This window comes from Leucobacter sp. CX169, from assembly GCF_017161405.1.
Classification (GTDB): Bacteria; Actinomycetota; Actinomycetes; order Actinomycetales; family Microbacteriaceae; genus Cx-87.
This window is the reverse complement of the sequence record NZ_CP071051.1, coordinates 747071-1208443: the sequence shown is the minus strand read 5'-3', so window position 1 is coordinate 1208443 and position 461373 is coordinate 747071. Positions and strand designations below refer to the sequence as shown.

Sequence of the window (461373 nt, the reverse complement as noted above, 5' to 3'; positions counted from 1 at the left end):
CGCCTGCGACAGGGCGCGGTCCGAGCGGGCCGAGAGGCGAGCAGAGAGCAGGATCGCGGCTCCCCCGCCGAGGATGAGCGCGAGGGCGAGCACGAGGCCAGCTGCCGGAGAGACGAATGCGACGACCGCGACGGTTCCGCCGACGACGACCGCGCTCGTGACGAGCGGTTGCCAGACGCGCAGCGGCTGGTCCTGCAGTTGATCGACGTCGTCGACGAGGCGGGCGAGCACGTCCCCGCGGGCGGAACCCTCAATCGCTCCGGGTACCCGCGGGATGAGGCGGCGGAAGGTCTCGGTCCGCAGCACCGCGAGTTGGGCGAGCGCCGCGTCGTGGCTCGCCAGGCGGTCGGCGTAGCGGAACGCCGCGCGGCCGAGCGCGAATGCCCGCACCCCGACAATCGCGAAGGTGAGGTGCAAGATCGGCGGCTGCTCCGCGGCGCGGACGATCAGCCACATACTGAGCGCGAGCAGCGCGACGACCGAGCCGTCCGCGAGCACCCCGAAGCCGAGACCCGCCAATCGGCGGCTACGCGGCGGCATGGCACGGGCGAGCGCGGGCGAAGTCGCGCGCGCGGGCCGGGCGAGCTGCAGGAGGCGGTTCACGAGAGACTCCCGGAGGTCGCGGGGGCAATATGTAGCACCCGATCGGCATGGCCCCAAAGCTCGGGACGGTGGCTGACGACGAGGACTGCGCGCCCCGAGGCCGCCTCGGCGCGCAAGGTCTCCGCCACCCGGAGCGCTGCCGCCGGATCGAGTGCCGACGTCGGCTCGTCCAGCAGCAGCAGCTCGGCGTCGGTGCGCCAGGCGCGATAGAGGCATCGGGCGATCGCGACGCGCTGCGCTTGGCCGCCCGAGAGACCTGCCCCCGCCGTGCCGAGCACGCGCTCGGGCTCGATCCCGGGCGCGGCCGCGGCGGTGAGCGCGCGGGCAACGAGGGCGGCGTCGCAGGTATCGTCGCCCAGGGCGACGTTGCTCGCGACCGTCCCCTGCACGAGCCCGGGTCGTTGACCGGCCCAGGCGAGACTGCGGGGTCGCTGCAGGCTGCCTTCACACTCGGCAGTGCCCAGGATCGCGGCCACGATCGACGACTTCCCGGCGCCAGACGGCCCGGCGAGGGCGACCATCTCCCCCGGCAGGACATCGAACGAGACGGGGCCCACAACGGTCTCGCCTCCGCGGCTCACGGTGAGACCGCGGGCGGACACCGCCGCCGCGTCGCGCGCCTCAGAGGTCGACGTCCGGGCGGATCCTGCGCGCTCGTCGCCGGCAACCCGCCCCGGAGCCTCGATGATCTCGAAAATTGACTCGGACGCCGCGAGGCCCTCGCTCGAGGCGTGGAACGCCGCGCCGACCTGGCGAATCGGGATGAACACCTCGGGGACGAGCAGGAGCACGAACAGGCCGATGTCGAGCGGGAAGGTGCCCGCGACGAGGCGCGTGCCGACCGTGACCGCAACGAGCGCGACCGAGAGCGTGCCCGCGAGGTCGAGGACGAAGCCCGACAGGAACGTCACCCGCAGCACCGACAGAGTGCGGCGGCGGTAGTCGTTCGTGATCTCGCCGATGCGGTCTAGCTGGCGCTCTTCGCGCCGAAAAATCTTCAGGGTCGGCAGCCCCTCGACGACGTCTTGGAAGGCCCGTCCGAGGGCGGTGAGCGCGGTCCATTGCTTGCGCTGCACGCCCTGCGTCGCGAGGCCAATGAGCACCATAAAGACAGGGATGACCGGGAAGACAAGGAGCACCGTGACACCGCTCAGCGGGTCGGCGATGAGCAGGAAAACGAGCAGCACTGGAGTCGCGATTGCGGTGAGCAGCAGCTGCGGGAGGTAGCCCGAGAAGTACGAGTCGAGGGCGTCGAGGCCGCGGCCGAGACGGAGCGTAAGATCGGCGTCCGAGCGCGCCCCCACCCATTCGGGGCCGAGCTCGTCGATGCGGGTGAGCGCCCGCTCGCGCAGCTGACGTTTCACGGTGATCGCGCCCCGCACCGCGAGCGCGTCGGTGCCCCAGCTTGCCGCCGAGCGCGCAATGAGCGCGCCGGCGGCAAGCCCGACGTACGGTGCCAGCGATTCCACGGGGGCGCCCGTCACGACCCCCGCGATGAGGTGGGCCAGAGCCCACGCCCACGCGAGGATTGCGACGGTGCGCACGAGCCCGAGGGCCGCCCCACCCGCGAGGACCGGGCGGATCCCGCTGGCATAGCGCAGCAGTCGTACGTCGAAGGGTTTCACGGTGTGTCCGGTTCCGTCCGGTTAGTGCGCGGCCACGGGAATGTTGGCCCGTGAAACACGCTTGCGGAAGACCCAGTATGTCCACGCCTGGTAGGCGAGCACGAGGGGCATCGTGAATACGGCGACCCAGGTCATGAGTTCCAGTGTGCCCTGCGAACTCGCCGCACCCGAAATGCTCATCGTGTACGCCGGGTCAGTGCTCGAGATCATGAGGTTCGGGAAGAGCCCCATGAAGATCGTGAGCAGTGCGAAGGCGATCGCGGCGGCGTTGCCCGTGAAGGCCCAGCCCTCGCGGCCCCGAAGGTTCGCGACCCAGGCCAGGATCAGAGCCGCAGCAGCGAGGCCGGCGAGCGCGATCATGATGCCGAGGTACTCGTGGTCCAGGCGCAGCATGAGCGTCCACCCGAGGAACGCGGCCCCCGCCACGATGGCGGCGAGGCCGACCTTGGTGGCGAGCCCACGCGCCCGCACCCGGATCTCGCCGTCGGACTTGAGCGCCACGAAGACCGCGCCGTGGACGAAGCAGAGCAGCATCAGGGTGACGCCGCCGAGCAGCGCGTACGGGGTGAGTAGGTCGAGCAGCGTGCCGGTAAAGAGCCAGCCGCCATTGTCCATTTTCTCGATCGGGACGCCCTGCAGCAGGCTCGCGAACGCGGTGCCCCAGAGCAGGGGCGGCAGGAAGGAACCGAACACGATGGCCCGGTCGAACCAGCCGGTCCACTGTGCACCCTTGCCCTGGTGGCGGTACTCGAACGAGACACCGCGCACGATCAGGGCCACGAGAATGAGCAGGAGCGCCAGATAGAAGCCCGAGAACATCGTGGCGTACCACTCGGGGAACGCCGCGAACAGGCAGGCACCGGCGACGATCAGCCAGGTCTCGTTGAGGTCCCAGACCGGACCGATGGTGTTGATGACGACACGGCGGTCAGTGTCGTCCTTGCTGATGAACGGCATGGCCATGCCGACGCCGAAATCGAATCCGTCGAGCACGAAGTATCCCACCAGGAACACGCCGACGATGAAGAACCAGAGTATTGAGAGATCCATGGTCGTACCTTTCCTAGTAGACGGTCGCGTGGTGGGCGTGGTCGACGTCTTCGCCCTCGGCGGGCTGCTCAATCTCGGGGGGCCCGGCCTGAGCGGCCTTCACGATGAGTTTGAACTCGACGACCGCGAGCGCCCCATAGACGAGCGTGAACACGATGAGTGAGACGAGCACCATCCAACCGGGCACCCCCGGCGAGACACCCGACTCGGTGGTCATCACCCCGAACACGATCCAGGGCTGGCGGCCCATCTCGGTGAAGACCCAACCCACGAGCGAGGCGATCATCGGGATCGGCGCGGTCCAGACCGCGATCTTCCAGGCCCAGGCGGGCACCTCGCGGTTCTTGCGGGTCATCCACAGCCCGACGACGGAAACGAGTGCGGCAAGGATGCCGAGACCGATCATCCAGCGGAACGCCCAGTACGTGACCCAAATGATGGGCGTGAACGAGCCGTCGGTGGGGCAGGTCAGCGCGCTTCCCCCATCGCCGCAGTACAGCTCGGTGTACTCGCGCTGTAAGTCGTTGATGCCCGGGACGGTCCCGTCGAAGGTGCCGGTCGACAGGAACGACAGGAGGTACGGGATCCGGATCGAGAAGATCTCGTGCGCGCCGTCGGGAGTGCCGAGGCTGAAGAGGGAGAACGAGGCGTCCGCGCCGCTCGCGGTCGCATAGTGCGCCTCGGCCGCGGCCATCTTCATGGGCTGCGTCTCACTCATCACCATGCCGAGCGTGTGGCCGGTGAGGCCGACGCCCATGAACGCGAGGACGTTCGCGGCGAGGCCGAAGCGAAGGCCCGTGCGCATCTCGTCGACGAACTGGTTCCGCGAGAGGTGCCAGGCGGCGACCGCGGCGATGACGCAACCGGCAAACATGATGGCGGCGAAGATGGTGTGCGGGAACTGCGTGAGCGCGACCGGATTCGTGAGCACGGCGCCGATGTCGGTGAGTTCGGCCCGGCCGCGCTCCTCGTTCAGCTCGTAGCCGACCGGATTCTGCATAAACGCGTTCGCCGCGAGGATGAAGTACCCCGACAGGATCGTGCCGAGCGAGACCGCCCAGATGGTGAGCAGGTGCACCACCTTCGGCAGCTTGTCCCAACCGAAGATCCAGAGCCCGATGAACGTCGCCTCGAAGAAGAAGGCGATCAGCCCCTCCATCGCGAGCGGGGCGCCGAAGATGTCGCCCACGAAGCGCGAGTAGTTGGACCAGTTCATCCCGAACTGGAACTCCTGCACGATCCCGGTCACCACCCCCATCGCGAAGTTAATGAGGAAGATCTTGCCGAATAGCTTGGTGAGACGCAGGTATTTGACCTTGTTCGTGACAACCCAGCAGGTCTGCAGGATCGCGACCAACAGCGCCATGCCAATCGTGAGAGGCACGAAGAGGAAGTGGTACAGCGTCGTGAGCCCGAATTGCCAGCGGGCGAGTGTCAACGCATCCAAGAGTTCGTTCACAGGGCACTCCAGTGGTGCGGGAACGCGCTCACCGGTGGGGGCTCGCGCACTCCCATAGTGAGCTCCGAAAAAGGATGGTCATTCCTCCCGGACCTACCGATATTGTTACCGGTCGATGCTCAGCTTATACACAGATTCGCGTGTTTCCAAAGGTAGCTTGAGGTCGAGCAAAAGGTAGTTTGACCTCGAGAGAAAGGTTATTTGACCTCGAACGACATACGGACCGAAACCCCCGTTCGACAAGACAAAATGTCAGAGCAAATCAGGCACTCAGGCCGGGCAAACTAGCATAGGAAGCCCCGCACCCCAATGAGGAGGAACGCCCGGAATGACCGAACTGCTTGAACAGTTTTTCTCCGCGGTTCGCGACATGGATCCGGTGTGGCGCACGCTGCTCGCCGCCCTCGGGCTATTCCTCGAAACGTCGGCATTCATCGGCCTCGTGGTGCCCGGCGACTCGATCGCGCTGATCGCCGCGTCCGGGGTGAGCACTCCGGCGCAGTTCGCGTGGCTGATCGCGGCGCTCGTGATTGGTGCGCTGCTGGGCGAGAGCGTGGGCTTCTGGCTGGGGCGCCATTTCGGACCCCGGATCCGCGCGAGCCGCCTCGGCAGGCGCCTCGGCGAGCGCAACTGGCTCCTCGCCGAGCGCTATCTCGGGGAGCGCGGTGGCGTCGCCGTCATGCTCTCGCGCTTTCTCCCCGTGCTGCACTCGCTGGTTCCGCTCTCGGCGGGCATGGCCGGTATGCGGTTTCGCCGCTTCCTCGCGTGGACCATCCCGGCGTGCATCGTGTGGGCGGTCATCGTCGCCTCGCTCGGCGCAAGCGCGGCGGCAGGCTTCCAGGAACTGGCCTCTCGAGTTTCGGGCGCCGGGTACATCTTCGTGGCCCTCGTGCTCGTGGTGGTCGCGGTAATCTGGCTCCTCAAGCGCCTCATCTTTCGGCTCGAGCGGCGTCACCTGGGCATTCCCGAAGACTGATCCCCATAGACTGGGGGCGTGAATGCGCCTGAGGATCCCGCGATCGGTTTTCCCGATTCGCGGCCCCGCTTCGCGGCGCGCACCGAAGACTGGATCCACGTCCGCCGTTCGCGCCGCGCGATTAAGTCCGGCAAGGCGCCCGACGTCATTCCCTACATCGGCTACGGCTCTACCGAGTGGGTGCGCGTTCTTGGACGTGTGCTCTTCCTGAAGCCAGCAACCCCCGAGCACTCGCGGTTGCGCGCCGACGTCGCCCAGGTGCAGCGCGTGCGCGGCTGGCGCTCGTTTACGAGCCTGCACGTGCCCCACCACCCGGTGCGCGTCTCGATCGATGGCCAGTTGGTCACCGAGGTCGTCGCCGATCGCGGTGGAGTCGTCGACGCGATTGTCCCGGTGTCCCTCTCCCCCGGCTGGCACACGATCACCCTGCAGACCGCCGAGGGCGAGCCTGCAGACACGCCGATCCACGTTCTCGACCCCGCCGCGCGCTTCGGCGTCATATCGGACGTCGACGACACCATTCTGATGACGGCCCTCCCCAAGCCGTTTGTCGCGGCCTGGAACACGTTTGTGCTTGCCGAGCAGGCCCGCGCCGCGACGCCGGGCATGCCGGTGCTGCTCGATCACCTGCTCGGGGCGCACCCGGGCGCCCCGATCGTCTATCTCTCGACCGGGGCCTGGAATGCCGCGCCCACGCTGACACGGTTCCTCTCCCGGAACCTCTACCCGGTCGGCCCCCTGCTGCTCACCGACTGGGGCCCGACACACGATCGCTGGTTCCGCAGCGGGCGCGAGCACAAGCAGCGCGAGCTGCGCCGCCTCGCCGCAGAGTTTCCCGATATGCGCTGGGTACTCATCGGGGACGACGGGCAGCACGACGAGCAGCTGTACCACGAGTTCTCGACCGAGCACCCGCAGAACGTGGCGGCGGTGGCAATCCGTCAGCTCTCGATCGGCGAGGCGGTTCTCGCGGGCGGGCGCTCCAAGGCGCAGTTGCATCGCAGTGTGAGCGGGGTCCCCTGGGTCTACGGCCCCGACGGAGCGACCCTGCAGGACGAGCTGAACCAGCTCGGACTCGTGTGAGCGGTCCGTCGACGCAGCCGTGGCTGCGCACCGGGCGGCGCGTGACATCCCGCTTCGTCGCGTCCGAGCGCGCGCCGTTGCCGCAAGTGCTCAAGGCGAGCGGCGCGGCAGTCGCGACCTGGTTCGTCTGCCTGCTCATCTTCCCCGAGCAGCTGCCGATCTTCGGCGCGATCGCTGCGCTGCTGTGCGTGCAAGAGAGCGTGAACCAGTCGCTCACCCGCGGCATCGAGCGCGTCGTCGGCGTGCTCCTCGGCGTCTCGGTCGCCCTCGGCGCCGGCGCGATCTTTGGCACCCAGTCCTGGCTGTTCATCGCCGCGATCCTGGTCGCCATGACCGTGGGCTGGGCTCTGCGCATGACCAGCAGCTCGGCGGTGCAGATCGCCATCACCGCGCTCCTCATGATCGCGCTCGGCGGCCAGGAATTCCACTACGGGGTAGAACGGCTCGTGGAGACGCTGATCGGCGCCGTGATCGGTGTCGTGGTGAACGCCCTCGTGGTCGCTCCCGTGCGCACGTCGCCCGTTCACCAGGCCGTGTCGGGCCTCGTGCTCGAGACCTCGGCCGCGCTAGATCGCCTGGCGAACGCCCTCTCTGAGCCCCGCGACGAGCCCTGGCTCGATGACATGCTCACCCGGGCGCGCGCGCTCCAGCAGGATCGCACCGAGGTGCACGCGCTGCTGCGCCGCGCGCGCGAGAGCCTGCGGTTGAACCCGCGCGGGCCGAAGTATCGTACGCTGCTTGCGGCGGACGACGAGCTGTTCCTCCGGGTGCAGCCGATCGTGACGCAGGTGATCGGGATGTCCCGTGCGCTCTACGACCTCTACGACACCGACCTCGTCACGGACCCCTCGGTCATCGGGATGGTCGAGGAGATGCGGCGCGCGGCCCACGACCTCGCGTTGCTCGTCCGCCCTGATCTGCCCGAGTCCGAGCAGCCGCCTCAGGAGCCGCCTGCGCTCACGGCCCCGTACACGATCCCCCGCCCGCACCCCGTGCACTGGATGCTCATCGGCTCGCTCATGGAGGACCTGCGGCGCATTCGGCAGGAGATCACCGGCGCGGTCCCTCCCGGCGCAATTTAGCCAGCCCAGCTGACCTGCGACTACTCAAACCAGAATGAGGCCGAGCCCCTGGGGGCCCGGCCTCATTCTGGTGTACCCGGAGGTTACTTCGTGGCCGTTCGGCGACGCCCAGCGACCGCAAGGGCTGCACCCAAACCCAGCGCCGCGAGCACCGCGATCGATACACCCGCGGTGGTGTTCGAACCAGTGCTTGCGAGGCTGGCATTCGGCGCAGCCGGCACCGGCTGATCCGGAGCAGTGCTCCGGATTTCCAGCAGGCGCCCGCTCGCATCCAGTTTGAACCACATCACGTTGGTGACCGAATCGCCCAGGTAGCTCGTGCCAGCCAGGGTACTCGTGTGCCAACCGGCGGCCAGGCCTGCAGGAATCAAGCCCGCTCCCCCCACAGCCCCGAGTGCGTCCGCGTCTCCCGTCGCGATCTGCTGCGGAGTCGAACGAACCGTCTGGGTCCACCCGCTCTCAGCTTCAAGGCCGAGCGCGCTTGCCCGAATCTCCGTGCCAGCGGCGACGTCGCCGATGTTCGCCGCAAACTCCTGCGACAGCACCACGTCATGCGTCACGGTGCCGGGGAGCAGCTCAATCGCAACGATCGGCTGGCTCATGTCGCGAGCAGGGTTCTGTTGCTGGCCGAGCGCGACGAAGATCGAATCGTCGAAGAGTTCGTCGGGCACCCCGTACAGGTGGAAGGCGACCGGCAGCCCAGCGTCGTCGGTCAGGATCTCACCGTCCAAGCCCTCGGGGAGGTTCCAAACATCAGAGCTGAATCCGTCCCGCAGGGCGTCCATCCCGGTGAGGGTCAGCGCAAAGGTCTCGTCGACCTCCTCGCCAATGGAGTATGCGAACGCGGGCGCATCGAACACAAAGCCGCAAGCGCCGGGCGCCGCCTCGAGAGCGGTGTTGTAGGTCGTGGCAAAATTGGCGAACACCCTAGCAGCGTAGGCGTCGATCGCGGCGCGGTCGGGGCAGCTCCGGTAGTCGATGAGAGCGTTGGACAACGAGGCGGAAGTCGTGACTCCGAAGCCGAACGAAATCTCGTCCGTGTCCTCGCTTTGCGCAAAGGCGCCCTCGGAGACCCACAGCAGTGCCGGGTCGCTCAGCTGGAAATCGTCATCCGTCAGCGTTCCGCTCGGAGGCAAAGGCGTCACCCGGGTGGAACTGTCTGACCCCAGATTGCCACCAATCTGAATATCGATGTTCGCGGGCGTGTTCGTGCCGGCGAGGACGACGCTCGTGTTCCAGGTGACCCAGCTGCCCATGAAGAGCCGTTCGACGGTCACATCTACGAAAGCGCTCTCCGTCGAGGACCAAACGCCCTGATCGGTGAACGTCACGCTGTGATCGGTGACCACGGGCTCGGTGTCAGCGGTGAAGATGTACTCCGCGGCATCGATTGCCGAGCCCACGTCTCGGGTAAAGACGAGTCCAAAAACGTCGTAGGCGTCGCCCCTGAGTTCAGTTGATGCATCGGAGATCCCACCTGAGGTGAGGCACACGTCCCCGAAGATGACGCTGTTCGTTCGCATATCTATGTACCGCGAGTTCGAGTTCCAGTCACAGAGCTTTGCAATATTGGTGATGTTGGCGCCATCAGCGACGAGCGCAAGGCCCGGCGCATCATCCGTCTTCTCTTCAGGCTCCACCGCTTCCTGCGCAGCGAACACCACGTCAACCGCCGCAGCGCTCACGGTGTCCGCGGCAATGTCAGCAGTGCCCGGCTCATAAATCCGGATAGACAGCGTGTGCGCGACACTGTTGTCGCTCACGCCCCATCCCCACGCGTATTCCGCTCCGTTGAGAGCTGAGGCGGCAAGTGTGTCCCCAGCGATGACGCCATCCACGAAGATCGCGGCAATCGCGTCTTCCGGAGCATTCGTGGCAAGGGTGGCCGTCTCGCCCGCAGCGAGCGACGTCGAGCTTGCCGTGAGTTCGTAGCTGACGGGGACCGCGAGCGCAGCCGAACTCATCCCCAACACGCTTCCGAGACTCAACGCGACGGTCGCAACGACCGACAATAGCTTTTTCATGTATTCCCCATTGAAATAGGTAGTGACGCATCAATGTTCAGAGACAGTTTCTCTGCCAAATCCACACAATACTGGAAAAAACAACGAAAAGCTTTACGCAATCCAAATTAGGCCCGAGGCCACCTCCCAGTCGGGCGCCACGGTGCGACGCCACATGGCCCCGCGCCGCCAAGACCACAAACGGCGGGCGCGAGAGCCGAAGCCCTCGCGCCCGCCAAAGTCAGCGCCAATGGCGCAGGCAACTGGCGAACTACGCCTGCAACGCAGCCTGCACGTCAATCGTGATGGTGACGTCCGAACCAAGGAGGAAGCCACCCTTTTCGAGGGTCGAGTTCCAGCTGAGGCCGAAGTCCTCACGCTTGACGACCGTGGTCGCGGTGAAGCCGGCACGGTAGCCGCCCTGGGGGTCCTCGCCAAAGCCACCAAACTCGAAGTCGAAGGTGACGGGGAGCGTCACGCCGCGCATGGTGAGGTCGCCGTCAACCTTGTAGTCGCCACCCTCGACGCGCACACCGGTCGACACGAACGTCAAGTTCGGGAACTCCTCGGCGGCGAAGAAGTCGCCTGTGCGCAGGTGACCGTCGCGGTTCGGCTCCTTGGTGTCGATCGACGCCACCTCAGCGGAAGCGGTCACCGACGACTCGAGCGGGTTCTCTCCCGTCACAAACGTGGCGTCGAAGTTGCCGAAGCTGCCCTTGACCTTGCTGATCGCGAGGTGGCGGATCGAGAAGCCCACCTCAGAGTGAACCTTGTCAATGGTCCAGGTGCCGGCGCGGTATCCAGGAATCTGTTCGACGGTGATCGACATGCAACTTCTCCTCAGTGATTGAAACTTCAAGTACAACACCAGAGTAACATCGCATCCCCTCGAGCACAAGCATTCACGTGAATGCAATTGTGCGACCGCGTGGGCCGCGTGGCAGTGCGACCCGAGTCGGGCACTCCGCCCGGCGCTACCTCGGCCGGCGCTTCGCGCTCTCGCGAGCCCGGGCCACGGTCTCCGACTCCCCCGCGACCGGAACGAACTCGCCGAACTTTCGCCGAGCTGCCTCGCCAATCAGGAAGTCGCTCAACCGCGGGTTCTTGGGCAGCAGCGATCCGTGCAGGTAGCTGCCGATCACGTTGCCCGTGCGCGCACCCTCGACTCCGTCGGTGGGATTGTTCCCGGCGCCCTGCAGCACGCGGCCCAGCGGCTCGGATCCGGGGCCGAGCACCGTGACCCCACTGTGGTTTTCGTAGCCGACGATCTCGCCAAACTCGGAAGAATCGAGCACGATGTTCCCGATCATGCGCTCTTCGCCGCCCCGAGTCTCGACGTCCAGCACGCCGATCCCGGTGAGCTCGTCTCCGCCGATCGTGACGAAACGATGACCGAAGAGCTGAAACAGCCCGCAGATCATGAGCATCGGCACGCCGTCATCGGCAAGACGCCGAAATTCCTCCGCACGCGCGGCGAGATCGATCGCAACCCGTCCCTGGCCAGAGTCCTGCCCGCCTCCACCCAGCACGATATCCACCGTCTCGGGCATCGGATCCCCAGGGTTCACCTCGACCACACGCGGCGCGAAGCCGTGCGCCCGGGCCCGCCGAGCGAGCGCCAGGACGTTGCCCCGGTCGCCGTAGATGTTCATGTCGCGCGGGTAGAGCGAGACGATGACCAACTCGCGCTCGTCTTGAGTTTCGGTGCTCACCAGATCTCCTCAACCTCGGTCAGAGTCGACAGTTCCTGTCGCAGCGCCAGCATGGCGGTGTATGTGCAATAGATCCTGCGCGGCCTGCCCGGCGTGCGCTCGCGGAATGCGGCAAGCGCCACTGAGAGGTCCTCCTCGACGCCCCCGACCGCGACATCGTCGTGCTCGAGCCTAAGCGCCATGTCCCACGCGCGCGTGCCGCCGACCATGTCGACGCCCAACGCCGAGAGCGAACCGAAATCGACATCCCAGAGCCACGACATGTCGCGCCCGTCCGCGTACTGGTCGTTGATCGCGATCATCGTGACGCTATCGCCAGCGTCGTATGACGCGAGGCCCAGGCGGAACCCGGCCGGGTTCTTCACGAGCACGAGATCGAGCGGCTGCCCATCGAGCTCGAGCCGTTCGCCCCGCCCAAACGCCGGCCGAACCGTCGACAGCGCGGTGACGAGCGCCCGCATGTCCGCATCGGCACCAAGCGCAAGGCGCACCGTCGCGAGCGCAGCGGCCGCGTTGAACGTGTTGTAGAGGCCCTCGAGTTGCAGTGTGGTCGGCCAGTCGGCCCCGTCCACACGGAATACCGCGGTGTGGTCTCCGACCTCGGTCAGCGTCACATCCGCGACCGGACGAGCCTCGCCGGGCGCCCCCTCGGTTCCCGTCACGGAGGCCTCTGCCCCACCCCGATGGAAGTCGTCGTCGCTCGGGAACATCGCACGCAGCGCCTCCGAGAGGCCGAACTCGCGCACCTCGATCGCCCCGTCCGGCGATCCTGCCGCACGCGCCGCGGCCGTGCCCCCCTCCCGCACCCGCTCGCCGATCGCGGCAAGCAGCGGGTCCTCGCGATTCACAACCAGGCCGTGCGTCGTCGCATCTGCGATGCGCTGGAGCAGCTTCGCCGTCGTGTCGATCTCGCCGAAACGATCGAGCTGGTCGCGCAGCACGTTCAGCAGCAGCGTGTGCCGGGGCTTCACCCGGTCGATGAAGTACATCGCGTGCGCCTCGTCGAGCTCGAGCACCGCGATGTCCGCGGCGAGCTTGCCGCCGATCGAACACTCCTGAATCGCCGCGGCGACGACCCCGCGCGAGAAGTTGGAGCCAGTCTTGTTTGTGAAGACGCGCAGGCCCTGGGCTTCGAGGATCTCGACGATCATCTTGGTCGTCGTGGTCTTGCCATTCGTGCCGCTCACCGCGATGACTCCGTACGGTAGTCGCGCAAGCGTGCGGGACAGGTACCCGGGGTCGATGGTTTCCACCACGAGGCCGGGCAGGGCAGAACCGCCGCCACGCAGCCTTGCGAGCTGACGCACCGTCTTGCCGATCACGGTGGAGAGAAAATCGCGCATGCCTCAAGCGTAGCGGCGCAACGGCGCCGGATCCTGGCGCTCCGGCGCCCGCCGGAATTCTCGCTATCCGAGGGCTGAGGCGCGGGCGTCCTGGCAGCCCGGGCACCAGTAGAGCTTTCGTGCCCCAAACTCCTCCAGCACGATGTTCGCGCCGCACCGTTTGCAGGGGGTGCCCTCGAGTTTGTATACCGAGTGCCGCTCGTCGCGCTCGACGAGGGCCCGCTGATATGCGTCGCCCTCGAGCCCGTCGATCGTGATCATCTGCCCGACCGTGATCCCGATGTCGAGCAGGTGCGCCCAGTCGTCCCAGAGCGCGCCGAGTACGCGCTCCCCCACGGCCTTGGCCGGCGTGTGCGGGTCGAGGCCCGCGCGAAACAGCATCTCGGCGCGGTAGACGTTGCCAATTCCGGCGACGATCGACTGGTCCATCAGTACGAGGCCGATCGGCGTGGACTTCTTGGCGGCGCGTTCGATGAAGCGGGCGCGCTCCGCCGGCGTGTTGGCGTTCGCAGGATCCGGGCCGAGGCGGTGCATCACCGCGTCCACCTCGGCGGGCGTCAACACCTCGCATGCCGTCGGTCCGCGCAGGTCCGCGCACACCGATTCGGTGAGCAGCCGCACCCGCACTTGGCCCACGGGTTCGGGCGGGAAGGTGAGCCCGGCGTCACCCGCCTTGTCGTGTTCAGCCATCCGCACGCGGGTCCGTCTCGGCGCACCGATCGAGGCGACGGAGTCCTCGCCCTCGCGATCGACCGCCCCCTCGCCCGTGCTCGCGCCCTGCATGCCGACCTGACCCAGTTTCGAGTGCCCGGGCGTCTGCCCGTGGATCTGGATCGACGGGTCTACCCGAATCTCGCCCGAGAAGTCCCACGCGCCGTAGATGCCGAGGTGCACCCGCAGCCAGTCGCGGCCCTCGAATTCGAGGAACATCTGTTTGCCGACCGCGCGGGCGTCCGTCATCTCGCGGCCATCCAGGATCGCCGCACCCTGCGCGAAACGGCCCTGGGGGCTCGAGACTCGCGGCTTCGTGCCCACGAAGTTCACCCGAAACTGGCGGGTGATGCGGTGGACGGAGTGGCCCTCGGGCATCGCTTGGCTCCTCGGCGGGTGTGGGGGCGCGGCTCAGCGTTGGCCAAGCCGCGGCCGCGGCGGACGGTTAGTCGAGCTGGTCGACGTGCGCAGCGGCGATGTCGCCGGTCTGCTCGTATTCCCCGAGCTGCGCGATGCGGCGCACGTGCCGCTCCTCCTCGGTGAACGGGGTGGCGACAAACAGGTCGATAAACCGGATCGCCTCGTCGGCGCTGTGCTGGCGCGCGCCGATCGAGATGACGTTGGCGTTGTTGTGCTCGCGCGCGAGCGTCGCCGTCGAGTCGCTCCACACGAGCGCCGCGCGGATCCCTTGGACCTTGTTCGCCGCCATCTGCTCACCGTTGCCCGAACCGCCAAAGACGACTCCGAGCGCCTCGACTCCTTCGCGCTGGTCGCGGGCGACCGCCTGGGCCGCGTTGATGCAGAATGCGGGGTAGTCGTCGAGGGCGTCGTATTCGACGGGTCCGTGATCAACGACTTCGTGACCCGCCTCGCTCAGGTGCTGCTGCACCTGGCGGCTGAAGTCGAGTCCGGCGTGGTCGGTGGCGACGTGAATGCGCATAGGGGTCTTGCTCCTGCTCGGGGTGTGCGTGGGTGGTCGAAAAGATCTAGAACTGCGGGTCGACGGTGCGGCTGCGCTTGAGTTCGAAGAAGGCGGGCACGCTCGCGACGGCGACGACCCCGTCCCAGAGGCGCAGCGCGTCGTCCCCGGTCGGCGCGGGCGACACAACGGGGCCGAAGAACGCGACGCCGTCAACCGACAGGATCGGCGTGCCGACGTCCTGGCCGACGCGGGAGATGCCACTGCCGTGACTCTCGCGCAGGCTCGCGTCGAACTCGTCGCTGTCCGCGTAGGCGGCGTCGGAGGCGGGCAGGCCAGCTGCGGCGAGCGCCTCGACGATGATCGCGTCCCAGTCCGTGCGCTCCCCGGGGTGGATCCGGCTTCCCAGGGCGTCGTACAGGGGCTTGACGGCCTGCTGGCCGTGGGTCTCGCGCACTGCGTTCACGAGGCGTGCGAGGCGGAGCGCGCGGGGCAGGAAGTCGCGGTACGCCTCCGGCAGGTCCTCGCGGTCCTCGTTCAGGATCGCGAGGCTCATGATGTTCCACTGAATCTCGAAGCCGCGTGCCTCCGCGACCTCCCCCGCCCATCGGCTCGTCATCCAGGCCCAGGGGCAGCTGGGGTCAAACCAGAATTCGACGGACGCGGGGACGGCGGAAGTCTCAGTCATGCCTCAATCTTATCTAGGCAGGAACTGGGAACAGACCGTCGATCGCCTCCCGCTGCTGGGCATCCGGCCGCCAGGCGGTGCCCGCCGCCGCGTTCTGGCGCACCTGCTCCGGCGTCGTAGCGCCGGCGATGACGCTCGCGATCGGGGAGTGATCGAGCATCCACCCGAACGTCGCCTCGAGCATGCTCACTCCCCACACCTCGCAGAGCGCCCGATACACGTCAAGGGCGTCCCAGTCGGCCTGCTGGGCGACATGGGGGCGCTGGCGCATGATGCGACTGTCGGCCGGGAAGTGGTCGCGCCTGAACTTGCCGGTGAGGAGCCCGTTCGCCAGGGGGAAGAACGGCAACAGTCCCAGCCCGAAGCGGCGGGCCGCCGGCAGCACCTCCCGGTCGCTCTCACGGTGCACGAGGCTGAACTCGTTCTGGGCGGTGACGAACCCAGTGGCGCCGAGCTCGGCGGCAATGTAGTGCGCGTCCGCTATCTGCCACCCGGCGAGGTTGGAGTGCCCGATCGCGCGGACCTTGCCTTCGCGCACGAGCTCGTCGAGCGCGGCGATGGTTTCGGCGATGGGCGTCGCGGGGTCGGGGTGGTGCAGCTGGTACAGGTCGATCCGGTCGGTGCCGAGCCGGGTGAGTGACCCCTCGACCGCCTGCCGGATGTAGGCTCGCGACCCGGGTCGGTCGTACCCCGCATAGGGACTCTCAACACCGGGGAGCCCGAACTTGGTGGCGAGCACGATCTCGTCGCGCCGCGCGGCCAGCGGGGCGCGCATGAGTTCCTCGCTGCGCCCGAAGGTGTACCCGTACATGTCCGCGGTATCGAACAGGGTGATGCCGGCGTCGAGCGCGGCACCAATCACCGCGTCGGTTCCCGCCTGGTCTTCGGTGGCCGACCCCGGCCGCCCGAAATTGTTGCAGCCGAGTCCGACGACCGAGACACGGAGGCTGGAGGAGCCCAGGGAACGTACGGAGTCGAATTCTGCGTGAGCGTGCATGCCGACAGCCTAGGCTGGTTCGTGGCCCGCGCCGCGGACCATTCTTCCGATTCCCCGAAGGAGCACCGTGCCTGGAGAGAACCTCACCCGCGTCGAAGCCGTGGAGCGCGCCGCCATTGTTCGCACGTCCACCTACGAGGTCGCACTTGATCTCACGCGCGGAGCCGAGACCTACCAGACTGTGACGACCGTACGCTTCGCGGCGACGGCCGGGGCGTCGAGCTTCATCGATGCGATCTCCGAGACCGTTCACTCGGTCGTCCTCAATGGCGTCTCGCTCGACCCCGCGGAGGTCTACGCCGACTCCCGCATCCAGCTCCCCCAGTTGCAGGCGGAGAACGAGCTCACCATTGTCTCCGACCAGCGCTACACGAACACCGGTGAAGGGCTGCATCGCTTCGTGGATCCTGCCGATGACGAGGTGTACCTGTACTCGCAGTTCGAGGTCCCCGACTCGCGGCGCATGTTCCCCGTCTTTGAGCAGCCGGATCTGAAGGCCACCTTCCGTTTCACCGTCACCGCGCCCGCCCGCTGGCAGGTCGTGAGCAACCAGCCCACCCCCGAGCCGACGCCTGCGGGAACCGTCGACGGTGTCGAGATGGCGACGTGGGCGTTTGGCGCCACCCCTGTGATGTCGAGCTACATCACCGCCCTGATCGCGGGCCCCTACCACTCGGTGCACAGCGAGCTCACGAACGCCGACGGTCGCACCATCCCCCTCGGAGTCTTCTGCCGGTCCTCGCTCGCCGAGTACCTCGACGCCGACTACATTTTCGACAAGACGCGCGAGGGGTTCGCGTTCTTCGCCGAACAGTTCGACTACCCGTACCCGTTCGACAAGTACGACCAGCTCTTCGTGCCCGAGTTCAACATGGGCGCGATGGAGAACATCGGCGCCGTGACCTTCACCGAGTCGTACGTGTTCCGCAGCAAGGTGACCGACGCGATCCGTGAGCGCAGGGTCGTCACGATCCTGCACGAGCTCGCACACATGTGGTTCGGCGACCTCGTCACGATGCGCTGGTGGAACGATCTCTGGCTGAACGAGTCGTTCGCCGAGTACATGTCGACGCTCGCGACCGCGCAGGCGACCGAGTGGACCGACGCCTGGACCACCTTTGTTGCGTCCGAGAAGTCCTGGGCCTACCGCCAGGATCAGCTGCCGTCGACCCACCCCATCGTCGCCCCCATCCGCGACCTCGAAGACGTCATGGTGAACTTCGACGGCATCACCTACGCCAAGGGCGCCTCCGTGCTCAAGCAGCTCGTCGCCTGGGTCGGCCAGGAGCCGTTCATGCGCGGCGTACACGACTACTTCGTCAAGCACGCCTACGGCAACACCGAGCTGCCGGACCTGCTCACCGAGCTCGAGGCGCAGAGCGGCCGCGACCTGACCGACTGGGCCCAGAAATGGCTCGAGACCGCCGGGGTCAACACGCTGCGGGCCGAGTTCGAGCTCGACGAGGATGGGCGCTACCGCAGCTTCGCGATCACCCAGACAGCGATCGACGCATACCCCACGATTCGCCCGCACCGCCTGGCGCTCGGCCTGTACCGCCGAAGCGGCGGCGAGGTCGTCCGCGAGCAGCGCATCGAGCTCGACGTCGACGGCGACCGCACCGAGGTGCCCGAGCTCGTTGGCGTCGCCCACCCCGACCTACTGCTGCTCAACGACGACGACCTCAGCTACGCGAAGATCCGCCTCGACGCGGTCTCGCTCGCCACCGCCTCCGATGCGCTCGGCGCATTCCCGTCGTCGCTAGCCCGGGGTCTTGTCTGGGGCGCGATCTGGGACGCGACGCGTGACGGCGAGCTGCCCGCGAGCGACTTCATCGACATCGCGCTGGCACACCTCGGCCGCGAGACCGGCTCGACCACGCTTCGCACGGTGCTCGGGCAGCTGCTGCTCGCCTCGGCCTCGTACGTCGCCCCCGAGCGTCGCGCCGACACGCTGGTGCGGGTCGCCGACGGGCTCTGGCAGCTCGCGGTCGACGCCGACGAGGGTTCGGACGCGCAGTTCCAGTTCGTCCGCTCGTTCGCGCAGCTTGCCTCGACCGACGAGCAGCTCGACACCGTGCTCGGGCTACTCGAGGAGCGCATCAGCCTCGGCGGTCTCGACATCGACACCGACCTCGGCTGGGAGCTGCTCATCTCGCTCGCCGCCGGCGGCCGGGCCACCCGCGCCGAAATCGAGGAGGCGCTGGCCGGCGATCGCACCGCCACCGGCCAGCAGTCCGCGGCGCACGCCCTCGCGGCGCTGCCGACCGCGGCGGACAAGGCGCTGGCCTGGGCCGGGGTGTACGACCAGGCCGGGGCGTCGAACCTCATCATCCGCGCGACGGGGCTCGGCTTCTGCCGCGCGCACGACCGCGAGCTGCTCGCCCCGTTCGTCGCGCCGTTTTTCGACTCGCTGGCTCGCATCTGGGACGACCGCAGCTATGCGATCGCGGAGGAGATCATCGACGGCTTCTACCCCGGGTCGCTCGCGAACTCCGCGCTGCTCGAGGCGACGAACGCCTGGCTCGACGCGAACCCCGACAGCGCGCCGGCGCTGCGCCGCATGATCGCCGAACACGCCGATGGCATCGCCCGGGCGCTGCGCGTCCAGGCCGCGGACCGGCGGTAACGCGTGATCCTCGCGGAGAGCACCGGCTGGGCGGCGGTCACCGAGTGGATGGGCCTGTACGGCATGCCCATCCGCATCCTCGCGATCCTGGTCGGCGCGGTCATCGTGCGCTGGATCCTGCTGGTCGGCCTCCAGCGCACCGTCCAGAAGGTCGTCAGCGGGGTCAAGAAGAATCAGCGGGTCGAGTCGACTCGTGAGATGGTGCAGTCGCCACTGCTTGCGGCCCGGGTGGTGCAGCGCACGCGGACGCTCGGCACGGTCGGCAGCAACCTCATCACCATCATGGTGGCCACGGTGACGTTCTTCTGGGTACTCAGCGAGCTGGGCGTGAACATCACCGCGGTGCTGGCCTCGGCCGGCTTCGTCGCCGCTGGCCTGTCCTTTGGCGCGCAGAACATCGTGAAGGACCTGCTCAGCGGGATCTTCATGGTGTTCGAAGATCAGCTCGGTGTCGGCGACACTGTCGTGATCGGCGAAGTCCACGGCACCGTCGAGATGGTGGGCCTCCGCATCACACAGGTCCGGTCGAGCGACGGCGCGCTCTGGTTCATCCGCAACGGCGAGATCCTGAAGCTCGGCAACCTCTCGCACGACTGGGGCCGCTCGCGCATCGACCTCACCGTCAGCGCGGATCAGCCGCTCGAGGACGTCCAGCGCCTCGCGCTCGACGCAGCGGAAGAGCTGCACCACGACCCGCTCCTCGCCCGGAAGATCATCGGCGTGCCGGAGATGCTCGGCCTGCAGCTGGCCACTCCCGAGGAGCTCACCCTGCGGCTCACACTCAAGACCCGGCCGGGGGCACAGGACGAGATCGGGCGCGCGCTGACGACCCGCATCAAGGCACACTTCGACGAGGCCGGCATTCCCCTCGCGGTGCGATCGATTGAGGGAGGCACCGCGTGAGCGAGCCCGTGAACACCCCGGCCATGCGCGAGCCCGGCGCCGACGACACCGAGGTCGGCGCGTTCCCCGCCGACACCGTGTGGACGCAGGTCGGCGGCGAGGAGACGTTCGACCGCCTAGTGCGCGCGTTCTACCGCGGGGTCCGCGAGGACCCGGTGCTCGCGCCGATGTACCCGGAGGACGACTGGGAAGGTGCCATCTGGCGCTTCCGCACCTTCCTCGAGCAGTATTGGGGCGGGCCGGGCACGTACTCAGAGACGCGCGGACACCCCCGGCTGCGCATGCGGCATATGCCGTTCCAAATCGACCACGACGCCCGCGAGCGTTGGCTGAAGCACATGTCGGCCGCGCTCGACGAGGTGCAACTGCCGCCCATGCAGGACGCGGCGATGCGCGACTACTTCGAACGCGCGGCGCTCGCGATGGTGAATCACCTGGAGCGTTAGCGTCCCCGTACCAGCGCGTGCCCGCGGTCGGTGCTCAGCCGGCTCCAGGTCGACGACGTGTACTGACGCGCGACCGACTCCCCCGAAAGGAATCCCGCGGCCTCCAGCGCGAACGCCGCCGCCGCGGGGATGCCGGGAGCGATCTCCGCGCCCCACACCGAGGCGCGCACCTTCGTCACGAGCGCCTCACCGGGATCCTGCGGGAGCGCCTGGGCAACTCGTTCGATCCCGTCTTTCGCGACCGCCGCGAGCGAGGGGCCGTCGATCGAGGCGACGGGCTCCCAGCCGGACACCGGCGGGAGCACGCCTGCCCACGCAGCAGTGACCTGGTTCGGCGGCAGCTCGATCGTGCGCCCGGCGAAGCTCAGGCGGGCAATACGGTCCAAAATTGCCCGACCCTCGACCAGCGCATCGAACGGCTCGGACGTCTCACCGTCCGTCGGCTCAGCGAGCGCGAACCCGCGCATCACGAGCACGACCGGGGTCGAATCAAGCAGCCCAGCCGGTGCTTGCGTGCAGCCGTACACCGCGAGTACGCCGCCGCGGGCGAGCAGGCGAACCTCGGGCCGAGCCGAGCGCTGCAGGCGTTCCAGGAAGATCTTGAGGTCCTCTCGCGTCGACGGATCGGCAAGCGTAAACGAGGAGGTGGCCATGGGCATCAACGCTACCGGCTCGCACCGTGCTGCGGCGGTGAGTTCACTGGAGGCACCTCCCCCAATAGACTGCGGGCAGGAATCGGATGCAGGGCAAAGGAGCCGACATGGAATCCGCAGCACACACGAGCCGCGTCGCGGTCGTCGGCGCGGGCCTCGCCGGCCTCGTCGCGGCGGCCGAACTGCTCGACCGCGGCATCTCAGTCACCATCTACGACCAGGAGGGGCCCGCGAACCTCGGCGGCCAGGCGCACTGGTCGTTCGGCGGCCTCTTCCTCATCGACTCCCCCGAACAGCGCCGCCTTGGCGTCAAAGACAGCCGCGAGCTCGCCGGCGACGACTGGGCGGCCACCGCAGGCTTTGACCGCGACGAGGACGACGATGCACGCGCGTGGGCCGAGAACTACCTCGACTTTGCCTCCGGCGAGAAGCGTGCCTGGCTGCACGGGCTCGGCGTGCGGTTCTTCCCCGTCGTGGGCTGGGCCGAGCGCGGCCCCGACCGCGCCATGGGCAACAGCGTGCCCCGCTTCCACATCGTCTGGGGCACGGGCCCCGGAATCGTCACCCCCTTCGCCGAACGGCTGCAGCGCGGCATTGCCGAGGGCCGGGCGCACTACCGCCACCGCGTCACCGAACTCCTCACCGAGGACGGACGCGTGACCGGCCTGCGCGGCGAGCGACTCGAGGCGGACGACGCGCCGCGCGGCGAGGCCTCGAACCGCAACATAATCGGCGAGTTCAGTCACCACGCCGAAGCCGTCCTCATCGCCACCGGGGGCATCGGCGGCAACCCCGCGCTCGTCCGCGCGGCCTGGCCCGATCGCCTCGGCGCGCCGCCCGCCGCGATGCTCGCCGGTGTTCCCGCGCACGTCGACGGTGCGGGCCTCGCGATCGCTGAGCGCGCCGGCGCCCAACTCGTGAACGGCGACCGGATGTGGCACTACACCGAGGGAATCATCAATCACTCCCCCGTCTGGAATCAGCACGGCATCAGGATCCTGCCCGGGCCCTCTTCCCTCTGGCTCGACGCAACCGGGCGCCGGCTGCCGGCCACCGCGCTGCCCGGATTCGACACGCTCGGCGCGCTCGAGGAGCTGCGGAAGACGGGCCACGACCACTCCTGGTTCGTGCTCACCCAGAAGATCATCGAGAAGGAGTTCGCGCTCTCGGGCAGCGAGCAGAACCCCGATCTCACGAACAAGGACTTCCGGCTGCTGCTGCAGCGGCTCGGTTCTGGGGCCCCCGGCCCGGTGCAGACCTTCCAGGATCACGGCGTTGACTTCGTGAGCGCGAGCGACCCCGCAACCCTCGCCCAGCGCATGCTTGAGCTCGACGCCGAGGGCGGTCACGGCACCGCGCTCGACCCGGCCGCGGTCGTCTCGGCCATCCGCGACCGCGATCGGGCATTCCAGGATCCCCTCAGCTCAGACCCCCAGGTCGCCGCCGTGCGCGAGGCGCGGAAGTACCTGGGCGACAAGCTCATCCGCACGGCGGCGCCGCACGCGCTGACCGATCCGAAGGCCGGGCCGATGATCGCGGTGCGCCTGCATCTCGTGACGCGGAAGTCGCTCGGCGGGATCCGGACCGCGCAAAGCGGCGCCGTTCGTGGCACGGACGGCGCGGTGATCCCTGGCCTATACGCCGCGGGCGAGGCCTCCGGATTTGGCGGGGGCGGCGTGCACGGCTACCGGGCGCTCGAGGGAACATTCCTCGGCGGCTGCCTCTTCACCGGGCGCACGGCCGGCCGCTCGATCGCCGACGCGCTCGAGCCGCGCCCCGACGCCCGATCCGGCCCGATTCAATAGACTGAAGCCCTACCCCGGCGCGACCGGGCGAACCCCCGGAGGACCCATGCTTGCAGGAACACCGGACCTTGCGGAACTGCTCTCAGTCATCGACTCGGGGGCGCGCACACAGGACGACATTTTCACGGGCCCCGCGATGCCCACGCCGATCGGGCGCGCCTTTGGCGGTCAGGTGCTCGGCCAGGCGATCGCCGCCGCCGCCGCGACCGCCCCCGAGGGGCGCGAGATCCACTCGATGCACGGCTACTTCCTGCGACCCGGCGACGGCGAGCACAAGATGACCTTCGAGGTCGCGCGATTGCACGACGGCCGCTCGTTCTCGACTCGCCGCGCACAGGCCTACCAAGAAGGCCAGGTGTTGATGTCGATGATCGCGTCATTCCAAGAACCCGACGAGGGTCTCGAGCACCAGCATTCCATCGACATTGACGCGGTCACCCCGCCCGAGGAACTGCCGACGGTGTGGGAGAAGTACGGCCACCTGGCCGGCGAGGGCCGCGCCTCCTGGATCCTGAACCGGCCGTTCGATTTCCGCTACGTCGAGTCGGACATCATGCTGCGCGTCGCAGAACAGACGACGACGCAGCGGCTCTGGCTGCGGGCCCGCGACACCATGCCCGACGGGCAGCACCTGCACGCCGCGGCCCTCGCGTTCGCGAGCGACTACACGTTGCTCGAGCCGATCGCCCGCAAGCACGGCATCCCGTGGGCGACCCCGGGCATGCGCGCCGCGAGCCTCGACCACGCGATGTGGTTCCACCGGCCGTTCCGGGTCGACGAGTGGCTGCTGTACGTCCAGGACTCCCCCACGGCGCAGGGTGGCCGCGGGCTCGCACACGGCACGTTCTACGACCGCTCGGGCGCACTCGTAGCGAGCGTCGCTCAGGAGAGCATGCTGCGGGTGCCGCGGGCTGACTAGCGACGCCCGAGGACGAGCGGTTCGTCCGTCCAGTCCGCGATGCCGGCGCGCGCCTCGGCGCTCAGCCGAAGCGGGCGCATCGTGACCCCGTCGACCATCACGACGGCCGTCATGGCGCGCGCATACACCGTGCGCTCAGGACCGCCGACGATCTCGTAGTGCACCTCGAGACTCGAACCGCCCAGCTTACCGATCCACACCTCGATGGTGATGGGCTGCTCGGAGTATTCCATCACCGCGGTGAACTCGATGTGCTGGCTTGCGACCAGCATCTTCGGGCCGTCCGGGTCACTCGCGTTGAAGTGCTGTTCGAGGCCGGTGCGCTCTTGCGCGGCCCCCAGCCAGAACAGGCGTACGCGCGCCTCCTCAAGGAAGCGCGCGTACGCCACGTTGTTCACGTGACCGTACGCGTCCTGGTCCGCCCAGCGCAGGGCGATGTCGACGTGTGCGCGCACGGCGTTCCTCTAGTTCCGCGTCAGCTTGCGGTAGGTGCTGCGCGACGGCTTCGCCGCCTCGAGGCCCATCCGCTCGATCTTGTTCGCCTCGTAGGACTCGAAGTTGCCCTCGAACCAGTACCAGTTCGCCGGGTCTTCCTCGGTGCCCTCGTAGGAGAGGATGTGGGTCGCGATCCGGTCGAGGAACCAGCGATCGTGGGTGATGACCACGGCACAGCCGGGGAACTCGAGCAGCGCGTTCTCGAGGCTCGTCAGCGTCTCGATGTCCAGGTCGTTCGTGGGCTCATCGAGCAGCAACAGGTTGCCGCCCTGCTTGAGCGTGAGCGCGAGGTTCAAACGGTTGCGCTCACCACCGGAGAGCACACCGGCCTTCTTCTGCTGATCCGGGCCCTTGAACCCGAACGTCGAGACGTAGGCGCGCGACGAGATCTCCTGGTTGCCGACCTGAATGTAGTCAAAGCCGTCCGAGACGACCTCCCACAAGGTCTTGTTCGGGTCGATGCCGCCACGGCTCTGGTCGACGTAGCTGAGCTTCACGGTCTCGCCGATACGCACCTCGCCCGAGTCCACCGGCTCGAGGCCGACGATCGTCTTGAAGAGCGTCGTCTTACCGACGCCGTTCGGGCCGATGATGCCGACGATGCCGTTGCGCGGAAGCGTGAACGAGAGGTTGTCGATGAGCACGCGCTCGCCGAACCCCTTCTTGAGGTTCTTCGTCTCGAGCACCAGGTTGCCGAGCCGGGGGCCGGCCGGAATCTGGATCTCCTCGAAGTCGAGCTTCTGACTCCGCTCGGCCTCGGTCGCCATCTCCTCGTAGCGCGCGAGGCGCGCCTTCGACTTGGCCTGGCGGCCCTTGGCGTTCGTGCGTACCCACTCGAGCTCGGTCGCGAGCCGCTTCGCGAGCTTCTGATCCTTCTTGCCCTGCACCTCAAGGCGCTCGGCCTTCTTCTCGAGGTACGTGGTGTAGTTGCCCTCGTAGGGGTACAGGCGACCGCGGTCGACCTCGCAGATCCAGGTGGCCACGTGATCGAGGAAGTACCGGTCGTGGGTCACGGCCATGACCGCGCCCGGGTACTTCGAGAGGTGCTGCTCGAGCCAGAGCACGCTCTCGGCGTCCAGGTGGTTCGTGGGCTCATCGAGCAGCAGCAGATCGGGCTTCTCGAGGAGGAGCTTGCAGAGCGCGACGCGACGCTTCTCGCCGCCCGAGAGCACCGAAACGATCTCGTCCGACGGCGGGCAGCGCAGCGCATCCATGGCCTGCTCGAGCTGGTTGTCGAGGTCCCAGCCGTCAACGGCGTCGATCGCCTCCTGCAGCTCGCCCATCTCGGGCAGCAGCACGTCGTAGTCGGCGTCGGGGTTCGCCATCTCGGCGGAGATCTCGTTGAAGCGATCGAGCTTGCTCTTGATGTCGGCAACGCCCTGCTGCACGTTCTCGAGGACGGTCTTGTCCTCGTCGAGCTCCGGCTCCTGCATCAGGATCCCGACGGTGTAGCCCGGCGTCAGCGACGCCTCTCCGTTCGACGGCGTCTCGAGGCCTGCCATGATCTTCAGGATCGTGGACTTACCGGCACCGTTCGGCCCGACCACGCCGATCTTGGCACCGGGCAGGAACGACATCGTGACGTCGTCGAGAATCACCTTGTCGCCGTGCGCCTTGCGCGCGCGAACCATCGAATAAATGTACTCAGCCATATGCTTTCCGAAGCGCCGGGGCGCCACGAACTCCTCTAAGTCGCGGGTGGGTGAAGAAAGTCAGTGTGGGTTCAGTTTAGCCGGGATTGCGCGAGTGCGAGCTGGTTGCCGGAAACGTGACGCGCTCCCGCGAAGCGCGCGCGGGCGATCCCCGCAGCGCGCCTGCTGGCAGACTGAGGTCATGTCCGATGTTCGCAGGCTGAGCCCGCTCGACGACCAGGTGCCGCGCGGGCGCGTGGCGGTGCCGGACGACATTCGTGCGCTCGCGAACGGCGACCGCATCGAGGCGGTCTGGCGCAACCAGCTGGGCGGCCTCACCTTCCGGATCGATCGCGGAGGACGGGACGAGCGATTCGCGAAGTGGGTGGCCGCGGGGACGCCGGAACTCGACCTCGCGAGCGAGGCGGCCCGGATGCGGTGGGCAGGCGAGCACGCGGTGCAGGCACCGGCGACGCACCGCGGGCCGAGGCTGCGCGTCCCCGAAGTACTCGAACACGGCGCGTCCGAGGCCGGCAGCTGGCTGGTGACCCGCGCGATACTTGGCAGCTCCGCGGTCGCCCCCGAAAATCTGGCGCGCCCAGCCATCGCCGCACGCGCCATCGGCGAGGGGCTGCGTCTGCTGCACGACACGCTCCCGGCCGCCGAGTGCCCGTTCTCCTGGTCGATCGAGCGGCGCCTGGCTGCGGTCCACGAGCGGCTCGACGCGGGCGAGGGGCCGGCGGATTGGTCCCCCGAGTTCCGCAGCCTGTCTGCCGAGGAGGCGCTGGCCGAACTCGCCGCGATTCCCGAACCCGCGCGGCTCGTCGTCTGCCATGGCGACCCCTGCGCCCCGAACACCCTGCTCGGCCCGGACGGCCGATACGTGGCACATGTCGACCTGGACGCGCTCGGCGTCGCCGATCCCCTCGCGGATCTGGCGATCGCGGCCTGGAGCACGGTCTGGAACTACGGACCGGGCTACGAAGACGACGTCTACGCGGGGTACGGCCTGCGACCCGACCCGGATCTGATCCGCGGGTACCGCCTGCTCTGGGACCTCAGCTAGCAGGCGAGGCCGGGACGCCCGCCCGCGGCTCGCTCTCCGCAGCAGGCGAAGCTGACCCGAAGGCGGCGACAATCTCCTCGTGCGGCAGGCGGTAGCTCGCGTGTCCCGCGCGCCCCACCATGTCCTCCGCGGCGACGAGCACGTTGAGCACGCTCTCCTCAACGGCCTCGACAACCGCCTCGTAGAGCGGGTCGATGGCGCCCCAGGGCAGGAATGCGAGGTGCTCCAGCGGCGACGCCTCCCCCGGGCCCTCCATCCGGGAGCTGAGCGCTCCCGGATTCGCGGTCGAGAATGCGAGAAAGATGTCGCCCGAAAAATGGCTGCCGGTCGTGCCGCTGCGGGCAAGCCCCAGCGGGACGCGACGGGCGAGCGCCGCGCACTGTCCGGGCAAGAGCGGTGCGTCGGTGGCCACAACGACGATGACGCTGCCCGCGCCGCCGACCGCGCGGCCTCCCCCATCGGCCGCGAGCCAGTTCTGATCCTGCTCTATGGGGCACGGCGCCGCTGACTGCTTACCGAGCGACACACCCCCGACGCGTAGCTCCTTGCGCGAGCCGAAGTTTGCCTGTGTGAAGACGCCCAGCGTGTACTCGGCACCCCCGATCGGGACCACCCTGGACGCGGTGCCGCTGCCGCCCTTGAATCCGTAACAGTTCATGCCGGTGCCGCCACCGACGTTGCCTTCCGCGACTGCGCCGGGGCTCGCCGCGTCGAGCGCGGCCCCGGCGTCCGCCGACGACACGTGCTGGCCGTTGATCTCGTTCAGGTAGCCGTCCCAGGTCTCCGCGACGACCGGCAGCATCCATTGCGCGGCGACCTCACGGCTGACCCTGGCGAGCCACTCGTCCACCCCGCGGTGCACGGCCCCGACCGAGTGGGAGTTGGTGATCGCGATCGGCAGCGCGAGCGACCCCGACTCGTCGATCCAGGCGCGGCCGGTCATCTCGCCGTTGCCGTTCAACGAGTAAGTGGCGGCCGCGCACGGCACGCCGACCCCGCTCTTGCCCCGGGGAAGGATGGCAGTGACGCCGGTGCGCGCCGTCGCCGTTTCGGTGTCGCGGATGATCGTCACCATGCCCACTTCGACGCCCGGCACATCAGTGATGGCGTTGAGCGGACCGGGCGCCCCGTCGAGGGCAATCCCAAGATCCCGCGCGCGAATCGTCGGGGGCCCGTCCTGAGTGCTGCGCATCACAATTCCCATCTCATTCTAAACTCGGTTCACAGATTCTGACACAGGCCGCTGCGACGAATGAGATTCTGTAGAGATACTCTGTGGACTGAGTTCAAGGTATCTCTGACCAGCGGCTCGCTTACACCAGGGCGTTCGACCGTGCGCACTCCAGGACGCACGGCCTCGGTGATGGAGATCCCGCTCCTCCCACCCCTCCAACGCTCGCCGCTCGAGCGCCAGGTCGTGCTGTTTCGCACGCTGATCGAGATCGGTCAGGCCCTCGGAGAATTCGAGCCCGTGTTTTCGTCCGATGAGATCGCGCGCTGCCCCGCCTAGCCCCGCCCCGACGATCTGGAACCGCGTCCGCTGCGCGCCTCTACTGGGGAGTAGCCCGAGCAACGCCTGCCATTCGCCATTACAGCGCCTTTGCGAAGCAGCGCGAGCGAGGCAGGCCGCTCTTGTACGGCTCGTAGACGGGAATCTCGAGGTAGCCGAGCTTGGTGTACATCGCCACGGCCTCGGGCTGGCGGTCGCCGCACTGCAGCACCATGCGTTCGGCGCCGCGCGCCGCCGCGTACTCGTGGGCTGCACGCATGACACGACTGCCGACCCCGGTACCGCGGTACTGCGGGGCAGTAATCACCCGCTTCACTTCCCACTCGCCGCGGTGGTCTCGGAGCATCACGTGCGCGGCAGCCGTGCCGTCCGGCGCAAACGCCATAAAGGTCGTGATCACCGCCGCGGGATCGACGCTGAGGCAGTCCTCGGCCAAGACTACCTGCTCCGGGGTCAGCGCGTCGAAGCTGCCCGCGTAGCGCTCCGACATCTCCGCGCTCATCGCCTCGCGGATCGCCTCGCCGCGCGGGTCCGCGAAGGGGACCTCCCGAACCTCGAAGTCGGCGGCGCGCAGGAGCAAGTTCTCGTTCACTCAGAAATGATATCCCGGCGGCGCTCGAGGGCTCCGCCCACCCGAGGCCCGATTCTCCCTACCAGTCGATGGGTCGCGTCGTACCGATGATGCAGATGTTCTTTTCGGGGCCGAGCGCCGGGGCCGCCTCGGCCACCAGGCTGCGATCCCCGGTCACGAGCTGGCCCAGCAGGCACGATTCGCCCACGCGGACCGACACGAAGATGTTGTCGGCAACGAGATCGGTGCGCGTGCGATCAAACGATACCTGCATCGCGGCGCGATCAAACCCCGCAGCGACGAGTGCGTCCACCACAGGCTGGCCCTCAATCGGGGCGCCTCCCCCGGCAAACGCGAGCAGCGTCTGCTGAAAGAAGGGCAGGTTCTCCTCGGCAGTGCCGCCGGGGACGAGCGCTACCGGTTCTGCCGGAGCCGTGGGAGCCGGGCGCACGGGGGCATCGGGGGCGGGGCCCTCGAGCAGCGCGCATCCGGTGAGCAGCGTTGCGGCGAGCGCGATCGCAGCGAAGGCGACCCCCGTCCGGGCCGTCGCGCGGGAAGGACTCATGGGCGGGTGCGTGGTCACGGTTCAGAGTCTATCGAGCGACCTCCCCACTCCCTGAGCATCACCGCACCCGGCCGGGACCGCACGGCGCGCTGGGCATCTACGCGTCGGGGAACAGCTGCCGCGCGCGCTTCAGGAGGGCTTGAAACTCAAGGATGTCCAGGTCTGCGATTTCCCGAAAGGTCACGGCGGCCGCCCCGACGCGCACCTTGCCCAGCCGATCAGGGTGGAGCTGCACGAGATACTTGCCCGACTCCGCGGCGTTCACGTACACCGAGAGATGCCGCTTCTGCTCGGCCATGCCGACCAGAAACCAGTCGATGCCTGCACCCTTCGGACGGGGTTGCCGGATCAGCCCATAGCCGACAATCGCCTGATCGGTGCCGCCCCACATCCTTCCGCGCCAGAGTGTTCGGCGTATGCCCGGCAACGCTGCCCGGATCAACGCGTCAAGCTCGACGAGCTCCGCACTCCGCTCGGCGCCCCGAAGGAATGCGTCGATGTCCTCGTCTACGATCTCCATGGCCTGAGCCTAGTTCGCTGGCAGACAGACTTGGCAAAAACACTGCGTTGCACTGCGGCGACGCCAATCACGCCGATCACTCAGCGAATCAGTAGGGTGGTTCGGCCGATCCGGCGCTCGCGCCGACCATCTCGCCGATGTCCGCAGATTCCGGCAACTCGCCCGGGGATTCGTCTCTCGCGTCGTCGCCCACTGCCGAGGCCGCCATCTCGCTCGCCGCCCCACCTTCGCCCGGCGTCGACTGCGCCCCGGGCACCCGGGTGAACTTGCTGATGCCCCAGCGCAGGTCGTGTCCGAGCGCATCCGCGTCGACCTCGACCGCGACGCCACTTTTGCCTTCGTCGTTGTGCCACGGGCGCACCTTGAGGCGGCCGCTCACAAAGATGCGGTCGCCCTTCGTGAAGGACGCGTGCGCGTGGTCAGCGAGCCCCCGGTAGGCGATGACGGTCAACCAGCTCGGGTCGCCGTCGACCCAGGCGTTGGCCTCACGGTCAAAGCGTCGCTCACTGCACGCGAGTCGGAACCGACAGACGCTCGCGCCGGTGCCAGTCTGGCGCCGCTCGGGGACAGTACCGATCGTGCCGACCATGCTGATGGGTGTGTTCATGTTGCGCTCCTCGACTCGGGGCCCAGTTGGGCTGTTCTTGGCGAGGGGGTCGCGCGGGCCGTGCCCCGGCTTCCGCGCGACGCCCTCGAACTCATCCTGAGCGAGGGCGGGCGTCGGCGGGGGCGAATCCCAAAAATGTGGATAGGTACGTGAACCGTTGGGGGTGTGAGCGACAAATGCGCGGCCGCGCGGGCAGACCGCAGCGCCCGTCACGCCCTTCTCGCTACGCGTCCGCCAGGTAGTCGGCGAAGCGTGCGCGGACCTTGTTCACCTTCGGCACGGCCACCGCCATGCAGTACCCCTGCGTGGGGTTCTTGGCGAAGAAGTCCTGGTGCTCCTCCTCCGCGGGGTACACCCGGCCGAGCGCCTCCATCTTGGTGACGATCGTGCCCGGCCACCACGCGGCCGCGCGGTTGCGCGCCGACTCGAAGACCTCGCGCTGCGCGTAATCGATCGGGAACATCGCCGAGCGATACTGCGTCCCGACGTCGTTCCCCTGCCGATTGAGCTGGGTCGGGTCGTGCATCGTGAAAAACGCATCAAGCACGACACTCGGTGGAAGTACGCTCTCGTCGAACGTCACCTCAACCGCCTCCGCATGCCCGGTCATCCCGGTACACACCATGCGATAGTTCGGATCCGGCGTGCTGCCGCCGGTGTAGCAGGACACCACGCTTTCGACGCCGCGCAGCGCCCGGTAAGCCGCGTCCAGGCACCAGAAGCACCCACCGGCCAAGACGTACGTTGTACTCACTTTCGCCACCACCCATCAGCCGGGGTCACCGGCAACCGTCGTTTGTGTTCGGTGCCAAGGTATCGGCGCTCAAGATTCGCGCTTGCCTCCTCGGACACGTCTTCTCCCCTCAGGTATGCGTCGATCTCGGGATAGCTCACACCGAGGCTCGACTCGTCCGTCTGGCCCGGAAGCTCATCGAGCAGGTCGGCAGTCGGCGCCTTCTTCCAGAGGCGCTCAGGCGCGCCCAGCTCCTGCAGGATCGCCGCGCCCTGACTTTTCGTGAGGCCCGCAAGCGGCAGAATGTCCGCCGCACCGTCGCCGAATTTCGTGTAGAAGCCCGTAATCGCCTCGGCAGCGTGGTCGGTCCCGATGACGAGAAGACCGCGGTCCCCGGCGATCGCGTACTGAGCGAGCATGCGTGCGCGAGCCTTGGCGTTGCCCTTCGTGAAATCAGTCAGCGGCTGACCAGTGCCCGCGTCAACGGCGGCCGCGAGGGCGTCGACCGTCGACTTGATGTCCACCGTGACCGCGTGGTCCGGCTGAATGAACGAAAGCGCGAGCTGCGCGTCCGCCTCGTCGGCCTGCACTCCATAGGGCAGGCGCACCGCGGTGAACTCCGCTTCGCGCCCCTCGGCGCGCAGACGCTCGACGGCGAGCTGGGCGATCCTGCCCGCGAGGGTAGAGTCCTGACCGCCCGAGATGCCGAGCACGAAGCCGCGCACCGGGGGCACGCTCCGCGCATAGTCCACTAGGAACTGGATGCGACGCTCCCCCTCGGCCACGGGGTCGATTTCGCTCACCGGGCCGAGTGCGTCGATGATTTGTTGCTGTAACTCGCGCATGAGGCCAGGCTACTCTTCGAAGTCGCCTTGCGCCGTGATCCTGGGGCAAGATTCGCCGCGGGCAGAACACACTTAGCGGGCGTACCCGCGCAGCCAGTGATCCATCTGCGCATACGCGGCGGCGCGGACGGTCGGCCGCGAGAGAAACACGTCGTGCAGCGCGTCCGTAATGCGTGACACCGTCGTGCAATCACCGATGTCGAGGCTGCGCTTCGCAATCGCGTCGACTTCGAGAACGATGTCCGATCGCAGCATCTGATCGTTCCAAATGGGCGAGAACGTGCTCTTATCCGAGAGCATCACCAGCACCGGGATCGTCAGCCCGAGCCCCGCGGCGACCGCCTCGTGCCCGCGGATAATGGCCTGCAGCCACCCCGCCGAGATGGGATAGCTGCGTTCACCGCGCAGCCGCGGATCAAACTCCCACTCCCCGTAGTAGTCCTTCGACAGCGAGCGATAGTAGAAGCCGGGGTCAACGGTGCCGAGCGCGGTCCGCGGGTGGATCCTGCCGAGCAGCGAGACGAACGGGGTGAGTACCATCCGTCCGACCTCCTTGGTCTGCAGCTCCAGCCATGGGCTGTTCAGGATCAGGGCGTCGGCCCTCCCCGGGTGCCGTGACGTCCAGTACGACATGACGAGACCCCCCTGCGAGTGGGCGAGGATGATGAGCCGACGCTTGCTCTTCGGCACCCCCGTGGTCGCCGGGTCGCCGTGGCCGAGCACCGTGAGGGCGCGCTCGATCTCTTCGTCGTACACCTCGAGCCGATCAAAGAACCCGGGCGTTTGGCCCTCGCGGAGGCTGCGCCCCGTGCGCCGCGGCTCGAGCGCGACGAAGCGGGCTCCGCGTTCGCGCCAGAAGTCGGCGAGCTCGCGCTCGAAGAAGTGGTCGCTCCATCCCGGGAAATAGAGCACATCCGTGTCACGCGCGATGCCGAACAGCCGCGCCCGAAGCCCCGGGCGGGCGCCCTCGATCAGGGTGGCGACCGTGGGCCCCGGCTCCTCGGGAGTGTCCGGGGTGAGCTCGAGGGTCAGGCGACGATACGGATCGCCCATCAGATCGGGCTGCCATCCGTCCGCCTCAGCAAACCCCGGCACACCGAGACCGAGCACCGGACCGACCTTGCTGACTGTAGCCATGCCCCCAAGGTATCGGGTTTTCGCCCTAGTCGCTCAGGCACTTCGGGCCGAGCAGGCCCTTCAGCTCGCCGTACAGGTCAGCCGAGATGCGCACGGGGAAAGGCAGCTCGAATATCCGGACGCCCTGCGAGGTGTGCAGCCGCAGCCGGACCTCGTTCTCGCCGCGGTGGCGCCGCAGGGTATCTTTCAGCTCGCCCATCAAGCGCTCGGTTGCGCGGTGGTCGACGACCGAGATCATGAGCGGCGCCCCGATCTCCTGCGTCCCGACGTCGATCGGCATCACTCCATACGCGTGCATGGAGAGGCCATCGTCGCGGGCGTTGATCTTGCCACGCAGCGCCACGATCGAGTCTGCGACCAGCAGGTGCCCGAACTCGGTGTAGGACTTGCCCATAAAGAGCGCCTGCATCTCGCCAGTGAAGTCCTCGATCGTCACCATGCCATACAGGTTTCCCGACTTCGCGGTGCGGTGCTCCACTCCGGTCAAGAGGCCCGCGATGGTCGGGACCTCCCCCGCCCACGGCCCGTCTGGATTGGTGATTTCTTCGATCGAGGCGCTCGCGTGCTTCGCGAGCACGGTTTCAAGCCCGCGCAGCGGGTGGTCCGAGACATACAGCCCCAGCATGTCGCGCTCGAAGGCAAGCTTGTCCTTTTTCGCCCACTCGGGGCGTTCGGGCACGAGTGACACCGGCGCGGTCTCCCCCGCGTCCGCCGCGTCCTCGAACAGACTGTCGAAGTCGAAGCCGACATCTCCGTGTTCCTCGGCGCGCTTGTCCTTCACCTGGGCTTCGACGGCGCTCTCGTGAATCTCGATGAGCGCGCGGCGAGTCGACCCCATCGAATCAAAGGCGCCGGCCTTCACGAGCGACTCGATCGTGCGCTTGTTGAGCACCGGCAGCGGCACCTTACGCAGGAAATCGTGGAAGGCGACGAACTCGCCCTCGGTCTCGCGCGCGCTCCGGATCCCGGCGACGACGTTTGCGCCGACGTTGCGGATGGCGCCCAGGCCGAAGCGGATGTCCTCCCCGACGGCGGAGAAGTCGGCGAACGAGAAGTTCACGTCCGGTGGCAGCACCTGAATGCCCATGCGGCGGCACTCGTTGAGGTACAGCGCGAGCTTGTCTTTCGAGTCTCCGACACTCGTAAGTAGGGCTGCCATGTACTCGGCCGGGTAGTGGGCCTTGAGATACGCCGTCCAATAGCTGACGACCCCGTACGCAGCCGAGTGCGCCTTGTTGAAGGCGTAGTCCGAGAAGGGCAGCAGGATGTCCCAGAGCGATTTGACCGCGGCGTCCGAGAAACCGCGCTCGTGCATGCCCTCGCTGAAGCCGGCGTATTGCTTGTCGAGCTCGGACTTCTTCTTCTTACCCATCGCGCGGCGCAGAATATCGGCCTGGCCGAGCGAGAAGCCGGCGACCTTCTGCGCGATCGACATGACCTGCTCTTGGTAAATAATGAGGCCGTACGTCCCGCCGAGAATCTCGGCGAGCGGCTCCTCGAGCTCCGGGTGAATCGGGGTGATGGGCTGCAGGTTGTTCTTGCGCAGCGCGTAGTTCGTGTGCGAGTCGGCGCCCATTGGGCCGGGTCGATACAGGGCCAGTACAGCCGAAATGTCCTCGAAATTGTCGGGCTTCATGAGCCGGAGCAGGCCACGCATGGGCCCGCCGTCCAGCTGGAAGACGCCGAGAGTGTCGCCGCGGGCGAGCAGCTCGTAGGACAGGACGTCGTCGAGGGCCAGGTCCTCGAGCACCAGATCGACGCCGCGGTTGAGCCGGATGTTCTCGAGGGCGTCCGAAACGATCGTGAGGTTGCGCAGCCCCAGGAAGTCCATCTTGATGAGGCCGAGGCTCTCACAGGTGGGGTAGTCGAACTGCGTGACGATCTGGCCGTCCTGCTCGCGCTTCATGATCGGGATGATGTCGATCAGCGGATCGCTCGACATGATCACGCCGGCGGCGTGCACGCCCCACTGGCGCTTCATCCCCTCGAGACCGAGTGCAGTCTCGTAAACGGTCTTCGCCTCGGCATCGACCTCGAGCAGTGCGCGGAATTCCGACGCCTCTTTGTAACGCTCGTGCTTCGGGTCGGTGATGCCCGCGAGCGGGATATCCTTCGCCATGACGGCCGGCGGCATGGCCTTGGTGAGCTTGTCACCCATGCCGAACGGGAAGCCGAGCACGCGAGAGGCGTCCTTGAGCGCCTGCTTCGACTTGATGGTGCCATAGGTGACGATCTGCGCAACGCGCTCGTCGCCGTACTTGTCGGTGACGTACTTGATTACCTCGCCGCGGCGACGATCATCGAAGTCGACGTCGAAGTCGGGCATGGAAACGCGATCCGGGTTCAGGAAGCGCTCGAAGATGAGGCCGTGCTGCAGCGGGTCGAGGTCGGTGATCCGCATCGCGTACGCCGCCATCGAGCCTGCGCCCGAGCCGCGACCAGGGCCGACCCGGATCCCGTTGTCCTTCGACCAGTTGATAAAGTCGGCGACGACGAGGAAGTAGCCCGGGAACCCCATCTGGATGATGACGCCGGTCTCATACTCGGCCTGTTTGCGGACCGCATCGGGGATCCCGTTCGGGTAGCGCACGTGCAGGCCGCGCTCGATCTCCTTGACGAACCAGCTATCCTCGGTCTCACCATCGGGGACCGGGTAGCGGGGCATGTAGTTGGCGCTCGTGTTGAACTCTGACGAGCACCGCTCGGCGATCAGCAGGGTGTTGTCGCAGGCCTCGGGCAGATCGCGGAAGAGGTGCCGCATCTCGGCGGCAGACTTCAGGTAGTACCCGTCACCATCAAACTTGAAGCGGTTGGGGTCATCGAGTCGAGAACCGGACTGCACGCACAGCAGCGCCTCGTGCGCGGCAGCATCGGACTGGTGCGTGTAGTGCAGGTCGTTCGTCGCGAGCAGCGGGATATTCAGGTCTTTCGACAGCGCGATGAGGTCGTTCGTCACGCGGCGCTCGATCTCGAGACCGTGGTCCATGATCTCGCAGAAGAAGTTCTCTTTGCCGAAGAGGTCTTGGAACTCGGCGGCGGCCTCGCGGGCCTCCTTCACCTGTCCGAGGCGCAGGCGGGTCTGGATCTCGCCCGACGGGCAGCCCGTCGTGGCGATCAGCCCCTTGCCGTAGGTCTGCAACAGCTCGCGGTCCATGCGCGGCTTGAAGTAGTACCCCTCGATCGAGGCAAGGCTCGAGAGGCGGAACAGGTTGTGCATCCCCTCGGTTGTCTCCGAGAGGAGCGTCATGTGCGTGTATGCGCCGGCGCCAGACACGTCGTCACCGCCGCCGCTGCCCCACCGCACGCGGGTGCGGTCCGTGCGGTGCGTACGCGGCGTGAGGTAGGCCTCGATACCGATGATCGGCTTGATGTCGTGGTCGCGCGCCGTCTTCCAGAAGTCGAACGCGCCGAACGTGTTGCCGTGATCAGTCACCGCGATCGCGGGCATCCCCTGCTCGGCGGCGGCCTGGATCAGCGGGGTAACACGCGCTGCTCCGTCCAGCATCGAGTACTCGCTGTGCACGTGCAAATGGGCGAAATTATCGCTCGCGGCCACACACTCTCCCCGGTCGTTGACGAACCACTAGTCTACCCGCCCGCGGATGGGCGGCGGCGGCGAGGGAGCGTTAGTTCTCTTCGCGCAGGACGTCGAGCGCGTGCTGCAGGTCAGCCGGGTACTGGCTCTCGAACTCGACGTACTCGCCCGTCGCCGGGTGCGCGAAACCCAGGCGCATCGCGTGCAGCCACTGCCGAGTCAACCCGAGGCGCGCCGAGAGGGTCGGGTCCGCACCGTACATGCCGTCGCCCGCGCATGGGTGACGCTGCGCGGCCATGTGCACGCGGATCTGGTGGGTCCGCCCCGTCTCGAGCTCGATCTCGAGCAGCGAGGCGTACGGGAACGCCTCGAGCGTTTGGTAGTGGGTGATCGATGGCTTCCCGTCGCGCGTCACCGCAAACTTCCACTCGGAGCCGGGGTGACGCCCGATCGGGCCGTCGATCGTGCCCGCGAGCGGGTCCGGGTGGCCCTGCACGAGGGTGTGGTAAATCTTCGAGACGGTGCGTTCCTTGAACGCGTGCTTGAGGCGCGTGTAGGCGCGCTCGCTCTTTGCGACCACCATCAGCCCGCTCGTACCCGCGTCGAGGCGGTGCACGACGCCCGCGCGCTCAGCCGGGCCCGACGTCGACACGCGAAAGCCCGCCCCGGCAAGCGCGCCGAGCACCGTCGGCCCGGACCAGCCGAGCGACGGGTGCGCGGCCACCCCGGCCGGCTTGTCCACGACGACAATGTCGTCGTCGTCGTAGACAATGCCCAGGTCCTCGACGATCACCGGAACGATCGTGGGTTCGGCCTTCGGGGTCCACGAAACCTGCAGGAAGCCGTCGGCGGTGAGGCGATCGGACTTGCCGAGCGTGCGCCCGTCGAGTTCAACCCCTCCGGCCGCGACGACCTCGGCGGCGTAGGTCCGGGAAAACCCGAGGAGCTTCGCGATCGCCTGGTCGGCGCGCTCCCCCACCAGGCCGTCTGGGACGGGCAGGCTGCGGGACTCCATCAGCGGGGCTCCTCGGTTTGGGGCGTTTCGTCGGTGCCGGCAGGATCCTGCTCGGTGGTGTGGTCTGGGGTGTCGGAATCTGCGACAGGCTCGTCAACCTCGGGCTCGACCGCGGAGTCCGAGGCTGCGTCGCCCTTGCGCACGCGAGGTGAACCGTCGATCGGCAGGCCAAGCAGCGTCACCAGTACGAAGATCACCATGCTGCTCACGATGGCAATGTCGGCGATGTTGTAGATGCCCTCGGGGAAGCCGAGCCACATCCAAGGTGTCGAAATGAAGTCGATTACGTGGCCCTCGGGGAAGCCGGGGGCGCGGGTCAGCCGGTCGAAGAGGTTGCCCAGCGTGCCGCCGAGCAGCAGGCCGAGGAAGATCGCCCAGCTGCGCGAGCCCAACTGACGAATTTGCCAGATGATGACCACGACGACGGCGGATGCCAGGATCGTGAAGATCCAGGTGGACCCGCTCGCCAGGGAGAACGCGGCACCCGGGTTTCGCACAAAATGCCACTGCAAGAACTCGCCGAGCACGGGGACGGTCTCACCCTCAGGGAGGGTGGCAACGACCCAGTTCTTGACGTACTGGTCTATGAGAAACACAACGAACGCGACGCCGAGCGGGATCCAGCGGACCCATCGGCGTCGCGTCGTCACGGAGTCTCGAGTCGCGGAAACCGCGGGATCGGGCTCAGTGTGCACTAGGACCTAGCGGAGAGCCGAGGGGTCACCCGCGGGCTCCGGCGAGCCATCGAGCCCGCGCAGCTGTGCCTGGATGTACGAACGCAGCGTGCTGCGGTACTCGCTTTCGAACTCGCGAAGATCCTTGATCTTCTCCTGGAGGTCGATCCGCTCGTTGCCGAGCAGCGCGAGCTCGTCGGCGCGTGTCTTCTGCGCCTCCTCGACGAGGCGGTGCGCGGTCGTCTCGCCATCGCTGATGAGCTGATCGCGGCGGGTCTCACCATCGAGGACGTGCTTGTCGTGCAGCTCGAGGGCGAGCTGCAGCATGGCGCTCGACTTCATAGCGTCGCCGTCGGTGAAGCTCTGGATGTGGCCCGATCCAGCGGGAGCCGAAGCGACCGGGGCCACCACGACGGTCGCCTCTTCGACGACGTCCTCCTCAACGACCTGCGCCACCACTGCGGGGGTGCCGGCCTCGGCGGCTTCGAGCTTCGCCTTCAGCTCGTCGATCTCCGCCTGCAGCACGGCCTTCTCAGCCTCGCTCTGGCGCAGTTCCTCGACGATCGTGTCCAGGAAGTCATCGACCTGATCCAGGTCGTAGCCGTCGCGGAACTTGGTAATCGTGAAGCGCTTGTTCACGACGTCCTCAGGTGTCAAAGCCATGTGTGAGTCTCTCTCTCGATGGTGACCAGTCGCGTGGTCTCGGACAACGCTAGCAAAAAGCCGGGCTGCGTGTGCGGCGACTGGTCCATTTGCTGGGCGTTACGGCAGGATCGCGATCAGGATCCAGCAGGCCAGCATGGTCAACATCCAGCCCAGGTCAAGCGAGACTTGACCGAGCCGGATCGGGGGCAGGATCCGCCGGAACATCTTGATTGGCGGGTCGGTCAGCGAATACACAAGTTCAATCGCGACTGCGGCGATGCCCCGCGGACGGAACCTCGGGTTCAACACCTGGACCCAGTCGATGACAAACCGGGCCCAGAGCACGAACGTATAGACGCGGATTACCAGCTTCAGAAAGAAGCTGATGATCAGTAGTGCCTCCACCGGGCGTTAGGAGGTCGCGACGAAGAACGAGCCGGTGTCGCCGGCAGGCTCGTCGCCACTCACTGCGATGTGCTCGGGCGAGAGCAGGAAGACCTTGCTCGTCACTCGCTCGATCTTGCCGTGCAGACCCATGGAGAGCCCGCTGGCGAAGTCGATCAGTCGCTTCGCATCGGAGTCGTTCATGCGTGACAGGTTAATGATCACGGGAACACCCTCGCGGAAGCTCTCGGCAATCACCTGCGCGTCGCGGTACTCGCTCGGGTGCACGGTCAGGATCTCGTTCATCCCCTGCGCCGGCGTGGCGCGCGTGGGCGTCACCTTGCGCAGCGGCGTGACGGGGGCGCGGTTCGGCGCCACCTTTGCCACCGGCTGTGCTGGCCCCGGCTTCGGTGTGGACTCGTGCACGGGGGCGACGACGGGCGACGACTCCTCGAGTTCCTCTTCCGCGAGACCTAGGAACACCATGGTCTTCTTCAGTGGGTTGCTCATCGTTCCTCCTCCAAATGCGCTGCAGTTTGAGACTAACCGGCTACCGGACGGTTTCCGGTGATTGCCGTGCCAATTCGCAGGTGTGTCGCGCCGGCGGCAATCGCCTCGGCGTAGTCGTGAGTCATGCCGGCCGAGATGAACGAGGCCGCGGGGTCGAGCGCACGCACGCGATCGGAGTATCCGGCGAGGCGGGCAAACGCGCTCGCAGGCTCCTCCTCGAGCGGGGCCACGGCCATGACTCCGCGCAGGCGCAAGCTCCGCGAGCGCAGCACACGCTCGGCGAGCGCCTCGATCTCGTCGGGCCGCGCTCCCCCGCGTGCGGGGTCGTCCGTGAGGTTGATCTGCAGAAACGCGTCGATGAGTCGCGCTGGTGGCGGCTCGTCGGCGGGCACGTCAAGCGCGTCAACCAGGCGCTCCCGGTCGATCGAGTGGATGGCACCCGCGTACTGCGCCGCCTGGCGAGCCTTCTTCGTCTGCAGTTGGCCCACGAAGTGCCACGTCAGGTCGAGGTCCGCGAGCTCCGCGGCCTTGGCCTGCGCCTCCTGGTGACGATTCTCGCCGACGTCGCGCACGCCGAGGGCGGAAAGCTCGGCCACCAGGCTGGCGGGGTGAAACTTCGTGATGACGATCAGCGTGGTCTCATCCGCCGAGCGGTCGGCCGCGCGGCAGGCATCGCTGATGCCCGCCTGCACGTGTGCCAGCCGCTCAGCGAGCGTGCTGCGCTCTTCGATCATCGTCGACTACCGCAGGAACTCGGGAATATCGAGGTCGTCGCCGTCATCGAACGTGGGGTCGGGAAGCTGTGCCTCGACGGGAGGGTGAGAGATGACCTCACCGAACTGCTCGGCACCCGCGTCGATCGGGCCCGTGCCACCGACCGTCGCGTAGACCGCGGCGGCCTCGGGCAGCGGCTCAGTGTGGCTGCCGCGGCGCCCGCGCTCCGCGGGACGGGGGGCCGGCTCGATGGAGTCGAAGCCTGCGGCGATAACCGTCACGCGGACCTCGTCGCCGAGCGTGTCGTCGATGACCGTACCGAAGATGATGTTGGCCTCGGGGTGCACCACGTCCTGGACGAGCGAGGAAGCCTCGTAGATCTCGCTCAGCGCGAGGTTCGAGGAGCCCTGGATCGACAGGAGCACGCCGTGCGCGCCCTCGATCGAGGCCTCGAGCAGCGGCGAGGCGACGGCCAGCTCGGCCGCCTTGATGGCGCGGTCAGCGCCGCGCGCCGAGCCGATGCCCATGAGCGCGGATCCTGCGCCCTGCATGACCGACTTAACATCGGCGAAGTCGAGGTTGATGAGGCCGGGGGTGGTAATCAGGTCGGTGATGCCCTGGACGCCGGCGAGCAGCACCTGGTCGGCGGAGGCGAAGGCCTCGATCATGCTGATGCCGGGGTCGCTGATCTCGAGCAGGCGGTCGTTCGGGACGACGATGAGCGTGTCGACCTCTTCGCGGAGCGCATGGATGCCGCCGTCCGCCTGGCCAGCACGACGCTTGCCCTCGAAGCTGAACGGGCGTGTGACGACACCGATCGTGAGCGCGCCGACAGACTTGGCGATGCGCGCGACGATCGGGGCGGCTCCGGTGCCGGTTCCGCCGCCCTCGCCCGCGGTGACAAACACCATGTCGGCGCCGGTCAGCGCCTCCTCGATCTCCTCTGCGTGGTCCTCCGCCGCACGGCGCCCCACCTCGGGGTCTGCGCCGGCGCCGAGACCGCGGGTAAGCTCACGGCCAATGTCGAGCTTGACATCCGCGTCGCTGAGCAGGAGCGCCTGTGCGTCCGTGTTCACCGCGATGAACTCGACCCCCTTGAGGCCGAGCTCGATCATGCGGTTCACCGCATTGACACCGCCGCCGCCAACGCCGACGACCTTGATAACTGCGAGGTAGTTCTGGTGTGTGGACACGTCGGGCCTCCGCTAAACCTTCGAGTGAAAACCTTAAACCTCTACCTGAGGATTAAAGTGTATGCCGGGTATACATTTCCTGCTGAGCACCACGCTACGACCTGCCTCGGCACGATCGCCCCGCGACACACCGTTGCCAGCGCCGAAACTAGCGGAAGATGGGCGCTTCGCTCGACGACACGTCAATGAGCGACACCGGCCGCTCCCCCAGCGCCCCCAGGATCGCCGCCAGAACGACCGCTTTACGCGGTGTCTCTTCGGCCTCACCCCAGACCACCTGGACGCCGCTGTGCAGCACGAACGACACGTCCTGCCCCGTAGATGCGGTCGCCGTCGCAAACTGCGCGCGCAGTTCCGGCGGCACGTCCCGCAACACGCGGGCGACCTCACTAAACGCCACGGAAGAACGCGTTGCCGCCACGCCCTCGGCGAGCGGCACCCCCTCGGGACGCGCCTCGGACTGCTCGACGGTGACCCCGGCGGGATCCACGAGGTCAAATCCCGCATCGCTGGGAATCGCGAGCACCGGAATCCGCTCCTCGAGCCGCACGACCAGCGTATGGGGCGGGATCGTCTCGATTGTGTAGCGCTGGATCAACGGAAACGGCACGAGCGCCCGGTGCACTTCCGCCTGGTCTACGAGTGCGAGCGGGGTCCCGGAGAGCGGGGCGAGCGCCGCCTCCACTGCCGCAACGTCGACGCGACTGGCGCCCTCGACCTGCACGACGCGGACGCTCATGAGCGGGGTGAAGACCCCGATCACTACGAAGAGTGCGACAGCGAGCACGGCCGCGCCCGCGACAAGCCACGGTCGGCGGCGCTGACGCACATGCCAGGTAAAACGACGCTGCTCGCGGCGCTCGCGACGCTTCCTGCCGCGAATGGCGGCCTTGAGCTGCTGCTCGGCGACCCGCAAACCGTGCTCGGGGGCTTCAGTGGCCTCAGTGGCCAGCGCGGCCTCCGCCCGTGCACGCACGGCCGAGAGATCAGTCGTGATGGCCAGACCCTCGGCGCCGTCGTCGCCGGCCGCGCCCGGATTGCCCTCGGCTACGGCGAGGTCATCCGCAATACCCGACAGGTCGACCGTCATCGCGGCGTGGTCGTCGCCGATGTCCCCCTCGCCAATGGCGCGCGCTGAGTCGCCGGCAGGTTCGTCGCGCCGCCTACGCGGCCAACTCAACGCTGGCATCCTCCAGGCTGCGCGCGTGGGCGTGGCGGAGCCGCCGTCACGCCCGTCTTCGTTCGGGACCACGTCAGCGACGTCATCCCCCGCGGGCGCGTCCCAATTGTCCGCGGCGGACGTTTGGTCTGCGCGCGGTTCGGGTTCCCGGTCGAAGCCGCTGGGGCGCCGCATCAACGACCCGCGGCGAACCGGTCCGTGAGCGCCTGCGTCACCTGCGGAATGATCCGGTAGACGTCGCCGCAACTCATCGTGATGAAGACATCGCCCGGCCGGGCGATCTCCGCGACATAGTCGGCGGCGCGCTGCCAGTCGTCGATATATGCGACCTTGCTCTGGTCGTGGAACTTTTCGGAAACGAGCTCACCCGTCACTCCGGGCTCGGGGTCCTCGCGCGCGCCACAGACCGAGAGCACGATCGTGTGGTCAGCGCCAGCCTCGAGCGCCTCGGCAAACTCGCGACTGAAGATGCGCGTGCGGCTGTACAAGTGCGGCTGGTGGATCGCGATGAGTCGCCCCTCGCCCACGACGGGGCGCGCGGATGCGAGCAGGGCCGCGACCTCGGTGGGGTGGTGCGCGTAGTCGTCGTAGACCCGCACCCCGCCGATGTCGGCGTGGAACTCGAAACGTCGCTTCGTGCCTCCGAACGTCGCGACGGCCGCAAGCGACGCGCCGGGCTCTTGACCCAGCGCGATGAGCACTGCGACCGCGCCGGCGGCGTTCAGTGCGTTGTGTCGGCCGTAGACCGACAGCTGGGCGTCAAAACGCTCTCCGCCCACGACGATCCCGAAGGCAACCGGGCCGGTCTCGTCGACGTCCACGACGCGCACGTCGGCGTCAGCAGCCTCGCCGAAGGTGACCAGCTTCGCGGGGTCGAGCTTTGCCCGAACCTCCTGTGCGCCGGCATCGTCAGAGGAAATGACGACGGTCTCGCTCGCGGCGTTCGCGAAGTCGACAAACGCCTGCATGAAGGCCTCGCGAGAGCCGTAGAAGTCCAAGTGCTCGGGATCGACGTTAGTGATGAGCGCGACCGAGGTGTCGTACAGCTGGAACGAGCCGTCGGACTCGTCCGCCTCGATCACGAAGTCCGTGCCCGAGCCGTGCTGGGCGCTCAGACCGAGAGACTCGATTACCCCGCCGTTGACAAACGAAGGGTCGGCGCCGAGTTCGAGCAGACCCGTGACCACCATGCCCGTGGAGGTGGTCTTTCCGTGTGCACCGGCAATCGAGACGACGCGGCCACCGCGGCTCAGCCAGGCGAGCGCCTGCGAGCGATGGAGTACCGTGAGCCCGCGCGCGAGCGCGAGCTGGTACTCGGGATTGTCCTGCCACAGTGCGCTCGTCACGACGAGGGTGTCGGCGTCGCCGACGTTCGCGGCGTCGTGGCCGATCGCGATAGGGACGCCCAGCGTGGCGAGCGCCTGGGTGTTGCCGTTTTCGCTCGCGTCGGAGCCGGAGATCGTGACGCCCGAGGCCAGCATCATGCGCGCGATGCCGCTCATACCCGACCCGCCGATGCCAACGAAATGCACCCGTCCGAGGTCTTCCGGGATCGTGAGCGTCAAGTCGGGGTAGATCATGGGGTCCTCCGCGGTACTACTGATCGGTGCAACAGACGTATCAGGATAGCGCGCGGGCCCGAGCGCGAGCCCGTCAGCGCGCCGTGAGCGCCTCTGCGACGAGGCCGTACAGGCACCGTGTGCCGTCGAGCGTCCCAGCGCCCGTCGCCCGTGCGGCCATGTCGGCGAGGCGCGCGTCATCCTGCAGGAGCGGGATCAGCTCCCCCCGCACCCACTCGGGGGTCAGCTCGGCGTCGTCCACCAGGATCGCTCCCCCGGCCGCCACGACGCCCGCGGCATTGAAGCGCTGCTCGCCGTTTCCGTGCCCATACGGCACGAACACCGCGGGGATCCCGAGCCCGGACAGCTCGCTCACGGTCGTCGACCCTGCCCGCGAGAGCGCGAGGTCGCAGGCGGCAAACGCGAGGTCCATCCGGTCGCAGTAGGGCAGCACGACGTACCCATCAACCCCAGGGTCAACGAGCTCAGTGAGCCCACCCCAGACATGCAGCACCTGGGCGCCGGCCGCCACGATCTCGGCAGCCTGTGACGAGATCGACTCGTTGATTGCCCTCGCGCCGAGCGAGCCGCCCGTGACGAGTAGCGTGCGACGCGCCGGGTCGAGCCCAAAGTGTGCCCGCGCCGCGTCCCTCGTGCCCGCGCGGTCGAGATGCTCGATCTCGGGGCGCAGCGGCATTCCGGTGACGCGGGCGCCCCGGATCGGGGTCCCCGCGAAGGTCACCCCGACAAAGTCCGTGCCGCGGGCGCCCAGCTTGTTCGCGAGCCCGGGCCGCGCGTTGGCCTCGTGAATCACGAAGGGCACCCCCTCCTTCTGCGCGGCGCGGTACGCGGGCGTCGAGACATACCCGCCGAACCCGACCACCACGTCGACGCCGCGCTCGCGGATCAGCGCGCGCGTCTCGCGCACGGCCCGCGCGTACCGCAAGGGGAAGCGCAGGGCATACGCGTTCGGGCGCCGCGGAAACGGTACACGGTCGATCGTCTGCAGCTCATACCCACGCTCCGGAACCAGCCGAGACTCCAGGCCCTCTCGCGTGCCGAGGGCGATGATCTCGCTGTCGGGCTCCACCGCACGAATGTGGTCAGCGAGCGCGAGCAGCGGGTTCACGTGCCCGGCAGTTCCGCCGCCGGCGAGCAGGTAGGTCGTCATGATGTCCTTTGATTGGTGGCGTCGCCCGTGCGCTAGCGCTCGGCCGCGAGCTCTTCCTGATATGCGGCGGCGTCGCGCGCGACTGACAGCACGACCCCCATTGCCCCGAGTACCGCGATGAGTGCGGTCCCACCCGAGCTCAAGAGCGGCAGCGGCACCCCCAGAACGGGCAGGATCCCGACGACGACGGCGATGTTGACGAGCGCCTGGCCGACGACCCACACCAGCACGCCACCGACGACCGCTCGCCCGAAGATGTCGCGGGCGTTGCGGATGACGCGCAGCATCATCACCGCGAGCACGGCATAGAGCACGATCACCAGGCAGGCACCGATGAGGCCGAGTTCCTCGCCGATGATCGCGAAAATATAGTCGTTGTCGGCCGCGGGCAGCCACGACCACTTCGCCTTCGACCCGCCCAGTCCAACGCCGAAGACGCCACCGCCAGCGAGCGCCCAGAGCCCGTGCAGCGGCTGCCAGCCGAGGCCACTGTAGTCGTCGTTGCCGGTCGCGTGACCGAAGAGTCGGTTCATGCGGTTCTCGCTCGTCACGACAAAGAGGAAGGCCGTCAGCGCCGCTCCCGCCACGATGATGCCGAGGGATTTCCAGTCGATCCCGGCAAAGAAGAGTGCCCCGATGACGACGCCGCCCATAATGAGCACGGTACCGAGGTCCTTGCCCATGAGGACCAGGCCCAACGCGGCCAGTGCACCCGGGAAAATCACGGGGATGAACACGTGCTTCTTCTGGCCGAGCAACGGCTGCTTGGCGTACAGCACCGCGCCGATCCACACGATCAGTGCGAGCTTCAGGGGCTCGGAGGGCTGCCCCGAGAAGCTTCCGATCTGGATCCAGTTTCGGTTGCCGTAGCTCTCGACGCCGAGCGGTGTGAACACCAGCACCTGCAGCGCGAGTCCGAGCGCGAAGAGCGCCCAGGCCCACTTCCGCCAGAAGGTGACCGGCAGGTTTGCCGCGACAAACATCAAGGGCAGCCCGACAACTGCGTACAGCGCCTGATTCCAGAATGCGCCGAAGAAACCCCGGTCGTCGAGGTACGACGTGATCGACGACGATGACAGCACCATGATCAGGCCGAAACCGACGAGCAAGAGCGTCGTCGCGCTGATCACCACTGAAGTGGCGTCACCGCCGAGAGTCAGCCCCGGGCCGAGGTTGATCCGGGTCGCGCCGGCGCCAGCGGTGCCGCTCGCACCACTGCGGCTAGGCCTCCGTGGAGCCTGCGGTCCCGACGTCGTCACCCTGCGCCCCTTCATCCCTCAGCGCGCCCAGCGCCTCCTGGAAGCGCCGGCCACGATCCGCGTAGCTGTCAAATTGATCCATCGATGCCGCCGCCGGCGACAGCAGTACCGTGTCGCCCGCCTGCGCGAGCGTCGCCGCGGCGCGCACCGCCTGCACCATGACGTCCTCAGTGTCACCCGGCACAACCTCGAAGCTCGGCACCTGCGGCGCGTGTCGCGAGAGCGCGGCGAGCACAGGAGCCCGGTCGACACCGATCACGACCACGCCAGCGAGGCGCCCGTGGTTCTGCCGCACGAGCTCGTCGAGGTCGACCCCCTTCAACAGGCCGCCGACGACCCAGACAATACGCTCGAACGATCGCAGCGACGCCTGTGCGGCGTGCGCGTTGGTCGCCTTCGAGTCGTCAACCCAGGCCACCCCGGCGAACTCGCCGAGCAGCTGGACGCGATGCGCGTCCATCTCGAAGCCCCCGAGCGCCTCCGCGATGTCAAGCGGGGCGACGCCGCGCGAGCGCGCGAGCGCCGCGGCGGCCAGGATGTTCTGGAGCACGTGCGGGGCGCCGAGCCCACGCTTCTCGAGTTCCTCCACCGTGATGAGCTCGTAGGCGCTGTTGCGCCGATCGTCATGGAAGGCGCGGTCAATGAGCAGCCCATCGACGATGCCGACGCCACTCGGGCCGGGGGTGTCGAGGCCGAAGCTGATGGCGCGAGCGCCCTCCACCACGTCGGCTTCTTCGACCATCTGCAGGGTCGCGTCGTCGGCGCGATTGTAAACGCAAGCAACTTGCGTGTGCTCGTAGACTCTAGCCTTCGCGGTGCGATACCGGCGCGCGCTGCCGTGCCAGTCGAGGTGGTCGTCGGCGACGTTCAGGCAGACGCTCGCGTAGGGCGAGATCTCGCCGATGCGGTGCAGCTGGAAGCTCGAGAGTTCGACCACGAGTACGTCGTAGCCTTGGGGGTCGCGCAGTGCGTCCAGGATCGGCACGCCGATGTTTCCCACCGGGGCAACCCGCAGACCGCCGGCCTTGAGCATGTGCGCCGTCAGCTGGGTCGTTGTCGTCTTGCCGTTCGTCCCCGTGATGCAGATCCAGTCGGCCACGCGTGCGGTCTTGTCGCGCAGCCGCCAGCCGAGCTGGATGTCGCCCCACACGATCGTGCCGCGACCCTCCGCCCACTGCACGAGGGGGTGGTCTGGGCGGTAGCCGGGCGAGACCACGACGAGCTCCGGATCAAACTCCTGAAGGTCGGCGAGCTGCGCCGCGTCGTCCGCGCCGGAGAGTCGCTCCGCGCCGATGACGTCGAGGAGATTCTCGCGCTCCGCGTCGGGGGCACCGTGCAGCACCCGCACGCGCGAGCCGAGCTCGACGAGCGTGTCGGCGACCGAGAAACCCGTCACACCGAGCCCGAGGACGGCGACGCGGAGACCCGACCAGTCGTCGTTCCAGCTGCGCAGGGCGTGTACGCGTGCGCGGACCGGATCCTGCTCGAAGTTCTGCTCGCCGTTAGCCTCGGTATCGACGTGACCCGTCACTGCGTGATCCATTCTGCGTAGAAGGAGCCGACCGCGGCCATCACGAACACGCCGGCGATGATCCAGAAGCGCACCACGACCGTGACCTCGGCCCAGCCCTTCAGCTCGAAGTGGTGGTGAATGGGGCTCATCAAGAAGATGCGTTTGCCCTTGGTCGCTTTGAAGTAGATGCGCTGCACGATGACCGAGCCGGCCTCGATGATGAACAGACCGCCGATGAGTACGAGCAGGAGCTCGGTGCGGCTGAGGATCGCGAGCGCGGCAATCGCGCCGCCGATGCCGAGGGAGCCGGTGTCGCCCATGTAGATGTGGGCCGGGCTCGTGTTCCACCAGAGGAAGCCGATGAGGCCGCCGACGAGCGCCGCCGCGATGACCGCGAGATCGAGCGGGTCGCGCACCTCGTAGCAGCCGGCCTCGCCGGGGTTGGCGATACACGACTGGTTGAACTGCCAGAAACCGATGACGACGTACGCGCTCAGCGCGAAGATCGAGGACCCGCCGGCGAGGCCGTCCAGGCCGTCCGTCACGTTCACCGCGTTCGACGCGGAGGCGACGATGATGATCACCCAGAGGAGAAACAGGATCAGTCCGGCGATCGCGCCCAGCGCGAAGAAATCGATGGGGAGGTCGCGAAACAGCGACACGTGAGTCGAGGCGGGCGTCAGCCCGTGCTCGTTCGCGAACCGCAGCGAGAGCAGGCCAAATGCGAGCGCGACCAACACCTGGCCCGCGATCTTTGACCAGCCGCCGAGTCCGAGCGACTGCTGCTTGCGGGTTTTGAGGAAGTCATCCACGAAGCCGACCGCCGCGAGTCCGACCATCATCAGGATGACGAGCAGGGCCGAAGCGGTGGGCCGCTCGCCCGCGAGGAGCTTGGCCGCAAAGTACGCAATGACCGAGCCGGAGATGAAGATCAGGCCGCCCATCGTGGGGGTACCGCGCTTGGCAAAGTGCGACTTCGGTCCATCCTCTCGGATGAACTGACCCCAGTGGAGCTTCCGGAAACCCCGGATGAAGAGCGGGGTGAGCAGCAACGAGTAGAGCAGCGAGATTACCGCGGCGCTGAGCAGTGCGATCATGCGAAAGCCTCTCCCAGTCGGTCGCCGAGGAAGCGGAGCCCGGCGGCATTAGAGGACTTCACCAGCACGGTGTCGTCCGGTCGAATAGTGGCAATCAGGTAGTCGTAGGCGGCGTCGGCGTCGGCAAAAAAGACGCTCTCGCCATCCCAGTTGCCCTCGTTGATCGCGCTGATGTGCAGCCGGCGCGCCTCGGCGCCGACCACGACGAGCTCGGAGATGCGCAGGCGCACGGTCTGCAGACCGATCCGGTCGTGCTCCTCGCCCGAGATCTCGCCCAGCTCGCTCATCGCGCCGAGGACGGCGATCGAGCGGCCAGCGGGCTTCCGGATCTGCGCCAGGGTCTTGAGCGCAGCGCTCATCGAGTCGGGGCTCGCGTTATAGGCGTCGTTGATGACGGTCACGCCGTCACGGCCGCCGAGCACCTCCATGCGCCAGCGCGCGGGGCGGGTTGCTTCCTCGAGCGACGCGACAATCTCGTCGATCGCGAGTCCCAGCTCGTGTGCAACGGTGGCCGCCGCCAGCGCGTTCATGACGTGGTGCTCGCCGAGCACGCGAAAGTGCACGGGGCGGGACTCGCCACCGGCGTGCAACGTGAAGCGGGTGCCGCTCGCGTCAGACTCGGGCTGTGCAGCCCAGACGTCCGAGGCCGCGCTCAATCCAAACCAGCGCACTTGGGCGCGGGTCAGCTCGGCCATACCGGCGACGCGCGGGTCGTCGCGGTTCAGCACCGCGACGGCGCCCGGGGCGAGGTCGCGCACCATCTCGCTCTTCGTGCGCACGGTCGTCTCAATGCCGCCAAACCCACCGGCGTGCGCGAAGCCGACTGACAGCACGACACCGATCTGGGGTGGCGCCATCCGCACGAGGCGCGTGATCTCGCCCTCCGCGCTCGCGCCCATTTCCGCCACCAAGTAGCGGGTGTCGGCCGTGACGCGCAGCATCGTGAGCGGCCCGCCGACCTCGTTGTTGAACGACTTCTCCGAGGCAACAGTCTCGCCGAGGCGGGCCGTCATCGCGGCGAGCAGGTTCTTCGTCGTGGTCTTGCCGTTGGAGCCGGTGATGCCGACGATCTGCAAGTTCCCGGCGTCGTTCACTCGGCGGACGACCTCGGTCGCCAGCGCGCCGAGCGCATCGGTCGAATCGGCGACGACGATCTGCGGCACACGGTCGTCGATCTCCCGCTCGACCACGATCAGCGCGGCGCCGTTGTCGATTGCCTTCTCCACAAAACGGTGCCCGTCGGTCTCTTCGCCGCGCCGGGCGAAGAAGATTTGGCCGGTCTCAACCTCGCGAGAGTCCGTCTGCGAGAGGCCGTCGATGACCGTCTCGGAAGTCGTACCGCTCGCGCCCAGGACGAGCCGTCCGGAAACCGCCTGGGCGATCTCGCTGAGCGAGAGTGCAATCACGTTGTCAGTCCTGCCTCGCGGAGCGCGCCGCGCACTTCGTCTCGGGCCGAGTACGGGATGTGCTCACCCGCGATCTCCTGGTAGTCCTCATGGCCTGGCCCGGCATACAGAATAACGTCTCCGTCACCCGCCATCGAAATGGCGGTGAGCACAGCAACTCGCGGATCCGGCACCTCGACGATCTCGGTGCGCCCGCCAGCCGAGCGAGCACCCTCGATGAGCTGGGCGCGAATCTTCGCGGGGTCCTCGGTGCGCGGGTGGTAATCGCAGACGATGACGACATGGGAACCTGCGGCGGCAATGCGCCCCATCTCCTCGCGCTTCGTCGTGTCGCGGTCACCGTCGGCGCCAAACAGGAAGATGATCCGGCCGTCAACGACCTCGTCGAGCGCGTCGAGCATCGCGCTGAAGCTGCCCGGGGTGTGCCCGTAGTCGACGAAGAAGCGCGGGCCTGGTCCCCCGGTGGTGATCTCTTCGAGACGGCCCGGGATGTAGACGGGGATGCGCCCGCGGTCAAGGCCTGCCGCCACCTGGTCGAGCGAGACACCTGCCTCGTGCAGCATGATGAGCGCGAGGGCCGCGTTCTCGGCCATAAACCGGCCAAACACGGGAAGGCTGCCGCGGAAGCTCGCGCCACCGGGGCCCTGCAAGACAAACGAAATACCGTCGAGGCTCTGCCGGGTGATCGCGAGGTACCAGTCGGCGCTCTGGCCATATTCGGTTGCCAGGGTCGTTACCGGGATCTTGGACTCGCGCGCCAGGCGCTGACCCCACTCGCCGTCGACTACCACGACGCCGCGCTCGGCGTGCTCGGGGCTGAACAGTGCCTGCTTGGCCGCGAAGTACTCCTCGAGCGACGCGAACTCGTCGAGGTGATCCTGTGAGAAGTTATTGAACGCGACGACATCGAAGTGGATACCGTCGACGCGGTGGCGCTTGGTGGCCTGGGCCGACACCTCGAGCGCGATGCCGCCCACCTCTTCCTCGCGCATGCGCGCCAACAGCCCGTGCATCTCGGAGGCTTCCGGGGTCGTCAGGTGGCTCGTGATGACCGTGTCACCAATGCGACGCTCGGCGGTCGAGCTCAAGCCGGGCTTGATCCCCGCGGCGCGCAGCAGCTCGGCGAGCAGATATACGATGCTCGTCTTGCCGTTGGTACCTGTCACCCCAAAGATGAGCGCATCGTGGCCGGTCGTGCCGTAGACGAGGGCCGACACCTCGCCGAGCACCTCGCGGGGCGGCCCCTGCGTGACGAGCACCGGCAGGCCGGCGGGCACCGCAAGTTCGGCACCCGCGGCGTCCGTCAGGATCGCGCTCGCCCCGCGCAGCGCCGCCATCTCAGCGAACTCCGCGCCGTGGCGCTTCGCCCCGGGCATACCCACGTAGAGGTCACCCGGCTGCACATCGCGCGAGTCGAGCGTGACGCCCGTGACCGAGCGGTCCCCAACGCTTCCCCGGACGGCGAAGCCGAACGAGGCGACGATCCGGCTCAGTGGCACCGCGTCTGGGCGGGTCGGCCGGATGCTCAAAGAAGGGGAATCACTCACGGGTGCTCACTCGATTTCATTCGCGGATTGCGCGGACTAGTAGGTGGTCGCCAGGGGCTCGTAGGCCCCCGTCGACGGAGGTATGTGGAAGGCGCGGATCGTGGCCTCGGCCGCTTCGCGGAACGCGGTGAGGGCCGCGACGCCGCCGTCCCCGGACTTGGGGAACGCTATCGATGCTACCGCGACGTACTGGGGATCGTCGGCGGGGAAGACCCCGGCGAAGCTCGACACGTAGTCCGAACGGTAGCCGCCCTGGCCGTCGGACTGCTCGGCGGTGCCAGTCTTGCCCGCGATGCGGTAGCCCGGGATGGACACGTAGGGGGTGATCCAGCTCTCGTTCACGACCGCCTCCATCATGTTGATGACCGTCTGGGAGGACTCGGGCGAGATGACGCGCACGGGGTCGCCGTGCTCGAAGGTCTCGGTCTCCCCCTCGGCCGACGTGCAGCTACGCACGAGGGTCGGCGGGATCCGCTCCCCGTCGTTTGCGATTGCCTGATAGGCGCTGGCCGTCTGCACGATCGTCGACGAGAGGCCCTGCCCGAACATCGTGTTGTACTTCGTCTGTGCGTCCCAGTCTGCGGGCGCGGCGAGCATGCCGGAGTCCTCGAGGGGCAGTCCGGAATCCGTTGAGATGCCAACGCCGAACTTCTGGAGGTAGTCGTACCGGGTCTCTGCGTCTAGCCGACTGCCGAGCAGCGAGATGCCGACGTTCGAGGAGTGCACGAGAATCCCCGTGAGCGTCCACGGCTCGGGCGCGTGCACGAACGAGTCGTTGAAGATGACGCCGGCCTCGGGCGTGAGCGTCGAGGGGGTGAGCTGGGCTGAGTTCGGGGTCGCCGCCCCGGTATCGATGAGCGCGGCCGCGGTCAACGTCTTGAACGTCGAACCGGGCTCGTAGGGGGCCACAAACGAGCGCGCCTCGCGCTTCGTGGGATCGGACGCATCGACATCGTTCGGGTCGACGGAACCGTCCTCGGCGACCGCAACGAGCTCGCCGGTCTTCACGTCCATGATCACGAGGTATCCGTACTCCGCGGACACCTTTTGCACCTGCGCGTTGATGCTCTGCTGTGCCTGCCACTGCAGGTCGCGATCGATCGAGAGCTCGACGGTGCCGCCGTTGACGGCCCGCTCGCGCACGACGACGCTACCTGGGAGAGCGACACCGTCGGCGCCGCGCTCGTAGCTCTCCGAGCCGTCCGTGCCGGCAAGGCAGGCGTCCTGCGACAGCTCGATGCCCGACTGGGCTTCGTTCTCGTCGCCCACGAACCCGATCAGGTTTCCGCCGACCGCGCCGCTCGGGTAGTTTCTCGCCGAGTCGTAGTCGAACGTGAGCCACGGGATCCGGAGCGCCTTGAGCTGATTGAGCGCCGCGAGGTCCACCGACCGCTTCACATAGGCGAAGTCCGACTTCGGATTCTCTTCGAGCGCCTGGTCAACGATGGCTTGGATCTCGGCGGAGGACTGCCCGGTAATGGCGCCGATCTCGCCGAACGCCTTCTTCGCACTGACGACCTCGGTCTCGATCGATCCGTCGCCGGTCGCCCGGAAGAAGGTGCTGCCGTTGAGCTTCGTGTTCTTGGGTGAGAGCTGCACATCGAAGCGCTCATCGGTCGTGGCAAGCACCGCGCCGTTGCGGTCCACGATGTCGCCGCGGACGCTCGGGATCGTCACGGGGACCGCGCGCTTTCCGTGCGCATCCTCGCTCAGCTGCGCGGCCTGGACGACCTGGATGTCGACGAGGCGAATCATGCACGCCCCGGCCGCAACGATTACCGCCGCAAGCGCGATCGTGCGCCGTAGACGCCGCTGGCGACGTTCCGACATCCGGCCTCCATCCAACTTCTGTACGATCTCGCCCGAGAGTGACCCCTGGCGCTGCCCGATCCCGGGCCCGATTTAGCGGGTCTCTGGCGCGGGAAGCTTGCCCTCCCAAGATACCGGCGCTTGCGGCGTCGAGTCGGTTGCCACGGCGGCCGGATCCGCATCGCGCGAGACGAGCAGCCCCTCGGCGCTCATCATCGGCAACGTCTCAAGCGTCGCGTTCGGGACGAGGTTGGGAGCGGTGAGCTCGGTGCGCGAGGCGAGGTCGCCCAGGACCGCGCCGTCGCTCAGACGGAGGGACGCGGGCTGCACGTTCTGCACCATGCCGAGCCCGGCCGCGTTCTCCGCGAGGTTCTGCGGGGAGGAGAGCTGGTCGACGTTCTGCTGCAGCACGCGCTCGACCCGAAGCAGGTCGCGCTGTTCGAGCTCGAGCGCGTCGCTTTCGTACGCGCCCTGCGAGATCGCGATGCTCAGTCCGAGCTGGGCCACCAGGATGACGAGCACGAGGCCCACCGCCGAGAAAGCGGCGAGCAGGGGGCGCCGGGTGCGCGATGCGGGTGCCCCGGTGATGGGAGCCAGGTGCGGCCGCGGGCGCTCGAGCCGTGTCGGCCGGCGGTCTGGGTTCAGGGCGAACCCCTGGAACCCCTCACGCAGCGGGCGCAGCTCGGCCTCGGTGACGGCGTTGGTCTGGCTCACGAGCGCTCCCGCAGCCGCTCGACCGCCCGCAAGCGGACGGGGATGGAGCGCGGGTTGATCTCGCGCTCGTCCTCACCCGCTTGCTCGGCGCCTCGAGTGAGGAGGCGGAACTCGGGACGGTGCTCGGGGAGCTCAACGGGGAGCCCGACGGGGGCGGTCGACTTCGTGCGCTTCGCAAGCTCACGCTTCACCAGGCGGTCTTCGAGGGACTGGTACGACATGATGACCGCGCGTCCCCCGACGTTCAGCAGGCGGAGGGCGGCGGGAATCGCGCGCTCGAGCACGGCGAGTTCGCCGTTCACCTCGATGCGCAGTGCCTGGAAGACGCGCTTCGCGGGGTGGCGAAGGTTGCGCACGGCCGCCGGTGTCGCGTCGTTCAGGATCTCGACGAGCTGACCGCTGCGCAGGATCGGCGCCTCGGCGCGGGCGGCGATGATGGCGCGGGCGTAGCGGGCCGCGAGGGGCTCGTCTCCGTACCGTTCGAACAGTTCACGCAGGCGCCCCTCGGGCGCCTCAGCGAGGATGTCGGCGGCGGTCTGGCCGTTCTCCTGGTCCATCCGCATGTCGAGCGGCGCGTCCTGGGCATACGCGAAGCCGCGCTCGGCCTCGTCCAGCTGCAGGGACGACACGCCGAGATCGAACAGAACGCCGTCGATGCGCTTGCGCCCCGTGCTGCGCACGGCGGGGATGATTTCGTCGTAGACGGTGCGCACGGGGACGAGCCGGTCGCCGAAGCGTGCCAGGCGTGCTCCCGCAATCGCGAGCGCATCGGGGTCGCGATCAAGCCCGATCACGGTCAGCTCGGGAAACCGCTCGAGCATCGCCTCCGTGTGGCCGCCCATGCCGAGCGTGCAGTCGACGATCACGGCGCCCGGGCGCTCGGCGACCGGAGCCAGCAGCTCGAGGCAGCGCTCAAGGAGCACGGGGACGTGGATTTCGTTCGGGTTTCGTTCAGTCATCATCGTTCGGGCCGTTGCCCTGCTCCCCTGACCCCTATCCATGCGACCGGTCACCGGGGAAGTGGCGACGGGGCGAATGGCCGGGGATCACGGGCCAGGATCAGAACATGCCCGGGATCACCTCCTCCTCGATCTCGGCGAATACGGCTTCTTGCTTGGCGAGGTAGGTCTCCCAGGCCTCGGCATCCCAAATCTCTGCACGGGCTCCGGCGCCGATCACCGCGAGGTCGCGGTTCAGGCCGGCGTACTCGCGCAGCGCGGTCGGGATGGTGACCCGGTTCTGCTTGTCCGGCGTCTCGGGGTGCGCCCCCGAGAGAAAGACACGCAGGTAATCGCGACCCTGCTTTGAGGCGAGCGGCGCCTGGCGGATCCGCTCGTGCATCTCGGCGAACTCCTGCTCGGAGAACACGTACAGGCAGTGCTCCTGCCCGCGGGTGATGACCAGGCCGCCCTGCAGCTCCTCGCGGAACTTGGCGGGCAAAATGACGCGACCCTTCTCATCGAGCTTCGGTGTGAAGGTTCCGAGGAACATCGCGCCACCTCCTTAAGTCTCCCTGGGATGCCTGGTGTCGCCACTTTACTCCACTTTCCACCACTTTCGGGGAAAGATCGCGTTATATATCGCCGCGATACCGCGAAAGCCCTGCTCAGGTGCCTGTTATCACGGGGAGCAAGGTGGAGGACGACAGCCCAAGGGGTCTCCAATTGGGCGCGTTTGCGCACGCCTGGGCACCCCATGCGCGGCAAATGGCTCCGCTGGGGAGCAAAGTGGAGCCGCTGCGAACCGCGGCTCACTCGGCCACGCCGCCCAGCCCTCCGTGATGACGAGTCCGGCCTACCACCGCGCGAGATGTCGGCGCGATCTACGTTCTCGGAGGCAGAAACGCCCGATACCCGCTCCGGGAACGCAGATTGCTCCGTGAAGTGGCGCCGCACGCACCCGGGGACGCAAAAACGGGGCCGGACCAATAGGTCACGACCCCGTTAAATGATGAAGATGGGCGCCTTAGCGCTCGCCCTCTTGGCGCTCTTCCCAGCGGCGTTCCATGCGCGCGCTGAACGACTCCCGCGCCTGCGCGGGCACCCCGCGCCCTGCCTGTTCGACGTGGCGCTGGTTTGACGGGGAGAGCATGTAGAGCACGCCGCCCAACATCGCCACGAATCCCAACAGCCCAATCCAGATCTGGCTCATCGCCACACCCAACACCAGCAACACCGCTCCGACAATCGCCAGAACAATGCCGATGACGATTGCGCGATAGTTGGGGCGATTGCGAACTCCTGGCGTGGTGCTCATGACGTCTGACTCGCTGCGGTAGAGGCTGCGTTCCATCTCTTCAAGCAAACGCTGCTCATGCTCGGACAGTGCCATAGCGCCCTCCCCTCAACCGATTTCGAATTTCCATGCTGCCTTCATCGTACCCCTGCGCATCGGGCTAAGCTAGGCAGGTGCACGAAACCACGCGACTCGCAGGGCTTCTCCAGGAACGTATCTCCGATCGAATCGCCGACCACCGGCGCGATCTTGAGCCGCTGGGCCCCGATGCCGTCCCGCTTCTCGACGAGGCAGCCAGCTTCCTGACCGGGGGCAAACGGTTCCGCGCCCAGTTCGCCGTGCTGGGTTACCGTGCCATCACCCCGCTCGAGTTGGACGGCGAGACCATCTCGCCTGAGCTCGACCTCCTGCTCGACGCCGCGTGTTCACTCGAACTCTTCCACGCCGCCGCGCTCATCCACGATGACATTATCGACCGCTCCGACACGCGCCGCGGTCGCCCCTCGGCGCACCGCCACTTCGCCGCGCTGCATAGCGATCGGCGCTGGTCGGGGCTCGCCGACCACTTCGGCGTCGCCGCCGCGATCTTGCTGGGCGACCTGCTGCAGTCGTGGGCCGACGAGATGATGCAGGGCGCGCTCGACGCGATTCCCGATCGCGCCGCCGCGAAGGCTGCCCGCGCCCACTTCAACCGCATGCGCAGCGAGGTCGCTGTCGGGCAGTACCTTGACGTGCTCGAAGAGCAGCAACCGCACTTCGCTGACGACGCGGAACAGCTTGAGCGCTCGACCCGCGTCCTCGTCTACAAATCGGCCAAGTACAGCGTCGAGGCTCCCCTGCTCATCGGCGCCGCGATCGCGGGCGCGAGCGACGAGCAGGAAGAGGCACTAGCCGACTTCGGCCTCCCCATCGGCGTGGCCTTCCAGCTGCGCGACGACGTGCTCGGCGTGTTCGGCGACGAGACACTCACCGGCAAGCCCAGCGGGGACGACCTGACGGAGGGCAAGCGCACCGTGCTCGTCACGCTCGCTCGTGGGGCCCTCCCCTCGGGCCCGCGGCGCATCTTCGACGACATGCACGGCACGCCCGACCTCGACCGCGAACAGATCGTGATGATGCAACGCACCATCCGCGACAGCGGGGCGCTCGATCGGGTCGAAGAAATGATCGCGCAAAACGTCGCGCTCGCCGGTCGCACGATCCAACTCGCGCCGATTCAAGCGGACGCGGCGGATGAGCTCGGCAAGCTCGCGACGCGCACGAGCCTCCGTCACGCCTAGTAGCCGTCGCACGTTCCACGCGAACACGCGTTTCGCGCGAGCGTGCCCCGACGCGCCCGGCGCGACCTCCGGGCCGAGTGAGAGAGCTTAGAAGGCGAGCGACTGCGCCGCGCGGCGCACCTGGGCCTTATGCCCGGCGATCAGCGAATCGATCGGGCGGCAGCCCAGCTCGTCGTTGTCGGCGAGCAGCCATTCGATCGCCTGGTCGTTCGAGAGACCGGCATCAGCCAGCTGGATCAGCGAGCCGCGCAGGCCCTCGAGGGTCTCGTTCTCGCGCACGAATTCGGCGGGAATCGACAGGACACCATCGATGCGAATGCCGGCGATGTACTGATCGCGCAGCAGGCCGCGGATCTTGCTGGGCGTCGACGAAAACCGCTCCACCAGGTCGGGAACGGTCAGATACTGAACTGCAGGGATCTCGGACACCCCTTAACTCTGCCATGAATCCGACCACACCGGCGCGCATCCAGCGTGAAGCATCCAGGTTTCCGTAGACTTCCGGCGTGACCTCCGCCCCTCCCGATCCGATGATCGGCCGCACGCTCGACGAGCGCTACGTGATTCGTTCGCGAATCGCCCGCGGCGGAATGGCGACGGTCTACCTCGCGAATGACCTGCGGCTCGAGCGGCGCGTCGCCATCAAGGTGATGCACGGCCATCTCGCCGATGACAACGCGTTCAAGCGTCGCTTCGTGCAAGAGGCCCGGAGCGCGGCCCGGCTTGCGCACCCCAACGTCGTCAATGTCTTCGACCAGGGACAGGACTCCGAAATGGCGTACCTCGTCATGGAGTACCTGCCCGGGATCACACTGCGCGACCTCCTCAAGCAGCAGACGCGTCTGACCGCTGACCAGGCGTACGAGATCGGCGAGGCCGTGCTCGCGGGCCTGGCCGCAGCTCACCACGCAGGGATCATGCACCGCGACCTCAAGCCAGAGAACGTGTTGCTCGCGGACGATGGGCGCATCAAGATTGGCGATTTCGGCCTCGCGCGCGTCGCGAGCGCGAATACGACGACGGGCCAGGCCCTGCTCGGCACAATCGCGTACCTCTCCCCCGAGCTCGTCACGCGCGGCATCGCCGATGCGCGCAGCGACGTCTACGCATTTGGCATCATGCTCTTCGAGATGCTCACCGGCCAGCAGCCCTTCCGGGGCGAAGAGGCTATGCGCATCGCGTACCAGCACGCGCACGACGACGTGCCCGCGCCCTCCACGCTGACGCCCGAGGCAACGCCGGAGCTCGACGAGCTCGTACGCTGGACGACCATTCGTGACCCCGACGCGCGGCCGAAGGACGCCGGCATTGTGCTCGAGCGCCTGCGCATCCTTCGCGCCGGCGGCCAGCACGCCCCGCTGGGCGCGACCCGGGTGCTGCCCATCGCCGAGCTTGGTGCGACCTCCGCGACCACCATCCTGCAGCCCGGCAACTTCACCGAGGTGATCGGCCAGAGCACCGGCCCAACGCCCGCGCCCGCCGCGACGAGCCCGCAGACTTCGCTGTCGCTTGCACGCGAGCAGGCAACCAAGCGCCGCACCCGCGGTTGGATCCTGGTCTCCGCCGCCCTCGTCGCGGCCCTCGCAGCGGGCGGCGCCGGCTGGTGGTTCGGCCAGGGACCGGGATCGAACGTGCAGGTCCCCGATGTCGCGGGCCAGAGCATCGAGGCGGCCACGCAGACCCTGACCGAGCGCACGCTCCAGGTCACGGTGGCGGACTGCCCGAGCCTCGACATCGAGTCCGGCCTCGCCGGGGCAACGACCCCGGATGCCGGGGCCCGGGTCGAGCGCGGCAGCGCCATCACGCTCTGCCGTTCGACGGGCCCTGAGCTCCTCGCGGTTCCCGCCCTCATCGGCATGACCGAGGACGAGGCCGAACAGGCCATCACCGATGCGCGCTTCACCTTCGGCGAGGTGTTGGAACACCGCTTTGGCGACGAGCCGCGTGGCCAGGTCATCGCCGCCCTCAACGAGCAGGGCGAGGGCATTGGCGCCGAGTACCCCGAGCGCTCGCGTATCGATCTGATCGTCTCTGCTGGCCCCGCGCCGGACGTGGTCGGAGCAGACGTCGCCGACGCCACCGATCGCCTCACGCAGGCCGGTCTCGTGGTGACCGACACCCTCAACGGGGCGGAGCACCACGCCGAGATTTCCGAGGGCAAGGTCGTGCGCTTTGTCTTCGAGGGCGACATTCTCCGCACGGGCGCGCCAGTCGGGCTCGTGCTGTCGCTCGGGCCCGAACTGTTCGAGGTACCCGACGTGACAGGCATGACGTTGCAGGAGGCCATGGACACGCTGTCCGCGGCCGGATTCTCCCCCTCGACCCTCGTACCCGACCAATTCCGGGACTTCGCCAAGGCGACCGGCACCACCCCGAAAGCGGGCGAGAAGGTCGCGGCCGGCACCGAGATCCGCGTGAAGGCCGCGCTCGACCTCTAGGCGCCGACCAGTTCCTCCGACTGCTGACACTGCGCCGCATCGCCATGCCCGCGCAAACGCACAACGCCCGGGCGGATCCTGTGGATCGTCCCGGGCGTTGTGCGCGCCGTACTAGCGTGCCAGTTTGAGCTCTTCCGCCACTTGGAAGGCGAGCTCGAGCGACTGCATGTGGTTCAGGCGCGGGTCGCACAGCGACTCGTACTTGGTGCCGAGCGTCGCTTCATCGATGTTCTCGGAACCGCCGAGGCACTCGGTGACGTCGTCTCCCGTGAGCTCGATGTGGATGCCGCCGGGGAACGTGCCGACCTCACGGTGCGACTCGAAGAAGCCCTTGAGCTCGTCCATCACGTCGTCGAAGCGTCGCGTCTTGTAGCCGGTCGGCGTCGTGATGCCGTTGCCGTGCATCGGGTCGGTCACCCAGAGTGGCAGCGCGCCCGAGTCCTTGACGCCCTGCAGCAAGCCGGGCAACACGTCGCGGATCTTGCCCGCACCCATCCGCGTGATGAAGGTCAGGCGGCCGGGCTCGCGCTCAGGGTCGAGCTTGTCGATGAGGCGCAGCGCGTCATCGACCGTACTGGTCGGGCCGAGCTTCACGCCGATGGGGTTGCGCAGCTTCGAGAGGAACTCGACGTGCGCGCCGTCGAGTTCGCGGGTCCGCTCACCGATCCAGAGGAAGTGACCCGAGGTGCCGTAGGGCAGGCTCGTGCGCGAGTCGATGCGGGTCAACGGGCGCTCGTAATCGAGCAGCAGCGCCTCGTGGCTCACGAAGAACTCGGTGCGGCGCAGCTCCGAGAAGTCGGCGCCGCAGGCGATCATGAACCGCACGGCGCGGTCGATCTCTGCCGCGAGCGACTCGTAGCGGCGATTCGCCGGGTTCGAGACGAAGCCTTTGTTCCACTCGTGCACCTGGCGCAGGTCGGCAAAGCCGCCCTGGGTAAAGGCGCGCACGAGATTCAGCGTCGAGGCGGCCATGTGGTAGCCGCGCACCAGGCGCTGCGGGTCGGCGGCGCGGGACTCGGGGGTGAAGTCGTAGCCGTTCACGACGTCGCCGCGGTATGCGGGCAGCGTGAGCTCGCCGCGCGTCTCGGTATCGCTCGAGCGCGGTTTCGCGAACTGGCCGGCCATGCGCCCGACTTTGATCACGGGCATGGAAGCGCCGTACGTGAGCACGACGGCCATCTGGAGCAGCGTCTTCACACGGTCGCGAATCTGGTCGGCGGTAGCTCCAGCGAACGTCTCGGCGCAGTCGCCGCCCTGCAGGAGGAACGCCTCACCGCGTGCGGCCTGCGCCAGGCGCTCACGCAACTGGTCGACCTCGCCGGCAAACACCAGCGGCGGCTGCGAGGCGAGCTCGCTCTTCGCGGACGCCAGCGCTTCAGTGTCCAGCCAGGTGGGCTGTTGCTTGGCGGCGAGCGCCTGATAGCTGTCGAGGTCCGCAAAGGCGCGGTCTTCGGTGGCTTGACTCAGGATGGGTTCGCTCGTCACGATCGTGGCACTCACTTTCGGCAGGATCCCCGCGATGTTGCGGGTTGCCTCAGCCTACTATCGCGAGGTGGGTGCCATGCGCGCGCGTACGCTCGAAGCGTAGACGTCGACGTATTCCTGGCCGCTGAGCTGCTGGATTTCGTACATGATCTCGTCGGTCACGCTGCGCAACACAAAGCGGTCGGCGCTCATGTCGGCGAAGCGGCTGAAATCGAGCGGGCGCCCGATGACCGTGCCGATCCTGCGCACCCGCGGGATCTTGCGGCCAATCGGCATCGCCTTCTCGGTGTCGATCATGACGACGGGGACGACCGTGGCGCCGGATTCGAGGACGAGCCTGGCAACGCCCGTGCGGCCGCGGTAGAGGCGCGCGTCGGGGCTGCGGGTGCCCTCGGGGTACATCGCGAGCATCTCGCCGCGGTCGAGCACCTGGAGGCCCGTGTTCAGGGAGGCCTCCGAGGCCTTGCCACCCGAGCGGTCGATCGGAATCTGGCCGGTTGAGAGCATGAAGTGCTTGACGAACCAACCGCCGAGCCCCTTGCCGGTGAAATAATCACTCTTCGCAAGGAACGACACGCGCCGCTCGATCATGAGCGGCAGGAAAAACGAATCGATCACCGAGAGGTGGTTGCCGACCAGAATGACCGGCCCTTTCTCGGGGATGTGCTCAGCGCCTTCGACCCACGGCCGGAACACGGTCTTGACGAGCGGACCGATCAGTAGGTGCTTCAGAATCCAGTAGACCACGGACACCGACCCTCTCTTGAAACCTCACGGATCAGGATATACCGCACAACGCACTTTCCCGGGCATGCGTGTCGCTCACTAAGGTAGTGAGCAACGTAACCCCGCTGGCGCCACCGCGCCAACCGTCTGCGGACGGCCAGGTATCAAAGGAGCTACCGTGAACCTTGTCGAAGGTCCCCTCATCATTCCCCGGAACCCCGATCTGAATGTGAGCGATCTACTCGAGCGCCGGGTGAAGCTCACCCCAAACCTCGCGTTGTTCGCGCTGCCCGACGGTGACGGCTGGCGAGACCAGAGCGCCGCGGACTTCCGCGCGGCGGTCGTCGCCCTCGCGAAGGGCTTCGTCGCCGCAGGCGTGCAGCCGGGCGACAAGATCGCGTTCATCTGTAAGACGAAGTACGAGTGGACCCTCGTGGACTTCGCGATCTTCTACGCGGGCGCGGTGATGGTGCCGGTCTACGACACCTCCTCGCCGCTGCAGATCCACTGGGCGCTGCAGGATTCGGGTGCGCGCGCCATCCTGACTGAGGAGAAGGCACACTTCGAGCGCTTCGCGGAGGTCAAGGGCGACCTTCCCGGCGTCGATCTCGTCTGGCGCATGGACACCGGAGCGCTCGCTGAGCTCGTGGCTGGCGGCGCCGAGGTTCCCGACGAGGAGATCGAGCGGCGCCGCAGTCTCGCCAAGGGCGACGACATCGCAACGCTCATCTACACCTCGGGCTCGACGGGGCGCCCGAAGGGCTGCGTGCTGACGCACTCGAACTTCGCAGAGCTGTCCGTCAACGCCGAGGTCGCCCTCGGCGAGGTCATCGAGGAGGGAGCGTCGACGCTGCTCTTCATCACCCTCGCGCACGTGTTCGCCCGGTTCATCTCGATCTTGGCGGTCACCGGCGGCGTCCGCGTCGGGCACCAGGCCGACACCACTCAACTGCTTCCGGCGCTCGGCTCGTTCAAACCGACCTTCCTGCTCGCGGTCCCCCGCGTATTCGAGAAGGTCTACAACTCGTCCGAGCAGAAGGCCGAGGCCGGCGGCAAAGGCAAAATCTTCCGCGCGGCGGCACACACTGCGGTGGCGTACTCGCAGGCTGGCGAGGCCGGAAAGATCCCGCTCGGGCTCAAGCTCAAGTTCGCTGTGCTCGATCGACTCGTGCTGTCGAAGCTGCGCGCAGCGCTCGGCGGTCGCGTGAAGTTCGCGGTCTCGGGCTCTGCGCCGCTCAGCCCCTACCTCGGCCACTTCTACCACTCGCTCGGCATCAAGATCCTTGAGGGCTACGGCCTCACCGAGACGACGGCGCCCGCGACCGTCAACCGTCCAAGCAAGTTCAAGATCGGCACGGTCGGCCCAGCGATGCCCGGCACGACCCTCCGCATCGCCGAGGACGGCGAGGTGCAGGTCAAGGGCATCCCGGTCTTCAAGGAGTATTGGAACAACCCCGAGGCGACCAAGGAGGCCTTCACCGAGGACGGCTTCTTCCGCACGGGCGACCTGGGCGTGTTCGACTCGGACGGCTACCTGAAGATCACCGGGCGCAAGAAGGAGATCCTCGTCACCGCGGGCGGCAAGAATGTCTCGCCCGCCCAGCTCGAAGACCCGATTCGCTCGAACTCCCTCGTCGGGCAGGTCGTCGTCGTGGGCGACAAGAAGCCGTTCATTGCGGCACTCATCACCCTCGACTCCGACATGCTCCCCGCGTGGCTCGCGAACAACGGCGAGGACGCGAACATGCCGCTGATCGAGGCGACAAGAAACCCGAAGGTGCTCGCCGAGATCCAGCGGGCGGTCGACGCCGGCAACGCCTACGTGTCGCGCGCGGAGTCGGTACGAAAGTTCGTGGTACTGCCCACCGAGTTCACCGAGTCGAGCGGCCACCTGACGCCGAAGCTCAGCATCAAGCGCGCCGTCATCGTGAGCGACTTCGCCGGCGAGATCTCGAAGCTGTATGGCGAGAACCCGCAGACCGAGGCGGTCGACGTCCCGCGCTAGCGTTCGTTCTGCAGGTAAGCGAGCACCGCGAGCACGCGGCGGTGCTCGCTTCCTGCGTCGACGAGGCCCAACTTCTGGAAGATCGACGTGACGTGCTTCTCGACGGCACCCGTGCCGACGAAGAGGCGCTCGGCGATACCCGAGTTCGTCCGCCCCTCGGCCATGAGTCCCAGTACCTCGCGCTCGCGGGGAGTCAGCGCGTCCTGGGGGCTGTTCCTGCGCGTCATCAGTTCCCGCACGACCTCCGGATCCAGCACCGTCCCACCCGCCCGCACACAGGCCACCGCGTCCTCCAGCTCGTCAAGCGAGGCCACTCGGTCCTTCAGGAGGTAGCCGAGACCGCCGGCACGACCCGACCGAGGCGGCTCTGCCTGGAGCAGCTCCCGCGTATAGCTGCCTTCCACATACTGACTGAGCAGCAGGATGCCGATCTCGGGGTGCCGACGCCGCAGCGCGAGCGCCGCCTGGACGCCCTCGTCGCGAAAGGTCGGCGGCATGCGCACGTCGAGCACCGCGAGCTCGGGCCGCGTCTGGTCAAGCTCGGCGAGCAGCGTCTCGGCTTCGCCATAGGCGGCGACCGTGTCGTATCCGGCCTCTGCGAAGAGCCGCACAAGCCCCTCGCGCAACAACAGCGAGTCTTCGGCAAGCACCAAGCGCAGCGCGGGTGGAGGAGCTGAGTTCGTCACACTCCCACGCTAGCGCCCTAGCGGCACTCGCGCGGTGACGCGGGTCGGGCCACCGTCTGGGCTCTCCACGCTGAGCTCACCGAGCAGGCCTCCCAGGCGGTCGGCGAGGCCACGCAGGCCGTGCCCATCCTCAAACGAAGCACCTCCGGTGCCGTTGTCCTCGACCCGCAGCACGAGCTCTCTCCCCGCCCTGCCGTCGGACCGGTCCGAGAGCTCGAGCCGGATCCCGTCCGCGCCCGAGTGCTTCGCGACGTTCGTGAGCAGCTCGGCGGCCACGAAGTAGGCGCTGCGCTCGACCTCAGGGGCGAGCACGAGCTCGGGCGAGAGATCCCGCACGAACTCGACCGGGATCGGGCTGCGTGCCGCGAGAGACTCGAGGCCCGCGACCAGGCCGCGATCCTGCAAAATCGGCGGGGCAAACCCGCGCGACAGTGCGCGGAGCTCTTCGAGCGTGTCGTGGGCCTGCCCGCGCGCCTCGCCGAGCAATGCACGGGCCGCCTCGGGGTCCCGCTCGAGGCTGCGCTCCGCGCTCGCGAGATCCATCTGCAGGCGCACGAGGCGCTGTTGCGGGCCATCGTGGATGTCGCGCTCCAGGCGTCGCAGCGACTGGTCCTCGGCCTGCACCGCGGCGCCCCGGGACGCGCTGAGCGCGGCGACCTCAGCGCGCAGCGCGTCGCCCCGGCCCGCCGAAAGGAGGCCGCGCGCGGCGCCCTGGTGGGCCAGCGTCAGCAGGCGGGCGACCAGCGGCAGCGTCGCCAGGGCGAAGATCCCGACGACGAGGTTGAACACGCTCTCCCCGAGTCGCGGGTCGATCTCCCAGCCGTTGCCTGGGAACATCCAGTCGAGAATGACGCGATGCAGGAGGATGTTGCCGTCGTTTGCCGGCAAGAAGCCCTGCCAGAACCAATAGCTGAAGCCGCCGAGCGCCATCGCGACCCAGGTCACGGTGACGCACCAGGTGGTGATGCCGATGATCGGCTGCACGATCCAGCCATGCAGGAGGTAGCGCTAGGAGGCCCCGTCGCGCAGCGGCGCGAGTGTCCGGCTCCAGAACCCGGCGCCCGGCGTCGACCTCGGCCAACGTGGGCCGGTGATCGCGGGCTGGCCCGCGGCGGCAAGCCGTCGCAGCTCGAGCGCCCCAAAGCCGCGCGCGGCGTGCATCGCGGCGACCAGGACGAAGAGGCCGCCCACGAAGACCGCAAGCGACAGGCCGAGCGAAACGAGCGTCGTGAAGACGACGAGGCCGGCGACCCCGATCGGCAGCCCGAGCAGCAGGAACGCGAGCTCGCGCGGCATCCCCGACCAGAGCCCGGAGAACGCCGCGCGAGGCGGATCCTGGGAGGCGGGCACAGCGGGCGAGTCGGCGCGATCGATCATGTGACTATCTTCCCTGGCCAGCCAGCCCCGGCACAGCCGGCGCTCCCCCGAACCTGGCCGGGGGTTTTCCCCACCCTAGAACCAGGTGGACGAACGGATCTGCCGCATCGCCTCGCCGCGACTCTCCCGGTCCAGGCGATTCAGGTAGAGCTTCCCCTCGAGGTGGTCGCACTCGTGCTGGAGCGCCTGCGCCATCAGGCCCTCGCCCGAGATCACCACTTCGTTGCCGTCGAGGTCGATGCCGCGGACAGTGGCGCGCGGGTAGCGGTCAACCGAGAACCACAGCTCGGGCACGGACAGGCAGCCCTCGCCCGTCGGCTCGGGCTCGCCCTCGAGCGCCACAATCTCGGGATTGAGCACGTAGCTGATCTCGCCGTCGATGTTCAGGCTGAACGCCCGCACGGTGTGGCCGATCTGGGTGGCCGCGAGGCCGGCCCGCCCGTCAAACGCGACCGTGTCGAGCAAATCGGTCACCAGCGCGCGCACGCCGTCGTCGATCACTTCGATCGTGCTGCACGGCGTGCGCAGCACGGGATCACCGAACGTCCGAATTTCGCGAACCGCCACCGAGTTACTCCTTGTCGATCACCACGAGCAGGTCGCCCGCCTCCACCGGCCGGGTGCCGGTGAACAGGATCCGCGCCACCTTCCCCGCGTGGGGAGCAGTGATCGCGGCCTCCATCTTCATTGCTTCGATCGTAGCGACTGGCTGGCCGGCGGCGACCTCGTCGCCCGCCGCGGCCTTCAGCGTGACGGTCCCCGAGAAGGGGGCAGCGACGTGCGCCGGGTCGGTGCGATCGGCCTTCTCCGCGACGGCGACCGTGACCGCGATGCTGCGATCCTTCGCAAACACCGGGCGCAGTTGACCGTTCACGCGCACCATCACCGTGCGCACGCCCTTGTCGTCAGCCTCGCCGATCGCTTCGAGCCCCACGAAGAGGCGCACCCCGCGGGCGAGGTCCACGACGTGCTCCTCGCCCACCTCGAGCCCGTAGAGGAAGTCGTTTGTGTCGAGCACGGAGAGGTCGCCGAAGCGCTCACGAGCCGCATGGAACTGCGCTGTCGGCTGCGGGAACAGCAGGCGGTTGAGCGCGTCCCGCCGCGCGGAGCTGTCCCCGTCGAGTGCCGCCTGATCCTCGGGCGACACGTCCGCGATGGGCAAGCGCACCTCGCGACCGGCGAGCACCTTCGTACGGAACGGCTCGGGCCAGCCGCCGGGCAGCTCACCGAGCTCGCCGGCGAGGAAGCCGACCACTGAGTCGGGAATGTCGTAGCGTTCGGGGTGCGCCTCGAAGTCGGCCGGGTCGGCGTCCACCGCGGCGAGGTGCAGCGCAAGGTCGCCCACGACCTTCGAGGACGGCGTCACCTTCGGCACACGACCCAGGATCCGGTCGGCCGCCGCGTACATGTCTTCGATTTTCTCGAAGTCATCGGCGAGGCCGAGCGCGATGGCCTGCTGGCGCAGGTTGGACAGTTGTCCACCGGGAATTTCGTGCGTGTAGACGCGCCCCGTGGGGCCGGGCAGACCGGACTCGAACGGACGATAGCTCGTGCGCACCGCCTGCCAGTACGGCTCGAGCGCCTGCACCGCGTCTCCGTCCAACTCGGTGTCCCGTTCGGTGTCGGCGAGCGCGGCGACGAGCGCCGAGAGTGATGGCTGGCTCGTCGTGCCGGCCATCGGGGCGCTCGCCACATCGACGGCGTCAACGCCGGCGCGCGCCGCGGCGAGCAAGGTGGCGAGCTGGCCACCGGCGGTGTCGTGGGTGTGCAGGTGCACCGGCAGGTCGAACCGCTCGCGAAGCGCCGTGACGAGGCGCTCCGCCGCGACCGGGCGCAGGAGGCCGGCCATGTCCTTGATCGCGAGCACGTGCGCGCCCGCGTCCACGATGCGCTCCGCGAGGCGCAGGTAGTAGTCGAGCGTGTAGAGGTCCTCTGCGGGGCTCAGCAGGTTGCCCGTGTAGCAGAGCGCTACCTCGGCCACCGCGGTACCCGTGTCCCGCACCGCGTCGATGGCGACCCGCATCTGTTCGACGTCGTTCAGCGCGTCAAAGATGCGGAAGATGTCGACGCCCGTGCTCGCGGCCTCACGCACGAACGCCTCGGCCACCTGGCGGGGGTAGGGGGTGTAACCGACCGTGTTCTGCCCGCGCAGCAGCATCTGAATCGCAATGTTGGGCATGAGCTCACGCATCGCGGCGAGCCGGTCCCAGGGGTCCTCCGCGAGGAAGCGGAGGGCGACGTCGTAGGTCGCACCACCCCAGGCCTCGACCGAGAGGAGTTTCGGAGTGAGTCGGGCCACATGAGGGGCGACGGCCGCGAGGTCTCGGGTGCGCACCCGCGTGGCGAGCAGCGACTGGTGCGCGTCGCGGAACGTCGTCTCCGTTACCGCGACCGCGGTCTGGTTGCGCAGCGCCCGCGCGAAGCCCTCGGGGCCCAGCTCGAGCAGGCGCTGGCGGCTCCCCGCAGGGGCGGGCTGCGCGAGATCAAGCGTCGGCAGCTTGGCCGCCGCCGAGACCGCGCTTGGGCGTTCCCCGTTCGGGTGGTTCACGGTGACGTCGGCGAGGTGCTGCAGCAGCTTCGTGGCGCGATCCTGCGGCTTGTTCTGGCTGAGGAGCTCGGGACGTTCCTCAATGAACGCGGTGCTCACGTTCCCCGCGCGGAACGAGGGGTCGTCGAGCACAGCCTGCAGGAAGGGAATGTTCGTCGCGACACCGCGGATGCGGAACTCGGCGAGGGCGCGGCGGGCCCGCACGACAGCGCTCGGGAAGTCGCGACCGCGGCAGGTGAGCTTGGCGAGCATCGAATCAAAGTGGGGGCTGATGTGTGCGCCCGGGTTGATCGTGCCGCCGTCAAGACGCACCCCGCTGCCGCCCGGCGACCGGTACGTCGTGATGCGGCCGAGGTCGGGGCGGAAGCCGTCCGCCGGGTCCTCCGTCGTGATGCGGCACTGCAGCGCGAAGCCACGCAGCTGAATCTTGTCTTGCGTCAGGCCCAGCTCCTCGAGCGTCTCGCCCGCGGCGATCCGCATCTGGGACTGCACGAGGTCAACGTCCGTCACCTCCTCGGTCACGGTGTGCTCGACCTGGATCCGCGGGTTCATCTCGATGAAGACGTGCTGGCCGGCGCGCTCCCCCTCAGTGTCGACGAGGAACTCAACCGTGCCGGCGTTCACGTAGTTGATTGAGCGAGCGAACGCGATCGCGTCGCGCGTCAGTTCGTCGCGAAGGGCGGGGTCGAGGTTCGGCGCCGGGGCCATCTCGATGACCTTCTGGTGGCGGCGCTGCACGGAGCAGTCGCGTTCGTAGAGGTGCACCGTGGCGCCCGTGTGGTCCGCCAGCACCTGCACCTCGATGTGGCGGGGCAGCAGCACCGCCTGCTCGATAAACATGGTGGAATCGCCAAACGCGCTCGCGGCCTCTCGCATCGCCGCTTCGAGGGCATCACGCAGATCCTCACGGCGTTCGACCCGACGCATGCCGCGCCCGCCGCCGCCGGCGACGGCCTTCGCGAAAACGGGGAACCCAATCTCCTCGGCGCCGGCGATCAACACATCGAGATCCTGCGACGGCGGGGTCGAGCGCAACACGGGAACGCCCGCCGCGATCGCGTGCGTCTTCGCGGCGACCTTGTCCCCCGCCATCTCGAGCGCGACGCGCCCCGGGCCGATGAAGACAATGCCGGCGGCCTCGGCAGCGGCGGCAAGCTCAGGGTTTTCCGAGAGGAAGCCGTAGCCCGGGTAGATCGCGTCCGCTCCCGACTCCTTCGCGACTCGGATAATCTCCGCAACGTCGAGGTAGGCCCGTACTGGGTGTCCGACTTCGCCGATCTGATAGGCCTCGTCGGCCTTCAGCCGGTGCAACGAATTGCGGTCCTCGTAGGGGAACACGGCGACCGTTTTCGCCCCGAGCTCAAACGCCGCGCGGAAGGCGCGAATCGCGATCTCGCCTCTGTTGGCAACCAAAATCTTCCGAAACACGCGACACTCCTTCGGGCCGTACAGATGGAAAAAGTCCATGGCGGCCGGTGAAAGCACACCGTTCTTCAGCCTAGTGCCGGTAAGCTTTCGCCTTGTGCATGTATTGAGCGTGAGTTCCCTTAAGGGCGGGGTCGGCAAGACCACCGTTACCCTCGGCCTGGCCTCCGCCGCGTTTTCCCGTGGCCTGCGAACCCTGGTCGTCGATCTCGATCCGCAGTCGGACGTCTCGACTGGGATGGATGTGTCCCCGGAAGGGCACTCGAACATCGCGGATGTACTCGAGAGCCCCAAGGAAAAGACCGTCAGGGACGCGATCGTCCCGAGCGGCTGGACGAAGCACCACGAGGGCAACATTGACGTCCTCATCGGAAGCCCAGCAGCCATCAACTTTGACGGCCCGCACCCTTCGATCCGAGAGATCTGGAAGCTCGAGGAGGCGCTCGCGAGCGTCGAGAAGGACTACGATCTCGTCCTCATCGATTGCGCCCCCTCGCTGAACGCACTCACCCGCACCGCGTGGGCCGCGAGCGATCGCGTGCTCGTCGTGACCGAGCCGGGCCTCTTCGCCGTGGCCGCCGCCGACCGCGCACTGCGCGCGATCGAGGAGATCCGTCGTGGCATTAGCCCGCGACTGCAGCCGCTCGGCATTGTCATCAACCGCGCCCGCACCCAGTCCATGGAGCACCAGTTCCGCATCCGCGAACTTCGCGAGATGTTCGGGCCGCTCGTGCTCAGCCCGCAGCTCCCAGAGCGCACCTCGCTGCAGCAAGCGCAGGGCGCGGCGAAGCCCGTGCACATCTGGCCGGGCGAGACCGCTCAGGAGATGGCCGGCTACTTCGACCAGATCCTCGACCGCGTCCTCCGTTCGGCAGGGATCGAGGCGCCCACTGCCCGCCTGCTTGCACGCATGGGCGATGGCGCGAGCGACTCCGCCACCGTGATCGCGACCGAGCCGCTTCCCACCGAGGTCTCGGACACCGCCGATGTCGTCACAGACCGCGCGGCTGAGCCGGTCGATCCCGCAGTGGTGGAGCCGGACGCGTCCGAGGCGCAGCCATCGGGGAACGCCTCGACGCAGCGCCAACAGCCGAAGAAGAAGAAAAAGCGCTAGCCCGTCAGACAGAAAGCGGTCGGCACCCTCGGGTGACCGGCCGTTTTCTCGTTCACCACCCGGAATATTGCGTTATTTTTTATGGGAGACATTACCAAATGTGACGAATTCCTATGCGGATCCGCCCGGAGCGCCTACCCTCAAGGACATGGAACCCACTACGGCGGCGCTCGCGCTCGGCGCGCTCGCGGCGCTCACCGCGGTCGCGGCCCTCGTACTCAAGCGCACCCCGGAGCGCGCCCGTCGCGTCCGTGATGCGCGCCCGATCGACCTGTCCTCCCTCGGGATCGAGGGGCCTGGCGAGCGCGCCACGATCGTGCAGTTCAGCACCGAAATGTGCGCGAGATGCCCCGGGGTCCGCCGCGTCATTTCCGGTCTTATCACTCCCGGCGTCGAGTTCGTCCACGTTGACGTGACGCATCGGCCCGAGATCGCGAGCCAATTCAACCTGCTGCAGACCCCGACGGTGCTCCTGCTCGACCCTGCAGGGCGGGCACGCACTCGCCTGAGTGGTGCCATTAGCCGCGAGGCCCTCGCCCGCGAGCTCACCGAGCTCACCTCACTCGCCGGAGGCCCCCATGTCGCATCGCTCGCCCGATAACACGTCCCTGCCCGCACCGAGCCCCGGTCAGATCGACCCCCGGGGACCGGTGTTCGGCGCGGCGATCACCTCGGTGCTCCTGCTGGTCGCCATCTTCCTCGCACTCACGGGAGCCGCCACGACCCTCACCGCCGGGCGCAGCACCCTCGCTGAGCGCGCACTCGATCCCGGCTTCCTGCTGCTCGGCGTCGTCGCGATCCTGTTTACCTGGTCACTCGTGGCGCCCAGCTCGCAGCCGCTGCAAGCGATCTTCCGCTTGGCGGTGCAGCCGAGGCTCGCTCCGCCTGCGGACTGGGAGGACGCGCGACCCCCGCGATTCGCGCAAGGGGTTGGCCTGGCCGTCGTCGGAATCGGGCTTGTACTGCACCTGGCCGGGGTGCCGCTGGCGCTCGTGGTCGCGGCCGCTGCGGCGTTCGTCGCGGCGGCACTGAACGCGACCGTGGGCTTCTGCCTCGGGTGCGAAATCTACCTGCTGCTCGTGCGGGCACGCGTCATCACGCCCAAATCACCGGGCACAGCCTGACGTAGCTTGCTCGTCGCGCAGCGAACCTGCGAGGGTACGAGCGCTAGGAGATCTTGCGCTGCGTGCGGCGCACCGCAAGCTCGTCGAGGGCGTCACCCGAAACATCGCGGTGCGACTCGATATCGACGAGCGACACCTCGACCTCGCGAAGGACCTTGCCCACCGCAATTCCGAATACTCCCTGGCCGCGGCTGACCAGGTCAATGACCTCGTCGTTCGACGTGCACAGGTAGACGCTCGCCCCGTCGCTCATGAGCGTCGTCTGAGCGAGGTCGTGGACGCCCGCCTCGTGCAGCTGCGCAACCGCGGTGCGGATCTGCTGCAGCGAAATTCCCGTGTCAAGCAACCGCTTCACGAGCTTCAACACGAGGATGTCGCGGAAGCCGTACAGTCGCTGAGTACCGGATCCTTGAGCGCTGCGCACGGTCGGCTCGACGAGCCCCGTGCGTGCCCAGTAATCCAGCTGACGATAGCTAATCCCGGCGGCGCGTGCGGCAACCGCACCCTTGAAACCGCCGTCCACGTCGGGCTGCGGGAGCCCGTCGCTGAACAAGAGCTCATTGCCCGCGGAATCGACCGGGATGGAGTCGACAGGTGTCGACGCAGAGTCCTCCATCAGGTGCCTTCCCGCCGGGGCGACTCTCGCGTCCGACTCATCCAACGGTACCCATGCGCGACCCCCGGTGCAACGACCGCCGCATCACAAGTTTGGCGTGTCGCATTGGAGCCCGACCGGACCTCGCACCGAGATTCCTACTGCGCGAGTCGTTGCCTGACCACACCCGCACGAACGGCGTCCAGCAGGTCCGCGAGCTCGAGCGCATCATTGCCGGCTTTCGCCGCGCCACCCGCCGCCACACCACGCGTCGCGACGGCGTGTTCGATCAAGGCGACGTCGCGTTCGGCAGCCAGCCTGAGCTGGCGAAGATGGGGCGGGGTCAGCCCGCGCTCGCTGAGCTCCATGAGCGCGGTGAGCTGCGCCAGGGCATCCTGAGAAAAGACTTCGGTTGGGGGCAAGAGCCCCGCGCTAATGGCCTCGCCCAGGAAGCGGGGCGTCGCGCCACTCTGACGCAGCAGCTCGTCGCGACCCATCACGGAGCGAGGGCGCAAGATGCTCGACACATTCCGCGGCACCGCGCCAGGGATGACCGGGTCACGCCCGGCGTCGAGCTCGGCCAGCACACCGGAGATCACCCGCAGCGGGAGGTAGAAGTTGCGCTGCAGGGTGAGGATGATGCGGATGCGCTCGATGTGGGACTGATCAAACTTGCGGTAACCCGCCTGGGTGCGCTCTGGCGTGACGAGTCCCTGCTCTTCTAAAAAGCGCAGCTTCGAGGGGCTGAGGTCCGAGAAGTCGTCCTGCAGGATCTCCAGCACCTGGCCGATGCTGAGAAGCGCTGCCCCCGAGTGCGAGGAAGCGGCCGCTACTCCCACGCTACTGCTCGTCGGCCAGGTCGAACCGAGACGCGAAGAAGGTGAACTTGAACTTCCCCACCTGCACTTCAGCCCCGTCGACGAGGGCGACTTCGCCGTCGAAGCGTTCGCCGTCGCAGTAGGTGCCGTTGAGCGAGCCCAGGTCGCGCACCGAGAACGTGCTGCCCGAGCGCGAGAATTCGGCGTGCTTGCGAGACACCGTCACGTCATCGAGGAAGATATCGACCTCGGGGTGCCGTCCCGCGATAGTCGAGGTGGCGTCAAGCAGGAATCGGGCGCCGAGGTCGGGTCCGCGTCGCACGACCAACAGCGCAGCGCCAGAGGGCAGCGCTTCGACGGCCTCGCGCTCGTCCACCGAGAGATTCGTGGCCGAAGCGCGAATCATTGCGCTCAGATCCTCGCGGAACTGCTGCGTCGAACGCACCTCGGTGTCGTCGCTTCGCTTGGTCTGCTTGTCAGCGCTCACGTCGCCCAGCTCCTTGTCCATCAATTCGAGCTTCCGCCCAATACTTCTACGCTATCGCAGCGGCGGCGGGGCCGCATCCCTGATCCGCTAGCGTCCCGGGCGGCTTTCATGTCCTTCGAGGAACTCATAGACCTCATGGGCGTCGACTCCGGGAAACGTCCCGGTCGGCAGGGCCGCGAGCAGGCTGGTCGGCGTCGCCGCCTCCGGCCATGCCGCGCCCTCCCACTTCCGAGTGAGCACCGTGGACGCGCGGCGGCAGCAGGTCTCGTCCGGGCAGTGCGATGCGGTGCGATGCGACGTCTCGCGACCGCGGAACCACTTCACCGCGTGGAAGGGCACCCCGACGCTGACCGAGTACTCCCCCTCCTTCGCCTTTTCCACCCGCGACGTGCACCAGTAGGTGCCACCAGCCGCCATGTCGGTGTACTGATACCACGGGTTGAACCGGTCGGCAGAGGCAAAGACCGTTCGCGCCGTCCAGTTTCGGCACACCATCGCGCCCTCGAGCGCCCCCAGCGCGTCGGACGGGAACTTTACGTCGTCGTTCTCGTATGCCTTGATGAGGGTCCCCGACTCGTGCACCTTCATGAAGTGCACCTCGAGGTCGAGCCGCTCGGTCGCGATGTTGGTGAATCGGTGCGCCGCCATCTCGTACGAGACCGCGAAGGCATCCCGCAGGTCCTCCATCGAGATCTGCCGGCGCTGCTTGGCCTCGGCCAACAGCGTGACGGTCGCCTCCTCGGGCAGCAGGACCGCTCCCGCCAGATAGTTCGCTTCGACCCGCTGGCGCAGGAAGTCCGCGTAGTTCTCGGGCTCCTCGTGCGCGCAGACGACGCCGGCGAGGGCGCGCAGGATCGGGGCGCGGGCGTCGCGGGAGGGCACATTCGCCCCGAGGTAGATCCGGCCGTTGCGCCGGTCGATCACCGAGCGCGTCGAGTGGGGCATGTCGTGGACGTAGTGGAGCGAGAAGCCGAGCTTCGCCGCGACATCGGCGATGGCCTGGTGCGAGACCGGCCCCCCGCTGTACCCCACGGAGGCGAGCAGCTTCGCCGCCTCCGCCTCGAGCTCGGCGAAGTAGTTGCCCCGGCCACGCATCTCGGCGCGCAGGTCGGTGTTCGCTCGGCGCGCCTCCTCGGGCGTCGCGGCGCGTTCCCGGTGCAGGCGCTCTACTTCTTGGTGCAGACCGAGAATTGCCCGCAGCGTCTCGTCGCTCGTCGCCTTCGACACACGCACCGGATGAATGCCGAGCGCACCGAACACCGCGCCCCGCTGCGCTCGCTCCACGGCAATCTCAAGCGCGGCCCGCTCGTTCGGAGCCTCGTCGGTCAGCAGGTCATCAACAGTCGAGCCGAGCGCGACGGCGAGGGCCCGCAAGAGTGGAAGCCGCGGCTCGCGTTTTCCGTTCTCGATGGCCGACACCTGCGAGGGCGCACGGTCGATCGCCTGCGCAAGCTGCTCGAGGGTCATCCCGAGCTCGTTGCGTCGCTCGCGCACGCGGCGTCCGAGAGTCAGCGCATCAGCAGTGTCGGTCGACTGGCCGGCGGGGACGAGGGTCGCGGTGGCGGGCACTGGGCGACGTCCGGAATCGAGAAGAGTCATGTTTTCCATCGTCCCACAGTCCGATTCTTTCACCAAGCAGAAATTTGTCGAATCTTCACCCCCGAATCCGACAGATTGCCTGCCCTAGGGGCGCGCATGATTGAAGACATCAAGCATCACCACCCGAACACCGCTCATCACTTTCACCGCGATCGACAGGACGCACCATGAACACCACGCAGGCACCCACGACGACCCTCACCGCGGCCGGGCCCGCAGCCGGGACCGCACCGATCGCCCCGGGTCCTCGCATCGATGTTGTCGGCGCGCTTCACCCCCGCTTCGACGAGATCCTGACCCCGCAGGCGCTCGAGTTCGTGACCGAACTGCACCGCCTTTTTGCCGGCGCACGCCACGATCGCCTGGCCGAGCGGATGCGCAAGCGCTTCGAGATCGGCAACGGCCGCGACCCGAAGTTCCGCGATGACACCGCGCACATCCGCGAGGACGCCTCGTGGCGCGTCGCCGGCCCCGGCCCGGGCCTCGAGGACCGCCGCGTAGAGATCACCGGCCCGACCGACCCGAAGATGACAATCAACGCCCTGAATTCCGGCGCGAAGGTCTGGCTCGCGGATCAGGAAGACGCGACGAGCCCCACCTGGAAGAACGTCATCGGCGGCCAGCTGTCCCTGTTCGACGCGATCCGCGACCAGCTCGAGTTCACGAGCCCCGAGGGCAAGCAGTACCGCGTCACCGCGACCGAGACGCCGACGATCGTGATGCGGCCCCGCGGCTGGCACCTGGTCGAGAAGCACCTGCGCTTCACGGACGGCCACGGCCAAGCGATGGCGGCGTCCGGCAGCCTCGTCGACTTCGGCCTCTACGCGTTCCACAACGCCCAGGAGCTCGTGGCACGCGGCCGCGGCCCCTACTTCTACATCGCCAAGCTCGAGTCGAGTGAAGAAGCGCAGCTCTGGGACGACGTGTTCAGCTTCACCGAGCGCACGCTGGGCCTCGAACACGGCACCATTCGCGCCACGGTCCTCATCGAGACGCTCCCCGCCGCGTTTGAGATGGACGAGATCCTGTATGTCATGCGCGACCACATCGCCGGCCTGAACGCCGGTCGCTGGGACTACATCTTCTCGATCATCAAGAACTACCGCGGCCGCGGCGCTCGATTCGTACTGCCCGACCGCAGCGAGGTCACCATGACGGTGCCCTTCATGCGGGCCTACACCGAGCTGCTCGTGCAGACCGCCCACAAGCGCGGCGCGCACGCTATCGGTGGCATGAGCGCGTTCATCCCGAATCGTCGTGACCCCGAGGTCACCGCGCTCGCCGAGCGCAAGGTGCGCGCCGACAAGAACCGCGAGGCGAACGATGGCTTCGACGGCACCTGGGTGGCCCACCCCGATCTCATCCCCGTAGCCCAGGCCGAGTTCGATGCCGTGCTCGGCGACAAGCCGAACCAGGTCGACCGCCAGCGCGACGACGTGCACGTGACGGCGGCAGACCTGCTCGACGTGCACATCGGCCGCGAAATCTCGAACGCCGGCGTGCGCGAGAACGTCTCGATCGGCATCCGCTACATCGAGTCCTGGCTCCGAGGCGTTGGCGCTGCGGCAATCGACAACCTGATGGAGGACGCGGCAACTGCCGAGATCAGCCGATCGCAGATCTGGCAGTGGATCCACCAGGACCAGTCGACCGCCGAGGGCACCCGCATCACCCGCGAGTGGGTGGAATCCCTCGTGCACGAGGTCACCGGCTCATTTGATCGCTTCGAGGGTGACCGCTTCGATGACGCGGCAGAGATCTTCGCTGACGTCGCGCTCGGCGAGACGTTCCCGACGTTCCTGACGGTTTCGGCCTACAGCCGCTACCTGGTCGAACTCGACTAATCCCAGCCGCACTGACGAAAGCGACCCGGTCTCTCAGGAGGCCGGGTCGCTTTCGTCAGTGCGCGTAGTCGACTACTGCGCCCGCTCGATCGCGGGACCAAGCTCATCAACCATGAGGGACTCGGTGTCGAGCTGACCCGTGCGATAGGCCGCGCGGCCCACCATGTGCGCCGCGACCGGGGCGGTCAGTGCCTGAAAGATGAACACTGGCAGCAGGCCGATGAGCGTCGAGAACGAGCGCTGATCGATCGCGATCGCTGCGATCACGAGCAACAGCCCGAAGATCTGCGGCTTCGTGGCGGCGTGCAGGCGGCTCAACGCGTCCGGGAAGCGCAGCAAGCCGATGCCCGCCGCGACCGAGAACCCGGCCGCGCCCAACACGCACACGAGCGCCACAAGGTCGAGTACCTGATCAAACATCGGTGGGCCCCTTCCCCGTCGGCAGTGTCGGCTGGCCCGCGCGACGCTTGACGTAGCGCGCGACGACGATCGTCGCGAACACGGCGGTGGCACCCAGCGCCGTCATGAACGCGATCGAGTCGGTGTGGCCGCGCAGGACCATGTCGACCCCAACGACCAGCATGAGCGTCGTCAACAGCACGTCAGACGCGATCATGCGATCAAGGATCGTGGGGCCGCGCACGATCCTCACGAGCGCGCACAGCGCGGTCACGGTGAACCCGACGCCCGCAGCGACGGCCAAGGCGAGCTCAAACGTGCTCATGACAGCGCCTCCACTTCCTCGCGCGAGCCGATCGACCGAATCAAGAGAGACTCGATGCGAGCGACTTCCTCGCGCATCCTCCGCAGCTCCTTCTGCGTGGGCGTGTTCAAGACGTGGAGGTACAGCGTCGACGCAAATCGATCGACCTCGGCCACCAGCGAACCCGGGATCAGCGAGATCGTGAGGCCCGTCAAGGTCAGGATGAAATCGGATCTCGTGCGCAGCCGCACCGCGATGATCGCGGTCTTCGGCGGCGGCCCCGGGCGAAGTGCGAGCCAGGCGACCTGGAACGAAGCGATCATGAGGTGGCGGAAGAAATACTCCAGGAAGCGCAGCGCGTACCAGAGATTGAAGCGCCCCGCGAGGTCGACCGGCGGCAGATAGAACAGCCGCGTCGCGACATACGAGACCAGGATCCCGCTGATGAGCGACATCCAGGAGACCTCGCGCCAGAGCGCCATCCACAATATGACGAGGCCAACGAGGAGTGGAATCTCATGCAGGCGAAAGAGACGCTCGAGGCGACGGTCGGCGCGGGTCACGGGGCCACCTCTGTGCTCTCTTCGGCGTCGTCTGTATTCGGACGCTTGCCGAAGTCGGGGTGCAGGCGCGACTCGGGGGGCTCGAGCTCGGTCGTGCCGCTGCCCCCGCCGAGCCCGTCCCGTGTGTCACCGAGGACGAGCTGGACGAGTCGCGCCGGGTTTGCGAGGTCCTCGCCCGCCCGACTGGCATAGGCGTAGAGCGGCCCCGCGAAGATGGTGAGGGCGACGCTGACGCCGACCATACCGGCGGTGGCCCCGGTCATCAGCCTGGGGATGTCGCGCTTTGCGCGCCGCGGCTGCGCGTCGGGGGCGTCGTGCAGTCGCACCAGTTGGTCCACTTCGCGGCGCCGAAGCTCCGCACCCGCGGACGGTGCCGCTGTCGGTGCCGCAGCGGGTTCCACGGCAGGCGTGGCCGCGGCTTCGGCAGCGGCGGCCTCGACCGTGCGAGCCCCGGCCGTCACCCCAGCCGTCGACTGCTCCTCAGACCGGGCCGGCGACGCAGCGCCTCCCAGGCTCGCGGCCGCGTCGATATTCACCATCGGGAACTCTGCGCCGGTGAGGTCCACGCCAACGGTCCGCAGATCGGCGCCTGCTCCCCCGTTGACGCCGGGCGCCGAGGTATCCGACGAGCTGTTGACCTCGAGGCCCGAGGCGGCCGCCTGGTCCCGCGGACGCCAGAAGGCCAGGCTCCACGCGCGAGTGAGCGCGTAGAGCGTGAGCAGCGAGACGGCCGCGCCGATGCCGATGAGCCAGTACGCGCCGGGGGTCGCAAGGTCGGCGCCCGCGGTGAAGAGTCCGAGCTTGCCGATAAATCCGGAGAATGGCGGGATCCCGCCGAGGTTGAGCATCGGGATGAAAAACAGGACGGCGATCACGGGTGCGCTCCGCAGCATGCCGCCAAGCCCCGTGAGAGACGTGGTCCCCCCGTGGCGCTCCATCAGACCGACCGCGAGGAACAGCGTCGTCTGCACAATAATGTGGTGCGCGATATAGAAGATCGTGGCCGAGAACCCGAGCACGCTCGCCATCCCGATGCCGAAGATCATGTACCCGATGTGGCTGATAAGCGTGAACGACAGGATCCGCTTGATGTCGAGCTGCGAGACCGCGCCGAGGATCCCGACAAGCAGGGTGCAGCCCGCGATCACCAGCAATAAGTTGTCGACGCTCGACAGCGGGAAGAGCAGCGTCTGGGTGCGAATGATTGCGTAGACGCCCACCTTGGTGAGCAGGCCCGCGAAGACGGCGGTCACCGGAGCCGGGGCCGTCGGGTACGAGTCCGGCAGCCAGAACGCCAGCGGGAAGACGGCGGCCTTGATCCCGAACGCGATGAGCAACGTGAGATTCAGCAGCAGCTGGACCGAATCAGGCAGCTCGGCAATGCGGATGGTCAGCTGTGCCATGTTCACGGTGCCCGTGGCCCCGTAGATCAGGGCGATGGCGCCGAGGAACAGGATCGAGGACACGAGCGAGACCACGACGTAGGTGACCCCGGCCCGGATCCGCTGCACCGTCCCGCCCAAGGTGATGAGCACGTAGCTTGCGACCAACAGGATCTCGAAGCCGACGTAGAGGTTGAACAGGTCTCCCGCGATGAACGCGTTGCAGACACCCGCGCCGAGCACGAGGTAGGTCGGGTAGTAGATCGAGACCGGCGTCTCTTCGTCGCCGTCGGCGAGACCTTGGCCGAGCGAGAAGAGCAGCACGCCCAGGAGGACGACGGCCGAGACCGTGACCATCAGCGCCGACACCCGATCGACGACGAGGGCGATACCGTACGGGGCCGCCCAGCCCCCGACCTCCATCACGAGGGTGCCCTGGGTATCGCTCGCCCACATCAGGATGCCGCCCAGCACGACGATCGTCGCGAGCGCCGCGACGGTGATGCCCTGCTGCAGTCGGCGCCGGCCTGGGAACGACAGGGTGATTGCGGCCGCGGCGAGCGGCACGAGCACCACCAGCGGGATCAGCGGGGTGAGCGTCATGAGCGGCGCTCCTGTTCTTCGGCGGCGTCCGCCGGATCTTCGTCGAACTCGGGTGTATCGGCGATGTCCTCATCGGTGAGTTCGACGGAGGCCAGCGCCTGGGTGCTTGCGAGCTCGATGTCCTCTTCGTCGTCGCGCACCGTGTCTTCGTCCTCGCGAGCGAGCCGCCAGGAGCGGTAGATGAGGGCGAGGAGGAACGCGCTGACGCAGAAGGTGATGACGATGGCCGTCAGGATGAACGCCTGCGGCAGTGGGTCACTCATGTCCTCGGGGTCGACGGTGCCCGCAATCGGGGCGGCTCCGAAGTTTCCGGACATAAGGAAGAGCATGAGGTTGGTCGCGTTGCCGACGAGCAGGAATCCGAGCAGCACTCGGGTCAGGCTGCGGTCGAGCAGCAGATAGACGCCGCCGGCGTACAGCACGACCATGACGGCGACGAGCACGAGGGGCATGGTGGAAATCATCGCTGGGTCGCCTCCTCAAGCGCGGTGTCGGCGTCTTCTTCCTCGTGCTCGTCGATCTCCGCGCCGAGGCTGCGCAGCACGTCGAGTATCAGGCCAAACACCACGAGGTATACGCCGACGTCGAAGAACGTCGAAGTCACGATGGAAATCTCACCCAGCGGCCCGAGATCAAGGTCGAACCAGGACGACGCGAGCGCCGACTGACCGAAGAAGAGCGGGATGATCGCGACGGTCGCCGCGATGCCGAATCCGACGCCCAGGATCCGCCCGGCGTCGAGCGAGACCGTCGCCCCCAGCTCATATCGACCGCCCGCGAGGTAGCGCGCCACGAGCGCGAGACCGGCGACGAGCCCGCCCGCGAAGCCGCCGCCCGGCGTATTGTGCCCGGTCAGCAACAAGTAGATGGACAGCAGAATCAGCGCATGGAAGATCAGGCGCACGACGACCTCGAGGATGATCGAGCGCCGCTCCGGGGCCAGGTGACGGCCGGCGAGCAGCCAAGTGCCTCGTGCAGTGGAGTCGTTCGGGTCGGCGACCCGCAACAGGTGCTCCCGCACCCGGCTCCGTGCGGCCTGGCGGCTGAGTTTGGGCAGGTTGTCCCCGCGGGTGCTCCGGAAGACGAGCGAGGCGACGCCGGTGGCCGCCGCCAGGATCACGGAGAGCTCCCCCAGCGTGTCCCAACCGCGAATATCGACGAGCATGACGTTGACGACGTTGTAGCCGTGTCCGCCGTTCACCGCGAGCTCGGGCAACTTGAGCGAAATCGGCTCGGCCACGCGGGCGCCGAGCGCGATCACCGCGGCGCCCCCCAGCGACAGCCCGACGCCGGCGCCGATCAGCGCACGTACGATGCGCACCCTCCGGCTCGAGCGCGCCGAAATGCGCTGCGGCAGCCGGCGGATCACGAGCACGAACGCGATCAGGGTGATCGTCTCGACGAGCGCCTGGGTCAGGGCGAGATCCGGTGCGCCATGCAGTGCGAAGAGCGCCGCCATGCCGTAGCCCGTCACGCCGACAAGCACGACGGCTTGGAAACGGGTCGGCGCGCGCAGCGCCGCGACCGCCGCGATGATCATGACGATCGCGATCGGAATCTGCACGGGCGAAGTCGCCCAGACGATGGTCGCGGGCCAGTCCCCCGAAACGAGGAGAGTTCCGCCGATGGTCACGGTCGTCACGATCAGGATGACCGCCAGGTAGAACGGCAGCGAACCGCGCTGGGTGAGCGAGGTCAGCCGCACCGCGAGGATGTCCAGCCAGTGTGTGACGACCCAGTAGGCGTGCGCGCCCGAGAAACGGTCGGATCCCTGCGGGACCCGGTGCTTCGGGCGACAGAGCCACACCGCGAGGAGCACCCCGATGAGCAGCACCAGGACGGACGCGCCGAGCGCCGGCGTGAAGCCGTGCCAAAGCGCGAGGTGCTCGGGGGCTGCCCCGCCCGCGGGGTCGACCGTCTGCACGAGCTCCTGGAACCAGGGGTCCAAGAGCGAGGCGAAGAGGCCGCCTCCCAGCGCGAGCAGGGCGAATGCCGCTGGCGCGATCAGGATGCTCGGGTACTGGCGGTGCGTCGTAGCGCAGTCGAGGACGCCACGCTTGGTGGCAAACGCGCCCCAGAGGAAGCGCCCCATGTACGCGACCGTCAGCACGCTGCCCAGGGCGGCAACCGCAAAGGCGAGCACCGCGAGCGGCTCCGTCTGCCCGACTGCCAGCAGCTCAGTAAACGCGGACTCCTTTGCAACGAAACCGGCGAGCGGCGGGAAACCGGCCATTGAGGCTGCCGCGAGCGTCGTGACCACGGCGAGCACGGGGGCCTGCCGCCAGAGTCCGCTGAGCTTTCGGAGGTCTCGCGTGCCCGTCCGATGGTCAATGATGCCGACGGCGAGGAAGAGCGGCGCCTTCGCCACAGCGTGCGCGAAGAGCAGCGCGAAGGCTGCGAGATCGGTGCGCGGGTCGGCAATACCAAACATCATGACGAGGAACCCGAGCTGGCTCACGGTGCCGTGCGCGACGATCAGTTTGATATCGAACTGGCGCAGCGCGCGGATCCCGCCGTTGAGCATCGTGATGCCGCCGAGGATCACGAGCGTCTCGCGGAACCCGGCGACGTCGCCGAACGCCGGTCCGAGCCGGGCAATCAGATAGATACCGGCCTTGACCATCGCGGCGGCGTGCAGGTACGCACTCACCGGCGTCGGCGCGGCCATGGCGCCGGGCAGCCAGAAGTGGAAGGGAAAAATCGCCGACTTCGAGAGCGCGCCGACCAGCATGAGGAAGACGGCCACCGTTGCTGCGGTACCCGTCGGGGGGTCTGCGAGGATCACGGAGAGCTGCGACGTCCCGGCGGAGTTCGCCAGGATCACGAACCCGACAAGCATAACGAGCCCGCCCAGCGTCGTCACCATGAGCGCCTGCAGCGCCGCCGCGCGGCTCGTCCGGCGGAACGACGCGTGGCCGATCAAGAGGAAGGAGAAAATCGTCGTGCCTTCCCAGAACAGGAAGAGCAGGTAGACGTCGTCCGCGAGCACGAGGCCCAGCATTGAGGCCGCGAAGCCCACAAACACCCCGGCAAACCGTGCGAGGCCTTCTTCGCCGGTCTCGAAGTATCGCCAGCAGTACAGCAAGACGAGGGCTCCAGCGCCCGTGACGAGCAGCGCGAAGAGCAGCGATACGGGATCGAGCCGGAAGGTCAGGGTGAGGTCGAGTTCGGGAACCCACGGAAGGCGTTCCGTCTGCACTCCCCCGGCCAGCACGCTGGGCGCCTGGGTCGCCAGCGCAATGCAGGCGGCGGCAAGCACGCCGGCCGCGGCGGGGAACGCCGCAGGACCAAACCGCCGAAACACCGGCGGGCAGACGAGCGCCGCGAAGACGAGCAGGACCAAAATGCTCGTCATCAAACCCATCCGCTGCCCTTTCGTTGCACCCACGCCTTCCGGCGAATGGGCTCTCAACCAGCTTACCGGAGTGCCTCCCGCAGGCTTTCCTATGAGCGCTTTTCGGGCATAAAAAAAGGGGCCTCATTTTTCGATGAGGCCCCTTTTACAAAAAGAAGTCCGGCGGTGTCCTACTCTCCCACAGGGTCCCCCCTGCAGTACCATCGGCGCAGTCAGCCTTAGCTTCCGGGTTCGGAATGTTTCCGGGCGTTTCCCTGACGCTATAACCGCCGTAACACTATTGACCTGTCAAACCCAACCACACAGACACACCAACCAGGACAAGTACACACTCCGAAGAGCATGGACTACACCGGTCAGGGTGGGTGGTTGTGGCTTGACCGTACGTCAAGAACCACAAAGTGGACGCGAAACATCAAAACACACATCAGAGGTGATGGAAGTGAAATCAAGCCATCGGCTTATTAGTACCGGTCAGCTCCACACGTTACCGTGCTTCCACATCCGGCCTATCAACCCAGTAGTCTACTGGGAGCCTCTCCCGGGCTAAACCCGGATGGAAATCTCATCTTGAGGCCGGCTTCCCGCTTAGATGCTTTCAGCGGTTATCCATTCCGAACGTAGCTAATCAGCGATGCCCTTGGCAGAACAACTGACACACCAGAGGTTCGTCCAACCCGGTCCTCTCGTACTAGGGTCAGATCCTCTCAAATTTCCGACGCACGCAGCGGATAGGGACCGAACTGTCTCACGACGTTCTAAACCCAGCTCGCGTACCGCTTTAATGGGCGAACAGCCCAACCCTTGGGACCTACTCCAGCCCCAGGATGCGACGAGCCGACATCGAGGTGCCAAACCATGCCGTCGATATGGACTCTTGGGCAAGATCAGCCTGTTATCCCCGAGGTACCTTTTATCCGTTGAGCGACAGCGCTTCCACAAGCCACTGCCGGATCACTAGTCCCGACTTTCGTCCCTGCTCGACCTGTCAGTCTCACAGTCAAGCTCCCTTGTGCACTTACACTCGCCACCTGATTGCCAACCAGGTTGAGGGAACCTTTGGGCGCCTCCGTTACTCTTTAGGAGGCAACCGCCCCAGTTAAACTACCCATCAGGCACTGTCCCAGAACCCGATTAGGGTCCGTAGTTAGATATCCAGAATGACCAGAGTGGTATTTCAACAATGACTCCACCTGAACTAGCGTCCAAGCTTCACAGTCTCCCACCTATCCTACACAAGTCACACCGAATACCAATACCAAACTGTAGTAAAGGTCACGGGGTCTTTCCGTCCTGCTGCGCGTAACGAGCATCTTTACTCGTAATGCAATTTCGCCGAGTTCATGGTTGAGACAGCTGGGAAGTCGTTACGCCATTCGTGCAGGTCGGAACTTACCCGACAAGGAATTTCGCTACCTTAGGATGGTTATAGTTACCACCGCCGTTTACTGGGGCTTAAATTCAGAGCTTCGCTTGCGCTAACCCCTCCTCTTAACCTTCCAGCACCGGGCAGGCGTCAGTCCGTATACATCGTCTTGCGACTTCGCACGGACCTGTGTTTTTAGTAAACAGTCGCTTCCCACTGGTCTCTGCGGCCATCACACCCTTTCGGAGTAAATCCTAATAGGCGGATGGCCCCCCTTCTCCCGAAGTTACGGGGGCATTTTGCCGAGTTCCTTAACCATGATTATCTCGATCTCCTTAGTATTCTCTACCTGACCACCTGAGTCGGTTTGGGGTACGGGCGGCTAAAACCTCGCGTCGATGCTTTTCTTGGCAGCATAGGATCAATGACTTCGCCCCTACGGGCTCCCCATCAGCTCTCAGCCTTATATGAGCAGCGGATTTGCCTACTGCTCGGCCTACAACCTTAGACCGGGACAACCATCGCCCGGCAACATCTACCTTCCTGCGTCACACCTGTTAATACGCTCACCACCCCAGTCCGGGTTCGCAGCTTCCCCTCCCGTTCAACCCGAAGGCATCCCGAAAGCTTCCATTGCTTAGCACTACTGGTTAGGTCTTTGACGGTTTTTCGCCGGTACGGGAATATCAACCCGTTGTCCATCGACTACGCCTGTCGGCCTCGCCTTAGGTCCCGACTTACCCAGGGAAGATTAGCTTGACCCTGGAACCCTTGGTCTTCCGGAGGACGGGTTTCTCACCCGTCTTTCGCTACTCATGCCTGCATTCTCACTCGTGTGGCGTCCACGGCTGGTTCACACCGCCGCTTCACTCGCCACACGACGCTCTCCTACCCATCCATACGGCTGGACCACGAAGGCCTACCAATAATATGAATGCCACAATTTCGGTGGCGTGCTTGAGCCCCGTTACATTGTCGGCGCGGAATCACTTGACCAGTGAGCTATTACGCACTCTTTCAAGGGTGGCTGCTTCTAAGCCAACCTCCTGGTTGTCACAGCAACTCCACATCCTTTTCCACTTAGCACGCGCTTTGGGACCTTAATTGGTGATCTGGGTTGTTTCCCTCTCGACAATGAAGCTTATCCCCCACTGTCTCACTGCTGCGCTCTCACTTACCGGCATTCGGAGTTTGGCTGACGTCAGTAACCTTGTAGGGCCCATCGGCCATCCAGTAGCTCTACCTCCGGCAAGAAACACGCAACGCTGCACCTAAATGCATTTCGGAGAGAACCAGCTATCACGAAGTTTGATTGGCCTTTCACCCCTATCCACAGCTCATCCCCTCAGTTTTCAACCTAAGTGGGTTCGGTCCTCCACGCGCTCTTACACGCGCTTCAACCTGGCCATGGATAGATCACTTCGCTTCGGGTCTAGGACATGCGACTGAATCGCCCTATTCAGACTCGCTTTCGCTACGGCTACCCCTCAAGGGTTAACCTCGCCACATATCGCTAACTCGCAGGCTCATTCTTCAAAAGGCACGCTGTCACAGCAACAAGGCTGCTCCAACGGTTTGTAAGCAAACGGTTTCAGGTACTATTTCACTCCCCTCCCGGGGTACTTTTCACCTTTCCCTCACGGTACTTGTCCGCTATCGGTCATCTGGGAGTATTTAGGCTTATCAGGTGGTCCTGACAGATTCACACGGGATTTCTCGGGCCCCGTGCTACTTGGGATACTCTCCACGCGGTGGGCGCATTTCGGGTACGGGATTCTCACCCTCTTCGATCGACCGTTCCAAGTCGTTCCCCTATACGCACACGCTCACGTTCACTGCTCGGCAGAACAGAACGGAAAGTCCCGCAACCCCAACCATGCAACCCCTGCCGGGTATCACACATGACTGGTTTAGCCTCATCCGGTTTCGCTCGCCACTACTACCGGAATCACATGTTGTTTTCTCTTCCTGAGGGTACTGAGATGTTTCACTTCCCCCCGTTCCCTCTACCCGCCCTATATATTCAGGCGGGAGTCACCAGGCAACCTTGCAGCCCCTGGCGGGGTTTCCCCATTCGGAAATCCTCGGATCACAGCTCGTTTATCAACTCCCCGAGGCTTATCGCAGATTACGACGTCCTTCTTCGGCTCCAGATGCCAAGGCATCCACCGTTTGCTCTTAGAAACTTGAAATCACATAAGTAATCATGTTCGCGCCAAACCCACCCCCAAAGGAGTGAAAATTCGACGCAGACCATGAAACACCACACTCTCGTGTGTGTTTCTAAAGATGCTCGCGTCCACTGTGTAGTTCTCAACGTACGGTCGGTACCGCTCCCCACCACATGAACCAACCGGTTCGGGCGAAGCCACGGCCCAAGAAACCAACCCAACACTTCCGTGCCGGCCTGGTCCCTCAGGACCCAATAACGTGCAAATGACTCAGAACTCACCACCCAAAGCGTTCCAACCGTTACCGGCGTACTTACTCCAAATGACTCGCACCAAGCCTGTCAAATATTCCAGCCGTGAGCACCCAGCACCACACATTCGGTGATGATCTGAGTATTCTGCATGACCAAACGGCCATGAGTGCTCCTTAGAAAGGAGGTGATCCAGCCGCACCTTCCGGTACGGCTACCTTGTTACGACTTAGTCCTAATCACCAGTCCCACCTTCGACGACTCCCTCCACAAGTGGTTAGGCCATCGGCTTCGGGTGTTACCGACTTTCATGACTTGACGGGCGGTGTGTACAAGGCCCGGGAACGTATTCACCGCAGCGTTGCTGATCTGCGATTACTAGCGACTCCGACTTCATGGGGTCGAGTTGCAGACCCCAATCCGAACTGAGACCGGCTTTTTGGGATTCGCTCCACCTCGCGGTATCGCAGCCCTTTGTACCGGCCATTGTAGCATGCGTGAAGCCCAAGACATAAGGGGCATGATGATTTGACGTCATCCCCACCTTCCTCCGTGTTGACCACGGCAGTATCCCATGAGTTCCCACCATTACGTGCTGGCAACATAGGACGAGGGTTGCGCTCGTTGCCGGACTTAACCGAACATCTCACGACACGAGCTGACGACAACCATGCACCACCTGTTTACGAGTGTCCAAAGAGTTGACGATCTCTCGCCCGTTCTCGTATATGTCAAGCCTTGGTAAGGTTCTTCGCGTTGCATCGAATTAATCCGCATGCTCCGCCGCTTGTGCGGGCCCCCGTCAATTCCTTTGAGTTTTAGCCTTGCGGCCGTACTCCCCAGGCGGGGAACTTAATGCGTTAGCTACGACACAGAAACCCTGGAAAGGTCCCTACATCTAGTTCCCAACGTTTACGGCATGGACTACCAGGGTATCTAATCCTGTTCGCTCCCCATGCTTTCGCTCCTCAGCGTCAGTAGTGGCCCAGAGATCTGCCTTCGCCATCGGTGTTCCTCCTGATATCTGCGCATTCCACCGCTACACCAGGAATTCCAATCTCCCCTACCACACTCTAGCCTGCCCGTACCCACTGCAAGCCCGAGGTTGAGCCTCGGGTTTTCACAGCAGACGCGACAAGCCGCCTACGAGCTCTTTACGCCCAATAATTCCGGACAACGCTTGCACCCTACGTATTACCGCGGCTGCTGGCACGTAGTTAGCCGGTGCTTTTTCTGCAGGTACCGTCACTTGCGCTTCTTCCCTACTAAAAGAGGTTTACAACCCGAAGGCCGTCATCCCTCACGCGGCGTTGCTGCATCAGGCTTGCGCCCATTGTGCAATATTCCCCACTGCTGCCTCCCGTAGGAGTCTGGGCCGTGTCTCAGTCCCAGTGTGGCCGGTCACCCTCTCAGGCCGGCTACCCGTCGTCGCCTTGGTGAGCCATTACCTCACCAACTAGCTGATAGGCCGCGAGTCCATCCCCAACCGATAAATCTTTCCAGCAACACACCATGCGGTGATTGCTCATATCCGGTATTAGACGCCGTTTCCAGCGCTTATCCCAGAGTCAGGGGCAGGTTACTCACGTGTTACTCACCCGTTCGCCACTCATCCACCAGAGCAAGCTCTGGCTTCAGCGTTCGACTTGCATGTGTTAAGCACGCCGCCAGCGTTCGTCCTGAGCCAGGATCAAACTCTCCGTAAATGAAAAGTGCATACAACCCGGGGAAAAATCCGGACTGCAGCGAGCTTGATTCTGACAAAGATACGAACCATAGACCCTGCCGAAGCAGCGCCATCTGGCTCTTGTATCGTTATCCAATAAAAAAGGAACATCTACACCCACTCCGAAGAGCAGATGACGAGGTTCAAATAAATGGTATTTGACATTTAGTGCACGTTATTGAGTTCTCAAGGACCAGACACCCCCCGTACACACCCGAAGGCTTCCGAAAGGCAACTTCCCTAACTTACCACACCCTGAACACGACCTCAACCCGAAGGCGAGCCGCACCAGTGCGAGCAAAGCAGGCGAACCACCATCTTACCCGGTCGAACCATCAGGTTCAAGACCAGCGAGACAAGCAATTCATTGTCACGTTCGCAACCGGGCCACATTCCGTGTCCCGCACTGCCGTGCTGACAAGGGATAACATTACGTTCGATCCGGCCCGCGGGCAAATCACGCCCCGCCGCCGGGCGTGTCCCCCCGGAAACACGCGGAAGTTACGAATCTGAGCCGACCCGCACGGAGCCCGCCTCCGGCCCGAATCGGCCCAAAAACCGGCGAAACAGGCAAAAGATGCCCGATTCCCGGGCGCGGCGGGGCTTCAGCGTCTGCCTGATTGAATAGACCGGTGACCCAAACGAACGCGGCAACCCCGCACGCAAACAACGCTCCCCTCTCCCCCCTCCCCTCTCCTGCAGACTTCGGCTTCTCGGTCGAGCACGCACAGGGCGCGGGCAGCGCGGTCGGAAGCGATGGGCGCGCGCTCGGCCGCGTGGGCACGATCCGAACCCCTCACGGGGAGATCCAGACTCCGGCATTTGTCCCCGTCGGGACGAAGGCCACCGTAAAGGGGCTGCTCCCCGAAACGGTGACCGAGCTCGGCGGCCAAGCAGTACTGGCCAATGCGTACCACCTGTTCTTGCAGCCCGGCAGCGACATCGTCGACGAGGCCGGCGGACTCGGTCAGTTCATGCACTGGGACGGACCAACCTTCACCGACTCCGGCGGGTTCCAGGTGATGTCGCTCGGCATCGGATTCCGGAAGGTCATTTCGATGACCGAGGCCGAGCACACCTCCGGCGACGTCATCGCCCGCAACAAGGATCGCCTGGCGCACGTGAACGAGGACGGCGTCACGTTCAAGTCCTACCTCAACGGCGATGTGCACCACTTCACTCCCGAGGTGTCGATGCAGGTGCAGCACCAGCTGGGTGCGGACATCATCTTTGCCTTTGACGAGTGCACCACTCTCCTCAACACTCGCGACTACCAGGAAGACTCGGTCGAGCGCACTGCCCGCTGGGCCGTTCGATGCCTCGATGAGCATGCACGCCAGACCGAATCGCGGGGGCATCGTCCCTATCAGGCGCTGTTCGGGGTCGTGCAGGGCGCCCAATATGAGGACCTCCGGCGCCAGGCGGCCCGCGGCCTCGCCGAAATGACCGGCGCCGAGGCGGGAAACCAGAGCTTCGACGGCTTCGGCATCGGCGGGGCACTCGAGAAGGCCGAGCTCGGACGCATCGTGAGCTGGGTCTCGGACGAGCTCCCCGAGAACAAGCCGCGCCACCTCCTCGGCATCTCCGAGCCGGACGATCTCTTCGCGGCAATCGCCGCGGGTGCCGACACCTTCGACTGTGTCGCCCCGTCACGCCAGGCCCGCGGCGGCAGCATGTACAGCGCAAATGGCCGGATCAACGCGAAGTCAGCCGGGCAGCGCCGGAAGTTCGCCCCGATTGAAGAGGGCTGCGACTGCTACACGTGCACCCACGTCACCTCGGCATACCTGCACCACCTGTTCAAGGCGAAGGAGATGGTCTCCTCGACCCTCGCGACCATCCACAACGAGCGCTTCATCGTGCGTTTGGTCGACCAGATCCGGGCCAGCATGATTGACGGAACGTTCCGCGAGCTGCGCGAGGACGTGCTCTCGCGGTACTACTCCCCCGACGCGGCGCGCGACATGATTGCCCGCTCGGACTCGCTCGCGGATCCTGCCTCGGCGTAAGCCGCTTCCTTCCGGACGACCCACGGAATCACGCGGGTCGTCACGGGGAGCAGGACGACTTCGGCGAGGCACTTGATCACGTAGCCCAGTGCCACGTAGCCGAAGAAGTCCCAGCCCGTGATGACCCCGAAGAACGCGATCGTGCAGAACACGATGGTGTCGACGAGTTGGCCAAGCATGGTCGAGCTGATGAGGCGGAACCACAGGCCCCGCCCCTCCATGCGATCGCGCAGGCGCACCAGCACCCAGCTGTTGACGAACTGACCGGCCAGGAACCCGCCGAGACTTGCGAGCACAATACGCGGCACGAATCCGAGCACCGATTCGAAGGCCTCTTGCTGCTCCCAGCCGGGAGCGGCAGGAGAGATCTGGGCGAGCCAAATCGTCAGTGAGGCGAGCGCCGACAGGGCAAACGCCGTCAGGATCGCGCGCCTCGCACCCTTGATCCCGTATACCTCGCTGAGCACGTCGCCGATCACGTAGACCAGCGGAAACAGGAACACTCCGCCGTCGACAATGAGCGGACCGACCGCGATGAGCTTCACCGCGACGATGTTCGAGATCAGCAGCAGCCCCACAAAGACCGCGACGATAATGCCGTACAGACCGCCGGCCGAGGCGACGCGGGGGTTATATGTTGAGGGCGCCACGAATCAGATCCATATTCAGTCGCATCGCCACCTGGGCGCCGCCGCCCGCCGCGATGATGAGTTGTTGCGGGCCGGGCGGCACGATGTCGCCGACGGCGTACACGCCGCGGATTGAGGTCTCGCCGCGGTCATCCACCACGATGAGGCCCCAGCCGTCGCGCGCAATGTCCTGCTCCCCGAGAAACTCGACCGGTGCCTGCCATCGCGGACGCACGAAGCCGCCGACACGGGGAATCACCGTGCCATCGGCAAGGCGCACCCCGGTCATCTCGGCCTTCTCGCCGACAATGTCGTCGATGGCACGGCGTTCCACCGTGATCCCGATGCGGGCTAGCTGCGCTTCTTGCTCCGGACGGACGGTGTCGGCGCCGTTGGTAAAGACGATGAGATCGGAGCTGAACCGGCTGATCAGCAGGGCGCGCGAGAACACATCGCTTGTCTCGCCGATCAGCGCCAGCGGCTTGTCCGACTTCTCGAAGCCGTCGCACTCGACGCAGCTGTGCAGTGCCGTGCCGTAGTACGCACGAATCATCGGAAGCGCGGGGAGCTGCTCGGTGAGCCCGGCGGTAATGAGCACACGCCGGGCGACGAACTCGACGTCCGCCGCGCCGCGGATCCCGCTGCCGCGCACGCGGAAGCCGATGCCGTCGGGGAACCCGACCGCGTGCGCCTCCGCCTCGGTGAGCGGGGTAACCTCACGCACGATCGCGGGGGCGAAAATCGCCGAGGGGTATGCCTCGAACTCCTCACGCCCGAGGCGGCGCAGCTCGAGGGGCGGCGCGCCGTCCCGCGTCAGAAAGCCGTGCGACTGCAGGGTCGCGGAGTGCCGCGGCCGGTTGCTGTCAATGATCGCGATGCGGCGATTCGCGCGCACGAGGTTGATGCCCGCGGAGAGCCCGGCCGGGCCGCCGCCAATGATGGCGACGCCGATCGGCGCGACCGCGGAGGTCGACTCGGCGCCCGAGTCGAAATCACTCGGGTCGACGGGAGACTGCGCCGCGCGCGGTGAGGCCTGCGCGGCAGTCGTCGAGTCTGGCATCGTCATGTCACTCATCGCTATTCCGCGAGGCGCCCGTCAAGGCGGCGCAGGCGTGCGAGGGTCTCGCTCTGACCGAGCAGTTCGAACGACTCGAAGAGCGGCGGCGAGACGCGGCGTCCCGAGGCGGCGACGCGCAGCGGCCCGAAGGCGACGCGGGGCTTGAGGCCGAGACCGTCGATAAGGGCAGCCTGCAGCGCCGCCTGAATCTGCTCGGTGTTCCAGTCGGTGTCGGACAGAGCCGAGAGCGCCTCGATTCCTGCGGCCAGGACTGTGCGGGCGTCCGCGGGCAGCGATTTCATCGCGTCCTCGGCATACTCAAGCTCGTCGGTCGGGGTGAAGAGGAACGCGAGCATGCCGACGACGTCGCTCAACACCGTAACGCGGCTTTGCACGAGCGGCACCGCCTGACGGATGAGTTCGAGCTGCTCGGCGCTCGGCTCGGCAGGGATGACCGACTCTGCAGCGAGGTACGGCAGGATCCGCTCGCCAAAATCCGCCTCCGAGAGCAGTCGAATGTGGTCGGCGTTGATCGAGTCGGCCTTCTTCTGGTCGAAGCGTGCCGGGTTCGGGTTTACGTCCTTCACATCGAAGGCCGCGATCAGCTCGTCAGTCGAGAAGACGTCGCGGTCGGGCGCGAGCGACCAGCCAAGCAGCGAGAGGTAGTTGATGAGCCCCTCGGGAATGAACCCGCGGTTCTTGTGGTGCAGCAGGTTCGACTCGGGGTCGCGCTTGGACAGCTTCTTGTTGCCCTCGCCCATGACGTAGGGCAGGTGACCGAACAGCGGAATCTCCTTGGCCACACCAATCGCAACGAGGGCGTGGTACAGCGCCACCTGGCGAGGCGTGGAGGACAGGAGGTCCTCGCCGCGCAGCACGTGGGTAATGCCCATCAGTGCGTCGTCGACCGGGTTTACCAGCGTGTAGAGCGGCGCGCCGTTCGGGCGCACGACGACGAAGTCGATGGTCGATCCTGCCGGGAAAGAGATGTCCCCGCGCACGAGGTCAGTAAAGGAGAGATCGACCTCGGGAACCCGGAAGCGGAGCGCGGGCGAGCGGCCCTCGGCGCGGTACGCCGCGCGCTGCTCGTCCGTCAGGTCGCGATCGAGGTTGTCGTAGCCGAGCTGCTTCGCACGGCCGTTCGCCTCGTTGCGCGCGTCGATCTCCTCCGAAGTCGAGAAGCTCTCGTACAGATAGCCGGCCTCGCGCAGTCGCTCGATGACCCCCTGGTAGATCTCACCGCGCTGCGACTGACGGTACGGTCCGTGCTCGCCGCCAGCGTCGATGCCCTCGTCCCAGTTCAGACCAAGCCAGCGCATCGAGTCGATGATCTGGCCGTAGCTCTCCTCGCTATCGCGCGCGGCATCGGTGTCCTCGATGCGGAACACGAAGGTGCCACCCGTGTGCCGGGCATACGCCCAGTTGAACAGCGCGGTGCGCACCATGCCGACGTGCGGCGTGCCCGTCGGTGACGGGCAGAAGCGGACGCGAACATCGGCTCCGGTGGCGGACGAGAACTGGGGCGTGGCTACGTGTGACATTACGAGCAAGTCTACCGGCGGAACGCGAGGCTCACGGAGACCACCAGCAGTGTCGCGATGAACACCCCGGCGAGCGCCGAGAGCAGCGGGAATCCGCCGAACGCGAAGACCAGGCCAGACAGGGCACCGGCCGCGGCACCGGCCGCACTCATGATGCTGTCGGACTGGCCCTGTCGACGCGGGCGATCGCGGGCGGGAGTCACCTCGGTGAGCAGTGCAGAGCCGGCAACCGTGGCCGCGCTCCAACCGATGCCCAGCATGACGAGCGACGCCTGCACCAGCGCGTGCGAGTCCCCGGCGACCGCGGTGCCGACTGCGGACGCGGCGAGCAACACTCCGCCCAGGATCATGACCGGGGCGTTCCCGATCCGACCCGCAAGGATGCCGAAAACGGGCGACAGCGCGTACATGCCGGCGATGTGGAGGCTGATGGTGAAGCCCACGATCGACGGGTCGCCGCCGTGCATCATGAGGTGCAGCGGCGTCATTGCCATGAGCGAGACCATGACCGCGTGCGCCGCCGAGACGCCCACGATGACGAGGCGCTGGCGCCAGCGGGCGGATCCTGCGGCTTCCGACTCGGCCGCGGCCGCTTCCGCCGCCGTTTCACCCTCGAGTGGGACTCGGATCGGCGCGGTGACGACCGTCGGCAGCGCACGCGCGGTGAGCAGCGGGTCGGGTCGAAGCCCGAACCAGACGATCGCGGCGGCCGCGAGCTGGGCGGCGACGGTGAACGCGAAGATACCGGTGAGCGGGGGCAGATGCAGCAGCGTGCCGACCCACTCCCCCGGGCCGATGAGGTTTGGCCCCGCCACGGCACCGATGGTGATCGCCCAGACGACGAGCGAAAGGTCGCGCGCCCGGCGACCAGGCACCGCAAGATCGGTCGCGGCAAACCGGGACTGGAGCTGCGCAGCGCCCGCGACTCCGAGAATCGCGAGGCCCGGAATCAGGAGCCAGCCCGCGCCGATCACGGCCGAAAAGACGACCAGGAGCGCGCCGAGCACGGCGATGAAGTTGCCGAGCGCCAGCGCGAGCCGACGACCCTTGCGGGCGGCGAGGCGAGCAAGTGGAATGCCGGCGAGCGCGACCCCCACGCCATTCATGGTCGAGGCCAGGCCCGAGATCGCGTCGTTCCCGGTCACGGAAGCGATCAGGAGCGCCCCGACCGAGACCGAGGCCCCGATGCCGAGCCCGCCGAGCACGGTCGCGGCGGCAAGGACGAGGACCGTGCGGCGCTGGAGCGCGGGCTGGTCGAACGCCGCGGGCCGCGCCGCGCCAGCGTCGGAAGCTCGTGGCGCGCGTGCGTGCACCGCGGTCATCGCTGCGTCGCTGGGCGCGCGGGGGTCAGACCCCATGAGCTGCCGTCGATCTCGCCGAGCAGGCGCTTCGCGAGGCGCACCGAGGGGCTCTCGTTCGCGGTATCGACGGAGACGAGGCCGATGGTGCGGAAGCGGGGCTTCGAAAACGGAAGCGCACGGGTGCCCGGGGGCAGGGTGCGCGCAGCAGCAAGGCCAAGGCCGGGTACGAGGGCGACGGCGCCGCCGGCCCCCACCATCGCCATCATTGCCGGCACGTTGTCGGTTTCCTGGATGATGTCGGGCTCGAAGCCGCTTTCGCGGGCGACCGCCATGAGGTGTCCGCGGCACTTGGCGCAGCCCGCGATCCAGTGGTCTGCGTCGAAGTCCGCGAGGTCGAGGCTCTCGGCCCCGCCGCTGCGCTCGTCGGTCACCACGAGCTTGAGCTCTTCCCGCCACAGCGGGGTAAACACGCACGCAGACGGCAGCGGCTCGCCCGCGAAGTCGAAGACGAGCGCGCAGTCGACCTCGCCGTCCCGCAGCATCGAGATCGCCTCGGGCGGCTCGGCCTCGCGGTATTGGAAGGTCACTTCGGGCGCTTCGGCGGTGAGACGCGCCATCATGGTCGGCACGATCGTGGCCGAAGCGGACGGGAAGCCGACGAGGCGCAGCACGCCGCCGCGGTCACCGCGCAGGTCCTCGATCGCGGCAATCGCGGCGTCGATCTCGGCAACGACGGTGCGGCCATGCTCGGCCAGGATCCTGCCTGCCGGGGTCAACCGGATGCCGCGGCCCTGCCGCTCGATCAGCGGCACCGCGAGCCGCGACTCGACGCGTTTGAGGCGCTGGCTGACCGCCGGCTGGCTGAGGCCCAGCTGCGCGGCGGCGGCGGTGAGGGATCCGGTCGAGGCGAGCGCGTGCAGGATGCGCAGCTCGGTCGAATCGATCGATCCCAGGGGGTCAGGGGTGCGGGCGGTGCTCATGCATTCCACTATAAGCGAACCGTAGGCAAAAGATAAGAATCATTCTCTTTAGTTATGCGTCGCGGGTTCCTAGCCTGGAGACATGACTCGCGCCTTCGCTCTTCCCGCCGCACACGCCGACGCGTTCCTTGCGGGCCCCGGCTATCTCGCCGCCTGCACGACCGGCCTGCCCATTCGGGAGACGGTCGACGCCGTGACCGCTTCCCTCGCACAGTGGGCCGCCGGCGAGCTCGATCTCAACGCTGCGGCGGCGCAGGTCGAGCGAAGCCGAGCACTCTTCGCTGACCTCGTGGGCGTCACGCCGGAGCAGGTGAGCGTTGGATCGCAGGTCTCATCGCTGGCCGCGATCGTCGCGGCCTCGCTCCCCCAGGGCGCTCGCGTGCTCGCGGCCGCCGACGACTTCGCCTCACTCACCCACCCGTTCGAGCAGCAGGCGCACCGCGGCGTGCGCGTGACCTACGTCCCCGTCGCTCAGCTCGCGGACGCGGTCGAGGCGGACACCGACGTCGTGGTCTTTTCGCTCGTGCAGTCGGCGACCGGTGAGATCGCTGATGGCGCCGCGATCGCCGAGGCCGCCCGCCGGGTCGGCGCGCGCACCGTCGTCGACACCACCCAGGCCGCGGGCTGGCTGCCCCACGATGCGAGCCGGTTCGATGTCACCCTCTGCCACGCGTACAAGTGGCTGCTCAGCCCCCGCGGCACGGCATTCATGACGGTGCTCGACCCGTCCTGGCTTGTGCCCATCGCGGCCGGCTGGTGTTCGGCCGACGACGTGTGGGGTTCGTGTTACGCGGGCAACACGCCGCTGTCCGAAAGCGCGAAGCGCTTCGACGTTTCGCCCGCCTGGCAGGCCTGGGCCGGCACCGTGCCCGCGCTCGAGTTCGTCTCGTCGCTCGACCTCGCGGCCGTGCGCACGCACAACGTCGGGCTCGCGAACGCCCTCGCGGCGGGCCTCGGCCTACCCGAGACGAACTCGGCGATCGTGGCCTGGGCTGACGCAGACGGAAGCGCCCTGGCGAAACTCCAGGCAGCCGGCATCACGGCGTCGGGGCGCGCGGGCCGCGCCCGCGTCGCGTTCCACGTCTGGAACTCGCTCGATGACGTCAAGCTGGCCCTCACGGCGATCCGGGGCTAAACACGCAGGATCCCGCCTACCCGCACCGGCGCGAAGCGGGTGGGGCGGCGGGATCCTGAACGAAAGCTCGCTACTCGGCGGCCGCGAGCTGACCGCAGGCGCCGTCGATCTCCTTGCCGCGGGTGTCGCGGAGCGTCGTCGGAATGCCGTTCGCGATCAAGCGATTGATGAAGGTGCGCGTCACGTCGGGCTCGGAGGACGTCCAGATCGAGCCGGGCGTCGGGTTCAGCGGGATCGGGTTGACGTGGACCCAGCCCGTGCCGCGCGCGTTGAGCTTCTCGGCGAGCAACTCGGCTCGCCACGCGTGATCGTTCATGTCCTTGATCAGCGCGTACTCAATGCTGACGCGGCGACCGGTCTTGTCGAAGTAGGCGCGCGCGGCGTCGAGCACCTCGTCGACCTTCCACTTGCTGTTCACCGGGATGAGCTCGTCACGCAGCTGATCGTCGGGGGCGTGCAGCGAGAGCGCGAACGTCACCGGGATGCTCTCGTCGGCGAGCTTGCGAATGGCCGGGGCGAGCCCGACCGTCGAAACGGTGATACCGCGGGCGCTCATACCGAGACCCTCGGGGGCGGGGGCGACCATGCGGTGCACGGCATTCATGACGCGCTTGTAGTTCGCGAGCGGCTCGCCCATGCCCATGAACACGACGTTGTTGACGCGCTCGGGCTCGGCACCCTTCGGGCGGCTCTTGCCGCCGCGCAGGCCACCCTCGAGAATGACCCGGTTCGCCTGCACGATCTGGTCGAGAATCTCGGCCGACGACATGTTACGGGTCAGCCCCGCCTGGCCGGTGGCGCAGAACGGGCAGTTCATCCCGCAACCGCACTGGCTCGACACGCAGAGCGTGATGCGGCCGGGGTAGCGCATGAGCACCGACTCGACGAGCGCGCCGTCGAAGAGACGCCACAAGAACTTGATCGTGTCGCCCTTGTCGGTCTCGAGCCGCTTCACCTCGGTGAGCAGCGGCGGGAAGAACTCCTCGACGATCTCCGCCGCGCGGTCCTTCGGAAGGTCCGTCATCTTCGCAGCGTCAGTGGTGCCGTGCACGAAGTAGTGGTTCGAGAGCTGCTTGGCGCGGAATCCCGGCAGGCCGAGCGCCTTCATCTTCTCGGTACGCTCGTCCATCGACAGGTCGGCGAGGTGCGTCGCCGGCTGCTTGACGCGCGGGGAGGCGAACTGCAGCGTCGGACGACCGTCAGCGCCGGTCTGCTGCTTCCAGCCTTCGGCGCGCGGGCGCACCTGACGGACCGGCGCGGTGCGGGGCTTGGTCTTCGTGTACTTTGCCTCGCCCGGGGCCTGGTCATGGTTGAGCTTTGTGGGATCCATCGCGTCTATTGTCGCATCTCCTCCCTGAGATTCGAACGGGTCACAACAGACGTGAGCGAATGAGGAACCGCTTGCCCTCCGGAGCCTCGAGCGAGAAACCGCTCCCGCGGCCCGGGACCGTGTCGACGGTGAGGTGGGTGTGGGCCCAGACGCCAAATTGCTCGCGCGACATCCAGAAGGGGATTTCCCGCGCGACGGGGGACGGGGTCCCCGCCCCAGCTTCGGTCGGAAGCGGCGGAAGCGGCGGAAGCTCGAGTGTGCCCAGCAGTACGTCCTGGCCGCCTGTGCGGAACTCCCCTGCCTGGTAGCACATGGGCGCGCTGCCGTCGCAGCAGCCGCCGGACTGGTGAAACATCAGTGGCCCGTGCTGCGCCCACAGTTGCTCGATGAGCGCGAGCGCCGCGGGGGTGAACGAGAGACGACTCACGCTCTCCCCCGCGACCTCGGGCCGCGCCGCCACCACACCGGAAATCTCGAGAGAATCAGCTGGACCGGGTACGGGCGGTGAGTTACTACCGACCGCGCACGCGTCGCCCAACTCTGTTGCCTTCTCGGCGTACCCTTCAGTACCGCCCAGTTCATGCACCATGTCTCGACCCCATTTCTCAGTGTGCTGACGTGTGGCCTACGCGTCACCCTTCGGCGAGGCGCAACACCACCCGTCCGTCGATCTTGCCGGCCCGCATCTCGTCGAGCACCGCGTTGACCTCTTCAAGCGGGCGCTCCGTCACAGTCGGGTGAATGAGCCCGCGAGCGTAGAAGTCGAGAGCCTCGATCATGTCCTGACGAGTACCCACGATCGATCCGCGAATGGTGAGCCCCTTGAGCACAATGTCGAAGATCGGCGCCGGGAAGTCCCCGGGCGGCAGGCCGTTGAACACGATCGTTCCACCGCGTCTGGTCATCCCTATTGCCTGCCCGAACGCCGACGGATGCACTGCAGTGACGAGCACGCCGTGTGTGCCACCCGTCTCGCGCTGAATCGCTGCCACCGGGTCTTCGTTCAACGCGTTCACCGTAACCTCGGCCCCGTACTTACGGGCGAGCGCCAACTTGTCATCGGCAATATCGACGGCCGCCACCCGCATGCCCATTGCGACTGCGTACTGCACCGCGATGTGGCCGAGCCCACCAATACCCGAAATCACAACCCACTGGCCGGGCAACACGTTGCTCACTTTGAGCCCCTTGTACACAGTGACACCCGCGCAGAGCACGGGCGCAACCTCGACCGGGTCTGATCCTGCCGGGACGACAGCTGCGTAGGCAGCGTCGATGAGCATGTATTCGGCGAACGAGCCATCGACTGAGTAGCCGCCGTTCTGCTGCTGTTCGCAGAGCGTCTCCCATCCGGTACGGCAGTACTCGCAGTGCCCACACGCCGACCAAAGCCAGGCGTTGCCTACGAGATCTCCGACCGCGAGGTTGGTAACCCCCTCGCCGAGTTCCTCGACGATACCGACGCCCTCATGGCCCGGAATGAAGGGTGGCGACGGCTTCACCGGCCAATCACCCTCGACCGCGTGCAGGTCAGTATGGCAAACGCCGGTGGTAAGGACGCGCACGAGCGCCTGGCCGAGGCCCGGCGTCGGCGTCGGCTGTGCACCCACCTCGAGCGGCTGCCCGAAGGCAGGAACCGATGCAGCGCGCATGGTGTCAAATGTAGTCATGTGTGCTTTCGCTCCTTGAAATTTCAGGTTCACGGCTTAGAAGAAGCCGTCGGCGGTTTCTTTGTAGCTGACGAGCAAGTTCTTCGTCTGCTGGTAGTGGTCGAGCATCATCAGGTGGTTTTCTCGCCCAATACCGCTCGACTTGTACCCACCGAACGCCGCGTGCGCGGGGTACGCGTGGTAGTTATTCACCCAGACGCGGCCCGCTTGGATCGCACGCCCGGCACGATAGGCCGTGTTTCCGTTGCGGCTCCACACGCCGGCGCCCAGACCGTACAGCGTGTCGTTGGCGATCTTGATCCCGTCGTCGAAATCGCGGAACGTCGTCGCCGCGACCACGGGGCCGAAGATCTCCTCCTGGAAGATCCGCATCGAGTTGTCGCCACGGAAGATGGTCGGCTGAATGTAGAAGCCGCCCGAGAACTCGCCGCCGAGGTCGGCGACCTCGCCGCCGGTGAGCACCTGCGCGCCCTCTTGCCGGCCGATGTCGAGGTAGGAACGGATTTTCTCGAACTGGTCGTTCGACGCCTGCGCCCCCATCATCGTGTTCGTGTCGAGCGGGTTGCCGCGCACGATCAGTTCGGTCCGCTCGACGACCGCGTCGAGGAAGTCCCCCGCAATCGACTCTTGGATGAGCGCACGGGACGGGCACGTGCAGACCTCGCCCTGGTTGAGGGCGAACATCGTGAAGCCCTCCTTCGCCTTATCGAAGTAGGCGTCGTCCGCCTGCATGACGTCCTCGAAGAAGAGGTTCGGGCTCTTGCCGCCGAGCTCGAGCGTCACTGGAATGATGTTCTCGGACGCGTACTGCATGATCAGGCGGCCGGTCGTAGTCTCGCCCGTGAACGCAATCTTGCGAATGCGGGGGCTCGAGGCGAGCGGCTTGCCCGCCTCGGCGCCGAAACCGTTGACGATGTTCACGACGCCGGCCGGCAGCAGGTCGCCGATGAGTTCGAACAGCACCAGGATCGAGGTCGGCGTCTGCTCCGCCGGCTTCAGCACGATTGCGTTGCCTGCGGCGAGCGCCGGGGCGAGCTTCCAGACCGCCATCAGAATGGGGAAGTTCCAGGGGATAATCTGCCCGACGACGCCGAGCGGCTCGTGAAAGTGATAGGCAGTGAGGTCCTCACCGATCTGCGAGAGCCCGCCCTCTTGGGCGCGAATCGCGCCGGCGAAGTAGCGGAAGTGGTCGATCGCGAGCGGGATGTCCGCATTCAGCGTCTCGCGTACGGCCTTGCCGTTGTCCCACGTCTCGGCGACGGAGAGCATCTCGAGGTTCGCCTCCATGCGGTCGGCGATCTTGTTGAGCACGACCGCGCGCTCGGCCGGACTCGTCTTGCCCCAGCCTGGGGCTGCGGCGTGCGCGGCGTCGAGGGCCGCGTCAATGTCTTCGGCGGTGCCGCGGGCGACCTCGCAGAACGCCTTTCCCGTCACCGGCGTCGTGTTCTCGAAGTACTGTCCCTTGACGGGGGCGACCCACTGCCCGCCGATGTAGTGCTCGTAGCGGCTCTTGAACTGGACAAGCGAGTCCGGCTGGCCGGGTGCTGCGTATACAACCATGGTCATCTCCTTTGACGACGATTCGTGAACTCCGCCGCCCGCGAGCGGGGCGTTGGTAGTTCCCGACGTTAGCCCTCCCAAGGTTGCGTCGACGTTGCAACCTCGAGAACCGCCTATCCGAGGGCGAGCAGTTGGGTGACCACTCTCGCTCGTTTCGGGGAACGCTGCGGCAGCACCTGCAGCAGCGTCTCCCAGACTTCCGCATCGTCGGTGGCCCAGCGCAGCGCGTACTCGTAGAGTGGATCGGCTGCCGCGGACTGCAGCATCGACTCGCGCAGCGCCGCGTCCACCCGTCCCCGCAGCTCGAGCGCGACCGGGGCGTCCGAGCCGGGAAGCACCGGGCCTTCATAAGCAGCGAGCGCGAGCCGGTGCGCGCCGCGTCCGAGCGCGTCGAGCGTCTGCTGCGCGTCGATGCGCAGTGGCTGGGTCAAGCGGTACGGCCTCGACTCCAGCTCAAGCGGAATGGCCCGGGCGCTCAGCCACTTGCGCAGCCGCGCGATCTCGGCACGCAGCGTCTGCTCGGTCCCGCCCTCGCCATACACCTGCTCGACGAGCACCGCCCCGCTCACTCCGCCGGGCGCCACCGCGAGCGCCAGCAAGATCTCGGCATGCCTGCCAGCGAGCTCGTGCACCGTTCCCGCGCTCTCCAAGATCGCAGGATCCCTCCCGAGTGCCACCAGCCGAGCGCCGGGCCGGCGGGCGGGCGATGCCTGGCGTCTTGCGCCGGCCCCACGCTCACGCGCCATCTGCGAGCGAAACGCCTCAAGTTTGAGCTCAGCCTCGACCGCGGCGATTGTCGCCTCCATCAGGGGAAGCAGATGGGGAGCTGCCACTTCGTCACCCCCGGTGACGTCGATGACACCGATGATGGATCCGCTGATGGGGTCGTGCACCGGGGCTGCGGTGCAGCTCCACTCGTGGACGAAACGGTTGTAGTGCTCGGCGCCGAGCACCTGAATGGCGTGGTCGAGCATGATCGCGCTTCCTGGCGCGCTCGTGCCGACGCTCTCCTCTGACCAGTCCATGCCGGGCAGGAAACCCATGTCTTCGGCCTGAGCACGCATCTGATGGTCTCCGTCCACCCACAGCAGGCGCCCGGCCGCGTCTCCGATTGCGACGAGGAAGCCCGACTCCTTCGCCTCGTCCAGGAGCAGCCTGTGCACCACGGGAAGCGCGAGCCCGATCGGATGGATGCGCTGCAGCTCGCGCAGTTCGTCGCCGCTGAGCACCTGCCGGTCAGGAGCATGATGAGGGTCGATCGTGCGAGTGCGGGAACGTAGCCAGGACGCGAACACCTCCGGGCGCATCGCAGTCTGCGCGGCGAATCGTCTCGCGAGCTCAGGCTCGATCGCGATCTCGCGTTCATCGAGGAAGCGTTCATGTGCGCGTTCGAGCTGCCGCCTACGCTCCCGAACAGACTCGCCGCTGCGCAGCGCCCGCCAACTGCTCACGACTACGCCCTCCTCGCGCGAGGGGGCCCCAACTACTCAAGAGGCTCCACACTGATCCACCGGTGCGTTCACCCTACCCGCGTTCCGTGTGCGAACACGAGGGGCAGATTCCCCCGACCGGGGACTTTCGCAAGGCGTCCGGGTCATCGGGGCCATCGGCCGCGCACCCGCCGTTGCACGTAACGGAGTGATCTCACGTAACTGAGCCCCAGTTGGCGCGCGAGCGCTCCGTTACGTGTGAAAGCGACGCGAAGTAGTCGCGTTGATCGGGTGGCCGCTGGCCGCCAGTCACCGGCCGCCCTAGCGGACGGTGTTGCGCAGCGTGCCGATGCCGTCGATCTCTACCTCGACGACGTCGCCCGAGACGAGGGGTCCGACGCCCGCGGGCGTGCCCGTCAAGATGACGTCCCCGGGCAGCAGCGTGAACGCCTGCGAGGCGTGCGCCACGATCTTCGCGATCGAGTGCATGAGCTGAGCGGTCGAGCCCGATTGGCGAACCTCGCCGTTCACGCGGGTCTGCACCCGGGCATCCGTCAGATCAAGATCGGTCTCGATCCAAGGGCCCAGCGGGCAGAACGTGTCGAATCCCTTGGCCCTGGCCCACTGGCCGTCGGCGTACTGCAGGTCGCGGGCGGTCACGTCGTTCGCGCAGGTGAAGCCGTACACGACCTCGAGCGCACGCTCCTCGGGAACTTCCTTGGCGAGCACGCCGATGACGACGGCGAGTTCCCCCTCGTGCTCGACCTGCTGCGAGATCGACGGGATCACGATCTCGTCGCCAGGCCCGACCACCGAGGTGTTCGGCTTCAGAAAGAGCAGCGGGTCGGTCGGCGCGTCGCCGGCGAGGCCACGATCCTGCATCTCGGCGACGTGATCGGCGTAGTTCTTGCCGACACAGACGACCTTCGAGCGCGGGATCACGGGGGCTAGCAGTTGCACCGCGTCGAGCGCGAAGCGGCGCCCCGTGGTGTCGTAGCCCGACACCATCGGGTCACCCTTCAGTTCGACGAGCTCGACGCCAGCACCGGATTCGGCCTGGTCGAGCACGCCGAAGGCGATCGCGTCGCCGGCGCGGAACCGTGCAACCTTCACGACACGGCCGCCTTCGCGGGGACGATCTCGCGCACCCAGCTGTGCGTGTCGGCGACGCGGCCGGTCTGAATTCCGGTGAGCTCATCGCGCAGCGACATCGTGAGCGGGCCCGGGGCGTTCTCGCCGAAGTTGACGTCGAGGCCGTCGGCCCCGAGCAGTCGACCGATGGGGGTGATCACCGCGGCGGTGCCGCAGGCGAACGCCTCGGTAATCGTGCCGTCGGCAACGCCGGCCTGCCACTCGCTCACGGTGACCGCGCGCTCCTCCACCGCGAGGCCGCGGTCCTTCGCGAGCTGAATCAGGCTGTCGCGGGTGATGCCGTGCAGGATGTTCCCGTTCAGCGCGGGGGTCACCAGGGTGTCGCCGTTCTTCACGAGGAACAGGTTCATCCCGCCGAGCTCTTCGATCGTGTCCTCGGTCGAAGAATCAAGGAAGAGCACCTGCGCGCAGCCGTTTGCGGCGGCTTCTTCCTGCGGAAGCAAGGAGGACGCGTAGTTTCCGCCACACTTTGCCTCACCGGTGCCGCCGTGGCCCGCGCGAGACGAACCCTTCGCCAGCCAGATAGACACCGGCTTGACGCCCTGCGCGAAGTACGGGCCTGCGGGGCTCGCGATCACCATGAAACGCGCCCGGTGTGCCGCGCGCACCCCCAGGAAGCTCTCGTCGGCAATCATGAATGGGCGCAAGTACAAGCTCGCCTCGGCCCCCTCAGCCACCCAGTCGGCGTCGGTCGACACCAGCTCGTCGATCGCGCTCACGAAGAGTTCGACGGGGAGCTCCGGCAACGCCAGGCGTCGCGCCGAGGCGTTGAGGCGGGCCGCGTTCGCCTCGACGCGGAACGCCGACACCGAGCCGTCCGCGCGGCGGTAGGCCTTCAGCCCTTCGAAAATCTCCTGGCCGTAATGCAGCACCGACGCCGCGGGGTCCAGCTGGATCGGGCCGTACGGCAGCAGCTCGGGCTGCTCCCAGCCGCCCTCCTTCGTCCAGACAATCGACACCATGTGGTCGGTGAAATGGTTGCCGAAGCCGGGGTTTGCGAGAATCGCCTCGCGCTCGGCGGCGGGCAGTGGCGTTGCCGAGGTGCGACGGAATTCGATGGTGTTCGTCATTGACGGTTCCTGTTCAACGTGCGGGAGAAGTGTGAGTGAGCGCTAGATGCGGGCGGCGATGGCCGCGCCGATCTCGCTGGTCGAGCGGGCGGCCGGTCCGCGAGCCGCAAGGTCCGATCGGACCGCGGCACGGATTCGTTCTGCCTGCTCGGGGAGTTCGAGGTGTTCGAGCATGATTGCCGCGGAGAGGATAGCCGCGGTCGGGTCGGCCTTCTGCTGCCCCGCGATGTCGGGCGCAGAACCGTGCACCGGTTCAAACATGCTGGGGAATGCGCCCGTCGGGTTGATGTTTCCCGAGGCCGCAAGCCCAATGCCGCCGCCGATAGCGCCGGCCAAATCAGTGAGGATGTCGCCAAACAGATTATCAGTGACGATCACGTCGAAGCGGGCAGGATCCTGCACCATCAGGATCGTCGCCGCGTCAACGTGCAGGTAGTCGACCGCGATCTCGGGGTACTCGGACGCGACCTCGCCGACGATTCGCTGCCAGGTGGCGCCCGCGTGCACCAGCACGTTGGTCTTGTGTACCCAGGTGAGCTTGCGGCGCGGGCGGTTCATGGCCGTCTCGAAGGCGAAGCGGACGATGCGCTCGACACCGAACGCAGTGTTGACCGACACCTCGTTCGCCACCTCGTGCGGCGTGCCGGCGCGCAGGCGTCCGCCGTTGCCGACGTACGGGCCCTCGGTGCCTTCGCGCACAACGACAAAGTCAATGTTGCCCGGGTTCGCGAGCGTCGACGTGACGCCCGGGAACAGCGTGCAGGGGCGCACGTTCGCATAGTGATCGAAGTCGAACCGAAGCTTCAGTAGCAGGCCGCGCTCGATGTTCGCCTCGCGCAGGCGCGGGTCGCCCGGGACACCGCCGACCGCGCCGAAGAGGATCGCATCATGTGTGGCGATCGCCGCTTGCTCGTCTTCCGGCAGGGTCTCCCCCGTGGCCAGGAAGCGCTCGGCGCCGAGCTTGAACTCGGTGCGCTCGAGCACGACGTCGCCGCCTGCGAGCACGGCGTCGAGCACCCGGTTCGCCTCAGCGACGACCTCGGGGCCGATCCCATCGCCGGGAAGGACTGCAAGCTTGATGGTTCGCGACACGCGGGCTCCTCGTCAGGATCGGCGAGGGCGCCGATCATTGTCGGTGTGCTGGCCGCAGTGGACGGCCGCACGCTCAGCCTACTCCCGCGACGACTCACCCTTCGCCGTCTGGACGGTGCATCCCTGGGATCGCTACCATGCTGAGTATGGCCCAGCCCTCACCTTCCGCTCGCGAGCGGATCCTTGACTCGTACATCGAGCTCCTCATCTCTGAGGGCGAGCGCGCCGCCACGCTCGATGCGGTTGCGCGCACCGCCGAGGTTTCGAAGGGCGGGCTGCTCTACCACTTCAAGAACAAGGACGCCCTCGTCGAGAGCCTGATCGAGCGCCTGGAAGAAGAAGTCGAGGCGGACATCGCCCGGCTGCACGCCCATCCGGAAGACAGCATCGGGTACTTTCTGCGCACCTCGGTCAACATGGGCACGCCCTACGACCGCGCGATTCTCGCCACACTGCGTATCGCCCAAGAGAACCAGCAGGCCCGGGACGCGTTGAACCGCATGCACGACCACTGGCGCGGGGCGCTCTCGCGCACGATCCCCGACCCGGCCGTCGTCGACGTGGTGATCTTCGTGTCAGACGGGATCTACTCAGCGTCCGCGCTCGATGGCAAGGTGGCGCACAGCGTCCAAGAGACCATCGACGTCGTCAAGCGGCTCGTGGCGAGCCCGGCACCGCAAATCCCCTAAACTGGGACTACTCGCGGGAGTGGTGGAATTGGTAGACACGCAGGATTTAGGATCCTGTGCTTTCGAGCGTGAGGGTTCAAGTCCCTTCTCCCGCACCACAGCGAAGGCCCCTGAACTCAGCCGAACACTCGGCTGAGCCGGGGGCCTTTCTGGTTCACCTCCCCTAGTTTCACTAGCCGCCTAGTAACATGGGGGCTTATGAAGAACGTAGTAGGAATCAAGCAGGAGTTACTGCTCTCTCGCATCGGCGAGGACGCAACAGCGAGGTGGGTCATGGCGCTGCTCACCACCGCCCGAAGAATCGACGCGGCTTGTGCCGAGCTCCTCGCTCAGCACGACCTCTCGGAGGGCCGACTCGCCGCGCTCCTCGCGATCTCGGCGGAACCGGGCCTCACACCGCGGGCGCTATCCGATCGCCTCGAGGTCACCTCGGCAACCGTGACGGGGCTCCTGGACCGGCTGGACCGCGACGCCTTGATCTCACGCCGTCCCCACTCGACCGACCGCCGCACCCACACCCTGGCGACGACTGCCAAGGCCGAAGTTCTCCTGTCGACCCTGGCGCCCATCTACCGCGACTGGCTTCACACCCTCGGCGCCGGGGTCGGCCCGTCCGAGCGAGACTCCGCGGCACGCGTCTTCGCGTCCGTCCAGCACAACCTCCACGCGGGGTCGCGAGATGAGTGAGCGCGGGGCGCGCAGCAGTGCCGACATCAACCCTGCGCACCTGACTGCACTCCACGCGGGCACGGCGGCGTCGCGCACCCTGACCGAGGCGCTCGCGATCGACCACACCGTACTCCTGCGAAACGCGATTCCTCACGCAGACGACGAACTTCTCCGGGTCGTTGCGGGGGCACAGGCACTCGGCATACTCAAACGAATGATGACGATCGGGGCGGCACTCGCCGAACGAACCGATGCGATCGACATCGAGCAACTCGCCCACCATCCCTCCGACACCGTGCGCGGCTGGGGGTGCTTCCAAATCGCAGCCAGACAGGCGCCCGACCCCGTCTCGCTGCTCGAACAACTTCGCGGGTTCGCCGACGACGAGCATTTTGCCGTCCGCGAATGGGTGTGGATGGCGGCGCGCCCCGCCCTCGTCGCGGATCTCGCCACGAGCATCGACGCGCTCACCGGCTGGACCGCCGACCCCTCGGCGAACATGCGGCGCTTCGCCAGCGAGGCGCTGCGGCCGCGGGGCGTCTGGGCGTCCCATATCGCCGCGCTCAAAGAGCACCCGAGCCAGGGCGAGCCAATCCTCGAGCCGCTTCGCTCCGATCCGTCGCGCTACGTTCAGGACTCCGTGGCGAACTGGATCAACGACGCCGCAAAAACGCGCCCGGACTGGGCCCTTGGCCTGTGCGCGCGGTGGCGCGCGGAAAGCAGTACCCCAGAGACGGTGCTCATCACGGGCCGAGCGCTCCGGTCGATCACCTAGCCCTGCGAACCGCTCCACCCAGATTCGCCCTGGTGCGCGGTATGCACGGGAGGGCAAGCGAGGAAAGGGCGCCGCGAGATACGAGATAATCGAGGAATGAGTGTGATCTACGACCCGGAGGCGCGGGCCACGTGACTTCCGCCGCCTGGGCCGCCCTCGTCCTCACCTGGGTCGCCGCCATCACGATGCCCGGCCCCGACACGTTCCTGTTGTTACGCCTGGGCGTCCGCGACCGCCGGGCCGCGGTGCTCGCTGCACTCGGCATCATGGGCGGCAACTTCGCCTGGATCGCGATCTCAGTGCTCGGGGTCACCGCGCTGATCGGCGCCGTGCCGTGGCTGCTCCCCGCCCTCCAGATCGGTGGCAGCGCCGTGCTCGTATGGCTTGGCGTGCAAAGCATCCGCGCCGGGGTGCGCGGCCTGCGCACCCGCGGCGAGGCCACGCTCGGCGGCGAGATTCGGCGCCCGTTCCTGCTTGGGCTCACGACGAATCTCGCGAACCCCAAGGCGCTCATCTTCTTCGCGGCCCTGTTCACGCAGGTGCTGCCGGCCGACGCGAGCTGGGCCGAGCGCGGGGCGATCGTCGCCGTTCTCGTCGCGATCGGCATCGCGTGGTTCGTCGGGTTCGCCCTCGCGACGTCGTCCAGGGCGTTCCAACGGTGGTTTCGCCGCGCGTCGGCATGGATCGATATCGCAGCCGGCGTCGTGTTCGTGCTTGTCGCCGTGGCGATCCTGACGGAACTCGCGCTGCAACTGCGCTGACGCGCGCCACAATGCACCCCGCCGGCAGGGTGCAAGACCGATTTACCCTGCCGGCGGGGTGCATTTTCGCGGAAGCGACGCCTACCAGCCCGTCGTGAGCACCTCGTCGAGGGCCGCCACGAAACGATCAGCGCTCTCGGCGGTGAGGCAGAGCGGCGGCTTCACCTTGAGCACGTTCGAGCGCTCCGAGGTCGTCAGCACGATGAGCCCCAGCTCACGCAGCCGCTCGCAGATCGCGGCCGCCTCGGCCGTGGCGGGCTCAAGCGTCTCGCGGTCACGCACCAACTCAACGCCGAGGTACAGCCCCTCGCCGTGGATCGGGCCGACGATGTCGTGGCGGTCAGCGAGCGCCACGAGGGCACTGCGCAGCCGCTCCCCCACGACGCGCGCGTTCTCCTGCAAGCCCTCGTCGCGCATCGCGTCGAGCACCGCGATGCCGACCCGGCAGCTCAGGGGGTTCCCGCCGGCCGACGAGAAAAACGCGCCCTGCGAGGCCAGCGCGTCGGCGACCTTTTTCGACGTGATGACTCCGCCGATCGGGAAGCCGTTGCCCATCGGCTTGGCGATCGTGATGATGTCGGGCACGACGCCCGACTGTTCGAAGCCCCAGAAGCTCGTGCCCATGCGGCCAAAGCCGACCTGCACCTCGTCGGCGATGCACAGGCCGCCCGCGGCACGCACCCGCGCGTAGGCGTCGGCGAGATAGCCCTCGGGCAGCAGCACACCGCCCGCGTTGCCGAGCACCGACTCGCAGATGAACGCGGCGACGTCGCGACCCTCCGCCGACAACGCCGCGAGGTCGACCCCGAGATCGGCAGCGTACTGCGCCCCGGTATCGAGACCGCGGTAGGTCCCGCGGAACCGGTTGGGGACGTCCGCGACGTGCACCCAATCGGGCCGCGTCTCGAGCGCGTACGGGTTGTCATAGGCCGAGGTCGTCACCGCATCGGAGGCCATGGTCCAGCCGTGGTACGCCTCGCGCAGCGACACGACGGTCTTGCGCCCGGTCGCCGCCTGCGCAAGCCTGAGCGCGAGGTCAACGGCCTCGGAGCCGCTGTTCACGAGCAGCACCGTGTCAAGCCCCGAGCCCTCCGGCAGCATCTCGAGCAGTCGTTCGCTGTACTCGGCGAGCTCGCGATAGAGGAAGCGGGAGTTGGTGTTCAGGATGCGAATCTGCCGGTTTGCCGCGTCCGCGACACCCGGGTGGCCGTGGCCGAGCCCCGTGACATTGTTCACGAGGTCGACGTACGACCGCCCCGTCGTGTCAACGAGGTGGTGCTTCCAGCCGCGCTCAATCTGCATCGGGTGCTCGTAGTAGCGCTCCTGCGCGGACGCGAAGATTCCCTCGCGCCGCGCCAGCTCGTCCGCGGCTTCGTCGCGCTGAGCGAGCGAGGCAAGGCCCAGGATCGCGGCGGCATCGGGAGCGAACCGGCGCCAGGCCGTGGCGCGCTCGGGAGCGACAAAATGACCCTCGAGCTCGGGGGCGTCAGAGCGGCGCAGTCCGACGAACAGCGTGTGCGCGGCATCTGCCTCGAGCGTGCCGAGCTGATCGCCGGCCGCGAGTTCCTGCCCGGCCCGCGCCGACGGGGTGATCCCCGCGACGACAAGCTGCCAGCCGCCCTCGGTCAGGATTCTGACCTCAGATTCGCTGCCCGGCACCCCGAGCCCTGGCAGGATCCGCCCCGAGACGGGCGCCGTGACCACGAGCTCGGCGTCGGCGAGCAGTCGAATCTCGGTATCGAGCGGGAAGGTCTCAGCCGCATCCGGCGAGTCGAGCTGCGTCCGGGTCAGCCGGTACACGCCGGCCGGGAACACCGCCGCGGCGACGCCCTCGCCCGAGAAACCTTGGCTGACGAGTGCCTCGACGGCGAGCGAGTCCTCAGCCTCGTCTTCAAGCCAGAAACCGCCTTCGAGTAGCTCGGACTCGACGCCCGGGTCGAGCGCCATGACCTCGCCGACCAGTCCGGGCAGCAGGCTCGCGAGCGCGCCCTCCCGGGCCGCCGCTGACGGCGCGGGCAGTGCGACCAGGCGCAGCCCGTCCTCGTGCGGGATGCCCTGCATGCCGACAGCGGCGACGACCTGCTCGGTCATCTCGGCGAGCGGCAGCAGCGTCGCCGCGTCGAAGATGCGCTGCTCCCCCGCGATGCGCTCGCGGGCGTAGTCATTGTCGCCGTCGATCTCAAGCTGGCGCCACCCGCTCGCAACCAACAGTGCGGCGCGGAGCACGACCAGGGGCCAGACCGCGCGCGCCTCTGCGGCAGAGAGCGGCGCGACGCGGTGGAAGGCCCGCACGGTGTCGAGCACTCGGAGCGGGCGATTCGGCTCGTGGTGCAGCATCGAGGCAGCAGTCACCGCAAGCTCAGCAACGCGCCAGCCGAGGGCGAGGTCGCCCAGATCGAGCACGGTGTGGGGGTGCAGGCGGCCATCGTCGCCGGGCAGCGCGGTGACGTTGTCGTCGGTGAGGTCACCGTGAATGGCTTGGACCGGAAGTGACGCCGAGACGAGGCCGAGCGCTTCGTCCGCGTCTTCCGCGGCGGAGACCACTCGGGTGCGCAGCGCGACGTCACCGATCGAACGAGAGAGCGCCCGTGCCTCGGTCGAAGCGACCCGCATGTCCCACATGTGCGCGCGGTCGAGGCCGGGGTGCGAGAGTGACGCGAGGGCGTTCGCAGACGCCCCAGCCAGCTCGCCGAATTCGGCGAGCACCACGGGCGCGAGATATCCGGCGTCGACGAGCGATGTCCCGGCGGCGAATTCGGAGCGACGAGCGGCGAAGCCATTCCAGCGCTGCGTCAGGTTCCCGTCGAGACCGGGCAGGATCGCGGGCACCACTACGCCCGCTGAACGGTACGCCTCGAGGGCCGCGTGCTGGCCGTCGCGCGCAGCGTCCGCAAACACTGGGTTGTCGATGCGCAGCACACTGCGCGTGCCGTTCTCCTCCAGGAGCACGAAGTTCCGATCCTGATTGCTGCCCAGCTCGCTCGCCGTGACCGTCAGGCCGTAGCACTCGAGCGCGATGCGCTCGGCGTCTTGCACGCTGACCTCGGGGCGGGTCAGGCCACCGTTCTCCTGCGTCGTCATCTTCACTCCTCTTCGTTGCCGTGCTGCATGTGGGCGACGGGGCCGCCCCTCGCGGTTATTCGCCGAGCGCCGCGAGCGACGGGGCGAGCGCGGTGAACGCGCGCGTGCGGTGCGAGACCGCGTCCTTCTCAGCAGCGGTCATTTCCGCCGCCGAACGGGTCTCCCCGTCAGGCCGGAAGATCGGGTCATAGCCAAAACCGCCGCCGCCCGAGGGACTGCCCAGGATCGAGCCTGGCCACTGCTCGACGAAGACCGTCTCGTCGCCCGCCGGGGTCACGAGCGCTGCCGCGCACATGAACGACGCCGCGCGGTGCTGCTCGGCGATATCGCTGAGCTGCCACAGCAGCAGCTCCAGGTTCGCCTGGTCGCTGCGCGCAGGGCCGCCCCAGCGTGCCGAGAAGATTCCGGGGCTGCCACCGAGGATGTCGACGGAGATTCCCGAGTCGTCGGCGATCGCCGGCAGTCCCGTGTGCAGCGCCGCCGCGCGCGCCTTGAGGAGCGCGTTCTCGGCAAAGCTCGTTCCGGTCTCGCGCGGCTCGGGCCCGTCATAGCCGACGAGCTCCAGACCGGGCACGAGCGGTCCCACGATGCGGGTCAGCTCGGTGAGCTTGTGCGCGTTGTGGCTCGCAAGCACGACGCGCATTAGGCGCCCAGCGCCAGGCGCTGAATGTCTCGCAGCTCGTTCGTGCTCACGAGCGCGAGGTCGAGCAGTGAGTCAAGCTCGGCACGTTTGAACGGCTTGCCCTCGGCCGTGCCCTGGACCTCAATGAAGTCGCCCGAACCCGTGACGACGACGTTCATATCGGTGCCGGCGCGGACGTCCTCGACATACGCGAGGTCGCTCAACGGCACGCCGTCGACGATACCCACCGAGACCGCAGCCACGCTGTCGGTCAACGGGGTCGACTTCTTCGCGACGAAGCCCTGAGCGCGGCCCCACTCGATCGCGTCGACGAGAGCGACGTACGCGCCCGTGATAGACGCCGTCCGGGTGCCGCCATCGGCCTGCAGCACGTCGCAGTCAATGACGATCGTGTTCTCGCCCAGCGCGCGCGTGTCGACGACGGCGCGGAGGCTGCGGCCAATCAGGCGCGAGATCTCGTGCGTGCGGCCGCCGATCTTGCCTCGGACCGACTCGCGGTCCATGCGGGAGTTCGTGCTGCGCGGCAGCATCGAGTACTCGGCCGTGACCCATCCCTTGCCCTTGCCCGAGAGCCAACGCGGCACGCCGTTCGTGAATGACGCGGTGCAGAGCACGCGCGTGTTCCCGAAGGAGATGAGGGCACTGCCCTCGGCCTGGCTGCTCCAGCCGCGCTCGATGGTGACGGGGCGCAGCTGCCCGGCAGTGCGTCCGTCGGCCCGTACGAGATCCGTCATGGTCATTCTCCGTTTCGTTGCACCGGGACGACCCCGGTCTGCAGATGGTCAACCGCGTCGATGCCGATGCCGAGCATGCGGCGGGCAAGTTCGCGGAAAGCTCCAGGGTCGTTCCCGGTGGCCTCGTAGCGCAGCACGGGCTCGTTGCCGGCCTCGCGCAACATATCCCGCTCGGAGAGCAGGGTGTACAGCTCGTTCGCCGTCTCGATGTCGCTCGAAACGAGCGCCACGTCCGGCCCGACCACCTGGCGGATCGCGCCGCGCAGGAACGGGTAGTGGGTACAGCCGAGCACGAGCGTGTCGATCTGTTGGTCGATGAGTGGCTGCAGGTACTCGGCGGCGATCCGGTGCACCTCGGGCCCCGCGGTAATGCCGGCCTCGACGAGCTCGACGAAGCGGGGGCACGCCTGGGTCGAAAGGGTGATCTCGGGGCGGATACTGAAGAGGTCGTCGTAGACGCGGGAGTTGATGGTGCCCACGGTGCCGATGAGGCCGACGCGGCCGTTCCGCGTGAGACTCACCGCGCTGCGCACCGCGGGCTTGATCACTTCGAGCACAGGGATGTCGTAGCGCTCGTGCGCATCGCGCAACACCGCGGCGGAGGCCGTGTTGCAGGCGATGACAAGCGCCTTCACGCCCTGGTCCACCAGGTCGTCGAGGATCGCGAGCGAGAGGCGACGCACCTCCGCGATGGGCCTCGGCCCATACGGGGTGTGTGCGGTGTCGCCGACATAGGTGATCGACTCGGACGGCAGCTGGTCACGGATCGCGCGGGCAACCGTCAGCCCGCCCACTCCGGAGTCGAAAATGCCGATGGGTGCGTCGTTCGCGATAGCCGGCTTACTCACCAGTCAAGCCTATCGCGCGGCCCGCGCCCTACTTGATCCAGCTCGCCCGGTGCATCTCGGTAATTCCGTGCTCGGCGATCCCCGCGTAGTGCGCGGCGGCGCCGTAGCCCTTGTTCGACTGCCAGGCATAGTGCGGGTGCGTTTCGTGCGCGTCGCGCATGACCGCGTCGCGCTCGACCTTCGCGCGCACCGAGGCACCCGCGACGCTCGCGCATCGGCGGTCGGCGCCGACCATGGTCTCGATCGTCAACGGCGACTGCAGCACGGGCGTCAGCCAGTCGTGTGAGCCATCCAGCAGGATCAGGGCGCGATTCACGGCGACCCCCTGCTGGTGCAGCTTGAGGAGCGCCCGCCGAGCGGCCTCGCCGAGCATGGCCGTGATGCCGCGCTCGTCGATCTCTTCGGCACTGCCGAAGCCGACGGCTCCCGGGCCCCACTCACGGATGAGCGGTGCGAGGGCGTCACGCCGCGGCTCGCTCAGCAGCTTCGAGTCGCGAAGCCCCTCGGGAAAACTCTCGGTGCCCGCGAACACGACCTGCACGCCGACGGCAACGGGGCCCGCGATCGCACCACGTCCCACCTCGTCGATGCCGATGACCATGGGGGCACCGGCGGCAAAGCGCAGACGTTCAAGTTCGAGGGTCGGGTCCTTGGCAGGATCCTGTTTCAGCGGACGAAGCGTCGCGGCCATGCGCGCCGCCTACTCGCCGGAGAAGTCGGTGGTGGCGGGATTGCCGGCCCCGACCGCGGCGGGCTGGTCGACCCCCACGAACGTGTCGGGGTAGTTCCCAAGCCACGAGAAGCGGCTGAGCGGCCAGTTCAGGAGGAAGGCGCGGCCGACAATTTCTTCCTTGAGCACGAAGCCCTTCCCCGGCTGATCCTGGTTGTAGCGCGAGTCCTTGCTGGCGTAACGGTTGTCGCCCATCACCCAGTACGAGTCCTCGGGCACAGTCACGTCGAATGCGAGATCCGAGACGCGGGTTTCCCCGGGCGGAAGGAGCACGTACGGCTCGACGATCGGTACGCCGTTCACCGTGACTCGTCCGCCCGCGTCACAGCACGCGACGCGGTCGCCGGGCAGGCCGATCACCCGCTTGATCACATACTCGTCCGAGGGCGACGCGGCGAGGCCGAGTTCCTGCAGCACCCACTGCACGCCGGTTGCGGGGACGATGGGCTTGGCATTCAACCATCCGCCCGGATCGCGAAAGACGACAACGTCGCCGCGCTGCACCGGCACCACGTCCGGGACGAGCTGGTTTACCAGGATCCGGTCGTTGATCTGCAGCGTGTTCATCATCGAACCGGACGGGATGTAGAAGGCACGCATGAAGAACGTCTTCACGACGAACGAGACCGTGAACGCGATGACCAGGATGATGATCAAATCGCGCAGGAACCCGACAAGCCCTCCGCGGCGGCGCTTTCCAGTGGCGGCTGCCTCAGTCATGCATGCTCCTCATATCCTCGACGCTCGGCGTGACGCACACACCCATATAAAACAGTACGGGTCCCCGGCCGAAAGGCAGCGGGGACCCGTCTGGGAAGGTCTGGATTAGCGGTCGCGCTTTTCCTTGATCTTCGCCTTCTTGCCCTGAAGAGCGCGGAGGTAGTACAGCTTCGCGCGGCGAACGTCACCGCGGGTGACGATCTCGATCTTCTCGATCGCCGGGGTGTGTACGGGGAACATACGCTCCACGCCCACCTGGAAGCTGACCTTACGAACGGTGAAGGTCTCGCGGACGCCCTCGCCCTGACGAGCGATCACAACGCCCTGGAACACCTGGACACGCGAGCGGCTGCCCTCAACGATGTTGACGTGCACCTTGACGGTGTCGCCAGCGCGGAAGGCGGGGATGTCGCTCTTGAGCGACGCGGCATCGACGTGGTCGAGCTTCTGCATGATGTTCTCTCTCTGCACCCGCCGTAAGTCGGGATACGGATTGCTTAAGGAAAAGGATGAATGGTGCCAGCGGTATGTGCGGAACCCTCACGGCAGCGTCGCACCGTGGCACAAGGGTCAATTATGCCACACGCGCGGGCAAATAGTTCACTCGGGGGGAAGCAAGTCGGGTCGCACGCGGCGCGTGCGCTCAATTTGCTGCTCTCGACGCCACTTGGCGACCGCCGCGTGGTTGCCACCCAGGAGCACCGGGGGCACCTCGCGGCCTCGCCAGGAGGCCGGCTTGGTGTAGCTCGGGTACTCGAGCAGACCATCCTCGTGCGACTCTTCGACCAGGCTTTCGGGGTTGCCGACGACACCGGGAAGCAGCCGGCCAATGGCTTCGACCATCGCCAACACCGCGACCTCACCACCGTTCAGCACGTAGTCGCCGAGGCTGACGAGCCGCACGCGGCCGCGCGACTCGAACTCGTCGAAGACCCGCTGGTCGATGCCCTCGAATCGGCCGCAGCCAAAGACGAGGTGCTTCTCCTCCGCGAGCTCGCGGGCCATCTGCTGCGTGAAGACCTCGCCTGCGGGCGACGGGAAGATGATCAGCGGCGCGTCCGGGCCGTGGCCCAGCTGGTCCCCCACGAGCCCATCGAGCATCTCGCCCCATGGCTCGGGCCGCATCACCATGCCGGCGCCACCCCCGGCGGGGGTGTCATCGACGCTGCGGTGCTTGTCATGGGTGGCGTCGCGAAGGTCGTGCACACCGACCTCAAGGAGCCCCTTGTTCCGGGCCTTCCCCAGCAGGGAAAGCTCAAGAGCCGCGAAGTAGTCGGGGAAGATCGAAACGATATCGATCCGCATCAGACCGCTTCCTCCTCCGATGCCGAAGCGTCGGGGGTCGTTTCCGCGTCCGGCGACTCCACCGAAACTGCGTCGGCGGGTTCTTCCGGAAGCTCCTCGAAGAGGCCGGCAGGCGGCGTCACCGTCACAATGCCCGCCTCGAGGTCGACCGAGGGCACGATGGCCTCGACGAACGGAACAAGGATGAGGCCTGCGGGGGTCTTGATCGACAGGAGGTCCTGGGCGGGCATGTGCTGCACTTCGGCAACCGTTCCCACCTTGACTCCGTCGCGACGCACCTCAAGGCCAACCAACTGGTGGTCGTACCAAGCATTCTCTTCGTGGCCGGCATCGACTGCGGCTTCGTCAATCCACAGGATCGCCTTCACGATGCTCTCGGCGGCGTTCCGATCGGGCACCTCGTCGAAGAACCCGACGGGTGAACCATTGAACCAGCGCAGCTCACGAATGGTGACCTTCTGGCCGAACCACTCGGAATCCTGGGGTACCTGGAGCGCAAACGTCGCTCCGGGGAAGAAGCGAAGCTCGGGGTTGTCCGTAAACATCTCGAGCTTCAGGCCACCTTTGAGGCCGTGCGGCTTCGTCATGCGTCCGACGCGCAGACTCCCCGCACCCTGATCGGGGCGGGGAGTCTGCGCGCGGGAACCGGACTCACTCAATGGGAGCCTCGGGTGCTGCAGCGTGAGCGTCATCGGTATCGATGACGTCAACGCGAATGCGGCGACCGACGGCAAGCGCGCCGACCACCGTGCGCAGGGACTGCGCGGTGCGGCCTCCGCGACCGATCACGCGACCGAGGTCCTCGGGGTGCACACGCACCTCCAGCACCTCAGCGCGCTGCGAATCGCGCGACGCGACACGTACCTCTTCCGGGTGATCGACGATCCCCTTGACGAGATGCGCGAGCGCCGGAGCAAGCTCGGGGGCCGACAAGGGCCTAGGCCTCCGAAGCCTCGGCCTCGGTGGCCTCCGCTGCGGGAGCCTCCGTGGCCTCCGCGACGGGAGCAGCCTTTGCAGCCTTGGGCTTCAGGACGGGCTTCTTCTTCGCGTCAATCTCGAAGACCGGCTTGGGCTCAACGGGGAGCACCATCGACTCGGTGTTGCCCTCGCCCGTGAACTTGCCCCAGTCGCCCGTGAGCTTCAGGATCGCGGCGACCTGCTCGGTCGGCTGAGCGCCGACACTGAGCCAGTACTGCGCACGGTCCGACTTGACCTCGATGAACGAGGGCTGCTCGGTCGGGTGGTACTTGCCGATCTCCTCGATGACGCGGCCGTCGCGCTTGGTGCGCGAGTCAGCAACGACGATGCGGTAGTAGGGGGCGCGGATCTTGCCGAGCCGCTTCAGGCGAATCTTGACTGCCATGATTGCTCCAAAATGTTGGATCGAAAACCGCGGCGGGATATCCCCACGCGAAGCTTGGGAGCGCTTGCGCTCACCTGACTATTCTTCCACGGGAATGCCCGAATTGCAATTTTTGTCAGGACCAGGGGTTTTGTAACCCGTTCCCTACTTTCCTGCGGTCGAACGCATCCACGCTTCGATCCCGGCGGCGTCAATCGGCAGCGCATCGGAGATCACATCATGCCCCGATTCGGTCACGATGAGGTCGTCCTCGAGGCGCACGCCGATGCCGCGCAGCTCGGGAGGCACTGTCTCATCCCACGCGTGGAAGTACAGTCCCGGCTCGACGGTGAGCGCCATACCGGTCTGCAGCGTGCCGCCCAGGTACGTCTCGTATCGCGACGAGTCGCAGTCGTGTACGTCGAGGCCCAGGTGGTGGCCGACACCGCAGACGATGTACCGGCGATGGTGCTGGCCGTGTTCCGACAGCGCCTCGTCGACCGAGACGGGCAGCATGCCCCAGTCCGACAGCCCCTCGGCGAGCACCTCCATGCACGCGGCGTGGAAGTCCGCCCACAGCCGGCCCGGCTGCACTGCGGCAAGGCCTGCCCGGTGCGAGCGCTCGACGAGATCGTGCACCTGGCGCTGCGCAGCCGAGAAGGTTCCGCCAGCGGGAATCGTGCGCGTCACGTCGGCGGTGTAGCCGCTACGCAGCTCCACCCCCATGTCAAGAAGCAAGAGTTCGTCGGGGCGCACCTCTCCGTCGGCGCGCACCCAGTGCAGGATCGGGGCGTGCGCCCCAGCGCCGACAATCGTGGTGTAGCCCGGGGCCTGGCCGACGGTGCGCGCGTGACGGTCAAACGTCCCCTGGAGCCACCGCTCGCCCCCGCGCTCGATCGCCTGCGGAATCTCGCGACGCACGGCGGCAAAGCCGTCGATAGTGTCGAGATTCGCCTGGCGCAGCTGCGCGATCTCCCACGCATCTTTGATCTGCCGCAGCTCCGAAAGCACCCGCGCCAGCAGCGGGGAACGCACCTTGCCCTCGAGCGCGCGCCCTGAGCCGCGCGCTACCACGACCGCCCCTGCGATGAGGACGTCGTCCGGAAGGCGGAGGTCCGGGAGCTCAGCCACGGGCCGCACGTCGAGCCCGAGCGCGGCGGCCACCTCTACCGTCCCGGCGAGGGGCCCGACCCAGAGCTCGCCGTGATTTGCGTCGGCGTGGAACGACGGGTTTCCGGGACGCGCGGGCGGGGTGATGTACAGCGTGGCGTCGTGTCCGCCGGCCACTGGCCGCATGACGAGCACCGCGTCCTCAACACCGTGACCGACGAGCCAGAGGAAGTCGCTATCGGCGCGGAACTCGAAGTAGTTGTCGTTCACGCGCAGCTGAGAACGCCCCGCGGTGACCACGAGCGTCTGCCCCGGCAGCTCGGCGGACAGCCGCGCGCGATGCGCCGCCGCCGCCTCCACCGCTCCCGCTTCGACGGTGAGCTCTCGCGATGCCTCGCCCCAGCCCTCCGACATCCACGAGGTGAATCCGGGGGTCTCGGTGAGCAGCGGCATACGGGGGTCGCGCCTGGTCGAGCGGGAGTTCGGCATGCCCGACTCCCAGTCAACGACACGCACGCGCGCGCCGAGTGCCTCGTGGGCGTCTGTGTGACCGTGCTGGGCCATGATGTGTTCCTCTCAACGTGGAGTTGCCGGTTGTGCCGGCGCCGTTCAGTGTCGTTCGTTGGTGGTGCCGCCGAGGCGCGCCTCGAGCGCCGAGAAGAGTCGCTCGGCGACGTCCCCAAGCCGCAGCCCGTCGTGCTCGTGCTCGTTGGTCACCCACGCGTGCAGTCCGCGCACGCGGGCGGCGGTCTCGAGCGAGAGCGGCGCGTCCACGTACATGTCGTCGAAATAGACGGCGGCCTCAACGGGGACCTCGTTTGCCGCGAGCACGTCGAGATTGTATGTCTCGATCGCTTGGTAATGAGTGGCGAGGTACTGCACGGCGGACTCGAGGCCGCGGAGCGCACCGATCTCGGCGAACATCCACGGGAACACGGTCTCGCCGGTGAACAGCAGCGGCCGTGCTGACTCGGCGAATTCGGGGCGCGCATCGCGTTCGCGTTGGGCTGCCCAGTTGCTCGGCCCCGGCCCGTAGATCGCCTCCTGGAGCGCGATGAACAGCGGGTTGGTTGCAAACCCGGTGTTCGCTTCCACCTCCGCGAGGAACGTGTCGCTCAGCCGCGTCTCGGCTTCGTCGCTGAAGGCCTCGTCGAAGATCCAGTGCACCCGGTCGAAGCCGGGCTTCATGCCAAAGTCGAAGCCGAGCGTCTGCAGGCGGCGAACCGTGAGCCGGTCGCCTCCCGGCAGCCGCACCTCCTCGCGTTCAAGCAGATCGGCCACGCGCGTGATCCGCTCGACGAGGTGCGGGTGCCGCTCGCGGAAGAGTCGGTTCTTCTCGGCGATGCGGGGGAACGTGCGCGCGTACACGACCTCGGGGTCGGGCTCGATGCTCGGCAGTCCCCCGGTGATCGCCGACGCAATGACGGACTCCGGGAAGTGCGAGAGGTACTGCAACGTCAGGAACCCGCCGTAGCTCTGCCCGAGGGTCCACCACTGGCGGCCCGGGAAGTGTTCCTCGCGCAGCGCCTCGAAGTCCCGCACGATCGAGTCAGCGCGGTGCAGCGCCAGTAGCTTCGCCCCGGCCTCGGCGTCAAGCGCGTCGAAGTCCCCCGCGCCGAGCGGTGTCGAGCGACCGGTCCCCCGCTGGTCGGGCAGGATCACCCGGAAGCGGCGCACCGCACCGCCGACCCAGCCCTCGCGTTCGAGCGGCCGCGGCGACTTCCCGCCGGGGCCTCCCTGCAAAAACACCAGCAGCGGCAGGTCGGCCTCGCGGTTCGCCGCGTCGACGACCTCGCGTGCGAACACCCGGATCGTTGCCCCAGCGGGCTCGTTCCAGTCCAAGGGGACCTTCACCCAGAGGTCGCGTGCGACCAGTCGCTCACCGATCGGATACCAATTCGTCACTTGCGGGCCGTCCTTACTCTCGAATCGAGCATCGCATACAGCAGGTCAACAATGAGATTCGAGAGCACGACGAACAGTCCGCCGAGCAACACGATCGCGATCACCACGGGTCGATCCTGCATCGCGACGCTCGTCACCGCCAGCGAGCCTACGCCCTGCAGCCCGAACACTTGCTCAATAACGATGACACCGCCGAGCAACATGCCGATGTCGATACCGAGCTGAGTCACGAGGGGTGGCATCGCGCTGCGGAACGCGTGCACATAAACGACACGACGCTCGGTGAGGCCCTTGGCTCGGGCGGTACGGATGTAGTCCTGTCCGAGCACATCGAGCATCTGCCCGCGCGTCAGGCGGGCATAGACCGCCGCGATGACCATGGCCAGTGTCAGCCAGGGCAGCACGAGGTGCCAGATCCACTGCGCCGGGTTCTCCGTGAACGGCACATAGCCGGACGGCGGGAACAGCGTCACGCCCATCTTCGTCGGGAGGAAATACAGCGCGTACAGCGCAATCATGCCGAGCACGAAGGTCGGAAAGCTAATTCCGACGATGGCGAACGTCTGACCGAGGCGATCCCGCACGCTGCCGGGGCGCTTGGCCGAGGCGATCCCGATCGGGATACCGATCGCGAGCCAGAGCACCACCGCGCCGAACACGAGCGACATGGTTACGGGAATGCGCCGCACGAGCAGGTCGCCCACCGGGAGGTTGGATCGGTACGAGAATCCGAGATCGCCCTGGAGAAGGTTGCCGAGGAACATCAGGTACTGCTGCAGCATGGGCTTGTCGAGGCCGAGGCTCACCCTGATCTGCTGCATGAGCTCCTCGGTCGCCTTGTCGCCCGCGATGATGCGCGCGGGGTCAGAAGGCGAGACGTAGAACAGGATGAATACGAAGATGCTGAGCAGGAAAAGCACCAGCGCGCCGAAGGCGACGCGGGAGAGGAAGTAGCGGATCATGCCTTGTTCCCCTTCGAGGAGGTCGGGTCAAGTGCGTCGCGAAGCCCGTCGCCGAGCAGGTTGAACGCGAGGGTCAGCGCCAAGAGCGCGAGTCCGGGGACGAGCACCATCCAGGGCGCGACCATGTACATCGAGCCGTTTGCAGCGTCGGCGAGCATGTTGCCCCAGCTGGGCGTTGGCGGGACGACACCCAGGCCCAGGAACGACAGCGTCGCTTCAAACACGACCGCGGCGGGGATGCCGAGCGTGGTGTACACGATGATCGGCACCACCAGGTTCGGGAGCACGTCGCGCAGCATCATCGACCAGCGCGACTCGCCGAGCGACCGGGCGGCCTCGATGTACTCTCGCTCGCGAATCGCGAGCACCTGGCCGCGAATGACCCGGGCGAGCCCGGCCCAACTGAAGAACACAATCACGACGATCGAGAGCCCGAGACTCGGACCCAGCACCGCGACGAGCGCGATCGCGACCAGCAGGAACGGGACGCTCATCACGAGGTCAACGATCCGGCTCAGCACGGTGTCCACCCAGCCACCGAAGAAGCCCGCCGTGGCCCCGACGATCACGCCGATCGCCGAGGCGACCAACGAGGCGATAACGCCGACGAGGAGCGATACCTGCGCGCCATACGCGAGCCGCACAAACACGTCGCGCCCGAGCTGATCGGTCCCGAGCAAGAACTCCCCGTTTGGCGCGACCGGGATACCGGCCTCGGAGAGCCCCGTCTCCCGGAATTGCTCGGTCGGGCCGTGCCCCGTCCACTGCGCAATGAGCGGCGCGCCGATGGCGAAGAGGACGATGAGGACGATCACTGCCGCGGAGATCACGCTTGCGGGGTCGCGCACGAGCCGGGCGAAGGTGAGCTGCCACGAGCTCTTGGCCTGGATGTCCGCCGCCTTCTGCGCGGCGTAGCCGGGCGTGACAATCAGCTTGGTGTCTTTCGAGAACACGGTATTCACAGTGCACTCCCTTCGGCGGACAGCAGGACCCGTTCGCGCACAATTTTCGGGATCTCGGGAGGGGCGGCAGACAAGAGCCGCTTGGTGAACGCCTCCTGCGGGTTGCCGGAAACGGTCGCCGCGTCGCCCAGCTCGATGATCTTGCCCCCGTCCATCACGGCGATGCGGTCGCAGACGTGGCGCACCACCGCCAGGTCATGCGAGATGAAGAGATACGTGAGGCCGAGCTCGCGCTGCAGCTCGTCGAGCAGGTTGAGCACCTGCGCCTGAATCGACACATCGAGCGCGGACACCGGCTCGTCGAGGATGACGAGCTCGGGGTTGAGCGCGATCGCGCGGGCGATGCCGATGCGTTGGCGCTGGCCGCCCGAGAACTGGGACGGGAACCGGTTGTAGTGCTCGGGGTTCAACCCGACCAACTCCATCAGCTCCTGCACCCGGGCGAGGCGTTCAGCCCCGCGGGCGACGCGGTGAATCCGGAACGGATCGCCGATGATGGAACCCACGCGACGCTTCGGGTTCAGCGAGCCAAAGGGATCCTGGAAGACGACCTGCACCTTGCGGCGCATCTGGCGCCACTCGGCATCGCTGAGGCCGGCGATGTCCTGTTCGTCGAAGCGAATCGTCCCGGCGCTCGGAGGAATGAGGCCGGCGATGGCGCGGGCGAGCGTCGTCTTGCCGCACCCGCTCTCGCCCACCAGACCCAGTGTTTCGCCGCGGCGCACCTCGAGCGAGATATCGCTGAGTACCGTCTTGTCTTCGCCGCGCCGCTGCGGGAACGTCACCGAGAGGTGTTCCACCTCGACGATGGTGTTGCCCGGGGTGGCCACGATCTCCGCTTCCGAGAACTCCGGGGCGGCCGGCTCGGTCGGAGGGGTCGTGAGCCAGCAGAGCGACTCGGTGCCGTCGCTGTACTTCTGCAGCGGCGGCGCCTCGCCACAGATGTCCATCGCGTTCGGGCAGCGATCGCGAAACACGCAGCCGGCCGGTGGCCTGAGCAGGCTCGGTGGCCGGCCCGCGATCGGGATGAGGGGGGTGCCGGGCGCACGGTTGAAGGACGACGAGCGCAGGAGCCCGGCGGTGTACGGGTGCGCCGGGTTTCCCAGCACGTTCTCGCTGGCCCCGATCTCGAGCTTCCGCCCGCCATACATCACCATCACGCGATCGGCGACGCGGGACAGGATCCCGAGGTCGTGGCTAATCATGACGACAGTGGCGCCCAGGTCTTCGCGCATCTCGCCGAGGAGGTCAAGGATCTGGGCCTGCACGGTCGAGTCGAGTGCGGTGGTCGGCTCGTCGGCGATGATCATCGCCGGGCCGAGGGACAGGCTCATCGCGATCATGACGCGCTGACGCATGCCGCCCGAGAACTGGTGCGGGTACGAGTCGAATCTGGCGGCGGCGTCGGGAATGCGCACCTTCTCCAGCAGTTCGATGGCGCGCGCCTTCGCGGCCTGCTTGGTCACACGCTCGTGGGCGCGAATCTGCTCGACGATCTGCCAGCCGATCGTGTACTGCGGGTGCAGGCTCGAGAGCGGATCCTGGAAGATCATACTGATGTCGCGGCCGCGCTTTTGCCGCAGGGCCTCGCTCGAGAGCGAGAGCAGGTCTTCGCCCTGGAACAGGACCTGACCCGAGCTCTGCGCCGAGGGGATCAACCCCATCACCGACTGCACAAGCACGGACTTGCCCGACCCCGATTCGCCAACGATGCCGAAGAACTCGCCCTCCTGGACCGAGAACGAGACGTCTTGCACGGCGTGTACCGCGCCGTCTTCCGTCGGAATGTCGATGACGAGATGACGCACGTCAAGAATTGCCAATGGGTACTCCCAATTTGTGGTGGTGTGGCTGGCGCGGCGACCTTCGCCGCCGCGCCAGCCCGTCGGGGTGAGTTACTGCTTCAGCCAGACGTTTGCCCAGTCTCCGTTCTGAGCGAGTCCATAGATCTCGAAGTTCTGCACGCGGTCCGAGTGGTAGTTCGCCTTCTTCCGGGCCACGATGCTGACGATCGGCGAGTCGGCCATCACGGTCTGATCGACCTGGTGCCAGAGCTTGCCGGCCTCCTCGGGTGTCTCGGCGGCCAGCGCCTGGGCCGCGAGCTCGTTCGCTTCATCGTTGTTGTAGTCGACGTAGTTATACGACTGCGGGGTGCCGTTGAAGGTGAACTGCGGCTGGAACACGCTGCGCGCGGCCCCACCCACCCAGTCCGGCGACCAGCCCACGAGCGCCACGTCCCACGCACCGCTCGATGCGTTCTCAGGGTTCGTCATGAAGTTGGCGTAGTAGTCGGTCGGCGGAACCGGGAAGAGCTCGACCGTAATGCCGGCCTCCTCGAGGCTTGCCTGCACGGTCTGCGCGATGTCCGGCTGGGTGCCGACGTTGCGGTACGGCAGCTTCAGCGTCAGATTCTCGACGCCGGCGGCCTTGAGCATGGCCTTCGCCTTCTCCGGATCAGCCTTGCCACCGTTGTCGCCGAATGGAGCGTACTCTTCGTACCCGTTAATGCCGGGGCCAAAGATGCCGTTCGTGACGGTCGCGATGTCCGAGCCACCCATCACCTGAACGACGGCCGGCTTGTCGATGGCGTACTGCAGCGCTTCGCGCACCTCGAGCTTTTGCAGGGCACCGCCATTGTTGCCCGTCTTTGTGTTGATCCAGAGGAACTGATCGATGCCGCCGTTTTCCAGCGTGGTGAACTTCTCGTCGTTTGCGGCCTTGAGCTGCTGGATGTTCGCCGGGCTGGGGCTGAGATCGAAGAGCATGTCGGCGGATCCTGCCTGGAGCTGCTGCATTGCCGCGTCGCCCTCGACACCCATCGTCATCTCGATCGTGTCGACGTACGCCTTGCGGAGGTCGTCGCTCTTCGGGTCCCAAGATTCGTTCCGCACGAACTCCCATTTGACATCGGGGGTGTACGAACCGACCGTGTAGGGGCCGGACGCGATGAAGTTGTCGCGGTACTCGGGGGAATCGGGGAGGTAGTCGAGCACCTCCACCGGTGCGGGGTTTGCCGTGGGGAGGCTCAGCATTGACGTGAAGTCAGATGCCGGCTCGACGAGGCGGAAGATAACAGTCTTCTCATCGGGCGTCTCGATGCCCGAGATGTCGTTCTCATCGATGTACGCCTTCATCGCGGCGGCATCGGGAGCGACTGCGGCGAACCCGTCGCAGTACTCGGTCATGCCCTCGATGAGGTTGATGAAGTATCCGCCGAGCGCGGCCCCGATGTGGGGGTTGCAAATGCGCTCGATGCCGCGGGCGACGTCCTCGGCCACGATCGGGCGGGATCCGTCCGGGGCGTCCCAGGTGGCGCCATCGCGCAGCGTGATCTCGTAGGTCAGCCCGTCATCGGTCGGGACCGGAACCTCGGTCGCGAGGTCTCCCACGAGCTGAGTGCGCGCATCGACGTCGTTCGACGATTCGTAGCTCAGGATCGAGCGCGACAGTGAGCGCACGACGCTGTTCACGGGAACGTAGGCGGTTAGCTGCGGGTCAAGTCGATCGACGTCGCCGTTCGATAGGACCTTGAGCGTGCCGCCAGCTTGGGCGTCGCCGTCGGCCGTGTCACCACCGCCCCCGCCGCCACTCGCACAGCCACTGAGGACCAGCATCGCGGCGGCGCCGAGCGCCGCGGTTGAGAGGAGTGTTTTCCGAGCCATGAGTCACCTTTGAGTCATTGATCCAGTTCGCTCTGCCGTGTTTCCGGGCAGCGGGTGCTCCGCGCACCACCAGTGCCATTGTACATGTCAAAGGGCACTTTGGGAGGAACTTTTCGCCCACGTGCCCTCCCCAGCCGGCACTAGGCTGGCATCGACCGACCGAAAGGTGCCCGCATGGCCGTCGAATTCGCCGCATCGCCCCGCTCGACGCTGGGCATCGAGTGGGAACTCGCCCTCGTCAGCCAGCAGGATCACAGCCTCGCGAGCATCGCACCCGCCCTGTTGAGCGAAATCAACGCGCCCGGCGCCGATGCCCAGATGCCCCACGTCACCCGCGAACTCCTCGAGAACACCATCGAGCTCGTGACCGCGCCGCACCAGCGCGTCGGCGAGGCCGTCGACGAACTGCGCATCATGGCCCAGCGAGTTCAGGACGCTGCCGAGACACACGGAGCGTGCGTCGTCGGTGCCGGAAGCCACCCCTTCGGACGCTGGGTCGACGAGCGCGTCACGCCGAGCGAGCGCTACGAGCGGTTCATCGACCGCACCCAGTGGTGGGGTCGCAACATGCTCATTTGGGGCGTACACGTGCACCTGGGGATCGACCGCGTCGAGCGCGTCATCCCCCTGATGCACGCGCTGCTCGCCCGTCTCCCCCACCTGCTGGCACTCTCGACCTCCAGTCCCTTCTGGGGCGGCGAGGCGACCGGGTACGCGTCCAACCGCACGCTCATGTTTCAGCAGCTGCCGACCGCGGGTCTGCCGTGGGACCTCGATGACTGGGGCCATTTCGAAGAGGTCGTCGAGGACCTGACCCGCACGGGCGTCATCGACGACGTGAGCGAGGCGCGCTGGGATGTCCGGCCATCGCCGCGCTGGGGCACACTCGAGTTCCGCGGCTTCGACGGGGTGTCGTCGCTCAACGAGGTCGCCGCTCTGGCCGCGCTCACTCAGTGCCTGGTGGAAGACGGCCAGCGCCGGCTTGACCGGGGCGAATCACTTGTTCGGCTACAGCCCTGGTACGTCCGCGAGAACAAGTGGCGGGCAGCCCGCTACGGGCTCGACGCGCGCGTGATTGTCGATCGGGAGGGCACGCAGGTGCCCCTCCGCGAGGACATCGAGCGATTGATCGCCGAGCTCGCCCCGGTCGCCGAGTCGCTCGGCTGCAGCGCGGAGCTCGCCCAGGTGGGCGCCATCCTGACGTCGGGTTCCAGTGCCGAGCGTCAGCTGAAGACGGCGCAGGGCTTCGCCGACCCGACCGGCGCTGAGGCCCTCGGGGCTGTGGTGCACGGCCTCGCGGACGCCTTCCGCGCCGGGATCGCCCGCTAGCGGGCGGATCCTGCGCGGAGCCGGGCCTGTCTAGCGCCCGCCGCCCAGCATCTGCTGGATCTTGGCGAGGTCCGCCTCGGACGGGGCCGTCTGGCCCGCGCCGCCACCCAAGCCGAAGCCGGTGCCCGCGGGAGCTGCGGCTGCGGCAGTGACTTCCTGCGCACGCTTGGCGGGATTGCCCGAACGCTTCGAGCCCTTGCCCTTGGCCTGCTGCTTCTTCTTGCCGCCATGGCCGCCCATGCCGGGAATCGGTCCCATGCCGGGGATCTGCGGCACGCCGCCCTTGGCAACCGTCTTCATCATCTTTGCGGCCTGCTCGAAGCGCGCGACGAGCTGGTTCACGTCGGTGACCGTCATGCCCGAGCCCTTTGCGATACGCAGGCGGCGCGAGCCGTTGAGCAGCTTCGGGTTCTGGCGCTCGGCCTTCGTCATGGACTGAATGATGGCCTCGGTACGCAGGATCTCGCGCTCGTCAAAGCCCTCGATCTGCTCGCGCATCTTGCCCATGCCCGGCAGCATGCCCATCATCTTCTTGATGGATCCGGCCCCCCGCAGTTGCTGCAGCTGGCCCAGGAAGTCCTCGAGCGTGAACTGGTCGCTCGCAATCTTCGCGGCGACCTTCTTCGCCTCCTCCTCGTCGAAGGCGCCCTGCGCCTGCTCGATGAGGGTAAGAATGTCGCCGAGATCGAGGATGCGGCTCGCCATGCGGTCCGGGTGGAAGGGCTCGAAGTCGTCGAGTCCCTCACCCGTCGAGGCGAACAGGATCGGGCGGCCCGTGAGGCTCCGGATCGAGAGCGCCGCGCCGCCGCGGGCATCGCCGTCAAGCTTGGTGAGGACGACACCGGTGAAGTCGACGCCCTCCTGGAAGGCGCGCGCCGTCGCGACCGCGTCCTGGCCGATCATGGCGTCGATGACGAAGAGCACCTCGTCGGGCTCGATCGCCTTGCGGATGTTGCTCGCCTGCTGCATGAGCTCGGCGTCGACGCCGAGGCGGCCGGCCGTATCGACGATCACGAAGTCGTGCAGCTTGGTCTTCGCCTCGGCGACGCCCGCCTTCGCGACCTTCACCGGGTCGCCCACGCCGTTGCCGGGCTCGGGTGCGTAGATCGCGACGCCGGCCTGCTCGGCCACGACGCCGAGCTGAGTGACGGCATTCGGGCGCTGGAGGTCACAAGCGACGAGCAGCGGCGTGTGGCCCTGCCCCTTCAGCCACTTCGCGAGCTTGCCGGCGAGGGTCGTCTTACCCGCGCCCTGGAGGCCGGCGAGCATGATGACAGTGGGGCCGGTCTTGGCGTACTGCAATCGTCGCTGTTCGCCGCCGAGAATCGCGATCAATTCCTCATTGACGATCTGGACGACCTGCTGCGCCGGGTTCAGCGCCTGGTTGACCTCGTCGCCGAGAGCACGTTCGCGCACGCGCCCAGTGAAGTCCTTGACGACCTCGAGGGCAACGTCTGCTTCGAGCAGGGCGCGTCGAATCTCACGAACAGTGCCGTCGATGTCGGACGCCGACAGCTTGCCCTTCGTGCGAAGGTTCTTGAAGGTGTCGGCGAGCCGAGCGGACAGATTTCCGAAAGTAGCCATAGCGGGCCTAGTCTAGCCGCCACGGCCGCACGATCGCTCCCCCACGCGCTACTTTGCGGCGACCCCGAAGAGTCCGTCGCCGTACTTGGTCAGGATCTTGTAGGCGTCGCCGAACGTCCGCGGCGGGTTTCGCCGTTCCTCCGCCGTGCCGAAGCGCTCGATCAGCAGCCCGATCAGCCCGTTCGCAGGCGGGCTCAACTCGCGGCCGTGGTCGGACTTGCCCGGGTGCTCGGCCATGTCCGGGTTCGGCGGCACGAACGCCGGCGAGGGGTTCGGCCAGTCAGCGATGTGCCTGGGCACCTTGCGGTTAAACGCGCCGCGCAGTGTCCGCGCCCCGGCGTCGCGCGCGGTGAGCGGCTCGAGACCGAAGCGTTCGCTCAGCGTCGCCGAGAGCGAGCCGTGATGCATCTCCTTCGAGAACACGCTGCCGCGCTCGGTGTGCGCCGACACGATGATCGCGGGCACGCGACACCCAAGTCGATCGAAGGTAAAGCCCATCTCGCCGGGCAAGAGCCCTGCGGGAGGCGTCGCCGCGGGCGGAGGTACGTGGTCGTATGTCCCGCCGTGCTCGTCAAACGTGATGAGCAACGCGGTGTTCAGGTAGTTCGAGCCGTGCTCAGAGGTCGAGTTTCGCAGCGCTGAGTAAATCTCGTGGATCAGCGCGTCGCCCGCGCGCACGTCGGACACGACCCCGTTGAAGACTTCCTGACCCGCGACCTCGCCCTCATGCACCCGTCCGACCGGCGGGTGGAAGTCGTTGTGGTTGTAAATCATGCGCGGTTCCACGAAGGCATAGTCGGGCATCGTGCCGTTGCGCATGTCCTCATGAAACTCGCTCATCGTCGCGAAACGATTCGTCTTCCAGTACTTCTCGAGCACGGGCGCGTGCAGCACTCCGGTAAACGAGACGAGCTGCAGCTCGTCGAAGTAGATGCGCCAGCTGAGGCCCGCCTCCTCCAGCCGGTTGAACACCGTCGGCGCCGGAGCTGCGTTCAACCACTTCTGGTACCCGCCGTTGTGCTTGTTCGTCACAAACCCGTGCGAGGTCGACGCGTGGAAGAAGCTCCGGTTGCAGAAGGTCTGGCTCGGCACCGCGCAGTGCCAGTGGTCGTAGACGCCGAACTCGCGCGCCAACGTCGAGACCACCGGCAGCATCTCGGGGGTGAACGATCCCATAATCTGATCGCGCTCGTGCGTCTCGGGCGCGCGACCCTTGATGCGTTTGAAGTCGGTCTCGTAATCGAGCACGAAGCCCGACATGCTCGCCCGTTCGCCCGGCCCCGGCGCGTTGAACGGCTCGATCATGTCTTCGATCTCGCGCCCAATATTGTGCTCGTTGAGCTCGCCAAACAACTGCGTATTCACGTGCGGGTATTCCTCGCCAGGATCCGGTTCCGGGCGGCCCATGATGTGGTCGGTGGCCCCCGAGTATGGGTGCGCCGGCACGCGGGTGCCGTCTCGCGCAACGTTGGCGTAGTCGCCGAAGGCGAGACCTTCGAACTTGCCACCCGGCGGCGGCGTCTCAGGCGAGTAAAGGTATCCCAGGATGTTGTCGAACGAGCGATTCTCGCCCATGACCACGATGAGATGGTCGAACCCGGGGGTCTTGCGGGGCTTGGGCGCAGAAAATTCTTGCGGAATATAGGGGGCGCCCGCTTCCGGCTTCGCTGCAAGGAACCCGGCGGTGATGCCTGCAGCGCCACCGGCTGCGAGCCCGGCGGCGACGAGACCGCCACCCTTCAGGAAGCTCCGTCGACTCGGCGGGGCTTCCTGAACCTCGGGAGCGACCTCGCTGTCGACCCCGTCGGAGTTCTCCTCGGCACTCATTCCGAGCCGCCCACCAGTTGCTGTGCGAAGACGTGCGGGGTGAAGCCGGTGAGGTCGTTGATTCCCTCGCCCTGCCCGATGAGTTTGATGGGGAGGCCGGTGCGCTGCTGGACCGCAAGCACGAAGCCGCCCTTGGCCGAGCCGTCGAGCTTGGTCAAAACGAGACCCGTCACGCCCGCGTGCTCAATAAATGCCTCCGCCTGCGCGAGCCCGTTCTGGCCGGTGGTTGCGTCGAGCACGAGCAGCACCTCCGAGATGGGCGCGAGCTTCTCGATGACGCGGCGCACCTTGGTGAGCTCGTCCATCAGGCCACCCTTCGTCTGTAGCCGCCCGGCGGTGTCGATGATCGCGATCTCATACCCGCCTTCCTGCGCCCGCTGCACCGTCTGGAACGCCACCGAGGCAGGATCCTGCCCGGCCTGCTGGGGCCGCACGAGATCGACGCCCGCGCGCTCCGTCCAGGTCGCGAGCTGCTCGACCGCCGCCGCGCGGAAGGTGTCGGCGGCCCCGACGATGACCTTGCGATCGAACGTCGTGAGGTACTTGGCGAACTTGCCGATCGTGGTGGTCTTTCCGACGCCATTGACGCCGACCACCAGCACGACGGCGGGGCGCTCGGTGAGCTTGAGGGTCGGGTCGAAGGCCGAGAGGCGTTCTTCGAGGTTCTCGCGCAGCATGCGGCGCAGCTCGCGCGCGTCGGTCACGCGGTGGCGATCGACGTCAGCGCGCAGCTGGTCAATGATCGACTCGGAGATGTCGGGGCCGAAGTCGGCGGTAATGAGCGCCGTCTCGAGATCGTCCCAGGTGTCTTCGGTGATCTCTTCGCTCGCGTTGAAGAGCCGCTTGAACGCGCCGCCCAGGGACCAAGAACTCGACTGTGCCATGCGCCCAGTCTACGAGTCAGCGGGCGCGAGCAGGCTGCAGGGGGTCATAAGCCGGCAAGACTTGCACCCCACCTCTTTGGCTAATAGTGTTAGCCGAATGAACCTCGCTCGATTTCTCTGGCTCATCCCCTCGAGCCTGCTCCTTGCAGCACTCATCTTCCTGTGCATCCGCGCTGGATGGCCCGCAGCTACTGTCGCGATCGTCTTCGCGATCCTGCCCGACCTCACCCTCATTGGCGCCTTTGCCGGCGGCGGGCGGCTCAAGCCCGAGCGAGTTCGGGCCTACAACCTGGCGCACTCCCCCGGACCGCCTCTCGTCCTGTTCGCAATCTCACTTGTCCTGCTGTTCATCGGCGGTTTCTGGCCGCTGGCCGTTCTGGCATCAGCCTGGCTGTTGCACATCTCAGTCGACCGGGTCGCAGGCTACGGCCTGCGTGAGCCAGACGGCACCATTCGACCGGTCGGTGTACCGCGCGCCGCAGTGCGATGAGCGCACGCCGCGAGGAACTGCTCGACCTCGCCGAGAGCCTGCTCGAAACCGAGGGGCTCGAAGGCTTTGGCATCGGCGCACTTGCCCGAGCAGCGAGCATCAAGCCGCCGAGCCTGTACAAACATTTTTCGAGCGCGCAAGATATCGAGCACGCCCTCATTTCTCGGGGCTTCCTGGAACTATCCGTGCGGTTGCATGGCGCAACTCCAGCAGGATCCGGCAGCCTCGCCACCCCCACCACACATTTCGACGCGTTTGCCAGCGCCTACCGCTCGTTCGCGCGTGAACGCCCCCAGCGATATCGCCTCATGACCGAGCGGCCGCTCGTTCGCGCCGCCCTGGTGCCAGGCGCCGAGCAGGCAGCGATGTCCGAACTGCTCGCCTTCTTTGGCGAGACCGAAGATTCGCACGATCGCTCTCGTGCCGCCTGGGCGGCCGCGCACGGCATGGTGAGCCTTGAGCTCTCGGGTCGTTTCCCGCCCGGGGCCGACCTCGAAGCCGCATGGCAGGTGATCGGTCGCGCCTTCTGAGCAGGGCAGTGCCGAACTAGATGTTGACAGATTCCCGTTCGGCGTCAGCTGCGCGCACGCCCGCAGTTTCACCTGCGGAGTCCCGCCCGATGCGCTGACCGACCACCGCGGAGATGCCGTCCTGTCGCATGGAGACGCCGTACAGCGCGTCAGCAATCTCCATCGTGCGCTTCTGGTGCGTGATGATGATGAGCTGCGAATGCTCGCGCAGCGTCGCAAACACCTCGAGCAGCCGGCCGAGGTTTGCGTCGTCGAGCGCCGCTTCAACCTCGTCCATGATGTAAAACGGGCTGGGGCGGGCCTGGAAGATCGCGATGAGCCAGGCGACCGCCGCGAGCGAGCGTTCGCCGCCTGAGAGAAGCGACAGCCGCTCGACCTTCTTGCCCGCCGGCCGCACGGTCATTTCGATGCCGGTCGAGAGCATGTGCTCGGGGTCCGTGAGGGCGATTTCACCCGATCCGCCGGGGAAGAGCACCGGGAAGACCTCTGCGAATGCCGCTTTGGTGTCGGCAAATGCGGCCGCGAAGATGCCCTCCATCTTGTGATCGAGCTCGTCAATGATCTTCATGAGGTCGGCGCGAGTGCGCGCCAGGTCGGTGAGCTGCTCGGAGAGGAACTTGTGCCGCTGCTCGAGCGCCGCGAACTCCTCGAGCGCGAGCGGGTTGATGCGGCCGAGCTCGGCGAGACGACGCTCGGCCTTCGCGAGGCGGCGTTCCTGTTCGGCGCGCACGTACGGCACAGACTCGACCACAGCGGTCGCGTGCTCCGGGCTGCTCACAGGATCCGGGAAGCCGTCGTCCTCGCCGCCGCCGGCGCCTTCGCCCGCCGCACGGTCCGCGCCAGCCACGTCGGCGATCGGCGGGGTCACCGGCACGGGCTGATCCGGGCCGTACTCGGCCAGCAGCACGTCCTCCACGAGGCCCAGCTCGTTGCCCGCGCGCTCCAAGAGAGAGGACAGGCCGAGCTTGCGCTCGTAGCTCTTGAGCTCAGCGCCGTGAGCGCGCTCGGTGAGGGCGCGCAGCCGCTCGCGCAGCTCAGCGTCCTCCGAGCGCAGCAGCGTGAGCTCCTGGCTGTGCTTCGCTCGTTCCTGCTCGGCGGCGAGCTGATTCATCCGTGCCTCGTTCAACGAACGGTCGCAGGCGTCGATCAGGTCGGGTAGCGCGGCCGCGACGTGCTCGGCGCGTGCCACCTGACGCGCACGCAGCACGGCACGCCGCGCGGCCTCCTCCGCCGCAAGTCGCTCGGCAGCGAGCTGGGCCGTGAGCGCCTTCGTGCGCTCACCCGCGGCGCGCACTCGTTCGCGCATCGTCTCGAGCTGGAGACGCAGCTCCACCTCCTCGGCACGTCGGCGGTCGAGTTCACTCACCAGCTCGCTCCGCTCACCGACGTCCAGCATGGGGCGCGGCTGCGCCTCGACGGACGCGAAGGCGTGCGCGGCGCGCTCTGCGGCCTCGGCCGACTCGGCCTCGGATCCGGCCACCGCGGTGAGCGCCTGCTGCACGCGCTCAGCCTCGGAGCGAGCCGATTCGGCACGCACGGTCAGCTTGTTGCGCTGCTGGGAGATGGAGGCTGCGCGCGCGTCGGCCTCGCGCAACCGGGCGAACGCCGTCGCCGCGTCAACCTTGGCCCGCGAGGCGGCGTCGCGGGCGAGCTCGAGCTCGGCGGTCGCGTCAGTGATCTCGCGGTCGACGGCCGCGCGGCGCTCTTCTGCCAACGTGCGGTCCGCGTTGAGTTCAATGCGTGAGGGGGCGAGACCAGAGCCTCCGGTCAGCGTGTATTCGGTAAGCACCTCGCCATCGCGGGTGACGATCGTGTACGCGGCGCCCCACGCCGTGCGCAGTACTTGCGCGGCAGTACGCGCGCTGTCAAGGCTGTTGGCAATATATGTGCGGGCGAGTACGCCGAGCACCCCGTCGGGGGCGCGCACGACGTCGAGCGCGTGCACCGCGCCCGGGACACTCGGGGCGTCGTCGGGCTTGATCGCGGCTGCGCCACTGGCAACCGAACTCTGCGCCACTACGATGTCGACCCGTCCGAGGTCGCCCGCCCGGGCGGCCTCGAGGGCGTCGCCCGCGGCGTCGTGTTCGTCGGCCAGCAACGCCTCGGCGAGTGTGCCGAGCGCCGCGCCCACGGCGGCCTCGTAGCCGTCGTCAACTCGCACATGGTCAGCGACTCGGCCGCGAATACCGCGGGTGGCATCGGCGAGCAGCTGTCCGGTGGCATCGCGCTGGTCGAGCGCACTCGCGAGCGCGCTGATCCGGGCGTCGAGGCCGGACCGCTCACGCTCAAGGGTGTGCAGGCGGTCGCGCAGCTCGTCGCGGGCGACCTCGGCGGCGGCCTGGCGATCCTGCGCCTCTTGGTAGCTTGCGTCGAGCCCGGCCTCGGGCAGCGCGTCGGCGTCGGACTCGGCCTCGAGCGCCTCCTCAAACTGCGAAAGCGCCGCCGCGGCCTCGGCCGCGCGGGTGTCAGCCTGGGCAACCGCCTGCTCCCGACGTCGCACCTCCGCGGCGAGCACGTCGTGCTTCTGCGCCGCCGCGGTCGCCTGGCCGCGCAGCTTCGAGAGCTCAAGGTCGTGCTTCGAGACGAGGGCCGACTGGGCGGCGATGTGTTCGTCGAGCGCGTCGAGCGCGTTCTTGGCCTGCTGCGTGCGCACACCGGCGGCAGTCCACTCCGTCTCGGCGGCGGGAACCAATGCGGCGAGCGCCGCCGCTTCCTCGGCCGCCTCGTCCACTGAGGACTGGCTGAGCCGGTGGGTTTGCTCCGGCGCCTCGGCCTGGGTTGCCAGGAAGGTCAGTCGCTGGTTCGCCTGCGAGGCGAGGCCGCGTAGGCGCGAGCGGGAGGCCTCGAGGGCAAGCGTCACCCTGCGGGCGCCGTCGAGCTCGTCGCCTTGCTGATCCTGCTCAATGCGCTGGATGCGCAGCTGACGCTGCTCGAGCTGCTCCTGCAGCACGATGCGCTCGGAGTGCCGCTCGGAGTCCCCCTTGGAGAGGTCGTCGAGCTCTCGACGCAGCAGCGCGATGTCGTCGGCGAGGATGCGGGCCTTCGCGTCCCGCGCCTCGGCCGCGATGCCCTGCGCCGCGCGCGCCACCTCGGCCTGGCGCCCGAGCGGCTTCAGCTGGCGGCGAATCTCGCCCGCGAGGTCCGAGAGCCTGGTGAGGTTTGTCTCCATCGCCTCGAGTTTGCGGAGCGTCTTCTCCTTGCGGCGACGGTGCTTCAAGATGCCCGCGGCCTCCTCGATGAAGCCCCGACGGTCCTCGGGCGTCGCACGCAGCACCGCGTCGAGCTGCCCTTGACCGACAATAACGTGCATCTCTCGGCCGAGGCCAGAATCGCTGAGGAGCTCCTGCACGTCGAGCAGCCGACAGCCCTCGCCGTTGATCGCGTACTCGGAGGAGCCGTTGCGAAACAGCGTGCGGCTGATCGTCACCTCGCTGTACTCGATCGGCAGCGCGCCGTCCGAGTTATCAATCGTGAGTTTTACCTCGGCGCGGCCAAGCGGTCCGCGCGTCGAGGTGCCGGCGAAGATGACGTCTTCCATCTTTCCGCCGCGCAGCGTCTTCGCCCCCTGCTCGCCCATCACCCAGGCGAGGGCGTCAACGACGTTGGACTTTCCTGAACCGTTCGGGCCAACGACGGCGGTGACCCCGGGCTCGAAGCGGAAGGTGGTGGCCTGGGCAAACGACTTGAACCCCTTGAGAGTCAGGCTCTTCAGATGCACCGGGCCCCCTTTCGTCGTCCGCCGGGCTGGGACAACGCTACCCTGAGCCCCGCGGATCGGCGCGATTCCACGCCGTCTGGTGTGCGCTACCCCGGGACGCCAATCTCGTACGGCTCGGCACCGTTGCAGGGGACCTCCCACGTCTTGCCGTCGGCGTCGTGCCGCCAGCACTTCGACTGGGGGCTGCCGGGCACCGGTTCGACACCCTGCGGGCGGTCGAAGACTCCCGTGCCCAGCACGACCGTCATCGCGACGAACAGCAGGATCGCGGCGGCGCAGATCGACCTGCACACTTTCGCGCCGCGAGGCGTCGCGCTCCACATCGCGAATGGGTACGCGACGGCGCAGGCAAGGAACACGGGCGGGGCGAGGAACACCAGGAGGGCGTAGCCCCAGTCCGCCTCGTCTCCGGCGCCGAGCAGCCGCTGTACCCAAACGGAGCCGATGATCCCCGCGCCCAGCGCGAGGGCGTTGACGACCCCAAATGCGAGCCCTTGTGCCACCGGGAGATACCCGCTCAGTCGCCTGCTCAGCAACAGCGCGAGCACGCCGCCGAGCGTCGGGGTCACGAGCAGAGTCATCCAGCCAAACACCGCGCGCGGCTGCACCGGCCCCGAGCCGAGCGACAACGCCGTCAGGATGAGCAGGCCCAGTGCCGTCGCGGTGAGCAGCGCGACGTACACCCGCCAAGCCATGCCCCAGCGCGAGAGCGCATCCCAGGCGCGAGGTGAAGTGCCCCCGAGATCGCCCACCTTCCCGAGCGCAGTCCGGTCGTCAGCCACCTTTTGCGTCCCCCATGCGGCCACCGTAGCCGCGCGCCTGTTCGCGCAGCCCCGCCGACCCGGCACAAATGGCTCGTTCCCGTGCCTTGATCGAGCCATTTGCGACGGGTCGGCACGGCGAGCGGGCAGGATCCTGCCGCGCACGGAAGCGCAGCCCGGAGGGTTTCGAAAGGGGAGCGCGTATCGTGTGCAAATGGCCATCTACATCGACCCACCGCTGTGGCCGGCGCACGGCACCATCTGGAGCCACCTTGTCTCTGACGCGAGCTACGCCGAGTTGCACCGGTTCGCGGCGGCGCTCGGTCTCCCCCGGCGCAGCTTCGATCTCGACCACTACGACGTGCCCGCATCGATCTACGATCGTGCCGTCGCGTCGGGTGCGAGGGCGGTCAGCAGCCGAGACGTCGTGCATGTGTTGCGCGACTCGGGCCTGCGCGTGAAACACGTCGCCCGGGCGACCGCTCGGCCAGGGGCCCGGCTGACCTATTTGCGGGAGGAATGGGCCGCGCTGCTTCCCGCTCTCGGGCCCGATGCCCCCGTCGGCGAATCGGAACGGTGGCAGGGACTCGGCGCTGAACTCATCGAGCGTTGGAACGAGCCGCACCGCAGCTACCACGACCTCCGCCATCTCGAAGAGGTGCTGCTCGCGCTCGACCACTTGCGCACCCGGGGCGAGCCGATCACGCCGATCACTCTGCTCGCTGCGTGGTTTCACGACGCCGTCTATTCGGGCGTCGGCGACCAGGACGAGGCCGAGTCCGCCCGGTTCGCCGGGGACGCTCTCGAACGGTTCGGGCTCCCGGTGGGTGCCGTCGTCCCGGTGCGCGAGCTGATCATCGCCACACTCCCCGGGGCGGGTCCGGCCGAGACTCCCCCCGCAGCGGTGCATCTCTTGGACGCCGACCTGTCCATCTTCGCCTCCCCCGCCGCACGATACGCGGAGTACACGTCGTCGGTTCGAGCCGAGTACGCGCACGTCGCGAGCGAGGATTTCCGGCTGGGCCGCGCGCGGATCCTGCGCAGTTATCTCGACCGCCCCTTTGTGTACCGCTCGCCACCGGCACAGGCGATGTGGGAGGCGCGGGCCCGCGCGAACCTCACCCGGGAGGTCGGCGAGCTCGAGCAACCCAGGTTGACAAGCCAGGAGCCGTCAACGTAGGTTGACGGCATGGAATCACTCGACATCGCGACAGTCGCCGCCGACACCTCCGACCCGCGCGCCGGCCTGCGCGCGATCGCCTCGCTGCGAGCGCTGACCGAGCGCCTCGAACTCGCCCAGGTCGAGGCCGGCCTCAGCGCGGGCATGAACTGGCAAGGCATCGCGGAAGCGTTGGGGGTGTCACGGCAGGCGGCGCACAAGAAGTTCGCCCGGAAGGTGAACCCGTCCATCGCCGCCGGCGGGCGGGCACGGTGAGCGGGTTCGCCGCCGCGGCGGCCACCTCACACTCGCTCTCGCTCGCGGCCATGGAAGAGGCCTCCCGCCTCGGCCAGCGCACCGCCCGCGTCGAGCACCTTTTCCTCGCGCTGGTCGTGAACGAGCAGCTCGCGGGCCAGGTACTGCGCGGGCTGGGAATCACCCTCGACTCCGCACGGCAGGCGGTGCAGAATCAGGACGCCGCACAGCTCGCCTCGATCGGGGTATCGATTGAGGCGCCGCCTGCCCCGGGCCGGATCGTGTTCCACGAGACCGGCGGCTACGAATGGGATGCCCCGTCGATCGAGATCCTGCGCCGCGCCTCCGCCGGCACGCAGCAGGGCGACGCCGGCGCGGTGCTGCGCGCTCTACTCGACGAGCCCAGCGGGCTCATCGAGTCGGTGTTGCACCGACTCGGCGTCGGGTCCGAGTTCGTCCGAGCGCGACTCGCCGAGGCCGAGCGCATCCCGCCAGCCCCGGCGATCCGCCGCCGCCGCGGGAGCCTCTCGGGCACCAGCGAGACCTTCGTTCCGGCGCCGATCGAGAAGGTCTGGGAGCTGGTGTCCGACCCGGAGCGGCTTCCCGAGTGGGACCTGAGCATCGGCCGGGTGGAGGCCGAAGCGACGGGGCACGCACCGAAGACCGGAGACCACTTTCTCGCGCTCGCCCGCACAGAACGACCGGATGGCAGACCCCTGCGCACGTCGAAACAGTACCGGCGCCAACTCGTAGCACTCGTCGAACAGGAACGGCCCTCGCGTATCGTCTGGCGTTTCAGCTATCCCGACGCGGTGCGGGCAAACACCCGGGTGGTCACCATCGCGCTAGAGCCCGCTGCCGGCGGCGCCCACTTGCGCCTCGAGCTGCAGTGGGTGCGCAATCCCGAGCGCCAAATGTCACTCCTCGGCTGGCTGCTGCGACCACTTGCCCGCTTCTCCATCTGGATGCAGCTGTCGCAGCTCGGAAGCAGCATGAGTCGGGTCTTTCGCTGACGCCCGCGTAGCGCGATCTCGCCGCGAATCATCAGCGGTCGAGAAACCAGCCCAGCACGTGCGGGAACAGGAGCATGAGCCCGACCATGCCCACAAACACGGCCGTCGCCCACACCGTAGAACGCCGCTTCAGCCGGGTGCCCGCGGCCGCGACCTGCGAGCGGGGGCGCGCCGCACGCGGGTCCGAGTACGTGTCGGCCTGGTGGCCGAGTTCCTCCCCGAACAGCTCCGAGAAGTAGAGCATCGCAGTGTACTCGGCGCGGTCAGATGCCCGCCGGAATCGCCGCGACGCGACAATCAGCCGATCGTCAACGATCTCCACGTCCCATCGCCTCCCGTGGTCGATGAGGCACGCCATGACGTCCGGGGTGAGCAGCTCGAGCGCGTCCCGCTCGTACCCGCTCGGCACGTACACCGAGAAGTAGCGGTCGAAGTCACCCTCGAGTGACAGGCGCTGGGTTCCCGGCAGCATCTGTCGAAGGCTTCCGTTTCCGCGGGCATCGATCATAAGGTGCGGCAAACGGCGCGGCAGGGCCAACTCCATGTAGCGAAACCCGTTGCGCGGCCCCTTCGGGTCATTCTTGCCCCCGCTATAGCTGGCGATTGCAATCTGTAGCGGCGGGATCCTGCTGTTCGCGCTCTCCCACAGCGCGAAGCCCGCGCGGAACAGCGACGGGTTTCCCTGGCCAGCCTCGACCAGGCGGGCGGGACGCGGCGGCGCGGGAGTTCGCCCCTCCGCGAGCAGGATCCCGATGCGTTCGGGGGCAAACCCGAACCGGGAGTACCTGAGGTCGCGTTCCTTTGCGAAGCGCGCGATCGCGATGCCGCGCCGAGCGTCGCCCGGAAGCGAGAGCAAGATGAAGGCCCAGATCCAGAGCCCGATCGAGAGCCACAGGAGCACGACGGTGAGGAACCCGTGAATCCCGATCAACCAGCTCGGTAGCTGGATTACGACCGGGAACTCAAACGACAGGCTGGTGAAGAGGAGTGTCGAGGCGACGGCGGGAACGAGCAGTGCGGCGCCCTGCGCGGCCGAGCGAAAGACCTTTGGATCGGCGGCTCGAACCTCGGCCCAACCTACTGACCTGGGCCACTCTCGACGAAATTGTGCGAGCCTGTCATCGAGGCCCTCGTGTCCATTCACCGCGATAGGTTAGCAGGGCGACCTTCTCCCGCGGGCGGAGCCTCTGCGTCCGGCCGCTTCCGAGAGCCAATCAGCTTGGCGACGTACACGATCGCGTAGAGGGCGGCTGTCACCCCGATTCCCACGATCAGCGCGTTGACCGCGAGCATCAGCCAGTCGTAGTTCGTCGCGATCGGGTCGTCCCACGCGCGCACGAAATTGAAGTCGATCGTTGTGGGGTACGAGGACGGCTGGTAGCGCGAAAGGTCTTGCGTGACCCAGTTAAACGGCCAGCCAAACCCGGCCTGCATGAGGTCGCGAGGCGTCTCGATAGTCACGCGATCGGCGATCAGCAGATAGTACGTCGCTGCGAGCGACAGGGGCAGTAGGTACAGGTACATGCGGAGCACGCCGCCGACGGAGTGCATCTTCCACCCCTGCCTCGGCGCACGAGTGTCCGGCGGGGATCCTGTCGGTTTGAACTCTGCGCTCACGCTACGAGCCTAGTTCGTACCGCCGACGTCAACCCTTCAGCGCCTGGGCGAGCATCACGATGATCCCGCTTGGGCCGCGGAGATAGGTCAGCTTGTACTCGTCCAGGTAGGTGGCCACGTCGCGAAGCGGGTAGCAGCCGTGTTTCGCGGCGATCTCGAGCGCTTCGTCGATGTCATCGACGGAGAACGCCACCCGGTGCATGCCGATGTCGTTCGGCTGCGTCGGCGCCGTTTCGATCGCTTCGGGGTGGAGGTACTCGAAGAGTTCGATGACTCCGTGTCCGTCGGGCGTCTGAAGCATCGCGATCTTGGCGTGATTGCCGTCGAGGCCGACGGCAACGTCAGCCCAGTCACCACTGACCGTGTCGCGGCCGATAAGAGTCAGGCCGAGGTCGGTGAAGAAGGCGATGGTCGCATTGATATCGCGAACCGCGATTCCCACGTTCTCGAGTTTGATAGCCATGCGCCGACGCTACCAAGCGGGTCGTGCCGGTGCCAGAAGAATGCACCCCGCCAGCGCAGACGTTCAGGAACGCACAACGGGGGTCCGGCCGCAGCCGAACCCCCGTGCATGTCAGTCGAACGCTAGTTGAACTGGTTCATCGTGTTGTCCTTGCCGCCAGCCTTGAGGGCCGCGTCGCCAGCAAAGTACTCCTTGTGGTTGTCGCCGATGTCGCTGCCGGCCATGTTCTGGTGCTTCACCGTCGCAATGCCCTGGCGGATCTCCTGGCGCTGCACGTCGCGAACGTAGGTGAGCATTCCCTCGTCACCGAAGTAGCCCTTAGCCAGGTTGTCGGTCGACAGCGCGGCCGTGTGGTAGGTCGGCAGAGTGATGAGGTGGTGGAAGATGCCGGCTCGCGCCGCGCCTTCCTTCTGGAACGTGCGGATCTTCTCGTCGGCGAGCTGCGCGAGCTCGGTGCCGTCGTAGTCCACGCTCATCAGCTTGTCGCGGTCGTACGCCGAGACGTCGGCGCCCTGCTCGGCGAGCAGGTCGTAGGCCTGCTGGCGGAAGCTCAGCGTCCAGTTGAACGAGGGGCTGTTGTTGTAGACGAGCTTCGCGTTCGGGATGACCTCGCGGATGCGGTCAACCATGCCGGCGATCTGCTCGACGTGCGGCTTCTCGGTCTCGATCCAGAGCAGGTCGGCGCCGTTCTGCAGTGACGTGATGCTGTCGAGCACGCAACGGTCCTCGCCGGTACCTGCGCGGAACTGGAACAGGTTGCTGGCGAGGCGCTTCGGGCGCAGCAGCTTGCCGTCGCGCTTGATGACGACATCGCCATTGCCGAGCTCCGCCTCCGAGATCTCCTCGACGTCGAGGAACGAGTTGTACTGGTCGCCCAGATCGCCCGGGGTGTGGCTCACGGCGATCTTCTGGGTGAGGCCCGCGCCGAGCGAGTCGGTGCGAGTCACGATCACGCCGTTGTCGATGCCGAGCTCAAGGAACGCGTAGCGGATGGCGTTGATCTTCGCGATGAAGTCCTCGTGCGGAACGGTGACCTTGCCATCCTGGTGACCGCACTGCTTCTCGTCCGAAACCTGGTTCTCGACCTGCAGTGCGCAGGCGCCGGCCTCGATCATCTTCTTCGCGAGGAGGTAGGTCGCCTCGGGGTTGCCGAAGCCGGCATCGATGTCGGCGATGATCGGCACGACGTGCGTCTCGAAGTTGTCGATCTGCGACTGGATGAACTCGACCGCGGTCTCGTCACCGGCGCGCCGGGCCTCGTCGAGCTGAGTGAAGAGCAGGTCAAGCTCGCGCGCGTCAGCCTGGCGCAGGAAGGTGTAGAGCTCTTCGATCAGTGCCGGCACCGAGGTCTTCTCGTGCATCGACTGATCGGGCAGCGGGCCGAACTCCGAGCGGAGGGCAGCGACCATCCAGCCCGAGAGGTAGAGGTAACGCTTGTTCGTGGTCTTGAGGTGCTTCTTGATCGAGATCATCTTCTGCTGACCGATGAAGCCGTGCCAGACACCGAGCGACTGCGTGTAGACCGAGGAGTCGGCGTCGTACTCGACCATGTCGCGACGCATGATGTCGGCGGTGTACTGAGCGATCTCGAGGCCCGTCTTGAAACGGTTCTGCGCGCGCATGCGGGCGACGTGCTCGGGGTTGATGCGGTCCCAGCTCGAGCCGTGCTCTGCCTTGAGCGCCTCTACGGCCTCGATGTCGTTCTGGAATGCAGTCATGATGACTCCTTGCTGGGCGGTGGTGACCGGGTCACTCACGCGTTGACTTGATTGCTTAGTTCTCACTCTGCACCCGTCACAAGCAACTTCATGAACAAATCGAGAGAGAATATTGGCCGTATTTCCACTTTTTAGCAGAACAGGATCCTGGCCGGGGTTGGTGGCACCGAAACCGGAGAAGCAGACGCCGGCCCACTCAGCGACCTGCCTACGATGTATCCATGGACGCAGCCGAAGTTCTCTCGCGCTTGATGCTCGCAATTGACGAGCGCCGCTGGTCCGACCTCGGACAGTACTTGCACCCAGACTTCGTGTGCCAATACGTGCACACGGGGGAATCGTTCAACCGGGCGGAATGGATCGCGCTCAACGAAAGCTACCCCGGTTTCGACCACCTCCGAGTGCAGGACCTCGTGGGTAGCGATGACGCGGCGGCGTGTCGATCTCACGTCACTGGCACCGGCGAGAATGGGCTGAATCACTTCGAGTGCGCGACGTTCGTCCGGCTGACAGACGGGCTCGTCGAAACGATGACCGAGGTGTGGACTGATGTGGCGCAGTCCGCGCCGGGCGGCGCACGACCGTAGGTCCAGAAGTTCCGCTATCGACGCCTCTGGCACCGCGGGCAGAAGTGACTCGAACGCCCACCAAACGGCACCCGCTTGATCGGCTCGCCGCACCTGGGGCACGGCTCTCCCCCGCGTCCGTACGCGTTCAGCGAGTGGGCGAAGTACCCCGCCTGCCCATTCACATTCACGTACTGCTCGTCGAAGCTCGTGCCGCCCTCCGCGAGCGCCTTCGAGAACACCTCGCGCAGGTGTGAGAGCAGCTCGACGGCCTTCCGCTCGCTCAGCGACGAACCGGCGGACTCGGGGTGCAGGCGCGCGCGCCAGAGGGCCTCATCCGCGTAGATGTTTCCGACGCCGCTCACGAGCGACTGGTCGAGGATCAGCTGCTTCACGGCGCGCGACCGAGACCGCAGGGCCGCCACGAACGCGGCGTCATCGAAGAACGGGTCGAGCGGGTCACGAGCGATATGCGCGGCCTGCGCTGGCACGGATCCTGCCCCGTCAACGACCAGCCCGTCGAGCGCCAGCGAGCCAAACAGCCGCTGGTCAGCGAAGTCTAGGCGCAGCTCGCCGTGCTCGGGGTGCTCAATCCACAGGCGAATACGCACGTGACGGTCGTCCGCGGCGTCGTTCGAGCGCAACAGCATCTGCCCGCTCATCCCGAGGTGGGCAAGCAGCGCCTGTTCACCCTCGCCAGAGCCGCCCAGGACAGGGATCCACATGAACTTGCCACGCCTCAGCGGGGCCTGGAGCGTGAGCCCGGTCACCCGACGCTCGAAGTCGGCGACGCGCAAGGAAGCAGCGTCCGCACTGAGCGTTACACCGTGACCCCCGAGCCCGTCGTCACCCGCAAGCGGCACGTGGCGCTTCAGCGCTCGCGCGTCGAGCACCTGCGCTGCGACGACCCGGGCACCGGTGACGGCCGGGGCAAGCCCAGCGCGCACCACCTCGACCTCGGGAAGTTCGGGCATGTCTAGCGCTGAGTACGGCCGCGGCCGCGATCGCGCAGCCCCAGCACGGCCTCGCGGGCGGCGGCGAGCTCCGCCGCCTTCTTGCTCGTGCCGACACCGGTTCCAGTGACGCCGTCAAGCTCAACCGTGGCGGTAAACGTGCGGCCGTGATCCGGCCCCTCGCCCACCACGGTGTACGCGGGGTTCGGCAAGCCGAGTGCAGCAGCGGTTTCTTGCAACCCCGTCTTCGGATCGAGCGAAACGGTGAGCCGTTCGGGGTCGTCGAGCAGCGGTCCGATCAAGTCCCGCACGAACTGCGCGGCGGTGGCCGGGTCAGTCGAGAGGTAGACCGCGCCGATGAGTGCCTCGACGGCGTCGGCCAGGATCGAATCCTTCTCGCGACCGCCGGTCAGCTGCTCACCGCGGCCCAGCCGCAGCTCCGGCCCGACACCGATGCCGCGAGCGACCTCGGCCAGCGCAATGCTCGAGACGAGGGCCGCACGATAGCGGCTGAGCTCGCCCTCGCTGACCTCTGGAAAGTCGGTGTAGAGCTTGACCGTGACAGCCTGACCCAAAATTGAGTCGCCGAGAAACTCGAGGCGTTCGTTGTGCGGGGCTCCCCCGTGCTCGTACGCCCACGAGCGGTGCGTCAGCGCCTGCTTCAGCAGGTCCGGCTCAACCGACACCCCGAAGGACGCCAAAAAGCCGCCGGTCGCGCGATTTTGCGCGCCCGACGGCTTCTGACGATTCGAGGCCGGGAGCGACTGGTCGTTCCCTGACATCGAATTAAGCGTCTGCGACCTTGCGGCCCTTGTACTCGAGGAACAGCGGGGTGCCCGCAGCGTCCTCGACCACGCGTGCACGGTGCGGCAGGCTGTAGACGGTCTTGCCGTCAACAACCGTCTTCACCAGTGCCGGGTTATCGGCCTTCCACTGCGAGCGGCGGTGGTGGGTGTTAGCGCGCGAGGTCCTCCGCTTGGGAACAGCCATGGTTCTCTCTTTCCTACTTGCTTTCCGGCTCGGACGATACGCCCTCACCACGGTCTTTTTGGCCTGTGAACTCAGCAAGCGCCGCCCAGCGAGGATCAGTCCCCACGTGCGATGCTGCCGTTTCTCCAACCGCGAGCAGCTCACCTGATTCGGGATCAAGACCCGGACAATCCGGGCTGCAAACGGGCTGGAACGGCAGTGCAAGCACTACCGCGTCTCTGAGCGGAGGTTCAAGATCCACGTGGTCGCCGTGAACCTCATACTCATCGGCCTCCGTACGAGTGTATGCGAAAAGCTCCTGAAAATCGACTCGGAGCGCCGCGGTCATCTTCCGAAGGCAACGAACACACTCGGAATGGACCGTGGTCGAGATTTCCACGGTGGCAAGAATGCCCTCGTGCACCGACTCCAGACGGATCTTCAGCGCCATACGCTCGCCCGCGGGAACGATCGCCACGGCCTCGCCCAGCTGCTCCGGGACCTCGAACTCGCGTTCGCGCTCCCGCATCTCGCCGGCACGACGACTGAGGTCGAGCACGTTCTCCGTATATACCGATTGCTTCACCGGTCCAGCGTACCCGACTCAGCTAGGCGGAAGCCGAAGGCGCACGCAGGCGGACCCGGATCGGCCCATCGTCGTCGATCTCCACGACGTTCGCGCGCGAGCGCATGAAGTCGGTGAAGGTCGCAAAGCCGAGCGCACGCTCCTGGAAGGAGGGGTCCATGCGCAGCATCTGGTTCTTGACCTCGCTGGCTGCCTGCCATTCTTTATCATTCTTGGTGTTCAGCAGCAGCATCGCCTTGCGCAGCAAGGGGCCCGGCCGGCGCGAGGGTGTCGACGTCGCGACGGGGGCCTCGGCTTCTGCCTCGACCTCGGTCTCGGCCTTGGCCGCTGGCTTGCGCCTCGTCCGCCCAGCGGGCACGACTTCGGCGGGGGCCTCGAACTCGATCTCGTCGACGTCGTCCTCGTCCTCGTCACCCAGCAGGGCAGCGTAGTCCGAGTACTCGTCGCACGAGCCAATCAACGAGCGGCTCGTGCCACCCGTGACGCCGATGCCGACCACATATCGACCAAGCTGCTTCGCCTTCTGCACGAGCGCAACGTAGTCAGAGTCGCCGGCCACGATCACGACGTGCGTGATGTCCTGCAGGCGAAACATGTCTTCCATCGCGTCGACCGCGAGGCGAATGTCGGCGCCGTTCTTGAGCCGAACGCTCAGCGGGAACAGCTGCACGAGCTCAATGCCCCGCGACACGAGCTGATCGCGATACCCGACGCTGAAGGGCACTGACCAGTCGGCGTATGCCCGGCTCAGCCCGATGGGGCCAAACGTCGCGGCATAGTCGAGGATCGCCTCGACGCTCACCCGGGCGGCCTTCAGCCGCGCGGTTGCCTCGGCTTCCTTGAGCTTGCCGTCACGAATCTCGCGCCGGAACGCCAGGGCGCCATGCACTTGGTCGTAGCGGGTGATGACGATGTTGTCGAAGTCGAAGTAGACCGCGACCCGAGCTTCCCGCTGGCGACTCATGCGGTTCAGGCCGGCCGCGTGGTGTCGAGGAAGCGCGCAACGCGCTCGGGGACGTATGGGCTCACGTCGCCGCCCAACTCCGCCACCTGGCGCACGAGCGAGCTCGAAACGTGCGCGTGGGCAGGATCCGGAAGCAGGAACACCGTCTCGATGTTCGCGAGGCTGCGGTTCATCAGCACCATCGGCGTTTCGTAGGCGACGTCGATCTGCGAGCGAATGCCCTTAACGAGCACCGAAGCGCCGACCTCGAGGCAGTAGTCGACCAGCAGGCCCATCGACCATGACGCCACGGTGACGTTCTTCGGCATCGTCGGATCGTCTTCGAGGGAACGCTGAATCAGGTTCACGCGCTCGGCGATCGGCAGCATCGCGCTCTTGCCGGGGTTATGCACCACCAGCACGTGCACCTCATCGAAGATGGTGGCTGCGCGACGGATCACGTCAAGATGGCCAAGTGTCACCGGATCGAATGAACCCGGGACGACTGCAACTTTGCTCATAGGTCGAGCATATTGCCTTGGCGCATACGCGCGCTGGAACTTACCCGTGTTACAGCCCGTGCTGCTTCGCCAGGATGACCGCGTGCACCCGGTCGCGCAGCTGCAGCTTGGCGAGCACTCGCCCGACGTGGGTCTTTACCGTCGACTCGGAGAGAAACAATTCGGCGCTGATCTCAGCGTTGTTCTTGCCGTCCGCGATCAAGCGCAACACGTCGAGCTCGCGCTCGGTGAGTACTGCGAGCGCCTCGGGGACTCCGGCGGCCACCGGCGCTGCCTGGGCTCCCGCAGGAACGGCCGCGAAGCCTCGCACCGGCGAGGCCCCCGGACCCGCCACACCGGCGACCGCACCCGTCGCACGCAGCTGTTCCATGAGCCGCCGCGTGACGGAGGGAGCCATGGCCGCGTCGCCCGCAGCGACCCGGCGAATCGCGTCGGTGAGCTCGGACGGCCGCGCGTCCTTGAGGAGGAACCCGCTGGCCCCCGCCTGGATCGCCCCGGTGGCGTACTCGTCGAGGTCGAACGTGGTGAGCACGAGCACGCGTGTGCCCGGGAACCGCTCAGCGAACGCCGCAGTTGCCTCGATGCCGTTCATGCCGGGCATGCGGACGTCCATGAGCACGACGTCACAGCCGCCCGCGCCTGCGAGTTTCTCCATGGCGGCGAGCGCCTCGGCTCCATCCGCGGCCTCGGCCACGACCTCGATACCCGGCTCGGAGAGCAGGATGAGGCGGAACCCGGTGCGCAGCAGCTCTTGGTCGTCCACCAGCATGACCCGAATAGTGGGCTCAGTCATTGCGTTGTCCCTCATCGTCAATCGTTGGAAGCGTGTTCCTGGCAAGTCGCCCGGTTTCGCGGGCGTCGGCGTTGACGGGCAGCACGGCCCGTACCCGCCACCCGCTCCCCTCGTGCGCCGGAACGGGACCGGACTCGATCGTGCCCCCGAACATGCGCACGCGCTCGGCAAGGCCCGCGAGACCGCGGCCCGATCCCACCCCCGACACGGTGTCCGCGTCCCCGTGGGCGCGGCCGTGATCGCGCACCTCGACCACGGTGAGGTCCTGCAACAGCGCCACCGTGACCTCGGCGCACGCCCCGGTCCCCGCGTAGCGCAACACATTCGTGAGCCCCTCCTGGGCGATGCGATACACCGCGAGCTCCTGCCCGCGGTCGCCGGCGGCCTCGCCTTCGATGCGCAGCGAGACCTGCAGGCCCGCGTCGGTGAATCCGCGTACCAACGTCTCGAGATCCTGCACTCCCGGCTGCGGAACGAGCTCAATAGACGTCTCGTCCGGCGAGTGCAGCGCGCCCAGCAGGCGGCGCATCTCGGCCAGCGCCGTGCGCCCAGTCTCGGCGCTGCGTTGCATCGCGTCGGCGGCGGCCTCCGGCGCGACGGTCGCAGCCCGGGCGGCGCCCTCGGAGAGCGCGATCATTACGGAGACCGAGTGGGCGACAATGTCGTGCATCTCCCGGGCGATGCGCGAGCGTTCCTCAGCCACCGCGAGCTGGGCGAGCTGATCGCGCTCCCGGGCGAGCTGGTGAGCACGGCCAATGATGGCCTCCAGGTAGCGGCGCCGGTTGCCGATGTTGATGCCGAGCATCAGGATCGCGAGCATCCAGATCGCGCTCACGATGAACGGGCCGAGGAAGGAGGAAAGGGTGGCCGGCTCGCTGCTCACCACACCCGATTCGGTATCGAAGACGAGCGACTCGGCCGCACCGGGCATCAACATCTGGATCCCGGAACCCACCACCGCCAGCCCGTACCCGAACCAGCCCACCTGCACGCTCCGGTACACCGGGACTGCATAGAGCAGGAAGCAGAGCGCGACCGCATTGGGGAAGCCTTGGATGGTGAGGTCACCGGTGCTCGCAACGAGCACCGCGATGAGTCCCAGCAGCGGGAACCGCCTGCGGAACAGCAGCGCGGCCGCGACGAGCAGAAAGCGCAGGATCGTGACCAGCAGCAGCGGCCAGGTGAGATAGCTCGGCGTCCCTGGCGGGGCGTCAGATGGACCGGCCGCACCGGCGGTCGAACCGCTGAAGAGGTCGACCGTGCCAAACAGGGCGCACCCCAGGAAATAGAACACGACGATCGTGACGTCGAGCGCCAGGGGGTGCGCGGCGAGCGCCCGCCGGAGGACCCCCGGCGGGCGCGGCAAGCGTGCCTCGAGCGAAGCGTGTGGACTCATCATTTCAGCCTAGTTGTAAGCGCTCTCGCCGTGGCGAGGATCCTGCGCCTGTGGCCTCGCTACCTCGCGTCGCGACGGTTGAAGAGGATCGCCGCCGGAATGACGGTGACCGCGGCCCAGACGACCATCGCGATGAGTGACTGCCAGAAGTTCGGAGACAGTTCGGCCGTCACGTCGGTGAGGCCCTGCGCTAGGACGTTGCCGATCGCCATCGGCGTGTAGTTCAGCACCGTGCCGACCCACTCCCAGCCCGAGATGCTGAGCACCTGGAGGGCGACCGGCAGCACAAAGGTGACGCCGGCAACGACCGCGATCCCGCCGGCGGTCGAGCGCAGGATCCCTGCGACGCCGAACGCAAACAACGCGATGCAGAGCAGGTAGGCGACGGTTCCCAGCGCACCCGTGATGACCGGGACGGAGGTGAGCTGCGCGAACGACGCCGGTTCCATCGCGATTGCCAGCGCGAGCCCACCGGCAACGAGCACGAGCGAGGTGAGTCCCCCGATCATCACCAGCACGAGGGTCTTCGCGGCGAACACCCGTCCGCGGCGCGGGACGGCCGCGAGCGTCGACAGGATCATGCCGCTCGTGTACTCGCTCGAGATCGCGAAGACCCCAAGCACGCCGAACACGAGGGCGAGGAACGGCGCGGGGAATGCCGCGGTCATGAGCAGGTGGTTCTGGAGGTCAACCACGGAGAGGGCGCCCGAACTCGGCGGGTTTTCGGCGAGGATGAACGCGATCAGGCCACTGAGGCCGAGGCCAGACAACACCGTGAGTGCCAGGGTGATGCGGATGCTGCGCAGCGAGCTGAACTTGATCCGCTCTGAGCGGACGACGCCGCCGAACGTCTGCCGGGCGTTCACCCGGGAAGCGGGGGGCTTGGTGCGGCCGGTCGCGCTGGTGGCTCCGGATCCGGGGTTGCTGGCGGCGAGCGCCGCGTTCGTGTCAATCACAATTGAAGTGGTCATGGGTCTGCAGTCCTTTGAACGTCTCGGGTGGGTGATCGGCTAGGCGACGGCGTGCGTCGCGTACTCGATCTCGTCGCGGGTGAGGGCGAGGTAGGCGTCCTCGAGGCTGGAAACCGCCGTGCTGAGCTCGTGCAGCTCGACGCCACTCTGCGCAGCAGCGCGACCAACAATCGCAGCGCTGACGCCACGAGCGGTGAAGCGATCGTCACCCAACGGCTCGATGTGCAGCTCGGGTGACGCGTGGTGCGCCATGAGGAGGGCCGCGAGCTTCGCCGCCTCCGGGCTGCGCACCGAAATCTGCTCACCGCCGCGGGCGACGAACTCGCCGATCGGCGCGTCAGCGACGACGCGGCCGCGTCCGAGCACGATCACGTGATCGGCGGTCTGCGCCATCTCGCTCATCAGGTGGCTCGAAAGCAGGACCGTGCGGCCCTCGCTCGCCAGGTGCCGCAGGAGCTGACGCACCCAGAGCACGCCGTCGGGGTCAAGTCCGTTCACCGGCTCGTCGAGGATGAGGACCTGCGGGTCCCCCAGCAACGCTGCGGCGATGCCGAGGCGCTGACCCATGCCGAGCGAGAACCCGCCGACGCGCTTGTTCGCAACGTCTGTCAGGCCCGTCTGCGCGAGCACCGCGTCCACGCGGCGGTCGTCGATGCCATGAGTGGCGGCGAGCGCACGCAGGTGGCTGCGAGCGCTGCGGCCCGGGTGCACACCCTTCGCGTCAAGCAGGGCGCCAACTGTGGCGAGGGGGGCCTCGAGATCGGAATAGAACTTCCCGCCGATCGTCACCGTCCCCGAGGTCGGGCGGTCGAGCCCCACCATGAGTCGCATGCTCGTCGACTTCCCAGCCCCGTTCGGTCCGAGGAAGCCCGTGACCTGACCGGGCTGAACCGAGAAGCTGATGTTGTCGACTGCGTGCGTTGCACCGTAACTCTTGCTCAGGCCGCGTGCCTCGATCAAGGTATCTCCTTCGTGTCGCAAAACGCCGAGTTTCAGCGTTCACTTCACAGTAGGAAAGACCCGCAGGTACGCGCGTCGGCCCCTGGTGCCGGGAGCATCACCCCTGAGTACCGGGTTCTCACCGCCAGAGCAGTCCTTGAGGACGAGACGGGCTGGGCCGGGGTGCTAGGACTTGCCGAGGTTTTCGAGGAGGCCCGAGCGATTCTCTTGCTCGATGATCTCGCGAAGCCCCGGCGCGTGCTGCAGGTCAGGATCGGCGTCGAGCAGCGCGCCTGCAACCTCTCGAGAGTGCGCGATGAGGTCGCCGTGCTCGGCCACGCGGAGCAGCCTCAGCGATGAACGCCCGCCCGATTGCGCGACGCCGAGGATGTCGCCCTCGCGGCGCAGCTGCAGGTCGACCTCGGCGAGGTCAAAGCCATCGGTGGTCGCTGCCACCGCATCGACTCGCTCACGCGCGACGCTGCCTTCTTCAGCCGGGCTGAGCAGCAGGCAGAGCCCCGGGTGCTGACCCCGCCCCACACGCCCACGCAGCTGGTGCAATTGGGAGATGCCGAAGCGGTCGGCGTCGCGGACGATCATGAGCGTCGCGTTTGGCACGTTCACACCCACCTCGATCACCGTGGTGGCGACCAGCACGCCGATCTCGCCCGCGGCGAAGGCCATCATCACGGCCTCCTTCTCGGAGCCGGGCATCGCGCCGGTGAGGGCCTCAATGCGGACCCCCGCGAGCGAGGGCCGGGCCCGCAGCTCGGCGACGGTCGCCAGCACGCTCTGGAGCACACGGGGCGGTGCGGATCCTGCGGGGTCGCTCGCAGAGAGCTCGCTTTCGACCGCGACCTCCGCCGGTTCGATCGATGGGCAGACGACGTAGACCTGCCGGCCCGAGCGCACCTCTTCTGCCGCGCGCTCCCAGGCCCGGTCTCCCCAAGAGGGATGGTCGGTGAGGCTGACGGCGTGCGTGACGATGCCCTGGCGGCCGGGCGGCAGTTCGCGGATGGTGGACACCTCGAGGTCGCCGAACGCGGTGAGCGCGACGGTGCGCGGGATGGGGGTCGCTGTCATCACGAGCAGGTGCGGCGGCGTCTTTCCTTTGCGTCGCAGCGTGTCGCGCTGTTCGACGCCGAAGCGGTGCTGCTCGTCGACGACGACGAAGCCGAGATCGTGGAAGCCGGTCTTGTCGCTCATGAGCGCATGGGTCCCGACGATGATCAGGGCCTCCCCCACGGCGGCCGACAGCAGGGCCTTCTTTCGCTCAGCGAGTGGCATCTGCCCGGTGAGCAGCACCGGGCGCACCTTCGCGCCGAGCTCGTCACCCAGCAGATCTCGGATCGAACGGAAGTGCTGCGTGGCGAGCACCTCGGTCGGGGCCAAGAGCGCCGATTGGCCACCGCCGTCGGCCACCTGCAGCATGGCCCGGAGCGCTACGAGCGTCTTCCCCGAACCGACCTCGCCCTGGAGCAGGCGGTGCATCGGAACCTCGGAGGCCAGCTCGCGCTCGAGGGTCTCACCCACCTCGACCTGGTCACCGGTCAGAGTAAACGGGATCGTGGCGTCGAACGCGTTGCGGAGGCCTCCCCCGACGCGCGGCCACGGGCTCGTCGGCAGGGCGGCCTCGCGGCGGCGGCGATCGAGCAATGCCAGCTGTAGGTGCAGGGCCTCTCGGAAGCGCAGGCTCTCAAGCGCCTGCTTCCACTCGCCCATGGTCGACGGCTGGTGCGCCCAGCGGATCGCCTGGTCCATTTTGCAGACGCCCTCGTCGCGCAGTACGTCGCGCGGCACGGGATCTGACACGGGCTCGAGCACGTCGAGGATCATCTGGATGCTCTTCTGGATCGTCCAGCTCGGCAGCTTCGATGTCGCCGGGTAGATGGGCACGAGGGTATCGGCCCAGTCCTTCGCCCGGATGCTCGCGAGCGCGTCGGCGTCGACGCCCTCGGGCACGTCGTCATCCTCGAACAGTTCGTACTCGGGGTGGGTGAGCTGCTGCATGCCGCGGTACTCGCCGACCTTGCCTGCGAACACCCCGCGCTTGCCGGCGACGAGCTCGTTCGCGCGCCAGCCCTGGTTGAAAAAGGTGAGGGACATGATGCCGGTGCCGTCCGTGATGCGGACCTCGAGGACGCCGCCGCGCCGCGACTGCATCTTGCGCTCGCGGACGTCGAGCACCTGGGCGACGACGGTGGCGTGCTCGCCCTGCGGCAGGCCCGAAAGCGGGGTCAGGTCGCCCCGGCGTGCGATGCGGCGGGGCAGGTGCCAGAGCAGGTCTCCCACGGTCTCGTAGCTGAACGCCGACTCGAACGCCTTCGCGGTCTTCGGGCCGAGGGCGCGCGACAGGCTCGTCTCAAAGTCAAGGCTGTCCATGCTGTCCACGCGCCAAGCCTACCGAGGGCCACCGACGGCGCCCTGCGGGCGCTCCCTGCGCTCCGTCCGCCCGACGACCGGTACCCTCGAATGTATGACGCGCATCATCTCCGGGGCAGCCGGTTCACTTCGCTTGGAGGTGCCCAAGGCGGGCACCCGCCCCACGAGTGACCGGGTGCGCGAGGCCATCTTCTCGGCGCTCGAGTCGTGGGGCCTGGTCGACGGCGCGAACGTGCTCGACTTGTACGCCGGATCGGGCGCACTCGGGCTTGAGGCCGCGAGCCGCGGGGCCTCCGCGGTCACCCTGGTCGAGAAGCACCCCCAGGCGGCGCAGGTCGCCGAGCGCAACGCGCGCATAGTGACGAAGGCGTTCTCGGGCGGCGCAGCTCCGGTGATCCGGGTCGAAAAGGCATCGGTGCAGACGTACCTCGATCGCCCGGGCACCGGGAACTTCGACGTCGCCCTGATCGACCCGCCCTATGAATTGGGTGAGGCAGAGCTCACGGCAAACCTGAAGTCCCTCATCCCGCAGCTGACGGAGGATGCGATGGTGCTCGTGGAGCGCTCGTCGCGCAGCCCCGAGCCGACCTGGCCGGACGGCCTGGCGCTCGTGCGCAAGAAGTCCTACGGCGAAACCCTGCTGTGGTGGGCAGAGCTGGCTGAGTAGCGAAGCATCGCTTCGCGCCAGCTCTGCCGCCGACAGGCGGATAGCTGAGTAGCAACGCATCGCGTTGCGCTATTTCTGCCGCGGAACGCTGCCCCGCCCTGCCCGCCCCTGCCCGCCCCTGCCCCTCCCTGCCCCTCCCCGCCGACCTTGCGCGATGTGCTGATTCAGGTCGCGGGAAGCAGCCCTTTGCGCAAGGTCGACGGGTGGGCAAGGTCGACGGGGCCTGCGGCCAGTAGCTCGAATGATCGAGGGTTCACGAACTCCGGGTGTGAGGGCGCCAATACCCGCATTGTGTGAACCCTCGATGTATCTGAAGGCAGGATCCTGGCAGGCCGCCAGGGCACGAGGCCATCAGGCCGCCAGGGCACCAGCACGACCAGCCGCCACCTGGCTGACCTGCTCTAGGAACGCCGAAGGGCGCCGACCCACCGGAAACCGGTGAGGCGACGCCCCGGGCGTGACGCTGCGAGAGACTAGCTCCGCGGCAACAGAGTGTACTTCGAGGAGAGGAACTCCTGGATGCCCTCGAAGCCGCCCTCGCGGCCGAGGCCCGACTGCTTCAGGCCACCGAAGGGAGCCGCGGCGTTCGAGACGAGGCCGGTGTTCAGGCCCATCATGCCGGTCTCGAGCTTCTCGATCATGCGGTGTCCACGGTGGATGTTCTCCGTGAAGACATAGCTGATCAGGCCGTACTCGGTGTTGTTGGCAATCTCGACCGCCTCTTCCTCGGTCGAGAAGCGGATGATGCCGAGGAGCGGTCCGAAGATCTCCTCGCGCATGATCGCCGCCTGCGGGCTGAGGTTGTCGACGACGGTGGGCTGGAAGAAGTGACCCGGCCCGTCGATTGCCTCGCCACCGGTGACGATGTTTGCACCCATGTCGACGGCGTCCGCAACCAGGCGAGCCGTGTTCGCGACAGCCTTCGCGTCGACGAGGGCGCCGATGTCGTTGCCCTCCTCGGCGCCGCGGCCGATCGTGAACTTCGCGACGCGCTCGCCGACGCGACGAGCGAACTCGTCAGCGACCGACTCGTGCACGATGATGCGGTTGGCCGCGGTGCAGGCCTGGCCGATGTTGCGGAACTTCGCGAGCATGACGCCCTCGACCGCGCGGTCCAGGTCGGCGTCCTCGAACACGACGAACGGCGCGTTGCCGCCGAGCTCCATCGAGGTGCGCAGCACGTTCTGTGCCGCGGCCTCGAGCAGCTTGACACCCACGGGGGTCGAGCCCGTGAAGCTGAGCTTGCGCAGGCGCGTATCCGACAGGATCGCGCTCGACTGTGCGCTCGACTTGGAGGTCGGGACCACATTGACCACGCCGGCGGGGAGGCCAGCCTCTTCGAGCAGCTGCACGAAGAAGATGGTGGTCAGCGGGGTGAGCGCTGCGGGCTTGATGACGACGGTGCACCCGGCAGCGAGTGCCGGAGCGATCTTGCGGGTCGCCATCGCGAGGGGGAAGTTCCACGGCGTGATGAAGTACGTCGGGCCCACGGGGAGGTGGGTGACGATCATGTTGCCGGTACCCTCGGGGTTCTGGCGGAAATCGCCGCGAACGCGGACGGCTTCCTCCGAGAACCAGCGCAGGAATTCGCCGCCGTAGACGACCTCGCCGCGAGCCTCGGCGATGGGCTTGCCCATCTCCATGCTCATCAGCAGGGCGAACTCTTCCTTGCGCTCCATGAGGAGGTCGAAGGCGCGGCGCAGGATGTTCGAGCGCGCGCGGCTCGACGTCGCTGCCCACGAATCCTGGGCGGCGACGGCGGCGTCGAGGGCGCGCACGGCGTCCTCAACGGTCGCGTCGGCGATCGTCTTGATGGTCTCGCCGGTGGCAGGATCCTGCACGTCGAGGGTGGCCCCCGACGAAGAGGGCTGCCAGGTGCCGCCGATGCCGAGGCCGGTCTGAACGCGGTCGAGCAGATCCTGCTCGTGGGTCTTCAGTGCCATAATTCGATGTCCTTTTCGGTAATCGGGACTAGTTCGCGGCCAGCGCGTCTGCGACGACCTGGAGGCCCTCGAGCAGCAGCTCGTCCGAGATGGTGAGTGCGGGGAGGAAACGGATCACGTTGCCGTAGGTACCGCAGGTCAGGACGATGACGCCCTGCTCACCTGCAGCCTTGGCGATCGCGCTGGTGAGCGCCGCTGCGGGCTTCTTCGAGCCCGACTCGACGAGCTCGAGTGCGGCCATGGCGCCACGGCCACGGACCTCGCCGATGCGGTCATCGGTCGCCTGGAGCTTCGTGAAGAAGTCCGAGATGAGGGTGCCGATGTGGGCGGCACGCTCGACGAGCCCGTCCTCTTCGTACGTCTCGATCGTCGCGAGCGCAGCGGCGCAGGCGATGGGGCTACCAGCGTAGGTGCCGCCGAGGCCGCCTGCGTGTGCGGTGTCCATGATCTCGGCGCGGCCGGTCACGGCCGACAGCGGGAGGCCGCCAGCGATGCCCTTCGCGGTCGTGATGAGGTCGGGGACGACGCCCTCGAGGTTCGCCGCGAACATCTGGCCGGTGCGCGCGAAGCCGGTCTGGACCTCATCGAGGATGAAGACGACGCCGTTGGCGGTCGCCCACTCCTGGATCGCGGGGAGGAAGCCGAGTGCGGGCTCGATGAAACCACCCTCGCCCTGGATGGGCTCGATGATGATCGCAGCGACGTTCTTGCCGCCGACCTGCTTCTCGATCTGCAGGATCGCGACCTCTGCGGCCTCCGGGCCGGTGAGGCCGTCACGGAAGGGGTAAGAGGTGGGAGCGCGGTAGACCTCGGGCGCGAACGGGCCAAAGCCGTCCTTGTAGGGCATGTTCTTCGCGGTCATGCCCATGGTGAGGTTGGTGCGGCCGTGGTACGCGTGATCGAACACGACGACTGCGTCGCGGCCCGTGGCGTGGCGAGCGATCTTGATCGCGTTCTCGACGGCCTCGGCGCCCGAGTTGAAGAGAGCGGAGCGCTTCTCGTGGTCACCGGGGGTGAGCGCGTTGAGCTTCTCAGCGACGGCGACGTAGCCCTCGTAGGGGGTCACGGTGAAGCAGGTGTGCGTGAAGAGCTCGACCTGATCCTGAACAGCCTTGACGACGCGGGGCGACGAGTTGCCGACACCGGTCACGGCGATGCCCGAGCCGAGGTCGATCAGCGAGTTACCGTCGGCGTCGAGCATGACGCCGTTGCCGGCAGCAACGGTGAAGATGGGGAGCGCGACGCCGACGCCTGCGGCGACGGCGGAGTTCTTGCGGGCAAGCAGTTCCTGCGACTTCGGGCCGGGGATGCTGGTGACGAGCTTGCGCTCCTGCGCCAGAGCGGGTCCACCCTGAATGGTGACGTTAGACATAACGGTTCCTCCTTGAAATCGCGGATGCGTGCCGAGAAAGTGGCTGACCCCAGAATACGTCCGAGACGCACACCGCACGCACGACAACATGGTGAATACTTGGGGAAGAATTGTCCACAGTGGCAAATTGCTCATCGGACCCAGTCCCCCCCCTGATCGGAGTACTCGTGGCACGCAGTGACCTGGCCTCGGCCGCCGCCGCTCCCCCGGCCGCGATCCCGCATGCGACGATCCCACTCGGCGCGCTGCTGCGCCAGTTTCCGCTCGGTCTCGTGCTCATCGCCGGACACGCCGAAGACACCGCCGAACGTCCCGTGCAGTGGGTGCACAGCTCAGACCTTTCCGATCCCACGCCCTTCCTCACCCCGCGCACCGTCCTGCTCACGACGGGCGCGCAGTTCGCGCAGGAACCGTCGGCGACCTCGGCCGCCGAGTACGTCGAACAGCTGATCGACGCCGGCGTCTGCGCCCTCGGCTTCGCGGCCGAGGTGCGCTGGGTGCGCACCCCCGGGACCATCGTCGCCGCGTGCGAGGCGCTCGGGCTCCCCCTCTTCCGCGTGCCGTACCAGACGCCGTTTCTCGCGATCATTCAGACCGCGGCGCGACTGCTCGACGCCGAGACACACGCGCGAGACACCTGGAGCCTCGAGGCCCAGCGCGCCATCGCGGGCGCGGCGCTCCACGCGGACGGCATCTCGGCCGTCGTGCGCGAGCTCGCCGCCCGGCTCGGACGATGGGTCGCCATCACCGACCGCACCGGACGCGTTGCCCAGGTCTCCCCCAAGACGGCGCGCTCGGAGGCCGGCGCCGAGTGGATCCGGCGGGAGTCTGCGACGCTCGTCGATCGCGGGGTGCGCTCGGGCCGCGTGCTCGCCGACGGGGACGCCGGGGCGCAGCTGCAGACGCTCGGCCGCGGCGGAAAACTACGCGGCGTCCTTGTCGTCGGCGGGTCCGCGGCCCTCGACCATGCCGAGCAGACCGCCGTCAGCCTCGTCGCCGCGCTCGCGACGCTTTCGCTCGAGTACCGCAGCGGGATCGCGACCGCCGATACCGAGCTGCGCGCCGCCGTGCTGCGCCTGCTCGTCGAGGAGCAGCGGCCGCTCGCCGAGCGCGTCGCAGAGCACTCACTCCCCTCGCTGCCCAGTGACCCGGTGCGCGTGCTGGTGCTCGACCCGAACGAGCCCGACGGCAGCCCCGTGATCGAGGACCTGCGCTCGCTCACCGCGAGCCGCCCGGGCGCGCTGCTCGCCCGCTTTGACGGCGCGCCGACCCTCGTGATCGAGCAGCGTCTGCTGCGCCCAGTCACCGAGCATCTCGCAGCGCGCGGAGTATCCGCCGGCGTCTCGGGCCGCGCATCGGTCGACGCGCTCGCCGAGGCCATCGCCCAGGCTCGCCTCGCCTACGACATCGCAGACGCCTCGGGCCAGGGGCCCGTGGAGTTTCGGACTTCGATGGCCTCGAGCGTGCTCGGCCTGCTCGACCGGCAGCCCGAAGCCGCAACGCGCGCGAAAGCCCTGCTGGCGCCGATCCGCACGCACGACGCCCGGCACAGCGACCGCATCGCCGAGAGCCTCGAGATCTGGCTGCGCCACCACGGGCAGACGAGCCCTGCCGCGACTGAGCTCGGTGTGCATCGCCACACGCTGCGCACACGGGTGCAGACTGCGGCCGGTCTACTGCAGCGTGATCTCGACGACCCCGACGTGCGCGCTGAGCTCTGGACGGCGCTGCGGTTGGTGGGTTAGCGCGTCAGCGCCCCGAGCGGTACGGGTCCCAGCCGCGGGGCTCGGTGGCCTCGCCGCCCAGCAGCAGGGTGGCCCCGCGCGCGACCGCGCGACCGATGGGCGCAAAGCCCTCGGGCAGCGGGGCCCCGGCCGGGAACGTCGCGAGCATGCCGTGATCCTCGCCGCCCGTGAGCATGTCCTCCACCGACACGGCTTCCCCGCGTTGCCAGCCAAATCCGGCCGCAAGCAGCGCAGGATCTAGGTCGAGCGTGACGCCGCTCGCCTTGCCGAGCCGCGCCGAGTCGAGGCTCAGCGAGTCGGAGACGTCCATCATCGCGGTCGCCCCGCCGTCGGCGGCGCGCACTCCGGCCGCGATCGGCGGGGCGGGGGCGAGCTGCGCCGCGAGCACGATCGGGTGCGCGGCGCGCAGTAGGGTAAGGCGCTCCTCGACGGGCTGCCCGTCGTCCTCCTGTTCATCGCCGCAGCGCTCGAACAGCAGCGACAGGCCGCGCCCAGCGAGCCCGAGGTCCCCCGCATACGCCACCACGTCGCCCACGCGGGCGCCCGAGCGCAGTACCGGACGACGCCCCCCGAGGTCACCAAGCGCCGTCACCGCGCAGCTGAGCACCGGGGCGTTCGAGAGGTCGCCCCCGACGACGCCGCATCCTGGCGCGAGATCGCGGCACGCGTCGTCGAGCCCGGAGGCGATCGCCTCGAGCAGCGCGACCGGAGTCGACGCGGGGGCCGCGATAATGACGGTCAGCCCGATGGGCATTGCCCCCATAGCCGCGACGTCGGACAGATTGGTCGCTGCGAGCTTCCAGCCGAGCTCGTACCCGCTCGACCAGGACAGGCGGAAGTCGGGGCCCTCGATCATCGCGTCGCTCGTGACGACGAGGTCCCCCGCGCTCGTCAGCACGGCCGCGTCGTCGCCTGGGCCGACCGTCGCAGCCGCAGCCTCGCCGAGCCGCGCGAGCACGCGCGTGAGCACGCCGGCCTCTCCGAGCTCGCCGATCGTGAGCCCCGCCGCGTGCGCTTCATTCATGCCCTCAACGCTACCGTCCCACCCCGAGCCGCGCGCCGTTCGCTCCCGTCGAGCCCCGCCGGGCGGATCCTGCGCCGCAGTCAGGAGCCTGCCCAGCCGCGCCCGCTACGCTGGATGCGTGCTGAATCGACGTGCCCTTGCCCCCGCGCTCATCATCGCGACGGCCGCCGTCGCCGTCCTCACGGGCTGCGCGGGCGACGTCCCCATGGAGCCCGCGGCAAACGCGAACGACCCGGCCTGCGCCGATGTCATCGTGCGCCTGCCCGAGACGATCGGCGAACTGCCGCTTCGCCACACGAACGCGCAGGCTACGGGCGCCTGGGGCGATCCCGCCGCGGTGCTGCTGAAGTGCGGCATCGAGCCAAGCGGGCCCACGACCGACCAGTGCGTGTCGGTCGACGGCATCGACTGGATCATCGACCGCTCGCGGGAGCCCCTCTTCCGCTTCGAGGCCTACGGCCGCGAGCCCGGGCTCGAGGTCATTGTCGACTCGGAGAAGGTGAGCGGGACGACGGTGGTCACCGAGCTCTCCGCCGTCGCGCAGTTGCTGCCGCAGACGCGTCAGTGCTCGGCCGTCACCGACAACGACGACATCCCCGGCAACCCGGAGTAATCCCTCGGACGGTGCTCGCTCGCCCAGTCATACATGTCGGAAATGACAATCATGCTGCACCACTTGAGCCCAAACGCTGCAGCATGATTGTCATTTCCGGAATGATTCACCGCGCGGCCGAGGGGGCGGGCAGTCGAGGCGGGCGACGACGCCCCGCCCGACAGCGAGACTCGCGGGAAAACCCCTACCGCTCCGTCTCGAGCGCCAGCTCGATGAGCTCGGTGATGAGGTCGCGGTACGCGAGGCCGGAGGCCTCCCACAGCGAAGGGAACATCGAGACCGGAGTGAACCCTGGCAGCGTGTTGATCTCGTTGATCACTGGTCCGCGATCGGTGAGGAAGAAGTCGATGCGGGCGTAGCCGGCGCACTGCGTCGCCTCAAACGAACGGATCGCCGCATCCTGGATCGACGCGAACTCGGCCTCCGTGACCTCCGCCGGCAGCGCAAGCGAAACGCCGGCGGCGCCGAGGTACTTCGCCTCGTAGTCATAGAAGTCTCGGCCGGAGAACACGATCTCCCCGATCACCGAGCTCGTGCGCGGGCTGCCGCCGTCGCGGCCGGCGAGCACGCCGATTTCGACCTCCCGGCCCGTCACGCCCGACTCGATGAGCACCGAGCGGTCCTCCGCGAAGGCGACCTCGAGCGCCGCGGGCAGCTGCTCGGGCTCAGTGACCCGGCTGACCCCGACCGAGGAGCCGGCGCGGGCGGGCTTGACGAACAGCGGGTAGTGCAGGCCCTCGTCGAGGCGCGCGGCGAGCGACGGGTCGCGGTCGAGCTGCGCCCGGGTGACGGTGCGCCAGGGCGCCACGGCGATGCCGGCCGCGGCGAGCACTGTCTTCGCGAGGTGCTTGTCCATGCAGAGCGCCGAGCCGAGCACGCCCGAACCCACATAGGGCAGGTCGACCAGCTCGCAGAGGCCCTGCACGGTGCCGTCCTCGCCGAAGGGGCCGTGCAGCATCGGGATCACGACGTCGACGTCTCCCAACGAGCGCAGCGTGCCGTCCGCCTCGATCACGCGCAGCTCGCGCGACTGGGTCGACTCGGGCCAGAGCACGCGCGAGCCGTTGTCGACGACGCGCGGCATCGCCTCGGCGTCGATCGCGTAGACCATGAGTTCCTCGGGAACGAGCACCATCGCGCCCTCCCCGGTGATGCCGACCGAGATCACGTCGAACCGCGACCGATCGATGGCGGCGAGGATCCCGGCGGCGGTGACGCAGCTGATCTCGTGCTCGCTCGAGCGCCCGCCGTGCAGCAGCACGACCGTCTGTCGCACCGCCGTCATTGCCTCGGTCCCGCTCATGCCTGAGTTCCCTTCCATCGTCGCGACAGCCGCTGCCAGACGCTCGTGTGTTCGTTCCCGCCGAGGCCCGACTCGGGCTGCGGCACGGTGTCGGAGGTCGCGAGGTGTGGGCCGAGGTCCTTCGGCGCCATCGTGCCGTTCAGCACCATTTGCACCTGCTCGACGATCGGCATCGTGACGCCGCGTTCCTGCGCGAGCTCGAGCACCGGCTTCACCGAGGTGATGCCCTCGGCGACCTGCTGCATCTGCTCGCGGGTCTCTTCCTGCGTGTACCCCTGGCCGATCAGGCGCCCCGCCGTGTTGTTGCGCGAGAGCGGGGACTGGCAGGTCGCGATGAGGTCGCCGAGCCCCGCGAGGCCGGTGAGGGTCGACGGGTCGGCCCCCTGTGCCACCGAGAAGTCGGTCATCTCGACGAGACCGCGCGTGATGATCGCGGCCTTGGTGTTTTCGCCGTAACCGACCCCGTCGACGATGCCGATGGCGAGCGCAATGAGGTTCTTGAGCACGCCGCCCAGCTCGGTGCCGATGACGTCCGAGTTCACGAACGTGCGGAAGTACGGGGCCGAGGCCGCCGTCGCGACTTCCTGGGCCACCTGCAGGTCGACGCACGAGGCGACCGCCCCGGTGGGCTGCTCCTTCGCGATCTCGAGCGCGAGGTTCGGGCCCGACACGACCGCGATGCGCTCCGGCTCAAGGTCGAGCACATCGGCGATGACCTCGGAGATCCGCATGGTCGTCGTGCGCTCGAGCCCCTTCACGAGGCTGACCACGATCGCTCGACGCCCAAGGAACGGTTCGATCTCACCGAGGTTCTCGCGGATTGTCTGGCTCGGCACGGCGAGGAACACGAGCGAGGCGCCGGTCACGGCCTGCGCGAGCGACGAGGTCGCCTGCAGCGTCTTGGGCAGGTTGATTCCCGGCAGGTACTGACTGTTGCGCTTTGCGACCTGGATCTCCTGGGCCACCTCGGGGCGTCGCGCCCAGATCGTGACGTCGCAGCCGGCGTCGGCCAGGATCTTGGCGAACGTCGTGCCCCAGCTGCCCGAGCCGATGACGGCGACCTTGCGGCCCTTGTTGCGACGTGCGGCGCCGTCAGCCGGGTTTGCCCCGGCTACCGCACTCAAAACCGGCCCGTTTCGGACTGGTGGTGGCTCGCAGGATCCCAGCGCTCGGGCGGCGGGGTCTCGCCCCGGAGCTCTCCGAGCAGGCGGGCAATCTCCTGCATCAGCACGTCGGTCGCCTCGTTGAGGAGGCGGGCGTCAATGGGGCGCCCGGTGAACCGCGACAGGTCCAGCGGCTCGCCGATGATTACCTCAACGGTCTTGCGCGGAAACGGCTTGATCTTCTTGCCGTAGCGCGGCATCAAGCGTTGACTGCCCCAGTGCGCCGCCGGAATGAGCGGGATGCCCGATTCGAGCGCGAGACGCACCGCGCCCGCCTTGCCGCGCATAGGCCAGAGGTCGGGGTCACGCGTGAGTGTTCCCTCGGGGTACACGATCACAGAGGACTGGTTCTCAATCAGGGTGTTGGCTGCGCTCAGCGGGTTCTTTCCGGGCTCGGGCCGCGATCCGGCACGCTCGACCGGAATCTGACCGGTCGCCCGCATGAGAAAGCCGAGCACGGGAACCTTGAACAGGCTCGCCTTCGCCATAAAGCGGGGCAGGCGACCGAGGTGCCAGACGGCGGCGCCCATCGTGATCGGGTCAATCTCGCTGAAGTGGTTCGGAGCCAAGATGAAGGGGCCCGACTGAGGCAGTTTCGACTCCGGCGTAAACCGATAGCGCACCATGGCCGACCAGATGGGCAGGATCAAACCCGCCAGCACCCAGAAAGCCGACGGCTTGCGCATTTCCGCCGAACGGCGGCTCTTGAGCTTCACGGTTTCACGCATGTTTCAAGTATCCCGCACATCGCATGCCGCACCGCGACGAACGCGACACGGCATGCAGATTGTTCGGCCTAGGCTTCGAACACGAAGTCAGCGCCGAGCTGGCGCAGCTTCGTGATGAAGTCCTCGTAGCCGCGCGAGATGATGCCGAGATTCGTGACCTTGGTCTGCCCCTCGGCGGTCAGCGCGGCGATGAGGTAGCTGAAGCCCCCACGCAGGTCGGGCACCTCAATCTCAGCACCCGTGAGGTGCGTCGGACCAGTAATGACGGCGGCCTGCTCGAAGTCGCGACGCTTCACGCGGCGGTTCTTGTCGTGCAGCCCGTCCTCGTAGACGGCGATCTCGGCGCCCATCTGGTTGAGCGCGCGCGTGAAGCCGAAGCGGTTCTCGTACACGGTCTCGTGAATGGTCGAGGTGCCCTGCGCCTGGGTCAGCGCGACGACGAGCGGCTGCTGCCAGTCCGTCATGAACCCCGGGTGCACGTCGGTCTCGATCGTGACCGGCTTGAGCTCGCCACCCGGGTGGAAGAACCGGATGCCGTCGTCGTGCACGTCGAAGTCGCCGCCGACCTTGCGGAAGACGTTCAGGAAGGTCATAAGCTCTTCCTGCTTCGCGCCGCCGACAAACACGTCGCCCTTGGTCGCGAGCGCGGCCGAGGCCCAGCTCGCGGCCTCGTTGCGGTCGAAGATCGCGCGGTGCTGGTAGCCGCGAAGCTCGTCGACACCCTCGATGAAGATGACCCGGTTGGGCTCGACCGTGATGATCGCGCCCATCTTCTGCAGGATGCAGATGAGGTCGATGATCTCGGGCTCGATCGCCGCATTGCGCAGCTCGGTCTGGCCCTCGGCGAGCACCGCCGTGAGCAGCACCTGCTCGGTCGCGCCGACCGACGGGTAGGGCAGCTCGATGTTCGTGCCCTTGAGACGCTTCGGCGCCTTCAGCAGGATCCCGCTCGGCAGCTTCTCGATGACCGCACCGAATGCGCGCAGCGCGTCGAGGTGGAAGTCGATCGGGCGGTCACCGATGCGGCAGCCGCCGAGGTCGGGGATGAACGCCTCGCCGAGACGGTGCAGCAGCGGTCCGCAGAACAGGATCGGGATGCGCGAGGACCCGGCGTGCGCGTCGATGTCGGCCTTGTGAGCCATCTCGACGTTCGACGGGTCGAGACGCCACTCTCCTGCTTCACCGCGAGTAATCAGTACGCCGTGCAGGGCGAGCAGCCCCGCGACGACGCGAACGTCCGAAATGTTCGGGACGTTGCGCAGCACGCTCGGGGTCTTGCCGAGCAGCGCCGCCACCATCGCCTTGGGGACGAGGTTCTTCGCCCCGCGCACCTCGATGCGACCCTGAAGGGGACGCCCGCCGTTGATCAGAATCTCGTCGGAGGTCAAGCCGATTCGGGACACTTCCTGCTGGGCGTCCTCCGGGAGGGCTGCCGATTCGTTCTTGGTCACTGGATCCTTAAATTACGCGGTCTGTACCGGAAGAGTGGTGGGCAGCCAGGCCGCCCGACGCGCTTCAAAGTCGGTAATCGCCTGTTCGTTCTGGAGCGTCAACGAGATATCGTCGAGTCCCTCCATCAAGCGCCACCGAGTGTAGTCGTCGATCTGGAAAGAAACCTTGCGGTCCCCGAAACGCACCTCACGGTCCTCGAGGCTGACGGTGATCTCGAGTCCCGGGTTCGCCTCAAGGGCGGCCCAGATCTCCTTCACATCGTCTTCCTCGACCTGCGCGGCGAGGAGGCCCTGCTTGCCCGAATTGCCGCGGAAGATGTCGCCGAAGCGGGGCGAGATGACGACCTTGAAGCCGAAGTCGCGCAGCGCCCACACGGCGTGCTCGCGCGAGGATCCGGTGCCGAAGTCGGGGCCCGCCACGAGCACCTGCGCGCCCTGAAAGGCGGGCTGGTTGAGCACGAACTCCGGGTCCTGGCGCCAGCCGGCGAACAGGGCGTCCTCGAAGCCCGTCTTCGTGACGCGCTTGAGGTACACCGCGGGGATGATCTGGTCCGTGTCGACGTTGCCGCGCTTGAGCGGAGCGGCGATGCCGGTCAGGGTGGTGAACTTGTCCATGATCCTTACGCCTCCTGCGTTGCGGCGGCCGAGGCCACTGCGTCGTGAGTGATGCCGTTGGCCTCGTCCGCGGCGAGATCCCACGGGCTCGACAGGGTGCCGCGAATCGCGGTCGCGGCGGCGACGAGCGGCGACACGAGGTGTGTGCGCCCGCCCTTGCCCTGGCGACCCTCGAAGTTGCGGTTGGAGGTCGACGCGCAGCGCTCGCCGGGCGCCAACTGATCGGGGTTCATGCCGAGGCACATCGAGCAACCGGCGAAGCGCCACTCGGCGCCGAACGCCTCAACGATCTTGTCGAGGCCTTCGGCCTCGGCCTCGAGGCGCACGCGGGCCGAGCCGGGCACGACCATGACGCGCACGCCCTCGGCCTTCTGCTTGCCGGCAATCAGGCTAGTGAACGCGCGCAGGTCGTCCATGCGGCTGTTCGTGCAAGAGCCCATGAAGACCGCGTCGACCGGGATCTCCTTCATCGGCGTACCGGCTTCGATGTCCATGTACTCGAGCGCGCGCTCGGCCGCGGCGCGCTCGTTCGGATCGGCGATGTCGGCCGGGTTCGGCACGTTCTCGCTGAGCAGAACGCCCTGGCCAGGGTTCGTGCCCCAGGTCACGAAGGGCTCGAGTGCGCTCGCATCAATCGACACCTCGGCGTCGAAGACCGCGTCCTCGTCGGTCGGGAGGGTGTTCCAATACTCGACCGCCGCGTCCCACTCGGCGCCCTTGGGAGCGTGGTCGCGCCCCTTCAGAAACGCGTACGTGGTCTCGTCGGGGGCGACCATGCCGGCGCGGGCGCCGGCCTCGATCGACATGTTGCAGATCGTCATGCGGCCGTCCATCGACAGTCCGCGGATCGCCGAGCCACGGTACTCGAGCACGTAGCCCTGTCCCCCGCCGGTGCCGATCTTCGCGATCACCGCGAGGATGATGTCCTTCGCCGTGACCCCCGGGCGCAGCTCGCCCTCGACGTTGATCGCCATGGTCTTGAACGGCTTGAGCGGCAGAGTCTGCGTCGCCATGACGTGCTCGACCTCGCTCGTGCCGATGCCGAAGGCCATCGCACCGAATGCGCCGTGCGTCGAGGTGTGGCTGTCGCCACACACGACGGTCACGCCGGGCATGGTCAAGCCGAGCTGCGGGCCCACGACGTGGACGATGCCCTGCTCCTTGTCGCCGAGGGAGTGCAGGCGCACGCCGAACTCGGCGGCGTTGGTGCGCAGCGTCTCGATCTGGATGCGGCTCGTCGGGTCAGCGATCTCCCGCGTGATGTTCAGCGTCGGGGTGTTGTGATCCTCGGTCGCGATCGTCAGGTCGACGCGGCGCAACGGCCGGTCGGCGAGGCGCAGGCCGTCGAACGCCTGCGGGCTCGTGACCTCGTGCACGAGGTGCAGGTCGATGTAGATGAGGTCAGGCTGCCCGTCCGTGCCCTTCACCACTACGTGGTCGTCCCAGACCTTTTCGGCCAGGGTGCGGGGGCGGGTCTGTACGTGCTCAGTCATGCGTGTGCGTCTCAATTCTTCTTCGAAAGGGGTCAGCCCATAGCGACACTCCGCGACGGGGTCGGCTGCAGGCTAGGCCCCGTCGCGGCGTCGAAGGAGAAGTCGCCGCGTATGCATACCGGCGATTCTATCACCGAGCGGACGGTCAGTCCTGGGTCGGCGCTTCGCTCTTCGCAGAATCGGTGTGGTGCTCGGAAGCGCCGAGGTGCATCCGTTCGCCGCCCGCCTTCTCCTCGCGGCGCACCTTGATGAGGCTCGCGATGGTCGCGATTGCCATCGCGCTGACGATGAAGCCCAGCGAGGCCCAGGTGCTGATCTCAGGCGCCCAGTCCACGTGCTCGCCGCCGTTAATGAACGGCAGCTCGTTGGTGTGCAGCGCGTGCAGCACGAGCTTCACGCCGATGAAGGCCAGGATCGCGGCGATACCGAAGTGCAGGTAGCTCAGGCGCTCGAGCAGGCCGCCGAGCAGGAAGTAGAGCTGACGCAGGCCCATCAGCGCGAAGACGTTGGCCGTGAACACGATAAACGGGCTCTGCGTGATACCGAAGATCGCGGGAATCGAGTCGAGCGCGAACAGCAGGTCGGTCGTGCCGAGAGCGATGAGCACGAGCAGCATCGGCGTCCACATCTTCTTGCCGTTCTTCACCGTGCTCAGCTTGCCGCCGTCGAACTCGTCCGAGAACGGCAGTACGCGCTTGATCCAGCGCACAAAGGCGCTGTCTTTCTGCTCCGCGGTGTCGTCGTGGCGCACCTGCTGCCATGCCGTCCAGATGAGCCAGGCGCCGAAAATGAAGAAGATCCAGCTGAAGCGCTCGATCAGGGCCGCACCGGCAATGATGAAGATGCCGCGGAAGATGAGGGCGAGAACGATGCCGATCATCAGCGCGCGCTGCTGATAGGCAGGCGGGACGGCGAAGCGTCCGAGGATGATGACGAATACGAAGAGGTTGTCGATCGACAGGCTGTACTCAGTGAGCCAGCCGGCGAGGAACTCGCTTCCGTGCTGCACGTCGCCAATGATGAACATCGCGCCCGCGAAGAGCAGGGCGAGCAAGACATAGAAGCCCACCCACAGGCTCGATTCCCGCATCGAGGGGATGTGCGGACGGCGAATGACGAGCAAGAGGTCGAACACGAGGACGGCGACAAGCACGACCATCGAGGTAATTTCGAACCAGAGCGGAAGAGCTGAGGTCACCAGTGGATCCTTTCGGGTGGCGGCCCCCATTCGAGGGACGCCGACGACCGAAGGTCTCTCCCCGGCCAAGAATATTCTGGCCGCCGCCGCACCGGCCAGGCAACGGAGCCCGACGTATTGACGATGCGGCGAAGTCGGGATACTCCCCTTCGCGAGTTCCTAGCTTAGCTGGTGTGCCGGAGTTCCCCCACACAACGCAAAACGCCCCCTCCGCAATGGAGAGGGCGTTTTGTCATCGTGACCCCAACGGGATTTGAACCCGTGTTACCGCCGTGAGAGGGCGGCGTACTAGGCCGCTATACGATGGGGCCGTTCTGCTGCTGTCCCGCTTTGCTCTTCGCTCTGCGTTCCCTGCAACCCTTTAATCTTGCCACAGGCGCTCGCGCGAATTCAAATCGGCCGGGGTCACTCGGGCGTTTCCCCAGCTCGGAACGGAGTTTCGGGATCCCGCCAGTGGGGTCATCCGCGTGAGATGCGCACCCCGGTCGGCTGGTCCCCGAGCAGGTCGTCGAGCGTGACCAACTCGAGCCCGCGATCTTGCAGTTCGCCGATCACGCGCGGCATGGCGTCGACGGTCGACGCGTGCGTGTCATGGAACAGGATGATGTCGCCGGGCCCCGCTCCGGACACCCGCTCGACGAGGGCATCCACCCCGGGGCCACGCCAGTCGTTCGTGTCGATCGACCAGAGGACGATCGGCAGCGGGATCTCTGCCATCACTTCGGGGTTCAACGCCCCATAGGGCGGGCGGAAGTAGCGAGGGGCGGATCCGGTCGCGTCGGTGATTGCCCGCTGAGCCTGCATGACCTGCTCGCGCACCTGCTCCTTCGAGAGCTTCGTCAGATCCGGATGGCTCCAGGAGTGGTTCGCGACGGTGTGTCCGTTCGCGAGTTCTGCGGCGGCCATGCCCGGCGCGACGGACACGGCAGATCCCATCAAGAAGAACGACGCCGCGGAGTTCGTTTCGGCCAACACCTGCAGGAGGCGCTCGGAATCCGCCCCGGGCCCATCGTCAAAGGTCACCGCAACGCAGGGAACTAATCCGCAGTCAATCGACTGCCGCCCCGCGGCCACGGCCTGCCAGGAGGGGGGCGCCGCGGCAACCGCGATCCCCAGGGCTGCACGGCCGCCCTCGCTCAGCCACCGTTCGGGGCGCTCCACACGCACCGCAATGTGCGCTCCGCGCAGTGCCCCTGACTTCGACCAGGCGGCCAGGCGAGTGAAGCCAGCCCCACCACCGGGCAGATCTGCCAGCGCGATCGTAAAGACCATCGAACCGTCGGCGGCGGGAACCGGGTCGGCGATCAGGCGCGCGAGCCCGAGTAGGTCGCTCTCAGCCGCAGTGAGGGGGCGGGCGATCGCCGCCGGAACGAACATTGTGGGGAGGTCACGATAGCCGAGCGAGGCGAGCAGCAGTTCCCCCAACTCCCCCAGCCGCGCCGGGTCAACGAAATCGGCAGCGGGGGCGAGCTCTGCCCCGTTGACGGAATATCCGACAGTGACGAGGTCGCTCAGCACGCCGGCGGCGTCCACGCTCGTCGATCGCGAGCGGATGCCGAGCAGCCCACCCGAAGCGAAGATAACGTCACAGTTGAGCGCCAGCACGGGCGCTCCCGCGGGAGCCACCGGGGCGAGCGCCGGGTCGGCCAACAGGATCCCGGCCGCAACCTGAGTGCTGCCCCGGGAGCACCCGCGCGAGGCTCCCCCGCTTCCCGCAGGCGACGCACGAGGGTGGAACGCGGGAGCGCCGCTCTGACCGGTGAACGCCCCCATTTCCGCATGCACCCAGCTCTGTTGCTCCAGATTCAACGGGGTTTCACCTGGCAGTTGAGACCAGCGCGCCGAGGCCCAGGGGGCGCCGCTCGGGACGATGCGCTGCGGAAAGAGGCCGGGAACGGCGGCGGCGTCGAGCGGCTCCGGCGGAGCAACAATGTCCGCCAGCTCGATGCGCGGCAGCATTTCGGGGTGGGTGCTGTGCACGATCGGCTCTGGGGCACACCCCGCGAGGCCCACCACCAGCGCGACTACCGATGTCGCCGCGCATCGGCGCATCGCGACCCGCAGGCGGGACGCGGAGGCTCGGGGGCGGGCCATCCCGGCAGTGACCCCCGCGTCGTCCATGCGCTCAGGCTATCGATTTTCAGTGACCGAGCGGAAGTGCTGGATCGGATGCGAATTTGTTCTTGTCACGATCAAAGAACCGGGGCTATTGTGGCTTCCCATGGGGCACTCGATGAAGACGGATCCGGACACTGGCGCAATTCTCGTGCTGATGACGAAGCCGTTTGCGGAAGAGCCTGATTCGATCGTCTGGATGGACGAGGACGGGATCGAATATCCCGTTTCCGCCGAGGAACGCCAGCAGATTTCTAGCTAGCGACGCACTCGGCGCGTACCGCCACCTGAGTTCGGCTGGGTTCGCACCGCGTTGTGGATTATGGTGACGTTGAGGTCGCCCGCACGACGCTGGCGCCCAGAACAATGGGGGCCTTGCGTGCGCATGTCTGCTCGCCGAATTGCGGCGATCGTGGGGGCGTTTGTCCTCATCGGCGTCATCGTCTGGATCGACGTCACCACCAGCCTGTGGCAAGAGCTCGTGGTGCTGTCGGGACTCGCCGCGGGTCTCGTGAGCTTCCTACTCACCGCACTCGTGATCGATCGAGTCATGGAGCGGTCGAATGAGCGCCGGTGGGCGCCGGTGACCCGGCTGGCCCTCACCGAGATCCTGCACGGGCTCGCCGACGACGAACGAAGCGAGCCCAGCCGCGGACTGATTGTGGCGCGCAGCCTGAGCCTGCCGGTCGGCTCGCTCGGCACCCCGAACGCCGAGCGGCTCCCAGCCGAGCTGCACCGCCTGCGCGAGGGCGTCGCCGCCGAGCGGGAGGGCTTGGCCGCTACCCTCGGCGTCTGGTCGAGCTTTCTCGCGTCAAGCGAGCGCGGCGCCGGCGTCATGCGCCGCATCGCGACCGTGGCCCTGCAGCTCGAGGCCGTGCGCGATGCCTCACTCGAAGTCGACGCGGCACTCCTTCGGCAGTCCGCGCCCAAAAACACTCCCTCGCTCGTCCCCGACGTCGCCGTCGTGATCGCCGACCTTCGCAACGAGATTGATTCCACTAATTCGGCTCTCGCGGCCGTGGCCCACGAGATCGAAGCGGAGCTGAGCCGAGACGCGGCGCGCGCGGAAGACGGTAGCGAGATGAGCGGGCGGGCGCCAGACGGTAGCGTGCTCACTATGAAAGACGTTCAGTCACCACTGCGCATACTGGCGGTCGTCAGCGAGCCCGATCCGAGATTCGACGGTCTCTTCGCGCCGATCCGCGAGCAGGCGGAGCTCTCGCTCGTGCACGACGCCGAGTCGATGGCCCGAGCCGCGAGCGGCGCCGACGCGCTTTTGGTGTGGGAGGACCAACCGGGCCTCGTCGACCAGGCGATCACCGCAGGGGCCACCCTGAACTGGGTGCACTCCGCGTCGACCGGGGTTAACGCGCTCATCACACCCACGTTGCGCCAGTCCGAGGTGACGTTGACGAATTCCCGGGGAGTGCTCGATCGCGCGATCGCCGAGTACGTGCTCGGCCTGTTTATCGCTCACCGCAAGGGATTTGCGGAGACGCTCGTCCTGCAGCAGCAGCGCACCTGGCGGCACCGCACGACCCGCATGGTGGCCGGCACACGTGCGGTCGTCGTCGGCACCGGCGCAATTGGGCGCGAGACCGCCCGCCTGCTCGGGGCGGTCGGCATGCATGTCACGCTCGTCGGGCGGCGAGCGGTCTTTCAGGATCCGGAGTTTGGTCGGATCGCCGCATCAGACGATCTCGCGAGCGAGGTGCGGGACGCGCAGCTCGTCGTGCTCGTCGCGCCGCTCACCGCCGAGACCCGGCACCTGATGAGCGAGGACGTGCTCGCCGCCATGCCGCGCGATGCATATCTCGTCAATGTCGGCCGCGGGGGTCTCGTGGACGAGCCGGCGCTTGAAGCGCGGCTTGCGGCGGGCCAGCTCGCCGGGGCCGGTCTCGACGTGTTCGCCGAGGAACCGCTCCCACAGTCTTCCGCGCTGTGGGGCGACCCCCGCGTGCTCGTCTCGCCGCACATGGCCGGGGACTTCGACGGGTTCGAGGAGGCGCTGGTCGCGCGTTTCGTCGAGCTGTTTCGAGACCGAAAAGCCGGGCGCCCGCTCAGCCACGTGGTGGACACGCGGCTCGGGTACGTGCCCAGCGGGACACCCGCGAGCTAGTCCTCGTCGCCCCGGGTGAGCCGCGCCATCGTGTCGGCGTCAACAATCTCGGCCTGCAACCTCTTGGTGAGCGAGGCGAACACGAGCGAGTATGACTCCTCGATCATCTCCGCCAAGTGTTCGGGTGCGAGTGTCGAGATGCCGAGACGCACCGAGTTCCAGTGTTTCTTATTGACGTGGTAGCCCGGGATGATCTCGGCGAACGCCTCGCGCAGTCCCACGTTCTCGAGCGGGTCACCCTTCAGGGTGATCAGGTACTCGCCGCTGCCTGCGCCAAACAAGCCGAAAATCTTGCCGCCCACCGTCAGCACGAAGGTGTCCCACTCGGGCTTCACCGCGGCCTCGGCCCCGGGCCACTGGCTGACGATCTCGGTGAGCCAGTCCTCGTCGATTGCGGTCTGCCCCGCGGACGACTCGTCCCCGTGTGTGTGCGTGCTCATTGCTGCCGGCCTCCTCGATTTCGTGTGCCTCGTCGCCTCCAGCGTAGGGCTGCGGCACAACGAATGGGTGCCCGGTCGGAGAATCGACCGGGCACCCATTCACCTGCGTGTGCGAGGAACTAGCTCGTCGGCATCAGCACCGAGTCGACGAGGTAGACCACAGCGTTCGCGGTCTGCACGCCACCGCAGATAACCTTCGAGTCATTCACCATCAGGTTGTCGCCCGAGCCCGTGACGGTCAGGTCGCTGCCCTCGACAGTGGTGTGGGTTCCGACGATGTCGGCCGGCTCAATCTGCCCGGCGACCACGTGGTACGTCAGGATTTTACTGAGCAGGTCGCTGTCGGTCTTGAGCGTGTCGATCGTGCCGGCGTCAATCTTCGCAAATGCGTCATCGACCGGAGCGAAGACCGTGAACTCGGCGCCGTTCAGCGTGTCGACCAGGTTCACGTTCGGGTTCAGCTGCCCGCTGACGGCGGCCACCAGCGTGGTCAGCAGCGGATTATTCGACGCAGCGACTGCGACGGGATCCTGCGACATACCCTGAACGGAGCCTGCTCCGCTCGGTACCGCTTCCGCGTAAGCGGCACAGCCCGATCCGACGAGGTTCGCGGCCGGATCGTCAGCCTCCATCGACGATGAGCTTTCGGACTTGGTCGGTGCGGGAGTCTCGGTCTCTGGCGCGGAGGCACCCATGGAACAGCCGGCGAGGGTGAACGCGCCAACAAGGGTCAGGCCAAACGCTGCGACGAGCTTGTTCTTCGTGTTGAACATGATGTCCTCCAGGTGAATGTCACCACGGTGTTCCGCGGTTGTACTGGGTCATTCGGAGGCCTCGCCAGATCGGATGGGAACTTTTTCACATTTCTTTTCAGCGGCAAGAAATCAATCCGAACCAGCGGCCGCTCCGAATACTGAGCAACACCATTAAGGGGAACAACATGGACACGCTGCTCATCGGTTTGCTCGGCGGACTGATCACCGGAATATCACCGTGCATTCTGCCGGTGCTTCCGGTCATTTTCCTCACCTCGGGCACGAGGCCCGGCCTGCCCGGCAAATCACCCGAGGTCATCCCGGCCCCTCCCAGTCGCCCCTATTTGGTGATCGCCGGGCTCGTCGTGAGCTTCACGATTGTGACCCTGGCAGGATCCCTGCTCCTCGGGCTCCTCGGGCTGCCGACCGACGTGATTCGCTGGGCCGGCATCGTAGCGCTCGTGATCCTGGGCATCGGGTTCCTCAACCCCCGCTTCGAGCAGCTCCTCGAAAAGCCGTTCCAGTGGCTGCCACAGCGCAAGGTCTCCGACCGGGGGAACGGCTTCGGGATGGGGCTCGCGCTCGGCGCCGTCTTTGTTCCGTGCGCCGGCCCCGTGCTTGCCGCGATCATCGTCGCTGGCTCGACCGGCACGATCGGCCTCGGCACCGTGATCCTGACCGTCTCGTTCGCCGTCGGCGTCGCCATCCCGCTCCTTGCGTTCGCGCTCGCCGGGCGCGGCCTCGTCACGCGGATCCGCGCGTTCCGCTCCCGCGAGCGGGCTCTGCGCATTACTGCCGGCGTCGCCATGATCGCGCTCGCGGTCGGCCTGGCCTTCAACGTTCCGCAGATGCTGCAGCGGCTTCTGCCCGACTACACGGCGGGGCTGCAGCGCGACCTCGCAGACAGCGACGCCGCGAAGGATGCGCTCTCGCTCGGCGGACTCGTCACCGACGAGAACCGCGAGCTGGATCAGTGCACCAACGGCGCCGAGACCCTGGAATCGTGCGGCCAGGCCCCCGAGATTCGCGGCATCGAAGCGTGGCTGAACACCCCGGACGGCGCGGGAGTCAGCCTGGACGAGCTGCGCGGCAAGGTCGTCCTGATCGACTTCTGGGCGTACTCCTGCATCAACTGCCAGCGCTCCATCCCGCACGTCGTCGCGTGGGACCAGGCCTATAAGGACGCGGGGCTCGAGGTGATCGGCGTGCACTCCCCCGAGTACGCGTTTGAGAAGGACCCGAAGAACGTCGCCGCCGGGATCCGCGATTTCGGGATCGAGTACCCCGTGGCGCTCGACAACGACCTGTCCACCTGGACGAACTACCGCAACCGCTACTGGCCGGCGCACTACCTCATCGACGCGAAGGGCACCGTCCGGCACATCTCGTTCGGCGAGGGCAACTACGCCGCGACCGAGCAGATGATCCGAGAGCTCCTGAAGGACGCGGATCCGACGCTCACCCTGCCCGATGCGACCGAGGTCGCCGACCAGACCCCCGAGGTCGGCTCAACGACGCCCGAGACCTTCCTCGGCTCGTCGAAGGACAAGAACTTTGCGGGCCCGGGCGACTACCGCCCGGGAGAAAACGCGTACACGTTCCCGAAGCAGCAGCCGGCCGACACCTTCGCCCTTCGCGGGGACTGGAAGGTCGACACGCAGTTCGCCGCCCCGCAGGGCAGCGCAGGCGAGGTCCGGCTGACCTACCGGGCGAGCGAAGTGCGCATGGTCGTGGCGGGAACGGGAACGCTCCGGGTACAGGACGAGTCGGGCAAGGTCCGCGAGATCCAGGTCTCGGGAACGCCGAGGTCGTACGCGGTGATTGAGCCGGGGAAATTCTCGACGGGCGTGCTTGACGTCGAGGTGAGCCCCGGCCTCGCGGTCTATTCGTTCACATTTGGCTAGGCGCTGGGCACGTCGCGAAGAGTTTGGGAGGTGAGTAGGGCATGCTAATCGAGATGGTTATTGACGGAAGTGAAGTACCGGAGCACAGCGGCGACGCTGACCCTGCCTCCGTGCTCCTTCGCGACGTCGCCACCGGCAATGAGGACGCGTTCGCGAAACTGTACGACATGCTGTCCTCTCGCGTGTTCGGGCTAATCCTGCGCGTGCTCGTGGATAGGTCGCAGAGCGAAGAAGTCTTGCAGGAGGTCTTTCTCGAGATCTGGCAGTCGGCGCCAAAGTTCGACCCCGAGCGCGGGCTGGCCCGGACCTGGATCCTGACCATCGCCCACCGGAGGTCCGTGGACCGGGTGCGCGCCTCGCGGGCGAGCTTTGACCGCGACATGCTCGCCGGGTTTCGCGAGCTACACACCCCGTCCGAAAGTGTGGCCGACGAGGCCGCCATGCGAATCGAGGGCGCCCGGGTCGCGACGCTGCTCACGCAGCTCCCGCAGGCGCAGCGGGAAGCCTTGACGCTCGCGTACTTCGGCGGGTATTCGCAGTCGGAGGTCGCCGCGATCACCGGCGCACCGCTGGGCACCGTGAAGTCCCGGATGCGCGACGGCTTGTCACAATTACGATCGGAAATGGAGGTGGGGCGATGAACGAGCAAGAGTTCCGTGAACTCTCGGCCGGGCACGCCCTCGGTGCGCTCTCCCCCGACGACGAGCGCGCGTTCGCGGCGGCGCGTGCTGGCAACCCGGAGTGGTCACAGATCGCCGACCACGACGCAGAGACCGCGGCGGCGCTCGGTGCACAGCTGCCCGCGGTGGCTCCGCCCGCGATGCTGCGCGACCAGATTCTTGGCGCGATCGCGCAGGCGCCGCAGGCGCCACCGGCCTCGCGTGACACGCGGGCAACGGTTCGACCGTCGACACCCGATGCTGCGCGGCCGCACGCCACTGCACGGCCGGACTCCACGCCAGTGCCGGGGGCACCGGACGAGGACGACCGCGAAGAGGCCCTCGACGCGGCGTACACACGGCGCCGGAAGTGGCAGCGCGGCATGTTTGCCCTCGTCGCATCGGTCGCCGTGCTGAGCATGATCGCGCTGGGCACGAGCTCGCTCATTCAGGCGCTCTCGACGCCTGCCGAAGTGACCGCGCTGCAGCAGATCGAGTCCGCCCCCGACGCAAGTCAGGCCTCGACGACCTTTGCGGGCGGCGTCGCGACCGTGCACTGGTCCGAGGCGCTCGGGAAAACCGTCCTCGTCGCCGAGGGGCTGCCCAAACTCGAAGAGGGCCGAGAGTTCGAACTCTGGTTCGTCCGCGGCGAGACGCCACTTCCCGCGGGCACGTTCTCGTCGCGCACGGGGACGGGCGTCGCCCTGTTCGGCGAGCAGATGCAGCCGGGCGATCTCGTCGCGGTGACGATCGAGGATGCCGGCGGATCGCCGACGGGCCTGCCCACGACCGACCCGATCCTCGCGATCGAAACGGCCTAGTTCGCGCTCGAGCGCTTCCCGGCTCGCCACCACAACACGAGCGCGATCGCGGCCACGGCGACGATCGCGACGATGTCAACCGCCGCGCTCGCGAGCACCGAGCTCTTGCCCTGCAGCCAGGCCGAGACGCTGGTCGGCAGCAGCTCGGGCGCGCTGATCAGGCCGTTCGTGGTCCAGAACAGCACACCGACGACCAGAATCAGCGTGCCGGTCACGACCGACGTGGTGTGGAACTCGCGGCCGAACACCGTAAAACTGCGTCCGCGGAGCACCGTGCGGGTGCGGGCGCCGATGCGGTTCCACGCCGCGGCGATCGCGAGCAGCGGGACGAGCATGCCGGCACCGTAGACGGCGAGGAGCACCCCGGCGAGCAACGGGCTCCCCTGGGTCGCGGCCACCGTGAGCACTGCCCCCAGGATCGGCCCGGTACAGAACCCCGCCACGCCACTCGCGGCCCCAAGCAGGAAGGTCTTCACGAAGCCGACACGTGAGGCTGCCTGCTGCTGCAGTTCGCGACCGCCGGGCAGGATCCTGCTGGGATCGAAGCCGACGCCGAAGATCTGCAGGATGCCCAGCACCACCAGGATGAGGGCCGCGACCCCGATGATGACGTCGCGATGGGTCACGAAGAGGGTGCCGATCGCGCCGACGCCGACGCCGAGCGGCACGAGCACCACGAGCAGGCCCGCGAAGAAGACTCCGCCGTGCAGCATGAGGCGCGGGCCGGTGCCCGCCACTGAGGCGAAGAAGGCTGGGAGCAGGAGCGCCCCGCACGGGCTGAGGATCGCCAGTACTCCCCCCAGGAAGGCGGTGACGAGGCCGACCTCCACGGCTAGCTCTTCGCCGCCGCGCGGGCGGTCTCGTAGGCCTCGAGGAAGACCTCGGTGGGCTGGGCGCCGGAGATCGGTTGCCCGCCGAACAGGAACACCGGCGTGGATGTGGCGCCCAGGTTGATGCCGAGCTCGGCGTTGCGGGCGACCTCTGCCGCGGTCTCGGCGGAGTTCATGTCCGTCGTGAACTGCGCGGTATCCAAGCCGAGCGAAGTAGCAAGCTCGGTGAGCCCCTGGTCCGTGAGGCCCGCGTCGGAACGCCTCTCGCCGTTCGCAAACAGCAACTCGTGGTACTCCCAGAACTGGCCCTGCTTGGCCGCTGCGTGCGACGCACGGGCAGCCCGCTCGGACGCCTCTCCGAACACGTTGATGTCACGCCACTCGATGCGCAGCTCGCCGGCGTCGGCGAGCTCCATCATCGCGGGCAGCGTCTGCAGGTTCCACTGCGCACAGAAACGGCACTGGTAGTCCGAAAAGACAATCAGGCCGACGGGTGCGTCGACAGGGCCGGCGGCGAGCGGGTCAGCCGGGTCGCGCCGCTCGAATTCGGTGAGGTCTGGACCTTCGGTCTCGCCCTCGACGATCTCGCCGGCGTCGCCGCCGAGCCCCACTTCAGCGGACCGGGAGCCGCCCTGCGCGGCGATGGCCAACACGATGAGGAGTACCGCGCCGATGATGACCAAGAGTGGGAGGAGCAACCGGCGCTCGCGACGCCGGGTGGATGCTGCAGACAGAACGGGCCTCCGTGACGGCATCGAGGTGCGGGGAGCATGGGGCGGCCAGAGCGGGATGACTCAGAACTGCCGATAGGTTCGACCCTATCTGGAGACCACTTGAGAGGGGCCTGAGCGCACCCGCTCGTAGGCCTCCAAGGCGCGCTTGCGCCCCGCTGCGAGATCGACGATCGGCGGAATGAGCACACTGTCCGGAGCCCACCGCTGGACGTATCTCTCGTCGGCGTCGAACTTGTGCTGCTGCAACACCGGGTTAAAGACGCGGAAGTACGGCGCCGCATCGAGGCCGCTGCCCGCGACCCACTGCCAGTTGAACGGATTGCTGGCGGCGTCGGCGTCGACCAGGGTGTCCCAGAACCAGGCCTCGCCAACACGCCAGTCGGTCAGGAGGTGCTTGGAGAGGAAGGAGGCAGCGACCATGCGCACGCGATTGTGCATGAACCCGGTCTCCCACAGTTCGCGCATGCCGGCATCGACCAAGGCAATTCCGGTCCGTCCGCGCTGCCACGCCGCAAGATCGTCAGGGTCGGGGGTACTCCAGGGAAACTGATTGAAGCGAGGGTTCAGGTTCTCCCGGTCGAGATCTCCCCAATGGAAGCGGGTGTGGTGGGCAAATTCCCGCCAGCCCAGCTCCGAGAGGAACATGCCAACGTCCTGCCCCGACGCCAGCGCGCGATGCCAGACCGTGCGGGGGCTGATTTCACCCCAGCGCAAGTGGGGTGACAGGGTCGAGGTAACGTCGAGCGCGGGAATGTCCCGCCCTGACTCGTACGCGGGCACTCGTTCGTCGAGGAACGTTTCGAGCGCCTCGTCCGCCGCCGCTTCCCCGGGCGCCCACCGCCTAGCGAACCCCGTCGCCCAGTCGGGGGCGGATGGCGTCAGCCGCCAGTGGTCCAGGAGGTCACTCTCGGGACGGCGCACCGCAGGGGTGAGCGAGCTCGGCGCGGCGATCGGAACTGCGGGTTCGGGCAGGCGAAGCGACGCGCGCCAGAATGGCGAGTACACGCGAAAGGGTGTTCCTTCCCCCGTCAGCACTGTCCACGGTTCGTGCAGCAGTCCCCCGATATGCGACTTGGCGGCAACACCCTCTTCGCGCAACGCCAACTTCAGCCGGGCATCGATCTCGCGTTCCGGCCCATATCGTCGATTCCAGAGCACCCGAGTCGCGCCGGCCTCACGCACCAGGGCCGGAATGACCTGCTCCGCCGCGCCTCGACGCAGCACGAGCGGGACCCCCAGCTCGGCAAGTGAACGCTGCAGTGCGCTCAGCGAGTGGTGCAGCCACCACTTCGCCGCCCCGCCGAGCGGGCGGATCTCCGGCGACTGCTCGTCCCAGACGTAGACGCACACGACGCCCTCGGGGTCGTTCGCGGCGTCCGCGAGCGCCGGGTGGTCGGCGACGCGCAGATCGTCGCGGAACCACACAATTGTCGCCATCCCCTCATGCTACTGCCCGGATGCGCCATGATGGGGGCAGCGTCTGCCGAGAGGGCGACGCCGGCGGGTGGAGGCTCTGCGGTGAAAATTACACGCTCGTTCGAGATCGCCTGCGACGCCGATTCGGCCTGGCGGGCAATGCACGACCCCGTCACCATCGCGAACGTTTACGGCTCGCTACTCCGGCTCATCCCGGAGGGGAAAGTGCCCACTCAGCTCGAGAACGGCACCCGCATGGTGGTCGGGCTGAACGCGCTCGGGATCCTGCCCCTGGGCCGCCAGGCCATCGTGGTCGCCGACACCCGGGTCCTTCGCGGCGACACCGAGACCCGCACGATGCACGACCGCGGCGGCCCGCTCTCCGGCCCACTCGCGGTGCTGCATGGCTGGCACCACCAGATGTCGGTCACGCCGCTTCCGGGCTCGGCGCCGGGAGCGGGGTGGTCCGACACCCTCGAGGCGAGCGGGCCGTTCGCTTGGTTGTTCTGGCCCGCACTCTTCAGTACGTGGAAGATGCGCGAGGCGCGCATCAAACGGCTGTCCCGGTCCTGGTAGGCGCTAGCGGCTGACGGCAGGTTCCGACGGCTGCGCGTGGGCGCAGTTGCACGTTGCGGCGGGCGCGACGGCGGCTGCGGCGACCGGCGCGGCTCTGGTCGGGGCGGGGGCAATGGGCGTCTCGTCGAGTCCGTGCAGTTTCGCTCCCGAGCCGTTCTTGCTCATCTGGTCGATCCAGGCGAGCGCGAGGGCCGAAATGATGAAGGCGAGGTGAATGCCGACCTCCCACATGACGCCCTCGGTCGAATAGATCACGGTGCCGTTCGCGTCCCTGACGATGCCGCCGTCCATCCGGCCCACCTCGATGAAGGTCTTGAGGAGGTGAATCGAGGAAATCGAGATGATCGAGATCGACAGCTTGATCTTGAGCAGGTTCGCGTTGACATGCGAGAGCCAGTCCGGCTCGTCGTGGTGGCCGCTCACACGAATCTTCGAGACGAACGTCTCATACCCGCCGATGATCACCATGATGAGCAGGTTCGCGATCATCACGACGTCGATCAGCGCGAGGACGCTGAGCATGACGTCGGTCTCGTTGATGTGCCCCTCGATAAACGAGCGCTCAATGAGGTGCCATAGCTCGATGAAGAAGAGGACAACATAGACGAACTGGGCGACGATCAGGCCGAGGTACAGCGGCGCCTGCAGCCACCGGCTTGCAAAGATAAAGCCCGCGAGGGTGCGGGAAGCGAGGCCGGGACCCCTCTTGCCGGGTGCGTGGTTCGTCAAGTCGCTCACTGGTGCCTTTCGTACGGGCAGGGCCCGGATCCTGATGTTCTCAAATAGTACTGAGTACCACAATTGCCGAAGCTGTATGCCGATTCGGCCCCGCACGCCACTGTGAAATCCTCTAACGATGCCCAGCGCACGATCGCGATCGTTGCGCCATGTCAACGACCCTGACAATTGCGGCTAGGCTCGTGGAGTCCTCTCTTCAACGAAGAACTGTGATGGAGCAGCCGCATGACGAAACACACCCTCAGCAACGCCACCGAAACTGGCCACATTAAGGTCGGCAAGGGCCTGAACCAGGGAACGCTCGGCGTGGTCGGGTCGACCGTCATCGGCCTTGCGTCCACCGCACCGCTCTACTCGCTGGCGGCAACGCTCGGCTACGTGATTCTCGCCGTCGGAGCGCAAGCGCCCCTCGTGTTCATCATCGCGTGCATTCCGATGGTGTTCGCGGCCTTCGCCTATCAGGAGCTCAATCGCGAGATGCCCGACTGCGGCACCACGTTTGTCTGGAGCACCAAGGCCTTCGGCCCGATCACCGGGTGGATCGGCGGCTGGGCCGTCGCGGTCGCCTCAATCATGGTGCTCGCCAACGTTGGCGAAATCTCAGGACAGTACTTCTGGCTGCTGCTCGGCAATCAGGAGTTCGCGGACAACCGTGCCATCGTGATCGCCACCTCGGTCGTCTTCATGGCCATCATGACGTTTGTCAGCACCATCGGCGTACAGATCGGCGAGCGGCTCCAAATGGTGCTCGTCAGCGTGCAGATCGTTGCCATGGTGCTGTTCGCCGTGCTCGCCCTCGTCAATGCCAGCAACGGCAGCTACGAGGGTTCGGTGGCGTTCGATTGGAGCTGGTTCAACCCGGCGGAGCTCACCTCGTGGTCCGGCTTCATGGAAGCCGTGCTGCTCGCCCTCTTTATCTACTGGGGCTGGGACACCTGCCTCGCGCTGAACGAAGAGACGAAGAACCCCCGCAAGACTCCCGGCCGTGCCGCGCTGTCGAGCATCGCCGTCCTCATCATTCTGTACGTCGGCGTTTCGGTAGCCGTCATGATGTTCGCCGGCTTCGGCGATTCCGGCTTCGGTCTCACCAACGAGACGAACCTCGACGACGTCTTCAGCGTCCTCGGCGGCACCCTCTTCGGCCCGTGGGGCTGGTTCTTGCTGCTCGGTGTGCTGCTCTCGGCAGCGTCCTCGACGCAGACCACCATCCTGCCGACCGCCCGCGGCACCCTCTCGATGGCGGTGTACCGCGCGCTTCCGGCGAAGTTCGCCGACCTGCACCCCCAGTTCAAGACGCCGTGGTTCTCCACCACCATCATGGGCGTCGCCGCGATCGTGTACTACGTGGGCATGTCGATCCTGTCGGAAGACATGCTTGCCGACTCGCTCACCTCGATGGGGCTCGCCGTCGCGCTGTACTACGCCATCACCAGCTTCGCCTGCGTCTGGTACTTCCGCAGCACGCTGCGCGACAGCGCACGCAACCTCTGGATGCGCGGCATCCTGCCCGCACTCGGCGGCCTGATGCTCAGCTACGCCTTCGTGCAGTCCGCAATCGACATGATCAGCGTCGACTACAGCTACACGGTGCTGTTCGGCGTGGGTGGCGCGTTCGTGATCGGCATCGGCGCGATCTTGATTGGCTTCGTCTTCATGGGGCTGTGGGCGCTGCGCCCCGGCTCGCGCGCGTTCTTCCGCGGCGAGTCACTGAACCGCGACACCCCGGTGCTGGTGCCGGACGAGTAGGCCGAGGAATCGCGGATCGCGCCCGAAGCCGCAGACCGCGTCCGTACACGCAGAACCGGCCGGCGATCCAGAGGGGATCAGCCGGCCGGTTCTGCGCACTTGCCGTAGGTGGTGGGGCGCCGACTACTCGCCGACCGGCAACCCCGACGCGACCCTCGCCCGTGGCGCCAGGCGCTGCAGCTGCGTGACGTGCGCCGGGGTGAGTTCCTCGAGCGACGACACCTCGAGCAGCTTCATGGTGCGCACGACCTGATCCGACAGGATCTCGATCGTCTTGTCGACCCCCTCCCGTCCGCCCGCCATGAGTCCATAGAGGTAGGCGCGGCCGATCAGCGTGAACTTTGCTCCGAGCGCGATTGACGCGACGACGTCGGCGCCGTTCATGATTCCGGTGTCGACCACGATGTCGGTATCGCGGCCGACCTCACGTACCACCTCGGGCAGCAGGTGGAACGGGATCGGAGCGCGGTCGAGCTGACGCCCGCCGTGGTTGGAGAGAATGATCCCGTCGACGCCAAGATCGACGAGTTTCTTCGCGTCCGCGACGTTTTGCACACCCTTCACGACCAGCTTGCCGGGCCACATGCCCCGGATGATCTCGAGGTCAGCGAACGAGATGGACGGGTCCATGGCCGAGTCGAGCAGTTCGCCGACGGTGCCGCCGGTCGTTGCGAGAGAGGCGAACTCCAGCTTCGGGGTCGTCAGGAAGTCCCACCACCACCACGGCCGCGGCAGCGCGTCGAGAATGGTCTTCGCGGTGAGCTGCGGCGGGATCGCGAAGCCGTTGCGCTTGTCGCGCAGCCGCGCGCCGGCCACTGGCGTGTCGACCGTGAACATGAGGGTGTCGAAGCCGGCAGCGGCCGCGCGCTCGACGAGCCCGTAGCTGATCTCACGCTGGCGCATGACGTACAGCTGAAACCAGTTGCGACCGTTCGGGTTGGCCGCTTTCACGTCTTCGATCGAGCTGGTGCCGAGCGTCGAGAGGGTGAACGGGATGCCCGCGGCCGCGGCCGCCCCGGCCCCGGCAATCTCACCCTCGGTCTGCATGAGGCGAGTGAAGCCGGTGGGCGCGATACCAAACGGCATCGCCGACGGGCCGCCGAAGATGGTCGTGCTGGTGTCGACCCTCGACACGTCGCGCAGGATCGAGGGGTGGAACTCAATGTCTTCGAAGGCCTGGCGTGCACGGCTGAGCGACAACTCTCCCTCGGCCGAACCGTCGGTGTAGTCAAAGGCTGCTGTGGGGGTGCGGCGCTTCGCGATCGTGCGCAGATCGTAGATCGTGAGCGCGCGGTCGAGCCTACGCTTTCGCCCATTCATCTCGGGCTTCTTGAACTTCATCAGGTCGAGAAGCTCACTGGGGTTGGGTACTTGACGTTTCACCATGGGTGACCCCTATTCAGGCAGATATTCAGAGACGTGTGTGGAACGGCGGACAACCTCGCGGATGGCCTCGAGGCCGGATCCCACCTGCCCGATGGCACGGGCCTGGACGAGCAGGTTACCCATCGCGGTGGCCTCGATCGGGCCCGCGACGACGCGCTTGCCCGATCGATTGGCGGTCGCCTGGCAGAGCAGAGCGTTCTGCGAACCCCCGCCCACCAGGTGGATCACGCTGACGTCGTGATCAGCGAGTTCCCCGGCCGTGACGACCGCCTCGGCGAACGCCTGGGCGAGGCTCTCGATGATGCAGCGCACGATCTCGCCCCGAGTCTCGGGAACGCGCTCGCCGTGCGCCCGATACCAGCCGCGAATGCGCTCGGGGATGTCCCCCGTGGGCATGAAGGCCGGGTCGTTGACGTCGAACACCGGCACCTCGGGTGACACGCGCGCCGCCTCGGCGAGCAGCTCACCGAGCAGGCTCGCGCGCTGAGCATCGGTCGCCGTCGGCTCCCAGTGGCGCAGTGATTCGGACACGAGCCACAGACCCATAACGTTGTGCAGGAAGCGGGTGCGACCGTCCACGCCGCCCTCGTTCGTGAAGTTGGCGGCGCGCGCCGCCTCGGTGAGCACGGGGGCCTCAAGCTCGAGGCCGACGAGGCCCCAGGTACCGCACGAGATGTAGGCGAAATCGGTCCCCGTGTTCGGGATGGCGACGACCGCTGAGGCGGTGTCGTGCGAGCCCACGGCGACGACCTCGAGCGTGCGCCCGACCTCTCGCGCGACCTCTGGGATGAGCCTGCCGACCGGCGCCCCGGCATCGATGAGCCGCGGCAGCAGGCGCTCGGGAATGTCCAGTCGGCGCGCGAGCTCCAGGTCCCACTCGCCCGTGCGCGCGTCGAGCAGGCCCGTTGTAGACGCGTTTGTGCGCTCGGCCGCCACCTGGCCAGTGAGCCAGAAGTTGAGCAGGTCAGGCACGAGCAGCATCTGGTCGGCAAAGCCCAGCAGTTCACCCTCGGTGGCGAGCTGAAACACCGTGTTGAAGGGCAGGTGCTGGAGGCCGTTGCGCGCGTAGAGCTCGGGGGCGCCGATGCGCGAGTGGACGGAGGCAACCCCCGTGTCGTTACGCTCGTCCCGGTAGTGGAACGGCATGCCGAGCAGCCGTCCGCCACGCATGAGCCCGTAGTCGACCGCCCACGAGTCGATGCCCACGCTCGCGATCTCGCCGGGCTCTTCGCGCTCGGCGGCCGAAAGCCCGAGGACGACCTGCCGGTAGAGCTCGAGCAGGTTCCAGTGCAGCCCGTCGCGCGTGCGCACGGGGTCGTTTGCGAACCGCGAGACGTGCCGCATGTCAAGCGTGCCGTCCAAGACCCGCCCGACAATGACCCGGCCGCTCGTCGCTCCCAGGTCTACCGCTGCGACCGCCCCAGCGGTCTTCGCCCGCTTCGTCATCGCAGGAATGCCGCCGCAACGCCGGAGTCGACGGGGATGTGCAGCCCGGTCGTACGCGAGAGCTCCGACCCGGTCAGCACGTACACCGCGTCGGCGACATTCTCGGGGACAACCTCGCGCTTGAGGATGGTGCGGTTCGCGTAGAACTGGCCGAGATCCTGCTCGTCGACGCCGTAGGTCGCGGCGCGGTTCGCGCCCCAGCCCGAGGCGAAGATGCCGGATCCACGCACGACGCCGTCGGGGTTAATGCCGTTGACGCGCACCCCATACTCGCCGAGCTCAACCGCGAGCAGGCGCACCTGGTGTGCCTGGTCAGCCTTCGTCGCCGAGTAGGCGATGTTGTTGGGGCCGGCGAACACACTGTTCTTGGACGAGATATAGACGATGTCACCGCCCATCTCCTGCGCGATCAGCGCACGGGCGGCGGCCTGCGAGACCAGGAACGAGCCCTTCGCCATCACGTCGTGCTGCAGCTCCCAATCCTTCTCGGTGGTCTCGAGCAGGGGCTTGGAGAGCGACAGGCCGGCGTTGTTCACGACGAGGTCGATGCCGCCGAAGGCGAGCACCGCCGCGTCAACCGCGGCCTGCACCGCGACCCCATCGGCCACGTTTGCGGCGACGCCGATCGCCACGTCGGTGCCTCCGAGCTCAGCCGCGGCAGCCTGTGCTTTTTCGAGGTCGAGGTCGGCGACGACGACGCACGCGCCCTCGGCCGCAAGGCGCGTGGCGATGGCCTTGCCGATGCCCGAGGCCGCGCCCGTGACGAACGCGATGCGTCCCTGGTGCGACTTCGGCTTCGGCAGCCGCTGCAGCTTCGCCTCTTCGAGCGCCCAGTACTCGATGCTGAACTTGTCGGCGTCGCTAATCGGGGCGTACGTCGAGAGCGACTCGGCGCCGCGCATCACGTTGATCGCGTTGACGTAGAACTCGCCGGCGACGCGGGCGGTCTGCTTATTGACGCCGTAGCTGAACATACCGACGCCGGGGACGAGCACAATCAGCGGGTCTGCGCCGCGCATCGCGGGGCTCGCATCGTCGGCGTGCGCCTCATAGTAGGCGCGGTAGTCGGCACGGTAGGCCTCGTGCACCTCGCGCAAGCGGGCGAGCTGCTCGTCGAGCGTCGCGGTCGTCGGCAGGTCGAGCACCATGGGGCGCACCTTGGTGCGCAGGAAGTGGTCGGGGCAGCTCGTGCCGAGGGCCGCGAGCGGCAGCAGCTTCTCGCTGGCGAGGAAGTCGAGGACGGCGTCGCTGTCGGTGAAGTGGCCGACCATGGGCTTGTCGCGCGAGGCGAGGCCGCGGATGGCGGGCGCGAGGGCCGCGGCACGCGCGCGGCGCTCGGCCTCGGGCAGCGCCTCGAAGCCGGCCACCGTGCCCCCGAAGGGCGCTTTCGAGCCGTGCTCAGCGATGTACGCCGCTGCGGTGTCGATGATCCAGCGAGAGTTGCGCTCGCACTCCTCGCTCGTCTCGCCCCAGGCGGTGATGCCGTGGCCGCCCAGGATGCAGCCGACCGCGCCGGGGTTCGCCTCCTGGATCGCGCGCATGTCGAGGCCCAGCTGGAAGCCGGGGCGGCGCCACGGCACCCAGGCGACCTTGCCGCCGAAGATCTTCGCGGTGAGCGCCTCACCGTCAGCCGCTGTCGCGATCGCGATGCCCGAGTCGGGGTGCAGATGATCAACGTGCGCCACGTTCACGAGCCCGTGCATCGCGGTATCGATCGAGGGGGTCGCACCGCCCTTGCCGTGCAGGCAGTAATCGAACGCCGCGACCATCTCGTCCTCGCGGGCGAGCCCAGGGTAGACATTCACGAGCGCACGCATGCGGTCGAGGCGGAGCACCGACAGTCCGCTCTCCGTGAGCGTGCCGAGGTCTCCGCCAGAGCCCTTCACCCACATGAGCTCGACCTCGTCGCCGGTGACCGGGTCGCGGTCAACGCCCTTTGCCGAAGTGTTCCCGCCAGCGAAGTTCGTGTTCTTCTTATCGGCGCCGAGGCTGTTCGAACGAGCGATGAGTGCAGCTGCTGTGTTGTTCGTCATGAGTCGCGTTCCTTCTGCGTGATGCGTTGAATCAAATTTGGTGGGCAGCGCCCTATGCGCCCCAGCTCGCCTGGGTGCCGCCCACGCGCTCGGCAGAGATCTTCTCGAAGTAGCCCGAGGCCGCGTACGCCGCCATCGGGTCGCCGGCCATGCCGCGCGACTCACGCCACTGGGCAAGCGCCGGGCGAACGTCGGTCTGGAACGCGTCCATGAACAGCGCGTGAGCGCCGAGCACGTCGCCCGCGCGCTGCGCGACGGAGAGCGCCTCGCGGTCCACGAGCAGCGCGCGAGCCGTCATCTCCTGCACGTTGAGCACCGAGCGGATCTGGCCCGGGATCTTGTCCTCGACGTTGTGGCACTGGTCGAGCATAAACGCGACCGGCGTGTCGACGTCGAGCCCGCCGCCGCGCAGCACCTCGAAGAGGATGCGGAACAGCTGGAACGGATCGGCAGCACCGACAATCAGGTCGTCGTCGGCGTAGAAGCGGGAGTTGAAGTCGAACGAGCCGAGCTTGCCGAGGCGCAACAGCTGCATCACGATGAACTCGATGTTGGTGCCGGGCGCGTGGTGGCCCGTGTCGAGGCAGACCATTGCGCGGTCCCCCAGCGCCGCCACCTGGGCGTACGAGGTACCCCAGTCGGGTACGTCGGTGTGGTAAAAAGCCGGCTCGAAGAACTTGTACTCAAGCACCATGCGCTGCTCGCCCGAGAGCCGGGCGTAGATTTCCTGCAGCGACTCGTGGAGGCGATCCTGTCGGCCGCGCAGGTCCGCCTGGCCGGGGTAATTCGAGCCATCGGCGAGCCAGATCTTGAGATCGCGCGAGCCCGTCTGGTGCATGATGTCAATGCACTCGAGGTGGTGATCGATGGCCTGCCGTCGCACCGCCGCGTCCTCGTGCGTGAGCGAGCCAAACTTATAGGCGTCGTCCTGGAACGTGTTCGAGTTCACGGTGCCGATCTCGACGCCCTGCGCCTCGGCAAATTCACCGAGCACCCCGTAGTCGGGGGTGCGGTCCCAGGGGATATGAATCGCGACGGCCGGCGCGAGCGCCGTGTAGCGGTGGACCTGCGCTGCGTCAGCGATCTTCTCGAACGGGTCGCGCGGGGTGCCCGGTGTGCCGAACACCTTGAAGCGGGTTCCCGAATTTCCGTAGGCCCAGGAGGGGACTTCGATGGCCTGGCGTTCGAGAACGGCCAGCATGTCAGGAGTCAGCATGGAGCTCATGGTGTGTGCTTTCTGTCTGGTGACGCGCCCGCGGCGCGATCTGTGGCCGAGCGATGCCCGGAGAGTTGGTCTTCGAGATGGAACACCTCGGTGAGTCTGGGGGCCTCTTGGTCGGGGCGGCCCGATGAGGCGACGAAGAGTTCGGCCATCTGGGTTTCCCATTCGGCCGTTCGCGGATCCTGTTCGAGGGCCCGCTGCGCAGCCTGGTCGTCCTCGACCTCGTAGTAGCCGATGAGCAGCCCGTCGTCGCGGAGAAAGAGCGAATAGTTGTGCCGGCCCGAGTCTTCGATGGCCTGCAGCATGTCTGGCCAGACGGCCGCGTGCCGCTCTGCATACTCCGCCAGGCGGTCAGGCTTGACCTGCATTTGGAAGCAGACGCGCATCGGTTCTCCGGTTCAGGCGGTGGTGCGGTGGGGGCGCACTGTGGTGCAGCTGGCTGGGTGCTGGCGCAGGATCCCGGGCCCTGCCCGGCCGGGATCCTGCGCCAGCGTGGCGACTTAGAAGTCGAAGTCGCCGATGTTCTCGGTGTTGAAGCGGTAGGGCTCGCCCAGCAGGACGACGCCGTCGGCGCCAACCGTGAACTCGCCGAGCTTGCCCGCCTCGAAGGTGTCACCCTCTGCACCGGTGATGTCGCCGGCAACCAGAGCGTTCGCCGCGAACGCGGTCAGGTAGCCGAGGTCTTCCGGGTTCCAGAGTGCGAACTCGGTGACGGTGCCGTCCTCAACGAACTCACGCATCTGGTTCGGGGTGCCGAGACCGGTCAGCGCGACTGTGCCCTTCGCGTCCGAGGTCGAGAGGTAGCGAGCCGCTGCCGCGATGCCGACGGTGGTCGGCGAGACGATGCCCTTGAGCTCCGGGTAGGTCTGCAGCAGCGCCGCAGTCTTGTCGAACGAGGTCTGGTCGTCGTCGTCGCCGTAGACAACCTCGACGAGTTCGACGTCCGGGTGGTTCGCCGCAAGCTCTTCCTTCATCATGTCGATCCAGGCGTTCTGGTTCGTCGCGTTGGCCGAGGCCGACAGCACGGCGATCTGGCCGGCGTCACCGATCTGCTCGGTAATCATGTCCACCTGCACCTTGGCGATGCCTTCGGCATCCGCCTGGTTGACGAACAAGTCGCGGCACTCGACGTTGGTATCCGAGTCGAACGTGACGACCTTAACGTCGTTGTCGCGAGCCTCGTTCAGGGCATCGCAGATGGCCTTCGGGTCGTTCGCCGAGACGGCGAGCGCGCCCACGCCCTGCTGCATCGCGGTGTTGATGAAGCTCACCTGTGCGTCGGGGGTTGCTTCAGCGGGACCGACCTCGTTGAAGGTGCCGCCGAACTCTTCGACAGCCGCCTTGCCACCCTTGCTCGACGTGTCGAAGTAGGGGTTGCCGAGGTTCTTCGGCAGGAAGGTCACGCTTGCGCCAGCACCGTCGCCCGAGCCGGCGTCGCTGCCTGAGTCCGAGCTCGCACCACAACCGGAGAGGAGGAGGGCGGTCGTTGCAGCCAGCGCGAGCACTGCCCCGGCCTTCTTATGCGTGTTGAACCACATTGTTCGGGTTTCCTTTCGTTGTCTCGCCCTCGGGCGAGGCTGTTGGGGGTACATCATTCGGATTGGTATGAGGGTGCCCTAGGGCGTGGTGGAGCCCGCGAGCTTCAGCGGGCGACCGGATCGTCGCCGGTTGCGGAACGCCGCAAAGACGCTCGACGACACCACCGCGGCGATCAGCAGCACGCCGGTGATGATGTTGATGACGTCGGAGGTCACGTTCGCGAGGCGCAGCGCACTGCCGAGCACGCCGATCAGCAGCACGCCGGCGATGACGCCGTGCATTGCGCCGCGCCCGCCGAAGATCGAGACGCCGCCGAGCAGCACTGCCGCGATGACCTGCATCTCCATGCCGGTGGCGTTGTCGCCGCGGGCGCTGCCGTAGCGCAGCGTGTAATACACGCCGGCGAGGGCTGATACCCCGCCGCAGAACACGAACAGCAGGAACTTCGTGCGCTCGACGTTCACTCCCGAGAAGCGCGCGGCGTCGGGCGACAGCCCGAGCGCGAACACCCCGCGGCCGAACCGCGTCAGGTGGAGCATGACCGCGAACGCGATCGCGAGCACCACGAACAGGATCACCACGACCGGAACCCCGGTATCGCCGATCTTGGCCTTCGCGAGGGAGGTCCAGAACTCCGGGAAGTCCGTGACCGCGGTCGTGCCGAGCAGGCCGACCGCGAGCCCGCGATACAGCGCGAGCGTGCCGATCGTCACGGCGAGCGACGGTAAACCGACGACGGTGACGAGGAACCCGTTCAATGCCCCTGCGAGCACACCGGCGACGATGGCCAGCACGATGGTGAGCCCGAAGGGAACCCCCGCCTGCGTGAGCACGCCGGTCAGCACGCTCGAGAGCCCGACGACGCTCGCGACCGATAGATCGATCTCGCCCGTGACGATGATCGCCGTCATCGGCAGCGCGATGATCAAGATCGGGAACATATCGAGCAGCAAGTACGTCATGGTCAACTTGCTGTCGAAGTTGGGCACGATGAGTGCCGCGACGACGACGACCACGAGGAAGAGGGCGATGATGGCCATCTCTCGGGTCATGAAGATGCGCTGCCAGAGCGGTCGATCGTAATTGGCGATCGGCTTGAAGCTGGTCGTCACAGGACCGGTGGTGAGGGTGGTCATCGCTGAATCTCCCGCTCTTCGATGAGCTTTCGGTGTTGCCGGAGCGAGAGCAACCGGTCGAGCACAATGGCGCCAATGATGAGGACGCCGACGACCGCGCGCTGCCAGAAGTCGGGGACCCCCAGCACCGGGAGCGCACGGTTAATAGTGAGGAGCAGGATCGCGCCAATCGCCGCGCCCCAGACGCTGCCGACGCCGCCGAAGATCGCGACGCCGCCAATCACTGCGGCGCCGACCGCCTCCAGCTCCCAGCCGGATCCTGCCTGGGAACTGATCGTGCCGTAGCGTGCCGCGTAGAGCACGCCGGCGAACCCGGCAAGCGCGCCCGAGAGGACGAACGCGGTGAGGATGCGCCGCGTCACCGGCAAGCCGTAGAGCTCGGCCGCGCCGGGGTCAGATCCGATTGCGTAGCTTTCGCGCCCGCCACGGGTGTTCTTCATCCACCAGGCGACGGCGATCAGCACGACGAGCGCGATAATCGTCAGCACCGGGATCGTCAGGAACTGTGCGGTGCCGAGGGCCAGGAAGGACTTCGGCATGTCCGAGGCGTTAATGCGGTCGGAGCCCGTCCACCAGACATTGATGCCGCGATAGACATACATTGTGCCGAGGGTGATGACGAGTGCCGGCACTCGCGCGAAGGCGACCAGCGCGCCGTTGATGAGGCCCAGCACACCGCCGAAAATCACAGCGATCGCGATCACGACAATGACCGGCAGGCCCGGGAGGTCAATGAAGAGCCGACCGGTCAGGTACGCGCTGAGGCCCAGCACCGAACCGACCGACAGGTCAACGTTGCGAGTGATGAGCACTACGGCCTGGCCGACGGCGACAAGCGCGAGCAGCGAGGGCGTCAGCCACAGGTCGCGGTAGCCGTCAGCGGAGAAGAGGAAGTTCGGGTTCTTGAGCGTCGCCGCGAACACGACGACGAGTACGGCCAAAACAATGCTCGCCTCGCGGGCGCGCGTCAGCTTGCCGAGCGCGGTCACCAAGCCGCTCTGCTTCGGGCCCGTCTGCACGGGGGTGGCGGTCACGAGGCTCATGCGGAAGGCTCCATCTCGTCGTTCGCGCCCTGAGTTGCCGCGCGCATGACGTTCTCTTGAGTGGCGTTCGAACGGTCGATCGTCGCGGTGATGTGCCCCTCGCGCATGACCACGACGCGGTCGGCCATGCCGAGTACCTCGGGAAGCTCGCTCGAGATCATCAGGATCGCCAAGCCCTGCCCGGCGAGCGCCGAGAGCAGCCGGTGCACCTCTGATTTCGTACCCACGTCGATGCCGCGAGTGGGCTCGTCGATGATGAGCACGCGCGGGTCAGTGGCGAGCCACTTGCCCAGCACGACCTTCTGCTGGTTGCCACCCGACAGCGTGCCAGTGAGGGTGGTCATCGCGTTCGCCTTGACCTCGAGCTTCTCGGACCAGGGGCGAGCGGCCCGCATCTCGGCGCCGTTCGTCACCAAGCCGAGCTTCGAAATCGAGCCCAGAACGGCAGAGGCCGTGTTGCGCGCCACGCTCTCGTCAAGCACGAGACCCTGCTTGCGGCGATCCTCGGGGACGAGCGCGAGGCCCGCGCGCATTGCCGCGGTCGGCTGCTTCTTGGGCACGACCTCACCCGCGACGCGGACGCTGCCGCTGCGGTAGCCGTCGACGCCAAAGATCGCGCGGGCGACTTCGCTGCGGCCTGCGCCGACGAGACCGGCCAAGCCGACAATCTCGCCCGCGTGCACCGTGAAGCTGATGTCGGTGAAGACGCCGGGGCTCGTGAGCCCACTCACCTCTAGCACCGGGGCGCCGATCTCGGCGACCGTCTTGGGGAAGAGCTCGGTGATTTCGCGGCCGACCATCTCGGCGACGACCGTGTCGGGGTCAGTGTCGGCGATGGCCGTGGTTGAGACATAGCTGCCGTCGCGCATGACGGTGATGGTGTCGCAGAGCGCGAAGACTTCATCAAAGCGGTGCGAGATGAACACCAGCGCGCGGCCCTCGTCGCGCAGCGCCCGTGCCACTTGGAAGAGCCGTTCCACCTCGATGCCCGAGAGGGCGGCGGTGGGTTCGTCCATGATGAGCACGCGTGCGTCGAGCGAGATGGCCTTTGCGATCTCGATCATCTGCTGGTCGGCGATGGAGAGCCCGTCCGCCGTGCGCTCGGGGTCCATCGAGACGCCGAGGCGGGCGAAGAGCTCTTCGACCTCGGTGCGCATGCGCCCGCGGTCGATGCGGCGAAAGCGGCCAAGCGGCTGGCGCCCCATGAAGATGTTCTCGGTGACCGAGAGGTCGGGGAACAGCGTCGGCTCTTGGTAGATGACCGCGATGCCCGCGTCCTTCGCTTCGGCGGTGGTCGCGAAATCGACGACCTCGCCTGCGAGCCGGATCTCCCCTCCGTCGCGGCGATACAGCCCGGCGATGATCTTGACGACGGTGGATTTACCCGCACCGTTCTCGCCGACGAGGGCGTGGATCGAGCCGGGGTGCAGCGTGAGGCTGCCATCGCGCAGCGCAATCACCTGCCCGAACGCCTTGGCGACGCCGCGCAATTCGAGCATGGGCTCGTGAGCGTGTTGTGTCTTCATTGATCACAGACTTCCTGCCGCGTGGGCTGCGAAACTGACGTACCCTGCACGATTTCCAACGCGTTTCCGAGTGATTTCTGAAACGTTTCAACGAGCAGGTCACGCCGAGTGTATGCACGCTGCCGCGGTCACGTCAAGTCGAGATCAAGAAACGCCCGCATCGTTATTGAAGCGATTCAATGATCCAGGGATAGACTCGGAGTCGCGACGCCGCACATCGGCATTCATCTGTCGCGAGTGCAGGAGGGGTTGAAAGTATGAGCATGAACGTGCGCGATGTCGCCCGCGAGGCCGGGGTCTCCGTGGGCACCGTGTCGAACGTGCTCAATCGCCCCGAGATCGTCTCGCCCGCCACCGTCGAACGCGTGCTCGCGGTCATCGAGCGCCTGGGGTTTGTGCGCAATGACGCCGCCAGGCAACTCCGAGCCGGCCGCAGCCACACCGTCGGGCTGATCGTGCTCGATACCCGCAACCCGTTCTTCACCGATCTCGCGCACGGCGCCCAGAACCAGGCGCTGGGCGAGGGATACACCGTGCTGCTCGGCGGCAGCGACGAATCGACCGAACGCGAATCCGCGCTGCTCGATCTGTTCGAAGAGCAGCGGGTCGCGGGGGTGCTCATCTCCCCCGTCCGCACGGACCTCAGCAGGCTCTGGCGCCTGCGCGAGTCCGGCACGCCCGTCGTACTCGTCGACCGAGGGAGCTCTGACCGCTCGTTCTCGTCGGTCTCGGTCGACGACGTCGAGGGCGGCCGGGTCGCCACCCAGCACCTCGTCGACATCGGGCGGCGCAGGATCGCGTTCATCGGCGGCCCCCTCGACATCGAACAGGTGGCGCATCGTCTCGAGGGGGCGCAGGCCGTCGTCGCGCAGTGCGCGGACACGGTACTCACCGTGCACCCGACCGAGGCGCTCACCGTGCTCGAAGGGCGACGCGTGGCCGAGCAGCTCGCGGCACTCCCCGAGGGGCAGCGGCCCGACGCGATCTTCGCCGCCAACGACCTCCTTGCTATGGGGGTGATCCAGGCCCTCGTGATGACGAGCTCGCTGCGGGTCCCCGAAGATGTGGCACTCGTCGGGTACGACGACATCGACTTCGCGAGTGCGGCGGTCGTGCCCATCACCTCGGTGCGCCAGCCGTCCGTCGAGATCGGAAAGACGGCGCTTCACCTGCTGCTGCGCGAGGCAGCCGGCGCCGAACAGCGCGAGCAGATCGTCTTCCAGCCCGAGCTGATCGCGCGCGACTCGACGCTGGGGCGGCGGTAGGGCGGCCAGGCCGCTTGTCTGCCGCCGACCGCCGCGTGCCGCCAACCCCGCCGGTTCCGCGGTCAGTTGCGTGCGTTCTCAACGGTAAAAACGCGCGGAACTGAACGGGGAAACTGCGAACGGTCGGCATACCGCCCGGTGACCGGCGTCGGAGGCTCCGGCTAGGCTTGACTGATGCGCATATTTGACCCCCTCGGCCCAGCTTGACCGCGAGCCAGTCCGTCCAGCGCACCCTCCGCCAGCGCAGAAAGCGCCAGGCCGAGCGCCGGCTCCGCGCCCTCGTGACCGTCGCGATCACCCTCGGCGTCGTGTACGTCGGCACGCTGATCGTCGACGACCCGCTGGGCAAGCTCACCTCGATTCTCGCGCCCGCAGACGCCTCCGGCGACGCCCGGCAGGATCCGCCTCCCTCGACCGAGGTTCCGGCTCCGGAAGCTCCTGTTCCCGACGGAGTAACGCAGGATCCTACCCGCCCACACGTAGATGCCGCCGCCGCGAGCGCGCAGCTTGCCACACTCCCGGTCAAGGGCCGGGCACCCAAGACCGGGTACGGCCGCGAGTCCCAATTCGGCCAGCCTTGGTACGACCTCGACCGCAACGGCTGCAACACGCGCAACGACGTGCTCGCCCGCGACCTGACGGTGACACAGCTCGCGAGTAACGGCTGCGTCGTGCTGGCCGGCTCGTTTATCGACCCCTACACGGGTGTGGCGATGCAGTTCCAGCACGGCGAGGCGACCTCGCCCCTCGTCCAGATCGACCACGTTGTCGCTCTCTCGGATGCCTGGCAGAAGGGCGCCCAGCAGATCAGTGCCGAACAGCGACTCGCGCTCGCGAACGACCCGCTGAACCTCCTCGCCGTCGACGGCCCGACCAACTCGTCCAAGGGCGACTCGGACGCGGCGAGCTGGCTGCCGCCGAATCACGCATTCCGCTGCGAGTATGTTTCCCGCCAGATCGCGGTGAAGGCGAGGTACGGGCTCTGGGTGACCGACGCTGAGCGAAACACCATGGCCGAGGTCCTCACGGGGTGCGGCGCCTAGGGTCTGCTCGATCGAGGCCAGGGCACTTCACACGGACGCTCCCCCGACCTACGATGGCCGCATGGCCCTGCACTGGAAGCTCGTTGTTGACTGCGCCGGCCCCAATCGGCTTGCGGACTTTTGGGCGGCCGCGCTCGGCTACGAGGTCGAGGACCCGAGCGCGCTGATCGCGCAGCTGCTCGCCGCCGGCCAGCTGCCCCCGGCCGCCGTGGTCGACTACGCGGGAGGCCAGCGCTTCGCCGGGCTCGCCGCGGTGCGACACCCCGACGAGCCTTACGACGGCCTGAGCGGCGTCGGACAGGGCCGTCGCATCTTGTTCCAGGCCGTCCCCGAGGCCAAGGTCGTCAAGAACCGGCTGCACCTCGATCTGCACGACGACTCGGGCGATCTCGAAGGCCTCGTCGTGCGCCTCGAGCAGCTCGGCGCCAGCCGGGTGGAGCACGTCGATCAGGGGCCGGCGGGCCGCTGGTGGGTCATGCGCGACCCCGAGGGCAACGAATTCTGCGCGGCGGGGTAGCCCCACATGACCCGGCAGGATCCTGCCGTTACAGCCAGCGCCGCCGCTTGAAGACCTTGTAGAGCACGAAGCCACACACGCCCATCGCCGCGACCGCCATGGGGTACCCGAATGACCAGTGCAGCTCGGGCATGTGGTCGAAGTTCATGCCGTAGATGGTGCCCACGAGCGTCGGGGCGAACAGGATCGCGGCCCAGGCCGAGATCTTCTTCACCTCTTCGTTCTGCGCGAGACCGACCTCCGAGAGCCGCCGGGTCTCCTCGTTCTGCGCCAGCCCCGCCTCGGACAGCCGCCGCATCTCGTCGTTCTGCTGCTGGGTCACGAGCGTCGCGTGCACGGTCAGCGCGTTTTCGAGCAGTACGCGGAACGAGTCGGCGCGCTCGGTGACGCGCAGGACGTGGTCGAGCACGTCACGAAACGAGCGCTGCAGCTCGACCTCGACCTGATACTTCTCGGACCCGCGCAGCAGCGAGTCGAGCATGCCGCGCAGCGGCACCGTCGCCCGCTGGAACTCGATCACCTCGCCGAGCAGTTCGTAGATGCGCCGCGACACCGAGGGGTCGCCCCCGAAGAGCTGGTCCTCGATCTCGTCGATGTCGTTCTCGAGTCCCGCAATCACCGGCGCGTAGGCGTCAACCACCTCGTCGAGTACGGCGTACAGCACTGCTTCGGGCCCCAGCGCGAGCAGCTCGGGGTTCGCCTCCATCCGGAGGCGCACGTTGGCGAGATCCGGCTTCTCGGCGTGACGGACCGTCACGGCGAAGCCCGGCCCGAGGAAGAGGCTCACCTCGCCGAACTCCACCTGTTCCTCGGCGTCGAGGTACCGAGCCGGGCGCAGCACCACGAAGAGCGTCTCGCCGAAACGTTCGAGTTTGGACCGCTGATGCCCCTTGAGCGCATCTTCTACGGCGAGCGGGTGCAGTGCGAACTCCTGCGCGACGCTGAGGATCTCGGCGTCATCGGGGCGGTACAGTCCAATCCAGGCCATGCCGCCGCTTTGGTGGAGCTGTTCGTATGTCTCGTCGAGGTTCTTCGGGCTCGAGACGCGCGCTCCTGCGACGTAGATTGCGTTGTCAATGAGGGCCATGGGCTTGCTCCGTTGTTCAGGTGACGAGAGCGTGGGGACAGCAGCGAGGGGCACAGTGCCCGTCAGAATCCGACGGTACACCGGTTGCCACCTCGCATGGGAGGTTCGAGAGCGCGCCACCCCGGCGCGAGGCCCGGCCTAGTGGCTCTGGGCAGGCACGACGACCGCGAACGGGGCAGAGCGCGTTCTATCACCAGCCATAGCTGCCCACCACCGTTCGTCCATCGTGTTGCGACCCGCGTTGGGCCTCGGCTAACGTACCATCGCTGCAGGCCGGGTGCGAAGCCCGGGCGCGTCGGCCTTCGCGGTCCGCGCCGCGACGAGCAACACCAGCACTGCGGTGAATCCCCCACCCAAGACTCGCCGAACCGACATCGGTCTCCTGCTCTCGCGGGATGCACTCCACATTCCGCGTGGCCACTGCGCTACCCCTCCAGTCGCCTCGCCAGGTACGCCTCGACCATCGCGATGAGCTCGGCCTGCACCGACGCCTCCTGCTCGGCGTCGTCGATCGTCAGATCGAGCAGGCTCGCGACGGTGGTCACCACCGTGAGCGCGATGTTTCGCGCCTCGGCCTCACCCAGCGTCGGCTGCACCGCCCGCAAGAAACGCGAGATCGCCCGCGCCGTGCGGGCGTTCACCTCATGGTCGAGGTCCCACAGCTCGGCGGACGACTGGAGGGCACGACGGATCGCGCGCGCGCCCGGCCGACTCGTGCGCAAATCGGCCATCGCCGTGATTGCGTGGCGCACGGGCTCGCGCCAGTTCGCGCCGTCCTCGAGCACCCGCAGGGCCGAGACGGCGGCGATCGACCGTTCCTCCTCAAGCTCAACCGCAAGCTCGCGCACGATCGTGAACTTGTTCGGGTAGTACCGATAGACGGTCGCGATGTTGACGCCCGCGCGCTCAGCGATGAGCGCGGTGGTCAGGCTGTCAAACCCCGACTCCTCGAGCAGCTCGCTGGTCGCGGCGAGCACCGACTCGACGGCACGCCGGCCGCGTTCCTGCCGCGGCACACGGCGCAGCGCCGCAGTGCCGGCACGCGCCGTCGCGTCAGGTGAGTCTTCCTGCATGAGTTCACCATAGTGCCCACTTTTCCGGCAGCTCTTGACGCGCCCCGGCACCACCCACACAATAAGGTAACTAATTACTTATCTTTTGGAGATCTGATGCCGCAGCGCCGCGCCATTGCCCTGACCGACCTGAGCGAGCACGTAGGCGAGGAGTTCTTCACCTCCGACTGGCTCGAGATCGACGCCGACCACCTCAGCCAATTCGCGTACGCGACCTACCTCGACCCAAGCGTCACCGACCTCACGGCGAGCCGCAACAACCCGCTCGGCTCCTCCCTCGTTGACGGCTTCCTGCTCACGAGCCTGCTCACGGCGTTCCACTTCAACCACAGCCCCGTCGCGGGCGAGGGCATCTACGGGTTCAACTACGGCATGGACCGCGTGCGCTACACCTCCCCCGTCTTTCTCGGCCAGCGCATCCGCTGCGTCGCGACGCTCGCAGAGGTCGAGCCGCGCCCCGACGGCACCGTGCTCGTGAAGACCGACAACGTCATCGAGATCGAGGGCGCCGAGAAACCCGCGATGGTCGCCCGCTGGCTCTCGCTGTTCGCCACCCGGGAAGACGGCGCGAACGTCGCGGGCCCGGCCAGCTGATGACGCTCACGCTTCCCGAGCTCCGTACCTTCGCCGACTACCTCGGCCACTACGCGCGAACGACCCCCGACGCCGACGCCGTCTGGCACGACGGCCGCGTGCGCTCGTACCGCGAACTCGATGCGGACGTGAACGCGATGGCCGCGTCGCTGACCGCCGCGGGCGTTCGCCCTGGAGATCGCGTCGCACAGCTCTCGGCTCCGCGCCCGGAGTTTCTCGTCGCGCTGCTCGCCGCGAATCGCATCGGCGCGGTCTGGGTGGGGCTGAACCCGCGCTATACGAGCCGCGAGCTCGCCCACGTGATCGGCAACGCGCGGCCCCGCGTCATCCTGTCGCCCGCCGCGATCGACGACCGCGATCTGGCGGCCGAGGTCGCGGCGCTCGCCGACGAGTTCGACGTGCCCGGGCGCTTCCTGGTGGGGCCTGGCTCCCCCTCGGCGAAGCTTCCCGCTCTGCCGGATCCGGTGCCGTTCACCCCGGCCGTAGTCGATCCCGACTCCCCCGCGACGATCGTCTATACGTCGGGCTCGAGCGGGGCACCGAAGGGCGCGGTGCTCACCCATCGCGGCCTCGTCTACGCCTCCCGCGTCGAGGCGAACGTGCTCGGCATCGTCGCGCCTCGGGTGCCGTGCAACCTGCCCGTCAACCACGTCGCCTGCCTCGCCGACCTCACCGGGACCACGCTCATCGCGGGCGGTATGCTCGCCCTCTTCGAGACGTTCGACCCCGGCGAGATGCTGCAGCGCATCGAGGAGCTGCGCCTCACCAACCTCATGAACGTGCCGACGGTGCTGCAGTACATCACGCTGCACCCCGACTTCGCGGTGCGCGACCTCTCGAGCCTCCAGTTCGTTGTCTGGGGCGGCGCGCCGCTGCCCGTCGACGTGATCCGGCTGTTCCGCGCCCGCAGCGTCGGGCTCATGGCCGTGTACGGCATGACCGAGACCATCGCGTCAATCACGTTCACCGGGCACGGCGCGGGCGACGAGGTGCTCGCCGAGACCGTCGGGCACCCGGATCCTGCCATTCGCGTGCGCCTCGCAGACGCGCATGACGCGCCGGTTGAGCCGGGCGAGCAGGGCGAGATCCAGCTGCAGCACGCGGGGCTCTTCACCGAGTACTTCGGCGACCCCGGGGCGACCGAGCGCGCCTTCACCGCCGACGGCTGGTTCAAGTCGGGCGACATCGGGGTGTTCCGCCCCGACGGCAACCTGCGCCTCGTCGGCCGACTCTCGGACATGATCAAGTCGGGCGGGTACAACGTGTATCCGCGCGAGATTGAGCTGTGCCTCGAGCGCCACCCCGCGATCGCGCTGTCGGCCGTGATCGGGCGGCCCGACGACACCTTCGGCGAGGTCGGCACGGCGTATATCGTGGCTCACCCGGGGGCGCACGTCGACGACGAGACGCTGCGGGCGTTCTGCCGCGAACACCTCGCCAACTATAAGGTTCCCAAGGAGTTTGTCATCGTCGACGAACTCCCCCTCCTCCCCGTCGGAAAGGTCGACAAACCCGCTCTTCGGCGCCGCGCTCGCGACGCCGCCCACGCCAGCTAGTCCGGCATCTCGGTTCAAAGGAGAACCATGACCACCGCACCATCGATTGATCTGAGTCACGTCACGGACGGCATGCGGCGCGCCCGCACCGCCCTGTTCGTCGTCTTCTTCGCGCAAGGGCTCGGCTTCGGCGCGCTCTTCGCCCGCCTTCCCACCATCAAGGACCGCTTCGACTTCAGCGACTCGACCCTCGCGCTGCTCACCCTCGCGTTGCCGCTGCTCGCCGGCGCCGCGACACTCATCACCGGCAGCGTGGTGCAGCGCGTGCACAGCGACATTGTGCTGCGCTGGGCGCTCATCGCCGAGCTGGTCGCGCTCGTCGCGATCGGCTTCGCCGACTCGCTCGTCGTCCTCATCCCCGCCTGGCTCGTGATGGGCATCGCGTTCGGCACCGTCGACGCGACCATGAACATGAAGGCGGTCGCGCTGCAGGAGCGGTACCGCAAGAGCATCGTCGTCGGCTTCTACGCGATCTACAGCACCGCGGGCATCGTCGCGTCGCTCGCCGCCGCCGGCACCGCCGCCGCGGGCTGGCCACTCTGGGTGTTCTTCGCGCTCATCTTCCTGCTCGTCATGCCGTTCGTGCTGCGCTACGGCCCGGCGCTCGTGCACGCCCGGATCGGCGCGGCTCTCACCGACCAGGTCGAGCGCGGCGCCCTCAAGGTCCGCGTGCCGTGGCTGCCGGTCGTCGGCATCGGCGTCGTGCTGACGTCCGCCTACTTCATCGAGTCGTCCGCGTCGAGTTGGGGCTCGGTCTACCTTCACGACACCCTGCTCGCGCCCGAGAGCATCGCCGCCCTCGCCTACGGTGGCTACAGCGCCGCGATGCTGATCGGCCGCCTCAGCGCCGACCGCCTGATCCGGAAGTTCGGCCCGACCCGCGTCATCCAGGTCTGCTCGATGATCGCGCTCGTCGGCATGGTGGCCGTGGTGTTCGCCCCGGTGCCCGCGGTGGCGCTCATCGGCTTCGCGCTCGCCGGCGGCGGCCTCTGCGTGATCGCGCCGCTCGCCTTTGCCGCGGCTGGCACGCTCGACACGAGCGGCGTCGCCGTCGCCCGCGCGAACACGTTCACCTACGTGGGGTTCCTCCTCGGCGCGGCTCTCATCGGCCCGATCGCCGACCTGAGCTCGATGCGGATCGCCTATGTGATCTCGGTCGTGCTCGCCGTCGTGATCCTGCTGTTCGCGAAGAACCTGGGGCGCCGACTGGAGGCGACGGTGGCGTAGCGCTGCCATTTTCACTCGTGAGTAGATCTGCAGCAGATATGACCGAAAAGCCCCTTTTCGTTCGATCTGCTGCAGATCTACTCTTTTGTGCGTGTGCTCTCGCAGGATCCGGGCCGGGGCGAGGCCCGGTCTGCCTCGGATCATCACCCTGCGGCAGGGCCACAGTTGTCATACATCTGAGGCGCCGTTGTCAGCTTCTTACGCCGAGCAGCTACGTCGTCCGCTGGATCGAGAAGACATAACGCCCCTCGAGGAAGTACGTGCGCGAGTACAGGAGCGCCCGGTCCGCGTGATCGAAGTGCACCTGATCGAGCAGGACGTACAGGGCGGACTGGCCGGGCGGGGTCTCCCACGCGATGTGGTCCGACTGCACGGCATGGATCTCGGCGACGGCATGGTGCGGGTGCATGCCACGGTCGACCCGGAGGTACTCGAACAGCGAGCCCCGCACCGATTCCGGGTCGCCGCCCTCAGGGAACACGCCGACCGGCATGAGGTCGTACGAAAAGGCGACCACCACGTTGTCGGCCAGGATCGTTCGGCGCAGTTCGAGCGCCAGCGTGTCCCCGGGAACCCCGAGTTTCTCGGCCTCGTCGGGCAGCAGCGGCCGGAGGTTCCTGGCCTTGAACACCATCCCCGGCTCTTTGCCGGTCGCGCGAATCGACTCGGAAATGGAATCGAGGCGTTCGAGCCCCACGTGCACCGCAGGGCGTTCAACAACGAACGACCCCACTCCGTGCCGGGTGTTTACGAGACCGCCGACCTCAAGTTCGCGCAGCGCTGCCCGCACCGTCGGGCGAGAGACGCCGTAGAGCTCGGCGAGCGTCGCTTCGGTCGGGAGGCGATCGCCCGCACCGTACTCCCCCGAACGGATCGATGCCCGCACTCCGTCGCCCACCAGCGCTACCCGGGATCCTGGCTTTGCCACGTCTGATTCCTTCCGCAAGATTGCGCAACATTGCGCCCCATTTTCGTGGATTCCTTGACCCGCCCTAATGTACAGAGAACCCTACAACGTTTGACAAGGTTGTAAGACAACCAATAGCTTTTCCTCAACAGATCTTCTCGCGCTTCGCTGCGGGACGACAGCGACGTCGAAAGGATTCACCACGCATGGTGCGCGCAATTGAATGGGTCAACGCGGGAACCGAGTCTCACATCCGGTTGCTCGATCAGACGCTCCTCCCGAGCGAAGAGACCTACCTCGAGGTCGACTCAAGCGATGTGCTCATCGACGCGATCAACCGCCTCGCCGTGCGCGGTGCCCCGGCACTCGGCGCCGCGGGCGGGTACGGCGTGGCACTCGCGCTGCTCGAGGGATCACGCAAGGGCTGGAGCGCGGCCGAGACGACCGCGGCGATCGACGCGATCGCCCTCGCCCGTCCGACCGCGGTCAATCTCGCCTGGGGTGCGCGCCGAGTCGAGTCGGTCGCCGGCGGGGATTTCGACCGCGCCCTCGCCGAGGCGCACGCGATTGCCGTTGAGGACGAGGCGGCAAACCGCAAGCTCTCGTCGCTCGGCGCCGACTGGCTGCTCGCCCGCGTCGGGGACCGCCCCCTGCGCGCAGTGACCCACTGCAACACCGGCGCGCTCGCCACCACTGCGTGGGGCACGGCATACGGGATCCTGCACGAACTGCACAACCGAGGCAAGCTCGAGCTCGTCTATGTCGATGAGACGCGCCCCCTCCTGCAGGGCACGCGCCTGACCAGCTGGGAATTGAAGAACGACGGCATCAACCACGTCGTCGAGGTGGACGGCGCTGCGGCCTCGACCATCCTCCGCGGACTCGTCGACTTCGCCGTCATCGGCGCCGACCGCATTACTGCCAACGGTGACACCGCGAACAAGGTCGGCAGCGTCGCGCTCGCCCTCGCCTGCGCGCGCGCCGGAATCCCCTTCGTCGTCGCCGCGCCCTACTCAACCGTCGACGAGTCGACGCTCACGGGCGACGCCATCGAGATCGAAGAGCGCTCGGACGACGAGGTGCTCTCGTTCGCTGGCGTCCGCGCCGCCGCCGAGGGCGTTCGGGCGTTCAACCCCGCCTTCGACGTCACCCCCCATGATCTGATCTCTGCCATCGTGACCGAGCACGGAGTAGTCGAGGCCGATCGCGCGCCTCAACCGCTCTACCCCGCCACGAGCAACGGCTAGATCACCGCAGGACCGAACACACCATGAAGATTGAAAGGAACGCAACGATGCGAATGATGAAAACAGCTGGTGCGCTCAGCGCCGCAGCCGTCCTGGCGCTCACCCTCGCGGGCTGCACGCAGGGCGACACCGCCGCCCCGAAGGCCGCGGGCGAGGGCGCGAGCGTCGCGGCAGCGACCGCCGACGCCCCCGCTCCGTTTGACACCGAGGGCACCAAGATTGCCATCGTGCAGCAGTCGGGCCAGGGCGACTACTTCCAGCAGTACCTGAACGGCACGCGCCAGCAGGCCGAGGCCATCGGTATCGACCTGCAGGTGTTCGACGCGCAGGGCGACAACGCCAAGCAGGCGTCGCAACTTGACCAGGCGATCTCGTCCGGCGCCGAGGGCATCATTGTGCGCCACGGCCTCCCCGACACGCTCTGCGAGGGCGTCAACAAGGCCATCGACAAGGGCATCTTCGTCATCATCTACGACGTCGAGATCCAGGCCTGCGCGCCCGACGCCATCCAGACGCAGCAGTCCGATGCGCTCATGGCCTCGCTCGTGCTCGACCAGATGAAGGCCGACATCGGCGAGGGCGTCGACGTCGGCTACGTCAACTACGACGGCATCGCCCCGCTCGACCGCCGCGACGTCGTGTGGCAGGAAGCCCTCACCGCGAACGGCTGGAAGCAGCTGTTCAAGACGGGCAACTTCACCAACTCTTCCGCGACCGACACGGCCCCCATGGTGACCGCCTCGGTGCAGGCGAACCCGGGCGTCAAGGCGATCTACGCGCCGTACGACGAGTTCACCAAGGGCACGCTCACCGGCCTCGACCAGGTTCCCGGCACCGAGGACATCCTCGTCTACGGCGCCGACATCTCGAACGCCGACATCGAGCTCATGACCGCCGAGGGCAGCCGCTGGGTCGCCACCGGCGCGACCGACCCGAACGCCATCGGCGCTGCCGTCATGCGCACGCTCGCGCTGCACATGGCCGGCGAGCTCGACGTTGACACGGTCGACTTCCCGCCGATCCTGGTCACCCAGGACATGCTGCTCGAGAAGAAGATCAAGAACATGGATGACCTCCGCGCGGCCGAGCCGTCGCTGAACATCTCGGAAGTTTCGGCCGCGGACTGGATCCCGGTCGTCTCCTTCTAAACCGAACGGGGTGCCCGCGAGTGCGGGCACCCCGTCAAACCCCTCGAGGACTCAGCACATGGACCCCACAGGAACCACCCCGGCGCTCGCGCTCGTCGACCTCATGAAGAACTTCGGCCCCAACCGAGTACTGAAAGGGGTGGACCTGCAGCTCTTTCCGGGCAAGGTGACGGCGCTGCTCGGCGCGAATGGCGCCGGCAAGTCGACGCTCATCAAGGTGCTCGCGGGCGTGCACGACCAGACCGCTGGTCAGGTGCAGGTGGGCGGCAAGACGGTCGAGTACGACACCCCCATGGGGGCCGTTCGCCTCGGCATTCGCACCGTGCACCAGCGCATCGACGACGCGATCGTGCCCGGCCTCAGCGTCGCCGAGAACCTCCTGTTCGAAGAGATCGCGCTCGGCGAGACCGCCCGCATCGCCTCGCTGCGGAGCCTGTTGCCGCGGGCGCGGGAAATCGCCGCGACTCTCGACCTCGACTGGGACGACGCATTTCTGCGCCAGGACGTCTACGAGCTCGGCATCGCCGACTGCCAGATGCTCCTGCTGGCGCGCGCCCTGTCCACCACCCCCGAGGTGCTCATCTTGGACGAGCCCACCTCGACCCTCTCGCAGAGCGAGTCGGAGCGCCTCTTCGCGATCGTGCGGAAGCTGCGCGATCGCGGCGTCGCGATCCTGTATGTTTCGCACCGGCTCAGCGAGATCAACTCGCTCGCAGATGAGCTCGCGGTGCTGCGCGACGGACGCATCGTCGACACGCAGACCCTCCCCTTTAACCTGGGTGCCGCAGTCACCGCGATGCTCGGCGAGGGCGTCTTGAGCGACGCCGCCCAGCTCGACGAGCTGCGCGGCACCGAGGCCGTGCTGCGCATCGAGGGCCACCAGATCTTCGAGTCCAGTCGCCCGATCGACCTCGAGATCCGCGGCGGTGAGGTCACCGGCGTGATCGGCCTCATCGGCGCAGGCAAGACCGAGCTCGCCGAGCGCATCTTTGGCGCCGGCAAAAACACGAGCGGCACCATGACGCTGCAGGGCGCCCCCTTCGCGCCCACCTCCCCAAAGGCGGCGATCGCGCAGGGCGTGTACCTCGTTCCCGAGGACCGCGCCGCGCAAGGCATGCTGCCGGGCTGGTCGGTGGCGCGCACGCTCTCGCTCCCCTTCCTCAGCGACGTTCTCAAGGGCCTGACCCTCAGCACCGCGAAGGAGAGCTCGCGCGCGCAGCACGCGATCGACCAGTTTGCGGTCGTCACGACCGGCCCCGAGCAGGCGGTCGACGCCCTCTCGGGCGGTAACCAGCAGAAGGTCATGGTCGCGCGCTGGATGCAGCGTTCCCCCAAGGTCCTCGTGCTCGACGAGCCGTTCCGCGGCGTCGACATCGGCGCGCGTCGCGTGATCTCCACGCGCGCCCGCGAGCAGGCGGCGAACGGCAGCGCGGTCGTCATGATTTGCAGCGACGTGGAAGAGATTCGCGAGATGGCGGACCGCATCATCGTCATGGTCGAGGGCACCATCACCCTCGACGCGCGCGCCCAAGAAATTACAAACGAACAGATCGTTCAGAGCATGACGGAGGTGGCCTAAAGTGGCCGATACATCAGCAATTCCCGCCCAGGTGCGGCTGAACACGCTGGATCGCGTACGAGACATTGTGGTCAAGTACGGGTTCCTCGCGGTCACCGTGGTCGCGTTCGCGTTCTTCGCGTTCACCGAGCCGGCCTTCGCCACGTCCAACTCGCTGTTCTCAATGCTGAAGTTCGCCTCGGTCACCGCGATTCTCGGCCTCGGCGTCATGTTCAGCATGATCGTGGGCGGCCTCGATCTCTCGATCGGCTCGATCGCGGGGCTGAGCGTGCAGCTCGCCGCCATGTCGATGGTGTTCTACAACCTGACCGCCGGCATGGCGATCACGTTCGTCCTCGTCGCGGGCCTCGCGGTCGGCCTCATCAACGCGTTCCTCATCGTCGTCTGCAAGATCCCCGATCTGCTCGCGACGCTGGGCATGATGTTCGTCATCCAGGGCGCGAAGATGATCCCCGTCTCGGGCCAGTCGGTGTCCTCCGGCATGACGATGCCCGACGGCACGGTCGCCCCCGGCAAGTTCGATCCTGCCTTCCTGCTGATTGACCGCGGGACCGTCGGCCCCGTGCCGATCCCGGTCATCATCATGCTCGTGCTCGTCACCGCGTGCTGGTTCATCCTCACCAAGACCTCCTGGGGCCGCATCCTCTACGCAATCGGCGCGAACCCCGAGGCCGCGCGCCTGTCGGGCATCCGCGTCGGCTTCCACCGCGGCGCCGCCTACGTCATGTCGTCGCTGTTCGCTTCGATCGCCGGCATCATTCTGGTGGCCCGGATCGGCCAGGGCGACGTCAACGCGGGCGCCTCGAGCCTGCTCGAGGCCGTCGCCGTCGCGCTCGTGGGCACCTCGGTGCTCGGGCTGAACAAGCCGAACGCGTGGGGCACGCTGCTTGGCGCGGTGCTCGTCGTTATCGTGCTCACTGGCATGACCATGATGGGCTTCGAGTACTTCTATCAGGACACCGCCAAGGGCCTCGTCGTGATCCTCGCCCTGCTGTTCTCGTTCACCCTGTCGCGCAAAAAGGTGAGATACACCCCCGCCACTTAAGCCCGCGCCCTCGGTCACTGTCCCTGAAAGGACGAGCATGTCTTACGATTACGAATTCCTCGACGCGAACAACATCGCGGACTACCTCCGCTCGCGCGACGAGACCCACTCGATCATTGACGCCGGCAGGATCACCGCGATCCGCGAGATCGGCGACGGAAACCTCAACCTCGTCTTCCACGTCGCGGACAGCGAGGGCGGCAGCATCATTCTGAAGCAGTCGCTGCCGTACGTGCGGATGACGGGCGAGGGTTGGCCGATGACGCCCGAGCGCGCGACGCGCGAGGCCGTGTCGATGCAGACCCACCACGCGCTCGTGCCCGAGCTCGTCGCCGAGGTCATCTCGTACGACCCCGAGCGCTTCATCATCGTGATCGAGGACCTCTCGGACCACTCGGTGTGGCGCGACGCGCTGAACCGCGGCGAGCGGCACGACGGGGTGGCCGCCGAGCTCGGCCGCTACGTCGCGGCGGTCGCCGTCGGCACCTCGATGCTCGGGCTCGATCGCACCGAGGTGTCGCAGCGCATCGCCTCGACCCAGAACCCGGATCTCTGCGTCATCACCGAGGACCTCGTGTTCACGGAGCCCGTGTTCGACATTGGGCGCAACGAGGTGCTGCCCGAGAACGCCGACGACGCGCTCGCGCTCGCGGCCGACCCGGTGTTCGCGCTGGCCATGGGCGAGGCGAAGTGGCGCTTCATGACCCAGGCTGAGGCGCTCATTCACGGCGATCTGCACACCGGTTCGGTCATGGTGCGCGGCGCCGACGGCGAGACTGCTGAGTCGGTCAAGGCGTTCGACTCGGAGTTCGCGTTCTACGGCCCGATCGCGTTCGACCTCGGCGCGCTGTTCGCGAACTACAGCTTCGCGGCCGCCCGCGCCAACGCGCTGGGCGATGCCGAGCGTGCCGCCTGGGCGCTGTCGCTCGTCTCCGAGACGTGGGTCGCGTTCGAGGCCGAGTTCCTGCGCCTCGCCGCCGGCTGGCACGAGACTCGCCTGTTCGGCGAGGCGTTCGCACGCCGCCGCCTCGACCACATCCGCCAAGAGGCGCTGCTGTTCGCGTCCGCCAAGATGGCCCGCCGTATCGTCGGCGCCGCGAAGGTGCGCGACATCGAGACGCTCGAGCCCGCGCTTCGCGCCCCGGCCGCGCGTGCGGTGCTGCTCGCCGCGCGCGACCTCGCAGGGACGTGGGAGACGAACACCGACATCAACGAGTTCGTGGAGATCGTGGGGGCGCGCGTCCTCGCGTAGGGCGCCTGCCAGCGCAGCCCCCGGGGTGCCGCCGATCGGATCGAACTCAAGAGTTCGCGTTCGATCGGCGGCACCTTTCGTTGAGCGGCGGATAACCGGGCAGGATCCGGACCGCCCGCTGGAAACAGGTGCCCCTCACCGACGGGAGGACTCCAGCCGCGCGCTCACGCTGCCCGCCCACGAACGCAGCTGAAGAACTACCTCGGCCGCGCGGTCCGCGCCCGCGAGCAGCGGGGACGGGACGCCGGGCGCCGCGCCGATCGCGCTGCCCGGCTGAGTGCTTCCGGCGGGAATGCCGAGCACCAAGACCCGCGGGTCGGGCTCGCCCGCCCCGTCGACGAGCGAGAGCGGGTGCGCGGGCGCCTCGCGCGGCACCGCGTCGATGCTCTCGGTCTCGACAAATCGTTCGGCCCCGCGCAGCGCGTGGATGCGCGCATCGCCCCGGCCGATCAGCTCTCGCAGCAGCGGGTCGCTCGTCGAGGGGACCTTGCCCTTCGACATCCGCGTCTCAATGAGCGCCCGCGCCGTCACCTCGATGCCCGAGATGCTCGACGCCGCGCGAAACACTCCCCCGGCCTCGTCGACTCTGACGCGGGTGTCGGGGCCGACGAGCTGCACGACCCCGGCATCGATCAGCGCCAGCACCTCCCGAACGCGCGACGCCGGGGCCCCGCTCGCCAGGAACAGGCTGTCCGCGTTGAACCACCCGTGCACGTCGCGCACCTCGGACTCGGGCGTGAGCACGCCGCGCACCGCGAGCTGCGAGACGCGTCCGCGCAGAGCTGCCATGGCTCGACTCACCGCCTGGTGCGGGCTGGTGCGGGGGCTCGCGAGCGATTCGAGCTCGTCGTCGACCAGCCGCTGCACTCGCGCTGCCCACTCCTCCGCGGTGATCGCCGCGCCGAGGGTGGGCCTCCGTAGTTCTTCGAGGCGGAAGCGCTGGCGCTCGTCGGGCACGAGCGCGGTAAGCGCCGCGTCGAGGTGCGCCACCTCTCCCGGCCACGAACGCGATCCCGCCGACACGACGTCCTGCGCGGCGGCGGCCCGCAGCGCGCGCTGCGCCTCGCCCAGGCTGACGGCGACGGTGCCGGGTGTCCGCGCCTCCACGGCCGTGAGCCAGGCCAGGCCGAACTCGGCGGCGATGAACGGCCACACGTCCGCGCCGAAATCAAGCGACTGCGGCGCCGATGCGAGCAGCTCGTCGAACCAATCGGGCCGGGCGATCTGCGCGGTGAAGCTGGGCGCCCCCGCCTCGCCGTAGTCGCCCTTCGAGCGGTACGGCACCCCGCGCCGCGAGGCGGCGAAGATGATCGGCTCGGCACCGCTGGGCATGTAGCGCAGGCGTCCGTGTGCGGCTCCCGCGATCGGTTCGAACGTGCCGCCGCGGCCGGCGGTGAGCTCGGCCACCACGTCGTAGAAGTTCGCGCCGAGGCCCTGCGCGATGACAGGCTGGCCCGCCGGAACGCGGTGCCACGGCTGTTCGGCGGGCATGCCGGGCGCAATATAGAAGAGACCGAGGCGGCCCGCCGCATCGGCGAAGTGCTCAACGGACTGCGTCGGCAGCGCCTGCACCATTCCCTGCGCGAGCACCACGGCGCGGCCCAGGAAGGTGCGGCCGTCGGCGACCGTGACGGTGCGTGCTTCGTCGCTGCCCTGTTCGGCCCCGGATCCTGCCCGCGCACCGTCTGCAGCCCCCGCCCGCGCGACGTCCACGACCGTGCCGAGAGCTCGGGCGAGCGAGACGCCGCCCAGGCGCGAGACCCGCGCGAGCTGGTCGTTGTAGTAGACGCCTTGCAGCCGGCGCGTGGGGAACGAGCCGGGGGTCACCTCTCGGGCCTCCTCGACGGCCCAGGGCACCTCGTGGCTGCCGCGCTCGGCGACTGCCCGCGCCCACTCGAGGAAGGTGGGGCCGTCGCCCGCAGGCCCGTCGATCGGGGTCGACTCGTCGGGGTACACCGTGGTCGAGGCCGAGGTCGTGTTGTTCAGGAAGTACGGCGTCTGGTCGGTGCGCCAGGTCGCCCCGGCCCCGACCTCGACTACATCGATGACGAGGGCGGACGCCGCGGGCTCTCCCGCGGCGCGCACCCGCGCATCGATCCGCTCGATCGTCGCCACCGCGCGCGGGCCGCCGCCCACGATGATGACGTCGAACACCGCCGCGGCCGCGTCGTTTTCGCGAAACTCAGCCATCAGATCTGGTACTCAATCTCTTGCACGACCGGGCGCACTTCCGCGTAGCCGTCTCGCTTCTCGACCGTCACGCGCAGGCCGTAGACCTCGCTCAGCGTCTCTTCGTCAAACGCGTCGACCGGGCTGCCCGAGGCGACGATCTTGCCGCCGTTGAGCAGCACCGTCTGGTCGCAGAACCGGCCAGCGTGGTTCAGGTCGTGAATCGCGATGAGCGCGGTGATGCCGCGCCGACGCGTGATCCAGCGGACGAGCTGCAGCGTCTCGACCTGATAGCGCAGGTCGAGCGCCGAGGTGGGCTCGTCGAGCAGCAGCAGCTTCGTGTCCTGCGCGATGGCCCGCGCGACAAGTGCGCGTTGCGCTTGCCCGCCCGAGAGCTCGGACAGCCGGCGATGCTCGAGCTCGCCCAGGCCGAGCAGGTCGATCGCGTCCTCGACCTTGTTCCAGTCCTTCCGGCTGGGGCGCAGCCCGAAGTGCGGGGTGCGGCCGAGCAGCACCGCCTCGCGCACGGTCATGTCGAAGGGCGCCTCGCCCGACTGCGGAACATAACCGACCGTGCGGGCGTGGTCTCGGCGGCGAAGACCGAGCAGGTCGACCCCGTCGAAGCTAACTCGCCCCTCGCTCGGCTTCTGAATGCCCGCCAGGATCTTGGTGAGCGTCGACTTTCCCGAGCCGTTCGGCCCGAGCAGCGCGCAAAAACTCCCCTCTGCCACCTCGAGCGAGACCCCCTTGAGCACCTTGTGCTTGGGGTACGAGAACTCGACGTTGTCTATTTTGAGGCTCATTTGAGACTGCTCTTCCGCGTCAAAATCAGGTTGATGAAAATCGGGGCGCCGATGAACGCGACGACGATGCCGACCGGGATCACCGCGGGCGCGAGGATCGTGCGGCCCACCGTGTCGGCGACGAGCAGCAGCAGGCCGCCCGAGAGCACCGAGAACGGCAGCAGGAAGCGGTGGTCTGAGCCGATGATCAGGCGGGCGATGTGCGGCCCGACGAGCCCGACGAAGCCGATCACGCCACAGAAGCTCACCACGACCGAGGCGAGCAGCACCGAGAGCCCGATGAGCCCGACGCGCAGCACCGTGACGTTGACGCCGAGGCTCTTCGCGGCGTCGTCGCCGGCGAACGCGATCGCGTTGAGGTCCTTCGCAAACCAGAGCGCGATCGGCAGGCCGACGAGCACGATCGCCCCAACCACCCACACGTCGTTCCAGGTCGCGTCGTTCACCGAGCCGAAGGTCCAGCGCACGATCGCCTGTAGCGTGTTCTCGCTCGCGATGTACTGCAGGGCCGCGGTCATCGCCTCGAACAGCTGGGTGATGGCGATGCCGAGCAGCAGCAGGGTGGCGACGGCCATGCGCTTGGCCGAGGCCAGCGCGAGCACCAGGGCCGAGACCGCGAGCGCGACGCCAAGGGCGCTGAGAATGATCGCCCACGAGGGCAGCGAGCTCGAGCCCGCGATCGTGATCGCCATAGCCGCGCCGAACGCGGCCGCGGGCGAGACGCCGAGCGTGAAGGGGCTCACGAGCGGGTTGCGCAGGAGCCCCTGCATGAGCGCCCCGGCGAGCGAGAGCCCGGCGCCCGCGACGAAGGCGAGCAGGGCCCGCGGGAAGCGCAGCTCGGTGATGATCGAGAAGGTCCGCACGAAGTCAGCCTCGAGCGTGCCGCCAAAGAGCGACAGCTGTACGGCCTTCCACACGTCGAGCAGGGTGATGCCGGCGGTGCCGATGACGATCGACCCGCCGATTGCGAGCAGCGAGAGCAGCACCGAGACGAGCAGGATCACGCCGCGGGCGCCGGAGAACCGCTCAGCGAGGGTGCGGTGACGCGTGGCGGGCGCGCCCCCGCCCCGGCGGTCGGCCCGTTCGGGCACGACCGCCGGGGCGGGGGCTGGGGCTGCGGCTGCGGCTGCGACATCGGCCGGATCCGGCCCGGTGCTCACTACCTGTTCCAATCGCTGCGTCACTGTGCGGCACCCGCCGGCAGGCTGACGTAGGCGTCGGCACCGGCGAAGTCGGTGTCGAGGAACTCGGTGACCCAGCGCTCGAGGTACTCGTCGGCGTTCACGTCCGCGAACTCCTCCGGGTGCAGCCAGGTCGCCAGGTAGAGCGCGCCGATGGACTTCGAGAGCGCGCTCGTCGCGAAGCCGCTCGTCACGTACACCTGGTCATTCGCGACCGCGTCGATGCCGCCCCAGCCCGGGCGAGCGCTGATCTCTTGGCGGGTGGCCTCAAAGCGTGCGGCGTCCACGGGGACCGCGCTGGGGTCGTACTCGTGCAGGATCAGGGCGGGGTTTCGCAGCACCACCTCGGCGGGCTCGACGGTCAGCTCCTCTTGCACGTCGCCGCCTCCGGCGTCGGCGAAGACGTTCTCGCCGCCGGCGCCCTCGATCAGGGCGTGGAAGCCCGAGCCCGGAAGCACAGTGAGGTACGGGTCGACGGTCTCAAGGTAGACGGGCTTCGCCTCGGTGCCGTCGATGCCCTCAGCAATAACGCCCGAGATCTCCTCGTGGAAGTCCTTGACCTTCTGGGCGCCCGCTTCCTCGCCGAACACCTCGCCCAGCAACGAGATGGTGTCGTCGAAGACCGAGTTGTCCCAGGCGGTCGCGACGACCACCGGGATCCCGAAGGGTTCGAGCTGGGTGGCCGCCTCTTCCCAGACGGCGTTGCGCGGCACGATGACGACGTCGGGGTCGAGCTCGGCGATCGCCTCGTAGTTGAGCTCATTGAGACCCTGCGACACAACGTCCTGCTCGCTGAGGCCCAGGTAGGGCAGGCGCTCGAGGGAGGTACTGTCGACGCCGACGACACGGTCGCCCGCCCCGATGGCACGCACGAACTCGTTGCCGTAGCTGTTGAGCACAACGGCCGTCTGCGCCGGCCCGTCGAGCGTGATCTCGCGACCCTGGTCGTCGGTGACGGTGATTTCTTCGTTCCCACTGGCAGCCGCGGTCTCGGGTGTGACGGTGCCGCAGCCGGCGAGCATCATTGCTGCAGCTCCCGCGAGAGCGGTAAACCCGAGCGTTCGAGCACGGCGTGCAGAGGTGATGGTCGACATGACAGTTCCTTTGTTTGGGGTGGGTGGAGACAGCGTCGGGATCCGGTGGCGGAGCCAGACGAGAATGAGGGGGCTGAGGCGGGCGGGCTAGGCGCGCGCGCCGGGTTCGGTGCCCGGGATCGCGGGCTCGCCGAGGCTCAGCATCAGGCGGTTTGCCCAGGCAAAGAAAGCCGTGGCGAAGACCGCGTCAGCGATCTCGTCGGCGCCCAGCCCGACATCGCGCAGCGCCTCGATGTCCACTGTGGTGGCCGAGGGGCGCAGCTCCGACAGGCGGGCCGCGAAGCGCACGATGGCCGCCCAGCGCTCGTCCTGGCCGTCGGCCAGCGCGTCGGTGTCGGCCGCGACCCAGTCGGCGTCGCGTTCGAGCTCGATCGCGAGTAGCCGGTCGATGTCGTCGGCGCGCTTGGTCTGGAACTCGGCCTTGCGGGCGTGCACCGAGGCACAGTAGATGCAGTCGTTCACCTTGCTGGTGACGGCCGCCGCGAGCTCGCGCTCCCCGCGAGGCAGCCCGTCGCGACCCAGGAAGACCGCGTTATCGAGGGCGCTGCGGGCGCGCAGCACCGCGGGCGTGCGCGCGAGCAGCCGGAAGTACTCGGAGTTGGTGGTGGCCTTCGCCGCGAATGACTCGACCTGTTCGGCGGTGAGCTCAGTCTCGGGCACCGCTGGCACCCAGGGCTCCCACGCCAGCACGTCGCGGGTGAAGTGTGCAGGGATCTCGCTGCCTCGGGCGGTGTGCGACTGCACGGCCGGTGTGCGCCCGTGGGCGACCGTCAAGCGGTTCGATCCTTCGTACCGCGCAGGATCCTGCCCGGTGAGCAGCTCAAGGCCGTGCGCGGCACGTAGCAGGTAGCTCTCGTAGGCGACGACCTGGCTGATCAGCACGATTTCGTCGGCGGTGACGCCGGCGAGTTGCAGGGTGAGCTGGTCTTCGCGCTCGACGAGGGCCGGCGAGACGGTGATCAGCTCGACGTGCTCGACGATGGTGCGGAGCTTCGAGTCGGCGGGCAGCTCGTCCGTGAGCAGGGCCGGGTCGGCGAGGCGCGCGTGGTGCTCGGCGAGCGCCTCGCTCCCCTGCTGGCGGGCGACGAGCGTCGCGAGCCCGTGGAGGACGCTCGCGGGCAGCGCCTGCGGGGTCTCATAGAGTGCGGCATATGCCTCGCGGGTGTGAGCCAAAACCTCGCTGCGGCCGGGCAGGCTGGCGTCGTCCGGCGTCTCGTGAAGTAGCGAGAACAGACTGTCAACGGCGGTAGTCACCTGCGGGCTCCTTGGGTTCGTGAGTGGGAATGGCCCAACCCTACGAAGCCCTCGGACGCGAAGCAAACATCACGCCTGATTATGTTTCACATTACGTAACGTAATGGGAATTGCGACGGCCTCTCGCCTTTCAGGATCGCCGCGAGCCCCGCTTCGGTTGCCGGCGGGCAAGCCGTTCCTCATCGCCCATCTGCGCGATCACCCGCACATCCGCGCCTCCCGGGAAGTACTGCGCCCGGCGCCGCTCGAGCCCGCGGAGGTACCACCAGGCCGGAGTCATCGAGCTCTTCGACGTGTTGTGTGCGCGGCAGAGCGCCTGGCCGTTGGACAGCACGGTCGGACCGCCCTTTGACCACGGGTACACGTGGTCGGCGTCGGTCGCGGGACTCGAACACCGGCCCCAGGCGACAAACTCGGCCGCCTCGCAACGATCCCCCGCCCGCGCCATGAGCTCGCGCCGCACACCGAACTTGAAGCTGCGCCAAGGGTCGCGCCTGCGGGTTGCTGGACCGCGACCAGGGAGCGGGGCGGCAAGAAGGATGAAAAGCACGGCCGTTGGGATCGTCCAGAACAGGTTGGGGAGAAAAGCAGTACGCCAGATGATCTGAAAAATCTCTATAGTCACGAGATGAGCCCCTCCTTGCGCTTGCCTTTGTTCTGGCCACCCTGGCAGTACTCGCAGAGCCAGCCGGCATCGGCGACCGAATCCCGTACCGACAAAGGATTTCCACCCCTACACACAGGATGTTCTCTGCCAGACTCGGGAATTGAGTTTCCGAGCACAGGGTCGGGATACCGGTCGGCCACAAGGCTGCAACAAGATGAAGCCTTCCGCACCGCAGTCCAGCGCGTCCCTTGCCACGAGCCAGCATAGGCAGACCAGTCGGTGATTCGCGGTAGGTTCCTACAGAGAAGAGTAGTTCCGCACATCCCGCCCAGGGCGCCCTCAAAAGACGCGATGGACGACCGTCAAAAGGGCAGCTAAGCGATGCAAGACACCCCTGAGGACAGCGATACGGGAGTTCCCGAACGCCGATCGAAATCCTCGCTTCCTCAATGGCTACTCCCGAGAAATTTTTCGCGCTCGCACTTCCTTGTCGCCGGACTCGTGGTGGCTGCGGTAATCGCTGGAATCGCTGTGGTTCCGCGTCTACTGGAAGCACCGACTGCATCTCCGGCGATACCGGCGACTCTTGACACAGATACGGACGGGCTCCCGGATATCGCAGAGGCTAGCGGTTGGAAGGTGGCCAGCAGTGTCTATCTCACCGACCCGAATAACCCTGACACTGATGGCGATGGCCTTTCTGATGGTGAGGAAGCTGGGGACCTCCTCCCGTCTTCAGGAGGATCCTTTACGTATGGAGGAGTCTCCAACCCGACCAAATCGGACTCAGACGATGATGGATTGTCGGACAGGGTTGAGGTCATTGGGTGGACAGTCGACAACGGAGAGACCTTTCTCACAGACCCGCTCGACCCAGATGGCGATATGGATGGCCTACTCGACGGCGATGAGGCCGGGGACCGGGTAAGGGAGAGTGGATCAACGTACATGTTTGTCGGCTTCTCGAACCCTGAACTCGGTGACACCGACGATGACCGCCTGCACGATGCGGCAGAGGCCGACAACCAGACGAGCCCGTATTTCGCCGACACCGATCGAGACGGACTCAGTGACTACCAAGAAGTATTGACAGTCGGTTCTGACCCAAATGTTGCCGACACTGACGGTGACGGACACCAGGACGACTTCGAGGAGATGAACAGAGAACTCCAGGGCGTCGACCCGCTGTTCGTCGATGTCGAAGTGTCTACTTGGGAGTACGCTGGCGATTTTGCAAAGGGCGCCCTCGCAGGGGATGCATGGCGGACAGACTCGGTGGCGTGGCTTGCCGGAAACCTTGTCAGTAGCGGAACAAGCTTCATCCCCGGGATCGGCTGGATCGTTGGAGGTGTTGCCGATGCGCGCGACACAATTGCCTCAGCGATTCAGGCTGATTGGGTTGGCGCGGGATTCAGCGCAGTGGGCCTGATCCCTGCTGTGGGGGACGCTACAGCGATCCCCCGAAAAGCAGGCGCATTTGTTGCGAAGCACCCAGAGCTCGCTGGTGCTGTTGGCGCGCTGATTGTGGGGCTCAACAAAGTTCCCGAGTCAATAAGGATCGATGCGTCTCGTCAGTTGTGGAAGGCGTGGGATCCTCTCATCGAGGCTGGCGCCAGCAAGAAGGCACTCCTGCAACTTCAGAAGAGCGGACGAACCAATCTCGACTACCTCGATGCTTCATTGAAGCGGGAAGGCCACAGCGCGGGAGCGCCCTCTCGATTCCTCGCCGACGGAGCCGCAGGCGAGAGGAGCCTGCAGCAATCACTCGGCACACATGGTGCGTCTGTCGAGACTCAAGTGCGAGCCTCCACCATGGCTTGTATCGAAGTGTGCAACTCAAACGTGCGAGTATTCGATGCGCTTGTGGACGGCGTGGCCCACGAATCAAAAGTTGGATTCAACTCACTCACATCATCGGTGAAGGCGCAAATCAATTCAGATGCGTACCTCGTAAAGACTGGAGTAATCACCGACGCACACTGGCACTTCTACCCGAGCGCGCACACCAATCAGGTTGGCGCGAGCAAGCCAGTTCTTGACCTTCTCGAAGCGAATGGGATCACTTTCACCATCCATCTTCCGAAAACGAAATAGTGCACGCCTATTCGCCACTCCGCTCGAGACTGCACAAGGGCTCCTAAAACCGCAACAATAGGGCGAGTCACCAAAATACTTTGCACTTCCGACCGAGTTACTCAGACACTCGGCAGACCTCATGGAGTTTCATTGACGAACGAACCATCCCTGTTGCTCCTGCACGGTGTAGGAGCCGGCGATGTTAATGACGACTGGAGAGATTCGCTTTCCACCGCCTTAGTTAGCCTTGGATACCCAGAGCTCACAGAAACGCGGGTGATCGTTCCCAAGTATGCGCACGCTCTCCTGGGCTCGGACGATAAAACGGCCCTTCCTGAAATCACTGTCAAGCAGCCCCCTCGAGCGCAGGCTCGTCAGAACCGTCGAGATTTCGAACGGCGAATCGGCGCAATTGAGTTCAGGCTGGGGCGTCACAATCATGGCAGCGCCCGGATCGGCGGAGACACCACCATCGATCTCGCCGTCAAACTTCCACAATTTGCGCAGGCGCGAAACTACATGCAGAAGCCGCAGATTCGTGCTCAAGTACTTAGCCGGATCCTCTCCACGCTTCCCGAGTCGGGGCAAGTCGTAATCGTGGCCCACAGCCTCGGATCGGTGATCGCCGCGGATCTCGTGCGTCGCCTACCGTCTGGATTGAAGGTCTCGGGGATGGTGACGATCGGAAGCCCGCTTGCGAATGGCAACTTCAACCCAGGAAACCTGCGCGACATCCTGAAGGAGCCACCTACGAATCTGGCCTGGTGGGTGAACTTCTGGAACTCACACGATCCGGTCGCTGCCCACCGAGGCGTTTCTTCTGTCTTTCCGTGGGTAATTGATTTCTGTACCCAGTCGAAATTGTCCCCGCGTGTGCACGATGCAGTCGAATACCTTGCCGATGAGTCCGTTGCTTCAGCGATCGGTTTCGCACTCTTCGGTTCGAGGTCGAAAGAAATTGCGCGCGCAGAGAAGAGCCTTGACATTCCAGTGGACTACGCCGAGCGAATCGTCCTTTGGGCCCTGCGATATGCCCACCTAATCCAGCTTAGGCTCGAAGGTGACCTCCGAGATCGATACGCCGGCGCGCTTCGCCACGTTCAGGCCGCCGCAGTTGGCGGGGTCAGGCAACGGAACCTAGATGAGAATCGAGGGCTTCCATTTGAGATTGCACGCCTCGCTTTCGATCTCTCCGACCCGGATGCTTTTGCACCCGAACCGCTCCCGAGCAGCCACATGTCAAAAGACGAAGCATCTCTCGTGCTCACTCTGATCGCATCAGAAAACATCATTCGTCCTTTTGAGATTTCAGTTCCAAGGGATAAGCGAGAGGAGGCACTTCAAGATCTCACAGCCGAAATGGGGCTCGGGAGTCTATATGGCGCCGAGGTATTCGCCGCAGCAAAGCTGGCCCAGGAAGTGGCCAGTGGCAAGCGCGGCGTGGATTGGGTCCGATGGGGAATTGTGGGCGCTGGAGCGGTAGCTCTTGTGGTTGCGACAGGTGGACTCGCACTCGCTGCCGCACCGGGACTTGCTGGAGCAGCCGTGGTCACTAGCGCCTTGGCTAGCTTTGGACCGGGCGGAATGATCGGTGGCTTGCTCACCGCGGGAACGCTTGTAACCGCTGGCGGCGGTAGCATCGCATACGGTCTTGCCAGCGCTGACACTTCCTCGGGAACGTTGGAGGAGGTTGTTTCGCGACAGCTGGCCTTGGTAATTCTGCGCAATGGGGTCGACCCAGCGCAGGACCGGGCCGTATGGGCAAACTTTGTGGAGATCGAGACTAGCTTGCGACGTAAGCATGAGCGGCTTGATGAGTTCTCCGACGAGTCAGCACCTGCATTGAAAGAACTCGTTGAGAAGCTCGGCTCGATCGAACGTGCGCTGAGCTTCATGCGGGAAAAGGGATTCGAGCCTGGTGTCGAGCCAGCCGATGCAAGTGAGCCGAAGCGGAATCCACTGGCTGCGTTGGGGATACGACGGTAGCCCGGATCATTCTCTCCAGCCGGAGTGTCATCACCGCGCACATCACATCAACCTCGTCGCCCCAGCTCGCTCCAGCCGCTCCCGCACCACGTCCACCGGGATCCCGTGCGCCACGCGCCCCTCGGGCCCAATTCGCGTCTCGGCCCGCAGGATCGAGTTGATCAGCGCCTCCTCAACCGCGAGCATCGTCGCGTGGAAGAGCCCCGAGCAGTCGCCGTCGCCGAACGCACAACACTTCGTTCATTCATATGGGCCAGCTCCAGGTCAGCCGGAGCGAAATCAGCCAATGAAGGAAGAACATCAGCGGTATCTTGAATCCCGCCCCATGAATGTCTGCCGTCCAGGCCAGAAAGTCACCGTGACTATTTTGCGCACTGCAGCTCGCAGCAGGTTCCGGATCACATGAGTCGGGGTCGAAATCCGTCATGTCCACGACGGGGCTCCGCAGACGCTTTCGCCGACGGCAGAGCCGCGAGCTGCCGCTGAGTTGCTACCTGATGTAGACGTCGAGGTGATTGCCGACGGTGCCGCGATCGTAGATCTTTCCGGGGTACCCGAACGGGGTCTCGAAGACCGTACCCTTGGGTGCTGAACCCGCGAGAACAATGAACCCGTCGCCGTCACTCACGTAGCCGCCCGCGTTCACGTGTCGACCGGAGATCGCAAGTCCACCACCAGGAAGCACCTGCTGACTGTAATAGGTGAAGCGATAACCGCCCCAGTTCACCGACCCGGTAAACATGAACTGCTCGAGGGTGTATTCCGCAGCGGGCGCGACCGGTACCGTCGGCGCCTCCTCAACGTCAAGCGAGAGGTCGATATCGGTTACGGAGTTCTCGGCGTCGGCCGATGCAAGCATCTGCAGATCACTCGCCGCAAAGACGCTCGGACCTTCGGCGTAGGCGGCTTGAGGGAGGGAGAACGGAGCAAGCACCGCGCTCCCTAGCAGCAGAAGCGCAGCGGACAAGGGCCTGGCCACGCCCAGGCGCAGCCGCGCTGGGGAGATCGTCGACGAGTGAGACACAGTTCCGCCAGCATACCCTCGCATCCTGAGCGCGGAAGGGTGGCGATGCACGCCGCAAGAGCCCGCAGCAGCGCCCGGTAGATCACCGTGCACGAAGCGCTTCCGCGCACAACCGTGACCGAATTCCGAGACCCTATCGACTACTGGTCAGTTCTTCACTCCAACCCAGTCACCCCAGCCCGCTCCAGCCGCTCCCGCACCGCATCCACCGGGATTCCGTGCGCCACGCGCCCCTCGGGCCCCGTCCGCGTCTCGGCCCGCAGGATCGAGTTAATCAGCGCCTCCTCGACCGCGAGCATCGTCGCGTGGAAGAGCCCCGAGCAGTGGTCGTCGGCGAGGGACTCCCCCGCGCCAGTCGTGAACGCGATCGCGTAGTCGCCGCTGCCGTTCGAGAAGTCTGCGCCGACCCCGCGCATGCCGATGACCGCGCGGCGCGCGATGCGCGAAAGCTGCCGCCCGTCGAACGGGGCGTCGAGCGCAACGACGATCATGCACGAATTCCCGACCGTCTCCGCCGTCGGCCCTGGCACGAGCTCGGCGGACGGCATGGGCACGCCCGCGATGCGCAGCAGACCCGTGAAGTTGCTCTGCACCAGCACGCCGACGGTGACCGAGCGTGACCCGACGGCGACCACGCGCGACGCCGTGCCGATGCCGCCCTTGAACCCGAGCGCGGTCGTGCCGGCCCCGGCGCCCACGGCGCCCTCGGCCACCGGCCCACTCGCGGCTGCGGCGAGCGCAGCCCGCAGGTGCTCCCCTGTGACCGGCCGGTCGCGGATGTGCGACAGGAAGCCGTCGTTCGTCTCGCCGACGACCGGGTTCAGCGTCGTGGTCTTCGCGTGCCACGGCTGCGCGAGCACCTCGGTCACGAGGGCGTCGGCGGCGCGGAACGCGGACAGCGTGCTGGTGAGCAGGATCGGGGTCTCGATCGATCCCAGCTCCTGAATCTGCGTCGCGCCGATCAGCTTGCCGTAGCCGTTGCCGACCGCGAGCCCGGCGGGCAGCGTCCGCCGCTCGGCCGAGAGCTGGCGCGGCACGATCGCGGTCACGCCACTGTTGATCTCGTGCGCGGCGATGGTCGCGTGGCCGATCTCGACCCCGGCGACGTCGGTGATTGCGTTGAGCTCGCCACGCGGAAACGGGCCCGGCCCGATGCCGAGATCGGCCAAGCGTGGCCTGGAGTTCGCGGTCATGCGGTCACCCCTTCCCGGGTGTTCGTCTCTGCAACGCTCGAACCAGCAGCATTCGAGTCGGCGGCGGCCGCGCTGGCAGCCAGAGAACCGCCCGCCTCAGCAAACGCTTCCCGCACCACTGCCTCGGCCAGCACCTGCGTCGGGTCGACGACCCGCAGCGGCAGCGCCGACACCTGGGCGAGCGCGATCGGCAGCTCGGTGCACCCGGCGATGACGGCATCGATCCCGTCGGCGGCGAACGCCGCCACGACCGACGCGAGCAGCTCGCCCGCACGGGCGTCGCCCGCATCGCTCTTCACGCACGCGATCGCCTCGGCGACCCTCCCCTGCAACGAGGCATCGGGCACCACGACCTCGACCCCGCTGCGCGCAAACGCGTGCTGGTATAGCCTCGCCCGCACCGTGCCGAGGGTGGCGAGCAGCGCAATCTTCCGGGCGGGCACGAGCCCGTCCTCGATCACGCGGTCCCGCGTCTCCTCGATCATGTTCAGCACCGGAATATCGACCGCGGCCTGAATCTCGGCGAGAAACGCGTGGGCCGTGTTGCAGGGCACGGCGATGAGCCCCGCTCCCCCGCGCTCGAGCCGCCGCGCGCCGTCCGCGAGCTGCGGGCCCGGGTGCGGGCCGGCGCCGGCGAGCGCCGAGGTGCGGTCGGGAATGCTCGGGTCCGACCAGATCAGCGCCTGCGGGTGGTCCTGATCGCGCAGCGCGGGTGTCGCGCGCACGATCTTGGAGTAGAAGTCCGCGGTGGCCGCGGGGCCCATGCCGCCCAAGATGCCGATGACGGGATGCACCACCGCAAGCCCCGCGCTCATCGCACCCGGTCCAGGAAGCCCCGCGTGCGCACCGAGCTCGCGTCTTCCAGGATCGCGCTCGGCGCCCCCGACTCGATGACGCGCCCCTCGTCGAAGAAGCTCAGCGTGTCGGCCGCCTCCTTCGCGAAGGCGATCTCGTGCGTGACGACAATCATCGTCATGCCGTCGCGGGCGAGGCCGCGCATGGTCTCGAGCACCTCGTCGACCAGCTCGGGGTCGAGCGCGCTCGTCGGCTCGTCGAACAAGATGAGCTCGGGGTCCATCGCGAGCGCCCGTGCGATCGCGACCCGCTGCTGCTGCCCGCCCGAGAGCTGGTGCGGCAACTTCTGCGCGTGGTCCGCGAGGCCCACCCGGTCGAGCTGCTCGAGCGCCCGGGCGTTGGCGACCGACTGCGGCAGCTTCTTCACGTGGATCAGGCTCGCCGCCACGTTCTCTTGCGCGCTCAGGTGCCCGTAGAGGTTGAAGCGCTGGAACACCATGCCGATGTGCGAGCGGAAGCGCGCCATCTCCTTGTCGTTCCACGGGTGGTACTTGCCGCCGCGCAGGCTGTATCCGACCTGCTCGCCGCGCACGATCAGGCTGCCCGCGTCAATCGACTCGAGCGCGTTGATGGTGCGGAGGAAGGTCGACTTGCCGGATCCTGAGGGGCCAATAATGCAGCTCACCTCGCCCCGGCGCACCTGGAAGTCCACGCCCTTGAGCACCTGCGCGGCGCCGAACGACTTCCGCACCCCGGCGGCGTCCACCAATAGTTCGCTCATCGCACGACCTCCTTTTCTTCCTTCGCCGCGGCGCCTGCGCCGGGAGGCGGGCCCGACCGGCCCTTCGGCCCCCGAGGCAGGGTGATCGCCCCGGTGGCGACGCGAATGACCCGCTGACTGAATCCCTCGCCGCGGATGAGGCGGACGCGATCCTGCCCATACCGCTTCTCGAGCAGCGACTGCAGGTAGGTCGCGATCGCGGTGAGGAACATGTACCAAATGCTCGCGACGATCAGCAGCTCGATGATGAGGTTGTTCTGCTTGTAGATGCGGCTCGCGTTGGTCATCAGGTCGTTGCCCGCGACGACCACGATCAGCGAGGTCGTCTTGAGCATCGAGATGAACTCGTTGCCGGTGGGCGGGATGATGATGCGCATCGCCTGCGGCAGCACGATGAGGCGCATGGTCTGCCCGCTCGTCATGCCGCTCGCGAGCGACGCCTCGCGCTGCCCTTGGTCGACGGCCTGAATGCCGGCGCGCACCGTCTCCGCGAAGTACGCGGCGAGGTTGAGCCCGAGGCCGAGCAGGGCCGCGACCGAGCCCGAGATGAGCGAGTTCGTGTCCCAGCGCACGCCGATCTGAGTGAACGGGATCTGCAGCGTGATGTACGGCAAGAGGAACGCGAGGTTGAACCAGAAGATCAGCTGCACGAGCACCGGGGTGCCGCGGAAGAACCAGATGTAGCCCTCCGCGGTCACCCGCAGCACGGGGTTCTTCGAGATCTTCATGATGGCGAGCACGACGCCGAGCACGAGGCCCAGGATCGTCGCCGCGATGCTCACCCAGATGGTGACCATCACGCCCTCGAGGATGCGCGGGGAGAACAGGTACTCCCCCACCCGGTTCCACCGAATGTTCGGGTTGAACACCAGGATCGAGATCGCCCAGAGCACCAGGGCGAGCACGACGGCTCCGGTCAGCCACCGCTTCCAGTGGAGGGCGGGGGCGATGTCGATGCGTTCACCCGTGGGGGTCTCGAACGGCACCGTGCGTGATCGGCTGCTCATGGTGCGCCTTTCATTCGGTGGACGGGTGGGGTGACAGGGGGCGGTTACGCGCCGCCGTTGATGGTGGCCTCGTTGATAGCCATGCCCTCGACGTTCCACGCCTTCAGCAGCTCGAGGTAGGTACCGTCGTCCATGAGCTCCTGGAGTGCTGCCTGCACGGCCTTCGCGAGCTCGGGGTTCGCGTTGTCGATGCCGAGACCCCAGAGGCTCTCGCCGCCCTCGATGCCGACGAAGTCCATCTCGTTCACCGGGTCGGCCGCGCGAGCCGCCGCCACCGGGTAGTCGGTGATGGTCGCGACGGCGCGGCCGCTCTGCACCGCGAGGTTCGCGGCCGAGTCGCCATCGAAGCGCAGGATGTCGTAGGCCGCGGCCCCGGCATCGGTGCAACCCTTCGAGTACTCGTCGGCGAGCAGCGCCGACGAACCCGAGTCAACGACCGCGACCGTCTTGCCGCACAGGTCGTCGGGCACCTCGATGCCCTCGGGGTTGCCCTTGCCGACCAGGAACGCGTTGCCCGCGCTCACGTAGTTGACGAACGTCGTCGTCTCACGGCGCTCGGCGTTGTCGGTCATCGAGCTCGCGAGCACGTCGTAGCGCTTCGAGATGAGGCCCGGAATCATCGAGTTGAACTCCTGGTCGACGAGGGTCGCGTTCACGCCCAGCTTGCGCGAGATGGCATGCGCCATTGCCGGGTCAACGCCGATGATGTCGGTGCCGTTCGTGCCCCACTCCTCCATGGGCGGGTACCCGACCGACGTCACCCAGTTCAGGCCGTCGGACTTGAAGTTGTCGGGCAAGAGGGCCGCGGCAGTCTCGGAGGGCTCGATCCCCTCGATGACGCTCTTCGCCTTCTCCTCCTCGGGGACGACCATGAACTCGACCTTCGTGTCGGCCGCGGCCGAGTCACCCGTGTCTGAGAGCGACTGCCCGCCGCAGGCGGTGAGGCCCGCGACGGCGAACCCGAGGCTCAAGATGCCGGCGAGTGCGCGGACCTTCGTGTGCTTTTCCATAGTGTGTCTCCTTTGACTGCGTTGGTGTGGAATGACTGCGTGTGAAAACGACTGGAGGTGCTTCAGGCGATGTGGACGACGTCGCCGGCGACCGCCGTCAGGGCGACCGACAGCCCCGCGATTTCGCCGGGGTCGACGGCGTAGGGATCCTGCGAGAGCGCGACGAAGTCGGCGTGCGCGCCGACCGCGAGCCGTCCGAACTCGGAGCCCAGGCCCGCCGCCCGCGCGGGGGCCGAGGTGAACCCGCGCAGCGCCTCGGTCAGGCTGACGCGCTGCTCGGGCTCGCGCCCGCCGGGCGGCACGCCATCCCGCCGCATGCGGGTGACCGCGGCGTGGACACCGAACAGGGGGTTCGCGGGCTCGACGGGGGCGTCCGAGCCGAACGCGACGAGCGCGCCCGCGTCGATGAGCGACCGCCACGGGTAGTGCGCGATGTCGCGGTCGCCGAGCAGCTCGACGCTCAGCGGGAAGTCGCTCGTGCAGTGAATGGGCTGCATCGAGGCGACGACGCCGAGCTCGGCAAAGCGCGGCACATCCGCCCAGCGCAGGTGCTGCGCGTGCTCGATGCGGTTCGTGAGGCCCGCGGCCCGCGTCTGCGCGTGCGCCCGCTCGTAGGCGTCGAGCACGAGGGTGTTCGCGCGGTCACCGATGGCGTGGGTCGCAACCGCGATGCCGTGCGCGACGGCCCGGTCGACGAGCTCGCAGAGCTGGGCAAACGGGATCACCTCGATGCCCTGATTGCCCGGGTCACCCTCGAACGCGTGGTGCAGGTGCGCGGTGTGCGAGCCGAGGGCGCCGTCCGAGAACAGTTTGACGGGGCCGGTGGTGATCCACTCGTCGCCGTCGCCGGTGCGCCGCCCCTCGCTGATCGCGAGGTCGAGCGCGTCCATTGAGAGGCCGAGGTGGGCGCGCAGGCCGAGCTGGTCGTCCTGCCGCAAGCGGGCGTAGGCGGCGCGCACGTCCTCCCCCTCGAAGTTCGTGACGTGGGTGATGCCGGAGGCGAGCAGGCGCCGGTGCGCCTCGCGCAGGTACAGGTGCAGGTCCGCCGCGATCGCGGCCTCCGACAACTCGCGAATCTCGTCCATCGCGCTCTCAAAGAGCAGGCCCGCGGGCTCGGTTCCGCCGGCCTCGCGGGCAATGCGACCGCCCACAGGATCCCCGCTGCCCGCGGTGATGCCCGCGGCGCGCAGGCCGGCCGTGTTCGCCCACACCGAGTGGCCGTCGACGCTCGGCAGCGCCACGGGCCGGGCGCCGAAGATCTGGTCGAGGTGGTGGCGGGTCGGCTCGGGGCGGCCCTGCCAGGCGTTGCGGTCCCAGCGCCCGCCGAGCACCCAGGTGTCGCCGGGGTTCGCGATCGCGTACTCGCGCAGCGCGGCGAGGGTGTCGTCGAGGCTCGCGAGGCCGCGGAGGTCGGGCGCCCCGATCTCGCGGGCGAGATTGCCAGTGTGGATGTGGGCGTCGTGGAAGCCGGGCAGCACGACCTCGCCCGGCAGCTCGATCGTCTCGGTGCCGGGGGTGACCCGGGCGGCGAGGTCGGCGGGGGTGCCGAGGGCCGCGATGCGGCCGTCCGTGACGAGCATGGCGCCGTGCACCGACTCGCTCGCGTCGAGCGAGCGAATGTTCGGGTGGACGTACAGCACGCTTCGCATTAGCTTCCCTTACCGGTAGATGGCGGTGGCCTACGCTTGCGAGCGGACCACTGTGTCGCCTTCAGAGTATGGCGGCGGCCGCGCGAAACGCTAGCGCCGGGGCACCGAGTGTGGCACCATCAGCGTAAGCAACGCTGTTGCTCGGTGGTTTCGCCCTACGGTGGGTGATGTTCGCCGATTTCGCCGCCCCAATCAGCCCACCCCATTCGCCCACCCCAGAGACGTGGAGGCCGCATGCTCAACCCCTCGCACCTGCGCACGCTCGTCGTCGTGATCGAGCAGGGCTCGTTCGTCGCGGCCGCGAACCGGCTCGGGTACACACCGTCGGCGGTGTCGCAGCAGATGGCTGCCCTCGAGGCGAGCGCCGGGGTCGCCCTGTTTGAGCGCACGGCCAGAAGCGTGCGGCCGACGGTCGCGGCGCAGCTCATGGCGCAGCGCTCGACAACGGTGCTCGCCGAGCTCGAGGCGATCCAGGAGGCGGTGAACGCAGCAAAGAGCGCGTCGGGCGAGAGCCTCGAGGAGCTGCGGCTGAGCGTCTACCCCAGCCTCGTGCACGCGCTCAGCCCATTCCTGGCCCAGCTCACGGGGGCCGACGGGCACAGCTCGCGGCTGCGGCTGAGCGTGCGCGACCCGTCGCTCAGCGTGAAGGCGCTCGTCGACGGGGAGGACATCGACGTGTCGGTCGTCTACCGCGTCGAGAACACGGGGCTCAGCTGGCCCAAGACGCTTCAGAGCGTGGCGGTCGGCGAGGATCCCTATCTGTTCGTCGTGCCCCGCTCGTGGGGGCTGCACCACTCGCCGCAGGTCGCGGTCGAGGCGCTCGCCGGCCGGCCGTGGGTGCTGCACCACACGGGGTCGAGCGACAGCGTGATCATCGAGAGCCTGTTCGCCGCGCACGGCCTGCGCCCGCAGATCGTGGCGCGGGCCGACGACTTCGCGGTGTCGCTGCGGCTCGCGGGCTCGGGCATCGCCGGGGCGTACGTGCCGCGGGCGGCGCTGAACGCGGTGCCGGCCGATGCCGTGGTGCTCAACGTGCCCGATGTGCACCTGTCGCGCAGCGTCTGGGCGCTCGTCGCCCCCACCGCGCCCCACCTGCTGACGCAGTCGCTGCTGCAGGTGCTGCGCGAAATTCATCGGGCGGACGCGCCGGCGGCGCCAACCCCACCCACCGAGAGCAAGGGAGCTCAATGACCATCGCATTCACCGAAGAGCACGGCACCCAGTGGTCGGTGCTCGTCACCGACATCGACACGGGCGAGGTGCTGCTGTCGAAGACCCCCGACCGGGTGCTCGACACCGCCAGCGTCGGCAAGATCTTCCTGCTGCACAAGCTGCTCACCGAGGTCGACGCGGGCACGCGGTCGCTCGAAGAGATGGTGACGCGGCGCCCGGTCGAGCACATGGACGAGTCGGGCATCTGGCACCTGCTGCAGACGAGCACGCTGCCGCTGTACGACATCGCGGCGTTCATCGGGGCGTTCAGCGACAACGCGGCGACTAACACGCTGTGCCGCGTGCTGGGCCTGCCCGCGGTGCAGCAGCACACGCGAGATCTCGGCTACACCGAGTCGGCGCTCGACGACGTGGTGCGCTGGCCGATCCCGCCGGGCAAGCCGGCGACGCTGTCGCACGCGAACGCGACCGAGCTGGTACGGTTCGTCTCGCGACTGGCGCTTGAGCAAGATCTCTCCCCCGCGTCGTCCGACCTGCTGCAGCGCTGGCTCGGCGCCGGCATGGACCTCTCGATGGTCGCCTCGGCGTTCAACCTCGACCCGCTCGCCCACTACGCGTTCGACCGCGACGTCTGGCTGTGGAACAAGACGGGCACGATCTCAAATGTGCGTGCTGACTTAGGGCTGGTCATGGGGCGCGAGCGGCGGATCGCCTATGCGGTGCTGGCGAAATGGGATTCGGGGGCTGACGGGCGCGATGCGGTGTTGGCAGGGATGCGGGAGGTTGGGGACTTGCTGCGCAAGTAGAATGACCGATTCGTCCAAGTGATCAATCTTGCTTGCCCGCGGATAACTCCCGTGTCATACGAGAAAACGAGCGCAGTGCCTTGGCTCCCGAAAAAGATCTCTCACTCTGGGAAGTTGCCGCGGCGACAACCATAACCGCCGAGATATGCAGCATCAGAACGGTAAGAACAAATCATCGTACGCCAGGCCTGCGGCGACCTCCCACGTGGATGATGACTTCAGTTGCACCGCGAACCCCACTCGCGAAACTCCGCGACGATGCCCGCTACCAATCGAAGCACTCACTCGCTGCTTCACAGAAGGCTCCCGCCTATATGATCTGAGATGATCGGAAAGATGATCGATCGTTCCGATCGCGAGGTCGCGCAGCCGGTAACGGCGCGCCCGTAAAGAATTGGCGAGAGCACGATGGCAAAACTTAATCTCAAGGCCATAGAGGAACGCGTCGCTCCACTTGCAGGTCGAGAATCGTACGACCGCGAATTTATCTTCGATTTGTTGCTTGCATACGGAAAGCCTAAAGGCAACGTCACCCGCCTGAAGAACGGCGCCTCGCTCAATGTTGCGGCCGACCCGTCGCGTGAGGTCGCTCAGAAGAACGTCGTCTATTTCCGCGAAACCGATGGCGACCCACTGGCCGAGCTCGAGGAGCTACGAATCTCGGCAGCGGTGGTGAGGTACAGCCCGCGATTTGTGATCGTCATGGACTACGACGAGGTCGTCGCGATCGACACGCAGGTCGGCGAGACCATCGGATTCCCCATTCGTGACATCGACAAGCACTTCACGTTCTTCTTGCCTTGGGCCGGCATGGAGAAGGCGCAATACGTTGCCGAGAAGATTGCTGACGTCAAGGCTGCAGAGCGTATGGGCAAGCTCTTCGACGAGCTGTTGGCTGCGAACCCTGGCGTGCTTGAACAGCCAAACGGACGTCACTCACTGAACGTGTTCTTCACGCGGCTACTCTTCTGCTTCTTCGCTGAGGACACTGAGATCTTCGACGAGAGCCAGTTCACCAATGCTGTGGGGTCACACACCCAAGCTGATGGGTCCGACGCCGCGGATTTCTTGCGGGGTGTGTTCCTTGCCCTCGATACAGAGCGCCCCGAGGACAAACCGCACCACTTGGCGGCCTTCCCCTACGTCAATGGCCGTCTTTTCTCTGTGGCTGACGACGAGTTCGTGCCTGTGTTCACGAAGTCGGCACGGCAGCTGCTCATCGAGCTGGGCACGCTGGTGTGGCGTGAGATCAACCCTGACATTTTCGGCTCGATGTTCCAGGCGATCGTCACACCCGGTAAGCGCTCGGACCTTGGCCAGCACTACACCTCGGTGCCAAACATACTCAAAACCATCGAGCCACTGTTCATGGACGAGCTGCGTGATCAGTTTGACGCTGGATTCGACAGCGTCAAGAAGCTCAGCGCGCTGCTTGACCGGATCAGCGAGATCAAGGTATTCGATCCGGCCTGTGGCTCAGGAAACTTCCTCATCATCGCGTATAAGGAGCTTCGCCGCCTTGAGCACGGCATCCTCGAGCGCCTCTTTGAACTCGACAGCAAACACCAAATGCTGTACGCCGAGTCACGGATCAATATCGAAAACTTCTATGGCATCGAGATCGATGACTTCGCAGTCGAGGTAGCGATTCTGTCGATCTGGATTGCTAAGCACCAGATGAACACCGAGTTCAAGGAGAAGTTCAAGCTCTCGATTCCGCTGATCCCGCTGAAAGAAACTGGTCAGGTAAAGGCTGGCAACGCTACCAGAGTCGATTGGAACGAAGTCTGCCCGAATGATGGCGAGGAGGAGATCTATTTGATCGGCAACCCGCCCTACGTCGGGGCAAAAGTCCAGACGAAAGATCAAAAGGCCGACTACAGCTACGTTTTCGGACGGCGACCATTCTCAAAGAACCTCGACTACATTGCGTTGTGGTTCATAAAGGGTTCCGATTACATCCAAGATACGCGCGCCGAGTTGGCCTTTGTGACCACAAACTCAGTTGCGCAAGGGGAACATGTCGGGCTGATGTTTCCGATGATCTTCTCCATGGGCCTCGAGATTCAGTTCGCGTATACGTCGTTCAAATGGGAGAACAACGCCAAGCGAAACGCCGGTGTCACAGTATCGGTGATAGGTCTTCGCACGATCGGGGCTGGCGAAAAGTACATTTTTACTGACGGTCTACGGATGGTCGCCAGAAACATTAATGGTTATCTCGCAGACGGCGCTGCTGTTGTGATGGAGAGACGTAAAAGCCCACTCGGTGCTTCTCTCCCTGACATGGTTTTTGGCTCTATGCCTCGCGACGGAGGTGGACTGGTCCTTTCGTCAGCGGAACGCTCAGAAATGCTTGCCGCTGATTCTCGTGCAGAGGAGTTCATTAAGCGCTACATGGGTTCGTCCGACTTGATAAATGATGGCCAACGGTTTTGTCTGTGGATCCCAGATAATCGAATGGCTGATGCTCAACGTATCCCGATGATTAAGTCACGATTTCAGAAAGTGTCGAAGGAGCGATCAGCTAGTACAGCAACGAGTACCGCAGCATTCGCCGCTCACCCGCATCGGTTCGTTCAGCGCAGCTACAAACCAACAGACTCGATCATTGTGCCAAGTGTGTCGTCGGCGCGACGAGAATACGTTCCGATGGGATATGTCGATGCCAGCACGGTGGTCTCCAATCTCGCATTCGCAGTTTACGATGCAGAACCATGGATCTTCTCACTCCTGACTTCACGGGCACACATGGTCTGGCTCGCTGCAGTTGGAGGGCAGATGAAGACTGACTACCGGTATTCGAGCACGATCGTTTATAACAACTTCCCTGTACCGGCGCTTCCTGACGTCTTGAAGGAGAAGCTCACCGTCGCGGCACTGCGCGTTCTGGACGTGCGCGAATACCACTGCGAAAAGACGCTGGCTGAGCTGTATGACCCAGACAAGATGCCGGCGGACCTCCGTGCGGCCCACACTGCCGTCGACGCGCTGGTTGACTCGATCTATTCGAAGAGCGGCTATGAAACGGACGAACAGCGCTTGTCGGACCTGTTCAGTATGTATGAGGCTATGACTGCAGCTGAGGCTTTGAAGGGTAAGAAAAAATGAGCAAGACCGAGAACATCGTCGATGTGACGTATTCCCAGACCGGGGCGTCAGTGCATACCGATGCCCTGGGTATGCGCGAGATGCAGCAGCGCGTCTTCGAGAAGCGTGATGCGCAGCACCTGCTGGTGAAGGCTCCCCCGGCCTCGGGTAAGTCCCGTGCGCTGATGTTCGTGGCGCTCGACAAGCTCTACAACCAGGGCCGCAAGAAGGTCATCGTTGCGGTGCCGGAGCGTTCAATCGGCGCATCGTTTGCCACCACGCCACTAACCAAGAACGGCTTCTTCGCCGACTGGGACATCAAGGATGAGCACAATCTGTGCACGCCTGGGTCATCATCTGGCAAGGTCAAAGCTTTCGTGGATTTCCTCAACGGACCGGACGCGATTCTGGTGTGCACGCATGCGACGTTGCGCTATGCCTTTGAGAAGCTCGCCCCCGAAGCGTTCAACGGCACAGTGCTGGCAATCGATGAGTTCCACCATGTCTCGGCAGATACTGAGGCAAACCGCCTCGGTGCACTGCTGCGCGACGTCATGGCTGGCTCGGATGTGCACATAGTGGCCATGACTGGATCGTACTTCCGCGGCGACTCAGTACCGGTGCTGTCGGCCGACGACGAGGCACAGTTCACACCGGTAACATTTAATTACTACGACCAGCTGAACGGCTACGAGCACCTGAAATCTCTGGGTATCGGCCACCACTTCTACCAGGGGCGTTACACCGACGCGATCAGCGAGGTGTTGGACCTGGACAAGAAGACGATCCTCCACATCCCTAGCGTGAACGCCAATGAGTCCACAAAGGACAAGATCGAAGAGGTCGGGTTCATCATCGACGCGATCGGTGAGGTCGTGGATACCGAAGAGGACACCGGGATCATTCGGATCCGTCGCGCCGATACAGGTGCGATCCTGCGCGTGGCTGATCTCGTTGACGACACGAACCAGAAGGCGCGTGCTGACACGCTGCATTACCTCTCGACTGTCGCATCGAAGCAAGCCGACGCGGTGGACATCATCCTGGCGCTGGGTATGGCGAAGGAGGGCTTTGACTGGCCGTTTGCCGAACATGCTCTGACTGTGGGCTACCGCTCCTCGCTGACTGAGGTTATCCAGATCATTGGTCGCGTGACCCGCGACAGCCCTGGCAAGACGCATACCCAGTTCACGAACCTTATCGCCGAACCGGATGCGTCACAGACCGAGGTCAAGGTCTCGGTCAACAACATGCTAAAGGCGATCACTGCGTCGCTACTGATGGAGCAGGTGCTGGCGCAGAACTTCACGTTCAAGGCCAAGCGCGATGGCGATGCACCGGAACCGGGCACGCTGCGCATCAAGGGTTTCAAGGAACCTTCGACTGATCGCGTGAAGCAGATCGTGGACACCGACCTGAACGATTTGAAGGCCACGATTCTGCAGGATGACACCTTCGCTCGTGCCGCTGCCGGCAGCATCGATCCTGAGACCACGAACAAGGTACTCATCCCGAAGATCATTCGCGAGAAGTACCCGGACCTGACCGAAACCGAGATCGAAGAGATCCGACAGCAGGTAATCGTGGACTCGGTGATCAAGAACGGTGAAGTGCGCACTGTCGGCGACCAGCGGTTCATCAAGATGAGCGAGAAGTTCGTCAACATCGACGAAATCAATATCAACCTCATCGATTCGGTTAACCCGTTCCAGCGCGCTTTCGAGGTCATGTCGAAGTCGGTGACAACGAATGTTCTGCGGATCATTACGGACGCCATCTCGGCGACGCGGATCGAGTTCACCGAGGAAGAGGCGCTTTCGCTGGTGCCGCGGATCAAGAATTGGATCAAGGTAAATGGTCGCAAACCCGACTCACGTACCGAAGATCCGACAGAGAAGCGTTACGCGGACGCGCTGATCTGGCTGCAGCGGGCCAAGCAGAAGCTCGAGGCAGAGAAACGAGCAACAGAGATGGTGACTGGCGAATGACAGAGCATGAGGACGAGTTCGAGGCCGCACCAGCATCGCTACAGGATCTCATCGACAATGACCTCGATGGCTTGCTGGACGTCCCAGAAAAGCCAAAGAAGGCAACGGCGACTGATCGGCTCCAGCGTGCCTTCCTGGAGATCGTAGAGTTCCGTCGTTCACATGGCCGTTTGCCGAGTGCAACCACGCGGGACATCGCTGAGCGCAAGCTCGGAGCCCGGCTCGATGGCATCCTCGCCGACGATGCAAAGCTCGAAGAACTCAAGCCGCTCGACGAGTTCGGGATGCTTGAGGTGCCCGAGGCACCGTCATCGCTCAAGGATCTCCTTGATGACGACGACCTCGACGACCTGCTTGGCGACCACAGCGGCATCCTTGACGTGTCTGACCTTCCGGTGCTCAAGCGCCCTGAGTCGCCAGACTCGGTAGCCCAGCGGGTGAAGGCCAAGGATTTTGAGATGTTCGAGCCCTTGTTCAAGGCGAAGCACGCAGAGCTTGCCGACGGCACATTCCAGCTCATGCAGTTCACCGGCATGGACCTCATCCGCGAGGGTGTGTTCTTTGTGCTCAATGGTGTGATGTGCTTCGTGGCAGAAGTTGGTGAAGATGTGGATCTGGTCGTTGGCGGCAAGCCGAAGCAGAAGCAGCGCCTGCGCGTTGTCTTCGAGAACGGTACAGAATCCGCGATGTACAAGCAGAGCCTCATGACACGTCTATATGAAGCTCAGGGGCAGGTGCTGGCCCGCACAGGTCACGATGCTGCTGAGATCCTCGATGCGGACATCGAAAGCGGCCACATCTACGTGCTGAGCTCGCTGAGCGACGATCCAGTGATTTCAGAATTGAAGGATCTGCACAAGATTGGGTTCTCTACGACCAGCGTCGAGCAGCGCCTCAAGAACGCAGAGAAGTCCCCGACGTATCTGATGGCCCCTGTCAAGGTGTTGGCCGACTATCGGCTTTACAACGTCAGGGCATCCTGGCTTGAACACCTGTTGCACCGAGTGTTTGCTGAGGTCAGGCTCGACCTCACGCAGATTGACCGCAAGGGTCGAGACTACGACCCTTCCGAGTGGTTCGTCGTGCCCTTGGAAACGATCAACCAAGCCGTCGCGATGATCATGTCTGGGGAGATCACCGACCACGAATACGACCGAGCGCAACAACGATTAGTCAAGCGTGGCTGACGCTGCCGTGTGGACTGAAACTGCGAGTGCTATCGCAGACATCGTCATCGCGGTATTCACGATTGCCGCAACGGTTGGCGTGTACATCGTGTTCGCTCAGGTCAAGCTCCAAAGAAAGCAGCTACACCGCGACCTCGAGAACCTCTATGTGGAACGGTACTGGACAGTCTTAGATCGGTTAGAAGCGACGAAGCCAAGAAGTCGAGACCACCGCCGGGCAGTCCTCGCGTACTTGGGCCTTTGCGAAGATCAATGTGACATGCGGCAACAAGACCGCGTCACGGACGAGACCTGGGCGATCTGGGGACCATCAATCCACCGTCAGCTAGGTGTCAAGGAATACGTCGCTGTTCTGAGGAAACAACCTGAAGATCGTCTTTTACATCTCCGACAGATGATGGTCACAGGTGTTACTTACGACCCAACCGAGACTCCACTGCGTTTGCGCACCAAGAACGGCCAATGACCGGCATGTCACCAACAGCTTGCGGCATCCTTCCACTGATTGCACGCGCGGAACCTGGCGCTTGTACCCGATACTAGTTTCATGCCTCGCATTCCGTGGAGCCAGAAGAATTACTGAACGACATCGAGCTCTCGATGTTCACCAGGGAGTAAGCGTAGAATCCACCGCCTCGCCCGCTGGTCGCAGTGCCCAATAGATACCAGCGGTAGGCCTTCTTGCCCGCCACCCCGCAGCGTGACAGCATCTAGGTATGGGCATCTTCGACTTCATTGCGCGCAGCTTCGGTGGCCTCCACTCGCTGTCCCACGCGGAACTCAAAGTCGAGCGCGAGGCACTACGACAGCGTTACGTGTCCAGCGAGAACGTCGGCGAGGCGTCGAATCTCTACGATGAGCTGAAGCGCTACAACGAAGAGATGACGCGCCGTGCGAACGAAGCCTATGCGCTCGAACATCCGGAACCGCAAGAGACCAGGCATCGCGAGCATGGCTGGTACCTATCGAACGACGACTAAGCAGACCATGACTTGCCGGTAGTTGAGCATGTGCCAGGATCGCGTTTGTGCGCCATGAGCATGGTGTGCAGAGCCTTGCGGATCGATTATGAGGGACCGCGATGAGCTACAGGGGCTAGTACATCACGCCCCGGCCGGCTCATGCCCAAGTGTGGAAATCTACAGGTTTCCCGTTTAGAACGTGGTCGATGAGCGCCTTCATCGCTGGTCCTGCGTGAAGAGCAGTGGGGACGATAGCTCAAAGCTCCGGTACCACAGAGATTTTCGAGGCACTGGCAATCTGTTCAGCAACAGCCTTGGTCATCGTGTGTCTGTAGTCGCCACTACGATCAACAGACAGCGGTACAACCCGAGTGCTACAAGCCCATACAGGCAGGTCACGCCTCAGTCGTTCTGCCTAACAGCGCCCGCCGGTATGTCCGAGTAGAAGGTCGAGTCAGAGTGACGAACATCGAACTGCGAACGCTTGCCCCAGAGTACAACGAGGATCATCACAACACGTACGTGTCCCGGCTCAACGCGGCCGTGACCGATCCGCGCAACAAGAACATCGCTCTTACCGGCCGCTACGGATCCGGCAAATCGAGCATCCTTGACCAGTTCATCAAGGATCAGGAGAAGCCCGCGGAGCGGCCCACCTCCAGGTGGCAGAGGATCCGGCAGAGCAACAATCACGCTACAAAGGTTCTGCGTATCAGCATCAATACCCTCGGTCCTGATGAGGGCGAAGACCTGACGAACCGAATCCAGAAGGAGCTGGTCAAGCAACTGGTCTACCGGGCAAAGCCTGGAGAGCTCAGCACCTCGAGATTCGCACGGATACCCGAGCTGACTTGGTGGCGCGCTGGTCGTGATGCGCTCGTCGTGGCGATGGTCATCGTCGGCCTGTTCTGGTTGTTCGGGCTACGCCCCGACAAGGACTCCATGGGTACCGACGGTTTCGTGTGGCCCATGGCCGTGTTTTTCCTGCTCGTATTCGTGATCTTGTGGTCCGTACGTTGGTATATCGGCAGTCGCGTGGTGGCTCAGGTCTCGGCCGGTGGCGCGTCGATAGAACTGGAGGGGAAGAGCGATTCGTTTTTCGATAAGTACCTGGACGAACTGATCGCCTTCTTCGAAGCAACCGAGCCCGACATCGTCGTCTTCGAAGACCTTGATCGTTTCGATGACCCGCAGATCTTCGATTCCTTGCGCGAGCTGAACACCCTGGTCAACACTTCCGCCCACTGGAAGGATCGCCCGAACAAACCGCTCAGGTTCGTCTATGCGATCAAGGACAGTCTGTTCGAGAAGCTCGGTGATAAGCAGCAAGACAAGGACGCGGCGGGGAAGCCGAGGACCGACGAGGACAATGATTCTGTCTCGGCCAAGTCTGCGGCGGCTACGAACGACAAGTGTGCGAGAGTCGCTGTGCCCAGTGCGAAGGAGAAGGACACGGCCGCTAAGGCAGTGGAGCGCGCGAACAGGACGAAGTTCTTCGAGATCGTCATCCCGGTCGTTCCGTTCCTCTCGCACAGCAATGCGCGTGATCACCTCCTTAAGGAGTTCGAGAGCCTGAAGTTCCCAAAGGGGCCAAGAATCACTAATGACTTGATCGATGTCGTGGCGCGCCACACGACTGACATGCGCCTGATGATCAACGTTCGGAATGAGTTCGTCGTCTATGCCGAAAGACTGCTGTGGGTTGATGACGACAAAGTTGCTCCGGGGCTGACAGCTGATCTGCTGTTCGCGCTCGTCGCCTACAAGAACTTTCACCTCACGGACTTTGAGGCACTCCCCCACCGCGGCAGTGTCCTCGACACATTGGAGAAGAAGCGTCGTGACCTGGTGGACTCCGCGATCCGACTTCTGCGGACGGAACGAACCGATCTCGTTCGTGGAGTCACCAGGCAAAGGAAACAGCAAGACTTGGCAGCCGAACTAGGGCGCCGACTCGCAGTGTTTCTTGTGTCCTCCGGCACGACTCTAAGAGCAGCGACGGTGCACGATGTTTCACTTGACATCGGGAAGACCAGCGACATGAGCTTCTGGCAGCCGGTCGGTCGCGCAGGTTCGATCACGATGAACCTTTACTATCGATCCGGACACACGGCGTCGCCGACATTTGGAGCCGCGGAACTTCAAGCTCTGTTCCCAGAGGCTGCTGATTCGAGCGACTGGCTTGACTCATCGTCAACGGCGGCTGACCGCAGGAGAGTCCTCGCGATTGACACTGAGATCGCGGCGCTACGTGGCGCGAATTTCAAGAGCCTCGTCGAGAACGACAGATACACATACAACGGCAATACCTTCGACGTGATCGTCGATGACACCCTGCCATCGCAGCTTGCCCGCGACCTCGTCAAACGGGGCCATGTAGATCGGTTCTACGCCGAGTACGCGACCGTCTTCTACGGAAAGTTCCTGGGCGTCGACGTCGCTAACTTCTTCCGCAACAGTGTGTGGCCCAATGAAATGGACATACAGTTCGCGTTCACGACTGACGGTGCGGTCGGGAACGTCCTGAAGCAGGCACCCGCCGATTTCCTCAGCACGCGGAGCGCCCTCAACCTCGAAGTCGTGGACCACCTCATGGACCTGAGAGAAGTCGATTCGCGGGACCTCATCAGCTTCTTGGCGAGGCCGACCAACCAGGACGGAAGGCAGTTTCTCAAGACCTACTTCAACTCTCCGGGGAGACGCAGCGCGAAGCTGGCCTCACTGCTCGCCGCAAAGCCGTGGCCTGGGCTGTTCAGCTTCGTCTCCTCAGAGGGCACGATCGATGCTGACGAGGCGAACGTACGGTTGCTCAGCGCTGCACTGTTGAGCGCACTGGATTTTGAGGCCTTCGAACTCGATGATTCGGCGCGGGCGCTCATCGCGCGTTTGCATGCGGAGACCCCGGCGTTCCGAGAGACTCAACCCGGCGCGTCAGCCGAGACTCTTTTCGCATTCCTCGCGGATGCGCTGCCGAGCATCCCCAGCCTTCGTAAGTTGTCGCCGGCGCTCCAGGGGCTGGCAGTGAGCGCGAAGAGTTACGAGCTGACTGCCGACAACTTACGTGCTGCGGCCTCGCTGGCGCACGATGCGCCCCTCTCGGCAGACAGCCTCGTCGCGCAAGCAGATGTCTGGGAGTATTGCGTCGAGCATGTCGACAACTACCTCGCCCTGATAGAGAGCGACGAGCACACCGCCTCGAGCGGCACGGCCCCGGAGGTCCTTTCCACGGTTGTCAACGCGCAGCACGAAGACTGGTCACCCGAGCAGTTGAAGTCGTTCCTTGACGCCAGCGCGGAAAGCGCAGCGTTGCCGGATATCACTGCCGTCGAGCAGGTCGCATGGAAGGCAGTAGTCGAAGCTTCCCGGATGCTCCCGAACTTCGCGAACGTCCAGGCCTATGTGACCGACATCGGCGTGGATCATGCGCTGGGAGGGCTGCTCACGGATGATTCCGACGGCATCGTCGAAATCGACGGCCTGGAGGACGCAACGGAAGAGCATCTCGAGATTTTGATTCCTCGTTTGCTCAACGCGCATGAGACTTTTACACCCTCTCGGCGCGTCCTTCTGGTAACGCAGTTATTGAACGCACCGAAGAGCCCCGGCCTGGATCTGAGTGAGATCGAGGCGAGCCCAGACGGGCTGTTGGCCGAGCTGTTGCGGGCCGGGTTGGTCGACGACAGCGAGGAGAGCTTCGCCCACTTCTCGGGAGGAGGCTGGTCCTCCATTGGGCCCGCATTGCAGATGTCGACGAAAGCAGCGACGTTTCTCGCTCCCCCGCTCATTCAGGGTCATGCCACGGAGGTCGTGCGCGACAGAAGCATCCCGGAGGCAACGAGGCGCGAAGTTCTCCATCGACTGACTGAGTTTGCTCCCACCGAAGATTCAGCTTTTCTGCTATCGGCGGCCTCGGCTGCACGTGCATTGCGTGTCCTGCTGTCGGGTGAGGCGCTCATGCTCATTGCGCCCGCTGTCCGCAACCATGAGGACGTCGTCTGGCAGTTGCACGAGCAGGGCAGTTCTATTAGCGCTGCCACAGCCCTGCAGATCCTGGGCCTGATGTCCGGAGGCTTCGCCGGATTTGCTCAACCTTCAGAGCACAAGTTTGAGGTCGCGGATACTCCGTCGATGAAAGCGCTCTTGGATCGGCTGAAGGTCTCCGGTGCGATTAGGTTCCAGCCAGGCGGACAGCCGCGAGGACGGTGGAAGCTACGCATCGGCTAAGCGCTATCGCAAGATCGAGCTCAGAGTGCTGGTCAGACCTTGAACCTCAGGGGTAGCACGTCCACGGAGAGGGTGAGGTTCCTCTCACCGCTCGGTTCCTGCCGCATAGCGCGGAGAAGCTGGTGTAGCGCTAGTAGGAGATAGCTCCGCAGAGGCTCGTTCTGCCCCGCAGATCCCAGTAACCACGACGAATCAGGTACCCACCTCCTCATCTAACATTGTCCCCAGATCGGGCTGCCATATGCGTTGTACAGTATTGGTCTGATCCCGCAAGGTACTCCCACCCGGAAGAATCCTGCTTTCATGGCTTGCAAGGTTGAACCGGTCCAGACCCCCGAGCACTAATCGCCGAGGCCCTGCCTAAGAATCCCGTCCATCCAGCACTCAATTTTGCGTATCTGGCATGATTTTCAATAAGAGTTGCCGCCTCCAAAACACCGGGATTTCATCGCTTCCTAGGCCCCACCCCAAGCGCCCAATCAAGAAACCCCTCCGCGACGAGCACCGGCTTGCCCCACTGTGCGGCTTTCTTCGCTTTCCCCGACTGGGTGCCCCGCTGCGCCACCACCAAGACGTCTGTCTTCGTCTTGGTCATGTTCTCCGAGATCGTCAGGCCACGATCCTCAGCGAGTCTGCGCATGTCATCGCAGTCAAAGAAACCGTGCGTCTGAGACACGACCTCGCCGGTGAAACACACTCGCGCGCCCGGCACCAAATGAGCGTCGGCCGCGGCAGGTTCTTCGAGCGCGAAGCCTGCAGGCAGCACCTGCACCCCGAAGTGGCGCTCGACGCCGCGCAGCCGATCGACGACGGCTGCGTCTCGATCGACCACACGCTGCCACGCCATAACGAGGTAGTCGGCCAGCACCTGAGCCGCGTCGTCGTCGGCCGAGAGGTTTCCGCCAGCGGTGAATGCGTCGGGCCCGCTGCGCCCTTGTGTACCGGTCGTGCGGTGCAATAGGTAGCCCTGGCCAGTCAGCTGCACCGGGAACGGGCTGCCCGAAACGGCCTCCATCGCTCCCGCCTGCTCAGCCGCCAGCCGCTTCGCGATCGCTGCATCGCCCGGGCCCGCTCGAGGGCAGTGGGTGCTCGGAGATCGCGGTGATCCTGCGCTGAGAAGAGACCGCCAGGCAGCTCGGCGCCCAGCGTCATACGCGTGACGACCTCGCCCCGCTTCAGCTCAGAATCGATCAGGCTCAACGCAGTGTCGATGTCCACCCCCGTCGGCACGCGGCCCGCGAGCAGCGGCGAGAGCGCGGCCCAGGCTTCCGTCAGCACCTGGGCCGGCGCGACGTCGCGCGCGGTAAGGCCAAAGTCGCTCTGCGCCGAGAACAGGTCGCTCGTGGGGTTGACCACGGTGGTGGCCTCATCACCGTCGTCCGTGACGACCGCGATTTCGATGGGCCGCGGGCGATACCGGTCCCCCTCCTGCCCCACCTGCAGGATCGAAATGAACACTCGTCCGAGGCTCTCCACATTCGATCCCGCACCCGTGAGATAGCGGCGCACACGCATGTCGGTCTTGAGGTCGCGCGGCAAGACGTCGCGCTTCAATACGAGCCCTTCGAGGCTGGTGCACCGGCTGAGCGCGACATAAAGCTGGCCGTTGGCGAAGGTACCGCCGGTGAGGTCGACAACCATGCGATCGAGCGTCTGACCCTGACTCTTGTGAATCGTGATGTCCAAGGCGAGCTTCATGGGCAGCTGGGTGAACGAGCCGATGGCCTCGTGCTTGAACGGGTCGTTATTCAGCATCATGACCTGCGCGCCGACACCTATGCCGTATGTGCGGTGCCCCGGACCACCGGCGCAAACGAAAGCGCGCGTTGCATCCAGATCCGGATGCAACGCGCGTTTCGTTATTCTACGTGCGCTCGCGCCTAGGCGGAGCGGCGGCGCTTCGCGAGGGTCAGCAGCAGGCCTGCGCTCACCATCAGGCCGAGCGCCACGAGGGCGAACGGCTGCACGAGGTCGCTACCAGTTGCCGAGAGGGCGGTCTTGCCGCCGTTTCCCGCGGGGGCGACGGCGGCGTCAGCGGTCACGGTAACCGAGACGGTCGCCGAGCTGCTGAAGAGACCGTAGGTGCCGGCGGTGAACCGCAACTCGACCTCGTGCGTGCCGATCGGCAGGCCGGCGATCGGGCCGGTTCCGGCTCCATCTTCCACCAGGATCGGGTCGCCGACCGGCTCGTCGCCAAGGAAGGCCTGCACGTAGCCGTCAACCGGCGCACCGGTGTCGGTCGGCAGCGCCGCGTCGCGGGCATGCGCCGAGGAGCGCGTCACGTTGACGTCGGGGGCCGGCACCTTCGTGACGTCAACCGTCGCGATTGCCGGGTGCTTGGGCGTGCCGCGCAGTTCGGCCGCAGCCGGGGTGAGCACGGTGTCGATCCCGTCGATCTGCAGGTCGACCTCGTCGCTTTCCGACGCCTCAAAGCCAGGTGCAGGCAGGAAGCGCGCGGTCGCGATGTGCGCACCGAGCAGGGTGTCAGAGAGCGTGACCGAGAACTGCGTCACGCCGTCGCCGGGCGAGGCGTCGCCGTCGTCGGAAGAGACCTCGGTGTAGACCACGTCTCCGTCGACCAGGATCTCGATGCCACTGCGCGGGTCAACGAGGTTCGCGCCGCTGGTGTTGCGCACCGTCGCCACGAACGTCACGGCGTCGCCTGCACGCGCACGTGAAGTGGAGAGGTTGAGGGTGGTCTCGGTCGAGGCCTCAGTGACCGTGAAGGTCTTGGTGGGTGACACCGAGACCTTGTAGTTCCCGAGAGCATCGCCAAGGTACGCGACCGAAAGCTCGGTCGTGCCGAACGGCACAATCGCGTCCTCGAACAGCACCGTTCCGTCGGCGCCGAGCGCCTGAGTAGCGACAGGGACGTTGTCTGCGAGCAGCGAGGCGTTTCCGCTCACGCCAGCCGGGGCGCTCGTGACTTTTGCCGCGACGTCAATGGGAGTAAACGCGGTCGTGCTCGCCGGCGAGCTGGTGATGGCCGTGGTCGTGGTCGCCGCTGCAACGGTGACAGTGATCGGAGCACTCTCAGACGGCAGTGCGTCGGCCATCCCGGGGATGCCGCTTGAGTACCCCGGGAACTTCGCGACCACTTGGTGTGTCCCTGCGGACAGGAGGGTGGTCGCCGGGACGATGGTCCAGAATTTCCCCTCGCCGATGTAGACGAGAACGCTCTCCCCGACCTGCACGCCATCGACCTCGAGCATGATGGGCGCACCCATGAAGAACGACGCCCCGGCGGGCGTAACGCTGACCGAGAGAGACAGGCCTTGCCCGTAGGTGGCCGGAGTTAGCCAGAGGCTCGCCTCGGTCGTCGTGGCGACGCCCGGAACAGCTGCCAGCGCGCGCATGGGTGCGCCGGGCTCCTGCGCGTCACCGCTGGCGGGGGCGACTGCGGGCGGCGTCGAGTCTGTCTCAGGGGTCGCGTTCGCGGCGCTGACACCGCCGATTCCGGCGCCGGTCACCGCGAGGGTGGCCACCAGCAGCATGCCGAGTCGATGCGAGAATGTGGAATTGGCTGAGCCGCTACGAGTGCGGCCCCGCCCGGCACTGGGCATGGCTCGCCAGAATGAATTTTTCATACACTGAATCTACGTATGAACGCAGTCCTGAATGCCGGAATGCGCAGTCCTCCACGCAAAATGGCGCTGGTTTGCGCGATGTGAGGGTTGGAGTCATCTCGACTGGGCTACAGAAACGCTTTCGCCTTCTCACGGCTCAGTAACTGAGGCTCCAACCGCCCGCAAAAACAAGAAAACCCCGATCTAAGATCGGGGTCTTCTCTCAAAGCTGGGGTACCTGGACTCGAACCAAGAACAACTGAACCAGAATCAGCCGTGTTGCCAATTACACCATACCCCAAGGGCTTCAGACCGTTTCGGATCAGTAGCACCGAGATGTAACTCTACCTCATGCCCACGGGAGAACTCAAAACGGGCGCCCGGAACGCAGATTCCGGGCGTGCCGCCCCTACTTCTTCTCGAGCGCGCGAGCGACTCGCTTCATCTCCGCCTTCGCCGCGAGCTTTTTCTCGATGATCAGCCCCATCAAGATCCAGGTGCCGAGTGCCGTGATCACCCAGACGATGACGGGCGTCGCGATCCACGCGGATACGCCCGAGATCTGCAGCCCGCCCGGGAAGAGCGTCGCGATCCAGAGCGCCAGGAACGTCGTGACGATGCCGATGCCGCCGAGCACAGCAGAGGCGTACTGGCGCGCCATGTTGAACACGAACGGGCCGAGCAGCGACTGCGCGAGCGCAAACACCCCGACCGCGACGAAGAAGCCGCCGACATGCAACTCCACCCCATCAATCAGCCAGCCGGCGATCAGCAGCGCTGCCGCAGCGAGGACAACCTGCACGAGGACGTGCCAGAGAAAACGGATCATGAGTAGGACTCCAGTTCGAGTTCGGCTTCAGGTTCAGAGATGGGCTCAGCACCCGGCGAATCAAGGGCGTCGATGTAGCGCAGCACAATGCCCTCGCGCAGCGCCCACGGCGAGATGGTCAGCGTCGACACGTCAAACACCTTCATCGCGGTGCGCAGCACGATCGCGCCCGCGAGCACCTGGTACCCGCGCTCAGGCGTAATCCCGGGCAGGTATTGGCGCACAGTCGACGGCATCTCGCGCAGCGTCGGCTCCCAGTCGCGCAGGCCCGCATAGTGCAGCGGCGCGAGGTCCCCAGTTTCAGGATCCGCCGGACCGCCGACCAGCCGCGCGAGCGAGCGGATCGTCTTCGACGTCCCCACGACGCGCTTGGGCCGCGGGCGGTCGGCGAACATCTCATCGCGCACCTTCGTGAACTCCTCGCGGGCGTGCGCGCGGAGCGCCGAGACGGCCTCGCGGGTGGGCGGATCCTCCGGCAGGTAGTTGATCGTCGAGCGCCCGGCACCGAGCGGCAGCGAGACCTGCACATCGGGGTACTCGTCGGCCCCCTGCGCAATCTCGAACGAGCCGCCACCGATATCGAACAGCAGGATCTCCCCCGCCGACCAGCCGAGCCAGCGCCGCACGGCGAGCATCGTGATGCGCGCCTCGTCCTCGCCCGACAGCACCCGCAGCGTGACTCCGGTCTCGCGGGCGATGCGCGCGAGCACCTCCTCACCGTTGGTCGCCTCGCGAATGGCCGAGGTCGCTGTGGGAATGAGGTCGTCGACACCGATCTCGTTGACAGTCGTGACCGCCTCCTGGATCGACGAGATGATCAGCCGGATCCCGATCTCACTAATCGCCCCGTCGGCGTCGAGGTAGCGCATGAGCCGCAGCGTCGACCGCTGCGAGTGGTACGGCACGGGGCTCGCGCCGGCGTGCGCATCGACGATCAGCAGATGGACGGTGTTCGACCCGACGTCGATGACTCCGAGGCGCATGGCGCTAGTACCCGCCGCTCTGGGCGGCGGTATCGGCGGCACCAGCCCCGCCGGTCTCGCTGGCCCCGATTGCACCGGCAGGATCCTGCCCGCCGCCATCGCCCGCACCGTTCTCGTCAGCATCGAGCTCTGCAGCGATCGCGGCCGTGCCCGACAGGCCAAACCGGGTCGCGCCGGCCGCGTAGAGCTCGCGCACCGCAGCGGCTGTGCGCACGCCGCCCGAGGCCTTGACGCCGAGGCGCCCGCCGACGGTGTCGGACATGATGCGGACGGCCGCCACGCTCGCGCCACCCGCGGGGTGGAAGCCGGTGGAGGACTTGACGAAGTCCGCTCCCCCGCCCTCGGCGGCGCGGCTCGCCAGGACGATCTCGATGTCCGAGAGCGCCGCGGTCTCGAGAATGACCTTGAGCACGTGCCCCTCGGTCGCGTTGCGCACCGCACGCACCTCGTCTTGGACCGCGGCGAAGTTGCCGGCGCGCACGAGCCCGAGGTTCACAACCATGTCGATCTCGTCGGCGCCCTCCTTTACCGCGCGGGCGGCCTCGAAGGCCTTGACCTCGGCGTGGTGGGCTCCGGAGGGGAAGCCGACGACCGTGACGATCTCGAGCCCGCGCTTGTCGACGGGCAGAAGGGAGGGGCTGATGCAGACGCGCTTGACACCGAGCTCGCGTGCGGCGTCGAGGAAGGCATCGAGCTGCGCCGGCGTCGTGTCGCTGGCGAGCAGCGTGTGGTCGGCGATGGCCAACAGTTCGTCACGGGTGAGGGCTTCTGCGCCCTGGGTGTGGTCGGTCATCGCTCGATCGCCTCTCGCTTGGTGTTCGCCCAGCTGGTGTCACCTGTGCTGCCGGGGCAGCGCCCGGCGTCGCCCGGCATTTCGCCGAGCAGATGAGCCCAGAATAGAGCAGGTACAGCTGCGGGATCAGGATATCGAGGAAGTTGAGCGGCCTGCCGACTGAGCGGGTTGGTGGCGGCCGTTGGATGCCTTCGCTTTCTCGAAGATATATTCCCACCTTGTTGCGACTCTACATCGAATTTTTCTTCTATTCATGAGAGAATAGGGTATGGCACTCACCGCTTCCGGTGTCGACGACGACACCCCCGAAATCGTCTCGCAGGCGCTGCTCATTCGAGCCGCCGCGGCGCTTTCTGAGGCGGTCGGCGACAGACTGGGGCTCAAGACGGACCGCGAGATCGTTGCGCTCACCCAGCAAGTGGAGGCCTTGGGACGGCAGGTGGACGCTCTGCGCGTCGAGCTCGCGGGCGAGGTAGACCATCGAGCGCGAAACGACTTCGGCTCGGGTTCCCTCGCGTTCCGGCACGGCTGCCACAACGCGACCGAGCTCCTGCGGCGCCTTGCCTTGGTGTCGGCCGGCACAGCGACAAAGCGGTTCGCGCTCGCCCGCGTGACGCGCGCTCAGCTGGGGTTCTCGGGCAGCACCGTCCCACCGAAGTTTCCCGCGGTCGCCGCGGCGCTCGCCTCGCACGCGATCTGCATCGAGAGCGCCGAGATCATTACGCGCGGGCTGGGTGTGCTCCCCGGCCACGTTAGTGCCGAGGATGTCTCGCATGCCGAGCAGTGCCTGGTTGCCGCGGCCTGCGGCACGACGCCGCCGGGCGGCCAGGCCGCCGTGTCGGCGGCGCACGCGGACGACATCCGGACGATGTGCCGGCCGTGGGTCGCGGTTCTCGACCAGGACGGCCCCGAGCCCCGTTTCGACCAGCAGCAGATGCATCGCTTCATCAGCTTCGGCCACGAGAAGAACGGTCTCGTGCCGATTCGGGGCGCGGTGGCGCCGGAGGTCGCAGCGCTCGTGGGCCGCATGTTCGACGCGATCAATTCGCCGCGCACTCGCGAGGCCGGTGGCCCTACCGCCACCGACAGCGGCGTCACTGCCACCGCCACCGCCATCGCCACGGCTGAATCCGCACTCACCACTCCGCCATCAATTGCCGGCACGCCCGCCCTTTCCGGCGGGAGTTCGGTTCGCTTCGTCCCGGTCGACCCCTCCGACGATTCAGACGGCGACGCCGATGACTTCGCCCCTGCCGATCGCCGCACACCCGGCCAGCGGCGACACGATGCGTTCGCCGCGATCGCGCAGGCCGCGAGCCAGCAGGACAGCATCCCGACGCTGGGCGGGGCCGCGGTCACCGTGCTCATCCAGGTCGAAGAGGAACAGCTCACAGCGAAGCACGGGTTCGGTTGGTTGCACGGGCACGACGGCGAGGTCACCCCGATTTCAATCGACGGCGTTGCTCACGCCAGCTGCGCTGGCAGCGTGCACCGGGTCGTGCAGAACAGCGACGGCCGCGTCATCGAGCTCGGGAACTCCCAACGCATCTTCACCGCCCATCAGCGCCGCGTGATCGCGATGCGCGACGGCGGCTGCATCATTCCCGGCTGCAGCGTCCCCGCTTCCTGGTGCGAAGTTCACCACGTGACCGAGCACGCCAAAGGCGGATCTACTCATACCGACAACGGAGCCACCCTGTGCTGGTATCACCACCGATCCCTCAGATCGAACGGGTGGGAAGTACGCATGAGAGACGGGTTGCCCGAGGTGCTTGCCCCGCCGTGGATCGACTCCGGCCGTGGCTGGCGATCAGTGCGACCGCCGACGCGGCCGCCGGGGCTCGACGCGCTGCGCCGCCGCCGCACGGGATAGTCGCTGCACAGGATAGCCGCTGCACCACAGAGGTCTGCCGTCGCGCCGCCATCCCGCTCACCGGCGGGCCCGGGCCCGCGCCACCCGGCCTTCTCCTCCGCCTCGGCGATACACTCAATCCCATGCGCGAAGACGATCTCCCCACGAACTCACCTGCCCAGCCCGAGGTCGAACTGAAGATGGGCGGCATCGAGTTGCTGCCCATCGTGCAGCCGCTCTGGGAGGCGCTCTACGACCATCACCACGAGAACGGTGACGCCGGCCTCGCCGTGCGTCCCCGCGAGGAGAGCTGGCCGCTGCGCTTCGCGCACTACGAACAGATCTTCAAGGATCACACCGCCTTCGCCATCGTCGCCCACACCGCCGGGGTCCCCTCGGGCTACGCGCTCGCGTACGAGGACGACCCGATCGACGAGGACGACGAGCGCTCGATCGTCACCATCGAGAGCCTGGTCCTGCTGCCTGAAACGCGCGGGCAGGGCATCGGGACCCTACTGCTCGCCGCGGTCGAGACTGAGGCGTCCGAGCGCTGGGAAGCAGCCGAGTCCGCCCTCGAGGTCATGACCGGCAATGAATCGGCGGATGCCTTCTACGAGCACGCTGGCTTCGTCGAGCGCGGTGAGACCTGGCTGCGCCTCGCACCCGCAGGCGGACCAGCCGTGGGCGAGCGTAAGACCAACGAGGATCGCCTGGGCGAGCTGCTCGACGAGCACCTCGATGACGAAGAAGCACTGTTCGCCCTCGCGCTCGAGGACGGCCCCGACGACACGTGGCTCACCTCTGATGTCTTGGTCGTCGGCCAGCCGGAATACGACGTCGAGGCCGATGCCGCAGCTCTTGAGGCGGCGCTCGCACCGTTCGCCGCAGCGGGCGCGACCTCGGCGCTCATCGCGCTCGATAGCGAGACCGACGCGGGCTGGCCCGAGGCGCTCGAATCGCTCGGCTTCCGCAAGGTCCTGCGCCTACTGACGCGCCCGATCGCAGCAAACTAGGGCGACTCCCCACAGCCGCCCTAAGCTCGCCCTCGTCGAGCTTGGGCGATCGGTCGCTTCAGATGATTTGAAGCAGCACCTTGCGCAAGCTCGACGGCGAGCAGCACCCTGATCCGAGGGCGCAACCTGCCGAGCGAACGCAACCAATCGACCCGAGGGCAAGGTTTCCAGCCCGCAGGGCCGGAAACCGCGGCAGCCGCAGGCCACCGTCAGGGATGAAGAGCGCTCAACGGCGCCGAAGCGTTGACGAGCAAATGCCCCACTAGCCGCCGTGCGGCCCGACCTCCTGCACAATGACGACCGGCTGACCGGCCTCTTCCGACTCGTCGAGGTCGACGATGCCGCGAATCGACCAGTCGTGGTCGCCTTCGGGATCCTGCAGGACCTGACGGAACTTCCATACGTTCGCACCCGGCTCGCCGCGGTCGATCTCGAGCAGCTTGGGTGAGCGCGCGGTCGCGTCAATCGCGATCGAGTCGTACTCATCGAAGTACTTATCGAGCGCGTCGCGCCAGTCGTCCTCGGTGAAGCCGAAGCCCGAGTCGAGCTCGGCGAGCTCGCGGTAGTACTCGTGCGATGCGGCCTGCACGCGGCGGAACAGGGCGTTGCGCAGCATGACGATGAACGCGCGCTCGTTCGCGAGCACGCTGCGGGAGGGCGGCGGCAGCTCGTGCGCGGCCTTCTCGTGCGCCTCGGGGTCGGGGTGCGCGAGCGACTCCCACTCGTCGAGCAGGCTCGAGTCGACCTGGCGCACGAGCTCGCCGAGCCACTCGATGAGGTCCTCGAGCTCCTCCGTCTTCTTCTCGACGGGCACGGTGCGCTCGATCGCGCGGAACGCGTCCGAGAGATAGCGCAGCACGGTGCCCTCGACGCGGCTCAGCTCGTAGTACGAGACGAGGTCGCGGAAGTTGAAGGCCCGCTCGACCATGTCGCGCACGACGCTCTTGGGGCGCAGTGCGTAGTCCCGCGCCCACGGCACCTCGGCCGTGTACGCCTCGAACGCCTCTCCGAGCAGCTCCTCGAGCGGCTTGGGGTAGGTGATGAGCTCGACCCGCTCCATGCGCTCGTCGTACTCGATGCCCTCGGCCTTCATCGCGCCGATCGCCTCGCCGCGCGCCTTGTGTTCCTGGGCCCGCACGATCGCGCGAGGATCCTCGAGTGTCGCCTCGATCACCGAGATGACGTCGAGCGCGTAGGTCTCGCTCTCGGGCTCGAGCAGCTCGATCGCCGCGAGCGCGAAGGGCGACAGCGGCTGGTTCAGCGCGAAGTTCGCCTGCAGCTCGACAGTGAGACGCAGCAGGTGCTGCCCGCGCTCCTCGACCAGGTCGACGATGCCGCCGCGGCGCAGCGTCTTGAAGATGTCGATCGCGGTGCGGGCGTGCGCGTACTGGCGCGCGCGCGGCTCGTGATTGTCGAAGATGAGCTCGCGCATCGTCGCGAGCGCCTCCCCCTCGTGCCGCTCGCCACGGGCGATGACCGAGAGCACCATCGAGTGCGTGATCTTCATGCGGCTCACGAGCGCCTCGGGCTGGGCGCCGATCAGGCGTTCCATGCTCGACTCGCTCCACGAGACGAAGCCCTGCGGCGCCGACTTCTTCTTGGCCGGCTTGGCCTTCTTTCCACCCGCCTTACCATCGGCCTTGGCGGCCGCCTTCGCCGCGAGCTTCACGTTCTCGATCTCGTGCTCGGGCGCGAGCACGACGATGTCGCCCTCGGTGTCGTAGCCGGCGCGGCCCGCGCGACCCGCGATCTGGTGGAACTCGCGGGCGGTGAGCTGGCGCATGCGCTCGCCGTCGTACTTCGTGAGGGCCGTGAGCATGACCGTGCGAATGGGCACGTTGATACCGACGCCGAGGGTGTCGGTGCCGCAGATGACGCGCAGCAGGCCGCGCTGGGCGAGCGTTTCGACGAGGCGTCGGTAGCGGGGCAGCATGCCCGCGTGGTGCACGCCGATGCCGGCGCGGACGAGGCGCGACAGCGTCTGCCCAAAGCCGGTGGCGAAGCGGAAGGTGCCGATCGCGTCGGCGATCTCGTCGCGCTGCTCGCGCGTGACGACACGGATGCTCGAGAGCGCCTGCGCCCGCTCCACCGCCGCGGCCTGCGCGAAGTGCACGATGTACACCGGCGCCTGGCCGTCCTCGAGCAACTTCTCGACGGTCTCGTGCGCGGGCGTCACGGCGTAGGTGAACGCGAGCGGGACGGGCCGCTCGACTCCCGAGATGTTCGCGGTCGATCGCCCGGTACGGCGGCTGATGTCGTCCGCGAGGTCGTCAACGTCGCCGAGCGTCGCCGACATGAGGAGGAACTGCGTGTCCTTCATCATGAGCAGCGGCACCTGCCACGCCCAGCCGCGATCCGGCTCTGCGTAGAAATGGAACTCGTCCATGACGACCTGCGTAATGCCGCCGGTGTCGCGGTCGCGCAACGCGAGGTTCGCAAGAATCTCGGCAGTGCAGCAGATGATGGGGGCGTCGGGGTTGATCGAGCTGTCGCCCGTGATCATGCCGACCTTCTCGGCGCCAAACACGGCGACGAGGTCGAAGAACTTTTCGCTGACCAAGGCCTTGATGGGTGCGGTGTAGACGGTGCGGCGCCCCTCGGCCAGGGCGACAAAGTGCGCGCCGAGGGCGACGAGCGACTTCCCGGTACCGGTCGGGGTCGCGAGGATGACGTTGCTGCCGAAGGCGATCTCGAGCACCGCCTCTTCCTGCGCGGGGTAGAGGCGCAGCGCCTTCTCTTCCCACGCCCACTCCTCGAACGCCGCGAAGATCGCGTCGGGGTCGCCGAGCGTGCCGCCGAAGTCTTCGTCTGCGTGCTGGTCGAGCAGTTCGCCGAGCGTCATGAGGGGGTGTCCTTCCCGGGGGCCCGATCTGTGCCACCCGTGTCGTCGTACTCGATGCGACTCGCACCAGAACTGTCTACGACCACCTCTATTCTGGCCGGGATTTGCTCTTTCATTTCCGCGACGTGACTAATGAGGGCGACGGTGCGCCCGCCCTCGCGCAAACTGTCCAGGATCGCCATCGCCTGACCGAGCGCGTCGGGGTCGAGCGAGCCGAAGCCCTCGTCGATGAAGATCGTGTCGAGCGTGATGCCGCCTGCCTCTGCCGTCACGACGTCGGCGAGGCCGAGCGCGAGGGCGAGCGAGGCGAGGAAGGTCTCGCCGCCCGAGAGCGACTCGGTGCTGCGCGGGCGCCCAGTGTACTCGTCGAGCACGCGCAGCCCGAGCCCGGACTGGCGCCCGCGCGCCTGCAGACTGTCGTCGTGTTCGAGCGTGTAACGGCCGCCGACCATGGCGCTCAGGCGCCGGTTCGCGGCCTCGATGATCGCCTCGAGCCTCGCCGCGAGCACGAACACCTCAAGCCGCATGCGCCGCGTGTTCGGGTCTTTCCCTTCAACGCTGCCCGCGAGGTTCCGGATCAGCGCGAGCGCCTCGGCTCCCGCCGCGCTCTCTGCGAGCTGGGCGTCGACCCGGGCCAGCAACTCGTCGAGCTCGTCGGCCTCGTGCGTGGCATCGGCGTCGGCCTTCGCGGCCGCGCGGGAGTGCTCCCGGGCGAGCTGCTGTCGGGCTTCGGCTGCGACGATCGGCGCACGGTCGGCCGGGACATCTTGCAACTCGGGCTCGGCGAGCACGCCGTCGATGCGCTGCCGCTCGGCGTCGTATTTCTTGATGGTGTCGGTGAGCTCGGCAAGCTCGGGCTCGTGCAGCTCCGCGTCCCGCGCTTCGGCCGGGGTGGCGAAGCCGTGGGTAGCCAGGGCCGCAGTGGCCTCTTGTCTGGCCGTGGCCTCGGCTTCGGCCGAGCGGGTCGCGGCACTCGTGGCGGCGGCGTGCCGGTCGAGGGCCTGGGCGAGCGCGGCGACCGCGTCGCGGCGGGCGGTGAGGCTGCCGAAGGTGCCGCGCGCTTTTTCGAGAGTCGTCGCCTCGGCGTCTCGCTCGGCGCGGGCGGCCTGCGCGCTGGCGGCTGCCGCCGCGAGGGCCTCGGCCGCGAGCCGGATGGACTCGTCGGCCGACTCGCGCTCGGCGCGCAGCCGCGCGGTCTCGGCCTGGCGGGCGGGAAGTTCGTCGGCCGCGGCCTGGGCGGCGGCGTGCGCGGCGTGCGCTTCTCTGACGAGTTGCTCGGCGGCCTCGGCGTCGCGGCCCCCGCCTTCGGTGCGGGCAGTGGCGAGCTCGGTGGCAGCGAGCGCCTCGGCCGCGCGGGCCCGATCGAGGGCGTCGCGGGTGGCGTCAGTGGCGGCCTCGGCGACTGCCAGCGCGGCCTCCGAGAGGTCGGGGGCGTCGGCGTCGGTTGTCGCCGGGTCGGCCGCGTCGGGGCTCGCGGGGTCCGGGTGCTCCGTCGAGCCGCACACCGCGCACGGCTCGCCGGGCTTCAGCTCGTCCGCGAGGATGCCCGCGGCGCCCGCCCGGCGCCGCGCGAGGAGGTCGCGGTACGCGTCGAGCGCGAGGGCCGCACGGTCGGCGGCGGCGCTCGTCTCGCCGCGGAGAGCTTCGAGCTTCGCCTCAATCGCGACCACTCGGGTGGCAGCGGCGCGGGCAGACTCTGCGCGTTCGAGCGCCGCGGCCAGTTCGGCGCGGGGCGCGCTCGCGGTCAGTGCCGCCTGCTCGGCCTGTTCTGCTTCGGCGAGCTGGGTCGGCAGCTGGGCCGCCCGCTCGCGGGTCTCGGCGAGCAAAGCCTCCGCCGCGGTGTGGGCGGCCTCAAGCGCCTCGATCTGGGCGTCGCGCAGCGCGAGCGCGCCCTCACGGGTGACGAGCGCCGAGAGCGCCCCGGTGGCGGCGTGGGCCTGCTCGGCGGTGACGGTAGCAGGCTGTGTCTCCCCCTCGACGAGCCCGTCGAGCGCGTGCTCCCCCGCCGCCTCGCGGGCGGCGTCGAGCGCGGTCGCCTGGACGGTCAGCTCGTCGTCCGCGGTCGATCGGGCAGCCATCGCGGCGGCCTCACGGCGGACGGTATCGGCCACGCGCGCGGCGCGCTCGGCGGCGTCGCGGCGGGCGCGATCTTGGGCGATGGCCTCGGCGGTCTCGTCGAGCGTGAGTTCGTCGCGCCGGGCCGCGCGGAGGCGCAGCTGGCGGTGCAGCAGGTGGCGGGCGGACTGCAGCTCGGACTCGGCGGCCTCGTCTGCGGCGAGCGCGGCGTCCGCCTCTGCCTGGCGGTTCGTCGCCACGGCGCGCAGACGCTCGGCCGCGACACCCAACGCCTCGCGGCGGGCAGCTGGGCCGGTCGGAAGCGGCAATACGGCGGCGGGCTCGGTGGCCTCAGCCACATCTGCGCCGGGATCGAGAACGCCGTCACTATCGCCCCAGACCCCCGCCACCCGCGCCTCGGCCTGCTCGAGCAGCCCCGCGACGAGGCTCTCGGCCGTGCCGTGCGCTTGCTCTGCGGTCTTGCGGCGGGCGGCGAGATCCTGTTCGATCCTGTCGAAGCGCTGGCTCGCGAACAGGGTGCGCAGCAGCGCCTGGCGCTCGGAGTCCTTCGCGTGCAGGAAGCGCTGGAAGCGGTTCTGCGCGAGCAGGATGACCTGTAGGAACTGGTCGTGGTTGAGCGCGAGCACGGGCGCCAGCTCGGCCGCCACGTCGGTGGGCCGCGCGGCGACCCCGTCCCACTCGCCGGCCGCCTCGTCGAAGCGCCAGAGCTCGGCCTCGCCCTTCTGCGTCGTGGTGCCGGCCCCGCGGCGCTTCGGCCGCTCCCAGTCGGGCGTGCGCCGCACGCGGTACCGCTCCCCCGACATCTCGAACTCGAGCACGACCGAGGTCTCGTCGTCGGGACCGCAGTGGTCGCTGCGCACCCGCTTCGCGTCGCCGTCGTATCGCGGCACGGCGCCGTACAGCGCGAAGCTGATCGCGTCGAGCACGCTCGACTTGCCCGCCCCGGTACGCCCGCCGATCAGCAGGATCCCGTCGCTCGCCGCCCGCTCGAAGTCGAGTGTCTGCGTGCGGTGGAACGGCCCGAAGCCGGTGATCTCGAGGCGGAGTACCCGCATGTCAGTTGCCCTTCACTTCGGTGCCGGCACTTCCGGCCGCCCCGGCGGCAGCGAGCACCTCGGCCAACAAGGCGCGCTCCTCGGCGCTCGCGCCCTCGCCCGCGCGCACGTGCTGCAGGAACTCGTCGACGACTTCGATATCTGGGCGGCGCTCCACCCGGGCCGCGTAGCTGCGCGTCGACTTCGCCGGCGCCCCCTCGGGCGCGAACTCCAGCTGGGCGCAGAACGGGAAGCGCTCGCGCAGGCGGCGCATCGCGTCGATCGGGCGAACGGGGTCGGTGAGCGTCACCTGCACCCAATCCTGCTCGTGTGGCGCGTGGGCCGGGTCGGCGAGCACGCCCTCGAGCGTGCCGCGCAGCCGAGCGAGCGGCCGGGGCACCGGCAGATCGAGCCAGGTCACCGCGTCGAGGCCCGCCGCCCCGAGCTCGACGAGCCACACCCCGCGCGGCTTGCCCGCCTCAGCGAAGGAGAGGTGCAGCGGGGCGCCGCTGTAGCGAATGCCCTCGGCGAGGCGCTGCCTGCCGTGGATGTGGCCGAGCGCGGCGTAGTCGAACCCTGCGAACACCGACGCGGGCACGAGGTCGAGCCCGCCCGAGGTGACGTCGCGCTGCAGCCCCGCGGCCGCCTCGGCGACGGCAGGATCCTGCCCGTTGTCGTCCACTGCCGTCGCCACCGCAAAGCAGTGCGCCATCGCGACCGCACGACCCCCTCGAGCCGCACGCAGCTCGGCGATCTCGCCCGTCACACGAGCGAGCAGCGTGTGGTGCTCGCGCAGCGCCTCGCCCGGGTAGAGGCCGCGCTGCAGCATCGGTTCGAGGTACGGGATGCCATAGATGTCGACCGTGCCGTGCTCGTCGGTGAGCCGCACGGGCCGCCGGAACGCGTCGGGCGCCGCGAGCACGTGCACACCGCCCAGCGCCGCCCACTCGGCCTGGAACCCGAGCCGGCTCGCGTTGTCATGGTTGCCGCTCGAGAGCACGACGACGGCGCCGGCCTCGCGGATGCCGCGGATCACCTCGGCGAGCACCGCGTAGAGATCGGCCGCCGGCGCCGCGTGGTCAAACACGTCGCCCGCGACGAGCACCGCGTCGACCTCATGCTCGCGCACCAGCTTCGGTAGCTCCGCGAGCACCTCGCGCAGCTGCGGCACCGTCGGGTGGCCGTGGAAGCTTCTGCCGAGGTGCCAGTCCGAGGTGTGCAGCAGGCGCATATCGGCTCGTTTCCCTAATGATTTCGCGGATCCACTTGGTTCTGGGTGCCCCCGAAGCGATCTGGACGTAATAAGCGTGTCACACGCCACCGACATGCTTCGTCGCGTCGGTGGTGTTCCCTAGACTCGCGCTGTGAGCAAACCGAATCTCTTCAGCCCGATCCGCCTGCGTGACGTCGAAGTCCGTAACCGCGTCTGGGTCTCGCCCATGTGTCAGTACTCCGCCACCGAGGGCGTGCCGAACGATTGGCATGTCGTCCACCTCGGCGCCTTCGGCCGCGGCGGCGCGGGCCTCGTGCTCGCCGAGGCGACGGGAGTCGTGCCCGAGGGCCGCATCAGCCCCGGCTGCCTCGGCCTCTGGAACGACGAGCAGGAGGCGGCGTTCGCCCACGTCGCCAAGGTCGTGCACTCGCACGGCGCGAAGTTCGGCATCCAGCTCGCCCACGCGGGCCGGAAGGCCTCGCTGTACCGTATGCTGCCCGGCCAGCCCGACGGGTCGATCCCGCTGAGCACGCCCGAAGCGCCGACCGAGGGTTGGGAGACCGTGGGCCCGTCGGCCATCGCCTTCCCCGGGCTACGCGAGCCGCGCGCCCTCGAGACCGCCGAGGTCAAGGACATCGTGCAGGCCTTCATCGCCGCCGCCGCACGAGCAGCCCGCGCGGGCTGCGACGTCGTCGAGCTGCACGGCGCGCACGGCTACATCCTCCACTCCTTCCTCTCCCCGCTGAGCAACGAGCGCACCGACGAGTACGGCGGCTCCCCCGAGAACCGGGCCCGCCTCTTGCGCGAGGTCGTCCGCGGCATCCGCGCCGAGCAGCCCGAGCTGCCGATCCTCGTGCGCATCTCGGCGACCGAGTGGACCGACGGCGGCTTCGGCATCGAGGACTCGAAGCAGCTCGTGGGCTGGCTCATCGAGGACGGCGCCGACTTTATCGACGTGTCCTCGGGCGCGAACATCCCCGCCAAGATCCCGGTCGGGCCGTCGTACCAGACCATGCTCGCGGCGAAGGTGCGCGAGGCCGGCCTCCCCGTCGGCGCCGTCGGCATGATCACCTCCGCCGCGCAGGCCGAGACCATTCTCGTCACGGGCCAGGCCGACGTCGTGTTCGTGGGCCGCGCGATGCTCGCGAACCCGCACCTGGCCCTCGCCTGGGCGTACGAGCTGCGCGCCGACAATGCCGACGACTTCCGGCCCGGCCCCTACATGCGGGCCCGCTTCTGATGACCGCGCCAGCCGCGCCGCGGGCGAGCGCGAGCGACCTGCTCGGCTGGCGCCTGCGCGCGCTCGGGCTGGGGCAGGGGCAGGGCGCGGCTGGCACAGAATCCGGACCCGATCGCATCGCCGCCGTCGCGAGCACCCTGCTCGCCATGCAGGGGCAGGACTGGAACGCCGCGCGCTGGGCCCTCGGCGTCCGCGCGCCCGGCACCACCCTCGCAGACCTGCACGGCGCCTTCGCCGACGGCCGTCTCGTCCGGTCGTGGCCGATGCGCGGCACCATCCACGTGGTGGCGGCCGAGGACATCGGGTGGATGCAGGCGGCCACCAACCACCGCATCCTCCCCGGCGCCCCGAAGCGCCGCGACACGATCGGGCTCGACGACGACTCGCTCGCCCGCATGACGGACGTTGCGATCGCCGAGCTCACGGGCGGAATGCGGCTCAGCCGCTCCGGCCTCGTCGATGCCTGGCAGCACGCGGGCATCGACGTGCCCGGCCCCTGGCGCTACCACGTGATCTGGTGGCTCTGCCAGAACCAGATCCTGGTGCAGGGCCCCGTCGACGACGACGAGCCGCTGCTCGTCCTCGCCGAGGAGTGGATCACTTCCCCCCGCCCGCTCGAGGGCGACGAGGCACTCGCCGAGCTCGCCGCGCGCTTCGCACTGGGCCGCGGCCCCGTGCTCGAAAAGGACCTCGCCTGGTGGACTGGCCTCACCATCCGCGAGAGCCGCCGGGCCATCGCCGCCGCGCACGACGCCGGCCGCCTGGCGCCCGTCGACATCGAGGTGTCTGCGGGAACGGGCACGTCCCCAGGCCCGACCCGGCACTGGGCGGATCCTGCGCTGCTCGATACCCCCGCCGCCGACCCGGCCGCCGATGCGCGTGCGCTGTTGCTGCCCGGGTTCGACGAGTACCTGCTCGGGTACACGGAGCGGGCCGCGATGCTCGACCCCGAACATTTCGAGCGCATCGTGCCCGGTCGCAACGGCGTCTTCCGCGGCACCGTCGTCGAGGCGGGCCGCGTCACGGGCACCTGGCAGCGCAGGCTCCTGAAGAAATCCGCCAGGATCGAGGCGACGCCCTTCCCGGGGCGCGCGTTCGACGCGGCGTCGCTTGCGCCGTCCGCCGCCGCGTGGGGCGCGTTCCACGAGACGCCGGCCGAGCTGACCCTCGGCGACGCCGACCGCGAAGACCCCGACAGCTAGGACCGGCGCGGGCCCCGATACCCTGGGGCCATGGAATTCGCCCTGCTCGCGGTCGTCGGCCTCATCCTGATCGTCGGCGTGTCCATGCTGGCCCGCCGCATCGGGGTCGCGGCCCCGCTGATCCTCGTCGTGGTCGGTACGCTCATCAGCTATATCCCGGGGGTGCCCGCGGTCGAGCTTGACCCCGAGATCATCCTGCTCGGGGTGCTGCCACCGCTGCTCTATTCGGCGGCCGTCAACGTGCCGATCATGGACTTCCGGCGAAACGCCGGCCCCATCATGGGCCTCTCGGTGGTCCTCGTGCTGCTGTCGGCCCTCGCCGTCGGCGGGCTGCTGCACCTCGTCGTGCCGTCGATTCCGCTGCCCGCCGCGATCGCTCTCGGCGCCGTGGTCGCGCCGACCGACGCCGTTGCCGCCACCGCGATCGGCAAGCGCCTCGGCATGCCCCCTCGGCTCGTGACCATTTTGGAGGGCGAGAGCCTCGTCAACGACGCCACCTCCCTCGTACTGCTGCGCACCGCGATCGCCGCGACGGCCGGCACCTTCGTGTTCTGGGACGCCGCGAACGAGTTCGTCTACGCGGTCGTCGTCGCGATCCTGATCGGCGCCGTCATCGGCATGGTGACCGTCTGGCTGCGTTCGAAGCTCACGAACCCGATCCACGACACCGCGATCTCGTTCACGGTCCCCTTCATCGCGTTCGTGCCGACCGAGGCGTTGGGCGCCTCGGGCGTGCTCGCGGTCGTCGTCGCCGGCCTCCTCTCCGGCCACTTCGCGACGCGGAAGTTCACCGCCACCGCCCGCATCAACGAGCGCCTGAACTGGCGCACCGTGCAGTTCGTGATCGAGAACGGCGTGTTCCTCGTGATGGGGCTGCAGCTGCACTCGATCGTCGACCAGATCGGCGCGAGCGAGGTGACGCTCGCGCATTCCGCCCTCATCGCTGTCGGCGTCGTCGCCGTGCTGATCCTGTGCCGCATGGGCTTTCTCGTCCCGATGCTGTGGTCGCTGCGCCGCACGCTCGCGAAGTACGAGGCGCGCGCGTCCGGCCTGCGCCACTTCGTGGCCCGGGCGCGCGACGCCCGGGTGCCCGAGCCGAAGGCCGAGCGCCACGCCGAGCGCGTGCGCCGCGCCGAGCGGATGGCCCGGCGCACCGAGGCCGACCTCACTCACGCGAAGAGCCAGGGGCTCGACTGGCGCGGGGCGCTCACCCTCGGCTGGAGCGGCATGCGCGGCGTGGTCACCCTCGCCGCGGCGCAGTCGATTCCCGTCTCGGTGCCGTTTCGCCCCCAGATAGTGCTCATCGCCTTTTTCGTCGCGGTGATCACCCTGCTCTTGCACGGCCTCACGCTGCCCGCGGTCATCCGCGTGCTGCGCCCCAGCGGTCCCTCCGCCGACGAGCGCGCGGCCGAGGTGACGTCGCTCGCCGACGACCTGTACGCGGAGGGCGTCGCCGCCCTCGAGTACGCCGTCGAGCGCAATGCCGAGCTCGTCGCGGAGAACCCCCAGCACCGGCCGCTCTCGCCGCACGTCGTCGAGCGGGTGCGCGTCAGCACGCACAACGCGATCGCGGCGCTCACCCCGTCGCTCGCCGACGGCGAGGAGGCGAACCGGGACGAAGCGGAGTCCGAGACGCAAGCGTTCCTCCGACTCTCGCGCGCGGTGCTCGACGCGCAGCGGGCGGCCCTGCACGAGGAGCGGGCGATCGGCGAGTACAGCTCGGACGCGCTGCGGGCCGCCGAACTCGCCCTCGACGCCCAAGAGTCCCGGCTCGCTCCGCCGGCAGCGCACTAAGCGCGCAGCCCCCACGTTGCGCCGAGTTGCGGCGGATCCCGCCCCTCCCGGGCACTTGTCGGCGGCTGTGGTTAGGATCGCTGTGTCCCCAAGCAAAGGATTCCGATGCACAACGTCAGCACCGCCGACCTCATCGACGAACACGGTACCGAGCTGCAGTCTCTGTCACTGCCGCTCGCGAACTTCGGCGCATACACGCAGTTCACCGGCCCCATTCGCACGGTCCGCTGCTACCGCGACAACGCCCTGCTTAAGTCGATCCTGTCAACGCCCGGCGAGGGCGCTGTGCTCGTGATTGACGGCGGCGGCGCGCTCGAGTCGGCACTCGTCGGCGACATCATCGCCGGCCTCGCGGTCGACAACGGCTGGACGGGCCTCATCGTGCACGGCGTCATCCGCGACCGCGTCGCCATCAGCACGCTGCCCATCGGCGTGAAGGCGCTCGGGTCGAACCCCATGAAGTCAACCAAGACGGGCGAGGGCGAAGCCGACGTTCCCGTTACGTTCGGCGGCGTCACCTTCCACCCGGGCGCCACGGTGTGGAGCGACGAGGACGGCGTCCTCACCGACGGCGGTCGCTAGCGCGAGCCGCGCACCACAGCCGGGTGTTCGCGCAGGCGCTCAGGCAGGATCCTGCCCACTCGACACCTGCGCCATCGCCAGGTCCCCCTCTTCGAGGAACATCCGAACGAAGCGGCGCAGCACGGTCTCAAACGCCTCGGCAGCGACGTAGCCGCCCTCGGTCTGCTCGCGAATGAAGTCGGCGAAGGTGGGTGCCCCGAAGCTGTCGGCCTTCTCAGCTGCGAACATCTGATCCGAGGCGTTGTGCTCGAATGCGAAGCCGAGGGCCAGGTTCTCGATGCCCGTGAGCAGGTCGATCGCCGGCGTCGCCCGGAACCCGGCGCGCTTGAGCACCCGCAGGAACGTTTCGTACATCGCGAACGTCTCATCGTCCTCGATGGGCGTCATGCTGAGGACCTGAATGGTCTGCGGGTGCTGAGCGAAGGCCCGGTAGTACGCGGCGCCGAACGACATCGCCGCGCTCTCCCACGGCAACTCCGCGATGGACGGGTCGGCGATCTTGCGCACCACCTGCCGACGCACGAGGTGCACGATCTCGTTCTGCCCCGCGATGTGGTGGTAGAGCGAGGGCGCCCGGACGCCGAGGGCGTCGGCGAGGGCCGTCATCGTCAGCCGGCCCCAGCCGTGGGCGTCGATGAGGGCCAACGCGGTCTCGCCAATCAACTCCTCACTCAGAGCAGGGCTTCTCGGGCGCCCCGGCGGGCGCCTGGACGTTCTGGGTTCGACCATGGTTCCACCATTCGACGTTGAAAGTTTCGGCCGTGTAAACGCCAGATCACGTTTGTGCACATATGGCCAGTACCACTTGCGATTGAAATCTAATGCCATTAGCTTGGGGCATTGTCACCCAGTTTGCAACGATGCCTGGGTGAGTTCGAGAGGACGGCCACCCAGATGACCACCGCAGTTCCGACAATTTCCGGCTCAGACCGGGTCGATCCCGAGCACTCGCCATCGCGCGAGCTCCGCATTGAGGGCGCCCGTAAGACGTTCATCACCCCTGAGAAGCAGGAAGTGAACGCGATCGACGACGTGTCGTTCACGATCAAGGAGGGCGAGTTCTTCGTCATGCTGGGCCCCTCGGGCTGCGGCAAGACGACGCTCCTGCGCTCGATCGCGGGCCTCGAGAGCCTCGACGGCGGCCAGATCACCCTCGGCAACCGCCGGATCGATCAGCTCGCCCCGCACGCGCGCCCGGTCAACACGGTGTTCCAGTCCTACGCGCTGTTCCCCCACCTCACGATCGCGCAGAACATCGCGTTCGGCCTCGAGATGGAGCGCCTCCCCCGCAACGAGATCAACGCGCGCGTCACCGAGATGCTCGCCCTCGTGCAGCTCTCGGACTACGCGAGCCGGAAGCCCGCCCAGCTCTCGGGCGGCCAGCAGCAGCGCGTCGCGCTCGCCCGCGCGCTCGCCAAGCAGCCCGAGGTCCTCCTGCTCGACGAGCCCCTCGCGGCCCTCGACCTAAAGCTGCGCCGCGGCATGCAGGCCGAGCTCAAGCGCCTGCAGCGCACCACCGGCATCACCTTCGTGTTCGTCACGCACGACCAGGAAGAGGCGCTCTCGATGGGCGACCGCATCGCCGTGTTTAAGTCGGGCAAGCCGGTGCAGATCGGCACCCCCGAGGAGATCTACGAGAAGCCGGTGAACCGCTTCGTGGCTGACTTCATCGGCGAGACGACCTTCATCGAGACCGCGGCGGTGCGCGAGGGTGACGGACCCATCACGGTCACCCTGCCAGGCGGCACCCCCGTCGAGCTGCGCAAGCGCGTCCCCACCCCGGACGGCACGGTCACCCTGGCGCTGCGCCCCGAACGCGTCTCGATCCACGGCACGGGCGACCCGGTCGCGGCCGGCCGCATCACCTCGCTCGTCTACATGGGCACCGACGTGCGCATCACGGTCGAGCTCGCCGAGGGCATGACCGTCGCGCTCCGCGTGCCGCCGCCCTTTGACGAGGCGCTGCTCAAGCTCGGCGCCACGATCCCGCTCTACGCCGACGTCGAGAACCTGCGCCCCATGATGCCCGAAGGGTCGATGGCATGACCGCCACAGTCCAGGCGAAACGGCGGAAGGATCCGGCCCGCGCCGGCAGCCTGCACTGGCTCGCCAGCACGCCCGCCCTGATCATCGGCGCCCTCTTCACGGTCGGCCCGCTCGTCATCATCGTGCTGTTCTCGTTCCTCAGCCGCCCCGACACCGGCGGCGGCGTGATCTACGAGTTCTCCACCGAGGGCTACAAGAACTTCCTGTTCCAGACCGACTTCGTCGGCAATACCGCCTTCGACCCCCGCTACCTCAAGGTGTTCGGCGACTCGCTCTGGCAGGCGGCCGTCACGACGATCGTCTGCATCGCCCTGTCGTTCCCGCTCGCGCTCTGGATGGCGACGCGGAAGCCCAAGCTGCAGAGCCTGCTCGTCATGCTCGTCACCGTGCCGTTTTGGACGAACCTCCTCGTGCGCACCTACGCCTGGATGCTCATCCTCAACGACAACGGCATCATCAACAACACCCGCGGCTTCTTCGGCCTCGAGCCCGCCGAGCTGCTCTACACGCCCTTCGCGTCACAGCTCGGCCTCATCTACACCTTCCTGCCGTTCATGGTGCTGCCGATCTACTCCTCGCTCGCCGGCTTCGACTTCCGGCTCGCCGAGGCGGCCTACGATCTCGGGGCGCGCAAGCTCACCGTGGTGCGCAGGATCCTGTTGCCGGTCGCCATGCCGGGCATCGTCTCGGGCGTGCTGCTCGTGTTCATGCCCGCGTTCGGCTCCTACGTGCAGCCCGTGCTGCTCGGCGGCGGCAAGGTGCTGCTCATCGGTAACCTCATCGCCTCGCAGTTCGGCGACTCCCGGAACTGGCCGTTTGGCGCAGCGCTGTCCGTGATCATCCTGGTCATGCTCGCGATCGCCCTCGCCTTCATCGGGTTCTACTCCAAGAAGTCCGGCAAGAAAGTGGAGATCTCACTGTGACGAACTCGACGGTTTCCCCGCCCGCGCCGGCTCCCGCGCCCGCGCCCGCCCGTCGCCGCACCCCGCGCGCGCTCCGCCTGCAGGACTTCCCCGCCGTCGGCCCGATCGCGGTGCTCGGCATCGTGTTCCTGTACATCCCGATCCTCATCACGACGATCTACGCCTTCAACGAGGGCGACTCGGCGCTGATCTGGAAGGGCTTCAGCCTCCGCTGGTTCACCTACGTCTTCGAGAACGAAAACCTGCTGAAGTCCGTCGGCGTCTCGTTGCAGATCGCGATCGTCGCGACGCTCGTCTCGACCATCTTCGCGATCCTGTTCGCGGTGTCGGTCGAGCGCCTGCACCGCAACGGCAGCGGCATCGCCGTCGCGATCCTGACCGCCCCGCTCGTGATTCCCGAGATCGTGCTCGCCGTGGCGACGCTCGGCTTCATCCGCATCATCGGTCTGCCGCCCGGCATGATGGCGCTGATCCTCGCGCACATCTCGTTCTGCATCCCGTTCGCGCTGATGCCCGTGCGGGCCAGACTCAAGGGGCTCGGCACGACCTACTTCGAGGCGGCCACCGACCTCGGCGCGTCGACCTTCCAGATGTTCCGCAGGATCACGCTGCCGCTGCTCGCCCCCGGCATCATCTCGGGCGCGATCCTCGCATTCGTGATCTCGCTCGACGACTTCATCATCTCCAACTTCCTCTCCGCATCCGGCGCAACCCCGCTGCCGGTGTACCTGTTCAGCATGATTCGGCGCGGCGCGAGCCCCGCCGTCAACGTCGTCGCGACGCTCTTGCTCGTACTGGCCATTGTTGTCACCACCATTACCTATCTACAGTCCCAACGAAGGAGCAAAAATGATGCGTAAATCAGGCACCCGCGGCGCCGTGATCGCGGCGGTCGCGGTCGGCACGCTCGCCCTCACCGCGTGCGGCGGCGGCGTCACTGACGGAGCGGGCGAGGGCGAAGGCGCCTCTTCGACCGAGTTCGTCGAGGCAACGAGCGGCGAAGTCAACCTCTACACGTGGAGCGACTACTACCCCGAAGAGCTCGTCACGAAGTTCAAGGAAGACACCGGCATCACGCTGAACGTCGACTACTACGACTCGAACGAGAGCCTCGAAGCGAAGCTCCGCGCCTCTGACGGGGCGGGCTACGACGTCGTCGTCCCCTCCGACTACATGGTGCAGATTCTCGCCGAGTCGGGCCTGCTCATGAAGATCGATGCTTCGAAGTTCCCGAACGGCGGCAACATCAAGCCCGAGTTCCTCGACGTCTACTTCGACGAGGGCCGCCAGTACTCGACCCCGTACCTGTACGGCACGACGTCGTTCGCGTACAACTCGGACGTCATCCCTGAGTCGGAGGCTCCGACCTCGTGGGCGGACTACTTCAACCCGCCCGCTTCTGCAGGCAAGGTCGGGATCATGAACGACATGACCGAGGGCGTCAACAACGCGATGCGCGTCACCGGCGGCGAGTTCTGCACCACCGATGGTGCCGAGCTGCAGGCCGTGCAGGATCTGCTCGTTGACTTCAAGCCGAAGGTCGCCACCATCAACAGCGACGGCATTCTCGAGCGCATGGCGGGTGGCGAGCAGGCCATGGCCATGATCTGGAACGGCGCCGCGTATCGCGCATCGCTCGACAACCCGGCGATCAAGTACGTCTACCCGACCGAGGGCATCGCCCTCTGGCAGGACAACTTCACCATCCCGAGCGGCGCGAAGAACGTCGATCAGGCGAAGACGTTCATGAACTGGATGATGGACCCGGAGAACATGGCCGTGGCCGTGAACTTCCAGGCGTACGGCTCGGGCCTCACGGGCATCGAGGAACTGATGGACCCGGAGCTCGCCGCGAGCCCCGCCATCACGATCCCCGCCGACTACAAGCTCGCGCTTCCGGTCGCCCCGTGCAACAACGAGGAGCTCTCGAACTACTCGAAGATCTGGGAAACCTTCAAGGGCTAACCTCCCCTGAAACACTGGTGGCCCGTCGCTCGACTGAGCGGCGGGCCACTGGCGTCTGTGCGAGCGATCCGGCAGGATCCTGCCCGAAAGCGGTGGACCTAGACGATCGTGATACCGGCAGCCGCCATCTCCTTGAGCGCCGCGACCGAGCTCTCGGGGGCGACGCCCGCGACGAGGTCGCTGCGCACGCGCACGCTGAGGCCCGCCCGCAGCGCGTCGAGCGCCGAGGCCCGCACGCAGTAGTCGGTCGCGATGCCGACGACGTCGAGCTCGTCCACGCCAGCCTTGGCCAGCACGTCCTGCAGACGCTCCCCCGATGTCGTTTCGCCCTCGAACGCCGAGTACGCGGGCTCGCCCATGCCCTTGCGCACATGCACGTCGATGCGGTCAACGTCAATCGCCGGGTGATAGTCGGCGCCGTCGGTGCCGGCAACGCAGTGCCGCGGCCAGGTGCCCGCGAAGTCGGGGGCCTCGCCCGCGGCGGCGAAGTGCCCGCCGTTGTCGCCGTCCGCGTCGTGCCAGTCGCGCGACGCCGCGACGAGGGCGTAACGAGGGTTGCCGCGGAGCAGCTCGGTCACCCCCGCGGCAACGGCGTTCCCGCCGTCCACGCCGAGCGCCCCGCCCTCCGTGAAATCATTCTGGACATCGACGATGAGAAGCGCACGGGTCATACGGACCACTCTAGATCGAGCGCACCGGGTTCGCGTGGTGCGCGAAGACAATGCTCGTCCGCGTCGACGAGACGGCGGGGTGCACCGAGAGGTGGTCCATCACGAACTCGCGCACGTGGTCGGCATCGCGCGCGGCCAGGTGAATGATGAAGTCCTCGACGCCGCCCAGGAAGAACAGCTGGAGCACCTCGGGGAGGCCGCGCAGCTCGTCGCTGAGCTCTTGGATGCGCTGGCGCGCGCCCGAGCGGATAGTGACGCTCACGAGCACTTGCAGGTTCATGCCCATCGCGACCGGGTCCACCTGGGCCGCGAAGCCCGTGATGACACCTCGCGAAACCAGGCTGCGCACGCGCGCGACACAGGTCGAGGCGGCGACCCCGACGCGCTCGGCAAGCTCCGCGTTCGTCATGCGCCCGTTCGACTGCAACAGAGCCACAATTTCGCTGTCGACGTCGTCCAACACCTCGGCGCCTCGCAGATTCTTCGACCGATCACCCATGCAACCACCCCTTCACGCGGTTTCAACAACCGTCTTCAACGATATCCGAAGCTAATTCTACGTTTCTCCGCGCATCTCGAATAGGCTGCACAATGAGATTCGGCTTGGGGCACCACTGTGGCGCCCAGATTTCCGGGTCTGAACCCAACTCATCTAGATGGAGCACATCATGCGCGTCGGTATTCCCACCGAGATCAAGAACAACGAGAACCGCGTCGCGATCACGGAAGCGGGCGTCTTCGAGCTCGCGCGCCGCGGTCACGAGGTCCTCGTACAGGCCGGCGCCGGCCTCGGCTCAGCAATCACCGATGCGGCGTACATCGCCGCCGGTGCGAAGATCGTCGACACGGCCGACCAGGTCTGGGCCGACTCGGACATGATCCTGAAGGTCAAGGAGCCCATCGCTTCGGAGTACTCGAAGCTGCGCAAGGGTCAGATCCTCTTCACCTACCTGCACCTCGCCGCGGACCAGACGCTGACCGAGGCCGTACTGGCATCGGGCACCACGGCCATCGCGTACGAGACCGTGCAGCTCGCGAACCGCGGCCTGCCGCTGCTCGCCCCCATGTCTGAGGTTGCTGGCCGCCTGTCGGCACAGATCGGCGCCTACCAGCTTATGAAGCCGGCCGGCGGCCGTGGCGTCCTCCTCGGTGGCGTGACCGCGACCCGCAAGGCGAAGACCGTCGTCATCGGCGGCGGCGCTGCCGGCGAGCAGGCCGCACGCGTGGCCTACGGCATGGGCTCGGACGTCACGATCATCGACATCGCGATCCCCCGCCTGAAGCAGCTTGAGGACGAGTTCAACGGCGGCATCCAGACCCGCACGTCGAACGCGCACAACATCTCGGAGGCGCTGAAGGACGCCGATCTCGTGATCGGCTCGGTCCTCATCCCGGGCGAGAAGGCCCCCAAGCTCGTCACCGACGAGATGGTTGCCGCAATGAAGCCGGGCTCCGTGCTCGTCGACATCGCGATCGACCAGGGTGGTTGCTTCGAGAACTCGGTGCCCACCACGCACGACAACCCCACCTTCCCGGTGCACAACTCGATCTACTACTGCGTAGCGAACATGCCCGGCGCTGTCCCCGAGACCGCCACCGCGGCCCTCACCAACGCCACCATGCCCTACGTCGTCGCGATCGCCGACAAGGGCTGGGTCAAGGCACTCAGCGCTGACGAGGCACTCGCAAAGGGCCTCAACGCACACGAGGGCGCCATCACCAACAAGGGCGTCTCGGATGCGTTCCCGCAGCTCGCTGCGTCGAACGTCGCCGACGTACTGGCGGCAAACGCGTAAGCATTCGCTTCTGCACGCAGCGGGGTCCGGGCACACGCCCGGGCCCCGCTGTCGCGTTTCGCCCAGGCGGGGGCGCATAGGCTTGACCTGCGCCAGACGGCCAGGAGAGGACCCCATGAATCTGAAGTTCACATTCGGCCAGTCGGCGCCGCATGAGCACACGAACGAGCCCGCGGGCGTCGCCCCGGCGGGCCGTGCGCTTCCGTTCTCGGTCGCGCCGGCGTCCAACAGCAGCGAGCTGCGGGTTGAGGTGCGCGAGGCCGCGTCGGCCGATCCCGCAGCCGCGCCCGCGTTCGAGGCGACGGTACTCTCGGGCGACGACGTCAGCTACGGCCGCGGCGTCACCGCGGTGCGCGGCACGGCCCCCGACGCCGCGAGCGTCGCCGCACGCTCGGCAATCTCCCGCGCCCTCGCCGACACCGGCGAGCACCTGCTGACCGCCATCACGCTCGTGCAGCTCGAGGTGCAGAACGCGGCCGTCGTCGCCGCTGGCCTGAACCTCGCAACGGACGCCGCCGGCACCTGGCGCAGCACGGCTGCCCTGCAGCAGCGCACCGGCCTGCCCGAGGGCACCGAGGTGCGCGCCGCCCGCTAGCCGCATCGCCTCCCTAGGCCAGGGAGAGAAACAACTTCTCGAGCTCGTCCTTCTGCGCGACGTTCTCGCCATCGGGATCGCTCAGGCACTCCTGGAGCGCGTGGGAAATCACCAGGAAACCGGCGCGATCGAGCGCCTTCGACACCGCTGAGAGCTGCTGCACAACCTCGCGGCAGTGCGCCTCGTTCTCAACGGCGGTAATGACGGCCGCAAGTTGCCCGTGCGCACGACGCAACCGGTTCACCAACTTGCGCTGCGCCTCCTGGTCACGAAGCGACTGACTCGGAGTTACGTCTGTCATGGGAGTCCTCTCATCGAACGAGCTTGACATCCAGGATACCCCCTGGGGTATGATTTCAGAGATACCCCCGGGGGTATCCTTTCAGCCAATGATCCGAATTGAGGACCGCCCATGTGTCGCCCGACCACCTGCCGCACCTGCACGAAGACCACGTGGGCCGGCTGCGGCCAGCATGTCGCTCAGGTAAAAATGAGCGTTCCCGCGTCAAACTGGTGCGGCGGCTCACATACCCAGGCGCAGATTGACGCCGCCCGGGCCGAACGCCCAGGCTTTTTCGCTCGAATCTTCCGCCGATAGGAGAATCCACCATGGCCACCACCGAACTCACGAGCACCAACTTTGCCGAGACGGTCTCGGCCGACGGCATCGTCCTCGTTGACTTCTGGGCCGCCTGGTGCGGCCCCTGCAAGGCGTTCGCGCCGACCTACGAGGCCGCGTCCGAGGCAAACCCCGACATCGTCTTCGGCTCGGTCGACACCGAGGCCGAGCAGGATCTCGCCGCCGGCTTCCGCATCACGTCGATCCCGACGCTGATGGTCTTCCGCGATGGCATCGGCGTGTTCTCGCAGGCCGGCGCGCTGCCGCCCGCGCAGCTCGACGAGCTCATCGCCGGTGCCCGCGCGCTCGACATGGACGACGTGCGTCGCCAGATCGCCGCGCAGCAGGCGACCGCCCAGTAACTTCTACTTTCCCGTCACCCTCACCCGTACTGAAAAGGATCCATTATGTGCGCACGAATCACCTGCGAGAACTGCTCGAAGCCGACCTGGGCCGGCTGCGGCGAACACATCGAGGACGCCCTCGAGGGCGTCGCGGTTGCCGACCGCTGCGCCTGCGAGCGCTAGGCCCCGCATGCACCCCGCACGCTCCACCCCACGCCGCCGCGTCTCGGCGATCGTGACCGCCCTCATCGGCGCGGTCACGATCACTGCCGCATTGACCGCGTGCACGAGCGCGCCAGCCGAACCGGTTGCGGTCACGAGCGACACGGTGGTGCTAGACGTACGCACTCCCGAGGAATTTGCCGCCGGACACCTTTCGGGCGCCGAACTCCTTGACTTCTCCAGCGGAGCGTTCACCGCGGCACTGCCCAGCCTCGACCCCGAAGCCGAGTATGTCGTGTACTGTCGCTCCGGAAATCGCTCGAGCCAGGCGGTCGCCCAGATGGAGGCCGCGGGCTTCGAACACGTCACCAACCTGGGCTCGATCGAGCAAGCTGCCGAAGCAACGCAGATCCCGCTCGTCAAATAGCGAGACGTGGCGCCTCGGCGGGCCACCGCTGGTTCTACCTACTTTTCCTGAAACCGCAGGATCCGCTCGAGCGCCTCCGCCACCGCGGACTCCCCCGCGGCGTAGGAGAGCCGGACGGTGCGCGCACCCCCAACGGGGTCGAAGTCGATTCCCGGCACGAGCGCGACGTCGGCGCCGTCCAGCACCGCCCGGGCGTATGCTGACGAGTCGGCAAAGCGCTCGAGTTGCGGGCCCAGGTCTGAGTAGTAGTAAAACGCGCCGTCCGACGGCGCCGCCGGGCCCCAGTTCAGTTCCGACTCCGCCGACAGGATGAGCGCGCGGGCGCGAGCGAAGCCCGCCACCACGGCGTCACGGTCGGCGTAGGTCTCGGGGCTGAATGCGTCGAGCGCGACCTGCTGGGCCGGCGCCGGCGGCGAGAGGGCGAAATTGCTCGCGAGCGCCTCGAACGGGGCGACGAGCTCCTCTGGGAGGAGCGCCCAGCCGAGCCGCCAGCCGGTCATGCCCCAATACTTCGAGAACGAATTCACCACGATCGAGTCGTCGCCGAATTCCCACGCGCTGACCCCACGGGGGTCGGCCGCCCCCGGCGCCGGATAGGTGATGCCGTGGTAGATCTCGTCACTGACGAGCCGCGTGCCGTGGCCGCGGCACCAGGCGACGATCGCGGCGAGCTCGGATCGATCGAGCATCGTGCCGGTCGGGTTCGCGGGAGAGGCGAGCACGAGGCCGGCGATCGGCCCGTGCTCCGCCTCGGCCGCGTCGAGCAGGGCGGGCGTCGGCTGGTAGCGCGTCTCGTGCGTCGCGACCAGGTCGACGACCTGTACGCCGAGGGCCGTCAGGATGTTGCGGTACGCCGGGTACCCGGGAACGGCGAGCGCGACCCGATCGCCCGGGTCGAACGCGGCGAGGAACCCGAGCTGAAACGCGCCGGACGACCCGGTGGTGACGGCCACCCGTCCGGGGTCGACGTCGACGCCGTGCCAGTTCGCATAGTGCCCGGCGATGGCTTCGCGAAGCGGCGCCGTGCCGAGCGGGCTCGTGTAGCCGGCGGGGCGGAGCACGCCGGGGATCGCGCGGGCGCTCGGCTCGCCCGCGCAGAGCGAGACGATATCGCGGCCCGCGGCCCGACGACGCTCAACCTCGCCGGTAATCCGCATGACCTCGAACGCCGGGATGTTCGACCGCTTTGACACCCCGCGGGCGCCGGTACGCACGGGAGACGACGTGCCGAGGTTCTCGAGTTTCGGCAGCGGCAGCGAGGGCGGGGTCTTCATGGGACCGCGGGGAAGGCTCATGCCTCTACGGTACCTGCTCGGCCCTCGCCGACCGCGACCGCTAGGCCGCGAGCACCGCGCTCTCGAGCCGCGCGTACGAGGCCTCCATGCCGTCAACCATCCCGGTACCCAGGATCATGTCTCGGGTCTCGACATCCGGGTACTCGATCAATAGCGTGATGAGCGTCGCACCGTCCTCCTCGTACAGGTTCAGGTCGTTGAGGGTCGCGGGGCCCTCGGTGCCCTGCATGCGCTCGGTCGTGACCGCGCGCCTCGGCGCATCGACGAGCAACGCCTCACCCTCGAACCCGAACGCTTCGCCCGGGGTGTCCCCGACCGGCGCCCAGGAGGTGCGGTAGCTCTCGCCGGCGGCAGAAGCGACAGTGCACTCCGTGATTTCCCACCCGTCGGGGCCGAGCAGCCACTGCCGCATCAGCTCGGGCTCGTGGTGCGCGCGCCAGACGAGCTCGCGCGGGCCCTCCACGAGCCGCGTGATGCGCACGTGGGTGTCGTCCAGCTTCTCGAGGTGAGTCCCCTTGCCCTGCGCGTACTCGCGGAGGTCTGCCAGCACGAGATCGAGCTGGTCCATCGCCATCCGGGTGCCTTCGACGGCCCCCATCCCGACCACTTGTTCGAGCGCCTCGACCGAATCGAAGTAGCTCCGGTTCACCATGCGGCTGCCCTCGTCGGTGGACTCGAACGAGAATGTCATGCGCATCGCCGGGAACCCCTCGAGCGGCTGCCCGTCCGCGTCGACGAACGAGTCGAGGATCTCAAAGCCGCGCGGCCCGTCGATGGCGAGGAACTCCCACGATCCGGCCGAGCGCTCGCCCTTGGGCCCGTCCATGCGGTACTGCGCCTTGCCGCCAACAGAGAGGTCAAACTCGGTGAAGGTGGCGGGCCAGCCGGGCGGGCCCCAGAATCGCTCGAGCTGACGCGGGTTCGTGAATGCCGACCAGAGCCGGTCCACCGGGGCGGCGAATTCGGCGGTCACCGTCATGGTGAGTGCCTCGGGGTCGGTAGTGATGTTCGTGACGGGCATGTCAATCTCCTGTGATGAGTGGGTCGTGATCCTGCGGTTCAGCGAGGAACGCGTCGAGCCGGTCGACTCGCGCCCTCCAGAGGTCTTCGTAGCGGGCGAGCAGCGCCCGAGCCCGGGCGATCATCTCCGGATTCGCGCGGACCAGCCGCTCGCGTCCCTCGGCGCGCTTGATGACGAGGCCCGCGGCCTCGAGGACGGCGACGTGCTTCTGCACCGCGGCGAAGGACATGTCATAGTCGCCGGCCAGGGCCGAGACCGACTGCTCCGCGCTGGTGGTGCGGCGCAGGATGTCCCGCCGGGTAGCCGCCGCGAGTGCGTGGAACACACGGTCGGTCTCCGTTTCGCTGAGTTCTATTTGTGCAACCATTTGGTTGTAGATTACGACGCGGCGAGGGAGGTGTCAACCCCGAGATCGACAGAAATTTACAGCGGGAGGGAGCGGACGCTTGCGAAGCGGCGAGCGCCACCGTCGACAGGGTCCTGGAATTCAACCTCGCCCGCGAGCAGCTGCAGCGGGGTACCGAAGTCCTCGACCGGCACTTGACGATCGACCGGGTAGAGCGGGTCGCCGCAGATCGGAATACCGAGGCTCAGCATGTGCAGGCGCAGCTGGTGGGTGCGGCCCGTGCGGGGCTTCAGGCGATAAATTCCGGTGCGGGATCCGCCCACCCCGGGCTCCAACTCGCGCTCGAGGGCGACCAGCGACTCCGAGTTCGCGGGCTTGCCCGGCACGATCTCGCCCTGCATCGTGCCGCGCTCCTTAATGAGGTGGTTCTGCACGACCGCCGGAAGCGCGAGGCCCGGGTCAATGGGCGCCTGCGCGAAGTAGGTCTTGTCGACCAGCCCGTCCTGGAACAGACTCTGGTACGGGGCCCGCCAGCGCTTCTCGGTCGCGAGCATGAGGAGCCCCGACGTCACCCGATCGAGCCGGTGCAGCGGCGAGAGCTCGGGCATTCCGAGCTCGTCGCGCAGGCGCACGACGACGCTCTGTCGCACATGGCGGCCGCGCGGGATGCTCGAGAGAAACGGCGGCTTATCGATCACGACGATGCGCTCGTCGCGATACACGACGTGAATTTCGCCGGGGACGGGCTTTTCCTCCGCGAGGTCCCGGTGAAACCAGACAAAGGTGTGCGGGCTATAGGGGTCGTCCCGACCCGCGGCCCGGCCGTCCTCGTACACGAAGCGCCCCTCGGCAAGGAACCCCTTAACGTCGATGAACTCGTGCAGGCGCGAGTGGATCCACTCCCCCATCGTTGCCCACGGCCGAGCCTGCCCGTGATCGCGATCGGGGGTGCGCATCCACGCGGCGTCGAGGCCGTGACGCTGCGGCAGGGGTGAACGAGGGGGCACCGGTCGATCCTACGTTGCGGCGGCTGGAATCCCGTCCGGGCGGGGCTGCACCCATACGATGGGTGGCATGTCGCTCAGTCTCCGTAGACTCCTGCAGAATCCCTCGCTGCACCTCCGCGTCGTCACGGGCGATGGCGACGTCGGCGGCCCCGAGGGGCACCGCCGCGAGCAGGCGACGCGCGACGCGCTTGACCAGGAGTTCGAGTGGCTGCACGTGACCGACCTCGTCGACCCGACGAAGTTCCTCGGCCCCGCCGAGGTGATCCTCACGCTCGGGTGGCAGTTCCCCATCACGCAGCCGGCGAACGACGGCATCCCCGCCGTCAAGGCGAGCCCCGCGCAACTGGACGAGATTTACGAGAGCTATGCCGCGCTCGTCGCCGCGCACGGCGTGATAGGCATCGGCTTCGGCAGCGACGTGATCCACAGGGGCATCCCCCGCCAGCTCGAAGCGGCGTGCCAGCGCCACGGCCTGATCCTGTTCGACGTGCCCTACGAGATCTCGTTCATGGACCTGCTGCAGGAGGCCGCGCGCGTGCTGCAGCGCGACCAGACCGAGCGCTACACGCGGTCGCTGCGCGCCCAGAAAGCCATCGCCCGCGCGGCGACCCGGCGCGACGGGCTCACCGCCACGCTCCGCGAGACCGCCCGGCAGCTGGGCTGCGGCGTCGCCCTGTACGACCCGCTCGGCCGCGCGGTCACCATGATCGAGGCGCCCGACGGCCCGCGTGTCAAGGAGTCCGAGCTCACCCCGATCGTGCAGCAGGCGCTCGAGGCCGAGCAGCGATTCCAGTCGACCCAGGTGACGCCCGAGGTGGAGGCGGTGCTGCAGCTGTTGGGCGAGCCCGGCGAACCGAGCGGCATGCTCGTCCTGACCCTCAGCCGCGGCTTCGACGACGTGTCGCGCAACGTCCTCTCGAGCGTGCTCGCGCTCGTCAGCGTCTCGCTCGAGCAAAACCAGGCGCTCGGCGCCCTCCACGGGACTCTGCGCGAGGCGCTACTGCAGCTCATCCTTACCGGCAACATCGCCGTCACCCGCCACATCATCGAGAGCGTATGGGGCCAGCTCCCCCAGCCGCCGCTCGTTGCCTTAGTCGCGATCCCCCGTCACTTCGACGCGAGCCGGCACCTCCCCGCGGTCGAGTCGATGCCAGTCGACGGCGACACGGCGATCTTCTTTGCGCAGTACCACGAGAACATCGCGATTGTCGTGCACGAGGCCGACGCGAACCACGTGATTGACCACCTGCGGCGGCTCGATCTGGTGCTCGGCCAGTCGCGTTGCGACCGCTGGGAAGGGCTCGACATCGCGCTCGAGGAGGCGCGCAAGGCGGCCGAGTTCGGCGAGCGCCGCGGCAACGACGGGGTGACCCTGTTCTCGGAGATCTGGCGCGAGGGTCTCACCGACCTCATCGACTCGTCCGACGCGTCGCACGTGGCCCGCCGGCTCCTCGGGCCAATCCAGGAGCACGACGAGCAACACGATTCAAACCTCCTGCCGACGCTGCGCGTGTGGCTCGGGCACCACGGGCGGGGCCTGCCGGCCGCGCGCGAACTCGGGATCCACCGCCACACGCTCGCGCATCGCCTCGAGCAGGTCTCGGCGATGACAGGCCTCGACCTCGACGACGTGGATTCTCGCGTCGAGTTCTCGCTCGCTCTGCGGTACCTGCACCACTAGCCTCAACACACTGTCGGCGAATTGCACTTCACCCGACACACTGAACGACCCCTGATGCACTTTCGGCTCACAAAGTGTCGATTCAGAGCGCGAAAATATCCACTCTGCCCAGTGCACGAACCTTGGCGCCCCGGCAAGATGGGGCTGTCACAGTCGTCAACGGAAGCAAGGGAGCTGACGTTTGGTCAAGTTGAAGAGAAGTTTGGGTTTTGGGGCCGCGTACGCCGCGTCCACCGGGCTCGTGGTCTCGGGCACCGCAATGGTCTCGCTCGGCAACGGATTCGGCGTGGGCGGTCTCGCCTTCGCGATCCCAGCGTTCATCGGGCTCATCATCATCATCATGGTCGCCATCTCGTACGGCGAGCTCGCGTCGATGCTGCCCGGCGGCGGCATGGTCGGCGAATACACACTGCCGGCGCTCGGCCGCCTCCCCGCGATCCTCGCCGTGCTCGGTGGGTACCTGGTGCTCGTCTCGGCCGACGGTGGCACGCAGCTGCTCGTCGCGGGCGAATCGTTCGAGGGGCTCACCGGCTTCCCCGCCGCGGCGTTCTCTTTCCTCGTGCTCGCGATCCTGCTGGTGCTGAATATCTCGGGCGTCGACATCTTCGCCCGGGTGCAGATTCCGATCGTGTTCGGCATGATGGGCATCCTGGCCGTGCTTGGCCTCGCCGGAGTGTTCGGCGTCACGAACCAGCCGCAGGTCGAAAACCCCGTCCTCAACACCGACTGGGGCACGCTCGCTTCGATGGGCGCCGTCGCGATCTGGCTCTACATCGGCATGGAGTTCGTCGCCCCGCTCGCCGAGGAAGTGCGCAAGCCCTGGAAGACCATCCCGGCCGCCATGATCATCGGCGTCTCCACCATCTTCGTCGTCGACGTACTGTTCGGTTGGGGCGCCACCCGCTACGCGGACCTCGCCGAAATGGCCGCGTCGTCCATCCCCCACGTTGTTGGAGCCACCGCGATCTTCGGCAGTGTCGGCGGGCTCATCATGACGGTCGTCACCATTCTCGCGTCGTTCTCGACCGGCAACTCGTACCTCGCCGCGATCCCGCGCATGCTCTACGGCCTGGCCAACGAGGGCCTGCTGCCGAAGTGGCTCGCGAAGGTGAGCCGTCGCACCCGCGTCCCGTGGGCCGGCATGGTCGTCACGGCGGGCTGCATGGCGTCCGTGCTGCTGTACTCCACGTTCTCGCAGGGCGGCATCGGCCTGATCCTGAACCTCATCAGCATCGCCTGCACCACCTGGCTGTTCAGCTACATCATCGCCCAGGTCGACGTCATCGTGCTGCGCCGCAAGTACCCGAACGCGCGCCGACCGTTCAAGACGCCGCTGTACCCGCTCCCGCAGATCCTCGGCATCGCATCGTGCATCTACCTGATCGTGTTCATCGTGCCTGACATGGAGCAGCGCATCGTTATCTGGTCGAGCGCCGGACTGATCCTGGGTGCGATCGCGCTCTTCGCGGTCATCTGGCTCAAGCGCAACCGCCTGCCGCTGTTCACGCCGACCGAGCTCACGCACACGCAGAACAACATCATCATGCGCTCGGAGAGCCTGGACGACGATGGCGATCTCGAGTCCGAGGTCGACGAACTGCTGGCCACCGAGGCCGCGCGCGAGGCGAACGCGGGCGACCGTTGAGCCTCACCACTCGCACACCCCGCTCGCGGGAACGCACCCACGCCCTCGCCGGGCGCGGCCCCATCGTGGACCGCGCCCGGCAGGCCCTGCGGCACGTCGCCACGCAGTTCGGCGAGATCGTCGAGTGCGACGACACCACCGTCCGCGCGCGCAGTGCCGACGGGATCGAGGTCGTGCTCAGCTACGCGCCCGGAAACTACGTGTTCTCGCGCGTGTACAACCTCACCATAGAGGCCGAGCTGCCGAGTGCCGGCTACCCGGCCGGGGTGACGATCACGCACAAGCACCGCAGCGGCCCGAGGTTCACGCAGGGCAAAGACTTCCGCTCGGGGCAGCTGTCGCTCGCCCAGCTGAACGCGGCGTGCGCGGCGCAGCTCGACGCGATCGACGTGCTCCAGGCCAGCATCACCGGCGCGGGCACGACCCGCACCCTGCGCATCACCCCGATGGGCGGCTCATACGTGTGGGTGCTGATTCCGCCCGTCTTCAAAGCGACGAGCTTCCCCCCGGGCGAACCCGACAGGATCCTGCAGCTCGTCCGCAGCGTCCGCGGGCTCGCTGCGGCCACCGTTTCACCCACCCACACCACGTAGTTCGCAGTACGCATTACCGAGAGGATCCCACCAGATGATCACCATGAAGGCCGCCGTATTCGTCGGGCCAGAACAGCCGCTCGAGATTCGGGATCTGCAGATTTCCAGCACCCCCGGCCCGAACGAGGTGCTCGTGAAGCTCGCCGCCTCGGGCGTCTGCCACAGTGACCTGCACGCGCTCGACGGCGACTGGGACACCCCGGCGCCGCTCGTGCTCGGCCACGAGGGCGCCGGCGTCGTCATCGCCGTGGGCTCCGAGGTGACGGAACTCGAGCTCGAGGACCACGTGATCCTCTCGTGGACCCCTTCATGCCAGAAGTGCGAGTTCTGCGTCTCGGGCCGGCCGGTGCTCTGCCAGCTCGCCAACGAGACGGCGTACCAGCACGTCTTCTTCGACGGCAAGCCGCGCCTCACGGACGGCGAGCAGGACGTGAAAAGCTTCCTCGCGGTGGGCTCGTTCGGCGAGTACGCCATGGTGCCGGCGTCGGCCGCGATCCGGATCCGGAAGGACGCGCCGCTCGCCCAGGCCGCCCTCGTCGGCTGCGCGGTGACCACCGGCATCGGCGCCGTCGTGAACACGGCCGGCGTCGAACCGGGAAGCACCGTGCTGGTCGTCGGCTGCGGCGGGGTTGGCCTCAACGTCGTGCAGGGTGCGCGCCTCGCTGGTGCCAAGCAGATCATTGTCGCCGACGTGAGCGACGAGAAGCTCGAGCTCGGGCGCAGCTTCGGCGCCACGCACGTCGTGAACAGCCGCGAGGTCGATCTACTCGAAACCGTGCGCTCGCTCACCGACGGACGCGGGGTCGACTACGCGTTCGAGGCGATCGGCCTGCCGTTCACGATCGAGGCCTGCTACGACGCGGTGCGCCGCGGCGGCACCGCGGTCGTCGTTGGCCAGGTCGCCGACGGCGTGAAGATCTCGATCGACCCGTTCGTGATGAGCGACCAGGAGAAGCGCCTGATCGGCTCGAACTACGGCTCGAGCCGGCAGTCGATCGACTTCCCGCGCATCATCGACCTCTACATGGAGGGCAAGGTCGACCTCGACTCGATGGTCACCGACCGCATCACGCTCGACCAGGTCAACGAGGCGTTCGGCGAGATGCGCCAGGGCCGCGGCATTCGTTCGGTGATCGAATACGTCTAGCGGTTTCGATGCAGGATCCGGGCCGGGGCGCATGTGCGTCTCGGCCCGTTTTGCGTGGATGGGGTCGTGCCGCTCACTCGCCAGTGACACCACCCCGCTCGGTGAGCCGCAGGTAGCCCGAGAGCGCCGCGACGCCCTCAGCGCTGCTTGGCAGGCTGCCGCCCAGGCGCTCGGACGAGACCAGGTGCGCGGCCCACTGCGCGCGGCTGATTGCCACGTTCAGCCGGTTGCGCAGCAGCAGGAACTCGAGGCCGCGCGGGATCTCGTCAGCGTCCGATGCCGCGAGCGTCACGATCGCGACCGCCGCCTCCTGCCCCTGGAAGCGATCGACGGTGCCGACGCGCACGTCGCCGAGGCCTGCCGCCGCCAGGTGCTCGGCCACGAGCTCGACCTGGGCGTTGTAGGCGGCGACGACGATGAGGTCGACTTCTCCCAGCACCCGCGAGCCGTGGTGGTCGGTGATCGTCGCACCGAGGGCCGCTCGAGTGATCCGCACGACCTCGTCCGCTTCCTCGGCGGAGTGCGTCGAATTGCCGACGTGCCGCACGGGGTGCCAGTGCAGCCCCGGCTCCCCCGCCCCGATGGCGACCCGCTCGGACGCCGACGGGTGTGCGCGCAGGCGCCCCTCGTACGCGAGCTCGGACACCGGGTCACAGAGCTCGGGCCGCATGCGACGACTTTCGGCCAGGAAGTAGCCGAGGTCTTCGGGAATCGTCTCGTGCCCGTCGAGCACCCAGCCGAGGGCCGAGGTGTCGACCGGCTCGGGGTGGCTGCCCTGCGAGACCTGCGGGAGCTGCTGCGGGTCGCCGACGAGCAGCAGCCGCTCGGCGGCGACCGAGGCGGCGATGGTCGGCGCGAGCGAGAACTGTCCGGCCTCGTCCACCACGAGCAGGTCGAGCCCGCCGCGCTCGAAGCGGTCGGCGTTGCTGAAGTCCCAGGCCGTCCCGCCGGTGACGCTGCCGCGGCCCGCGCTGCGGTGCTCGCGCACGAAGCCGAGGTGGCCGTTACCGCGCAGCACCGTATACGGTGACTCGGTGATGGCGGCGGGGTCAGCCCCGCGCTGGGGCACCTTGCCGATCTGGGCGGGGTCGAGCCCCGCCTTCGCGACGGCGGCGAGCAGGTTCTCGACGACCTGGTGAGACTGGGCGACGACGCCGATGTGCCAGCCGTCCCGCTCGACCAGCTGCTTGATGACGCGCGCCGCGAGCGTCGTCTTGCCGGTGCCGGGCGGGCCCTGGACGGCCAGCACCGAGTGCTCGAGCTGGCGCAGGCTCGCCATGACCGCCCCCGCGGAGCGGAAGCCCTCGTCTCCGCCGACTGCGGCGAGCGCCGCGGCCGAGTCGGGGGCGACAAGCCCCTCCTCGCGCAGCCGCGGCGGCGTGCGCCGCAGCACGTCGACGACGGGATCCTGCGGGAAGTCGCCGTTCTTGAGTGCCGCGACCAGCCCACGCCCCCACTCCTCGATCGCGTCCTTCTGCCGGCCGGCAGGCGGCGGCGGGCCGGGCGCGAGCGCCTCGGGGAGCGCGGTGTACTCGGCGACGCCCCGCGGCAGCGTCTCCTCGATCGTGACGCCGTCGTCGTGCACTTCGATGATCTTGACGAGCTTGTCGGCGCGCGCGCCGGGCGCTGCCCCGAGTTTCGCGAAAGGGCCCGGGTAGGCGTACAACGCGTTTGCCTCGCGGTCCGCCTTGGGCGTGCTGCCTGGCGCGTACTCCCCGCGCAGGCGGACGTGGCGGCGGGCGACGCGGGCGCGCGGCGGCAGATGCCAGTCCTCGACGACGCGGCTAGCGGCCGGGTCGACGACGAGGACGTCGCGAGTGTCGGCCCAATCGTCGATCGACTCGACGAGCCGACTGAAATGGGCCCACCAGAACGCCTTCTGCTCGCGCTGGTGGTAGTCGATCGCGCTCGCGGCGAGCGCGATGGCTGAGCGGTCTGCGCGGGCAGCGGCACGGTCGGCCTCGGGCACGTCCGGATCGGCCGCCCGCGCGGCCGCCGCCTCGGCAAAGCCCGCGAGCGAGGCGGCAAGCGGGCTGAGCGTCAGGGGTTCGCCCGTGCCGTCGAGTACCTCGGATGCGGGGAACGGCACCACCCCGTGGGCGTCGGCGATGCCGAGCAGCCAGTCGCGCAGGCGCCGGGTCGAGACGCAGTCGTAGCGGTTGTAGTCGCCGATCGCGTCGAGCCGGCGCTGCCCCTCGGCGCGCTCGGACGCGTCGTCGGAGGAGAGCTGGGCGGTCGCCTCGGCGTACTCGCTCACCGACTGGGCGCCGCTCGTGACGCCGTCCTCGTCGCGCAGCTCGTCGCCCATGTAGAGCGGCTCGAGCTTCTTGATCGAGTACGAGCGCGAGCCGACGCGCAGCGCCCGGCGCACGACCGGGTACAGGTCGACGAGTACATGCTCGCGCAGCAGCTGATCCACCTCGGCTTCGCCCACCCCGTGCCGGGCGGAGATGCTCGTGAGGTGTGTGCGTTCGTACGCCGCGTAGTGGTAGATCTTCATGGTGGGAAACCGTCGTCGCCGCTCGGCTACGAGGGCGAGGAAGTCGATGAGCGCCTGCCGCTCGGCCGGGAGGTCGTGCGCCCAGAGCGGCGTGAAGTGGTCTTCGCTGTCGACCATGCCGAACAGGTAGTCGATGCCCCAGCGGGCGTGCTCGTCGTCGCCGGGCTCGCGGTAGAGCGGGTCGCCCTCGAAGTCGAAGAAGAGGTCGCCCGGGTTTGGTTCGGGAATGCTCGCGAGCGACGCCGCGTCCACGACCTGGACCGGCGGCTTGCCATCCACCGCGGGCTGCACCTGCAGCGACGCCTGCCAGGCGAGGCGCTCGAGCACCGCGGGGGCGATTCCGGGAATGGAAAGCCCGCCCGCGGCGACCTCGGGCAGCGCCCGCGCGACGTCGTCGATCGTGTGGAACCCGGCATCGACCAGCCGCTGGCGCTGGGCGGCGCGCAGGCCGGCGATGAGCAGCGGGTCACGGGTGGCCTCGATCTCGGGGGCGCACACCTCGCACCGCCCGCATGCCGTCACCCCGGGCGCACCCCAGGCGACCGCGTCGGCGCTCGCACGCTCGCCGTCGACCCCCACCGCGCGCGCCCGTTCGAGCAGGATCTCGTGCAGCCGTCGTCGGCGCTCGCGAAACACCGGCGCGATGTCGGCGATGCGGTGCCGGCTGCGGGCGCCGTCCCCGAGGATGAGCACGCCCTCCTCGGCAACCGGGACGCCGAGCCGCTCAAGCTGTTCGGCGTACGCGGCCAGTTGCAGCAGCGCGGTCACCTTCGCCTTGCGCGCCAGCTTCGTGTCTTGGACCTCGATCGCACCGTCCGCGGTGCGTGCCAAGAAGTCGGCGAAGCCAAGAAACGCGATAGTCGGGTCCCCGGGAAGCTCGGCCGCGCGCTGTTCCGCTTCGAAGAAGGTGGCCTGGAAGACGATGTCCGCACTCCCCTGCAGCGCTACGAGGGTCTCTTCGGCCCGCTCTGCAAGCCCCGCCGCGTCCATCGTGGTCGGGCGCGCGATCTCGACAACCCCGCCCGCCTCGCCATCGGTCGCCGGGCCAAACTGCGCGCGATACCGCTCGAGCATCCGCTCCTCGTGGGCGTCGCCGAGGCGGCCGGCGCGGGCCATCATCGGGTCATCATCGGCGGGCACTGTGATCTCGCGACCCAGCCGTGCGTCCACTCGGCGCAGCCAGGCGAACTCGCAATAGCTCGCCGCGGTCAGATCGCTGGCGCTCGTCACCAGCAGGTCTCCTCGAACGAACATGCGATCCCTTCCTTGATGGAGCAATGGGCGGTGGCCCTGCCTCAGCTCGAGGCTATCGGCAGCCACCGACACGGCGCAGACATCGCGCGACCGCCTACCAGCCGCGCCCGGAATTGAGAGAAACCGGCCCATTCTCAGCCTGCGCCGCTATGCTGGCCTCACGGGTCCGCTTTTGGCTGGCCCACGTCGCTGACACCGCACACTGCACGCCACCGCTCTCGGGCGTGACTGCAGCCGGTCGGCCCGATCCGCGGCGAACGTTTGCGCGATCCTGCGCTCTCGCCCCATCGGTACCGCCCCTCGCAACGATTGCGCTGTGATGCGCGGTGCCACCACACGAAAGGTCTACGTGACCAACCCGACTTTCGCCGCTCTTGGCGTTCCTGTCCCCCTCGTTGAAGCTCTTGCCGCCGAAGGCAAGATCGAAGCTTTCCCCATCCAGCGCGACACCCTCGGTGACACGCTCGCCGGCCGTGACGTGCTCGGCCGCGGCCGCACCGGCTCGGGCAAGACCATCGCATTCGCGATCCCCCTCGTCGCCCGCCTTGCCGGTGACGCCAGCGCGAAGCGCCGCCCGGGTCGCCCCCGCGGCCTCGTGCTCGCCCCGACCCGCGAGCTCGTCACGCAGATCGCGAACGTCATCGAGATGCTCGGCGAGCCCGTCGGCATCCGCACGACCACCATCTTCGGCGGCGTCTCGCAGAAGCGCCAGGAAGACGCCCTCGCACGCGGCGTCGATATCGTCGTGGCCGCCCCCGGCCGCCTCGACGACCTCATGAAGCAGGGCATCGTCGACCTCGGCTCGGTCGAGATCACCGTGCTCGACGAGGCCGACCACATGGCCGACCTGGGCTTTCTCCCCGTCGTCACCCGCATCATGGACAAGACGCCGCAGCGCGGCCAGCGCCTGCTCTTCAGCGCGACGCTCGATAACGGCGTCGACCGCTTGGTCAAGAAGTACCTGACCAACCCGATCATGCACTCGGTCGACTCGGCCGAGTCCCCCGTCGCCCAGATGACGCACCACGTCTTCTCGGTCTCGGGCAAGGACGACAAGAACGAGGTCATCGAGGCGCTCGCCTCGGGTGCCGGCCGTCGCATCCTCTTCACCCGCACGAAGCACCAGGCGAAGAAGCTCGCGAAGCACCTCACGGCGCGCGGCATCCCCGCCGTCGACCTGCACGGCAACCTCTCGCAGAACGCGCGCGATCGCAACCTCGCCGCGTTCTCGGACGGTTCCTCGAAGGTCCTCGTCGCCACCGACGTCGCCGCCCGTGGCGTGCACGTCGACGGCATCGAGCTCGTCGTCCACGTTGATCCGCCCGCAGAGCACAAGGCGTACCTGCACCGCTCGGGCCGCACCGCCCGTGCCGGCGCCGAGGGTGACGTCGTCACCATCTGCCTGCCCGAGCAGCGCGGCGAACTCAAGCAGCTCCTCCGCGCCGCGAAGATCAATGTCACCCCCGAGTCGGTGAACGCCGGATCGGCGTCGGTCACGAGCCTCGTCGGAGAGGTCGCCGACAAGGTTGACCCCGCCGTCACCGAGCGCCTGCGTGACGAGGCATTCGCCGCGGCAAACGGTGGCCGTTCCGCTGGCCAGGGCCAGTCGACCGGCAAGAACGCGCAGCGCAAGCGCGCACGCGGTCACGTCGAGGGTGGCCGTGGCGAGGGCCAGGGCCGCGCAGGATCGGGCCGTTCCGGCTCGGGCCGCGGCGGCCAGGGCACCGGTCGCGGTGGCCAGGGTGCCGGTCGCGGTGGCCAGGGCGCAGGATCCGGCCGTTCGGGCCAGGGCCAGGGCCAGGGTTCGGGCGCAGGCCGCTCGGGCCAGGGCGCAGGCTCGGGTTCGGGTCGCTCGGCGGCCCCCCGTGGCGGCGCCTCGCGCGGCTCGTCAGCGGGCGCCGGTGCTCCGGTTGTCGTGCAGCGTCGTCGCCGTACGGTGTAGCGCACACTAGCTCCAGCAGAAACAGGCAAGCGCCGATCCGATTGTTCGGGTCGGCGCTTTGCTGTACCGCCCCTTGCCCGGGCCTCCCCTGCTCCCTAGGCTCGAGACATGAACCGAGCAGAGGACAGCGTGAGAAGCGCCGAGGCCCAGAGCGGCGATTCAACCGAGCTGGAGTACGAGAAGCCCAAAAAGGAGCAGGAGCTCCGGGCGGATCTCGAGGAGCTGTGGCAGGACGAGTCCCCCGCGACGGCACGCGAGACCGACTTCGCCGACGAGGTGGACGGCCGCCTGGGCACCCGGCACCGCGGGAGCGAGACTCCCTAGTCCATCGAGTCCCCGTCGACGTACTGCCACCCGGTGCTTCCGCCGCGCAGGAAGCGGCTGTGCTCGCGCTGTTCGAAGCGCCCCTCGGACGTGCGCCCGATCGCCGCGAACGTCACCGTCCCGGTCTGATCGAACGGGCCGCCGAGCTCGGTCGCCTCGACGAGCAGCCGCAGCCACTTCGTGTCGGCTTCGAGCTCGAACTCGGACGCGTCGGGCCGGGTGCCCGGGTGCCACGACGCCAGCAGGAAGTCGGCGTCGCCCACCACGAATGCACTGTAGCGCGCCCGCATGAGCCGCTCGGCCGTCGGTGCCTCCGCGCCCGCGTGCATCGCCCCGCAGCACGAGCCGAAGCGCTCGCCCCGCCCGCACGGGCAGGGGTCGCTGGCAGCCACGACGGCGAAACCGGCCGCCAAACCTGTCACGCCCCGAGCTCCCCGCGCAGCACCCGCTGCAGGGTGTCGAGCCGCACGCCGCCGATTCCGAGGGCGCGGCTGTGGAACGCGCGCAGGTCGAAGGTGGCCCCGGAAGCAGCCGCCCGCGCCTCAGACTCGTCGCGCAGGTCTTCCCAGACCCGCTGCCCGACTTTGTAGGAGGGTGCCTGCCCGGCCCAGCCGAGGTAGCGCAGCACCTCGAAGCGCACCGAGGCGTCACTCATCGAGACGTTGTCACGCAGGAACTCGAAGGCGTAGTCGCCGTCCCACACGCCTCCGCCGTAGGGCCGCTGCTTGCCGAGGTGCACGCCGATGTCGAGCACCACGCGCGCCGCGCGCAGGCGCTGCCCGTCGAGCATCCCGAGGCGATCCGCCGGGTCGTCGAGATAGCCGAGCTGCTCCATCAGGCGCTCGGCGTACAGCGCCCAGCCCTCGGCGTGACCCGAGGTGCCGGCGAGCTGGCGCCGCCACTCGTTCAGGCTGCCGCGGTTCACGACGGCCTGCCCGATCTGCAGGTGATGCCCGGGCACCCCCTCGTGGAAGACGGTGGTGAGCTCGCGCCACGTGGCAAACTCGGTGTCGCCCTCGGGCACCGACCACCACATGCGGCCGGGCCGTGAGAAGTCGTCCGTCGGGCCCGTGTAGTAGATCCCGCCCTCTTGAGTCGGCGCGATCAGGCACTCCAGCGTCCGGATCTCGGCGGGAATATCGAAGTGAGCCGCGCCAAGCTCGGCAACCGCGCGGTCGCTCGTCTCCTGCATCCACCGCTGCAGCGCGTCGGTTCCGTGCAGTTTCCTCGCAGGATCCTGGTCGAGGAACGCGATCGCCTCGGCGACGCTTGCGCCGGGCAGGATCTCGCGCGCGATGCGTTCCTGCTCGGAGACCATGCGGGCGAGCTCCTCGATGCCCCACTCGTAGGTCTCGTCCAGGTCGACGGCGAGGCCGAGGAAGCCCTCGGAGGCGAGCGCGTACCGCTCGCGCCCGAACGCGTCGGCCTCGGGGGCGTGCGGCGCGACTTCCCGGGTCAGGAACTCGGCAAACTCGCCGTACGCGGCGCTGGCCCCACCGGCCGCGGCCTCGAGCTCGGCGCGGAGCGCGGGCGACAGCGTCGCTGCATTCGCCCCGGCGACAAAGCTGGTGAAGTGCCCGGCGGCAGCGCCCGTCCCGGCGTTTCGCCCGGCCTGCTCGGCGACCTCGCGCACCTGGCGGATGGCGGGGGCCCTCCCCCGCGCGGCGCCGAGCGCGAGCGACTCGCGGTGCCCCGATAGCGCGGCCGGGACGGCTCGCAGGCGCTCGGCAACGGCCTCCCAGTCGTCCGCGCCCTCGAGCGGCATGAGGTCGAAGGAGTCGCGGATGTCCTGCACGGGCGACGCGATCACGTTGAGGTTTCGCAGGTGCTCGCCCGCCTCGTGCTCGGCGAGCGAAAGGCGCAGCTCGGCCCCAAGGTCGGCCTGGGTCACCGCATCGACGGCGTCGACGGGCACCGCCGCCGAAAGCTCGGCCAGGGTCGCCCGAGCGTCGGCGGCGTATGCCTCGGCGCCCGCGGGCGAGAGATCGGCGAGCTTGCCGTTCGCCTCGTTTCGACCGATCATCGTGCCGATCGTGGGCTCGTGCGCGACGAGGGTGTCGACCCACGCCTCCGCGATCTGGTCGATCGGGGTAGGCGTGCGCTCGCTCATCGGGCGTCGCCTTCCGCGGACGCCTCGCCCGCTGTGGCGGCGGCCCCGGCGGCAGGATCCTGCCCGAACAAGAGCGCCTTGACCTCGCGGCGCAGCACCTTGCCGATCATCGACTTCGGCAACGCGTCGACCTTCACGATGCGACGCGGCACCTTGTACGCCGTCAGGGTGTCGCGCAGCTGGGCGCGCATCGCCTCGGGGTCGAACTGCGCGCCGGGCTTCATCACGACCGCGACGACGACGTCCTCGCCGTTGCGCACGCTGACCTCGCCGACCGCGGCCGCGTCCTCGACGCCGTCGAGCGCGCGCATCGCCTCCTCGACCTCAGAGGGCGAGACGTTAAAGCCGCCCGTGATAATGAGCTCCTTGATGCGGTCGACAATTGACACATAGCCGTCCTCACTCATCGTCACGATGTCGCCGGTGCGGAACCAACCGTCCTGCAACACCTGAGCGGTCTCGTCCGGCTTTCGCCAGTACCCCGAGAACACCTGGGGCCCGCGGACGACGAGCTCTCCGGGCTGACCGAGCGGAACCTCGGTGGCGGGGTGATCCGGATCGACGATCTTCACGTCCGTGTCGGGCAGCGGGATGCCCACGGCACCGATCCTGCGCCCATCGGACACCGGGTTGACCATCAACACGGGCGAGCACTCGCTCAGGCCGTAGCCCTCGACGAGCACGCCCCGGGTGCGCTCCTCCCACGGCGTGACGAGCGCGGTGTCGAGCGGCATGGCTCCCGAAACGGCGATCTGGATGCCCTGAAGGCTCACGCCCGCCTCGTCGGCGGCGTTCATGAGGCGCTGGTAGATCGGCGGCACCGCGGGCAGCACGCTCGCCGGGCGCTTCTTGATGACCTTGAGGACGAGGTCGGGGTCGAACTTCGGGAAGAGCACGAGGCGCGCGCCCATGCTCATCGCGTAGGTGAGGCAGAGCGTCAGCCCGTAGGCGTGGAACATCGGCAGCACCGCGTAGACGACGCAGCCCTCGCCGCGCGTGACCGTCGGGGTCCAGGCCTGCGCCATCGCGGCATTCGACAGCATGTTTCGGTGGCTGAGCATTGCGCCCTTGGGTGAGCCCGTCGTGCCGCTCGTGTATTGGATCACCGCGACGTCGCCCTGTTCGGGCTTCGGCACGCGATCGCTGATCGGGCGGCCCTTCACGAGCTCGGCGAAGCTGCGCACCCCCTTCGCCGGCTTCGTGAGCTGCGCCCGCTTGGTGCGAATGGATGGGACCGGGAGGGTCAGCGCGAGGCGCATCGCGCGCGGCATGCCCTTCGTGATGTCGACGGCGACGATCTCGGCGGGCAACACGTCGGCCGGGAAGTCCTGAATAGAGGGGACGACGGCGTCCCATGCGAGCACGACGCGGGCGCCGTGATCCTCAAACTGGTGCCGCAGCTCGCGCGGCGTGTACAGCGGGTTATGCTCCACGACGATCGCGCCGAGGCGCAGGATCGCGTAAAACGCCACGATGTGCTGCGGGCAGTTCGGCAGCACGATCGCGACCGGGTCGCCATGCTGTACGCCGAGCTTCCGCAGCGACTCGGCCACGCGGTCGATCTGCTCGCCGAGCTTCTTGTAGGTCGTCTCGGCCCCGAAGAACTCGAGCGCGACGGCCGAGGGGAACTCGGCGATTGAGCGGTCCATCAGCTCGGTGAGGGATCCGGGCAGCTCGCCGAGCGTGTGTGGCACGTCCGGGGCATAGCTGGCAAACCAAGGGGACGAAGCGTCGGGGAGGGGGGTGTCAGCAATCACAGGCCAACTTTACCCGGGTCGCGGAATTTCGGGCGCTGCGCGGCATCACACTCCAGATAAGATGGGAGGGCGCGGCACCCATGACTATCGGCCGCGCCCCTGAACCCAAGGAGATCCCTCGTGAAGACCCGCACTCGCCTCGCCGTCGCTTTCACCGCGGTTGTCGCGTCACTGTTCGCGGCCGCGCCTGCCTTCGCAAGCGAGGGCGCCGTCGAGCACGTCAACGAGTTCTCCTCCGCCGGCCAGCCCGTCGACGCGGTCGCGATCTCGATTGTCATGCTCGTGCTGCTCGCGTTCGTGCTCATCAGCTCGACCCTGATCGGCAACCTCTTCGAGAAGAAGTAACCCTCATGGCCGCGTCGTTCGTCAACCAGCTCTCGCAGCTCGACCCGGAGACGATCGAGCTGCAGCTCGACGGCACGACGCTCACCATCCGCGTCAACCGGCCGAAGGCGCTGAACGCCCTCTCGCCGCAGGTCATCGACGAGATGCGGGCGGTCGTCGGGCTGGTGCGCGAGTCGCTGACCGGCACCGAGTGGCCGGTGCGCGGCGTCATCATCACCGGCGCGGGCCCGAGGTCGTTCGTCGCCGGCGGCGACATCGCCCAGATGAACGGCATGGACCCGACGGCCGCCGCGGCCTATGCCGCCGAGGCGCAGGAGCTCACGACCTGGCTCGAGACCCTGCCCGTCCTCGTGATCGCGGCGGTCAACGGCTTCGCGCTCGGCGGCGGCTGCGAGCTCGCCATGGCCTGCGACGTCATCCTCGCCTCCGAGAACGCGAGCTTCGGCCAGCCCGAGGTCGCGCTCGGCCTCATCCCCGGCTTCGGCGGCAGCGTCCGCCTGCCCCGCTACGTTGGCGCGGCCGCGGCGCGCGAGCTGATCCTCACCGGTCGCAGGATCGATGCCGCCGAGGCTGCTCAGCTCGGCCTCGTCTCGCGGATCCTGCCCGACCACGGCAAGCTGATCGAAGCGGCCCACGAGATGATCGACCTCTCGGCCGGCCAGTCCCCCGTCGCGGTCGCCGCCGCAAAGCGCGTGCTGCGCGAGGCCGGCTCGCTGTCGATCGACGCGGGCCTCGAGGTGGAGCGCGCCGCGTTCGCGGCCTGCTTCGATACGGCCGACATGGCCGAGGGCACCGCCGCGTTCGTCGAGAAGCGCCGCCCGGAGTTCCCGGGGCGCTAAGGCGCCTGACTCAACGGGGCCAGGGCGTCATTTTCGCTGCCCTGCGCGCCAGATCTTCGCTCGAGCTTGCGCAATGTGCTGCTTCGATTGAGTTGAAGCAGCACATTGCGCAAACTCGACGGCGCCGAGTTGTGTCAGCGAGTCGGGTTGTCTCGGACGATCGCGAGCCGCGGCTCCGAGAAAACATGTATCACCCAGGGAACCGGAGCGGCTGCGGGTAACCGGACGGGGCAATGCGACCGCGCTGGAGCGCCCTACGCCTCGCGGACCACGCGGATCTCAGTGACCAGCGGATCGATTGCGCCACGGACGTAGCCGGTGGGCGACGCCGCAACGGCCGTCAGGAAGCGAACCGTCTCGGCCGTGATCTCCTCGCCCGGGAGCACGTTCGGGATGCCCGGCGGGTAGGCGGCGAGCGAGTCCGACGACACGCGCCCGACGGCCTCGGCTGCGGGCACGACCTCGGTCTCGGCGAAGAAGGCATCGCGCGGGAGCATACGCAGCTTCCCGGCGGTCGGCAGCGGCGGGAAGCTCACCTCGACGGACTGCCCGGCAGCGCGCAGCGCGTCCGCCTCGTCGGCGACCTCGCGCATCGCGTTCATGATGAAGTCCAGGTCGGGCACCTGGCCCGCGCCAATCACGGCGACGATGCTGGTGGCCGTCGACATCTCGAAGTACAGGTGGTGTTCCTCGACCAGGCGGTCGCGCACCCAGTGGCCGCTCTGACCGAGGCCCGAGACATCGACGGGGACGCGTAGCAGGTCGGTCTCGACAATGTCGGCGAACCGGTCAAAGTCGTCGCTGATGATCGCGAAACGGCCGTCGGCGCGCAGGCGTGCCCGCAGCTCCTGCGCCATCGCGATCGATTCGCCGATCTTCTCGGTATTCGCGACGATCGCCATGCGGGCGATATCGAGCGAGCCCATGAGCAGCGAGCTCTCGGAGGTCGAGGCCGTCATGGTGACCGCGCGGGCGACGAGCGGCTCCAACCGGTCCGCGAACGGGCCCTCTCCCAGGTGCAGCATGGCGGACTGGGTGAACGAGCCCGCGAGCTTGTGCGTGCTCGAGACGACGAGGTCGGCGCCCAGCTTCGCGGGCGACTCGGGCAGATCGGGGTGGAAGCCGAAGTGCGCACCCCAGGCGCCGTCGACGATGAGCGGGGCGCCGTGCGCGTGGGCGACGCGGGCGAGGCCGGCGACGTCGGCGACCGAGCCGAAGTAGCTCGGCGAGATGACATAGACAGACGCCGCCGGGCGCCCCTCGGCCTCGGCCAGCACGAGCGCTGCCTCGAGGGCCTCGGGCGTCACGCCGTGCGCGATGCCGTGGCGCTCGTCGACCGTCGGGGCGACAAAGCTCGGGTTCAGCCCCGCGACGAGCACGCCGTCGCTGAAGCTCGAGTGGGCGCTGCGCTGCGACAGGATGTTTGCGCCGAGACCGCGCACGGCGATCGCGGCGGTGCGGTTCGCCTGCGAGGCGCCGTTCGTCATGAACCAGGTGCGGCGCGCGCCCCACGCCTCGGCGGCGAGCTGCTGCGCCTGGCGCAACGGCGAGTCATCGCCCAGGTCGATGCCCTTGAGCATGAGTGGGATGTCGAGGGTGACCGCCTGCTCGCCGAAGAAGTCGGCCAGCTGGCTGGCGCCCTCGCGGGCGGTGCCGCCGTGCCCGGGGACCATGAGGTTCACCGGGTGAGCGGCGACGTGGCGCTGCAGCGCCTCCGCATATGGCGCACACGCCTGGCTCAGCGGCGCGGGCGCCGCGTTCTGCGCACCCGAAATGGCCTCGCCCGCCAGGGCGGTGGTGAGCTGGTGGGAGTCGGCGTGAGTCTTGGCGTGCAGCATAAGACGATATTCCCGCAGCCGGCTCACCGAGTGAACCCCCGCTTTGGCTCCCCCGGCACCAGATACTCTCTGGTACCTGCACCCACTCTGGGGACCGATGCGCTATAGGCAGTAATGTGGAGCCGTGATAGATCTGCGCCAGCTCGAAGCCCTCCGCGCCGTCGCCCAGGAGGGCTCGGTCTCGCGGGCCGCCCTGCGACTCGGCTGGAGCCAGCCCACGGTGGACTACCACCTCAAGAACCTCGACCGGCTCGCGGGCACGGCCCTCCTGTCGCGTTCAAGCCGCGGCAGCACGCTCACGACGGCAGGTTCGGTCATGCTCGAGCGGGGCATCGAGATCCTGAGCCTCTCCGAGCGCGCGCTCGTGGACGTCCGGGACCTCTCGCAGCTCGGCAGGATCCGGCTGCGTTTTGGCACCTTCCCCACCGCGGCGGCGCAGCTGCTGCCGCAGATCGCCGCGCGCCTGTCAGAGGTCGGCGTCGAGATCGACGCGGTGCTCGAGGAGGTCACGCCGCTCGTGACCCGGATCAACCAGCGCGAACTCGACGCCGCCCTGCTCTATACCGCAGGGGACTACGACCTGCCGTTCCGCGCGGACGTCCACACGACGCACGTCATGCGGGACCCGCTGCTGCTCGCGCTCCCCCGCACGCACCCGCTCGCCGAGCTGCGCATCATCGACAATGAGGCGCTGCTCACACTCGCGGACGAGCACTGGGTGCTCGGCGCGACCGCCGGCGACACAATGGACGACATCGTGCGCGATGTCTTCGCCGAGGCGGGGCACGAGATCGACGTCGCCATTCGCACCGACGATTTCTCCGTCGTGCTCGGGCTCGTCGCCGCCGGCATGGTCATCGGGCTCGTGCCGCGCCTCGCGGCGACGACGATCCCGGCGGGCGTCGTGATCCGGCCCATCGCCGATGATCGCTTTGCGCGCGAGATCGTGCTGGCCGCGCCGGGCGAGGGCCCTGGCCGCCAGCCCCCGGTCGCGGTGCGCCAGCTCGCCGACGCCGTGCGCCGCTCGATCGAGGCGATCCCCGAGGTCGACGACTGGGCGTAGGCCCGAGTCCGGGTGAGGCGCCGGCTTCGGACTAGGCTCCGGCCTGCGCCTGAGCCTGCGCCTGGGCTTCGACGCTCGCCGGCTCAACAACACCCTCGACCGTCTCCTCGTGCACGATCGGGTCGGCCTTCACGAAGATCGCGACGACGGCGGCAAGCGTGGCCACTGCACCGCCCAACAGGAACGCGGCCTGCATGCCGTTTGCCATCGCGGGCACCTCGCCGATACCGCGAGAGATCGCTCCGGCCGAGACGACGCTCATGACCGTCACGAACACCGCGGTGCCGGCGGCCCCGGCAACCTGCTGAATCGTCGAGATCGTCGCGCTGCCGTGGGCCGCGAGGTGCGGCGGCAGCGATCCGAGCGAGAGCGAGAAGAGCGGCGTGAACGTGCACGCGAGGCCGATGCTCAAAATGAGGTGGGCCACCACGGCGAGCCAGATCGGGGTGAACTCCCCAAACGTGCCCATCAGCCAGAGGGCCGCAGCGGTCATCGCGGTACCCGGGACCAGCAGGGGCTTGACGCCGTGGCGGTCGACGATGCCGCCGACGACCGGGCCGAGCAGGCCCATCAGCAGACCGCCGGGCAGCAGCACAAGGCCGGTCGCGAGCGTGTCGGCGCCGAGCACGTCCTGGAGGTAGATCGGCAGCAGCACGAGGGTGCCAAACAGGGCGATCATGCTGACGGCGAGCAGCAGCACGGACAGCGCGAACGGGCGCGAGTTGAAGGTGCGAAGATCGAGCAGCGCGCGGTCGTGGCGCTGCAGGCTGAGCTGGCGCCAGACGAAGAGGCCGAGCGAAATCACGCCCACGATGATCGGGATCAGAGGCTCGACCGCCTCGCCTCCGCTCGCCCGCTGCCCGACGGCACTCAGGCCGAAGACAATACCGCCGAAGCCCAGCGCAGAGAGCACGACCGAGATCGCGTCGATGCGCGTGTAGCGACGCTCGCCGACGTTGGGCAGTTTGATTGCGCCGATGACCAGCGCCGCGGCCGCGATCGGCAGCATCACGATGAACAGCCAGCGCCAGCTGAGGTGCTGCAGGATCATCCCGGACAGCGTCGGGCCGAGCGCCGGGGCGACCGACATGACGATGGCAATGCGCCCCATCAGCGCGCCGCGGTGCCGCTCGGGCACGAGCGTGATGACGGTCGTCATGAGCAGCGGCATCATGATCGCGGTGCCGACGGCCTGCACGATGCGGCCAAGCAGCAGCACCGCGAACCCGGGCGCGATCGCCGCGACCGCGGTGCCCGTCACGAAGAACGCCATCGCCACGATGAAGAGCGTGCGTGTCTTCATCCGCTGGATCAGCATGCCCGTAATCGGGATCACCACGCTCATCGTGAGCAGGAACGCGGTCGTCAGCCACTGCCCCGTCGACGGCGAGATGTCGAGGTCGAGCATGAGCCGCGGCAACGCCACGCCCATCACGGTCTCGTTGAGAATCACCACGAACGAGGAGACGAGCAACAACCAGATCGCCAGGTTCTCGCGCGGCCCAATCTTGTCGTCGACTGCGTGCTCGCTGGAGTGCACGGCGGAGGAACGAGACATGACGAAGGGCCTTTCGGTGGTGGCGCGAGAAAATGGGGAAAGGTACAGCATACCCGCACTTTCGGACGCGGCACCAATCCGCGCTAGGCTCGAAACACCGACCCGGACATCCGGGGCACCCGACGAATGGAGACCACTCAGCTTATGGATGACTACAACGACGGCATGGCGGACTTCGCCGCCGGCATGGGCGCGTTCTTCGCGTTCCTCATCATCTTCTTTGCGGTCTTGGCGCTCTTCGTAGTCGCCGTGTACGTCTTCTCGAGCATCGCGTACATGAAGATGTACCAGAAGTCGGGTCACCCCAACCCCTGGGGCGCATGGGTCCCCTTCTACCGCGAGTTCCTCCTCATGGAGCACGGCGGGGTGAGCGGCTGGTACTACCTCATCTGCTACGGCGCGACACTTGTCTTGAGCGGCATTGGTACGGCACTCACGGCCACTGCCCCGCTCGGCGCGCTCAGCTCAGTCGGCATGTCGGGCGAGTTCGACAGCAGTGCGAGCGGCGCAATGACCGGCATGATCGTCATCGGCTACCTCTTCAGCCTGCTGTCGTATCTCCCCTCGCTCGCCATGATCGTGCTGCAGATCTTCGTGGTCATCAACCTGAACCGCGCGTTCTCGCGCCCGGGCGCCGGCATGATCGTGCTCGGCATCCTGGTCCCGCTCGTCTGGATCGGCATCCTCGCCTGGGGCAAGAACTCGGTCTGGCGTCCCGAGGGCGCTATCCACGGCACCCGCGGCATCTTCTTCCCCCGCCAGGGCACGACCTACCTCGAGCGTCAGATTGCGGCGCGCTTCGGCGGCGTCATGCCCGCGCACGCGCAGAAGCAGCCCAAGGCACAGCCCATGCCGCAGGCAGCGTACGCGCAGCAGCAGCAGCAGGCTCCGGCTCAGCAGCCGTACCAGCCGCAGGCACCGTACCAGCCGCAGGCCCCGGTCCAGCCGCAGGCTCCGGTCCAGCCGCAGGCTCCGGTCGACCCGGCTGAGGGCAACCAGCAGCAGTAGTTCGCACATCGAAAATGGGCGGTATCCCCTCGGGGGTACCGCCCATTTTTCGTCGGCGCAGCGCGCAGCTGCACGCGAGCCGGCCTAGGCGAACGGATCGCCCAGGCGCGCCAAGAACTCGATCGTCTCGGGCTTCTGCGGGGCGTCGAAGATCTGCTCGGGAGTGCCCGACTCGACGATCACGCCGTCCTTCAAGTACACGACCCGGTCGGCCACGCGGCGCGCGAAGGACATCTCGTGGGTCGCCATCACGATCGTGGTGCCGCCGGCCTTGAGCTCGCGCACGAGGTCGAGCACCTCGCCCACGAGCTGAGGGTCGAGGGCACTCGTGATCTCGTCCAGCAGCAACAGCTCGGGGTCGGTCGCCAGGGCCCGCACGATCGCGACGCGTTGCTGCTGCCCCCCGGAGAGGCGATCCGGGTATTCCTTCGCCTTGTCGGCAAGGCCGATGCGCGCGAGGAGGTCGCGACCGGTCTGCTCTGCCTCCGCCTTCGGCACGCCAAACACCTTGCGGGCGGCGAGCGTCACGTTGTCGAGGACGTTCAGGTGCGGGAAGAGGTTGTAGTGCTGGAATACGACGCCGATGCGCGCGCGCACCTGGTCGACGTTCACGCGCGGGTCACTGATGTCCGTATCGCCGAGGAAGATCTGGCCGTCGTCGATCTGCTCGAGCAGGTTGATCGTCTTGAGCAGGGTGGACTTGCCCGAGCCGCTCGCTCCGATGAGCACGACGACCTCGTGCTGCCCGACGTCGAGCGAGATGCCGCGGAGCACATGCGCCTCGCCGAACGACTTGTGGACGTCCTCGACCCGCAGGACCGATTCGGCGCCGCGCGCCGGGGAAGCGGTCTCGGTCATACCGAGCCTCCGATCTGCTCGCGCTGCTGCTGGCGTGCCGTCACCCAGTCGGTGAGGCGGATCATCGGCCAGGAGATGATGATGAACAGGATTCCTGCAACGACGTAGGGCGTGAAGTTGTAGCTGGAGGCGACCTCGATCTGCGCGGCGCGCACGGCGTCGACCGCTCCCAGCACCGAGATCAGGCCGACGTCCTTCTGCATCGACACGAAGTCGTTCATCAGCGCGGGCGTCACCTTGCGCACGCCCTGCGGCAGCACGATGAGCCGCAGCGTCTTGGTGCGGCTGAGTCCGAGCGAGCGAGCGGCAAGGCGCTGCGAGGGGTGCACGGCGTCGATGCCTGCGCGCAGCACCTCGGCGACGTAGGCCGAGTAGGTCAGGATCAGGGCGATGGTGCCCCAGAACTGGGCGGGCATGCGCCCGAACAGCTCGAGCCCCGGCAGGCCGAAGCCGACCAGGTACAAGACGAGCAGCACGGGGATGCCGCGGAAGATGTCGGTGTAGCCGGCGGCGAGCAGCCTGAGCGGCGTGAACACCGCGCCCTTGAGCGTGCGCGCGACGGCCAGCAGCGTGCCGAGGATCGCGACGCCGATCGCCGCGACGAACAGCACCTGGATGTTGAGCCAGAGGCCCTTGAGGATCGCCGGGAACGAGTTCACCGCGGTCTCGAAGTTGAAGAACGTGGTCTGCACGCGGTCCCAGCCGGGGCTGTTCACGATCACGACGCCAATCACGACGGCGAAGACGAGCGTGCTGACGATACTCAGCAGGATCGAGCGCGAGCGCTGCCGGCGACGGAAGTCGCGGCGGTCAAGCTCGATCCTGCTGAGTGCGCGTGAGCCGTCCCCGATCCGACCCGCCGGGGCGGGATCCTGCGGGTTGGCCGGAATGGTTGAGAGGCTCACTGGGTCAGACCTACTTCAGGACGGGAGCGCCCTGGTCGGCGAGCCACTGGGTCTCGAGCTCGGCCAGCGTGCCGTTCTCGCGCAGGGCGTCGACCGCTGCGGTGGTCTTGGCGGTCAGCTTCGAGTCCTTGGGCAGCACGATGGCGAACTCATCGCCGCCGTCCGTGGAGTTCAACTGACCGACGATGACGCCGTCATCGAGCTGCGCGCCCACCGCGTAGAAGGCGCCGGGGAGGTCAGTGACGAAGGCATCGATCTGGCCGCTCTGCATGGCGGCGATGACGTCGTCCACCGAGTTGAAGACCTGGATCTCGCTCGTCGGGTCGATCTCGGCCTTCGCGACGTCGTAGGAGGTGGTGCCGGCGGCGACGCCGATCAGCGAGCTCTTGAGCCCGGCCAAGTCCGTCGCGTTCGCGGCATCCGTGCCGGCGTTCGCGACGACCGCCTGGGTGGTCGTGTAGTACGGCGACGAGAAGTCGACGGCCTGCGCCCGCTCCTCGGTGACCGAGAACTGCTGGAGGTTCAGGTCCCAGTCCTTGGGGCCCGGCGCGATGGCCGAGTCGAAACTCGAGCGCACCCAGACGACGTCCTTCGCGTCGAAACCGAGCTCCTCGGCGACCGCGAACCCGACGGCGGCTTCGAAGCCTTCGCCCGACTCAGGCTTGTCGCCAACGACCCAGGGCTCGTATGCCGGCTGGCCGGTCGCGATGGTCAGCTTGTCGGGGGTAACGGTCTCGCTGTCCGAGGCGGGCGCGCAGCCCGAGACGGCGAGAACTGCGGCGGTTGCTGCGGCGACAAGCGCGCCGATGCGGATGGTGCGAGACATGGGAATCCTCCGGGTACGAGCGGGGCGGGACCGAGGTTGTGCCGTGGCGTGGGCACACGACAACCCCTCGATCCTACGGCAAAGCGTCAACGGGCGTGACAATCTGCGTCACCTGGCGTCACGCAGCGGGCGCGCTGGGCTGACGCTAGCGCGCGAACCGTTCGGCGCCCGCGACGACGGTGCGGGCGCAGGATCCTGCCCCGCTCTCGACGAGGTGCGCGAGCGTGTCGTCGGGGTTCGTCACGGGAACGTCGAAGAAGGCGAGATCGGCGAGGGCGCCGACGACGAGCTGGCCGATCCGGCGGGTACCGACGCTCAAGCCGAGCGCCGCGGCCCCGCCGAAGGTTGCGGCCGAGAACAGTCGGGCGTGGAGGTCGCGCCCCGCGTAGCCCTGCTCTCGCGCCACCCGGTAGAGCAGCGCGACGTCCGCGAGCGGGTCGAGGGACGGCGACGACGACAGTGAGTCGGTGCCCACCGAGATCGGGCTGCCCTCGCGCAGATAGTCGGCGATCGGCGGCATGTCGAGGCCGATGATCTCGTTCGAGCGCGGGCAGAGCGCGACGCTCGTGCCCCGGGCGCGGAGCAGCGCCCGGTCCTCGGCACTGACGTACACGCCGTGGGCGATGTGGCAGTCGGGCCCGAGCACGCCGAGGTGGTCGACGAATTGGGTGGACGAGACGCCGATGCCGCGCGAGCGCAGGGCGCGGAAGCTGTCCGCGCCGAGCTCGGGCCACGTCTCGTGGGAGCCGCGCAGGCCGCGCTCCATGTGCGCCTCGGCGAGGTGGATGTGCAGACGAAGTCCCTGCTCGCGCACCAGGTCGGGGATCTCGAGCAGCGGCTGCACCTCGAGGGAGTAGGGGGCGTGGGGCGAGACCCCGGCTCCGGGGGGCGTCGGGATGCGACGGATCTGCTCGAGCACGTCGGCGCGCGCCTCGTCGGTCCAGTCCGCGTTGCTCTTGCCGTACACCTCCCAGTAGGCGATGCCGTGCAGGCCCGCATCGTGGAGGGCGCTCAGCGCCGACTCGTCGGTGACGACATCAGCGGCGGCCGTCACGCCGGCCGCGAGCGAGCTCGCCGCCCCCTCCGCCGCGGCGGCGGCCCAGTCGTGCCCGCCGCGGTCGTAGACGACGTCGAAGGCGTCGCCCCAGTCGTCAAAGCCGGTGTAGTGGCGCTGCGCCAGCTCGCCCATGTGCGTGTACTGCAGGTGGGTGTGCGCATTGACGAGGCCTGGCGCAAGCACGCCGTCGAAGCGCTCCTCGCGGTATGCGATCCCGCGCTCCTCGAGCGCCTGGCGCACCCAACGCCGATCCCCCACATGCAGGATCTTTTCGCCGCGCACCGCGACCGCGCCGTCCGCGATGCGCGGTCCCACGACGGGCAACACGAGGTTCGCACTATAGAGGACGGTCTCGGGGGGCGTTGCGGCGGGATCAGCGGTCACGAGAACCCAGTCTAGGCGCTCGGACGGCCGCCCCGGCCGTCACAGCAGCGGGCGAACGCCCGCGTATCCGTCGCCCACGACCGACGACGGGGTATTGAAGACCCGGGTCTGTCGCGACGGCTCGGAGTACTGGGGCCACCCGGGATCGCCCGTCGTGATGAACGCGACGGCTCCGCCGTGCACCGCGTCCGCCAGGCCCTGCGGCGGGTTCGGCCCGGCCAAAGCCTCAATGCCCACCGGGGAGTCAAGGCAATCAAAGAAGAACGGCACGTCGATGCAGTGCTCAGCGAAACCGAAGACCCCCGACGGCCAGGAGAACCGATACACCCAAGTCGGGGCGCCCTCGCGCCGCGCGACCGTCTCGACGAGCGCCTTGCGGAACATGAGGTCGGTGAGGAAGCGGCCGCCGATGCGGGCCGTTCCCTTGCTCACCGCGTCCTGATTCGCCGCGAGGTATCCCTTCATCGCAGCCTTGGGCAGGCCGAGTTTGCCGAGCAGGAGCCGCTTCGGGACCCAGCGCAACTTCTTCGCCTGCTCCGAGAACACCATCGAGAACTCGTCGTCCGTCGTGCCCATGACGAGTGGCTTGTCGGCGCCGACCCCCGCCTTGAACGAGTCGGTCGTCGCGCGCAGGATCAGGTCGCCGTCGATGGTCGGGCCGAGGGCGAGGCCCTCCTTGATCATGTCCTGGAAGCCGTCGGCCGTCATCTTGGTCGACTCCTGCTGTGCTTCCAGGACCTGCGACTCGGTGCGCGAGCCGAAGCCGGCCACGGTGGGGGCAACGCCGAGGCCCGCCGCGAGCTTCCGGCCGAACGCCTCCGCCCGCGCCGGGGTCACATCGGCGAGCGCGCCCGAGACCGAGTACACGCCATGGAAGAGGTGCTGGGCCGCCTCCATGCCGAGCAGGGTCTGTACGGCCCCGCCGCCGGCCGACTGGCCGGCGATCGTCACGCGACTCGGGTCGCCGCCAAACTCGGCGATGTTCTGTTGCACCCACTCGAGCGCCAACAGCCAGTCGCGCACGCCGCGGTTCGACGGCGCGTCCTCGATCCAGCCGAAACCGTCGAAGCCGAGCCGGTACGAGATCGTCACCGTCACGACGCCGTCGCGGTTGAAGCCGCGGCCGTCGTACCAGAGGCTCGCGGGTGAGCCGGCGAAGTAGCCGCCGCCGTGGATCCAGACAAGCACCGGCAATCCGGCCCCCGACTGCGGCTGCTGCGGAGACGGGGTGAACACGTTCACGTTCAGGGTCGATTCGCCCGGCACGCTCGGCTCGGGAATCAGTGTGACCCCGGGGTCGCCCCGCTGCGCCGTCGGGCCGAACTCGAGGGCGTCGCGCACGCCCTCCCACGAACGGTGCGGCACGGGGGCTTGGAAGCGAAGCTCCCCCACCGGCGGTTCGGCGAATGGAATGCCGAGAAACGCCGCCGACCCGTCGGCCGCACCCGACACGCCCCGCCAGGTGCCGCGCACCCGACCGGCCCGGGTCTCGACCTCAACGAATGACGTGGTGGTGTTCGACACGGTGTGCTCCTAACGAACGCTCTTGATCGGGATGATAGCGAGGGCGGCGATGATCGAGAAGACGATGGCGAACACGAAGAGCATCGAGTAGCCGCCGAAGTAGGTAATGATGAGGCCGGCGATGGCCGGGCTGAGCGCCTGCGGGATGTTCGTGGCGATGTTCAGAATACCGAGGTCCTTGCCCGCGGCCGCTCCCCCGCCCGGCAGCACCTCGGTCATGAGCGCCGCGTCGACAGACATATACAGCCCGAAGCCGAATCCGTTGATGATGCTCATCGCGATCATGCCGGTCATGTTCGGCATCATCAGCGGCATCGCAAGGCCGATGACCATGATCACCGACGCGGCATAGATGAAGACCTTGCGCCGGCCGGCCTTGTCGCTCCACCAACCCGACACCGCGATCGCGACGAGCGTCGGCACGAAGGCGACGAGGGTCAGCGTGATGACGGCGCCCTGCGCCTCGACGAGCGGCATGCCGATGAAGTCGGTGAGCAGGTACAGCTGGAACGCCGCGATGACGAAGTACCCCAGAATGAGCAGGAAGCGGGCGGCGAAGGCCCACGCAAAATCGGGGTGGCGCTTCGGGCTGACCCAGAATCCCGAGAGGAAGGTCTTCCAGCTCCACGGGTCGACCGCGGCCTCCTTGCTCGACCAGTCACGGTTAATGAGGACAAAGATGACGGTGACCACCATGACCACGATGCCGAAGACCGCGTAGGCGAGGCCGAGGCTCGTGGCGAGCGCTCCGGCGGTAATGACGCCGACGGTGCTCCCGAGTTGCATGCCGATACCAGACATCGCGCTCGCCGTGCCCCGCTTGTCGCGCGGGAAGCGGTCGGGGGTGATCGCCGACAGCGGCCCCTGGATCGCGTTGAGCGCGACCTGGATGACGACCCAGAACACGGTGATCCAGACCAGCGAGGTGAGCGAGCCCATCCCGAGCAGCAGGATCCCGCCGACGAACGCGCCGATCAGCATCCACGGGGAGCGCCGCCCGAGCTTTGACCGGGTGCGGTCGCTGAGCGCGCCGACGATGGGCTGGGCGAACAGGGTGAACACGAACGAGACCGTGGTCACAATCGCGAGGTTCGCGACCTTGTTCGCTTCGTCCAGCAGCAGGACCTGCGAGGGCAGCAGGATCGCGATGAGGCCCGCGTAGGTCGCAAACAGGGTGAACGACGACATCAGGATCGCGGGCAGCGTGGCCTTGCTGGCCGGCGGACTCGTGGGCGGCTCGCCGGCGACCGGCTGGGCGGTCGAGATAATTCCGGTCGGGGCGACCGGGATGGTCGGATCACCGACGTTGTAAGGCTGAGACATGCGGGCTCCTCGTCATTGAGTTGGCCAAAAGGGGGCACGACGCCCGAAACCGAGCGACGTTCGGGAACAGTGTCCCGCGTTGTCCACACGAGCGCAAGCTCATTGACATTCCGATTGCGTCAAGAAACCGTACATCGTAAGGTTTTCACAATTCCGCCCAACGCTTCACCGTCGAAGCTACGAAAGGACCTCATGGTAATGGATCCAGGCACCGCTCCCCTCACGACCTCGGCACCACCGGCCCGCGCAGGGAAAACGCGCCGCCCCTCCTGGCCACTGGCCACCGGGCTGCTCGGCATGCTGGTGTTCACCGCGTTCGGATTCGCCGTCGCGGCGAACGTCGAGCACCCGTTCACCCAGCCCCTCGACGACTGGTGGCGGGCGCTCGTCGGCGCGACCAACGAGGCGCAGATTCAGAACCCGATCGTGATGCTGTTCCAGGAGATCGGCCAGATCGGAGGGGCCGTGCTCATGGTCATCGTGATTCCCGGCTGGCTGTTCATCATCCGTCGCTGGCGGTCGGCACTGTTCGTGCTCGCCGCAGAGTTCGGCGTCAGCATCGTCGTCTCGCAGGTGGTCAAGAATCTCGTCGATCGGCCACGCCCCGCCGCAGATGCGGCACTCGGCCTGTCCGGCCCGCTCATCCCCGTCGACCACGGCTCGTTTCCCTCGGGGCACGGTGTGAGCGTCGGCATCCTGGTCGTCGCGATCGCCGCGATCCTGCCCGTCGCGGCCCGCAAAATCTGGTGGATTGTCGGCGCGGTGCTCGCGATCGGCATGATCTGGCAGCGCACCTTCGTCAACGCCCACTGGATCTCGGACGCGATTGTTGGGGTGATCGGCGGCGCCTCAGCGACGCTGCTGCTCTGGTGGCTCTTCTGGCGCCTGCTCGATCGCGATCGAGGCAAGCCGCTGTTTCGCCGGGTGCGCGCGGATCAGCCCCGGGAGTCCGTCGCGCGGTAGCGGTGAGCGGTCCAGTGCTGGGCCGCTCCCCCCGGGCGGACCGGCCCCGACCCCAGCGGATCCACCTCGCCGCCGTGCGCCTGAAGGGCGGCGGCGGCGACCCGGCGCTCCGCCGCGGCGTCGAGCACGTGCACGCCGACCGCGTCCAGCCCCTCGGCGATCCTGCCGAGCGAGCTGAGTTGCGTCGCGAACGAAAGGTCCATGACCTCGATGGGATTTCCCTCGCCCGCGGTGTAGTTCACCCCGGCGCCGTCCGCCAGCACGAGTGGGCCTCCGGCTTCCCCCGGCGCGCGCCAGGTGGCAAGGTGCGGGCCGTGGTGCTCGGCCTGCCAGCCGCGTTCGCGCAGCTCGTCGAGCGCGAGCTCGTCGTCGATCCCTCCGGCCACCGCGACCGCAGCACCCGGCCGAAGCCGCGCGAGATCGTCGCCGCTCAGCGTGTGCCAGACGCCCGTCGCGCTCACGGCGACGTCCGCGATGGGCAGGGCCGAGGCGAGCGTGCTCGCCTCAAACCCGTCGTGGAGCGCCTGCAACGCCCGGACGGGGTCGCGCTCGACCACGGTGATCTTCGCCCCGAGCGCCGCGGCAAAGCGGGCAACTCCCGCCCCGACCGGGCCATAACCGACGACGACCCAGCGCGTCCCCCCGATCCCGGTCGCTCCCGCGCCGGCAGCGTCGTGCCCCGGACGTGCGGCGGAGTCGAGCAGATCGGCGATGGCGAACACGCAGGACTGACCCGTCCCGATGCGGTTGTCGAACTCGGACTTCGTGCGGGCGTCGTTGACGGCGATCACCGGGATGCAGAGCGCCCCCTCGGCGGCCATCTCGATCAGCGGACGCACCCCGCTCGTCGTCTCCTCGCTCGCGGCACGGAGCCTCTCGAGCGCGCCGGGGCGCTCGGTGTGTGCCAGGCGGACGAGGTGCGAGCCGTCGTCGATCAAGAGCTCGGGGGCCCAGTCCAGGATCCCGGCCGCGTGCGCCGCGTCGAGGGCCAGAGTGTCGGTGTCCGCGCCGTCCTGGTCGGCAGGAACGGGATCGAGGCCGAGCTTCGGGGCGAAGACCTCGACGCCGAGCTCGGCGAGCGCGGTCGCGACCGCGGGGTCGGTCTCGCCGTCGGCTGAGAACACGGCCACCTCCGCGCCGGCATCGCGCAGGGCGATCGCGAGGGCCGCGGTCTTGGGCTCGAGCACCAGGCTGACGCCGACGCGGGTGCCCCGGATCGCGCCTGTCTCGGCGAGGGAACGCGCAAGCCCCGCCGTCGCCGGCATGCCGCGCCCCGCCCACTCAATACGGGCGGCCGATTCGGAGATGCGGGTGCGCGCGTCGGGCACGGTCAGTTCGCTCGCCGGGATCGCGAGGGCGACGGCCCGACCGTCCAGCCGGAACTCCGCAACCTGCGCGCGCGGCTCGCGGCGGCGCCAGCGCAGCGCCCGGGAGCGCGTGGCGTCCGCGGGCAGCTCTGCCCCGCTCGTCACCGAGAGCGAGCCGAGCGCCGACTCGAGCGCGTCGAGGTCGGGGCTCTCGCCCAGGCAAACGAAGATCGCGGGCAGGCGGGTGACGTCGCGCAGACGCTCCCCCATGAGCACGGCCAGCTCGGGCTCGCGGATCTCGCCGTCGACGAAGACGTAGTCGGCCGGGCCCCGCGCGAGGGAGCCGCCTGTGCCCAGCAGGCGCGCCCCCATTCGGGAGAGCGCCGAGCGCAGCACCGTGGAGAGGGCCTCACCGGCCAGAATCTCCACGACCGCGCCGGACAGAAGCCCGTTGCCGCAGCCCGCCGCCAGCCTGAGCGCGCGCTCGGCGGCCAGTTCTGGGGCGAGCTCAGCGGGAGCGCCGGACGCGGAATGAGTTGTCTCACGATGGGTCATGGCTTGGCTCCCTCGCCGGGCTTGGTGGTCTCTTCTGCCGGAGTGGGCTCAGGGCGTGGCCGTTCGGCACACGCCGCGGCACTGTCTGCGGGCAAGCCGAGCGCGGCGCGCGCGGCCGCCGCGGTCTCGGCCGACTCGGCGACGTCGGGCCAGCTCAGCTTTGCGGCCTTTTCCGGGGTCAGCTTCAGCGCCCGCGCAGCCTCGGCGCCATCGACGCGAAGCGACTCGGCGACCTGAGCCACCAGGCGGGCAGAGCCCGCCGGCCACACCTGGTCGGGGTCCTCGAGCTCCCGCGCCGCACCTATGCTCGCAGATCCCAGGTCGTCGAGCGCTTCCGAGAGCGCCGCCTCGGCCGCCGGCGATACTTCTCCCGCGTCCAGCGCGAGGCGCACCTGATCGACCGCGAGGTCGAGCTCGTCCCAGGAATCGTTGACGGGGCACACGGCATCGAGATACGCGCCACCCGCCTCGCTGATGCTGAGCTGCAGCGGTTCCGGCTCGGGTTCTGGCGCGCACGCGGTCATCAACATCGGCGCGCAGACGACGATCAGCGCGAGGGCGAACGCTCGTCGCGGGGCAGGAAATCGCAGAGCAGACACGTTCCTGAAGTGTAGCCGCCCTCGACGCGAGGACCGTGCGAGCGGCCGGTCGATCAGGCCGAGACCGAGCTCAGGGCTGCCTCAACCGCGGCGACGATCTCGTCCGAATCGGGTTCGGTCGTCGAGCGGAAGCGTACGATGCGGGGCTCGCCGTTGCCTGCCGGGTCCGGCCACACGAGGAACTTCTCGAAGTTCCAACGCACGACGCCCGCGACGCCGTTCGCATCCTTCGCGCGGCGGAGCGCATCGAACAGGGGCGCACGACCGCGGCCGTTCACCTTGCCCTTGGCAAGCAGCGGGAAGGTCACCCCGAAGTTCAGCTGGCAGAACTCGGCGATATCGGCGTCGCTGCCCGGCTCCTGGCGCAGGAACTGGTTGCACGGCATCCCGACGACCGTCAGCCCCTGCGGCCCATACTTCTCGGACAATTCCTCAAGCCCGGCGTATTGCGGGGTGAAGCCACACTTGGAGGCGACGTTCACGACCAGGGCGGCGCCCGGCGCGATGTCCCCGAATCGGCGGGTTTCTCCGTTGGGCAGGGTCACGGGAGTATCTCTGATCGACATGACTTCAGACTATGCCCGCGGGCCCGGGCGATCCAGGATCCCCGGCGTAGACTCAGCGACATGGCACGATTCACCGATGAAACGGCGGCCCGCGAGGCCGGATATCTGATCACGCACGAGCCCGAGCGGCAGCGCTTCGTCCTCACTGCCCAGGGCGTCGAGGTTGGAGAGGCGCATTACTCGCCCCTTGCGAACGGCGGCTTCGACTTCGATCACACGGTGGTCGACCCGTCGCTGCGCGGCACCGGGCTCTCTGCGTTGCTCGTGCGGCACGCGCTCGCCGACGAGACGGTGTACGGAAAACCGTTGCAGGCATCCTGCTGGTTCGTCGCCGGCATGTTGGAAAAACACCCGGAGCTCGCGGGGCCCGCCTAATCAGGCGAGCCCGCACGAACTCCTTCGCCACTCGACGCTGAGTGCGCGACTGACCCCAGGCTAGAGCGTTCGCGTGACTGCGTCGAATCCGTCGAGGAACCGAGCAACATCCGCGTCGCTGAACACCAGCGGCGGGCGAATCTTGAGAACGTTTTCATAGGTGCCCGATGCACTCACGAGGATGCGTCGCTCCCGCAGCGCGCCGACGACGGCGAGCGCCGTCGATGCGTCCGGCTCGTCGCCCCCGGGCAGCACGTACTCGACGCTGAGAAAGAGCCCGGCGCCGCGGTTCTCGGCGACCGTGCGGCGCCCCGATCGCTGGGCCTGCGCGTCGGTGATCTCGGTGATGCCGGCCAGCAGCCGGGCGCCGGTTGTCGCGGAGTGCACGAGCAGCGCGCGATCCTCGATCTCGTCGAGCACGGCGGTGGCCGCGGCGATGCTGACCGGGTTTCCGGCGAACGTGTTGAAGTAGCGCGTGCTCTGCCCGAACGCGTCGAACAGCGCGCGCGAGCCCACGACAGCCGAGATCGGCACGCCGTTACCCATGGGCTTGCCCAGCACCACGAGGTCGGGAACGAAGCCGTGGCGGCTGAAACCCCACCACTCGCCCGTGCGCCCGAATCCCGGCTGCACCTCGTCGGCGATGTACAGGCCACCCGCCGCACGAACGGTGGCCGCGGCGCGGGCGAGGAAACCGGCAGGATCCAGCCGCAGGCCGTCGCTCGAGAGCACCGAGTCCACGATCATGCCCGCGAACGGGATACCGCGCTCGGCAAAGCCGGCGATCGCGCGCTCGATGTCGCTCACCCACCGCTGGAGCGCAGCCTCCCCACCCGGGCCGCGCACCGAGTCGGGGGCGTCGACGAGCGCGACGGTCTCGGGGATCCGGTTGTTCGCCCCGAGGCTCGGGGAAATCTCCGCGACCGCAGCGGTCGTGCCGTGGTAGGCGTTGCGGGTCACGATGATGCCCTGACCACCGGTGGCGTGACGGACGATCCGCAGCGCGAGATCGACCGCCTCGCTGCCCGTGCAGGCGTACATGACCTGGGTGAGGGGGTCCGGGAACTTCTCCGTGAGGCGCTCGGCATACTCCACGACCGCGTCCGTGAGGTAGCGGGTGTGCGTATTCAGCTCGCCGAGCTGCCGGGCGACCGCCGCCTGCACCCGGGGGTTGCTGTGCCCGACGGCGGGGACGTTGTTGTACGCGTCGAGATAGTCCCGCCCCTGTGCGTCGAAGAGATGGGACCCCTCGCCACGCACGAGGTGCAGCGGCTCGGAGTAGAACAGCCGGTTCGCCGCGCCGAGCACCCGCTCGCGGCGATCGAGCAACGCGGCCATGGCCGGATCGAGGTTCGTCGCGTGCTCGCGCGAGAACGCGTTCACCATCAGCGAGCGTTCGGCCCCGCTGTCTGCCGCGACGTGCGTGGGTGCGTCCTCGTGCTGCGTCATCGTGATAGTCCCGCCTCGTCGCTCGGTGTGGGTCCGCGGTGGCCCGCCCCCGGCAGGGCCGCGAATCTCAGATTGTTCACCAATATACATGACCTTCCCCTAGAATCAGGCTCAGCTTTCGCAATATTTCGGCGACATCGAGAACTATGCCACGCACAGGAGACACATGATCGAGCTCACCCTGACCCCCGCCGAGGCCACGGCGATCCTGCGGGGCACGCACGGCATCGCCGCCGAGTCGATGCGCCCGCTGGGCAGCGAGCTCGCCAGCACGTTCGCCGCGCAGAGCTCCGAGGGACGCCTCGCGGTCAAAATGCAGGGCTCGAGCCCAAGTGAAGCCCCCGTGCAACGCTGGCGCGCACTCGTCTCGGACGAACTCACCCGTCGGGGCCACCCGGTCCCCGCCCTACGCCAGGCCCTCGACGGCGGGCTGATCGCCGCTGCCACCCACGAGGGAACGCCGGTGCAGGTGCTCGCGATGGACTGGGTCGACGCCGCCCCCTACGGCGCGATCGTCGTCCCGGACACCTTCGGCGTCACCCTCGGCCGGGTCGCCGCACGGCTGCAGCACGATCTGCTCGAGATGCCCCGCCCGCCGCACGAGATTACGCACACCTGGGACTCACGCGAGAGCGCGGCCGTCATCGCCGAGCACCTCCCACTGATCGACGACGCAGAAATCCTCGCGGTGGGCGAGGCCGCGCTCGCCGTGCACGAGCGGCTGATCGCGCCGGTCGCGGACGAGCTGCCCCTCGCGCTCGTCCACCAGGATCTCCACGACTCGAACGTCCTCGCCACCGCGGCCGGCGAGGTCGCCGCCATCATCGACTTCGACGACATGCTCGTCGGGTGGCGGGTCGCCGAGCCCGCGATCGCGGCCGGGTATCTGGCGCGCAATAGCGCCGACCCGGTGCGCGCCGTCCTCGGCGTCGCCGAGGGCTGGGAGTCCGAGATCCCCTTCACCGACGCCGAGCGCCGCGCGTTCCCCGCCATCGCGACGGTGCGCCTCGCGCTCAACACCGTCGTCTGGCAGGCGCGCATGCAGAGCAACCGCGGGGCGTACGCCGGCGCCCGCTCGAACGGCTCCCTCGCGGCCTTCCGCGTACTCGCCGACTGGCTCCGGGCATGAACTCCCCCGCCCAGATTGCCCAGGCGCTCCGCACCCGCATCCTCGCGCTCGAGATCGCCCCGGGGTCGCCGCTGCGCGAGGTCGCCGTGGCCGAAGCTTTCGGGTGCTCACGCCGCACCGCCCGCGAGGCCCTCATGACCCTCGGCCACGAGGGCATCGTGCGACACGAGCGCAATCGCGGCGCGAGCGTGCGCAGCTTCACCCGGCTCGACGTGCAAGACCTGTACCGAGTGCGCCGCACGCTCGAAGCGCAGGGCGCCCGGGCGTGCAGAACGGCGCCGCAGGAGCTCCTCGACAACGTGCGCGACGCGTACGCCCGGCTCGAGGCCGCCGCGCGCACGGGCCAGGACTCCCCGGCTCATGCGTTCGCCGACGTGGAGTTTCACGCGTCGGTCATCGCGCTGCTCGGGAGCCCCCGTATCGACGCGTTCTTCGCGAACCTCTCGGTCGAGATGGTCTACGCGATTCGCCTGCTGCACCGCGACGAGGTCGAGTCCGCGGTCGGCGTGAGCGAGGCGCTCGCGGACCACCGCAGCATTGCGGATGCGATCGTCGCCAGGAACTCGACGCTGGCCCGGCGCGAGGTGCTCGCGCACGTCGCGGAGAACGAGGCACGGCTGATCCGGCTCAGTACGGTCGCATCACCCCGGTGACGCCTTAGCCCTCGCGCGCTGGTTCGTCCTTGCGGCGGAACAGCCCGCGCTTGCCGCCTGACTCGCTGGCGGTCTTCTCCTCCATGAGCCGGGTGAGGTCCTGCGAGATCAGCTGCGCTATGCGGCCCTCGCGCTCCTGCTTGTACTCCTCGTCGCGGCCGCCGCCGTAGTAGGGGTGCGCAGCGCGCACCTTGAGTGAATCGCCGATCTCTTCCCAGGCCGCGTCGCGCGCACGCTTCGTGCTCTCGTTCAGATACTCGTCGTTCGCCGCGCGCTCGCGCAGTTCCTTGGCGAGGGTCTCGTAGACCTCTTGGCGGTGGCGCAGCGTCCGATTGTCGTCGTTGCTGTACTCAGACTCGCTCCAGGCACTGCGCCCGTAGTCGCGGATCTCGTCGCGCATGCGGCGGATGTGTTTCGCGTCACGCTCCCGCTCGTCCGCGAGCTCGGTGAGCGCGGTGCGGGCAAGGTCGCGAATCATCTCTTCGTCGTAGTCGACGTCGCGGCGCAGCGCGTTCATGATGATCGCGTTCTTGACATTCATGCGGACGGCGACGTCGGCGACCAACAGGCCCTGCTCGACGATCTCTTCAACGGGGGCGAGGACCTTGCGCGGAATACCGCGGAGAGATCGCCCACCTGGGCGCCGGCGCTTGCGTCGACCAAACATGGTGCCCCCTTGATGTGAATGATCACGAGATCTCGGGGCCGGTGCGACCCGAGGAACGCGAAGTACCTCCCTAGTATCTCGCACGTACACACGCGCACGGGGAACATTGCGCAGGACGTGCACAGATCGGACTGCCAAGATAGAACTCAGTGCCCGCGAGATACTCGCCGGCGGCGGACGAGGGAGCAGTACCCGCACAGCGACAAGACTGCCAGGAAGAGACTCCCGTGACGCTCGCGTGGGTAGTACTGATTGGAAGCGGCGTTCTCGAAGCCGTATGGGCCACTGCGCTGTCGCGCAGCAACGGCCTGAAGAAATTGTGGCCGACGGTCACCTTCGTCGTGTCGATCGTGGTGAGCATGGCGGGTCTCGCCTACGCGCTTCGCGAGCTCCCCGTGGGGACGGCGTACGCGGTCTGGGTGGGCATCGGAGCCGTACTGACCTCGGCCTGGGCGATCATCAGCGGGGCCGAGCGCGCGACGCTGCTGCGCGTCGTGCTACTGGTCGGCCTGATCGCCTGCGTCGCCGGGCTGAAGGCGGTGAGCTAGATGTACTGGCTCATCCTCCTCATCAGCTCCGTACTCGAAGCTGTCTGGGCGATCGCGCTCAGCGAGTCCGACGGCTTCTCGCGCCCCGTCCCGACGATCGTGTTCGCGGTCGCGGTGACGCTCAGCATGATCGGGCTCGGCTATGCCATGAAGGGCATCCCCACGAGCGTCGCCTACACGGTGTGGGTCGGCGTCGGGGCAGCCCTCACGGTGACCGCTTCGATGCTCACGGGCTCGGAAGAGCCGTCGCCCCTCAAGCTCGTCTTTCTCGCGGGCATCATCGCGTGCGTGATCGGGCTCAAGTTTGCTCCCGCGGGCAAGCCGGCGGCCGAGCAGGCAGCCCCCGAATCGTCCGGGCAGGATCCTGCCCGCGCGAGCACCCCCAGCAGTGATGCGGGCGCATGAACGACCTCCTCGTCTCGGCCATTGCGCTGATCCGCGATCGCCGCGTGCTCATGGTGACCGCCCGCGGGCGTGACGTCTGGTATATGCCCGGCGGCAAGATTGACCCCGGCGAGAGCGGGGCCGAGGCCGCCGCGCGCGAGGCCTTCGAGGAGGTCGCGCTGCGCCTCGACCCCGCGCAGCTCGACGAGCTCTTCACCGTCGTCACGCAGGCGCACGGCGAGCCCGATGGCCGGCTCGTGCGCATGCGGGTGTTCGCCGCGTCCTCGCCCGACGAGCCGGAGCCGTCCGCCGAGGTGAGTGCGGTGCACTGGGCGGGCACCGCCGACCGCGACCGCTGCCCGCCCGCCGGGCTCGAGGTGCTCGACCGGCTCGCGGCGCTGGGGCTGATCGACTAGCGTTCCCCGGGTTTCCGGGGACCAGGGCCCTTCGGCGCACCCGTCGAATCAGCTTTAACTTAAATGTTCGGCCTACCGAACATTTGCGCAAGCACTACGCAAACATTATGGTTGACGCCATGAGACAACGTGCCTGGTGGAGCGCGGCGACGGCGACGGCCGCCCTGCTGCTTTCGGCGTGCGCCCCGTCCCCCGCGGGCACCCCGACGGCGACGCCAGGCGACGATCGCCCCGTCGTCCTTGCCACGTTTACCGTGCTCGCCGACCTCGCGAGCGAGGTCGCTGGGCCCCACCTGCGCGTGGAATCACTGACCCGCGCGGGCGCCGAGATTCACGGGTACGAGCCCACCCCGGCCGACGTGGCCCGGGCGAGCGAGGCAGATCTCATTCTCGACAACGGCCTCGGCCTCGAGGCCTGGTTCGCGCAGTTCGTGCGCGACTCCGGCGCGCCGCACGCCGTGCTCTCGGCGGGCATCGAGCCGATCGCGATCGCGGGCGGCGAGGCAGCTGGGCACATCAACCCGCACGCCTGGATGTCGCCGGAGAACGCCGAGCACTACGTCGAGAACATCGTCGACGCGTTCAGCGAGCTCGACCCGGCGCACGCCGCCGACTACCGCGCCAACGGCGACGCCTACCGCGCGAAGATCGAGTCGGTGTTCTCCGATGCCCAGGGGCGCATCGACGCGCTCCCCGCCACAGACCGCACCCTCGTCACCTGCGAGGGCGCGTTCAGCTACCTCGCCCGCGACCTCGGCCTGTCCGAGCACTACCTCTGGCCGGTGAACGCTGAGCAACAGATCACCGCGCGACGCATGGCCGCCGTCATCGATGCGGTGCGCGCCCAAGACGTCCCCGCGGTGTTCTGCGAGTCCACGGTCTCTGACCGGGCGATGCGCCAGCTCGCCGACGACACCGGCGCAGCGTTCGGCGGCACCCTCTACGTCGACTCGCTGTCCGCACCCGACGGGCCCGTGCCTGACTATCTCTCGCTGCTCCGGGTGAACCTCGACACGATCGCGACCGGGCTGAGCACGAACCGCACCGCCTCCCCATCGGAAGGAACCGCCCCATGAGCCAGGACTCCCCCGCACGGGTGGCGCCTACAGGCCCACCCGCGATCGACATCCAAGCGCTCTCCGTGCACTACCCGGGCGGGGCGAACGGCACGATCGCGGCGCTCGAACGCGCGACGCTGACGGTGCAGCCCGGCCGCATCTGCGCACTCGTCGGCGCGAACGGGGCCGGGAAGTCCACCCTCTTCTCGGCGATCATGGGGCTCGTCACGCCCGCGCACGGCAGTGTCAGGCTGTTCGGCGAACCGCCCGTCGTGGCCCGCCGCGCCGGGACGCTCGGCTATGTACCGCAAAGTGAATCTGTCGACACGACCTTTCCCGTCTCGGTGCGCGACGTGACCCTGATGGGGCGATACGGGCAGCTCGATTTCACCCGCCGTCCGGGCCGGGCCGACAAGGCCGCGGTGGCCGACGCGCTCGCCCGCGTCGAACTCACCGACTTCGCGGACCGGCAGTTGGGCCGGCTCTCCGGGGGCCAGCGCAAGCGCGCCTTCCTCGCCCGCGCGATCGCGCAGGAGGCCAGGATCCTGCTGCTCGACGAGCCCTTCGCGGGCGTCGACAAGCGCAGCGAGGCGACCATCACCCGCGAGCTGCGCGCCCTGGCCGCGAGCGGGGTCACGGTGCTCGTCTCGACCCACGACCTGCAGGCGCTGCCGGGCCTCGCCGACGAGGCCGCGCTCATCCTGCGAAGCGTGCTCGCGCACGGCTCGCCGGAAGATGTGCTCGCTCCGGGCCCGCTGGCCCGGGCGTTCGGGATCGACGTGTTGGCCGGAAGCGAACGGGGCGAGCGATGACCGCGATGGAGTTCCTGCTCGAGCCATATTCCTACGAGTTCATGCAACGCGCGCTCGTCGCGACGCTCGCCGCCTCGGTGGTCTGCGCGCTGCTCTCATGCTGGCTCGTGCTGATCGGCTGGTCGCTCATGGGCGACGCGGTCTCGCACGCCGTGCTTCCGGGGGTCGTGCTCGCCTACATGGTCGGCGCACCATTCGCGCTCGGCGCGGTGGTCTTCGGGTTTCTCTCGGTCGGCCTCATCGGCGCCGTGCAGTCGCGCACGCCGATCAAAGAGGACGCCGCGATCGGGATCGTGTTCACGACGCTGTTCGCGCTCGGCATCGTGCTCATCTCCGTAGTGCCGAGCCAGACGGACCTCACGCATATCATCTTCGGCAACCTGCTCGGGGTCGGCCCGTCCGAGCTCTGGCAGGTGCTCGGGATCGCGGCGTTCGTCGCGGCGGTGCTCCTGCTGAAGCGCCGGGACTTCACGCTCTTCGCGTTCGACCCCACCCACGCGCACGCCATCGGGCTGCGCCCCAAGCTGCTCGGCACCGTGCTGCTCGCCCTCCTCGCACTCACCGCCGTCGTGGCGCTCCAGGTGGTCGGCGTGGTGCTCGTCGTGGCGATGCTCATCATTCCCGGCGCGACAGCGCAGCTGCTCACCGACCGGTTCGCGGTGCGGCTGGTCGTCGCGCCGCTGTTCGCGGCGATCTGCGGCGTTGTGGGGCTTACGGTCAGCTACTTCACGAACACGGCGCCCGGCGGCGCGATCGTGCTCGCGCAGGGCATCGCGTTCCTGCTCGTGATCGGCGGCCGCGCGGTGAGCCGATCCGTTCGGGCGCGCGCCCGCCAGCGGGCCGCGATCGCGGTCTAGCCGAGCGTTCTAGACCAGTCTGAAGCGCGCCGAACCCGGGTCTGCCGGGGCCAGGATCCGCGCCACGCGGTCCTCGCTCACGTCCTCGATGCGGGCCGGCTTCCAGCCCGGTTGTCCGTCCTTATCGATCACCGCGGCACGCACCCCCTCGAGGAAGTCGTCTCGCTGCATCAGCCGGGGCAGCAGGCGCAGGTCGTCGTCGAGCACCTCCGCGAGCGTGAGCCCCTCGTCGCGCGTGTGCCGCAGCTGGGCGATCGTCACGACCACCGCAGTCGGGCACATGAGCCGCACCGTCCGCGCGGTCTCTCGCGCCGCCTCACCGCCCCGTTCGAGCGCCCGCATGAGCAGCACCGCGGCCTCGACCGGCGCCCGGTGCTCGTCGGCCAGCGCCTCGTCCGCAATCGGATCAAACCACTCCCGCGCCCGCAGGAGCATCGACTCCGGCGCCGGTTCGGCGAGCGCCTCCACGGCGAGCGCGGGGTCGTCCCCGGCCGCGAGCCGCTGGCTCAGCTGACCGATCCGGGTGCTCGGCACAAAGTAGTCCGCGAAGCCGAGCGCGAGCGCGTCGCCCGCGGTCATCGACCCCGCGGTGATCGCGAGCAGCTCGCCGAGCCGTCCTGGTGCGCGCGCGAGCAGGCGGTGCCCGCCGACGTCGGGCACGATGCCGATGCGCACCTCAGGCATCGCGAGGCGGCTGCGCTCGGTGACGATCCGGATGGCGGCGTGCCCGGTGAGCCCGATGCCGCCGCCCATCGTGATCCCGTCCATGACGCCGACCACGGGCACCGGCGAGACATGCACCGCATAGTCGGTGCGGTACTCGGTGCGGAGGAACTCTTCCGCGAGCGCCGGCCCGTCCCCCGCCATGCGCTTGATGTCCCCGCCGCCGCAGAACCCGCGCTCCCCCGCGCCATCCAGCAGGATCGCCGAGCTGCCGTCGGCCTGGGCCGCCGTGAGCCCGGCGGTGATCGAGTGCAGCATCGGCACCGTCAGCGCATTGATGACGGCCGGCCGGTTCAGCGTGATCCGGGTGAGCGCGCCCGTGCGGCTCACCAGGACGGGCGCCTCGGCGGCGGTCGGGGTGTTCGATGGTTCGGTGGCATTCGATGCGGCTGCGGCGTGCGTCGTCATTGAGATCCTCTCGCGGGTACCTCCACGCTACCCGGTACTCGCGCGCCGGGCGGCTAGGGCTGCGGGTGCCGGGCGTCGTAGGCGAGGAAGCTGCGATACGAGCGGGCGAGCACCAGCATGAGTGCGACGATCGCGAGCCCGCCGATCAGCGGCGGCGCCCACAGCGCGACCGCAGTGGCGAGCAGTCCGGCGTAGAGATCGCCGACCCGGGGGCCGCCCGCAACCACGACGAAGAAGATTCCCTGAAGGCGTCCGCGCATGTCGTCCGGGGCGGCGGCCTGCAGGATGGTGCTGCGGAACACGGCGCTCACCTCGTCCGCGGCGCCGGCCGACGCGAGCGCGAGGCAGGCGAGCGCGAGCGGGAGAATGCCGACCGCATCCCCGTCGCCCAGGTGGCCGAACAGCATTGCGCTGCCCAGCACCGCCCCAAACCCGGCGATCGCAACGCCGTACGCTGCGATCGCTTGGGTGACTGCTCGACCCTGCCGTCGCACCCCGCCGAGCCGTCCTGAGAACACGCCGCACAGGAGCGAGCCGATCGCATAAGACGCGGTGAGCAGACCGACGGTGACCGCGCCTCCGCCCAGCACGAGGGTGCCCGCCGCGGGGAACACGACCCGCGGCTGGCCGAGCGTCATGGCGACGATGTCGAACAGAAACGTGGCCCGAATATTGGGGGCAGCTCGGAGGAAGTTCCAGCCCTCGACGAGCGAGCCGAGCCCTGGCCGTGCGGCGTTCCCCTCGGGCTCGATGGCCGGCAGCGACGCAATCCCGAGGAACGCGGCGGAGAACAGCAATACGTCGATCAGGTACGTCCAGGCGAAGCCGACCCCCGCCACGGACAGTCCGGCAATGGCGGGGCCCAGCGTGACCGCGAAGCCGTGCCCGATACCGCTGAGGGCCGCAGCGGCCGGCAGCAGTTGGAGCGGCAGGATGCGGGGCAGGATGGCGGATCGGGTCGCCCCCAGGATTGTCGCGGCAGACGCGTTCACTGCGGCGAGCGCGTAGTACGGCCAGGTCACCTGCACGTCGAGGAAGGCGATCACCGTCATCGTGCCGACCGACCCCCAGGCCGCGATCGCGGTGAAGAGCGCGAGCTTGCGGCGGTCGAACACGTCGGCGAGCATGCCGCCGTACAGGCCAGCGACGATCATCGGGCCGATCGCCCAGAGCGCGACCAGCGCTACGGCGAGCGTCGACTGAGTGAGGTGATAGATGTGTAGACCGACGGTGACGACGGTCACCTGCGCGCCGATGCCGGCGATCGACGATCCCGCCCAGAGCCGAGCGAACGCGGGGCTCGTGCGCAGGGGCGTGAGGTCTGCGAAGAAGCCGCGACGCGATCGATTGGCTGCGTCGTCGGCGGCGCCGGGTTCCCCACTCATTCGCCCCAGTCTGCCGCAAACTCCGCGCGTTCGCCCCACGGGCAGGATCCTGCCGCTCGACACCCGCCCGCGCCGCGTGCCGGGCGAGACCTCGCGGTGCCCGGGGCTAGCCTGGATGGGTGATGGATGATCGCTACGGAAACGATGTGCTGGCGGGCTTCAAGACGCGACGCGGGCCGACGGAGCGCACCCCCGTGGTGCTCGCACGCGGACTCGTGATCGAGCACACCGAGTCCGAGTTCTGCGGCGCGGTCGTCGCGGCCCGGCAGGGCTTTGTCGACCTCGAGGACTACCGCGGCAAGGTGCGCACGTTCGCGCTGACCGACGGGTTCCTCATCGACGGCAAGTCGGTGGCGCTGCAGATGCCGAAGGCCGCCCCCGCCGCGCGCAAGCGCACGGCATCGGGGTCGTTCGCGGTCGCGCAGGAGCGCGCGAAGGTCGCGATGCCGAGCCGCATTTTCGTGGAGGGCAAGCACGACGCCGAGCTCATCGAGCAGGTCTGGGGTGACGACCTCCGCGTCGAGGGCGTCGTCGTCGAAATGCTGCAGGGCGTCGACCACCTGACCGACGTGCTGCGCGAGTTCGGCCCGGGGCCAAATCGCCGCGCCGGCGTCTTGGTGGACCACCTCGTCGCGGGCAGCAAGGAGACCCGGCTCACCACCGCGGCGATCGCCCCGTACCGCGGCACCGTGCACGTCGTCGGCCACCCCTACGTGGACATCTGGCAAGCGGTGAAGCCCGAGCGGGTCGGGCTCGTCCAGTGGCCCGTGATCCCCCGCGACATCGAGTGGAAGAAGGGCATCTGCCTCGCGCTCGGGTGGCCGGCGGACGAGCAGGCCGACATCGCGCAGGCGTGGCAGCGCATCCGGGGTCGGGTGCGCAGCTTCCGCGACCTCGAGCCGAGCCTGGTCGGCCGGGTCGAGGAACTCATCGACTTCGTGACGCTGCCGCCGCAGTAGCGGACTCTCCGCCGCCGAACAGCTTCTGCGGCGTACGATGAGACCAGAGGGCGCCGCAGACGCTACGCCCATTGAGTGTTCTCGGAAGTGATGAATGCCTGGACCGGTTTTCCTCCTGATGCCGCAGTGGCAGGGATCTTCGTCGTCGCGGGCCATGCGCATCGTCGACGGCGCGAACGCCCTCCGCGGCGACCTGCCCGCCTCCGCCCTGCACGAGGTGGCCGTGCCGCTCGAGGCGGGTGACTCGCTCGGCACCCCGGCGCTTCGCCTGAGCAGCCTGCTGCAAGCCCGCGCCTCGGCGAGTGAGGTACTGCGCTCGCTCGTCTCGCCCGCGATCACGCTCGGCGGCGACAGCGCGTCCTCCCTCCCCGGCCTCGAGCACGCGATGGCGCGCCACGGCGCCGAGCGCGTCGCCGTGCTGTGGTGCGACGCCCACGCCGACTTCCAGCACCCCAGCACCTCGCCGTCGGGGGCGGTCTCGCCGATGGCGCTGCGCACCGCGATGGGCGACGGGGTGAGCGAGCTGCACTTTGCCGCTCCGCTGCCCGCCTCGCTCGTGGCGCTGCTCGGCACGCGCCAGGTCGACGAGGACGAGCAGCACGAGCTCGACGTCCGTGGCATCTCGCCCGTCGACCACGTCGAGCCCGAACTGCCGAGCCGCTTGGGCGAGCGGCTGCGCTCCATGGGCGCCACTCACCTGTACGTGCACATCGGCCTCGACGTGCTCGACCCGTCCGAAATCACCGGCGTGCACTCCCCCGTGCCGTTCGGGCTCACGCTCGCACAGCTCACCGCCGCGATCAGCGAGGCTGTCAGCGTGCTGCCACTCGCGGGCGCCGCGATCTGCGAGTTCGCCCCGGCAAGCGAGGAAGAGGCCGCCGACGACATTCCGACCGTGCTGCGCCTTCTCAGCGCGCTCACCTCGGGCACCGCGAAGCACGGCCGCGCCGCGTGACGCACGAAGAACCGCGCCGCGTGGCCGAATCACGCCCGCTCCCCGGCGCCATCCTGGGCTACTGGTACGCGACCCTCGTCGGCGTCGTGTGGGGTTCGCTCCTGAGTACCGGCAGGATCGAACGACACGGGAGGCTCTTCGTCTTCCGTGGCCTCCCGAAGTGGGCGTTCGGCCGCGGGGGCAACTGCGTCGGCGCGTGCTACCTCACCGACCAGAACGTCACCCCGGACGTGCTCGAGCACGAAGAGGTGCATCGCCAGCAGTGGCGGCGGTACGGGATGGCCATGCCGATCCTGTACTGGTTTGCCGGCCGCGACCCGCTGAAGAACCGCTTCGAGATTGAGGCCGGGCTCGAAAAGGGTGGGTACGTGCGGCGAGGTGTGCCGGTCACGAAGCGCTAAGCGCGCGCGGCGCCAAACCCCGCGCCGGTACGCAGCGCCGTTCCCGGCAGGCCGTGGCCCTCACAGAGCAGGTGGCCCAGCTCGTCGATGAATGCCGCGTCCGACCCGGCGACCCAGGCGACGACGCGTGGCTCGGACGGGTCGTCGCGCTCGCTATCGCAGAGCATCTCGCTTGCCCAGGCGTGCACCGTCTGGAGTGCGGCCGCAGCCGCGCCCTGCTCGGCGCGGCGCACCCGGACCGTCACACTCATGCGCGAGGGCAGCGCGAGCGGGGCGATCTGCTCCCCCGGCTCGGCGACCACAATGACCCGGCCGTGCGCACAGATCGGCAGCATCGCGAGGGTCAGGCGAAGATCATCGAGGTCGGCGCTTTTCGCGACCACCAGGTACGACGGAATCGCTCTGGTGCGCACGCGGCGCAAACGTCGAACTGATGCAGTCATATCCGCTTCAGTATAGGTGAGGCTGCCCTTACCTCGCCACTGGGAGTTCCCTGGGGCACCGAGCCCGCATAGGCTGCACGCATGAGTTTCGATGTCGCAGACGATTCCACGAACGAGTTCCGCTTCCTCGCGAGCGATGCCGCGGGTGTCGGCCTCTCTGGCCCCCTGCCTGAGGTGCGCCGCGTGAGCGTCCCGTTGCCGGACGGCCGCCAGCTCAGCGCGCTGCGGTACGGCGACGAGCACGAGGCGCCCGAGTTCGTCCTGCTGCACGGGATGGGACTCAACGCGCACTCCTTCGACCCGACGGCGCTCGCGCTCGGCCGCCCGGCGCTCGCGATCGACCTCGCGGGTCACGGCCGCTCGGACTGGCGAACGGACGCGAACTACCGCCCCGATCTGCTCGCCCAGGACATCGTCGTGGCACTCGACGCGCTGGCGCCTGGCCCCGTCGCGCTCGTCGGGCACTCGCTCGGCGCCCTCACCTCGATCGTCGTCGCGGCGCTTCGCCCCGACGCGGTCAGGATCCTCGTCATCGTGGACCTCACCCCCGGCGTGACGCCGGCGTCAGACGCGGCCGGCATCACCGAGTTCATCGCCGGGCAGCGCGCCTTCAACACGATCGACGAGATTGTCGACCGCGCGGTCCAGTTCGGCATCGGCTCGGACCGCACGGCGCTCACGCGCGGGGTCGCCCTGAACACCCGGCTGCGCGCGGATGGCAAGCTCGAGTGGACGCACCACTTTGCGCACCTGCTCCAGGATCCCAACAACCCGGCGGAGGTCGAGGCCGCCGCGAATGCCGCCCGGGAGGCTGGCAGCACTCCCGCCGACCCCACCCAGCCCTACGCGGGCCTCTGGGCGCCGCTCGAAGAGTTCGCGGCCCCCGTCTCCCTCATTCGCGGCACCACGGGCATGGTCTCGGACGCGATGCTCGCCGAGTGGCGCAGGCGCCTCCCCCGGGCGGCAGATTTCGACCTCGACACGGGGCACAACGTCCACGAGCAGGATCCTGTCGGGCTCGCTCGCCTGCTCACCGGAATCGCACAGCAAGTCACGGACCGGTAACACCGGGGTCACAGTGTGACAACGAGTGTCGGCCCCGCTGGCGCAGCGCCGCGCGCCGGGCGTACGCTATCGAATCCGACGTCCGCGCAACGCTGCGCTCCGTCCGCCAGTTCAATTGACCTGTGCGCGGCCGTCCTCTGAACGGTCGACGCGCGCCACCCAAGGAGCACACCGTGACCGATCCCCTCGCCGGCGTCGACCAGACGCCCGAGCCGCAGTCGTCGCAGACGGCCTACCGCAAGCGCACCAAGTCGAAGCGCCCGCTGATCATTGGCGCCGCCATCGTGGTCGTCGCGGCCGTCGCCGTCGCGATCGGCTTTGCCGTGAGCCGCCCGGCCGGGACCACGGGGGCTGACGCGAAGTCAGAGCTCACGGTCGGCCTGCTGCTCGAGCCGACGAACCTGAACGTCCGCGAGACCGCGGGCGTCGCGCTCGACCAGGTCCTCGTCGACAACGTCTACCAGGGCCTCGTCGGCCTCAAGTCGGGCACGCTCGACGTCGAGCCGGTGCTCGCCGACGCCGTCGAGAAGAGTGACGACGGGCTCACCTACACCTTCACGCTGCGCGACGACGTCACGTTCCACTCGGGTGCAAAGCTCACCGCGGACGACGTGGTCGCCTCGCTGAGCTCCACGCTCGGCGATACCGCCGTCGTGTCCGCCCCGGACGCCGCGACCGTCACCGTCGTGCTGCCCGAGCCGGACAGCCAGCTGCTCTGGCGCCTCGCGGGCCGCGAGGGCCTCATCCTTGAAGCCGCCGCCACCAACGACCTGAACAACACCGCCAATGGCACGGGCCCGTACACGCTCGAGCGCTGGAAGCAGGGCGACAGCATCACCCTCGCGAAGAACGCGACGTACTGGGGCGAGCCCGCGACCCTCGACCGCGCGATCTTCCGCTACATCCCGGACGGCAAGGCCGCGGTCAACGCCGCGCTCGAGGGCGAGCTGGACGTGCAGACCGCCGTGCTCTCGGACCTGCTCCCCGAGTACGACGGCAACGAGGACTTCACCCTCGTGCGCGCCGCGAGCACCGACGTGTTCACCCTCGCCTACAACAGCGCGCGCGAGCCGCTGAGCGACCCGCGCGTGCGTGCGGCGCTGAGCATGGCGATCGACTCGGACGCCGTGATCGAGCTGCTGAACGGTGACGGCCTGCCCCTCGGCGGCCCCATCACCGAGATCGAGCCCGGCTACGAAGACCTCACCGCCGTGAATGCGTACGACCCCGAGGCCGCGCGTGCGCTGCTCGCCGAGGCCGGGCAGCAGAACCTGAGCCTCACGCTCACCGTGCCGAACTTCTACGGCACGACCGTGCTGGACCTCCTCGTCACCCAGTTCGCCGACGTGGGCGTCAGCCTCAAGGTGAACAGCGTCGAGTTCCCGACCTGGCTCCAGGATGTGTACACGAACCACGACTTCGATCTCAGCTACGTCGACCACGCCGAACCGCGGGACTTCGCCAACTACGCGAACCCCGAGTACTACTTCGGCTACCAGAACCCCGAGGTCACGCGCCTGATGCAGGAGTCGATCAACTCGCTCGACCCGAAGGCCGCGGACGAGCTCATCGCCGAGGCCGCGCGCATCGTCGCGGACGACGCCCCGGCCAAGTGGGTCTACAACTACACCCCCTCCAACGCGGTCGGCACGCACGTTCTCGGCTTCCCCGAGAGCAACACCAACTCGCGAATCAACCTCGAAGGCGTCACAATCAAGAAGTGACCCGTTTCCTCGTAGTCCGCGCGCTGACGCTGGTGCTCGGCTGGACCCTGGCGAGCCTGATCATCTTCGTCACGCTTCGCCTGCTTCCGGGCGACGTGGCGCAGGTGATCGCGGGCACGCAGGCAACACCCGAGCGCATCGCTGAGCTGCGCGCACAGCTGGGGCTCGACCATCCGTTGCCCCTGCAGTACCTCGACTGGATCGGCGGGGTACTGCAGGGCGACATTGGCACCTCGATCGTGACGGGCACCCCCATCGGCGGCGAGCTGCTCGAGAAGGCGCAGGTCACCATCCCGCTCACGATCGGCTCGCTGGTCTTCGCGCTGCTGTTGGCCTTCCCGTTCGGCGTGCTCGCCGCGCTGCGCCACGGGCGCGTCACCGGCCGTCTCATCTCGGCGCTCAGCGTCGTCGCCGCGGCGGTACCCGTCGTCTGGGCGGGCCTGCTCGGCATCGTGTTGTTCTCCACCTGGCTCGGCTGGCTACCCGCGCAGGGCTTCCCGCGCGACGGCTGGGACGATCCCGCTCAGGCGCTGCGCTCGCTCGTGCTGCCGATCCTGACCATCGGACTGATCGAGGGCGCGATCCTGTTCCGCTTCGTGCGCAGCGCGACCCTCGACGCGCTCGGGGCCGAGCACGTGCGCACCGCCCGGGCACAGGGCCTCACCCGGGTGCGCGCGCTTATCTCGCACGGCCTGCCGGGCGTCGGCCTCTCCATCGTGTCGATGCTGGGCATCCAGGTCGCCGGCCTGCTCGTGGGCGCCGTCGTCGTCGAGCAGCTGTTCAGCCTGCCCGGCCTCGGGCGCATGCTCGTCTCGGACGTCGGCAATCGCGACCTCGTCAAGGTGCAGAGCACACTCCTCGTGCTCACCGGCGTCGTGCTCGCCATCGGGGCCCTGGTCGACGTCGTGCACCGCGCAATTGACCCCCGGCTCAGAAACGCGACCTCGTGAGCGCGCCGCACTTCGAGGGCGCGCGCGCCGCCGCCCCCGCAGGATCCGCGGGGACCCGCCTCGATCCCAGCCGCGCAGGCGGCCTCGGGCCGTTCCGCCGCGTGCTCGCCCAGCCGGGCGGCGCGGCCGCCGTCGTGATCCTGTCGCTCGTGGTGCTCGCCGCCCTCGTCTCGCTCGTCTGGCTGCCGCACGACCCGAACCACGCCGACGCCTACCGGCTGTGGCAGGGACCGTCGTGGGAGCACCCGCTCGGCACCGACGGCAGCGGCCGCGACATCGCCTCGCGCCTGTTGGCCGGCAGCCGCATCACGGTGCTCGTCGCGCTCGGCACCGGCGTGCTCGCGGGGCTGCTCGGCCTCGTGCTCGCCGCCCTCGGCGGGCTGACCCCCAAGGCCGTGCGCGAGCCCGTCGCCGTGCTCATCGACGTACTCGTCGCCTTCCCCACCCTGCTGCTCGCGATGATGCTCGCCGCGGTCTACGGCGCCGGCATCCCCGTCGTCATCGCCGCTGTGGGCGTGGGCTACGGCGTCGCGATCGGCCGCGTCGTGCGCGCCGAGTTCCAGCAGGTCGCCGGCGCCGAGTTCGTGCTCGCCGCCCGCGCCGCCGGTCTCTCGCGGGCCGCGATCTTCCGCCGCCACCTGCTGCCGAATGTGTTCCCCGTGCTCGCGGTGCAGCTGTCGCTCTCGGTCGGCCTCGCGGTGCTCGCCGAGGCCGGGCTCAGCTACCTCGGCTTCGGCGCCCCGCCGTCGGTGCCGTCGTGGGGCCGCATGCTCGCCGAGACCCAGCGTTACATCGGCGTGCACCCTGAGGCGGTGCTCTGGCCGGGCCTCGCGATCACCCTCGTGGTGCTCGCCTGCTACCTGCTCGGCGACGCCCTGCGCGACGCCCTCGACCCGTCGCTGCTGCGCCGCGCGCGCGGCCAGGCCGGCAAGATCGCTGCGCGAAAGGCGGCCGCATGAGCGACACTGGGCTCTCCCTCACCGTCACCAACCTGTCGGTGGCCATCGGCGGCCAGCCGCTGCTGCACGAGATCAGCTTCACGCTGCCCGCGGGCGGCCGCCTCGGGCTCATCGGCGGATCTGGGTCAGGCAAGACGCTCACCGCGCTCGCCATCGCCGGGCTGCTGCCCGAGGAGGCCGAGGTCGGCGGGTCGATCCGGCTGGGCGAGGTCGAACTCGTCGGTATGAGCGAGCGCGACCTCGCTGGTGTACGCGGCGACCTGATCGGCATGGTGTTCCAGGAGCCGCGCACCGCGCTCAACCCGATGCGCCGGCTCGGCCGGCAGATGACCGAGGCCCTGGCCCAGCACTACGAGCTCGGCCGTGCTGAACGCGCCGACGCCGCGCGCTCGCTCGCCGCCCGCGTCGGGCTTGACGACCCCGAGCGCATCATCCGGGCCTACCCGCACGAGGTGTCTGGCGGCCAGCGCCAGCGCGCGGCGATCGCCGCCGCCATCTCGGCCAGGCCCGGGCTCCTCCTCGCCGACGAGCCGACCACCGCGCTCGACGTCACCGTGCAGCGCGGCATCCTCGCCCTGCTGCGCGAGCTCTCGGCCGGCGAGGGGCGCACGCTGCTCTTCATCTCGCACGACCTGGCCGTCATCGCCGAAGCGACCGACCACGTCCTCGTGATGCACGAGGGGCGCATCGTCGAGCGCGGCGCAGTCACCGCTATCTTGGCGGCCCCCGAGCACCCGGTGACGCGCGCGCTGATTGCCGCGGCGGACCCGACGTACGTCATCACCCCGGAGGACCGCGCATGACCGCCCCCGCACCAGCGCCGACACCCGCACCGGACCTTGCACCGGCGGGATCGATCCTGTTGTCGGGGCGCGACCTCGTGCAGACCTATCAGGCCCGCGGCGGAGCGCTCTTTCGGCGGGCGCCCCGCGTGCGCGCCCTCGATGGCGTGAGCGTCGAGATTCCGCGCGGCGCGGGCGTCGCGATCGTCGGCGAGTCCGGCTCGGGCAAGTCGACGCTCCTGCGCCTGCTGCTCGGGCTCGAGCGTCCCGAGTCCGGCACGGTCGCCTTCGACGGGCGCGAGGTGGTGGCGAAACGCTCCGATCGTCTGCTCTGGCTGCGCAGCAGGACGGGCATCGTCTTCCAGGATCCGTACGCGTCACTGAACCCCCGGCGCACGATCGGCCAGACGGTCGCCGAGCCGCTCGAGGCCATCGGTGCCCCGGGCGACCACGCGGCGCTCGTGCGCGCGATGCTCGCCCGGCTCGATCTCCCCGAAGACACGGCCGAGCGCTACCCCGCGGAGTTCTCGGGGGGCCAGCGGCAGCGCATCGCGCTTGCCCGCGCGCTCGTGCACGGCCCCGACCTACTCGTCGGAGATGAGCCCGTCAGCGCCCTCGACGTTCTGGTACGCCGCCGCATTCTCGAGCTCCTGGCCGAGCTGCGCGCCGAGCTGGGCCTCACCCTCCTCACGGTGACACACGACCTCGGGATCGTGCCCGACCTCGCCGAGCACATCATCGTGATGCACCGCGGGGTTGTCATTGAATCGGGGCCCGTCGAGCAGATCCTGGGCGCGCCTCGAGAGCCCTACACGCGCGCGCTCGTTGCGGCGATCCCGCGCCTGCCCGGGCGCACTCCCTGACCAATACCTACTGTTTCACGGTTTCTGCAAATCCCCGGGATTCCCTGCCAAGATGGGGGCATGACCACTCGTGAACGCCTCATCCCGATCGACGGCACCGCCAACTTCCGCGACCTCGGCGGCTACCGCGCCGACGGCGGATGGACCAACTGGGGCGCACTGTTTCGTTCGGACGGCCTGCACCGGGTGAGCGAAGCGGGTCAGTCAGCCCTCGTCGACCTGGGCGTGAAGCGCGTCATCGATCTGCGGGACGCGGCGGAGCTCGAGATGTCTCCCGATGCCGAGATCCTCGGCGCAGAGGCGATCCACCACCCGATCTTCGCGAGCGCGCGCGAGCACGTCGCGGCAGAGCTCGGGATCATGGAGCTCACCGAGGTAATCTACCTCTCACACGGCGACACCCTCACGGCAGCGGTGCGGCTGCTCGCCGACGATGTTTCCGGCGCGACGCTCTTCCATTGCACCGCCGGAAAGGACCGCACGGGCGCGGTTGCGGCCCTCACGCTGACCGCCGTGGGCGTCGATCGCGACGACGTGCTTGCGGACTACGAGGTGACCGCGGCGAACCTCGCCGGCCCCTGGCTCGACGCACATCTCGAACTGCTGCGGTCCTTCGGGGTGACGCTGACTCCGAAGATTCTGGAACTCGTCGGCGACAGCCCCGCCCCCGCGTTGGAGCGCGCACTCGACCAGGTGGAGTCGCGCTTCGGATCGGTGCGGGACTATCTGTTCGAGCACGGCCTCACCGAGGCGGAACTCGCGCGTCTGCACGCGCGGCTCGTCAGCGCCGAATAGGCCCTGCCCGCAGCACCCGTCGCTCGCCCGCGGTGATCGCGGTCTCGAGGCGATTGCTGGCCGCCGGCATGGGGCACAAGTAGTGGTCGCTGAACGAGCACGGCGGCAGGTAGGCGCCCGAGAAGTCGAGCGTGATGACGCCGTCTACTGCGGGGCCGATGCCGAGGAAGCGGAAGCGGTGCCCGCCGTCCCGGGCAATACCGTCCGCGAACACCAGCGAGAAGCCGTCGTCGTCCCGAGACACCACGAGGTTCGCTCGCTCGCCACCCGGCAGCTCAATCTCGACCGTGCCATCGAGCGACGCCGAACGCGAGGTCCCGTCGACGCTCTGCACGGTGCGCGTCGCGCCGTCCTCCGAGGGCACAAAGCGCCCCGTAACGACCCACGAGCCCGGTGCGGCGTCGAAGCGCTCGATATCGGTCAGAGTGGCGCGGCTGGCGACCTCTGGGTCGAGCACGCGCAGGGCGATCACCCCGTCGCGCTGGTGCGCTTTCAGTACATGCCCGCCCGCCTCGGCCGTCTCGCCGGGGGCAAGCACCCACTCGGGCGCCCCGCCGTCGGACAACGTACCCACCGCGCAGCTACCCTCGGCGCGCCAGAGCCCCGGCGCGCCGTCGACGGGGCGGGCCTCGTCATCCAGCCACTGCGTGATGCGCAGCGAGGCGAGTCCGAACGGACCCGCGACCTGCGCCCAGCGCTCGGGTGTGACCTCTGTCGTCAGGGTGGCGCCGGGCGATGGGCTGGATGCGTGCGTCATTGGCGTCTCCGGGTGTGTCCGCCGCGGGCATGCGGCGGAGTCTTGCGTGGTGGTAGTGGGTCGCCTACTCGGCCCCGTGCGCCTGACTGAGGCGGGCGAGGATGACGGCGCGGAGGTCGGCCGGCGCGGGCTCGGTGCAAGCGCGCCGCACGGCCTCGGTGAGCAGCTTCGAGACGCGCTCTTCGTCCCGGCAATCGGGGCAGTGCGCGATGTGCTCGCGCACCTCGGTGAAGTCCGCGCTGCAGAGCTCGTTGCGCACGAACTCCTCAAGATTCTCTTGGGCCTTGGCGCAACCGCAATCGCCGGTCTGCGCGTCGGCGCGGATCTCTCCGGTCATCGCGCCGCTCCTTCCGTGTTCTGTGGTGCGGCATTCTGTGGTGAAGCAACGGCGAACCCCTGCTCCTGCGCGTAGCCAGCGAGCAGCTGCCGCAGCTGCTTGCGCCCGCGGTGCAGGCGGCTCATGACCGTGCCCGTCGGGGTCTTCATCATGTCCGCAATTTCCTGGTACGAGAACCCCTCGACGTCGGCCAGCACGACCGCCATGCGGAACTCCTCCGAGAGCTGGCCGAGGGCCTCGGTGATGACGGCGGACGGGGTGCGATCGATCGCCTCAGCCTCGGCCGAGCGCGATGACGTCGCCGTCGTGGATTCCGCCCCGCCGAGCTGCCAGTCCTCGAGCTCTTCTACGACTCCGAGGTATGGCTCGCGCTGGCGCTTGCGGTACCCGTTGATGTAGCTGTTCGTCATGATTCGGTACAGCCAGGCTTTGAGGTTCGTGCCCTCGGCAAACGAGGCGAACGCCGAGAACGCCTTGAGGAATGTCTCTTGGACGAGGTCTTGCGCGTCACTGGGGTTGCGCGTCATCTTCATGGCAGCCCCGTACAGCTGATCCAGGTAGGGAAGCGCGTCCCTCGTAAATCGAGCCTCGAGTGCTGCCGCAGACTCCTGCGTGGTCTCGCTCATGAAGCCCGATCCTACGCGCTCCGCGACCAAGCTCGGCATCAGGCTCCTCTGAATGAACGGCGAAGAAGTGGGCGGATGCGCACTCACGACGGCCAGAGCACACCTCGGGCCGGTATGGTGAATAACTGATGCTGACTGCAAAATATTCCCGAGGTGACGAAGATCCCGGCCGCCCGAGTGAGGGCGGCGACGGCGAGGTGCCCGCATGGGCCGCCCCCGTCGCGACGAGCGCACTGAGCGCGGTCGTGCCGCTGCCCGGCTCGAAGTCGCTGACGAACCGCGAACTCATCCTTGCGGCGTTGGCCGACGGCCCCGGGGTCTTGCGCGCGCCGCTCCACTCGCGCGACTCTGAGCTCATGATCGAGGCCCTGCGCGCCCTCGGCACCCAGATCGACGCGCTGCCGGATCCCGGTCCCTTCGGCCCGGACCTCCGGATCACGCCGGCGGACGAGCTGATCGGCTCGACCACCATCAGCTGCGGCCTGGCCGGGACCGTCATGCGGTTCGTACCGGCCGTCGCGGCGCTCGCGCTCGGCCCCACCGCCTTTGACGGCGACCCCTACGCGAGAAGGCGCCCCATGCGCGCGGTGCTGGACGCGCTGCGCGTGCTCGGCGCGGACATCGCCGACGAGGGCCGCGGCGCCCTCCCCTTCACCGTGCACGGGACGGGCGGGCTGCGCGGCGGGCGCGTCGAGCTCGACGCCTCGCTGTCGAGCCAGTTCGTCTCGGGCCTCTTGCTCTCGGCCCCGCGCTTCGCCGAGGGCGTGCACGTCGTGCACCGCGGCGAGCGGCTGCCGAGCGTGCCGCACATCGAGATGACCATCGCGACGCTCGTCGCGAGGGGCGTCACCGCGTACTCCCCCGCCGAGGGCGAATGGGTCGTCGAGCCCGGGCCGATCGCCGCGCGCGAGATCGAGATCGAGCCCGACCTCTCGAACGCCGCCCCCTTCCTCGCCGCCGCGCTGGTCGCCGGCGGCAGCGTGACCGTGCCCGGCTGGCCCGGCTCGACCACGCAGGTCGGCGACCAGCTGCGCAGGATCCTGCCCGAGTTCGGGGCGACCGTGACCCTCGAGGGCGACCGCCTGACGGTCTCGGGCGACGGCACGATTCGCGCCGTGCGCCTCGACGTTCCCGAGGCCGGCGAGCTCGCGCCGACCCTCGTGGGCCTCGCAGCCCTCGCAGACGGGCCGAGCGAGATCACCGGCATCGGCCATATCCGTCACCACGAGACCGACCGGATCGCGGCCCTCGTCGCCGAGATCCGGCGCCTGGGCGGCCAAGCCGAAGAACTGCCGGACGGCATCGCCGTCACCCCCGTCCCCCTCACGGGCGCGCGCTGGGAGAGCTACGCCGACCACCGCATGGCGACGACGGGCGCCCTCATCGGCCTGCGCGTGCCGGGCGTCACGATCGACGACATCGGCACGACCGCCAAAACGCTGCCGGAGTTCACGCAGCTCTGGGACGGGATGCTCCCCCGATGAGCTGGCTCGACGGCGGCTCCTTTGACGACGCGGAAGAGCTCGAGGACAAGTACGAGCAGTACGACGAGCAGCACATCCGCGCGCGCCCGAACCCCAAGGCGAACCGGCCCCGCACGAAGATCCGCCCCGACCGCGCGAACGCCGAGATCGGCATGATCACGGGGGTCGACCGCGGCCGCTACACCGTGCTCATGCACCAGAACGGCGAGGGCGGCGAGCCGGAGCGCGAGATCGTGTGCGCCCGCGCCCGCGAGCTCGCGAAGACCTCGATCGTCACGGGCGACCGCGTGCGGATCGTGGGCGACACGACCGGGCGTGAGGGCACGCTCGGGCGCATCGTCGAGATTGTCGAGCGCACAACCTTGCTGCGCCGCAGCGCCGACGACACCGACCGCGTCGAGCGCGTCATCGTCGCGAACGCCGACCAGATGCTCATCGTGGTCGCCGCGGCGAACCCCGAGCCGCGCGTGCGCCTCGTCGACCGCTACCTGGTTGCGGCCTACGACGCCGGCCTCCAGCCGATCCTGTGCATCACGAAGACGGACTTACAGGATCCGACCCCCTTCCTCGACCAGTTCGCGGCGCTCGACGTGCCCGCGTTCCTCTCGGCGCCCGGCAACGAGCCGCTTGAGGAGATCACGCAGGCCCTGCTCGGCCACACCACCGTGTTCGTCGGGCACTCGGGCGTCGGAAAGTCAACCCTCATCAACGCCCTCGTGCCGAGCGCCGAGCGCGCCACCGGCCACGTCAACGCGGTGACCGGCCGCGGCCGGCACACGTCGTCCTCGACCGTCGCACTGCGCCTGCAGCAGGGAATGCGCACGGGCTGGGTCGTCGACACCCCCGGCGTGCGCTCCTTCGGGCTCGGCCACGTAACGAGCGACGGGATCCTGCGCGGGTTCAAGGATCTTGCCGAACTCATCGAGGACTGCCCGCGCGGGTGCACCCATCTCGAGGGCGCGCCCGACTGCGAGCTCGACGCGGCGGTGCGCGACGAGCGGCTTGACGCCGCCGGTGCCGCCCGGGTGGAATCGCTGCGCCGCTTGCTCGGCTAGCCTGGAGCCATGACGGAACGCACGATACTTGCCGCTGGTGACCAGGCCCCGGAGTTCGCCCTCCCCGACCAGGACGGCGTGGTTCACAACCTTTCCGGCCTCCGCGGCGAGAAGGTCATCCTCTTCTTCTACCCCGAGGCGATGACCCCGGGCTGCAGCATCGAGGCGTGCGACTTCCAGGAGTCGACCGGCGCGCTCACCGCCGCCGGGTATCGCGTGTTCGGCATCTCACGCGACGAGGTCGAAAAGCAGCGCCGCTTCGCCGATCGGGACGGCCTTGAGTACCCGCTGCTCAGCGACCCCGACCTCGCCGTGCACCACGCGTATGGCGCGTTTGGCGAGAAGAACAGCTACGGCAAGTTCGTGCAGGGCGTCATCCGCTCGACGTTCATCATCGACGAGAACGGCATCATCACGAACGCGCTCTACAACGTGAAGGCGACGGGCCACGTGGGCCGCATCCGCAAGCTCGTGGGGCTTGGCGCGGCGTAGCCGCTCGCTCGAACCGGCTTAGAACTCCGGCTGCTCCGCGACACGGTCCGCCGGGCGGGCGAGCACCGATCCCAGGATCCCGGCCGCGGCCAGCACGATGAGCCCCCACCCGATCGCGCTCGCGCTCGGCACGCCCGCGCCGAGCATGCCCTGCAGGATCCCGCTTGCCGCGGCGATCAGCAACAACTGCAGCGTGAGGTTTGAGCCGCGCGCCCAGCCTCGCCCGCGCAGCGCGCCAACGAGCGTCGCGAACACCCAGACGACCGAAGCGAGCGCGACAATGAGCACGCTCATGCGGTCAGCGAACGGGTCGTCGGTGGCGGCGAGAAAACCCGAAACGGCGATCCAGGCGAGCGCGATCGCGAGAACCGATTGCACCCCCAGGACGATGCACAGCAACCTCCAGGCGCCCTTCGCGCGCGTATGAATGCGGGGTGAATCGTCAGCCACGGCTCCCTTTCGAAAAGATTACGTGAAAACTATTGCTTTGCCTCTGCGTCCATGAAACTATATATCCCGTCGAGTTTCGCGCACACCGTCGTGGGCATTCTCAGCCTCATTCAGGCGGTGCGGGAACCAGACATCGAAGATTTCTTCGGCGCGTTCCCTCACACCGCACTCAACGGTTGTATTGCACGAAGGAGCACATCAAGATGGATTGGCGCGAGCAGGCTGCTTGTCTCACAGTAGACCCCGAGCTGTTTTTCCCGGTCGGGAACACCGGCCCCGCGGTCGAGCAGATCGAGCGAGCCAAGTCGGTATGTGCACGTTGCACCGTCACCGAGCTGTGCCTGCAGTACGCAATGGACACCGGGCAGGACTCGGGCGTCTGGGGCGGCCTCAGCGAGGACGAGCGCCGCGCGCTCAAGCGCCGCGCAGCACGCGCACGTCGCGCGTCCTAACCAGCTTCACAACGGGATCCACGACGGCCCGCGCGAACACTACAGAAAGGCCCCGCACCAATCGGTGCGGGGCCTTTCTTGTGCCTGCGGCGCGAACGCCCAGGCCGAGGGGGCGCTGCCAGTGGCAGCACCCCCTCTCGCAACTAGTCCGTGCCGGCGTCGAACGCGGCCGAGAGGCCGAGCGTATCGGCGTCCTCGCTGATGCCCGAGACGGCGTTCGCGATCTCTTCTGCCCCGCCGGCCTCGAGCTCGCCCACGAGGGCAGCGATCGGGCCGCCCACGAGGCCAAGCGCCGCGTACTGCTCGAGGCGCTGACGCGAATCAGCGATGTCGAGGTTGCGCATGGTCAGCTGGCCGATGCGATCCTGCGGGCCGAACGCGGCGCCCACGGTGCGCTCCATCGAGAGCTTCTCGGGGTGGTAGCTGAGGTTCGGTCCCGTGGTGTTCAGGATCGTGTAGTCGTCGCCGCGGCGCAGGCGCAGCGTGACCTCGCCCGTGACGACCGAGCCGACCCAGCGCTGCAGCGCCTCGCGCATCATGAGCGCCTCGGGGTCGAGCCAGCGGCCCTCGTACATCAGGCGGCCGAGCTTGCGGCCGTCGTTGTGGTAGCTCGCGAGCGTGTTCTCGTTGTGAATCGCGTTGACGAGGCGCTCGTAGGTGATGTGCAGCAGCGCCATGCCCGGGGCCTCGTAGATGCCGCGCGACTTCGCCTCGATGATGCGGTTCTCGATCTGGTCGGAGATGCCGAGGCCGTGGCGGCCGCCGATCTCGTTCGCCTTGTAGACGAGCGCCACCGGGTCATCGAAGACTTCGCCGTTGATCGCGACGGGGCGGCCAGCCTCGAAGCGCACCGACACCTCCTCGGTCAGCACCTCGACGTCCTCGCGCCACGCGGCGACCCCCATGATGGGCTCGACGATGTCGAGGCCGTTGCTCAAGAATTCCAGGTGCTTCGCCTCGTGGCTCGCGCCCCAGATGTTGGCGTCGGTCGAGTACGCCTTCTCCGTCGAGTCGCGGTAGGGGTAGCCGCGCGCCACGAGCCACTCGCTCATTTCCTGGCGGCCGCCGAGCTCTTCGACGAAGTCCTCGTCAAGCCAGGGCTTGTAGATGCGCAGGCTCGGGTTGGCCATGAGGCCGTAGCGGTAGAACCGCTCGATGTCGTTGCCCTTGTACGTCGAGCCGTCGCCCCAGATGTCGACGCCGTCTTCCTTCATCGCGCGCACCAGCAGCGTGCCGGTGACGGCGCGGCCGATGGGCGTCGTGTTGAAGTACGTCTTGCCGCCCGAGCGCACGTTGAATGCGCCGGTCTGGAGGGCGACGAAGCCCTCCTCTACGAGCGCGTGCTTCGCGTCGATATGACGGGCGAGCTCGGCACCGTACTCCATGGCGCGGGCCGCGACGCCGTCGAGATCAGGCTCGTCGTACTGGCCCAGATCAGCGGTGTACGTGCAGGGAATCGCGCCCTTTTCACGCATCCAGGCAACGGCACACGAGGTGTCGAGACCACCAGAGAAAGCGATGCCGACGCGCTCGCCAACAGGAAGAGAAGAGAGGACCTTGGACATGGTCATCATTCTAAGCGGCGCGCCTCCTCCACCGTGAATCGGGCGCCTCAGCGCACGACTAGCGGACGTTGAAGCTGCGCGGGTCGGGGCCGTAGTTGTGGCCCGACTCGAGCGCCGTGATGGCGGCGTGCTCCTCCGGGCGCAGCGCGAAATCGAAGAGGCCAGCGTTCTCGATCATGCGCTCGCGGCGGCTCGTCTTCGGGAACACGATCGTGCCGTTCTCGATGTGCCAGCGCAACACCACCTGTGCGGGGGTCTTCCCGTGCGCCGCGGCAGCCCCGGTGATCACGGGCAGGCCGAGCAGGTCGCTCTTGCCCTGGGCGAGCGGGCCCCACGCCTCGATCGCGATGCCGTTCTCGCGGCAGTAGGCCACGAGCTCGCGGCGCTGGTGCTCGGGGTGCAGCTCGATCTGGTTCGCCGCGGGAACCTCGTCGGTAGCCTCGATGATGCGTTCGAGGTGTTCGATTTCGTGGTTCGAGACGCCAATCGCGCGCGACAACCCCGCGTCGCGCACCTCGATCATCTGCTCCCAGGCCTGCACGAACGTGTCCTGCTCAGGCACGGGCCAGTGCACGAGATAGAGGTCGACCCGTTCGAGGCCGAGCTTTTCGAGGCTCTCCTCCGCGGCGGCGCGCACGTCGCCCTGGCGGTTGTTCCACAGCTTCGTCGTAATGTACAGCTCGTCGCGCGGGATCCCACTCTTCGCGATGGCGGCGCCGACCTCGGCCTCATTGCCGTAGATCGCGGCCGTGTCGATGTGCCGGTAGCCGACCTCAAGCGCCTCGCTCACGTTGCGTTCAGTCTCGCCCGGGTCGACGAGAAACACGCCAAGTCCGAGCTGCGGGATCGGCGGGCCCTCGGTGAGATCGATCGTGGGGATGTTGAGCGCGGACGAGTTGAGCGCAGACATACGAGTCCTTTCGAGGGTGGCAGCGGTGACGGAAAGTCTACGCCCGCGCGAACACACGCAGCCCGAGCCGCGATAATGGACGAGCCATGACAGAAACGACCCCCTCCGTGCCCGCACTGCACATCAACTTCCCGCCCGAGCTGCCCGTCAGCCAGATGCGCGAAGAACTCGCGGCGGCGATCGAGGCGCACCAGGTGGTCATCGTCGCGGGCGAGACCGGTTCAGGCAAGACCACGCAGCTTCCCAAGATCGCGCTCACGCTCGGTCGCACCAAGATCGCGCACACACAGCCCCGCAGGATCGCGGCCCGCACGATCGCCGAGCGCATCTCGGAGGAGCTGGGCGAGGAGCTCGGCGGGATCGTCGGCTACCAGGTGCGCTTCACCGATCGCGTCTCGGAGCGCACCCAGATCAAGCTCATGACCGACGGGATCCTGCTCAATGAGATCCACCGCGATCGGGATCTGAAGAAGTACGACACGATCATCATCGACGAGGCGCACGAGCGCAGCCTCAACATCGACTTCCTGCTGGGGTACCTGCAGCGCCTCCTCCCCCGCCGCCCCGATCTCAAGGTCATCATCACCTCGGCGACGATCGACCCGCAGTCGTTCTCGAAGCACTTCGGCGACGCCCCGGTAGTCGAGGTGTCGGGCCGCACCTTCCCGGTCGAAATTCGCTACCGGCCGCTGGTGACCGAGGTTTCGGTTCCGGATCCGAAAAACGGGCCGCCGAAGGTCCGCCGCGAAGAGCGCGACCTGTTCGACGCGATTGGCGACGCCGTCGACGAGCTCGCGCGCGAGGACTCGGGCGACGTGCTGGTGTTCCTCTCGGGCGAGGCCGAGATTCGCGACGCGGCGGACGCGCTGAACGGCCGGCTCCGCGCCAGCGGGCGCGAAGGCCGCACCGAGATCCTGCCGCTGTATGGCCGGCTCACCTCAGCCGAACAGCACCGGGTCTTCGAGCGGAGTGGGCCGGGCATGCGCCGCATCGTGCTCGCGACGAACGTCGCCGAGACCAGCCTGACTGTCCCGGGCATTCGCTACGTCGTCGACGCGGGCACCGCGCGCATCTCCCGCTACAGCGTGCGCAGCAAGGTGCAGCGCCTCCCGATCGAGGCCATCTCGCAGGCCAGCGCGAACCAGCGCTCGGGCCGATCCGGTCGCACGAGCCCCGGCATCGCGATCCGCCTGTACTCGGAGGAGGACTTCCTCTCGCGCCCGGAGTTCACGGAACCCGAGGTGCTGCGCACGGGCCTCGCGTCGGTCATCCTGCAGATGCTCGCGCTGGGGCTCGGCGATATCGCCGCCTTCCCGTTCCTCACGCCACCCGACAAGCGCGGCATCGCCGACGGGTTGGGCCTCTTGGGCGAGCTCGGCGCGGTGAATGAGGGCAAGATCACCCGGATCGGCCGCGACCTCTCGCGCCTGCCGATCGAGCCGCGCTTCGCCCGCATGGTGCTCGAGTCGAAGCGGCGCGGTGTCACCCGCGACGTCCTCGCCATCGTCGCGGGCCTCACCATTCAGGACGTGCGCGAACGCCCCCAGGCCGAACGCGGCCGGGCCGACGAGGCGCACTCGCGCTTCAACGACCCCCAGGGCGACCTGATGACCCTGCTGAACCTCTGGAACTACCTGCAGGAACAGCAGGAGCAGAAGTCTTCGAGCGCGTTCCGTCGCATGTGCAAGGCCGAGTACCTGAACTTCCTGCGCGTGCGGGAGTGGATGGATCTGAACCGCCAGCTCACCCGCATGGCGAAGTCACTGAAGCTCGAGATCGGCGAGCCCTCGACCGACTCCGAGGCGATCCATCGGTCGATGCTCGCGGGCCTGCTCTCGCAGCTCGGCGTGCGCGACGAGCGGCAGGAACGCCGGAGCGCGCCGGGCAAGCGCAAGCCGAACCAGGAGTATCTCGGCTCTCGCGGCACCAGGTTCGTGCTGTACCCGGGCTCGGTGCTCGCGAAGCAGCCGCCCGAGTGCGTCATGAGCGTCGAGCTCGTCGAAACGAGCCGCCTCTTCGCGCGCGGCAACGCCGCAATCGACCCCGCCTGGGCAGAGGAGCTCGCGGGCCCCCTCGCGAAGCGCCAGGTCAGCGAGCCGCGCTGGGAGCGGAAGCAGGGCGCCGCGGTCGCGACCGAGCGCGTCACGCTCTTCGGGGTGCCGATCGTGCGGGATCGCCGCATCCAGTACGCCCGGATCGACCCCGAGCACGCCCGCGAGCTCTTTATCCAGCACGCCCTCGTCGAGGGCGAGTGGGACTCACCCCAAGCTTTTGATCGCCAGAACCGCCAGCTGCGCAAGGAACTCGAGCAGCTTGAAGAGCGCACCCGTCGCCGCGACATCGTGTCCGACGACGAGACGATCTTCGCGTTCTACGACGCGCGCATCCCCGCCGAGGTCGTGTCGACGCGCTCGTTCGAGGGGTGGTGGCGGCGCACCCGCGAGGCGCAGCCGAAGCTGCTCACCATGCAACGCTCGGACCTCATTGAGGCGGAAGAAGAGGTCGACGAGTCGGCGTTCCCCCGCAAATGGACCCACGGCGACCAGACGTTGCAGCTCAAGTACCGCTTTGACCCGACCGCCGGCGACGACGGCGTGACCGTCTCGGTACCACTTCCCCTGCTCCCCCGCCTCGACCCTGGCGACTTCGGCAAGCTCGTGCCCGGGCTTCGCGAAGAGCTCGTGACGGCGCTCATCAAGCTGCTGCCGAAGGCGATCCGGCGCAACGTGGTGCCCGCCGCTGACTGGGCGAAGAAGCTGCTGGTCGCCATCGAGCCGGCGCTCGACGACCCGAACACAACGACGCCGATCACCGAGCTGCTCGCGGCCGAGATCAAGCGGCGCACGAGCGTGCTCGTGACCGCCGCCGACTTCGACATCGCGCGGCTGCCCGCCCACCTGACCCCGACGTTCCGCGTCGTGGACGAGCGCGGGCGCACGCTCGGCACGGGCAAGGACCTCGGCGAGCTGCAGGCCGCGAACAAGGACCGGGCGCGCACGGGCGTCGCCAAGGTCGCCGGCGCGAAGGCCCCCGTCGCGAGCGAGCTCAACCGGAAGGGCGTCACCGCCTGGGACTTCGGTGATTTGCCGCGACACCTCGACGCGAAGCACGGCGGCGGCGTCGTGCGGGCATACCCGGCAATCCTCGACCGACGCACTGCGGTCGACATCGTCCTCGTGACCGACGCGAGCGAGCAGGCCCGGGTGTCGCGGCGCGGCATCCGCCGCCTGCTGCAGCTCAGCTCCCCCTCCCCCGCGAGCTACGTGCGCGATCACCTCTCGAACGAGGAGAAGCTGCTGCTGGGCGCAGGCCCCTACCGCACGCTCGACGCCGCCATCGCGGACGCGTCCCTGGCGGTGGCCGACCGCGTCATCCGGCGCGTGGCCCCGGACGGCCTCGTCTGGTCGGCGGCGGCGTTCGAGGCACTGGCCAACGACTACGCGCGCGCCCTGATCAACGACCTGTTCACGACGATCTCGCTCACCGCGAAGGTACTGAACTCGGCCAGGCTTGCGCGCAAGGCCATCGGCGACGCGAAGTCGCTCGCGGTGCTCAGCCAGGTCGCGGACGCCGCGCACCAGGTCGACGGCCTCGTCTACCAGGCCAAGGGCGACGCCGGTTTCGTCTCCCAGACCGGGCTCGATCATCTCGAAAGGCTCCCCTTCTACCTCGACGCGGTCGCGATCCGGATGCGCGGACTCAGCGCCCAGCCGGGCCGCGACCGGGCCTGGCAAAACGAGATCGACCGGGTGACCGCGCTGTTCACCGCCGCGGGCGGCACGATCCCCCTCGGCCCGGATCCGGCTCCCCATCTCGAGCGCGCACGCTGGCTCATCGAGGAGTTCCGCATCAGCCTCTTTGCCCAGCCCATGCGCACCGCGGAGCCGGTGTCGGCGCAGCGTATTCAGAAGGTGTTGCGCGGCGAATAGTCGCCGTGCGCGAGTACGCTGGACGCATGAACGCAACGTCGCCTGCATCGTCCTCTGCACCGCACCTGAGCACGGCGGTCATCGGCATCGACGTCGGGGGCACCGGGGTGAAGGGCGCAGGAATCAATCCCGCTACCGGCGCACTTCTCACCGGGCGGCACAAGGTGGCAACGCCCGAGGGCGGCCGGCCCAACGACGTCATCGCGGTCGTCGCGGACATGGTCACTGACATTCGCGCCGAGCTCTCCAGCCGCGGCATCCCCGTCGCCCCAGAGGTCGGGATCTGCGTGCCCTCGGTGGTGCGCCACGGCGTCACTCTGACCGCGGGGAACATCGACCCCTCCTGGGTGGGCCTCGACGCCCTTCCCCTGCTCGAGGCCGCGATCGGCGCCCCGTGCACGCTTGTCAACGATGCCGACGCCGCGGCGGTCGCGGAGGCGCGGCTCGGCGCCGCGCAGGGCATCGCCGGCGTCACGCTCGTGCTCACGCTCGGTACCGGGCTCGGCTCGGGCATGCTGCTCGACGGCGCCCTCGTCCCCAACACCGAGCTCGGGCATCTCGAGTTCGACGGGCACGCGCCGGTGGAGCGCTTCATCTCCCCCAAGATCATCGAGCGCGACGGGCTCCCGCTCGCGGAGTGGGCAGCGCGCCTCGCACGGGTGCTCGCCCACATCGAGCGCCTGTTCACGCCCGAGCTCATCGTGCTCGGCGGCAGCATCTCCAAGTCGGCCGACGACTACCTCCCGCTGGAGGGCGTGCAGGCCACCGTGGTCCCCGCCCAGTTGCGCAACAACGCGGGAATGGTGGGGGCCGCACTGCTCACGCAGCACTAGGTGCCGCCAGACTCGCCGGGATCGCTGTACCGGCTGGACTGTTGGGCACTAGTATTTCGACGTGGGAATCTATCGTGAACTGGCCAAGAGCCCGGGAGTCTTCCGAATCATTGCGGCCCAGCTCACGGCCCGATTCCCGTTTGGCATGCTCTCGATCGCCATGCTGCTGCACATTGAGCTCACCTACGGCAACTACACCGCCGCCGGCATCGTGCTCGCCGCGGAGAGCATCGGCCAGGCCATCTCAGGGCCCGTCACCAGCCGCCTGATGGGGCGCTGGGGCATGCGCCCCGTGCTCGGCGTGACCTCCCTCGTCTGCTCGGCCATGATCGCGATCATCGCGCTCATGCACATGCCGATCTGGGCGATTGCGATCATCGCGTTCTTCCTCGGCATCACAACGCCGCCGGTCACCCCCGCCGTCCGCACGATCTATCCGAAGATGGTGCCCTCGCGCCAGCTCTCGGCGCTGTTCAGCCTCGACGCCTCGGCGCAGGAGATCATCTGGATCATCGGCCCGGTCGTCGCCGTCTTCGTCTCGACGCAGATCAGCACGACGGTCGGCCTGCTGGTCGCGATGTCATTCATGCTGCTCGGCGGCTTCTGGTTCATCGCCTCCCCCGAGGTCGGCCGCGTGCGCATCCCGCTCTCGCGCCGCCGCCTCGGCGCCGTGCTCAGCCGCCCCACCGTCATCGTCGCGACGATCGTTGGCTTCCTGTTCGTCGCGTCGTTCGCGGCGGTTGAGGCAGGCATCGTCTCCGTGTTCGGACACGAGGGCATCGATTCCGGGATCGTACTGGCCATCTTCTCTGCCGGATCGATCGTCGGCGGTCTGCTCATCGGCGGCCGGCAGATCACCCCCTGGTCGCTGTTCTGGCGCATCCTGATTGTCGCCGGCGGCACGCTCCTGTGCCTCTTCAGCCTCGATATGTGGTGGCTGTCGCTGGTGCTGTTCTTCGCCGGCTTCGGCGTCGCCCCCTCGCTCGCCGCCATCTTCACGATCGTCAGCTCGACCGTGAAATTCTCCGAGACCGCGGAGGCCTTTGGCTGGGTCGGCACGGGGCAGCTCATCGGCGTCGCCCTCGGCTCAGCATTCGCCGGCTTCGCGATCGACCGCTTCGGGCCGATGGGCGCGATCTCCGCCTCCGCCGCGTTCCTCGTGCTGGCCGCCATCGCGGCGGCCATCAGCAGCCGGTGGATCCCTGACATGCGCGGCCGCGACGCCGCCCCGATTCCCGACACCGCGCCGATCACCCTGCCGCAGGTCTAGCCCGTCTGCGCAACCTGAGCGCCGCGGGATCGTCACCGCATCGTTGCCGAGAGCTCCTCCCGCGGCCCTGACCGGCCGCTCTACAGTGATGCTATGACTCGTCTCAGGATGACCCACCGCACCGCGTCCCGCGCTCGACTGGCGAGCGTTGGCCTTGTCGCCGCGCTTGCCCTGATGCTCGCCGGCTGTGCATTCGGCGGCCCCAGCGGCGGCCCCACCGGAGGGAGCGCAGAATCAATGCCGCAGACCGAGGCGCTGCAGGACCTGGCGGCGTCGCCCGAGCTCGCGACGGTCGATGGAAAGTCGGCCGCCACCGGGGAATCAATCATCCGCACGAGCGATGTGGTGATCGAGGTGTCAGACCCGCAGGCCGCGGCTGATGACGTCGTTGCCGCGCTGAAGCCGCTCGACGGCCGCGTCGAGTTCAGTTCGGTCGGGGCGGCCGGCGAGTGGGGCCCGGCCAGCGCCAGCCTCACCGTGCGCGTGCCCTCGGATCGCCTGGAGGACGCGATCACCGCGATCTCGGGCGTCGGGAAGGTGGTCTCGACGAGCCGATCCACGAGCGACGTGACGCTGCAGCGCCAGGACCTGTCGGCCCGCGTCGCGGCGCTTACCGTCTCGACCGAACGCCTGCGCGCGCTGATGGCCGAGGCGAGCAACACCGCCGACCTCATCGCCGCGGAGAGCGCGCTCACCGCACGCCAGGCCGAGCTCGACGGGCTGACCAGCCAGCTCGACTACCTCGACAATCAGGTCGACGAGGCCACCATCTCCGTGACCCTCAATGCTCCGGGTACCGCACCCGTCAGCGGACCCGAGAACTTCTGGGAGGCGATCCTGCTGGGCATCAGCTCGCTCGGGGCAGCCATCGTCGGCCTGGGGCTCGCCCTCGGCGTGGCATTGCCCTGGATCATTGCGATCGCGCTCATCGTCGGCATCGTGGTCACGATTGTGCGTGCTGCGCGCAGGCCCAAGGCGTAATCTGACTGGCGCGGGGACGCTTCGATCATTGACCGGTGAACCTCGCCCAGCTGGGACCGGAAGCACCTGAGCCGTTTACGCCGCCATCCTCGTGACGCCGGGTGTGTTACGCAGCGTGCGGTCTGGCCGGTCGAGGTATTCCGCGCCGGTCGGGCTGGTCCAGACGAACTCCCCGCCCGCTTCTTGTCTCACCCGCCACTGGATCTGGTGCGCGAGATCCGGATGCTTCAGCAGATGGTGTGTGGGACACAGATGTCCGAGGTTCGCGAGTTCGGTCGGGCCGCCGGCTGCCCACTCGATCGTGTGGTCGATCTCGCATGATCTGGTGGGGACGGCGCAGCCCGGGAACCGGCAATGCTGGTCGCGTGCTCGCAAGACGCGCTTCATTGCCTCCGTGGGGTGTCTGCGTTCGGTCGAGAGCACTTCGCCGTCGGCGTTGACGGTGACCGAGTCCCAACCGGGCGCCACCGCCGCAAACTGGCGGGCTGTGATGGAGTCGATGGGGCCGTATCCCTCGAGGGTGGCGGTGCCGCCGACGGGGATCGTGATCGAGATGTTCGCCTGAATGCCAGTCGCGAATTGGCGGGTCATGGTGGCATTTCCCGAGTCGGCAGGTCCCGAGGCACCGGCGGCTTGTTGGGCGCTATCGGGAATGCCTGTCAGCAGCAACTCCGCGAACACGTCAGCCCGGTACGTCCCGATGCTGCGTTCCCGTCCAACAGCCCGGCCCACGGGCTCGGACTCGTCCGATGCCGCCGGCATGGCCTTGGCCCTGGCGGCTTCTTCGCGCACCACTTCCCGCTGGACTGCCGTGGCGATGCGCTGCACCCGGTCGTAGATCCCGTACGCGAGGGCCGCAGGCAAGACCGCGCCGAGTTCGGCCATGCCATCGGGAAGTTCGCTCACCCAGATGCAGCGCTGCGCTGCCGCGATCGCATGCATCTCGTCGGGTGTGCGCGGCTGGAGCTCGAGCGCGATCAGCTTCGCCTGTACCCGCAGCCGCCCTGCGGAGGTGTGTGCCGCGATTTCGAGGCAGCGCGCCTCGTACTCTGCGCGCAGCCGGTGATCGACCCCGGACCCCTCGGACACGATGACCTTCGCGTGTTGCATCGTGATCTTGACGGACTCGACCGCAGCGATCGTCGCGGGGTAGGCGTAGACGAGCGTGTGTGCCTCGGCCATGCGACTCAGTACGGATCGTTCGCTGACTCCCATCGCGGCGGAACACTCTGCCGCACGCGAGCGGAGCGTGAGGAGAATTTCTTCGTCCGAGCGGGAGTGCACGAGTACGTCTTCGTGTAGCTCGGCAAGCGCCCGTACTTCCTTGGCACCCGCGAGGGCAGAGCGTTGGGCCGTGGCGATCACGTTGTCGCGCAGCTTCCCGGTGCGAAGCAACTTCCGCGGCCCGAGATCAAACGGTTCGAACCGCACTCGCGACAATTTCTGTCGGGGCTTAGCCTCCGAGGCCGCGCCATGAGCTGTGCCATGGGGCGCGCGCTCGAGGCCGCGCTCGCCATCTCGGGGTGTGTGTTTCATGGCTGCAGCACACCATTGACGTCCGACATTCGATCCCCGAAATCAGTCAGCTGTTGGACCCCCGAGAAATCTTTTCGGAAGCATACAAGCGAACCCGAAAACTGTTGATGAGGACTCTACAAAGAAAGAGGCCGTCGGCAGCTGCGAAGCCTCAGGCCGCGCCGCTCCAGGCCGCCGGGATCAGCGTCCAGACCACCTCGGCGGGCTCGGCCCCCGTGCGCCAATTGTGGGGAGTGCGACCCGGGAAGGTCAGGGTATCCCCCGCGTGCAGCGCCTCGTCGCGGTCAGCGAACTGCAAGGTCACCGCGCCCGTGATGACGTGCAGCACTTCGACGTCGCAGTTGATCGAATAGAGCGCGTCACCGCCGGTCGCGTGCGCCGACATTCGTGACCGAATCACCTGCACCCGCGATTCCTCGCGCGCGGTGATCAGCCACTCGTCGACGCCTCGTCCGCCCATGTTGATGCGGGGGGCGTCATCGAGCGCGATCCGGTTGATCTCGGGAGTTTCGAACAGTGACCCGATGGGCAGCGACAGCGCCTGACACAACTGCACGAGCGTCGACACGCTCGGCGAGGTCTCGTTGCGCTCGACCCGGCTCAGAAACCCCTTAGTGACGCCGATGGCAAGCGCGAGCTGCTCGAGTGTCAGGCCCTGCGCGGCCCGAGTGGCACGCAATTTCGCACCGATTGGGGCGATCTGTACCTCTGCGCTGGGGTGCACGGGTCGCATGGGCTCTCCTGTCTGACGCCGGTGTTGCATCGCTCACAGTATCAGCGCAGTTGACCAAACCCAGACGGAGGCCTAGAGTTGCCACGTTCACCCTGACGATTCACTTGTTGCCTATTGGGCAACCAGAGAGGAATGTGCACCATGAGCACGCATGAGCCACAGGGTCCCGCTGACGCGAGCCTGACGCCGCGCTACGCAGGGATCGCCACCTTCGCCAAGCTGCCCCGTATCGAGGATGTTCCCGAGGCCCGCGTCGCGGTCGTCGGCATTCCGTTCGACACTGGCGTGAGCTACCGCCCCGGCGCACGGTTCGGCCCGTCCCACGTGCGCGAGGCCTCGCGCCTGCTGCGCCCCTACAACCCGGCGCAGGACATCGCCCCCTTCACGGTCCAGCAGGTCGTGGACGCCGGCGACATCGTCGCGAACCCCTTCAACCTCGAAGAGGCCGTCAACCAGATCGACGCCGCGGCCACCGAGCTCGGCGAGCGCGTCGAAAAGATCGTCACGGTCGGCGGCGACCACACGATCGCGCTGCCGCTGCTGCGCGCCATCAACAAGAAGCACGGCCCGGTCGCCGTGCTGCACTTCGACGCGCACCTCGACACCTGGGACACCTACTTCGGCGCCCCCATGACGCACGGCACCCCGTTCCGCCGGGCCTCGGAAGAGGGCCTGATCGACCTCACCGCCAGCATGCACGCGGGCACCCGCGGCCCCCTGTACGGCAAGGGCGACCTCGAGGACGACGCGCGCCTCGGCTTCACCATCGTCACGACCGAGTATGTCGAGGAGAACGGCGTTCCCGCCGCCCTCGAGCGCATCCGCGCCCGCGTCGGCGACAAGCCGCTGTACATCTCGATCGACATCGACGTGCTCGACCCCGCACACGCGCCCGGCACCGGCACCCCCGAAGCCGGCGGCCTCACGAGCCGCGAGCTGCTGCGCATCATCCGCGGCCTCTCGGACCTGAACATCGTCGGCGCAGACGTCGTCGAGGTGGCCCCCGCTTACGACCACGCCCAGATCACGGCCGTCGCGGCAAGCCACGTCGTCTACGAACTGATCAGCGCGATGGGCCACTCGGCCTAGCCACCCGCTCGAGGGGGCGGCACCCACCGCCCCCTCCGCACCTCTTCATCACCACGCTCGAAAGAGTCCAACGGAGCACTCCATGCACACCCCCTCAGAAGCCCAGGTCCTCGCGGCCGCCGACGCGATCGTTGCCGCCTTCGCCGCCACCGATACCGACGCGTACTTCGCCGGCTTCGCCCCCGACGCCACGTTCATCTTCCACCCCGAGGCCGCACGCCTCGCCTCGCGCGCCGAGTACGAGGCACTCTGGGCCGGCTGGGTCGCCAGCGGCTGGAGCGTTACTTCCTGCACTTCCAACGACCGCCTCGTCCAGGCATTCCCCGGTGGCGCCGTCTTCAGCCACACGGTCGCCACGGCCGTGAACACCCCCGCGGGCGACGATTCCTACGTCGAGCGCGAGAGCATCATTTTCCGCACGGAGGGTGACAGCCTGATCGCCATCCACGAGCACCTGTCCACGACTCCGGAGGCCGCACTCTCATGACCAGCACCAAGACCATGGCCGTCACCCTCGACGGCCACGACGACTCGGCCGGCCCCGTCCGTGGCACCCAGTCGCTCCTGAAGATCGGGCTCATCTGGCTCGCCGCGAACCTCGTCGTCACGACGCTGCTCACCGGCACCCTCTTTGTGCCGAGCGTGTCGTTCGGCACCGCACTCACCATGATTATCGTCGGCACCATCGGCGGCGCCGTCGTGCTCGTATTGATCGGCAACATCGGCACGCGCACGGGCCTTCCCACCATGGCTATCACCCGTGGCTCGTTCGGCATCAGGGGCAGCCTGCTGCCGGCCGCGGCCAACCTCATTACGCTGATGGGCTGGAGCTGGGTGCAGGCGATGCTCGCCGGCGTCACCGTCAATGCGCTCGTGTATCAGGCGACCGGGTTCTCGAACCCCGTGCTGTTCTCGGCGCTCTGCCAGGGCATCGTCGTGGTGCTCGCCATCTTCGGCCACACCGGCATCTCGCGCATCGAGCCGTGGCTCGGCCTCGCGATCCTGGTCGTCATGGGCTTTGTGTTCGCCGCGGCCTTTGGTGCGTTTAGCCCGAGCGAGTTCGCCGCGATTCCGGTGGACACCGAGCTCGGCGGAAGCGGCATCAGCACGCTTGACATCGTGATCTCCACCGCAATCTCGTGGACCGTTCTCTCGGCCGACATGAATCGCCACGCGCGCAGCAGCAAGGCCGGAATCATCGGCTCAGGCATCGGCTACACGCTCTCGACCATCATCGCGATGACCCTCGGCCTGGTGGCGTTCAGCACCGTGATCCTGAAGGGTGGCGACGCAGTCGCGTTCGACCCCACGGTCATCGTCGCCGAGTTTGGCTGGCCGCTCGGGCTCGCCATCTTCCTTTCAGTGATGGCGACGAACACGATGGTCGTCTTCGGCATGGTGACCTCGGCCGTCAATGCGCAGTCGAAGTGGCACCTGAAGTTCCTACCGACCGCAATCGTGCTGGGCATCATCTCGATCATCGGCTCGACCTGGCTCGCATTGCTCGGCCAGTTCACCGACTTCCTCGTCATGATTGGCGCCTTCTTCGTGCCGGTGTTCGCGATCATGATCGTCGACTACTACCTCCTCAAGAAGCGCGGCTACTCGCGCCAGATCCTGACCGAGACCTCGGCCAGCCGCTACTGGTACCAGGGCGGCGTGAACTGGGTCGCGATTGCCGTCTGGGTGATCGGGGCCGGGCTGTCCTACCAGCTCACCTATGTCACGCCCAGCCCCCTCGGCGCGACCATCCCCGCCTTCGTGGTGAGCTTCCTGCTCTACCTGGTGCTCATGGTGGGCCTCGGCCGCACGAAGATCCCGGGACTGCGCGACCCACGCGACCAGGCGCCCGCCGGGCACCTGCTCGACGCCCCGGCCGACTCGGCGGAGTAGTCACGTGCGCGCCGTCGATCTCTCCCTCCTTGTCCGCTCGGGCATGCAGGTCTACCCGGGTGACCCGGAAGTCGAAATCGACGGCGCGCTTACCGTCGCGCGCGACGGCGTCGCGGTGGCCCGGTTGGGGCTGAACTCCCACACCGGCACCCACCTCGACGCCCCCGCGCACACCATCGTCGGCGGTCGCACGGTCGAAGAGATCCCGCTCGAGTGGCTGGACGGCGACGCGCTCGTGTTGCGAGCGATCGACCCACAGCCTCACACCGCTATCGACGCGGGCGGCATCGCGGGCGGGCTGCCCGAGCGGCTCCCCGGCATCGTGTTCGTCGCCACCGGCTGGGACCGGCACGCGGGTACGCCCGAGGCGCTCGTCCACCCGCACCTCTCCCCCGAACTCGCCGCGTTAATCGTCGCCCGCGGCGCCCGGGTCGTCGGCATCGACGCGTTCAGCCCCGACCCGACGGGCGATCCAGGATCCGACTTCCCGGCGCACGCCGCGATCCTGGGAGCGGACGGCGTGATCGTCGAGAACCTCACGGGTCTGGACCGCGTGCCCGATCGGGTACGCGTGAGCCTCCTGCCGCTGCGCGTCGAGCGCGGCGACGGCTCCCCCATTCGCGCCGTCGCCTGGCTCGATACCTAGGCCCCGTGCAGCGGGAGCACCGGCCCGAAACGCGGGCGCTGAGCCCCGGCTGGAAAACCGTCTCGCCGGTATAGTTAATGGGAGTGGGGTGTGCCAAACTGGCATCGTCCCAAGACAGAGAAGTTTACAAGGAGTGATCCATGGGTAAGTACGCCGTCATCAATCCGGCAACCGGCGAGACCGTCACGGAGTATCCCGACGCTACCGCTGCAGACATCGAGCAGGCGCTCGCCTCCGCCCAGAGCACGTACCGCGAGTGGTCACGCAACACCACCGTCGCAGAGCGCGCAGCGCTCGCGCAGAAGTTCGCTGATCTGATGGTCGAGCGCAAGGACGAGCTCGGCGCCATCATCAACCGTGAGATGGGCAAGCCCCTCGACCAGGCAATCGGCGAGGCTGAGTTCTCGGGTGCGATCGCCGAGGCGTTCGCGAAGAACGCCGAGAAGTGGCTCGCCGACGAGGAGCTCGAGGTCGAGGACGGCCTGCGCACCTTCATCCGCAAGCAGGGCATCGGCGTCATCCTCGGCATCATGCCGTGGAACTACCCCTACTACCAGGTCGCACGCTTCGCGGTGCCGAACCTGATCCTCGGCAACACGGTGGTCCTCAAGCACGCCGAGCAGTGCCCCGAGTCGGCCGCGGCCCTCGAGTCGCTGTTCCTCGAGGCGGGCTTCCCCAAGGGCGCGTACGTCAACGTGTACGCCACCCACGACCAGATCTCGACGATGATCGCGGACGACCGCGTGCAGGGCGTCTCGCTCACCGGTTCCGAGCGTGCCGGCGCGATCATCGGCGAGCAGGCCGGCCGCAACCTCAAGAAGGCCGTGCTTGAGCTCGGTGGCTCGGACGTCTTCCTCGTCCTCGACACCGACAACATCGACTTCGCCGTCGAGCACGCCGTCGGCGGCCGCATGGAGAACACGGGCCAGGCCTGCAACGGCTCCAAGCGCATCGTCGTCCTCGACAAGTACTACGACGAGTTCGCGGCGAAGTTCCAGGCGGCCATCGCTGGCCAGTCGCTCGAGAACGGCGACTTCGGTCCCATGTCCTCGGACAAGGCGACCGAGGGCCTCACCGCCCAGGTGCAGAGCGCGCTCGACCAGGGCGCGACCGTCCTCGCAGGCAACAACACGCCCGAGGGCAACGTCTACACGCCGACCATCATCACGGACATCACGCCGTCGATGGACGTCTACAGCCAGGAGCTCTTCGGTCCCGTCGCGCAGCTGTACAAGGTATCGAGCGACGAAGAGGCGATTGACCTCGCCAACTCCTCGCCCTACGGCCTCGGTTCCGTCGTGATCTGCGACGATCGCGAGCGCGCAGAGCGTATCGGCAACCAGCTCGACGTCGGCATGGTCTTCATCGGCGCCGCCGGCCTCGAGGGCGCTGACGTGCCCTTCGGTGGCGTCAAGAAGTCGGGCTACGGCCGCGAGCTCGGCAAGGGTGGCATGGAGGAGTTCGCGAACAAGAAGCTCTTCCGCTTCGCTTCCTAGGCTCTCGCCCTCACTGACGTGAGACGGCGCCCGATCCCCTCGTGGGGTCGGGCGCCGTTTGCGTATGCCCCGTAGGCTGACCGCATGATGGCAGAGACGGAATATGCGATCCAGGTCACCGGGGTCTCGCGGGCGTTCGGCAAGGTGCAGGCGGTGCAGGACGCAAGCCTGAGCGTGCCGCCGGGCGGCGTCACCGCGCTCATCGGCCCGAACGGCAGCGGCAAGACGACCCTCATGCTGATGCTCGCGACGCTCTTGCAGCCAGACTCCGGTTCCATCAGGATCGGCGGGCACGACGCACTCGGGGACACCCGTCTCGCCCGCGCGGCGCTCGGCTGGATGCCCGACACGCTCGGCGTCTGGGAGACCCTGACCGTGCGCGAGGCCCTGCAGGCGGTCGCGGCAATGTACGGCCTGCGCGGCCCGGCCGCGACCTCACGCGTGACGACCCTGCTCGCGGCGACCGGGCTCGACCGCCTCGCGAGCCAGCGCACGCAGGTGCTCTCGCGCGGCCAGAAGCAGCGCCTGAGCCTTGCCCGCGCGCTCGTGCACGAGCCCCGGGTGTTGCTGCTCGACGAGCCTGCCTCGGGCCTCGACCCCGAAGCCCGCGTCGCCCAACGCCAGGCCCTCTCCGAGCTCGCCGCGTCCGGCGTCGCCGTCCTCATCACCAGCCACGTGCTCGATGAGCTCGAGCAGCTGGCCACCGAGGTCGTCTTCCTGCGCGACGGGACGACCGAGACCCCACAGGCGGTGAGCGCGGCGCTGCGCCCAGCAACCGCCTGGCGGATCCGCGGGATCGATCCTGAGCGATTGGGGATCGCCCTCACCGCGCTCGGGGTCAGCGGCACCACGACCGTCGGCCTCGGCGGTGAGCGCAGCACGATCGTCGAGGCGGCCGACGAGGCGGCGGCGGCCGACCTGCTCGCCCGGCTCGCGGCCGTCGGCGCACAGGTCATCGAGTTCGGCCCGGCCTCTGGCCGGCTTGAGCAGGCATTCGTCAGGCTGCAAGACCCGGGTTGGCGAGACGGGCAACGCGATGCACAACGAAGCGACGAGCACGGGGGCGCACGATGACTGAGACGATGGTTGGCCCCGGGATCCTGCGGGGAACCGCGCTGATCGCGAGACTGGAGCTCACGCAGCGGCTGCGCTCGCGCACCCTCCTGGTGCTCGCGATCGTCTGGTTCGCGGTCATCGGTGCCGTCACGCTGCTCGCCTGGGCGGGGATCGCGACGAGCGCGGCGGCGTACGGCGGCGAGGCCGACGCGTTCCCGCTCTTCTCCTTGATCGTCTACTTCGTGCTGCTGTTTGGCACGCTCGTCGCGCCCGCGATCTCGGCGAACGCCATTAACTCCGAACGCGCCGGGGCGACCCTCGCCACCACGCAAGTGACGCTCGTGCACTCGTGGTCGATCGTGCTCGGCAAGGTGCTCGCCGCCTGGGCAACGGGGATCGCCTTCCTCGTCGTCGCCCTGCCGTTCGTGCTGTTCAGCCTGGCGCTCGGGAAATGGCAGTTCAGCACGCTCGTGCTCGCGACCCTCGCCCTCGCGCTCCAGATCGGCGTCTTCACGGCCATCGGTGTCGGGCTCTCCGCGCTGATCACCTCACCGCTGTTCTCGATCGTCGTCGGGTACCTCGTCGTCGCCGCCTTCTCGGTGGGCACGCTCATCGCGTTTGTGTTGGGCCTGTCCATCGGCACGAGTTACCACGATGTCGAGACGCGTCAACCAACGAGCGAGTACTGGGACGAGCTGCTCGCGTGTCAGAACGAAGCCGGCGACGACAGCGACGACTACGACGCCTGCGCCGAGACGGTGCCGCTTCAGTGTGAGACAGAAACGTATCCGGTGCCGGTTGTCCCGAGCGACAAGCTCTGGTGGTTGCTGGCCGCAAACCCGTACGTCGTTGTCGCCGATTCGGTGCCCGCTCACCTCGACGAGTGGGGCGGGCCGGCCGACCTGTTTGGAATCATTTCAGTCGGCGTGCGCTCGCTCCAGTTGAGCGACCCGGCCGATGCCGCCGCGTTCCGCGACCACTGCACCCCCGGCGGGATAGGCGGGCCGTACGGCCCACTCGGCGAGGACACGACCGACCCGCTCGCGGGCACCGTCCCGGTCTGGTGGATCGGCCTCGGCATCGAGCTGCTGCTCGCGGGCGCGTTGCTCGTCGCGGGCGAGCGCCGGGTGCGCACCCCAGCGAGAACGCTCACGCGCGGGACGCGGATCGCGTAGCCCGGACGCACGCCGCCAGACGCAGTGTGGCCCGCACCAACCGGCGCGGGCCACACTGTCTGAACACGATTTACGGCATCGAGGGGGCGTGCGTCGCGAGCAACTCGGCGTACGTCTCGCGGCGCACCACGAGGCGGCTCTCACCGTCACCGACAAACACGACGGCAGGCTTGAGCGCGCCGTTGTAATTGTTCGCGAGCGTGTAGCCGTAGGCGCCGGTCGTCGCGACGACGGCGATATCGCCGACGCGGGCGGCCGGCAGCGGGGCCTTGTCGATCAGGAGGTCGCCCGACTCGCACTGGCGCCCAACGAGCTGCACCGTCTCGTCCCACGGCTCGAGCACCCGGTTGCCGAGCACGGCCTCGAAGCGCTGCCCGGTGAGGGCCGCGTCCATCTGGTCGGCCAGTCCCCCGTCGACCGCAACGAAGACGTGCCCCGTGCGCTTGACCGTGGTGACGCGATACAGGCTGACGCCCGCGCGGGCGACAATCGAGCGCCCCGGCTCGATCATGATGCGCACGCCCTCCGGCAGGTGCGCCTTCGCGGCCGCGACGATCGCGTCGAGGTAGGACTCGACGCTCGGAGCGTCGTCCGTGTAGGTGTACTTCACCCCGAGCCCTCCGCCCACGTCGTACGTGCCGAACTCGCCGGCAGATGCGATCTTCGTCACTGCCTCGGCGAACTGCTCGACCTCGAGGATCTGCGAGCCGATGTGCAGGTGCACGCCCTCGAAGTTCATGAGCGGGTGCGCCCGCATGCGCTCGATCGCGCGCATCGCCTGGTCCATCGGCAGGCCGAACTTCGAGTCGTTGCCGCCGGTCGCCTGTGAGGCGTGGGTGTGCGCCTCGACGCCGGGGATGACGCGGAGCAGGAGGTTCTGCGGCCGCGTGAGCAGGCGCTCGAGGCGGTCCAGCTCGTCCTCGTTGTCGACGATGATCGTGTCGACGCCCGCATCCAGCGCCATCACGAGTTCCGCGTCGGTCTTCGCGTTGCCGTGGAAGTGCAGCTTCGCCGGGTCCACCCCGGCGGCCAGCGCCAGCTGCAGCTCGCCGCCACCGGCGATGTCCACCGAGAGCCCCTCTTCGAAGGCCAAGCGGTACATGCCGACGGCGGGGAACGACTTCGAGGCGAACAGCACCTCGGCGTTCGGCCAGCGCGCGGCCAGCCCGTCGATGAAGCGCCGGATCTGGCGGCGCATGCCGACCTCGTCGTATACGTACAGCGGGGTGCCGTACTGCTCGGCGAGATCGGTCACCGGCACCCCGCCGATCGCGAGCACGCCGTCATCCGTCACCGACGACTCCTCCGGCAGGATCGACCACAGCTCGTCCAGGCGAGTGCCCTCCACATGGGGGGCCGACTGCGCGTGCTTGGGCGAGTGAGAATCGATCGACATGCCTGAATTCCTTACGGTGTGGTGGGTGGTGACGGACGACGGCAGCCTGGCTGCCGCCCGGATTACTGGTTGCTTGACAGCGTATCGACCTGGGCGGCGTACGCCTCGGTCGCCTTGCGCGGCACGACGACGACCGGCACCGGGCTGTGGCGGAGGATCTTTGTCGCGTGCGAGCCGAGCGAGACGCGCGCGAGCGCGCCGAGGCTGCTTGAACCGACGAGCAGCACCTCGTTCTCGAGCCACTCGATGCTGCGCATGGCCTCGCCCCAGGTGCCGCCGACGCCGACGGAGACCTCGGCGGCCACGGGCTGGCGCGACAGGTCAGCGATCGCGCCGAGCAGCTCGTCGGTGTGGGCGCGGATCACACTCTCCCACTCCTCGATCACCTCGTCCTGAATGTCGAGGCCGATCGCGGCGGTCGTGATCGCCTGCGGCCGCATCGCGAACGACGCGATCCGGATCCCGACGCCGGCGTCTGCCGCGATGGCCGCGGCCCCGAGGATCAGCTCCCCTGACGTCTCCGAGCCGCTGTAGGCCGCGGTGATCCTGCTGAGGCGGTCGTGCGCCGCGATCGTGAACCCGTGCGGGGCAATCGCAACCGGCAGGTGCGCGCTCTGCAACAGGCCCTGCGAGATCGAGCCGAGGGTGAGCTGACCGTGCTCGGCGTCGCGGGAGGCTCCGACGACGAGCCGCACCGCGTGGTGCTCCTCGCTCACCTGCAGGAGGCCCTTGCGCGCCGAGGACGCGTTCGCCACTACCTCGGTCACGACGATGTCCTCCGGCACGACGGCCCGTGCCGCGGCGATCGCCGCTTCAGCCCGCTCGCGCAGCGCCTGCTGGTACGCCGGGTCCTTCGACTGGCGCGACGGCGGCCAGGACTGCGCGATCACCGAGGCGATCACGAGGTCTTCGCGGTACGAGCGTGCGAGCAGCACACCCAGGTGCACGGCGGCCTCGGTCGAGTGACCGGGCGCGACGCCTACGACGATGCTCACAGTGATGACCCTTCGTTGGTGGAGTGGTTGGATGCGCGGAGCGCCTCGACGGCACGATCCTGTTCGAGCTGCTTGCCCAGCGTCGAGTTCTTGCGCCCGGTGAAGAAGTACCAGACGAGCACGAGCGCGGTCCAGATGGCGAACACGATGATGGTGATGGGGCGGAGATCCTTGATGATCCAGAGGCAGCCGAGAATCGACAGGATCGGCACGACCGGGTAGAACGGAACGCGGAACTTGCGCTCGAGGTTCGGCTCGCGCCTGCGCAGCACCATAACGGCGATCGAGACCACGAGGAACGCGGCGAGGGTGCCGATGCTCGTCATCTCCGCGAGGAAGTTGATCGGGAGCACGCCGGCGAGCACCGCGACGATCGCGGAGACGATGACCGTGTTCGCGACCGGGGTCATGGTGCGCGGGTTGACCTTCTGGAAGATCTTCGGCGCCATGCCGTCACGCGACATCGCAAACAAGATGCGGGTCTGGCCGTAAAGCACCACGAGCGTGACCGAGAAGATCGAGATCACGGCGCCCGCGGCGACGACGGTGCCGGGCCAGCTGGCCCCGAGCAGGTTTTCCAGGATCACGGAGAGCCCGGCCGACTGGCCCTCGAAGTCCGCGCTCGGCTGCGCGCCCAGCGCCGCCATGGCGACGATGACGTAGACGACGATCACGATGACGAGGGCCGAGATGAGCGCGATCGGCAGGTTGCGGCGGGGGTTCTTCGCTTCGTCGCCCGCGGTGGCCACGGCGTCGAGCCCGACAAACGAGAAGAAGATGATGCCGGATCCTGCCATCACGCCGGCGAAGCCGAGTGGGGCGAAGTTCGCGAAGTTGTCGACCTGCCAGCCGGTGAAGGCGATCGCCGCGAAGAAGAACAGCACGGAAACTTTGATGAGCACCATGATGGTGTTCGTGACGGCCGACTCGGTGGTGCCGCGAATCAGCAGGATCGCGCACATGGCGATCAGCAGGATCGCGGGGAGGTTGATGATGCCTCCCTCTTCGGGCGCGTAGGAGAGCGCGTGGGGCAGCTCGAACCCGAAGAGGTTGTTGATGAGCTGGTTCACGTACTGCGACCAGCCCACCGCGACAGCCGCGGTCGAGACGCCGTACTCGAGCAGCAGACAGGCGGCGACCGCCATGGCCGGCATCTCGCCGAGCGTGCTGTACGCATAGGAGTAGGACGAGCCCGAGACCGGGACGCTACTGGCGAGCTCGGCGTAGCAGAGCACCGAGAGCCCGGCGACGATGCCGGCGATCACGAACGACCAGATCACCGCGGGGCCCGCGATCGGCACCGCCTCGGAGAGGATGAAGAAGATGCCGGTGCCGATCGTGCCACCCACACCGATGAGGGTGAGCTGGAACAGGCCGATGGACCGCTTCAGACCGGATTCGGACTCGCTGAGTTCTTTCGGTACCGGTTTTACTCGGAACAGCTGCTCGCGCACGGTTGTCATGCGGTTTCTCCAAACTTCGTTGTTGTGAAAGGGGGAAAATCTGTGGGGCGGGCGGCGCTATCCGCGCACGACGCGGAGCTTCGACACCTCGGGGTCGAAGGCGCCGCGCACGTAGCCTGAGGGCGAGGCGGCCACCGCGGTGAGGAAGGCGACGGCCTCGGCCGTGATCTCCTCGCCCGGCATCAGGTTCGGGATGCCCGGCGGGTACGCCGCGAGGGTGTCGGCGCTGACCCGGCCGATCGCGAGAGCCGCGGGCACGAGATCGGTCGCCGCGAAGAACGCGTCGCGCGGCAGCATGCGAAGCGCGCCCGGCGCCGGAAGCGGAGGGAACGCGACGTCCGCCGCATGACGGAGGCGCTCAGCGGCGGCGGCGGGCGAGTCGACGACGTCGCCCAGCGCGGAGAGCACTCGCGCGACGTCCGGGGCCTTCCCGGCGCCGATCACGGCGACGAGCGTCGTCGCGGTCGCCATCTCGAAGTAGATGTCGTGCTGCGCGATGAGGCGGTCGCGCATCCAGTGTCCGCTCACCCCGGCCGCGCTCAAGTCGATGGGCACCCGCAGCGGGTCGACCTCGACCGTGTCGGGCAGCTCGAGGAAGTGGTCGCTGACCACGCCGAAGCGGTCGTCGGCACGCAGCAGCGCGCGGAAGCGCTCCGCCACCTCGATCGAGGCGCCAATGCGGGCGTGCCCGGTCACGAGCGCGAGGCGGGCGACATCGATCGAGCCGCGCAGCAGCGAGCTCGCCGAGGTCGACGAGGTCATGGTGAATGCCCGCTCGATCAGCGGCTCGAGGGCGTCGGCATAGGCTCCGTGTCCGAGCAGGAGCAGCGCGGACTGGGTGAGCGAGCCGGCAAGCTTGTGCGTGCTCGAGACGACGAGGTCGGCGCCGAGCCGGGCCGGCGACTCGGGCAGCGCCTCGTGGAAGCCGAAGTGCGGCCCCCACGCGCCGTCGACGATGAGCGGAATGTCGTGGGAGTGCGCGACGTCGGCAAGCCCGCGAACGTCGGCGACGGAGCCGAAGTAGCTGGGCGAGACGACGTACACGGCGGCGGGGGTCTCGCCCGCGAGCGCTGCGGTATTCAGCGCCGCGGCCAGCATCTCGGGCGAGACGTTGTGCGAAATGCCGTGCACCCCGTCGACGGTCGGCAGGACGAATGAGGGGGTGAGGCCCGCGGCCAGGATCCCGTCGCTGAAGCTCGAGTGGGCGCTGCGCTGGGCGAGGATGCGGTCGCCGAGGCCGCGCACCGCGATCGCCGCCGTGCGGTTGGCCTGCGAGGCGCCGTTCGACAGGAACCAGGCGCGCTTCGCGCCCCAGGCCTCCGCGGCCAGGTGCGACGCCTCGGCGAGGGGCTCGTCGCCCGCCATGTCGATGCCGTCGATCATCGGCGGGATGTCGCGAAGGGCGGCGCGCTCGCCGACGAAGTCGTGCAGGAGGGCGCTCATCTCGTCGGTGACGCAGCCGTGCCCGGGGACCATCAAGTGCAGGGGCGCGATTGAGGCGTGGCGAGCGAGCGCGTCGGCGTAGGGCGCGCGGAGGTGGCGCTCGGGGACGGGGCCCGCACCTGGGCGCCAAGAGTCCAGGGTGGCCCGGGGCGAGAGAGCGAGCGTGGTCTGCTCGTCCATTGACGTATTTGCGGTCATCTTCGCACCTGCTCTTCGGGTTACACACTGAGTCGAACGCCTTATTCTGCGCCGCGGATCGGAATTGCACTATCCCCGAAACCTCCAATCCAGCTTCAGATAGAATATGAAGCTTGCCCCACATGTCAGAAAGGCACCGCATGATCGATCTCCGCCAGCTCGAGGCGCTGCGCGCCGTCGCGCAGGAGGGCTCGGTGGCGCGCGCCGCGAAGCTGCTCGGGTGGAGCCACCCGACCCTCGACTATCACCTGCATAACCTCGACCGCCTCGTCGGCGAGCCGACAACGGTGCGCGGCCCCCGAGGAACCAAGCTGACGGCGGTCGGACAGCTGCTGCTCGAACGCGGCGGCGAGATCCTGACGCTTGCGAGTCTCGCCCTGTCCGATGCACGCGAACTCACCCAGATGGGGCGGGTGCGTCTGCGCGTCGGCATGTTCCCCACGGCCGCCGCCATGCTGCTGCCGGCGACCGTGGCGCGGCTCTCGAGCGTCGATATCAAAGTGGACACTGTGCTCAACGAGCTCGGCCCGCTGGTCAACGCCGTGAACCAGCGCGAGGTGGACGCGGCCCTCGTGTACTCCATCCCCGGCCACCGCCTCTCGCTCCGAGCGGACGTCCACACCGTCGAGGTGATGCGCGACCCGATGCACCTGGCGCTCCCCGCTTCCCACCCCCTCGCGGGGCGGTCGAGCCTCGACCGCGCCACGCTGCTCAGCCTGTACGACGAACCCTGGCTGCTGGGCGCCGCGAACGACGACCCGATCGACCGCGTCATCACCGACGCCTTCGCGGCGGCCGGGCACCGCATCAAGCCCGTCATCCGCACCGACGACTTCCAGGTCATGCTGGGCATGATCGCCGCAGGCGTGGTCATCGGCCTGGTGCCGCAGCTCGCGATGCGGACCCACCACTCGGGAATCTCGTTCGTGCCGATCGACGACCCCTCGTTCACGCGCACGATCCTGCTCGCGACCCCGCGCCCCTCCGTGGCGACGGCGCCGTCCGCGGCCATGAAGCATCTCGTGGCGGCCCTTCGGCACGCGATCCAGGCCACGGACTGAGTCGGCCGGCCTGCGGCGCCGTTCCCCCGGCGCGGCAGGCGGGCACGGTTTCAAGCGTGCGCGAGAATAGGCGCATGGTCGCCACCCCCGAATCCCCCGCGCCCGCGCGCGCGGCGGTCGACGGATCCCGCTCACAGACGCTCTCCCGCGGGCTCGAGGCGCTCGAGATCCTCGCCGACGCCGGCTCCCCGATGTCCATCGCGGACCTCGCCGCGGGCCTCGGGCTGCACCGATCGAACGCCTACCGGATCCTGCGCACCCTCGAAGATCATCGCTTCGTGCTGCGGGACGCCGCGGGGCTCATCCGCCTCGGGCCGAAGATCGCGCTGCTCGCGCACGGGGTCTCGAGCTCGCTGCAGCAGGCCGCGCGGCCCGAGCTGACGGGGGTCGCGAACGAACTCGGCGCGACGGCGTTCGTCGCGGTGCTCGACTACGATTCGGTGCTCACCCTGCTCAGCGCCGAGCCCGACCGCGCCCACGCTGCGATCGCGCAGCGCCCGGGCACCCGTCACCCGATCGGGCTCGGGGCGCCCAGCCACGCCATCGAGTCGATCTTGACCCCGACCGAACGTGCGGCTTTCCCCGAGGGCACGGTGCCCTCGAGGAAGCCGCTCGACGCCGGGTACGCCATCAGCCAGGACGAGGTCATCCCTGGGCTGACCTCGATTGCCGTACCGCTGCGCCTCACGGGCGAACCGGCAGCCGCCATCGCGATCGTCTACGTGGGCTTGAGCCTCTCGAACGAGGCCATCGCCGAGCGCCTGCGGCTCGCGGCGTCACGCATCACGACCACGCTCGGCAGCCTCGCGCGGGGCTAGCGGCGGGCAGCCCTGCAGCGTCCACCCCATCTCGTGAGCGCAATGTGTCGCTTCAGCGCGCGCGAACCTGCACATTGCGCTCACGAGATGTCAGAACGAGCGGGGCGAGGAGCTAGATCACGCCCTCCGAGAGCCGGTTCGGCGTGCCGAAGCGATGCGCGGTGATCGAGATGGCCTGCTCGTGGAGGTGGGGCAGCATCTCCACCCGACCGGCCGAAACGACCGGTCCGCCGTACACCGCGACGTCGGGCTTGCCGCCCGTGGCCGCGTAGGTGTCGGCCACCACCGAGGCGCGGGCCGCGCCGGCGACGACGCGCACACGGGCCCCGGCGTGCGGACCCTCCTGGGCTGCCAATGCGCGGGCGCGGGATGCCCAGGCCGCGGCGTCCTCCACCGCGACCGTCACCCCGGCCGATGCGAGCGCCTCGCCAACGGGCTGGGGCAGCGGGAATGCCGCGCTCACGAGCGGCGCGGCGCCAGCCGAAAGGCCTGCCGCCACCGCGCGCACCGCGTGGTGCAGCGGAGCGTCGGCGGAGACGCGAATCGTGACCGGCACCGGCAGGTACCGCAGGATATTGCGCTCGACCCCGAGCGCCGAGATGTCACGGGCCGTGCCGAACTCCTCGTCCCAGGCGTTCGCGTCAGAGCCGAGGGCCGCGCGCAGCCACTCAAGCTCGGCGCCCTCGACGCCGGCGCGCGCCGCAGCGGACAGCAGCGGTCCCGCGGTGGGGCGCGGGCTTCGCGGCGCGGCCGAGATCGGCGCGTCCGTCCAGTCGCCGAGCCCGTGCAGGTAGTTCGGGCCGCCGGCCTTCGTCCCCGCGCCGATCGCCGACTTCTTCCATCCCCCGAAGGGCTGGCGCTGCACGATCGCGCCGGTGATGCCGCGGTTGACGTACAGGTTGCCCGCCTCGATGCGCGACAGCCAGCGGTCGAGTTCATCGCGATCGAGTGAGTGCAGGCCGCTGGTGAGGCCGTAGTCGATCTCGTTCACGATGTCGATGGCCTCGTCGAGCGTTTCGGCCGTCATGATGCCCAGGATCGGCCCGAAGTACTCGGTGAGGTGGTACTCGGAGCCGCGCTTGACGCCGTCCCGCACACCCGGACTCCAGAGCTTGCTCTCCCCGTCCGGCCCGGCCGCGAGCGGGCTGTTACTCGCGACCGGGGCGGGCTGAATGAGCCAGCTCTCCCCCGCGCTGAGCGTCGTGAGCCCGCGCAGCAGCTTGCCCGTGGGCGGCGCGATGACCGGCCCCATCTGGCTCTCGATCTGCTCAGGGGTCCCGACCTTGAGCGAGCGCACCGCGTCCAGCAGCTGACCGCGGAACCGCTTCGAGGTCGCGGCCGAACCGACAAGCACGACGAGCGAGGCCGCCGAGCACTTCTGGCCGGCGTGGCCGAACGCCGACAGGGCGACGTCCTTCGCCGCAAGGTCGAGGTCGGCGTTCGGGGTGACGATGATCGCGTTCTTGCCGCTCGTTTCGGCGAGCAGCGGCAGGTCTCGCCGCAGCCCACGGAACGTCTCGGCGGTCTCGTACGCGCCGGTCAGGATCAACCGGTCCAGCCGCGGGTCGCCCACCAGAAGTGAACCGAGCTCCCGGTCAGCGAACTGCACGAACTGCAGCACCTCGCGGGGCACGCCCGCCTCCCAGAGCGCCTCCGCCATCACTGCGCCTGAGCGGGCCGCCTGCGTCGCCGGCTTCAGGATCACGGCGGATCCTGCCGCGAGCGCGGCAAGCGTGCCGCCCGCGGAGATCGCGACGGGGAAGTTCCAGGGTGGGATGACGGCGGTGAGGCGCTTCGCCTCGAAGCGCGCGCCGTCGACCCGCTCGACCCGCTGGCCCAGGCCCGCGTAGTAGTGGGCGAAGTCGATCGCCTCGGACACCTCGGGATCGCCCTGGTCGAGGGTTTTGCCGCACTCGGCACCCATCACCTCGAGCAGCTCGGCGCGGCGCGCTTCGAGGCGTTCGCCGGCGCGGTGCAGGATCTCGGCGCGGCCGGCCGCGCCCAACGCCTGCCAGTCCGCGGCCGCCGCGATGCCCCGCTCGATGATCTTGCCGAGTGCCTCAGCGCTTTCCACCCGGCTGCCCAGGACGGTCCCGGATCCGAGCTGCGAGCCCGCCATGCGGCCGACGATCGCGCGGCCCCACAGCCGGTTGCCGGGCAGGTCGGGGTCGGTGTCGGGCGTGTTCTCGAAGGCCAACGCCTCGGTGGCCCGGGCGTTCACACGACGCTCGACGCCGGCCTCGTCGAAGTGGCGGCGATCCTGCACGCGGTTGGGGCGCGGTGCGTGGCGGTTGCCCTCGCTGCCGGCCATCGCGTCGAGTGCCCCGAGGGAGGCGAGGAAGCGATCCTTCTCGCGCTCGAACAGCGCCGCGCTGTCGTTGAGCTCGAACACCGCCGACATGAAGTTCTCCTGGCTTGCGCCCTCCTCGAGTCGGCGGATCAGGTACGCGATCGCGACGTCGAACTCGGCGGGGTGCACGACGGGCGTGTACAGCAGCAGCGAGCCGACCTCGCGCCGGACGGCCTCGGCCTGCCCCGTCGCCATGCCAAGCAGCATCTCGAACTCGATGCCGTCGGTGACGCCGCGCGCCTGGGCGAGGCGCCACGCGAGCGCCACGTCGAACAGGTTGTGCCCCGCGACGCCGACCCGCACATTGCCGATCCGCTCGGGGTGCAGCGCGTAGTCGAGCACGGCCTTGTAGCTCGTGTCCGAGTCCTGCTTCGTGCCCCAGGTCGCGGCGGGCCAGCCGTGCACGGCGGCGTCGACGAGCTCCATGGGGAGGTTGGCGCCCTTCACGACACGCACCTTGATCGCACCGCCGCCGCGGGCGACTCGGGCGGCGGACCACTCCTGCAGGTGCATCATCGCGCCGAGGGCGTCGGGCAGGTAGGCCTGCAGCACGATGCCCGCCTCGAGCTCCAGGAACTCCGGGCGGTCCAGGATGCGCGTGAACACCGCGAGGGTGAGGTCGAGGTCCTTGTACTCCTCCATGTCGAGGTTGATGAACTTCGCTGGGCTCGCCTGGTTGGCGCGCTCGAACAGGGGCACGAGGTGGGCCTCGATCTTGTCCACCGCCTCGTCAAATGCCCAGTGGTTGTGGGGCGCGACCGTCGAGGAGACCTTGATCGAGACGTAGTCGACGTCGGGGCGGGCCAGTAGCGTGTGGGTGCCGGCGAGTCGACGCTCGGCCTCGTGCTCGCCCAGGATCGCCTCACCCAGCAGATTGACGTTCAGCCGGACGCCATCGCGCTTGATCTTCGCGATGGCCGGGCCGAGCTTGGCATCGCTCGCGTCGACGATCAGGTGGCTGACCATCTGGCGCAGCACTCGCCGCGCGATCGGGACGACGACGCCGGGCAGCACGGGAGCAGTCGCCCCACCCAGGCCGATGGCGCCGCGCAGCGCGCCGGGCAAGAACTTCGGAGTCAGGGGCACGAGCTGCTGCAGCTGCTTCGCCGCCACCTTCAGGTCCTCAGGCCGCACCACTCCGTCGACGAAGCCCACCGTGAAGTCGAGCCCGTTCGGGTCGCGCAGCACGCCCGCGAGGCGCGCGGCCGAGGCGTCGGCCGGGATCGCCGCGGCCTCCGCGAGCCAGCGGCGCACGAGCGCGATCGCGTCGTCCGCGAGATCCTGCGGGCGGGCCAGGGCGCTCGGGCTGGTGTCGGCTGCGTGGGAGGAGGTCAACGGTGGGCCTTTCGTCGCGGTGTGGGCGGACGGGGCGGGCGGTTTGGCCCGCGTAATCACGTCTTGTGGCAAGTGTGACTCGCCCCTAAGGTGAAGTAAAGCGACGCTTACTGAGCAATAGCATGAAGCAAAACTGCACAATAGAAGGGACCGAGCCATGCTCGACATGAAGCGGCTGCGGCTGTTGTGGGAACTCTCCGTGCGCGGCACCGTGGCGGCCGTGGCGGAGGCGCTGAACTACAGCCCCTCCGCGGTGTCCCAGCAGCTCGCGATCCTTGAGCGCGAGGCGGCCGTCCCCCTGCTTCGCCGCACGGGGCGCACGCTCGAGCTCACCGCGGCGGCGCGCGCGCTCGTCGCCGAGACCGAGGCGCTCCTCGCCGGGCTCGAACGCGCCGAGGCCGCGCTGCACCGCGGACTCCCCGAGGTCTCCGGCACCATCCGCGTGGCCGTGTTCCAGACCGCGGTGCTCGCCATCATGCCGCAGGCGCTCAGGCGGTTGCGTGCGCTGCACCCGCACCTGCGCGTCGAGATGGTGCAGCACGAACCGGAGTCGGCACTCCACGAGACGTGGGCGCGCGGTTTCGACCTTGTGGTCGCCGAGCAGTATCCCGGCCACGCAGCGGCCCACTTCACGGGCCTGGATCGCGAGCCGCTCACCGAAGACCTCATTCAACTCGCGCTCCCCGCCACCGGTTCGGGCGACGCGGAGTTCGACCGGGCACGCACCCTCGCTGACGCGGCGCTGCTCCCGTGGGTGATGGAACCGCGCGGCGCCGCCTCCCGGCACTGGGCGGAACAGGCATGTCGCAGCGCCGGGTTCGAGCCCGACGTGCGCTACGAGACGGCCGACCTCCAGGCCCACGTGCGCCTCATTGAGTCCGGGAACGCCGTCGCCCTGCTGCCCGGGCTCGTCCACGTGGGCAGCACCCTCCGCCTCCGGCTCGAGGCCCTGGCCGGCGAGCCCCGCCGCACGATCTTCACCGCCGCACGGGCCGCGGGCGGCGCCCACCCCGCGCTCGCCGCCGTGCGGGAGGTGCTCGGCGAGGAGGCGCGGGCGCTCGGGTAGGCGTATAGACTTACCGCGTCAGGCGCTGGTGAAAGCGGCGCCGGTGTTCGAAAAAGGAGCACACGAGCGGCATCGAGGCCGGCGGCATTCTCGCCAGGCACCGGCTCTCCCCAGTCGCCGAGAGACACATACGGATCCTGCCCCATCGCACCGTAAGGTTTCTCCATGCCCCAGCCCGACTCGTCGAACCCCACAACCGTTTCCGCCCGACTCGCCGAGGTCCTCGCCGGTCACACGCGCCAGGCCTTTGGGCTCATGGGCAACGGGAACGCGCACCTCATCGACGCGCTCACCGCACAGGGCGTCACGTTGACGACCGTGCGGCACGAGGCCGGAACGGTCGCCGCAGCGGACGCCTACACTCGGGTGTCCGGCAAGATCGCAATCGCCACTACGACCTATGGCGCCGGGTTCACGAATGCCCTCACCGCCCTCGCCGAGGCTGCCCGCGCGCGCACCCCGATGCTCGTCGTCGTCGGCGACGCCCCGAACAGCGGGCCACGGATGTGGGACGTCGATCAGGACATGCTCACCGCGGCCCTCGGCATTCGCTTGTACTCGCTCTCCCCCGCCGGCATCGCCGAGACGGTCGCCCGTGCCGTCGCGACCGCTGAGCGCGCCCGGAGGCCCGTCGTCCTCGCGATTCCCTACGATCTCGCGAATGCGGTCGTCCCCGCGCCCGCTGCTCCAGTCGTCGCGTCGACCGAGATCGATCTCAGCGACCCGGATCTCTGGCGCTCGCTCAGCGCGGCGCCCGCCGACGCGACGCACCGCCCCCCGTCCGAGTCTCCCAGGCGGGCCGCAGCGGTGGCGGCAGACACCCCCACCGACCTGTCCGCAGCCTTCGATGCGCTGAGCGGCGCGGCGCGGCCCCTCGTGCTCGCAGGCCGGGGAGCCTGGCTCGCGGGCGCGGGCAACGAACTCGGCCAGATCGCCGACACCCTCGGTGCCTTGACCGCCAGCACGGCCCTCGCGCGCGGCATCTTCCCGGACGAGCGCTACGACCTCGGGATCACCGGCGGCTTCGGCCAGGAGGCCGCGATGGCGGCGGCCGCCGCGGCCGACGTCGTGCTCGTCGTCGGGGCGAGCCTGAACCAGTTCACGATGCGCTTCGGCGAGCTGTTCGGCCCCGGCGCCACGGTCATTCGCATCGACCTCGATCAGGTGGCGCCGCCCAAAACGGCGCACCCGATCGCACACGTGCTGCTGCAGGGCGACGCTCAGGTGCTGGTTCGCGCTCTGGGCGAGGCGTTGCTCGGCGCCCGCCCCAACCCCAGCGCCTGGCGCGAGAGCGTCGCCGCCGAACTCGTCCCCGGCGGCGCGCTGCGCGTACTCAACGACGGCAGCTCCGAACACCCCGATGGGGTCTGCGCCGACGGCCGACTCGACCCCCGCACAGTGGCCGCGCGCATCGCCGAGTTGCTTCCCGCGGACCGTCACGTCACCACCGACGGCGGCCACTTCATCGGCTGGTCGAACATGTTCTGGCAGGCCGCCTCGCCCGAGCGTTCGATCATGGTCGGCACGGCCTACCAGACCATCGGCCTCGGCTTCCCCACCGTCGCGGGCATCGCGGCTGCCGCCCCCGACACGACCGTCGTGCTCGCGACCGGCGACGGCGGCGGGCTCATGGCGCTCGCCGATCTCGAGACCGCGATCCGTACCGCGAATCGCTGCATCATCGTCGTGTTCAACGACGGGGCCTATGGCGCGGAGGTGCACCTCTACGGGCGTATGGGGCTCGATCAGACCCCCATGCTCATCCCTGACGTCGACTTCGCGGGGCTCGCGTCCGCGCTCGGCGCGACCGGGGTGCGCGTGGACCGGCTCGACGACCTCGCAGCGCTCGAAGCATGGACGGCGGCGGGCGGCAGCGGCACGATCCTGCTGGACTGCCGGGTCTCTCGCACGGTGATCGCTCCGTACCAAGAGGAGATTCTGCGCGCCAACGGCGTCTCGTAGATCTTTTCTGTCTACACTGGAGAAAATCCCGCCCCACCCTCGTCGCAAGGAAGCGCATGCCCAAAATCATTGACCATGATCAGCGTCGCGAAGACATTCTCGATGCAACCTGGGAGCTCCTCGTGCGCGGTGGCATCGAGGCGGCGACGATGCGCGAGATCGCGGCGCAAGCCGGGTTCGCGAACGGCGCCCTCAAGCACTACTTCCCCGGCAAGGACGACATCATCAAGGGCGCCTACGAGCGCTCGCTGCACCGCCTGGGCGACCACGTCGCGGCGGCCACCGAGGGCATGCGCGGCCTCGCGGCGCTCGAGGTCGCGCTGCGCGCAACGTTGCCGACGGCGGCGGCCGACCAGACCGCATCGCGGATCCTGTTGTCCTTCTGGGAGCGCGCCGCGTTCAGCCCCGAACTGCGCGACGGCTACGGCGACCACCTCGCTAGCTGGCGCGCCGGGCTTGTGCAATACCTCGAAGAGGCGCGCGAGGATGGCGACATCGACAGCCCGGTCTCGAACGAGCAGCTGGTAGACGAGGCCGTCACCCTGAACATCGGGGCGACGCTCTTGCAAGCGCTCGGCACCGACTACGTCAACGGCGACTATCTGGCGTCGCACGTCGACGCGTTCCTCGACCGGATCCGAGTAGCCCGGTAGCAGCGAACAGGCGCGCGGCCCACTACGGAGCCGCGCGCCTTACTGCTGCCCGTTCGGGCCTACGCCGCGGTCGCGACGAGCACGCGCGGGCTCCCGTCGAGCTCGACGAGGCGCTCCACCTGCCAGCCCGACTCGGCAAGCCACGACTCGACGTCCTCGATGGGGTAGGCGACGGTCCCGTCGATGTTGAAGTACTCACCCGCGTGCAGCGCATCGATCTTGCGCTGCACCCCATCCTGGTCGAGGAAGAAGTCGAGCAGCAGGAGCGTCGCCCCGTCCGCCGCGGGGTCGCGCACGTTCCGCAGAATGGTGCGGTTCTGCTCGGCGTCGAAGCGGTGCAGCACGTGGGTGAGTAGTACGAGGTCGTGCGCACCTCCCGGCACGGCCGACTCGGTCGCCCCGCCCTCGACGGTCGTGCGATCGGTCACCCCGGCATCATCGAGCGCGACCGCGACCGAATCGACGAAATCGGGCGCGTAGACGAAACGGGCAGACAGCTCGGGGTTGCGGCGCAGCGCCTCGAGGGTGAACCCGGGGGCCAGCCCGCCAAAGTCGAGGGCGTTGCGGAACGAGCTGAAATCGAAGGCGTCTCCGAACTGCTCGGCGTGCAGGGCGTTGTAGGTCATGACGCCCGCCATGAAATCACTCCAGCCTGCCTCGTCCAGGTCGAGCGTGCCGGCTTCGTCGGAGTCGACCGTGCGGTCGTAGTCCAGCCACTGCGGGTAGCTAATGTCGTTGAGGAAGGCGAGGAACGGGGTGAGGTCGATGTCGCCCGTGCCCGAGAGGTATGCCCGCGCGTCGTCCGCCAGCGAGTACGTGGCGTCCGAGCGCTCGAGGAGCCCCTGCGCGTTCGCGGAGTCGGCGAGGATCCGGATCTGGCGCTCGGAGACGCCGGTCGCGGCCGCCAGCTCGGGGATGGTCTTCGACCCTCCAGCCAGCGCACGGAAGAGCCCGACGCGACTCGCGGCGAAGAGCTGCTTCGCTCCCATGAACCCAATGGCGATGTCGAGAATGCGGTGTGGCGTTGCGGGTACTGACGATGCAGTCATAGCGTCTCCTGAGTGTGGGCCGCCCCTCGTGAGGTGACGAGCGGACGGCAATGTCCGATAAGTGGTACTGCGGAAACTCTACAAACGTTGAAAATAAAAGTCCAGCCGCTCGTCGGTTTATTTTCTACTACCATAGACAAACGCGCAGTCGCGCGCCCCTTCACTGTCGAAAGAGCGCATCATGCCCCTCTCCACCCACCGCTCCCCCGCCACCACAGGCACCCTTCCCCCCGTCCTCCTCGTCCACGGCTTCGCGTCAAATGCTGCGGCGGACTACGTGGACACCGGATGGCTCGCGGCGCTCCATGCAGCCGGGCGGACGGCCGTCGCGATCGACCTTCCCGGTCACGGCGACAGCCCGAGCGTCGAGTCGCCCGAGCACGCGACGACGAGCGCAGTTGTAGCCGCCATCCTCGACGCCGCCGAGGCCTCGTTTCCCGAGGGCGAGTTCGATGTCATCGGCTACTCGCTCGGCGGCCGGCTGTCCTGGGAACTCCCCACCGCGAGCCCGCGCATTCGACGCCTCGTCCTCGGCGGCGTCAGCCCGTTCGAGCCGTTCGCCGCAATTGCGCCCGGGGAGATCGAGACGGCGCTCGCCGGCGGCGATAGTGGCAACCCGCTCGCCCAGATGATGGCCGGGATGATCAGCTCCCCCGGGCGCGACACGGCATCGCTCTCGCGCCTGATTGCGGGGCTCGCGAGTGAGCCCTTCCAGCCAGAAACAGGCGGGCCCGCCGTCCCCACCCTGCTCGTCGCGGGCGACGACGACCCACTCACCGGGGGCATCGAGTCGCTGGCGACGGCGATCCCGAACGGCAGCCTCGTCCGGGTGCCCGGCGACCACCGCGGCGCGCTCGACAGTGCCGAGTTCCGCGCCGCGGCGATCGCGTTCCTCACCGAGTAGGCGCCACTACGGCAGCCAGACACCGTCCGAGCGCACATCGCCGAGGCCGTGACGAACATCATCATCCGGGACGGCATCGAACGCGTCACTATGCGGGAGATCGCGGCAGAGGCCGGCTACGCCCACGGCGCGATCGCACGATACTTCCCCAACAAGCAGAGCCTGCTTACCGAGGCCTTCCTTCGCGTTTTTGAGGACTCCAACGAGCGCGTGATCGAGCGGGCGAGCCACGTGCGCGGCCTCGACGCGCTCGATCGAATGTGCCGGGAGATCCTCCCGTTCAACGACATCGGTTCGACGCGCTCGCGCATCGTGCTGTCGTTTTGGGACCGCGCAGCCCAGGACGAAGAGCTCTGGCAGATTCACCACGACAACATCATGAAGCGCCGCGCCCTCATCCAGCGGTTCCTCCTCGAGGCGCAGGAGGACGGTGAGCTCGACGATTCGGTCAACATCGAGGTCGCCGTCGAGGAGGTCTCGGCACGCAACGCCGGCTGGCAGATGCTCGCCGTGCTCGTGCCCGAGGCGACCTCTGACGCCGTGCTCAACGCCGGGCTTCGGTCGCTCATCAACTCCTTTCGCGCCACACCGCGCGAGGACTAGCCGCCGAGCGCCCGGAGAACGCAACCACCATGGCACCTGCAGAATCAGACTCCGCTTCCCCGCCCTGCTGCGCCCCGCCACGGAGCGCTCGCCCCGCCGATTCCGGGCGGATCCTGCCCCCGAGCCCAGCCAAGACGCCGACTGCGGCGCGGCCTGGCGAGCACTCGATCGAGCAGCGCGCGATACCGGCCGGCACATTCACGATGGGCGACGCCTCGGGTGACGGACTCGCCGCCGACGGCGAGCTGCCCCTCCACGACGTGACGCTCGAGACATTTTCCATTGATGCGACGTCGGTAACCAACGAGCAGTTCGCGCGGTTTGTTGCCGACTCCGGCTACGTCACTGACGCCGAACGACTCGGCGCATCTGCGGTGTTCCACCTCCTCGTGGACGCCCCCACCGCCGATATTCGCGGGCCGATTCCCGGCACCCCCTGGTGGATCGGCGTGACTGGCGCGAGCTGGCGACTCCCGGGCGGGCGGGCCTCATCGATCGGCGCGCTCGCCGACCACCCGGTCGTGCACGTCACCTGGGACGACGCGATGGCGTACTGCGCCTGGGCCGGGCGACGGCTCCCCACCGAGGCCGAGTGGGAGTATGCCGCACGCGGCGGCCTCGCGGGCGCCCGGCACCCCTGGGGCGACGCCCCCATCGACGGTAGCGACGGCGTGTGGCGCGCGAACGTGTGGCAGGGCACCTTCCCGGCACACAACACGGCGTCGGACGGCTGGGTCGGCACCGCCCCGGCGCGCAGCTACTCTCCCAACGGCTTCGGCCTCTGGCAGAGCGTCGGCAACGTCTGGGAATGGTGCGCCGACTGGTTCAGCGCGTCAAGCTACTCCGAGCACCCGTCGCGGGATCCCCGCGGCCCCGCGGCCGGCCGCGAACGGGTGCTGCGCGGCGGAAGCTACCTCTGCCACCCGTCGTATTGCAACCGCTACCGGAACTCGGCGCGCTCGCGCAATACCCCGGACTCGAGCATGGGCAACGCGGGCTTTCGCACGGTCGCCGCGCGGGACTGATCCTGCGGGCGACCGTGCTGCGCGACCGCTCAGACTATCCCTCCGCCAGCATGAAGGTCGCGGCCCGCTCACCGATGATCAGCGCCGGGGCGTTGGTGTTGCCCGTCGTCACCGTCGGCATGATCGAGGCGTCGACGACGCGGAGCGCGTTCACGCCGCGCACGCGCAGCTGGGGGTCGACGACCGCGTCGTCACCCACGCCCATCGCACAGGTACCGACCTGGTGGTGGTAGGTGATCGCGGTGTTCCGGACGTACTCCTCGAGCAGCGCGTTGTCGTCGCCGACCGCTGAGCCCGGGTAGAGCTCGGCCGCGCCCCAGCCGCCGTCGCCAGGCGCCCCAGCCAGGGCCGCCTGCCGGCCGACCTCGCGGCACTGCCGCACCGAGGCGACGAGGCTCGCGACGTCGTCGGGGTGGCTGAGCGCCGCGAGGTCAATCGCGATCTCGTCGTCGACCGAGGGGCCGGTAATGCGCAGCGAGCCGCGGCTCTTCGGGGTGACGATGCCCGACATCAGGGTGAACCCGTCGCCCGGGCCCGTCATGCCCTCCTGATACATCGGAACGCTGAAGTGCAGCGGCTGGGTGTCGGGCACCGCGAGATCCGGCTGGCTGCGCCAGAACAGGTGCGTCTGGGTCGGCGAGGTGCCGCTGGGCGGCCCGCCGATCTCGCGCTCGGTGGAAAAGATGACGGGCGACAGCAGGTGATCGTGCAGGTTCTCCCCGACGCCCGGAAGCTCAAGCACGGGGTCGATCCCTGCGGTACGCAGTGTCTCGGCGGCACCGATGCCCGAGCGCTGCAGGATCGCCGGCGAGCCGAGTGCTCCCGCCGAAAGTACGACCTCGTCCGCGAGCAGCTCTTCCCGCACGCCGTTCCGCACCAGCACGACGCCTCGGGCGACCAGGCCGCCGTCCGCGTCGTGGTCAAGCAGCACGCGCTCGACCTCGGCACCGGTACGGACCTCGAGCAGCGGGCTGTCCTCGACCGGACGCAGATACGCCGTGTAACTCGTCACCCGCACGCCGTCCACAATGGTGACCTGCTCCTGCGAGATGCCGTCGAGCGATTCCCCGTTGTAGTCGGGGTTGCGCGGGTGGCCCGCCTCGACGGCGGCCTCAACGATGGCGGCCTGGATAGGCTGCAGGGGAATATCGTCGCGTACGGGCATCAGCCCGCCCACCCCGCGCAGCTCGGAGGGTCCGTGGTTCGAGTCCTCCACCGCGCGGTAGATCGGCAGCACATCCGACCAGGCCCAGCCCTCGCAACCCGCCGCGGCCCACCCATCGAAGTCTTCGGGGGCGCAGCGCACCCAGATCATCGCGTTCAGGGCGTGCGATCCCCCCAGCACGCGGCCCCTGGGCAGGTGCAGCCGGCGCCCGCCGGCGTGCTCCTGCGGGACGGTGAAAAAGTCCCAATCCTCGGGGCTGTGCCACAGCTCGCCCATCCGGCTGGGGTCGTGGATCGCGGGGTTCAGATCGCGCGCGCCCGCCTCGATCAGCGTGACGCGACGGCCGGCGTCGATCAGGCGGCGTGCGAGGACGTTTCCGGAGGTCCCCCCTCCGACGATGACGACATGGCGGGCGACGCCTGCAGTGGACTCGGGAGTGCTCATGGGAGCCCCTTTCTTCAACGTTGAAGTGCGGCGGCAGCCGCGATACTCCGACGTTGTCAGGTTCGGGCGGATCCTGCGCGGAATCGTTCGCCCGCAGACAACTGCTGCGCGGGGGCGCGCAAGGCCCGCCCTGCGTGCTTGCCTGCCTGCCTGTCAGCCGTCCGCGTGCCGGAACATCCCCGCCGGGTCGCGTGCCTCGCGCACCGCGTCGAGCCGGGCGCGCACCGCCTCGGGCCAGGATCGCGCGCGACCCGAACCATCCAGGTGATCGGCAAAGTTCACGGCGACCCCGTCGAGCGCCCAGGGCGACAGCGCGTCGAAGAGCGCCGCGCCAAGCCGCGGGATTGTCCCGGCAATGAGCTCGGGCACCGGCGCGCCGAGCAGGAAGACGAGGTACTCGGCTTCTCGCCCGCCGACCGCGTTCTCTACCCCTTGCGCCTCACGCATCGCCCCGCCCAGATGGCGCACCTGCATGCCGATGAGCGGGACGTGCTGATCGGGACCCACGACGCCGAGTATCGTGCGGATCGCCTCGGGGGTGAGTTCCCGAAGCGCCACCGCGCCAGTCCAGCCCGGCCCCTCAGGGATCTCGGCAACCAACTCGGCGAACGGGCGCTGCCGCACGTCATCGATCAGCACCTCACCCCACCCCCGCAGGCCCAGAAGCTCCGCCTCGACCGCCGCCTCATCGCCCGTGTGCGTGAGCTCCACCTGCACGACGGTGCGCCCGCGCAGGATCGGGCCGAACATCTCCATGTCCGGAAAGCGCATCACGGCGAGGCTCGAGCTCACTTCATCACTTGCGGCCCTCGTCCAATCGGCATATGCCGTAAAGATCTCGGTCGCATTCTCGGAATCGAAAAAGATCGACCCGCCCACGATCGTCGCCGCGGGCACGAGCTCGAACGTGATTGAGGTCACAATTCCGAGCCCGTGCCGCCCACCGCGGAGCGCCCAGAAGAGGTCGCCGTGATGCTCGTCATCGACGATGAGCTGCTGGCCATCTGAGGTGACGACCTCGAGGGACCGCACGCGATCTGCAGCAAACCCGAACTGTCGGCCCAGCGGGCCGATCCCGCCGCCCAGAATGTAGCCGACGGCGCCGACCGACCCGTGCGAGCCACAGAGCGGCGCGAGCCCTGCGGGGGCTGCCGCGGCCACAATGTCGCTCCACACCGCGCCGGCCCCCACCGCAGCGGTGCCTGCCTTCGGGTCGATCGTGATCTCTCGAAGCGATGAGGTGAGGATGAGCAGGTCGACGTCTGGCAGCGTCCGCGCTGAGTGGCCGGTCGACATGACTCCGACGGTGGCCTCGTGCGTCACCGCGATGCCGACGGCCGTGGCGATTCCGGCTGCATCCCGCGCGCGAAAGGCCACCGATGGCGCGCGCTTCGCCGAGTGGTTGTGGCCTCGCACCGCGTCGTCATATCCCGGATCGCCTGGCAGCAGCACCTCCCCCGCGGATTGCTCGCGAAGAACTTGTGCAATACCTGCTGGATCGACGTTCATGTGCATCCCTGACTCTGGCCGGCAAATTTAAGCACTGGGTCCACCGTAGGTTCGCTCCGGGAATTTTGGAAGCAGATGCGCGCAACTGGGGACCTGGCTCCCGTCGTGCGTGCGACTCAATCCTTGCTGGCGCGCTCCGCGATGCGCACGTCGAGAGGGAAGTCCACGAGCCCTCCGCTAAAAAGCAGCCGGCCCGCAGCGTCGGCAGCCGCAGTAACCTCGGCGGCAACGGCATCGGCCTGCTCGATCGGCGTGTGCACGATCACCTCGTCGTGCAGGAAGAAGGCCAAGTGGGGGCTCCGAGAGAACGCGGGGCCGGAAGGATCCGCCGCCTGATCTTCCGGCACGCCCGGGAATCCCAAGAGCCGCAGCCTGAGGTCCGCGATCCAGGCCAGCGCCCATTCCGCAGCCGTGCCCTGCACGATAAAGTTGCGCGTGAACCGGCCAAAGTCGCGCGCGACCCGCCGCGCCTCGCGCTCGTCGCGGGCGGTCGCCCCTGGCTGGCTCGCTCGGGCCTGAACCTCCACCCACTCCGGGCTGGGTTCAGGGGACGAACGCCCGAGCCAAGTGGAGACGATGCCGCCCCGCTCGCCCGTCGACGCGGCGTCGTCCACAAGCCGCATCGCTACGGGGAAGCTCTTCCGCAGCCGCGGCACGAGCCGCCCGCTGTCACCGGTGGTGGCGCCGTACATGGCCCCGAGCACCGCGATCTTGGCCTCCTGGCGGGTCGCCACGACGCCGCCCTCGACGAGGCCCGCGTACAAGTCGGTGCCGGATCCGGCCGCCGCCATCGCCCGGTCCCCCGACATTGCCGCGAGCACCCGCGGCTCCAGCTGCGCGACGTCCGCCGACACGAACGTCCACCCCGGGTCGGCCCGGAGCGCGGGGCGCAGCTGCCGGGGAAGCTGCAGCGCACCGCCACCGCTCGACGCCCACCGGCCAGTGACGACCCCGCCGGGCACGTAGACCGGGTGATAGCGGCCGTCCTGCACCCACTCGTCGATCCAGCTCCACCCGTTCGCCGTCATCAGTCGGGACAACTTCTTGTACCTCAGGAGCGGCTCGATCACCGGGTGCTCGATCTCCGCGATCTCCCACTGCGAGGTCGACTCGACCTGCAGGCCGGCATCGCGGAGCGCGCGCAGCAGCTTGGGCGGGGAATCAACACTCACCTTCGGGTTGCCGAGCACGCGCCCGATCTCCTCGGCGAGCGCCGCCATGATTTCGGGGCGAGCGCCGACTGAGGGGCGCGGCCCGAGGGTTTCTCGCAGGATCCTGTCGTGCTCAGAGACGTCCCAGGGCAGGCCCGCGGATTGCATCTCAGCGGCCACCAGCGCCCCTGCCGATTCCGCGGCGACGAGCAGCCGGAGCCGGCCGTCGCCCGCATCGAGGGCAGCGCGCTGCCGCGCAAACTCGGCGCGCACCTCGGCGATCTCGCCCGGCACTCCGTTTCGTCGTGTCGGCTCCATATCGAAGAGGGCCGACGCGACGGGCTTCGGGGCAGGATCCTCGGGGCCCATGTCCCATTGGGTCGCCGCGATGATGTCTCGTCGATCCGCGACGTGCGCGGAGCGGCGCAGGATCGCGTGGCTCAGGCGCAGGTCGTGGCAGCGGGTGACGCGCACGCCCCGTTCGAGGAGCGCGGGTGCCCAGAGCGTCGTGTCGTTCCACACCCAGCGGGGCGCATGTTCGGACTCAGCGCGGCGCACAAACTCGGGGAAGTCCTCAGGGCTCAGCTCTGTGGACTCCCCCGGGCTCCCGTCAGTGTGCACCCCCAACGCAGTGATGCGCCCGTCGGCATTTCTGCCGAGGGCGCACCACTGCATCATCACCTCAGAGTGAGCGAGTTACCAGCGCGGCTTGCGGTCGCCGCCACCGTTGTAGCCACCACCGCGGCTGTCGCCACCGCGGTCGTTGTTGCCCTTGTAACCTCCACGGTCGCTGCCGCCACTGTACCCACCGCGGTCGCCACCGCGATCGTTGCGGTCGTTGTTGCCCTTGTAGCCACCGCGGTCGCTGCCGCCACTGTAGCCGCCGCGGTCGTTGCGGTCGTTATTGCCCTTGTAGCCACCACGATCGCCGCCGCTGTAGCCACCGCGGTCACCGCGGTCGTTGTTGCCCTTGTAGCCGCCGCGGTCCCCGCCGCGGTCAGCGCCACGCTCGTAGCTGCCGCGCTGCGGGCCACGGTCCGGGCCGAGCTCGATGAGCTTGCCGCTGATGCGGGTACCCGAGAGGCGATCCTGCTGTTCCTTCGTCAGGTTCTTGGGCAGCTCGACGAGCGAGAAGTCGTCGCGCACCTGGATGCGGCCGAAGTCATCGCGCGAGAGGCCACCCTCGTTGGCGAGGGCGCCCACGATCTGGCCGGGAAGCACCTTGTGGCGACGGCCGACGGCGATGCGGTACATCGCGAGGTCGTCGCGGCTCGGGCGCGAGGTCGTGCGCTCCGGGCGCTCGCGGCCGCCACGCGAGTCGCGGTCGTTTCCGCCGCTGCCGTCAAGGAAGCCAGCGGCCTGCTTGCGGTCGCGCTCGAACTTACGGTCGTCGTCTTCCGTGAGCAGCAGCGGGGTCTTGCCCTGCGCCACGATCGCGAGGGCCGCAGCCACGTCGGTCTCGGGGACATCGTGGTGACGCACGTAGTGCGCGATGATGTCGCGGAACAGTGCGACCCGAGCGGTCTTCTCGAGTGACGCGGTGATCGCATCGTCGAAGCGCGACAGGCGGGTCGCGTTGACCTGCTCAACGTTCGGAAGCGGCATCTGCGTGAGCGGCTGCTTCGTCGCCTTCTCGATGGCGGTCAGCAGGCGACGCTCGCGCGGGGTGACGAAGCTGATCGCGTCGCCCGAACGGCCAGCGCGGCCGGTGCGGCCAATGCGGTGCACGTACGACTCGGTGTCAATCGGCAGGTCGTAGTTGATGACGTGGCTGATGCGCTCGACGTCAAGGCCGCGGGCCGCGACGTCGGTGGCGACCAGGATGTCCAATGCGCCCGACTTGAGCTGCTCGACCATGCGCTCACGCAGGTTCTGCGGCACGTCGCCGTTGATCGCGGCGGCCGAGTAGCCACGCGCGCGCAGCTTCTCAGCGACCTGCTCGCTGTCGCCACGCGTACGCGTGAAGACGATCATGCCGTCGAAGTCTTCGACCTCGAGCACGCGGGTGAGCGCGTCGACCTTCTGCGAGTACGACACCACGACGTAGCGCTGCGTGATGCTCGAGCTGGTCTGCGTCTTGCCCTGGATCTTGATCTCGGCGGCGTCGTTCAGGTACTGCTGCGAGATGCGGCGAATCTGAGCGGGCATCGTGGCCGAGAACAGCGCGACCTGCTTGCTCTGGGGCGTATCGGCAAGGATCGTCTCGACGTCCTCAGCGAAGCCCATCTTGAGCATCTCGTCGGCCTCGTCAAGCACGAGGTACTTGATCTGCGAGAGATCAAGCGTGCCCTTCTTGAGGTGGTCCATGATGCGGCCCGGGGTGCCGACGATGATGTCGACGCCGCGGCGCAGAGCCGAGAGCTGCTGGCCGTAGGCCTGGCCGCCATAGACGGGAAGCATGTGCACCTCGGGGAGGTGTGCGGCAAAGCTGCCGAACGCCTCACAGACCTGGAGCGCGAGCTCACGGGTCGGCGCAATCACGAGGGCCTGGGGTACGCCCTGGCCGGGAACGATGCGCGACAGGATCGGCAGCGCGAACGCGGCCGTCTTGCCGGTACCGGTCTGCGCGAGGCCGACGACGTCGCGCCCGTCGAGCAGCACGGGGATAGTGGCGGCCTGAATGGCGGAAGGGGTCTCGTAGCCGAGGTCCTTCACGGCACGCAGCACGCGGGGGTCGAGGCCGAGCGTGTCAAAGCCGGGGCGCTCAGGTTCGGCGGCGGGAGCGGCCACCACTGCGGGGGCCTCGGCAGCGTCAACATGAGATTCCACCGCACCGGCCCCGGCTTCAGTACTCAAGTTGGGGGAATCGTCGCGCTCTGTCGGCGCGGGGTTCTCAGAAGAAGTCATTAGCTCATCTTACCCCGACAAAGTTGTGATGCTACCGCGAGTTTCCATGACCCGCAAGTAACCCCCAATCGTCGCGCCAAAAGTGGGAATCGTATACGATCTGAAGCATTCCGCTTCCCTAATCGAATCGAGTGCCATGCTCAGCGCTGAACAACACTTGCAGATCGCCGACGAGCTGATCGCGGCGGACGCTTCCAAGGAACTGCTCCCCATCCTCACCGGCCGCTACCCCGGAATGGTCGTCGACGACTCCTATGCGGTGCAGCGCGCCTGGACGGAACGCAAGATTGCCGAAGGGCGCCGCGTCGTGGGCCGCAAGATCGGCCTCACCTCGAAAGTCATGCAGGTCGCGACCGGCATCACCGAGCCCGATTATGGCGTCATTCTCGACGATATGGTGATCGAATCTGGCTCGGTCATCGACTTCGACCGGTTCTCGAACGTGCGCATCGAGGTCGAGCTGGCTTTCGTGCTCGCCAAGCCCCTCACCGGCCCGCACACCACCATCTTCGATGTGCTCGACGCAACGGCCTACGTCGTACCCGCCCTCGAGGTCCTGAACTCACACCTCGTGATGGAGGGGCGCACCATCGTCGACACGATCAGCGACAACGCCGCGATGGGTGCGATGGTTATCGGCGGTCGCCCGGTCAAGGTCGACCAGGTCGACCTGCGCTGGGTGTCGGCACTGCTTTCGCGCAACGAGACCATTGAGGAGTCCGGCGTCGCCGCCGCGATCCTCGGCCACCCCGCGATGGGCGTCGCCTGGCTGGCGAACAAGCTCGCCCAGCACGGCCAGTCCCTGAACGCCGGCGACATTGTGCTGGCCGGCTCGTTCACCCGCCCCATGTGGGTCGAGCGCGGCGATACCGTGCACGCTGACTACGGAACGTTGGGGACCATCTCATGCCGATTCGCCTAGAGCTTCCGCCGACGCTGTCGGACCGCCTCGCGCACGCCAAGCGCCCGCAGATCGGCCTCTGGGTCTGCTCTGGCAGTCCGATCGCCGCCGAGATCGTCGCGGGCAGCGGCATCGACTGGGTCTTGCTCGACGCCGAGCACTCCCCGAACGGCCTCGAGTCCATCCTCGCCCAGCTCTACGCGATGTCGGCTTACCCGTCGACGCCGGTCGTACGTCCGCCCTCTGGCGACGTCGTCACGATCAAGCAGTTCCTCGACCTCGGCGTGCAGAACCTACTCATCCCGATGGTTGACTCCGCCGAGCAGGCCGCCGAGATCGTGCGCGCGGTCCGTTACCCCCTCAATGGCGTGCGCGGGGTCGGCAGCACGCTCGCCCGCTCGTCTCGGTGGAATCGGGTCGAGGGCTATCTCGGCAGGGCAGATGAGACCATCAGCCTCACAGTACAGATCGAGTCGGCGGCGGCGGTCGCCGACGTCGAGCGCATCGTCGAGACCGACGGCGTCGACGCAATCTTCGTGGGCCCGGCCGATCTCGCGGCATCGATGGGGCTCCTTGGCCAACAGTCGCACCCCGACGTGGTCGAGGGCGTGCTGCGCGCCATTAGCGCGGGTCTCGCCGCCGGGAAGCCGGTCGGCGTCAATGCGTTCGTACCGGCCGACGCCGAGCGCTACCTCGCCGAGGGCGCGTCCTTCGTCGCGGTGGGGGCCGACGTCGCGATCCTGGCCCGGCAGACCGAGGCACTCGCCGAGCGTTTCGTGCAGGCAGGATCGAGCAACACTCCGCCCAGCGCTCCGCCCCGGGGCAGCTACTAGGCGACAGATGCGCCTATCCCCGCAGTTGCCGGAGCAATCCGAGTTCACGAGAGAACCCGGCAGCACAGTTCCCAAACCCCACCGGATCGTATACGATATGAAATATAGCGCTCCGGATCGCCCCCAGTTCACTCGAAAGACGAGGCAATTGTGACCTACGGAATCGATACCCCCGGCAAGATCATTGCCGTCCACCTGAACTATCCGTCCCGCATGGATCAGCGCGGCCGGACGCCCGCGCAGCCCTCGTACTTCCTGAAGCCCTCCTCGTCACTCGCTCCGACCGGCGGCACCATCGAGCGCCCCGCCGGCACCGAGTTGCTGGCGTTTGAGGGCGAAGTCGCCCTCGTGATAGGCGAGCCCGCACGCCGCGTCTCGCCCGAACAGGGTTGGAGCCACATCAAGAGCGTCACCGCCGCGAACGACTTCGGCATCTACGACATGCGCGCGGTCGACAAGGGCTCAAACATGCGCTCGAAGGGCGGCGACGGGTTCACCCCGATCGGCCCCACCGCGATCTCGACCGAGGGACTCGGCGAGGGTGACTGGCGCGTGCGCACCTGGGTCAACGGTGAGCTGGTGCAGGAAGACACCACGGACACCCTCAAATTCAGCTTCGGCCAGCTGGTCGCGGACCTCTCACAGCTCATGACGCTCGAGACCGGCGACGTGATCCTGACCGGCACCCCGGCAGGATCCTCGGTCGTGTTGCCCGGCGACGTGGTCGAGGTCGAAGTCGACGCCCCGAACGCTCCCGGCGCGCCGAGCAGTGGCCGCCTGGTGACCACCGTCACCCAGGGCACCGTGCCCTTCGGCGACTTCGGCTCGGGCCCCGCGGTGGACGACACGCAGCGAGTCGAGGCCTGGGGCAGCGAGGCGGAACACGCGGCCGCGGTTGCCGCTGGCCGCGCGACACCGCTGTCGGCCGAGCAGGATCCTGCCCCATCGGTTCCCGTCCTGACCGACGAGATTCGCGCCCAGCTGTCGGGCGTTGCCGTCGCCACGGTCTCGTCGGCGCTGCGCAAGCGCGGCTACGTCGACATCTTCATCGACGGGGTGCACCCCAACCACGAGGGCGACCAGATGCTCGGGACAGCGAAGACGCTGCGCTTCATCCCGTTCCGCCCGGACCTCTTCACGGCGCACGCTGGCGGCTTCAACGCACAGAAGCGCGCGTTCGACACCGTCGGCGCCGGCGAGGTACTCGTCGTCGATGCCCGCGGCGAGCGCGGCACCGGCACGGTGGGCGATGTGCTCGCGCTGCGCGCCCAGGTGCGCGGCGCCGCCGGCATCGTCACCGACGGCGGCGTGCGTGACTTCGCCGCGGTACAGGAGTTCGACATCCCCGTCTTCTCGCAGGGGGCGCACCCGAGCGTGCTCGGCCGTCGGCACGTGCCGTGGGAGACCGACGTCACGATTGCCTGCGGCGGCGCGGCTGTCCAGCCCGGCGACATCATCATGGGCGACCGCGACGGTGTCATTGTTATCCCGCCGTTCCTCCTCGCTGAGGTCGCAGCCGAGGCTGCCGCGCAGGAGGCGGCCGACGCCTGGGTCGCGGCGCGCGTGGCCGAGGGGCACCCGGTCGATGGGTTGTTCCCCATGAGCGCCGAGTGGCAGGCGAAGTACGCCGCGGAGTCCGCAGGAGGTGGCGGCGCATGAGCAAGGTCGACGCCGCTCACGACTACATTCAGCAGCGTATCTCTGACGGGCGCTTTGTCCCCGGGTACCGCCTCGTCCTCGGCCAGATTGCCGACGAGCTCGATATGAGTGTCGTCCCGGTGCGCGAGGCGATCCGGCAGCTCGAGGCCGAAGGCCTCGTCACGTTCGAACGCAACGTTGGTGCGCAGGTCGCGCTCCTCAAAGAGACCGAGTATCTGCACACCATGCAGACGCTCGCGCTCGTCGAGGGGGCGGCAACCGCGCTCGCGGCCCCCGACATCTCGGCCGACCAAATCAAGCGGGCGCGCGAGATCAACCAGACCATGCGCGAGACGCTCGAGGCGTTCGACCCGCAGCGCTTCACTGCCCTGAACCTCGAGTTCCACAGCGTGCTCTTCGAGAGCTGCCCGAACCCGCACATCCTCGACCTCGTCCACCGGGGCTGGAACCGCATGAAGATGCTGCGGAACTCGTCTTTCAGCTTCGTCCCCGGACGCGCTGGCGACTCGGTCGAAGAGCATGAGCGCCTCCTGCGGCTCATCGAGTCACGGACACCCGTCGACGAGATCGAGACCGCCGCCCGGGCCCACCGCACCGCAACACTCGACGCGGTACTGGCCTACTCGGACGAGCAACACCGCCACCTCGCCGAAGCCCAAGAAGCCGCCCCGGCCGCCTAGGCCCCTCCCCCACACGTATCTCACCACTCACCCTCAGGAGAAGCACATGATCCACGAGAAGCCCGCGGGCCTGCCCGACAAGATTCGTCACTTCATCGACGGCAAGTTCGTCGACTCGATCGGTGGCCAGGAGTTTGACGTCATCGAGCCCGTCTCGAACGAGGTCTACATCACGTCTGCATCGGCGCAGTCGGAAGACGTCGAACTCGCGGTGGCCGCCGCGAAGCGCGCCTTCGACGAGGGCCCCTGGCCAAAGATGCTCCCGCGCGAACGCTCGCGCATCCTGCACAAGGTCGCCGACATCGTCGAGTCCCGCGACGAGCAGCTCGCGCTGCTCGAGAGCTGGGATTCCGGCCTGCCCATCACGCAGGCAAAGGGCCAGGCCCGCCGTGCCGCCGAGAACTTCCGCTTCTTCGCCGACCTGATCGTCGCGCAGCACGACAACGTCACCAAGGTGCCGGGCCGCCAGATCAACTATGTGAACCGCAAGCCGATCGGCGTGGCCGGCCTCATCACCCCCTGGAACGTGCCGTTCATGCAGGAGTCGTGGAAGCTCGCACCCGCGATCGCGACCGGCAACACCGTCGTGCTGAAGCCGGCGAGCTACACCCCGCTCTCGGCGGCGCTGTGGCCCGAGATCTTCCGCGAGGCGGGCGTGCCCGACGGCGTCTTCAACCTGATCCTGGGCTCGGGCAGCGTCGCGGGCGACGCGCTCGTCAAGCACCCCCACGTGCCCCTCATCTCGTTCACTGGCGACAGCTCCACGGGCGCGATGATCTCGACGAACGCCGCCCCGCTGCTGAAGAGCCTCTCGCTCGAGCTCGGCGGCAAGAGCCCGTCGGTCGTGTTCGCCGACGCCGACCTTGAGGAGGCACTCGACGCCACCGTGTTCAGCGTGTTCAGCCTGAACGGCGAGCGCTGCACCGCCGGCAGCCGGGTGCTCGTCGAGCGCTCCATCTACAACGACTTCGTTGAGCGCTACGCCGAACGGGCGAAGAACATCGTCATCGGACTGCCCTCCGATCCGGCGACCGAAGTGGGCGCACTCGTGCACCCGAGCCACTTCGAGAAGGTCATGAGCTACGTCGAGATCGGCAAGGGCGAGGGCCGCCTCGTCGCCGGCGGCGGCCGCCCCGAGGGCTTCCCCGAGGGCAACTACGTCGCGCCGACCGTGTTCGCCGACGTGGCCCCCGATGCGCGCATCTTCCAGGAGGAGATCTTCGGCCCGGTCGTCGCGATCACCCCCTTCGACACCGACGAGGAAGCGCTCGAGCTCGCGAACAACACGAAGTACGGCCTGGCCGCCTACGTCTGGACCTCGAACCTGAAGCGCGCACACAACTTCGCGCACGGGATTGAGTCGGGCATGGTCTGGCTGAACTCGAACAACGTGCGCGACCTCCGCACCCCGTTCGGCGGCGTGAAGGCGTCGGGTCTTGGCCGCGAGGGCGGCTACCGCTCGGTGGATTTCTACACGACGCAGCAGTCGATCCAGATCACCCTGAACGAAGCACACAGCCCGCGTTTCGGCGCAGGCAAGTAGCTCGCACGGCCACTACACGCAAGGAAGCGAAATCATGGCAAAGCTCAATGAAGAAGACAAGCAGTCGGCAGGCTTTTGGGTAACCAAGGAGGCCCCCATCGTGGCAGCCAACCCGATTCACACGGCCACCTCCGAGGCGCCCGATATTCTGCGCTGCGCATACATGGAACTCATCGTCACGGACCTCGCGGCCTCGCGGGCGTTCTATGTCGACGTGCTCGGCCTGTATGTCACGACCGAGGATGACGAGGCGATCTACCTTCGCTCCACCGAAGAATTCATCCACCACAACCTCGTGCTGCGCAAGGGCCCGCTGGCTGCGGTCGCCGCGTTCTCGTACCGCGTGCGCGCAGCCGAGGACCTCGACAAGGCCGTGGCGTTTTTCGAGGAACTCGGATGCGAGGTGCGCCGCAACCCCGAAGGCTTCGTGAAGGGGATCGGCGATTCGGTGCGCGTCGTCGACCCGCTCGGGTTCCCGTACGAGTTCTTCTTCCAGTCCGAGCACACGGAGCGGATGTCGTGGCGCTACGACCTGCACGTCCCCGGCGAGCTCGTACGGCTGGATCACTTCAACCAGATCACACCCGATGTGCCCCGCGCCGTGGGTTACATGCAGAACCTCGGCTTCCGGGTCACTGAGGACATTCAGGACGCGGAGGGCACGGTCTACGCCGCCTGGATGCGCCGAAAGCCGACCGTGCACGACACCGCGATGACCGGGGGCGACGGACCGCGCATGCACCACGTCTGCTTCGCGACCCACGAGAAGCACAACATCCTCGCGATCTGCGACAAGCTCGGGGCGCTGCGCATGTCCGACCACATCGAACGCGGCCCCGGCCGCCACGGCGTCTCGAACGCGTTCTACCTGTACCTGCGCGATCCCGACGGCCACCGCGTCGAGGTCTACACACAGGATTACTACACCGGGGACCCCGACAACCCCGTCGTGACGTGGGATGTGCACGACAACCAGCGCCGCGACTGGTGGGGCAACCCCGTCGTCCCGTCCTGGTACACGGATGGCTCGCTCGTGCTCGACCTCGACGGCAACCCCCAGCCGGTCATCGCGCGCACCGACGACTCGGAGATGGCCGTGACCATCGGGGCTGACGGCTTCTCGTACACCCGCGACGAAGACGGCGAAAAGGGCTTCAAGCTCGGAAACACGCTCTAGGTCGCCCGGGTGCTCATGATCGTGAGCGCCCTGATCTGCGCGGCCTGCGCACTGCACCCGCTGGCCGGGATTCGGTTCTCACCGAGTCCCGGCCAGCGGCGTATCGCGACGTACTCGTTGGGCCTGCGACACATCGGGGCGGTACTACCGGCGCTCGTCATGCCGATCGCGATGATTGAAGCGACGCTCGTGCGAGCGGTACCCGCCGCCTGGTGGGCGCTCGCCCTTGTGGCTTCGTCGCTGGCGCTTGCCGCAATCTCTCGTTTTGGGGCCCCGCGGGGCGGTTCGGTGCTCGCCGGCCTGCACCGGAACCTTCTGCCCGTGGCATGCGCGTGGCTGCTCGTCGCCGGCGCCCATGGCAGTCACTTCGTGGGCACGGCTGCGAGCTCGGTAGCGCCCGCGCATCATTCGCAGGATCCGGCCCGGTGGCTCGTCACGCTGCCCGCGATCTTCGTGCTGGCGAGCCTTGCCTGCCTCGTGGGTCAGCTTCGCACTCGTCCGCGCGGGACACACGGGCGAATGCCAGTGGTGGAGACCGTTGCGGGCACGCTCATGCTGGGTGTGATGGCGTTTGCGTAGCTTCTCGGCGCGCTCAGGTAGGCCGTTCGCGAGTGAGTGAGTTCAACGAGACGCGCTTAGCGTGTTTCGGGTGATCTTGCGCGCGAACTCTCTGCGTCGGTGAAGCCTGCACGCCAAACCAAACCAGCGACGAGCATCAATCCGGCGCCGAGCCCCAGTGCCCACCAAGGAAATCCCGGAATAGTTGAGGAACTCCCTGCATTCTCAATATCCCTGATCGGTGTCGGAGTGACACGCTCGCCAGTGACGAGAATGCGGTGGGTGTTGATGCCGAGCGGGGTACAAGTGACCAGGGTGACGAGGTCACGACCTTGCACTGCACGCAGAGAATTGGTCTCATCGGGCTTGACGACGACAACATCTCGAACCTCGTAGGTGAGCACCTCACCAAAGACTTCGATCGTGAACCGGTCACCCGTTCCCACCTGGTCGAGGTGGTTAAACATCGTCGCCGTGGCGAGGCCTCGGTGCGCGGTGATTACCGAGCGGGTGCTCTCTCCTCCGATGGGAAGGTGTGAACCTTCGAGGTGACCAGACCCCTGCATGAGGATGGCGTCCGAGGTGCCGTGGTAGACCGGCAGGTCGACGCTTGCGGCCGGGAACTTGATGCGGGCCATGAGGCCCTCATCGTTTGCGTTCAGGATGTTCTCGTACTCGAGCGAGGCGTTTGAGGAGGTTCCGCTGCCGGCAGGCACTGCAGTTCCGGCAAGGATGTCAACCCCAGAGGTCAGCGCGTCATTGTACCTTTGGGCTTGCAGAAGCTGCGTGCTGGCATCCGGATCTGATTTTGCGATCTGAGTGCTGTAATTTCTGATGATCTTCGACTGGCTATAAGACGTCAGCCATTGCGAGGTGCTCGGGTAGAGCGCAGTTCCAATCCCGATCAAGACGAGGAGCGAGAGTAGCCATGTGGTAAATGCGGGGCGCCAGCGCTTCCTCCCGCTCTCGAGGGAATCGGCGGGACCATCGGGTGGCGAGAAGGCACGAAGTCCGATGTTCATACGGGCTCTCATTGATGTGGTCGGAAATGGTCGCGGTGGGCGGGATGAGGGAGCGGAAGCCACCACCCCCAGACCACCCACCGCGATGGTTGGACTAGGCCGAGAGCTTGCGGCGACGGATCGATGCGACGCCGATGCCGCCACCGATCAGCGCAAGACCACCGATTACTAGCGCAGCCTGACCTGCCCCGCCGGTGAGGGGAAGGCTCGGGACCGACTGCTTCGTGTTCTCAATGACCACATCTGCAGTGGCTGAAGCACCAGTGACAACCTCAACTGCAGTGAATTCGGCACCACCTGAAGGCAGCACGAACCCAGTGGGAGCCGCAGTCTCCTTGATGAAGTAGCAACGCGCAGCGGCGAGCTCATTCGGCATATTGCCGCTATCAGTGACATACAGACCAGGAACGGTCACGAGGCCACCGGCAGCGGTAGCGAACTCTGTCTCGCCATCTACCGAGATCGGTCCTACGCCCGGAGTGGTTGCAGCGCAATCAGCAGCGTACGGGTCGTTCGACTCATAGACCTCGAACTTGGCTCCGGCAAGACCTGTGGTGACACTATCGGCATCGACCTTGCTAATGACGAGGTCGCCCCAGTGGGTCGCAACGGTGTTGGAAGGGATGCCGGTACCAGCTTTGGTTGGGTCGTTTACGAAGAGAGTCGCGGTATTGCGAATCACACCGTCGCCCAGGGTCTCAACCACACCAGTGAAGACGACAACGATTTCCGACTCAATGCTGTTGTTTACTGCGGTGATATCAACAATTGCATCGAGGGTGTTCCCCGAACCGCCCGTGGAGAAGGGAACGTCGACCCCATCAATTTTCACTGATTCGATCGCTACGGAACCCAGACGCGAGTCCAGAGTGGACTGCTGCAGCTTTGCTTGTCTCGGGTTGTTAGGCCGCGAGTGCGACGTTTGTGATCATTTCATACTCGATCGGGGTGAGTCGGCCAAGGCTGCGCTGGCGGCGGCGGTGGTAGGTGCCCTCGATCCAGTGCACCATCGCGAGCCGTAGTTCGGCTTTGGTTGACCAGCGTTTCCGGTTCAACACGTTCTTCTGCAACAGGGCGAAGAAGGACTCCATTGCGGCGTTGTCACCGCACGCACCGACCCGCCCCATGGACCCGGTCAGTCCGGCCCGGGTGAGGGCGTGGACGAACTTCCGGGACCGGAATTGCGAGCCGCGATCGGAGTGCACCACAGTGCCCTGCGGGTCACGCCGTGCGACCGCCTGAGCCAGCGCAGAGACCGCCAGAGACGCCTGCATGCGGTCATCAATGGCGTAGCCGACGATCCGGTTGGAATAGACATCCTTGATCGCGCAGAGGTAAAGCTTGCCCTCACCGGTCCAGTGCTCGGTGATGTCTGTCAGCCAGAGCTCGTTCGGGCGGGCCGCGGTGAAGCGGCGCTCGACGAAGTCGTCGTGCACCGGTGGGCCAGCCTTCCGGCTCAGACCGCGCTTCTTCGCGAGCACGCTCCAGATCCGCTGCTGCGAGCACGCCTTCCACACGGTCCGCTCCGACACGCTCACACCGCTTGCGCGGAGCTCGTCGGCGATGAACCCGTAGCCGAACTCGGGGTCGTCCTTGTGGACGTCGTAGACGGCGTTGAACAGGTGCGCCTGGTCCCAGTCGCGTTGCGAGACAGGCTCATTCTCCCAGGCGTAGAACGCCTGCTTGCTGAAGCCCAACACCCGGCAGGTCACCGCGACGGGCAGCGGGCAGGGTGCACTCGTCGCGGCCAGTTCACGGACCAGCGGGTAGATCATTTTGGAAGGATGTCACGCGCCAGATACGCCGCCGCGCGGCGCAGCACCTCGTTTTCCTGCTCCAGCAGCCGGTTCCGTTTGCGCAACTCGCGCAGCTCGGCCGCCTCCTCGGAGGTGGTGCTAGGCCGGGCACCCTCGTTGACTTCGGCGGTCTTGACCCAGTTCTGGACACAGGACTCGCTGATCCCGAAGTCCTTCGCGATCTGCTTGAACGAGGCCTCTCGTTTCCGGGCAATCGCGACGACGTCCTGACGGAACTCCGCGGGGTATGACTTAGGCATAAATACATCCTTCCAGCGGTGACGAATCACCGCAGGTCAGGAGTCAACCGAAGCTGCGGCAGTCCCGGAACCGCTGTTGGAAAAACGAAGGAACCCACAAAATCGATTCTTGGGGCTCAGTTCCCCCTCCTTGAAAGCACGGCCCTGTCCACATAACCACGCCGCCACACGTACCCAGCAAACAGCAGGATGCCACCGACACCGAACACGGCCCACCAGGGGAACCCTGGGATTTCAGGAGCATTCCCCACCGACGCAATCGCGTCGGTGGGAGTGGGTGTGATCCGTTCACCCGTGACGACAATACGATGGCTATTGATACCCAGCGGGGTGCAGGTAATTAGCGTCGCTGTGTCCTTCCCTGGAATCACAACCAGTGAGCTGGCGTCACTCGGATCAATGACCTGAACATCGAACACCTGGTAGACAAGTGCTTCGCCGAGGACCTCCAGCGTGAACGTATCGCCCACCTGTACCTGGTTCAAGTTCGTGAACATGGTTGAGTTTGCGAGTCCGCGGTGCGCGGTAACGACGCTGCGGGTGGATTCCCCTCCAACAGGGAGGTGGGAGCCTTCAAGATGACCAGCGCCCCGCAGGAGGGTGTCTTCAGAAGTGCCGTGATAGATCGGGAGGTCAACGTCAATGCTGTCGATTTTCACCCGCCCCATCAGTCCCTCTGGTCCTGCTTGCAGCATGTCCGAGTAGCGCAGCTCGCTGTCTGTGAGATTCCCAGTGCCCACTGGCACGTTCCCGCCAGATTCGAGCTTGACGCCGGCAGTGAGGGCAATGTTGTACTGATTCGCGAGACCCAATTGGTCGGCAGGGGTGGGGTCGATGTCGTCCAGATTGGTGGCGGCGCGCTTGAGGATCTGGGACTGGTTGTAGGAGGACAGCCATGCCGCAGTCATCGGGTACAAGCCAGCGACGAGGCCAACAAACGCGATCACCGTGATCAGCCAGGTGAGTGCGCCGGGTCGCCAGCGCGTGGCGTTGGTACTCATCACGGGTCTGCTTTCAAGAACTGGATCGTGCGAGGAAGGACCGGAGGGGGCAGTCTATGGACCTGCCCCCTCCGGGATGTTCGCCAGCGGCGGTTAGTTTGCGGCTGCCGCGTTCTCCTTGCGGCGACGCATCAGGACAAGACCACCGGCGACAGCTGCGGCCGAAACGCCCGCAGCGATCAGGAGAACCTGTCCGGCAGCACCGGTCAGCGGGAGGTTCGGAACGCTCTGCTGAACGTTCTCGATCTTCACATTATCGACGGTGCTCGTCGAACCGATCGTGAGGGTGACCGCGGTCAGCGCTTCGGTGCCGGTAGGAAGTACGTACCCGGCAGGGGCTGCGGTCTCCTTCAGCACGTAGCAACGGGTCGGGCTGTCGATAATCGGGTTGACGCTATCGCTCACGAAAAGGCCAGCGAACGAGATCTGACCGTTACTGTCAGTTGTAAAGGTGGTCTGTCCGCCGATCGAGATGGGCTGCGCGCCAGCAGCAATCGCAACATCACAGGTCGCACCGTAAGGCACCTCCGCTTCATAGAGCTCGAAAGACGCGTTCGCAAGCGGCACCTCAGCGGCATCGTTCAGTGCGTACTTGGTCAGGTCGAAGGCACCCCAGTTCGTGCGCACCTGGTTCGAAGGCATCGGGGGCTGGCCATTCGGGTCGAAGCCGGGGTTGTTCGGCCAGAACTCCGCGGTGTTCGCGATTACGCCGTTCCCGATGCTATTCACGGTGCCGGCAAACGTGACGGTGATTTCCTCACTCACGTGGTCGTTCGGGCCTTCGTTCAGCCAGGCGATACCCGCCGAGGTGAAGTCAATCGACATGGTCTGGCCGGTCACGTTCGGGGTGTAGAACGTGGGATCAAGCGCCACTCCGCCGACGGTGACGGTGATAGCGCTGGCCGCGACCGGGGTGAGGCGGGTGTCCAGGGTGTCCTTGATGCCGAAGCCGGTCCATGCGCCCTGCATGGTCGGGACGGGCACGGTGGTTGGGAATCGCACCACGGAACCGATAGCGAGGTCTTCTTGCGCCTCGATGGTCTTCGTGATCGAGCCTTCACCGTTCTTCGGGTAGGCGTGCACGTCGTACACCCACCCGCCCTCGAACGGCATCGGGATCGTGACGATAAAGGGAAGTGCACGTTCAACGATCACCGCAGGTGCATCAGTCTCACACACCTGGTACAGGCCCAGGTCAAGATCGATGGTCGAGAGACCAGTCGCGTCAGTCAATGGCATCGGAACGCCTGTGCCGAGGGTATAGCCGTTGGGTGCGGTGCAGCCGGCACCCGGGACGAGCGCGTCGAGGCCGTTCCAATTCTCCTGGACGGTGAGGTCTAGCGGACCGGTGTCGCCTGCCTTGATCAGCGGGTACACGGTGAATTCAACATCCGCAACCGGGTCAGTGAAACCGGGGTCAGTCACGCCGCTCAGGTCACCAACAGTAGTGCCGTCCTGGTGCAAGTACTTGTGGATGTTCAGCGAACCGGTGGCGTCAGGGTCGATGTTGCCGTAGGCCGGCGCCTCAGCGAATGCTGCGGTTGCGGGGCTCGCGATTGCAAAGATTCCGATCGCTGCCGCACCCGCCAGGGTGGTGATGCGGCTTCTAATGTGACGTTTCTCCATGGAGACTGACCTTTCTATGTTGGTGCTTGAAAACTTGCTTGTTGAGATGGGGGAAGATGCAGTGCCGGTAGGTATCGTTGGCACTTGGGTATTCATATGCGCGGTGCCCTCCGTCGCGACGCAGCCAAGAGCAGTGCGATGGCACCGGCAATCCCGGCACCGAGCAGGATCCCGAAGGTTCCGATACCGCCAGTTAGCGGGATGATGAGGCCGGCCTTCTGTTCATTAACGATCGGAGTTGTGAATGCGCCATCGCCGCGGATCGTGATCTCGTGGGGCGTATTGTCAAGCACATACCCTGCAGGGGCCCGAGTCTCGACGAGTACATAGTCACCTGCAGTGAGTGCGGTCACGTGGAACTGGCCCACCTCCGGATCCTTATCGGCACCAGTACAGTCCGCCGGGTCACTCTCCACACAGTCAGTGACCGCAATAACAGACCCAATCGGATCGCCGCCCGCATCCACTCTGGTCAAGGACCACTCGGAGCCGTTCAGACGAGTGCTGTCGGTATCATCGGCAACCTTCTCCCAAGCGAGGGTTGACTCACCGATGATCACACCGGCGGGGTCACACGAGGGATCAACGCCCGAATTCTCGGGCGCTGCGCAGGCGTTATTCACCCAGGTCGAGGGGTTCGCCAGATCACCAAGGGTGGCCTGGTACTCGATCGTTACTGCTTTCGCAGCGCCGGGCATAATCTCCGGGATCACCGTCTCCCCGCCGATAGCCGTCAGGCCCGTGGGTATCGGGTCGAGCCCGGCAAGGTCTACCTTGTCATCGGAAACCCGCACGTTAGTCAGTGCCTGATCGCCGGTATTCGTTATGACCAGACGGTAGTTCACGGCGTCACCGGCGAACTTCGTCGGATAATCGTCGATGTTCTGTGCGTCGTGCCAGTTGCCGTCGTCATCCTGCACATACTTCTTCATCAACACGGAACTCGCCGCGGCGATCTGGATCCAGTCCGAAGTGCGCATGACCAGCTGGGTTCGGCTGCTGCGCGCCTGGGCCCGGTTCACGTACAGGTCCTCGGATGTGGCACCAGCTGTAACGATGTTGATTGTGAACGACTGCGTCGTGCTGGGAGCTAGCGGTCCACCGATGACCCGGATCGCGGTGGCATTAGCCGCGTAGGTAGTGGTCCACCCGACAGTATTACCGCTCACTGTGCCGGCGGCACCGTTCATCGGGGCGGCCGGGTCATCCGAGATCGTCGCAGGACTCGCGGTTGTGTAATAGACAGTCGCACCGGGCATCTGCGAGATGTCGACCGGGCCGCTGAGTGTGTACGATCCGGTGAAGTCCGTACCACGGCCGTCGCCGAGGTATGGGAGCACGTCGATGGTGTCGGTGTATGTCTGTCTCACGGTGTCATCCGAAGTTAGCCGCACTGTCCAGCCATCCGACGCAACCCCATTCGAATGGGGAACTAGGCCCTGCGTGGCCGTTTTGGTGATAAACGTGGAACCACTCGCACGAATACGCACCACCGCTGAGTCGGCCACCTTCGAGGTCCCGATCGAGGCGGAGGCGTTATTCGTCAGCACAGCGCCGGCCTCAACATCAGCCGGGAGGACAACGTTGTACTGCATGAAGTAGTCCGCATTCGTCGACACATCGTTGAACACCCAACGCAACTCAATGCGGCCGCTATCCAAAGTTGTTACCGACGTGGGCGTGATCGTCGCAGATCCGGGCTCATACGTCGCGCCAATAGGCAGAACATCAACAAGGGTGTACTCGGGAAGAACTGTGTTTGACGGCGACTCCGCACGGTACTTGATCGTGTAGCCGACCGTGGCGCCAGGTACGGAGTGGGTCGAACCGACCGTCTTGTCGATGACAGGCTTTGCTCCGACAACACGCAGAACGTCTCGGCCACCACCCGTGAACGGGTAGCGGGCACCGGCCCCGGTGAGCACGCCATACGGCTGCTTGAGGTTGACGTTCATGGAGCGGTCCTGGTGAGACCACATTGTGTTGCCCGGAGATCGGAAGCTCATCCATGTGTAGATGTCCTGCCCGATCGGAGCACTCGGCTTTAACGTTGTCATCGTGCGCAGACGAGGTATGTCTCTCACCCCGGTCATGCCTAACGGAAATAGCGCGCGAACCGCTTTGACCGTTGAAAGGTCTGCGGGAACAGTAGTGACCCAGCTGGCCGGGTTGTTATTTGTGTCGTTGCACTGCCAATCGTTCGGGTTGTAGTTGGGGCTGGTCGGATCCAGGACGCTGTTCGGACCGGTTCCAGTGAAGTACCAGATGGTCGGTTGGACACCTCCATACGGAGTGAGTACTCCATTGATGACATCGCCTGCTTGGGACCATTTGAAGGTGACGTACTTGGTGTCTAGCACTGTGCAGACCTCAGAAGTAGTTCCGGCCGTTGTCGGAGCCGCGACACCTGATTGAGCCTGTGCCGGCTGCCCCGCCATCTGACGGAAGGTGTCAGTCCAGATGCTGCCTTCCACAGGGGGGGTCATGTTATTCAGGTCCCAGCCACCGGCCCACACACCACGTGTGTAGGCTACCGAGTTGGCGTTGTTGGCTGCGTCGTCGAGACTGGTGGCACCGCCGACAGACGTGTACGTCGGTGCGTTCGCGCTAATGCTGAACCTGCCCGGATTCACATATTGCATACGAAAGTGGATCATGCCAGCGGCGACCACATCCCAAGATGTAGGGAGATCGATTCCAGTGGAATCCTTGGTCGGCAGGGTCGTCTTTGTGTAATTAATGCCGGCTAAGGTGACGTCGTACTGGTTCGTCGTCCCCACTCGCACCATAGTGCACGTGGGATATGGGGCGGTGTTGGTCGCGCTAGCTCCAGTGGCCGTCGCAAGTGAAAACGGATGAGCGGCCTGTGCTGAGCTGATCGGGGTACATGCCCCACCATCAGCGAGAGACCTGGCTGTGACTGCTTCGCTGTTACTGGTGGTGATCGTTACGCGGAAAGTGGCCGAGCTTGGTCCGGCCGCAGCACCCGGCGAGTGCCGCAGCGACCACGGGAATGAAACCGTCTGGTAAATCCCAGACAGAGTGGTATTCGGATTGCCCTGATCCCACTTCATATCCATCGCAAAGGTGTTTGTAATGTCCAGCTGTGGAGTAGTGGCGGTCTGCTCACCGATGGAGCCAGTCACGGAGACCTTGTCCCCCGTGCTGCCAGTGACTTGGATGCCGGTGAGGACGAGTTCTGCGGTACCTTCGGCGCGATCGCCAAGATTGCAGGTCATCGTCGTTCCGTTTGCACTGATCAGAGAAGACGGTGTGACTCCGGTCTCCAGACAGATCGCAGGCAAGGCCGTGAAGATACCCCCCTGAACAGAGAACTGCACAGTCACGTTGGGAACAACTGTGTTGTCTGGTGCTGGCGCATCGTCGTTAATGTTAAATCGCCACTCAGAGACGACTGAGTTGCCCTTAGCGACAGTAGAAGGTGTGGCCGCCTCCCACTTCCCCTCGATTTGATAGACCGTGTTCGCTGACGCTGCAGTCGGGATAGACAGGCCAGCCAGCACCGTGAACGCTGTGAGCGCGGCCGCCACGACGAAGCGCACCCCTCTGTTTTCACTGCGCACAGCAGCACTCCGCCGTCTCTTCAAAGGTGCCTCCAAGGCTAATAGACATCTAATTTCCAGTGTTTTTTCTTGGAGATTTTCAGGTCTAGGCTGTTCTTAACGTGAGGTGAAAGCAGTGCCTGATACTGTCCGAAACCATCCCGGAGAGTTCGCACACGCACATCTTTCGATTAGATCCAAATGTGCACCTTCAAGCAGCGCTAGTGAAGGAAAATCCCCATAAATGGGGGTCCTATGCCGCCGCCATGTCGAGCTCTACTGAGACACCGAAAATTTCTCCTCTGGTCGTCGAGTCACATGATCCGGCACACAGATGAAGAAGGGAGAATCATCAAGACATGAACGATCATCGACCCCGACGAGTTTCGCCTCCTCGCGCGTGAATCGCTAAAGAGTGGCCAGCGCGAGGCGTTAGTTTGGATACGCCGAGGCTGGCGCTAAGTGGATGGGCTCGTAGGTGAGCAGGTCACCTCTCAGCGTCAAGCCGGTTGCCGATCTCGTCGATCTCCATCCGCGTCATCGCAGCGCCATGTCTGATGACCACGGTGAACTTAGCGGGAGAGGACCCTGAAACATAGCGAATGACGATGCTGTCACCAGAATCTGCATCCTGCAGCACTTCAATGAGGGCGGCGACAAGCGGGCCGTCGATCACGCCAGCCTTCTGGGCGCCCAAGCTCTCACCCAGGAGACTTACCGAGACTCCGCGAGATCGCGCAGCAGCAACGACATCTGCGAATACTGAATGATTGAAGATCGGGGCACTCAAGTGGTCACGGAGTCTCGCTTCAGCAATGCGCACATCTGCCAGGAGCTGGTCGTCGATCCGGTCGGCTTCGAGCACTTTGATGAGAACGTCGTTCGCACCCGAAAGGGTCAGCGCCCTGCGAATGCGGAACATGGTGAGTTCGCGCACGTCCGCTCGACTCCGCTCGAGGAGTGCTGCGGAGCGGCTGTCAAATTGGTTGCCGTTCTTGACGATTTTGCCCACGTAGCGCACCCACGCTACTGAGAGCAGTAAGACGCACAGCAGGTACGCCAGTGAAAGGTACTCGCTGAGTCCGCAGTCAGTCAGAGTGACCTGGGCGCAGGCGACTCCCAGCACGAGTAGTCCCAGGCTCAAGCCCATGCCTCTGGGGCCATCGAGCACTAAGAGGGCGAGCAGAAAGACTGAGTAGCCGAATAGCGATGGCACATACTCTGGGGTTCCGAGATTCACGCGGATCGCCGTGGTCCCTAGCGCGGACGCCGCGACGATCACGGCCAGAGCGCAGCGGACGGTCCGCGATGAAGCACTGTAGCGTCCGAGGTATGCGAGAGTTCCGATGCACGCAGAGAACACGGCGACAAAGAGAACCGGCGCGGAAGGACCGAAAAAATGCCCCTTCAGTAGTGATTCAATAATCGGGGTGACCAATAGCACAACCAGCAGCCACGCCATCGGGCCGAGGCGTGATGTGCGAGCCCTCCTCTGCTTCCGGTCGGTGGCACCGGATAGCTCTGTTGCCTGCCGCATCACGGCCTCTTCCAGGTCAAGATCACCACTGTTCCTTCGCCGGGTGCGGACGTGATTCTGGCAGCGCCCCCCGGCAGGTCTCGCATGCGTTCCGAGATCGAACGGGACACCCCGAGTCGATTTGGGCTGACACTTTCGGGCACAAAACCGGGCCCGTCGTCGGAGACGACCACGTTGACGCAATCCCCGGCGAGCTCGGCGCAGACCGCTCGCTGAGACCCAGGCGCATGCTTCGCGCTATTCCTGAGCGCTTCCATGAGCGCCGCCAAGAAGGTGGCGACGACGTTCTCGGGAAGGGATCCATCTGCCTCAACGATGAAGCAGTCAACGTCGGGATTGGCCTCTCGCATCGCGGCCTCGACGACAGTTCTGATCTCACGCACGCTCATCTCGCTCTCGCCCGGCCGTTCAGCGCGGTGGAGCAAGGCCAGCGCCTCGCGCACTGAGGCGCGGAGGTCATCGGTGATCTCGCTTCCGCTCCACATGACCTGATTCATGACACCAAGGATGTTGTCGTGGAGGATCCGCCCGAGCCGTCGTTCTTCGCGCAGCCTTTCTCGCGCCGCAGCGGATTCTGTGACACGGAGTCGCCAGCGATCTTGGCGGACTCCATACTGAGACATACGAGCGCGCACCTCAAGAAGCAGCATCGGGAAGCCGACGTTCGTGAACTGCACAAGAGTAACCACCCAGAGATGGAGTGGCCAGAAATCGTAGGTCGCCCAGAAGGAGAGAGCCGGGAAGGTTGCCGTGACCGCGGCGATGAGGTTGACCGTGAGCTGTGGGCGAGACATATCGAGCTGCAATGCGATGAAGCATAGGTAGACGCCCGCGAACATCCAGCTCACCTCCCAGACCACTGGGGAGACCGTTCCACGCATTGCCGGAAACGTGAGCAACTGCAACGCAAACCCCAGCACGACCGAAAGCCCCATGATGGCGCGAAGCGCACTCATGCGCATTGCTCTGGCCCCCACAGTGATCGAGAACATCGCGAGGAGCAAGATGATGTACCCGAAGATTGACCACCAGACCGGCTGCGTGGGCCGAGTGACGAGCTCCAAGACCCAAATCCCGCCGATACACAGACCGCAAATCGCCACCAACCGGGCAAAATTACGGGTCAGGGTCTCCTCCCGACCAGCGCTGTCAATCATCGAGATTGAGTATCCCGTCCTGCACGGCTCTGCGGAAGAGGTCAACCTTCGTTTTGACGGGACGGTTTTGCTGCGCGTATTTCGCTCTGATGCTTCGCACATGGTCGACGACGGTGTCTTCGGCAATGTGCAGCATTGCAGCTACACGCTTTGCCGATTCACCGCCGGCGTAGAGCGTGAGTACTTCTGTTTCCCGTGGCGTCAGCAGTGAGTTCACGAAAGCGCGATCCGCGTCGAGTGCTGCTGCCCATTCGCTATCCACGATTTCGGTACCGACATACACCCCTCTGATGGCGTGGAAGAGCGTTTCGGTCGGGGCCGACTTCCGCACCACAGCGCTCACACCTGCTCGACTGGCCTCTCGAATGAGATGGGGCTGCTCACCACTGGTAAAAGCGATCACTCTATTCGTCAGGCGTTGCAGCACTGTCACGTTGTCTTCGACTGTCGAGCCGTCGCCGAGGGAGAGGTCAAGGAGAATAACGTCCAGGGTATGAGGCGATTCTGCGAGTGCTTTCGGGGACATTGCTGAGGCCACGACGCGCATATCATCCTGCGTACGCAGCAACATCGCTACCCCGTGCGCAATAGTTACATGGTCATCGACCACGCCAACTCTGATCATGCTGCTCCGAATCGTGAATGCGACTGAAACTGGACCGGACCAAATCCAACTTTATCGGGCGTACGATCAAATCCTGGTAGTTCCCGTTTGTACTCTGAGGAGTGGGGTGCGTTTGCGCGTTTGTTACCCAGGAGGAACGAACGGTGCCAGAGCAATTGGTTGGGGCTTTTGCCCTAGCACCGTTCCTTGTTGCCCAGCCGCGTGTCTCGGAGCGGACACGCCTGAGCAACACATCTGCAAAAATGAACGCATGGGGGATACGTCAGATTTGCAGAGTCTGAGCGACAGACACCACAGTACGGAACTCATGTAGCGAGGCCTATCCCCATATGTGGGGGTTTATTGCACAACCGAACTGAACGCCGTGCAGGTGAATCGTCCCGTGCTTGAGTATCGAGTCGATTATCCGTGGACGGCACAGACGAATGCCGGTGTCGCGCGTCAATAGGGTTCGGTGCCGAGTCGTTGCGTCAGTGGGTTGGGTAAGCCGATACTGCCACGGACCATCCTGACCGGCAGGCCGGTGAGGAGCATGCCGCCATCTGTTCACCCATGACCGAGCGAGTGCGCAAGACGATGCTCTACGACGGCGCGCGAAGGGGAGCCTCGGCAAAGTCTGCCCTGACGAGTATCAGGCTGCCTACTCCTCGGTGCTTGCCCGCATGCCTATCGCCATTCCAGAGCGGTAGCAAACTTCGGCACTTCGTGTTGGCCGAGTCCAAGTAGCTTCTTAGGCATCTTCTGCGTTTGCGTAACTTCTCGGCGCGCTAGGGTGTGGGTGTGAATCAGGTTTCGGGGCGCGACGCGCTGCTCAGCGCGACGATTACCGTGGTGGCCCGCGGCGGCCTGCGTTCGCTCACGCACCGCGCGGTGGCATTGGAGGCCGGCGTCTCGCACGGTCTCGTGCGACACCATTTCGGCTCTCGCGACGCGCTGATTGAAGCCGCGCTGGAGTATGCGGTGCAGCAGAGTATGAGCTCGACGAGCATGACGGGACGCGTGCCATCGGTGGCGGGCTTCGCCGAGGGCATCGATTCGCTGGCCGAGCGCGAGGCCGACATGCAGGCGTTCCAGTACGAACTCCTCCTCGAGGCACGTCGGAAGCCCGAGCTGCGGCCGCTGATCGACGCCTACTACGAGACGTACCGTCGGGCTTCGTCCGAGCGGCTTCGCGAGCTTGGCGTGGTCGATCAGGACCTCGCCGAGGTGATCTGGTTCGCGCTCGACGGCCTCGTCTTTAAGCAGCTGATCGCCCGAGACGCCGCGGAGGGCGCCCGCGCGATAGAGCGGATCCGCGCGCTCGTGGCCGCGGCGGCGTCGCTGCCCGCTTCCCCTCAATAGCGCTCCATCACGGAGAGGTCGTCCGAGCAGGATGAGTTGATCTCGACCTCGACATAGATCGCATTGCCGCCGAAGGCCAGCATTGCACCGTCTTCTCGGTCAGCCCGGAAATCGATCTCGCCCGCTTTTTGTTCCTCCGGCGGGATGATGTAAGTGACCTCCCACCCCTCTGATTCCCACTGAGCCCAGAGGCGTTTCGCTGCCTCCGCAGGGTCGCCAAACGACCGATTGCTGAGCGTCAGATTGAGACGGCCCGGCCGCCGATTGATCGGTCCCGAGCGGCAGATCTCGGTCTCGGCGCCGCGGATGATCTTCTCTTTGTCACTGGGCCACTGCAGTTCGGGGACGTCTACCCACCAGCCTTCCACTGGCCCCAGCACGGCGAGGGCGTCCTCTGCCTGGCCTTGTACCCAGGCTTCTTGGGCCCAGAGCGAGTCGTGCCCGACGGCCTTCGCGTCTGAGACCACCGGCATCTCGCTACATCCGACGATTCCCATCGCCATGCCCACCACCATCCCCATCTTGATCAATTGCCGCACCATCACGGACCTCCCCATGTCATTGCTTCGACCCGTTCGCGCGCGGACAGACTCTCCTGTCGAACCTCGGTCAGCCCACCCGAGACCTCAGCGCCCTCACCGAGGGTCAACTTTGCGATGCTGTCGAGCGATTGCGTGCGCTTATCGAGGTACCCGCCCCCGTCGTCGCGGGAGATACCGTGCCCGGTGACCGGCAGAAGTTCTCCATCCCCGTCCGACGAGAAGTATTGAGCACCACCGATCCGCAGGGTCGACGGCGCGGCGGTGGCCGGGTTCGGTTGTAGTCGACCCGAGAGCTGCGAGCCAAGGGGGGCGGTCGTATCCGCTGTCGCCATGGTCGTGTATACCCGAGCCCGGCCTTCCGCGTCGCGGTCGACGTGGAGATCGGCGAGCGAGGCCACCCGCCCGCCGTCCAAGCCTGCGGAACCCATGAGTGTGAGTGACTGCACGGGGAATCTCGTGAGCAGCAACGCGTTTGCCGCTACCGGGGTGCCGTACGAGTGGGCGAGCACCCCGTGGTTCCTTATCTCCTGGTTCGCCTGGCGCGTAGCGAACGCCCCGTCCAACTCGCTGGCGAGGCGGGACGCCCCGACTCGGGCCGGCTCTGCGGACAGCACGCTCAGCAGATTTGGGGTGTCGTACTCGAAGTACGCGACCAGGGCGTTGCCCTCGTCGAAACGTCGGGCCCGCTCGAGCACTCCCCCTTGCGCCTGAAAGAGGTTTTGCCCCGCCCTGTCCCACCCCGCCAGGCCCTCGTGCACGTCGTTGAACATCCCGGGGATGACCCAGTTCAGGTTCTGAGCAGTATCGAGGTCTCCATAGCCGACTGCCGCTCTCGGCACCTCGCCGGTGACGTCGAACGCCACCAGACTCACCGGTGGGCTGGCCACCCCACGCTCAGCAACACGCAACCGCTCCTTTTCCAGTACCTTCATCAACTCGTCGACCGCGACGCGATGGGTCGGGCCGAGCTCATCGGGATGCAATATGAAGTACTCGAGCTGTTCGCGGTTCGCCGCGTCGCGCACTGCGAACGGGAGACCCGGCAGGTTACCGATGACCCAGGGCACCTCAGTGACCAGCCGCTGTTGCTCGTTGGCGCTGAGCCTAGCCCAGTTGCGCGCGACCACGGTCGGGTCGGGCGGCTGGTCCCACGAGTCCTCGCCAGACCGGCTGCCGATGAGCCGTGCGAGCAGGGGGTGAGATCTCGCGGCGACGGCTGGACTCTGTTCCCCGTTCCCAGCGCTGCCAACAACCGCACGGGCAAGGAAGAGGGCGGCGGGCTCATCAGCGCCAGGTCCGAGCGTGATGAGCTGTCCGATCTCGGTGGCATATATCGACGCCCGCAATGCGGACTCCGCACGCCGTCGCCGCTCGAGCAGACTGTTCCAGAGGCGGCGTACCTGCGCGAGCTCATCCAACGCGTCTCGCCAGCGCCGCGCCGCTACTCGCCAGGGCTCCTCATACGCATGGCGCAGCATTGCTCCAACGCTCGGGCCCTCAGCCCGCGGCAGAGCTCCCGCAAGACTGAGGTGCGCTGGCTCGGGCATCACGGTAGAGACGCCTTCGTCCCATTGGCAGTCGCCGCGAACGCCGATCGCGGCCGCAATTGCCTCAATTGCCCGCGCCGACCCACGAATGTTGTCGAGCGCACCGGCCGCTCGCTCAAGCTGGGCCCTCGCCTCTGCGTGGATCTCGAACACCTCCGCGGCGTAGCGATCGAGCGCGTACTGCCCGCCGACGGCACTCTCGTGCAGCGCGACCGCACCCGGCTGCAGGCCCGCGCTGAGCTTGCCGATGAGCCGGGTCACCCCGATGCTGTGTTGGCGCTCGAGTGAGTTTCGCGCCCCCGCGACGTGCCGCCCAAAGAGCGCGGCGTCCTCCGCCACTCCCCGCGCAAAACTGGCAAGCGGCGCTACCTCGTCAGGACTACCGTGAATCGGCGTCTCACCCCCCAACGCCTCGCGCGCCCCAGGGACGACCGTCATCGCCCGCCCCCTTTCGCCGAGAACCCGCCGCTGAGCGCCCCCGCGATCTTTCGGTCGAGCGTGTCGCTGTCTCGCATCATGTCGGCGACGGCCTCGCTGGCGGTTCGAGCTGCACGCGACAGCGCCGAACGCGCGAGCTGCAGTCCGCGCATGTACTGTTCGACGTCGTCTCCAATGCCGCTCTGGCTCTCGAGCATCGCGCTCGGTCGCCGCGCGTTCTCGGCCACCATCAGGTGGGCGGCGGCGATCAATGCCGACCCAGCCTCCGCAAGCACGGCGTCGTCCAGCACTACCCGGTCCGCCATGCCCCTCACCGCCTCCGCCGCACCGCCCTCGACTAGTTGATCTTCGCGGCGATCTGCGCGTCCAGCTCACGCAACGCGTTCGCGGTCTGCGTGAGAAATGCCTGTATCTCCGTCAACTTGTCGATGACCGTGTTGGCGCTCGTCGTGTACTCGCCATACGCGCCGTCAAACTTCGCTGAGGCCTGGTCCGTCACAAACCCGGAGCTCACCAGGCCGCTGATGCGCGCCTGCATGCCGCGCAGCCGCTGGGCAATCTCGTCGCGCCCCGCACCCAGCTGCGACGCCGCTTGCTCGATCTCGCCGTAAGAAACACTGATATTTGCCATTGTGAAGCTCCTGTATGCCTCGGTCCGTCGCGTGCAAATCGCCCCCGATTCGCCCTGCGGATGAATTCAAACTGCCCGGAACTGGGCGATGTGTTGAGTCAACAAGACCCGCTGGCCACACACAACGGGCTGCGCGAATCTGTGGATAACTTCCCGATTCGGCTGTCCTGGCACAGGCAACGCTTGACTATACAGATGTATAGGGTTACCGTGATCGCAGCTCGCTCAGCCGAAAATGGCGACGGCGAGCCACGTCACAGTCGACGCCCTCACACACCAAAGGCGGTTTTCATGTCTCCCTCTCCCGCGCTTCACTCCCGCCACGTCGTCATCGTCGGCGCAGGCTTTGCAGGCCTCGTCGCCGCCCGCGAACTCGAAGGTGCCGGCGTGCGCGTCACGCTGCTCGAGGCCCGCGACCGGGTCGGCGGCCGCGCCTGGACCGACGAGCGCCTGGGCCACGCCCTCGAGATCGGCGCCACCTGGGTGCACTGGATGCAACCGTTCATCTGGAACGAGATCACGCGCTACGGCCAGTCGATCTACCCCAGCCCGGTCGCGGACGACGCCTACTGGATCAGCGGCGGCGCGGTCCACCACGGCACCGAGGCCGAGCTCGACGCGCTTCTCGAGCGCCCACAGGCGGCCATCTTCGAGGGCTCGCGCGAGCTCTTTCCCTATCCGCACGACCCCCTGCACGTGCTCGAGACGGGCACCCCCGAGGCCCAGGACCGCTTCCGCGCCGCCGACACCGGGGGGGTGCTCGACGCCCTGCGCGAGGGCACGTTCACCCAGGAGGAGTTCGACCTCGCCGACGCTTACTGGTCTGCCGGCTACAACGGTTCGACCGCGACCGCCTCGCCGCTCATGGCGAAGCACTGGGCCTCGCTGAGCGACCACCGCCTCTCGCTGCTCGACGACCAGACCCTGCGATTCAAACTCACGAACGGGATGGGTGCGATCACCCAGGCGATCGCGGCCGACCTCCGCTGCGAGATTCAGCTCAATACCCCCGTCGCGCGCGTCGAGCACGCAGCGGATCGCGCCGCCGTCACGCTCGCGACCGGCGAGCGGATCGACGCGGACGCCGTCATCGTGACTGCCCCGCTGGGCGCGCTCGACACCCTCGAGTTCTCGCCCGCACTGGGGCAGGATCAGCGCGACGTCATCGACGAGGGATTCAACTGCACGGGCATGAAGGTGTGGATCCGCATCCAGGGACACCACTCGATCATCGCCTATGCGCCCGCAACGACCTCCCCCGATCACCCCCTCGCGCTCATCCGGAGCGAGTACTTCCTCGAAGACGGCACCACGATCCTGGTCGGTTTTGGGCCAGACCACACCCGCCTTGACCTCAATGACGCCGCCGCGGTCCAGGAAATCGTGCGACTCTGGCGCCCCGATCTTGAGGTCATCGAGTCGACCGGGCACGACTGGGCTGCCGATCCGTGGTCGGGGCAGACCTGGGCGACGCCGCGCTCGGGTCAATTCACCCGCGGTTGGAACCTCTTCCGAGGCGCCGAAAGCCGGCTCCGCTTTGCCGGCGCCGACTGGGCGAAGGGCTGGAATGGCGTCGTTGTGGACGGTGCCATCGAGACCGGGATCACCACCGCCCGCGGTCTGATTGAAGAGTTTCGGGCCGAGGCGCGCTAGCGTCAACATTTTTGCGCGCATCTCCAATAAGTAAGCGCGCACGCCGGGCGGATCCTGCCGGCACCGACGTATCGTAGAAGCACTGTCCATCCGTATTGGAGTGGACGCGGCAATGAAGCAGCAAAAGGAGCAACCATGCAGACGTTCGACGAACTCTTGGGAGCGGTCGCGGCCGAGCCCGGCACCGGACGAGACATCTTCGACCCGGCCACCGGCGAGCTCGTCGGCGCCGCGCCGGTCCACACGACCGAGGACCTGCAGCGCGCGGTCGCCGCCGCCCGCGCGGCGCAGCCCGCGTGGGAAGCCCTCGGCCACGCCGAGCGCAGCCGCCTGCTGCACGCCGCCGCCGACGCGATTGATGCCTCGTCGGAGGCACTCGCCGAGCTCCTCTCGCGCGAACAGGGCAAGCCCCTTGACGGGCCGAACGCCCGCTTCGAGGTCGGCGGATCCTCACTCTGGCTGCGCAACGCCGCCGACACCGTGCTCGAGCCCGAAACCCTCGTCGACGACGCGAGCGGCCGCGCCGTGCTCACGTACCGCGCGCTCGGCGTCGTCGCCGCGATCGGCCCGTGGAACTGGCCGATGATGATCTCGATCTGGCAGATCGGCCCGGCGCTCCGCATGGGCAACACGGTCGTCGTCAAGCCGTCCGAGCACACCCCGCTGAGCGTGCTCGCGCTCGTCAAGGTGATGAACCAGGTGCTGCCCGAGGGCGTCCTCGAGGTCGTCAGCGGCGACCGCGAGGTCAGCGCGGCGCTCACCGCGCACCCCGAGATCGACAAGATCATGTTCACCGGCTCGACCCCCACCGGCAAGGCCATCATCCGCTCCTCCGCCGACACCGTGAAGCGGCTCACGCTTGAGCTCGGCGGCAACGACGCGGGCGTCGTGCTCGACGACGTCGACCCCGAGGCGATCGCCGAGGACCTCTTCTGGGGCGCGTTCATCAACACCGGGCAGACCTGCGCCGCGCTCAAGCGCCTCTACGTCCATGACGCGGTGTATGACCGGGTCGTGGCGGCGCTCGCGGCTCAAGCCGCCAACGTCCCGATGGGCCGCGGCCTCGACGCTGGGAACGTGCTCGGGCCGTTGCAGAACCGCCAGCAGTTCGACATTGTCGATCGCCTCGTCGAATCGGCGAAGGCTTCGGGTGCCCGCGTGGTGCTCGGCGGCGAGCCCAACCGGGAGGCCGCGGGCAACTTCTACCCGACGACGCTCGTGGCCGACATCGACAACGACAACGACCTCGTCAAGGAAGAGCAGTTCGGGCCGGCCCTGCCGATCATCCGCTACTCCACCGTCGATCAGGCAGTCGAATGGGCGAACGGCCTCGACGTCGGCCTCGGCGCCTCGGTCTGGTCCTCGAGCCGCGAGCGCGCGCTCGAGGTGGCGGGCCGCCTCGAGGCGGGCACCGTCTGGATCAACAGCCACGGCGGCCTGCACCCGCTCGTCCCGTTCGGCGGCTCCAAGCAGTCCGGCTACGGGCTCGAGTTCTCGGTCGAGGGCCTCAAGAGCGTCGCCGCGACCCGGGTGATCAGCGGCTAGCGTCCCGGCGCAGCACAACAGCGAGGGGCCAGGCGGGAGAAATCCCACCTGGCCCCTCGCTTGCTCTCGGGACGAGCTACCGCACGCTTTCCAAGAAGTTCTTCGTGCGCTGGCGCTGCGGGTTGTCGAGCACCTCGCTCGGCTTGCCGGCTTCGACCACCACGCCGCCGTCCATGAAGACGACCTGGTCGGCGACCCCGCGGGCGAAGCCGATCTCGTGCGTGACCACGATCATGGTCATTCCTGAGTCCGCGAGCTCGCGCATGACGTCGAGCACGTCGCCGACGAGCTCGGGGTCGAGCGCACTCGTCGGTTCGTCGAACAGCATGAGCTTCGGCTCCATCGCAAGGGCCCGCGAGATCGCGACGCGTTGCTGCTGGCCGCCCGAAAGCTGTGCCGGGTAGTGGTTTGCGAAGTCCGCGAGCCCCACACGATCCAGTAGCTCGAGCCCGCGGGCGCGCGCTTCGGCCTTCGGCCGCCCCGCGATCCCGGTCGGCGCTTCGATGATGTTCTCGAGCGCCGTCATGTGCGGAAACAGGTTGAAGCGCTGAAACACCATGCCAATACTGCGCCGTTGCTTCGCGATCTCCTTCGGCGTCATCTCGTGGATCTTGTGACCCGCCTGGCGATAGCCGATCAGCTCACCGTCCACGATGACTCGGCCGCCGTCGATGGTCTCGAGGTGGTTGATGCAGCGCAGCAGGGTCGACTTCCCCGAGCCCGAGGGGCCGAGGAGCACCGTCACCGTGCCGGCCGGCACCTCGAGCGAGACGTCGCGCAGCACCATGTGGGCACCGAAGCTCTTGCGCACCCGCCGAATCTGCACAAGGGAGTCGTCGCCGATGGCGGGACCTCCGGGCAGGGTCTGATCGATCAACGTCATGGCTGTACCTCAATCACTGTCGTCTCAGGCGCTGGCGCGGGGCCGGGGCGTCTGTTTGCGAAGGCCTGTCGCATCCGCTGAATCGGCGTGGGCGGCAGCGAACGGCTGCTCCCCCGGCCAAAGCGGCGCTCGAGGTAGTACTGCGGAATGGAGAGCACGCTGGTCATGAAGAGGTACCAGGCGCTCACGACGATGAGCAGCTCAACCTGCTTGAGGTTCTGCGACGAGATCATCGATGCCTGGGTGTACAGCTCGAGCACGGCGATGACCGAGAGCAGCGAGGTGTTCTTCAGCATTGAGATGAGCTCGTTGCCCATCGGCGGGATGATCACGCGCATCGCCTGGGGCAAGAGCACCCGACGGAACGTGTACAGCGGCGACATGCCGAGCGAGTACGAGGCCTCGCGCTGACCTTCGTCCACCGAGACCATACCGGCACGCACGATCTCGGAGGAATAGGCGGCCTGGTTCAGCGTGAGCGCGAGCAGGCCGGCGACGAACGCCGAGATCAGCTGGTTCGTGTCGATCTGCCAGAACACTATGTCCGTAAACGGGACCCCGAGCGTGAGCTTTTCGTAGAGCAGCCCGAGGTAGCCCCAGAGCACGATCTGCACGAGCAGCGGCGTACCGCGGAAGGCCCAGACGTAGAACCAGGCGACCGAGCTCAGCACGGGGTTTGACGAGAGCCGCATGGCCGCGACGATCACGGCGAGCACGGTTGAGACCACCATCGAGATAGCGGTGATGACGATCGTCAGCCAAGCGCCCTCCAAGATGCGCTTGTCGAACAGGAACTGCCCCACCGCACCGAAGTCGATGTTCGGGTTCGTGGCCACCGAACCGATGAACCCGGCGAAGACAAGGAGGACGATGATCGCGCTGACGAGGCGCCAGGGCCTGCGCAGCGGGATCGCGACGACGTCGTCCTCGTTTCCGAGGTCTGTCGGCGCACCTCCCGAACGCGCTTCGATCTGAGGGTTCGCGGCCGACATTACTCGCCCGCCCCCTGGTTGACCTCGGCCGAGTCGATGGCGTACGCCTGGATGTTGTTGCGCTCCAGCACCTTGGCGTAGCTGCCGTCGTCGATGAGCGCCTGCAGGCCCTGCTGGATCGCGTCGATCAGCTCGGTGCGATCCTTCAGGATCCCGATGCCGCTGTACACCGGGTTGAACCCGGCGGGGTTCTTCGGGTCGCGCACGACGTCGAACGCGCCGCCGTCCTCGACCGTCGCGGCGACGTACTCGGCGACGACGGCGTCAGCGACATACGCATCGCTCTTGCCCGCCCGCAGCGCGGTCTGCGCGTCGGTGTCGAGCGGCAGCTCCATGACCGTCACGGGGTCCGAGCCGCAGTCCATGGCGCGCAGCAGGTCGCCCTGCACGGTCGCCTTCTGCACGGCGACGGTCTTGCCGCAGAGATCGAGCTGGGTGCCGACGCTCTTCGGGTTGCCCTCGGGGACCAGGATCGCGAAGCCGCCGTGTGTGTAGTTCACGAAGCTCAGCGTCTCTTGGCGCTCAGGGGTGTCATTCATGCCGCTCATGATGACGTCGTTCTTCTTCGCCTGCAGCGACGGGATCACCGAGTCGAAGGCCTGCTTGTTGAGCGACACATCGATGTCGAGTTTCTGGCCGAGCAGGCGCGCAAGCTCGGGATCGAAGCCGATCTCGCGGTTGTTGTCGTCGTACATCGCCATGGGCGGGAAGGGAATGTCGACGGCGACGTCAATCTTGCCCTTCTTCTGAATGTCCTCGGGCAGGAGGTCGTGCAGGGCGGCATCGGCCGTCGTCGAGATTTCGTCGCCGACCGGGAGGTTCGGGCCAGAGGTGTCGCCCGAGTCAGACGACCCGGACGAACAGCCGCTGAGGAGCAGCGCGGCGATCGCGGCGGTGGAACCGATCAGGGTGAGCTTGCGTGAAAACTTCATTGTCTTCTGTGCCTTCTTGTTAGAGCGTCGCGTCCGCGAATGCGGGAGCGTGGGTGGCGAGGAGGTCTTCGTAGGTTTCGCGGCGTGTGACGAGGCGGGCCTCGCCGTCGCGCACAAACACGATCGCCGGCTTGAGGGCGCCGTTGTAGTTGTTGGACATCGTGTAGGCGTAGGCGCCGGTGGCCGGCATCACGACGAGGTCGCCCACTCGCGCGGGCGGCATGGGCGCTCCGTCGACGAGGAGGTCTCCCGACTCGCACTGGCGACCCACGAGCTGCACCGTCTCGGTCCAGGGCTCGGCCAAACGATCGGCGAGAATCGCCTCGTAACGCTGCTGCGTGAGCGCGATGTCCATCTGGTCGGCAAGGCCGCCGTCGACGGCCACAAACGTGTGGCCAGTGCGCTTGACCGTGACGACCCGGTACAGCGTCACGCCTGCCCGCGCCACAACCGAGCGTCCGGGCTCGATCATGATCCGCGCGTCGGCCGGCAGGTTCCGCTTCGCGGCCGCGACGATCTCGTCGAGGTACTCGTCCACGGGCGGGGCCACCTCGTCGTAGGTGTAGCTAATGCCGAGGCCGCCCCCGACGTCGTACGTGCCAAACGTCCCGACCGACGAGATCTTTGCGACGGCTTCAGCGAACTGCTCAGTGTCAAGAATCTGCGACCCGATGTGCAGGTGGACTCCTTGGAAGTCCATGAGGGGGTGGGCGGTCATGCGTTCGATAGCGTGGGCTGCCTGGTCCATCGGCAAGCCGAACTTCGATTCGAGTCCGCCGGTTGCCTGCGACGCATGCGTCTTCGCCTCGACGCCGGGGATGACCCGCAGCAGCAGGCGCTGCGGGCGGGTGAGCAGTCGCTCGAGCCGGTCAAGCTCGTCCTCATTGTCGACGATCACTGTCCCGACCCCGGCCTCGAGGGCCATGGTCAGTTCGGCGTCGGTCTTCGCGTTGCCGTGGAAGTACAGGCGCGCGGGGTCCATCCCTGCGGCGAGGGCGAGCACGAGCTCGCCGCCCCCGGCGATGTCGACCGAGAGGCCCTCCTCTTGCGCGACGCGGTACATCCCGACGGCGGGCAGCGACTTCGAGGCGTACAGCACCTCCGAGTTCGGCCAGCGCTCGCGCAGCCCTTCGACAAACCGGCGAATCTGCCGACGCAGGCCCGTCTCGTCGTAGACGTGCAGCGGGGTGCCAAAGCGTTCCGCGAGCTCGGTGACCGAGACGCCACCGATCTCGAGCACGCCGTCAGCGCTTGCGGCGCTCTCTTCGGGCAGGATCCGCCACAGTTCGCCCAGGCGGGTGCCGGCCGGGGTGGGTTGGTGCACGCTCATCAGGTCTCCTTCGCACGCGACTCCGATGTCGCTGGCCCCAGGCTACGTCGACAAAACCTCGAGAACTGTGGAGAAATCGGATAGCTTTGGCGCATGAACGCAGTGTTTCCCACACCACTTCCCGTGACGCCGCTCGTTCCCAGGGTTGAGCTCGAGGCGCTCCTCACCCTGCTCGGGCCGCGCACCGCGCGCCTGATGGGAAGCGTCACCGGCACGACGGCCGTGACCGGCACCGAGTTTCTCGACGTATCGGATGACCTGCCCGACTCGCCGGGAACCCTGCTCTTGCTGCCCTCGGCGTCCTCGCTGAGCCTGGCCCGACTCGGCGCGCTCGCCGCGTCAGCCGCGACTGCGGGAGCCTCCGGGATCGCGCTCAAGAGCAGCGCCGAACGCGCACCTGCGCTTGCGGCGGTCGCCGAGTCGAGCGGACTTCCGATTGTTCTCGTGGCCGAACGCATCAGCTGGCGCTTGCTCGACGGCCAGCTCACCCGATACTTGGGCGAGGCCGCGTTCGAGGAGCATGCCTCACCGAACCAGGCCCAGGCCGAGCCACTCTTCGCCATCGCGAACGAGCTTGCCGAGGTGTTCGGCGGCTCGGTCGCGATCGAAGATCTCAACCGCCGCATCCTCGCGTACTCCTCAGTGCCGGGCCAGCTCATTGACACCCTTCGCACCCACGGCATCCTCTCCCGCCAGGTGCCGGAGTCCCCGTTCAACGACGACCAGTACCGCACCGTCCTGCGCACGGACAGCCCGGTCATCTACCCCCGGCTCGACGACGAGGAGCCCCGTGTGGCCCTCGCGATTCGGGCTGGGAACCTTCCGCTCGGCAGCATTTGGGCGATTGACGCCCACGCAAGCGAGACGCTGAGCACCGAGCGCGAGTCGGCGATCCGTCGAGCGGCTGCCCTCACGAGCGCGCTCCTCCTGGACGATCTTCGCCTGCGCGAGGCGAACCAGCGCCCCCGCGAGGACCGCCTACGCACCCTGCTGACCGGGATCGACCTGACCGGTAGCGAGTTCGCCGAGCTCGGTGTGCCCGACGAGGCAGGCGCCACGCTGCTCGCCTTCGCGCTGCCGAGCGACGACCCGGTCACGCTAACCCAGCTCCGCTCGACGGCCCTCCGCCACCTGTGGCTCGATCGCCCGGACGTGGTCGCCGTCGCCCACCGCGGCCGCGTCTATGCGCTGCTCCCGGGTACCGGGCCCGACGCCGCTGCCGAGTCCGCGGCCGCACTGCTGCCCCTCATCGACCGCCTCGTCCTACCCGGAACACGTGTCGCGCTGGCCGGTCCCGCGCATCGTCCGGGCGAGGTCGCGAGCGCTCGGGCACTCGCCGATCGGCTGATCGAGTCCGCCGCGCGCTCGGTCGACCCCGGGCTCCCTCGGGTACTCACTGCGCGGGCACTCCGGCCCCTGCTCGTCGTTGAGCGCACGGCCGAATTGTTGGCCGGTGCCGACGAGCTACGCGACCCCGAGCTCACTGCCCTCTCATCGCGCGCCTCGACCCGGGTGATCGCCGAGACCATCCTGGTGTGGCTGCAGTGTTTCGGGAACATCGCCCAGACTGCCACCGAGCTCGGCGTGCACGAAAACACCGTGCGGCAGCGACTGAGGCGAGCCGAGGACGTGCACGGCATTGCGCTCGACCGCGCCGACGCCCGGCTCGCGGCCTGGCTGCAGCTGCGCGCCGGGGTGTAGCGTCGTCTGCCCCGTCACCCCGCTTCGATGCCAAAATAGAGTGCCCCGCTACCGGAGTACGCCGCTATCGAATCGGAGTGACCGATGACCTACCCCGAGGAACTCTCGCCGCCGACACACCAGTCGCGCGCCGCGATCCCGGTTGACACGGTGTTTCTCTGGCTGAGTCGCGCAATATCCGCGGCCGGAGTGCTCGTGTCCATCTGGGCCGCATGGGCGACCGGGCAAATGCTGATCCATGGGCATCCCGCGTACACCATCCTGCTCGCCACGGTTCTCGGCGTCAGCGCGGTGTGCGGTGTACTGGCGTGGCGCCCGCGCCGGGCTGCTCGACGTCGTTTCAAGGTGCTCCGTGCTGTCCTGATGGCCGTTTCGCTGGCGATCATCGCGACCTGCGCCTGGCTCGTCCCCTTCTCCGCTACCGAGCCCGCGCTCTCGGCCATGCGCTCTGACGCCACGGTGACGGTCACCGAAACCCCCACCGGCATCACGTTTTCCCCGGCCGGGCAGGCACACGAGATAGGTGTGTTCTTCCAGCCAGGCGCGCGCGTTGATGCCCGCGCCTATGCTGCGGTGCTGCGGCCGCTGGCCGAGAGCGGGTATCGAGTGTGGATCCCGAAGCAGCCCCTCGGAATCGCTTTCCTGTCCACAGGCGCGTTTGGTCAGGCCCGAGACACCGCTGACGACCTCACGAGTTGGGTCGTTGGGGGCCACTCGCTGGGCGGTACCGTCGCTGCGATCGATGCCGAGTCTTTCAGCGACGCCGCGAGCGATCCGGTTATCGGCCTCATGCTCTACGCCTCGTACCCGGCCACAGACATGGGTGCGCTCTCAGCCCAGGTCCTGTCCGTTTCAGGCTCGTTGGACGGCCTCGCCACGCCCGCCAAGATTGAGGCCTCACAGATGGATCTTCCGGCAGACACCTCATATGTAGTGGTCGGCGGGGCTGTCCATTCATTCTTCGGGGACTACGGCCAACAGCCAGGCGATGGCGTGCCGAGCATCTCGCACGACGCAGCCCGGAAGATCATCTCGGACGAGAGCCTCAGCTTCCTCGAGTCTTTGCCGCGATAGCTCGTCCGCTTGCTACACGGGGCGCAGCCGCTAGTCCCGAATCTCCCAGTCGATCGGCTCGGCGCCCTGCGCGATGAGCGCCTCGTTGGCCCGGCTGAAGGGCCGCGAGCCGAAGAACCCACGCCGGGCTGAGAGCGGCGACGGGTGCGCGCTCGCGATCACGGGCACCCCGGCGAGCATCGGCGCGAGCTTTTGCGCGTCGTTTCCCCACAGGATCGCGACGAGCGGCCCGCCCCGCGCGACCAGGGCGCGGATCGCGTGTTCCGTCACGCTCTCCCAGCCGCGGCCGCGGTGCGCGCCAGCGTCGCCCGCGCGCACGGTCAACACGCGATTGAGCAGCAGCACGCCCGCGTCCGCCCAGGCGCCCAGGTCACCGTGCGGCAAGGGCGCGACGCCGAGGTCGTCGACGAGCTCGCGCGAGATGTTCTGGAGGCTCCTGGGTAGCGGGCTGACGTCCCGGTCAACGGCGAAGGAGAGCCCGATCGCGTGGCCCGGGGTCGGGTAGGGATCCTGTCCAACGATGAGCACCCGCACGCGCGAGAGCGGGGTGCCAAACGCCGCGAAAATGCGGTCCTGCGCGGGCAACACGTCGGCCCCTGCCTCGCGCTCGCGGGCTAGGAACCGGCCGATGAGCGAGAGCTCGGGGACGAGCGGAGAGAGCGCCTCTGCCCAGTCTGCGGCGACGCCGGACTGCGCGAGCAGCGCCGGCAGCCCGGGGACCGCCGCCGACGAGGCAGCTCGGCCGTCAGGCTCAGCCACGTACGCCCTACTCGGCGCCGAGGGTCGAAACCGTGACGGCACCGTCGCCGCCGACGACCTGCCACACGCTGCCGCTGCCCTGCACGACGAGGGCGCCCTGGCCCACGATGAGAGCCGTCCCGGCATCAACCGAGAGCGCCTGACCGACGAGGCCGGCCTCGGCGACCGCGATCAACCGCGGAAGCGTGCCCGCGCCGATGGAGTCCGCCTCGATGAGCAGATCCACGAGACCTGCCCCCTCGCCGAGCTCGACCTCGGAATCGTCGCCGAGCGGTCCGACGGGAACGCCGCCGATTTCGCCGCCGCCGAGGATCGCGGCGTCGCCAGCGAGCGCCGCGCCCGCCCCAATGCCCAGGTAGGGCGCGCCGCCGCCGACGGCGTCGCGCAGCGCTTCGGCGATGGGAACCAGGCTCGCGGCGATCGCCCGACGGTCCTTGCCGAGAACTACGACACCGTGGGCGGCGCGCACCGCGTCCGCGTCGGCAGCGTCCACGAGCGTGGCGCCGAGTCGCTCGGCCAGCGCGGCCCCCGCCGCGGCGTCGCCCAGCGCCAGCAGGGTCGGCTTTGCCTCCGCCAACCGGGCCACGGCGCGAAACTCGCGCGAGAAGTCAGATTCAACGAGCTCGGCGGAGCCCCCGCCCAAAAGATAAATGCTCACACCCCCTAGGGTAGTCGCCCGAGCGCGGGGCCCTCGCCTGGCTGCCAGAATGGGATGATGCACAATGCAACGGCGCAGCACGACTCCCCCACCCGCATCATCGTTATCGGAGCGGGGGCCTGGGGTACGCCCGCCGCCCTCCAACTGCAGGATCGGGGCTACGCCGTCACGCTGATCGAGCGCTTCGAAGCCGGATCCCTCTTCGCCTCCTCTGGCGGCAGTAGCCGGCTCTGGCGTCTCGCCGACACCGAGCCCTGGCGCGCGCGCATGCTCGCGGGCACGGTTGGGGCGTTTGAACGGCTGGGCGAGCGCGTGGGCGAGCCGGTGTTTCGGCACACGGGCATGCTCTGGCGGGACGTGCCCTCGCTCCCCGCTGCGCGAGCGGCCATCGCCGCAATCGGTATTGCCCACACCGAGGTCCCCGCCGACGAGGTCGGCAACTTTATCCCTGGCCTTCGCCCCGACGGCCGCGACGCGATCTTCGTGCCCGACGCCGGGGTCGTGCTCGCCGACGTCCTGCTCTCTCGCACGCTCGCGGCGTTCGTCGCGGCCGGGGGCACCTACCTCCCGCAGACCGAGGTGGTGGGGGTCTCCACCGCGGGCGGCCTCGCCACGGTCGCGCTTACCGGGGGCGCCGAGCTCGACGCGGAGCAGGTCCTCATCACCGCGGGCCCCGGATCCGGGGCGATCCTGCAGAGCCTCGGCCTCGACATTTCGCTCACGCCGTATCTCGAGCAGGTCGTGTACTTCGGCGACCCGTTGCAGCGTCCGCCCGCCCCCGACCTTCCCGCCCTGTTTGACGGCCCGACCGACGCCGTGCCCGGCATCTACGCGATGCCGTCGGGTGGCGCCGGCTACAAGGTCGGCCTGGATACCCCGCTCCGGCCGCTCGCGGGCGGCACCCTTGGCGACGACCTCGGCCGGGCGGAGGTGCCCGAGCGCACCGAGGTCATCCGTGCGCGTGTAGAGCGAGACCTCACCCACGTCACGCCGACCGTCCTCGACACCCAGGTGTGCACCTGGACGGACTCGGCCGACGGGGACTACGTCATCGGGCGGGTGCGCCCCGAGGTGACGATCGCCTGCGGCGACTCAGGCGAGGGCTTCAAGGTGTCGGCCCTGCTCGGCGAACTGCTTGCCGATGTGGTGACCAATGTCCCCGTCGATGTCGAGCTCATGCAGCACTGGAGCCCAGAGCGCTTCGCCGCCGATGCGCCCGCGAAGACTGGCCCGTCCGCCATGGGGCGCCACTAGGCCCCAGCGACAGGGAGCCGCGCGCTAGCTCTTCGGCGTCAGTGCCCCGCGGTGCGTGTGGAACACACTCGTCTGCGCGACCGGGCGCAGCACGATGAGGTCCTGGTTCACGTGAGCTGGTTGCGCGAACGCCCCCACGAGCACCTCGGCGACGTCCTCTGCCGAGAGCGGCGTGACGTCGGCGTAGGGTTTGGCCGCCGCAGCCGCGTCGCCGCGCAGGCGGTTCAGGGTGAACTCCTCAGTGTGCACGAGACCCGGCGCTAGCTGTAGTTCCCACACACGTTGTGGACAGTTGAGATAGCGAAGACCTCCGGCAGGATGTGGGTTACCACACTCACATTCTGAACACGGAGGTCTTCGTGACTCACGCTAACGCACCATTGACGCCGGTAGGGCGCATCAAACTCGCACGGCTGGTCGTTGACCATGGTTGGACGGTCCGCCGGGCAGCGGAACGGTTCCAGGTGTCCCTGACAACGGCGGCGAAGTGGGTCGGTCGGTATCGGGCTGGGCTCTCGATGTCGGATCTGTCGTCGCGCCCGCTGTCTCTCCGAAACGGACCGCGGTCAGGACGGAGCGGCGTATTCTCGCGCTGCGGTTCACCCGAAAATGGGGTCCGCATCGCATCTGATATCACCTCCATATTGGGCGTTCAACGGTTGAACGCGTGCTCCAGCGGTATCGGATGCCACGGCTTGCGTATCTGGACCAGGTCACCGGTCTGCCGGTCCGCCGGGCAAAGGTGGTCCGTTACGAGCGCCCAACCCCTGGCGATCTGGTTCATGTGGATATCAAGAAACAGGGCCGTATCCCGGATGGGGGCGGGCATCGGATGCTCGGGCGTACGATCGGGAACCGGAATAACAAGAAGCAGGGCCGCGGGTATGCGTTTCTGCATCACGCCGTCGATGACCACTCCCGGCTCGCCTACTCAGAGATCCTGACCGATGAACGTCAGGAGACCGCTGCCGGGTTCTGGGAGCGCGCGAACGCGTTCTTCGCCGACGCCGGCATCATCGTCCATGAGGTCCTCACTGACAATGGTTCCTGTTACCGTTCCGGCGCATTCGCGCGGGCGCTCGGCGATGGGGTGAAGCATCGCTTTACCCGCCCGTATCGGCCACAAACGAACGGAAAGGTCGAACGCTTCAACCGGACTCTGTCTGAGGAATGGGCCTACGCCGTCACCTATGACAGTGATGAAGCCAGGGCCGCAACCTACGACACCTGGCTTCATCACTACAATCACCACAGACCCCATACCGGGATCGGAGGGCTAACCCCAGCGGAACGTGTTCACAACGTCACTGGGAACTACAGCTAGCTCCATCACGCGAATCGGCTCACCCGCGAGCTCGAGACGCAGCGCGCTCGTGACGGCGTGGGCCGCGAACTTCGCGGCGTTGTACCCGCCCCCGCCCGGGTAGGCGTCGAGCGCCGCCGTCGAGGTGAGGTTCAAGATGGTGCCGCCGTCGGCACCGCTGCGGACCGCGTCGCGCAGCACGGGCAGGAGCGCGGCGGTCACCGAGCGCAGGCCGAGCACGTTGACCTCGAACATCCAGCGCCAGTCGTCGTTCGACGAGGCCTCGACCCAGTCGGCGCCGAGCGCGCCCCCGGCGACGTTGGCGAGCCCCGTGGCCCCGCCCGTGGCCGCGACCTCGGCGGCCATCCGGGCGACGTCCGCCTCGTCAGTGATGTCACACACGATGGGGTGCGCGCCGGTCTCTGCGGCGAGCTCGAGCAGGCGATCCTCGCGCCGGGCGACGGCCACCGTGTGCCAGCCCAACGCGGCGAAGCGGCGTACCGTCGCGGCCCCAATCCCTGAGCTTGCCCCGGTCACTACGACGCGCTGCGTCATCGGCCCTGCCCTTCTCCGTTACAATTACTTGGGCCGTTCCCGACCGAGATGTTGTCCCTGTGCAGGCTACTGCACCCCTGGTCTGGGATCACGGACGACAGCGACCGGCACCTCATGTTCCCCGACGCAGCGCCTTGCTACATTCACAAACATGAGCAATGACGCCCAGCCCAAAACCCCCGTCCCCCGGCAGTTTTCGACGCTTTTCACACGTCAGTCTTCGCCCTCACTCCCCGTGTCTGGACTGCGATGAATCCCTCCTCGAGCACGACCGCAGAGCAACGCTTCGCCGCCGCCCCCGCTCAGCTGCAACGCGGCCTGACTGCCCGCCATATCCGCTTCATGGCGCTCGGCTCGGCCATCGGCACGGGACTCTTCATGGGCTCGGCCGGCGCCATCCAAACCGCTGGCCCCGCGGTGCTGCTCGCGTACGTGATCGGCGGCGCTGCCGTCTTCATGGTCATGCGCGCCCTCGGCGAGATGGCCGTGCGTCACCCCGTATCTGGCTCGTTTGCCCAGTACGCCTCGCGCTACATCGGGCCCTTTGCGGGATTCCTCACCGGATGGACCTACACCTTTGAGATGTTCGTCGTGGCGCTCGCTGATGTCACGGCGTTCGGCCTCTACATGGGCTTCTGGTTCCCCGATGTCGACCGTTGGATTTGGGTCCTCGCGGTCGTCTTCTTCATCGCCGCGCTCAACCTGATTAGCGTGAAGGTTTTTGGTGAGCTGGAGTTCTGGTTCTCGCTCATCAAGATCACGGCCATCATCCTGATGATCGCGGGCGGCATCGCCATCATCGTCTTCGGCCTGTCCACCCAGACGGAGAACGCCGCTGGCCTGCAGAACCTGTTCTCGCACGGCGGTTTCATGCCGAACGGAGTCTGGGGCATCCTCGCCTCCTTCACCATCGTGATGTTCGCGTTCGGCGGCATCGAGGTCATCGGCATCACCGCCGGGGAGGCCCAGAACCCGAAGAAGGTCATCCCGAAGGCGATCAATTCGGTCCCGGTCCGGATCCTGCTGTTCTATGTCCTCACGCTCGGCATCATCATGTCGCTGCAGCCCTGGAACACGTTCGACGGCAAGTCGAGCCCCTTCGTCTCCATCTTCGAGACGCTCGGCCTGCCCGGCGCGGCCCATGTCTTGAACGCGGTGGTGATCACCGCGGCGCTCTCCGCCATCAACGCCGACATCTTCGGCGCCGGGCGCATGCTCCGCGGACTCGCCGAGCAGGGGCAGGCCCCTCAGGGCTTCATGAAGTTGACCAAGTCCGGTGTCCCCTGGCTCACGGTCGTCGCGATGGTGGGCGCGCTGCTCGTCGGCGTCGTGCTGAACGCGCTGTTCCCGGACCAGATCTTCTTCCTGATCGCCGCGCTCGCGACCTTCGCGACGGTCGTCGTGTGGCTGTTCATTCTCATCGCGCACGTGCGCATGAAGCGCGAGATTGCGGCGCAGAACAAGCTGCCGAGCGAGTTCCCCTCCCCCTGGTGGCCCTTCGCCTCATACGCCACCATCGCGTTCATCGTGTTCGTGCTCGTCATGATCGCTATCGTCCCCGGCACGCGGCCCGCGATCATCGTTGGCTCGGTCTGGGTCGGGATCCTGCTCCTCGGTTACCGGCTCTTCGTGCGGGGCACGGGCAGGCAGCGGCACGAACTGGCCGATGAGACAGCGCCGATTCGAGTGATCCCGCCGAGCTAGCGCCACGCCTGGGAGGGCGATTTCGGCAGGATCCTGCGCACCCGCAGGTTACCGTTCGTGTCGCCCTCCCTTGTCAGCGCCTCAGGTCCGCACGTACTCTTCCGGAAGGCACACAGCCAACCTTGTACTTTCAACCTCCCGGAGGAGTCCCCATGACGAACGAGCAGAGCTGGCGCTTCGAAACGAAGCAGGTTCACACTGGCGCACAGCCCGACCCGACGACGAAGTCGCGTGCGGTGCCGATCTATCAGACCACCTCCTACGTGTTCGACAGCACGGACCACGCGAAGAACCTGTTCGCGCTGGCCGAGTTCGGCAACATCTACACCCGCATTCAGAACCCGACCCAGGCGGTCGTGGAGGAGCGCCTCGCTGGCCTCGAAGGCGGCACCGGGGCGCTGCTCGTCGCGAGCGGCCAGTCCGCAACGACCACGGCAATCCTGAACATTGCGCAGGCGGGCGATCACTTTGTCTCGTCGGGCTCGATCTACGGCGGCACCTACAACCTCTTCAAGTACACGCTGGCGAAGCTCGGCATCGAGGTCACGTTCGTCGAGAATCAGGACGACGTTGCCGAGTGGCAGCGGGCGGTCCGCCCGAACACCAAGGCGTTCTTCGCCGAGACCATCGGTAACCCGAAGATCAACGTGCTCGACATCCAGGCCGTCGCGGACGTCGCCCACGAGAATGGCGTGCCGCTGATCGTCGACAACACGATCGCCACCCCCTACCTCATCCGTCCGTTCGAGCACGGCGCCGACATCGTGGTGCACTCGGCCACCAAGTTCCTCGGCGGCCACGGCACCACCCTCGGCGGCGTCGTCGTCGACGGCGGCAAGTTCGCCTGGTCGAAGAACGTCGAGAAGTTCCCGGGCCTCACCGAGCCCGACCCGTCGTACCACGGCGCGAGCTACACCGCCGCGGTCGGCGACGGTCTCGCCTACATCATCAAGGCGCGCGTGCAGCTGCTGCGCGACCTGGGCTGGGCGATCGCCCCGAACAGCGCCTGGCTGCTGATCCAGGGCATCGAGACCCTGTCGCTGCGCATCGAGCGTCACGTGCAGAACGCGCAGGATGTCGCGGAGTGGCTCGAAAACCACCCGGACGTCGCGAGCGTGAACTACTCGGGTCTGCCGTCGAGCCCCTGGTACGCGGCCGCGAACAAGTACGCCCCCAAGGGCGTCGGCGCGGTGCTGTCGTTCGAGCTCAAGGGCGGGGTCGACGCCGGCCGCGCGCTCGTCGAGAACCTCGACCTGTTCAGCCACCTCGCGAACATCGGCGACGTGCGCAGCCTCGTCATCCACCCCGCGTCGACCACGCACTCGCAGCTCTCCCCCGAGGCGCAGCTCTCGGCCGGCGTCACCCCGGGGCTCGTGCGCCTGTCGCTCGGCATCGAAAATGTCGAAGACCTGAAGGCCGACCTCGAGGCCGGCTTCGCCGCCGCCCGCAAGGTCGTTGCGGAGGCTCGCGCGAACGCGTAACATTCGCGCCAAATCAGACGCCCCTGTCCCGACTTTTCCGGTCGCGGCGGGGGCGTCTGTCATATAGCGCGTCCCACACACTTCTCACGCCAGAATGGAGCACATGGACTGGCAGACGCCCGAGGACTCGTTCCCTACGGACTTCATTACTGATGCGCAACTGCGCGCGCTCATCGGACGCCCACCCATCTCCGGCGCCTGGCGCGACGGCGATCCCGTTGGGGAACGCCGATTCGTCCCGATCGGCACCGTCACCACCGAGGCGGGCGCCGAGATACCGCACGCCCGCATGGCGTACGAGCAGTTTGGTGAGCTCAACGCTGCCGGGGATAACGCGATCCTGGTGTTTCACGCCCTGACGGGTGACAGCCACCTCGTCGGCCCAGCGGGCCCCGGCCACCCGACCGACGGGTGGTGGACCGAGATCGTGGGCCCCGGCCGCGCGCTCGATACCGACCAGTACTGCGTCATCGCCCCCAACGTCTTGGGCGGCTGCCAGGGTTCAACGGGGCCGGCCTCGCTCGGCCCGGGCCGCCGAGAGTGGGGCGCCCGCTTCCCGTACCTGACGATTCGCGACCAGGTGACGGCCGCGGCGGCCTTCGCCGACGCGCTCGGCGTCGCTCGCTTCGCCGCCGTCATCGGCGGCTCTATGGGCGGCATGCACGCCCTCGAGTGGGCCATCCGCTTCCCCGAGCGCACCGAGCGCCTCGCGGTCATCGCCGCGCCCCCGGTCACTACCGCCGACCAAATCGGACTGAATCTCGTACAGCTCGAGGCGATTCGCTCAGACCCCGCGTACCGCGACGGCGACTACTACGACACCCCCGACGGGGTCGGCCCGCACCACGGGCTCGCGACCGCGCGCCGCATGGCGCTCTTGAATTACCGCAGCTTCACCGAGCTCAATGAGCGATTCGGCAGGGCGTGGCAGTCGGCCGTGAGCCCGCTCGGCAGCGGCGGGCGCTTTGCCGTCGAGTCGTACCTGGACTTTCACGGCAACAAGTTCACGCGCCGCTTCGACGCGGGCAGCTACCTCACCCTCGTGCAGGCGATGAACTCGCACGACGTGGGCCGCGGGCGCGGCGGCGTCGAGCGGGCCCTGTCCACAGTCACGATGCCGACAGTGGTGCTCGGCATTCCCAGCGATCGGCTGTTCACCATTGACGGACAGCGCGAGATCGCGCGACTCGTTCCTGGCAATCTCGACGGAGATGAGCCCGCCGTGATCGACTCCCCGTTCGGGCACGACGCCTTCCTGATCGAGCATGAACGGGTCGGCGAGCAGCTGATTCGGTTGCTCAAGACGGTCGTCGAGACTGCGCCCGAGCGCGTGCACTCGCCCAGCTAGCCCGATCTACCCAGGTGGTTCACACCGCCCTCTCACCTCGCCCGTCTAGCGTGGAGGGCAGTGACACGGGAACAGGTCCCGGCAAGAATCAACTGGCGAATGAGGTGCACGCGGTGGCAGGTCTTCCGGTCTCTCGCGGCACCGCCGCAGCTGTCACCGCTCTCATCATCGCCGCCCCACTGTGTTTGTCCGCCTGCAGTGCCGCTCCGGTGCTCGGGGACGTGCACGCGAGCCTCCGCACGGCGGCCGGCTCGGACGTACTGGCCCCGCCGATCCCTGAACGCTACATCGCAGACACCACGGCGATCGGAAGCCTGCGCGGCGAATCCGGCGAGGTCCTCGGCTCAAGCGAACTGCACACGAGCGGCGAGCTCACCCTCACCGACGGCGTGATCACGGCGGCCGACTTCGCGGCGAGCGCCGAGGGGTTGCCCGAGTTGAGCTTCACCCTCACACAGCCGATCATGCTGCGCCGCGACGGCCAGAGCGGCGAGACGGTCGACGCGGTCGGCACGCTCGTCGTCGGCCAGATGGAACGACGCGACACGACGATCCGCATCACCCCTGACTTCTCGGGCGACTCCGCCCTGGTCAACGCGACGATCACCCTGCCCGACAGCCTGATGCATGCGCTCCCCGAGACCTCCCGCGTGCTCGAGGTGTCGCTCGCCCTCAGCGCGGCGCAGTAGTCGCGAACGAACGAATCGGGGCGGCAGGGGTTATCCCCCGCCGCCCCGATTCGTTGTGTGCGTCCTACTCGAAGCGCTCGCGCCGAGTCGCATCGTGGACTTCGCCGACGAGCTGCTCGATGATGTCCTCGAGGAACAGGACGCCGATCTCAAGCCCCGCGCTCGTGCGGACGCTCGCCAGGTGCGTGCCGGTGCGCTGGAGACGCGCAAGCACGTCCTCAAGCTCGGCGTCTTCGTGAATCGTCAGCATGCTACGAATACGCTTCGGTGAGATGGGCTCGGTGTAGCGGTCGTCGCCCGTGCGCAGCAGGTCCTTGATATGGACGTACCCCGCCAGGTCTCCATCCTCATCGGCGAGCAGGTAGCGCGAGAAGCCGTGGCGCGTGACCGCGGCCTCCACGTCGTCCGGCGTCGCCGTGAGGGGCAGGGTGACGAGCTTGTCGCGCGGGATGACGAGGTCCTTCGCCTGCTTCGTCGTGAACTCGAACGCGGCGGTGAGCGCACCACTGCGGTCCTCAAGCACACCCTCGCGCGTCGAGTGGCTCACGATATTCGCGACCTCCTCGAGCGTGAACGTGCTGTTCGTCTCGTCTTTGGGTTCCACGCCAAACAGGCGCAGTATCCCGTTGGCGATCCCGTTGAGCGCCCAGATCACTGGGCTGAACACCTTGGAGACGACCACGAGGGGCGGCGCGAGCAGCATCACGGCGCGATCCGGCAGCGAGAACGCGGCATTCTTCGGCACCATCTCCCCGAAGACGACGTGGAGGTAGGTGACGATCAGTAGGGTCACGACGAAGGCCGCGATCGACACAAACTGCGCCGAGAGACCGGTAAAGGCCAGCGGCCCCTCAAGTAGATGGTGAATTGCCGGCTCAGAGACGTTCAAGATCACGAGCGAGCAGACAGTAATACCCAGCTGGCTGGTCGCCAGCATGAGCGTCGCGTGTTCCATCGCGTAGAGCGCCGTCTTCGCGCGCTTCGAGCCAGCTTCGGCCCGTGGCTCGATCTGCGATCGGCGCGCCGAGATCACGGCGAACTCTGCACCAACGAAGAAGGCGTTGACGACCAAGAGCACCACGAGCCATGCAATTCCGGCCCAGTCACTCATCGTTTGTCCTCCTGCTCGGCGTCCACGGGCACGGGCTCACCCGTGTAGCGCAGCCGGTCGATCCGGCGCCCGTCGAGGCGCTCGACGCGCAGGGTGCCGCCCCCGGGAAGGGGGACCTCGTCGCCGACCTCGGGCAATCGCCCGAGCTCACGAATGACAAAACCTGCGACCGTGTCGTAGGTCCCGTCGTCGGGCACCACGATGCCGGTGCGCTCGCGCACCTCGTCGGGGCGAAGGTCGGCGGGCAGCGTCATCGCGTCGGCGGTGCCGACCACACCGGCGTGTGCACGGTCGTGCTCGTCGGCGACCTCTCCCACAAGCTCCTCCACGAGGTCCTCGAGGGTGACGATGCCGGCGGTCCCGCCGTACTCGTCGACCACGATGGCGAGCTGGAAGCCGCTGCTACGCAGTTCGCCCAGCAGCTGGTCAAGGCGCATGGTGTCGGGCACGCGCACGGCGTCCTCGCAAAGCGCCGCGACCGGGACTTCGGAGCGCTTATTGCGGGGCACTGACACGGCCTGCTTGACGTGCACGACGCCGACCACGTCGTCGCGATCCTCGTCGATAACGGGGAAGCGGGAGAAGCCGGTGCGACCGGCAAGCTCGATGACGGCCTGAGCCGGCTCGAGTTTCTGCACGCTCTCGACCCGCATGCGCGGGGTCATGACGTCAGCGGCCGTGTGCTCGGAGAACCGCAGCGTGCGGTCAAGCAGCGTCGCGGTGTCTGCCTCAAGCAGCCCCGCGCTCGCAGAGTGGCGCACGAGGGACGAGAGTTCCTGGGCACTGCGGGCGCCCGAGAGCTCTTCCTTGGGCTCCACACCGATCGCGCGGAGCATGCCGTTCGCGCTGCCGTTGAGCGCCAGTACCGCCGGCTTAAAGACAGCGGTGAACCCACCCTGGAACGGCATCACGAAACGAGCTGCGGCGAGCGGCTTCGCCAGTGCAAAGTTCTTGGGGACGAGCTCGCCGATCACCATCGACAGGAAGGTCGCGAGGGCGACCGCGATGGGCACCGTGATGAGGATCCTTGCTCCCTCGGGCACCCCCAGCGCGGCGAGCGGCACGGCCAGGAACGAGCTCAGCGCCGGCTCGAGCGTGTAGCCGGCGAGCAGCGTCGTAAGGGTGATGCCGAGCTGCGCACTCGAGAGGTGCGTCGACGTGATCGTGAGGGCTCGGATCACCCGGTCGAGCCCGGGAACACCAGCCTCGCGCTTGCGCTCGAGCTCGTGCCTATCTAGGGCAACGAGCGAGAACTCAGCGGCGACAAAAAAGCCGGTTCCCACGGTGAGGATGAGACCAATTCCGAACAGAAGCCAGTCGTTCACGGGCGGCTCCCTGCGGCGAACCGCGCGCGCCCAGGCGTGAACCTGTGATGCGCGCGGCAGCTACTCGGAGGGTCTGACGGTCTTCGAGGGGAGGATGCGTCCATAATTACGCGCAATCGTATCAGTCCGGCGCTGAGTAGCGGCAGGATCCACCGCGACTTATTCGACGCGGTCGCGCGCCCGCCCCTCTTCGTAGCCCGCCGCGGACTGCTTGCCGACGACCGCGTTTTCGCGGAACTCGGCGAGCGAGCGAGCGCCCGCGTAGGTGCATGAGCTGCGGAGGCCGGAGGTGATCTCATCGACGAGATCCTCCACCGAGGGGCGGTGCGGGTCGAGCCTGACGCGACTCTCGCTAATCCCCTCGGAAAACAGGGCTTTCTTCGCTTGCTCGAACGGATCCAGCCGCGAGAACCGGGCCTCGACGGCCTTCGCGGAGGCCATCCCCCAATTCGTCTTATAGAGGCCACCGTCCGCGGCGCGTCGGATCGTGCCCGGGGACTCAATCGTGCCGGCGAACCACGACCCGATCATGACGCTCGCCGCGCCTGCGGCCAGCGCGAGCGCGACATCGCGCGGGAAGCGCACCCCGCCGTCGGCCCACACGTGCGTGCCGGCCTGTGCCGCGATTTCCGCGGTCTCGAGCACCGCAGAGAACTGCGGGCGGCCCACCGCCGTCATCATGCGCGTGGTGCACATCGCGCCCGGCCCGACGCCGACCTTCAAGATGTCCGCGCCGGCGGCGACGAGGTCACGCACCGCGGCGGCGGTCACGATATTGCCCGCCACGATGGGGGTGCCGAGATCGAGCGCGCGCACGGTCTCGATGGCGCGCAGCATGCCGGCCTGATGCCCGTGGGCCGTATCGAGCACGAGCACGTCGACGCCCGCTTCAACCAGGGCCTTTGCCCGCCCGGCCACGTCGCCGTTGATACCGACGGCCGCGGCGAGCGCCAGCCGACCGTCGGCGGACAGGTTGGGCCGGTACACCGTGCTGCGCAGCGCGCTCGCGCGGGAGATCGTGCCGATGATGCGGCCGCGGCGGACCACCGGCGCGAATGAGGATCCTGCGGCGGTGAGTGCGTCAAAAGCCGCGCGGCCGTCCGCCATTTCCTCGGCGTCAAGCGAAAGCCAATGCCGCTGCACGAGCTCCCCTAGGGCTCTGGTGGGTGGCGCATCAGCGAGCAGCTCCGCCGGAACCACACCCAGATCATCGTCGCCGCGGGTCACCACGAACCCGTAGCCCGCGGTCGCGGGGAGAATTTCGAGCGCCTGGGCGACCGTCGTCGTGGACGGCACGCGGTAGACCGAGTCCAGGGCGACCGGCTGTGCCTTCACCCACTCGATCGCGGCGAGGAGGTCCTGCGGGCCGAGATCCTGCGGGAGCACGCCGAGTCCCCCGCGTCTCGCGAGGCTCGCGGCGAGCCGGTGGCCGGTCACGGCATTCATGTTTGCCGCCACGAGCGGCACCGTCGCGGCCGTCCCGTCACCCGGGGCCAGATCAACCTCATACCGGCTGCGCACCTCGCTCGGGCCAGGCACCAAGAAGACATCGGCGTAGGTCAGATCGTCGTGGGCGCCATCGCTCAGGAATCTCATGTCATCCACGGTACCCCTCAGGAAGCGCGCCGTCCCCTATCGCGCATGAATCCGCAGCCGAACTGTCGTAGGCTTGAGGGTGTTGGGATGCGCAGATGCATCTCGGAACTACCTTGCATTCGACGCGCGCACTCGCGCAGAGAGAGGGCGATCAGTTTTGACTGGCGAGACGGGCGTTCCCGAAAACGGGAGTACCGCAGAAGATTTCGGTGCGAACGCGTGGCTAGTAGACGAGCTGTACAAACAGTACGTCGCCGATAAAGATTCCGTCGATCGATCGTGGTGGCCCGTGCTTGAGCGCTACCAGGGCACGACCGAGGAAGCCGAGGCGGCATCGCCCGCCCCCGCGGCAACCGCGCCTGACGCAGCGCAGCCCGCCACATCGCCGATCCCGACGGTCACCGCTCCCATCACCGCGTCCATCACGCAGCCGGTCGAGGCACGCACCACGAACGCCGCGCCGCGCCAGGCCCCGATCCCGGCCGACGCCCCCAAGGCAAAGCCCGCCACCGGCGTCATCGACGCCGTCGAAGCGGAGGACCAGGTCACGCCGCTGCGCGGCATGGCCAAGACCCTCGCCAAGAACATGGACTCGAGCCTGACGGTCCCGACCGCGACGAGCGTGCGCACGGTGCCCGCGAAGCTGCTGATCGATAACCGCATCGTCATCAACAACCACCTGCGGCGCAGCCGCGGCGGCAAGGTGTCGTTCACACACCTCATTGGCTGGGCCCTCATCCAGACGCTGAAGGAGTTCCCCAGCCAAAACGTCGCGTACGGCGAGGTCGACGGCAAGCCGTCGGTCATTGCCCCCGCGCACGTAGGCCTGGGCATCGCGATCGACCTCCCCAAGCCCGACGGCACGCGCGCCCTCATGGTCCCGACCATCCGCCGCGCAGACACCCTCGACTTCAACGAGTTCCTGGCCGCGTACGAAGACCTCGTGAAGCGCGCCCGCGGCGGAAAGCTCGCCGCTGGCGACTTCGCCGGCGCCACGGTCTCGCTCACGAACCCGGGCGGCATCGGCACCGTGCACTCGGTTCCTCGCCTCATGACCGGCCAGGGCTGCATCATCGGCGCGGGCGCCCTCGAGTACCCCGCCGAGTTCCAGGGTTCGTCGCAGCGCGTCCTCAGCGACCTCGGCATCGGCAAGACCATCACCCTCACGAGCACCTACGATCACCGCGTGATCCAGGGCGCAGGATCCGGCGAGTTCCTCAAGCTCGTGCACGAGCGCCTCATCGGCGGGCACAGCTTCTACGAGGAAATCTTCGCCGCGCTGCGCATCCCGTACGCACCGATCCGGTGGGCGTCGGACATTCACGTCGACATCTCCGGCGCCGTCGACAAGACGGCCCGCGTGCAGGAACTCATCAACTCGTTCCGCGTGCGCGGCCACCTCATGGCCGACGTCGACCCGCTCGAGTACGTACAGCGTTCGCACCCCGACCTTGAGATCGAGACCCACGGACTCACCTTCTGGGATCTCGACCGCGAGTTCGTCACCGGCGGCATCGGCGGCGAGCGCACCATGCGCCTGCGCGACATCCTCGGCGTGCTGCGCGACTCGTACTGCCGCAAGATCGGCATCGAGTACATGCACATTCAGGATCCGGAGCAGCGCGCCTGGATCCGCCAGAAGGTCGAGGTGCCCTACGCGAAGCCCGGGCACGACGAGCAGCTGCGCATCATGGAGAAGCTCAACGAGGCCGAGGCCTTCGAGACCTTCCTCCAGACGAAGTACGTGGGCCAGAAGCGCTTCAGCCTCGAGGGCAGCGAGTCGGTGATCGCCTTCCTCGACGCCATGCTCATCGAGGCCGCGGAAGACGGCGTCGACAGCGTCGACATGGGCATGGCGCACCGCGGCCGCCTGAACGTCCTCTCGAACATCGCGGGCAAGACGTATGGCCAGATTTTCCGCGAGTTCGAGGGCGCCCAGTCGGGCAAGGCCGGTTCGGGCGACGTGAAGTACCACCTCGGCACCGAGGGCGTCTTCACCGCCCCGAACGGCACCCAGGTGCCGATCTACCTCGCGGCGAACCCCTCGCACCTCGAGGCGGTCAACGGCGTGCTCGAGGGCATCGTGCGCGCGAAGCAAGACCTCAAGCCGATCGGATCGTTCACCACGCTTCCCGTGCTCGTGCACGGCGACGCCGCGATGGCCGGCCAGGGCGTCGTCTACGAGACGCTGCAGATGTCTCAGCTGCGCGGCTACCGCACGGGCGGCACGATCCACGTGATCGTGAACAACCAGGTGGGCTTCACCACGCTCCCCCAGGACTCGCGTTCGGCGATCTACTCGTCAGACATCGGCAAGGCCGTACAGTCGCCGATCTTCCACGTGAACGGCGACGATCCCGAGGCTGTCGTGCAGGTGGCGCGCCTCGCCTACGAGTTCCGCCAGCGCTTCCACAAGGACGTCATTGTCGATCTGATCAGCTACCGCCGCCGCGGGCACAACGAGGGCGACGACCCCTCGATGACGCAGCCGCTGATGTACGACCTCATCGAGGCCAAGCGCAGCGTGCGCCGCCTGTACACCGAGTCCCTCGTGGGTCGCGGCGACATCACGCCCGAGGAATACGAGAAGGCGAAGCAGGACTTCACCGATCGCCTCGAGCGCGCGTTCCAGGAGACGCACGCGGCCCAGACGTCGTCGATCCCGGTGATCGATACGACCGGCGTCGCCGCCGAGCTCCCGGTCGAGACCCCGCCTGCCGAGGCGCCCGAAACGACCGGGGTCGACCGCTCGGTCATCGAGCGTGTGGGTGACGCCTTCGGCAACAAGCCGGCCGGCTTCACCGTGCACACGAAGCTGCAGCAGCTCATCAACAAGCGCGTCGAGATGAGTCGCTCGGGCGGCATCGACTGGGGCTTCGGCGAGCTGCTCGCCCTCGGTTCGCTGCTCGTGGAGGGCACCGCGGTGCGCTTCGCGGGTCAGGACGCCCGCCGCGGCACCTTCGCCCAGCGGCACGCCGTCTTCCACGACCGCCAGAACGGTCAGGAGTGGATCCCGCTGCTGAACCTGTCCGAGGACCAGGCTCGCTTCTGGATCTACGATTCGTTCCTCTCGGAGTACGCGGCGCTCGCCTACGAGTACGGCTACTCGCTGCAGCGCGAGGACGCCCTCGTGCTCTGGGAAGCACAGTTCGGCGACTTCGCAAACGGCGCGCAGACCGTGATCGATGAGTTCATCTCGTCCGCGGAGCAGAAGTGGGGCCAGCGTTCCTCGGTCGTCATGCTGCTACCGCACGGCTACGAGGGCCAGGGCCCGGACCACTCGTCCGCACGTATCGAGCGTTACCTGCAGATGTGCGCCGAGAACAACATGACCGTCGCACGTCCGTCGACGCCGGCGAGCTATTTCCACCTGCTGCGCCGCCAGGCGTACTCGCGGCCGCGCCGCCCGCTCATCGTCTTCACTCCGAAGTCGATGCTGCGGCTTCGTGGGGCAACGTCGAGCGTCGAGGACTTCACGACTGGCGCGTTCCAGCCGGTCCTGGACGACCCGCAGGTGCAGGATCGCGCGGCCGTGGAGCGCGTCATCCTTGTCTCGGGAAAGACGTACTACGACCTGCGCGCGGAGCTGGATAAGCACCCCGACCCGCGGGTCGCGCTCGTGCGCATCGAGCAGTACTACCCGGTGCCCCAGGTCGAGCTCACCTCCACGCTGTCGCAGTACCCGAACGCGGAACTGGTGTGGGTGCAGGACGAGCCGGAGAACCAGGGCGCCTGGCCGTTCATCTCGCTCGAGCTGTCGAAGCACCTCGCGAACGACAAGATTCGCTGCGTCTCGCGCCCGTCCTCGGCGGCTCCGTCCACCGGGTCGGCCAAGGTGCACGCGGTCGAGCAGGCAGCGCTCGTCAGCGAAGCGCTGAGCTTCGGGGCCGGCGCGTAGGCGCAAGATGTCCCTTCTCGTCTCAGCGCTCACATCTCCCCAGGGTGTAGATGGCGACGCAACTGGCGCGCAGGTGGGTGGGATTGCCGAGCGAATCGCCTCGGCGATCTCGCTCGGCCTGCTCGCGGTGGGCGAACGGCTGCCTCCCGAAATGGAACTTGCGGCTCAGTTCGGCATCGCCGTTGCGACGCTGCGCAAGGCTCTCGCCAGCCTTCGTGCGCGCGGGATCGTTGAGACCCGACGCGGCCGCAATGGGGGCACCTTCGTCGTGAAGGCACCATTCCCGGAGCCCTCGATGCTGCGGGACGCACTGCGCGCCACGAGTGTCGTTGCACTCCGCGACTTCGCGGACGAGCACGCAGCTATCTCGGGCGCGGCCGCCCGGCTCGCTACCGAGCGCACACCCGCTGGGCATGCGACGAGGTTGGCCGAACTCGCGTTTCGGGCTCGCGAAGCACGTGATGCTCAAGAGCGGAGCATGACTGACAGTCGCTTCCACATAGAAATCGCGGTGCTGAGCCATTCGCCGCGTCTACTTACTGCCGAGCAGCGGCTCCAGGCGGAAGGCAGCCCGTTCCTTTGGTGTGACGCAATATCCCGCTATTCTCCGCATCTCGCTTTCACCGACCACCTCGCAATCACGATGGCGATCGAGCAGCAGCGTCCCTCCGAGGCGCAGCGACTCGCTGAAGAGCATGCCGTACGCGGGGTGCGGCGCATCATCGAGGCGAAGCTGGCGCTGCCCGACTCAACAGTCGATGAGACGGCCCGCCAGGCACGAAGTCGACCCCCGGGAGATGCAGCATGAGTCACCCTCGAGCCACCCTCGACGATACGCTCGCGAACGTGCGCGACTGGTTCCAAGGCCACTTCGACGAGCTCACGGCGTTCAGCGCGGCGCTCACGTCCGAGCTGCACCTCGATGCACATGGATTGCTGAATATGACTGATGCGAATCGTCGGCGCATGAAAGCTACGTCAACCGCGTTTCTTGCCGAGCATCCCGTGGTCGACGGCTGCGGCCTGATCTTCGCACATTCCGCGCTCGGAACCGACAACGGCCGGCTTGAATGGTGGGTCCGCGAAGAAGAGTCCCGCTTCGCGCGATACTCCTTCGGTGTCGTTCCTGGCGCCGATCGCTACTACGACTACGAGCAGCACGAGTGGTTTCAACGCGCCTTCTTCGAGGGCGCGCGCGCCGCAGTCGGCCCGTACATCGACTATCTCGGTGTTGAGTCCTACGTTGTCACCATCACCGTTCCAGCGGAGGTTGATGGGCGACGGGTTGGCGCTGTCGGCAATGATCTACTCGTCGGCGACCTCGAAGCCACCTTGATGCCGATTCTTCGGGCGTGCGACCACGAGGTCGTGATCCTGAACCGGCACGGGAATGTGATCGTGAGCAATTCGGCAGCGTATCTTCCGGGCGAGCTGGTTGCGCAGCCTCCCGAGGGAACCAACCTGATCGTGCTCGACCCTCTCGTCGACTCGCTTCGCCTCCTGCACTCGGTCGCCAGAGCCGCCTAACGCTGTACCGCGTTCGACCCGCCAGAGATCGGCAGCTCGGGCTGAGGCGTCGAAGCTGCCGCGACAATCTCGGCGAAGCGCCCAGAAATACGGCCCCAGACGTCTCGCAGCTGCGGCTCGGCAGCACGCACCGCGCTGACCAGGTCATCGCCCGAGATGCCCAGCTCAGCCAGCTCTCCGGCGCCATCGGCGACCCAGTCACTCGCAGTGCCACCGAGCGCTTCGGGGTGAAACTGCACGCCCCAGGCGCGCGATCCCAGCCGGAAGGCCTGGTTCACACACCCCTCGCTCGAGGCCAGCAGCTTCGCCCCGTCGGGCAACCGCTCCGCCTCGAGCCAGTGCCACTGCAGCACGGGCACCTCGACGTCGGCGAGTGCACCGAACAGCGGGTCCGCCGCCGCCTCCGGGGCGAAGTGCACTGAGCGCAAGCCCACCTCGGGGCCCTGCGGCATCTCGTGCACGCGGCCGCCGGTGGCGCTCGTAAGCAACTGGGCACCCAGGCAGATACCCAGAGTCGGCACCTCTCGGGCGACTGCCTGCGCGAGCAGCGCACGCGTCGCGGGAAGCCACGGCGCCTTGTCGTCTTCATCTGGCCCCATCGAGCCGCCCAACACGATCAGACCGTCGACGTTGTCGAGCGAATCCGGAATGTCGACGCCGGTGTCAGGACCGACCACCGCGAGCTGCACCCCGAGCTCACGCAGGTGCTCTCCCACCAGTCCGATTCCGGCATCTCCCTGGTGCTCGATCACCAAAATCCGGCCCTGACTTGTCGTCATTCCTGTACTCCCTAGCGTTGTTCTTGGACCAGTCTGGCCTGATCGGTGAGCCATTGGAAGATGGCGTGCTGCTGCGGGTCGCTCTCGGCGGTGTCTTCAGGATGCCACTGCACCGACACGAGGTTCGCCGTCGGGTGTTCGATCGCCTCGACCACGCCGTCCGGTGCGGTCCCTACGGCGATCAGCTCGCCGCCGAGCCGGCCCACCGCTTGGTGGTGGTAGGAGGACACGGTGACGCGCTCTGCCCCCACGATGCCCGCAAGCCGGCTGCCAGGCGCTATGTCCACCGGGTGCGTGCCGTTGCGATGCACGCTGTCGCCCGGCAGGTCTTGCACGAGGCTCCCGCCGTGTTCGACGTTGGTGAGCTGGAAGCCGCGGCAGATCGCGAGCACAGGGATCTCCATCGCGATCGCCGCCGCGATCATCTCCGCCTCGAACTCGTCCTGTGCCGCAGCATCGGCGACCTGCGTCGCCGCGTGCGGCGCCTCGCCGTAGCGCGACGGGTCAACGTCGGCTCCGCCTGGGACGAGCAGTCCGTCGAAGCCCACCAGGCGATCCGCCGCAGGCGACACACCCTCCGCAAAAAGCGTGAGAGGCTCGCCGCCCGAGCGGATGACCGAGCGCAAGATCGCGACCGAGACGGCATTCCCGCCAAAGCGCAGTCCGTGCACCTGGTTGGACCACATCCCGGTCACGGCGATCCTGGGAGCACGTTGAGTCGTCACTTCGCTTCGATCTCCAAGGTTCCTGCCGCGAGCGGCGCCGGCAACGGGAACGGCAGCAGCGGCATCCACTCGAGCCACACACGCTCAAGCGACCCGTCCTCGATCACCTGAGTGAGCGCCTGGTCGATCTCGGACCGCAGCGCGTCGTTTCCGGGCGCCACCCCAATTCCCCAACGGTTTCCGGTCGCGACGGTGAAGGCTTCCGCGAAGTCCGGGTCCTCCTGCGCCAGCGGAATCATCACGACGTCGTCGTCCACGAAGCCGTCAATCGCACCCGAGCGGGTGGCCTCGATCATTTCGCCGAACACGTCATCGCTCGAGCCGAAACTCACGAGGGTGACGTCCGCAAAAGTTTCGGCCAGCAGCATGTTCGTTGAGTTCTCGATGGCCCCGATCCGGTACCCCGCGAGGTCAATCGGCGCCCGCGCAGCATCGTCTGCGCGCACGATGACCGTCTCATTGAAGATCGCATATGGACTGGTGAAATCGACGAGCGCAGCGCGCGCTTCGGTCATTCCCTGCCCGCACCAGACCGCGTCGGCGTCGCCCCGGCGGACGGCCGGGATCATGTCCTCCCACGGCACCATCACCCATTCGAGGCGTGCGCCGAGGCGTTCGCAGACCAGGGCCGCGGCCGCCGGCTCGTACCCCGATCGAGTGACTCCGTCCGGGCTTTTCGCAAAGAGCGGCAGTGCCTCCGAATCAATGCAAGCGAAGCGAATGATGCGGCTCACGGGATCGCCTCCCAGTACTGGTCGAACTCCCACTGCGAGATGTTGCCGCAGTACCGAGCCCACTCGTCCTGCTTCAACTGCACGTAGATTCTCGTGAGATCTGCGGGGAGCGCGTCCATCAGGTAGTCGTCGGCTTGGAAGGCGTCAATCGCCTCACCCAGGGTGCGCGGCATCTGGACACCGCTGATCGCGGGGCTCGGGTTGCCTGGCTCGCCCGGCTCGATGCCAGTTTCGAGCCCGTGCTCGATTGCCGCGAGCAGCACGAGGTGCGACAGGTACGGGTTGACGCTGGCATCGGGCAGACGGTATTCCATGCGACCGTTCGACGAGATCCGAATCGCGACCCCGCGGGTGTCCAGCCCCCAGTCTGCAGCCGAGGGGGCGAACTGTCCCACGTCCCAGAAGCGCTTGTACGAGTTCACGGTCGAGCCCATCACGAGCATCGCCGCGGGCGTATGCAGCAGCATGCCGCCGATCGCGTTCTTGGCAAGATCGGTGACATGCAGCTCGACGCGACCGTCCTCGATCACGTTCTCTTCGCCTCGCCACAGGCTCAGGTTGTGGTGGCAACCGTTGCCCATCTTGCCGTTGTACGGCTTAGGCATAAAGCTTGCCTGCACGCCGAGTTCGCGGGCGACCTGCTTACAGATCTGACGGTAGGTCGTCATCCGTTCGGCCGTCAGCTCAGCGCGGTCATAGTTCCAGTTGAGCTCGAGCTGGCCGCTGTCTTCGTAGTCTCCCTCGATCATGTCGAAGCCGAGCTGCTGGGCGTAGCCGATGATGCGCTTGTACACCGGGCGCATCTTCTCAAGGTTCTCCACCTGATAGGCGGGGCTCTGGTCTTCCTTCGATGTGACTTCCATGCCGGGCCCGACCCAGGTCATCTCGGGCTCGAGTCCGCTGCGCAGCGTGAGGCCGGTGCGCTCAGTGAAACCAGCGTGAGCGGCACGGAACAGCGCGCGCGCGTCGAGCGACAGCAGCCGGCCGCCAACGCCTGGCAGGTGCGGCGGTTCATACGCGGAACAGAACATGCGACCGACCTCGGTGTCCCAGGGCAACGCCTGGAACGTCTCGGGCTCGGGCAGCCCCCAAAATTCGTGCGCCTCGACGCCGCCGCCGATCAGCTCGCCCTCGCGGCTGGTCTGGAGATCGGAGAGCGCGGTCCGGTGGAAGGCAATGCCTTTGCGGAGGTTGCGCTCGAAGTGCTCCGCGGGCACAACCTTGGCGACCGTCCGGCCGCCCAGCGTGGGCAGCATGTAGTAGATGAACTTCACACCAGATTCTTCGATCTTTCGCTTCAACTCGGCGACCGTGTCGGGGCGGAGGTTTGCCTCTTGATGCCGCGTGAACGCGGTGTCATCGGCGAGAACCTCGCGCAGCGCGGCGCCGAAGCGCCCTCGCGTCAGGGTAGTGGTGTTCATGGTTTCCTCTCTCAGCACATCAGTGTGCGAAGCGTGTGTGGCGATCCTGAATGTATGGGTTAGCGCAACGAGAAGGTCAGTGGGTACCGAATCGGCCCAGTGTTCCCCGAATCAGGCAGCCACTCGTCGTCACCCGGGCAGGCCAGGTCGGTGAACCGCGCAGCGAGCAAGGGCAACGCGACGCTCATATCGCCGCGTGCGATGTAGTGCCCGAGGCAGTGGTGCATGCCGCCACCAAAGGTGTGGTGCGGCTTGCGGTCCTCGGCCAACAGGTCGATGTCGCCGTCTGGGTACGCCGCCGGGTCCGTGCCGCTCGTCATCGTAAACAGGTGAACAGTGGTCCCCTTCGCGATATCAAGTCCGTCAAAGTTGAAGTCCTCGTTCGCCTCGCGGGTGACCCAGCGCGTCGTGGGATTCACGCGCAGCCCCTCCTCGAGTGCGGCCTTCGCCAGCTCGGGCCGCTTAGCCAAAAGCTCCCACTGCTCGGGGTTGCGAATGAAGGTCTGCACCAGCAGTCCGATCTGGTTGCGGGTCGTGTCCATGCCGCCAAAGAGCATGAGGACCAGCGCGTTTCGCAATTCCGTGTCGCTGAGCTTGTCGCCGTCCTCCGAGAACTTCACGAGGCGCGAAACGACGTCCTCGCCTGGTGCCTCACGGCGCTCTGCGATGAGCTGATCGACGAACTCGTAAAGCTCGGTGACGGCGACGTCGATGCGCTCGATGTCTTCCTTGATTGACACGCTCAGCGCATATCCGACCGTGTTCGCCCGGTCGGCAATGAACTGCCAGTGCTCGTGCGGCAGCCCGAGCATCGCACAGAGCGCCCTGGTGGCGTAGGGCTCGGCAAAGTCACCGACGAACTCGATCTGCTCGCCGCGCTCGTGCTTGGCGACCATCTCACCGATCAGCTCTTCGGCGACCGTGACGAACTCCGGCTCAAGCCGACGCGCCATGGTCGGCGAGAACGCCGGGTTCAGCAGCCGCCTGATGCGGTGGTGCTCCTCCCCCTCAAGCACGAGCAGGTTCTTCGACCACCACTCATAGAACACTCCGGAGTGCACGCCGTGGTGCTCGGGCCACTTCGCGCTGCCCTGGTTGAGGCTGGGGTGTTTGAGTAGCTCAGTGACTTCGCGGTAGCGCAGCACAGCGATACCGTAGTTCGTACGGGCATACCAGCTTTGTTCGCGGGCGTCGCGGACCTCTTCGGAACTCATCGCGAAGCCCGGCGCGGAGATGTCCAGGTACGGGGCATCCGATCGCGTCGCTTGTGTAGTCATTCGTACTCCTTTGTCGAACGTCGGTTCTGCCTCACCGCGAGAACCCATTGGCCAATAAGTTATCCGTGAATGTTTTAATTCGCAAGCAATTCCAGCAAGTTTTGCTCATCCCACAGGATCCAGAGAAAAATACATGCAAGATGTGAATCTTTTAGGTAGACTTCTACGCAGCGGCACCTGGCCTTCCGGCCGGGCACTGCCCCGGTTGACGCAAAGGAGCTGATATGCCGAACACTCCGCGAATCGCCATCATTGGCAGCGGCCCTTCTGGCTGTTATCTCGCACAAGCGCTGCTTCGCGGCTCGCCTGCCGCAGAGATCACGATCTTCGATCGGCTTCCTTCTCCTTTCGGATTGATCCGGTACGGCGTCGCAGCCGATCACCAGCACACCAAGGCCATCACCCGGCAATTTGAGAGGCTCTTCACCTCACCCCAGGTGCGCTTCGCCGGCGGCGTGAGCGTTGGACGAGACATCAGTCTCGACACCATCCGCGCCCAGTTCGACATCGTCGCCCTCGCGACCGGGCTTAGCCTCGATCGCCCGCTCGGTGTCCCCGGCGACGATTGCGCCGGGGTGTACGGTGCCGGAACAATCACACGAACGCTCAACGCCCACCCGGGCGAGCGGCCCGAGCTACCGAGCTTTGGCCCCGACGTCGTGCTTGTCGGTGGCGGAAACGTGGCGCTCGACGTGCTGCGCTTTCTCGTGAAAGACCGCGCGGGCTATGTCGAGAGTGATATCGCTGATCATGCGCTTGAACGCTACCTCGCGCACCCGGCCGAGCGCGTTACCGTGCTTGTCCGATCCTCCGCGGCAGCGATGCGCTCTGACCCACAGATGTTGCGGGAACTCGCGGCGCTCCCGCGCGCGAACTACCGACTCCACACGCCACTCCCCGCGGCAGATCACGAACCCGATCGGACCGTCGACGCCAGACTCGCCGCGCTCGTCGAGCTCACTGACCCGGCCCGCCCCGCCTTCTCCGGCCCAGAGGTTATCCTGCGTTTCGAGACCGTGCCCAGCGCGGTCCACTGCGAACGAGGCCGAGTCTCTTCGGTCGCGCTCGAGGCACAACCCGGCGAACTCCCCGCCACCGCAGTCATCACCGCGATCGGGTTCTCGCGCGACGCCGCCGGTCCGCTGGCACACCTGCTGTCTACTGACGCTGAGATCGGCAGGATCCAGCCCGGTCTCTACCGCACCGGCTGGGCAAAGCGCGGCCCTCGCGGGGCAATTCCCGAGAATCGCTCGTGTGCGAAGAACGTCGCTGACGAGATTCTCTCCGACCTCGAAAGCGGAGAGGTAGTTCCCTCCGCCAGCCGGCTTGGATTTGCAGGGCTGCCCGAACAGCTACAACTCGGGTCCGTTAGCTACGCTCAATGGGTGCAGCTCGACGAGCATGAGCGCAGGATCGCCCCGGAGGGGCGGATCCGGAGAAAACTTCCCGACCACGACCACATGCTGACGATCGCCAAAGGCGACGCCGCCCCGAGTGCATGAGCACCCCGAAGATAGGAACCTCGCAGTGAAGATCACCGTCGTCTATGGCACCGAATCAGGCAATTCCGAGCTGATCGCAGAGGACCTCGGCGCGAAACTGCGCGAGACTCACGACGAAGTCGAGGTCTTCGACCTCCAGGATTTTGAACCAGCCCAGATGAATGCGGACACCTTTTACCTAGTCATCTGCTCGACTCACGGCACTGGTGACCTGCCCAACACTGCGCTGCCCTTCGCCGAGGCGTTCGACGCGCAGCCGCCCAACCTCACTGGCGTTCGCTACGCCGTGTTCGGGCTCGGAGACACATTCTACGAGGCTACCTACAGCCAGGGCAGCGAAAACCTCGATCGCCGCTTTGCCGCGCAAGGCGCGATTCGTGTGGGCGAGTACGGCCGCCACGACGCGTCTTCCTGGGATCTGGGCAGCGACCTTGCGCTTGAGTGGCTACCCGGCGTCCTCGCGGCCATGGAGCTGCAGCGAGCCTAGAACGCACTGCAACGCAGAGAGCGGACGCGACTGGGATTTTCCCGGTCACGCCCGCTCTCTGCGTTTTGGCGCGCGACGCACGCCTCAGCGTGCCGCGCGATCCGCCAGCGCCCGAAACACCCGCGCCCGGTCGCCCCGGTCAGCCGCGGGTTCCTCCGGATGCCACTGCAGCCCGATCACCCACGAGGCGTCACGGTGTTGAGTGCCCTCCACGACGCCGTCGTGCGCGCGCGCGGTCACCGCGAGCGAATCGGCGACGCGATCGACGGCCTGGTGGTGGCCTGAACGCACGCTCGCCCGGGTGCGTCCCAGGATTTCGGCAATGATCGATCCCTCCTCGAGCAGGATCTCTTCGTCGAGGAACATCGGCGCCCCGGGTCCGCCGCGGTGCAATTCCCACGGTTCGAGATCGGGTATGAGCGAACCGCCGAATGCGACGTTCAGCAGTTGCGAGCCTCGGCAGATCGCCAGGGTCGGCAGGTCACGCCGCACGGACTCGCGAATCAGATCAATACAGTAGTCGTCGGCACGTCGATCTACACCGTACGAGTTCTTCGGGGCCGCGCTGGTGAGGCCGAAGAGCTCACCATCGACGTCTCCGCCGCCGAGGAAGAGCATCCCGTCTGCATTCGCGAATATCTCGTCGGCGCCCGCCAGATCCGTGGCAGCAGAATCGACGAGCCGCGGCCGAGCGCCGGCCTCGCGCATGGCGTCGAAGGCGATCCGGGTGAACGAACTCATGAGCTCGTATGATTTCGCGTCCATGCCAGGGAAAGTCAGCGACACGACGACCAGAATAATCGGGCCGTCCGTCCGCTCGTCGCCCCGCATGAGCGGCGCCGGATCGACCCGAAACTGGGTCTGAGTGGGGTGTTCGTTCATGCTGCGCCCTTCGGAGCGACGAGTGTGAGTGAGGTTGTGCGCGGGGCCCGCGCACAGCACTCGGGCGGAGCGATCCGTCACGATCGACCCGCCCGAGTGCTGTGGGGGTGCTAACGGCCGCTGCGCACGGGCACCTCGATTGCACCGCTCGCGTCTCCCGCGGGGGCATCGCCGCGGGTGTAGGCCTTCGAGGCCAGCATGTACGTCCACCCCACTGCGATGACGAGCGCCGTTGTAATGATCAGCAAGTTGTCCTGCACCGGGCCGGCCCCCGTGGGACGGGGCCACAGGATATTGATCACGGCCACAACACCCCACAGCAGCGCGATGATGTTTACCGGGTATGCCCAGGCGCCGAGGGTGAACTTCCCGGCGGGTTTCCAACCCAGGATCCGGGCGCGAAGCGCCGCGAGCACGACCATGCCGAAGGCCATATAGATGCCGACGGTCCCGAAGCCCACGAGCGCCGTGAGGGCGTTCGCCAGGAACAGGGAGAGCATGACAATGAGCGCCGGCACAACCGCTGAGACGATCAACGCATTGCTCGGGACGTGACGCTTTTCGTTGAACTTCGACAGCACCTGCGAGGCGGGAAGGAACCGGTCGCGGCTCATCGAATAGATGAGGCGGCTCGCGGCGGCCTGCAGGCTGGTGATGCACGAAATGAACGCGACGACAACGACGAGCATGACGAGCGGGAACACCGGACCGAAGTTGGCCTGCAGCAGCTCACCGATGGGATCGGTCGTTTCGCCACTCGCGACCGCCTGGAAATCGGTGACCGCAATCACCAATGAGAAGGTCAGCAGGTTCGCGGCGAAGCCGCCGATGTAGAGCGTGATCCGCATCGCTTTGGGAACCTGCTGGCTCGGGTTCTTAATCTCCTCGGCGACGTCACCGTTGGCCTCGAAGCCGTAGTACGCAAACATGCCGATGAGCGCAGCCGCTGCGAAGGCACCCAGGTATCCGCCGGGCGCCCCGTCGCCGATGCCCTGGTTGTCAAAGAAAATCGACCAGTCATGCTGACGCCCTACCAGCAGCAGGTAACCGCCGATCACGACGGCCCCGATCATCTCGGCCACGAGGCCAATCAAGGCGGCAAGACCCAAGACCTTCGTCCCCGAGAAGTTCAAGAACGTCGCCACCACGAGGGTGCCCAGCGCGATGAGCACAGTGCCTCCGGCGTCGACGCTGAACCCAAAGAGCGAACCGACAAAGGGTGCGGCCCCGTAAGCGACCGAGGCGATCGTGCCGACAAGCGCGACGACGTAAATCCAGCCGTTCATCCATGCCCACTTGCGCCCCCAGAGGCGACGCGACCACGGGTATACCCCGCCAGCTACGGGGTAATTCGAGACCACCTCGCCGAAAATCAGGGCCACGAAGAACTGTCCGACCAAGGCGATCACCATGGCCCAGGCCATCGGCGGCCCTGCCGCGCTCAGCGACAGCGCGAACATCGAATAGACGCCGGCAATCGGCGAAAGATAGGTAAAGCCCAGGGAGACATTGCCCCAGAAGGTCATGTCTCGCTTGAATGTGGTGTCGTAGGTGTAGCCCAGCGAGACGAGATGCGCGGCGTCCTCGTCGTGTTCGACCTCTTGATTCTGCTGCATGGCAAATACTCTCCGTACTTCCTTGTACATCCGGCCAAAGTGTGACGTTCCATCGCTGGAGCGGTCGGATATAACGTACCTATAGAGGTTTTACCACGCAAGCATTTCAGGCATTATCTTGGGTGCGTTTGGGAATCTTTTCGATAATTCATCCATTCATGCATGAATTTACCTGTGAAGTGTCATGAAGATCGCTTTCCTCGCCCCTGGGGCCGCCAGGCCCGTACGGCGCTACCCCACCTCTGTCGAAGCGAAACGCGACATCAGATCGGCGAACCCCGCCTCATCGACCAACTGCTGCGCCGAAGCCTCCGACCGACCCACGCCAACCGGCTCCAGGTCGCTTGCTACGGCGCCCTGGATGATCCCCGTCGGGCCAGCCGCTCCATCGAGCACCGATGCCTCCGCCACGGCAGGATCCTGCGCGGACGTGCCGCCACGCAGCAGCCGCACCGCGTCGGCAAGCTCACGCCCGAGCGTGCCGGCGCGCTCGTCGATGACCTCGGCGCCCGCCCGCGAACCCCACGCGTCGGTCTCGACGAACATGCCGGTGGGCAGCGGGAACGCGCGTAGGTAGGCGAACAGCGGGCGCATCGCCATCTCGGTGACGAGCGAGTGCCGCGCGGTGCCCCCGGTGGCTCCGAGCGCGACCGGGACGCCACGGATGGCGTCGGGCTCCACGAGATCCCAGAAGGACTTGAACAGCCCGGCCATCGAGCCGTTGAACACGGGCGTCACAGCGACGATCCCGTCGGCCCGACGGACTGCGGCGAGCGCCTCCGCAAGGGCAGGCTCGGCATATCCGGTCAAGAGGTTGTTCGCGATCTGCACCGCGAGCTCGCGCAGCTCGATCACGGTCACCTCGACCGTGCCGCCCTGCGCCTCCAGCGCACGCGATGCGGGGCCGAGCACGCGGTCGGCGAGCATGCGGGTGCTGGACGGGGTGCCGAGGCCGCCGGAGACGGCGACGAGTTGGATGGTCATGAGGGGGTTCCTTCGGAAACTGCGGTTGGTTCGGGAAGTGCGGCGGAGAGTTTCCGCGAGAGGTCTCGCAGCGTGGCCATCTCCTCGGAGGTGAGGCGCTGGGCGAGCGCGCGGGTCACGTCGCGGGCATGGCCCGCACCGATCTTGCGCTGTAGCTGGCGACCTGTTTCGGTGAGGCTCAGGATCGCACCGCGACGATCGGCCGGGTCGGGCCGACGGTCGACGAGGCCCTCGGCCACCAGCCGCTCGATCAGGCGGCTGAGCGACGGCTGCGAGATCAAGAGGCAGTCGGTGAGATCCTTCTGCCGCATCCCCGCGTCGTCTCGACTCAGCGTGTAGAGCACGTCGTAGTCGCGGTCGCTGCGGCCGGCCCACGCGTCCGATGCCTGGAACTCCCGGTACCGGACGGACTGCGCCCGGAACAGGGCCTCCCACGCATCGAGCGCGAGGCGAGAGATCTCGCCGCGGGCAGGATCCTGGCCTACCATCGTGCGTCCGACTCGGCGGTGTCGGCAGCCTGCGCCGTCACGGCCTCTGCGGCTGCGGCGCGGGCCGCCTGGACGCGGCTGGCGTGCGTCGGCGTCTCGGGGACGTCGGCCGGGCGGTTCTTCGCGAACTCGGCGCGCAGCACCGGCAGCACCTCTTCGCCGAACAGGTCGAGCTGCTCGAGGACGATCTTCAGGGGCAGGCCGGCGTGATCGATCAGGAACAGCTGGCGCTGGTAGTCGCCGGCCCAGTCGCGGAACGAGAGGGTGCGGTCGATAACCTGCTGCGGGCTGCCCACGATCAGCGGGGTCTGCTCCATGAAGTCCTCCATCTTGGGGCCGTGGCCGTAGACGGGGGCGTTGTCGAAGTACGGGCGGAACTCATTGATCGCGTCCTGCGAGTTCTTGCGCATGAAGAACTGTCCTCCGAGCCCGACGATCGCCTGGTGTGCCTTGCCGTGGCCGTAGTGCTCGTAGCGCTCGCGGTATATGTCAATCAGGCGAGCGGTGTGCTCCTTCGGCCAGAAGATGTTGTTGGCGAAGAAGCCGTCGCCATAGAACGCGGCCTGGTGCGCGATCTCAGGGCTGCGGATCGAGCCGTGCCACACAAACGGGGCAACGCCATCGAGCGGGCGCGGCGTCGAGGTGAAGCCGTGCAGGGGCGTGCGGAACTGGCCCTCCCAATCGACGACCTCTTCGGTCCACAGGCGACGAAGCAGGGCGTAGTTCTCGATTGCCAGCGGGATTCCCTGGCGGATGTCCTTGCCGAACCAGGGGTACACGGGGCCGGTGTTGCCCCGGCCCATGACGAGGTCGACGCGGCCGCCCGAGAGGTGCTGCAGTGTCGCGTAGTCCTCCGCGATCTTCACGGGATCGTTCGTGGTGATTAGCGTGGTCGCCGTCGAGAGCGTGATGCGCTCGGTCTGCGCCGCGATGTACGCGAGCGAGGTCGTGGGCGAGGACGGGAAGAACGGCGGATTGTGGTGCTCGCCGGTCGCGAAGACGTCCATGCCGATCTCCTCGACCTTCTTCGCGATAGCGACGTGGCCGCGGATGCGCTCCTGCTCGGTCTGGGTGATGCCGGTGGTGGGATCCTGGGTGAGGTCCCCGACCGAGAAGATTCCGAACTCCATGATGTCCTCTGACTTTCCGCCCCAGTGGGGGCACACTCAAAGTATATTCACTTGAATCTAATTACGCAAGACTTCAACTAAATGCATTTGTACTGTACCGGCTAGACTGTACACATACGTTTACCCAGACGCACCGACGTTCACCGAAGAACCCGAGGAGTATCCGCGATGACCACCCCCACTACTTGGAACATGCCCATCGAGGGCCACGAGCAGGAGCGCCTCTGGATGGCGTGGCCCACGAGCGGCTACACACTCGGCGAGACCGAGGCCGAGGTCGCCGAGGCCCGCCAGACCTGGGCCGCTGTCGCCAATGCCGCCGCGGACTTCGAGCCCGTCACCGTCGTCGTGAACCCGGGCGACGAGGACGTAGCGCGGACGCACCTCTCGGGAGCGATCGAGCTCCTCACCGCTCCCCTCAACGACGCCTGGATGCGCGACATCGGCCCGAGCTTCGTCATCGGCGACGACGGCCAGCTTGGCGCGGTCGACTTCGTCTTCAACGGCTGGGGCGGGCAAGAATGGGCCAGCTGGGACAAGGATCAGCACATCGGTCGCATTGTCGCCGAGGCCGCCGGCGCCGAGCTCATCTCCTCGAAGATGGTGAACGAGGGTGGCGGGATCCAGGTGGACGGCACCGGCCGCGTCATCGTCACGCGCACAGTGCAGCTGGATCCGGGCCGAAACCCCCGCCTCAGCCAGCAGGACGTCGAAGCAGAGCTTGCACGCACGATCGGCGTGGACAGCGTACTCTGGCTGCCCCGCGGCCTGGCCCGCGACCACGAAACCTTTGGCACGCGCGGCCACTCCGACATCCTCGCCGCATTTGCGACCCCCGAGGTGCTGCTCATGCACCGCCAGGACTCGCAGTCGCACCCCGACCACGCGATCGCGCGCGAAAATCGGGCCGTCGCCGAGCGCTACTTCGCTGAGCACGGCCGCGCCCCCGAGATCATCGACCTCCCCGCACCCGAGGCGCTGCGCGACGACGAGGGCTTCGTCGACTACAGCTACATCAACCACCTCGTCATCAACGGCGCCGTGCTGGCCTGCGCCTTCGACGACCCCTCCGACGATCGCGCGCTCGGCGTGCTCCGCGAGGTCTACCCGGGCCGCGAGGTCATCGGCATCGACGCCCGCCCGCTCTTCGCGCGCGGCGGCGGGATCCACTGCATCACTCAGCAGCAGCCGAAGGTTTCGCGGTAGTTCGCAGAAAATCCTCCGCCGTGCGGCGTCGAAGATATACGCTTCAGCTATGAAGTCACGCATCTTCGCCGCCGCCGCGGCCGCGGCCGTATTGGCCCTGTCTCTCAGTGCCTGCGCGCAGCAGGCCTCCGCCTACGGCACGTGGGGCACACCCGACTCGAAGCAGCAGAACGAGCCCGGATTGCAGCTCGGCGAGGACGGCAAGGTCTCGGGAACAGACGGCTGCAACCGCCTCGTGGGAACCTTCGAGGTCGACGGCGACACGGTCACCTTCGGGCCGCTCGCCTCCACGATGATGTTCTGCGAGGGCGTCGACACCTGGCTCGGCAAGGCGGTCACCGCAACGGTCAAGGGAGACAATCTCACGGTCCTCGACCAGGACGGCGCGAAGATCGGCACGCTCAAGCGAGCCGCCTCAGACGCCGAGTAACAACCCAAAACGCACGGCGGCCCGCCACCTCGAATGAGGGGCGGGCCGCCGTGCGTTACGGCGCGAAGCGCCGGGATCCTGCGGGCTGTTTACCAGAACACCGCAAGGATGATGTTCAGCACAGTCAGGCCGCCAATCGTCGGCAACACCCAGCCGGCGACGCGATCCTTCTTCTTGTTGATCAGCGCGATCACGACGATCGCGATGAGCACGACCAGCTTGACGCCAATCTTCGCGTTGTCGATGTAGTCGCCCATGCCGCGGCCGTAGGCGAGGCCGACGAGCGCGAGGCCCGAAAGCAGCATCAGCCAACCACCGTGCAGGATCCCGGGGCTCAGCTTTGCCGCGCCCGCCTTGAGCGCGGGGATCTGGGCGATCACTCCGCCGATGATGACGGCGAAGCCGATGAAGTGCAGCACCAGCGCAATGTTCCTGAGAATTTCCATACCCCCATAGTATCGGCGGCGCAGCTGACCGCCCACAGCACGCGCGTAGCAAGGTGATTCTCAGGGGCCGCACCGTGGCCGGGTTTGGGCGCACCGCAGTGCAATGGCACAATGGGTGGGACCGGATTCTTTCCCCGCACCCATGGAGGTTGCAGAGTATGGCGAACGCCGCCCTTTCCCCCGAACTCGAGTCTGTCGTCTCGCGCGCAGCCCAGGCCGCACCGCTGTTTGCCGCCACGAAACCGGAAGATCGCGCCCACGCGCTCGTGGCCGCGGCCGATGCGCTCGAGGCCGCGAAGCCTCACCTGGTCGAGATCGCTCAGCGCGAGACCGGGCTCACCGAGGCTCGCCTGAATGGCGAGGTGACTCGTACCGCCGTGCAGCTGCGGCTGTTCGCCGAGGCGCTGGTCGACGGGCGCTACCTTGATGCCCGCATTGACGAGGCCGACTCGGCCTTCGCGCTCGGCGTCCGCCCGGACATCCGTCGCACGCACCTCCCGCTCGGCCCGATCATCAACTTCTCGGCGTCGAACTTTCCCTTCGCGTTCTCGGTGGCCGGCGGCGACTCCGCCGCCATCCTCGCCGCGGGCTGCCCGCTTATTGTGAAGGCGCACTCGGGCCACCCCGAGCTGTCGGACGCGACCGCGAAGGTGCTCGGCGACGCTCTGACCGCCGCCGGTATGCCCGAGGGCACCTTCCAGCTCATCCACGGCCAGCAGGCCGGTGTCGACGTGCTCAAGGATCCGCGGATCAAGGGCGGCGCATTCACCGGCTCGATCTTCGTCGGGCGCCTGCTCGCCGATATCGCCGCCAGCCGCCCCACCCCGATCCCGTTCTTCGGCGAGCTCGGCAGCGTGAACCCCGTCTTCGTGACGCAGGGCGCGCTCGACGAGCGTCGCGACGAGATCGCGGCCGGGTACGTGACCGCGGTATCCGGATCCGCCGGCCAGCTGTGCACGAAGCCCGGCTTCGTCTTCGCCCCCGAGGGACACGAGCTGGACGCGGCGATCGCTGCCGCAGCGGCGCCCGTCGCCGAGCACCGCCTGCTCGGCCCGCGCCTCGCCCAGAGCTACGCGGCCCGCCGCGACGCGATCCTGGCGGCGCCCGGAGTCCGCGTCATCGTCGAGGGCGGGCTCCGCTTCGACGAAGACGGGCAGGGCTGGGCCACGCCGACCGTCGTCGCGGTCTCGCTCGACGACCTCCGCGCCGGCCGCGAGGCGATCCTGGAAGAGGCCTTCGGCCCGCTCTCGGTCATCGTCGAGGTGCCCGAGGGCACCGAGCTCGCCCCGCTCCTCCCCGAGCTGTTCGAGGGCAACCTCTCGGCGACGCTGCACCTGTCCGACGCCGAGCTCGCGGGTTCGACCGAGAACGTGGCGGAGCTGCGCGCGCTCGTGCAGGCCATGGCGCTGCAGGTCGGCCGCGTGCTGTTCAACGGCTGGTCCACCGGCGTCGCCGTCACGCCCGCCACGACGCACGGCGGCCCGTGGCCCGCGACGACGAACGACTCGAGCACCTCCGTTGGCACGGCGGCCATCTCTCGCTTCCAGCGCCCCGTGAGCTACCAGTCCGTGTCGGCGGCGTTCCTGCCCGTGGAGCTGCGCGATGACAACCCGCGCGGCGTCCCGCAGACGCGCTCGGCGGCAGGCGAATCGGTGACCTGGGGCGATCGCTGGCGCTAGGCGCCCGGCGCGCGCCTAGCTCGCGCTGATTCACGAAGGCCCCGGGGGATTCCCTCGGGGCCTTCGTTGTTTCCGGGCCTGCCCCTTGCACCACCTTTCCTCTCCCCCCCCTCCCTCTTCCAAGCCCTCCCCCTCCCCCTCTTCCAAGCCCTCCCTCCCCTCACTCCGCCGACCCCATCCCTCGCCGACCCGTCGCAATCTGCGGCTTCCCGAGAGGTGGTCTCAGGTTGTTAGCGCAACACTGCGAATGAGTTCGTCCAGCATGACAGCTGGTTTGCGATATCCGTGAATGCGGCGGGGCCGAATATTGAGCAGCCGCTGCGTTTCCGCGAGTTCCTCGTCACTGACCTCATTGAAGTTCGTGCTCTTGGGATAGAAATCCCGAATCAGCCCGTTCGTGTTCTCGTTCGTTCCGCGCTGCCAAGGCGAGTGTGGATCACAAAAATAGATCGGGCAGCCCGTCGCGACCGTGAACTTCGCGTGAGACGCCATTTCAGACCCTTGATCCCAAGTGATCGTGCGCATCAGCTCTTTCGGGAGGCCCTGGATCATGCTCGACAACACGTCCATGACGGTCGCGCTGTCACGCCTGCCCGGGAGACGACCGATCAACGTGGCGCGTGTGGTCCGCTCTGCCAGGGTCACGATGCCCGAGTTCCCCGGACCAACCACCAGATCCCCCTCCCAATGCCCGGGAACCGCGCGATCGTTCACCTCCGCAGGACGCTCACTCAAACGGGCGCCCTCAAGCCAGGGACGACTGTTGCGGGCGGGAAGCTTTGACTGTGGTTTGCGTGTCGTGCGCCCCGACCGCAACGCTTTCTCAACCGTGAGCTCGTGCCGTAGCGCTCCCTTGCCCTGAACGTAGAGTGCCTGGTAGATCGTCTCGTGGGACACGTGCATCTCCGGCCGGTCGGGGAACTCGAGGCGTAGCTCGCCCGCGACTTGCTCAGGCGAGTACTTGTCGTTCAATCGTGCCACGACCTCGGCCCGCAGCTCAGGGGCAGTGAGTTTCCCCGCCCGAGGACGGGGCCGCAACACCAGCGCCTGGTAGTGGGCGAGCTCAGCGTTGTAATGCTCGTCTCCCCAGTCCTCAACAACGTGCTTGCTGATCTCGCGTGACACGGTCGATGGACTCACCTTGAGTTCCCGAGCAATTTCCCGAACCCCGAGCGGCAGAGTCAGCGACCGCGCCACCTGAATAAACGACCGGCCAGCCAACGTCAGTCGACGATATGACTGGCCTTGCGCGGCCGGAATCGTCGCACTCATCGGCATAGAGACGACCCCGCCACCCAGCTTTGGAGAAATGAAATTCATGCCAGCAAGCATTGCCCATCGCTTCACCGCTGTCGCGCTCAACCCCAGCTCAGTATGGATATCCTGCGCGGAAACTCCACGAATGAGCAGCCCATACGCAGCTGCCCGCATTTCCCAGGGGATCTTTATTCCCACAACACACGTCCTTCCGGAAGAGTGTTGCGCTAGCTATCTGAGACCGCCAGAGTTCATGCCGCAGATTGAGACTTCTCGATCCGTGGCGAGCCCCTTCGGGGATGCAACCCGTTGTCCACAAGGGCTCTATGAGCACGGTTCTCCCCAGATTCGGTTTGAGTGCCCACCCATCAACCCGGGAACTGAGAATCAGTACATGCCTCATCCGAGACGCCAATTCCCTGAGTTGCCTCCCGTGTTCAGCGTTCAGGAGGCTCTTTCTGCTGGGTCAACGCTCAGCTCGATTCGCCACCCCGCACTCGCCGCGCCGCACTACGGGGTACGTTCCCTACTCGTAGCACCTTCATCGGACGCCTCGCTGCACGCGCGAACGGCCCGCGCTGCCGCTCATGTACTCCCGCGTCTTCGCCCAGGCGAAGCGATCAGCCACACAACTGCGCTCGTGCTCTACGGCTGCCCGATTCGCACGAAGTTCGCTCTCCATGTGGTCGCTCCGCCTGGGCTCGAGAGAAACAGGACTCAGGGAGTGACCGGTCACTCCCTGAGCAACCCGGCGCCATTCGAAACCCTCCGAGGCGTCCCCATAGTGATGCCCAGCGCGGCTGTGATGCGGAGCGCAGGGATCCTGCCGTTGCGGGAACTCGTCGTTGCGATCGACAGTCTTGTTCGCCCGCGGGGCCGAGACCGTCAGCTACCGCCTCACGTCACTTTGGGGCGTCTCCACGAACACGCCATGGCGTTTCGCGGACGAGGTGCCACGCGGCTTCGTCTTGCCCTTTCGCTGTCCAAGGTCGGCGCAGAATCCCGGATGGAGACGCTGACTCGGCTCATGCTCGAGGCATTCGGTCTGGCCGAATACTTCACGCTCCAGGTCGAGTTGCACGACGCGGCCGGCTGGATCGGGCGATTCGATCTCGTAAGTGAGGAACGACGAACTATCGTCGAGTTCGACGGAGATCAGCACCGCACCGATAAGGCCCAGTATGCCAAGGACATCCGCAGGCTGGATCGAGCCCGAGCTGCCGGGTTCCATGTTATTCGGTTGCTGAGCGACGACGTCCTGTACCGGCAATACGAATGCGCAGCATGGGTGGCCTCAGCGTTGAGTGCACCACTCGCACCGCTCCCCCTGCAGCCCGCACTCCTCGACCCACGCGGCTAGCCACCATCGAGACGTCTCAATCTGCGGCTTCGTCGAAAAGGATGCCGCAGATCGAGACGGGTCGCGCGCCCAAATCCCGGCCAGGGCGCAGAACGCAGGAGGCCCCGGGACGCGAGTCCCGGGGCCTCCTGCGCGCACGTGCCTAGTGGAAGAAGTGGCGCTCACCCGTGAAGTACATGGTCACGCCCGCGGCGGCGGCCGCCGCGATGACCTCTTCGTCGCGCACCGATCCGCCGGGCTGCACGACTGCGCGCACGCCCGCGTCGAGCAGTACCTGCAGGCCGTCGGCGAAGGGGAAGAACGCGTCGGACGCGGCGACCGCGCCCTGTGCGCGCTCACCCGCGCGGGAGACTGCGAGGCGGCACGAGTCCACCCGGTTCACCTGGCCCATGCCGACGCCGACCGAGGCGCCGTCCTGCGCGAGCAGAATGCCGTTGGACTTCACTGCGCGGCACGCACGCCAAGCGAACTCGAGCTCGGCAAGCGTCTCCGCAGAAGCCGCCTCACCCGCGGCAAGCGTCCATGACGCTGCGGGCGCAAAGTGACGGTCGGCATCCTGCATGAGGAAGCCGCCCGAGACCTGCCGGGTCTCAACCGGGTTCGCCGCGAAGTCGATCGGCAGCACGAGCAGGCGGATGTTCTTCTTCTGCGTCAGAATCTCGACGGCCTCGGGCTCAAAGCCCGGGGCAACCAGCACCTCGGTGAAGATGCCCGCCACGGTCTTGGCCATCTCAGCGGTGACCGTGCGGTTCGCGGCGATGACGCCGCCGAAGGCCGACACCGGGTCGCAGGCGTGCGCCAGCTCGTGCGCCGCGGCGATCTCGTCAGCGGCACCCTCGGGCGCCACGGCGATGCCGCACGGGTTTGCGTGCTTGATGATCGCGACGGCCGCGCGCTCGTGGTCGTAGGCGGCCCGGACGGCGGCGTCGGCGTCGACGTAGTTGTTGTACGACATCTCCTTGCCGTGCAGCTGCGTCGCCTGCGCGATGCCTGCGGCATCCGCCTCGGAGAAGAGCGCGGCGCGCTGGTGGCTGTTCTCGCCGTAGCGCAGCACCGCAGTGCGCACGCCGCCCGAGAACACGGTCACGAAGCCATCGGGGTTCTCGAACAACGCGTCGACCGAGGCGTCGGCCGCGGCGTCATCGTCGGCGGGGGCATCGGCCCAGCCGCGCTCCTCAGCGTCGGCGAACCAGGTCGCGACCATCTCGTCGTACTGCGCGGTGTGCGCGAATGCCTCGGCGGCCAGCGAGCGTCGCAGCGCGAGCGTGGTGCCCCCGGCGCGGACGGCCGAGATGACCTCGCCGTAGCGCACGGGCGAGACGACGATCGCGGCGTTCGGGTGGTTCTTTGCGGTGGCGCGCACCATCGCGGGGCCACCGATGTCAATGTTCTCGACGACGTCGGCGTCGGGCTTGCCCGAGGCGACCGTCTCGGCGAACGGGTACAGGTTCACGACGACGAGCTCGAACGGCGCATAGCCGAGCTGCTCGAGCTGCGCCCGGTGGTCGGCGAGACGCAAGTCGGCGAGCAGACCCGAGTGCACGGCGGGGTGCAGCGTCTTGACGCGGCCGTCGAGGGCCTCAGCAAACCCGGTCACCTCGGCCACGTCGGTGACCGAGTGGCCCGCGTCGCGGATCGTGCTCGCGGTGGATCCCGTCGAGACGATCTCCACGCCGGCGTCGGCGAGGGCCGCGGCGAGCTCGAGCAGCCCGCTCTTGTCACTCACCGAGATCAGCGCTCGGCGCACGGGCACCTGGTCGCGGTGTTCGTACAGGCTGGGGTCTTGGCTCGATACGGCCATGGGCGGGGCTCCTTCGAAGGGGATACGGAACGGGCAGAAAGAACGGGACTATGGGTGGGCAGCGCGCGCGATCTCGGCGAGCGAGATTCGCTCCTCGGCGATGTCGCGCACGACGTCGATGAGGAGGGGGCGTTCGACCTGTTTGATGCGCTCATGCAGCTCGGCTTCGGACTCACCCGGGCGGATCTCGACGCGCGCCTGCCGGATGACGGGACCCGTATCGACGCCCTCATCGATGACGTGGACGGTGAGGCCGGTCTCGGTGGCACCGGCCGCGAGCGCGTCGCGCACCGCGTGTGCCCCGGGAAAGAGCGGCAAGAGTGCCGGGTGCGTGTTGATCAGGTTCGGGCTGAGGGCGCGCACGAAGTCTTCGGGCAGGATCCGCATGAGGCCCGCGCTCACGACGAGATCGGGCGACGCGCGCTGGATCTCGACGAGGAACGCTTCCCCCCACGCGCCGCGGTTCGCGTAGTCGCGCGGGCGAACGATGAAGTAGGGGATCCCGGCAGCGGCCGCGTGGGCGATTCCGCCGGCGTCGCCGTCCGCTCCTACCGCGACGATGCGCGCCGGGAAGCCCGGTTCGCTCGCGGCATCGATGAGGGCGCGGAGGTTGCTGCCCCCGCCGGAGATCAGCACGACGATGTTCAGCACCCGATCAGTCTACCCGCGCGACAGGCGCCGCATCATCGGGGTGTGAGCTCGCCGGTGTGCACGATTTCGCGGGCAAGCGCGATCGGCGCGTGTGCCACCAGATGCGACGCCTCCTGGGCGGCCCAGCGGTCCCAGTGGGGGCGAAAGAGCTCGCCGTCTCGCTCAAGCGCGCGGGCTCGGCGCTCGGGTTCAGCGCACTCGACCCACACCGCGATGGCGGGGCCGACCTGGCGGGCCGCGGCAAGCGAGCCCGCAGTGATCGCGCCGCATCCCTCGATCACGATCGGTACCGTGAGGTCGACCGACACCCACTCGGCAGGTTCCCCGAGCGCCCAGTCGTAGCGCCGATAGCCGCCGCGTCCGAGCACGTCGGTCTCGGCCGCCAGGGCACCCGCGGCGAGGCCATCCCAGCCCGGGTAGAGCGCATCGAGGTGCACGACTCCGACACCGAAGCGGTGCGCCAGGCGCCGCGCCAGCGTGGTCTTTCCCGAACCGGCGCCGCCGTCGATAAGTACGACCCCGCCGCCCGCGCCGAACCCGCGGGCGGCGAGCCGGGCCGCGAGACGGTCAGCCCGTGCGGCGGCGTGCGCGCTCACGTGGCCTGGCCAACGGGTGGCGCGGCAGGATCCGACTGCGCCTCGACGTTCCCAGCGCGCATGCGCACGACGCGATCGGCGACGGCCGCCGCCTCGGCGTGATCGTGCGTGACCATGATTGCGGTGGTGCCGGTCGCACGCAGGATCTCGCGAGTCTCGGAGGCGAGCCGCTCGCGCAGCTCACGATCGAGCGCCGAGAACGGCTCGTCCAGGAGGAGCAGGCGCGGCCGGGGCGCGAGAGAGCGCGCGAGCGCCACCCGCTGCCGTTCGCCCCCGGAGAGGTGGGTCACGGCTCGCGGGCCCGCCCCAGGCAGGCTGACGAGCTCAAGTAGTTCAGCGACACGGGCGTCTCGCTCATGACGCGGTACCCCCTGCACCCGCAGCCCGTACGCTATGTTCTCGGCGACGCTCTGGTGCGCGAACAGCTGTCCGTCCTGAAAGACGAGCCCGAAACCGCGCCGGTGCGTGGGAACGCCGGCGAGGTCCTCGCCGTCCCATCGCACGACCCCTTCGGCGTCGGGTTCGAGCCCCGCGATGACGCGCAGGAGCGTCGATTTTCCACACCCGCTCGGCCCGACCAGCGCGACGATCTCGCCACGATGAACGCTCAGGCTCGCCCCCGCAAGCGCCTGCGCGGGCGGCTCGCCCCGGCTGCCGGTAGGGCTCGGAAACGCGAGCGCGAGATCGATCGCTTCCAACCCGGGCGTTCCCGGCACTGACGTCCCCGGCTGGTTCGCCCCCTGCTCCGTCTGCCCCATCATCGACTCCTCCCCATCTGTATCGCGCGGCCCCACTCTCTCGTTCGTCATATCTCGCCCGCCCAGTCTCCCCGAAGTCGCTCGGCCACCAGCATGACCCCTGCGGTCAGCGCACCGAGCAGCACCGACGCCGCAATCGCCGCCTCGTAGTTTTCAACGCCCTGGCGCGAAATCAGTTGCGCGATCACCACGGGCAGCGTCTGTGCGTCGGGCCGAACGAGGAAAGCGGTCGCCCCGAACTCGCCGAGGGACGCGGCGAAGGCGAAGCCCACCGCGAGCCCCAGCGCCCGGCCCGCGACCGGCAGAT

The 461373-nt window shown here is 67.5% G+C and carries 405 protein-coding genes, 3 tRNA genes, 3 rRNA genes and 3 pseudogenes (2 of these 414 only partly in view); 156 read left to right on the top strand and 258 right to left on the bottom strand.

Annotation, left to right across the window (positions count from 1 at the left end):
• The 4 genes in view from cydC to JW030_RS05360 are tightly spaced (at most 21 nt apart) and all read right to left on the bottom strand, a layout consistent with a single transcriptional unit that may run on beyond the window.
• On the bottom strand, positions 1–603 hold the 5' portion of the coding sequence (cydC, locus tag JW030_RS05375) for a thiol reductant ABC exporter subunit CydC (RefSeq protein ID WP_241095574.1). Its footprint begins 1101 nt before the window's first position; the window shows 603 of its 1704 coding nt (coding positions 1–603); the start codon lies at positions 601–603; its stop codon lies beyond the left edge, outside the window.
• On the bottom strand, positions 600–2228 hold the full coding sequence (cydD, locus tag JW030_RS05370) for a thiol reductant ABC exporter subunit CydD (protein WP_188044953.1): 1629 nt from the start codon (positions 2226–2228) through the stop codon (positions 600–602). Before cydD ends, cydC begins: the two co-directional genes overlap by 4 nt.
• Positions 2229–2249: 21 nt before the next feature.
• Entirely contained in the window at positions 2250–3278 is a 1029-nt protein-coding gene (gene cydB / locus JW030_RS05365) for a cytochrome d ubiquinol oxidase subunit II (RefSeq protein WP_188044954.1), read from the bottom strand.
• A 13-nt stretch (positions 3279–3291) separates the two neighbouring features.
• A complete protein-coding gene (locus JW030_RS05360; RefSeq protein WP_188044955.1) occupies positions 3292–4737 on the bottom strand; it encodes a cytochrome ubiquinol oxidase subunit I in 1446 nt (481 codons plus the stop codon).
• Positions 4738–5065: 328 nt separating this feature from the next.
• Between JW030_RS05360 and JW030_RS05355 the strand changes: the two genes are divergently transcribed.
• From JW030_RS05355 to JW030_RS05345, 3 genes are all read left to right on the top strand, one after another.
• Positions 5066–5713: a DedA family protein gene (locus JW030_RS05355; protein ID WP_188044956.1), complete on the top strand. Its 648-nt coding sequence runs from the start codon at positions 5066–5068 to the stop codon at positions 5711–5713.
• Positions 5714–5806: 93 nt separating this feature from the next.
• Complete coding sequence (locus tag JW030_RS05350) at positions 5807–6796, top strand: App1 family protein (protein WP_188045048.1); 990 nt, start codon at positions 5807–5809, stop codon at positions 6794–6796.
• Positions 6793–7878, top strand: coding sequence for an aromatic acid exporter family protein (locus JW030_RS05345; protein WP_188044957.1), 1086 nt, complete (start codon positions 6793–6795; stop codon positions 7876–7878). The genes JW030_RS05350 and JW030_RS05345 overlap by 4 nt, the downstream gene beginning before the upstream one ends.
• A gap of 83 nt (positions 7879–7961) precedes the next feature.
• On the opposite strand, the gene JW030_RS05340 is transcribed toward JW030_RS05345, so the two are convergent.
• The 8 genes from JW030_RS05340 to JW030_RS05305 form a co-directional block, all read right to left on the bottom strand.
• Positions 7962–9902 (bottom strand): hypothetical protein, encoded by a 1941-nt coding sequence (locus tag JW030_RS05340; RefSeq protein ID WP_188044958.1) that lies wholly within the window; start codon positions 9900–9902, stop codon positions 7962–7964.
• A gap of 250 nt (positions 9903–10152) precedes the next feature.
• Positions 10153–10710, bottom strand: coding sequence for a YceI family protein (locus JW030_RS05335; RefSeq protein ID WP_188044959.1), 558 nt, complete (start codon positions 10708–10710; stop codon positions 10153–10155).
• A 145-nt stretch (positions 10711–10855) separates the two neighbouring features.
• Positions 10856–11593, bottom strand: coding sequence for a type 1 glutamine amidotransferase (locus tag JW030_RS05330; RefSeq protein WP_256434442.1), 738 nt, complete (start codon positions 11591–11593; stop codon positions 10856–10858).
• On the bottom strand, positions 11590–12936 hold the full coding sequence (locus tag JW030_RS05325; protein WP_188044960.1) for a Mur ligase family protein: 1347 nt from the start codon (positions 12934–12936) through the stop codon (positions 11590–11592). Before JW030_RS05325 ends, JW030_RS05330 begins: the two co-directional genes overlap by 4 nt.
• Before the next feature lie 63 nt (positions 12937–12999).
• Positions 13000–14025: an Fpg/Nei family DNA glycosylase gene (locus tag JW030_RS05320; protein ID WP_188044961.1), complete on the bottom strand. Its 1026-nt coding sequence runs from the start codon at positions 14023–14025 to the stop codon at positions 13000–13002.
• A gap of 67 nt (positions 14026–14092) precedes the next feature.
• Positions 14093–14587: a ribose-5-phosphate isomerase gene (locus JW030_RS05315; protein ID WP_188044962.1), complete on the bottom strand. Its 495-nt coding sequence runs from the start codon at positions 14585–14587 to the stop codon at positions 14093–14095.
• A gap of 46 nt (positions 14588–14633) precedes the next feature.
• On the bottom strand, positions 14634–15254 hold the full coding sequence (locus tag JW030_RS05310) for a DsbA family protein (protein WP_188044963.1): 621 nt from the start codon (positions 15252–15254) through the stop codon (positions 14634–14636).
• A gap of 13 nt (positions 15255–15267) precedes the next feature.
• Complete coding sequence (locus tag JW030_RS05305; RefSeq protein ID WP_188044964.1) at positions 15268–16251, bottom strand: aldo/keto reductase; 984 nt, start codon at positions 16249–16251, stop codon at positions 15268–15270.
• Positions 16252–16318: 67 nt separating this feature from the next.
• On the opposite strand from JW030_RS05305, the gene pepN reads away from it, so the two are divergent.
• The 3 genes from pepN to JW030_RS05290 are packed head-to-tail and all read left to right on the top strand — an operon-like array spanning position 16319 to position 20226.
• A complete protein-coding gene (gene pepN, locus JW030_RS05300) occupies positions 16319–18877 on the top strand; it encodes an aminopeptidase N (RefSeq protein WP_188044965.1) in 2559 nt (852 codons plus the stop codon).
• Positions 18878–18880: 3 nt separating this feature from the next.
• Entirely contained in the window at positions 18881–19780 is a 900-nt protein-coding gene (locus tag JW030_RS05295; protein WP_241095572.1) for a mechanosensitive ion channel family protein, read from the top strand.
• Between the two features lie 23 nt (positions 19781–19803).
• A complete protein-coding gene (locus JW030_RS05290) occupies positions 19804–20226 on the top strand; it encodes a globin (protein ID WP_188045051.1) in 423 nt (140 codons plus the stop codon).
• Here JW030_RS05290 and JW030_RS05285 read toward each other — a convergent pair.
• Entirely contained in the window at positions 20223–20879 is a 657-nt protein-coding gene (locus JW030_RS05285) for a hypothetical protein (protein ID WP_241095571.1), read from the bottom strand. The genes JW030_RS05290 and JW030_RS05285 overlap by 4 nt on opposite strands.
• Before the next feature lie 107 nt (positions 20880–20986).
• On the opposite strand from JW030_RS05285, the gene JW030_RS05280 reads away from it, so the two are divergent.
• Entirely contained in the window at positions 20987–22684 is a 1698-nt protein-coding gene (locus JW030_RS05280; RefSeq protein WP_188044967.1) for an FAD-binding dehydrogenase, read from the top strand.
• 46 nt (positions 22685–22730) lie between these two features.
• Complete coding sequence (locus tag JW030_RS05275) at positions 22731–23603, top strand: acyl-CoA thioesterase II (RefSeq protein ID WP_188044968.1); 873 nt, start codon at positions 22731–22733, stop codon at positions 23601–23603.
• Here the strand turns inward: JW030_RS05275 and JW030_RS05270 are convergent.
• A complete protein-coding gene (locus JW030_RS05270; protein WP_188044969.1) occupies positions 23600–24058 on the bottom strand; it encodes a thioesterase family protein in 459 nt (152 codons plus the stop codon). The two genes, JW030_RS05275 and JW030_RS05270, sit on opposite strands and share 4 nt — an antisense overlap.
• Positions 24059–24067: 9 nt before the next feature.
• Positions 24068–25750 carry an energy-dependent translational throttle protein EttA gene (gene ettA / locus JW030_RS05265; RefSeq protein WP_188044970.1) on the bottom strand — a complete coding sequence of 561 codons (1683 nt, stop codon included), beginning with the start codon at positions 25748–25750 and terminating at the stop codon, positions 24068–24070.
• Between the two features lie 181 nt (positions 25751–25931).
• Between ettA and JW030_RS05260 the strand changes: the two genes are divergently transcribed.
• Positions 25932–26795, top strand: a complete 864-nt coding sequence (locus JW030_RS05260) for an aminoglycoside 3'-phosphotransferase (RefSeq protein WP_188044971.1) — start codon at positions 25932–25934, stop codon at positions 26793–26795.
• On the opposite strand, the gene JW030_RS05255 is transcribed toward JW030_RS05260, so the two are convergent.
• Positions 26788–27999, bottom strand: coding sequence for a P1 family peptidase (locus tag JW030_RS05255; protein WP_188044972.1), 1212 nt, complete (start codon positions 27997–27999; stop codon positions 26788–26790). The two genes, JW030_RS05260 and JW030_RS05255, sit on opposite strands and share 8 nt — an antisense overlap.
• A 129-nt stretch (positions 28000–28128) precedes the next feature.
• On the opposite strand from JW030_RS05255, the gene JW030_RS05250 reads away from it, so the two are divergent.
• Positions 28129–28305: a hypothetical protein gene (locus JW030_RS05250; RefSeq protein ID WP_188044973.1), complete on the top strand. Its 177-nt coding sequence runs from the start codon at positions 28129–28131 to the stop codon at positions 28303–28305.
• A 79-nt stretch (positions 28306–28384) separates the two neighbouring features.
• On the opposite strand, the gene JW030_RS05245 is transcribed toward JW030_RS05250, so the two are convergent.
• From JW030_RS05245 to JW030_RS05110, 28 genes are all read right to left on the bottom strand, one after another.
• Entirely contained in the window at positions 28385–28897 is a 513-nt protein-coding gene (locus tag JW030_RS05245; RefSeq protein ID WP_188044974.1) for a GNAT family N-acetyltransferase, read from the bottom strand.
• Positions 28898–28955: 58 nt separating this feature from the next.
• Positions 28956–29459: a hypothetical protein gene (locus JW030_RS05240; protein ID WP_241095570.1), complete on the bottom strand. Its 504-nt coding sequence runs from the start codon at positions 29457–29459 to the stop codon at positions 28956–28958.
• 79 nt (positions 29460–29538) lie between these two features.
• Positions 29539–29961, bottom strand: a complete 423-nt coding sequence (locus JW030_RS05235; RefSeq protein ID WP_188044975.1) for a DUF1801 domain-containing protein — start codon at positions 29959–29961, stop codon at positions 29539–29541.
• 88 nt (positions 29962–30049) lie between these two features.
• Positions 30050–30568, bottom strand: coding sequence for a single-stranded DNA-binding protein (ssb, locus tag JW030_RS05230; protein WP_188044976.1), 519 nt, complete (start codon positions 30566–30568; stop codon positions 30050–30052).
• Between the two features lie 223 nt (positions 30569–30791).
• On the bottom strand, positions 30792–31322 hold the full coding sequence (gene msrA / locus JW030_RS05225) for a peptide-methionine (S)-S-oxide reductase MsrA (RefSeq protein ID WP_188044977.1): 531 nt from the start codon (positions 31320–31322) through the stop codon (positions 30792–30794).
• The gene (gene nadE, locus JW030_RS05220) at positions 31319–32146 is read right to left on the bottom strand and encodes an ammonia-dependent NAD(+) synthetase (RefSeq protein ID WP_188044978.1); all 828 of its coding nucleotides are present in this window, start codon (positions 32144–32146) and stop codon (positions 31319–31321) included. Before nadE ends, msrA begins: the two co-directional genes overlap by 4 nt.
• A gap of 72 nt (positions 32147–32218) precedes the next feature.
• Complete coding sequence (locus tag JW030_RS05215) at positions 32219–33283, bottom strand: alpha/beta hydrolase (protein WP_188044979.1); 1065 nt, start codon at positions 33281–33283, stop codon at positions 32219–32221.
• A gap of 25 nt (positions 33284–33308) precedes the next feature.
• On the bottom strand, positions 33309–36788 hold the full coding sequence (gene dnaE, locus JW030_RS05210; RefSeq protein WP_223159851.1) for a DNA polymerase III subunit alpha: 3480 nt from the start codon (positions 36786–36788) through the stop codon (positions 33309–33311).
• Positions 36789–36909: 121 nt separating this feature from the next.
• Positions 36910–37833: an RluA family pseudouridine synthase gene (locus tag JW030_RS05205; protein ID WP_188044981.1), complete on the bottom strand. Its 924-nt coding sequence runs from the start codon at positions 37831–37833 to the stop codon at positions 36910–36912.
• Positions 37833–38483 (bottom strand): signal peptidase II, encoded by a 651-nt coding sequence (lspA, locus tag JW030_RS05200; protein ID WP_188044982.1) that lies wholly within the window; start codon positions 38481–38483, stop codon positions 37833–37835. The genes JW030_RS05205 and lspA overlap by 1 nt, the downstream gene beginning before the upstream one ends.
• Positions 38484–38534: 51 nt before the next feature.
• A complete protein-coding gene (locus JW030_RS05195; RefSeq protein ID WP_188044983.1) occupies positions 38535–39170 on the bottom strand; it encodes a DivIVA domain-containing protein in 636 nt (211 codons plus the stop codon).
• Positions 39171–39269: 99 nt separating this feature from the next.
• Positions 39270–39557: a YggT family protein gene (locus tag JW030_RS05190; RefSeq protein ID WP_188044984.1), complete on the bottom strand. Its 288-nt coding sequence runs from the start codon at positions 39555–39557 to the stop codon at positions 39270–39272.
• 6 nt (positions 39558–39563) lie between these two features.
• Positions 39564–40046 (bottom strand): cell division protein SepF, encoded by a 483-nt coding sequence (locus tag JW030_RS05185; RefSeq protein WP_188044985.1) that lies wholly within the window; start codon positions 40044–40046, stop codon positions 39564–39566.
• A 32-nt stretch (positions 40047–40078) separates the two neighbouring features.
• Positions 40079–40780 (bottom strand): YggS family pyridoxal phosphate-dependent enzyme, encoded by a 702-nt coding sequence (locus JW030_RS05180; protein WP_188044986.1) that lies wholly within the window; start codon positions 40778–40780, stop codon positions 40079–40081.
• A 6-nt stretch (positions 40781–40786) separates the two neighbouring features.
• On the bottom strand, positions 40787–41953 hold the full coding sequence (ftsZ, locus tag JW030_RS05175; protein WP_188044987.1) for a cell division protein FtsZ: 1167 nt from the start codon (positions 41951–41953) through the stop codon (positions 40787–40789).
• A 148-nt stretch (positions 41954–42101) separates the two neighbouring features.
• Complete coding sequence (locus tag JW030_RS05170; RefSeq protein WP_188044988.1) at positions 42102–43133, bottom strand: FtsQ-type POTRA domain-containing protein; 1032 nt, start codon at positions 43131–43133, stop codon at positions 42102–42104.
• Positions 43134–43306: 173 nt separating this feature from the next.
• On the bottom strand, positions 43307–44713 hold the full coding sequence (murC, locus tag JW030_RS05165; RefSeq protein WP_188044989.1) for a UDP-N-acetylmuramate--L-alanine ligase: 1407 nt from the start codon (positions 44711–44713) through the stop codon (positions 43307–43309).
• A gap of 73 nt (positions 44714–44786) precedes the next feature.
• The gene (locus JW030_RS05160) at positions 44787–45863 is read right to left on the bottom strand and encodes a glycosyltransferase (protein WP_188044990.1); all 1077 of its coding nucleotides are present in this window, start codon (positions 45861–45863) and stop codon (positions 44787–44789) included.
• A 32-nt stretch (positions 45864–45895) separates the two neighbouring features.
• Positions 45896–47122 (bottom strand): FtsW/RodA/SpoVE family cell cycle protein, encoded by a 1227-nt coding sequence (locus JW030_RS05155; protein WP_241095569.1) that lies wholly within the window; start codon positions 47120–47122, stop codon positions 45896–45898.
• The gene (murD, locus tag JW030_RS05150) at positions 47085–48575 is read right to left on the bottom strand and encodes a UDP-N-acetylmuramoyl-L-alanine--D-glutamate ligase (RefSeq protein WP_241095612.1); all 1491 of its coding nucleotides are present in this window, start codon (positions 48573–48575) and stop codon (positions 47085–47087) included. The genes JW030_RS05155 and murD overlap by 38 nt, the downstream gene beginning before the upstream one ends.
• A gap of 74 nt (positions 48576–48649) precedes the next feature.
• On the bottom strand, positions 48650–49732 hold the full coding sequence (gene mraY, locus JW030_RS05145) for a phospho-N-acetylmuramoyl-pentapeptide-transferase (protein ID WP_188044993.1): 1083 nt from the start codon (positions 49730–49732) through the stop codon (positions 48650–48652).
• Positions 49729–51138, bottom strand: coding sequence for a UDP-N-acetylmuramoyl-tripeptide--D-alanyl-D-alanine ligase (murF, locus tag JW030_RS05140; protein ID WP_188044994.1), 1410 nt, complete (start codon positions 51136–51138; stop codon positions 49729–49731). The genes mraY and murF overlap by 4 nt, the downstream gene beginning before the upstream one ends.
• The gene (locus tag JW030_RS05135) at positions 51135–52685 is read right to left on the bottom strand and encodes a Mur ligase family protein (RefSeq protein WP_188044995.1); all 1551 of its coding nucleotides are present in this window, start codon (positions 52683–52685) and stop codon (positions 51135–51137) included. Before JW030_RS05135 ends, murF begins: the two co-directional genes overlap by 4 nt.
• 36 nt (positions 52686–52721) lie before the next feature.
• A complete protein-coding gene (locus JW030_RS05130; RefSeq protein ID WP_188044996.1) occupies positions 52722–54515 on the bottom strand; it encodes a penicillin-binding protein 2 in 1794 nt (597 codons plus the stop codon).
• Between the two features lie 72 nt (positions 54516–54587).
• Complete coding sequence (locus JW030_RS05125) at positions 54588–55208, bottom strand: hypothetical protein (protein ID WP_188044997.1); 621 nt, start codon at positions 55206–55208, stop codon at positions 54588–54590.
• A complete protein-coding gene (gene rsmH, locus JW030_RS05120; protein WP_241095568.1) occupies positions 55205–56170 on the bottom strand; it encodes a 16S rRNA (cytosine(1402)-N(4))-methyltransferase RsmH in 966 nt (321 codons plus the stop codon). The genes JW030_RS05125 and rsmH overlap by 4 nt, the downstream gene beginning before the upstream one ends.
• 97 nt (positions 56171–56267) lie before the next feature.
• The gene (mraZ, locus tag JW030_RS05115; RefSeq protein ID WP_188044998.1) at positions 56268–56699 is read right to left on the bottom strand and encodes a division/cell wall cluster transcriptional repressor MraZ; all 432 of its coding nucleotides are present in this window, start codon (positions 56697–56699) and stop codon (positions 56268–56270) included.
• Positions 56700–57173: 474 nt separating this feature from the next.
• Positions 57174–57539, bottom strand: a complete 366-nt coding sequence (locus JW030_RS05110) for a DUF3040 domain-containing protein (protein ID WP_188044999.1) — start codon at positions 57537–57539, stop codon at positions 57174–57176.
• A gap of 77 nt (positions 57540–57616) precedes the next feature.
• Between JW030_RS05110 and JW030_RS05105 the strand changes: the two genes are divergently transcribed.
• Positions 57617–58723 carry a polyprenyl synthetase family protein gene (locus JW030_RS05105; RefSeq protein WP_188045000.1) on the top strand — a complete coding sequence of 369 codons (1107 nt, stop codon included), beginning with the start codon at positions 57617–57619 and terminating at the stop codon, positions 58721–58723.
• 87 nt (positions 58724–58810) lie between these two features.
• Here JW030_RS05105 and JW030_RS05100 read toward each other — a convergent pair whose 3' ends face one another.
• Positions 58811–59152, bottom strand: a complete 342-nt coding sequence (locus JW030_RS05100; protein ID WP_188045001.1) for an Rv2175c family DNA-binding protein — start codon at positions 59150–59152, stop codon at positions 58811–58813.
• A 77-nt stretch (positions 59153–59229) separates the two neighbouring features.
• On the opposite strand from JW030_RS05100, the gene pknB reads away from it, so the two are divergent.
• A complete protein-coding gene (pknB, locus tag JW030_RS05095) occupies positions 59230–61161 on the top strand; it encodes a Stk1 family PASTA domain-containing Ser/Thr kinase (RefSeq protein WP_241095567.1) in 1932 nt (643 codons plus the stop codon).
• Positions 61162–61272: 111 nt separating this feature from the next.
• On the opposite strand, the gene JW030_RS05090 is transcribed toward pknB, so the two are convergent.
• Positions 61273–62631 carry a class II 3-deoxy-7-phosphoheptulonate synthase gene (locus JW030_RS05090; protein ID WP_370567021.1) on the bottom strand — a complete coding sequence of 453 codons (1359 nt, stop codon included), beginning with the start codon at positions 62629–62631 and terminating at the stop codon, positions 61273–61275.
• Between the two features lie 72 nt (positions 62632–62703).
• On the bottom strand, positions 62704–63393 hold the full coding sequence (locus tag JW030_RS05085) for a 1-acyl-sn-glycerol-3-phosphate acyltransferase (protein WP_188045002.1): 690 nt from the start codon (positions 63391–63393) through the stop codon (positions 62704–62706).
• Between the two features lie 157 nt (positions 63394–63550).
• On the opposite strand from JW030_RS05085, the gene JW030_RS05080 reads away from it, so the two are divergent.
• On the top strand, positions 63551–65377 hold the full coding sequence (locus JW030_RS05080) for a long-chain fatty acid--CoA ligase (protein WP_188045003.1): 1827 nt from the start codon (positions 63551–63553) through the stop codon (positions 65375–65377).
• On the opposite strand, the gene JW030_RS05075 is transcribed toward JW030_RS05080, so the two are convergent.
• The 5 genes and pseudogenes from JW030_RS05075 to JW030_RS05060 all read right to left on the bottom strand — a co-directional run bounded on the left by JW030_RS05075 (position 65374) and on the right by JW030_RS05060 (position 71416).
• A complete protein-coding gene (locus tag JW030_RS05075) occupies positions 65374–66063 on the bottom strand; it encodes a response regulator transcription factor (RefSeq protein ID WP_188045004.1) in 690 nt (229 codons plus the stop codon). The genes JW030_RS05080 and JW030_RS05075 overlap by 4 nt on opposite strands.
• Before the next feature lie 9 nt (positions 66064–66072).
• On the bottom strand, positions 66073–66687 hold the full coding sequence (locus JW030_RS13510) for a sensor histidine kinase (RefSeq protein ID WP_256434444.1): 615 nt from the start codon (positions 66685–66687) through the stop codon (positions 66073–66075).
• Positions 66688–66765: 78 nt separating this feature from the next.
• Positions 66766–67359 (bottom strand): annotated as a pseudogene (locus tag JW030_RS13505) (sensor domain-containing protein); the annotation flags it as partial.
• Between the two features lie 156 nt (positions 67360–67515).
• Positions 67516–68007 carry a peptide deformylase gene (def, locus tag JW030_RS05065; protein WP_188045005.1) on the bottom strand — a complete coding sequence of 164 codons (492 nt, stop codon included), beginning with the start codon at positions 68005–68007 and terminating at the stop codon, positions 67516–67518.
• 4 nt (positions 68008–68011) lie between these two features.
• Positions 68012–71416, bottom strand: a complete 3405-nt coding sequence (locus JW030_RS05060; protein ID WP_188045006.1) for a pyruvate carboxylase — start codon at positions 71414–71416, stop codon at positions 68012–68014.
• A gap of 94 nt (positions 71417–71510) precedes the next feature.
• On the opposite strand from JW030_RS05060, the pseudogene JW030_RS05055 reads away from it, so the two are divergent.
• From JW030_RS05055 to JW030_RS05045, 3 genes and pseudogenes are all read left to right on the top strand, one after another.
• Positions 71511–72302, top strand: a pseudogene (locus JW030_RS05055) (ParA family protein); the annotation flags it as partial.
• A 373-nt stretch (positions 72303–72675) separates the two neighbouring features.
• On the top strand, positions 72676–73128 hold the full coding sequence (locus JW030_RS05050; RefSeq protein ID WP_188045007.1) for a thioredoxin family protein: 453 nt from the start codon (positions 72676–72678) through the stop codon (positions 73126–73128).
• Entirely contained in the window at positions 73106–73651 is a 546-nt protein-coding gene (locus JW030_RS05045) for a DUF4395 domain-containing protein (protein ID WP_188045008.1), read from the top strand. Before JW030_RS05050 ends, JW030_RS05045 begins: the two co-directional genes overlap by 23 nt.
• 43 nt (positions 73652–73694) lie before the next feature.
• Here the strand turns inward: JW030_RS05045 and JW030_RS05040 are convergent, their stop codons facing one another.
• From JW030_RS05040 to JW030_RS05025, 4 genes are all read right to left on the bottom strand, one after another.
• Positions 73695–74267 (bottom strand): MerR family transcriptional regulator, encoded by a 573-nt coding sequence (locus JW030_RS05040; RefSeq protein ID WP_188045009.1) that lies wholly within the window; start codon positions 74265–74267, stop codon positions 73695–73697.
• Between the two features lie 137 nt (positions 74268–74404).
• Positions 74405–75085, bottom strand: a complete 681-nt coding sequence (locus JW030_RS05035) for a MerR family transcriptional regulator (protein WP_188045010.1) — start codon at positions 75083–75085, stop codon at positions 74405–74407.
• Position 75086: 1 nt separating this feature from the next.
• Positions 75087–75572, bottom strand: coding sequence for an FHA domain-containing protein (locus JW030_RS05030; protein ID WP_370566909.1), 486 nt, complete (start codon positions 75570–75572; stop codon positions 75087–75089).
• Between the two features lie 66 nt (positions 75573–75638).
• Positions 75639–77159, bottom strand: coding sequence for a helix-turn-helix domain-containing protein (locus JW030_RS05025; protein ID WP_370567020.1), 1521 nt, complete (start codon positions 77157–77159; stop codon positions 75639–75641).
• A gap of 158 nt (positions 77160–77317) precedes the next feature.
• Here JW030_RS05025 and aceB point away from each other — a divergent pair, with 158 nt between their 5' ends.
• The gene (gene aceB / locus JW030_RS05020; RefSeq protein ID WP_188045012.1) at positions 77318–78994 is read left to right on the top strand and encodes a malate synthase A; all 1677 of its coding nucleotides are present in this window, start codon (positions 77318–77320) and stop codon (positions 78992–78994) included.
• A gap of 72 nt (positions 78995–79066) precedes the next feature.
• Here aceB and mnhG read toward each other — a convergent pair whose 3' ends face one another.
• The 9 genes from mnhG to JW030_RS04975 all read right to left on the bottom strand — a co-directional run bounded on the left by mnhG (position 79067) and on the right by JW030_RS04975 (position 91094).
• Positions 79067–79414 carry a monovalent cation/H(+) antiporter subunit G gene (gene mnhG, locus JW030_RS05015; protein ID WP_188045013.1) on the bottom strand — a complete coding sequence of 116 codons (348 nt, stop codon included), beginning with the start codon at positions 79412–79414 and terminating at the stop codon, positions 79067–79069.
• Positions 79407–79718, bottom strand: a complete 312-nt coding sequence (locus JW030_RS05010) for a sodium:proton antiporter (protein WP_188045014.1) — start codon at positions 79716–79718, stop codon at positions 79407–79409. The genes mnhG and JW030_RS05010 overlap by 8 nt, the downstream gene beginning before the upstream one ends.
• Complete coding sequence (locus JW030_RS05005) at positions 79715–80260, bottom strand: Na+/H+ antiporter subunit E (RefSeq protein WP_188045015.1); 546 nt, start codon at positions 80258–80260, stop codon at positions 79715–79717. Before JW030_RS05005 ends, JW030_RS05010 begins: the two co-directional genes overlap by 4 nt.
• Positions 80257–82245, bottom strand: a complete 1989-nt coding sequence (locus JW030_RS05000; RefSeq protein WP_241095566.1) for a Na+/H+ antiporter subunit D — start codon at positions 82243–82245, stop codon at positions 80257–80259. Before JW030_RS05000 ends, JW030_RS05005 begins: the two co-directional genes overlap by 4 nt.
• Positions 82242–82709, bottom strand: a complete 468-nt coding sequence (locus JW030_RS04995) for a Na(+)/H(+) antiporter subunit C (RefSeq protein ID WP_188045016.1) — start codon at positions 82707–82709, stop codon at positions 82242–82244. The genes JW030_RS05000 and JW030_RS04995 overlap by 4 nt, the downstream gene beginning before the upstream one ends.
• Positions 82706–85600: a Na+/H+ antiporter subunit A gene (locus JW030_RS04990; protein ID WP_241095565.1), complete on the bottom strand. Its 2895-nt coding sequence runs from the start codon at positions 85598–85600 to the stop codon at positions 82706–82708. The genes JW030_RS04995 and JW030_RS04990 overlap by 4 nt, the downstream gene beginning before the upstream one ends.
• A 157-nt stretch (positions 85601–85757) precedes the next feature.
• Positions 85758–85874, bottom strand: a 5S ribosomal RNA gene (rrf, locus tag JW030_RS04985).
• A gap of 170 nt (positions 85875–86044) precedes the next feature.
• A 23S ribosomal RNA gene (locus JW030_RS04980) occupies positions 86045–89158 on the bottom strand.
• Between the two features lie 410 nt (positions 89159–89568).
• Positions 89569–91094: ribosomal RNA gene (locus tag JW030_RS04975) — 16S ribosomal RNA — on the bottom strand.
• Together the 16S, 23S and 5S rRNA genes form the textbook arrangement of a ribosomal RNA operon.
• Before the next feature lie 652 nt (positions 91095–91746).
• Between JW030_RS04975 and tgt the strand changes: the two genes are divergently transcribed.
• A complete protein-coding gene (gene tgt / locus JW030_RS04970) occupies positions 91747–93123 on the top strand; it encodes a tRNA guanosine(34) transglycosylase Tgt (protein ID WP_188044431.1) in 1377 nt (458 codons plus the stop codon).
• On the opposite strand, the gene JW030_RS04965 is transcribed toward tgt, so the two are convergent.
• The 5 genes from JW030_RS04965 to JW030_RS04945 are packed head-to-tail and all read right to left on the bottom strand — an operon-like array spanning position 93054 to position 98631.
• Complete coding sequence (locus JW030_RS04965) at positions 93054–93773, bottom strand: queuosine precursor transporter (RefSeq protein ID WP_188044432.1); 720 nt, start codon at positions 93771–93773, stop codon at positions 93054–93056. The two genes, tgt and JW030_RS04965, sit on opposite strands and share 70 nt — an antisense overlap.
• A complete protein-coding gene (locus JW030_RS04960; RefSeq protein WP_241095564.1) occupies positions 93754–94827 on the bottom strand; it encodes an NAD(P)/FAD-dependent oxidoreductase in 1074 nt (357 codons plus the stop codon). Before JW030_RS04960 ends, JW030_RS04965 begins: the two co-directional genes overlap by 20 nt.
• Before the next feature lie 2 nt (positions 94828–94829).
• Positions 94830–96350: a glutamate--tRNA ligase gene (gene gltX, locus JW030_RS04955; RefSeq protein ID WP_188044433.1), complete on the bottom strand. Its 1521-nt coding sequence runs from the start codon at positions 96348–96350 to the stop codon at positions 94830–94832.
• A gap of 11 nt (positions 96351–96361) precedes the next feature.
• The gene (locus JW030_RS04950; RefSeq protein ID WP_241095563.1) at positions 96362–97708 is read right to left on the bottom strand and encodes an MFS transporter; all 1347 of its coding nucleotides are present in this window, start codon (positions 97706–97708) and stop codon (positions 96362–96364) included.
• Positions 97669–98631: a LysR family transcriptional regulator gene (locus tag JW030_RS04945; protein WP_188044434.1), complete on the bottom strand. Its 963-nt coding sequence runs from the start codon at positions 98629–98631 to the stop codon at positions 97669–97671. Before JW030_RS04945 ends, JW030_RS04950 begins: the two co-directional genes overlap by 40 nt.
• A gap of 82 nt (positions 98632–98713) precedes the next feature.
• Here JW030_RS04945 and JW030_RS04940 point away from each other — a divergent pair, with 82 nt between their 5' ends.
• Positions 98714–99766 (top strand): aminotransferase class V-fold PLP-dependent enzyme, encoded by a 1053-nt coding sequence (locus tag JW030_RS04940; protein ID WP_188044435.1) that lies wholly within the window; start codon positions 98714–98716, stop codon positions 99764–99766.
• Between the two features lie 70 nt (positions 99767–99836).
• Here the strand turns inward: JW030_RS04940 and rlmN are convergent, their stop codons facing one another.
• From rlmN to JW030_RS04900, 8 genes are all read right to left on the bottom strand, one after another.
• Positions 99837–101096, bottom strand: coding sequence for a 23S rRNA (adenine(2503)-C(2))-methyltransferase RlmN (rlmN, locus tag JW030_RS04935; RefSeq protein WP_188044436.1), 1260 nt, complete (start codon positions 101094–101096; stop codon positions 99837–99839).
• A 40-nt stretch (positions 101097–101136) separates the two neighbouring features.
• Positions 101137–101559 (bottom strand): DUF779 domain-containing protein, encoded by a 423-nt coding sequence (locus JW030_RS04930; RefSeq protein ID WP_370567013.1) that lies wholly within the window; start codon positions 101557–101559, stop codon positions 101137–101139.
• Between the two features lie 169 nt (positions 101560–101728).
• The gene (gene adhP / locus JW030_RS04925; RefSeq protein ID WP_370567014.1) at positions 101729–102748 is read right to left on the bottom strand and encodes an alcohol dehydrogenase AdhP; all 1020 of its coding nucleotides are present in this window, start codon (positions 102746–102748) and stop codon (positions 101729–101731) included.
• Positions 102749–102802: 54 nt separating this feature from the next.
• A complete protein-coding gene (locus tag JW030_RS04920) occupies positions 102803–104326 on the bottom strand; it encodes an aldehyde dehydrogenase family protein (protein WP_188044439.1) in 1524 nt (507 codons plus the stop codon).
• A gap of 113 nt (positions 104327–104439) precedes the next feature.
• Positions 104440–105777: a helix-turn-helix domain-containing protein gene (locus JW030_RS04915; RefSeq protein WP_188044440.1), complete on the bottom strand. Its 1338-nt coding sequence runs from the start codon at positions 105775–105777 to the stop codon at positions 104440–104442.
• Positions 105778–106077: 300 nt separating this feature from the next.
• Entirely contained in the window at positions 106078–106869 is a 792-nt protein-coding gene (locus JW030_RS04910; protein ID WP_188044441.1) for a fumarylacetoacetate hydrolase family protein, read from the bottom strand.
• The gene (locus JW030_RS04905; protein WP_188044442.1) at positions 106866–107978 is read right to left on the bottom strand and encodes a branched-chain amino acid aminotransferase; all 1113 of its coding nucleotides are present in this window, start codon (positions 107976–107978) and stop codon (positions 106866–106868) included. The genes JW030_RS04910 and JW030_RS04905 overlap by 4 nt, the downstream gene beginning before the upstream one ends.
• Positions 107979–108020: 42 nt before the next feature.
• The gene (locus JW030_RS04900; RefSeq protein ID WP_188044443.1) at positions 108021–109070 is read right to left on the bottom strand and encodes a 3-isopropylmalate dehydrogenase; all 1050 of its coding nucleotides are present in this window, start codon (positions 109068–109070) and stop codon (positions 108021–108023) included.
• A 146-nt stretch (positions 109071–109216) separates the two neighbouring features.
• Between JW030_RS04900 and JW030_RS04895 the strand changes: the two genes are divergently transcribed.
• The 5 genes from JW030_RS04895 to JW030_RS04875 all read left to right on the top strand — a co-directional run bounded on the left by JW030_RS04895 (position 109217) and on the right by JW030_RS04875 (position 111964).
• Positions 109217–109759: a TetR/AcrR family transcriptional regulator gene (locus JW030_RS04895; protein ID WP_188044444.1), complete on the top strand. Its 543-nt coding sequence runs from the start codon at positions 109217–109219 to the stop codon at positions 109757–109759.
• A gap of 13 nt (positions 109760–109772) precedes the next feature.
• Positions 109773–109857 (top strand) — tRNA-Leu (locus JW030_RS04890).
• A gap of 100 nt (positions 109858–109957) precedes the next feature.
• Entirely contained in the window at positions 109958–110446 is a 489-nt protein-coding gene (locus JW030_RS04885; RefSeq protein ID WP_188044445.1) for a MarR family winged helix-turn-helix transcriptional regulator, read from the top strand.
• Positions 110439–111203 (top strand): DNA alkylation repair protein, encoded by a 765-nt coding sequence (locus JW030_RS04880; protein ID WP_188044446.1) that lies wholly within the window; start codon positions 110439–110441, stop codon positions 111201–111203. Before JW030_RS04885 ends, JW030_RS04880 begins: the two co-directional genes overlap by 8 nt.
• Before the next feature lie 131 nt (positions 111204–111334).
• Entirely contained in the window at positions 111335–111964 is a 630-nt protein-coding gene (locus tag JW030_RS04875) for a LysE family translocator (protein WP_188044447.1), read from the top strand.
• An 81-nt stretch (positions 111965–112045) separates the two neighbouring features.
• Here JW030_RS04875 and JW030_RS04870 read toward each other — a convergent pair whose 3' ends face one another.
• From JW030_RS04870 to JW030_RS04790, 17 genes are all read right to left on the bottom strand, one after another.
• Positions 112046–115045, bottom strand: coding sequence for an aminotransferase (locus JW030_RS04870; RefSeq protein ID WP_188044448.1), 3000 nt, complete (start codon positions 115043–115045; stop codon positions 112046–112048).
• A gap of 55 nt (positions 115046–115100) precedes the next feature.
• Positions 115101–115688 carry an RdgB/HAM1 family non-canonical purine NTP pyrophosphatase gene (gene rdgB / locus JW030_RS04865; RefSeq protein WP_188044449.1) on the bottom strand — a complete coding sequence of 196 codons (588 nt, stop codon included), beginning with the start codon at positions 115686–115688 and terminating at the stop codon, positions 115101–115103.
• Positions 115688–116422 (bottom strand): ribonuclease PH, encoded by a 735-nt coding sequence (gene rph / locus JW030_RS04860; RefSeq protein WP_188044450.1) that lies wholly within the window; start codon positions 116420–116422, stop codon positions 115688–115690. The genes rdgB and rph overlap by 1 nt, the downstream gene beginning before the upstream one ends.
• Before the next feature lie 2 nt (positions 116423–116424).
• Positions 116425–117270, bottom strand: a complete 846-nt coding sequence (murI, locus tag JW030_RS04855) for a glutamate racemase (RefSeq protein WP_188044451.1) — start codon at positions 117268–117270, stop codon at positions 116425–116427.
• Between the two features lie 28 nt (positions 117271–117298).
• On the bottom strand, positions 117299–117961 hold the full coding sequence (locus tag JW030_RS04850) for a ribonuclease HII (protein WP_188044452.1): 663 nt from the start codon (positions 117959–117961) through the stop codon (positions 117299–117301).
• A 9-nt stretch (positions 117962–117970) separates the two neighbouring features.
• Positions 117971–118720: a signal peptidase I gene (gene lepB / locus JW030_RS04845; protein ID WP_188044453.1), complete on the bottom strand. Its 750-nt coding sequence runs from the start codon at positions 118718–118720 to the stop codon at positions 117971–117973.
• A 105-nt stretch (positions 118721–118825) separates the two neighbouring features.
• Positions 118826–119173, bottom strand: a complete 348-nt coding sequence (gene rplS, locus JW030_RS04840; protein ID WP_188044454.1) for a 50S ribosomal protein L19 — start codon at positions 119171–119173, stop codon at positions 118826–118828.
• A gap of 147 nt (positions 119174–119320) precedes the next feature.
• Positions 119321–120025 carry a tRNA (guanosine(37)-N1)-methyltransferase TrmD gene (trmD, locus tag JW030_RS04835; protein WP_188044455.1) on the bottom strand — a complete coding sequence of 235 codons (705 nt, stop codon included), beginning with the start codon at positions 120023–120025 and terminating at the stop codon, positions 119321–119323.
• Positions 120025–120627: a ribosome maturation factor RimM gene (gene rimM, locus JW030_RS04830; RefSeq protein WP_255499040.1), complete on the bottom strand. Its 603-nt coding sequence runs from the start codon at positions 120625–120627 to the stop codon at positions 120025–120027. Before rimM ends, trmD begins: the two co-directional genes overlap by 1 nt.
• A gap of 49 nt (positions 120628–120676) precedes the next feature.
• The gene (locus JW030_RS04825) at positions 120677–120958 is read right to left on the bottom strand and encodes an RNA-binding protein (RefSeq protein WP_188044457.1); all 282 of its coding nucleotides are present in this window, start codon (positions 120956–120958) and stop codon (positions 120677–120679) included.
• A 4-nt stretch (positions 120959–120962) separates the two neighbouring features.
• Positions 120963–121388, bottom strand: coding sequence for a 30S ribosomal protein S16 (gene rpsP / locus JW030_RS04820; RefSeq protein ID WP_188044458.1), 426 nt, complete (start codon positions 121386–121388; stop codon positions 120963–120965).
• A 144-nt stretch (positions 121389–121532) separates the two neighbouring features.
• Positions 121533–123041, bottom strand: a complete 1509-nt coding sequence (locus JW030_RS04815) for an aminopeptidase P family protein (RefSeq protein WP_241095561.1) — start codon at positions 123039–123041, stop codon at positions 121533–121535.
• 45 nt (positions 123042–123086) lie between these two features.
• The gene (locus tag JW030_RS04810) at positions 123087–124382 is read right to left on the bottom strand and encodes an alpha/beta fold hydrolase (RefSeq protein ID WP_188044459.1); all 1296 of its coding nucleotides are present in this window, start codon (positions 124380–124382) and stop codon (positions 123087–123089) included.
• Entirely contained in the window at positions 124379–125344 is a 966-nt protein-coding gene (locus tag JW030_RS04805) for an ABC transporter permease (RefSeq protein WP_188044460.1), read from the bottom strand. Before JW030_RS04805 ends, JW030_RS04810 begins: the two co-directional genes overlap by 4 nt.
• A complete protein-coding gene (locus tag JW030_RS04800) occupies positions 125341–126306 on the bottom strand; it encodes an ABC transporter permease (protein WP_241095560.1) in 966 nt (321 codons plus the stop codon). The genes JW030_RS04805 and JW030_RS04800 overlap by 4 nt, the downstream gene beginning before the upstream one ends.
• Entirely contained in the window at positions 126303–128114 is a 1812-nt protein-coding gene (locus JW030_RS04795; protein ID WP_370567015.1) for an ABC transporter ATP-binding protein, read from the bottom strand. The genes JW030_RS04800 and JW030_RS04795 overlap by 4 nt, the downstream gene beginning before the upstream one ends.
• Before the next feature lie 87 nt (positions 128115–128201).
• Positions 128202–129968, bottom strand: a complete 1767-nt coding sequence (locus JW030_RS04790; RefSeq protein ID WP_188044462.1) for an ABC transporter substrate-binding protein — start codon at positions 129966–129968, stop codon at positions 128202–128204.
• Positions 129969–130142: 174 nt separating this feature from the next.
• Here JW030_RS04790 and JW030_RS04785 point away from each other — a divergent pair, with 174 nt between their 5' ends.
• Positions 130143–131297: a glutamate--cysteine ligase gene (locus JW030_RS04785; RefSeq protein WP_188044463.1), complete on the top strand. Its 1155-nt coding sequence runs from the start codon at positions 130143–130145 to the stop codon at positions 131295–131297.
• 30 nt (positions 131298–131327) lie between these two features.
• Here JW030_RS04785 and ffh read toward each other — a convergent pair whose 3' ends face one another.
• From ffh to ftsY, 3 genes are read right to left on the bottom strand one after another with little or no spacing between them, the layout of a single operon-like run.
• Positions 131328–132881 carry a signal recognition particle protein gene (ffh, locus tag JW030_RS04780; protein WP_188044464.1) on the bottom strand — a complete coding sequence of 518 codons (1554 nt, stop codon included), beginning with the start codon at positions 132879–132881 and terminating at the stop codon, positions 131328–131330.
• 48 nt (positions 132882–132929) lie between these two features.
• Positions 132930–134708: an alkaline phosphatase family protein gene (locus tag JW030_RS04775; RefSeq protein ID WP_188044465.1), complete on the bottom strand. Its 1779-nt coding sequence runs from the start codon at positions 134706–134708 to the stop codon at positions 132930–132932.
• Positions 134705–135592 carry a signal recognition particle-docking protein FtsY gene (gene ftsY, locus JW030_RS04770; protein ID WP_188044466.1) on the bottom strand — a complete coding sequence of 296 codons (888 nt, stop codon included), beginning with the start codon at positions 135590–135592 and terminating at the stop codon, positions 134705–134707. Before ftsY ends, JW030_RS04775 begins: the two co-directional genes overlap by 4 nt.
• A 97-nt stretch (positions 135593–135689) precedes the next feature.
• Between ftsY and JW030_RS04765 the strand changes: the two genes are divergently transcribed.
• Positions 135690–136082 (top strand): DUF4260 family protein, encoded by a 393-nt coding sequence (locus JW030_RS04765; RefSeq protein WP_188044467.1) that lies wholly within the window; start codon positions 135690–135692, stop codon positions 136080–136082.
• Positions 136079–136612, top strand: a complete 534-nt coding sequence (locus JW030_RS04760) for a TetR/AcrR family transcriptional regulator (RefSeq protein WP_188044468.1) — start codon at positions 136079–136081, stop codon at positions 136610–136612. Before JW030_RS04765 ends, JW030_RS04760 begins: the two co-directional genes overlap by 4 nt.
• 16 nt (positions 136613–136628) lie before the next feature.
• Here JW030_RS04760 and smc read toward each other — a convergent pair whose 3' ends face one another.
• Together smc and JW030_RS04750 are read right to left on the bottom strand one after the other, a co-directional pair.
• The gene (gene smc, locus JW030_RS04755; protein ID WP_188044469.1) at positions 136629–140330 is read right to left on the bottom strand and encodes a chromosome segregation protein SMC; all 3702 of its coding nucleotides are present in this window, start codon (positions 140328–140330) and stop codon (positions 136629–136631) included.
• 86 nt (positions 140331–140416) lie between these two features.
• Positions 140417–141112 carry a hypothetical protein gene (locus JW030_RS04750; RefSeq protein WP_188044470.1) on the bottom strand — a complete coding sequence of 232 codons (696 nt, stop codon included), beginning with the start codon at positions 141110–141112 and terminating at the stop codon, positions 140417–140419.
• Between the two features lie 193 nt (positions 141113–141305).
• Here JW030_RS04750 and JW030_RS04745 point away from each other — a divergent pair, with 193 nt between their 5' ends.
• From JW030_RS04745 to JW030_RS04735, 3 genes are read left to right on the top strand one after another with little or no spacing between them, the layout of a single operon-like run.
• Positions 141306–142271, top strand: a complete 966-nt coding sequence (locus JW030_RS04745) for a DUF4031 domain-containing protein (protein ID WP_188044471.1) — start codon at positions 141306–141308, stop codon at positions 142269–142271.
• Positions 142272–142280: 9 nt separating this feature from the next.
• Positions 142281–142526 (top strand): hypothetical protein, encoded by a 246-nt coding sequence (locus JW030_RS04740; RefSeq protein ID WP_188044472.1) that lies wholly within the window; start codon positions 142281–142283, stop codon positions 142524–142526.
• Positions 142523–143518, top strand: a complete 996-nt coding sequence (locus JW030_RS04735; RefSeq protein ID WP_188044473.1) for an SRPBCC domain-containing protein — start codon at positions 142523–142525, stop codon at positions 143516–143518. The genes JW030_RS04740 and JW030_RS04735 overlap by 4 nt, the downstream gene beginning before the upstream one ends.
• Before the next feature lie 31 nt (positions 143519–143549).
• On the opposite strand, the gene JW030_RS04730 is transcribed toward JW030_RS04735, so the two are convergent.
• The 4 genes from JW030_RS04730 to JW030_RS04715 form a co-directional block, all read right to left on the bottom strand.
• Positions 143550–144662, bottom strand: coding sequence for a hypothetical protein (locus tag JW030_RS04730; RefSeq protein WP_188044474.1), 1113 nt, complete (start codon positions 144660–144662; stop codon positions 143550–143552).
• Entirely contained in the window at positions 144659–145135 is a 477-nt protein-coding gene (locus JW030_RS04725; RefSeq protein WP_188044475.1) for a hypothetical protein, read from the bottom strand. The genes JW030_RS04730 and JW030_RS04725 overlap by 4 nt, the downstream gene beginning before the upstream one ends.
• 28 nt (positions 145136–145163) lie before the next feature.
• A complete protein-coding gene (locus JW030_RS04720) occupies positions 145164–145598 on the bottom strand; it encodes a VOC family protein (protein ID WP_188044476.1) in 435 nt (144 codons plus the stop codon).
• Positions 145599–145720: 122 nt separating this feature from the next.
• Positions 145721–147316: an isocitrate lyase gene (locus JW030_RS04715; protein ID WP_188044477.1), complete on the bottom strand. Its 1596-nt coding sequence runs from the start codon at positions 147314–147316 to the stop codon at positions 145721–145723.
• A gap of 221 nt (positions 147317–147537) precedes the next feature.
• On the opposite strand from JW030_RS04715, the gene JW030_RS04710 reads away from it, so the two are divergent.
• On the top strand, positions 147538–147903 hold the full coding sequence (locus JW030_RS04710; protein WP_188044478.1) for a nuclear transport factor 2 family protein: 366 nt from the start codon (positions 147538–147540) through the stop codon (positions 147901–147903).
• A 14-nt stretch (positions 147904–147917) separates the two neighbouring features.
• Here the strand turns inward: JW030_RS04710 and mutM are convergent, their stop codons facing one another.
• The 11 genes from mutM to JW030_RS04655 form a co-directional block, all read right to left on the bottom strand.
• Entirely contained in the window at positions 147918–148856 is a 939-nt protein-coding gene (gene mutM, locus JW030_RS04705) for a bifunctional DNA-formamidopyrimidine glycosylase/DNA-(apurinic or apyrimidinic site) lyase (RefSeq protein ID WP_188044479.1), read from the bottom strand.
• A 2-nt stretch (positions 148857–148858) separates the two neighbouring features.
• Positions 148859–149617 (bottom strand): ribonuclease III, encoded by a 759-nt coding sequence (rnc, locus tag JW030_RS04700; protein ID WP_188044480.1) that lies wholly within the window; start codon positions 149615–149617, stop codon positions 148859–148861.
• A gap of 4 nt (positions 149618–149621) precedes the next feature.
• Positions 149622–149825: a 50S ribosomal protein L32 gene (gene rpmF / locus JW030_RS04695; RefSeq protein WP_188044481.1), complete on the bottom strand. Its 204-nt coding sequence runs from the start codon at positions 149823–149825 to the stop codon at positions 149622–149624.
• 13 nt (positions 149826–149838) lie between these two features.
• Entirely contained in the window at positions 149839–150390 is a 552-nt protein-coding gene (locus tag JW030_RS04690; protein WP_370567010.1) for a DUF177 domain-containing protein, read from the bottom strand.
• A 22-nt stretch (positions 150391–150412) separates the two neighbouring features.
• A complete protein-coding gene (locus JW030_RS04685; RefSeq protein ID WP_188044482.1) occupies positions 150413–151354 on the bottom strand; it encodes an NYN domain-containing protein in 942 nt (313 codons plus the stop codon).
• 5 nt (positions 151355–151359) lie between these two features.
• Positions 151360–151854, bottom strand: a complete 495-nt coding sequence (gene coaD / locus JW030_RS04680; protein ID WP_188044483.1) for a pantetheine-phosphate adenylyltransferase — start codon at positions 151852–151854, stop codon at positions 151360–151362.
• A 49-nt stretch (positions 151855–151903) separates the two neighbouring features.
• A complete protein-coding gene (locus JW030_RS04675; RefSeq protein ID WP_188044484.1) occupies positions 151904–152647 on the bottom strand; it encodes a response regulator transcription factor in 744 nt (247 codons plus the stop codon).
• Positions 152640–154043 (bottom strand): sensor histidine kinase, encoded by a 1404-nt coding sequence (locus JW030_RS04670; protein WP_241095559.1) that lies wholly within the window; start codon positions 154041–154043, stop codon positions 152640–152642. The genes JW030_RS04675 and JW030_RS04670 overlap by 8 nt, the downstream gene beginning before the upstream one ends.
• Positions 154044–154102: 59 nt before the next feature.
• On the bottom strand, positions 154103–155014 hold the full coding sequence (locus tag JW030_RS04665) for an ABC transporter permease subunit (protein WP_188044486.1): 912 nt from the start codon (positions 155012–155014) through the stop codon (positions 154103–154105).
• Positions 155015–155053: 39 nt separating this feature from the next.
• Complete coding sequence (locus JW030_RS04660; RefSeq protein WP_188044487.1) at positions 155054–155974, bottom strand: ABC transporter ATP-binding protein; 921 nt, start codon at positions 155972–155974, stop codon at positions 155054–155056.
• A gap of 165 nt (positions 155975–156139) precedes the next feature.
• Positions 156140–158335 (bottom strand): ATP-dependent DNA helicase RecG, encoded by a 2196-nt coding sequence (locus JW030_RS04655; RefSeq protein WP_188044722.1) that lies wholly within the window; start codon positions 158333–158335, stop codon positions 156140–156142.
• 94 nt (positions 158336–158429) lie between these two features.
• On the opposite strand from JW030_RS04655, the gene rsmD reads away from it, so the two are divergent.
• A complete protein-coding gene (gene rsmD, locus JW030_RS04650) occupies positions 158430–159002 on the top strand; it encodes a 16S rRNA (guanine(966)-N(2))-methyltransferase RsmD (protein WP_188044488.1) in 573 nt (190 codons plus the stop codon).
• Between the two features lie 473 nt (positions 159003–159475).
• Here rsmD and JW030_RS04645 read toward each other — a convergent pair whose 3' ends face one another.
• Positions 159476–160945 (bottom strand): NAD-dependent succinate-semialdehyde dehydrogenase, encoded by a 1470-nt coding sequence (locus JW030_RS04645; RefSeq protein WP_188044489.1) that lies wholly within the window; start codon positions 160943–160945, stop codon positions 159476–159478.
• 28 nt (positions 160946–160973) lie between these two features.
• Positions 160974–162317, bottom strand: coding sequence for a 4-aminobutyrate--2-oxoglutarate transaminase (gene gabT, locus JW030_RS04640; protein ID WP_188044490.1), 1344 nt, complete (start codon positions 162315–162317; stop codon positions 160974–160976).
• 167 nt (positions 162318–162484) lie between these two features.
• Between gabT and JW030_RS04635 the strand changes: the two genes are divergently transcribed.
• Positions 162485–164062: a PucR family transcriptional regulator gene (locus JW030_RS04635; protein ID WP_241095558.1), complete on the top strand. Its 1578-nt coding sequence runs from the start codon at positions 162485–162487 to the stop codon at positions 164060–164062.
• A 4-nt stretch (positions 164063–164066) separates the two neighbouring features.
• Here JW030_RS04635 and thiL read toward each other — a convergent pair whose 3' ends face one another.
• Positions 164067–165086 (bottom strand): thiamine-phosphate kinase, encoded by a 1020-nt coding sequence (gene thiL / locus JW030_RS04630; protein ID WP_188044491.1) that lies wholly within the window; start codon positions 165084–165086, stop codon positions 164067–164069.
• A 118-nt stretch (positions 165087–165204) separates the two neighbouring features.
• On the opposite strand from thiL, the gene JW030_RS04625 reads away from it, so the two are divergent.
• Complete coding sequence (locus tag JW030_RS04625; protein ID WP_241095557.1) at positions 165205–165699, top strand: DUF3515 family protein; 495 nt, start codon at positions 165205–165207, stop codon at positions 165697–165699.
• A 184-nt stretch (positions 165700–165883) separates the two neighbouring features.
• Here the strand turns inward: JW030_RS04625 and JW030_RS04620 are convergent, their stop codons facing one another.
• The 9 genes from JW030_RS04620 to JW030_RS04580 all read right to left on the bottom strand — a co-directional run bounded on the left by JW030_RS04620 (position 165884) and on the right by JW030_RS04580 (position 175771).
• Positions 165884–167002, bottom strand: coding sequence for a D-alanine--D-alanine ligase family protein (locus JW030_RS04620; protein ID WP_241095556.1), 1119 nt, complete (start codon positions 167000–167002; stop codon positions 165884–165886).
• Positions 166999–168126, bottom strand: coding sequence for an NAD(P)H-dependent glycerol-3-phosphate dehydrogenase (locus JW030_RS04615; RefSeq protein WP_188044493.1), 1128 nt, complete (start codon positions 168124–168126; stop codon positions 166999–167001). The genes JW030_RS04620 and JW030_RS04615 overlap by 4 nt, the downstream gene beginning before the upstream one ends.
• Positions 168123–168893 (bottom strand): 1-acyl-sn-glycerol-3-phosphate acyltransferase, encoded by a 771-nt coding sequence (locus tag JW030_RS04610; protein ID WP_188044494.1) that lies wholly within the window; start codon positions 168891–168893, stop codon positions 168123–168125. The genes JW030_RS04615 and JW030_RS04610 overlap by 4 nt, the downstream gene beginning before the upstream one ends.
• Before the next feature lie 68 nt (positions 168894–168961).
• Entirely contained in the window at positions 168962–170287 is a 1326-nt protein-coding gene (gene murA, locus JW030_RS04605; protein ID WP_188044725.1) for a UDP-N-acetylglucosamine 1-carboxyvinyltransferase, read from the bottom strand.
• Positions 170288–170356: 69 nt separating this feature from the next.
• On the bottom strand, positions 170357–170959 hold the full coding sequence (gene leuD / locus JW030_RS04600) for a 3-isopropylmalate dehydratase small subunit (protein WP_188044495.1): 603 nt from the start codon (positions 170957–170959) through the stop codon (positions 170357–170359).
• Between the two features lie 5 nt (positions 170960–170964).
• A complete protein-coding gene (leuC, locus tag JW030_RS04595) occupies positions 170965–172452 on the bottom strand; it encodes a 3-isopropylmalate dehydratase large subunit (RefSeq protein WP_188044496.1) in 1488 nt (495 codons plus the stop codon).
• Positions 172453–172597: 145 nt separating this feature from the next.
• Complete coding sequence (locus JW030_RS04590; RefSeq protein WP_188044497.1) at positions 172598–173650, bottom strand: TerC family protein; 1053 nt, start codon at positions 173648–173650, stop codon at positions 172598–172600.
• A gap of 238 nt (positions 173651–173888) precedes the next feature.
• Positions 173889–173961 (bottom strand) — tRNA-Glu (locus tag JW030_RS04585).
• 148 nt (positions 173962–174109) lie between these two features.
• Positions 174110–175771 carry a polysaccharide deacetylase family protein gene (locus JW030_RS04580; RefSeq protein WP_188044498.1) on the bottom strand — a complete coding sequence of 554 codons (1662 nt, stop codon included), beginning with the start codon at positions 175769–175771 and terminating at the stop codon, positions 174110–174112.
• Positions 175772–175793: 22 nt separating this feature from the next.
• On the opposite strand from JW030_RS04580, the gene JW030_RS04575 reads away from it, so the two are divergent.
• Together JW030_RS04575 and JW030_RS04570 are read left to right on the top strand one after the other, a co-directional pair.
• Positions 175794–176027, top strand: a complete 234-nt coding sequence (locus JW030_RS04575) for a hypothetical protein (RefSeq protein WP_188044499.1) — start codon at positions 175794–175796, stop codon at positions 176025–176027.
• Between the two features lie 123 nt (positions 176028–176150).
• Positions 176151–177884 carry a D-2-hydroxyacid dehydrogenase gene (locus JW030_RS04570; protein WP_206348633.1) on the top strand — a complete coding sequence of 578 codons (1734 nt, stop codon included), beginning with the start codon at positions 176151–176153 and terminating at the stop codon, positions 177882–177884.
• Here the strand turns inward: JW030_RS04570 and JW030_RS04565 are convergent.
• Together JW030_RS04565 and JW030_RS04560 are read right to left on the bottom strand one after the other, a co-directional pair.
• Positions 177881–178324, bottom strand: a complete 444-nt coding sequence (locus JW030_RS04565; RefSeq protein WP_188044500.1) for an MmcQ/YjbR family DNA-binding protein — start codon at positions 178322–178324, stop codon at positions 177881–177883. The genes JW030_RS04570 and JW030_RS04565 overlap by 4 nt on opposite strands.
• 119 nt (positions 178325–178443) lie before the next feature.
• Positions 178444–179097, bottom strand: a complete 654-nt coding sequence (locus JW030_RS04560; RefSeq protein ID WP_188044501.1) for a fasciclin domain-containing protein — start codon at positions 179095–179097, stop codon at positions 178444–178446.
• Between the two features lie 167 nt (positions 179098–179264).
• Here JW030_RS04560 and JW030_RS04555 point away from each other — a divergent pair, with 167 nt between their 5' ends.
• From JW030_RS04555 to JW030_RS04545, 3 genes are read left to right on the top strand one after another with little or no spacing between them, the layout of a single operon-like run.
• On the top strand, positions 179265–180983 hold the full coding sequence (locus tag JW030_RS04555) for a cytochrome c biogenesis protein DipZ (protein WP_188044502.1): 1719 nt from the start codon (positions 179265–179267) through the stop codon (positions 180981–180983).
• Between the two features lie 41 nt (positions 180984–181024).
• On the top strand, positions 181025–181624 hold the full coding sequence (gene sigK / locus JW030_RS04550) for an ECF RNA polymerase sigma factor SigK (RefSeq protein WP_188044503.1): 600 nt from the start codon (positions 181025–181027) through the stop codon (positions 181622–181624).
• Entirely contained in the window at positions 181621–182463 is an 843-nt protein-coding gene (locus tag JW030_RS04545) for an anti-sigma factor domain-containing protein (protein WP_188044504.1), read from the top strand. Before sigK ends, JW030_RS04545 begins: the two co-directional genes overlap by 4 nt.
• On the opposite strand, the gene JW030_RS04540 is transcribed toward JW030_RS04545, so the two are convergent.
• From JW030_RS04540 to JW030_RS04530, 3 genes are all read right to left on the bottom strand, one after another.
• Positions 182460–183293, bottom strand: a complete 834-nt coding sequence (locus JW030_RS04540) for a cytochrome c biogenesis CcdA family protein (protein WP_188044505.1) — start codon at positions 183291–183293, stop codon at positions 182460–182462. The genes JW030_RS04545 and JW030_RS04540 overlap by 4 nt on opposite strands.
• Positions 183294–183295: 2 nt before the next feature.
• Complete coding sequence (locus JW030_RS04535; RefSeq protein WP_241095555.1) at positions 183296–183991, bottom strand: DsbA family protein; 696 nt, start codon at positions 183989–183991, stop codon at positions 183296–183298.
• A 120-nt stretch (positions 183992–184111) separates the two neighbouring features.
• On the bottom strand, positions 184112–185464 hold the full coding sequence (locus tag JW030_RS04530; protein ID WP_188044507.1) for a deoxyribodipyrimidine photo-lyase: 1353 nt from the start codon (positions 185462–185464) through the stop codon (positions 184112–184114).
• An 81-nt stretch (positions 185465–185545) separates the two neighbouring features.
• Between JW030_RS04530 and JW030_RS04525 the strand changes: the two genes are divergently transcribed.
• Positions 185546–186019 carry a hypothetical protein gene (locus JW030_RS04525; protein ID WP_188044508.1) on the top strand — a complete coding sequence of 158 codons (474 nt, stop codon included), beginning with the start codon at positions 185546–185548 and terminating at the stop codon, positions 186017–186019.
• A gap of 3 nt (positions 186020–186022) precedes the next feature.
• On the opposite strand, the gene JW030_RS04520 is transcribed toward JW030_RS04525, so the two are convergent.
• Entirely contained in the window at positions 186023–186757 is a 735-nt protein-coding gene (locus JW030_RS04520) for a TIGR00645 family protein (RefSeq protein WP_206348632.1), read from the bottom strand.
• A gap of 225 nt (positions 186758–186982) precedes the next feature.
• Between JW030_RS04520 and JW030_RS04515 the strand changes: the two genes are divergently transcribed.
• Positions 186983–188503: an APC family permease gene (locus JW030_RS04515; RefSeq protein WP_188044509.1), complete on the top strand. Its 1521-nt coding sequence runs from the start codon at positions 186983–186985 to the stop codon at positions 188501–188503.
• Positions 188504–188626: 123 nt separating this feature from the next.
• Here JW030_RS04515 and JW030_RS04510 read toward each other — a convergent pair whose 3' ends face one another.
• From JW030_RS04510 to JW030_RS04470, 9 genes are all read right to left on the bottom strand, one after another.
• Positions 188627–189889, bottom strand: coding sequence for an alpha-hydroxy acid oxidase (locus JW030_RS04510; RefSeq protein WP_188044510.1), 1263 nt, complete (start codon positions 189887–189889; stop codon positions 188627–188629).
• 9 nt (positions 189890–189898) lie between these two features.
• Positions 189899–191335, bottom strand: coding sequence for a rhamnulokinase family protein (locus JW030_RS04505; RefSeq protein WP_188044511.1), 1437 nt, complete (start codon positions 191333–191335; stop codon positions 189899–189901).
• Positions 191332–193368 carry a bifunctional aldolase/short-chain dehydrogenase gene (locus JW030_RS04500; protein WP_188044512.1) on the bottom strand — a complete coding sequence of 679 codons (2037 nt, stop codon included), beginning with the start codon at positions 193366–193368 and terminating at the stop codon, positions 191332–191334. Before JW030_RS04500 ends, JW030_RS04505 begins: the two co-directional genes overlap by 4 nt.
• 52 nt (positions 193369–193420) lie before the next feature.
• On the bottom strand, positions 193421–194593 hold the full coding sequence (rhaI, locus tag JW030_RS04495; protein WP_188044513.1) for an L-rhamnose isomerase: 1173 nt from the start codon (positions 194591–194593) through the stop codon (positions 193421–193423).
• A complete protein-coding gene (locus JW030_RS04490; protein ID WP_188044514.1) occupies positions 194590–194976 on the bottom strand; it encodes an L-rhamnose mutarotase in 387 nt (128 codons plus the stop codon). The genes rhaI and JW030_RS04490 overlap by 4 nt, the downstream gene beginning before the upstream one ends.
• A 114-nt stretch (positions 194977–195090) precedes the next feature.
• Positions 195091–196128: a rhamnose ABC transporter substrate-binding protein gene (gene rhaS / locus JW030_RS04485; RefSeq protein ID WP_188044515.1), complete on the bottom strand. Its 1038-nt coding sequence runs from the start codon at positions 196126–196128 to the stop codon at positions 195091–195093.
• Between the two features lie 78 nt (positions 196129–196206).
• Complete coding sequence (locus tag JW030_RS04480) at positions 196207–197265, bottom strand: ABC transporter permease (RefSeq protein ID WP_188044516.1); 1059 nt, start codon at positions 197263–197265, stop codon at positions 196207–196209.
• Positions 197262–198308: an ABC transporter permease gene (locus JW030_RS04475; RefSeq protein WP_188044517.1), complete on the bottom strand. Its 1047-nt coding sequence runs from the start codon at positions 198306–198308 to the stop codon at positions 197262–197264. The genes JW030_RS04480 and JW030_RS04475 overlap by 4 nt, the downstream gene beginning before the upstream one ends.
• Positions 198305–199834: a sugar ABC transporter ATP-binding protein gene (locus tag JW030_RS04470; RefSeq protein WP_188044518.1), complete on the bottom strand. Its 1530-nt coding sequence runs from the start codon at positions 199832–199834 to the stop codon at positions 198305–198307. The genes JW030_RS04475 and JW030_RS04470 overlap by 4 nt, the downstream gene beginning before the upstream one ends.
• A 257-nt stretch (positions 199835–200091) precedes the next feature.
• On the opposite strand from JW030_RS04470, the gene JW030_RS04465 reads away from it, so the two are divergent.
• From JW030_RS04465 to JW030_RS04455, 3 genes are all read left to right on the top strand, one after another.
• Entirely contained in the window at positions 200092–201099 is a 1008-nt protein-coding gene (locus JW030_RS04465; RefSeq protein WP_188044519.1) for a LacI family DNA-binding transcriptional regulator, read from the top strand.
• A 203-nt stretch (positions 201100–201302) separates the two neighbouring features.
• The gene (locus JW030_RS13655; RefSeq protein WP_223159781.1) at positions 201303–202142 is read left to right on the top strand and encodes an HNH endonuclease family protein; all 840 of its coding nucleotides are present in this window, start codon (positions 201303–201305) and stop codon (positions 202140–202142) included.
• A 61-nt stretch (positions 202143–202203) separates the two neighbouring features.
• Positions 202204–202659 carry a VOC family protein gene (locus JW030_RS04455; protein WP_188044520.1) on the top strand — a complete coding sequence of 152 codons (456 nt, stop codon included), beginning with the start codon at positions 202204–202206 and terminating at the stop codon, positions 202657–202659.
• Between the two features lie 28 nt (positions 202660–202687).
• On the opposite strand, the gene JW030_RS04450 is transcribed toward JW030_RS04455, so the two are convergent.
• The 3 genes from JW030_RS04450 to JW030_RS04445 form a co-directional block, all read right to left on the bottom strand.
• Positions 202688–203746, bottom strand: coding sequence for a magnesium and cobalt transport protein CorA (locus JW030_RS04450; RefSeq protein ID WP_188044521.1), 1059 nt, complete (start codon positions 203744–203746; stop codon positions 202688–202690).
• A 252-nt stretch (positions 203747–203998) separates the two neighbouring features.
• Positions 203999–204121, bottom strand: coding sequence for a hypothetical protein (locus JW030_RS13590; RefSeq protein WP_255499037.1), 123 nt, complete (start codon positions 204119–204121; stop codon positions 203999–204001).
• Between the two features lie 50 nt (positions 204122–204171).
• Positions 204172–204819, bottom strand: a complete 648-nt coding sequence (locus JW030_RS04445) for a TetR/AcrR family transcriptional regulator (RefSeq protein WP_188044522.1) — start codon at positions 204817–204819, stop codon at positions 204172–204174.
• A gap of 96 nt (positions 204820–204915) precedes the next feature.
• Between JW030_RS04445 and JW030_RS04440 the strand changes: the two genes are divergently transcribed.
• The 3 genes from JW030_RS04440 to JW030_RS04430 are packed head-to-tail and all read left to right on the top strand — an operon-like array spanning position 204916 to position 208196.
• The gene (locus tag JW030_RS04440; protein WP_188044523.1) at positions 204916–205413 is read left to right on the top strand and encodes a MaoC/PaaZ C-terminal domain-containing protein; all 498 of its coding nucleotides are present in this window, start codon (positions 204916–204918) and stop codon (positions 205411–205413) included.
• The gene (locus tag JW030_RS04435) at positions 205413–206969 is read left to right on the top strand and encodes a class I adenylate-forming enzyme family protein (RefSeq protein ID WP_188044524.1); all 1557 of its coding nucleotides are present in this window, start codon (positions 205413–205415) and stop codon (positions 206967–206969) included. The genes JW030_RS04440 and JW030_RS04435 overlap by 1 nt, the downstream gene beginning before the upstream one ends.
• 27 nt (positions 206970–206996) lie before the next feature.
• A complete protein-coding gene (locus JW030_RS04430; RefSeq protein WP_188044525.1) occupies positions 206997–208196 on the top strand; it encodes an MFS transporter in 1200 nt (399 codons plus the stop codon).
• Positions 208197–208407: 211 nt separating this feature from the next.
• Here the strand turns inward: JW030_RS04430 and JW030_RS04425 are convergent, their stop codons facing one another.
• Complete coding sequence (locus JW030_RS04425) at positions 208408–209124, bottom strand: GntR family transcriptional regulator (protein ID WP_188044526.1); 717 nt, start codon at positions 209122–209124, stop codon at positions 208408–208410.
• Positions 209125–209309: 185 nt separating this feature from the next.
• On the opposite strand from JW030_RS04425, the gene mtnA reads away from it, so the two are divergent.
• Genes mtnA through mtnK form a run of 5 tightly spaced genes read left to right on the top strand, consistent with a single transcriptional unit; the run spans position 209310 to position 215374 of the window.
• A complete protein-coding gene (mtnA, locus tag JW030_RS04420; protein ID WP_188044527.1) occupies positions 209310–210350 on the top strand; it encodes an S-methyl-5-thioribose-1-phosphate isomerase in 1041 nt (346 codons plus the stop codon).
• A gap of 47 nt (positions 210351–210397) precedes the next feature.
• The gene (locus JW030_RS04415; protein WP_188044528.1) at positions 210398–211498 is read left to right on the top strand and encodes a substrate-binding domain-containing protein; all 1101 of its coding nucleotides are present in this window, start codon (positions 210398–210400) and stop codon (positions 211496–211498) included.
• A 58-nt stretch (positions 211499–211556) separates the two neighbouring features.
• Complete coding sequence (locus JW030_RS04410; protein WP_188044529.1) at positions 211557–213077, top strand: sugar ABC transporter ATP-binding protein; 1521 nt, start codon at positions 211557–211559, stop codon at positions 213075–213077.
• Between the two features lies 1 nt (position 213078).
• Positions 213079–214122, top strand: coding sequence for an ABC transporter permease (locus JW030_RS04405; protein WP_188044530.1), 1044 nt, complete (start codon positions 213079–213081; stop codon positions 214120–214122).
• A gap of 37 nt (positions 214123–214159) precedes the next feature.
• Positions 214160–215374 carry an S-methyl-5-thioribose kinase gene (mtnK, locus tag JW030_RS04400; RefSeq protein ID WP_188044531.1) on the top strand — a complete coding sequence of 405 codons (1215 nt, stop codon included), beginning with the start codon at positions 214160–214162 and terminating at the stop codon, positions 215372–215374.
• A gap of 135 nt (positions 215375–215509) precedes the next feature.
• On the opposite strand, the gene JW030_RS04395 is transcribed toward mtnK, so the two are convergent.
• From JW030_RS04395 to JW030_RS04370, 6 genes are all read right to left on the bottom strand, one after another.
• Positions 215510–217564, bottom strand: coding sequence for an FAD/NAD(P)-binding domain-containing protein (locus JW030_RS04395; protein WP_188044532.1), 2055 nt, complete (start codon positions 217562–217564; stop codon positions 215510–215512).
• Entirely contained in the window at positions 217564–218346 is a 783-nt protein-coding gene (locus tag JW030_RS04390; protein ID WP_188044533.1) for an ABC transporter ATP-binding protein, read from the bottom strand. The genes JW030_RS04395 and JW030_RS04390 overlap by 1 nt, the downstream gene beginning before the upstream one ends.
• Positions 218343–219506, bottom strand: a complete 1164-nt coding sequence (locus tag JW030_RS04385; protein WP_241095553.1) for an iron ABC transporter permease — start codon at positions 219504–219506, stop codon at positions 218343–218345. Before JW030_RS04385 ends, JW030_RS04390 begins: the two co-directional genes overlap by 4 nt.
• A 20-nt stretch (positions 219507–219526) precedes the next feature.
• Entirely contained in the window at positions 219527–220621 is a 1095-nt protein-coding gene (locus JW030_RS04380) for an ABC transporter substrate-binding protein (RefSeq protein ID WP_223159782.1), read from the bottom strand.
• A gap of 87 nt (positions 220622–220708) precedes the next feature.
• On the bottom strand, positions 220709–221875 hold the full coding sequence (locus JW030_RS04375) for a peroxidase-related enzyme (RefSeq protein ID WP_188044534.1): 1167 nt from the start codon (positions 221873–221875) through the stop codon (positions 220709–220711).
• A gap of 130 nt (positions 221876–222005) precedes the next feature.
• Complete coding sequence (locus tag JW030_RS04370) at positions 222006–222500, bottom strand: HNH endonuclease (protein ID WP_188044535.1); 495 nt, start codon at positions 222498–222500, stop codon at positions 222006–222008.
• 363 nt (positions 222501–222863) lie between these two features.
• Here JW030_RS04370 and JW030_RS04365 point away from each other — a divergent pair, with 363 nt between their 5' ends.
• Together JW030_RS04365 and JW030_RS04360 are read left to right on the top strand one after the other, a co-directional pair.
• Positions 222864–224576 carry a hypothetical protein gene (locus tag JW030_RS04365; protein ID WP_188044536.1) on the top strand — a complete coding sequence of 571 codons (1713 nt, stop codon included), beginning with the start codon at positions 222864–222866 and terminating at the stop codon, positions 224574–224576.
• 132 nt (positions 224577–224708) lie between these two features.
• A complete protein-coding gene (locus JW030_RS04360; protein WP_188044537.1) occupies positions 224709–226544 on the top strand; it encodes a hypothetical protein in 1836 nt (611 codons plus the stop codon).
• Positions 226545–226586: 42 nt separating this feature from the next.
• Here the strand turns inward: JW030_RS04360 and JW030_RS04355 are convergent, their stop codons facing one another.
• The 8 genes from JW030_RS04355 to JW030_RS04320 all read right to left on the bottom strand — a co-directional run bounded on the left by JW030_RS04355 (position 226587) and on the right by JW030_RS04320 (position 234003).
• Positions 226587–226730 (bottom strand): hypothetical protein, encoded by a 144-nt coding sequence (locus JW030_RS04355; RefSeq protein ID WP_188044538.1) that lies wholly within the window; start codon positions 226728–226730, stop codon positions 226587–226589.
• A gap of 304 nt (positions 226731–227034) precedes the next feature.
• Positions 227035–227478: a hypothetical protein gene (locus JW030_RS04350; protein WP_188044539.1), complete on the bottom strand. Its 444-nt coding sequence runs from the start codon at positions 227476–227478 to the stop codon at positions 227035–227037.
• Positions 227479–227723: 245 nt separating this feature from the next.
• The gene (locus JW030_RS04345; protein ID WP_188044540.1) at positions 227724–228761 is read right to left on the bottom strand and encodes a P1 family peptidase; all 1038 of its coding nucleotides are present in this window, start codon (positions 228759–228761) and stop codon (positions 227724–227726) included.
• Positions 228758–229576 carry an aspartate/glutamate racemase family protein gene (locus JW030_RS04340; RefSeq protein ID WP_188044541.1) on the bottom strand — a complete coding sequence of 273 codons (819 nt, stop codon included), beginning with the start codon at positions 229574–229576 and terminating at the stop codon, positions 228758–228760. Before JW030_RS04340 ends, JW030_RS04345 begins: the two co-directional genes overlap by 4 nt.
• On the bottom strand, positions 229573–230337 hold the full coding sequence (locus tag JW030_RS04335; protein ID WP_188044542.1) for an amino acid ABC transporter ATP-binding protein: 765 nt from the start codon (positions 230335–230337) through the stop codon (positions 229573–229575). Before JW030_RS04335 ends, JW030_RS04340 begins: the two co-directional genes overlap by 4 nt.
• On the bottom strand, positions 230334–231344 hold the full coding sequence (locus tag JW030_RS04330) for an amino acid ABC transporter permease (protein WP_188044543.1): 1011 nt from the start codon (positions 231342–231344) through the stop codon (positions 230334–230336). Before JW030_RS04330 ends, JW030_RS04335 begins: the two co-directional genes overlap by 4 nt.
• A 44-nt stretch (positions 231345–231388) precedes the next feature.
• A complete protein-coding gene (locus JW030_RS04325; RefSeq protein ID WP_188044544.1) occupies positions 231389–232354 on the bottom strand; it encodes an ABC transporter substrate-binding protein in 966 nt (321 codons plus the stop codon).
• Positions 232355–232416: 62 nt separating this feature from the next.
• Positions 232417–234003: an amidohydrolase gene (locus tag JW030_RS04320; protein WP_188044545.1), complete on the bottom strand. Its 1587-nt coding sequence runs from the start codon at positions 234001–234003 to the stop codon at positions 232417–232419.
• Between the two features lie 234 nt (positions 234004–234237).
• Here JW030_RS04320 and JW030_RS04315 point away from each other — a divergent pair, with 234 nt between their 5' ends.
• The 8 genes from JW030_RS04315 to JW030_RS04280 all read left to right on the top strand — a co-directional run bounded on the left by JW030_RS04315 (position 234238) and on the right by JW030_RS04280 (position 247433).
• Positions 234238–235194: a LysR family transcriptional regulator gene (locus tag JW030_RS04315; RefSeq protein ID WP_188044546.1), complete on the top strand. Its 957-nt coding sequence runs from the start codon at positions 234238–234240 to the stop codon at positions 235192–235194.
• Positions 235191–235982 (top strand): serine hydrolase, encoded by a 792-nt coding sequence (locus JW030_RS04310; protein ID WP_188044547.1) that lies wholly within the window; start codon positions 235191–235193, stop codon positions 235980–235982. The genes JW030_RS04315 and JW030_RS04310 overlap by 4 nt, the downstream gene beginning before the upstream one ends.
• A 408-nt stretch (positions 235983–236390) precedes the next feature.
• Entirely contained in the window at positions 236391–239093 is a 2703-nt protein-coding gene (locus JW030_RS04305; RefSeq protein WP_188044548.1) for a DNA methyltransferase, read from the top strand.
• Positions 239090–241060, top strand: a complete 1971-nt coding sequence (locus tag JW030_RS04300; RefSeq protein WP_188044549.1) for a DEAD/DEAH box helicase — start codon at positions 239090–239092, stop codon at positions 241058–241060. Before JW030_RS04305 ends, JW030_RS04300 begins: the two co-directional genes overlap by 4 nt.
• Positions 241057–242247, top strand: coding sequence for a GIY-YIG nuclease family protein (locus JW030_RS04295; RefSeq protein WP_188044550.1), 1191 nt, complete (start codon positions 241057–241059; stop codon positions 242245–242247). Before JW030_RS04300 ends, JW030_RS04295 begins: the two co-directional genes overlap by 4 nt.
• Entirely contained in the window at positions 242240–242713 is a 474-nt protein-coding gene (locus tag JW030_RS04290) for a hypothetical protein (RefSeq protein WP_188044551.1), read from the top strand. Before JW030_RS04295 ends, JW030_RS04290 begins: the two co-directional genes overlap by 8 nt.
• 250 nt (positions 242714–242963) lie before the next feature.
• Positions 242964–243227 (top strand): hypothetical protein, encoded by a 264-nt coding sequence (locus JW030_RS04285; protein WP_188044552.1) that lies wholly within the window; start codon positions 242964–242966, stop codon positions 243225–243227.
• A 441-nt stretch (positions 243228–243668) separates the two neighbouring features.
• The gene (locus tag JW030_RS04280) at positions 243669–247433 is read left to right on the top strand and encodes a hypothetical protein (RefSeq protein ID WP_188044553.1); all 3765 of its coding nucleotides are present in this window, start codon (positions 243669–243671) and stop codon (positions 247431–247433) included.
• Positions 247434–247878: 445 nt separating this feature from the next.
• Here the strand turns inward: JW030_RS04280 and JW030_RS04275 are convergent, their stop codons facing one another.
• The 7 genes from JW030_RS04275 to deoC all read right to left on the bottom strand — a co-directional run bounded on the left by JW030_RS04275 (position 247879) and on the right by deoC (position 253604).
• The gene (locus JW030_RS04275) at positions 247879–248448 is read right to left on the bottom strand and encodes a BRCT domain-containing protein (RefSeq protein ID WP_188044554.1); all 570 of its coding nucleotides are present in this window, start codon (positions 248446–248448) and stop codon (positions 247879–247881) included.
• On the bottom strand, positions 248409–249191 hold the full coding sequence (locus JW030_RS13620; protein ID WP_188044555.1) for a helicase C-terminal domain-containing protein: 783 nt from the start codon (positions 249189–249191) through the stop codon (positions 248409–248411). The genes JW030_RS04275 and JW030_RS13620 overlap by 40 nt, the downstream gene beginning before the upstream one ends.
• A gap of 122 nt (positions 249192–249313) precedes the next feature.
• Positions 249314–251020, bottom strand: a complete 1707-nt coding sequence (locus JW030_RS04265) for an Ig-like domain repeat protein (protein ID WP_188044556.1) — start codon at positions 251018–251020, stop codon at positions 249314–249316.
• A 208-nt stretch (positions 251021–251228) separates the two neighbouring features.
• Positions 251229–251300, bottom strand: a tRNA-Gln gene (locus JW030_RS04260).
• Between the two features lie 108 nt (positions 251301–251408).
• Positions 251409–251828, bottom strand: coding sequence for a phage holin family protein (locus JW030_RS04255; RefSeq protein WP_188044557.1), 420 nt, complete (start codon positions 251826–251828; stop codon positions 251409–251411).
• The gene (locus JW030_RS04250; RefSeq protein WP_188044558.1) at positions 251825–252811 is read right to left on the bottom strand and encodes a Ppx/GppA phosphatase family protein; all 987 of its coding nucleotides are present in this window, start codon (positions 252809–252811) and stop codon (positions 251825–251827) included. The genes JW030_RS04255 and JW030_RS04250 overlap by 4 nt, the downstream gene beginning before the upstream one ends.
• 4 nt (positions 252812–252815) lie before the next feature.
• Positions 252816–253604: a deoxyribose-phosphate aldolase gene (deoC, locus tag JW030_RS04245; protein WP_188044559.1), complete on the bottom strand. Its 789-nt coding sequence runs from the start codon at positions 253602–253604 to the stop codon at positions 252816–252818.
• A 268-nt stretch (positions 253605–253872) separates the two neighbouring features.
• On the opposite strand from deoC, the gene JW030_RS04240 reads away from it, so the two are divergent.
• On the top strand, positions 253873–255477 hold the full coding sequence (locus tag JW030_RS04240; protein ID WP_188044560.1) for an HNH endonuclease signature motif containing protein: 1605 nt from the start codon (positions 253873–253875) through the stop codon (positions 255475–255477).
• Positions 255478–255599: 122 nt separating this feature from the next.
• A complete protein-coding gene (locus tag JW030_RS04235; RefSeq protein WP_188044561.1) occupies positions 255600–256469 on the top strand; it encodes an N-acetyltransferase in 870 nt (289 codons plus the stop codon).
• Between the two features lie 262 nt (positions 256470–256731).
• Here the strand turns inward: JW030_RS04235 and JW030_RS04230 are convergent, their stop codons facing one another.
• The 3 genes from JW030_RS04230 to JW030_RS04220 are packed head-to-tail and all read right to left on the bottom strand — an operon-like array spanning position 256732 to position 263652.
• Positions 256732–259311, bottom strand: a complete 2580-nt coding sequence (locus JW030_RS04230; RefSeq protein ID WP_188044562.1) for an RNA helicase — start codon at positions 259309–259311, stop codon at positions 256732–256734.
• Positions 259308–262442: an AAA family ATPase gene (locus tag JW030_RS04225; protein ID WP_188044563.1), complete on the bottom strand. Its 3135-nt coding sequence runs from the start codon at positions 262440–262442 to the stop codon at positions 259308–259310. Before JW030_RS04225 ends, JW030_RS04230 begins: the two co-directional genes overlap by 4 nt.
• Before the next feature lies 1 nt (position 262443).
• Complete coding sequence (locus tag JW030_RS04220) at positions 262444–263652, bottom strand: exonuclease SbcCD subunit D (RefSeq protein ID WP_188044564.1); 1209 nt, start codon at positions 263650–263652, stop codon at positions 262444–262446.
• Between the two features lie 133 nt (positions 263653–263785).
• Between JW030_RS04220 and JW030_RS04215 the strand changes: the two genes are divergently transcribed.
• The 4 genes from JW030_RS04215 (at position 263786) to rraA (ending at position 268452) form a co-directional block, all read left to right on the top strand.
• Entirely contained in the window at positions 263786–264874 is a 1089-nt protein-coding gene (locus JW030_RS04215) for an NADH:flavin oxidoreductase/NADH oxidase (protein WP_188044565.1), read from the top strand.
• Positions 264874–266076, top strand: a complete 1203-nt coding sequence (locus tag JW030_RS04210; protein WP_188044566.1) for a winged helix DNA-binding domain-containing protein — start codon at positions 264874–264876, stop codon at positions 266074–266076. The genes JW030_RS04215 and JW030_RS04210 overlap by 1 nt, the downstream gene beginning before the upstream one ends.
• Positions 266077–266106: 30 nt before the next feature.
• Positions 266107–267870 (top strand): sodium:proton antiporter, encoded by a 1764-nt coding sequence (locus tag JW030_RS04205; protein ID WP_188044567.1) that lies wholly within the window; start codon positions 266107–266109, stop codon positions 267868–267870.
• Positions 267871–267975: 105 nt separating this feature from the next.
• The gene (rraA, locus tag JW030_RS04200) at positions 267976–268452 is read left to right on the top strand and encodes a ribonuclease E activity regulator RraA (RefSeq protein WP_188044568.1); all 477 of its coding nucleotides are present in this window, start codon (positions 267976–267978) and stop codon (positions 268450–268452) included.
• A 39-nt stretch (positions 268453–268491) separates the two neighbouring features.
• Here the strand turns inward: rraA and JW030_RS04195 are convergent, their stop codons facing one another.
• Positions 268492–269115, bottom strand: a complete 624-nt coding sequence (locus tag JW030_RS04195; RefSeq protein ID WP_188044569.1) for a TetR/AcrR family transcriptional regulator — start codon at positions 269113–269115, stop codon at positions 268492–268494.
• Positions 269116–269346: 231 nt separating this feature from the next.
• Between JW030_RS04195 and JW030_RS04190 the strand changes: the two genes are divergently transcribed.
• Genes JW030_RS04190 through JW030_RS04175 form a run of 4 tightly spaced genes read left to right on the top strand, consistent with a single transcriptional unit; the run spans position 269347 to position 273386 of the window.
• Positions 269347–270498 carry an ABC transporter ATP-binding protein gene (locus JW030_RS04190; RefSeq protein WP_188044570.1) on the top strand — a complete coding sequence of 384 codons (1152 nt, stop codon included), beginning with the start codon at positions 269347–269349 and terminating at the stop codon, positions 270496–270498.
• Positions 270495–271421, top strand: coding sequence for an ABC transporter permease (locus tag JW030_RS04185; protein ID WP_188044571.1), 927 nt, complete (start codon positions 270495–270497; stop codon positions 271419–271421). The genes JW030_RS04190 and JW030_RS04185 overlap by 4 nt, the downstream gene beginning before the upstream one ends.
• Positions 271418–272281: an ABC transporter permease gene (locus JW030_RS04180; protein WP_188044572.1), complete on the top strand. Its 864-nt coding sequence runs from the start codon at positions 271418–271420 to the stop codon at positions 272279–272281. The genes JW030_RS04185 and JW030_RS04180 overlap by 4 nt, the downstream gene beginning before the upstream one ends.
• Entirely contained in the window at positions 272271–273386 is a 1116-nt protein-coding gene (locus tag JW030_RS04175; protein ID WP_188044573.1) for an extracellular solute-binding protein, read from the top strand. Before JW030_RS04180 ends, JW030_RS04175 begins: the two co-directional genes overlap by 11 nt.
• 98 nt (positions 273387–273484) lie before the next feature.
• Here JW030_RS04175 and JW030_RS04170 read toward each other — a convergent pair whose 3' ends face one another.
• Entirely contained in the window at positions 273485–274057 is a 573-nt protein-coding gene (locus tag JW030_RS04170) for an isochorismatase family protein (protein ID WP_188044574.1), read from the bottom strand.
• Positions 274058–274067: 10 nt separating this feature from the next.
• On the bottom strand, positions 274068–274556 hold the full coding sequence (locus tag JW030_RS04165; protein ID WP_188044575.1) for an Lrp/AsnC family transcriptional regulator: 489 nt from the start codon (positions 274554–274556) through the stop codon (positions 274068–274070).
• A gap of 169 nt (positions 274557–274725) precedes the next feature.
• On the opposite strand from JW030_RS04165, the gene ald reads away from it, so the two are divergent.
• Both ald and JW030_RS04155 read left to right on the top strand, forming a co-directional pair.
• A complete protein-coding gene (gene ald / locus JW030_RS04160) occupies positions 274726–275853 on the top strand; it encodes an alanine dehydrogenase (RefSeq protein ID WP_188044576.1) in 1128 nt (375 codons plus the stop codon).
• Between the two features lie 115 nt (positions 275854–275968).
• Positions 275969–276448 carry a hypothetical protein gene (locus tag JW030_RS04155; RefSeq protein ID WP_188044577.1) on the top strand — a complete coding sequence of 160 codons (480 nt, stop codon included), beginning with the start codon at positions 275969–275971 and terminating at the stop codon, positions 276446–276448.
• A gap of 13 nt (positions 276449–276461) precedes the next feature.
• Here the strand turns inward: JW030_RS04155 and JW030_RS04150 are convergent, their stop codons facing one another.
• A complete protein-coding gene (locus JW030_RS04150) occupies positions 276462–276749 on the bottom strand; it encodes a metal-sensitive transcriptional regulator (RefSeq protein ID WP_188044578.1) in 288 nt (95 codons plus the stop codon).
• Between the two features lie 308 nt (positions 276750–277057).
• On the opposite strand from JW030_RS04150, the gene trxA reads away from it, so the two are divergent.
• Together trxA and JW030_RS04140 are read left to right on the top strand one after the other, a co-directional pair.
• On the top strand, positions 277058–277429 hold the full coding sequence (gene trxA, locus JW030_RS04145) for a thioredoxin (RefSeq protein ID WP_188044579.1): 372 nt from the start codon (positions 277058–277060) through the stop codon (positions 277427–277429).
• A 172-nt stretch (positions 277430–277601) separates the two neighbouring features.
• Positions 277602–278000, top strand: coding sequence for a rhodanese-like domain-containing protein (locus JW030_RS04140; protein ID WP_188044580.1), 399 nt, complete (start codon positions 277602–277604; stop codon positions 277998–278000).
• Positions 278001–278038: 38 nt separating this feature from the next.
• Here JW030_RS04140 and JW030_RS04135 read toward each other — a convergent pair whose 3' ends face one another.
• Genes JW030_RS04135 through JW030_RS04120 form a run of 4 tightly spaced genes read right to left on the bottom strand, consistent with a single transcriptional unit; the run spans position 278039 to position 281669 of the window.
• Positions 278039–279295, bottom strand: a complete 1257-nt coding sequence (locus JW030_RS04135) for a pyridoxal phosphate-dependent aminotransferase (protein ID WP_188044581.1) — start codon at positions 279293–279295, stop codon at positions 278039–278041.
• Positions 279296–279335: 40 nt separating this feature from the next.
• Complete coding sequence (locus tag JW030_RS04130) at positions 279336–280316, bottom strand: SRPBCC family protein (protein WP_188044582.1); 981 nt, start codon at positions 280314–280316, stop codon at positions 279336–279338.
• Between the two features lies 1 nt (position 280317).
• On the bottom strand, positions 280318–280683 hold the full coding sequence (locus tag JW030_RS04125; RefSeq protein ID WP_188044583.1) for a helix-turn-helix transcriptional regulator: 366 nt from the start codon (positions 280681–280683) through the stop codon (positions 280318–280320).
• Between the two features lie 56 nt (positions 280684–280739).
• The gene (locus JW030_RS04120; RefSeq protein ID WP_206348630.1) at positions 280740–281669 is read right to left on the bottom strand and encodes a pseudouridine synthase; all 930 of its coding nucleotides are present in this window, start codon (positions 281667–281669) and stop codon (positions 280740–280742) included.
• Positions 281670–281736: 67 nt separating this feature from the next.
• On the opposite strand from JW030_RS04120, the gene JW030_RS04115 reads away from it, so the two are divergent.
• From JW030_RS04115 to JW030_RS04100, 4 genes are all read left to right on the top strand, one after another.
• Positions 281737–283350, top strand: coding sequence for a PucR family transcriptional regulator (locus JW030_RS04115; protein ID WP_188044584.1), 1614 nt, complete (start codon positions 281737–281739; stop codon positions 283348–283350).
• Positions 283351–283552: 202 nt separating this feature from the next.
• Positions 283553–284995: an APC family permease gene (locus JW030_RS04110; RefSeq protein ID WP_241095551.1), complete on the top strand. Its 1443-nt coding sequence runs from the start codon at positions 283553–283555 to the stop codon at positions 284993–284995.
• Entirely contained in the window at positions 284992–285588 is a 597-nt protein-coding gene (locus JW030_RS04105) for a hypothetical protein (RefSeq protein ID WP_188044586.1), read from the top strand. The genes JW030_RS04110 and JW030_RS04105 overlap by 4 nt, the downstream gene beginning before the upstream one ends.
• Before the next feature lie 34 nt (positions 285589–285622).
• The gene (locus JW030_RS04100; protein ID WP_188044587.1) at positions 285623–286735 is read left to right on the top strand and encodes a Zn-dependent alcohol dehydrogenase; all 1113 of its coding nucleotides are present in this window, start codon (positions 285623–285625) and stop codon (positions 286733–286735) included.
• A 73-nt stretch (positions 286736–286808) separates the two neighbouring features.
• Here JW030_RS04100 and JW030_RS04095 read toward each other — a convergent pair whose 3' ends face one another.
• On the bottom strand, positions 286809–290489 hold the full coding sequence (locus JW030_RS04095) for a bifunctional RecB family nuclease/DEAD/DEAH box helicase (protein WP_188044588.1): 3681 nt from the start codon (positions 290487–290489) through the stop codon (positions 286809–286811).
• Positions 290490–290808: 319 nt separating this feature from the next.
• On the opposite strand from JW030_RS04095, the gene JW030_RS04090 reads away from it, so the two are divergent.
• The gene (locus JW030_RS04090) at positions 290809–292431 is read left to right on the top strand and encodes a DEAD/DEAH box helicase (RefSeq protein ID WP_188044731.1); all 1623 of its coding nucleotides are present in this window, start codon (positions 290809–290811) and stop codon (positions 292429–292431) included.
• 108 nt (positions 292432–292539) lie between these two features.
• Positions 292540–292755: a hypothetical protein gene (locus JW030_RS04085; RefSeq protein WP_188044589.1), complete on the top strand. Its 216-nt coding sequence runs from the start codon at positions 292540–292542 to the stop codon at positions 292753–292755.
• On the opposite strand, the gene JW030_RS04080 is transcribed toward JW030_RS04085, so the two are convergent.
• Genes JW030_RS04080 through JW030_RS04070 form a run of 3 tightly spaced genes read right to left on the bottom strand, consistent with a single transcriptional unit; the run spans position 292752 to position 296619 of the window.
• Positions 292752–293177, bottom strand: a complete 426-nt coding sequence (locus JW030_RS04080) for a YchJ family protein (protein WP_241095549.1) — start codon at positions 293175–293177, stop codon at positions 292752–292754. The genes JW030_RS04085 and JW030_RS04080 overlap by 4 nt on opposite strands.
• Positions 293174–294865 carry a DUF885 domain-containing protein gene (locus JW030_RS04075; RefSeq protein WP_188044590.1) on the bottom strand — a complete coding sequence of 564 codons (1692 nt, stop codon included), beginning with the start codon at positions 294863–294865 and terminating at the stop codon, positions 293174–293176. Before JW030_RS04075 ends, JW030_RS04080 begins: the two co-directional genes overlap by 4 nt.
• Positions 294862–296619, bottom strand: coding sequence for a long-chain-fatty-acid--CoA ligase (locus JW030_RS04070; protein ID WP_188044733.1), 1758 nt, complete (start codon positions 296617–296619; stop codon positions 294862–294864). Before JW030_RS04070 ends, JW030_RS04075 begins: the two co-directional genes overlap by 4 nt.
• Before the next feature lie 123 nt (positions 296620–296742).
• Here JW030_RS04070 and JW030_RS04065 point away from each other — a divergent pair, with 123 nt between their 5' ends.
• Together JW030_RS04065 and JW030_RS04060 are read left to right on the top strand one after the other, a co-directional pair.
• On the top strand, positions 296743–296967 hold the full coding sequence (locus JW030_RS04065) for a hypothetical protein (protein ID WP_188044591.1): 225 nt from the start codon (positions 296743–296745) through the stop codon (positions 296965–296967).
• Positions 296968–296972: 5 nt separating this feature from the next.
• Positions 296973–297806: an enoyl-CoA hydratase/isomerase family protein gene (locus JW030_RS04060; protein WP_188044592.1), complete on the top strand. Its 834-nt coding sequence runs from the start codon at positions 296973–296975 to the stop codon at positions 297804–297806.
• A gap of 254 nt (positions 297807–298060) precedes the next feature.
• On the opposite strand, the gene JW030_RS04055 is transcribed toward JW030_RS04060, so the two are convergent.
• Positions 298061–299644 carry an aminotransferase class I/II-fold pyridoxal phosphate-dependent enzyme gene (locus JW030_RS04055; protein ID WP_188044593.1) on the bottom strand — a complete coding sequence of 528 codons (1584 nt, stop codon included), beginning with the start codon at positions 299642–299644 and terminating at the stop codon, positions 298061–298063.
• Between the two features lie 124 nt (positions 299645–299768).
• Here JW030_RS04055 and JW030_RS04050 point away from each other — a divergent pair, with 124 nt between their 5' ends.
• Entirely contained in the window at positions 299769–300707 is a 939-nt protein-coding gene (locus JW030_RS04050; protein ID WP_188044594.1) for a LysR family transcriptional regulator, read from the top strand.
• Between the two features lie 31 nt (positions 300708–300738).
• Here JW030_RS04050 and JW030_RS04045 read toward each other — a convergent pair whose 3' ends face one another.
• The gene (locus tag JW030_RS04045; protein ID WP_188044595.1) at positions 300739–302265 is read right to left on the bottom strand and encodes an MDR family MFS transporter; all 1527 of its coding nucleotides are present in this window, start codon (positions 302263–302265) and stop codon (positions 300739–300741) included.
• A 126-nt stretch (positions 302266–302391) separates the two neighbouring features.
• Here JW030_RS04045 and JW030_RS04040 point away from each other — a divergent pair, with 126 nt between their 5' ends.
• Positions 302392–303273 carry a hypothetical protein gene (locus tag JW030_RS04040; protein WP_188044596.1) on the top strand — a complete coding sequence of 294 codons (882 nt, stop codon included), beginning with the start codon at positions 302392–302394 and terminating at the stop codon, positions 303271–303273.
• Between the two features lie 84 nt (positions 303274–303357).
• Here JW030_RS04040 and JW030_RS04035 read toward each other — a convergent pair whose 3' ends face one another.
• The 6 genes from JW030_RS04035 to JW030_RS04010 form a co-directional block, all read right to left on the bottom strand.
• Entirely contained in the window at positions 303358–304131 is a 774-nt protein-coding gene (locus JW030_RS04035; RefSeq protein ID WP_188044597.1) for an amino acid ABC transporter ATP-binding protein, read from the bottom strand.
• On the bottom strand, positions 304128–304982 hold the full coding sequence (locus JW030_RS04030; RefSeq protein ID WP_188044734.1) for an amino acid ABC transporter permease: 855 nt from the start codon (positions 304980–304982) through the stop codon (positions 304128–304130). The genes JW030_RS04035 and JW030_RS04030 overlap by 4 nt, the downstream gene beginning before the upstream one ends.
• Positions 304983–305046: 64 nt before the next feature.
• Complete coding sequence (locus JW030_RS04025; RefSeq protein ID WP_188044598.1) at positions 305047–305862, bottom strand: ABC transporter substrate-binding protein; 816 nt, start codon at positions 305860–305862, stop codon at positions 305047–305049.
• Positions 305863–306007: 145 nt separating this feature from the next.
• On the bottom strand, positions 306008–307303 hold the full coding sequence (locus JW030_RS04020) for an amidohydrolase family protein (protein WP_188044599.1): 1296 nt from the start codon (positions 307301–307303) through the stop codon (positions 306008–306010).
• Between the two features lie 39 nt (positions 307304–307342).
• On the bottom strand, positions 307343–308827 hold the full coding sequence (locus JW030_RS04015) for a carboxylesterase/lipase family protein (protein WP_188044600.1): 1485 nt from the start codon (positions 308825–308827) through the stop codon (positions 307343–307345).
• Positions 308828–308836: 9 nt separating this feature from the next.
• On the bottom strand, positions 308837–310150 hold the full coding sequence (locus tag JW030_RS04010) for an MFS transporter (protein WP_188044601.1): 1314 nt from the start codon (positions 310148–310150) through the stop codon (positions 308837–308839).
• A 198-nt stretch (positions 310151–310348) separates the two neighbouring features.
• Here JW030_RS04010 and JW030_RS04005 point away from each other — a divergent pair, with 198 nt between their 5' ends.
• Positions 310349–311113, top strand: coding sequence for a phosphatase PAP2 family protein (locus tag JW030_RS04005; protein ID WP_188044602.1), 765 nt, complete (start codon positions 310349–310351; stop codon positions 311111–311113).
• Here JW030_RS04005 and JW030_RS04000 read toward each other — a convergent pair.
• The 3 genes from JW030_RS04000 to JW030_RS03990 are packed head-to-tail and all read right to left on the bottom strand — an operon-like array spanning position 311086 to position 314140.
• Entirely contained in the window at positions 311086–312975 is a 1890-nt protein-coding gene (locus JW030_RS04000; protein ID WP_241095547.1) for an adenosylhomocysteinase, read from the bottom strand. The two genes, JW030_RS04005 and JW030_RS04000, sit on opposite strands and share 28 nt — an antisense overlap.
• A complete protein-coding gene (locus JW030_RS03995) occupies positions 312972–313574 on the bottom strand; it encodes a hypothetical protein (protein WP_188044603.1) in 603 nt (200 codons plus the stop codon). Before JW030_RS03995 ends, JW030_RS04000 begins: the two co-directional genes overlap by 4 nt.
• A 53-nt stretch (positions 313575–313627) precedes the next feature.
• Positions 313628–314140: a glutathione peroxidase gene (locus tag JW030_RS03990; RefSeq protein ID WP_188044604.1), complete on the bottom strand. Its 513-nt coding sequence runs from the start codon at positions 314138–314140 to the stop codon at positions 313628–313630.
• 60 nt (positions 314141–314200) lie between these two features.
• Here JW030_RS03990 and JW030_RS03985 point away from each other — a divergent pair, with 60 nt between their 5' ends.
• The gene (locus JW030_RS03985; protein ID WP_188044605.1) at positions 314201–314515 is read left to right on the top strand and encodes a GNAT family N-acetyltransferase; all 315 of its coding nucleotides are present in this window, start codon (positions 314201–314203) and stop codon (positions 314513–314515) included.
• Between the two features lie 60 nt (positions 314516–314575).
• Here the strand turns inward: JW030_RS03985 and JW030_RS03980 are convergent, their stop codons facing one another.
• Positions 314576–315964 (bottom strand): aspartate aminotransferase family protein, encoded by a 1389-nt coding sequence (locus tag JW030_RS03980; RefSeq protein WP_241095546.1) that lies wholly within the window; start codon positions 315962–315964, stop codon positions 314576–314578.
• A gap of 166 nt (positions 315965–316130) precedes the next feature.
• Between JW030_RS03980 and JW030_RS03975 the strand changes: the two genes are divergently transcribed.
• Positions 316131–317093, top strand: a complete 963-nt coding sequence (locus tag JW030_RS03975; RefSeq protein ID WP_188044606.1) for a phosphotransferase — start codon at positions 316131–316133, stop codon at positions 317091–317093.
• Positions 317090–317746: a GntR family transcriptional regulator gene (locus tag JW030_RS03970; RefSeq protein ID WP_188044607.1), complete on the top strand. Its 657-nt coding sequence runs from the start codon at positions 317090–317092 to the stop codon at positions 317744–317746. Before JW030_RS03975 ends, JW030_RS03970 begins: the two co-directional genes overlap by 4 nt.
• Before the next feature lie 4 nt (positions 317747–317750).
• Here the strand turns inward: JW030_RS03970 and JW030_RS03965 are convergent, their stop codons facing one another.
• Positions 317751–318413, bottom strand: coding sequence for an asparagine synthase (locus tag JW030_RS03965; RefSeq protein ID WP_188044608.1), 663 nt, complete (start codon positions 318411–318413; stop codon positions 317751–317753).
• A gap of 227 nt (positions 318414–318640) precedes the next feature.
• Here JW030_RS03965 and JW030_RS03960 point away from each other — a divergent pair, with 227 nt between their 5' ends.
• The 6 genes from JW030_RS03960 (at position 318641) to JW030_RS03935 (ending at position 322488) form a co-directional block, all read left to right on the top strand.
• Complete coding sequence (locus JW030_RS03960; protein WP_188044609.1) at positions 318641–318961, top strand: multidrug efflux SMR transporter; 321 nt, start codon at positions 318641–318643, stop codon at positions 318959–318961.
• Complete coding sequence (locus JW030_RS03955; protein ID WP_188044610.1) at positions 318962–319366, top strand: multidrug efflux SMR transporter; 405 nt, start codon at positions 318962–318964, stop codon at positions 319364–319366.
• Positions 319363–319761: an NUDIX domain-containing protein gene (locus JW030_RS03950; RefSeq protein WP_188044611.1), complete on the top strand. Its 399-nt coding sequence runs from the start codon at positions 319363–319365 to the stop codon at positions 319759–319761. Before JW030_RS03955 ends, JW030_RS03950 begins: the two co-directional genes overlap by 4 nt.
• Before the next feature lie 107 nt (positions 319762–319868).
• Entirely contained in the window at positions 319869–320837 is a 969-nt protein-coding gene (locus JW030_RS03945) for a metal ABC transporter substrate-binding protein (RefSeq protein ID WP_188044612.1), read from the top strand.
• Complete coding sequence (locus JW030_RS03940) at positions 320834–321631, top strand: metal ABC transporter ATP-binding protein (protein ID WP_188044613.1); 798 nt, start codon at positions 320834–320836, stop codon at positions 321629–321631. Before JW030_RS03945 ends, JW030_RS03940 begins: the two co-directional genes overlap by 4 nt.
• On the top strand, positions 321628–322488 hold the full coding sequence (locus JW030_RS03935) for a metal ABC transporter permease (RefSeq protein ID WP_188044614.1): 861 nt from the start codon (positions 321628–321630) through the stop codon (positions 322486–322488). Before JW030_RS03940 ends, JW030_RS03935 begins: the two co-directional genes overlap by 4 nt.
• A gap of 9 nt (positions 322489–322497) precedes the next feature.
• Here the strand turns inward: JW030_RS03935 and JW030_RS03930 are convergent, their stop codons facing one another.
• Positions 322498–323619 carry an enoyl-CoA hydratase/isomerase family protein gene (locus tag JW030_RS03930; protein ID WP_188044615.1) on the bottom strand — a complete coding sequence of 374 codons (1122 nt, stop codon included), beginning with the start codon at positions 323617–323619 and terminating at the stop codon, positions 322498–322500.
• 53 nt (positions 323620–323672) lie between these two features.
• On the bottom strand, positions 323673–325004 hold the full coding sequence (locus JW030_RS03925; RefSeq protein WP_188044616.1) for an MFS transporter: 1332 nt from the start codon (positions 325002–325004) through the stop codon (positions 323673–323675).
• A gap of 122 nt (positions 325005–325126) precedes the next feature.
• On the opposite strand from JW030_RS03925, the gene JW030_RS03920 reads away from it, so the two are divergent.
• From JW030_RS03920 to JW030_RS03910, 3 genes are all read left to right on the top strand, one after another.
• Positions 325127–325963, top strand: coding sequence for a DUF3097 domain-containing protein (locus JW030_RS03920; RefSeq protein WP_188044737.1), 837 nt, complete (start codon positions 325127–325129; stop codon positions 325961–325963).
• A gap of 94 nt (positions 325964–326057) precedes the next feature.
• Positions 326058–326918, top strand: a complete 861-nt coding sequence (locus JW030_RS03915; protein ID WP_188044617.1) for an arginase family protein — start codon at positions 326058–326060, stop codon at positions 326916–326918.
• Between the two features lie 20 nt (positions 326919–326938).
• The gene (locus JW030_RS03910; RefSeq protein WP_188044618.1) at positions 326939–327319 is read left to right on the top strand and encodes a Fe-S oxidoreductase; all 381 of its coding nucleotides are present in this window, start codon (positions 326939–326941) and stop codon (positions 327317–327319) included.
• On the opposite strand, the gene JW030_RS03905 is transcribed toward JW030_RS03910, so the two are convergent.
• Complete coding sequence (locus tag JW030_RS03905; RefSeq protein WP_188044619.1) at positions 327316–327762, bottom strand: hypothetical protein; 447 nt, start codon at positions 327760–327762, stop codon at positions 327316–327318. The two genes, JW030_RS03910 and JW030_RS03905, sit on opposite strands and share 4 nt — an antisense overlap.
• A gap of 81 nt (positions 327763–327843) precedes the next feature.
• Between JW030_RS03905 and JW030_RS03900 the strand changes: the two genes are divergently transcribed.
• The 7 genes from JW030_RS03900 to JW030_RS03870 all read left to right on the top strand — a co-directional run bounded on the left by JW030_RS03900 (position 327844) and on the right by JW030_RS03870 (position 334900).
• Positions 327844–328827 (top strand): alpha/beta hydrolase, encoded by a 984-nt coding sequence (locus JW030_RS03900; RefSeq protein WP_188044620.1) that lies wholly within the window; start codon positions 327844–327846, stop codon positions 328825–328827.
• Positions 328828–329000: 173 nt separating this feature from the next.
• Positions 329001–330551 (top strand): ABC transporter substrate-binding protein, encoded by a 1551-nt coding sequence (locus JW030_RS03895; protein WP_241095545.1) that lies wholly within the window; start codon positions 329001–329003, stop codon positions 330549–330551.
• Positions 330548–331501 carry an ABC transporter permease gene (locus JW030_RS03890; RefSeq protein ID WP_188044621.1) on the top strand — a complete coding sequence of 318 codons (954 nt, stop codon included), beginning with the start codon at positions 330548–330550 and terminating at the stop codon, positions 331499–331501. The genes JW030_RS03895 and JW030_RS03890 overlap by 4 nt, the downstream gene beginning before the upstream one ends.
• Positions 331498–332460 (top strand): ABC transporter permease, encoded by a 963-nt coding sequence (locus JW030_RS03885; protein WP_241095544.1) that lies wholly within the window; start codon positions 331498–331500, stop codon positions 332458–332460. The genes JW030_RS03890 and JW030_RS03885 overlap by 4 nt, the downstream gene beginning before the upstream one ends.
• Positions 332457–333263 carry an ABC transporter ATP-binding protein gene (locus JW030_RS03880; RefSeq protein ID WP_188044622.1) on the top strand — a complete coding sequence of 269 codons (807 nt, stop codon included), beginning with the start codon at positions 332457–332459 and terminating at the stop codon, positions 333261–333263. Before JW030_RS03885 ends, JW030_RS03880 begins: the two co-directional genes overlap by 4 nt.
• Positions 333260–334105 carry an ATP-binding cassette domain-containing protein gene (locus JW030_RS03875; RefSeq protein ID WP_188044623.1) on the top strand — a complete coding sequence of 282 codons (846 nt, stop codon included), beginning with the start codon at positions 333260–333262 and terminating at the stop codon, positions 334103–334105. Before JW030_RS03880 ends, JW030_RS03875 begins: the two co-directional genes overlap by 4 nt.
• 60 nt (positions 334106–334165) lie before the next feature.
• Positions 334166–334900 (top strand): tyrosine-protein phosphatase, encoded by a 735-nt coding sequence (locus JW030_RS03870; RefSeq protein ID WP_188044624.1) that lies wholly within the window; start codon positions 334166–334168, stop codon positions 334898–334900.
• On the opposite strand, the gene JW030_RS03865 is transcribed toward JW030_RS03870, so the two are convergent.
• The 3 genes from JW030_RS03865 to JW030_RS03855 all read right to left on the bottom strand — a co-directional run bounded on the left by JW030_RS03865 (position 334887) and on the right by JW030_RS03855 (position 336620).
• A complete protein-coding gene (locus tag JW030_RS03865; RefSeq protein WP_188044625.1) occupies positions 334887–335657 on the bottom strand; it encodes a DUF1684 domain-containing protein in 771 nt (256 codons plus the stop codon). The two genes, JW030_RS03870 and JW030_RS03865, sit on opposite strands and share 14 nt — an antisense overlap.
• A gap of 64 nt (positions 335658–335721) precedes the next feature.
• Entirely contained in the window at positions 335722–335994 is a 273-nt protein-coding gene (locus JW030_RS03860; protein WP_188044626.1) for a zf-HC2 domain-containing protein, read from the bottom strand.
• Positions 335991–336620 carry a sigma-70 family RNA polymerase sigma factor gene (locus JW030_RS03855; protein WP_188044627.1) on the bottom strand — a complete coding sequence of 210 codons (630 nt, stop codon included), beginning with the start codon at positions 336618–336620 and terminating at the stop codon, positions 335991–335993. The genes JW030_RS03860 and JW030_RS03855 overlap by 4 nt, the downstream gene beginning before the upstream one ends.
• Positions 336621–336748: 128 nt before the next feature.
• Here JW030_RS03855 and aroA point away from each other — a divergent pair, with 128 nt between their 5' ends.
• Genes aroA through bcp form a run of 3 tightly spaced genes read left to right on the top strand, consistent with a single transcriptional unit; the run spans position 336749 to position 339651 of the window.
• The gene (aroA, locus tag JW030_RS03850) at positions 336749–338104 is read left to right on the top strand and encodes a 3-phosphoshikimate 1-carboxyvinyltransferase (RefSeq protein ID WP_188044628.1); all 1356 of its coding nucleotides are present in this window, start codon (positions 336749–336751) and stop codon (positions 338102–338104) included.
• Positions 338101–339159, top strand: a complete 1059-nt coding sequence (rsgA, locus tag JW030_RS03845; protein ID WP_188044629.1) for a ribosome small subunit-dependent GTPase A — start codon at positions 338101–338103, stop codon at positions 339157–339159. Before aroA ends, rsgA begins: the two co-directional genes overlap by 4 nt.
• 9 nt (positions 339160–339168) lie before the next feature.
• Positions 339169–339651 carry a thioredoxin-dependent thiol peroxidase gene (gene bcp / locus JW030_RS03840; protein ID WP_188044630.1) on the top strand — a complete coding sequence of 161 codons (483 nt, stop codon included), beginning with the start codon at positions 339169–339171 and terminating at the stop codon, positions 339649–339651.
• A gap of 18 nt (positions 339652–339669) precedes the next feature.
• Here bcp and JW030_RS03835 read toward each other — a convergent pair whose 3' ends face one another.
• The gene (locus JW030_RS03835; RefSeq protein ID WP_188044631.1) at positions 339670–340101 is read right to left on the bottom strand and encodes a hypothetical protein; all 432 of its coding nucleotides are present in this window, start codon (positions 340099–340101) and stop codon (positions 339670–339672) included.
• A 203-nt stretch (positions 340102–340304) separates the two neighbouring features.
• Between JW030_RS03835 and JW030_RS03830 the strand changes: the two genes are divergently transcribed.
• Complete coding sequence (locus JW030_RS03830; protein ID WP_188044632.1) at positions 340305–340553, top strand: WhiB family transcriptional regulator; 249 nt, start codon at positions 340305–340307, stop codon at positions 340551–340553.
• A gap of 143 nt (positions 340554–340696) precedes the next feature.
• Here JW030_RS03830 and argG read toward each other — a convergent pair whose 3' ends face one another.
• A complete protein-coding gene (gene argG / locus JW030_RS03825; RefSeq protein ID WP_188044633.1) occupies positions 340697–342118 on the bottom strand; it encodes an argininosuccinate synthase in 1422 nt (473 codons plus the stop codon).
• A 58-nt stretch (positions 342119–342176) separates the two neighbouring features.
• Positions 342177–343028: an aldo/keto reductase gene (locus JW030_RS03820; protein ID WP_188044634.1), complete on the bottom strand. Its 852-nt coding sequence runs from the start codon at positions 343026–343028 to the stop codon at positions 342177–342179.
• 86 nt (positions 343029–343114) lie between these two features.
• Here JW030_RS03820 and hrpA point away from each other — a divergent pair, with 86 nt between their 5' ends.
• From hrpA to JW030_RS03800, 4 genes are all read left to right on the top strand, one after another.
• Positions 343115–346957 (top strand): ATP-dependent RNA helicase HrpA, encoded by a 3843-nt coding sequence (gene hrpA, locus JW030_RS03815; protein WP_188044635.1) that lies wholly within the window; start codon positions 343115–343117, stop codon positions 346955–346957.
• 26 nt (positions 346958–346983) lie between these two features.
• Positions 346984–347790, top strand: a complete 807-nt coding sequence (gene ppgK, locus JW030_RS03810) for a polyphosphate--glucose phosphotransferase (RefSeq protein ID WP_188044636.1) — start codon at positions 346984–346986, stop codon at positions 347788–347790.
• A gap of 61 nt (positions 347791–347851) precedes the next feature.
• Positions 347852–349060, top strand: a complete 1209-nt coding sequence (locus tag JW030_RS03805) for an MFS transporter (protein WP_188044637.1) — start codon at positions 347852–347854, stop codon at positions 349058–349060.
• A 93-nt stretch (positions 349061–349153) separates the two neighbouring features.
• On the top strand, positions 349154–350041 hold the full coding sequence (locus JW030_RS03800; RefSeq protein ID WP_188044638.1) for a DUF4349 domain-containing protein: 888 nt from the start codon (positions 349154–349156) through the stop codon (positions 350039–350041).
• 75 nt (positions 350042–350116) lie between these two features.
• Here the strand turns inward: JW030_RS03800 and JW030_RS03795 are convergent, their stop codons facing one another.
• Together JW030_RS03795 and JW030_RS03790 are read right to left on the bottom strand one after the other, a co-directional pair.
• The gene (locus JW030_RS03795; RefSeq protein WP_188044639.1) at positions 350117–351472 is read right to left on the bottom strand and encodes an HNH endonuclease signature motif containing protein; all 1356 of its coding nucleotides are present in this window, start codon (positions 351470–351472) and stop codon (positions 350117–350119) included.
• 256 nt (positions 351473–351728) lie between these two features.
• On the bottom strand, positions 351729–352310 hold the full coding sequence (locus JW030_RS03790) for a helix-turn-helix transcriptional regulator (RefSeq protein WP_188044640.1): 582 nt from the start codon (positions 352308–352310) through the stop codon (positions 351729–351731).
• A 141-nt stretch (positions 352311–352451) separates the two neighbouring features.
• On the opposite strand from JW030_RS03790, the gene speB reads away from it, so the two are divergent.
• From speB to JW030_RS03755, 7 genes are all read left to right on the top strand, one after another.
• On the top strand, positions 352452–353399 hold the full coding sequence (gene speB, locus JW030_RS03785) for an agmatinase (protein ID WP_188044641.1): 948 nt from the start codon (positions 352452–352454) through the stop codon (positions 353397–353399).
• An 82-nt stretch (positions 353400–353481) separates the two neighbouring features.
• The gene (locus JW030_RS03780; RefSeq protein WP_188044642.1) at positions 353482–353886 is read left to right on the top strand and encodes a nuclear transport factor 2 family protein; all 405 of its coding nucleotides are present in this window, start codon (positions 353482–353484) and stop codon (positions 353884–353886) included.
• Positions 353883–355292, top strand: a complete 1410-nt coding sequence (locus JW030_RS03775) for a cytosine permease (RefSeq protein ID WP_188044643.1) — start codon at positions 353883–353885, stop codon at positions 355290–355292. The genes JW030_RS03780 and JW030_RS03775 overlap by 4 nt, the downstream gene beginning before the upstream one ends.
• A gap of 4 nt (positions 355293–355296) precedes the next feature.
• A complete protein-coding gene (locus JW030_RS03770; protein ID WP_188044644.1) occupies positions 355297–355938 on the top strand; it encodes a cyclase family protein in 642 nt (213 codons plus the stop codon).
• A 140-nt stretch (positions 355939–356078) separates the two neighbouring features.
• The gene (locus JW030_RS03765; RefSeq protein ID WP_188044645.1) at positions 356079–357434 is read left to right on the top strand and encodes an NAD-dependent succinate-semialdehyde dehydrogenase; all 1356 of its coding nucleotides are present in this window, start codon (positions 356079–356081) and stop codon (positions 357432–357434) included.
• Positions 357435–357518: 84 nt separating this feature from the next.
• Positions 357519–358508 (top strand): ABC transporter ATP-binding protein, encoded by a 990-nt coding sequence (locus JW030_RS03760; RefSeq protein ID WP_241095543.1) that lies wholly within the window; start codon positions 357519–357521, stop codon positions 358506–358508.
• Positions 358505–359665 (top strand): ABC transporter permease, encoded by a 1161-nt coding sequence (locus JW030_RS03755; protein WP_188044646.1) that lies wholly within the window; start codon positions 358505–358507, stop codon positions 359663–359665. The genes JW030_RS03760 and JW030_RS03755 overlap by 4 nt, the downstream gene beginning before the upstream one ends.
• 70 nt (positions 359666–359735) lie before the next feature.
• Here JW030_RS03755 and lysA (JW030_RS03750) read toward each other — a convergent pair whose 3' ends face one another.
• From lysA (JW030_RS03750) to JW030_RS03735, 4 genes are all read right to left on the bottom strand, one after another.
• A complete protein-coding gene (gene lysA / locus JW030_RS03750) occupies positions 359736–361061 on the bottom strand; it encodes a diaminopimelate decarboxylase (RefSeq protein ID WP_188044647.1) in 1326 nt (441 codons plus the stop codon).
• A 62-nt stretch (positions 361062–361123) separates the two neighbouring features.
• Positions 361124–362056, bottom strand: coding sequence for a universal stress protein (locus JW030_RS03745; protein WP_188044648.1), 933 nt, complete (start codon positions 362054–362056; stop codon positions 361124–361126).
• Positions 362053–363519 (bottom strand): amino acid permease, encoded by a 1467-nt coding sequence (locus JW030_RS03740; RefSeq protein ID WP_188044649.1) that lies wholly within the window; start codon positions 363517–363519, stop codon positions 362053–362055. Before JW030_RS03740 ends, JW030_RS03745 begins: the two co-directional genes overlap by 4 nt.
• A gap of 57 nt (positions 363520–363576) precedes the next feature.
• Positions 363577–365160, bottom strand: a complete 1584-nt coding sequence (locus tag JW030_RS03735) for an aminotransferase class I/II-fold pyridoxal phosphate-dependent enzyme (RefSeq protein ID WP_241095542.1) — start codon at positions 365158–365160, stop codon at positions 363577–363579.
• A gap of 140 nt (positions 365161–365300) precedes the next feature.
• Here JW030_RS03735 and JW030_RS03730 point away from each other — a divergent pair, with 140 nt between their 5' ends.
• Both JW030_RS03730 and JW030_RS03725 read left to right on the top strand, forming a co-directional pair.
• Positions 365301–366221, top strand: coding sequence for a LysR family transcriptional regulator (locus JW030_RS03730; RefSeq protein WP_188044650.1), 921 nt, complete (start codon positions 365301–365303; stop codon positions 366219–366221).
• A gap of 74 nt (positions 366222–366295) precedes the next feature.
• A complete protein-coding gene (locus JW030_RS03725; protein WP_188044651.1) occupies positions 366296–367039 on the top strand; it encodes an IclR family transcriptional regulator in 744 nt (247 codons plus the stop codon).
• Positions 367040–367151: 112 nt separating this feature from the next.
• On the opposite strand, the gene JW030_RS03720 is transcribed toward JW030_RS03725, so the two are convergent.
• Complete coding sequence (locus JW030_RS03720; protein ID WP_241095541.1) at positions 367152–370724, bottom strand: bifunctional proline dehydrogenase/L-glutamate gamma-semialdehyde dehydrogenase; 3573 nt, start codon at positions 370722–370724, stop codon at positions 367152–367154.
• A gap of 157 nt (positions 370725–370881) precedes the next feature.
• Between JW030_RS03720 and JW030_RS03715 the strand changes: the two genes are divergently transcribed.
• The 3 genes from JW030_RS03715 (at position 370882) to JW030_RS03705 (ending at position 374405) form a co-directional block, all read left to right on the top strand.
• Positions 370882–371790 carry a LysR family transcriptional regulator gene (locus JW030_RS03715; RefSeq protein ID WP_188044653.1) on the top strand — a complete coding sequence of 303 codons (909 nt, stop codon included), beginning with the start codon at positions 370882–370884 and terminating at the stop codon, positions 371788–371790.
• A 165-nt stretch (positions 371791–371955) separates the two neighbouring features.
• On the top strand, positions 371956–373752 hold the full coding sequence (locus JW030_RS03710; protein WP_188044654.1) for a thiamine pyrophosphate-binding protein: 1797 nt from the start codon (positions 371956–371958) through the stop codon (positions 373750–373752).
• A 56-nt stretch (positions 373753–373808) separates the two neighbouring features.
• Entirely contained in the window at positions 373809–374405 is a 597-nt protein-coding gene (locus JW030_RS03705) for a TetR/AcrR family transcriptional regulator (RefSeq protein WP_188044655.1), read from the top strand.
• Between the two features lie 59 nt (positions 374406–374464).
• On the opposite strand, the gene JW030_RS03700 is transcribed toward JW030_RS03705, so the two are convergent.
• Positions 374465–375454 (bottom strand): methyltransferase, encoded by a 990-nt coding sequence (locus tag JW030_RS03700; protein WP_188044656.1) that lies wholly within the window; start codon positions 375452–375454, stop codon positions 374465–374467.
• 181 nt (positions 375455–375635) lie between these two features.
• On the opposite strand from JW030_RS03700, the gene JW030_RS03695 reads away from it, so the two are divergent.
• The 3 genes from JW030_RS03695 to JW030_RS03685 are packed head-to-tail and all read left to right on the top strand — an operon-like array spanning position 375636 to position 377986.
• Positions 375636–376358: an alpha/beta fold hydrolase gene (locus JW030_RS03695; RefSeq protein WP_188044657.1), complete on the top strand. Its 723-nt coding sequence runs from the start codon at positions 375636–375638 to the stop codon at positions 376356–376358.
• A gap of 48 nt (positions 376359–376406) precedes the next feature.
• On the top strand, positions 376407–376961 hold the full coding sequence (locus tag JW030_RS03690) for a TetR/AcrR family transcriptional regulator (protein WP_241095540.1): 555 nt from the start codon (positions 376407–376409) through the stop codon (positions 376959–376961).
• A 29-nt stretch (positions 376962–376990) separates the two neighbouring features.
• Positions 376991–377986 carry a formylglycine-generating enzyme family protein gene (locus JW030_RS03685; protein ID WP_188044658.1) on the top strand — a complete coding sequence of 332 codons (996 nt, stop codon included), beginning with the start codon at positions 376991–376993 and terminating at the stop codon, positions 377984–377986.
• A gap of 34 nt (positions 377987–378020) precedes the next feature.
• Here the strand turns inward: JW030_RS03685 and JW030_RS03680 are convergent, their stop codons facing one another.
• The 4 genes from JW030_RS03680 to JW030_RS03665 form a co-directional block, all read right to left on the bottom strand.
• Complete coding sequence (locus tag JW030_RS03680) at positions 378021–379595, bottom strand: GMC family oxidoreductase (RefSeq protein ID WP_188044659.1); 1575 nt, start codon at positions 379593–379595, stop codon at positions 378021–378023.
• Positions 379596–379748: 153 nt separating this feature from the next.
• Positions 379749–381104, bottom strand: a complete 1356-nt coding sequence (locus JW030_RS03675; protein WP_188044660.1) for an FAD-binding oxidoreductase — start codon at positions 381102–381104, stop codon at positions 379749–379751.
• A gap of 116 nt (positions 381105–381220) precedes the next feature.
• Positions 381221–382930, bottom strand: coding sequence for a bifunctional 3'-5' exonuclease/DNA polymerase (locus tag JW030_RS03670; protein WP_188044743.1), 1710 nt, complete (start codon positions 382928–382930; stop codon positions 381221–381223).
• Positions 382931–382951: 21 nt separating this feature from the next.
• The gene (locus JW030_RS03665; RefSeq protein WP_188044661.1) at positions 382952–385102 is read right to left on the bottom strand and encodes a DEAD/DEAH box helicase; all 2151 of its coding nucleotides are present in this window, start codon (positions 385100–385102) and stop codon (positions 382952–382954) included.
• Between the two features lie 136 nt (positions 385103–385238).
• Between JW030_RS03665 and hpaH the strand changes: the two genes are divergently transcribed.
• From hpaH to JW030_RS03630, 7 genes are all read left to right on the top strand, one after another.
• Positions 385239–386024, top strand: a complete 786-nt coding sequence (gene hpaH, locus JW030_RS03660) for a 2-oxo-hept-4-ene-1,7-dioate hydratase (protein WP_188044662.1) — start codon at positions 385239–385241, stop codon at positions 386022–386024.
• Positions 386009–386836, top strand: coding sequence for an HpcH/HpaI aldolase/citrate lyase family protein (locus JW030_RS03655; protein ID WP_188044663.1), 828 nt, complete (start codon positions 386009–386011; stop codon positions 386834–386836). The genes hpaH and JW030_RS03655 overlap by 16 nt, the downstream gene beginning before the upstream one ends.
• Before the next feature lie 147 nt (positions 386837–386983).
• Positions 386984–388495, top strand: coding sequence for a fumarylacetoacetate hydrolase family protein (locus tag JW030_RS03650; protein WP_256434443.1), 1512 nt, complete (start codon positions 386984–386986; stop codon positions 388493–388495).
• Entirely contained in the window at positions 388492–389175 is a 684-nt protein-coding gene (locus JW030_RS03645) for a GntR family transcriptional regulator (protein ID WP_188044665.1), read from the top strand. The genes JW030_RS03650 and JW030_RS03645 overlap by 4 nt, the downstream gene beginning before the upstream one ends.
• Positions 389176–389221: 46 nt before the next feature.
• Positions 389222–390718: a 5-carboxymethyl-2-hydroxymuconate semialdehyde dehydrogenase gene (gene hpaE, locus JW030_RS03640; protein ID WP_188044666.1), complete on the top strand. Its 1497-nt coding sequence runs from the start codon at positions 389222–389224 to the stop codon at positions 390716–390718.
• A 34-nt stretch (positions 390719–390752) separates the two neighbouring features.
• Entirely contained in the window at positions 390753–391895 is a 1143-nt protein-coding gene (gene hpaD / locus JW030_RS03635; RefSeq protein WP_188044667.1) for a 3,4-dihydroxyphenylacetate 2,3-dioxygenase, read from the top strand.
• A gap of 9 nt (positions 391896–391904) precedes the next feature.
• The gene (locus JW030_RS03630) at positions 391905–392474 is read left to right on the top strand and encodes a hypothetical protein (protein WP_206348629.1); all 570 of its coding nucleotides are present in this window, start codon (positions 391905–391907) and stop codon (positions 392472–392474) included.
• Positions 392475–392530: 56 nt separating this feature from the next.
• Here the strand turns inward: JW030_RS03630 and JW030_RS03625 are convergent, their stop codons facing one another.
• From JW030_RS03625 to JW030_RS03585, 9 genes are all read right to left on the bottom strand, one after another.
• Positions 392531–393475, bottom strand: coding sequence for a class C sortase (locus JW030_RS03625; protein ID WP_188044669.1), 945 nt, complete (start codon positions 393473–393475; stop codon positions 392531–392533).
• 94 nt (positions 393476–393569) lie between these two features.
• On the bottom strand, positions 393570–394307 hold the full coding sequence (locus JW030_RS03620) for a SpaH/EbpB family LPXTG-anchored major pilin (protein ID WP_188044670.1): 738 nt from the start codon (positions 394305–394307) through the stop codon (positions 393570–393572).
• A 70-nt stretch (positions 394308–394377) separates the two neighbouring features.
• Positions 394378–395531 (bottom strand): IS3 family transposase gene (locus JW030_RS03615; RefSeq protein WP_188044671.1). Its coding sequence is split into 2 segments (ribosomal slippage): positions 394378–395258 and positions 395258–395531, totalling 1155 coding nucleotides; the frame shifts between segments, so codons are not numbered across the junction.
• Positions 395532–395647: 116 nt separating this feature from the next.
• Positions 395648–396532: a class C sortase gene (locus JW030_RS03610; protein ID WP_188044672.1), complete on the bottom strand. Its 885-nt coding sequence runs from the start codon at positions 396530–396532 to the stop codon at positions 395648–395650.
• Between the two features lie 93 nt (positions 396533–396625).
• Positions 396626–398158, bottom strand: coding sequence for a SpaH/EbpB family LPXTG-anchored major pilin (locus JW030_RS03605; protein WP_188044673.1), 1533 nt, complete (start codon positions 398156–398158; stop codon positions 396626–396628).
• Positions 398159–398250: 92 nt separating this feature from the next.
• Entirely contained in the window at positions 398251–401742 is a 3492-nt protein-coding gene (locus tag JW030_RS03600) for a prealbumin-like fold domain-containing protein (protein ID WP_188044674.1), read from the bottom strand.
• Positions 401743–402208: 466 nt separating this feature from the next.
• Positions 402209–403183, bottom strand: coding sequence for a hypothetical protein (locus tag JW030_RS03595; protein ID WP_188044675.1), 975 nt, complete (start codon positions 403181–403183; stop codon positions 402209–402211).
• Between the two features lie 74 nt (positions 403184–403257).
• Complete coding sequence (locus JW030_RS03590) at positions 403258–404415, bottom strand: sensor histidine kinase (RefSeq protein ID WP_188044676.1); 1158 nt, start codon at positions 404413–404415, stop codon at positions 403258–403260.
• Positions 404408–405040: a response regulator transcription factor gene (locus tag JW030_RS03585; protein WP_188044677.1), complete on the bottom strand. Its 633-nt coding sequence runs from the start codon at positions 405038–405040 to the stop codon at positions 404408–404410. The genes JW030_RS03590 and JW030_RS03585 overlap by 8 nt, the downstream gene beginning before the upstream one ends.
• 780 nt (positions 405041–405820) lie before the next feature.
• Here JW030_RS03585 and JW030_RS03580 point away from each other — a divergent pair.
• A complete protein-coding gene (locus JW030_RS03580) occupies positions 405821–406381 on the top strand; it encodes a TetR/AcrR family transcriptional regulator (protein ID WP_188044678.1) in 561 nt (186 codons plus the stop codon).
• Here JW030_RS03580 and JW030_RS03575 read toward each other — a convergent pair.
• The 4 genes from JW030_RS03575 to JW030_RS03560 are packed head-to-tail and all read right to left on the bottom strand — an operon-like array spanning position 406375 to position 409539.
• Positions 406375–406923, bottom strand: a complete 549-nt coding sequence (locus tag JW030_RS03575) for a hypothetical protein (RefSeq protein WP_206348628.1) — start codon at positions 406921–406923, stop codon at positions 406375–406377. The genes JW030_RS03580 and JW030_RS03575 overlap by 7 nt on opposite strands.
• On the bottom strand, positions 406923–408908 hold the full coding sequence (locus JW030_RS03570; protein WP_188044680.1) for an alpha/beta hydrolase: 1986 nt from the start codon (positions 408906–408908) through the stop codon (positions 406923–406925). The genes JW030_RS03575 and JW030_RS03570 overlap by 1 nt, the downstream gene beginning before the upstream one ends.
• Positions 408905–409213, bottom strand: coding sequence for a hypothetical protein (locus tag JW030_RS03565; RefSeq protein ID WP_188044681.1), 309 nt, complete (start codon positions 409211–409213; stop codon positions 408905–408907). The genes JW030_RS03570 and JW030_RS03565 overlap by 4 nt, the downstream gene beginning before the upstream one ends.
• Positions 409214–409245: 32 nt before the next feature.
• The gene (locus JW030_RS03560; RefSeq protein ID WP_188044682.1) at positions 409246–409539 is read right to left on the bottom strand and encodes a WXG100 family type VII secretion target; all 294 of its coding nucleotides are present in this window, start codon (positions 409537–409539) and stop codon (positions 409246–409248) included.
• A 291-nt stretch (positions 409540–409830) separates the two neighbouring features.
• Between JW030_RS03560 and JW030_RS03555 the strand changes: the two genes are divergently transcribed.
• Both JW030_RS03555 and JW030_RS03550 read left to right on the top strand, forming a co-directional pair.
• Complete coding sequence (locus JW030_RS03555) at positions 409831–411192, top strand: NAD(P)/FAD-dependent oxidoreductase (RefSeq protein WP_188044683.1); 1362 nt, start codon at positions 409831–409833, stop codon at positions 411190–411192.
• 135 nt (positions 411193–411327) lie between these two features.
• Positions 411328–412737, top strand: coding sequence for an aldehyde dehydrogenase family protein (locus JW030_RS03550; protein ID WP_188044684.1), 1410 nt, complete (start codon positions 411328–411330; stop codon positions 412735–412737).
• A 76-nt stretch (positions 412738–412813) separates the two neighbouring features.
• On the opposite strand, the gene JW030_RS03545 is transcribed toward JW030_RS03550, so the two are convergent.
• The 4 genes from JW030_RS03545 to lysA (JW030_RS03530) are packed head-to-tail and all read right to left on the bottom strand — an operon-like array spanning position 412814 to position 416874.
• A complete protein-coding gene (locus JW030_RS03545) occupies positions 412814–413620 on the bottom strand; it encodes an amino acid ABC transporter ATP-binding protein (RefSeq protein ID WP_188044685.1) in 807 nt (268 codons plus the stop codon).
• Positions 413617–414612, bottom strand: a complete 996-nt coding sequence (locus JW030_RS03540; protein WP_188044686.1) for an amino acid ABC transporter permease — start codon at positions 414610–414612, stop codon at positions 413617–413619. Before JW030_RS03540 ends, JW030_RS03545 begins: the two co-directional genes overlap by 4 nt.
• The gene (locus tag JW030_RS03535; RefSeq protein WP_188044687.1) at positions 414612–415544 is read right to left on the bottom strand and encodes an ABC transporter substrate-binding protein; all 933 of its coding nucleotides are present in this window, start codon (positions 415542–415544) and stop codon (positions 414612–414614) included. The genes JW030_RS03540 and JW030_RS03535 overlap by 1 nt, the downstream gene beginning before the upstream one ends.
• A gap of 19 nt (positions 415545–415563) precedes the next feature.
• A complete protein-coding gene (gene lysA / locus JW030_RS03530; protein WP_188044688.1) occupies positions 415564–416874 on the bottom strand; it encodes a diaminopimelate decarboxylase in 1311 nt (436 codons plus the stop codon).
• A 93-nt stretch (positions 416875–416967) separates the two neighbouring features.
• On the opposite strand from lysA (JW030_RS03530), the gene JW030_RS03525 reads away from it, so the two are divergent.
• Positions 416968–418575, top strand: coding sequence for a CdaR family transcriptional regulator (locus JW030_RS03525; protein ID WP_188044689.1), 1608 nt, complete (start codon positions 416968–416970; stop codon positions 418573–418575).
• Between the two features lie 84 nt (positions 418576–418659).
• Positions 418660–419649, top strand: a complete 990-nt coding sequence (locus JW030_RS03520) for an alpha/beta hydrolase (protein ID WP_188044690.1) — start codon at positions 418660–418662, stop codon at positions 419647–419649.
• A 30-nt stretch (positions 419650–419679) separates the two neighbouring features.
• Here the strand turns inward: JW030_RS03520 and JW030_RS03515 are convergent, their stop codons facing one another.
• Together JW030_RS03515 and JW030_RS03510 are read right to left on the bottom strand one after the other, a co-directional pair.
• Positions 419680–420408 (bottom strand): uracil-DNA glycosylase, encoded by a 729-nt coding sequence (locus JW030_RS03515; protein WP_370567012.1) that lies wholly within the window; start codon positions 420406–420408, stop codon positions 419680–419682.
• A 7-nt stretch (positions 420409–420415) separates the two neighbouring features.
• Positions 420416–421066 carry a hypothetical protein gene (locus tag JW030_RS03510; protein ID WP_188044691.1) on the bottom strand — a complete coding sequence of 217 codons (651 nt, stop codon included), beginning with the start codon at positions 421064–421066 and terminating at the stop codon, positions 420416–420418.
• Between the two features lie 54 nt (positions 421067–421120).
• Here JW030_RS03510 and JW030_RS03505 point away from each other — a divergent pair, with 54 nt between their 5' ends.
• A complete protein-coding gene (locus tag JW030_RS03505) occupies positions 421121–422320 on the top strand; it encodes an FAD-binding oxidoreductase (RefSeq protein WP_241095539.1) in 1200 nt (399 codons plus the stop codon).
• A gap of 24 nt (positions 422321–422344) precedes the next feature.
• Here JW030_RS03505 and JW030_RS03500 read toward each other — a convergent pair whose 3' ends face one another.
• Positions 422345–422569, bottom strand: coding sequence for a hypothetical protein (locus JW030_RS03500; protein ID WP_241095538.1), 225 nt, complete (start codon positions 422567–422569; stop codon positions 422345–422347).
• A gap of 110 nt (positions 422570–422679) precedes the next feature.
• Between JW030_RS03500 and JW030_RS03495 the strand changes: the two are divergent.
• Positions 422680–423644 (top strand): annotated as a pseudogene (locus JW030_RS03495) (IS481 family transposase).
• On the opposite strand, the gene JW030_RS03490 reads toward JW030_RS03495, so the two are convergent.
• Positions 423597–424178, bottom strand: a complete 582-nt coding sequence (locus tag JW030_RS03490) for an SDR family oxidoreductase (protein WP_188044693.1) — start codon at positions 424176–424178, stop codon at positions 423597–423599. The pseudogene JW030_RS03495 and the gene JW030_RS03490 overlap by 48 nt on opposite strands.
• Before the next feature lie 249 nt (positions 424179–424427).
• Here JW030_RS03490 and JW030_RS03485 point away from each other — a divergent pair, with 249 nt between their 5' ends.
• From JW030_RS03485 to JW030_RS03470, 4 genes are all read left to right on the top strand, one after another.
• Entirely contained in the window at positions 424428–425882 is a 1455-nt protein-coding gene (locus JW030_RS03485) for an amino acid permease (RefSeq protein ID WP_188044694.1), read from the top strand.
• A 152-nt stretch (positions 425883–426034) separates the two neighbouring features.
• On the top strand, positions 426035–427363 hold the full coding sequence (locus tag JW030_RS03480; RefSeq protein ID WP_188044695.1) for a bifunctional o-acetylhomoserine/o-acetylserine sulfhydrylase: 1329 nt from the start codon (positions 426035–426037) through the stop codon (positions 427361–427363).
• 103 nt (positions 427364–427466) lie between these two features.
• On the top strand, positions 427467–428711 hold the full coding sequence (locus JW030_RS03475) for a homoserine O-acetyltransferase (RefSeq protein ID WP_188044696.1): 1245 nt from the start codon (positions 427467–427469) through the stop codon (positions 428709–428711).
• A gap of 113 nt (positions 428712–428824) precedes the next feature.
• Positions 428825–429400, top strand: a complete 576-nt coding sequence (locus JW030_RS03470; protein WP_188044697.1) for a hypothetical protein — start codon at positions 428825–428827, stop codon at positions 429398–429400.
• Between the two features lie 64 nt (positions 429401–429464).
• On the opposite strand, the gene JW030_RS03465 is transcribed toward JW030_RS03470, so the two are convergent.
• The 3 genes from JW030_RS03465 to JW030_RS03455 all read right to left on the bottom strand — a co-directional run bounded on the left by JW030_RS03465 (position 429465) and on the right by JW030_RS03455 (position 433432).
• Complete coding sequence (locus JW030_RS03465; RefSeq protein ID WP_188044698.1) at positions 429465–430511, bottom strand: hemolysin family protein; 1047 nt, start codon at positions 430509–430511, stop codon at positions 429465–429467.
• Positions 430508–431836 carry a hemolysin family protein gene (locus JW030_RS03460; protein WP_188044699.1) on the bottom strand — a complete coding sequence of 443 codons (1329 nt, stop codon included), beginning with the start codon at positions 431834–431836 and terminating at the stop codon, positions 430508–430510. Before JW030_RS03460 ends, JW030_RS03465 begins: the two co-directional genes overlap by 4 nt.
• A 159-nt stretch (positions 431837–431995) precedes the next feature.
• Positions 431996–433432 carry a GuaB1 family IMP dehydrogenase-related protein gene (locus tag JW030_RS03455; RefSeq protein WP_188044745.1) on the bottom strand — a complete coding sequence of 479 codons (1437 nt, stop codon included), beginning with the start codon at positions 433430–433432 and terminating at the stop codon, positions 431996–431998.
• Between the two features lie 157 nt (positions 433433–433589).
• Between JW030_RS03455 and JW030_RS03450 the strand changes: the two genes are divergently transcribed.
• Genes JW030_RS03450 through JW030_RS03440 form a run of 3 tightly spaced genes read left to right on the top strand, consistent with a single transcriptional unit; the run spans position 433590 to position 438857 of the window.
• The gene (locus tag JW030_RS03450; RefSeq protein ID WP_188044700.1) at positions 433590–437330 is read left to right on the top strand and encodes a multifunctional oxoglutarate decarboxylase/oxoglutarate dehydrogenase thiamine pyrophosphate-binding subunit/dihydrolipoyllysine-residue succinyltransferase subunit; all 3741 of its coding nucleotides are present in this window, start codon (positions 433590–433592) and stop codon (positions 437328–437330) included.
• 7 nt (positions 437331–437337) lie between these two features.
• Positions 437338–438138: a FadR/GntR family transcriptional regulator gene (locus tag JW030_RS03445; RefSeq protein ID WP_188044701.1), complete on the top strand. Its 801-nt coding sequence runs from the start codon at positions 437338–437340 to the stop codon at positions 438136–438138.
• The gene (locus tag JW030_RS03440; RefSeq protein ID WP_188044702.1) at positions 438135–438857 is read left to right on the top strand and encodes a cache domain-containing protein; all 723 of its coding nucleotides are present in this window, start codon (positions 438135–438137) and stop codon (positions 438855–438857) included. Before JW030_RS03445 ends, JW030_RS03440 begins: the two co-directional genes overlap by 4 nt.
• On the opposite strand, the gene JW030_RS03435 is transcribed toward JW030_RS03440, so the two are convergent.
• From JW030_RS03435 to JW030_RS03415, 5 genes are read right to left on the bottom strand one after another with little or no spacing between them, the layout of a single operon-like run.
• Positions 438854–439636 (bottom strand): type 1 glutamine amidotransferase, encoded by a 783-nt coding sequence (locus JW030_RS03435; RefSeq protein ID WP_188044703.1) that lies wholly within the window; start codon positions 439634–439636, stop codon positions 438854–438856. The genes JW030_RS03440 and JW030_RS03435 overlap by 4 nt on opposite strands.
• 11 nt (positions 439637–439647) lie before the next feature.
• Positions 439648–440361, bottom strand: coding sequence for a gamma-glutamyl-gamma-aminobutyrate hydrolase family protein (locus JW030_RS03430; protein WP_241095537.1), 714 nt, complete (start codon positions 440359–440361; stop codon positions 439648–439650).
• Positions 440358–441095 (bottom strand): ABC transporter substrate-binding protein, encoded by a 738-nt coding sequence (locus tag JW030_RS03425; RefSeq protein WP_188044704.1) that lies wholly within the window; start codon positions 441093–441095, stop codon positions 440358–440360. The genes JW030_RS03430 and JW030_RS03425 overlap by 4 nt, the downstream gene beginning before the upstream one ends.
• Positions 441092–442516, bottom strand: coding sequence for a glutamine synthetase family protein (locus JW030_RS03420; RefSeq protein WP_188044705.1), 1425 nt, complete (start codon positions 442514–442516; stop codon positions 441092–441094). Before JW030_RS03420 ends, JW030_RS03425 begins: the two co-directional genes overlap by 4 nt.
• A gap of 59 nt (positions 442517–442575) precedes the next feature.
• Positions 442576–443793 carry a cytochrome P450 gene (locus JW030_RS03415; protein ID WP_188044706.1) on the bottom strand — a complete coding sequence of 406 codons (1218 nt, stop codon included), beginning with the start codon at positions 443791–443793 and terminating at the stop codon, positions 442576–442578.
• A gap of 224 nt (positions 443794–444017) precedes the next feature.
• On the opposite strand from JW030_RS03415, the gene JW030_RS03410 reads away from it, so the two are divergent.
• Complete coding sequence (locus JW030_RS03410) at positions 444018–445295, top strand: FAD-dependent oxidoreductase (RefSeq protein WP_188044707.1); 1278 nt, start codon at positions 444018–444020, stop codon at positions 445293–445295.
• Between the two features lie 25 nt (positions 445296–445320).
• On the top strand, positions 445321–445782 hold the full coding sequence (locus JW030_RS03405) for a flavodoxin domain-containing protein (RefSeq protein WP_188044708.1): 462 nt from the start codon (positions 445321–445323) through the stop codon (positions 445780–445782).
• 84 nt (positions 445783–445866) lie between these two features.
• On the opposite strand, the gene JW030_RS03400 is transcribed toward JW030_RS03405, so the two are convergent.
• The 5 genes from JW030_RS03400 to JW030_RS03380 all read right to left on the bottom strand — a co-directional run bounded on the left by JW030_RS03400 (position 445867) and on the right by JW030_RS03380 (position 450882).
• Entirely contained in the window at positions 445867–446664 is a 798-nt protein-coding gene (locus tag JW030_RS03400; RefSeq protein WP_188044709.1) for a gamma-glutamyl-gamma-aminobutyrate hydrolase family protein, read from the bottom strand.
• 110 nt (positions 446665–446774) lie between these two features.
• The gene (locus JW030_RS03395; protein ID WP_188044710.1) at positions 446775–448280 is read right to left on the bottom strand and encodes an APC family permease; all 1506 of its coding nucleotides are present in this window, start codon (positions 448278–448280) and stop codon (positions 446775–446777) included.
• Positions 448281–448511: 231 nt separating this feature from the next.
• Entirely contained in the window at positions 448512–449264 is a 753-nt protein-coding gene (locus tag JW030_RS03390) for a CE1759 family FMN reductase (RefSeq protein ID WP_188044711.1), read from the bottom strand.
• Entirely contained in the window at positions 449261–449752 is a 492-nt protein-coding gene (locus JW030_RS03385) for a MarR family winged helix-turn-helix transcriptional regulator (RefSeq protein ID WP_188044712.1), read from the bottom strand. Before JW030_RS03385 ends, JW030_RS03390 begins: the two co-directional genes overlap by 4 nt.
• Positions 449746–450882, bottom strand: coding sequence for an LLM class flavin-dependent oxidoreductase (locus JW030_RS03380; RefSeq protein WP_188044713.1), 1137 nt, complete (start codon positions 450880–450882; stop codon positions 449746–449748). Before JW030_RS03380 ends, JW030_RS03385 begins: the two co-directional genes overlap by 7 nt.
• 168 nt (positions 450883–451050) lie before the next feature.
• Here JW030_RS03380 and JW030_RS03375 point away from each other — a divergent pair, with 168 nt between their 5' ends.
• Both JW030_RS03375 and JW030_RS03370 read left to right on the top strand, forming a co-directional pair.
• Positions 451051–452088 (top strand): agmatine/peptidylarginine deiminase, encoded by a 1038-nt coding sequence (locus tag JW030_RS03375; RefSeq protein ID WP_241095536.1) that lies wholly within the window; start codon positions 451051–451053, stop codon positions 452086–452088.
• A 49-nt stretch (positions 452089–452137) separates the two neighbouring features.
• Positions 452138–452518 carry an META domain-containing protein gene (locus tag JW030_RS03370; protein WP_188044714.1) on the top strand — a complete coding sequence of 127 codons (381 nt, stop codon included), beginning with the start codon at positions 452138–452140 and terminating at the stop codon, positions 452516–452518.
• A gap of 89 nt (positions 452519–452607) precedes the next feature.
• Here JW030_RS03370 and JW030_RS03365 read toward each other — a convergent pair whose 3' ends face one another.
• Entirely contained in the window at positions 452608–452964 is a 357-nt protein-coding gene (locus JW030_RS03365) for a hypothetical protein (RefSeq protein WP_188044715.1), read from the bottom strand.
• A gap of 158 nt (positions 452965–453122) precedes the next feature.
• Between JW030_RS03365 and JW030_RS03360 the strand changes: the two genes are divergently transcribed.
• Positions 453123–454643: an aldehyde dehydrogenase (NADP(+)) gene (locus tag JW030_RS03360; RefSeq protein WP_188044716.1), complete on the top strand. Its 1521-nt coding sequence runs from the start codon at positions 453123–453125 to the stop codon at positions 454641–454643.
• 222 nt (positions 454644–454865) lie between these two features.
• Here the strand turns inward: JW030_RS03360 and JW030_RS03355 are convergent, their stop codons facing one another.
• Positions 454866–455963, bottom strand: coding sequence for an IS30 family transposase (locus JW030_RS03355; RefSeq protein WP_206348613.1), 1098 nt, complete (start codon positions 455961–455963; stop codon positions 454866–454868).
• A gap of 826 nt (positions 455964–456789) precedes the next feature.
• Positions 456790–457131, bottom strand: coding sequence for a hypothetical protein (locus JW030_RS13490; protein ID WP_241095535.1), 342 nt, complete (start codon positions 457129–457131; stop codon positions 456790–456792).
• Here JW030_RS13490 and JW030_RS13650 point away from each other — a divergent pair.
• Positions 457036–457260: a DUF559 domain-containing protein gene (locus JW030_RS13650; protein WP_370567034.1), complete on the top strand. Its 225-nt coding sequence runs from the start codon at positions 457036–457038 to the stop codon at positions 457258–457260. The genes JW030_RS13490 and JW030_RS13650 overlap by 96 nt on opposite strands.
• 142 nt (positions 457261–457402) lie before the next feature.
• Here JW030_RS13650 and purH read toward each other — a convergent pair whose 3' ends face one another.
• The 5 genes in view from purH to JW030_RS03325 are tightly spaced (at most 48 nt apart) and all read right to left on the bottom strand, a layout consistent with a single transcriptional unit that may run on beyond the window.
• Complete coding sequence (gene purH / locus JW030_RS03345) at positions 457403–459061, bottom strand: bifunctional phosphoribosylaminoimidazolecarboxamide formyltransferase/IMP cyclohydrolase (protein ID WP_188045688.1); 1659 nt, start codon at positions 459059–459061, stop codon at positions 457403–457405.
• 48 nt (positions 459062–459109) lie between these two features.
• Positions 459110–459712, bottom strand: a complete 603-nt coding sequence (purN, locus tag JW030_RS03340; protein ID WP_188045689.1) for a phosphoribosylglycinamide formyltransferase — start codon at positions 459710–459712, stop codon at positions 459110–459112.
• A gap of 32 nt (positions 459713–459744) precedes the next feature.
• Positions 459745–460308 (bottom strand): hypothetical protein, encoded by a 564-nt coding sequence (locus tag JW030_RS03335; protein ID WP_223159910.1) that lies wholly within the window; start codon positions 460306–460308, stop codon positions 459745–459747.
• On the bottom strand, positions 460305–461117 hold the full coding sequence (locus JW030_RS03330; RefSeq protein WP_370567030.1) for an ABC transporter ATP-binding protein: 813 nt from the start codon (positions 461115–461117) through the stop codon (positions 460305–460307). The genes JW030_RS03335 and JW030_RS03330 overlap by 4 nt, the downstream gene beginning before the upstream one ends.
• Positions 461114–461373, bottom strand: partial view of an iron ABC transporter permease gene (locus JW030_RS03325; RefSeq protein ID WP_188045690.1) — the 3' portion only. It continues 1456 nt past the right edge of the window; only the last 260 of its 1716 coding nucleotides appear in the window; the start codon falls outside the window, past its right edge; its stop codon occupies positions 461114–461116. The genes JW030_RS03330 and JW030_RS03325 overlap by 4 nt, the downstream gene beginning before the upstream one ends.

What these genes read in the sequence shown, in the direction of transcription:
- cydB (WP_188044954.1), bottom strand. Translation starts at nt 3,278, where the DNA reads ATGGATCTCTCAATACTCTGGTTCTTCATCGTCGGCGTGTTCCTGGTG.
- JW030_RS05355 (WP_188044956.1), top strand. Translation starts at nt 5,066, where the DNA reads ATGACCGAACTGCTTGAACAGTTTTTCTCCGCGGTTCGCGACATGGAT.
- JW030_RS05340 (WP_188044958.1), bottom strand. Translation starts at nt 9,902, where the DNA reads ATGAAAAAGCTATTGTCGGTCGTTGCGACCGTCGCGTTGAGTCTCGGA.
- JW030_RS05335 (WP_188044959.1), bottom strand. Translation starts at nt 10,710, where the DNA reads ATGTCGATCACCGTCGAACAGATTCCTGGATACCGCGCCGGCACCTGG.
- JW030_RS05325 (WP_188044960.1), bottom strand. Translation starts at nt 12,936, where the DNA reads ATGCGCGATTTTCTCTCCACCGTGATCGGCAAGACGGTGCGTCAGCTC.
- JW030_RS05320 (WP_188044961.1), bottom strand. Translation starts at nt 14,025, where the DNA reads ATGCCCGAGGGCCACTCCGTCCACCGCATCACCCGCCAGTTTCGGGTG.
- JW030_RS05315 (WP_188044962.1), bottom strand. Translation starts at nt 14,587, where the DNA reads ATGCGCATTCACGTCGCCACCGACCACGCCGGACTCGACTTCAGCCGC.
- JW030_RS05310 (WP_188044963.1), bottom strand. Translation starts at nt 15,254, where the DNA reads ATGACTGAGACTTCCGCCGTCCCCGCGTCCGTCGAATTCTGGTTTGAC.
- JW030_RS05305 (WP_188044964.1), bottom strand. Translation starts at nt 16,251, where the DNA reads ATGCACGCTCACGCAGAATTCGACTCCGTACGTTCCCTGGGCTCCTCC.
- JW030_RS05290 (WP_188045051.1), top strand. Translation starts at nt 19,804, where the DNA reads ATGCGCGAGCCCGGCGCCGACGACACCGAGGTCGGCGCGTTCCCCGCC.
- JW030_RS05285 (WP_241095571.1), bottom strand. Translation starts at nt 20,879, where the DNA reads ATGGCCACCTCCTCGTTTACGCTTGCCGATCCGTCGACGCGAGAGGAC.
- JW030_RS05280 (WP_188044967.1), top strand. Translation starts at nt 20,987, where the DNA reads ATGGAATCCGCAGCACACACGAGCCGCGTCGCGGTCGTCGGCGCGGGC.
- JW030_RS05275 (WP_188044968.1), top strand. Translation starts at nt 22,731, where the DNA reads ATGCTTGCAGGAACACCGGACCTTGCGGAACTGCTCTCAGTCATCGAC.
- ettA (WP_188044970.1), bottom strand. Translation starts at nt 25,750, where the DNA reads ATGGCTGAGTACATTTATTCGATGGTTCGCGCGCGCAAGGCGCACGGC.
- JW030_RS05260 (WP_188044971.1), top strand. Translation starts at nt 25,932, where the DNA reads ATGTCCGATGTTCGCAGGCTGAGCCCGCTCGACGACCAGGTGCCGCGC.
- JW030_RS05255 (WP_188044972.1), bottom strand. Translation starts at nt 27,999, where the DNA reads ATGGGAATTGTGATGCGCAGCACTCAGGACGGGCCCCCGACGATTCGC.
- JW030_RS05235 (WP_188044975.1), bottom strand. Translation starts at nt 29,961, where the DNA reads ATGGAGATCGTAGACGAGGACATCGACGCATTCCTTCGGGGCGCCGAG.
- ssb (WP_188044976.1), bottom strand. Translation starts at nt 30,568, where the DNA reads ATGAACACACCCATCAGCATGGTCGGCACGATCGGTACTGTCCCCGAG.
- nadE (WP_188044978.1), bottom strand. Translation starts at nt 32,146, where the DNA reads ATGCGCGAGTTACAGCAACAAATCATCGACGCACTCGGCCCGGTGAGC.
- JW030_RS05215 (WP_188044979.1), bottom strand. Translation starts at nt 33,283, where the DNA reads ATGGCTACAGTCAGCAAGGTCGGTCCGGTGCTCGGTCTCGGTGTGCCG.
- dnaE (WP_223159851.1), bottom strand. Translation starts at nt 36,788, where the DNA reads ATGCTGGACGGAGCAGCGCGTGTTACCCCGCTGATCCAGGCCGCCGCC.
- JW030_RS05205 (WP_188044981.1), bottom strand. Translation starts at nt 37,833, where the DNA reads ATGGAGTCCCGCAGCCTGCCCGTCCCAGACGGCCTGGTGGGGGAGCGC.
- JW030_RS05195 (WP_188044983.1), bottom strand. Translation starts at nt 39,170, where the DNA reads ATGGCTTTGACACCTGAGGACGTCGTGAACAAGCGCTTCACGATTACC.
- JW030_RS05185 (WP_188044985.1), bottom strand. Translation starts at nt 40,046, where the DNA reads ATGAGCAACCCACTGAAGAAGACCATGGTGTTCCTAGGTCTCGCGGAA.
- JW030_RS05180 (WP_188044986.1), bottom strand. Translation starts at nt 40,780, where the DNA reads ATGATCGAAGAGCGCAGCACGCTCGCTGAGCGGCTGGCACACGTGCAG.
- murC (WP_188044989.1), bottom strand. Translation starts at nt 44,713, where the DNA reads ATGATCTACCCCGACTTGACGCTCACGATCCCGGAAGACCTCGGACGG.
- JW030_RS05160 (WP_188044990.1), bottom strand. Translation starts at nt 45,863, where the DNA reads ATGACGACCTACCTGCTCGCCGGCGGCGGAACTGCCGGGCACGTGAAC.
- mraY (WP_188044993.1), bottom strand. Translation starts at nt 49,732, where the DNA reads ATGATCGCACTGCTCAGCGCCGCGGTAATCTCGCTGCTCTACTCGTTG.
- JW030_RS05130 (WP_188044996.1), bottom strand. Translation starts at nt 54,515, where the DNA reads ATGTCGGAACGTCGCCAGCGGCGTCTACGGCGCACGATCGCGCTTGCG.
- rsmH (WP_241095568.1), bottom strand. Translation starts at nt 56,170, where the DNA reads ATGATGACTGAACGAAACCCGAACGAAATCCACGTCCCCGTGCTCCTT.
- mraZ (WP_188044998.1), bottom strand. Translation starts at nt 56,699, where the DNA reads ATGTTCCTCGGAACCTTCACACCGAAGCTCGATGAGAAGGGTCGCGTC.
- JW030_RS05110 (WP_188044999.1), bottom strand. Translation starts at nt 57,539, where the DNA reads ATGGCACTGTCCGAGCATGAGCAGCGTTTGCTTGAAGAGATGGAACGC.
- JW030_RS05050 (WP_188045007.1), top strand. Translation starts at nt 72,676, where the DNA reads ATGGAACCCACTACGGCGGCGCTCGCGCTCGGCGCGCTCGCGGCGCTC.
- JW030_RS05045 (WP_188045008.1), top strand. Translation starts at nt 73,106, where the DNA reads ATGTCGCATCGCTCGCCCGATAACACGTCCCTGCCCGCACCGAGCCCC.
- JW030_RS05040 (WP_188045009.1), bottom strand. Translation starts at nt 74,267, where the DNA reads ATGGAGGACTCTGCGTCGACACCTGTCGACTCCATCCCGGTCGATTCC.
- JW030_RS05030 (WP_370566909.1), bottom strand. Translation starts at nt 75,572, where the DNA reads ATGGACAAGGAGCTGGGCGACGTGAGCGCTGACAAGCAGACCAAGCGA.
- JW030_RS05025 (WP_370567020.1), bottom strand. Translation starts at nt 77,159, where the DNA reads ATGGAAAACATGACTCTTCTCGATTCCGGACGTCGCCCAGTGCCCGCC.
- aceB (WP_188045012.1), top strand. Translation starts at nt 77,318, where the DNA reads ATGAACACCACGCAGGCACCCACGACGACCCTCACCGCGGCCGGGCCC.
- mnhG (WP_188045013.1), bottom strand. Translation starts at nt 79,414, where the DNA reads ATGTTTGATCAGGTACTCGACCTTGTGGCGCTCGTGTGCGTGTTGGGC.
- JW030_RS05010 (WP_188045014.1), bottom strand. Translation starts at nt 79,718, where the DNA reads ATGAGCACGTTTGAGCTCGCCTTGGCCGTCGCTGCGGGCGTCGGGTTC.
- JW030_RS05000 (WP_241095566.1), bottom strand. Translation starts at nt 82,245, where the DNA reads ATGACGCTCACCCCGCTGATCCCGCTGGTGGTGCTCGTGCCGCTCGCC.
- JW030_RS04995 (WP_188045016.1), bottom strand. Translation starts at nt 82,709, where the DNA reads ATGATTTCCACCATGCCCCTCGTGCTCGTCGCCGTCATGGTCGTGCTG.
- JW030_RS04990 (WP_241095565.1), bottom strand. Translation starts at nt 85,600, where the DNA reads ATGACGAGCATTTTGGTCCTGCTCGTCTTCGCGGCGCTCGTCTGCCCG.
- JW030_RS04960 (WP_241095564.1), bottom strand. Translation starts at nt 94,827, where the DNA reads ATGAGTGACATGACGATGCCAGACTCGACGACTGCCGCGCAGGCCTCA.
- gltX (WP_188044433.1), bottom strand. Translation starts at nt 96,350, where the DNA reads ATGTCACACGTAGCCACGCCCCAGTTCTCGTCCGCCACCGGAGCCGAT.
- JW030_RS04950 (WP_241095563.1), bottom strand. Translation starts at nt 97,708, where the DNA reads ATGGGGTCTGACCCCCGCGCGCCCAGCGACGCAGCGATGACCGCGGTG.
- JW030_RS04945 (WP_188044434.1), bottom strand. Translation starts at nt 98,631, where the DNA reads ATGAGCACCGCCCGCACCCCTGACCCCCTGGGATCGATCGATTCGACC.
- JW030_RS04940 (WP_188044435.1), top strand. Translation starts at nt 98,714, where the DNA reads ATGACTCGCGCCTTCGCTCTTCCCGCCGCACACGCCGACGCGTTCCTT.
- rlmN (WP_188044436.1), bottom strand. Translation starts at nt 101,096, where the DNA reads ATGGATCCCACAAAGCTCAACCATGACCAGGCCCCGGGCGAGGCAAAG.
- adhP (WP_370567014.1), bottom strand. Translation starts at nt 102,748, where the DNA reads ATGCGCGCTGCATCGGTTCCTGCCTTCGGGCAGCCGCTCGAGGTGGGT.
- JW030_RS04920 (WP_188044439.1), bottom strand. Translation starts at nt 104,326, where the DNA reads ATGGTTGTATACGCAGCACCCGGCCAGCCGGACTCGCTTGTCCAGTTC.
- JW030_RS04905 (WP_188044442.1), bottom strand. Translation starts at nt 107,978, where the DNA reads ATGACGAACACCATCGAATTCCGTCGCACCTCGGCAACGCCACTGCCC.
- JW030_RS04895 (WP_188044444.1), top strand. Translation starts at nt 109,217, where the DNA reads ATGGCCCAGCCCTCACCTTCCGCTCGCGAGCGGATCCTTGACTCGTAC.
- JW030_RS04885 (WP_188044445.1), top strand. Translation starts at nt 109,958, where the DNA reads ATGAAGAACGTAGTAGGAATCAAGCAGGAGTTACTGCTCTCTCGCATC.
- JW030_RS04880 (WP_188044446.1), top strand. Translation starts at nt 110,439, where the DNA reads ATGAGTGAGCGCGGGGCGCGCAGCAGTGCCGACATCAACCCTGCGCAC.
- JW030_RS04870 (WP_188044448.1), bottom strand. Translation starts at nt 115,045, where the DNA reads ATGACGACGCAGGAGAACGGTGGCCTGACCCGCCCCGAGGTCAGCGTG.
- rdgB (WP_188044449.1), bottom strand. Translation starts at nt 115,688, where the DNA reads ATGCGCGTCGTGCTTGCGAGCCACAACGCGCACAAGCTCACCGAGCTG.
- rph (WP_188044450.1), bottom strand. Translation starts at nt 116,422, where the DNA reads ATGACGGATCTCGTACGGGCCGACGGACGCACTGCCGGGCAGCTGCGC.
- JW030_RS04850 (WP_188044452.1), bottom strand. Translation starts at nt 117,961, where the DNA reads ATGGCCGCGACGCTTCGTCCGCTGAAACAGGATCCTGCCAAGGACCCG.
- lepB (WP_188044453.1), bottom strand. Translation starts at nt 118,720, where the DNA reads ATGACTGAGGCAGCCGCCACTGGAAAGCGCCGCCGCGGAGGGCTTGTC.
- rplS (WP_188044454.1), bottom strand. Translation starts at nt 119,173, where the DNA reads ATGCAGAAGCTCGACCACGTCGATGCCGCGTCGCTCAAGAGCGACATC.
- trmD (WP_188044455.1), bottom strand. Translation starts at nt 120,025, where the DNA reads ATGCGGATCGATATCGTTTCGATCTTCCCCGACTACTTCGCGGCTCTT.
- rpsP (WP_188044458.1), bottom strand. Translation starts at nt 121,388, where the DNA reads ATGGCAGTCAAGATTCGCCTGAAGCGGCTCGGCAAGATCCGCGCCCCC.
- JW030_RS04815 (WP_241095561.1), bottom strand. Translation starts at nt 123,041, where the DNA reads ATGGCCCAGCACGGTCACACAGACGCCCACGAGGCACTCGGCGCGCGC.
- JW030_RS04805 (WP_188044460.1), bottom strand. Translation starts at nt 125,344, where the DNA reads ATGATCCGCTACTTCCTCTCCCGCGTCGCCTTCGGCGCGCTGGTGCTT.
- JW030_RS04790 (WP_188044462.1), bottom strand. Translation starts at nt 129,968, where the DNA reads ATGGCTCGGAAAACACTCCTCTCAACCGCGGCGCTCGGCGCCGCCGCG.
- JW030_RS04785 (WP_188044463.1), top strand. Translation starts at nt 130,143, where the DNA reads ATGGCCGTCGAATTCGCCGCATCGCCCCGCTCGACGCTGGGCATCGAG.
- ffh (WP_188044464.1), bottom strand. Translation starts at nt 132,881, where the DNA reads ATGGCTACTTTCGGAAATCTGTCCGCTCGGCTCGCCGACACCTTCAAG.
- JW030_RS04775 (WP_188044465.1), bottom strand. Translation starts at nt 134,708, where the DNA reads ATGAGTGCCGAGGAGAACTCCGACGGGGTCGACAGCGAGGTCGCTCCC.
- ftsY (WP_188044466.1), bottom strand. Translation starts at nt 135,592, where the DNA reads ATGGCACAGTCGAGTTCTTGGTCCCTGGGCGGCGCGTTCAAGCGGCTC.
- JW030_RS04765 (WP_188044467.1), top strand. Translation starts at nt 135,690, where the DNA reads ATGAACCTCGCTCGATTTCTCTGGCTCATCCCCTCGAGCCTGCTCCTT.
- JW030_RS04760 (WP_188044468.1), top strand. Translation starts at nt 136,079, where the DNA reads ATGAGCGCACGCCGCGAGGAACTGCTCGACCTCGCCGAGAGCCTGCTC.
- JW030_RS04745 (WP_188044471.1), top strand. Translation starts at nt 141,306, where the DNA reads ATGGCCATCTACATCGACCCACCGCTGTGGCCGGCGCACGGCACCATC.
- JW030_RS04740 (WP_188044472.1), top strand. Translation starts at nt 142,281, where the DNA reads ATGGAATCACTCGACATCGCGACAGTCGCCGCCGACACCTCCGACCCG.
- JW030_RS04720 (WP_188044476.1), bottom strand. Translation starts at nt 145,598, where the DNA reads ATGGCTATCAAACTCGAGAACGTGGGAATCGCGGTTCGCGATATCAAT.
- JW030_RS04715 (WP_188044477.1), bottom strand. Translation starts at nt 147,316, where the DNA reads ATGACTGCATTCCAGAACGACATCGAGGCCGTAGAGGCGCTCAAGGCA.
- JW030_RS04710 (WP_188044478.1), top strand. Translation starts at nt 147,538, where the DNA reads ATGGACGCAGCCGAAGTTCTCTCGCGCTTGATGCTCGCAATTGACGAG.
- mutM (WP_188044479.1), bottom strand. Translation starts at nt 148,856, where the DNA reads ATGCCCGAACTTCCCGAGGTCGAGGTGGTGCGCGCTGGGCTTGCCCCG.
- rnc (WP_188044480.1), bottom strand. Translation starts at nt 149,617, where the DNA reads ATGTCAGGGAACGACCAGTCGCTCCCGGCCTCGAATCGTCAGAAGCCG.
- rpmF (WP_188044481.1), bottom strand. Translation starts at nt 149,825, where the DNA reads ATGGCTGTTCCCAAGCGGAGGACCTCGCGCGCTAACACCCACCACCGC.
- JW030_RS04685 (WP_188044482.1), bottom strand. Translation starts at nt 151,354, where the DNA reads ATGAGTCGCCAGCGGGAAGCTCGGGTCGCGGTCTACTTCGACTTCGAC.
- coaD (WP_188044483.1), bottom strand. Translation starts at nt 151,854, where the DNA reads ATGAGCAAAGTTGCAGTCGTCCCGGGTTCATTCGATCCGGTGACACTT.
- JW030_RS04675 (WP_188044484.1), bottom strand. Translation starts at nt 152,647, where the DNA reads ATGACTGAGCCCACTATTCGGGTCATGCTGGTGGACGACCAAGAGCTG.
- JW030_RS04670 (WP_241095559.1), bottom strand. Translation starts at nt 154,043, where the DNA reads ATGAGTCCACACGCTTCGCTCGAGGCACGCTTGCCGCGCCCGCCGGGG.
- JW030_RS04665 (WP_188044486.1), bottom strand. Translation starts at nt 155,014, where the DNA reads ATGACCACTTCAATTGTGATTGACACGAACGCGGCGCTCGCCGCCAGC.
- JW030_RS04655 (WP_188044722.1), bottom strand. Translation starts at nt 158,335, where the DNA reads ATGGACAGCCTTGACTTTGAGACGAGCCTGTCGCGCGCCCTCGGCCCG.
- rsmD (WP_188044488.1), top strand. Translation starts at nt 158,430, where the DNA reads ATGACGCGCATCATCTCCGGGGCAGCCGGTTCACTTCGCTTGGAGGTG.
- JW030_RS04645 (WP_188044489.1), bottom strand. Translation starts at nt 160,945, where the DNA reads ATGGCACTGAAGACCCACGAGCAGGATCTGCTCGACCGCGTTCAGACC.
- gabT (WP_188044490.1), bottom strand. Translation starts at nt 162,317, where the DNA reads ATGTCTAACGTCACCATTCAGGGTGGACCCGCTCTGGCGCAGGAGCGC.
- thiL (WP_188044491.1), bottom strand. Translation starts at nt 165,086, where the DNA reads ATGAATGAAGCGCACGCGGCGGGGCTCACGATCGGCGAGCTCGGAGAG.
- JW030_RS04620 (WP_241095556.1), bottom strand. Translation starts at nt 167,002, where the DNA reads ATGAGCGGGACCGAGGCAATGACGGCGGTGCGACAGACGGTCGTGCTG.
- JW030_RS04610 (WP_188044494.1), bottom strand. Translation starts at nt 168,893, where the DNA reads ATGCGTGAAACCGTGAAGCTCAAGAGCCGCCGTTCGGCGGAAATGCGC.
- leuD (WP_188044495.1), bottom strand. Translation starts at nt 170,959, where the DNA reads ATGGACAAGTTCACCACCCTGACCGGCATCGCCGCTCCGCTCAAGCGC.
- leuC (WP_188044496.1), bottom strand. Translation starts at nt 172,452, where the DNA reads ATGACTGAGCACGTACAGACCCGCCCCCGCACCCTGGCCGAAAAGGTC.
- JW030_RS04580 (WP_188044498.1), bottom strand. Translation starts at nt 175,771, where the DNA reads ATGGACGACGCGGGGGTCACTGCCGGGATGGCCCGCCCCCGAGCCTCC.
- JW030_RS04570 (WP_206348633.1), top strand. Translation starts at nt 176,151, where the DNA reads ATGTCTGCTCGCCGAATTGCGGCGATCGTGGGGGCGTTTGTCCTCATC.
- JW030_RS04565 (WP_188044500.1), bottom strand. Translation starts at nt 178,324, where the DNA reads ATGAGCACGCACACACACGGGGACGAGTCGTCCGCGGGGCAGACCGCA.
- JW030_RS04560 (WP_188044501.1), bottom strand. Translation starts at nt 179,097, where the DNA reads ATGTTCAACACGAAGAACAAGCTCGTCGCAGCGTTTGGCCTGACCCTT.
- JW030_RS04555 (WP_188044502.1), top strand. Translation starts at nt 179,265, where the DNA reads ATGGACACGCTGCTCATCGGTTTGCTCGGCGGACTGATCACCGGAATA.
- sigK (WP_188044503.1), top strand. Translation starts at nt 181,025, where the DNA reads ATGCTAATCGAGATGGTTATTGACGGAAGTGAAGTACCGGAGCACAGC.
- JW030_RS04545 (WP_188044504.1), top strand. Translation starts at nt 181,621, where the DNA reads ATGAACGAGCAAGAGTTCCGTGAACTCTCGGCCGGGCACGCCCTCGGT.
- JW030_RS04530 (WP_188044507.1), bottom strand. Translation starts at nt 185,464, where the DNA reads ATGGCGACAATTGTGTGGTTCCGCGACGATCTGCGCGTCGCCGACCAC.
- JW030_RS04515 (WP_188044509.1), top strand. Translation starts at nt 186,983, where the DNA reads ATGACGAAACACACCCTCAGCAACGCCACCGAAACTGGCCACATTAAG.
- JW030_RS04510 (WP_188044510.1), bottom strand. Translation starts at nt 189,889, where the DNA reads ATGGTGAAACGTCAAGTACCCAACCCCAGTGAGCTTCTCGACCTGATG.
- JW030_RS04505 (WP_188044511.1), bottom strand. Translation starts at nt 191,335, where the DNA reads ATGACGAAGCGGGCGAAGACCGCTGGGGCGGTCGCAGCGGTAGACCTG.
- JW030_RS04500 (WP_188044512.1), bottom strand. Translation starts at nt 193,368, where the DNA reads ATGACGAACAACACAGCAGCTGCACTCATCGCTCGTTCGAACAGCCTC.
- rhaI (WP_188044513.1), bottom strand. Translation starts at nt 194,593, where the DNA reads ATGAGCTCCATGCTGACTCCTGACATGCTGGCCGTTCTCGAACGCCAG.
- JW030_RS04490 (WP_188044514.1), bottom strand. Translation starts at nt 194,976, where the DNA reads ATGCGCGTCTGCTTCCAAATGCAGGTCAAGCCTGACCGCCTGGCGGAG.
- rhaS (WP_188044515.1), bottom strand. Translation starts at nt 196,128, where the DNA reads ATGTGGTTCAACACGCATAAGAAGGCCGGGGCAGTGCTCGCGCTGGCT.
- JW030_RS04480 (WP_188044516.1), bottom strand. Translation starts at nt 197,265, where the DNA reads ATGACCACCCTCACCACCGGTCCTGTGACGACCAGCTTCAAGCCGATC.
- JW030_RS04475 (WP_188044517.1), bottom strand. Translation starts at nt 198,308, where the DNA reads ATGAGCCTCGTGACCGCCACCCCCGTGCAGACGGGCCCGAAGCAGAGC.
- JW030_RS04470 (WP_188044518.1), bottom strand. Translation starts at nt 199,834, where the DNA reads ATGAAGACACAACACGCTCACGAGCCCATGCTCGAATTGCGCGGCGTC.
- JW030_RS04465 (WP_188044519.1), top strand. Translation starts at nt 200,092, where the DNA reads ATGAGCATGAACGTGCGCGATGTCGCCCGCGAGGCCGGGGTCTCCGTG.
- JW030_RS04455 (WP_188044520.1), top strand. Translation starts at nt 202,204, where the DNA reads ATGGCCCTGCACTGGAAGCTCGTTGTTGACTGCGCCGGCCCCAATCGG.
- JW030_RS04450 (WP_188044521.1), bottom strand. Translation starts at nt 203,746, where the DNA reads ATGGCCCTCATTGACAACGCAATCTACGTCGCAGGAGCGCGCGTCTCG.
- JW030_RS13590 (WP_255499037.1), bottom strand. Translation starts at nt 204,121, where the DNA reads ATGTCGGTTCGGCGAGTCTTGGGTGGGGGATTCACCGCAGTGCTGGTG.
- JW030_RS04445 (WP_188044522.1), bottom strand. Translation starts at nt 204,819, where the DNA reads ATGCAGGAAGACTCACCTGACGCGACGGCGCGTGCCGGCACTGCGGCG.
- JW030_RS04440 (WP_188044523.1), top strand. Translation starts at nt 204,916, where the DNA reads ATGCCGCAGCGCCGCGCCATTGCCCTGACCGACCTGAGCGAGCACGTA.
- JW030_RS04435 (WP_188044524.1), top strand. Translation starts at nt 205,413, where the DNA reads ATGACGCTCACGCTTCCCGAGCTCCGTACCTTCGCCGACTACCTCGGC.
- JW030_RS04430 (WP_188044525.1), top strand. Translation starts at nt 206,997, where the DNA reads ATGACCACCGCACCATCGATTGATCTGAGTCACGTCACGGACGGCATG.
- mtnA (WP_188044527.1), top strand. Translation starts at nt 209,310, where the DNA reads ATGGTGCGCGCAATTGAATGGGTCAACGCGGGAACCGAGTCTCACATC.
- JW030_RS04415 (WP_188044528.1), top strand. Translation starts at nt 210,398, where the DNA reads ATGCGAATGATGAAAACAGCTGGTGCGCTCAGCGCCGCAGCCGTCCTG.
- JW030_RS04410 (WP_188044529.1), top strand. Translation starts at nt 211,557, where the DNA reads ATGGACCCCACAGGAACCACCCCGGCGCTCGCGCTCGTCGACCTCATG.
- mtnK (WP_188044531.1), top strand. Translation starts at nt 214,160, where the DNA reads ATGTCTTACGATTACGAATTCCTCGACGCGAACAACATCGCGGACTAC.
- JW030_RS04395 (WP_188044532.1), bottom strand. Translation starts at nt 217,564, where the DNA reads ATGGCTGAGTTTCGCGAAAACGACGCGGCCGCGGCGGTGTTCGACGTC.
- JW030_RS04390 (WP_188044533.1), bottom strand. Translation starts at nt 218,346, where the DNA reads ATGAGCCTCAAAATAGACAACGTCGAGTTCTCGTACCCCAAGCACAAG.
- JW030_RS04380 (WP_223159782.1), bottom strand. Translation starts at nt 220,621, where the DNA reads ATGTCGACCATCACCTCTGCACGCCGTGCTCGAACGCTCGGGTTTACC.
- JW030_RS04365 (WP_188044536.1), top strand. Translation starts at nt 222,864, where the DNA reads ATGCAAGACACCCCTGAGGACAGCGATACGGGAGTTCCCGAACGCCGA.
- JW030_RS04355 (WP_188044538.1), bottom strand. Translation starts at nt 226,730, where the DNA reads ATGCTCGCGGTTGAGGAGGCGCTGATCAACTCGATCCTGCGGGCCGAG.
- JW030_RS04345 (WP_188044540.1), bottom strand. Translation starts at nt 228,761, where the DNA reads ATGACCGCGAACTCCAGGCCACGCTTGGCCGATCTCGGCATCGGGCCG.
- JW030_RS04340 (WP_188044541.1), bottom strand. Translation starts at nt 229,576, where the DNA reads ATGAGCGCGGGGCTTGCGGTGGTGCATCCCGTCATCGGCATCTTGGGC.
- JW030_RS04335 (WP_188044542.1), bottom strand. Translation starts at nt 230,337, where the DNA reads ATGAGCGAACTATTGGTGGACGCCGCCGGGGTGCGGAAGTCGTTCGGC.
- JW030_RS04330 (WP_188044543.1), bottom strand. Translation starts at nt 231,344, where the DNA reads ATGAGCAGCCGATCACGCACGGTGCCGTTCGAGACCCCCACGGGTGAA.
- JW030_RS04325 (WP_188044544.1), bottom strand. Translation starts at nt 232,354, where the DNA reads ATGGAAAAGCACACGAAGGTCCGCGCACTCGCCGGCATCTTGAGCCTC.
- JW030_RS04320 (WP_188044545.1), bottom strand. Translation starts at nt 234,003, where the DNA reads ATGCGAAGCGTGCTGTACGTCCACCCGAACATTCGCTCGCTCGACGCG.
- JW030_RS04315 (WP_188044546.1), top strand. Translation starts at nt 234,238, where the DNA reads ATGCTCAACCCCTCGCACCTGCGCACGCTCGTCGTCGTGATCGAGCAG.
- JW030_RS04310 (WP_188044547.1), top strand. Translation starts at nt 235,191, where the DNA reads ATGACCATCGCATTCACCGAAGAGCACGGCACCCAGTGGTCGGTGCTC.
- JW030_RS04305 (WP_188044548.1), top strand. Translation starts at nt 236,391, where the DNA reads ATGGCAAAACTTAATCTCAAGGCCATAGAGGAACGCGTCGCTCCACTT.
- JW030_RS04300 (WP_188044549.1), top strand. Translation starts at nt 239,090, where the DNA reads ATGAGCAAGACCGAGAACATCGTCGATGTGACGTATTCCCAGACCGGG.
- JW030_RS04295 (WP_188044550.1), top strand. Translation starts at nt 241,057, where the DNA reads ATGACAGAGCATGAGGACGAGTTCGAGGCCGCACCAGCATCGCTACAG.
- JW030_RS04285 (WP_188044552.1), top strand. Translation starts at nt 242,964, where the DNA reads ATGGGCATCTTCGACTTCATTGCGCGCAGCTTCGGTGGCCTCCACTCG.
- JW030_RS04275 (WP_188044554.1), bottom strand. Translation starts at nt 248,448, where the DNA reads ATGGAGGCCGTTTCGGGCAGCCCGTTCCCGGTGCAGCTGACTGGCCAG.
- JW030_RS13620 (WP_188044555.1), bottom strand. Translation starts at nt 249,191, where the DNA reads ATGATGCTGAATAACGACCCGTTCAAGCACGAGGCCATCGGCTCGTTC.
- JW030_RS04265 (WP_188044556.1), bottom strand. Translation starts at nt 251,020, where the DNA reads ATGAAAAATTCATTCTGGCGAGCCATGCCCAGTGCCGGGCGGGGCCGC.
- JW030_RS04255 (WP_188044557.1), bottom strand. Translation starts at nt 251,828, where the DNA reads ATGATCCGTTTTCTCTGGCACGTCCTCGTGCAGGTTGTCCTCGCTGCG.
- JW030_RS04250 (WP_188044558.1), bottom strand. Translation starts at nt 252,811, where the DNA reads ATGCGCCTCGGAGTCATCGACGTCGGGTCGAACACCGTCCATCTGCTG.
- deoC (WP_188044559.1), bottom strand. Translation starts at nt 253,604, where the DNA reads ATGACCGACCACACCCAGGGCGCAGAAGCCCTCACCCGTGACGAACTG.
- JW030_RS04240 (WP_188044560.1), top strand. Translation starts at nt 253,873, where the DNA reads ATGGCACTCACCGCTTCCGGTGTCGACGACGACACCCCCGAAATCGTC.
- JW030_RS04235 (WP_188044561.1), top strand. Translation starts at nt 255,600, where the DNA reads ATGCGCGAAGACGATCTCCCCACGAACTCACCTGCCCAGCCCGAGGTC.
- JW030_RS04230 (WP_188044562.1), bottom strand. Translation starts at nt 259,311, where the DNA reads ATGACGCTCGGCGAACTGCTCGACCAGCACGCAGACGAAGACTTCGGC.
- JW030_RS04225 (WP_188044563.1), bottom strand. Translation starts at nt 262,442, where the DNA reads ATGCGGGTACTCCGCCTCGAGATCACCGGCTTCGGGCCGTTCCACCGC.
- JW030_RS04220 (WP_188044564.1), bottom strand. Translation starts at nt 263,652, where the DNA reads ATGCGCCTGCTGCACACCTCGGACTGGCACCTCGGCAGAAGCTTCCAC.
- JW030_RS04210 (WP_188044566.1), top strand. Translation starts at nt 264,874, where the DNA reads ATGACCGCGCCAGCCGCGCCGCGGGCGAGCGCGAGCGACCTGCTCGGC.
- JW030_RS04205 (WP_188044567.1), top strand. Translation starts at nt 266,107, where the DNA reads ATGGAATTCGCCCTGCTCGCGGTCGTCGGCCTCATCCTGATCGTCGGC.
- rraA (WP_188044568.1), top strand. Translation starts at nt 267,976, where the DNA reads ATGCACAACGTCAGCACCGCCGACCTCATCGACGAACACGGTACCGAG.
- JW030_RS04190 (WP_188044570.1), top strand. Translation starts at nt 269,347, where the DNA reads ATGACCACCGCAGTTCCGACAATTTCCGGCTCAGACCGGGTCGATCCC.
- JW030_RS04185 (WP_188044571.1), top strand. Translation starts at nt 270,495, where the DNA reads ATGACCGCCACAGTCCAGGCGAAACGGCGGAAGGATCCGGCCCGCGCC.
- JW030_RS04175 (WP_188044573.1), top strand. Translation starts at nt 272,271, where the DNA reads ATGATGCGTAAATCAGGCACCCGCGGCGCCGTGATCGCGGCGGTCGCG.
- JW030_RS04170 (WP_188044574.1), bottom strand. Translation starts at nt 274,057, where the DNA reads ATGACCCGTGCGCTTCTCATCGTCGATGTCCAGAATGATTTCACGGAG.
- JW030_RS04165 (WP_188044575.1), bottom strand. Translation starts at nt 274,556, where the DNA reads ATGGGTGATCGGTCGAAGAATCTGCGAGGCGCCGAGGTGTTGGACGAC.
- ald (WP_188044576.1), top strand. Translation starts at nt 274,726, where the DNA reads ATGCGCGTCGGTATTCCCACCGAGATCAAGAACAACGAGAACCGCGTC.
- JW030_RS04155 (WP_188044577.1), top strand. Translation starts at nt 275,969, where the DNA reads ATGAATCTGAAGTTCACATTCGGCCAGTCGGCGCCGCATGAGCACACG.
- JW030_RS04150 (WP_188044578.1), bottom strand. Translation starts at nt 276,749, where the DNA reads ATGACAGACGTAACTCCGAGTCAGTCGCTTCGTGACCAGGAGGCGCAG.
- trxA (WP_188044579.1), top strand. Translation starts at nt 277,058, where the DNA reads ATGGCCACCACCGAACTCACGAGCACCAACTTTGCCGAGACGGTCTCG.
- JW030_RS04140 (WP_188044580.1), top strand. Translation starts at nt 277,602, where the DNA reads ATGCACCCCGCACGCTCCACCCCACGCCGCCGCGTCTCGGCGATCGTG.
- JW030_RS04135 (WP_188044581.1), bottom strand. Translation starts at nt 279,295, where the DNA reads ATGAGCCTTCCCCGCGGTCCCATGAAGACCCCGCCCTCGCTGCCGCTG.
- JW030_RS04130 (WP_188044582.1), bottom strand. Translation starts at nt 280,316, where the DNA reads ATGCCCGTCACGAACATCACTACCGACCCCGAGGCACTCACCATGACG.
- JW030_RS04125 (WP_188044583.1), bottom strand. Translation starts at nt 280,683, where the DNA reads ATGGTTGCACAAATAGAACTCAGCGAAACGGAGACCGACCGTGTGTTC.
- JW030_RS04115 (WP_188044584.1), top strand. Translation starts at nt 281,737, where the DNA reads ATGTCGCTCAGTCTCCGTAGACTCCTGCAGAATCCCTCGCTGCACCTC.
- JW030_RS04100 (WP_188044587.1), top strand. Translation starts at nt 285,623, where the DNA reads ATGATCACCATGAAGGCCGCCGTATTCGTCGGGCCAGAACAGCCGCTC.
- JW030_RS04095 (WP_188044588.1), bottom strand. Translation starts at nt 290,489, where the DNA reads ATGTTCGTTCGAGGAGACCTGCTGGTGACGAGCGCCAGCGATCTGACC.
- JW030_RS04090 (WP_188044731.1), top strand. Translation starts at nt 290,809, where the DNA reads ATGCGCGGTGCCACCACACGAAAGGTCTACGTGACCAACCCGACTTTC.
- JW030_RS04085 (WP_188044589.1), top strand. Translation starts at nt 292,540, where the DNA reads ATGAACCGAGCAGAGGACAGCGTGAGAAGCGCCGAGGCCCAGAGCGGC.
- JW030_RS04075 (WP_188044590.1), bottom strand. Translation starts at nt 294,865, where the DNA reads ATGAGCGAGCGCACGCCTACCCCGATCGACCAGATCGCGGAGGCGTGG.
- JW030_RS04060 (WP_188044592.1), top strand. Translation starts at nt 296,973, where the DNA reads ATGGCCGCGTCGTTCGTCAACCAGCTCTCGCAGCTCGACCCGGAGACG.
- JW030_RS04055 (WP_188044593.1), bottom strand. Translation starts at nt 299,644, where the DNA reads ATGCTGCACGCCAAGACTCACGCCGACTCCCACCAGCTCACCACCGCC.
- JW030_RS04045 (WP_188044595.1), bottom strand. Translation starts at nt 302,265, where the DNA reads ATGTCTCGTTCCTCCGCCGTGCACTCCAGCGAGCACGCAGTCGACGAC.
- JW030_RS04040 (WP_188044596.1), top strand. Translation starts at nt 302,392, where the DNA reads ATGGAGACCACTCAGCTTATGGATGACTACAACGACGGCATGGCGGAC.
- JW030_RS04035 (WP_188044597.1), bottom strand. Translation starts at nt 304,131, where the DNA reads ATGACCGAGACCGCTTCCCCGGCGCGCGGCGCCGAATCGGTCCTGCGG.
- JW030_RS04025 (WP_188044598.1), bottom strand. Translation starts at nt 305,862, where the DNA reads ATGTCTCGCACCATCCGCATCGGCGCGCTTGTCGCCGCAGCAACCGCC.
- JW030_RS04010 (WP_188044601.1), bottom strand. Translation starts at nt 310,150, where the DNA reads ATGTCTCAGCCTTACAACGTCGGTGATCCGACCATCCCGGTCGCCCCG.
- JW030_RS04005 (WP_188044602.1), top strand. Translation starts at nt 310,349, where the DNA reads ATGGATCCAGGCACCGCTCCCCTCACGACCTCGGCACCACCGGCCCGC.
- JW030_RS04000 (WP_241095547.1), bottom strand. Translation starts at nt 312,975, where the DNA reads ATGACCCATCGTGAGACAACTCATTCCGCGTCCGGCGCTCCCGCTGAG.
- JW030_RS03990 (WP_188044604.1), bottom strand. Translation starts at nt 314,140, where the DNA reads ATGTCGATCAGAGATACTCCCGTGACCCTGCCCAACGGAGAAACCCGC.
- JW030_RS03985 (WP_188044605.1), top strand. Translation starts at nt 314,201, where the DNA reads ATGGCACGATTCACCGATGAAACGGCGGCCCGCGAGGCCGGATATCTG.
- JW030_RS03980 (WP_241095546.1), bottom strand. Translation starts at nt 315,964, where the DNA reads ATGACGCAGCACGAGGACGCACCCACGCACGTCGCGGCAGACAGCGGG.
- JW030_RS03975 (WP_188044606.1), top strand. Translation starts at nt 316,131, where the DNA reads ATGATCGAGCTCACCCTGACCCCCGCCGAGGCCACGGCGATCCTGCGG.
- JW030_RS03970 (WP_188044607.1), top strand. Translation starts at nt 317,090, where the DNA reads ATGAACTCCCCCGCCCAGATTGCCCAGGCGCTCCGCACCCGCATCCTC.
- JW030_RS03965 (WP_188044608.1), bottom strand. Translation starts at nt 318,413, where the DNA reads ATGTTTGGTCGACGCAAGCGCCGGCGCCCAGGTGGGCGATCTCTCCGC.
- JW030_RS03955 (WP_188044610.1), top strand. Translation starts at nt 318,962, where the DNA reads ATGTACTGGCTCATCCTCCTCATCAGCTCCGTACTCGAAGCTGTCTGG.
- JW030_RS03950 (WP_188044611.1), top strand. Translation starts at nt 319,363, where the DNA reads ATGAACGACCTCCTCGTCTCGGCCATTGCGCTGATCCGCGATCGCCGC.
- JW030_RS03945 (WP_188044612.1), top strand. Translation starts at nt 319,869, where the DNA reads ATGGTTGACGCCATGAGACAACGTGCCTGGTGGAGCGCGGCGACGGCG.
- JW030_RS03940 (WP_188044613.1), top strand. Translation starts at nt 320,834, where the DNA reads ATGAGCCAGGACTCCCCCGCACGGGTGGCGCCTACAGGCCCACCCGCG.
- JW030_RS03935 (WP_188044614.1), top strand. Translation starts at nt 321,628, where the DNA reads ATGACCGCGATGGAGTTCCTGCTCGAGCCATATTCCTACGAGTTCATG.
- JW030_RS03930 (WP_188044615.1), bottom strand. Translation starts at nt 323,619, where the DNA reads ATGACGACGCACGCCGCAGCCGCATCGAATGCCACCGAACCATCGAAC.
- JW030_RS03925 (WP_188044616.1), bottom strand. Translation starts at nt 325,004, where the DNA reads ATGAGTGGGGAACCCGGCGCCGCCGACGACGCAGCCAATCGATCGCGT.
- JW030_RS03920 (WP_188044737.1), top strand. Translation starts at nt 325,127, where the DNA reads ATGGATGATCGCTACGGAAACGATGTGCTGGCGGGCTTCAAGACGCGA.
- JW030_RS03915 (WP_188044617.1), top strand. Translation starts at nt 326,058, where the DNA reads ATGCCTGGACCGGTTTTCCTCCTGATGCCGCAGTGGCAGGGATCTTCG.
- JW030_RS03905 (WP_188044619.1), bottom strand. Translation starts at nt 327,762, where the DNA reads ATGACTGCATCAGTTCGACGTTTGCGCCGCGTGCGCACCAGAGCGATT.
- JW030_RS03900 (WP_188044620.1), top strand. Translation starts at nt 327,844, where the DNA reads ATGAGTTTCGATGTCGCAGACGATTCCACGAACGAGTTCCGCTTCCTC.
- JW030_RS03880 (WP_188044622.1), top strand. Translation starts at nt 332,457, where the DNA reads ATGAGCGACACTGGGCTCTCCCTCACCGTCACCAACCTGTCGGTGGCC.
- JW030_RS03875 (WP_188044623.1), top strand. Translation starts at nt 333,260, where the DNA reads ATGACCGCCCCCGCACCAGCGCCGACACCCGCACCGGACCTTGCACCG.
- JW030_RS03870 (WP_188044624.1), top strand. Translation starts at nt 334,166, where the DNA reads ATGACCACTCGTGAACGCCTCATCCCGATCGACGGCACCGCCAACTTC.
- JW030_RS03865 (WP_188044625.1), bottom strand. Translation starts at nt 335,657, where the DNA reads ATGACGCACGCATCCAGCCCATCGCCCGGCGCCACCCTGACGACAGAG.
- JW030_RS03860 (WP_188044626.1), bottom strand. Translation starts at nt 335,994, where the DNA reads ATGACCGGAGAGATCCGCGCCGACGCGCAGACCGGCGATTGCGGTTGC.
- JW030_RS03855 (WP_188044627.1), bottom strand. Translation starts at nt 336,620, where the DNA reads ATGAGCGAGACCACGCAGGAGTCTGCGGCAGCACTCGAGGCTCGATTT.
- aroA (WP_188044628.1), top strand. Translation starts at nt 336,749, where the DNA reads ATGCTGACTGCAAAATATTCCCGAGGTGACGAAGATCCCGGCCGCCCG.
- rsgA (WP_188044629.1), top strand. Translation starts at nt 338,101, where the DNA reads ATGAGCTGGCTCGACGGCGGCTCCTTTGACGACGCGGAAGAGCTCGAG.
- bcp (WP_188044630.1), top strand. Translation starts at nt 339,169, where the DNA reads ATGACGGAACGCACGATACTTGCCGCTGGTGACCAGGCCCCGGAGTTC.
- JW030_RS03830 (WP_188044632.1), top strand. Translation starts at nt 340,305, where the DNA reads ATGGATTGGCGCGAGCAGGCTGCTTGTCTCACAGTAGACCCCGAGCTG.
- argG (WP_188044633.1), bottom strand. Translation starts at nt 342,118, where the DNA reads ATGTCCAAGGTCCTCTCTTCTCTTCCTGTTGGCGAGCGCGTCGGCATC.
- JW030_RS03820 (WP_188044634.1), bottom strand. Translation starts at nt 343,028, where the DNA reads ATGTCTGCGCTCAACTCGTCCGCGCTCAACATCCCCACGATCGATCTC.
- hrpA (WP_188044635.1), top strand. Translation starts at nt 343,115, where the DNA reads ATGACAGAAACGACCCCCTCCGTGCCCGCACTGCACATCAACTTCCCG.
- ppgK (WP_188044636.1), top strand. Translation starts at nt 346,984, where the DNA reads ATGAACGCAACGTCGCCTGCATCGTCCTCTGCACCGCACCTGAGCACG.
- JW030_RS03800 (WP_188044638.1), top strand. Translation starts at nt 349,154, where the DNA reads ATGACTCGTCTCAGGATGACCCACCGCACCGCGTCCCGCGCTCGACTG.
- JW030_RS03790 (WP_188044640.1), bottom strand. Translation starts at nt 352,310, where the DNA reads ATGCGACCCGTGCACCCCAGCGCAGAGGTACAGATCGCCCCAATCGGT.
- speB (WP_188044641.1), top strand. Translation starts at nt 352,452, where the DNA reads ATGAGCACGCATGAGCCACAGGGTCCCGCTGACGCGAGCCTGACGCCG.
- JW030_RS03780 (WP_188044642.1), top strand. Translation starts at nt 353,482, where the DNA reads ATGCACACCCCCTCAGAAGCCCAGGTCCTCGCGGCCGCCGACGCGATC.
- JW030_RS03775 (WP_188044643.1), top strand. Translation starts at nt 353,883, where the DNA reads ATGACCAGCACCAAGACCATGGCCGTCACCCTCGACGGCCACGACGAC.
- JW030_RS03765 (WP_188044645.1), top strand. Translation starts at nt 356,079, where the DNA reads ATGGGTAAGTACGCCGTCATCAATCCGGCAACCGGCGAGACCGTCACG.
- JW030_RS03760 (WP_241095543.1), top strand. Translation starts at nt 357,519, where the DNA reads ATGATGGCAGAGACGGAATATGCGATCCAGGTCACCGGGGTCTCGCGG.
- JW030_RS03755 (WP_188044646.1), top strand. Translation starts at nt 358,505, where the DNA reads ATGACTGAGACGATGGTTGGCCCCGGGATCCTGCGGGGAACCGCGCTG.
- lysA (WP_188044647.1), bottom strand. Translation starts at nt 361,061, where the DNA reads ATGTCGATCGATTCTCACTCGCCCAAGCACGCGCAGTCGGCCCCCCAT.
- JW030_RS03740 (WP_188044649.1), bottom strand. Translation starts at nt 363,519, where the DNA reads ATGACAACCGTGCGCGAGCAGCTGTTCCGAGTAAAACCGGTACCGAAA.
- JW030_RS03735 (WP_241095542.1), bottom strand. Translation starts at nt 365,160, where the DNA reads ATGACCGCAAATACGTCAATGGACGAGCAGACCACGCTCGCTCTCTCG.
- JW030_RS03730 (WP_188044650.1), top strand. Translation starts at nt 365,301, where the DNA reads ATGATCGATCTCCGCCAGCTCGAGGCGCTGCGCGCCGTCGCGCAGGAG.
- JW030_RS03725 (WP_188044651.1), top strand. Translation starts at nt 366,296, where the DNA reads ATGGTCGCCACCCCCGAATCCCCCGCGCCCGCGCGCGCGGCGGTCGAC.
- JW030_RS03715 (WP_188044653.1), top strand. Translation starts at nt 370,882, where the DNA reads ATGCTCGACATGAAGCGGCTGCGGCTGTTGTGGGAACTCTCCGTGCGC.
- JW030_RS03710 (WP_188044654.1), top strand. Translation starts at nt 371,956, where the DNA reads ATGCCCCAGCCCGACTCGTCGAACCCCACAACCGTTTCCGCCCGACTC.
- JW030_RS03705 (WP_188044655.1), top strand. Translation starts at nt 373,809, where the DNA reads ATGCCCAAAATCATTGACCATGATCAGCGTCGCGAAGACATTCTCGAT.
- JW030_RS03700 (WP_188044656.1), bottom strand. Translation starts at nt 375,454, where the DNA reads ATGACTGCATCGTCAGTACCCGCAACGCCACACCGCATTCTCGACATC.
- JW030_RS03695 (WP_188044657.1), top strand. Translation starts at nt 375,636, where the DNA reads ATGCCCCTCTCCACCCACCGCTCCCCCGCCACCACAGGCACCCTTCCC.
- JW030_RS03685 (WP_188044658.1), top strand. Translation starts at nt 376,991, where the DNA reads ATGGCACCTGCAGAATCAGACTCCGCTTCCCCGCCCTGCTGCGCCCCG.
- JW030_RS03680 (WP_188044659.1), bottom strand. Translation starts at nt 379,595, where the DNA reads ATGAGCACTCCCGAGTCCACTGCAGGCGTCGCCCGCCATGTCGTCATC.
- JW030_RS03675 (WP_188044660.1), bottom strand. Translation starts at nt 381,104, where the DNA reads ATGAACGTCGATCCAGCAGGTATTGCACAAGTTCTTCGCGAGCAATCC.
- JW030_RS03670 (WP_188044743.1), bottom strand. Translation starts at nt 382,930, where the DNA reads ATGCAGTGGTGCGCCCTCGGCAGAAATGCCGACGGGCGCATCACTGCG.
- JW030_RS03665 (WP_188044661.1), bottom strand. Translation starts at nt 385,102, where the DNA reads ATGACTTCTTCTGAGAACCCCGCGCCGACAGAGCGCGACGATTCCCCC.
- hpaH (WP_188044662.1), top strand. Translation starts at nt 385,239, where the DNA reads ATGCTCAGCGCTGAACAACACTTGCAGATCGCCGACGAGCTGATCGCG.
- JW030_RS03655 (WP_188044663.1), top strand. Translation starts at nt 386,009, where the DNA reads ATGCCGATTCGCCTAGAGCTTCCGCCGACGCTGTCGGACCGCCTCGCG.
- JW030_RS03645 (WP_188044665.1), top strand. Translation starts at nt 388,492, where the DNA reads ATGAGCAAGGTCGACGCCGCTCACGACTACATTCAGCAGCGTATCTCT.
- hpaE (WP_188044666.1), top strand. Translation starts at nt 389,222, where the DNA reads ATGATCCACGAGAAGCCCGCGGGCCTGCCCGACAAGATTCGTCACTTC.
- hpaD (WP_188044667.1), top strand. Translation starts at nt 390,753, where the DNA reads ATGGCAAAGCTCAATGAAGAAGACAAGCAGTCGGCAGGCTTTTGGGTA.
- JW030_RS03625 (WP_188044669.1), bottom strand. Translation starts at nt 393,475, where the DNA reads ATGAACATCGGACTTCGTGCCTTCTCGCCACCCGATGGTCCCGCCGAT.
- JW030_RS03610 (WP_188044672.1), bottom strand. Translation starts at nt 396,532, where the DNA reads ATGAGTACCAACGCCACGCGCTGGCGACCCGGCGCACTCACCTGGCTG.
- JW030_RS03605 (WP_188044673.1), bottom strand. Translation starts at nt 398,158, where the DNA reads ATGGAGAAACGTCACATTAGAAGCCGCATCACCACCCTGGCGGGTGCG.
- JW030_RS03595 (WP_188044675.1), bottom strand. Translation starts at nt 403,183, where the DNA reads ATGGCGTGGCTGCTGGTTGTGCTATTGGTCACCCCGATTATTGAATCA.
- JW030_RS03590 (WP_188044676.1), bottom strand. Translation starts at nt 404,415, where the DNA reads ATGATTGACAGCGCTGGTCGGGAGGAGACCCTGACCCGTAATTTTGCC.
- JW030_RS03585 (WP_188044677.1), bottom strand. Translation starts at nt 405,040, where the DNA reads ATGATCAGAGTTGGCGTGGTCGATGACCATGTAACTATTGCGCACGGG.
- JW030_RS03575 (WP_206348628.1), bottom strand. Translation starts at nt 406,923, where the DNA reads ATGGTGCGGCAATTGATCAAGATGGGGATGGTGGTGGGCATGGCGATG.
- JW030_RS03570 (WP_188044680.1), bottom strand. Translation starts at nt 408,908, where the DNA reads ATGACGGTCGTCCCTGGGGCGCGCGAGGCGTTGGGGGGTGAGACGCCG.
- JW030_RS03565 (WP_188044681.1), bottom strand. Translation starts at nt 409,213, where the DNA reads ATGGCGGACCGGGTAGTGCTGGACGACGCCGTGCTTGCGGAGGCTGGG.
- JW030_RS03560 (WP_188044682.1), bottom strand. Translation starts at nt 409,539, where the DNA reads ATGGCAAATATCAGTGTTTCTTACGGCGAGATCGAGCAAGCGGCGTCG.
- JW030_RS03555 (WP_188044683.1), top strand. Translation starts at nt 409,831, where the DNA reads ATGTCTCCCTCTCCCGCGCTTCACTCCCGCCACGTCGTCATCGTCGGC.
- JW030_RS03550 (WP_188044684.1), top strand. Translation starts at nt 411,328, where the DNA reads ATGCAGACGTTCGACGAACTCTTGGGAGCGGTCGCGGCCGAGCCCGGC.
- JW030_RS03545 (WP_188044685.1), bottom strand. Translation starts at nt 413,620, where the DNA reads ATGACGTTGATCGATCAGACCCTGCCCGGAGGTCCCGCCATCGGCGAC.
- JW030_RS03540 (WP_188044686.1), bottom strand. Translation starts at nt 414,612, where the DNA reads ATGTCGGCCGCGAACCCTCAGATCGAAGCGCGTTCGGGAGGTGCGCCG.
- JW030_RS03535 (WP_188044687.1), bottom strand. Translation starts at nt 415,544, where the DNA reads ATGAAGTTTTCACGCAAGCTCACCCTGATCGGTTCCACCGCCGCGATC.
- lysA (WP_188044688.1), bottom strand. Translation starts at nt 416,874, where the DNA reads ATGAGCGTGCACCAACCCACCCCGGCCGGCACCCGCCTGGGCGAACTG.
- JW030_RS03525 (WP_188044689.1), top strand. Translation starts at nt 416,968, where the DNA reads ATGAACGCAGTGTTTCCCACACCACTTCCCGTGACGCCGCTCGTTCCC.
- JW030_RS03520 (WP_188044690.1), top strand. Translation starts at nt 418,660, where the DNA reads ATGACCTACCCCGAGGAACTCTCGCCGCCGACACACCAGTCGCGCGCC.
- JW030_RS03505 (WP_241095539.1), top strand. Translation starts at nt 421,121, where the DNA reads ATGATGCACAATGCAACGGCGCAGCACGACTCCCCCACCCGCATCATC.
- JW030_RS03490 (WP_188044693.1), bottom strand. Translation starts at nt 424,178, where the DNA reads ATGACGCAGCGCGTCGTAGTGACCGGGGCAAGCTCAGGGATTGGGGCC.
- JW030_RS03485 (WP_188044694.1), top strand. Translation starts at nt 424,428, where the DNA reads ATGAATCCCTCCTCGAGCACGACCGCAGAGCAACGCTTCGCCGCCGCC.
- JW030_RS03480 (WP_188044695.1), top strand. Translation starts at nt 426,035, where the DNA reads ATGACGAACGAGCAGAGCTGGCGCTTCGAAACGAAGCAGGTTCACACT.
- JW030_RS03475 (WP_188044696.1), top strand. Translation starts at nt 427,467, where the DNA reads ATGGACTGGCAGACGCCCGAGGACTCGTTCCCTACGGACTTCATTACT.
- JW030_RS03465 (WP_188044698.1), bottom strand. Translation starts at nt 430,511, where the DNA reads ATGAGTGACTGGGCCGGAATTGCATGGCTCGTGGTGCTCTTGGTCGTC.
- JW030_RS03455 (WP_188044745.1), bottom strand. Translation starts at nt 433,432, where the DNA reads ATGAGATTCCTGAGCGATGGCGCCCACGACGATCTGACCTACGCCGAT.
- JW030_RS03445 (WP_188044701.1), top strand. Translation starts at nt 437,338, where the DNA reads ATGTCCCTTCTCGTCTCAGCGCTCACATCTCCCCAGGGTGTAGATGGC.
- JW030_RS03440 (WP_188044702.1), top strand. Translation starts at nt 438,135, where the DNA reads ATGAGTCACCCTCGAGCCACCCTCGACGATACGCTCGCGAACGTGCGC.
- JW030_RS03435 (WP_188044703.1), bottom strand. Translation starts at nt 439,636, where the DNA reads ATGACGACAAGTCAGGGCCGGATTTTGGTGATCGAGCACCAGGGAGAT.
- JW030_RS03420 (WP_188044705.1), bottom strand. Translation starts at nt 442,516, where the DNA reads ATGAACACCACTACCCTGACGCGAGGGCGCTTCGGCGCCGCGCTGCGC.
- JW030_RS03415 (WP_188044706.1), bottom strand. Translation starts at nt 443,793, where the DNA reads ATGACTACACAAGCGACGCGATCGGATGCCCCGTACCTGGACATCTCC.
- JW030_RS03410 (WP_188044707.1), top strand. Translation starts at nt 444,018, where the DNA reads ATGCCGAACACTCCGCGAATCGCCATCATTGGCAGCGGCCCTTCTGGC.
- JW030_RS03400 (WP_188044709.1), bottom strand. Translation starts at nt 446,664, where the DNA reads ATGAACGAACACCCCACTCAGACCCAGTTTCGGGTCGATCCGGCGCCG.
- JW030_RS03395 (WP_188044710.1), bottom strand. Translation starts at nt 448,280, where the DNA reads ATGCAGCAGAATCAAGAGGTCGAACACGACGAGGACGCCGCGCATCTC.
- JW030_RS03390 (WP_188044711.1), bottom strand. Translation starts at nt 449,264, where the DNA reads ATGACCATCCAACTCGTCGCCGTCTCCGGCGGCCTCGGCACCCCGTCC.
- JW030_RS03385 (WP_188044712.1), bottom strand. Translation starts at nt 449,752, where the DNA reads ATGGTAGGCCAGGATCCTGCCCGCGGCGAGATCTCTCGCCTCGCGCTC.
- JW030_RS03380 (WP_188044713.1), bottom strand. Translation starts at nt 450,882, where the DNA reads ATGGAGTTCGGAATCTTCTCGGTCGGGGACCTCACCCAGGATCCCACC.
- JW030_RS03375 (WP_241095536.1), top strand. Translation starts at nt 451,051, where the DNA reads ATGACCACCCCCACTACTTGGAACATGCCCATCGAGGGCCACGAGCAG.
- JW030_RS03370 (WP_188044714.1), top strand. Translation starts at nt 452,138, where the DNA reads ATGAAGTCACGCATCTTCGCCGCCGCCGCGGCCGCGGCCGTATTGGCC.
- JW030_RS03365 (WP_188044715.1), bottom strand. Translation starts at nt 452,964, where the DNA reads ATGGAAATTCTCAGGAACATTGCGCTGGTGCTGCACTTCATCGGCTTC.
- JW030_RS03360 (WP_188044716.1), top strand. Translation starts at nt 453,123, where the DNA reads ATGGCGAACGCCGCCCTTTCCCCCGAACTCGAGTCTGTCGTCTCGCGC.
- JW030_RS03355 (WP_206348613.1), bottom strand. Translation starts at nt 455,963, where the DNA reads ATGAATTTCATTTCTCCAAAGCTGGGTGGCGGGGTCGTCTCTATGCCG.
- JW030_RS13490 (WP_241095535.1), bottom strand. Translation starts at nt 457,131, where the DNA reads ATGGAACCCGGCAGCTCGGGCTCGATCCAGCCTGCGGATGTCCTTGGC.
- purH (WP_188045688.1), bottom strand. Translation starts at nt 459,061, where the DNA reads ATGGCCGTATCGAGCCAAGACCCCAGCCTGTACGAACACCGCGACCAG.
- JW030_RS03330 (WP_370567030.1), bottom strand. Translation starts at nt 461,117, where the DNA reads ATGACGAACGAGAGAGTGGGGCCGCGCGATACAGATGGGGAGGAGTCG.